Below are 351,532 nucleotides of genomic sequence, written 5' to 3'. Positions count from 1 at the left end.
GTTTCATACTTTTATTTTTAGTTGTTTTATGATTATTTAATTCTGCTCAGGTGGTGTCTTGTAATGATACTCGTTTTGTGATACGATATGTCCATCCGCGTCTATAACTTGTTTTAACCTATTTAACTCATCATACTCATAATACATCGTATATCCTTTAGGATCAGTAATACTGGTTACTCCTACTAAAGGATCATAGGTATAAGTGGTAATCATTGAATCCGGTAATGCAGCCCTTAAAGTTCTTAAAGCTTCTCTCAAATTGCCTTCTGGATCATCATTATTTTTCGTGACTACTCCATCAGGGTTATTGACATCAACAGTTCTTTGATCAATACTTCTATTTGTGTCTGCATTTGACAAAGCTTGTATCTTTTCAAGTGTATTGTACTGACTCGTTAATGAGGCTATCGCGTTTTCTACTTCGTTGGAACTAGTATTCTCAATCTTAGCTATTGGATATTCCTTATTATAACCCCAGATATAATAAACATGTGCTCCATCTGCTTTACTGACTTCTATAGGATTTCCTTCACTATCGTAAAGGTGATAAACCATTCGCTCTTTTAATGAGTTAGTAGTAGCGTTATAAACGCCTTTCAAACTCTCAATATCCTTGGGTAATACTAAATCGGTAAACGGCTCATAAAAATTAGTACGCTGTAAACTCAAAAGCTCCGTTACATCTGCAACATTATCACCATTTTCATCTTTGTAAGTTTCTACTTGAATAGGTATCGCTATTTGATGTAGGTCATCTCCCTTTAACCTATCTATTGCATTAAAATCATTTAATGGACCGCCTTTTATTAAACTGTTGTCCTGTAATGCGGAAGCCGTTTTAATATCATCTGGGTATATCGTTTTTGTAATTATAGATTTAGAGTCACTTAAAGTGGTTGACGTTTCTGTTAAAAAGTAATCTTCATTATACTTATAACTTATCAATGTCTCAACTGGATTAAGACCTGCTTCATCATAGTACCTTTTTATTGTTGATGTAAGGAGTTTTTTGCCCGAATATATTTTTCTGGTTTTAAAATAAAATTGAAGGCTATTTCGATCTCCTTCCTCTATATAGGGAGACATAAATGTATTCCAATCTTCTCTCGGAAGGTATTGAAGAGGGTAAACAAAGTTTAACTTAAAATTAGATTCATCTACGATATTGTAATCATATTCTTCCTCACTTACTTTTATATAACTTGGCTCCCCATTCACTAGGCCTTCTCTTTTACAATTTTCAACCTTTTTTAAACTTCCATGATTAAAAGGTTTAATGATATGATCTGCTATATCATACTCATTACTCATAACTTCCTCGATTAATACACCTACTGTTGTACCTGGAAAAATGGAATAATCAAAGAGAGGATGCTTATATATTTCTCGGGTATCCTCAATATCTCTTTCTATATTGATATTTTCATAAGTATATATCTTTTTCCCATTGTCAAGACCTTTAGTATCACTATAATATTCGGTAATTTCCCCGTACTCAATTGCAGGCACATTTCCTATTCCATTATCAAAATAGGGAGAAGAAGATACTGTTGCAATTAAATCCGTTCTACCTCGAGGTTGTTTATTAACGTACCCTCCATCTTTCTGCTTATTGATAACATTTATGTTAGCATATGTATAATTTTTACTACTTATAGGCTGCGTATTCACTCCGTCATAGCTTTTAATAGAGCTAATTCTAAGGCCTCCAAGATATTCTGTTTCTATATTAGTAACAGAACCGGACAGCAATTTATAACTTACTCTGACAGATACAGATGGCACATAACTTGGGGGGTTTGAACCATGTCCATATTCCTGAGCCTCTATAGTATACGTAGTTCCTGTTCTTAGACTAATAGGAATATCATATTCAGTTGCTGGATAAATATTTGCAGTTGGTGCTGATCGTTTATATAGGCGTGTGGGTAAACCACTAAATTTCCCATAAGAATTGCTACTACCAGACCCTGAAAAAGCATCTGTAATCATAACCCTTAAACGAGCATCTATGGGCGCCCCAAAGCCTTCTTCTATTGTAAAGGTTTTACTCTGGTACCCATTTGAACCACAAGTCCATGGACAATCTCCAGACCCTGTTGCTAAAATACTTGCACTTCTATTTTCATATATAGGAGTAGTAACACTTATTTCACGTTGATTGGCTTCAAATTCAAATTCTGTATACCCCCCAGTTGGATACTTTATTTTCGCTAAAACACCTGATTTCATTTTAACTGGATGGGCATCCCTATTGGCGTCTCCCTCAGAATGTGTTACGCTCCAAGGTAAAAAACTCCCATTTTGAAGGTGGTCTGCCCCACGCATTTGAAATGTGGTAGGAGGTATTAAGGAGGCAGACATATTATTATTAATGTAACCCCAAAAGTCTTGCTTTGAACTTCCTCGCCTAGGTAAGCTTTGTGTATCATATTCAAATTCATACTTTTGAAAATCATTGGAGTTGGCATCTCCAATTAGGACAGCTTCTAATTTTAAACGCCTATCTATTGCTGCAATATCATTTGTTAATGTCTGATTAACAGAGGTTCCATAGTAAGAATGATCAAAGTAAATTTCTTTAACTAATTGATCTGTATTATTTATGCTAGAAAACACTTTTAAGTTATCAAGTCTAAATTCATCAACTAAATCCGCTCTATCTAAAAAAGACTCAAATTGTACATATCCATTTTTAAATATAATTTTGTCTAAATAACGTTTGTCAATTTTTACTCTATTATTCCAAAAGTTATCATTTGTAAGTGGTTGTCTATAAGATTGAGTTCTATTAAAATTTACACCCTGAGATGTTTCAACTGGCACTTCAAAGCTATCATGTGTTTTATACTCAAATGAAATACTGTCTTTTTTATCTGCAGAAATTATTTCAGACAAGTAATATGATGTAGGAACTTCTCTTGAATGAGCTATAAGATATGACGAAGGAATTACTGAGGTTTCTATTTCATCAAAAATTAAGGTTATGCCTTTTTCCGTAACAACACGAAAACCATAATTAGGAGGACCATTACCAGTAACTTTAATAGAATTATTATTTTCAAATACTAATTCAACCTCTCCGTTTCTTTCTACATAATAAAAAGTTGCGTTGATCCCAAAAGCATTTAATATATATTTATCAGGTTGACCGTCTCCATTTCCTCTCCAAACATCATATAAATACTCGTAATTGTCTTCATTAAAAGGTAAGTTACTAATATTTTCTCGTGCAACGGTCGAATAGTTATCCGGTGCTCCTTTAACATTTCGAACAATGACTCCACCAGCTTGTAAATTCCACTCTAATCCTACCCAAGACGCTCGGTTATTCAATCTTATACCTGAAGAATTATAGCTAATCATAATTGGTAATTGCAAATCTCCACTTTTTATAACGTGACATGGAACAGAAATATTCGGCCTTCCCAAATTGGGATTAACATTAAAGGAACCATATCTAGCGAAACTTGCCGAATTTGGAGATACTGGTGTTAATTGTAGTAGTTCGGGCAACTCTTGCGCAAATGAGTTTTGAAAAACGAACAATATATGCAACAGAATAAATAAACGAACTTTCATAAGAAGAATAATTTAGAATTTCAATAATAGCATAAAACTAAATCGTTCAAACTGAATAAAAGTAAGGTTCAACCATAATTCTAGTAATGTTTATCTTTGACAGTGAGCAATCTGACAAATAATTGAATAATTATTTTCAAATGCATACGCTTAAAAGACAAATTATTCCTTTAATCAAGGAAAATCGCCAACTAACACTATTTTACTGAAAGAAGTATAATATCATATTATTAGACCTATTTAAAAGTTTATTTGCCTACACTTAAAAACTAAGCACTGGATATTTAAGGAATAAACCACTAACTAAACCAATTAAATTTCTTATTGTATTCATAAAATCTTTTTGAGGTCAACAAAAAAATCATTTTCATCTAAAAAAAATACAATTAAACAACAAAAAACATAAAAGTAAGTTACACAACAAGTAATTAAACCAATAAACCAATCTTATATAAAGTAGGGGTTACCCTTGATGGATTAAAAAACAATAATTTATAATAGATTTAGCACTAATATTCAGTTGATTGTTTTGAATCGGGTTTCTATTATTGATTCTATGGTTCTGATATTGATTTGCTTTGATTGCTAGAGGCAATAGTTTATTTTTGTATTCTGTTGCTAACCTTAAGAACGAAATAGGTTGAAATTATTTAAACTTTTTTAGCCAGATTCGAATAGTCTGAATCAGAGGATTGCTTTAGACTAAAGAGAGTAAAAAATTCAAAACGAAAAAACAATTAATTTAAGAATTGTTTCCACCAATAATTGACGTTCAAGTGATGCAGAGATGGTAATCGAATTGGAAGTATTTTTTATAACAAAAACACTAAAATAACTGATTATTGTCTGCGTTATAAAAATTTAAAAAATGCTTATAATATCGAAGAATTTTTGGATAATAATCTTGATCAAAATATTTCTTCTTACTGATTAGTAAAACGTCTTTAATTTAAATGAGAATATTTCAAGAACTGAATTTAAGTTTCTTTTCAATTACACAATTGTGCAGTGTTTTGTGCAAAAAAAATAAAAAAGTGGAAATATTTACCCGAAATTACAGAATTACCAAATCTATAAAATTGCTGAATGGACTCGTTATAAAAATGCAACTCATTTTATTTCGTTGAAACGATATTATAAAGAACCTCCTAAAAAAATTAGAACCATCATCTGGTAATTCGTTTTATTAATCCGTTTATATCCATAAAAAATAAAATACTATATTTACAGTATCGAAAGTCAATTTGACATATTTAAAAATTTACAAAGTTCACAATTCATTAACATCGATTGTAAACCTTAGATGAACTCCTATAAATACTGGCACTAGAGCTTTAAGTTCAAACCCCAGCCCGGTCACAAAATTGACCTCAAAAACATTCTAAAAACCCAAAAATTAGCTTCTTGAACTTTTTTTATTTTAATTAGTGAGTTCATGCGAATTATTAGCATTAGAAAGATACACTATTCAGTGTACGCCCATTACCTTACAATTCGAATACATAACTCCCTTAAATATGACAGCTTATTTTATAGGCTCTTTAAACATTCAAAATTGATAAAAACTAAATTCTTCCTTTATTCCCATAAATTTAATCATCAACCGTTAATATTATGTTAAAAAGGGGCTAATTCGGAGTCACTAAATTTTAACTCCTTTTTTACACCCTATAAAACTTGATAAAATATAGATCTAGGATAGTTCCTCTTTCTCCGCGAAAACCCTTGCAATCAATTGATTTGCAAGGGTTTATTTTTTCTGTTATTCTGATGCTAATTGATTCTCTTTGCAGAACGCTCGGCTGCTTTTCTAACGCCTCTATAACCTCATCTTCTGTTGCCATTCTACCCGTGAAAAGGAAATCGTTTATAATACTTTCTACCTTATCCTGTCTTAATGTCTCTGCTTTACTTAAATCTTGTAGAGCCTTTTTAGTTTCTGCTTCCCAATAGATTTTAAATTCATCTTCTATGGTTTCGCTATTACTTATTTTTGGTAAGTTGTTTTCAATAAACTGCTCTATTAATTCTCTTTTACTCCTTAAAGTTATATCGCCTGCTAATAAATCTAAAATTTGCTTTTTCTGTTTTTCTTTGGTCTTTAGGTTTGGCTTCTTTTACTGCCTTTATTGTGATGGTTACAAAGTGAGGTTCTTCCCAATGCTTTATTATGGGAAAGTAACGGCTTATAATCTCAGCTTTACGAATGCTACAGCATAAAGTCCAAAATCTGTTTTCACAATATTTACCGTATAACTTTCCATCTGCTGTTATAATTTTTTGCTGACAATGGTATGTATTCCAAAAGGCTTCTAGTAGTTCTTGTGTTTCGTTTTCCTTGGCTAAATCTATTAATTTAAGCATCATAGATTGCGTAATGGTTTTACGCTTTGCTCTGCCTTGTAAAACATCAGTTTTATAAAGATCGGAGCCTTCTCCATTAACAATTACATGGTTTTGTCTCGCTATCTGCTAATGTATTTAAAAGATGAGTTTTATCTCGACCAACCTTTAATAATACAGCACATGCAAAGCAAGCTACAAAAAATGCAATTAATCTATACAATGAAGTAAGATTACACTTATCTTTAGATTATAAAACACCTAATATGGTATATAAATTATCAGCTTAATTTCAATTTTAACCTGTAGCCATATTTCAGGACAAGACATTATGAAAAACAGACCAATTTTTAAATAAACGAAATATGAAAACCAGTATTCTTTTTACTCTTATTGTAGTTTCTTTTTTAACGGCTTCATGTACCCAACAAGAAAAAATAGAAACCCAAATTGCATGGGATACTTGGGGTGTTCCACATATTACTGCAACGACCACAGAAGAATTATTTTTTGCCCAAGGATGGGCTCAAATGCATAATCATGCCAACCTTGTTTTAGAACTCTACGGAAGCTCTAGAGGAAAAGGCGCCCAATATTGGGGTCAGGAGAAGTTCGAAAATGATATGCTTATTCATACGCTTGGTTTTGACCAATTGGCCGATGATTGGGCCGAAATACAAGATCCTGAAATCAAAGCCATCTATACCTCTTTTATTAAAGGGATGAATGCATATGCAGCAGCTCACCCTGAAGCCATTGCCGATAAAAATAAAGTCGTACTGCCCTTAACTACTAAGGATATGAATATGCACGGCTTGTATCTCATTTTTACACGTTTTATTGGAGGGAAAGACCTAGGACGCGTGCAACAATGGCCGGACATGGGGTCAAACACCTACGCGATTGCACCAAAGCGTTCGGCTTCAGGTAATGCTATGTTGGTTCAAAATCCACATTTACCATGGTGGCGAGAATTTTTGTTTTTTGAGTCACATCTGAATTTAAACGGGAAAAACATGTACGGTTCAATACCCGTTGGCTTGCCTGGTATTGTAATTGGTTTTAATGAAAATCTCGGTTGGAGTCATACAGACAATACCATTGACAATGCCGACACATATGAGCTAGAACTAGAAGACGGTGGCTACCTACTGGATGGCGAACGAAAAGAGTTTGAGGTTTTATCAAAAGTGATCAAAATAAAGCAAGAGGATGGTACGATGTTGGACCAAGAAGTTGAGCTGATGAAAACAGTTCACGGACCAGTGGTCAATAAAACCGAAGACAAGGTATTGGCATTGCGTATGGTTGCTTTGGATAGACCTAATATGTTTTTGCAATGGTGGCGTATGATCAACAGTTCCACCTTTGATGAATTTGAGGAGGCATTAGAAATGGCTCAAATCCCTTTTTGGAATGTGATGTATGCCGATAAGCAAGGTGAGATTTTCTATTTGTTCAATGGCTTGGTTCCAAAACGAACGACTGATGCATGGGATTATTGGGACCGTGTGATTCCTGGCGGGAAATCGGCAGATTTATGGACAGAAGTTCATGATTATACGGACCTTCCCAAAGTAAAAAACCCTGTCGGCGGATGGCTTCAAAATGCCAACGACCCACCATGGACATGCACCATACCCACAATCCTAAAGCCTGAAGATTATCCCGGCTATATGGCTCCCCAATACATGTCTTTTAGACCCCAGCGTTCAGTAAGGATGCTTATTGAGGATGAATCAATAACTTTTGACGAACTAGTCGAATACAAACTTTCAACACGCTTAGAATTTGCAGATAGAATTTTAGATGATTTGTTTGCTGCTGTCGATGCTTCTAATTCGAAGAAAGCAAAGGAAGCCAAAAAAGTACTGGAAAATTGGGATCGAGAAGCTAACGCAGACAGTAAGGGCATGCTTTTATTCTACACTTGGGCACTTAAGTTCGATGTCTGGAGAAGCGCCAATTATACCGAACAATGGAGTATGGACTCTCCAAACACTACGCCGGATGGGATTGCAGATACAGATAGAGCCGTTCAGTTATTGGAGCAGGCTGCTATCGAAGTTGAAACCAACTTTGGAAGTTTAGATACTGATTGGGGAGATTATTACAGAATTAACTATAATGGCATAAACCTACCAGCAAATGGTATAGATGGCTCTTTGGGGGTTTTTCGAGTAGTCTGGCCGGGTGGCGCTGATGATAGCCATATGTATGTTGGTGGCGGAGATTCCTGGGTTGGCATTATTGAGTTCGGTGATAAAGTGCGAGCAAAAGTTTTATTATCCTATGGTAATGCAACTCAAAAAGATTCCCCACATAATGGTGATCAGTTAGAATTATTCTCTAAAAAAGAATTGCGAGATGCTTGGTTTACAAAAGCTGAAGTTGCATCAAATACTGCCAGAACTGAGGTAATAACTGAGAATGGATTTCGTGAAAAAAAATAACGAATGGCTAACAATGGCTATAATTCATTGTGGAATTTGTCCTAAAATTTAAACTTTGTACTTTTAATCTGGCATGATTCCATAAGCCGAAATGCCTACCGACAATTTCCACAACAAAATCATAGCCTAAACCGATGGAATACATTCAGCGAAAAGTTGACCAAAATGGTTCCACAACTGCGTTGTTCCCACCCTTTTGATGCATGTATTCCATCTTCCTGTTAAGCCAAATTGAGATCAAGCTTATTTGAAAAATTCAGCTTTTGCTGCCCATCAAGGGAAAACGTAAGCCATCGGCAGTGCTAAAAGCAATTTGGTAAGCCCCATCGAACTCCCGATAAACAAAAGTGGCTCAATTACAACAATTTTTTTGTGGAAAAATCGCCGTAACTGATATAGCCAATGGCTAATGTACTTCCGAACGTCTTGACGCTTCATTGTCATCCACTTTCATTATCTTCGTTCTCAAGGCCGAACTGTGTTTAGCAGGAAGTTCGCAAACATAGATGAGAATACAATGAAAATAATTAATTTGATTTTAATTCTAATATCTACAATTATCTATGCTCAAAAAGATAGTTCAAAGTTAGCGAACATAGATGCTCCTTATTATAATATCAATGAGACTGGTTTAGCATTAAATGGATTTGATCCAACAGAATACTTTATTAACAACAGGGCAACCCAAGGCTCAGAAAAACACCAATACCAGCACCAAGGAGTTATTTATTATTTTGTGAATGAAAAGAATAAATCATTGTTTATTGAGAGTCCTGAAAAGTATATGCCGGAATTCGGCGGATATTGCGCATATGGTTTAGGTATGGAATTTGGACATGGGCTAAATGAAAACCCACCAGGGAAATATCCGGTAAATCCAGAAACCTTTAAAATTATAAACGATAAATTATACTTGTTTTATAACAATCGCGGCTACAACTTTTTGGAAGTTTGGAAACCAAATGAAATTGACAATTTAAAAAGAGCGAATGAAAGGTGGGAAGTTATAAATGAAAAGAATTAAAAAACGTTTACCAACAATGGCTATTAGTAATTGCTTCTTCTCGTCTATTTCTGAAAATCTTCGCGGATTTGCAGCTTGGTATGTACATGCAAAGTTAGGTGCTAAATCACGCAACTACTCATAGCCGAGACCGTAATTACCAAAAATGAAAAAATTCCTTATTGACACTTTTAATATTTCAGAAGTTGATGCAAATTTATTTTCAGAATGCTTTGAGACAATAAACTTGAGTAAAGGTGAAAATTTTGTTAGCTATAATAAGATTAGTAATAAAGTTGGTTTTGTGGAAAAAGGACTTTTAAAATGTACTTTAATTGGGGCTGAAAAATCAGTAGTCGATGATTTTGTTTTCGAAAATCAATTTGTTGCCAATTATTATAGTTTTTTGAAGCAGGAAAAATCAAATAAGGAAATAACTTGCTTAAAAGACTCAGTATTAAGAGTAATTACTCGAAAAAAACTAGATAGATTAAGTAAGTATCCCTTTATTGAAAAAATAGCAAGACAAGTTTCTGAGCAACTGTTTATATCGACGTCAAAAAAACTTGAGAATTTAAGACTTTTAAGTGCAGAAGAAAGATATCTACAATTGGTTAAGGCTAACAAAAGAGTTGTCAATGAAATTCCGCAATATGAAATTGCTTCTTTTTTAAATGTGAGTCCAGAAACTGTAAGTAGAATCCGAAAAAAAATCACAATTAGTTCTTGATTTACATCAATGAATAACTTCTGTTTTAAGCCGACTTTTGTTTAAAACAATAGAAAATGAATAGACATATTGAAGCAACAGAAAAATCTGGAAAAGAATTTTATTTAAACTTTGTTCAAAAAGGGAAAGAAGTTGTAATGCTAAATCTATTAAAATTTAAACCAAAAGCAGACTATGCTAACTTCGAATCAATCAGAATTGAAAAAGATATTACAGGACAAGAAGCCTACGATATATATACAAATAATACGTTGGGCGAACTTAAAAGAGTTGGAAGTGAAATTCTATTTTATGGTGAAAGTAAAAGTTTCTTGATTGGACCAGATTTTGAAAAATGGGATGCCATTCTATTAATAAAACATAAGTCAGTTCTAGCTTTTATGGAGTTTGCAAAAAGTGACATTTATTTAAACAATGTAGGTCATAGGAAAGCAGGATTAGAGGATTCAAGATTGTTACCAACAACTGAAATAAAAAGCTATACCTAATAATATATAAAAAACATAGGACATTTCGGAAACCTCAAATAAATTAGGAGCAAAATTATATTTAGCAAGTGTGGCGAAATCTCAAGACGGAATTGAAAAAGCCGATAAACACCATGTTATCGACTTTTTTAATTTCATATAATGCAACGCTTAAAAACAGTCTATAAAATATGTAGTCTAACTATTTTATCTTCCAAAGACTTTCCATTTCCTCCAAAGTTTTTCCTTTTGTTTCAGGAACAAATTTCCAAACTAGAAGTGCTGCTAATATTCCCATAACACCATAAATCCAGTATGCAAAACCATGATTAAAAGTTTCTAATAAATAGGTGTTTTTATCCATCATGGGAAATGTCCATGACACTAGATAGTTAGAAATCCATTGTGCGGCAACGGCAACGGCTAAAGCACGCCCTCTAATCTTATTTGGAAAAATCTCAGATAAAAGTACCCAGCAAACAGGGCCCCAACTCATAGCAAAACTTGCAACATAAATTAACATAAAAATTAATGCCCCAATCCCAACTGATTCCATAAAAAATGAAGTTCCTAAGGCAAACATTGCAAATGCCATTCCTATAGCCCCAATAATCATAAGTGGTTTTCGTCCATACCTATCAACAGTTGTAATTGCTAATACTGTAAACAATAAGTTAACCACGCCAACTATTATAGTTTGTAACAGCGCTATATCTGTACCAGCACCCATACTTTTAAAAATTTCAGGAGCATAATAAAGTACAACGTTTATACCAACAAACTGCTGAAAAACGGAGAGCAACACACCAATAACAATTATGGCTACACCAAAAGAAAACAATTTCCCGGAGCGCGTTACCACAGTATTTTGAATATCTTCTAAAATCTTTTTACCGACTTCTAACCCATTTACTTTTGTTAAAACCTCTAACGCTTTTTCCGGTTTTGATTTTAGTACCAAAGACCTTGGTGTGTCGGGTACCATAAATAACATAAGCAAAAACAAGCCTGCAGGAATAGTCTCAGAAGCAAACATCCATCTCCAACCTATGGTGTTTAACCAAGATTCATCTCCTTGCTTAGCAATATAATAATTAACAAAATAGACCACCAGCATTCCAAAAATTATAGCAAATTGATTCATTGAAACTAGTTTACCTCGAATTTTTGCAGGTGCAATTTCTGCAATATATAATGGCGATAACATGGAAGCTAATCCTACTCCAATACCTCCTATAATTCTATAAAAAATAAAAATGTAAATAAAAGAATGATCTGCTTCTCCAATAGGCTTAATAAAAATTTCTGGCAATGCAGAGCCTAAAGCAGAAAACAAGAAGAAAATTGCGGCTAATATTAAACCATTTTTTCGTCCTAATTTTTTACTTATAAGCCCGCCAAAAACACCTCCAATCACACATCCAATTAAGGCACTAGAAACAACAAGTCCTAACCTTGCATTAGCTGCAGTTTCTTCCAACCCGAATGGCAAAACAAAAAATTGCTCTAAAGAACTTACTGTTCCCGAAATAACGGCTGTATCATAGCCAAATAGTAAGCCCCCTAAAGTGGCAACCAAGGTAAGCTTTATAAGATATGCTGAATTTTTAGATGCGGCCATAATATGATTTTTAGTTTGTTAATTAATTCTTATATAAAACAAGAAGGGTTTTGGATACTATATGTACTGATTAATAATATTTTCAAACATCTCTTGTTTACCACTTTTCAATGTTAATTCTCCATTTTCTTGAGCAATTTTATATAAGTCTTGTAAGCTTAGTTTGCCATTCTCAAAGTCTTTCCCTTTTCCTGAGTCAAAAGAGCTATACCTTTCTTTTCTTAGTTTTTCATAAGGCGAAGATGTTATAATTTTATCTGCCACTAATAAAGCACGAGCAAAAGTATCCGCACCTCCTATATGTGCATGGAACACATCATCGATATCAGTAGAGTTTCTTCTAATTTTAGCATCAAAGTTCACACCACCACCTTGTAATCCGCCTGCTTTTAAAAAGACTAGCATAGCTTCGGTAGTTTCTTGAATATTATTTGGAAACTGATCTGTATCCCATCCATTTTGATAATCTCCCCTGTTGGCATCTAAACTTCCAAGCATGCCTGCTTTAGCTGCTGTTTCAATTTCATGTTGAAAGGTATGTTGTGCTAAGGTTGCGTGGTTAACCTCTATATTAATTTTGAAGTCTTTATCTAATCCATATGCTTTTAAAAACCCAATAGCGGTAGCTGTATCAAAATCGTATTGGTGCTTTGACGGCTCCATTGGTTTAGGTTCTATAAAGAAATTGCCTTTAAACCCTTGAGCTCTTGCATAATCTCTAGCCATTGCTAAAAACTGCCCCATATGATCTAATTCACGTCCCATATCCGTATTTAATAAAGACATATAACCTTCACGTCCTCCCCAGAACACATAGTTTTCACCACCTAATTTGATAGTAGCATCTAAAGCTAATTTAATTTGGGCTCCTGCACGGGCTACCACATCAAAATCTGGATTAGTAGCAGCTCCATTCATATAACGTGGATTTGAAAAACAGTTGGCTGTTCCCCACAATAATTTAACACCACTTTGGTCTTGTTTTTCTTTAATGTAATCTGTAATTATATTTAATCGCTGTTCTGACTCGACAAAAGTTGTTCCTTCTTGTATTAAATCGAAATCATGAAAACAGAAATATTCAAAGCCCATTTTACCAATAAACTCAAAAGCTGCATCGGCTTTATCTTTTGCTGCTTGAATAGGATCAGAAGCTTGATCCCAAGCAAAATTTTGAGTTCCAGGACCAAAAGGGTCTGACCCTTGACCGCAGAAGGTATGCCAATAAGCTATAGAAAACTTAAACCATTCTTTCATGGTTTTTCCTGCCACAATTTGGTCTGGGTTATAATACTTAAATGCTAATGGATTGTCTGATTCTTTTCCCTCAAACTTAATATTTCCTATTCCTTTAAAATACTCTGAAGTTGCCATAATTAATACTGTTATTATTATTAAACTGATTGTTTTAGTTCTGTTTTGCGTTAGGGATTGCAATGAAAATCCTTTTTGTGAGGCACGAGTAAAAAGATTGTAATGTAAAGCCCGACCCTTGTGGTAACGCCCAAATTTTATTTATTTAATACGAGTTCTAATTCCTTTTTCCAATTATTATAAGCTTTTAAATAAGGTTGCTTGTTTTTAAATGGTTTGAATGTCATAACATGATCATTATCCATAATAACTTTACCAAAATCTTCAAAACCTCCTTTATGCAAGTCTGCAGCCCTTGCTGCTCCTATAGCACCAGTTGTGTTATAAATTTCAATTTCTTGTTCTATTAAAGTAGCTACGGTATTGGCGAAAATTTCTGAACGAAATAGATTATCGTTTCCAGCCCTAATTACGGTAGGTGTAATTCCGTCAGATTTAAGAATTTCCATACCGTAAACAAATGAAAATGCGATACCTTCTAAAGCAGCTCTACAAATATGTGCCTTGTTATGATTATTTAAATTAACATTTACTAGTCTGGTACCTATTTCTTTATTATTTAGCATCCGCTCTGCTCCATTCCCAAAGGGTAGTATGCACACGCCATCTGAGCCTATTGGAATATTAGAAGCCAATGTATTCATATCTTCATACGAGTTTACGTCCAAATTATTTAGTAGCCAACGGTACTGAATTCCTGCTCCATTAATATTAAGTAGCTTACCTATTCTTGGCTTAGATTTTAAATAATTAACATGAGCAAAATTATTTACGCGAGTACTTTCTTTTCCTGATAGGTTATCTGTAATAGCATATACAACACCAGAGGTTCCCCCTGTTGCCCCAACTTCGCCCGGATTAAAAACATTTAAGGATAGTGCATTATTGGGTTGGTCTCCTGCCCTATAATAAATAGGTGTTCCTGCGGCTATACCACTTTCCGCCCCCCCTTTTTGATCTACAACTGACTGGTTACCAAATGTTTCAACTATACCTGGAACAAGAGCCTTATCTATACCATAGTATTCCAAAAGCACATCGGCCACATTATCATTTTTAAAATCCCATAAAATACCTTCTGATAATCCTGAAATTGTCGTGTTTATAGTATTTGAAAACTTATAGGCTATATAATCTCCAGGAAGCATAAACTTATGTATTTGTTTATATATTTCTGGCTCATTTTCTTTTACCCATTTTAACTTTGATGCCGTAAAATTTGCAGGGGAGTTTAATAAGTTTGATGTACATGTTTCTTCTCCTAAATCTTCAAAGGCTTTATGACCAATTTCAACCGCTCTACTATCACACCAAATAATACTTTTACGTAGTGGGTTACCTAATTTATCGACTATAACAAGGCCGTGCATTTGATATGCAATTCCAATACCTTTAATTTGAGTTCTACTAACGTTATATTCCTTTTTTAAACGAGCTATCGCATTACAAACATGTTCCCACCAATCGTTTGGGTTTTGTTCTGCCCACCCATTTTTTTGAGCAAACATGCTCATTTCTTCTTCTGGCTCTTGTACAACACCTATGCTTTTTCCTGATTCAATCTCAACTAGTGCTGCTTTTATTGAAGAACTTCCTATATCTAATCCTAAATAATACATACTTATAATGATTCTCTTATTGTTAATTTAGTTGGCACAAAACACTGCATAGGTTTATCTTGTGTAACAAATTGGGCTGCTTTTGTCCCTAAAGCTTTGAAGTCTGTTGAAATAACAGAGATTCCTTTATAAATGAATTTTTTCATTGGAGTTTCGTTATATGATAAAAAACCAATATCAACACCAGGTTCTAAATTTGCGTTTCTGCATTGTTCTAAAAACTGCCCCAACATTCTATCACTTGTACTTATGTATGCGACATTCCTTTCAACATTAAATAATTTTGGACTTGTTACAACCTCATATTTTAAATGAAATAACTCACAGTACTTTTTAAAATAAGTGATCGTCTCTTTTGGATGGTAGGTGAATGTGGGGTATAAAAAAATTAGTTTTCTGTATTTTTTAAAAATATTTTCGGCTTTTTTTAAGGCATTAAAAAAAGCTTCTCCAAAATCTTGAAATACATAATTATTATTAGAATTAGAATGTATACTCCAATCTATAAGTAATAGTTTATCATTATCAATATCTGATAACACAGATGGAACATCTTTATTACTAAAAGGCATCACAACATATTTATAGTATTTGCCTTTACTATTGTTTAAAATGGTTTTAAAATTATCTATATTATAATGATGAAATTGTACATCTGTTATAATGTTATCTGGTAAGTTGTTTACAAACGAATGGTAAACAACTTCTTTGTAGGCTTTAAAAGTGTCTAACACCAATAACACCTTTTTAGTTTCGTTTGCAACATAGTAACCCTTGTTAGGTACAGATTCAATAACACCATTATCTTTTAAAATAGAATAAGCTTTGAATACCGTATCTCGAGATAAGTTATAGGTATTACAAATGTTATTTACCGACGGTAGCGCATCACCTTTTTGCAGTCTATTATCACTAATTGCATCATTAACAGCATTTACCAGTTGTTGGTATTTCGGAATATCACTCCTATGGTTAATACTTATAACAATTACATTTTCATCCATACTGTTCTGTTCCGGTATGTAAAAATATTAAAATTATATTAATTCATACTCTTAAAATTAAATTACTCTAATTCAGAGTAGACAGAAAGACTCATTCCAACCCAATTAATTCATTTATTTTTTTCTGTGTTTGCCTAAGTTCAAGTAAAATTTGCTCAAGACTTAAATGATCTTTAAGGCTTGAGGAAAAAACGGAAACAGCTAAGACGGCTGTAAGTTCGGAGTTCTTATCACCTATAGGAACCGCAATATCAGTTACTCCACTTGTTAATTGACTTTTTGATGATCGATACCCATTTTTAGCTATTTCAGTTATCGATTCGAAAAACTCCTGCTTTTCAGATGCGTTCCATTTAGAATAATACGTATCCTTTGATAACGCCTCCTTTAAATCTGACTGATTTAACAACGACAAATGTACACGTCCAGAAGTCGTCATTGTAAGCGGGAAATGCGTGCCTTCTTCAATTGAAAGCGAAACAGCACTTGGACTTCTCATTTGATAAATAATCAATAATTGATTCTTATTCACAATACTGAGATGGCAGGATTGTCTGGTTCTCTCCGATAAATCTTGCATTGGATAATGTGCTACACGTTTTAGCTCATCAAACGGAGTATGTCTATGAGACAAACTATACATTTTCAAGGAAAGTCTATATTTACCAGCATTAGCACCACGTATTACGTAACCACGCTCTTCCAAACAGACTAGCATTCTATAAATTTCACTTGGTGTTCTATCAATTCCTTGCGCTATTTCTATTTGAGATAATGGTATACCTTCTTTTGACAGATACTCAATAATATCAAGGCCCTTATCCAAAGCAGGTGCATTATATTTTACTGGTTTTTTATTCATTCTTAATACTGTATAATAGCCAAATGTAATAATTAGAATTGATTATTTTGGAATATTCATATATAAAATCTATTTTTGTATATGAAATATAATTAATTAAAAGAAATCTATATGGCAAACCCAATTTTAGGCACTTTAATTCATGCCATCGGAGGAGTCGCAGCATCAACATGTTATCTTCCTTTCCAAAAAATAAAAAAGTGGTCTTGGGATTCTTACTGGATTGTGCAAGCTTCTTTTGCTTGGTTTATTTTTCCTTTTGTAATCGGGTTTTTAACTATTCCGAACTTAATGGATGTATTTACAGACGCATCTATAGAAGTATTATTTAACGCCACAGCATTAGGGTGTGTTTATGGTTTTGGGGGGATGTGTTTTGGTTTTGCTATTAAACATATTGGGTACTCTTTAACCTATACCATTTCTATTGGTATTTCGGCTATTCTTGGTACCATAGTTCCATTAATTATGCACGGAGAGTTTATACAAAAACTTAATGGTCCAGGAGGTTATACCATTTTTTCGGGTATGGCATTAGCACTAATAGGCATTATTATTTGTGGCATTGCTGGTCACAGAAAAGAAAAAGATTTAAGAAGTAAACATAGTGATGGCGCTACCCCACTAAATTTTAATATGAAAAAGGGTTTAACGCTTACGCTAATTGCTGGTGTCTTATCGGCTGTTTTCGGAATTTCGTTAGAGGTTGGTGCTCCAGTTGCCGAAATTGCAGGAAAATATGGGGCTGGTAATTTTGAAGGAAATGCAAATCTAATATTATCAACAGGTGGAGCATTCATTACAAACTTTATTTGGTTTGGCATAACAGGTATTAAAAAAGGAACTATTACTGAAATTGTAGATATTAAAGGTGTTGGCAGAAAAAATTATTACCTAAACCTAGTCATGTCTATTTTAACTGGAGCCCTATGGTACGGGCAATTCTTTTTCTATGGTATTGGCCATGTTCAAATGGGCGCCTACAAATTTGCTAGCTGGGTTTTACATATGTCCATGCTGATATTTTTTAGTTATATAGTAGGTATTATTATGAAAGAATGGCTACAAGTCACGAAACGAACCTATTTTACATTGGTATTGGCACTTATAATTTTGGTAATTTCATTTGTAATTATGGCATATGGAAGTCAACTAGGTTCGGAAATTACAATAAGTCATTAAATATAGAATAAATGAGTACAGAAAGAATACATTTAAAAGGAATCACGTGGAATCACAGTAGAGGATTTACTTCTGCGGTTGCAACTGCTCAACGTTTTTCAGAACTGCACCCTAATGTAGACATAACTTGGGAAAAACGATCACTTCAAGCCTTTGCAGACGAACCTATAAATGAATTAGCTAAACGTTACGATTTATTAATTATAGACCACCCCTGGGCTGGCTTTGCCGGTAAAAACAATGTCATACTCCCCTTGGATGAATACTTGCCAAAGGCATTTTTAAAGGATTTAAAAGAAAACTCAGTAGGACATTCGCATGAAAGTTATTCTTCAAATGGACATCAATGGGCTTTAGCTGTAGATGCTGCAACCCCTGTAGCTTCAAGCAGACCAGACCTTTTGAAAGAAAAAGAGGTAAAACTTCCAGAAACCTATGATGAGTTATTAAACCTTGCTAAGCAAGGATTAGTAATTATGCCTGGTATTCCGCAAGATACTTTGATGAACTTTTACATGATGTGTTGCACAATGGGTGAAGATGTATGTACATCAACAGAGCATGTTGTCACAGAGCAAATGGGGATAAAAGCTTTAAAAATGTTAAGAGCGTTGGCAGTTGAAATGGATCCAAAAATTTTTAATTGGAACCCGATTCAAATCTATGAAGCTATGACACAAACAAATAAATACGCTTACTGCCCTTGGGCATATGGCTACACCAACTATAGCAGAAAAGGGTATGCACGCAAATTACTTCATTTCCATGATATGGTAAACATTAATGGGTCTGGTAAAGCGGTTTCTACACTTGGCGGTACTGGCTTAGCAGTTTCTGTAAATACGAAAGAAATTGAAACTGCCATGAAATATGTTGAGTACGTAGGATCGGAAGAATGTCAAAAAACAGTATTCTTTGATAATGGAGGTCAGCCAGGACACAGAAAAGCATGGACAGACAAGCACACCAATAGTTTAACCGCAAATTTCTTTAAAAATACCTTACCTAGTCTAGATCGTGCATTTTTACGACCACGTTATAATGGCCATATGTACTTTCAAGATAGAGCCGGCACACCCATTCGAGAATATCTGATACATGGAGGAGATGAAAAAACTTTACTTGATAATTTGAATATCCTATACAAGAAATCCTTAGAAATTTAAAAAAAATGAAACCATTAAAAGGTATATTGGTTCTGGAATTCGCACAATTTATGGCAGGTCCTTCAGCTGGCTTAAAGTTGGCAGATTTAGGTGCTAGAGTTATAAAAATTGAAAGACCTAATACAGGTGAAGCGGGTAGACAAATTGCTTTAAAAAATCTGTTTTTAGATGGCAGTAGTTTAGTTTTCCATACGGTAAATAGGAATAAGGACTCTTATGCTGCCAACTTAAAAGATCCTGAAGATTTAAAACGTGTAAAAAAATTAATTTTACAAGCTGATGTTATGACACATAATTTCCGTCCGGGAGTGATGGAAAAAATTGGTTTAGATTACCAAACGGTACAAGAAATAAACCCAAAACTCGTTTATGCATCTGTAACTGGTTATGGAACAAAAGGGCCTTGGGCTAAGAAACCAGGACAAGACCTATTGATTCAAGCTATGTCTGGTTTTGTTAACCTATCAGGGAACCGAGACGACGATCCTGTTCCTGTAGGTGCTGCGGTTTCAGACATTATAACGGGTACACACTTAGCACAAGGGATTTTAGCAAGTCTTGTAAAAAGAGCAAAGACCGATAGAGGAGCATTAGTTGAAGTAAGTCTTTTAGAATCTACAATAGATTTACAATTTGAAGTAATCACCACGTATTTAAATGATGGTAATCAACCTATAAAACGCGCAAAAAAAGGAGCTGCAAACCCTTCACTAGGTGCTCCGTATGGTATTTATCAAACTACAGATGGTTATATTTCTATTGCAATGGGATCGCTAATAAAGTTGGGTGAAGTAATTGATTGCTGGGAAATTAAAAATTATACTAATCCGGAATCATGGTTTACTCAGCGCGATGAAATCATGGACATCATAAGAAATAAAATTATTACTAAAAGTAGTAAGCAGTGGTTAAACATATTAAGACCCGAAGGTATATGGTGTTCCAATGTATTCGATTACCAAAGATTACTAAAGCATGAAGCTTTTAAAGTTTTACAAATGGAACAAAAACTCCCTTTGCTTTCAGGCGAAGAAGTACACACCTTAAGATGTCCTATAAGAATAAATGATAAGCGCATTTTTGCTAATAAACCGGCTCCAAGAGTTGGTCAGCATACCGAGGATATCATAAAAGAATTTAATCTATAAGCTACCTATGAAACCATTACAAGATTTATTAGTAATAGATTTAAGCCAGTTTTTATCTGCTCCATCAGCCACCTTAAGACTATCTGATTTGGGAGCCAGAGTTATAAAAGTTGAACGACCAGTTACTGGCGATATTTGCAGACAATTGTATGTTTCGAATGTAAACTTAAATGGAGAATCTTCAATTTTTAGAGCCATTAATAGAAATAAAGAAAGTTTTCAAGCCGATTTAAAAAATAAAACCGACAAAGAACGTGTTTTAAAACTTATTGAAAAAGCTGATGTTCTAGTTCACAACTTCAGACCTGGTGTTATTGAACGTTTAGGTTTTGACTACAAGACCATCAAAAAGATAAATCCAAAAATTATTTATGGAAGCATTACAGGGTACGGAAAAGAAGGTCCTTGGAAGCCCAAACCCGGACAAGACTTATTAGTACAATCTTTATCAGGGATAAGTTGGTTAAACGGTATTGAAGGGAATGGCCCTACTCCTATTGGCATAGCACTAGTCGATATTCTTTCAGGTGCTCATTTAGTCCAAGGCATTTTAGCAGCCCTAATTAAACGAAACAAAACAGGAAAAGGGAGCAAAGTTTCTGTGAATATGCTGGAGTCCATTTTAGATTTTCAATTTGAATCTATTACTACCTTTTTTCATGATGGAGGGCAACCCACAATTCGACCAAAAAACAATAGCGCGCATGCCTATTTAGGAGCCCCTTATGGTATTTATAAAACCCAAAATGGATACATCGTATTAGCCATGGGATCTATTCCAATATTAGGAGAGTTATTAGGTTGCGATCCTTTAAAAGTCTACACAGAAGTTGCTTCATGGTTTACAGAAAGGGACACCATAAAACAAATACTAGCTGATCACTTAAGCACGAATACCACCGAGAAATGGTTATCAATATTAGAACCAGCTGATATTTGGTGCGCCAAAGTTATGGACTGGGATACATTATTTTCAGAAGAAGGGTTTAAAGTTTTAGACATGATTCAAACTGTTATGATGAGTGATGGGTTTAAGTACAAAACCACTCGATGTCCTATTAAAATAGATGGGCAAAATTTTACATCTAACATTGGATCACCTCATCTTGGTGAACATACTAAATCCATAACAGAAGAATTAATTTCTTAGGATATGAAACGTAACAAATTTAGAATAGCAGTTAGGAAGTTTGATGCTTTCGAAAACTCTATTGATAAAATTTGGGCCTCATTTTGCAAGAAAACAAAGTGTAATTTAGAACTTGAGGCTATCCCTTATGATTTACATCCATTGTATGATACCATTTTAAAAGAAAACGGGCTTACCAATGGTACTTGGGATATTTCACTAATAAATACCGATTGGATTACTGAAGCTTATACCTCTAATGCCATAGAAGATTTAACTCCTTACATTAACAAAAATGCTCCAGAAGATTTCCCTAATGGCTGGTCAAGATCTCTATTATATAAACAAGAGTTTAATGACAAAATAGTAGGTCTACCATTTCATGATGGACCAGAATGTTTAATTTATAGAAAGGATTTATTTGAATCTATTGAAGAGAACGTTGCTTTCTGCGAAGAGCACGGGAAACCATTAAAAGTTCCTAAAACTTGGGACGAGTTAATTGAAGTCGCAGAGTTTTTTAATAGACCCGAAGATAATTTATTCGGCACTACTTTTGCTGCTTTTCCTGATGGTCATAACACCGTGTTTGACTTCTGTTTACAGTTATGGACACGAGGCGGTGAATTATTTGATGATAAAAACAACATCCTATTGAATTCACAACAGGCCAAAGAAGGCATGGAGTTTTATAGAAAAGCACTTCAGAACACAAATGCTATTCATCCAGACTCGATAAATTTTGACTCCGTAAAAGCCGGCATAGCATTCTCAAAGGGAAATTTGGCAATTATGATTAATTGGTTTGGTTTCGCATCCATGTGCGAATTTATAAAAGACTCTAAAGTAAAAGGGAAAGTAGATATTGCAAACATACCAGCAGGCCCCAATGGCAAAGGAACCTCTTTAAATGCTTATTGGATGTATGTTATTGGGAGCGGAAGTGAACATAAAGACTTAGCATACGATTTTATTAAGTACGCGGTAAACAAAAAAAACGATAAATTATTAACATTGGAGGGTGCTATTGGTTGTCGTAAATCTACATGGCATGACAAGGAAGTCAATAAGGAAGTCCCTTATTATCACAAGTTAGAAGCACTTCATAAAAACACGCATTCATTGCCCAGAAAAAGCAATTGGTCTGAAATAGCTTGTGTTATTGATCAATTGGTTTTGGAAGTTATTAATACTTCAAAAGATATAGCATCTATTTTAGATTCAGCTCAAAAAGAAGTCAACATCATAGAAAGCCTGTAATTATGAATATTATTTATAAGCCAAAATTACCAAAAGAAAAACGTCCCATATATATTATTGGAGCTGGAGGAATTGTTCGCGATGCCCATTTGCCAGCGTACAAAAATGCAGGATTTATTGTTGAGGGTATTACAAATAGAACAAAACAAAGAGCAGATGATTTAGCAAAAACATTCAACATTCCTAATGTTTACGACACGATTCAGGATATGGTTACAGTCGCTCCAGAAAACGCTGTTTTTGATTTAACATTAATGCCAAACCAATTTGTACCTACTTTAGAATTATTGCCAGATGAATCAGCAGTGTTGATTCAAAAGCCAATGGGTGATAATTATAAACAAACTTTAGATATTTTAGAGGTCTGCAGACGAAAAAAATTAAAAGCTGCTATCAATTGTCAAATGCGCTACGCACCATACATTATGGCTGCTAAATATTTAATCGAAAAAGGAGTAATTGGCGAATTGTACGATTTTGAAATCCGTTTAACAACCTATACCCCATGGGAGTATTTCCCAAATGTGGTAAATCATCCACGTCTAGAAATTCAACAACATAGTATTCATTACATTGATTTGATTCGTTCTTTTTTGGGTAATCCAAAAAAAGTATATTCAAAAACGTTGAGGAATCCTGGCAAACCCATGTCATCAACCCGCACGACAACAATTATGGATTATAGTGATAGTATGCGCGCTATAATTAACACCAATCATGACCATAATTTTGGTGAGAAAAATCAAGAGAGTTTTGTGAAATGGGAAGGCACTAAAGGCGCCATAAAAGCAAGAATTGGATTATTATTAGATTACCCTAACGGTAAGCCCGATTTGTTTCAATATTGCATAATAAAAAAACATGAACCTACTAAATGGATAGAGGTCACATTAGACGGCTCATGGTTCCCTGATGCTTTTGTTGGCACCATGGCATCTTTAATGCGATATGTTGAAGGCTCAACGAACAAATTACCAACTAGTGTTGAAGATGTAGTGTATTCAATGGCTATAGTTGAATCTGCATATGACTCAAATAATAATGGAGGTATTTCTCCAAATTATAATATTTAAAACTTCTAAATAATGTGTTTTCAAGTACAAAATACAATTAGTATTAAGAAATGGTTTTAAAGAAACTGGGGATGATGTGTTTAATGCTTCATAATAAATAGAAGTATTTGATTCTTAACAAGAATCTAACTAAATTAGGCTTTCACAACCAAACTAAATTAAACATGAACAATTATCAGTACCATAAGTCACTGTTTTTATTAGTTTATCTATTTCTTTTTTGTATTTCAAGTTTCCATGCTCAGGTTAAAATTTATGAAAAGGAAGAAATCATTCCTACTTATAAAATTGGTAAGCCTGAAACGAGCCCTATTTTTTATTCTGGTAGAAGTGTTCAGGGTGCTGAAGGTAGAATCTATCCATACCCTTCTCAAACCAAATTAAGTGATTCACTTGTTGATGTGACCTATAACATGGTTGTTCTTGAAAATGAATATTTAATTGTAAAAGTATTACCTACGTTTGGAGGTCGGTTGTTTTCTGCCATTGATAAAACTAACGGTCATGAACTTTTTCACACCAATAGTGTTATAAAACCAGATCTTATAGGAACACTTGGCGCATGGGTTTCGGGAGGAATAGAGTGGTGTTTTCCTCATCATCATAGAACCACAACCATGCTACCTAGTGATTATCGTTTAGTAAAAAATGATGACGGAAGTGCCACTATTTGGATTGGGGAAACTGAAAAAACCATGAGAATGCGAGGCGTAATAGGTATGACTTTAAGACCGGGTAGATCATTTATTGAAACGGATTATAGAATAAACAATACCAGTACCCTAACTAAAACATTTCTTTTTTGGGCAAATGTAGCCGTAACGGCAAACAAAGATTTTAGAACATTTTGGCCGCCAAGTCAAAATATAGGTGTTTTTCATAATAATTCAAGTTTTATTCAATGGCCTATTTCTAACAAAACAAATCATTACGGAAGAACTAATTATGAGGAAGGTATAGACTTAACCTGGTGGAAAAATCACCCCGATCCTGTTTCTTTTTTTATGTGGAACGCTAGTGAAGGGTTCATAGGTGGTTATGATTATAAGCAAAAAGCAGGAATGATTCATGTAGGCGACCCTCATAAGAATAGCACCTCCAAACTATGGCAATTTGGACCAGGGTTAGGTGGTCAAAATGCAAGGCGAAAATTAACTGACGATGGCAAAGCTTATGTTGAACTTATGACTGGAACTTTTTCAAATAATCAACCAGATTATAGCTGGATTGTACCACATTCTGTTAAAGATGCCAAGAATTACTGGTTTCCTATTCGAGATATTGAGGTTGTAAAAAACTCAAATACCGATGCGGCAGTAACTCTTCAAATGCGAAATTCCAAAACAGTATTTTATGGATTTAATACCACAAAAGCTTTAAATAACGCTGAGTTTATTTTAAAAGAAGGCGATGAAATTTTGGTTCAAGATAAAATTAATATTGACCCTGCTAACCCCTTTTCTGCTCTTTTTAAGAGCAAAGAAGCCATTAATGAATATAAACTTCATATTCAACTATTAGATGAGCATGGAAATAGTATAATATCGTATACACCAAACAAAACCATTACACAAGAACTACCTCGTCCTCAAGAAAAAGTAAAAAAACCGGAAGACATCAATTCTGTTGAAGATTTATATTTAGCAGGTAGATTTATTGAACAGTTTAAAAGACCAAGAAAGAACGCAGATGAATATTATTTGGCGGCTTTAAAAAAATCACCAACAGATTATAGAGTTAATTTAGCTCTGGGCAAAAGAAGAATTGGTCAAGGTAAGCACAAAGAAGGTTTAGATTACTTAAAAACGGCTTCAGACAAACTAAAAACCAATTATTTTCAACCTAAAGAAGGCGAGCTATTTTATTATTTAGGAGTTGCTCAAAAAGCTTTAGGTCATACAAAAGAAGCTTATAAAAACTTCGCCAGATCAACATGGTACTACGAATGGTTTTCATCAGGAAACTTTCAACTAGCTCTTCTTGAAAGTGCCCAAAACAATAATAAAAAAGCTTTAGAATATATTGAAAAAGCGTACTCCACAAATAACCTTGATGGGAAAATAGTAGTACTCTACAGCGCCTTACTCAGAAAAGAAAAGCAAAAAGAAAAGGCATTAGAAATTATAAATAAATTGATTGATTATGATCCAATAAATTATTCTGCATTGCATGAATATTATCTCATTCAAGAAAATGGATCTCTATCCGATTTTCAAAAGAATATGCAAGACATAGAGAATAACTACCTAGAAGTTGCCACAAATTATTTGAATGCGAGCCTTTATAGCGATGCCATTAATGTATTAAATGAGATTAATAAACCTAACAATCCATTAACCTTTTATTATTTATCATACCTGTACTCAAAGCAAGAAAAACCTACTGCTACAAATAAAATGTTGACATTGGCTCAAAATACTGCTTTAGAATACTGTTTCCCTTACAGAGAAGAATCTGAAATAATTTTAAATCATGCTATTTCTTTAGACAATAAAAATGCGCATGCCTATTACTTATTAGGAAATTTATTATATGATGATCGCCCTAAGGAAGCTATTGCGGCTTGGACTAAAGCTAGAGATATAAATTCAAACATCCCCATGGTTTTAAGGAATTTAGCTTTTGGGAGTTTTTATTATGAAAAAAGTTATAATGAAGCAGTAGAATATATGATTAAAGCTATAGAACAAGACAATTCGAATTCATTATGGTATGCGGAGCTTTCTAAATATTTTGATGCCTCAAACTTTAACTTTAATAAGTGCCTAAATATTTTAGAAAATAATCTAGAGATGGTCCAAACAGACATTAAAGCTCCTAAAATGTATGTGGAATTATTAAATCTTAACGGAGACTATGACAAATCATTAACATTTTTGAAAAGTCATCATTTTAGAACTTGGGAAGGACGCAGAGAAATCTATTGGTATTATGTAAATTCTAATGTATTGAAAGCTATGGAATTGATAAATCAAGATAAATATGATAATGCCATAACCTATCTAAATCAAGCCCTTGAATATCCAGAAAATCTGGAAGTCGGAAAATCTTCAAGCGACGATAAAAACGCACTTATTCATTTTTATTTAGGTAAAGCATTTAATAAACTTGGAAAAACAAATAAAGCAAAAGATCATTTTCAAAAAAGTATTAATTCTAACATCGGTTATCGCATGAATGATTTGATTTATTTTCAAGCTGAATCTTTAAAAAAGATGAATAAAACGGAGGAAGCCAATGCCAAGTTCAACCAGTTAATAAACCTTGGTAAAAACATACTTGACAAATACGATGATAACGAGCTTATAGCTGTTGAAGAATCTTATACAAATGAAAGTAAAATTATTTCGAAAGGGTATTATTTACAAGCTTTAGGACAAAAAGGATTGGGTAATATTCAAAAATCCAAAATGCTTTTTCAAGAAGCTCTAAAGACTTACAAAAACAATCTTTGGGCAAATGTAATGATGAATAATTCAATGGAGTAAATCACAATAAAATATAAATAGATTTTATAATCATCTAAACTAAATACAAATAAAAAAAACAGATATGAAACACTATTCATGTTATATTAATGGTGAATGGCTAGATGAAAGCTCAAGAGGTGTTATAGAGGTTGAAAATCCAGTGGACAACGCTGTTTTCGCAACGGTAACAGTTTGTAATAAGGAAGATGTTCAATATGCTTTAGAAACTTCTGAGCAAGCTCAAAAAACTTGGGCCCTAACCCCTGCAAATACAAGAGCCTTACATATTATCGAAATTGCCAATAAATTAAAAGTTGAACGCGAACATTTTGCAAAACTATTGGTTTTAGAACAAGGTAAAACTTATCCTGAAGCCCTAGGAGAAGTGGATGATACCATAACCTATATGACTTACGCAGCAGAATCAGCACGAAGAATACAAGGTGCAATTTTCCCTGCAGACGCTGTAAACAAGCGACTTTCAATTTACAAAGTGCCTTACGGCGTAACTGTTGGGTTGTGTGCTTTTAATTACCCATTGGCGCTGATTGGTCGTAAAATTGGACCAGCCCTAGCTACAGGTAATACCATGATAATTAAACCCCACGAATTAACTCCTATCACAGCTTCAGAATTTTGCCGTTTGGTGGATGAATCCAGTTTACCCAAAGGTGTCATTAACATGGTGTCCACCAAAAGTGCCGATGCCGCTTCGTTATTAGTTGAAAGCCCAATCACAAAACTAATTTCATTAACTGGAAGCACTCGTGCAGGTAGAGCCATGTATAGAGCTGCCGCTGAGAATATTACTGGTTTAATTTTAGAACTAGGAGGTAAAGCACCCTTTATTATTTGTGATGATGCAGATATAGACAAAGCTGTTGAAGCGGCTGTAATTTCTAGATATGCCAATTGTGGTCAAGTTTGTATTTGCAATGAAATGGTATTTGTTGATGAAAAAATAGCAGATGAATTCACAGAGAAAGTTGTAAAAAGAACTCAACAAATTAAAGTTGGAAACCCTTTTGATACTGATGTAAATATGGGGCCTAATGTAAGTAAGCTTGGTTTACAGCGTGTAAACGATTTAGTAAAGAAAAACATTGAAAAAGGTGCTGAATTATTACTGGGAGGCCATAGACCTGAAGGAGATTATTTTGATAAAGGAAACTGGTATGCACCTACAATTTTGGGTAATGTAAAAGGAACTGATCCAACAATCAGTGAAGAACTATTTGCTCCTGTAATGCCCATTGTGAAAGTTGGAGGATTTGAAGAGGCCGTAGCATTAGCTAATAATAGAGAAGAAGGGCTTTCTGCCTACCTATACTCAAATGATTATAGAATTCATCAAAAGGCCATTGACACCATGGAAGTAGGAACTATTTTTATTAACCAACAAATTATTGGTAATATTCAGGGCTATCATTCAGGTCATAAAACATCTGGGGCTGCAGGTGAAGATGGCGTTTATGGTATGGACCACTACTTACAAAAACGGACTATTTATTTAAATTACGAATAATATCTTATCATGGGAATAGGTGTGTTTTGGGTCATGTTGGTTGCAACCCTTTTAGGTTTTTATGCCGTACCAAGTAAATACACCAAAAAATTATGAAGTAGTGGACATATGAACAAGTTTTTGGTTTTTAGCAATGTTCGTTGTTCCCATACTGGTAACATTGGCCTTGTTAATGGATTAATAGAAATATAGAATTCTAAGAATTTATAAAACAATTTAAAAATGCATATTAAATCTCAATTTTACGAAGATTATAAATTAGGTCATAAAAGACAGACTTTAGGCAGAACAATAACGGAAACAGATTTTGTAGTTCACGCTGGCCATACAGGCGATTACTTTCCACATCATATGGATGCTGAATGGTGCGCAACACAACCTTTTAAACAAAGGATAGCTCATGGCACTTTAACCTTTGCTGTTGGAATAGGCATGACAGCAACAGAGATAAACCCCGAAGCTTTTTCAAAAGGATATGACAGATTACGTTTTGTAAAACCTGTTTATATTGGAGATACAATAAGGGTTGTGGTAACTATTAGTGAAAAGAAAGACTCCAAACGTCCTGAACTAGGTCACGTTAATGAACATGTAGAAATTTTTAACCAAAGAGATGAATTAGTTTTAGTTTGTGATCATATTCTTTTAGCAAAGAAAAAGACTACTGAAACTTGATTTCAATTATTCCTATCCTTTTTTTAATTTTGGAGAAAGAGAATTAGCTCTTTTATTTTTAAATTTAGTTTCTTCTTTAATAACATTTTTTTCATGTGGATCAAACCACCTTGGAGCTATGTTTTTGGAGTTCCATTTGGTATATTCTGCCTCTAAACTTTGTACGATATCAGAATTAAACGAAGCTATATCATGCCTTTCCAAGGGGTCGTTTTCTAAATCAAAAAGTAAGGTTTTATTTTTATACGCACTCTTATATAGCTTAAAACCTCCTTTTCTTATGGCATATTCAAATCCCCCAGACGACCTCCAGAATAATAATTCATGAGGCTTACCATCAACCTTATTCTCTAAATAAGGCATCAAATCTATACCGTCCAATTGCTTTTCTAATTTAGCATCACCTCCGGCTATATTCAATAAAGTAGGAAACAAGTCTAAAGAAGAAACAGGATGGGCATAAGTTTGTTCTCCACTCAAACCAGCCGGCCACGACATACAAAATGGTACCTTAATGCCACCTTCAAAAAGCATTCCCTTGTGTCCTCTGTTTGGTCTATTGTCAGCATGCTCAACTCTTCCTCCATTATCGCTCAAAAAAACAATAATTGTATTATCCTTTATTGAAAGTGCTGTTAAAGTAGAATCAATTTTGCCCAAGCCAACATCCACACCATTAACCATAGCTCCATATATGCTTCTACCAGCATACTCAATATGCTTTGTATTATCTAGATATTGCTTAGTTGCATGATCTGGAGCATGCGGCGCATTGTAGGCCAAATACATAAAGAAAGGCTTATTTTTATTTTCATTTATAAATGTAATAGCTTCATTTGTAAAATCATCAGTTAGATAAGATAGTTCCTCCTGAGACACTTCTACCCCATTTTTATAAATAGTTTTTAATGGGCCATCAGGAATGCCCCAATAGTTCATACCTCCTCCGGGAAATCCAAACCAATAATCGAAACCTTGTTCTGTAGGATGTAATTTAGGGTGATCTCCAACATGCCACTTTCCAATTGCACTGGTAATGTAACCCTGCTCTTTAAGGGCTTCAGAAATCATTTTCTCGCTAAGTGGTGTTCCAATAGTTTCGTCATTTTCACCATGATAAGGCATATTACAATCATGCCCAAACCGAGCTTGATACCTCCCTGTTAACAAACCAGCCCTTGATGGACTACAATACGGATGAGATACATATCCATTTGAAAACACAACACCTTCCTTAGCTATTCTATCTAAATTATGTGTCGGAATATCACTACCCCCATTAAAGCCAACATCGGCCCAACCTTGATCATCTGTTAAAACAATGATAATGTTTGGCTTTACCTTGTTTGTGTCTGTTTGTTTTATTGAGTTTTTTAATAAAAATGACGTAGAAAGAAATGCAATAAATGCAAGTGGACTAAGCACACTAAAAGTCTTAAAAGCGTTAAACATATATATATTCTTAAATTATATTTCCAAATTCAAAAAACTTAAAAATTTATTCGTTTGGTGTAATTGCAACCGCACTTCAAAGCAAACAATTATGAAATATGACCTCTACAAAATTATGAGTTGTTTGAATAAATTATTTGAAGAGTTGTTCTTATCTGTAGAACAAATGGTTAATTTTAAGTATTGAGTTAATAATCACTTTAAAACAATATCTAATAATACTATATTTAAACTCCTAAATTATTGAAACAAACAAAAACCATAAATTATGAGGATGTTTAAATTCCTGAACATTGTATTATTCTTCTTTATTTCACTTGTTATTTTTTCGTGTAAATCGGAAACCAATGAACCTATTCCAGATCAAAACTTCAATAAAGATTGGCTATTTACTAAAGGAAAAGTAAAGGGTGGTGAGACTATTGACCTTAATGATGCTACTTGGAGAAAATTAAACCTTCCTCATGATTGGGCCATCGAAGGACCGTTTGATAGCAAATATAACGCCAGAACAGGAGGATTACCCGTGCATGGAGAAGGCTGGTATAGAAAACATTTTACAGTAGATAGATCCCATGAAGGAAAGCGAATTTCCATTGAATTTGATGGCGCTATGAATAATGCAAAAATTTGGCTTAATGGTAACTATATTGGAGGGCGTCCTTACGGGTATATTGGTTTTGAATTTGATTTAACGGACTATATTAAGTTAGGAGAAGATAATATTATAGCTGTTCAGTTAACACCACAAGACTTAGCTGCTCGATGGTACTCTGGAGCGGGTATATACAGAAATGTACGCCTAAAAATAAACAACTCTATTCATATACCTCAATACGGCACTTATATTACCACTCCGGAAGTTTCAAAAGAGAAAGCTTTAGTTAGTATTAAAACAAAAATTACAAACTTTAACAAAATTCCTGCAAACATTGTTTTAAAAACGATAATTCTAAATGCTACTGGCCAATCGGTTGCCGAAACAGAATCTGAAGTTGATTTAAGTTTAGATACAGAAGTTGATGCTTCCTTAACTATTCATGAACCTGAACTATGGGATATTAATAATCCAGCATTATATCAAGCGAAAAGCATTCTTATAGTCGATAATAAAATTGTTGACGAGTATTTAACTGACTTCGGAATTAGAAGCATTGAATTTGATAGAAACAAAGGTTTTATTTTAAATGGAAAAGCAGTTGAACTTAATGGTGTCTGCATGCATCACGACCAAGGTCCCTTAGGTGCTGCTATTAATTACAGAGCAAAAGAACGTCAAATGGAAATTATGCAGAGTATGGGTGTAAACGCATTACGAACTAGTCATAATCCCCCTTCTCCTGAAACTTTAAAAATTTGTGACAGATTAGGTATTGTCGTTATTGTGGAAGCCTTTGATGAATGGAAAATTGGAAAAATACCAAATGGGTATAGCCAATATTTTGATAAATGGCATGATACTGATTTAAGAGACATGATTAAACGTGATAGAAATCATCCTTCAGTAATTATGTGGAGTATTGGTAATGAAATTCTGGAACAAGCTAAAAAAGATGGTTGGAAATTGACCAAACACTTATCTGATATTTGCAAGAATGAGGACAATACAAGACCAACAACTATTGGTTTTAATCATTTTCCTGCCCCTTTTGTAAATAAACTTGCTGAACATGTTGATATTGTAGGAATGAATTATTGGCCGGAAAACTACAAAGAGATTTTAGATGAACACCCTAATATGATAGTTTATGGATCGGAAACTTCGTCTCAAACAAGTAGTCGTGGTGTGTATCACTTACCTATTGAATTTACACCACAAAAAGAAACCATTCATGTATCTAGTTATGACGTAATTGTGGGACCACCTTGGGCATACGCGCCAGATGTAGAATTTGATGCTCAAGCAAAAGAACCACGTTCATTAGGGGAATTTATTTGGACTGGTTTTGATTATTTAGGTGAACCAACCCCTTTTGGAGGTCGGGATAACTCTACCAACGGATATTGGAATGACGATTGGCCAGCACGTTCGTCTTATTTTGCTCCAGTTGACTTATGTGGTTTTCCAAAAGACAGGTATTATTTATATCAAAGCCAATGGACAACAGAACCCATGGTGCATGTTTTGCCACATTGGAACTGGGAAGGAAAAGAAGGTGAAACAATTCCTGTATATGCCTATACAAATGCTCAGGAAGTTGAATTATTCGTTAATGGAAAATCTTATGGCAAAAAAATAAAAGGAAAAGACATTACTGAAATCCCTTCCGAATATCATGATTTTGAAAAAGGAATGTACAAATCTAAATACAGATTATCTTGGAATGTTCCATATCAACCAGGTTCAATAAAAGTTGTTGCCTATAATGATAATAAGGAAGTAGCAACCAAAGAAATTAAAACTGCTGGTAAGCCAACAAATATTTCGCTTTCTGCAGATAGAGCTGAAATATATGCGGATGGCACAGATCTATCGTTCATCACCGTTCGAATTGAAGATAAAGATGGAAATATTTGCCCATTAGCAGACAATTTGGTCAACTTCAACATTACCGGCGAAGCCACTTTAGCTGCTGTGGGTAATGGGGATCAAACATCATTAGCTTCATTTCAAGTTAACAATAGAAAAGCATTTAATGGCTTATGCTTGCTTGTTATAAAATCAACCGAGAGTGCAGGTGATATTACGATTACAGCTTCTTCCGAAGCATTGAACACAGCGGAAATTTCTGTGAAATCAAAATAACCTTGTGAATAATGAAAACACATTTAGTATTTGCCATAAGTTTGGTTTTATCTTTAAAATTAAGTGCTCTAACCTATAAAAACTCTTGGATTAATCTGTTTCCAAAAAATGGAATGAATATAAACTATAAAACTACAGAAAAGACGAATACTAAAAACAATAAACTCTTTAAAGTTAAAAAGAATAAAATAAAAGTTTTGTGCTCTTGGAAAGACACCCAAGTACTTTGTAGATTGATCACTAAAACAAAAGCTTACAGTCATTCCATGAGCTATTCGCATTAATATAAATTCAGTTTAAAAAAACTAAATAATGGTTTTTCAAAGATATTTTAAAATCAAATTATTGATAATAAATATTTTACTACTATTTATAGTGTCTTGTTCTAGCAAGATGCCGCATAAACCTCTGGCTATATCTTTCTCTACCAAAGAAATTGACAAAAAGGTAGAGAAATTAATGAGTACCATGTCATTAGACGAAAAACTGGCTCAATTAGAAGGTATTCGCCCTCAAGATGTTATGGAGAATAATAAATTATCCATAGAAAAATGCCGGGAATTAATACCCCATGGTATCGGCCATTTTTGTCAATTTTCTTCAGGATTAACCAAATCACCAAATGAGCTAAGAGATTTTGTAAGAGCCATACAAAACTATTTAATATCAGAAACTCCATTAGGGATACCAGCAATTTTTCATGAGGAGGCCATAACTGGATTTGCTACTCAAGGCGCTACAACATTCCCCCAACAAATTGGCATGGGTTGCACATGGAATCCAGAACTAATCCAAAAAAACACAAATTCTACTAGGCTTAATATGCGGGCAGCAGGTGCCACATTTGCTTTATCGCCAATGTTGGACATCAGTAGAACTGCCCATTGGGAACGATTAGAGGAAAGCTACGGAGAAGATCCGTATTTAACCTCAGTATTAGGTTTGGCCTTTGCTAAAGGTTTACAAGGAGATGATTTAAGAACAGGCGTTGCTGCTACTGTAAAGCATTTTGTAGGGTACGGCACACAAAACAGCAATGAAAAAGAACTTTATGAAGACTATTTGATGCCTCATGAGGTTCTCATAAAACACGGACATGTTAAAAGTGTCATGCCTTCCTACGGAAAATACAAAGGCACTGCTGTAGTAACCAGTAAGGAAATGCTAACCGCGATTTTAAGAGAAGATGTCGGTTTTGACGGCATAGTTGTGAGTGATTATGGAGCTATAAATTTAACCTACAAAGGGCATAAGCAAGCAGAAACGCCTATGCATGCCGGAGCAATGGCTTTAAATGCTGGAACCGATATAGAATTACCTCACCCTAAATGCTTTCCCTTGCTTCCTGAAGCTATAAAACAGGGGCTGATTTCAATGGAAACTATTAACGACGCGGTTAGACGCTCTTTAATTATGAAAACAAAACTTGGTTTGCTTGACGACAATCCTAAAATTGGAGTTGATGGTAACTTAGATTTTGATCCTCCTGAAAACAGAAAACTTGCTTATCAATCGGCTGCACAGTCTATCGTTTTGCTTAAAAACAATGGTATACTCCCAATAAAAAGCAATATCAAAAACATTGCTGTTGTTGGTCCTAATGCTGCTAGTGTTTATGGGTTATTGGGAGACTATACATACCAATCCATGATATCATTCTGGTGGAGTAAACCATTTGACAAAAACAATCCCAAACTGGTAACGCTACTTGAAGGGCTAGAATCAAAAATTGATAAGAATACAACCATTACATATGAACGAGGGTGCGACTGGAGTGCCGAGTTAGAAACTAAAATTATTTCTGACCTAGGTGATGATAGGCTAAGCAAGCTTAAAATGATGGCTATAAAAGATCAGCCCCAACCAGATTTAAACAATGCATTAAGAATTGCAAAAGAAAGTGATGTTATAATTGCCGCATTAGGAGAAAATATTTATTTATGTGGTGAAGGTCGAAAAAGATCGGGCATTAAACTACCTGGAGAGCAAGAATTGTTTATTCAGCAACTTCTAGCAACTGGTAAGCCTGTTGTTTTAGTTTTGTTTGGAGGTAGACAGCAATTACTCTCTAATTTCGAGGATAAATGCGCAGCAATTGTTCAAGCTTGGTTTCCGGGTGAAGAAGGAGGCAATGCCATTGCAGATATACTATTAGGAAATGTAAATCCATCAGGAAAATTAAGTGTTACCTATCCAAAATCTGAAAGTAAACAAGAAATCAACTATAAAAACGGATACAATAAAAATGACATGCCTCAATATGCTTTCGGTCATGGATTATCATACACAACATTTAAATATGATAATTTTGAAATAGACGCGTCTGCAAATACGAATCAAGAGAGTTTTAAATTAACTTTTAATTTAAAAAATACGGGAAGTTTGGATGGAACTGAAATTGTGCAGTTATATGTATCACCTGAGGATAAAAATTCTACAATGAAGCCTATTCAATTAATAGGTTTTCAAAGGGTGGAGTTAAAAGTAAAAGAGTCTAAAAAAGTCATCTTTATAATATCTCCAGATCTGTTAGCTCAATACAAAAACAAGGAATGGATAGTTGAACCTGGTCTTTTTAAATTCAAAGTAGGAGCTTCTGTTTCGGATATAAAATTAAATGGCGGTCTAAATATTAAGGGGGGAACTAAGATACTTCAGAATGGAAGACAGGTTTTCTTTTCACTAAACGAGCAACTCAAAATCTAAAAAACCATGAATAAGTTAAGTATAACATTTCTCTTTTTTTTATCGCTAGTTCATTTTATTCATGCACAAGAAAAGCCCAATATTATATTTATACTTACAGATGACCAACCTTCAGGACTTATGGGGTGCGATGGTAATTCGATAGTTAAAACACCTCATATTGATAAACTTGCCTCCGAAGGTATGTTTTTTACGAATGCTCATATAACTAGTGCCATTTGTACTCCAAGTAGAATTTCAATATTATTGAGTCAATATGAACGCAAGCATGGTGTGAACTTCAATTCTGGCACAAGTGTATCTCCTGAAGCTTGGAAAAAGTCTTACCCAGTACTTATGCGGAATGCTGGATACTATACCGGTTGGATAGGAAAAAATCATGCGCCTATTGGAAAGGGTGGATATTTAAGTGGCTTAATGGAAAAGAGTTTTGACTACTGGTACGCGGGTCATGGACACCTATCTTTTTACCCGAAAGAACGTCACAAAATATTTAATGATGCTAAAGCTTTTACACAACCTGAAATAATAAATGAAGGTGTTAATGATTTCTTAGATAATAATGAAAATAAGTTAAAGGGCGCTATGCGTTTTCTGGAGGAACGCCCCACAAATAAACCATTCATGCTTTCTATTAATTTTAATTTACCTCATGGTAATGGTACGAGTTCAATGAAACTTAAACCTAATGACGACGCCATATATAAAACTCTTTATAGAGATATTGAGTTACCTCTGCCTGAGAATTATATTGCAAAAGCAGATATTGAATATCCTAAATTACCAGAAGATATACTACGTGCAGAAGACAGACAAGTGGGATATAACTATGTGGACACCCCAGAAGATTTTAGAGAACGCTATACAAGACAACTTCAAGCCATGACTGGCATTGACAGAATGGTGGGAAACTTAAGAAACAAACTAAAAGATTTAAATCTCGAGAAGAACACCATTATTATTTTCACATCAGATCATGGTTTATTTATGGGAGAACAAGGGTTAGGTGGAAAAGCACTCTGTTATGAAAAAACAACTCATGTTCCCTTGATTATAATGAACCCCTTAATAAAACGAAAATTAAAAGGTTTAAAAAACGATGCGCTTGTGCAAAGTATAGATATTGCTCCTACTATGCTTTCTTTTGCAGGACTAAAAAGTCCTAAAGACTTTCAGGGACAAGATATATCCGCACTAGTTTATGGGGAGACCTCCCCTATTCGAGACTATATTTTTACGGAAAATTTATGGTCAACCCAATTTGGAAATCCAAGGTGTGAAGCTGTTCAAAATAAAGAGTGGAAATATATTAGATATTATAAAAACAACACATTCTCTGCAGCTTCTAAAATTAAAACCGCTAAACTTTTAGGCATACCAGTAGCAAAAATGCTCTATGCCGTTCATGATTCTGATATTGCCATTTATAGAGATTATGTAGAATCCCCTTTAAATGGTGAACAACCTGTATATGAAGAATTATATCATTTAAAAAACGATCCAAATGAACTCATCAATTTAATAAACGAAACGAAGTATTCAGAAGTTCTCAGTAAATTAAGAGAAACTTGGGGATTTGAAATAACCAACGCCAGAGGGACTGATGCGCCAAAGGTTTTGCGTTATACAATTGATAGTCATCCAGCTGGAGAGCACTAACAAAAAACTAATAAGTCAATTGAGAATTGGATTATTAATTTAACCTTTCTCATTAAACAATTATACAATAATGAAAAACCCACTATTATTATTGCTCATATGCTTTCATTTACAGGGAAATGCAAAAGATTATAACATTTTAAACTATGGAGCTAAAGTTGATGGTACCTCCTTAGATACAAATGCCGTACAAGCAGCCATTGATAATTGCTTCGAAAATGGCGGAGGACGCGTCATTATTCCATCAGGCAAAACAGTTCTTATTGGAACCATATATTTAAAAGATTATGTGAATCTACATATCGAAAATGGTGCAATTTTATTAGGAAGTCCTGATTACAAGAATTACACAACCGACACCCATAAAAATATGTACAAATTAGAACCGCATATGGATAGGTGTCTAATTTTTGCTAAAAACGCAAAATATTTTGCTATTACAGGTCTTGGAACTATTGATGGTAATGGTTATTTTAAAAATTTCACAAAAGAAAAAGGTGGTCGCCCCATGCTAATACGGTTTATAAACTGTACGGATATTTTATTAAAAAATGTGACGTTAAAAAACCCAGCTGCTTGGACCTCTGCTTGGTTATATTGCAGCGAAATTGTAGTTGAAGGTATTAAAATTATAAGTAGAGTAAACAATAATGGAGATGGTCTTGATTTTGATGGTTGCACGAATGTTAGAGTCTCTAACAGTTCTTTTGACACGAGTGATGATTCTATTTGCGTTCAAGCTTCATTACCAGATAAACCAAGTAAAAATATAGTAATAAGTAATTGTGTTTTTACGAGTAAATGGGCAGGTATGCGTATAGGATTATTGTCCAGAGGAGATATAGAATCTATAACCGTTTCTAACTGTACTTTTAATGACATACAAGATTCTGGATTAAAAATACAACTCAATGAAGGTGGAGAGATGAAAAACATGACATTTTCAAATCTTATTATGAAAAATGTTCCTAGACCAATTTTCATGACTTTTGCACAGCAAAAAGCCTGTGTTGATGCTCCTAATAGCATGTACCCCATGAAAGCTATGCACAGCTTTATTTTTAGTAATATAATTGCCGACAATCGAGGAATAGACAAAAATTCAGCAATCTTTATAACAGGCATGCCCAATTTCTACATTACAGATATACAGTTAAACAATATTTTGATGACAGTTTCTGGAAAAGGAACTAAAATAGATGCCGATAATACAAATATTAAGGAGTATACGCTTGATGTTTTGGATGGATGGTGGCCAGAGTTTCACCTAGTTGGTACGCTACCTGCCTATGGTATTTATGCTCGCCATGTAAACAATTTATCACTAAGTAATATTCAAATAAAAACCATCCATGAAGACCATAGACCGCCTATTGTTTTTGACGATGTTCCTGAATCTAACCTCAACAGTGTTTTTGCAAACAAAAAGGAAATTTTACAACCGAAAAAAGTGAATTAAATGAAATACGAAAAAATCCTTGTTGTTATTTTAAGTCTTTTAGCCGTGACTTCATGTAAATCCATAAAAAAGGAATATGACGTAACAGAATTTGGAGCAGTTGGAGATAGTCTTACAATAAACACAACAAGTATTCAAAAAGCTATTGATGCATGTTCAAAAAATGGAGGTGGCACAGTTAGTATATCTGGAGGAACCTATATTAGTGGAACTATTATTCTTAAAGACAATGTAACCTTATATATTTCTGAAGGAACTAAACTAATTGGAAGCTCAAATCCCCTAGATTATCAAAGTATAGATACCTTTATTGATGCTACAGGGCAAAAACGAGGTAATTGTTTAATAGGGTCAAGAAACGCCAATAATATTGGAATTTCTGGAAAAGGAATAATTGATGGAAATGGTAAATCCTTTTTATCAAAAAACCTAGCAGCTAAAATAAAAGAGCTTAATCTTTCTGAAAGTGATAAGAAAAGTTTTGGAATAAACAGACCTTTCTTATTGCGTTTTGTAAAATCCTCAAATATTCTTATTCAAGATATTAACTTGAAACAGCCGGCAGCGTGGACATGTCATTTTTATCAATCAAATAATATTCAGGTAAATAATATTAATATTTACAGTCACGCACATCATAATAATGATGGTATAGATTTAGATTCTAGTTATAATGCTACTATTACAAATTGCCAAATTGATACTGGTGATGATGCTATATGTATAAAGGCAACCTCTCCTCTACCTACCTATAATATCCTAGTAGAAAATTGCACTTTAAAAAGTGATTGGGGAGCTTTAAAGTTTGGAACAGAATCTATGGGCGACTTTCATGATATCAAAATTCAAAATTGTAAAATTCATGATACTAAAGGTGGAGGTATTAAATTGTTAAGTGTTGATGGTGCAAATATTTATAATATAGACATAAACAATATTAAAATGAATAAAGTTGATATGCCAATTTTTATTCGTTTAGGGGAACGGCTAAGAACCTATAGAGATGCCGATAAGCAGGATGTTGGGTCTATTAAAAGTGTTAATATTTCGAATATCAATGCCACAACTCAAAACTTAAAAAACTCAAGAGTTTCATCTCCTACCGGAATATTTGTTTCAGGAACTCCCAATCATAAAATAAGTTCTGTTTCTCTTGAAAATATCGCAATAACTTTGCCGGGTAGTGAAGATAATTTGATATTAACTCCAGTCGAAGAACAAGAAAAAGCGTATCCAGAATTTAGTTTTTTCAAAGTATTACCAGCTTATGGCCTATACGCAAGGCACATAGATAGTATTAAAGTATCAAATGTAACGTTTAAAACAACACATAAGGATATTCGAGAAGAAGCTGTTTTTAAAAATGCCAACCCTATTTTTAATTAAGTTAAAAATCCATGAAAATCATAAAATCTATTTTTACCATTACCCTATTATTCTTTATTTTTTCTTGCGAAAATAACCATCAAACTACAGAAAAAATTCTTTTCGATTTTGATTGGAAATTCGCAAAAGGAGCTATTACCAAATCCGAAGTACCTGAATTTAATGATAGTTCATGGAAGTCCGTCAATTTACCTCATGACTGGAGTATAGAAGGACCGTTTAGCAAAGAAAACAAGTCTTTTTCAAGAGGTGGATGGCTTCCAACCGGTAAATGTACCTACCGAAAAACCTTCAATATACCCTCGAAAGATAAAAACAAACGCATCGCTATTTATTTTGATGGCGCATATAGAAATTCTGAAGTTTGGATCAATGGCGCATACTTAGGAAAAAGGCCTCTTGGATATATTGCTTTTCATTATGATTTGACAAAGCATATTAAATATGGAAGTAATAATACCATAACCGTTAAACTTGATAATTCTAGCCAACCCGGTTCTAGGTGGTACACAGGAACTGGTATTTACAGACATGTTTACTTAATTAAAAGCGATAAACTTCATATTCCAATTTGGGGAACTTATATAAATACAAATACCTGTTCTTCATCCATGGCTACATTGCATATTGAAACTGAAGTACAAAACTCTCATTCAGAAAGTAAAGAGTTTAAAATTAAATATACTATTTATAGCCCTTTAGGCAAAATTGTTAAAACAAAGTACGCTGATGGCTTCCTTAAAGAATACAGCAGTTCTACTAACCAAATCTCAATTAATATTGAAAACCCAGAACTTTGGAACCCTGAAACGCCCAATCAATATAGGGTAAAAACCGAGTTAATAGAAAGCAATAATATTGTCTACTCAGAAATAACCAAAACTGGAATCAGAAATATTGAATTTAATTCTGATACTGGATTTAATCTTAATGGTAAAAATATAAAGCTAAAAGGTGTTTGTCTGCACCACGACGGTGGTCCATTGGGTGCTGCAGTTTATAGAAGAACGATTGAACGCCAACTAGAAATACTTAAAGAAATGGGATGTAATGCAGTACGAACAGCACATAACCCTTTTTCTGAAGAATTTTTAGATGTATGCGATGAGATGGGGTTTTTAGTTATGAATGAAATGTTTGATGAATGGGAGTTACCAAAATCACCAATGACAACTCAAGAAGGAAAAAAAGTTAAAATTCCAGTAGATTTTTATGCCAAAGAATTTAAAAAATGGGCCAATATAGATTTGACTGATTTTATTCTAAGAGACAGAAACCATCCTTCCGTTATCATGTGGAGTATTGGAAATGAGATTGAACAAATGATGAATGAAACAGGTGCTCCAATTGCCAAACGGTTATCTAAAATTGTGCATGACTTAGATTACAGACCTGTAACCAATGGCGTTTATGGCTACGGATGGAATAGATGGCCAAATGAAGAAGCCGTTTCTTTTAGTGATGTTAAGGGATATAATTACATATTAGATGAAGGTTTTGACATAGAAAAAACTCAATTTCCGAATGCAAAGGCCATTGTTACGGAATGCGCATCGGCCCAATCATTCTACCCTAGAAATACCTATCTATATGGTAAAGAAAAAGAGGCCTGGTGGAACAACCTGAACTATACAACTAATGATGCTTTTAATTGGGCTGAAAGACGCGATATTAGAAGTGTAAGAGGTATTGATGCATGGAAAGCTGTAAAAAAACGCAAACATGTTATGGGGCAATTTATTTGGACAGGTTTTGATTATTTGGGCGAAGTTATCCCTTTTGGATGGCCTGCAAGATCTTCATCTTTTGCGCCCATAGATTTATGTGGGTTTCCAAAAGATGGTTTCTATTTTTATCAATCGCAATGGACAGAAAAGCCTATGGTACACATTTTTCCGCATTGGAACTTAAAAGGTCAAGAAGGAAAAAATGTAAAAGTATATGCTTTTACAAATGGTGATGAGATAGAGCTGTTTCAAGATGGGAAATCTTTGGGTAAACAAAAAAACGATATCAATGGTGTTGAATATCAATCTTGGGACGTTAAATACACCCCCGGAACGCTCAAAGCCTTATCATATAAAAATGGAGAACTATATGCAGAGCAAGTGATTAACACTGCTGGTAAAGCCGATAATATTGAAATATTTACAAGAAGAACAAAAATGCAAGCAAACAGTCAAGACTTAATATATATTGAATTTACTATTAATGACAGTAATGGAAATATGGTGCCCAATGCAAATAATCAACTTAACTTTTCTATTGAAGGACCTGCCTCTATAGTAAGTGTTGGTAATGGCAATAATATGAGTCATGAGCCTTTTCAATCCAATAAAAGAAAAGCTTTCAATGGAAAATGTCTAGCAATAATAAAATCTACAAATACACCAGGTGAGATAAAATTCACCGTATCTAGTTACGGTTTAAAAAGTAGCAGTATTACTCTTAATTCAAACTAAAATATTATGATTTCAAAAAAAATAGTTTTAGGCATACTTTTCAATATTGCAGTTCTCCAAATATTTGGTCAAAAAACCAAAATAAAAAAACCGAATGTGCTTGTAATATATACAGATGATCATCGGTTTTCTGGCGTGCAAGCATTAGGAGGAATGCCGGTAAAAACACCTCATATTGATAAACTTGCAAATGAAGGTATTGCATTTACAAATACTTTTTTAATGGGTTCTTTTACTGGTGCTACTTGTATAGCAAGCAGAGCTATGTTACACACAGGGAGGCAATTATTTTCGCTTAATGGGCAAGGTCATTCCATTCCAAAATCGCATACCACAATTGGAGAAACTTTTAAAGGAGCTGGATACGATACACACATTGTTGGAAAATGGCATAATGATAATGAATCGCTAACACGTTCTTTCAACTCAGGAAATAAAGTTATGGGACGTGGTGTTTATCTCGTAGATCACTTTAGAATGCCCTTTTGGGATTGGGATAAAACAGGAGCTTTTTCAAAAGAAAACGCCTATTTATTGACTTATGACGAGAATGGAAAAGAAAAAAGGAGAGCCATTAATGGTGACGATAAAAGAGGCCCTATAGGTACTGAATTAGACGGTCCTCATACCTCAGAAGTATTTGCTAGGAGTGCCGTTAAATATATAGAGGATTCTAAAAAGAAAAAACCTTTCTTTTTATATGTTGCTTTTCATGCACCTCACGACCCTAGGCAAGCACCAAAGGAATTTAAGGACATGTATAAATCTAAAGATATTGAGCTACCACCATCATATATGCCACAGCATCCTTTTGATAATGGTCATATGTTTTTAAGAGATGAAGAATTAGCTGGTTGGCCTAGAACAAAAGATATCGCTCAACAAGAATTAGCCAATTACTATGCGATTATAACCCATTTAGATTATCAAATTGGGAAAATCATTCAGGCCTTAAAAGATAATGGACGTTATGAAAATACTATAATCGTATTTGCCGGAGATAGCGGTTTAGCCGTTGGAAATCATGGCCTATTGGGCAAGCAGAATATTTATGATGAGGATGGTATACACGTCCCTTTTATCCTTTCGGGTAATTTAATACAACAGAAAGGACGCAGAATTGATGCTTTAAGTTATATACATGATATTTTTCCAACAGTTTGCGAATTATCGAATATTGACAAGCCCGAATCTGTTAATGGGAAAAGTTTAGTTCCTGTTATGAATAACCAGCGAAAAGAAGTTAGACATTCAACATACCATGCCTACAAACAATTTCAACGTGCATACAGAAAAGGAAATTATAAGTTAATTGAATACGTAAGAGCTAATGATAATAACTGGAAACGTGGTGAAGAAATACGAGGCTCGAGAGTTACTCAATTATTCAATATAAAAAAAGACCCTTGGGAAACTCAAGATTTATCATTCTTTCCAGAATATAAAAAGATTATTTCAGATATGAGAACTGAGATGAAGCAAAAAGCTAAAACTTTAGGTGATAAAAAGGAAAATATTGAAGGTGAAAAATACGATTTTTGGGATTTCTACTAATGTAAAACGGACAATTGAATTTAACAATACCACCCATCATTATCATCATTTTAAAAAATATAAACAGACATTGAAATGATCAAACAAAAATTACTTTTCAAAATATTGGCATTAAGCCTTACATATTTTGTAGCCGTTTCATGCGTTAATAAAGGCATTAATAGAGAAATCGTTGATTTCAACTTTAATTGGCAATTTCATTTAGGGGATATCCCAGAGGCTTTTGAAAAAAACTTCAATGATGACAACTGGAAATCTATAAAAGTACCACATGACTGGAGTATAGAAGAAGGATATCTTAAGACTGGTGAAACAGCATCAAGCACGGGTTTCGTTCCCGGAGGTATGGGATGGTATAGAAAAACATTCACTCTTAAGCCTAAAGATAAAGAAAAACACATTTCTATTATGTTTGATGGGGTTTACAACAATTCAAGCGTTTGGATTAATGGACATTTATTAGGGACGCGACCAAATGGTTATATTTCGTTTTCTTATAATCTAACGGAGTACTTAAATTTTGATGGTTCAGATAATGTGATAGCCGTAAAAGTTGACCATTCGGCATATGTTGATTCACGTTGGTATACTGGTTCCGGTATTTATAGAAAAGTACAGCTTATAAAAAAACATAAACTTCATATAAAGCAATGGGGCGTACAAATTAGAACACCTTTTGTTAATAAAGAAAAAGCAAAAATTAGCATTAAAACGACTATAGAAAATGGAGAAAACCCTAATCTAACCTTACAATATAATATTGTTGATTCAAAAGGAACTATTCTAAATTCAGTTACTAAAAACCTTGGAGATCCTAATATTTCAAATACAGAAATAACAATTAATGATCCGTTATTATGGTCTATTGATAATCCTAATTTATATAACCTGAAAGTAGCCCTACTTCTAGATGGACATGTAATTGATAATACCAGTGAAACTTTTGGACTAAGAACATTTAGGTTTGATGCAAATACTGGGTTTTACCTTAACGACAAAAGCATGAAATTAAAGGGTGTTAACTTGCACCATGATGCGGGTGCCGTTGGATCGGCTGTCCCAAAGGGTATTTGGAAATATCGTATTGAACAACTAAAATCTATTGGGGTAAATGCCATTAGGTTTTCACATAACCCGCATGCTAAAGAATTACTTGAAGTTTGTGATGAATTAGGGTTATTAGTCATGAACGAAGCTTTTGATGAATGGTACAATCCTAAAAAAAAGAGTAAGGTTTACTTAGGAGATAATGCGGCTTCCGCAAAGGCATCATTATCTTATCCTTCCGTTTTTAACGAATGGGCAGAAAGAGATTTAAAGGATTTAATTTTGAGAGACTTTAATCATCCATCTGTTTTTATGTGGAGTATTGGAAATGAAATTGAGTGGACCTTTCCCCATTACTTAAAAACTTTTAATGAGGTTAATATTACTTCTGGGGAACAGGGTTATGAATACGTGCCAATTTATGACAACGCAATAATTAAAGAAACCTTAGAGTCCAACATTAACAAAATTGACCCACTAGCCCATACTGCTCAGCAATTAGTTTCTTGGGTCAAAGAAATTGACACTACAAGACCCATTACTTGTGGTAGTGTTTTACCTTCTATTGGTATGGTAAGTGGTTATGGAACCGCTGTTGATGTTTTTGGGTTCAATTATAGAGCATCCGATTATGATATAGCGCATAAGACTTATCCAAATTTAAAAATATTGGGTACTGAAAATTGGGGAGATTATTGGGAATGGAAAAATTGTACAGACCGCGATTTTGTCTCTGGAATATTTGTTTGGACAGGCTTTGCATATATGGGTGAAGCGGGGCCTTGGCCAAGAAAAGGTCTAGAAATATCATTCTTTGATTTTGCAGGTTTTAAAACGCCAAGAGGGCATTTCTTTGAATGTTTATGGAATAATAAACCTAAAGTCTATATGGTTACGACACCCGCAAAAGAATCTGAATATTCATATAAAGATGAAAACTGGGAATTCAATATGGAATTAACACCTCCACCAGTATGGAAAATGCTTCGTAAATGGGAATGGTATAAAGTATATCCGAAATGGAAATATACAGAGAATGAAAACATTATTGTGCAAACATATACCAACTGTGAAGCAGCTGAATTATTTTTAAATGGAACCTCATTAGGGAGACAAAAACTAGCTAATTTTAGTGAAACTGACAATATAATTAAATGGCTAGTCCCTTATACTAAAGGAGAATTAAAAGTTATCGGGTATAATGGGGGAATAAAGGCTGACGAATATGTACTAAACACTAACAAGACCAAAATTGCTAAAATTAATTTAGAAAGTTCTAAAAATAATTTAAGTGCTAATGGTTACGATGTTTCCATTATAACCGCTACCCTATTTGATGATAATAATAACCTAATAATTGACGGTGATACCGAAATTGAATTTACTGTATCTGGTCCAGCAAAGAATATTGGTGTAGACAATGGTTGGGAAATGAATATACAACCGCATAAAACCAATAAAGTGATAACACACAACGGAAAAGCAATACTAATTATTCAATCTACTAAAGAGTCAGGAAACGTTGAAATTAATTGTAAATTAAAAGACAAACAATTAAGCTCATTAAAACTAACTTCTAATTAAGCTTTATGGATATTAATAAAAAAATACTCCTTTTAGTATTATTAATACTAAATCTAGCTTGTAAAAGTACTTCTGAAAAACCAAAAAATAATGAATCAGAATGGTTATCGTTATTCAATGGAAAGAGCTTAGATGGTTGGAATATGAAGCTTTATCATCATAAACTGGGAGATAATTATGCAAATACCTTTCGTGTAGTTAATGGCGTCATTCAAGTAAATTATGATGATTACGAAAACCAACTCTTTGGAGAGCGATTTGGCCATCTATTTTACAATAAGCCATTTTCTTCCTTTCATTTAAAATTTAAATACAAATTTACCAATCAGTGGTTAAAAGATGCTCCCTACTTTACATATAGAAATAGTGGTATTATGTTTCATTCGCAAGATCCAAAAACTATTTTAAAAGAACAGAATTGGCCCATATCTGTAGAATACCAAATTCTGGCAGAAGAAAACGTTGGAGAACCAAGGCCCACAGGAAACATGTGTTCCCCTGGATCCGAAGTCGTCTTTAATAATGTAATGGATTCTAGGCATTGCATAAAATCCACATCAGAAACCTTACCCTGGGATGAATGGCAAAATGGAGATTTAATTGTTTATAAAGATTCTCTTGTTATTCATAAAGTTAATGGTAAAGAAGTTTTACGATATTCTAAACCACAAATTGGAGGTGAAGTTGTTAAAGGCTATAACCCTGAAATAAAAATTGATGGTAAACGACTAACAGAAGGCTATATAGGATTACAATCTGAAGGTCAAGGCATTGAATTTAAACAAATTATAATAAAAAATTTAAAGTGAAACTTCGTTATAAAATAAGTACAATAGTAACCCTTTTTATATTTTTATTTAATGATTTATATGCCCAAATAAGCAATTATGAAACTGATTTTGAATTATTTGCTTCAAAAACAAGAATCATTGAATTAGTATCTTCAGATGGTAAGGGTCGTATAGCTATAGCTCCAGAAATTCAAGGAAAAATTATTGGCTCATCATATCATGGCTTAAAAGGAAAAAATAATGGCTGGATAAATAAATTTGCTTTTAATAATGGTAGCATTAATTTTGAAGCTATTGGCGGTGAAGATAGAATCTGGCTTGGTCCACTTGGAGGGCAACATTCGTTTTACTTTCAACAATTAAAGCCACTAAGGGAGACCAACTGGATGGTCCCACCCCAGCTAAGTAGTGATGCTTTTACGTTAAAGAGTTCATCTAGTAGGTCTGTAGTTTTAGAAAAAGGTATGGAGCTTACCAACTTCATTGGAACATGCTTTCGTCTCAATATTGAGCGCAGGATAAAAATATTAGAAAGACATACCATAGAAAATAATCTAAATATTTCTCTTGATAAAAACTTAAATTATGTTGCCTATGAATCTGCTCATACGCTTACAAATACCGGTTTAAAAAAATGGAAAAAAGAAACGGGACTTATTGCTTTGTGGAGTGCTGGTATGTTTGAAGGTTCGGATGAATCTGTTGTTATTATTCCATTGGAAAAACCGGCATCGCTCGAGGATATTTACAAGTATATGGGACCGCTAGACTCTGAAAGACTTTCAATAAAAAAACAAGTTGTATTATTTAAAGCAGACGGAAAATATAGAAGTAAAATTGGTATTCCAAATACTTTAGCTCCAACTATTTATGGCTGTTACTCAAAAAACAAAAAACAACTAACCATTGTACAGTATAGAAAAACCAATGATAGCCTCTTTTTTAACTCAAATGTGAGTATTCAAAAAGAGCCATATCAAGGAGAAGTCATTCCTATATATAATAATGGAACCATGGACTATTCAAAAACCAACAAAACAAGTTTTTTTGAACTAGAATCTACATCGCCGTTTAAAGAATTAGCTCCTAATGAAAATCTAGAACATTTTCATAGGGTTTATCACTTTTCAGGTACAGCATCAGCCTTAGAGGACATCGCATTAAAACTTTTAAAAATTTCGCTAAGGGATTGCTCCTTAGGTATTATTAAAAAGTAAATTTTCTAAAAAGCAACGCAAACTGGAGAAGTAAAAGATGTTGATCGATATACTTCATCCAACTTACCATTTAAAAGGATTCTATATACAATGGTTTCGTTAGAATCTTGCAAACATGCAATAAGCCATATTCCATTCGGGCTAATATTAAACTCTCTAATTGTTTTGCCTTGCGTATAGGTGTAATCAACAAGTACCAAATCATCAGTAACTATTTTAAAAATAGTAATCGTATCCAGAGTTCTATTAGCAACGTACAAAAAGGTTTCACTTGGATGAATTCTTAAAGCAGATGAACTAGGTAATCCGGTAAAAGTATCTGGTAACGATTTTATATTTTTTTTGAATGTAAAAGAACTGCCGCTTCTTACTAATATAGAAACATCTCCACTTAATTCATTAATTACATAGCCTATTTTCCCGTCTTTTTTAAATACTAAATGACGTGGCCCAAGCCCCTCAGGTATCTTGATATCCGAATTGTAATCTACGCTTAAAAGATTATTCTTTAATTGGTATGCCTTTACCTTATCTATACCCAAATCAGGCACAAATATTTGATTTTTATTCGGATGAATCACCACTTGATGTGCGTGAGGAGCTTCTTGTCTTTCTCTGTTTATACTTGATCCTGAATGTTTTATATTACTTATTTCATTTACTAGTGCCCCATCATCATTAACCTTATACTGAATTACGTTACCAGTTCCGTAACAAGCTACAAATACATTATTATTTTGAAACTCAATATGACAAGGTAAACTACCCGAAACACTAATCTCATTAACAAAGCTTAAAGAATAGTCTTCATTTATTCTATAGGCTTTTACTTTAGGGTGCTTAATTTGAACAACCTCCGACACAGCATATAAAAACGATTTATCGGGACTTTTAACCATGTAAGACGGATTTACAGTTTCCATGGTAGATAAATGCGTTAAAACCCCAGTTTGTTCATTTAACTCAACCACATAAATACCGGTTCCCGATCCTCCAAAATTTCGACCTAACATTTCTGTATAGCTTCCTAAATAAAAAATCGACATGGCTTTGAATATTTATATGTTTTATCTGCTTTAATTAAATACTGGTTTAATAGTGATTCTCCAATATAAATTGAAAAGCTTAGTAAAGTAAGCGTAAATGCCTAAAAATACATACTAAACTAAATCACACAAAATTCTAGTTTAAGTTAACATGAAAAGTTACCGTATAAATTAACAACTATTTTTTAGGTGTTATTTTAAACGCATACGCATAATTCCCAACTTTCTTAGGTAATTTTATTTTTAAACCTTCTGGAGTACTAGAAAAATCTAAATTCCTTTCATGACCCAACATTTCAACAGATTCAATATTCGAAGTAAACAGTTGGTTTCCAGATTTCAAACTACGTATTTTTAATTCTTCTCCCTTAGGCCAATCTAAAACAATCGCATACAGGATATCTTCTTTTGTAGTAAAACGAATATCTTTAGCCGTATTATCGGCGTTCTTTTCTTCACTTAAATGTCCTTCAATAACCTCGGCATCACCTTCACCATAAATTTTAAATGTTCGAGTTCCATAAATAGCTTCCCCGTTTATTTTTAGCCAATCCCCCATTTCCAACAAACGTTCCTTAACAGGTTCAGGAATGGCTCCGTCTGCTCTAGGTGTAATATTTAAAAGTACAGCTCCATTTTTACTAACTACATCAACTAGAAAATCAATTAACCTATTTGTAGATTTATATCTAGGATTACTAATATGAGACCATGATTTCCAATCAATAGAATCATCGGTTAACCAAGGAAAATCTTGCTTTTCACTCATTCTTGATCGCTCTAAATCTAAAACAGCCGTTCCCTTTGCAAAATCATAGAATTTATATGTGGAAACTACATCTTGATTCTTTTGATCTGCATGGTTATAATAATATTCTAAAAATTCTTTTCTATGGTCTTCACTAACCACATCCATTTTATTATCAAACCAAACTAAATCTGGATTATATTTATCTACAATTTCCTTCAATCTGTTAAGCCACTCATCACTAAAATCTTGATCTGCAAGCGGATAATAACGTTCAACTCCAGAATCAATTTCATGCGGATTCAAAGGCATTTGATTATCTCCTTTCTTTAACTTTGGTCCATATAAACCAGCGTATTTTGGATCGGAAGCATCGGTAGTCTCATCCCAGGTAGGGTACCAACCAAATAACCAATGTCTGTGAAAAGTAGCAATAAACTTCATATCACGCTTACGTATCTCTTCTGATAATTCACCCATTATATCTCTCTTAGGTCCCATATCCTTAACATCCCACTCTGTCAATTCACTATCCCACATTGCAAAACCATCAGCATGTTCAGAAACTGGTCCTGCAAATTTTGCTCCTGCTTTTTGAAATAGATCAGCCCATTCAGCAGCATTGAACTTTTCAGCTTTAAACATAGGAATAAAATCTTTATAGCCAAATTCATTTAAAGGACCATAAGTTTTTACATGATGCTCATAAAATTTAGTTGGTTTACCATTTTTCGCCTCAGGATTATCACCATTCACATACATCCAGTGTGCGTACCATTCATTTTCGTATTCAGGAACCGAATAAGGGCCCCAATGACAATAAATACCAAATTTAGCATCTAAAAACCATTCAGGAGTTACATGTTCTTTTAAAGATTCCCAATCTGCTGTATACTTCGGGACATGGTTTTCCAATACTTCATCTTTTTGCTTTTCTTTGCATGCAATATTAAACACACATATTAACAGAGGTAGTAAAACGACTTTTATGACTTTCATGATGTATACAAGGTTAGATATTGGTTAACACAACATTGTGATTAATTAAGTTTTCAAGATGATTTTTGTTGTTACTGGTATTGATGCTCCCAATTTTTCACTTAAATCTGATGGTAATGCCCCTCCTACATAAACTTTATATTCACCCGGCCTAAGTACTTCTTTTCCAGCACCATCAAATTGATTGAATGCTTTTTTTGACAAACTAAAACTAACATTTACTGTCTCTCCTGCCTTAACGAAGACGCGCTTGAATGATTTTAAATCGTAAATAGGGTCTTCTTTTCCTGCCAAAGGTGAACTAATATATAATTGCACAACTTCATCTGAATCTAATTTACCCGCATTTGACAAATCTACATTTACCTCATAACTGTCACTAATTTTTAAATTACTGTATTCAAAAGACGTATAAGATAAACCAAATCCAAAAGGAAATTGAGGTTCCTTAACCATATATTTATAGGTTCTTCCCTTCATATTATAATCTTCATAAGCAGGCAATTGATCCACCGATTTCGGAAAGGTAATAGGAAGTTTTCCAGATGGAGGTACATCTCCAAAAAGAACATCTGCAACCGCATTACCTCCTTCTTCTCCCGGATACCAAACAAAAAGAACCGCATCTACCAAATCGAATAATTCTGGAATCGCAATTGGGCTTCCTCCTGTTAAGACCAAAACAATTGGTTTATCCGTATTCTTTCTTATTTTCTTAACATAATTAATTTGATTTTCAGGTAATTTAATTTGCGTTCTATCGCCTTTTTCACTGGATGCTATAGCCTCACCTTCTTCTCCTTCTAATAGTGCAGATATCCCCATAACCGCAATACAAACATCAGACTTTCCTGCTTCACCCGTAGACCAATCAATGGGGTTCACGTTTTCTCTAAAAGGTAAAACTCCCGATTTGTAATTAATACTTGTTCCCGGACTAACCTTACTTACTATACCATCTAAAATGGTTTGAGTATTGCTAGTTAAACCATAATAATTACCAAGTAGAACCTCTTCGTTTGAAGCATTAGGGCCCACGACATACATGGTACGTGTGTCTTTTTTTAAGGGTAAAACACTTCTATCATTCTTTAGCAAAACAATCGATTTTTGGGCAGCCTCGCGCGCAATTTTTCTATGTGAATCTGAGTCCACAACATCTGCAGTAATAGCATCGTATGGATTTAAACCAATAGGATCGAACATGCCCAATTTAAATCTAGTTAATAAGTTTTCTTTTAACCTTTGGTCTAACAAATCGACAGTAATTAGATCTTGATTCAAAGCATTTTTCAATACCTTATATACATTCCCACAATTTATATTAGTTCCGCTTTTAAGCGCTAAAGCTGCAGATTCTTCGGGTGTATTCGTTACTTTATGGAAAGCATGAAAATCATTTACAGCACCACAATCTGAAACGACATAACCATTAAACCCCCAACGATCCCTTAATATACCTTGAAGTAAATAAGGGCTCCCACAACATGGTACACCAAGCGTTCTATTATAAGCTCCCATGACCCCCTCAACATTAGCTTCCTGAACTAAGGCCTTAAACGCTGGCAAATAGGTTTCGAATAAATCCTTTTTACTTACTACCGCATCAAACTCATGACGAAATTCTTCTGGTCCACTATGAACTGCATAATGCTTTGCACAAGCAGCGGCTTTAATATAATCTGGATTATCACCTTGCAAGCCTTTAACAAAAGAAACACCAATTCTACTTGTTAAATAAGGATCTTCACCATAAGTTTCTTGACCTCTTCCCCATCTAGGGTCTCTAAAGATGTTTACATTTGGGGACCAAAATGTTAACCCAGCGTAACGGCTTCTATTATTAATTTTAATAGCTTCGTTATATTTTGCACGTGCTTCATCTGAAATAGCATTTCCAACTCGCTTTATTAAATCTTCATCAAAAGTTGCCCCCAATCCAATTGCCTGAGGAAAAACAGTTGCCCTACCATTTCGTGCCACACCATGCAGCGCTTCATTCCACCAATTATATTCAGGAATATTTAAGCGTTCTATAGGTGGACAAATATCTAGCATTTGAGAACATTTTTCTTCTAAGGTCATTTCCTTAACTAGTGCATCTACTCTCTCATTTAAAGGTGTTTTTGTGTTTTCCCAGGGAAATTCGAATTCCAGAGCTTCTTTTATCGCAACATCTTGATTCTTGACTTCTTTTTTTTGCAACTCGAAAGTGAGATTGCAAATAATAGGATTGAAACAAATTTTAAGGTTCTAAATTTTATATCCATAGCTTAAGTTCTTCGTTTTATGATTTATTAATCGTTCCAATGTTCGTCAATAACCTTTTGTAAATGTGGAAATTTACTTCCATCATCCTCGTTTAATTCTTCACGTTTTACTTTAAGTTGTTCTTTCAAATGGGCGATTATATCTTTATATTTTGGATCTTCATAAGCATTATTCATTTCTTCAGGATCTTTTGTTAAATCATAAAACTCCCATGCGACTGGTGTGTGCATGGTAAACCTATTACCCCAACTTTCTTTATTCCATTTGGCGTCAGGTTTATCTGTATCTACCCAATATTTACCATAATAAAAGATGAGTTTATATTTTTTTGTTCGAATACCAAAATGAGCAGGATTCGCATGGGCATGAGCCATATGCATCCAATATCTGTAATATGTTGATTGTTGCCAGCCATCAGGTTCATTACCGGTTTCTAATATACTTTTAAAACTATGACCTTGCATTTGCTCAGGAGCTGTTCCTCCGGCTAATTCTATTAAAGTGGGTGCAAAATCAGTATTATTTATTATGGCGTCAGTCCTTGTTCCTGCATTTATATACTCAGGATATCTAACAAAAAAGGGCATACGCATAGACTCATCGTACATCCAACGTTTATCAATATAATCATGTTCTCCTAACATAAAACCCTGATCTCCAGTGTAAACAATAATCGTATTATCATATAAACCTTCTTCCTTCAAATATTTAACTAATCGAGCTACATTATCATCTACCCCCTTAACACATCTCAAATAACGCTTTAAATATTCTTGATATGTTGCATGAGTATAAGCATCTCCCTCTAAATCATCAGCCTGATGAATATCAAAATCTGGATTACTACGCTTAGTATATGTATCACTCCATAAACGCATCCCCATATGGCGAATAGTATTTCGTTTAGATATAGACGACCCTATATCGTGAATTAAAGAATCATTAGCTCCTCTAACAGCAATAGATCCATGATTTCCATTTTCATATAAGCTCTTTGGTTCTGGAATTTCAGTATCAGCCAAATAATCTTTGTAACGTGGGGCAAATTCAAAATCATCATGTGGAGCTTTGAACTGATGCGCCAAGAAAAAAGGTTTACTTTTATCTCTCTTAGTTTTCAACCAATTAAGGGTTATATCAGTTATAACATCTGAACTATGGCCCTTATAAGCTTTTCCTTCATAGCCTTCCATATCAGCATAAGGTTTGTAATTCATTCCTGACTCTGTTAAATTCGGGTCAAAATAAGAACCTTGCTGATGATGTTGCGTGAAAATATTGTAGTAATCAAAGTTAGGCTGATGTTTCAAATGCCATTTACCAACAAGAGCTGTTTGATAACCCAGTTTTTTTATCTCCATAGGAAGGTATTGCTTGTTTGTTTCAACCGAACCTTCTAAATCTAAAACCCCGTTAGCCTGACTATATTGGCCAGATATTATGGTGGCTCGACTTGGCGTACAAATAGAATTAGTGACAAAACAGTTATTAAATATCATACCTTCATTTGCAATTTTATCCAATGCAGGCGTTGGGTTTAATCCAGCTAACCTACTTCCATATATACCTAATGCCTGAGTGGTATGATCATCAGACATAATAAAAATAATATTTGGTTGTTTCTTGGTTTTTACTTCTTCTGTTTTTTGATTTTTACAAGAAAAAATGACAGAAACAAGAACAAAAAGAAGAGATAATTTTGTTAATTTCATTGAGCTTAGTTTTTAGAATAGTAAATATCGTAAAACTAAGCATGTTGTTATACCATAAATGTCTAAAAAGTAGCAAGAATTGATTTATTAGTTCGTCATAAGCTAAAAAAGCCTTTTGCGAAATTTAATGCATCAAGAAAAGAGCTTACAGTTTGAATATTTTCTTGTTTTAGAATTAGTAATTAGTCTTCAATAAAGTACTATTTATGACTAATTATTTGCAAAATTAATTCTCAACTAATATCCTGTAAGCTATCATATAATAAATAGAAATCTTATTAAGAATTTATTCTACTAAAATGTTATAAAAACATAAAGTGAAAAGTAATGGGTAATACAATTAAAATGGTTACTTCGTAAATATTAACAAAAACTAGACATCTGTTATCTTCATTTGTACATATGTTTTAAGAAAAGACCACCAAAATTAAGATCTTTGATTATCTTTTATAAGCTTACGCTTTAAACCCAAACTAGTTTTTTTAATGTCGAAAATATTAAGTACTATGACTAAATTTCATCTTTTGCTAACTGCTCTAGTTTTATGTTCTTGCAATTCAAAAAAAGAAGTACAAATACAGACCGAAAAAACAAAGCCAAATATAGTATTCATTTTTACCGATGATCAAACTTACTCTTCAATTCATGCGTTAGGAAATGATGAAATCATAACACCAACAATGGATAAATTAGTAAATGAGGGCACAACATTTACACATGCATTCAATATGGGATCATGGAGTGGAGCAGTATGTGCAGCCTCTAGAGCTATGCTTAATTCTGGTCGTTTTGTTTGGAGAGCAAATGATTTTAGGCAGAATTGGGTTAAAAATGATTCGCTTGGTAAATCTTGGGGTAAATTACTAGAAAAAGCTGGATACGAAACTTATATGACGGGGAAATGGCATGTTGATGCACCTGCCGATAAAGTTTATAAAAATGTTGTTCATATTAGACCCGGCATGCCTGGAGACGCTTGGGAACATGAAGTTATGGTTGCTAAATTTGATTCGATTTCCAAAATTCCTAATGCTAACTCTGAAACTATTATGCCCAACGGATACAATCGACCAAAAAGTGTAAATGACACATCATGGTCTCCTACCGATACCACACAAGGTGGATTTTGGGAAGGTGGTAAGCATTGGAGCGAAGTATTAAAAGATGATGCTATAGACTTTATTAATCAAGCTAAAGAAATACAAAAACCATTTTTCATGTACTTAGCTTTTAATGCACCACACGATCCCAGACAAGCTCCTAAAAAATATCTTGATATGTATCCACTAAAAAACATATCCCTTCCAATAAGCTATTTACCTGAATATCCTTATCGACACGATATTGCAAACGGTGATGATTTAAGAGATGAGGCTTTGGCTCCTTTTCCAAGAACTGAATATGCCATTAAAGTGCATAAACAAGAATATTACGCAAGTATTACACATGTTGATGCTCAAATTAAATTAATTATTGACGCTCTTAAAAAATCTGGCAAAATGGATAACACCTATATATTTTTAACAGCAGATCATGGCTTGGCCATGGGAAGACACGGTTTATTGGGTAAACAAAACTTATTCGATCACAGTATTAGACCTCCTTTGGTAGTTTTAGGCCCAGATATACCAAAAAACCAAAAAATTGATACCGATGTTTATTTACAGGATATAATGGCAACATCACTGGAAATAGCTGGTATTTCGAAACCAAAATATGTAGAATTCAACAGCTTTTTGAATATTGCAAAAGGAGAAACAAACAAAGGCCATTATGACGCCATTTATGGTGCTTACTTAAATGTACAACGTATGATTAGAAAGGATAATTTTAAATTAATTGTTTATCCAAACATAAATAAAACATTACTGTTTGATTTAAAAAACGATCCTGAAGAAATGGATAACTTATCAAACAAAAAAGAATACAAAAATCTTTTAAATTCCATGTTTAAAGAATTGCTTGAACTACAAAAGGATATGGATGATCCTTTAAATATGACGGCTATTTACAAAAGCATCTAGGACGTAAACTAAAAACAAGCTTTATATAACAAATATAAAAGAGACTAGCTTAATCTATAAAAATGCAGAATTATTAAAAAAAATGTTGAATAAAATTCAAATTATTATAAATCTTTAAATGGTTATTGGAGTTTTAAATGAGTTTCAAAACCAAATATTAAATGCTATTTAAAGTGCAGCACACTTTAGGCTTATAAAGGTCGCTTAGTGTTTACTAAACTGTTTAAACTTGAATATCCAACAAAATTCTGGATGAAATTAATAGTAATAGCCCTTGAAACTCTAACGTCGAACCTCATGATGAATTTTTAATACCTCCAGGGAGTTATAGTTATCCTTTTTATTTAGTGCCTCTTAGCTATAAAACTAGTCCGGAAAAAATTAAGTTCTGATAAAATCACATAAATATGCTTGACGGATAATTGAAAAAACATGTCTATATTAAGCATATGTCGTAACATAATTACTTTATTTTGTAGAACTAGTTCGAGCACTTCGAAGTATATTGTTAAAAAATACTGTAGAAATGATTTTTTATAGGCTGGTACTATCTATAAGTGATATATTTACGAAATATTTTTTACATACTATGATCATGTCTTTTAAAAGGAGTATACCGCTTTTATACTTCTTAGTTGTCTTTACATTTGGAACTTTATCTTTGAGCTATGGTCAAAATAATATTTATTTTGACCATATAACAACGGATAATGGATTATCACAAAGTGATGTAAATTCAATCTATCAAGACAATCAAGGCTTCATGTGGTTTGCTACTCATGAAGGGCTTAATAAATACGACGGTTATAATTTTACTGTGTATAACCCAGGTTTTAATGTGTCAAATAGCATAAGTAGTAATTTAATTTATGCTCTAACAGGAAGTGATGATGGAAATTTGTGGGTTGGAACTACTGGAAACGGATTAAATTATTTTAATAAATCTTTAGAAAAATTTATGCTTTTTGAGCATAATGATAAAGACCCACACAGTTTAAAAAACAACCAAATTAGCTCTCTATTAAAAGATAAAAAAGATAGACTTTGGGTAGGATCTTTAGATGGAATAGATTTATTAGATTTAAAAAACGGTTTAAAAACAATCAAGTTTCAACATTTCAAATTAAACCAGAATAACATATTTCAACAGCGTGGAAATAACGCTGTTCATAATATTTTTGAAGATAAACAGGGAAATATATGGGTTGGCGGTAACCTGGGACTTTATAAACTTTCAATTGACCAAAATGGCAACTATTATTTTAATCATGTAAGCCGTTTAATTAAATTAGGTAACAGATCTGTTAGAAGTATTAATCAAGATATTTTCGGAAGACTCATTATTGGTACTAATAATGGCCTCTTTATACTCAAAGCAGGTAAAGGAACCAATTGGGTAGAACGAATTGGAGATGGATTCATCAATACAATACTAGCTGAAGAAGGCCGAATTTGGGCAGGTACAAATAATGGTCTTTTATACCTTGAAAATCATGTAGCTAATGCAAACCCCGTTTTAAAGCGAACATTTGTTTATGACCCGATGAATCCTAATAGCATCTCAAAAAATATTATCACATCAATTTACAAAGATAGAACAGGAATTATTTGGGTAGGGACTAATGGCGGTGGGGTCAATAAATTTGATCCGGCAAGAAAAGATTTTAAACATGTTAAAAAAAATCTGAATCCTAATAGTTTAAGTTATGACAAGATCAGATCCATGTTTGAAGATAGTAATGGTACATTATGGATAGGCACAGAAGGTGGTGGGTTAAATATGCTTACTAAGAATAAAGATGATAGTACGTATTCGGAATTTGTTAACTATACGACCCTTACAAAACCATTTACTATTATAGAAGTTGAAAGAAACAATAAAAAGATTCTTTTAATTGGAGGAGGAGATATTCCTGGAGTTTATCAACTAGATATCACTGATCCAAATAAAATTAAAGAAAGTAACATTAAATCTTTTTATAAAATATCCGGAAACGTATTTTCTTTACTAGAAGACAGTAATAAAAACCTTTGGGTAGGAACTTACAATCGTGGAATAAGCAGATGGCTTTATGACGAATCGACAAATGATTATAAAAAAGATATTTTAGCTCATGATATTACAGACACTTTAAGCGTTTCTAATAACATAATTAGAAACATATTTGAAGATAGTAAAGGTAATATTTGGTTTGCGACGGGTAAAGGGCTTTGTAAATTATCTCCTGATCAAATAACTAAAAAGAAACCTAAATTTGATATTTACACAAACAGGCCCTCTGATAATAAAAGCATTAGTCATAATTATAACTTAGAGATTTTTGAAAGTCGTAATGGCGATATCTGGATAGGAACTTTAGGAGGAGGTCTAAACAAATTTGTCCCTGCTTCTTCTCCAGAGGAAGCAGACCGTTTTATTTCTTATAAAATAAAAGATGGTTTACCTAACAATGTGATAAAAGGTATACTTGAAGATGAGGAAGGTCATTTATGGATATCAACAAATAAAGGTATTTCAAAATTTAACCCAGACCTCGGAACGTTTAAAAACTATGACTTGAATGATGGGTTACAAAGCAACGAGTTTCAAGAATTAGCACGTCTTAAAAGGCAAAATGGTGAATTATTATTTGGAGGAATTAATGGATTTAATGCTTTCTATCCAAAAAACATCGAAAATAACATCTATCCAGCAGAAACTGTTATTACTAAATTTTCTATTTCAAATAAACCCGTTCAAATAGGTAAAGAAATAAACGGACGCACAATACTTAACAAAACAGTAAACAATACAGATAAGATAGTATTAAAATATAATGAGAATAATTTTTCATTTGAATTTGCAGCACTTCATTTTGCTTCTCCACAAAAAAACAATTTCGCCTACATGCTTGAAGGCTTTGATAAATCATGGATTTTTACAAATCCAAATAAAAGGTTTGCAACATATACTAATTTACCTCATAAAACCTATACTCTAAAAGTTAAGACATCAAATAATGATGGTTTATGGGATTCGTCGCCTTCCGAGATAAAAATTAAAATCACTCCTCCTTTTTGGAAAACTCCAATTGCCTATTTTCTTTATATTTTGATGGTTTTGGGATTGCTTTTCTTGTTTAGAAGATTTACTATTATTCGAACTACTAAAAAGCATCAGCTTGAAATCGAGCATTTTGAAAATGAAAAAAATGAAGAATTACAAAAAATCAAACTTGAATTTTTCACCAATATATCTCATGAACTTAGAACACCTCTAACCCTTATAAATGCGCCTCTTAAATATTTACAAAAACAAGGAGACAAATTAGAAAAAAGTGTTTTGCAGGAACAGTATAGTTTAATGCAAAAAAACTGTGATTATCTACTGCGACTGGTTAATCAATTGCTAGATTTTAGGAAAATAAATCAAGGCAAAACGCGGTTAGTGATGCGCAAGAGTAACATTATTCAATTCATTAAAGAAGCCAGCGAACCTTTTCAATTTCTAGCTCACAAAAATAATATAAAGCTAATTATCGATTCTGAAAACAAATCTTTAAGCACCTGGTTTGATCATGACGCTATTGAAAAAATAATTAATAATTTATTATCAAATGCATTTAATTATACTGAAGTTGGAGGTACCATATCTATACATATATCTAAAAGTAGTGATATAGGCCAGACGCCAAATCAACACAGAAGTAAACATGTGGTTATCCAAGTTAAAGATACAGGTATTGGTATTGAAAGTAGTAGGCTAAAGAATATTTTTGAAAGGTTTCATACCGAAAAAAACCAAACGATTAAAATATCGAAAGGTGTAGGTATTGGGCTCTCCTTTGTAAATGATATTGTTAAACTTCATCAAGGCAGTATTGAAGTTTCAAGTGAATTAAATAAAGGAAGTATTTTTACAGTTAAATTACCTATAGAAAAATTAGCTTATGAGGGTGTCCCTGAAATTATTTGTAAAGATAGTACAGATAGTGATTTTAGAACAAGGACATCTGAAACGGACTCTCTGGCTATTAGTATAAATGATGAAATTGAAGACCTAGATATAGATAAATCTCGATCCAAAAATCTTGTTCTATTAATCGTAGACGATAATGCAGACATCAGAAGTTTCTTAAAACTAGCACTAAAGGATAAATACGTTATTTATGAAGCTGAAAATGGAAAAATAGGTCTAGACATAGCGACAAAAGTACTACCTAATTTAATACTTACAGATGTTCTTATGCCTGAAATGGATGGTATTGAATTGTGCAAACATGTAAAAACACAGCAGGAAACTAGCCATATACCAGTAGTAATGCTCACTGCTAAACTTTCTCAAGAAAGTGAACTAGAGAGCTTAAAAACAGGGGCCGATGACTACATTAGAAAGCCATTTGACGTTGAACTTTTAGAATTGAAAATAAAAAATATTATTCAACATAGAAATAAATTAAGAACTAAGTTCAATAAAGAAATTGCGTTTAAACCCAAGGATGTTACTGTTACTACTTTAGATGAGCAATTTCTACAACAAGCTGTTGAAATTGTTGAAAAACATATGATGAATACAGATTTCAATGTAGAGATGTTAGTAAAGGAAATGGGATTAAGTAGAAGTAATCTATACCTCAAATTCAAAGAAATAACAGGACTTTCTTCAAGTGAATTCATTAGAAATATTAGACTTAAACGAGCTGTACAATTATTTCAGAAAAGCGATTATTCGGTTAAAGAAATAATGTATATGACCGGTTTTAATACTGCATCTTATTTTGCAAAATGTTTCAAAAAACAATTTGGTATTATACCAAGTGAATATGTTAAAAGGCAAGCTAACAAAAAATCAAATGAACAAATTCCTTAATCTTAGGCCAAACGATACTAATATAATTAAACATAAAAAAAGTGCATTCAATTAAAATGAAATGCACTTTTGATTAAAAAAAACAAATTAAACTAACTACTTCATAATTACTTCTAAAACATAGGCGTAATCACAAGGTTTTTTTAATGGTATCCCTACTTGAAGTCCATCTTTATTTTGAGACCATTTTAATTTTTCCGAAGTTCCTAGCATTTTAACATCGGTAACTTTATTTTCACCACCTAATGATTTAATTAATACCTGACCGTTTTCAGGCCACTCCATCATTATAGCATATAGTTTACCATTTTTTTGGGTGAAACGAATATCTTGTCCAGTGAAATTTTTATTTTGCCCTTCTGAATGGTGACCCTTTTTAACTTCTGTAGGTCCTTCTCCGAATACCTTCCAGTAAGTAGTATCATAAATTGCCTCACCATTAATTGCCAGCCAATTACCAATTTCTAAAAGTATTTCCTTTTGATCCTCTGGAATTGTACCATCGGCTTTAGGCCCTACATTCAATAAAAGGTTACCATTTTTAGAAACAATATCTACCAAATCATCAATTAATTGATTAGCTGTTTTCGATTCCCAATTATCAACATGAGACCAAGAGTTCTTACCAATTGAAGTATCCGTTTGCCAAGGCAATTTTCTTATTCCTGGTAACTTTCCACGCTCTAAGTCATATATTACCGTACCTTCTGGAAATGCCTCATAGTCAAAATTCTTATCATTAATAACCACTTCTTTTCCCCATTCAATTCCCTTATTGTAGTAATAAGCAGCAATTTTTGGGCGCATATCTGCATAATCAGGGATATCTAAATAGAAATCGAACCATAATATATCTGGTTGATAATTATCAATCAAATCCACTGTTCTATCCCACCACTTTTGCTTAAAAGCTTCCGATACAGGTTCATTCAAATCCTTTCCTTTAGCTGAATATAAGTCTGCATATTCTGGATCAGTAGTATCGAAATTATCCTTCTTATTATAAAAAGACCAGTTAAAAGCATAATGAGAAGATGCTCCCATTATCAAGCCCTTACTACGCCCTTCCATAAATAAATCTCCAAGAATATCACGTTTAGGCCCCATATCATATACATTCCAACGTGTTGTATTTGATTTATACATGGCAAAACCATCATGATGATCAGCAACAGGAATTACATATTTGGCCCCTGCTTTCTTAAATAAATCAATCCATTCCTTAGCGTTAAATTTTTCCCCTTTAAACATTGGAATAAAGTCTTTGTATCCAAAACGCTGCTGGTCTCCCCAGTTTTTTTTATGGTGTAAATAAGTTTCGTTTGGTCCTTCCTTAAGTAAATTTAATTGTGCACTAAAAGTTGCTGTATCCATGTACATTTGTCTAGGATACCATTCTGAACCATATGCTGGAACTGAATAAGCTCCCCAATGAATAAAAATTCCAAATTTTTGATTATTAAACCACTCAGGATCCTTATAATGTTTTTTTATGGACGCCCAATTAGGTTTAAAAACTTGAGCCTCATTACTTGCTAAATCTTCCGAAGCAATATTCTTTTTCGTTTTTGAGTTACATCCTATTAAAAGTAATACAGAAGTTAGAATTAAAAAACACTTATATTTAATTGTCATATATTCTTAATTATTTTGATTTACTTAATCTGCATATGTTATTATTAACCTTAGGAGCTAAATTCATATTTTTATCTTGATTTTCATGTGTCTAATGTTGAAATGTACACAACAAATGTGTTTTATACTGTAAAGCAAAATACATAAACAACTAGTTTAAAGCATATTATACTAACATATTGAATGACAATTAAATTCTATAAAACTATCTATCATTTATCATAAATTAATTTTACGAAATTCAATTAAAAGGAATTCCAATGTAAAAAACTTGCCATAATAAAGATAGAGCTGATTAAGAAAAGATAGAACATTTGGTGCATATTTACGGACACTAATATTTTAAGTTAACGTATTATTTGAATATTTTTAAAAAAATTTATTTACGCCGTTTTTTTTAGACTTCAGCCTGAAATACATAGTGAGTTTTTTTAAATAAAAATAACGCTAATTAAAAACAAGAAAACCTTTATTAAACTAAGATCTTCAGAATAAATCCTTTTGAAAAACTAAACACATAATGAAAAAACTAAGTTTATTTTTAATTATTATTCTTTTTGCTCTTATTGGGTGCAAAAAAAACAAAAAACAGGAAATAGTTGAAACTAATAAACCAAATGTAATTTTGGTTATTACAGATGATCAGGGATATGGTGATATTGCTGCACATGGTAACAAAATTATAAAAACACCAAATATTGATAATTTCTACAAAGAGAGTTACCACTTAACAGATTTTCATGTAAATCCAACCTGTGCTCCAACTCGTTCTGGTTTAATGACAGGTAGATTTGCTAATAGTACTGGAGTTTGGCACACTGTAGGTGGCTGGTCTTTACTTAGAGAACAGGAAAAAACAATGGCAAATATGTTTTCTGAAAACGGTTATGCAACTGGGGCGTTTGGTAAATGGCATATGGGAGATAACTATCCGTTTAGAGCTCACGACAGAGGGTTTCAAGAAACGGTGATGCACTACGGAGGCGGCGTGCAACAAACACCTGACTATTGGAATAACACCTATTTTGATGATACTTATTTTAAAAATGGTAAACCAGAAAAATATCAAGGGTATTGTACAAATGTTTTTTTTAATGAGGCTATTAATTTCATAAAAAAGAAACAAAACCAGCCTTTTTTCTGTTACATATCTACAAATGCACCTCATGGACCATATAATGTGCCACCTGCATATTATAATTTGTATAAAGACCTATCAACCGACGTTTTAAGCGATACTCAAAAACGTTTTTATGGGATGATTTCAAATGCAGATGAGAATTTTGGAAAACTAAGACAGACCTTAAAAGAGCTTAAGATTGCCGACAACACTATTATAATTTTTATGACCGACAATGGAACGTCATCAGGTTTTCACAATAGAAATGGGAAAGTAACCGGTTTTAATGCAGGAATGCGAGGAACAAAAGGCAGTGAGTACGAAGGCGGTCATCGCGTACCTTTTTTTATTCATTGGAAAGATGGAAACATTTCAAAAGCAAAAGATATAAGTATGTTAACAGCTCAAATAGATATTTTACCAACTTTGGCTGATCTATGTGATTTAAATTTACCTAAAAATCATAAACCTCTAGATGGCAAAAGCTTAGTCCCAGTGTTTAAAAATTCTGACACATTGTATAATAGGATGTTAGTCACCGATTCGCAACGTGTTCAAGAACCGATAAAATGGAAAAATTGCTCTGTAATGCACAACAAATGGAGACTTGTTAATGGAATAGAATTATATAATATTGAAAACGACAAGGGGCAAGAAAACAATATAGCTATAGAACATCCTGAAAGAGTAAAAAGAATGAAGGCTTTCTATGAAAAATGGTGGAGCCAAGTTTCTGTTGAATTTAATAATCAAGTTTATTTTAAAATAGGACATGAAAAAGAAAACCCAACAGTTTTAACTGCTCATGACGTGCATTCTAACAAAGATAATTATGTATGGAATCAAATAAAAATTAGAAAAGGAGACCAAGGCTCGGGGTACTGGAGTATTGATGTTCAAGAAGATGCTGAATACGAAATCTCCTTGAGACGTTACCCTATAGAAGCGAACTTACCGATAAACCATATTACACCACAGATTACCACACAGGACGTTAAAGGCTTACAGTTTAATATTCCAGAAGGAAAAGATCTCAGCTTCACCAAGGCCTCTATTGAATTTGAAAATGCCTTTAAGAGGAGTGATTCTATTCCTATTGAAGCAAAATCAGTTAACTTTCAAGTAACTCTAAAAGCTGGAAAAACTAAATTTAAAGCGAGTTTTTTTGACAACAATAATTTAGAGAATATAGCCTATTATGTGTATATCAATAAAATAAACACAACCAAATAAAGCTATAATACATATTATTAAAGTTTTTTTCTAGGAATTTATAACTTCACTTATTTCTCATAAAAATGAGAGATAAACAGCAGTTTCTAAATTAAAAAATAAAGGACTCATCAGTAATTGAGCCTGCTAATTATTTTTTGCTTTACCAGTACTACTCTATTTGATGTTTTGGCAAATATTTTTTTAAGGTTTTTGCTCTGTTAGCTTAAAAGAATCAATGGCATGAAAACTAGAACGAGCAGCTATTTCGACCTCATATGTCTTAGCTTCATTAAACACCACATAAACTTGATGTGAATCATTATCAGAAGTACTACTTATCAATGACCATTTGTCAACGTCGTTCATATATATTTTAAAAAATCCATTCCCGTTTTCGCCAGCGGGGTTTGGTGACTTTCCAGTACCTTTAGGATAAATAATACTTGCTCCTCTTACTCCATAAAAATCATCCGCTCCAGGAAACCTTAACCAGCTATCGTTATGCTCTGTATTTGGTTTTAATGGGTCTTTTTTTGCAATATATGACCTCCAATTAAAAAGATATGTTCCCGCTCTAGGAATATCAATAGAATATGTTAACCTACCAACTGTGCCTATTTTATCAGGGCCTTTCCAAAATTGAGCAGGTCCTTCCCAAACAATATAACCCTCACCAGTATATCCTTCAATATCAGTTTTCTTCTTCCAATCTCCAACCATAGGTATACTTGAAGCATCAACTTCAATAACATGAGCCACAAAATCTTGAATACACTCGCACTTTTCTTCATCCAAGGTAAAACCAGAATCACAAACCGCAGTACAAGGGTTCTTTTCGCATTCGCAAGATTCTTCATTTAAAGTAAACCCATCATCACAAGTTTTAGTACATGGTTCTTTTTCACATTCACATAAATCTTCATCCAAAACAAACCCAGCTTCACATTTTTTTTCGCAAATTTCTTCTTTTTCTTTGACTATTTCAGGTTCAGAGTCACTGTTACACGAAAAATTAACAAAAAACACAATTAATAAAAGTAGGTTTAAAAATGATTTCAATTTAGTCATATCGAATTGGTTTAAATTTTAGTTTAAACGCAAATATATAAGTTAATAGTTTTTCAATAACCAAATATTGTTCTAAAGATTACAACATATGATTTTTAGAATAAATTAGTTTTATTAACAGTTTAATTTATCTTTGTTTTCGTAATAAAAAATAATACTTAATTCATATTAACCATAGCCAACTTACTATTTCTTTTTATACCATGAATAAATTACTTCAAACCTTAATAACTCTAAATTTAGTTTTTTTATTATCAGGATGCTCAACAGTTAAAGTTATCAACTCATGGTCGTCTGACAATATAGAAACCATAGAATCAAAAAATATTTTGGTAATTGTAAAAGCTAAAAAAGAAAAATACCGTGAGGTCTACGAAGGGAAAATTGCTCAAAAATTACGTGGATCGAAATTAAACGCTACTGAAAGTCACACTAAATTCCCTGAAATAAATCCTAATGATACTTTAACCAAAACTGATATAGAAAAGATTAAAGCTTTATTCAAAAAAGAAGGTTTTAATGCTGTAGTTTACAGTGCTGTAATTGGAGTTGAGAAACTTTCAAAAACTACTGTCTCTGGTGGGTATGAGGCTGGCACCACATTAGGAGCACCTGCATATATAAACACAATAGGTTTTTATGGCTTTTATACAAGCCCAATCCCAACGCCTGCTTTTAAAGGGGTATATGAAGAGCCTACATATGACACTCAAACATCTAAAATATATGTTTTAGAAACCAGAACCTATAATTTGGATTTACCCGAAAAAGACCAATTGATAGCAGTGGTTACCTCAAAAATTGAAAACGTTGAAACATCTCATAATTTAGCTAATAATTATGCCAAGGCCGTTCTTGAAAGTTTGAGTAAAAATTAAGGTTAGCTAACATTGTCTATTTCACTTAGACGTTTGCGATTTTAGAATTACTCTAACTAAGATCTTATTTAACTCATCCTATCTGATTTTCGTGGTAGTTATATTTTATTGAAAATCACGTCTAGGCTAGTTTAATTAACAAATACATCTTTAAAATATTTATTATAAATTACTCGTATGAAAATAGTTGTACTAGATGGTTACACCCTTAATCCGGGCGATTTAAGTTGGGAAGCTTTAAATGCTTTTGGAGAACTAATAATTTATGATCGAACTCCCTTTGACAATAATACCATTATTAACAGAATAGGTAATGCTGATATTGTTTTAACAAATAAAACACCTATCGACAAAGAGGTAATTGAAAAATCATCTAACATAAAATATATAGGAGTATTGGCTACGGGGTATAATGTGGTGGATATTGATTCTGCAAAAAACAATAGCGTTATAGTTACAAATGTCCCTGCCTATAGTACTCAATCTGTTGCGCAATATACCATGGCTTTACTTCTTGAAATGTGCCATCATGTTGGAGATCATAATCATGATGTTAAATCTGGAAAATGGACAAAAAGTCCTGATTTTAGTTTTTGGAATTCTCCATTAATTGAATTAGAAGGAAAAACAATGGGAATTGTTGGATTTGGTAGTATTGGGCAAGCGACTGCAAAAATCGCTCAAGCATTTGGTTTAACGATTGTAACTCATAGCAGAACGATTAATAGAACACTCGAATCACAAACTTGTAAGTATGTGACTTTAGATGAATTATTTAAACAATCCGATATAATAAGTTTGCATTGTCCGCTAACGGAAGGCACAAAAAACATCATTAATGCACAGAATATTGAAAAAATGAAAACTGGCGTTAAAATAATTAATACTTCAAGAGGCGCATTAATTAACGAAGTAGATCTAAAAAAAGCGTTAGAATCTGAAAAAGTATCAGAAGCCGCTCTAGACGTTGTTTCTTCAGAACCAATTAGTGCCAACAACGTTTTATTGAATACTAAAAACTGCATTATTACACCACATATTGCATGGGCACCAAAAGAAGCAAGAAATCGTCTTATGCTTCAAGCAATAAAAAATTTAGAAGCTTTTATAAAAAAACAACCAATTAACGTGGTAAACTAAATTCTTATTTAGAAGAGAAAATATCATCATCTCTTTAAAAATCTAAATAAAAAAGAGAGGTGTACCTTAAATACACCTCCCTTAACTAAACAAACTAACTAATTTAAACAAAAACCATATATATCATTTAAGGCCTTAATTCAACTTTAGATAAAACTACATTATCCATATGGAAATTAACAGGTCCAGTGTTTTTTTCATTCCATCCCCTGATAATCACTTCATAATTTGCTGTTTCACGAAACCTAACAAGCTTACTTAGGTATACCCATTCTCCAATTGGAGAGTCTTCGGTGAAAAGAGATAAAATAGGTGCTGACCAATCATAATCAGCAGCATTTTCACTTTTCCAATAGAACCTTACATCCGGAGAAAAACCAGTCGGGTCACTTAATTCTTCCAATCTAGTCCAAAGTCCAAGTAAATAGATTCCCTCTTCAATAAAAACCATTCTTTGATCATCTCCTGAATCAGAGGTGTGCTGCATCCAGGTAAACTCTTGATTAGCATGAGGTGGCATTTCAACATAAGCGCTTACTTTCCCATCCTGAGCCTGATCAGTAGTTACATTTATTTCTCCAAATGAGTCCCAGGCTATACGCCAATTAGAGTTAGTAGAATTTTCAAAACTATAATCAAAATCTGACCCAACTAACATGTTTGGATAATCAAAAACCATTTCCACATCTGTAAAAGCTTCCGATTCAACAAAGTCAGTAGTTCTTAAATTACCAGGCGTATATGACACTTTTACTTCATCTCCATAATAAATCCGATCATTTTCGAATTCAATAATGACAGCATTGGTTTCAGCTTCATCAATATACATACTGCTAATAGTAGGGTTTATAATATTCCTTCCATCCTTAATAACAACAGCAAAATTACTTATATCTATCGATTCAGGATCAATATCTCTACTAAACACCATGGCAAGATTTCCTTCTCTTTCAACAACTTGATCTAAAGTTACAGGTTCTGTTGATGCAATAACTTTAATAAGTTTTTGAAAAGCAATAGTGTCTCCTCCAAATGGTCTAGCCCTAGTTGCACTGAAATCCATATCATAAGTTCCCAAAGATTTATATCTAATATCGACTTCTGTCTCTGGACCTGTAAACACGTCAGGAGTTCCTCCAGGTAAATTCCATAAATAATCAGTCGGAGCACCCTCAACTTCATAACTATACCTTACCCATTCACTTGCTACTACTTCATTTTCAGCATTATCACTTAAATCAAGAGCTTCACCTAAAGATCCATCTTTATTCAATAAATTTGCTTTTAATTTAATACCTACCGGACCTAAAACTCTAACAATAATAGAACTTTCTAATTCTGTTTTGCCAGAAAGTTCAGTTCCAATATAAGCCTCGCTCTTAAATGAATGATTGAGCTTTACAGTATATTCTCCGGGTGTATTAAACGATGTTTGAACGATATCTGTTGTTGCAGTGACATCGTTATCCGACCCCTTTATGTCAGTAACACTTTCAGGAAAAGTCCAGATTCTAGAAATAACACCAGAAGAAAGATCTCCAAATGATATATTTTCATCGACATTAACTTGGTTATTGAAATCTTGCTCCGAAGTAACAATAACTTGATGACTTGCCGTTGGCAAATTAACCTCATCCTCCTGACATCCAGTAAGGAACGCCACAAAAACGGCAAGTATACCAATTTTACATATAAATTTATTTTTTTTCATAACTAATTAGTTTAATTCATTATTTGTTTGCAACTCCGCAGCAGGTATAGGGAAATAGTCATGCTGACTTGGATTGTAAGCCTCATTTCCAGCAGTGAAATCAGGTCTAATTCTTTCTACTATAAACAATGGAGGTTGACCTACAATTACAGTTTCTGCGTTCGGGTCAATCTCTAAAGCATCAAGATCTTCTTCTAATTTTTCTAATCTCCATGCTTCATCAGCAGCTAATTCACTAAAAACTTCTGAAACAATTCCCCAACGAATTAAATCTTTCCATCTATGACCTTCAAAACAAAGCTCTAGTGGTCTTTCAACTCTTCTGATATGAGTCATAACTGAGGTTGCATCTGCTGTTACCCAAGTTCTTGGTCCATGAACTTGAATACTCTTATAAAGTTCTGGAATCATTCCTCCATTTTCATCCATATATCGCTGTAAAGTTATTACTCCTGCTCTAGTTCTAATTTTATCAATATATTCTATGGCAGTAGTATAATCCCCTGTTGCATTAATTACCGCCTCCGCATACATTAAGTACACATCTGCTAAACGTATATGTCTAAAGTTTATTCCTGATCTACTGTTAGCATCTTCTGCATCTAAATGATACCAATTTGCATGTTTTTTAACATAGGCCGTTTGACCAAATCCCCAACCTGGCTTGTCCCCAAAAGGAAGATTATAATATAATCCTTCACCGTCACTAGGTGCTAAAGTTGCTATATAACGCTTAGATTGCGTATTACCATCATTAACAGGGTTGTCCGTATCTATTTCTTCATAAATAAACATTTCATGTAAATAATAGGAAGCCAAAACTGTGTTAAAAGCTCCAAAGCTTAATTGCCCAACTTCTCTACCTAAAGTTGAAGCTTCAGCACCGGTTGAAAAAGGTGTGTCGTCAACATTATTTCCGTTAACTCCTGGACTTAATTCTGCAGAATAAGGAACTTCAAAAATCGATTCTCTATTATATTCATTAACATCCGTGAAGTTATCTAAAACGTTCGGTGTCAATTTATATATATCAGAATTAATAACTTCTAAGAACAAATCAGAGGCATCTTCCCATTTTTCACCGTATAAATGAACTTTTCCTAATAAAGCAGTTGCTGCTCCCCAGGTAACTCTTCCCAAGTCTTCACCTTCCCATTTTGTTGGCAGATTTGACTTCGCATAAGTTAAATCTGGAATTATTACACTGTTCGTAACTTCTTCAATAGTGGATAACGGTTTAGAAAGCTCATCGGGCTCGGGTACAGTTGTATGAATAATTGCTTGTCCATAATTATTAATTATCTCAAAATAAAAATAGGCTCTTAAAAATCGGGCTTGGGCCAAAACTTCTTCCTTTGACGAAGTATTAAACACTATATTATCTCCAGCCTCCTCTAATTTTTGAATAACCTGATTTGCTCTAAAGATTCCCATATACATCTCATTCCACTTATCAACCACATAATATGTACCATCATTATAAGTAAAATTCTTAAATACTAATGGACGATACCACGGTTCTGTTCCTCCAATATCGCCTCTATTAAACTCATAAGCCATATCACCACCACTAACAGCCTGAAATTGAAGCGCTCCATAAACTGTCGTTAAAGCAGAATTAAATTGCTTTTCTGAACCCCAAAAAGTACCTTCGGTAATCGCATTTGGATTTACTTCATCCAAAAACTTATCTTCGCTACAACCTAATATGACTAATAAAATCATCATTAGACTGCTTATTCTAATTGTGTTGTTTATTTTTATATTTGTTTTCATAATTATTTTTTTAAAAACCAAGTTGAAGACCTAACATAAACTGACGAGTAACAGGGTAATCACCACGATCTACACCTCTTGTAAATAAACCATCTCCACCAACCTCAGGATCATATCCTGTGTATTTTGTAAACGTAATTGGGTTAACTCCAGTTAAATATACTCTAAATTTATCAATCTTAGTCTTCTCTAACCCAGGTATAGTATAGCCTAAAGTAATATTTCTTATTCTCCAATAAGAGCCATCTTCTAAGAAGAAATCAGATCTAGCTCTAAAGTTATTGTGCCCAGCATTAAGTCTATCTGTTGGAATATCTGAAGTATTATTCTGAGGAGACCACATGTGATAACTATCACGATGCCTTGCATTGGCATAAGCATATCTCTTAGCTCCATTATAAATCTCTGCACCACTTGAAAAATAATTTTGAATAAATAAATCAAAACCTTTATAATCAAAATTAAAATTTAAACCGCCTTCAAAATCAGATTGACCAGAACCTGCATAAACCCTATCATTATCATCAATCTCACCATTACCATTTTGGTCAATATACATCATGTCACCAATTTGAGCACTATCATCCAATTGTTTATACTGCGCCAAAGTTGCTTCATCCTTAATGATACCATTACTTTGTACTAAGAAAAAGGCACCTGCTTCATAACCCTCGGCAAGGAAAGTTGTGAAATCTCCCCCACCTCTTACATTAGGTATACCGTTTCCGTATCCTCTTTCAACACCATTTAAATCGGTAACCGTATTTTTATTTTGAGTATATACACCAGTAATGCTATACTTAAAACCTCCTTCTGTTTGGTTTTTATATCCTAAAGAAAGTTCAAATCCTTTATTCACCATATTACCTGCATTAATGGTTTTTATATCATAATTACCACCGTTTGGATGATAAGTACCGGAGGAAGGAGTTAATCTTTCGTTTAACAACATGTCCTTTTTATCAGACTGGTAAACATCCGCAGTAAACGTTAACTGATTATTTAAAAATGCTAAGTCTATACCAATATTCTTAGATATGGTTGTTTCCCATTTAATATTAGGATCGACAAATCTTCTTTGTACTTGCCCAAAATTTATTGATTCATTAGGACCGAAGGGGTAATTTATACCAGTCTCAATTATTGGTTGGAAAGAATAAGAAGGGATAGATTGATTACCTAATTCTGCCCAACTTGCTCTAAGTTTAAAATTATTTATGAAAGATAATGCATCACTATTTTGAAAAAAAGCTTCATCATGAATGTTCCATCCTGCTGAAAAACCCCAAAAATCACCGTAACGATTTTCCTCCGAAAATTTTGAAGACCCATCGCGTCTATAACTTGCGGATAATAAATACTTTCCTTTATAATTATACTGTACTCTTAATAACTTACCACTAATTGTTGAATTATCTAAAAACGAAGTAGGAGCAATTCCTTCTGCACCGTATCCAAGAGTTTGAATATTATTACTAGAATTCTCATCATAAATAACACCTACACCAAGCGTTTTTGATTCAAAACGTTCGTAGGACAGCACCCCAGTAAAATTAAAATTATGATCTCCAAAACTTTTCTTGTAATTTAATATAGTTTCAAGAGTTTCTCTTTTTGTATCAATAAAATCTTCATTTAGCAAAGCTTGTGGGACTGAGGCCGTAGGATTTATGTCGCCACTAAAATCATATACTAAATATTGAGGTCTAAAAAATTTCCTTGCGTAACTATAAGTGTTTCTCCCTAGGTTTAACTTTGCATTAAATCCTTCAAAAATCTCATAATCTAAATTAATAGCTGCATTTGTTGATTCAACCTTACGTTCATCAACATTCTCTAACTGAGATGACAAATAACTATATTGTATTGCATTTCTAACCGGAATACTAACCGAATTTTCTCCAACAGGCATAATATCATTTATACTTGGCTGAAAAGGCATCTGAACAATAGCCAACTCATACAAGGCAAAAGGCTCCTGCTCTCTATCTTCAGTTGTAAACCCGAAAGTAGAGAAAATTTTGAATTTACCTTTAGTAAAATCTGCTGTTAATCTACTTGCCAGCCTATTAAAACCGGAATTTATTAAAACACCATCTTGCTCAAAATACGTTGTGTTTAAATTTACTCTTATAATATCTGTACCTCCATTAACATTTAAATTAATATTCTTTATTGGGGCATTATTATTTGTAACATCAGCAACGAAATCTGTATCTATATTTAAAGCATTTGGATTAAATATAAAAGTTAAAGGCACATCATTATTGGCCGCCTGTCTAACTTCATCAGCATATAGTTGTTGTGCAGTATTCATTAATGGTGTAAATGATGTGATATTTTGAATACCTGTATATGTATTCAAATCAACTTTTATATTACCCACTTTTCCTCGTTTTGTTGTAATTAAAATGACACCATTAGATGCTCTTGTTCCATAAATTGCGGCAGAAGCACCGTCTTTTAATACATCAATAGATTCAATCTGCTCTGGTGCTATATTAGGATTACCCTGAGCAGGTATTCCATCTACAACATACAAAGGACCTAATGCTCCAGAATTCAGTGAACCTAAACCACGTATTTGCACGTTAGCAGAAGAACCTGGTCTACCACTTGAAGACTGAACATTCACCCCTGCAACTTGACCTTGTAAAGCAGCACCAACATCGGCAACAGGCAACTTCTCAATTGTCTCAGAACTTATCTTAACAACAGCTCCAGTTACTTCCTTTTTCTTTTGTGTACCATAACCAACTACAACCACCTCATCAAGCTGGGCTAAATCCTCTTGTAGCGACACATTAATAGTTGATTTGTTGCCTACAGGTTTTTCAAGAGTTATATAGCCAATATAGCTATACACTAAAGTCCCTGAAGGACTTACCTCAATCTCGTAAAGGCCATCAAAATCTGTTACAACACCAGTAGTTGTACCTTTTATTACAATATTAACCCCAGGTAGCGGTATACCGTCGGACGTGACCGCTCCCTTTACTTTAATGTTTTGGGCAAAAAGGCACCCAAAACTCAAAAACAGTATAAACATTAGTTTATACTTGCAAATCATTAATTTAATTAGCATAATTTTATTAGTTTAGAATAATTTGTTAACAAATATCAAGAATATGTTAAATGTTTATTAAAATCTTGACTTGATATAAACTTTACATCCTGCATAATACCCAACCAAATTAATTTAATTTACTCGATAAGAACTTGATGAATAAATGTTATATTTTTTCGCAATATCTACTTAATCAAGCCCAACTCGGAACACAAAGTTATTTTTTGAATTTTTAGCTTTCTCAAAGCCTAATCAATTCATTTAAAGACATTTACATAGACACTATAAACTGACTAAGATTTGATATAAAAAATTCTTTAAAAACAGAAGCGTTTTTTATAGTAATATTAATATTGAAAATCTTAAATTTATGTTTTTAACATCATAAACAATTATTACATCCCCAATGATAGCAGAAAAGTCAAGTTTGTTTCCCAGAAACTATAAACATGATAACACAACTAAATATTTTTATTTAGTGATATTTTTCGCTGTTTTCTTCAGCGATATTTCAAATGCTCAAAATAAAATATCCGATTACACTAAGGCGAAAAAGGTTTTTGACAAGGGGATGGAATTAAGGTTTAAAAGCCCTGATAGTTCTTTAATTTTATTTCAAAAAAGTCATGACCTGTACATGAAAAATCAAGATACAGTAAGCGCTGTTCTTAGTTTAATTGAAAAATCACTAGTATATGAAAACAATGCCCAATACGCTAGCTCATATGAAGTGTTATGGAACGCCCTGCAACTTACTGACAACACAAGTCACAAAACTATAAAATCGGTAGTTTATAACAAACTAGGCAGAACGTATAGCTATTACAAACGAGAAGACGAAGCTTTAGATTATTTAAAAAAATCATTAGAGATTCACAAAAATCTCGCTAAAAATCATCAAATTAACCCTGCTGGAATTGTTCCCTATTATTATGCTATAGTTTCAACATATAGAGATTTAGAAAAACCTGAATTAGCAAAAACTTATTTGGATAGCAGTTATTTATACTTTTCAAAAAGCAATGAGGTAGTACCAAGGGCTTATTTAGATTTCGAAAATGCTAATATCTTATGTTTGCAAAATAAAAATGAAGAAGCCCTAGAGATTATGGAGAAAATTTTTCCTTGGTTTCAACAAAATCAACCCTCCTACTTAGTTCTATTTTACAAATACTGGGGGGATATTTACTTAAATTTATCAAAACTAAAACAAAGCGAAGCACTATACCTTAAAGCTCTCAAAATTTCGAAGGAGTACAAAAGTCATATCGATTTCACACCACTTATTTACGAAAAACTCACTAAACTCTACCTACTCAAAAATGATTTTAAGAATGCTTTTCTAAGTCTAAAAACAGCCAAAGAACTAGACGCTAAGTTTTTTGATAGCCGAAGCACATACAACCAACCACTTATAGAGATTAAAGATTCATATCGACAAAGAAAAGAACAACAACAAAAACTAATACAAGCCCAACAACTTAAGCAATTAGAACAAGAAGATAAGATAAAAATCCTCCAAAGAAGAATCCTTTTAGTATCTGTCGTTTTTATTCTTATTATAGGCTATTTCTACATTAGAAACCTTAGAGCAAGACACAAAACAGAAAAGGAATTAATAAAAAGAAATAAAGAACTTGAAATCAAAAAAGCTAGAGAACTTTTAGAACTTAAAAATAAAGAATTAGCAAGTTCAGCGCTTCAACTCATAGAAAAAGATGAATTCCTTAAAAATCTAAAAACAAAAATCAGGGATAGTCAAACCTCTATCAAAAAAAGCGAACTAAATAAAATTCTTAAATCTGTTTCTGTAAATAACACGAATTCTTGGGATGAATTTAAACTGCGATTCATTGAAGTAAATAAGGATTTCTATGATAAAATATTTGAAAAGTTCCCCAACCTAAGTCAAGGAGATCAAAAAATATGTGCATTGATTAAATTAAATATGTCCAGCAAAGAAATGTCTCGACTTTTAGGCATATCTGTAGAGTCTGTACATACATCAAGACACAGAATCAGAAAAAAAATGAAACTCCCAAGGGAAATAAATTTAGAGGACTACATTAATTCATTGTAGTTTATATGAAATCACAATCCTTTTTTTCCGAAAAGTGAATCGTTAAACTAAAAATTGAAATTTTTTAAAAAAATTATCAACACAAGATAATTATAACTTTTACTTTAAAACATTCTTGTTAAGTAAATAATGTTATTTTTGTTTGCTTTCAGATAAAAGGTATGAGTAAAACTAACAGTGATTTAAAATCTAACTACAACGTTCCCAATCTTGAGCGCGGACTTTTAATTATCGAGCTTCTTGCAAAACATAAAACAGGATTAACGCTAACTGAGATTATTGAAATGTTGTCAATTTCAAAATCAAGTGTATTTAGAATTGTTAGCACACTCATTTTTAAAAACTATCTTCAAAAAAATGAGACTACAAAAAAAATAACGCTCTCAAGAAAAATGCTAACCCTTGGCATATCCTCGATGAACGAACAAAGTATTGTCGAATCATCAATTGATGTTATGCGAGCGTTAAGGGATGAACTAAAAGAATCTGTGATGCTAGGCATATTACTTGGAGACAGAGGCACTATTTTAGAACAAGTTTCATCGTCATACCCTGTAAAACTTTTTGTAGAACAGGGTACACAATTTAAATTACATAGTTCTGTTGGAGGGAAATGTATTTTAGCAAATTTACCGAACGAAGAAGCCAATGAAATAATAAAAAAAATAACACTTACAAAATTTACCAAAAACACGATCACTTCCAAAAAAACGTTTAGAGAAGAATTGAATGAGGTAAAGAAAAAAGGGTTTGCTATAGATAACGGTGAAGACATCCAAGGTATTCATTGTATTGGAGCCCCTATTTTTAACGAGTATGGCTATCCAGTGGCGTCTTTATGGATTACAGCTCCACATGGCAGATTACCTCACGAAGACTTCAATAAAAAAGGAGCAATAATTACCAAATATGCCTTGCAAATTTCATTAAAATTAGGATATCTTAAATCTTAATATTTTTTACATCATTTTAAATTAGGCAATACATCCAAAGCTCATAAATCAATTGTCAATTTTTTTCTAAGCCTTTGTGCTAAGAGCCAATTTAAACACCTCAAAATTAGTTAATAAAATAATTACTATTTCAAAACAATAAGTCTAAATAATTTGTATATTTGTTTCAAATAAGAAACAAGTTTATCATTTGAACTAAATTAATATAAAATGAGAGCAACACAATATGAAGGTAATAAAACCTTCAGCGTAGTAGAAAGAGAAGTAACAGAACCAGCTTCAGGTGAGGTACGAATTAAGGTAGCTTTTTCGGGAGTATGCGGTACAGATGTTCACATCTATCATGGTATGATGGACAAAAGAGTAGATATGCCTCAAACTATAGGGCATGAAATGTCAGGAATCATTGATGCAGTTGGATCAGGAGTTTCTGGTTTTTCAATTGGAGACAAAGTTGTGGTACGTCCGCTTGATGATTCTAAAGCAAAACCTTCTGACAAAGGGTTTAATCATATCTGTGAAGAATTAAACTTTATAGGAATTGATAGCCCTGGATCCATGCAACAATATTGGAATGTTCCTGCCTTTACATTGCACAAATTAAAGGAAAACACAGATCTCAAATTGGCAGCGCTTATTGAACCTTTATCTGTTGCAACTCATGACGTACGTCTTAGTGGGCTTATTGAAGGAGAAACAGCCGTTGTGTTAGGTGGCGGACCAATAGGTTTACTTGTCGCTATGGTGGCTAAAGAGGTAGGTGCTCAAGTTATTATTTCCGAAGTAAACCCTGCACGTATTGCAAAAGCTAAAGAGTTAGGTTTTGACGCTGTTAGTCCTATAGAGGTTGATTTAGTTGAATATGTTCACGGAAAAACTGAAGGTAGAAAAGCGGACGTTGTTTTTGAAGTAGCTGGTGTACAGCCTGCCCTAGACGTCATGACCGAAGTGGCAGGGATTAGAGGAAGAATTTTAATGGTTGCCATTCATGGTGAGAAAAAACCAATTGACTTGTTTAAATTCTTTTGGAAAGAATTAAAATTAATTGGAGCTAGAGTATATGAAAGAGAAGATTATGAAAAATCAATTAATCTAATTACTGAAAACAAGTTGCCTTTTGAAGATATGATTACAGATGTACAACCTCTAAGCAATATTCAACAGGTGTTTGAAAACATTGACAATAATCCTGATGGCTTAAAGGTATTAATGGATTGTCAAGCATAATTTATAAATAGAAAAACAAAATAAAATGAGTATTTTAAACACATTTAGTTTAGAAGGAAAAACAGCTTTAGTAACGGGTTGTAAACGTGGAATTGGAAAAGCAATGGCTGTTGGTTTAGCCGAGGCCGGAGCAAACATTATTGGTGTGTCGGCATCATTAGAATTAAGTGGTAGTGCTGTTGAAAAAGAAGTACAGGCAGTTGGAAAAAATTTCAGTGCTTACCAATGTGATTTTTCAGATAGAAAATCACTTTACAAGTTTATTGAAACTGTAAAAGCTGATCATCCGAAAATAGATATTTTGGTTAATAATGCAGGTACTATTTTAAGAGCTCCTGCTGTTGAACATCCTGATGAAATGTGGGATAAAGTTATTGAAGTGAACCAAAATGCTCAATTTATCTTAACTAGAGAAATCGGGAAAGAAATGGTAAAGAGAGAATCGGGAAAAATAATTTTCACAGCATCTCTACTAACATTCCAAGGAGGTATTACAGTTCCTGGATACGCCGCTTCAAAAGGAGCTATTGGTCAAATGACTATGGCATTTGCTAACGAATGGGCAGGAAAAGGCGTTAACGTAAATGCTATTGCGCCGGGTTACATTGCTACCGATAATACTGAAGCGTTAAGAAATGACCCTGTGCGTTCAGAATCTATTCTTTCGCGTATCCCTGCAGGTCGTTGGGGTAAAGCGACTGATTTTGCTGGACCAACTGTGTTTTTAGCATCCGATGCCGCAGGATATATGAATGGATCTATCGTTCTTGTTGACGGTGGTTGGATGGGAAGATAGTTTATCATTTAATAAAAGGTGAACTTTAGAAAATCAAAAAAAATTAAGAAACTACAATCATTGTTTTTTATAATGATTGTAGTTATAACTATTAGTAATATTCAGGCTCAATCTAAACCAAACATTGTTTTTATTTTGTCTGATGATGCTGGTTATGCGGATTTTGGTTTTCAAGGAAGCAAAGATTTTAAAACACCCCATTTAGATGCTTTAGCAAAAAGTGGAGTTAAGTTTACACAAGCCTACGTGTCAGCAGCTGTTTGTGGGCCTTCTAGAGCAGGTATTTTAACAGGAAAATATCAACAAAAATTTGGTTTTGAAGAAAATAATGTCCCTGGATATATGAGTTCTTCTGGTTTATTAGGTGATGAAATGGGTTTACCCTTAGACCAAACTACAGTAGCACAATACCTTAAAAAACTAGGTTATAAAACAGCGCTTTTTGGAAAATGGCACATGGGTAATGCAGATCGATATCACCCAATAAAAAGAGGTTTTGATGAGTTTTATGGTTTTAGAGGTGGCGCAAGAAGTTATTTCGAATATACGGACGAAGAACAAAAGAATAAAACTTCTAAAAAACTAGAACGTAATTTTAAAAATTTTAAAGAAAGTGATATCTATCTAACAGATGCTTTAGCTAAAGAAACAGTAAAATTTATAGAGCGAAATAAAAATAACCAATTCTTTGTTTTTCTTTCATTTAATGCCGTACACACGCCTATGGAAGCTAGAGCAGACGATTTAAAAAAAGTACCTAAGCATCTTACTGGTAAGCGCCGTACTTTAGCTGCAATGACTATTGTTTTAGACCGAGCTTGCGGACATGTATTAAACAAAATAAAAGATTTAGGTCTAGAAAAAAACACTCTTATTGTTTTTGCAAATGATAATGGTGGTCCCTCCGATTCTAACGCTTCAAGTAATTTTCCGCTTAGCGGAACAAAAGCTAATCATTTAGAAGGAGGTATTCGTATACCTTTTTTAATGTCATGGCAAGGTAAACTTGATAAGAACACTACTTTCAACAAGCCTATTTCTACTTTAGACTTATTACCAACATTTCTATCTGTTGCAGACGGAAAACAAGAAAACATTAAAGACTTAGATGGTGTGAATTTAATACCTTTTATTACCAATACCAACAAAGGACTACCTCATGAAACTTTATATTGGAAAAAGGAATCAAGAGCAGCTATTAGACATTTTAATTATAAACTAATTCGTTTTCCAGACAGACCGGCAGAGTTATATAATCTAGAAGAAGATATCTCTGAGGCAAACGATTTAGCTTCAATATATCCTGACAAAGTAAAAGAATTATACAGCATGTTATTCGATTGGGAATTAACATTAGAAAGACCACTTTGGCAATTAAAAAGGCTATACGAAGGCAAAGCGGCATCCAGAATGGATAAATACAGAAAACCAAAAATTAATAATTAACTAAAAAATTATGGCAGAAATTAAAGATTACAAATTGTTTATTAATGGTGAATGGAGAACATCAACTTCAGGAGAAACTATTGATATTATTAGCCCTTCAACAGAAGAGGTTGTTGCTCGTGTTCAAAATGGAACAGCTGAAGAAGCTTTAGAAACATTAGAACATGCAGATAAAGCACAAAAAGAATGGAAAAAATTACCAGCTCGTGAACGTGCTGATTTGTTATATAAATTAGCTGATGAAATTGAAGCCAATACCGAGCATCTAGCTGTATTATTAACGAAAGAACAAGGTAAACTATTAAAAGTAGCTCGTTTTGAGGTTGCTGTTACAGCCTCATTTATAAGATATGCAGCTGAAGGTGCAAGAAGAATTGAAGGAGATATTATTCCTTCTGATAATCCAAACGAACAAATTTGGATTCAAAAAGTACCTCGAGGAGTTGTGGTAGCTATTACGGCTTGGAATTTCCCATTGGCCTTAGCAGGACGTAAATTAGGTCCAGCTTTAGTTGCTGGAAATTCAATTGTAATTAAACCAACATCTGAAACACCAATATCTACACTTGAGCTAGGAAACCTTGCTAATAAAGTTGGTATTCCTAAAGGTGTAATTAATATTTTAACCGGCCCAGGACGTGCTATGGGTAACGCCTTAGTGGAAAGCCCTTTATGTAAAATGGTGACCATGACAGGATCGACGCCTGTAGGTCAACAAATAGCAAGAAATGCTGCCCAAAACTTAACACATGTACAATTAGAACTAGGAGGAAAAGCCCCTTTTATTGTTTTTGAAGACGCTGATATTGATGCAGCTGTAGAATCTGCATTACATTCTCGTTTTGATAATTGTGGGCAAGTTTGTACTTGTAACGAACGTATGTACGTGCATGAAGATATTTATGATGTATTCATGGAGAAATTTATAGCTGCTACCAAAGGTATTAAAGTTGGAGATCCTATGTTAGAAGATACCGATATGGGGCCAAAAGTAAATGCTTCCGAGTTAAAACACATGGAACATTTAGTTGCTGTTAGTCTTGAAGAAGGTGCTACACTTGCTACTGGAGGAAAACGTCCAGAAGGGAAACAATTTGAAAACGGCTATTGGTTTGAGCCAACGGTACTAACTAATGTTACTCAAGATATGACAATCGTTCACGAAGAGGCATTTGGTCCAATTTTACCTGTTTTAAAATTCAAAACATTTGATGAAGTGGTTGAATATGCAAACGATTGTGAATATGGGTTGGCTGCTATGGTGTTCACAAATGATATGAATACGATAATGAAATGTAATGATGAGTTGGAATATGGCGAAATCTATGTAAATAGAGGTCATGGAGAACAACACCAAGGTTTCCACAACGGGTACAAATTATCAGGTTCTGGTGGAGAAGATGGAAAATATGGTTTCGAGCAATATTTAGAGAAGAAAACATTCTACGTAAGACATAACCCAAAAAAGTAATGAGTACAAAGATTTCAAGTGTAAAAACACGTTTATTTACAGTGCCATTACCTGAAGTAATGTCTGATGCAAAACATGGAGATCACTACCATTTTGAATTGGTTACAGTAACCATAACCCTTGAAGATGGTAGCGAAGGAACGGGTTACACTTATACTGGAGGAAAGGGTGGTTTTTCTATTAAGGCCATGATAGAACATGACTTTACTAATGCACTAATTGGAAAAGACGGAACCGATATTGAAGGCATTTACGACTTTTTAGAATGGCACGTACATTATGTAGGTCGTGGTGGAATTGCATCCTTTGCAATTTCTGCTGTCGATATTGCTTTATGGGATATTCGTTGTAAAAAAGCGGGGCAACCATTATGGAAAATGGCAGGTGGACAAGGAAACACCTGTAAAGCCTATTGCGGTGGTATTGATTTAATGTTTCCAATTGAAAAATTATTGGATAACATGAAAGGTTATCTTGCAAAAGGGTTTAATGCCGTGAAAATTAAAATTGGTAGAGAAAATCTTGAAGAAGATTTAGAGCGTATCAAAGCTGTTAGAGAATATATTGGTCCAGATGTGACGTTTATGGTGGATGCCAACTATTCAATGACCATTGAAAAAGCCATTAAAGCCATTGAAGGTTTCAAACAGTATAATATTACTTGGTTCGAAGAACCTATTATTCCGGATAACTACAAAGGTTTTGGAGAAATTGCAGATGCTACAGGTTTCCCATTAGCCATGGGAGAAAATTTACACACTATTCATGAATTTGAATATGCTTTCGACCAAGCAAAGTTATCGTTTGTGCAACCAGATGCTTCTAACTGTGGTGGTGTAACAGGCTGGTTAGCAGCAGCAAGAATGGCAGATAAACACGGAATTCCTGCATGCTCACATGGTATGCAAGAATTACACGTAAGTTTAGTATCTTCACAACCTAACTCTGGTTGGTTAGAAGTGCATAGTTTCCCAATTGATGAGTATACTACTAGACCTTTGGTAGTTGAAAATTATAGAGCTGTTGCGCCAGATTACCCTGGTGTTGGAGTTATATTTGACTGGGAGAAATTAGCACCTTACGAGGAAAATAAATAAACTAAATGAATGTTATAATAGTTGATAATAAATTTGAATTATATTATCAACTATTATTACGTTTAGTTTAAATCTAAAAAATATTTAAATGAGTACAACTATTTCAGATTTCGGATTGTTAAACGGCGAAACCGTTAAAGAATACACCTTAAAAAATGCTAATGGTGTTGAAGTTAAAATCACTAATTACGGAGCAACGGTGACTACAATTAAGGTTCCGGACAGCAAGGGTCATATAGAAAATATAGCCTGTGGTTTTGATACGCTTGATGGATATTTCAATAAAGACTATGTAGATAATGCACCTTATTTTGGATGCACGGTTGGTCGTTACAGCTCTCAAATTAAAGATGCTAAATTTTCTCTAAATGGAAAAGATTATCAATTAGCCAATAATTGTGGCCCTAATAACCTACATGGAGGAGCTGTTGGTTTTGATAAAAAAGTTTGGAGTGCTGAAACTTTTGAAAATGAGAAAGGTTCAGGTATAAAAATGTCTTTAAAAAGCAATTCTTTAGAAGAAGGTTTTCCAGGAAATGTAGATATTGAAGTAACATTCACTTTAACAAATAATAATGAATTAAATATTGATTATTTAGGAACTCCGGATGAAGATACTCCTTTGTCTTTAACAAATCATACGTACTTTAACTTAAACGCGTTTCATTCTAATGTAGAGTGCCATTTAGCACAAGTTAATGCTAATACAAAGTTAGAGTGTGATGATACCGGAGCAGCCACGGGAAATATAATTAATGTAGAAGGAGCTGCGGATGATATGCGTAAACCAAAAAGAATTGGTGATGCGCATGAAGGTATGGGAGACGGATTTGAAAATTTCTATATCTTAGATAATGAAAAAGCAGATTTCATCGAGTCCGCTAAAATTACATGTCCGGACTCGGGTAGATCATTAACAGTTTCAACAACTGAGCCATGTATGTTACTATATACAGGTAAATATACTTCAGATGCTCTAAAGCGTGAGAATGGCCAACAGTTTGGAAAATATAGAGGCTTCTGCTGCGAAACACATCGTTACCCTAACGGACCGAATATTGAAAATTCACCAAGTTCAATAACCAAGGCAGGTGAAACATTTAAAAGTACTACCCAGTTCAAATTCAACTGGTAATTTTTTTTACTAACCAAAACTAAATAATTATGATTACAGGCGTTTTTTTTGCAATCCTAGCAGGATTATTATTAGGGCTTTATGCCTTACCTGAAAAATTTACTAAAGACTACGAATTCGAAAACACATGGAGTATGTTTTTCGCTATCAACACGTTTGTGGTACCTAATATTGCTGCTTTTTTGTTAATTGATGGATTTGCTGATGTTCTAGCTGCTATTCCCACTAAAGCTTTAATAACGATGATAATTTGCAGTATCCTATGGGGAATTGGAGCTATGATGTGGGGGAAAGCTATAAATTATATCGGCTTATCTCTAGGCTTCTCAATTTTCATAGGAACAATCATTTTAGTAGGGTCTCTTTTACCATTCATTGAAGTCGGTCTACCTAAAACGAATGTTTTATTAACCATTTTGGCTGGTTTAGCGGTTGTTCTTATAGGCGTAATGGCTAATGGTAAAGCAGGAATAATTCGTCAAAAGGATGAAGAAAAAGACAATGATAGTAATACAGAAACAACAAAAAGTGGTTCCATGATTACTGGGATCTTAATTGCTGTAATTGGAGGCTTGTTAGCTACTGGTTTTAGTTATGCCTATGCTGCTGGTGGCGAAATAATTGATACAGCTTCGCAAGCTCAAGGCAATGAATCATGGAAAAGTGCTATTGCTGTGATGTATGTTATATACATGGCAGGAGGTGTAGCAATTGCCATATATTTTATACAACAATTATCTGCAAAAAAGTTATGGGGTAAATTTAAAACACCACATTTAGGTAAAAACATAATGCTTACTTCAATTATGGGCGTATTTAATTTTGCTGCTTCTGTAGTATTCGCTTATGCCGGTTTTAAATTAGGAAAAGAATTAGGTGGAAGCGTTGGTTACGCCATTTTTAATACATCTTGTGTAGTAACTGCCATTATTAGTGGTCTTGTAACAAAAGAATGGGTTAAAGCATCACCAAAAGCAAGAAAGTTTCTATACCTCGGCTTAACATGTATGGTATTGGGTATTCTTATAGTGGCGTACAGTAATAGTTTAAAATAATCAAATAGAAGTATTACAACCTCTAGACTCAAACCAAACATGAAAAAAATTATATATATATTTCTTACTTGTATTATTTTAACAGGTATTTCGTGTAAGCAAGAAGAAGAAAAAGAAATTAAACAGCAAAATAGTGAAATGAATATTACTGATGAACAACAAGATTTTCTTGGTATAACAAATATAAAAAAGCTTAGTGCAGCTTCAAAACGTGCTTTAGAATGGGACATGGCACTAGGAAACGAATGGTTTTTTGAATACGAAGTATTTGATTTAAAAGGTGACTTAGCCTATGAAGAAGGTGTCGTTCGTAGAGACCCAAGTGCTATGATTAAAGAGAATGGAAAATACTATGTTTGGTATACAAGATCTACTGGTCCTACTGATGGTTTTGCTGGAGATATTGAAAAGAGTAAAGTTTTTCCTTGGGACAGATGTGATATCTGGTATGCAACCTCTGAAGATGGATTAACATGGAAAGAAATAGGTCCTGCAGTAAAAAGAGGAGACAAAGGCGCTTATGATGATCGTTCAGTATTCACTGTTGAAATTATGAAACATGAAGATACGTATTACCTATGCTATCAAACTGTTAAGTCCCCTTATACTGTAAGAGTTAAAAATCAAATAGGATTGGCATGGTCAAAGTCTATAGATGGGCCATGGGAAAAGTCTAAGAAACCTATTTTAAGTCCTGCTGATAATGGTATATGGAAAGGCGAAAAGCAAAATCGTTTTGCAGTTGATAAAAAAGGTGATTTTGATAGTCATAAAGTCCACGATCCTTGCATTATTCCTTATAACGGGAAATTCTATTTATACTACAAGGGAGAGCAAATGGGTGAAGCCATTACATTTGGTGGTCGTCAAATAAGACACGGAGTTGCTATAGCTGATAACCCAAAAGGCCCATATGTAAAATCAGAATACAACCCTATTTCAAATAGTGGTCATGAAATTTGTGTGTGGCCATATAATGGAGGAATAGCATCTTTAATTACTACAGATGGACCAGAAAAAAACACAGTACAATGGTCTCCAGATGGTATTAACTTTGAAATAAAAGGAGTTGTGAAAGGAGCTCCTCATGCTATTGGCTTAAATAGAACAGCTGATACTGAGAAAAACCCAACTGAAATATTGCGTTGGGGACTAACGCACCAATATAAAACAGGAGATTATCAATATATAAGAGGTTTTAGAACTTGGAATAAAAAGCACCACACAGCTAAGGGAGAGAGCAAAGAATAACACATCTTACTCAAACCTACTTGATCGAAACCTACTTGACTAAAATTACTAACTAAACTAGAATTATGTCAACAAAACAACTTTATGTTATCCGAATAGCTGCAATTGTTGCGCTAGGTGGATTCCTATTAGGCTTTGATGCATCGGTCATTTCAGGAGTAGTAAAATTTATTGAACCAGAATTTGATCTTACAAAACTCCAACTAGGATGGGCTGTAAGTTCGATTACGTTAACAGCTGCAGTAGGAATGATGATAGCCGGTCCAATGAGTGATAAGTATGGTAGAAGAAAGCTTCTAAAGTACGCCGCAGTTCTTTTTACTATTTCTGCCGTTGGTTCAGCTTTAGCAGGAACATTTTTCTGGTTAATTATTTTTAGAATGATTGGTGGTTTAGCCGTTGGTGCTGCACTTATAATTGCACCCATGTACATAGCTGAAGTAGCTCCACCCGAAAAAAGGGGGCAATTAGTATCATTTAACCAATTAAATATTGTTATTGGTATCTCGATAGCTTTTTTTACCAATTACCTCATTCTAAAATGGGGTAATTCTGATTCTGCCTGGGCAGTATCAATGGGGTTTGGTAAATGGAACTGGCGCTGGATGCTTGGTTTAGAAGCCATACCTGCACTACTCTATTATTTTGGACTCTTTATAGTACCTAGAAGCCCAAGATGGTTAATGGTTCAAAACAAAAAAGAAGAAGCGCTAGAGGTAATGCAAAAAGTGCTATCTGAAGAAGATGCACTACAACAAATTAAAGAGGTTGAACAAAGTATTTCTGAAGATAAAAACAAAAAGAAATCGAAGCTTAACGACCTATTCAAAAAGTCTATGCGAAAGGTTATTGTTATAGGTTTAATTGTTGGTGTCTTTCAGCAAATTGTGGGTATAAATGCAGTGTTATTCTATGCCCCAATGATTTTTGAACAAACAGGAATCGGTACTGATGCCTCATTTATTCAAGCAGCTCTTGTTGGGTTAACAAATCTTGGCTTTACAATTGTAGCCATATTAACCATTGATAAACTTGGTAGAAAACCTCTTCTTATTATTGGGATGGCTGGAATTGCTATTTGTTTGTTTCTGCTAAGCTATGGGTTTAATGATGCTACCTACACCCTTACAGAAGAAGCTATAGCTGGTTTACCAAATGAAATTAACAAAGAGCATCTTGCGCCTTTGCAAGATCAAGTTTTTGAAAATGACTTAGACTTTAAAGCTGCTATTGTTTCAGTTCTAGGTGAGGATTCAGCAAGTACATATGAATCTGCTTTAGTAACAGCTTCAGCCAAAATGAACACCTTATTAATTCTTATTGGCATAATAGGTTTTGTAGGCGCTTTTGCTATGTCAATAGGTCCTGTTATGTGGGTGTTGTTTTCCGAATTATTTCCAACAAAAATCCGAGGTATTGCTATTTCCTTTGTTGGTTTAATTAATCTAGCTGTTGCCTTTTTAGTTCAACTCCTATTCCCATGGGAACTTTCTAAACTTGGTAATTCAATGACTTTCCTTCTTTTTGGAATTTTTGCCGTTATAGGTTTTGTTTTAATTTGGATAAAAGTTCCAGAAACTAAGGGCAAATCCCTTGAAGAACTCGAAGATATTCTAATTAACTAAATGAAATGAAAACTATTCCAAAACTAAAGCCTTTAAACTATGTAATTTTATTATCATTAATTATCGCTTTAAATATTGGACACAAAGTATATGCGCAGAAAGAAAATAGCATATTGGTTTTATTAGATTTTGATGATGATTTTAGTAATTCGCAAATAAAAACAGAGGACGCCTCATTCGAAGTAATAAATGATTCGAAAAGCAATATTTTAAAAGTTAATAGTGGCTATGAAATATCTAAGCCTGGAGTAATAATTACCCAACCTAAACATAAACCTTGGAATCTATCTGGTTATCAACGAGTAAAGGCCGATGTAACTAATATTGGAGATGAACAAATTCAAGTAGAGTTTTTTGTAGGTAACGATCCTGACGATTTAGTAAAATGGTATTGTTCAGATTACGTAGACTTAAATCCTGGAGAATCAAAAACTATCTCAGTTGATTTGGCTTGGACACCATGGATCTTTTTACCCCAATTAGATGTCAAAGGCATGCGAGGAGTGCCTGGTAAACTTAAAACGGATATAAAAAAAATAAATCAAGTATCTTTTAATTCGCGTTATGCTACAACAACTACAAATTTTACAGTAGATAATGTAAGAGCTGAGAAAAGGCTTAAAATACGTAACCCTGAAAACTTCTTCCCTTTTATTGACGGGTTTGGACAATATATACACGCAGATTGGGATGGAAAAATGCATTCAATTGATGAGTTAATAGAAAGCGGTAAAAAAGAGCAGGCTTCATTAAATAATAAACTTGGGCCTGAAGGCTTAGGTAAATTTGGTGGATGGGAAAAAGGACCTCAATTAAATGCTACAGGTTTTTTCAGAACTCAAAAATATAATAACAAATGGTGGATTGTTGATCCTGAAGGATATCTTTTCTGGACGGCAGGGTTAAATTGTGTGTCTTCCAAAGCTGCTTCAACGGGTATTTCTCATAGAAAAAAATACTTTAAGCATTTACCAAAAAAGGATACTGAATTTGGCAAGTTTTATGGCACTGGAACATTTGCTTCTCATGGATTTTATAAAGATAAATTACCATATGAAACCTTTAGTTTTTACCAAAGCAATCTTTACAAAAAATACGGAAAAGACTGGTTAAATACATTTAGAAGTACCGCGCATAAAAGAATCAAAAATTGGGGAATGAATACCATTGGTTTTGTGTCTGATTTCGGAGCCACAAGACAACATAAAACGGCATATGTAGGATCAATTTGGATTAACAATACCCCAAAAATTGAAGGTTCTGATGGATTTTGGGGAAAGTTTCATGATGTATTTGATCCAAAATTCAGAAAAGCCGTAAAAAAGTCTGTAAAAATGCAAAAAGAAGGTGCTAATGACCCCTGGTGCATTGGCTACTTTGTGGATAATGAATTGTCTTGGGGATTACCAGGTTCCTTAGCTATAGGAACGTTGAAAAGTCCTGCCGAACAACCGGCTAAAATTGAGTTCGTAAAAGTTCTTAAATTAAAATATAAAACTATTGAAGCTTTGAACTTAATATGGAACACCTCATATACGTCATGGGAAAACCTACAAAATTCAAATGCAGTTCCGAACAAAGAAAATTCAAAACAAGATTTACTCGATTTCTATAAGCATATTGCCGAAACCTATTTTAGAACCATAAATGAAGAGTTAAAAAAGGTAGCTCCTAATCAAAATTATTTAGGATGTAGATTTGCTTGGGCAAACAATGATATTGTTTTAACTGCGGCAGGCCGCTATTTAGACATAATGAGTTTTAATAAATATGAGTATAGTATCGAAAATTTCAAACTTCCTGAAGGAGTCGATAAACCTGTAATGATAGGTGAATTTCATTTTGGCGCTTTAGATAAGGGAAGTTTTCATTCTGGTGTTAAAAAAGCTAGAAATCAAGTAGAACGCGGACAGATGTACCAAGATTATATTCATGGTGCTTTAAGACACCCTAATATTGTTGGTGCGCATTGGTTTCAGTATTTAGACGAACCCAATACTGGACGTTTTGATGGTGAAAATTATAACGTCGGGTTTATAGATATTTGTGATAACCCATATGAAGAATTAATTGAAAAAGTCAAGGAAACTACATATTCAATGTATGACTATAGAATCAACAATTCTACAAAACAAAAACAAAGTAAAAATTAAATGAAAAACATCAGTCAAGAAGAAAGAGAATATTTATCAAGTAAAGGTATAAACTCTAATGAAAAAGTTGTTTTTGATTTATGTGGAAACAATTGGCAGTTTGAAGGAATTCGTCCTGATGAAGGTGTTAAAATAGGTTTTCATGAATTAAATTTTGATATAACTGGTGATTCCTTTAACTGGAGTTTTGCCAAGGTTCCTGGTGATGTTTATACAGACTTATGGAGAGCCGGACGTATTGAAGACCCTCATTTTGGACGAAACAGTTTAAAGGCTAAGTGGGTTCCGGAAAACGAGTGGTGGTATAAACGACAGTTTGATGTACCCAAAGAAATGCATGGAAAACACATCCAACTTGTTTTTGATGGGATTGATTTTGGATGCGATGTATGGTTAAATGGCAAGTTTTTGGGTACTCATGAGGGTATGTTTTCTCAGTTTAAGTTTGATGTATCAGAAACCATAAGGTTTGAAAATTTGCGCTTTGGCACTAATGTATTAATGATTCGCTTACATCCTGCTCCGAGACGCTATAGTCAGGTCGCAGGACGTAAACCGGCATGGCATGGAGACTATTGGGTAAGCTTACCTCCTACCGGTATATGGAAACCAGTTTATTTAGAAGGAACAGGAAAGGTGACCATAGAAGATACTTATATTAAATCAACTATTATTTCAGAAAACTCAGCTACTTTAGACGTTGAAATTGCCCTTAAGAATCATGTCGTTTCGAAAAAAGAAGTAAATGTAAACCTTAAAGTTAAAGGTGACAATTTTGAATCTGAAACTTATGAAACCAATCAGTCTCTTTCAATTTCGGAAGGTGATAATAACATCGAATTAAGTTTAAATATTGATAATGCTAAATTATGGTGGCCATGGGATTTAGGGGATCAAAATCTATATATAGCTGAAGTTACCATTACAGAAGATAAAGATACTTTATTAGATACTACGACTACTTCTTTTGGAATTAGAGAAGTTGAAATGGTGCATAACCCAGGGTTTACCAGAGAGCAAGTTGAAAATCCTTGGACCGTAATGATTAATGGTAAACGCCATTTTATGCGTTCGGGAACTTGGGGAGGACCACCCGATATTTTTATGGGGAGAGCACATCCAAGTAAGTATAAAGAGCTCATTCGTTTGGCTAAAGAAGCAAATTTTAATAATCTTCGAATTTTTGGTTGGCATCCCGAAGAAATTCCTTTGTTTTATCAATTATGTAATGAAGCTGGAATAACGGTATGGCAAGATGTTTTACCTTTAGCCAGTTTGTCGTTACCAGAAGACCAAGAGTTTAAGGATGCAGTGTTTAGTGAAGCAATTTCATCAGTAAAAGCGCAACGTAATCATCCATGTATTGTACTTTTAGAAGGTTCAGAAGAATTATTTATGACCGCTTCCGATCCAGAGCATAATCTTAAATTTGTAAATGAGTTAGGGGAAGCAATCAAACCTTACACGTCATTATACTATATTCCTTCTTCTCCTTTAAGTGATGAAGTTGGGTTAAATCTTGGTTTTAAACCTAATGAGAGTTTTCATGCGAATGACTTATTTTACGGTGAAGGCGAATTTGTAATGGAAGAGTATTTTCCAAGTTTAGACTATGCTGTAATTCCAGAATTAGCCATTTCCTCTTGTCCTAATGTTGAAAGTATTAAAAAGTTTATTCCATCTGACGAAATTTGGCCGCCTGGTCCAAGCTGGGGACACCACTGGACAGATTTTGATGCTCTGCGAACTTTAAACTTTGAAGTTTTAGGAGATCAGTCTAGAGATGGACTTGAAAAATTTGTTGAAGCTACTCAAATAGCGCAAGGTGTTATTTTTCAGTATGCTTTGGAACATTTTAGAACACGAAAACCTAAAACTAGTGCTATTTGTATTTGTCACTATATCACATTTGCACCAGATATGAAATGGGGAATTGTAGACTACTATCAAGAAAAAAAGACATCTTTTGATTATGTTAAAAAGGCATATCAACCTCTCTTAATTACCATGAAACATTATGATAGGCGTTGGCTACCTGGAGAAATGTTTATAGGCGAATTATGGGTTGTTAATGATTTCTACAAATCCTTTAATAATTGTACGGTAACCATTGATTTTTTGGATAATAACAAATCTATTATTCAAAAAGAAAAATTTGAAATATCAGAAATTAAGGGAGACAGCTCAAAGAAATTTGCTGATGTTTCATTTAAAGTTCCAGGCCATATTGGGGACAATTTTTATACTGAAATTTCACTTACAGATCTTGAAGGTAATACCTTATCTAAGAATGATTATATGTTATTGGTTGCTGACAAAGAAAAAGATCGCAAAAAGCTTAGAGCAATTGGACTAGAGGCCTTTGATATAAAACAAAAATATGGTTGGGCAAATTACTTTAGGTACTACCCAAGTTTAGGTGGTGAAGCAGGTTTTACTGAAGCCGATGAAAAAATGCCCATAGCCAGAGGTTTTGAATAATTTATTTTTAATCACAATAGTTACTTTATAAAAAAAGCTTTAAACAAACTCTGTTTAAAGCTTTTTTACTAGCTACTAATCATTATTACTTATATTATAAAAATGCTTAATAAAATAATTCAACAACTATTTTAATATAGTTCTCTTTCTATGGATATACTTTTTTAAATAAATTTTGAATCTCTTTTTTCTATAAAAGCCATTAAGCCTTCCTTGGCATCTTCTGTATCATATAAAGAATCTGCTAATTTTGTTTCCAATTCAAGAGCTGCTTTCAAAGGCATTTCTAAACCTTTGTATACACTCTGCTTAACTGCGCTCATAGCCTGTAGAGGTCCCTTGGCCAATTCTTCAAGGTATACTTTAGTTGATTCTTCAAACTCATCTTTAGGATAAAAATGATTTACCAACCCTAAATCAAATGCCTGATCCGGCAATATAGATTTACCAGTTATTAATAACTCTAAAGCTTTACTTTCGTTAATTAACCTAATTAAACGCTGAGTTCCACCATTACCAGGCATTAACCCTAACTTTATTTCCGATAGACCTAAATAAAACTCCCCATCACAAGCTACTCTCATATCACATGCTAGTGCAAGTTCTAATCCACCACCAAGTGTATGTCCATCCAAAATTGCTACAGTAATTTTTGGACTTTCCGATAATTTGTTAGCTACAAGGTTAGCTTGCCTAACCATGTTCTTATTTTCAGCAATTGTATTTTCTTGAAAAACCTTGATGTCAGCCCCAGCACAAAAAAATTTCGTTAATTCACTTTTTAAAGCAATAACTTTAACATCCTTATTTGCAATAGCTTCATCAATAGTCTCAGACATAAGTTTCATAAAATTTATGTCATAACTATTAGCTTTGGGTTTATTAATTATAATATAACCTACTCTATTTTGTACTTCAAGCCTTATATATTTCATATAGAATAAGATTTATTAATTAAAAAATTCAATTATTTAAAAAAGCTATAACACTTTTACCATTTTCCTAATTATACCCAAATATTTCTAGTTAAGAATGGTATTACAATTAAAACATTATTTCCGAAGATTGAAGCTCAATTCTAATGTTTCTAGAGACTGTCAAGTTTTTTTCAAGTAAGCTGAGTTACATTTTAAGCCAAGTGCACGAATAACAAATATACATCATAGACTTGTCAAGTTTTTATACTAGTAAGAAAATACAATTCCTAATTTGTGCTTTTACAAATAAGAACACATCAAATAAACATATCAATAACAGGTTTCCCAAAAATACTGGTTTACAATCCAAACAACCTTGGCAAAAACATTGATATTTCTGGAATAAAACTAATAAGCATTAATACCGCTACCATAATTGTTAAAAAAGGTAATAATGGTCTGATAACCTGAGTAACAGGAATTTTTGCAACACCACTACCTACAAATAATAAAGTCCCCACAGGTGGGGTACAAATACCAATACATAAATTTAACACAATTACAATTCCAAAATGAACAGGGTCCATACCTAAAGCGGTTACAACAGGTAAAAATATTGGTGTGAATATCAATACCGCAGGAGTCATATCCATAAATGTTCCAACCACGAGTAAAATAATATTAATTGCTAAAAAAATAGCAAATTTGTTATTTAAAGACTCCAACAAAAAAGAACTTATTATTTCGGGAATACCTTCAAAAGAAAATAGCCAAGACATAGCCATTGAGGTACAAATCAAGAACATAACTACGGCGGTAGTTTTTCCGCTAGATAATAATATAGCAGGGAAATCCTTAATTTTTATATCACCATAAATCAATGATAATATTGCAGCATATAATACTGCAATTACAGAAGCTTCTGTAGCCGTAAATACTCCAGCGACAATCCCTCCTACAACTATAACCAATAATAGTAAACTGAAAAAAGATTTTCTAAAATAGGTCCATACTTCAAATAAAGAAGCTCGTTTTTCCTTTGCAAAGCCTTTACTAATTGCGATGAACGCCACATACCCCATAATTGCAAAACCTAGTAATATTCCGGGTAGATAACCGGCTATAAATAGAGCAGCAACAGATGCTGAACCTCCGCTTGCCAGTGCATAAACAATTAGAATATTACTTGGTGGAATTAAAAGCCCTGTTGTTGATGCTGTAATATTAACTGAAGCGCTCAAAGTTCTTGGATAACCTTCATCTTCCATTCTATCTGTCATGATCGAACCAATGGCAGATGCTGCTGCAACGGCTGACCCGGATATCGCACCAAAAAGCATAGATGCTAAAACATTAACATAAGCTAATCCTCCCGGAAGACTTGCGACTATGGATTTCGCGAAATTAATAAGTCTATTAGCAATTCCCCCACGTTTCATGATTTCACCTGCTAAAACAAAAAAAGGAATCGCCAATAAGGCAAAACTATCAATCCCTGTTGTCATTCGTTGAGCTATCGTTGTTAAACCGGGCATTTTGTCAATATTTAACAATAAACTTAGAGTAGTCGAAATCCCTATGCTATAGGCAACAGGCACCTTTAGCAGTAATAATGTAAAAAAGCTTACAAACAACACGACAATACTAATTACCTCAATACTCATTATTTATTATTTGTTTTAATTAGAGTATATATGTGATATACAGAAAAACACATAATCAAAAGGCCACTAAAAGGTAAAATAGCGTAAATATACCCCAAAGGAATTCTCATAGTTCCAGAGAGTTGTTCTAGGTGCAATGTGGTATAAACCAAATTTAAGCCCCCAATAACCATTACTGCAAGTGCAAAAAGAAATACTAAAACCTCAATAAGCATAGCCCCCTTTATTTGATTAGACTTAGAAAGTTTTTGAAATAAAAAATCCATTGACAAATGCTCCTTTTTCGCATTGAGATATGCTGCCCCTAAAATAGTCATCCAAATCAAAGCAAATCTTGCAAACTCTTCTGTCCATGTAAAGGATGTCCCTAAAACATATCTCGAGAGCACTTGAAACAACACATCCAAAACCAACAAAGCGAAAATGATAATTAAAAACCACTCAAGTATCTTGTTTATTTTATTGAAAATAATCGCAGATTTTCTCATATCTATTGATTTTTAATTTGGTTTACAATAAGAGCCATTTCGGGAAACTCTTGAATAAATGCGTCCATTACAGGTTTTGATTTTTCTGCAAATATTGATTTCTCAGGAATTATGACTTCAACACCCCAATCCTGCGCAATTTTAATAGATTCTTCAACAGATTCTTTCCAAAATACTTTTTGAGCTTCAGCAGATTCGTCTGCAGCTTCTTGTACCCACTTTTTCTCTATATCAGATAATTTATTCCAATACTTGGTGCCAATTAAAAGCACATCTGGAATAGAAGAATGTTGATCTAATGTGTAATACTTAGAAATTTCGTAATGGTTTGATGAGACGAAGGAAGGTGGATTATTTTCTGCGCCATCAACCACACCTTGCTGGATAGCAGTATATAACTCTCCATACGCTAACGGTGTTGCTGAACCTCCCATTGAATTAACCATATTAATCGCCATTTGGTTATTCATAACTCGAATCTTAAGTCCCTTTAAATCATCTGGAGTTCTAATCGCTTTCTGGCTAGTATAAAAACTTCTACTTCCCGCATCATAGTAACACAGTCCTCTCAACCAAAATTTTGATCCTTTTTCTAATATTGATTTTCCAATTTGACCTTCTAAAATATCAAACTGATGTGTTTTATCTTTAAACAAATAAGGTATGCCCAAAATGTGGTACTCTGGAACAAAATTCGACAAGGTTGCAGCACTTACTTTTGTGGCGGCTACACTCCCTATTTGCAATAATTCCAAAACTTCCCTTTCTGAACCTAGCTGACCATCTGGAAAAATCTTTACTTTTAAATTCCCAGAAGATTTTAACTCCAATGCCTTCTTAAATTCCAAAATACCCTTATGTACGGGATGTGTTTGCGGTAATGTATGCCCTAAATAAATGACTTTAGCACTGCCCTCTTTTTTACACGAAGTAAAAACAATAAGCAAAATTATTAAGAGTAATATCTTCTTTATCATTAAAGGACCTTTATTTAATCAAACTTAAAATAATTTACTGCATTATTATAGCATATGTCTTGAATCATTTTTCCTAAAAATTCAAGATCATTTGGAACTAAACCTTTATGTACATCTTGTGCTATCATATTACATAAGATACGTCTGAAATATTCATGCCTTGGAAAAGACAAGAAACTCCTACTATCTGTTAACATACCAACAAATCGACTTAAAAGACCTAAATTGGACAACGTGTTTATTTGTTTTTCCATACCGTCTTTTTGATCTAAAAACCACCACGCCGCTCCCCATTGCATTTTACCTGGAGTATCAGCATTATTAAAATTCCCCATCATAGTACAAAACACTTCGTTTTGAGAAGGGTTTAAATTGTAAGTAATAGTCTTAGCTAATTGATTGGATTCATCTAACTGATTAAATAATTTCGACATAGAATCTGCTAAAGAATAATCTCCAATAGAATCGCATCCTGCGTCCGCCCCAAATAACTTTTGCAAACGCTTGTTGTTATTTCTTAGCGGCCCTAGATGATACTGTTGCACCCATTTTTTCTCATGGTACTTTTTAGCAAGATGAATACATATAGCCGATTTATATTTGTCTATTTCTTCTAAAGATAATGTCTCTCCATTTAAGAACTTATTGAATATTTCGGATACCTCATGAGTTTTATAATCAACAATAGTAAAGGCACCACTAACTCCATAGTCTGATAATCGGCAGCCATTACGATGAAAAAAATCAATTCGAGAATCTATAGCTCTTATAAATTCTGAAAAAGAACTGATTGAAAAACTAACTGCTTTTTCAAGCTTCTCTAAATAAACTTTGAAAGTATCTTGTTGAATAAAAAATAGGTTGTCAGAACGAAATGTCGGATAAACCTTGGTATAGAAATTTTGATTTGCTATTTGTTGATGGTACTCTAAACTATCTACCGGATCATCTGTTGTACAAACGACTTCAACCTTCATTTGTTCTAATAATTGGGCTGGTGTTTGGTTAGCTAAAAAGGTATTTGCTTTTTTATAAATAAAGGCAGCTGTGCGGGGTTGTAAAATATCATTTATACCAAAATAACGCTTCAGTTCAAGTTGTGTCCAGTGAAATAATGGATTACGCAATGTATACGGTACTGTTTCTGCCCATTTTATAAATTTATCTTCTAAGGACGCGTTGCCCGTAATAAATTGTTCTTCTATCCCATTAGCACGCATTCCTCGCCACTTATAATGATCCTCTTTTAACCAAGCCTCGGTAATGTTCTTAACGGGGTTGTTTTCAGAAATTAATTGTGCCGATAAATGATTATGATAATCAATAATAGGTAAATCTTCAGCATAATCATGATATAGCGTTTTTGCTATGTCGGATTCTAATAAGAAATCTTCAGTAATAAATGTACCCGAATTTATTACACTCATATAATATGACTTTTAGAAATTCCTAGAGCTAATCCTCGCAACTCAGCTAATCCTCTTAGGCGACCAATTGCAGAATAACCAGCGTAAGTATTATTGTTTTTTAAATCATGAAGCATTTGATGTCCGTGGTCTGGACGCATCGGTAACGAAACACCTCGATCTTTTTCTATTTTAAGAACTGTTTTTACTACTTCATACATATCTGAAGAACCTCCCAGATGATTGTCTTCATAAAAACTGCCATTTGCCTCTCGTTTTACATTTCTTAAGTGTAAAAAATGAATTCTATGTTTAAACTTTTCAATCATTTTCGGCAGGTTATTGTCTGGATTTGCACCTAATGACCCTGTGCAGAAGGTAATACCGTTTGAAGGGCTATCTATAAAGTTGACCAAATCATCTAAATCACGTTCAGATTTAATAATTCTGGGTAACCCCATAATATCTATTGGTGGATCATCTGGATGAATTGCCATTTTGACACCCAATTCCTCACAAAGAGGGATAATTCTATTTAAAAAATAAGAAAGGTTCGCTTTTAAATCTTCATGACTAACGTTATCATATTGAGCAATCATATCCTTAAAAACAGGAATAGTTAAATCATCAACTGTTCCGGGGAGTCCTTTCAAAATACTGTCTTCTAATCTTTGTTTTTCATCATTGCTCATACCCTTAAAGCTCACTTGGGCTTGCTCTAAAATATCTAATGAATATGAATTTTCAGCTCCATTTCGTTTCATTATAAAACATTCGAAAACTGCCATTTCAACTTTGTCGAACCTTAGTGCAGTACTTTTATCTTCTAATTCCCAGAATAAATGGGTACGCGTCCAATCTAACACTGGCATAAAATTGTAACAAACATTTTTAATACCACATTGAGCTACGTTTCTTAAACTTTGTTTATAAACTTCAATCCGTTCCTCATAATCGCCAATACGAAGTTTGATATTTTCATGAATGGGGATACTTTCAATAAACGACCACTTCAAACCTGCATTTTCTATGTTATCTTTTACTTTTTGTATTTCGCTAATCGTCCAGAGTTCGCCATTAACTATATGATGCAGCGCAGTAACAACTCCTGTTGCCCCTGCTTGCCTTATATCTGATAGTTTTACAGTGTCAGACTCACCAAACCATCTAAACGTTTCTTGCATTATATTTTCATATTATTAAACACCACTAAAAGCGCTAAAACCACCGTCAATACTTATTACTGTTCCTGTAATAAATTTGCCTGCATCCGAGGCTAATAAATGAACAGCTCCGTTAAGTTCTTCGGCATTACCAAATCGTTTCATTGGTGTGTTTTGTAGTATTGTATTTCCTCTTTCTGTTAATGACCCATCTTCATTGGTTAGCAATTTTCTGTTTTGATCAGCAATAAAAAAACCTGGCGCAATAGCATTTACTCTAATTTTATCTCCAAATTTCAAGGCCATGTCTACGGCCATCCACTTTGTAAAGTTTTCCATAGCTGCTTTAGATGCCGAATAACCTACAACCCTAGTAATTACTTGAGGTACTGCCATTGAACTTACGTTTATAATTGATCCATTTCCTTGTATTGACATATGTTCTCCGAATACTAATGAAGGCACAACAGTTCCCATTAAATTGAGATCTGTAACTTTCTGAAAATCTGGAATTGACATATCGAATAATGAATCATGAGGGGAAATAGTTGCACCAGGCATATTACCCCCAGCGGCATTAATTAAAACATCAATTCGTCCCCAAGTACTAAGAATTTTTTCTTTAACTGTTATTAAATTTTCTCTATCTAAAACGTCAGCTTTAAATCCTTTTGCCTTTGTTGTAGATATAGAATTAGCAAAGGTTTCTGCTTTTTCTCCATCTCTACCTAAAATCACAACCTTTGCGTTGGAATTAACAAAGTACTTTGCAATATTTGAGCCTAACACACCATAACCTCCGGTGAGGATTATAACTTTATTCTTTATATTAAATAAGGTATTCACTTATTCGATGTTTTATTGATTATAAATAAAAGATTCATAACAATTGATTTATTATGAATTTCGAAAGTAAAACTAAATAAATAACTTATTAGCTTTTGTAATCGATTACTCAAATATATTTATTTACTTATTTGTAAACAAACTTTTGTTATAAATACTTGAATCTTCTATTAAATATTTATTCTTTAGCCGCTAATCATTCTATTGTATACCACCTTACTATATATTCAAATAATGTGATGTACATCAAAATTACTTTTAATAAAAATAAACTACTTTTAAAGCAGCAATATAACTAGAACTTCTGCCCTATGGAGAAGAAAACAACGATTTACGACATAGCAAAAAAACTTGGAATTACGGGTGCAACAGTATCAAGAGCCTTAAATAATAATCCTAAAATAAGTAAAGCAACAAAAGCCTTAGTTTTAAAAACTGCAGTTGAAATGAACTACGAGCAAAATAAACTTGCACTTGCCTTAAAAAGTGGAAAAAGTTTTAATGTTGGTGTTGTTGTTCCTAGGATTGATATGATTTTTTTTGCTTCTATAATAAGAGCTATTGAAGATGAATTAGCACCTCATGGATATCATATTATAATTTGCCAAACACATGACGATGAGGAAAAAGAAAATAAATACCTAGACACTTTATTAAATGCGCAAGTTGATGGAATTTTAATTTCGTCTTCGAATAAAAAAACTAAACCTTTTAACCGTGTCCTTTTAAAAAACATTCCGTTAGTATTTTTTGATCGAAAACAAGTGATGAATGGTGTGAGCTCTGTAACAATTGATGATTTTGATGGAGCTTATAAAGCCACAAAACACTTAATAATGGAAGGCTATACTCGGATAGCTCATTTTTCTGGAAATCGAGATATTGATATTTATAAAAATCGATTTCTAGGCTATAAACAAGCCTTAATTGACCATGATATTAAGTTCAGCACCAATTATGTTATCCAAACTCCAAGTAATACCGTGGCTGGAAGGCAAGCCTTAAAACAGTTATTAAAACTCAAACAAGCACCAGATGCCATTTTTTCTGCAAGCGATTTAGCTGCTTTGGGGGCTATTCAAGAATTAAAACAGCACAGCATAAAAATTCCAGATGAATTTGCCGTAGTAGGATTTAGTAATGAACCTTTTACAAAATTCATGGAACCTTCTATTTCAACGGTAGACCAATCTCCCTTAAAAATGGGTGAAATAGCGGCACAAGTTTTCTTACAGCAGGTAAGTAATAGTTCAGGAAAAAAAGTCAAAAAAAACATCATATTGCCACCTGAATTAATTATTCGAAAATCATCTTCAAAACTATCCAATTAATTTTTGCCATGATACCTATTATTAAGCCTTATTACATAGCTTTATTACATGTTTTTTAGTTCAACCACAACTATTAGTATAGATTAACAAGCTTTATTCTCTCTATTAGAGTCATCTAAGTCTACTTTTTATGGACTCCCCTATCTTACAAGTAAAATAAACAATTCACTTACTTAATCAATATCATTATATAAATAAATCATTTGTTACTACAATTACAACATATATCACTTTCTATATCATTTAAAATATATAATTTTAACCAAAAATTTTTAGTAAATAACTCATCTAAAAAAGCTTTTAAACAAAAAAAAATAAATGAAATATATAGTTTGTGAAAAACCTGGTGAATTCAATTTAAAAGAAAAAGAAGCTCCAGTTAGGAAAGAAGGCGAAGCTCTATTACAAATAAATAAAGTAGGTATATGTGGAACCGATTTACATGCATACGCAGGGAATCAAGCGTTTTTTACGTATCCAAGAATATTGGGGCATGAATTAGCTTCGGAAGTTTTAGAAATTAGTGAAAATGAACGGGGCATAAAAGCAGGAGATAAAGTAGTTGTTATGCCATATGTAAGTTGTGGCAAATGTATAGCTTGTAGAAATGGAAAAACCAATTGCTGTACAAACATTACGGTGTTAGGAGTACATGGAGATGGTGGTATGCAGGAACAAATTACAGTACCAGCAAATATTTTATTGCCAGCCAATAATTTAAGTAATGACCAAATGGCCATTGTAGAACCATTAGCAATTGGAGCACATTCTATTAGAAGAGCCGATATAAAACCTGGAGAAACTATAGCCGTTGTTGGCTGCGGGCCAATTGGTATTGGTATCATGAAATTAGCACAAATAGCAGGAGCTAAAGTGATAGCTATAGATATGAATGAACAACGTTTACAATATGCCAAAGAAAAAATAGGTGTAGACTATATCGTAAAAGCAGGAGAAAATGCCGTAAATGAGGTGTCTGAAATTACAAATGGTGATCTATGTACGGCTGTTTTTGATGCATCTGGCAATAAATATGCTTTAGAGGCTTGTCCAGATTATATGGCTCATGGTGGACGTTTTGTATTAGTTGGTTTATCTAAAGGGGAATTGACATATACGCACCCTAAAGTACATGCCAAAGAAATGACTTTAATGTGCAGTAGAAATGCTACTACCGAAGATTTTGAACACGTTATTAATGTCCTAGACCAGTTTCCAACAGAATCTTTTATCACACACAATGTGTCATTTACAGAAATGATCGAAAATTTTGATAGTTGGTTAGATCCAAAAACAGGAGTTATAAAAGCAACCGTAAGTTTCAATTAAAAAAGAAAACGTAAAATGTCTAAAGATTACGTTCAAATAGATTCAAGAGATAACATTATTGTGGCTATCAATCCTTTGGAAAAAGGAAGAGTAACCAAAGTAGCAGGAAAAGAAGTTACGCTAAAAGAAAACATCAAGCAAAAACATAAATTTTCATTACACGATTTTAGTATTGGCGATGAAATTCATATGTATGGTGTTTTAATAGGTAAAGCTGTGCAAGAAATTCCTAAAGGATGTGCGATTACCATTGATAATGTGAAGCACGCATCTGCAGAATTTAAGGAAGAAAAAGAAGAATTTGTTTGGTCTGCTCCAAACATTTCTAATTTTGAAGGAAGAACTTTTAACGGATTTCATAGAGAAGATGGTAAAGTGGGGACGGCTAATTACTGGCTGGTGATTCCCCTAACCTTCTGTGAAAATAGAAATGTTGATGTTTTAGAAGGTGCTTTGCTGGAAAAATTGGGTTATGAAACCAAGAAAGATTTTGCAGTAGACACAGATGCTTTGATTAATCAATACAAATCAGGAGCAGGTGCTGAGGATATTTTAAACACACCAATCATTACTACTAAAGAAGAAATGTCTAAAAACAGAACATTTCCAAATGTAGATGGTATTAAGTTTTTAAGACATCAAGGTGGCTGTGGAGGCACACGTGAAGATGCTCAAGTATTGTGTCAATTATTGGCTGGTTATATTACAAATCCAAATGTAGCAGGAGCTACAATTTTTAGTTTAGGATGCCAGAATGCACAAATCCAAATGTTACAAGAAGCTATTGATAAAATAGCAACAAATAATACAAAACCAGTTCATTATTTAGAACAACAAAGAAGTGTTAGCGAGCGACATTTAATAGAGGAAGCGGTAAAACACACTTTTTTAGGGTTGATGGAAGCCAATAAAATTGAACGTAAACCTGCACCTTTAAGCAAGCTAACTTTAGGTTTAGAATGTGGAGGTTCAGATGGTTTTTCAGGGATTTCTGCAAATCCGGCTTTGGGCTATGCTTCAGATTTATTAGTTGGTTTAGGAGGAAGCCCTGTTTTGGCAGAATTCCCAGAACTGAATGGAGTTGAGCAAGAACTCATCAACAGATGTGAAACAGAAGAAGATTCTAAAAAGTTCTATGGTTTAATGCGTGCTTATTCGGCGGCGGCTGTTGCTGTGGGTTCTGGTTTTGAGAACAATCCATCACCAGGAAATATAAAAGATGGTTTAATTACAGATGCTATGAAATCGGCAGGCGCCGCCAAAAAAGGCGGAACATCTCCAGTAGTAAAAGTATTAGATTATACAGAGCAAGTAACTAAACCTGGTTTAAACTTATTATGTACACCAGGTAATGATGTAGAATCAACTACTGGTTTAGTAGGTTCCGGTTGTAATGTAGTAGTATTTACAACTGGTTTAGGTACTCCAACAGGAAATCCTGTAGCACCTGTTTTGAAAATGTCTAGTAATACCAATTTATATGAGCGCATGAATGATATTATCGACATTAACGCAGGAACGGTTATCACAGGAGAAGATACCATTGAGTCTATGGGTGAAAAAATATTAGACCACATCATTAAAGTAGCAAGTGGAGAGGTGCCTTCAAAAGCAGTACTTCATGGAAATAACGATTTTATTCCTTGGAAAAGAGGCGTTTCATTATAAAAAAATAGAATGAATTCATTAAATAGAAATACAGCATCAGTTAATACATATACTGAAAGAATAGTGCAATTTGGAGAAGGAAATTTTTTAAGAGCTTTTGCCAATTGGATGATTCATGAAATGAATAAAAAAGCAGGTTTTGATGCTGGTGTGGTAGCAGTGCAGCCCATTGACCAAGGATTGATAAAAATGTTGAATGACCAAGATGGTCTTTATACGCTTTATCTAAACGGTATTAAAAATGGAAAGGCTATTAGTGAACATGAAATTATTGACTGTATTCAAAGAGGAATTAATCCTTATGAAAATCCGTCAGACTATATAGCTATTGGTGAGAATCCAGACCTTCGTTTTGTAATATCAAACACTACAGAGGCAGGAATTGCTTATAATTCTAATGACAAATTAGATGATGCACCACAATCAAGCTTTCCAGGTAAATTAACAGCACTATTATCCAAACGTTTTCAAACGTTTGGAGGTGCTTCAGATAAAGGATTGATTATTATTCCTTGCGAATTAATTGACAGAAATGGAGATCATCTAAAAAAGATAATTCTTCAATATGCTGATGATTGGAATTTAGGTACTGAGTTTGTAGAATGGATAAATCATGATAATATTTTCTGTAATACATTAGTAGATAGAATTGTTCCAGGCTATCCAAGAGATAAAATGGATAAGATTACTGAAGAACTAGGGTATAAAGACAATCTGGTGGTAGAAGGTGAACAATTTCATTTATGGGTAATTGAAGGACCAGAAGCGGTTAAGGAAGAAATTCCCGCCGAAGCTTGTGGATTAAATATTGTTTTTACAAATAATATGGAACCATATAGAACACGAAAAGTACGTATTCTTAATGGAGCACACACCTCTTTAGTACCAGTGGGATATTTGTATGGTATTGATAAAGTACGTGAGTCTTTAGAAGATGAGGTAGTTGGAGGTTTCTTGAAAGCTGCCATTTTTAAAGAGATTTGTCCTACTTTAGACTTACCTGAAGCTGAATTAAATCAGTTTGCACATGATGTTTTAGACCGATTTAGAAATCCATACTTAGAACATGCCTTGATTAGTATTTCTTTGAATTCTACATCTAAATACAAAACACGTGTGTTACCATCCGTATTAGAGTACATAAAAAGAAAGGGAGAATTACCACAACGCCTATTATTCTCTTTATCAGCATTGATAGCTTTCTATAAAGGAGATCGAAATGGAGAAACCATTCTGTTAAAGGATGACCAATCTGCCTTAGATTTTTTCGAAACACAATGGGCAAGTGGAGATATAGCAGGCGTGGCGCAAGCTACGCTTGAAAACACCAATTTCTGGGGACAAGATTTAACACAATATGATGGTTTGTTGGATGCTGTGACCAAAAATTTGGAAAATATAGTCAATAACGGCATGCAAGAGGCTTTAAAACCTAATCGACTTATTGCTAAATAATTAGATATTAATTTAAAATTCAAACATGAAAAGTTCAATATTAAAACTATCACTTTGTTTAATGCTTTTTTCAATATTTAGTTGTAATGAAGCTAAGTCAAAAGAAGTTAAAAAGGAATCACCTAAAGAAGAAACACCTAAATATTCTGAAGATTGGGAATCTTTAGGGAAACATAATGAGGCTCCAGCGTGGTTTAAAGATGCTAAACTAGGTATTTACTTTCATTGGGGCGTTTATTCTGTTCCTGCTTATGGCAGTGAGTGGTATCCGAGAAATATGCATCTTGAGGACCACGCCGTTTATAAACATCATGTAGAAAAGTATGGTCATCCCTCAGAATTCGGATATCATGATTTTATTCCTATGTTCAAAGCTGAAAACTTTAACCCTAAAGAATGGGCAGACCTCTTTCAGAAAGCGGGGGCAAAATTTGCAGGCCCCGTTGCAGAACACCATGATGGGTTTGCGATGTGGGATAGTGAAGTAACACCATGGAACGTGGCGGATAGGGGGCCAAAAAGAGACATTACAGGAGAACTTGAAAAAGAAATTAGAAAACATGGGATGAAATTGATTACTACCTTCCACCATTCCAAAAATCTGCAGTTAAGCGATGAGCTAGGTAATGAAAATCCGAAAAGCCATTACCCATATTTAGAAGGAATGCCAACAAGTTCTAACGATCCAGAATTACAACTTTTATATGGTAATATGGATCATGAAAAATGGTATAATGAGATTTGGTTTCCTAAGTTAAAAGAAGTCATTGATAAGTATAATCCAGACATTGTTTGGTTCGATTATATTCTAGGAGACATACCTGAGAAGTATCGATTAAAGTTTGCAGCATATTATTTAAATGAAGCTGAAAAGAAAGGACAAGAAGTAGTAATTGGGCGAAAACAACACGATTTACCATTGTCTTTAAGCGTTGATGATTTAGAGCAAGCTCGTAAAAATGTTATAGGGACAAAAACTTGGATGACTGATGCTACCATTAGTAACGGAAGCTGGTGTTATACCGAAGATTTAGGAGTAAAACTTGCCGAGGATATTTTACACATGTTAGTTGATATTGTGAGTAAAAATGGTGTGTTATTATTAAATGTATCTCCAAAAGCAGACGGAACTATTCCTGAAAACCAAAAAGAAGGTTTATTGAAAATGGGGAAATGGTTAGAAACCTATGGGGAAGCCGTTTATGGTACCGAAGCTTGGTATACCTTTGGTGAAGGTCCTACCAAAGAACCCAAAGGGCATTTCAAAAACCATCAAGCTTTTATGAAGTTAAAGTATACTAATAAAGACATCAGGTATACTACAAAAGATTATACAATCTATGCTATCATTTTAGGAGAGGTTGAAGCTAATAAAAACTTAGTTTTAGAATCTTTTGCTAAAGAAAATATTCATGACATGACGTCTATTGAGAATGTTGAGTTCTTAGGAAGTAATGAGTCTATAGATTGGGAGCTATCTGAAGAAAAAGGACTTTCACTAAAGGCACCTTCAAAAGTCATTGATGATATGGCAACTGTTATAAAGATTACAATTTCTCAATAATTTATGGTCATAGATGCTCATCAACATTTCTGGAATTACGAACCAAAAAAGCATGAATGGATAGATGATAATATGTCGGTTATTCGTCGCGATTTTTTACCTTCAGACTTAAAAAAGGTGTATTTAGAAAATAATGTTGATGGCTGTGTGGCTTTGCAAGCAGATCAAACTACTATAGAGACAGATTTTTTAATTCAGCTTTCAAAAGAAAATGACTTTATAAAAGGGATCGTTGGTTGGGTTGATTTAAGAAGTGATGCAGTAGATGGTGATTTAGATAAATATTCAGATTTTAATAGTGTTAAAGGATTTAGACATGTAGTTCAAGGAGAATCAGATCATAACTTTTTGTTGCGGGATAACTTCTTGAATGGTATTTCACTGTTAGAAAAAAAGAATTTTACTTATGATATTCTAATTTTTCCACATCAGTTAGGAGCTACTTTAGAATTTGTTAAAAGATTTCCCCATCAGAAATTCGTGATAGACCATATTGCAAAACCATATATAAAGGATGGCTTTTACGATGGTTGGGCGACTTTAATGCAGGAAGTTTCGAAACAGGAAAATGTGTATTGCAAAGTATCTGGTATGATTACGGAAGCAGATTTTAAGACCTGGAAACCTGAGCAAATAAAACCTTATATGAATCTAGTATTCGAATCTTTTGGTACCAATAGAGTTATGTTCGGTTCAGATTGGCCAGTTTGTTTAGTTGCAGGTAATTATAAAAAAGTAAAGGACATAGTAACAAATTATATTTCTGAGTTATCTCAAAATGAGCAAGATGATATTATGGGTAATAACGCCATTCAGTTTTATAATTTATAATATTTAAAAAATTATGGATTTAGGATTAAAAGGAAAAATAGTTGTTGTTACGGGGGCCGCAGGAATTAAAGGTAGTATAGGAGAAACGATTATTCAGCATTTGGCTAAAGAAGGTGCTACACCAGTAATTGTAGACAGAAATGCTAGAGGTTTTGGATATGCAGAAGAGTTACAACAAAAAGGTATTGATGCTAGTTTTATTCAAACTGATCTATCTGATTATACTCAAATAGAAGCCGCCTCAAAAGTAATTGAAAAAAAATATGGTCGTGTTGATGCCTTAATTAATAATGTAGGAGTTAATGATGGTGCTGGATTTGATGCTTCAATGGACGATTTTATGTATTCCTTAAAATTGAACATGGTAAGCTTCTTTGCAATGACCAAATATTGCTTACCTATGATTAAAAAGGTGAAAGGTAACATCTTAAATATTGGCTCTAAAGTGGCTTTAACTGGACAAGGCGGTACATCTGGATATGCAGCATCAAAAGGAGGCATATTTGGACTAACTCGTGAATGGGCTGTTGATTTGATAAAATACGGGATTCGTTCTAATGCTATTGTTATCGCTGAAAGCTGGACACCTGCTTATGATAATTGGATAAAAACTTTAGATAATGGAGAAGAAAAGTTAAAATCTATTGTGAAGAAAATTCCTTTAGAAAATAGAATGACCACTCCTGAAGAAATTGCAGATCAATGTTTGTTCACTATTTCTGAAAAGTCATCTCACACAACTGGTCAGTTTATTGCAGTTGATGGTGGTTATGTGAATTTAGACAGGTCTTTATTAACCGAATGAACATATGTTACACTATTAAAACCAAAATATATTCTAGATTTCATTTGTCTTTTATATTTTGCAATACATACTAACTAAACTAAATAAATGAGTACAACCAGAAAAATTCCAGTAGTTAGAAAGGAATTATTGTTTCCTTTTATTATCATCACATCATTATTCGCACTTTGGGGAATCGCTAACGATTTAACAAATCCAATGGTTTCTGCATTTAAAAAAGTAATGCCAGAATTATCCAATGTACAAGCATCCCTTGTTCAATTTGCATTTTATTTTGGATACTTTTTTATGGCTTTTCCTGCAGCCTTATTTATCAGGAAATATAGTTATAAATCAGGCATTATTTTAGGTTTATCTTTATATGCTGTTGGCGCTTTTTTATTCTATCCCGCTGCAGCCAATGAAGAGTTTAACTTCTTTTTAATCTCACTTTGGGTAATTACATGTGGTTTAGCTTTTTTAGAAACTACCTCAAATCCTTTAATATTAGCATTAGGAGATAGTGAGACGTCTACACAACGTTTAAACTTAGCACAAGCTTTTAACCCTATTGGGTCCTTAACAGGGATGATTATTGCACAAGTATTTGTTATAGGAGCATTGCGTTCTGATGATTATACAGAAGAAGCTTATAATGCTCTAACGTCTTCTGAACTTGCTGCTATTCGTGAAAATGATTTGAGTATTATTAGTGTGCCGTATATTGCATTAGGCGTACTAGTCTTAATTATTATGGGGATTATTATCGCAACAAAAATGCCTAAGACAGCAGATGATGATAAAATGTCACTATCAGAATCTTTTAAAAAATTATTTGCGAATAAAAACTATTTACAAGGTGTTTTAAGCCAAGCCTTTTACGTTGGCGCTCAAATCATGTGTTGGACTTATATTTTTCAATATGTTGATAATTTGAATGAAACAAATGGAACGGACTACACGGCGACTTATTTTAATATTGCAGCGATGATTTCTTTTTTAATTGGACGTTGGATTGGAACTGCTTTGATGAAGAAAGTAAATCCTTCTAGACTTTTGATGCTATTTGGTATTGGAGGTGTTATTATGTGTGCAGGAGCAATTTTATTACCAGGAATTGCGGGATTATTATCTTTAGTAGGCGTTTCAGTGTTTATGTCAATAATGTTTCCTACTATTTATGGTATTGCGCTAAAGGATATGGGAGATGAAGCAAAAATTGGCTCAGCCGGATTGGTAATGGCTATTGTTGGAGGAGCTTTAATGCCTGTTGCACAGGGTGCCATTTTAGATTTAGGAGGTGATGGTTTTTCTGATATAAGCATACTTGGTTTTATACCAGAAGTAAACTTTTCATTTATATTACCACTTATTTGTTTGGCGGTGGTCGCTTTTTATGGATATAGTAGCTACAAAAGAAACTTAAAAAGCATCTAATGACAAAAAGATACTGTTACGCGTGTGACTTAAAAGACGATTCTAAATTAATCGCCGAATATAAAGCTTACCATGCAGAAGGTAAGGCATGGCCCGAAATAACAAAAAGTATTAAAAACGCAGGTATTGTTGATATGCAAATTTACTTAACGGGAAATCGTATGTTTATGATCATGGAAGTTAATGAAACTTTCAACCCTATTAGGAAAGCCGAAATGGACGCTAATAACCCCAAAGTGCAAGAATGGGAAGACTTAATGTGGGATTACCAACAAGAATTGCCCTGGGCGGAAAAAGGAGAAAAATGGATTCCTTTAGATAAGATTTTTCAATTAAAATAAAATCGTATCATTTAATATACATCACACCATAAAGCTTGAAATACTAGGGTATTCTTCTACCTAATAACGTCTAAAGTCTAGTTATTTTCTAGTTAATGACGCTAAAAAACAGAAAATTAATTGGGATATTTATACAATGATATCCTAGGATATATATTACCCTATCAGAGATTAAATAAAAACTCCTTTTTACTAATGGCAATCTAAATAAAAGAGATTAAATTAAACCATTTCGCACATAAACAAAATCATATGGCACAGCTACTGATAAACTTTAAGTATAACTTTGGTTTGTTATTTAATAACATGATTAAGTGAAGACCAAAAAGATTTTATTTTATCAAAGAAATTTATTTTAAGTGAAAACGGAGGTCATCAACTTTTAGGTTTAAAGACACATAATATAAATACTAATCAAAAGGAATTAAGAGTATGAAATTAACGATTAAAGTAAGTCTTAGCTTAGCATTTGCTGCATGGAGTTTAACAACTTTAAGTTACGCTCAAACAAATAGTGAAAACAAATATGAAGCAAATTGGGAATCAGTGCGAAGAATAAACCCGGCTCCAGATTGGTTTAAAGACGCAAAATTTGGTATTTATACGCATTGGGGACCTGTATCTTCTGCATTTGTTGGTTCTAATCCAGAAAAACATTATGCAGGTTGGCACGGAATGAAAATGTATGAAGACGGAAAAAAAGTAAAGACCAAAAATGGAAAACCTACTAACAATTATGTTCATCATAAAAGTAAATATGGTAATCCTAAAAAATATGGTTATAAACATATTATAGAACAATTTGAAGCCTCAGGCTTTAATGCAAAAGAATGGGCAGAACTATTTGCTTTATCGGGGGCTAAATTTGCTGGTCCGGTAGCCATGCATCATGACAATTTTGCGATGTGGGATTCAAAAGCAACGAGATGGAATTCCATGAATTATGGAGGCGTTAATCCTTCAGCCGAATTAAAAAAGGAAATAGAATCGAGAGGTATGAAGTTTCTAGGATCTTTTCATCATGCATTCACGTGGAAATACTTTGCTCCTTCGCATGCTCATAAAGGTATTTCACCAAAAGACTATGACCTATACACGAATCCACACTCCTTAGATTCTGACACTCCTGATGAAGATTTTTATGAAGCTTGGTGGGCTAAGTTAAAGGAATTTATCGATCTATATCAACCTGATATTATTTGGTTCGATTGGTGGCTTGAAAACATGACAGAAGAATGCCGTACCAAATTTTTAGCATATTACTATAATAAAGCTATCGAATGGGATAAAGAAGTTGTTGTATGTTATAAAGAAACAACTTTTGATGAAAATAGTGCAGTTAAAGATTATGAACGTGGGCGCCCTAATCAGCCAAAAGACAAATTTTGGTTAACAGATACTTCTCCGGGAGCATGGTTTTATCGCCCTGGTGCTGAATTCAAAACGCCTAACGAATTAATCGATGTTCTAATTGACATTGTAGCGAAAAATGGAAGTATGCTGTTAAATGTACCTCCAAATCCGGATGGATCTATTCCTCAAGTCATGAAAGATTTACTCAGAGATATGGGGGTTTGGTTAAGCATAAATGGAGAAGCAATTTATGAAACTAGACCATGGACTATTTTTGGTGAAGGACCAACAAGACTTTCTGAAGGAGGACATAAAGTAGAGGAAAAAGGTAAAATTGAATACACCAATTTAGATATTCGTTTTACTAAAAAGACAGATAAAGAGTTTTACATCATGGTAATGGATGTACCTAAAAACGATATTGTCGTTAAATCTTTAAGCACACAGATCGGTGTTTTAAATTCACAGATTTTATCTATCGAGTTATTAGGAAGCGATGAAAAAGTGAACTTCGAAAGAAATGAAAAAGGATTAATTATCAAGGCGCCACAAAAATGCCCTAGTGATTACGCCATAGCTTATAAAGTTAAATTAGAAGGCTATGTAGAAAACAATATTGGGGGTAATATAGACGCTCATGAAGACTAAATATCAATATTTAAATAAAAGAAGAGAAACCAAACTGAAGCTAGTATCTATATTATTTTTATGTTTTGTATTTCAAATTATTGTTTCATGTAACAATCAAAAAGAACCTCTTGCACCACCTAACATAGTTTGGATTACTTCTGAAGATAATTCTAAACATTATATGGCCATGTTTGATGAGCATGGTGCCAAAACTCCCAACATTGAAAAATTAGCGGAACATGGTATTATTTATACGCACGCTTTTTCTAATGCGGCTGTGTGTAGTGCTGCTAGGTCTACTTTAATCTCTGGGTCTTATGGTCCCCGTTTAGCAACACATTATCATAGGAACATACAGCAAGTACCAATGCCAGATGGTTTAATGATGTTTCCATATTACCTGAAAAAAGCAGGCTATTATACTAGTAATAATGCTAAAGAAGATTATAACATTATAAAATCTGATAGTGTTTGGGATAATTCATCAAAAAAAGCCACTTGGAGAGACAGAAAAAAAGGTCAGCCTTTTTTCCATGTTTTTAATATTGGTACTACTCATGAGGGCGTTCTTCATTTCTCAAAAGAAGACATGAAGACCAATACTAAAACCAATCCTGATTCTGTGTTTGTACAGCCAAACCACCCTCAAACTGATTTGTTTAAGTATACCATCGCGAAATACCATGATAAGATTAAAGAAATGGATACGGAGGTTGGAGAAGTTATCAAAAAACTTGAAGAAGATGGACTCCTTAATAATACCTTCGTCTTTTATTTTGGAGACCATGGTGGTGTTTTACCAGGAAGTAAAGGTTATATTAATGAAATGGGGTTGCATATTCCCTTGGTTGTTTATATCCCTCCAAAATATGAAAAGTTGATTAACGAAAAGCCTAAAACAAAGGTTGATGGCTTTGTAAGCTTTATTGACTTCGGGCCAACAGTTTTAAGTCTTGCTGGAATTAGTATTCCTAAAGGTTTTGATGGAATCCCTTTCCTTGGAAAAAATATTTCGGCTGACGATGTTTCCGAAAGAAATGAAACATTTAGCTATGCTGATAGATTTGATGAAAAGTACGATATGGTTCGTGGCCTTAGAAAAGGTAAATACAAATATGAGAGAAACTATCAAGTATTTAATTATGATGGTTTAATGAACAATTATAGATATAAACAGCTAAGCTATCAGGAATGGAAAAATCTCTATAAAAAAGGCTATTTAAATAAAATTCAATCACAATTTTTTGAAAACAAACAACCAGAACATTTGTATAATGTCGAAATAGACCCTTATGAAACTAATAATTTAGCTGGGAATCCAGAATATAATGAGGTTTTAATTGACCTGCGCAAAAACTTAAATAATCGACTTACAGAAATGCCCGATTTGTCGTTTTATCCGGAATTCTATTTAATCAAAAATGCTTTTAATGACCCCATCTCGTTTGGAAAAAAACACCAGTTAGATATTAAAAAATATATTAATATCGCAAATCTGTCCTTGTCTAATTTTAAGAGTGTTAAAACTAATATTGAAACTTATTTAAACTCAAATGATCCTTTTGAAAGATATTGGGCATTAATAACATGCAGTAACTTTGGAAAGGATGCTAAATACTTTACAGAAAAAATAAAAACGATATCGATATTAGATACCGAGGAAATTAACAAAGTCCGTGCAGCAGAATTTTTAGGAATCATTGGAGCACAAAGCCCTGTTAAAATCATGAGTAATTCATTATACAGTGTTAGTGACTGTGCTGAAGCCCTGTTAATTCTCAACTCTATGGCACTTATGAATGATGGACCTTATAATTATGAGTTTAATATTGATATTAAAAAAATTGACAAAACAATTATTCAAGATAAACAAACCAGTCGTCGAATAGCATACCTTACCAAGTGATTATTTCTAGTCTGAAGTTAGATTTTAAGGATTATACACTCTTTTTCTTATAATGAGAATTAATGTAATTTGAAGGCGTGTCTCCATAAAATTTTCTAAAACATTTTCCGAAATAATTTGGTTCACTAAAACCTACCATGTAACTAATTTGTGAAATAGTTAATTCATTTTGTTCCATTAATTGAACAGATCGTTTTAATCGAACCATTCTCATAAAATCATTTGGGGCCTGTCCTGTTAATTTTTTAAGTTTTCTAAAAAACGTAGATCGACTTGTATTCATATCGGAAGCCAGCTCATCTACCCAATAACTTTCATTACTCATATTCTTCTCCATAAAATCCATAATACGCTTTAAAAACTCCTCATCTAGCGAATTTAACGTCACCTTCTCTGGAGTTAACTCCTTTTCTGTCTGAAACCGCTTTCGCATCAAATCTCTGGTCGCTATTAGCTTTTCAACTCTTACAGATAATAATTTCATTTTAAAAGGTTTCGGGATATAGGCATCCGCCCCAGACTCCAAACCTTCAATTCTATGCTCAACAGAATTGAGAGCAGTAAGCAGTATTACAGGTATATGACTTGTTCTTATATTATTTTTTAAAGTTTGACAATACTCCACACCATCCATCTCAGGCATCAAAACATCACTTATTATTAAATCTGGTAGTTCTTTTAAGGTTATATTTAAAGCTTCTTTTCCGTTTTCAGCTTCCAGTACATTATATTTATTTGAAAAACCTTCTTTAACCAAATCTCGAATATCTGCATTATCATCAACAACCAAAATGGTATTTTTAAACTTGCCACCAACAATTTCTTCAGGAGAATTAGCTTTTTCTTGCATGTATTCAATATCCATTTCTTCCTCACTCAATGGAGCAGGAATGACAGTTTCAACAATCTCCTCAGGTAATAAATGCGCTTTACCTAATGGTAATTTAATTTCGAAACACGACCCTTTGCCCTTTTCTGAATTTACTTCAATAGTTCCAAAATGCAAATCCACTAAATCTTTAGTTATAGCTAAACCAATTCCTGATCCCTTTTTAGACATCCGTTTTGTTTGATCCACTTGATAAAATCTTTGAAAAACATAGGGAAGTTCATCTTTGTCTATCCCTAAACCAGTATCTTCAATTTCTATCTTCAAAAAGCTCGCTTTAACTCCCCTATCCTCAATATTTAATTCTTCCTTTTCTCTTGATTTACTTACTCTTACTGTTATTTGTCCACCAGATGGTGTAAACTTAATAGCATTATGGATTAAATTATTTAAAATTTTCTCCAATTTATCCCAATCAAACCAAGCATCTATAGCATATACCTCACTATCGAAAGAAATATCAATTTCTTTTTTTCTGGCGGAAGCCCTAAACGAAAATACAATCTCTCGAATGAAATTAATAATATTAGACTCTGTCGCACCTAGCTTGGTTTCACCAACTTCAATTTTCCTAAACTCCATAAGCTGATGTACCAGTCTAAGTAAAGAATTTGCATTTCTTTGTACTACTTTTAGCTTTGTTTGTACAGGCCTATTATCAATCACAGACTCCAAAAGTTCTTCTACTGGGTTTAATATTAAGGTTATTGGTGTTTTGAAATCATGAGAGATATTGGTGAAAAACTGAAGTTTGAGCTTATTTACAGCTTCTATTTCTTTTTGAATTTCCAGAGAAGCCTGTTGCTTCGATTTTAAGTTAAAATAAGATTGTATACTCCAAAGTACTCCAATAAAACATAGAATATAAAATATATAAGCCCACCAGGTTAACCAAAAAGGTGGTTGAATTTTTAATTTTAAAATAGCTGGTTCATCATTCCACAGACCATCATTATTAGATGCCTTAACCATAAAAGTATAATTACCGGGAGGTAAATTTGTATAATGTGCTAAAGATAATGCCTTAGAATCCACCCATTCTTTATCAAAACCCACCAATTTGTATTTAAACTTGTTTTTTTCCGGGGCGGCATAATGAAGTGCCGCAAACTCAAAAGTTAATGTGTTTTCGTCATATCTAAGCTCTATAGGTTTAGATGTTATGCCAACTGGTTCTTTAAAAAGAACTCTACCTTCATATGGTCTATCAACAATAATTGTCTCATTCTTAATTTTAAACCCTGTTAATCTTGGAATGGCTTTAATACTATTTTCCTTCAATTTTTTAGGATGAAAGACATTCAACCCCTTTAATCCACCAAAAAACAAATAACCTTCTTTACTTTTAAAATAAGCATTCATTCTAAAATTATTGCTTTGTAGGCCATCCTCTTTGTTGAAATTTTTGAAGGTTTCCGTTTTCGGATTAAAGCTTGAAATCCCGTTATCTGTACTTACCCACAAGATCCCATTATCATCTTCTAATAATCCATATACAGCATTATTAGCAAGTCCATCTTTTTCCGTATAACATTTAAAAACTGGATCTGAATTTCCTGTTGCGGGCAAAGTCATCTTATTTAGTCCTCCTCCAAATGTACCTATCCAAAAAACACCCTCTTTATCCTCTAGTATAGAATAAATGGAGTTATGACTTAAGGAATTTGGATTTTTTTCGTCGTGTTTATAAACCACAAATTGATCTGGAGCACCATCAATTCCGGGTACAATTAAGTTTAATCCTCCTTGAGCTGTTCCAACCCAAATATTATGTTTACTATCTTCATATAAACAGCTTACTTCTTTTGCGCTAATACTATATTTATTATTACTATCTGGTAAATAGTGAATGGCCGTAGAAAAGTCATATTCAGAGCTATGATTCTTTTTTGTTTTATCCCATTTAATCAATCCATTTATCATAGAACCAAACCAAAGTGTACCATTTTCATCTTCTAACGTTGAGAAAACCTCTAACATATCAAAATCAGTCGATTTAAAAGATACCTCTTGGGTATTATTGTCTTGACTCATTCTTACGACGCCATTAGTCGTTCCTAGCCAATAAAAACCATCCTTATCTTTTAGAATAGACCAAATATGCTCTTGAGTTTTAAAACTTGGTTGATCCCTATTGATATAAAAATGTTCGAAGAAAGGTTTTTCAAAATTATCACCAAACTTTACTCTATTCAAACCATCTTGTGTTCCTATCCAAAAGGTATCTCCTTCTCCTTTTGATATGGCATTAACAGATGAATTGCTTAATGAATTCTTTGAGAGTAAATTCTCATTAAAAAACATGATTTCCTTTTGTTTCAAATCACACTTATTAAGCCCTCCTTCTTCAGTTCCTACCCAAAGTACATTAGTATTATCAATTAATATAGACTCAATATTATTACTGCTTAGACTTTCAGGTTTAGAAACATCGTGTACATGTTTAATATATTTCCCTGTTTTAATATTGTACTGATAAAGACCATATCCATGAAGTCCAAACCAAAGATTATTATTCTCATCTTCATACATGGTTAGCATACCGCCAGACTCATCCGTATCAGGTCTAGCCACTTCACATTTAAACTCTTCAAAGTTATTAGCTTTAGAATCTTCAAAGTCCTCTGGGTTTTCAATTCGAACTAATGTATGTCCAGTTCTAGATGCCCAAAGCGTACCATCCTTACCCACAAACAAATCTTTAATACTTACATTTAAATTCTCAAAACTGACGAACTCTGTAATTTCATTTTTTGTAATTACTTTGTTTAAGCCTTTTACCGTACCTACCCATAAACCACCAGATTGATCTTTTACAAATGCGTGTATTTGATTACTATTTATACTTGTCTTTAAATTAGGCTTATGGTTATAAACCACAGGTGTTTCACCCTTCGTATCGGAGCTTTTAAAAAAATACAAACCAGAATGTAATGTCCCAACCCATAAACTCCCATCAGTATCCGGATAGATGGCTGTAATACGAGCATCCTCCAAAATAACGGGATAGTTTGAAAACTTTTGCGTACGTCTATTAAGTTTGCTAAGTCCCTTTCCAGTTCCTATCAAAAGATTACCATGTACATCTAATTCCAATTCATAAACTGAATTACTAACCAAACTATTAGGATTATTTAATTGATGCCTGAAAACAGTAAATCTTTGTCCGTCGTACTTATAAAGACCATTAAGTGTACCCACCCAAATATATCCATCAAGGTCCTGAATAACTTTCATAACGGAGTTTTGAGTAAACCCCTTATCATCGATAAAATGCTCAAACTTAAGATCTACATTTTGAGCAATCACATTGAAACAAACACTTATATTCATTACATAAAATACAAGTAATAAAGAAGGGATTATTTTTATTTTAAATAAAAAATTATTTCTTTTTATAATCATAAAACACTTTTTCAATTTATGAATAAGACCATAACCTAAAGTAATAATATCCAATTAAACTACTAATAAGACAGACCTATATTTTTGTAAATTTAAATTTTAAATCACAATTAAAACTCACTTTTAGGCTCACTTTTTAATTTGCTATCAAAAAAAAAACGGCAATTATTCATTAATGAATAATCGCCGCTTCAAACTAAACAATTTAAACAAAACTGTGACTAACTCAATAATATCCTATTAATAGTTTGGATCTTGTTGTAAAACATCTGGTCTCAAATCAATTTGAGATTGAGGTACAGGAAAATGATCATTTCTACCATCTTTAAAATTCGCCCCTTGAATCCAAGGCAATCTTCCATCTGCCAGTTCTGAGTCTAAATATTTATTAATGGTGCTGGTAACAATACCCCAGCGTACTAAGTCTTGAAAACGCAGTCCTTCCAATGCAAATTCTAAACGTGTCTCATGACGTACCGCTTTTCTAGCATAGTCTTGGTCTGGAAACGATGTATAAAGCCCCATTTTATAATTAGCTGCTGGTAAATTCTCGTCTATAATAATAGGCTCACCTGCTTTAAATGTCGTGTTTGCTACTTTACCCATCACAATATCATCTGATGCTCTTTCTCTTATCATATTTACCATATCTTTAGCGGTACCCAAATCATTTTCTTCAACGGCAACTTCCGCTCTCCATAAAATAATATGCGATAATCTAAAAAGTCTGAAATTATTACCATTTAGCCCAGCAGACCACGTTGGAGTATTTATAGAAATGGTTTTAAAATTTCTTTTCCAGAACATAATTTTTGTGTTTAAAAATGGCCCCATACCTGCTTGATCAAGCATCCAGTCTCCTCCACTCATTGGTCCCCAATCTAAAAACGGAATACCACGTCTAGCTATAGTCCAATCCACTCTAGGGTCAAGTAACACATCTGTGGGTGTAAACTCTTCTGTATCTTTAATTCCATAATCCTCAAGTAATAAATCGTCTTGAAAAGTATCTAATAAAGGTAAACCATCATCATCAACTTTAAAAGCGTTAAAAAGGTCAAAAGTTGGCGCACTATATGCACAGCATAACCCAACGTCTGAACCTCTTGGGAATAAGGTTCTGTGATCTGAACCCGCATTTTCTCCACCACCTGTTCCATCATTTACCGTATACTGAACCTCAAAAATGCTTTCTGCATTATTCTGTTTTTCTTCATCATGATTGTCATAAAAATGTGGCATTAAAGTAAAAGGACCATTGTCAATGATATCATCTAATAAAGGTTTTGCCTGAGCAAATTCATTTTGAAACATATGGACACGCGCCTTTAAAGCTTTTGCCGCCCATCTAGAAGCACGTCCAACTTCACTTGGAGTTGCATCCATATTATTGTCTATACCCCACTGCAAATCAGCTTCAATGTCATCCCAAATCGGTCTATCATTTGGAACTTCGCTAGCAGCGACATCCTCTGTAATGTAAGGAACTCTCTCAATTTTAGATTGTAATTGAAAATGAAACCAAGCACGTAACCATCTTGCTTCAGACTCTAGTTGTTTAGCTTTATCCGAAGGGATTGCTTCTCCAGCTACCCTTAAAACTCGTAGAACATCATTAGCTCTTGATATGCCGTCATAGTTGGCTGCCCAAAGTCCTCCTACCCATGGATTATTGGGGTCTACCTCAAATCTTTCGATTAAATTGATGGAAGACCACCCTCCTGTTTGGTCTCCTCTGTGCATATCATCAGATGGTACATCTCCCCATACCCAGTTTGTTGCTGACGCTTCACCAGCACCACCAGGACCACCAGCAGAAAAACCATCTATAAGTGAATAAGCCCCTATTAATAAAAAGTCAGCTCCACTTTCATCTGCCAGAACCTCCGGTGTTACCACTCCTTTTGGAGATTCCTCCAAAAACTCATCGTTACATGAAGTACTAAAAATTCCTAGCACTGCCAATAAACATAATTTTAAATGTAATCTTTTCATTTTTCTTAATTTTTTTATTTTACATACTAATATTTAAACCAAATATGAACTGCTTAGGCTGTGGCCAAGTACCAAAATCAAAACCTCTATTTATTTCAGCATTTCCAGTATTTGGATCATTTCTAGGAAGTATTTCTACATCTAAACCAGAATAATCATTAAATAAAGTTACTAAATTAGTTCCTGTAACATATAATCTTAAACTAGATAATCCCATTTTATCTAAAACTTTACTTGGCAAATTATACCCTATTTGTAAAGATTTTAGTCTTAAGAACGATCCATCCTCAATCATAGTTGAATTCGTATTTTGTTCTTGACTTGTTGTACTAGAAGCCTTTGGCAATACAGCATTTGCATTATCATCTAAATAAGGGCTTCCCCAAGAGCGAAATAATCTATCAGCAGCCTTTGGCCCTTGAAATAAACCATACCGCGTAAAACGATTATGATAATTAATCAAATCATTTCCTACACTAGCATACCAAATCGCAGTTAAATCAAAATTTTTGTACTGCAATCCTATATTTAAACCAGCTGTAAAATCTGGATGTGGATTACCAATCCAAGTACGATCATCTGGAGTTATTTCCCCATCTGGCACACCATCAGGTCCGCTTACATCTCTAAATTTATAATTACCTGGTTGGTTGTAATCACCATTTGTAGCATGAGCATCGGCTTCTGCTGGTGTTTGGAAAATTCCATCTACAATATAACCATAAAATTCCGGAAATGCACGTCCGGTTTCAGCTCTTGTATAAGTTTGACCTCTTTCACTTCTACCAATAAGTGCATCACCATCTTCACTTGAAAGTTTAGTAACTTCATTATTATACCAAGACGCATTTAATCCTAAATTATAGGTGAAATCTTGACCTACTGCCCCACGATAATTAACTTCAAAATCTACACCTTGATTTTCCATAGTACCTACGTTTACAAAAGGAGCCTGTGCTTGCCCCTCAACATCAGGTATAGCAGTTCTAAATAACATATCCTCTGTGGTTTTTGTCCACCAATCAAGGCTAAAATCTAACCCACCAGCAATAGTGACATCAAAACCAACATTCAAAGACTCTGTGGTTTCCCATTTCGCATCTGGATTTCCAAATGCTGTAGATTGATAACCTAATGCTATGGTATTATCTCCACCAGTAATTCCATAATATGAATTTCCTAAGCCTGAGCCAAAAGTTGTGAAACCGTTGTAATTCCCTATCTGATCATTACCGGACTGTCCCCAACCTGCTCTAAATTTCAACTGTCTCAACCAATTACTACTACCTTCCATAAAGTTCTCCTTTGTAACAACCCAACCAACGGAAGCTGCTGGGAATACACCATAACGGTTGTTTGCTCCAAATCTTGAAGATCCGTCACGACGAACTGTCCCTTCAACAATATATTTATCATCGTAAGAATAGAATGCTCTTCCAAACAAAGAGAACATAGACCATGTCCAAGCTCTAGAATTATTGGTAATCGCTCCAGCACCAGCAGTTAAATAGTAAAAATCATCTTCTGTAGAAATATATCCAGCTCTCCCTCCTCTGATTTCATCAAAATCCAACTTTACAGATTCCATTCCTAATATAACATCTAAATTATGAACATCCGAAAAGGTCTTATTGTAGTTTAAAGTATTTGTGAAGTTCCAATTCAAACTATTGCTCCTAATCTCACTCAACGTATTTGTAAATGAACCATTCGTGTTTTCAGGGTCTGCAAACCTAGGGTCATGGTTACTAAACCAATTCATATTATACCCAAACAAAGATTTAAACTTAATATTTTTTAAAGGTTTAATTTCGATATAAAAATTACCTTGTAAATTGAGCGTTTTTCTTAAATCCTTTCTTTCTCTAAAATTATTACCTAAAGGGTTTGGTCCATCATTTAAACCACCTCCAACAATACCACCAGCAAAATTACCAGCAATATCATAAACTGGTATCAAAGGGCTCGTTTCTACAATTTCGCTAAAACCAACGGTATTACCCCTACTTTCAGATAATGTAGCTCCAATTCGTTGTCCTATTGTCAACCAGTCATTAATTTCAGAATCTATATTAGATCTGAAAGCATATCTTTTAAAGTCATTATATTTAAAAATACCTTCTTCACTAAAAAAGTTTCCATTAAAAGCATAAGTTGTTTTTTCAGAACCTCCATTTACTACTAAGCTATATTCCTGTAATAAAGGAGCGGTTTCATAAATTTCATCTAACCAATCTGTACCATTTTGATTAGTAACAGTAATTGGATAATCTCTTTCTTGATACAAAGATGGATCTGTAGATGCATCACCAAAAGAAGCACCATTAGGAAATAAATAGTCATTGACTCTCGTTCCTTGAATATCATTAGGGTCAAATTGAAAATGCGGATGTGATGGGGTTATACCATCATTCGTTTGCTCCAACCACAGCATTTGACCAATTAAAGTAGGATCTGTTACCAAATCATATTTTGCGTTGGTTTTACCAATTCCTGTTTTTACGTTAAATTGAATAGTGGCCGCCTGATTTCTTCTACCAGATTTTGTTGTAATCAAAATTACCCCACTTGCACCTCTAGCTCCGTAAATAGCAGTAGACGAGGCGTCTTTTAGAACCTGCATAGACTCTATTTGATCTGGTGGAGGAACAGTTCCTCCTTGAACACCATCTACGATATACAGAGGATTATTACCATTTATACTACCAATACCACGAATTCTAACTTGTGCTTGTTGCCCAGGTCTTGCAGATGATAAAACGGTAACACCAGAAGCACTACCTTGCAATGCTCTTGTCGCATCAGATGATGGTTGTTGTTCTAAAAAATCTTTGTCAACAGTACTTACCGCACTCACAACATCCGTTTTCTTTCTAGTACCATACCCAATAACAACTACTTCGTCTAAAGATTGAGCATCTTCAACCAAGCTTACATTAATTGTTGAATTGGCCCCCACTGTAACTTCTTTTGTTTCAAAACCAGTAAAAGAAATTACCAAGACATCTCCTTGACTTGCACTAACAGAATAATTTCCGTCAAAATCGGCAACCGCACCATTAGTTGTACCTTTTACCAAAACATTGGCCCCTACTAAGGGTTGATTTGTCTCATCTACTATAGTACCACTAATTGTAGTGGTCTGTGCCTGCATTAAAAAAATGCTTAACATAGTAAATAATGAAAATGTCCATTTCTTACTTGTAATCTTGAATCTGTCAAACAAGTAATTAAAAAAATAAATTTTTCTCATAATTTTAGTTTAATTTTAAATTAGTTTATTGCTCCAAAAAGGACTTATAGAGTATAGGTGCATAAAGCCTATATTTTTTCAGTCTATTTTAGATGTGCAAATTAAGTTATAGCACTAAATTCTTATGAGTAAATGGAATTCAACAACAAGTAAAAATTAACCAAAAAGGTATTTGAATGTATATTTATCAATTGAAACGCAAATAATTATTAACTTTACTTTTTACACCTATTAAAATTTAAAATATTGCAATTGCAGTCCTGTTTATTAAAAACAAACAAGTGCTTATCAATCCCTCAATCAAGAAATAAATTTATTTAACCTATGTTGAAAACATATTATGTTTCCTTTTTTTCGGCCTTCTTGTTTTTAGTTTCCTGTAAAGAAGAATCACCCATTCCCCTAGCTGAAAATGATAAACATTTTAGTTTAATTGATTCTGATTTTACACATATTAAGTTTATAAATAAGCTTATTGAAACTGAAAAAGACAATCACCTTATCAATGAAAATTTTGTAACAGGTGCTGGTGTAGCCATTGGCGATATTAATAATGATGGTTTACCTGATATTTTCTTTTCTGGTAATCAAGTTTATGATAAATTATATTTAAATAAAGGCAATTTAGTTTTTGAAGATATTTCTCAGGATTCCGGAATAAATATTATTAAGAATTGGTCTACTGGAGTAACATTTGCCGATGTAAATGCAGACGGTTTTCAAGATATTTATATCTGTAAAAATGTCCACCAAAAAAATGGTAAGAGCAACAACTTGCTATTTATCAATAATGGTGATTTAACTTTTACTGAAAGCGCACATAAATACGGTATTAGTGATCCCGGTTTTTCCATCCAAGCAAATTTTTTTGATTACGACAATGATGGGTGGATAGATCTGTACCTCATTAACCAGCCGCCAGGTTACGGCAACCGCTCTGGCGGAAAAACACCTATGAAATATGCTAACCCTAGATTTAGCGATAAGCTTTATAAAAATTTGGGGGCTAACAAAGGCTTTGTTGATGTTTCTAATCTGGCGGGTATAAAAAATTTAGCGCATGGTCTTTCTGCTAGTATTGGTGATGTGAATAATGACAACCAGCAAGACATTTATGTTACTAACGACTACGACAAACCAGATTACTTATATGTAAACAATTCAAACGGTACGTTTAAAAACAATAATCTAGAAGCTTTCAAACATATTTCAAATTTTAGCATGGGTAGTGATATTGCCGATTTCGACAATGATGGAAATCTAGATATCATGGTTGTTGATATGGTCGCAGAAGATCATAAGCGAATTAAAACTAATATGGGAGGTATGAACCCAGAAAATTTCTGGGCTATTGTTGATAATGGATGGCATCATCAATATATGTTTAACACCTTGCACAGAAATAATGGAAATGCAACTTTTAGCGATGTAGCTCAAATAGCTGGAGTATCAAACACCGATTGGAGTTGGGGGCCATTAATCGCTGATTTTGATAATGATGGATTCAAGGATATTTTTGTAACCAACGGAATAAAAAGAAATATGCGTTACAGCGATGTTAATAACACCTATGAAATAATTTTAGATAGTATTTCATTGGAAGCAAAGAAACAAAATAAACGGTTTCAGGATGTTGTTAATATTTTAGAATTAGCGCAAATGGCTCCAGAGGACAAACTAAATAATTATATTTATAAAAATAATGGAGACTTAACATTTGAAAACAAAATTGAAGAATGGGGATTCGCAAAACGTACTCTTTCAAATGGCTCTTGCTATGCAGACTTAGATTTGGATGGTGATTTAGATATTGTTGTAAGTAATATAGATGAAGAGGCTTTTATTTATAGAAACAACACTTCCGAAAGACAACTAGGCAATTACCTTAGATTTAAACTAATTTCTGAAAATAACACCAATATTTATGGGACACGAATAAAGCTTTTTAAAAAAGACTCTTTAATGCAAATGGTGGAGGCCACCAACAATAGAGGGTACATGTCTAAAAGTGAAGATGCATTGCATTTTGGGATTGGACAGACCAAAAACATTGATAAAGCTATAGTAATCTGGCCAGATGGGAGAACTAATGTTTTCAAAAATCTTAAGGCTAATAAACAGATTGATGTCTTTTCAAAAAAAGCAACTAAGAATTCCCTTAAAATTAAGAAGCAGGAAACCATTTTCAAAGACGTTACTCAAAAGACAAAACTTCGCTACAAGCATGAAGAAAACATTTACAATGATTATTTAAAAGAGGTTTTACTACCCCATAAAATGTCCCAATTTGGGCCTCAGATAGCTGTTGGTGATGTAAATGGAGATTCCTTGGAGGATTTCTATATTGGAGGGTCCGCAGGTAATTCTGGGAGTTTATTTCTACAAAATAAAGATGGAACATTCAGCGAAAATAAAAATCCTGTATGGGACACAGATAAGGGCTTTGAAGATGCCGGATGTCTTTTTTTCGATATTGATTCAGATGGTGATTTAGACCTTTTTGTTGCCAGTGGGGGAAACGAGTTTAAGCCTAATAGTAAAATGCTAAAAGATAGATTATACATAAATAATGGTTCAGGTATTTTTACTAAAGATTCCCAGCGAGTTCCCAGATACCTCATCAGTAGCTCTGTAGTTATTCCTGCAGATTATGATAATGACGGTGATTTAGATTTATTTGTAGGCGGAAGACTAACACCACAAAAATACCCATTTCCGGCAAGTTCTAAATTATTGGAAAATAGAAATGGTTACTTAATTGATGTCACCAATAAAGTTATTCCAGACCTAAAAAATCTGGGGCTAACAACATCTGCTACTTGGGCTGATATTAATAATGATGACTTATTAGATTTGATAGTTGTTGGTGAGTGGATGCCAGTAACTACCTTTATAAACCATAACAGCACATTTAAAAAACAAACATTTGAAGGGCTAAAGAATACTGAAGGTTGGTACTATTATGTTACAAGCGCAGATATGGATAAAGATGGCGATCAAGACTTAATTATTGGTAATCTGGGTCTCAATTATAAATATAAAGCCACTAAGGGGCAACCTTTTCAAGTACATAGTTACGATTTTGATAAAAATGGTACAAACGATATTGTATTAAGCTATTATGATCATGGACAAATTTATCCTGTTAGAGGAAGATCATGCTCACTTGAACAAATACCTTCTTTAGAAGAAAAATTTCCAACCTTTGAATCTTTTGGAGCTTCAAATTTAGACGGCATTTATGGGAGTAATTTAAAAAACGCTTTAAATTTCAAGGCATATACTTTTGCTTCATATTATGTTGAAAACGTTGAAGGAAAATCATTTAATCTTCATAAACTACCACAAATGGCACAATTATCAAGCATAAACAGTATGGTAATTGATGATTTTGATAACGACAACAACCTGGACATCATTCTATCTGGGAATTTATATGGTTCTGAAATTGAAACTCCAAGGAATGATGCCGGAATAGGTCTTTTTTTAAAAGGAAATAGCACTGCTCAATTTAAAGCCATACCCTTAACAGAAAGCGGTTTCTACACTCCAAATAATGCTAAGTCTATGGTAAAAATAAACACAAGTAAATCTAAAGCCATTCTTGTAGGAAATAACAATGACAAGCTACAACTTATTACGTATAAATAATTTATACTAATAATTACTATCTTTTGAATAGTTTTTACTTTTCCTTAACAGGCTTAAGTATTATTTTGTTTCAATAAAAATTTATCTAAGATTTTGAAAAATATAAAGGTTTGTTTCCTATTTATAAGTATTTGTTTCTCAGTAAATGCGCAAAAGTTTACGGAGAAGGATGTTTCTATTTTTTCAAAAAACATGTCTTCAAACTTTGGAAATGCTGTTGCTGATTATGATTTAGATGGAGACTTAGATATTTTTATCGTTGCCTATAATTCTTTTGATAAAGAAACGCCAAGCACATGGAGCAGGTTATTAGAAAATAGAGGAGGTTGGTTTGAAGATGTGACTGAAAAATCAGGGTTTAGTAATCAGCACTCCAATGCAGATAAAACGGACTTAAAACTAGGCGCTAATTGGGGAGATTATAATAATGATGGCTATCCCGATTTGTTACTTTCACATCAAAACGGAACACAACTTTACAAGAACACAGGAAAAAGCACTTTTATAGATGTCACTTCGAAATCTAAAATAATACCCTGTACAGAAAAATGTAGTAGTACTGGTGGTTTATGGTGGGATTTTGACAACGATGGTGATTTAGATTTATACCTATTGTACCTTGACAGCGACAATAGGTTACTCATAAATAATGGTGATGAAACGTTTACTGAAGTTGAAGGCGCTCTTAATTTAAACGACTCTGGTAGAACATGGTCTTGTCTTCCTATTGACGCTAATCATGATGGATGGATAGACATGTATGTTGTTAATGATTTTGGACTAAGTAGATTTTATATTAATCAAGAAGGTAAGTCTTTTGCCGAAGCAACTAACGAATATAATTTAACTAACACCGGATGTGGAATGGGTTCTGACATCGGAGATTACAATAATGACGGTTATTTTGATATTTATGTTACTAACATTGCTGAAACAAAAAGCAACCCTCTTTTTATGGGGACTCCAGAAGGACCTTTCATTAATAAAACGGATAACGAAGGGGTTGGAAATGGACATTATGGATGGGGTACAAGGTTTATTGATGCAGATAATGACGGTGATCAAGACATCTATGTTGTAAATGGTGATAACGACTTAATTTATAAAAATGTATTTTTCAAAAATTTAAAAAAGGAAAACAAAATAGGCTATCAAGAGTGGACTAATGAATCTGGTGCCAATGGGACTGCTAATGGCATGGGTGCAGAGGTATTTGATTTTGATAATGATGGCTACCAAGATATTCTAGTAAGCAATGTAAATAGCTTCCCTTATCTTTATAGGAATGAATCTGGTAACCCAAACTCATGGTTACAAGTAAACCTAAAAGGCTTATCTGTTAATTATAATGCCTTTGGAGCTAAATTAACAGCTTATACAAACAATGAATCTTTCCATCGCTTAAACCATGGAGCTACTATAATGGGGCAAAGTATTAAACCATTACATTTTGGTCTCGGTATAGTTGAAAAAATAGATAGTCTAATGATAACATGGCCAAATGGAAAAGAAGAAAAAGTTTATAATATTGACAAAAACCAAAAAATAACAGTTGTTGAAAGTCAAGGTATGACTGAGGGTAGAATTTATGAAATGCCTACTGAAAATGAAGAAGAAAAAGTAGAAGAAATTCAACCGGAAACGGAAAAATCAAGCCTTTTTGTAACACCTAACCCATCATCTGAATACACTGATTTCAAAATAAATAATATTAGTGCGGATTCTTTTTTAGAAATTGATGTTTTTAGTATTTCAGGCACACGTATTTGCCATATTTATAAAGAAAGTATTCCACAAGGAGAATGGGTTGAGCGCTGGCAAATAAACGAATCAATACTTTCTTCGGGTTTATACCTTTATAGAATACATGTTAAAAATAAGACCTGGACAGGAAAACTTGTGATTAATCATTAAAGTCTTTTATAACATCTGAAATATTTAGCTATCACGCAGGTTCGTCCAATTAGGGAACATATAAATTTTAAATCAATTGTTATAAAATTATACCACTAGCGTTAGTTTTTAAAAACCAAGAACCAACTACGTTCTTCTCAACAAAACATTATTTCTATTTTAAATGAACTCGCAATAAATAATCATCACAGGTTATAAAAAGATACTCTTCATCATCTGAAAATTCACAATTTCCGGTTGGCTTATCCAATCTTATGGTTCCAAGGTGCACACTCTTCGAATTAATAATCAAAACACCGCCTGGTCCAGCTAAAAAAATGTTTCCTTTACTATCTAGTTTCATGCCATCAGCCTTTTGCTTATCAATACTTCTATGTAAAGCCTCTGTGGCTTCAAAAAACCTTCTTTTATTTTTAACTTTACCAGCTCCCACAAGATCATAAGCCCAAATGGATGGTCTCTCGGCATTGGAATCTGTTACATATAGAATTTTTTCATCCTTAGAAATAGCAATTCCATTTGGTTTGTTTACCGTACTATCTAAAAGCTTTATGTTTCCAGATTTATCATGAAAATACACTCCGTTAAACCCTATTTGACTTGGAGTTTCACCTAATCCAAAAGAAGGATCTGTAAAATACAAATTCCCTTTACTGTCATAAACCAAATCATTAGGTGAATTAAATTTCATGCCTTTATAATTTGTAATAAAAGGAAGAAAATTAGGACTTAGAGAGTCTTTTAAAGATACGAGTTTACTTATTACTCTATCCCCTTCTTGACATATAACTAAGTTCCCTTCTAAATCTAAAGCTAATCCATTAGAACCCTTAGGCAAATTTTCTTTACCAGTATACCCAGAAGGATGCATATAGAGATTTAACCCTTCCTTTTCACTCCATTGATAAATCTTATTCTCAGGTACATCTGAAAAAACTAATTTATTTTCTTTGGGCATCCAAACAGGTCCTTCTGACCAATTGAAACCTTGAGCAACTAACTCAATTTTAACATTTTTAGAAATAACGCCCTCTAACTGTGGGCTAAATTGTTCAACAAAACCATAAACAGGATACTTTTCCTTTTTTTCACAGTTAAGAAACAAAAGAAGACTTAGCGATAATAGGAGTCCAACACGTGCTCCAACAATATTTTTTTTAAATGTATACATAAGAAACAACTATTCTTTTTAAATAAGATATCTTTATTTATATTTTGCTATTTCTGTAACAAATTGAGAGGCATTATCTTCAATCATTTGATAATCCGCTTTGATAGAAATAGGCTCAGAGACAACACTGGCTATACCTATCCCATCAGCACCACTTGTCATCCAATCTTTCACCTCATTTAACTTAATTCCACCTACTGCCATGAGTTTAATATGATCTAATGGCGCCTTTATAGAAGTAAAATACGTAATACCCATTATATCTGCAGGAAATAACTTAACAAAATCTGCTCCTGCTTCCCAGGCCTCACAAATTTCTGTAGGCGTTAAAGCCCCCATTAAAATCGGTATCTCATTTTTATGAGCTAAATCAATTAGTTCAACATTGCAGTTTGGTGTTACTAAAAACTGAGCTCCAGCATTAATTGCCTCTGCAGCTATGGCTTTATTTACAACTGTACCAGCTCCAATTAAAACATCTGGATATGATTTACGAGCTTTCGATATTTCATGAGCATAATTTGGAGTATTAGATGTTATCTCCATGACTTTTGCTCCTCCAGAAACTAGGCTTTGTATTACGGTTTGTGCTTTAGAGGCATCTTTTAAACGTGTTACAAAAACAAGTTTTTCTTCACCAATAACTTTAACCAATTCTTCCCTATTCATTTTCTAAAAAATAATATTTACCAATTTGTAAAAGATCCGTCATTCCTTTTTAATCTCGGAATTTCAACAGGGACAAAAGCTGTTTTTTTCGCTAATTCCTCATTAACCTCAACACCCAGGCCAGGTGTTGTTGGCAATGGATAGCGAGCTCCTTCTAACTTAGGTTGTACAGGATAATATTTAGGGTCATTTGTAAGCACATGTGCTCCTGTATTCACTTCCTCCAACCAACTAAAATTAGGTGTAGCAGCTGCGAGATGAATTGTAGCAGCAGTGCAGATAGGTCCCAATGGGTTATGAGGCATTAAATCTATATAATGCGCCTCTGCGAGAGAAGCTACCTTCATAGCCTCTGTAAGTCCTCCAACATTACATACATCAACTCTAGCATATTGCGTAATATTTCGTTCTAAGAAAGGTAAGAACTGCCATTTACTAGCAAACTCTTCGCCAATAGCAAATGGTATGTCTATCATTTTGCGCAAGCTTTCATAAGCTTCTGGATTTTCATCGCGTATGGGTTCTTCAATGAAATCTAAAGTCCCCTCAGGCATACGTTTCATAAATGAATACGTCTCAGCCGCACTAAGCCTTGAATGGTAGTCAATACCTATTGTAATTTTATTTCCTATTTCCTGTCTCAATGCAATCATCCATTCCGCAATAACCGCAATAGACTCTCTTGGTTGAAAACGAGAAATATCCTCTTGATCCTCAAACTCTGCAGGTGCCAATCTAAGCATATCCCAACCTTCACTTACTAATTTTTTAGATTGACTAATCAATTCATCTAAAGTTGAAAAACGAACTGATGCAAAACATTCCACAAAATCGCGTTGCTTTCCTCCCAGAAGTTCATATACCGGGACATCCAAAGCCTTCCCTTTTATATCATGTAATGCAATATCTATTGCAGAAATTGCTGCCGTAAAAACGCGACCTCCTTCAAAATACTGGCCTCGATACAAATCTTGCCAAATAGCACCTATTTCCATAGGGTTTCGACCAATTATTAAAGATGCATAATGTTTTAACACACCTACTACGGCAAATTCACGACCAGATAGACCAGAAGCCCCCCAACCATATACACCTGAATCTGTTTCAATTTTAACGACTAATTGACTTCCCGCACCTATATTAATTGGGTAGGGTTTAACTGCTGTAATTTTCATTTGTATTTTATTTTTCTGTAACAATACGCTCCTCTTTTTCAACCAAAATGTAATTAGAGAAAACGCCTAAAAAAGGCTGTAGTTTAAATAAACATCATTGCTTGTGTATTATACCCTTTTTCGTATTTTTTTGAATTTTATACTTCTTTAATTATTAAATATAATCACAAACACGAATCAATTCAAATTTATAATAACTAATCTATTGTTTTTTGAATAGCTCAAAATAAACACAACATTGACCAAGGTTTACCATAAAAACAGCATTATTGAACCAACAAATTAATATAAGAATTAACTTAAATATCAATAAGTTGAAATATACAATTAACTGCTTAACTTTTTACTTAGAATATATTTCTTGTTGTTATCCTTTAATTAAATGAATCTAAAATTCTATTATTTACTATTTAAATCCACTCGATAAACCATAGAAACAAAAAAACCTGACAATCATATTTTGATTATCAGGTTTAAATTTTGTCGGGGTGGCAGACTTAACCACCTTTTTATATTACACTGTTAAACAGTCGATTAAACTGTTTTCTTTAATTATGCACACCTATTTGCACACTAAAGTCAAAAAGAACTATTTAAAAACATAATTTGTTTGTCTTTGTTAGCATAAAGATACAAATAATATTAAATATGTATCATTCCATGGATTTAACGATTGACTATTTTGAGCTATCCTTTATGATTTTAATACTCCATGGATGAAAGCCCAAATTATCCATATATTTTTGTTTATGAGCTATTAATATTTTTTCAATACCATTTTCATTTATGGGAAGATATCCAAACTCGTAGCAAAAAAAATAAGTTTATTTTAAATGGAAAAATATGTGTAAACAACTCAAACCTATAGCCTAATTTTGTAGACTATCCCGTTTTGTAGCCTTCCCTAAAAAAAGAACTTTCCTAATTCAACTATATCTAGTTTTCATTTTTATAAAATTCAATTTCTCTTTCAAAATAAACTTCTTCTTTTTCTTCTGGATGATTATATACATCACAATAATAAACTTTTCTAGCAAAAATTCTAACTTTTAGAGATTTTGTAGGATTAACTTTTGCACACACTATATCACCTGATTTAAATAAATTACTCATAATTATTGATTTTGTCCTATGGCTCTAAATCATCATAGCCACTTTTTAAAATAATTGAAAGCATCTTAAATCTTTCATTTGCTTCTATTGTATATAAAACATGACCAGGAATAACCATAGATTCATTCTTTTGTAAATATGTAGATATGTTATCTATTACAATTTCTGCTTTTCCTTCAATGACATTCACAAAAGTTGAAAAAGGTGTTAGCTTGGGCTTATACACTTTACCATAGTCCAACGCTAAAGCCATTATGTTGCCAGTTTTTTCATTTAAAATGTGTTTAATAATTATAGTATTACAAACATATTTCAGCTTATCGCCAATGTTGAATGCCTTAAGGTTTTCAAATTCATAATTCTTCATAATACAAATTGTATTTACTCGTCCTTTTTGATTCGTCTCTTTTCTGCTTTAGCTTGTTTCTTTTCTTTAGTTGTCCTTGTTGGTGCTGTTTTACTGTTTTTTGCTTTACCGCTTTTCTCTTTTGACATGATTATAATTTTTTAAACATTGATTAACAACAAGTTATTTTTCATTTTATTTAATTGACAAACAAAGCTTTATGTGTCATGTCATATGTCTAACCAAAACAAGAAAGCAGACTTTTAAATCTGCTTTTCTAATTCCAGATAAGATTATTATCTGGACTTCCCTAACTAATTAATAGCTATACAAAGATAAAGATGAGATAGTATACTAAGTTATACATCTCGTGGCTATAGTTACATAAATCACTGATTTAAAATAAAGCTAATAAAAAAGAACAGTTTAGTAAAAAACTGTTCTTAATACATAGACTTAACTCAATATTTTAGATTGCATTTGCAATGCTTTTATAATTTGATTTCAAGATACCTACAACTTCATTTCTGTCTTTATCTAACTTGTTCTCTAATCTTTTAATTAAATCTAATTCTTTACCACTTTCAAATTTCACATCTTCAGAAGTCAATTTTGGATATCTTACTTTCAATGCTTTTGATTGTTTGTCCCAATCACCTCTAAATTTAAATAGCTCACTTGTCTTTTTCTCGCCTTCTTTGTTCTGGGTATCCATAATTATGTAATTAAAGTAGTGCTTAATTGTACTACTATCACAAAGATGAGGACTAATACCTCAAATTGTGTTACAGAACAGACATATATGTTTACACATGTTACAGGTTCTCTAAATTCAGCTTTCTTTTTTGTCCGATTTTTTTATAAAAAGAAGGTGCATGTCCAGTAGCTTTTTTGAATTGGTTAGACAAATGAGCAACACTACTGTAATTTAATTTATAGGCGATTTCAGTGAGATTAAGTTCGTTGTAAAGAATCAATTCTTTTACCCTTTCTATTTTGTGTTTAATAATAAAATGCTGAATAGTAATTCCTTTTACTTCTGAAAACAAATTTGATAGATACGTATAGTCATAATTCAATTTTTGTGCTATGTAATCTGAATAATTAACTTTTGGAACTTTATCAGAATAATGAATCATTTCTATAATCACGTTTTTTATTTTATCTATAAGAATACTTCTATTATCATCTATTAATTCTAACCCTGATATCGCTAAATTTGATTTGAATTCTTGTTTTTGAGATTTGGAAACATCTTCTTTTATTTCAATCATTCCAAGCTCTACACTTATATAGTGTAAACCCAGTTTTTCTAGCTCATTTTTAACGAAAAGCTTGCATCTTAAGCTTACCATATATTTAATATAAAGCTTCATTAATTTTTAGGAATTAAAATGCGTTTCTTATTTAGTTAAAGATAAACTATATAAGTCATTATGTATAGAAAGTTGGCTGAAAGAAAAAACGTTGGGTAACACCGTTAATATTAGTTTATAATTATTTTTTTTTACAATTAATAATCGTTTCTTACCCCAAATACTTTATTAAAAGGTGAGACTTGTTTGAGTTTTTTATTCTTAAAATCGCAGACTCTTTTATTTGTCTTACACGTTCTCGTGTTATTCCAAATAATTGCGCTATTTCCAACAAAGGCATTGAAGATTCTAAGCCTATACCATAATGAAGTTTAATTATTTCTGCCTCTCTTTCTGAAAGAGAATTCAATACAGCTTCTAAATCTGTACGGAGTGAGTCTAATAATAAAACACCATCTGGCTGTGGATACATATCGGTAACAATAACGTTATGCATATTAAGCTCTGTATCTTTAGACAATGGTGCATCCATAGAAACATTATATCCAGAACTCTTAATACAAAGTTCAACCTCTAAAACAGGTACGTCTATAATCTCAGAGATTTCATAAATACTAGGCTCGCGGTTATTCTTTTGTTCAAAAAAAGTTATTGCCTTTTTTATTTTATTTATTGCGCCTATCTTATTGAGAGGCAGTCTTACTGTTCTTGAATTTTCAGATAAAGATTGTACTATGCTTTGTCTAATCCACCATACGGCATAAGAAATAAATTTGAATCCACGAGTTTCATCAAAACGTTTTGCCGCTTTTAATAACCCTAAATTTCCTTCATTAATTAAATCAGGAAGTGATAAGCCTTTGTTTTGATGTTGTTTAGCTACAGATACAACAAATCTAAGATTGGCATTTGTTAGTTCATTCAAAGCAAGCTGATTGCCTTCTTTTATTAGTATAGCCAATTCAACCTCCCGTTCTAATGATATTAAATTTATTTTGTTAATATCACTCAAATATTTATTTAACGATAAGTCATCTCTAATTGTAACTTGCTTAATTATTTGGAGTGGTCTCATTCAAACTAAAGTTTTATTGAATCATCCAAATAATAATGAGGTTTCATTCTTTCTAAGGAGTTCTTGGTTACAAAAAGTATCGGTTAGCCAAACAAAAAGCATAGTCAAAATAAGGTGCAATAGAAAAATCCTTATTAAATAATAATTTTGGACACTTTTGTAAAGAAACGTCTTATAATTGGGATAATATGTAGTTATCCTTCTTTATTAAAAAAAGAATAAGAAGGTTCTAAATTGATTCATAACAGATTGGGGGAGGCAATCAATTATAAAGTAGTTTAAAATTCTAAGGGCCAACTTATATTAGTCATCGCAAGTTAAATATTTGTATAATAAGAATCTAGTTTTCGAAACCGCGTTAACATAAACTTATATTAAACTTACCATATAGCCCATTATTTGTTATTGTCTTATTGAGAATGAATATTAGTGGTATAATAATAAAACGACACTTTTAAAAATGAGATGTCATTCTAAAAAATAATAGAACTTTTGCTGGTTTAAATTGATTGTTAATAATGATGCTTATTCCAATTAAAAAGATCACCTTTAGATAATTGTAATTAGAACTAGTAACTTTTGCTAAACTTAAACAACAATAAAAATGAAAACATTAACTATTTTTCTAAAAAAAGTACCAAAAATTAATAACAAAATTAGAAATGTTGTTACCTATATTATTAAAAATGAAACTGAAAAATATCACTATTTAGATATGCATAGCCAGAATATTAAAAAGTACCAAGTATCGTCCCATAAATAGTAATTTATACAATTATGTCTTTAAGGTTTATTCTTTTCAACTCCATTTATTACTTTTTTTTAACCCCATAGGCGTCTTTTCACAATCTGCATTTCATAATTAACATTAAGTTTCATGTTAAAAACTTAATATTAATTAGCCGTTTCTTTTAGGTTAATATTTGGTTATAAATACCCTTTCCAAAAATTAATGTTAAAACCAATACATATATAATTAAAACATAGACCCATTTTCCTGAAAATTTAGGTATTGGAATTGATGACAGATTAAAAGTGGCTAAAATTAGCAATACTGCATACATCAATATTGAAAAAACAGTATGGTCTATGAACTCTTCAAATAAAAAAACAAATGCCAAAATTAGAACATTATTATCAACTGAAAGACCTCTATAAGTTTTACTGTCAATAAGCCCATAAATATTAAAATAACTCAAACGTATTGCACAGGCTGCAATAATTACAAATCCACCTGGTATAAACCAAATTTCATAATTTCCATAGCTTAAAAGTAATATAGCTGGGTAAACACCAAAACTCACAATATCTATAATAGAATCAAACTGTATTCCAAATTCACCTTGCTCTTTAGTTCTACCTTTCATTTTACGTGCTATAATACCATCATACCAATCAAATAACACAGACCACAATATAGCTATAACTGATGCTGAGAACTGCCCTACAATCGCAAAATAAATGGATAGCACTGTGCAAAACAAGCCTACTAAAGAACAAATATTAGGTAGGTCTTTAGCAAAACTTAACATGTCTGCTGGTTTATTTTTATTCATTTTACTTTATTAAGTACATTACATCTTTCAACGCATCAATAAGTATCGCATTCTCTTCATTAGTACGACTTGCAATTCTAATATACCTATCTGCATCTGGCTGGGTTTTTCCTGCATTATGTTTTATATAAATATTATATTTAATAAAAAGGCGTTTTGTGACTTCTGGCCCACTTAAAGCTTCAACGGGTAAGCGACAATAAATATAGTTTGCATCTGGTTTAAATACCTTCATTCCTTCTATAGTACATAGTTTTTTATAAAAAACATCTCTATCTGCCTTAACTACTTCACAACTATTTTTAAATTCTTGCCTGTATTTGGGTAATATTCTAAGAAACTCTTCAGCAAAACCATTAATATTCCAAATATGGACACCATTGCGAACAGACGCCGCCAAATTTGCATTATTCGTTAATAAATAACCAATTCTAAGACCACAAATTCCGTAGGCTTTACTCATGCTTTTAAGTATCGCCATATTTGGATATTTAGTAATCTCTTTCTCCAAACTAATTTGCTCATTGTCATCAGCAAAATCAAGAAAAGATTCATCGATAATAAGCATACATTTACTCGGCTTAAGTTTTTCAGATAATCGAATTAAATCTGCTTTGGGAACCAACAATGATGTAGGATTATTTGGCGTCACCACAACTGCCATATCTGCACCAACTTTTATGGCTTCATCTGCAAATTTATCTACATCTAATTGAAATGAAGGGAAATCAAGTGGAAACTCTACAACACGTCCTTCTGGTGCTGCATTAGCATATTCATTAAAAGAAGGTACTGGTATAATTAGTTTTTTAGCTAAACTCCCAGATAGTATTTTTATGATCTCTGCACCTCCGTTACCTACTACAATTCTTTCTGGAGGTTGATTAATAATTTTACCAACAAGTTCTGCCAATGCATTTTGTGCCATTGGGTAATTTAAAACCAAATTGTTGATGTTAGCTTTTAAATGACTAAATAAGGGCTTGGGTGGAAAGTACAAGTTATACAAATAAGCATGGTCTGTAAAATGATGTCTATAGTAACCTCCATGCTGTTTTGATATGTATTCATATTTTTCTTCTTGTGTTGTATATTTATTTGTCATCATCATTTCATTCTTAATTAAATTATTTCTGCTCCATCGCTTAAAACAATTATGCCAAAGTGTTTTCCAGCACCTCTACTTCTATCAATTCCTTAGGGAACAACAATTCGGCTTTGGCCAAGTCTTTAAGAGTATCTATTTCATACCATGGTTGATGATCAAATGAAACCGACTCTAAAACCAAACTCTTATTGTGAGTCATTTCTGCAAAAACGCTCTCATAATAACAATTTACATTTCCTTCTGAAATATATAGATTCAGTCTTTTAATAATGGATCTCCATGATAAAAGTGAAAAACTGTAAATATTTACTGTTTTATATCGGATATCAGAATAGGCCTCAGTAGTTCCTTCTTGAAACTTGATTACCTTATTTGCTTTATCTATAGAAACCGTGGTACCGTTAAGCCAAGGCTTCATAAGTGCAACAGCTATTCTATCTGGATAAACCATATTATCTAGTAACGTAGTGTTCAACACTAAATCACTTTCAAAAAGTACAAATGGTTCATTTATAATATGACGAGCCATCCAAAGCGAATAAATATTATTGGTAGTCTTATATAAAGGGCTGTGAATATATTCAATAGAAATGTCTCCTGATCTTTCGCCAAGATTATCCACAATACATTCTTTTAAGTGGCCTGTTACAATTACTAGTCGCTTAAATCCTTGGCTTTTTAAATTCTTTAAAAGTCTATTAAGAATCGATTTGTCACTTACTAACGTAAGGCACTTTGGGGAATTTTCCGTTAACGGAAAAAGGCGGCTTCCAGTACCAGCCGCAAGAAGTAATGCTGTGGTTATTCGATTTTGACCACAATCATTAACTGAATCATTATTCATAAAAAATGCATTAATGACACCAAAAACTAAACATGCGTTAAAGCATCTAGCGCGCTAATTATTAGCACTCTGATGTTGGACTAGTTTCCTAATAATTCAACTATAAGTATGAAGTTCGCTAATGTGATGATTTTGCTTCAAAAACGTCATCAACAAAATTGATAGTGAATGATTGATACTAAAAGATTAGTAATCCTCGGGTAAAGGTAAGCAAATTGCTAAGACTAACTAATACTTGTGTTTTTATTCAAAAAAAACTTTTTTGCAAAAAAAAATTTAACAAAGAGATGTATAATTAACTGCTACTGCATTTCCATTTGATACGATTCAGAGAAAACCTATAAAGGATTTTACTGGCATAAGTCCATAAAACTTTATTAGTACCTAACTCTTCTTTATCGGTTGGTTGTTACTTACAATTACGGAGGCTTATCCCGAATTAAATACAACTATCCATTAAAATGAGTAATAATCTTATTAGGATGATTCTATATAATGTACATTTGTAAACCTAAGGGGAGAAGCAAGAGGGTAATACGCTAAAGCGATGTTACAATTTTAACCATATGAATATCAATATATTGAAAATATGTGCGTTTCATTTTTTAGTAATTTTTACTTGAAAAAGCTTGACAGCCCAGTAAAATCAATGATTTTTTCAAGTAAAAATTACTAAAATCTTAAAATTTGATACCATTTGCCCTTTTTTTGAAAACGGGAAATTACTTCACAAAAATATGGAAGACTACCGCGCTCGCTTTGGGCGAGCTTGGTTCATTTTTAAACTTATGGATTCTCCTTGCTTAATGATATCTTCGACACCCAGCCCCTAAATCCATAAATTTTAAAACGGCTGTTTTCTTTTACCCTTAAACATCTCTTTTTTCTTTGCGACCAAGGGGAGTAAACGAGATTGTGTCCACAGGCACACATCTTGAAATTTACTCCATTTAAACATTATTGTTATTATTGAACAGCTTTGAGTTGTTTTTGCTTTTTACTTTCAAAACGCTTGAGTAGGTTTTGAATATCCTCACTAATTTTGGTTTCTACTACCCTAGCGTAAATTTGTGTTGTCGATAGTTTAGCATGCCCCAACAATTTAGACACCGTTTCTATAGATACTCCATTAGATAGCATTACTGTTGTTGCAAACGTATGTCTGGCTACATGAAAAGAAATATTTTTGCGGATACCACAGGCTTTTGTAATTTCCTTTAAATAAGCATTGCTTTTTTGGTTCGAATTTATTGGTAAAACATTATTCGTTGTAAAGTCTTTCTCTTGAATGGCTCTATACTTTTCTAATATTGCCCATGCTTTTGGAAGTATGGGTACTTTGACCTGTTCATCCGTTTTTTCTCGTTTCGTATATATCCAATTGTTATTATCTATACCCTTTACAATATTATTTCCTGTGAGCTCTTTAACATCTATATAGGATAGCCCTGTATAGCACGAAAACACAAAGCAATCTTTTATTTTTTGCAAGCGATCACTTTTAAATTCTGTATTTTCTATTAATTCCAATTCTCTTTCGTTTAAATACGCTCTATCATATTTATCATATTTTAATTGAAATTGACTAAATGGGTTTTTATGCATCCATTCTAGTTTTATAGCAAGGTTTATCATTTTTTTGAAACGCTCCAAATGTTTCATCACACCATTATTCGATAACACCAATTCCTTTTTAGAGTTTTTATAGGTTCTGAGGTAGTTCTCAAAGTCCGTGATAAATCTAAAATTTAATTGTCTTAAATAGATGTCTTTTAGTCTTTTCTTCTTTTTTAAGAACTTCTGTAAGTAGCGTTCTGTGGTTTAATAATTCTTCATCGTTCCTGCTTTAAGTACGTGAATCATATTGCCATTGTGGTAATCAATTAGCTCTTTCAAGGTTTTGCTATGGTCATCTTCTCCCAAATATCGAGATTTGATGGAGTCAGAGGACAACACCTTATCTTCTTCTATCAGTTCTTTATGACATTGAAGCAGTTTGTTATAAACCCCATCTAAATAAGCATTTAGAATTCTAGCAGTTTCTAAATTACCTCGTACTCTATTTTTAGTACTTTCCCATTGATTTTGGTCAATACTTCGCTTTAAACTCATTTCTGAGCGTTTACCGTTTACGGTAATACGGGCATAGATGGAAAGCCGTTTGGAATTGCTTCTTGATTTTCTTGTAAAGAAAATAATTGTGAAGGTGCTTTTTGTTTTCATTTTAAATGACTTTTTGTTAAACAATAATTTGTAAAGACGAAAGTCAAATTATGTCTTAAAGCTCTTTTAAAGTTACTACATTTTTAGTGAACAATTGCACACCGATTTGCACACCTTTTTAATGAGATTAGATGCTTTCATTTGATATCAAATAAAATGTGTAAAAACAAAAAACACTGATAATCATAAGATTAACAGTGTTTTGATATAACCTATTACTAGGTTCGTCGGGGTGGCAGGATTCGAACCTGCGACCTCCGCGTCCCAAACGCGGCGCGATAACCGGGCTACGCTACACCCCGAATAATGGTTATCTAAAATTTACAAAAATAAATTTGCGGAGAGACAGGGATTCGAACCCTGGGTACCTATTTCTAGGTACGACGATTTAGCAAACCGCTCCTTTCGGCCACTCAGGCACCTCTCCATTAATTGTTATGAACTACACATTTAAATGCGGATGCAAATGTAGCTTTTCATCTTAAAGAACACAAGTATTTTTTTTGATTTTTTTTGATTTTATTCTGGATATTCAATTCTTAAATGATAAATATTTGCAAGCTTGTGTTTTAGTACTTTTTTTATGGATTGAATTTCCTTAAAAGTAATGTTAGCATTCAAAAATTGTTCTTCTTCAATCTGCTTATTAATAATATTTTCAACAAAAGCTTCAATTTTGGTCGATGTAGGCTCTTTTAAACTCTTGGAAGCTGCTTCAATACTATCGCACATCATTAATATAGCTGTTTCCTTACTGAATGGCTTAGGTCCTGGGTAGCTAAACTCTAATTTATCCACTTCCTCATTAGGATAAGTTTTCTTTTCTTGCATATAGAAATAATAAACCACACTTGTACCATGATGCGTTCTTATAAAATCAATAACTCGGTCTGGTAAATTATTCTTTCTAGCAATCTCAATACCATTTATGACATGGTCCGTTATTATCCGAGCACTTTCTTTTGAAGACAACTCATCATGCGGGTTAAGCCCTGTGGATTGATTTTCGGTGTAATATGTTGGGTTTTTCATTTTACCAATATCATGATACAATGCTCCTACCCTAACTAACATCGCGTTTGCTCCTATTTCATTTGCAGCAGCCTCTGCTAAATTTGCCACATTAAGTGAATGATGAAAAGTCCCAGGCGCCTTATTAGCTAGCTCCTTTAGTAATTTCGTATTTGTATCAGATAGCTCTAGAAGCGAAACGTCTGAAACTAAACCAAAAAGTTTTTCATAAGCGTAGATTAAAGGTTGAACAAATAATGTTGCCAAACCACATAAAATAAACCAAATAAAAGTTTCCCATTGCAAACTTTCAACACTACCTTCATGAATAACAAAAAAAGCAAAATAAGCAACAATATATATCAGTGTAATTTGACCAACCGAAATAAACAAATTGGCACGTTTATACAATTCAGAAACTGTAAGAATGGTAACTATCCCAGCAATAATTTGCAAAAACATATACTCATAACTATTTGGCACAATAAAACCCAGTAGTAGCACCGTAAGTACATGAGCAAATAAACCTAACCTCGCATCGAAAAAGGCTTTAAAAACTAATGGCAAAATACAAATCGGTACGACATAAATGTACTTTGAATTATAATTAATAACCAGCGTTGTTATAAATATTAGTAATGAAATATTAAAAAAAATGAAAGTCACCTTTGTATTATTCTCAAATACTTTGACTCTATATTTTCTTAAAAAAAGAAGCAACATAAGTAAAGCCAATGCCACCAATAATGTATATGCAAACAGGACCCAATAATAGTTTGATTCACTCCAAACTTGAGATTCATACTCTGACTGTAATGACTTCAAAATTTGATATTTATCCCCCTCAACAACTTCTCCCTTTGAAACAATGAGGGTTTCCCTTGCAACACTGCCCCTGGTAAAAGCAATTTCACTAAACTGATCTTTCAATAATTTTTCTGAAAAATCCTTATTATATTCCAAGTTTGGCTCAATCAAATCAAAAAACAATGCTGCGAAATCTGTTTTAAACTCAGATAAATCATAATCGTCTAGGACATTTTCGATAATTGTAGTTAATTGGCCTTGAGCAACTAAATCATTAAAAGCACCTTCTTGTTTTTTTTCTCTACCATCCAGAATAACTATACTTCTATCTTCCGCATAATTATAATTTTTAGACAAAACCCCAAATGAATATAACTTAGAAACAATATCCTCACCTGCCTCTTGTAATTTTTGATACTTTGAAACGGGTATTGAATCAGAAAATCGTTCCATAAAATGGATACCAAAGTCTTCATTAACCTTAGGCTGAATACGGCTATCTAAATCAAAGTAAAGAATTGAATTAGCAATTACAGCTTCTCTTTCTGAAGATATTTCAGACTTCGTTTTTTTTATAGCAAAATCAAATGGAGCGTATAAATTCTCAGACTGCCAAGGCTTTCCTCTTTCAAAATTGTACTTAAATTTTCCGCTCTTCGGAAATAAATAAACAATTAAAAATGTCGTAAATACAAACAGCAACCCTTTATATATTAAGGAATGGTTTCTGTATAATTTATTAATGAAATCCTTCATAAGTAGATAATCACTCCTTAAAAATAGTAATATATAATAGCATTCATAGTTTTATTTGCCATCAAATGTTAAATTATGAATGTTTCATTTAGAAACCAAATGTAATAAAATTATCAGCTTTTCGCATTATTTTATATTGAAGGAATGATTCATTTATCTACTAAAAATCGTTATTTTCGCAAGTACTAAACTAAATTGTTTGATTGATGAGTAGAGAAGTGGTTATAGTTTCTGCGGCAAGAACACCAATTGGCAGTTTTATGGGTGGATTATCAACAATTCCGGCTCCCAAATTAGGAGCAATAGCCATAAAAGCAGCATTAGAAAAAATAAATCTTAAACCAGAAATGGTTCAAGAAGTTATTATGGGTAATGTAGTTCAAGCTGGTATAGGTCAAGCACCTGCTAGACAAGCAGCTATTTATGCTGGTATTCCAAACGCTGTTCCTTGCACCACTGTTAATAAAGTTTGCGCCTCAGGCATGAAAGCTGTTATGCAAGCCGCTCAATCAATAGCTCTAGGGGATGCAGATATTGTAGTTGCCGGTGGCATGGAAAACATGAGTCTTATTCCGCATTATTTAAATGCTCGTTCGGGAACCAAATTTGGACCTACCACCTTGATTGATGGTATGCAGAAAGATGGTTTAGTAGATGCATATGACCAAAACGCAATGGGGGTATGTGCTGATGCTTGTGCTGCTGAATATGAGTTTTCAAGAGAAGATCAGGACGCTTATGCCATTCAGTCTTATAAGAGATCAAAAAACGCTTGGGAGAGTGGAAAGTTTAATAATGAAGTTACTCCCGTTTTAGTGCCACAGCGCAAAGGAGAACCTATTACTATTTCCAAGGATGAAGAATATACGAATGTAAGAATAGAGAAAATTCCGAAGCTAAGGCCGGCTTTCACTAAAGAAGGAACTGTAACAGCAGCAAATGCTTCCACCATTAACGATGGAGCTGGTGCAATAATTTTAATGAGTAAAAGTAAAGCTGATGAATTAGGTTTATCTCCTATATCTACTATTAAAAGTTATGCTGATGCAGCTCATGAACCCGAATGGTTTACCACAGCTCCAGCTAAAGCATTGCCAAAAGCTCTTAAGAAAGCTGGAATTACCATTAATAATGTGGACTATTTTGAATTTAATGAAGCTTTTGCTGTAGTGGGCTTAGCTAATATGAAAATATTAGGGTTAGATGACAAAAATGTAAATGTGAATGGAGGAGCTGTTTCTTTAGGACACCCTCTTGGCTGTTCTGGGGTCCGAATTATAATCACTTTGTTAAATGTTTTACAACAAAAAGATGCCAAAATTGGAGCTGCTGCAATTTGTAATGGCGGTGGAGGTGCATCAGCAATTATTATAGAACGTTATTAAGGCAATTTGATGCAATACGGAATTTGTAATTTAAGCATTGTTCCTCTTAGAAATGAACCTACCGATACTAGTGAGCTGGTTTCACAAATTTTATATGGAGAAATTTTTAAAGTTTTAGAACAACGAAAAAAGTGGAGTAAAATCCGACTTGCCTTTGACAATTACGAAGGGTGGATAGACAACAAACAATATCTGCAAATTTCTGAAAGTGAATATAAGAAATTAAACAGCGAAGTTCCCATATTATCTATAGACCTGGTCGAATTTATTGAAGATAAAAATAAAGCGTTATTCCCTATTCCAATTGGTGTAACCTTGAACGGTCTTAACTTATTAAATCATAAATATGATGGGAATTCGATAAAGAGCATAAATTCCAAATCTAACATCGTAAAAACCGCTTTTTTGTACCTAAACTCACCATACTTGTGGGGAGGAAAAACACCTTTTGGAATTGACTGTTCGGGATTTTCTCAGATGGTTTATAAACTAAATGGTTATGAGTTATTGCGTGATGCTTCTCAGCAAGCTACTCAAGGTGAAGCCTTAAGTTTTATTGAAGAAAGTGAGCCTGGTGATTTAGCCTTCTTTGACAATACTGAAGGAGTCATTATTCATGTTGGTATTATAATGAAGGATAATTATATCATACACGCACATGGTAAGGTAAGAATTGACAGGTTAGACCATTCTGGAATTTATAATATGGACACAAATACACATACTCACAAACTTCGCGTTATTAAAAAAATTATATAAAAAAAGAGTCACTTAAAAAGCGACTCTTTTTTTTTAACCTTAATAAAGTTTTTTTATTCAGCACTTTCAAGAGTTTCTACTTTCTCTTTCATCTCCTTATACTTATCAGTCTCCCCTAGAATACTATAAATATTCATTAGCGTTTTAGTTGCATTGATATTACCTGGTGCAATTTCAATGGCTTTAGTCAAATAAGGTATCGCATTTTTATAAAGTCCTTGACGCTGTTCTCTTAATTCATCATAACGCTTATTATCGGCTGATGAAGTCCCAAGACCATTCATTTCTTCAATTAAAGGCTGTTCACCTGCCAAAATTAAAGCTGATAAATTAATATAGGCATTAATATATTCTGGATCTAACTCGATGGCCTTTTCGTAATGCGCTTTAGCTTCTTCCGGATGGTCAGCTTCAGCTGATATTACACCTAAATTATATTGCAATTCTGCGTTTTTAGGATCCATTTCTGTAGCCTTTTCAAGAAGCTTTTGAAACTCTTCCTTATTACCCATTTTGAAGTGTACATTAGCTTCAGACAACACTAAATTCACATCATCAGGACTTTCTGCTCTGGCATCTTGCATAGCTTCAATCGCTTTTTCATTATCACCATTACTAACATAAATAAGCGCTACATTTTTTACAATTTCACCTTTTTTAGAGTCCGTTTTACGAACTCCTGGTTTAATATGAGTGCCTGTTTTTACCGAAATATCTCTCATATCTGTACTTTGAAAAACTTCAATCTCACCTGTGCTTTTGTCAGTTGCAATATACTGTTCTTCAATACCTGTATATCCCAATTCTTTAAGTTCTTCATAGATATTAAGGGCTCTATCGTAATCCTTAATGTTTACAGCAGTAGCGGCCGCATAATAAAGAAATAAAGTATCTTTTTCGTTAACTCTGTATGCTTTTTCAAAATACTTCGAAGCTCCTAAAAAGTCTTTCTTTTCGTAAGCTGCATTTCCAGACGTCAACAAACCATTAGACATCGTTTGTTTCAAGGCTGTACTCTCTGCTCCATAAGCTCCTTTCACATTATCTAAGCTCTCAATAGCCGCATCAACATCTTCAATAGAAGCTTTTCCATTTGCATATAAGGCTTGTGCTTTTAGATAATAAAATTTTGCCTTAGTTTTTTCATCCATTGCAGATAACATACTTTCAGCTGAGGATATAGCCGTTTTTGCTTCAGCATAATTGCTAGATTTAATAGCCTTCTCTGCCGTTTTTAATTCCTTTTTTTGCGCAAATGAAAATGCACTTATTGAAAACGCTAAAGCTATTACTAATTGTTTTTTCATTTTTAATAATATTTAATTTAATATTCAGTGTTATTGTTATTCTAAATTATTATCAAGAGTTATGCCATCATCTGTACCATCAATGTTTTCAATAGATTCAGCATCATCTACCTCATCTTCATCATGCATTACTTTTGCGACCGCAGCAATAGAATCACCCCCTTTTAAGTTTATTAACTTAACACCTTGTGTAGCTCTTCCCATCACTCTTAAATTCTCAATTACCATTCTAATTGCAATTCCAGATTTATTGATAATCATTAAATCATCATTATCTGTAACGCTTTTTATAGCAACCAAGCTACCTGTTTTTTCTGTAATGGAAATTGTTTTAACACCCTTACCTCCTCTATTTGTTATTCGATAAACAGGTTCTCCATCTTCAGGATCATCAATATATGTTCGCTTACCATAACCATTTTCAGAAACTACTAACACAGACTCCTCTTTAGGATTTTCGATAGTCACCATACCTATAACAGCATCTTTCTCATTCGCTAAAGTAATACCTCTTACTCCAGAGGCACCTCTTCCCATTGGCCTAGTTTTAGCTTCTTCAAAACGAATAGCTTTACCAGATTTAAGTGCTAACATTACCTGACTATTACCCGTGGTTAATTTTGCTTCTAATAACTCATCATTATCCTTAATTGTAATAGCATTAATACCATTCGTTCGCGGACGTGAATATTGTTCTAAAGACGTTTTCTTAACCTGACCCTTTTTTGTGGCCATGATTACATAATGACTATTTATATATGCCTCATCCTTCAAATCTTGAGTACATATAAAAGCCATCACCTTATCGTCTTGCTCAATATTTATTAGATTTTGAATAGCTCTACCTTTTGATGTTTTGCTTCCTTCAGGAATTTCATAAACACGCATCCAAAAACACTTTCCTTTCTGAGTAAAGAACAACATATACTGGTGATTTGTACCAACAAATAAATGTTCTAAAAAGTCTTCATTTCTAGTAGTTGATGCCTTTTGACCAACCCCACCTCTATTTTGTGTTTTGTATTCTGATAGTGATGTTCTTTTAATATATCCGGCATGAGAAATAGTGATAACCACTTTTTCATCAGGTATCATATCTTCAATACTTAAATCTCCACCAGCATATTCGATAACAGATCTACGTTCATCACCATACTTTTCTTTAACTACAACAAGCTCCTCCTTAATGATATTCATTCGACGCTCTTTCTTTTCTAGAATATCTTTCAAATCATCAATAGTCAGCATTAAATCATCATATTCCGAACGAAGCTTATCTTGCTCTAAACCAGTCAACTGACGTAGTCTCATTTCAACAATAGCTTTAGCTTGAATTTCAGACAGTTTGAATCGCTCAATTAACTTCGCTCTAGCTTCATCTGCATTAGCTGATGCTCTAATCAACGCGATAACCTCATCAATATTATCTGATGCAATTATCAGTCCTTCAAGAATATGTGCTCGTTCCTCTGCTTTACGAAGCTCATATTTTGTTCGACGAACAACAACCTCATGCCTGTGATCAACAAAATAACGTATTAATTCTTTCAGATTTAATAGTTGTGGCCTTCCATTAACAAGTGCAATGTTATTAACACTAAATGAGGATTGTAGAGCCGTATATTTAAATAATTTATTTAATACAATGTTTGGAATAGCGTCACGCTTTAAAACATAAACAATACGCATTCCATTTCTATCAGATTCATCTCTAATTGTAGAAATACCCTCTAATTTTTTATCGTTTATCAAGTCGGCAGTTTTCTTAATCATATCTGCCTTATTTACCTGATAAGGAATCTCATCAACTATAATACATTCTCTACCTTGCACTTCCTCGATATTCGCCTTTCCACGCATCACAATACGCCCTCTACCTGTTTGGAAAGCCTCTTTTACACCATCATAACCATATATAGTTCCTCCAGTTGGAAAATCTGGCGCTTTAACGTACTTGATTAATTCATCGATTTCAATGTCATTGTTCTCAATATACGCTACTGTACCATCTACAACCTCCCCTAAATTATGAGGCGGCATATTTGTAGCCATACCCACTGCAATACCAGAAGCTCCATTTACCAGAAGCCCAGGAATACGGGTTGGCAAAACTGTTGGTTCTTGTAGTGTGTCATCAAAATTCAATTTATGATCAACAGTTTCTTTCTCAATATCTGCCAACATATCCTCAGAAATCTTGCGCATACGTGCCTCCGTATAACGCATTGCTGCAGGACTATCACCATCAATTGAACCGAAATTCCCTTGCCCATCTACGAGCATATAGCGCAAACTCCACTCCTGGGCCATACGCACCATAGCATCATAAACCGACGTATCACCATGCGGGTGGTACTTACCTAAAACTTCTCCAACTATTCTTGCGGACTTTTTATGTGCCGAATTAGCTCTAACACCCAATTCGTGCATACCATAAAGCACACGCCTATGAACAGGTTTTAAACCATCTCTTACATCTGGTAAAGCACGTGACACAATGACCGACATTGAATAATCAATGTAAGCCGATTTCATCTCATCCTCAATATTAATAGGGATCAATTTTTCTCCTTCTGCCATATATAATTTAATTTAATTTTAAGTGTTTTTCAAAACATGCTAATATAAGTATTTCAGCAGTCATAGTAAGACTATCAAGGATGATTTTTCGTGTAATTTATTAACAATTTTAACGGCTTTTATAGTTAATAAGTATGCGCGTTAAAATTTTGATTTTATAAACATTTTTTCGTCAATTAGCGTTTTACAGTCGAATTAAGGTATAGTTTTTGCCTTTAGTAAAATGTTTTATTATTTTTAATGCAGAAAGGACACAATTATGGATGATAATTTTTCACCAAGAGTTAAAGATGTTATTGCTTATAGCAAGGAAGAAGCCCTGCGTTTAGGTCATGACTTTATTGGGACCGAACATTTGATGCTTGGTTTACTGCGTGATGGCAGCGGTAAAGCCATAAACATCTTAAATGCCTTAGATATTGACCTCAACCATTTAAGACGTAAAGTAGAAATTTTAAGTCCAGCAAATCCAAATATAGCTGTAGCTTCTAATCAAAAAAAGAACCTACATCTTACAAGACAGGCAGAACGAGCCCTAAAAACAACTTTTTTGGAGGCAAAATTATTTCAGAGCTCATCTATCAATACCGCTCACCTCCTACTTTGTATTTTAAGAAATGAGAATGACCCCACTACCAAGCTTTTAAATAAATTAAAAGTTGACTACGATAATGTTAAAGAACAATTTAAAATTATGATTACAAACGACGATAACTATATAGAACCTAAATCAGAATTTCAAGATGACGATACGACGTCAAGCGATGATTCTGCAAAAGACAATATTTTCAACTCGCCAGCTGGCAAGTCAAACAAGAAGTCTAAAACACCTGTTTTAGATAATTTTGGACGTGATTTAACCGCTTTAGCCGAAGAAGGTAAACTTGACCCTGTTGTAGGCAGAGAAAAAGAAATACAGCGTGTTTCTCAAGTTTTAAGTAGAAGAAAAAAAAACAACCCTCTTTTAATTGGGGAACCAGGTGTAGGTAAATCGGCCATAGCGGAGGGTCTAGCGTTAAGAATCGTTAAGCGAAAAGTGTCTCGCATCTTATTCAACAAGCGTGTTGTAACGCTTGATTTAGCAAGTTTGGTTGCCGGAACAAAATACAGAGGGCAATTTGAAGAGCGCATGAAGGCTGTTATGAATGAACTTGAAAAGAACGATGATGTTATTTTGTTTATTGACGAAATTCATACTATCGTTGGCGCTGGTGGAGCCACTGGAAGCCTAGATGCTTCCAACATGTTTAAACCGGCATTAGCCAGAGGAGAAATTCAATGTATTGGAGCAACCACTTTAGATGAATACAGACAATATATTGAAAAAGATGGCGCTTTAGAACGTCGTTTTCAAAAAGTAATTGTTGAACCTACATCTGTGGAGGAAACTATAGAAATCCTTAACAACATAAAAGGAAAATACGAAGAGCATCATAATGTTGATTATACACCTGAAGCCATTCAAGCCTGTGTGAAATTAACAAATAGATATATGACTGAGCGCTTCTTACCAGATAAAGCTATTGATGCATTAGATGAAGCTGGTTCTCGAGTGCATATCACCAATATTGATGTGCCTAAACAAATTATAGAGCTTGAAAAGCAATTAGAAGGTATCAAAGAAACCAAGAATGCTGTAGTTAGAAAGCAAAAATATGAAGAAGCTGCTAAGCTTAGAGATGATGAAAAACGCATTGAAAAAGAATTAGCTACCGCTCAAGAGAAATGGGAAGAAGATACTAAACAACACCGCGAAGTGGTGACTGAAGATAATGTTGCTGATGTCGTTTCTATGATGACCGGTGTTCCAGTAAATCGAATTGCCCAAACTGAGATTAATAAACTTGCTGAATTACCTAACTTAATTAAAGGTAAAGTCATTGGCCAAGATAATGCTGTTGCAAAAGTGGTTAAAGCTATTCAGCGAAACAGAGCTGGTCTTAAAGACCCTAACAAACCTATTGGTTCTTTTATATTTCTAGGTCAAACTGGCGTTGGAAAAACCCAATTAGCTAAGGTATTATCAAGAGAACTATTTGATAGCGAAGATTCACTTGTTAGAATAGACATGAGTGAATACATGGAGAAATTTGCAATTTCTAGATTAATTGGAGCGCCTCCAGGTTATGTAGGTTATGAAGAAGGTGGACAACTTACAGAAAAGGTAAGACGCAAGCCTTATGCCGTTATATTATTAGATGAAATTGAAAAAGCGCACCCTGATGTATTTAATATGCTGCTTCAAGTTCTTGATGACGGTTATTTAACTGATAGTTTAGGGCGAAAAATTGATTTTAGAAATACCATAATCATTATGACATCTAATATAGGTGCTCGTAAACTTAAAGATTTTGGAACTGGTATTGGTTTTGGAACTGCTTCTCAAAAAGCACAGGAAGATGCCAATGCAAGAAGCGTTATTGAAAATGCGCTTAAAAAATCATTTGCTCCAGAGTTTTTAAATAGAATTGATGACGTGGTAGTTTTCAACGCTCTAGAAAAAGAAGACATCAACAAAATTATTGATATCGAATTAGAAAAACTTTTAGCTAGAATTAAAAACCTAGGATATAACTTAACACTTACCGAAAGTGCTAAAGATTATATCGCTGAAAAAGGTTTTGACAAGCAATATGGAGCTAGACCTCTAAAACGTGCTATACAAAAGTACGTAGAAGATGCTCTGGCAGAAGAAATTGTTGCATCTAATTTACAAGAAGGTGATAATATTAAAATAGATTTAGACAGTAAAACTGATGAATTAAAAATATCTATTGAAAAGGCTGAAAAGCCCGCAGAGTCTTGATTCATTGTTGATTTTTATAATTTAAAATCCTACATTCTTTCTGAAAGTAGGATTTTTTTTTACCAAAACTGTAACAAATAAAATATAGTGCAATCTATATTATAACAATTTGTTTTTTTGTGACACTAACCAACTTAAATACAGAAGAGCTCGTTGAGCTTTGTAAAAGCAAAAACCAGTCGGCCCAATTAGAGGTTTACAATAGGTACTATAAGGCTATGTATAATACAGCTTATAGGATTGTAAAAAATAATTTTGAAGCAGAAGATATCATGCAAGATTCTTTTTTACAAGCTTTCACTAAGCTAGATACTTTAAAAGATATCAAGATTTTTGGAGCTTGGTTAAAACGAATTGTAATAAACAACAGTATTCATCATTATAGGAAACAGATAAAAAGAAATGAAACTCCTATTGATGACATGTTGTACAAAATTGAAGATGATTTAGACGGCATAGAAAGCGATTATGAGTTTACAAGTCTAAAAGCTAATCAGATTTTAGACATTATGAAAACTTTAAAAGACAATTACAGAATTGCTTTGACATTAAACCTAATTGAAGGCTATGATTATGAGGAAATTAGTAAAATCATGAATATCTCAAATCAAAATAGCAGAACCATGATTTCTCGAGCTAAAACAAGTTTAAGACAAAAACTTGAGAAGGTTTCAGAATATTAAAACAAAGATTATGAGTAAAGACAATTTAGATAACATATTTAAAAGTTTAGAAAACAACTTTGACATTGAAGTTCCTAATAATGGGCACGAAGCACGCTTTCTTGACAAATTAAATAATCAAAATAATGAGCTTGCTAAAGTTGTAAAACTAAAAAGAACACCTTGGAAACCGCTTATTGGTATTGCAGCCTCAATTGCACTATTAATCTCCGTTTTTATTGGGTTTAACCAACATGAAAATGTTATGGACTTGGCAAACGTATCACCTGAAATGGCAGAAACCCAAGATTTTTTTACAACTTCTATTGACGAGGAATTAAAAAAGCTTAAAAAGGAATCTTCTCCAGAAGTACAAGTTCTTATTCAAGATGCTTTAAAACGTATTAAACTTTTAGAAAAAGATTACGAAACTTTAAAAGTAGATTTAAAAAATAGTGGTGAAGATAATCGTGTAATATACGCGATGATTTCAAATTTCCAAAACAGGATAGACATCTTACAGAATACTCTAGAGCAAGTTAATATAGTAAAACAATTAAAAAATACATCAAATGAAATATCCGAATCAACTATTTAATTAAAATACAACGGATAAAGTAATTCACAACAATTAAAAAACGAACAAATGAAACAAGTAATAAAATTAAAAATAGCACTGGTTTTTTTCGTACTACCTTTCGCTCTGTTGGCTTCAAACACCATAGAATACAGACATACAAAATCTAAAACTATTAAAAAAGAGTTTGCCGTAAACAAAAGTGCTACTCTAAAAGTAGATAATAGTTATGGCAACATAGATATTGTGACCTGGGATGAAAATCGTATAGTATTTGAAGTAACAATTACCACTTCAGGAAATAATGAAGAAAAAACACAAGATCGATTAAACGATATTAATATAAAGTTTTCTGGATCACCAGAATTAGTTTCGGCGGTAACTAAATTTGGGTCTCAAAAGTCCGGCTCGTGGTGGAATTGGGGAAGCAATAATAAAATAAAAATGAAAATTAATTATAAGATAAAAATACCCATTACGAATACGGTTGATTTAGATAATGACTATGGCAATATTAATTTAGATAAACTGAAAGGTAGAGCGGAGATTAATTGTGATTATGGTAAAATAACAACAAAAGAATTAATGGCAGTTAATAATCAATTAAATTTCGATTATACTAAAGGGTGTTACTTTGAATATATTAATAGTGGTAAAATTAATGCCGATTACAGCGACTTTACCATAGCAAAAACCAAAGATGTAAATATCTCTGCCGACTACACAAACTCTAAAGTGGAGCTAGCTGAAAACGTTACCTTTAATTGTGACTATGGTAATATGAGAATTGATGCGGCTAATAATATTAACGGTAGAGGTGATTATTTAACAACAGTAATAGGCGATGTATACAATGATGTTACATTAAATGCAGACTATGGTTCTATTAAAATAAAACAGTTAACTGAAAATGCAGGAAATATCAACATTAAATCTGATTACGTTGGTATTAACATTGGCTATGCAAATGACTATAACTTTAACTTCGACATTAAACTAGACTATGGATCATTAAGAGATGGTGAGGGCTTAGTTTTTATTAAAAAAAGAATCGAATCAACAGATAAATATTATAATGGTTACAGAGGTAATCAAACGTCGGGAAACACTATTTCAATAGAATCTGACTATGGAAGTGTTTCATTAAAACAAAATTAATTCATCAATCAAAAAACGAACTCATGAAAATTTTAATTAAAACACAATTAGCTTTAGTATTTTTAAGTTGTTTATTTATTTCATCGTCTCACGCACAGTGGAAAAAAGTAAAAGGAAATGGAAATAAAACAACCGTGACTCGAACAACATCAGATTACAATGCTATTAGATGCGCTGGTTCAATGGATTTTATCCTAGTAAAGGGTACAGAAGGACAAATTACCATTGAAGGAGAGGAAAACCTTTTAGAATATATAATCACAGACGCTAAATCAGGTGTATTAAAAGTGAAAGTAAAAGATGGGGTTAACTTAAAAACAAGTTATAACAGCACCATAAAAATCACAATACCATTTGAAGATGTTAGCGAAGTATCACTTTCAGGTTCGGGAGACTTATATAATAAAGACCTTATTAAAACACCAACTCTAGATATTGCGCTATCTGGATCTGGAGATGTAGTACTTGACATTGAAACAGAATCAGTAGAAAGCGCTTTGTCTGGATCGGGAGATATTACCTTAAAAGGAACAACTAACAATTTAGAAGCAAAAGTTTCTGGATCGGGAGATTTCCATGGCTTTAATCTACAAGCAAACAATACTGAAGTTTATGTTGCCGGATCGGGAGATGCCAAAGTAGTAAGTAATAAAATGCTTAAAGCAAGAGTTGCGGGATCGGGAGATATTGCCTATCGTGGAAACCCTGAAAAAGAAGACACTAAAGTTGCTGGATCAGGAAGCATAAGTAATTAACATAATAATTATCATCAATCAAACTTTAATCAAAAGACCATGCTAATAACATGGTCTTTTTTAGTTTAATATGATTTAATTATCATTAGTCTTGGGAACTCTAATTAGAAGAATAATTCCTAATAAGAAGAATACAAATAAAAACAGAATAGCATTACGCATAGTTCCAGTAATTTGATCTATACTGGCGAAAATAACCATACCAATTACAATACCTATTTTTTCGGCTACATCATAAAAACTAAAATAAGAGGTTGTATCTTCAGTCTCCGGTAAAAATTTTGAATACGTCGATCTGGCTAATGATTGTATCCCTCCCATAACAAAACCAACACTTGCAGCTGCAATATAAAACTGAATTGGTGTGTACATGAAGTAAGCATAAAAACACAGACACATCCATATTATATTTATAAAAACAAGTGTTTTTATATTACCAAACTTAGCAGAAGCTTTTGATGTTAAAAATGCGCCCAAAACAGCTATGAGTTGAATAATTAAAATACTACCAATCAATCCGATTGTTTTATCAGAATCAGTGCCCCAATCAATTTCTTCTTCTCCAAAATATACAGCCACAAGCATAATGGTTTGTACAGCCATACTAAAAACAAAAAAGGCATATAAATAACGTTTCAATCTTAAGTTTTCCTTTAATTGCCCCCAAACCGCTCTTAATTCTCTTAAACCATTAAAAACAACATCCTTAGTGACTTTATGACCTGAGGAAACCCCCTTAGGTAAAAAATAAAATGAATATTGACTAAACAGAGCCCACCATACGCCAACAGTGATAAAAGATATTTTCATAGCCTCAAAGGAAGCTGCATCCTTTACTGTTTTTAATGCAGCACTAATTTCGGCTTCAGTTCCTGTTTCTCTCAATGATTCTGGAATACTAATATCGAAGCCAAAAAATTGAGGCATCATTACCATGGCCAAATTTAAGACTAGTAGTAAAACACTACCCACATAACCCCAGGAAAACCCTTTAGCACTAATACTATCTTGTTGTTCTTCAAAAGCTATATCGGGTAAATAGGAATTATAAAACACCAAACTCCCCCAATACCCTATAAGCCCCATAAAATAAAACAGCAAACTTAAATGAATTCGATCCAAACTAAACCAATACAAACCAATACATCCAGCACTTCCTAAATAACAGAAAAACTTCATAAAAGTCTTTTTATTACCAACATAATCGGCAATACCAGAAAGTATAGGCGAAGTAAAAGCAACTACCAAAAAAGTAAAAGCCGTTATAAAGGTAATGAGTGCAGTACTTTTGAATTCCATTCCAAAAGCTTGAACCGTTTTTATTTCTGTAAGAAATAATGCAGAATAAAAAATTGGAAAAATTGATGAAGCTATAGTAAGCGTATAAACTGAATTTGCCCAATCGTAAAACGCCCATGCATTGAGCAGTTTTTTACTTCCCTTTTTAAGTCCTTCCATAAAAAAAGCTGCTTTTTTATAAGCAGCTTCTAAAGTAATCAAATATTTTTATTTGAACATTACATATCTATTCTCTAAATTTTGAAACTCCAAATTTCTGTGCTTCAGCCACAGCTGCAGGGGCTAGTGCTGTTAAGTTCGCAATACGAGAATCATTTGATGGGTGTGTACTTAATATTTCAGGTGGTGCTTGCCCACTTCCACTATTAGCCTTCATACGTTTCCAAAGTTCAGCGGCTTCTGTAGGATTGTAACCTGCTATAGCCATTAAATACAAACCTATCTTATCGGCTTCGGTTTCATGACTTCTACTAAATGGTAACATAACACCTAATTGTGACCCCACCCCATAATACTGATTAAAAGCATCTCTTGCCCTTGGATCGTTTAGAGCAATATTTCCAGCTACCGCTCCTACCTGTTGCAACATCCCAGCACTCATTCTTTGTTGACCGTGATTAGCCAATGCATGTGCCACTTCATGCCCCATTATTGCTGCAACACCTGTTTCGCTTTTAGCAACTGGTAAAATACCTGTATAAAAAACAATTTTACCTCCTGGCATACACCAAGCGTTCACTGTTTCATCATCCACTAAATTATATTCCCATTTGTAGTCATTTAAATAACTATGATGCCCATTCGCTGTTAACCATCGTTCGGCAGCTGTAGCTATTCGTTGTCCTACCCTTGTTATCATTTGTGCATCTTTCGTTCCAGTAACTACCTTGTTTTCTGTCAAAAACTGATCATACTGTGCAAAGGCCGTTGGAAATAATTGAGAGTTTGGTACCAAAGCCATTGTCTTTTTTCCCGTAAACGGGTTGGTAGCACAAGACACAACCAACAGCGCTGCTCCAAAAAGTATTATTGTCTGTTTAAGTTTCATTACTAAATATTTAATTTGCATTAGAAAATGTAAAACCAAGTCTATTTATTAAGACACTGTTTTAAATTATTAGTCACAATAAAGATAAAAATATAATGATATTTTAACGTCATGTTTCGTTTTTAATATCGACTATTAAAAAAAAAATTATGAAAAACATACTCATTTTAGCTATAATATTTCTTTTTATAAGTTGTAAAGGGAATTCGCAAGACACTACTAAAAAAGAGTATCCTGTCTCAAAAACTGAAAGCGAATGGAAAACAGAATTATCTGAAATGGAGTTTTATGTTCTTCGAAAATCTGGAACAGAACGTTCATTTTCCAGTCCATTAAACAAGAATTACAGCAAAGGAATTTATGTTTGTAAAGCCTGCGAAACACCTCTTTTTAAAAGTGAAAACAAATATGACTCAGGTAGCGGCTGGCCAAGTTTTGATAGAGAAATAAAAAATAATGTTGCCTTTTCTACTGATTACAATTTGGGATATGCTCGCACAGAAGAGCATTGCGCAACGTGCGGTAGTCATTTAGGTCATGTTTTCAACGATGGGCCACGAAAAACTACGGGTAAAAGGCATTGTATTAATGGGGTCGCTCTAAAATTTATTCCGCAAGAATAAAGGCCCATTTTTATATTATAGGCAACTACCTAAACAGTGTTGCTAAACAGTTTGAATATTATGAAAGTTTTGGAGATAAAACTTTTTTACTATTGTCTTTTGAGGATATACGTAGGCAAAACAATTCGCCTTCAAATAGCATTTCGGTAATTGGCATTCGCTTTCCTCCCCAAAAGGAGACTTATAAAATATAATCATGATAAGTTCAAAACAGGCCAGCAGAGTAAGCACTTCACTGAAGACCATTAAAGCTAATTTTTAATTTGATTTTTAAAAGGACGAATAATCAAACGAGCTTCTCTATCAAACCTAACGTAATTATACACCCAATTCACAAACACGACCATCCTGTTTCTAAAACCAATTAGAAAGAATAAATGCACGAACATCCAAACATACCATGCAAATACACCTTGAAAGTTAAATCTTTTTAAATCTACTACAGCTTTATTTCTACCAATGGTTGCCATAGCTCCTTTGTCTTTATATTCAAAAGGTTTCATAGGCTTTTCTTCAATTAAGTTCAATATATTATCACCCAGTTGATCCCCCTGTTGTATCGCAGGTTGTGCCATCATTGGAAAGCCTTGCGGGGTATCATCAGTAACCATACAAGCGATATCCCCAATGGCAAAAATACTAGAAAACCCTTTTACTTGATTAAAGGTATTTACTAAAATTCTATTTCCCCTAGTCACAAACTCCTCAGCGTCTAAACCTTTTATGGTGGCGCCTTTTACCCCAGCAGCCCAAACTACAGTAGCAGTTTCAAAAGTTAAATCTGTGTTGGTCGTTACTATATTTCCATCATAATTAGTAACCCTCACGTTTTTCCAAATATTAACGCCTAATTTTTCTAGAAAATCCTCAGCCTTTTCTGATGCCTTTGCACTCATTCCCTTTAGAATACAGTCGCCAGATTGGATAATATGTATTTGGGCCATTCGCGTGTCCAAATCCGGATAGTCTTTAGGCAAGATTCCTTTTTTAATTTCTGCTAAAGCTCCGGCCAACTCAACACCTGTTGGCCCACCTCCTACTATAACAAAATTCATCAAGGCATTCCTTTCATTTAAATCTGAAGTCAATAAGGCTTCTTCAAAATTTTCAAGAATTAGACTTCTTAAATTCAAAGATTGCGGTATGGTTTTCATAGCCATACTATGCTTTTCAATTTCAGAATTTCCGAAATAATTCGTTTTTGAACCTGACGCTACAACTAAATAATCAAACTTAATATTTCCAATATTAGTTTTAACCTTATTCTTTTTGGTATCTATTTCATCAACATTGGCCAACCTAAAAAAGAAATTAGGGAAATCTTTAAGTATTTTTCTAATAGGATACGCAATAGAATCTGGTTCTAAGCCACCAGTAGAAACTTGATATAATAAAGGTTGGAAGGTGTGATAGTTATGTTTATCTAAAAGCACCACTTGCACCTCTTGTTTCGATAGTTTTTTAGCTAAGGCTACTCCAGCAAAACCACCTCCAATAATAACAATTCTAGGGTAACTCGTTCTAGGGATGTTCATATATTAAAACTTGTTTGACAAAGGTAGTATTTAAGACATAAATTTAAAGCCTTCTATATTCTTTATTCTAATTCGATTTTGTAAATTCGTACCCTAAAAAATTACACATGGGTAAATACGATATCATCATTATTGGAAGTGGTCCTGGAGGTTATGTAACAGGAATAAGAGCATCGCAACTTGGTTTTAAAGTAGCGATTGTTGAAAAAGAAAATCTTGGAGGGATTTGTTTAAATTGGGGATGTATTCCAACAAAAGCGTTATTAAAATCTGCTCAAGTTTATGATTATTTAAAACACGTTGATGACTATGGTTTAAAAGCTGAAGCTATCGATAAAGATTTCGATGCTGTTATAAAACGTAGTCGTGGTGTTGCTGAAGGCATGAGTAAAGGTGTTCAGTTTTTAATGAAGAAGAATAAAATAGACATTCTTAAAGGTTTTGGTAAAATTAAAACAGGAAAGAAAGTTGATGTTACTGCTGAAGATGGTACCATAACTGAATATAGTGCTGAAAATATCATTATTGCTACGGGAGCACGTTCTCGAGAATTACCTAATTTACCTCAAGATGGTAAAAAAGTAATAGGTTACCGTCAAGCTATGTCTTTAACAAAGCAACCAAAGAAAATGATTGTTGTTGGTTCTGGAGCTATTGGAGTTGAATTTGCGCATTTTTATAACTCGATGGGTACTGATGTAACTATTGTGGAATTCATGCCAAATGTTGTTCCTGTTGAAGATGCAGATATTTCGAAAGCGTTCGCTAGTTCATTAAAAAAATCTGGCATTAAGGTTATGACAAGCTCTTCTGTTGAGTCTGTTGACACGTCGGGTTCTGGAGTTGTTGCTACTGTTAAAACAAAAAAAGGAGAAGAAACTTTAGAAGCTGATATTTTATTATCTGCAATTGGTATTAAATCAAATATAGAAAACATAGGTTTAGAAGATGTTGGAATTGTAGTTGATAGAGATAAAATTTTAGTTAACGACTTCTACCAAACTAATATTCCTGGTTACTATGCTATTGGAGATGTTGTTCCTGGACAAGCTTTAGCCCACGTTGCATCTGCTGAAGGTATTACTTGTGTTGAAAAATTAGCAGGATTACATACTGAAGCTATTGATTACGGAAACGTTCCTGGATGTACGTATGCCTCTCCGGAAATTGCGTCTGTAGGATTAACTGAAGCTAAAGCTATTGAAGCTGGTTATGATATTAAGGTTGGGAAATTCCCATTTAGCGCTTCAGGGAAAGCTACCGCTGCTGGAACTAAAGAAGGTTTTGTAAAGGTTATTTTTGATGCTAAGTATGGTGAATGGTTAGGATGCCACATGATTGGTGCTGGCGTAACTGATATGATTGCTGAAGCTGTTTTAGGAAGAAAATTAGAAACTACAGGCCACGAAGTATTAAAAACAATTCACCCTCACCCAACTATGAGTGAAGCGGTAATGGAAGCTGTTGCAGACGCTTACGATGAAGTGATTCATCTTTAGAAAGCAACTTTAATAAAGATAAAAAAAGCGATTCAAAATTTGAATCGCTTTTTTTATAATATCCTGAAACTTCTATTTATAAAAAACTCTGAATGGCCAGCTCATAACTCTGCAAGCCAAAACCAAGAATAACACCTTTTGCATTAGGTGATATATAAGACTGATGGCGAAACTCTTCTCTACCAAACGTATTAGAAATATGAACTTCAATCACAGGTGTTTCAATACCCTTAATGGCATCCCCAATACCAATACTTGTATGCGTATAAGCCCCTGCATTAAGTACAGCACCATCATAACTAAAACCTACCTCATGCAACTTATCAATAATTTCACCTTCTATATTTGACTGATAGTAACTCAACTCAACTTGAGGGTACTTTTCCTTTATTTCATCAAAAAATTCAGTAAAGGTTAAACTACCATAAATATTAGGTTCTCTTTTTCCTAATAAATTTAAATTTGGTCCGTTGATGATGATTATTTTTTTCATGAGGTAAAGATATTTAATTTTCTGTTATTTAATTTTAAAAATTACCATTTGTCCTTTATTTTTACCCAACATGAAATGGCAACAAGCACTTAAAGATTATCAACTCTACTTAAAGATAGAACGTGGGTTATCTAAAAACTCAATTGACAATTATGTGCTTGATGTTACAAAACTCATTGCATATCTAGAGGCAAATAGTATGACGTCCTCTCCAATCACAATTGAATCGCAAACTATACAGCAATTTATATACGAGATTGCAAAAGTTGTAAATGCGAGATCGCAATCCAGAATCATTTCAGGGCTAAGAAGTTTCTTTAACTATCTGATATTTGAGGACTACAGAACATCAAACCCTCTGGAGTTAATTGAGTCTCCTAAAATAGGTAGAAAGCTTCCGGATACACTTTCTGAAGATGAAATTGATAGTATCATAAAAGCTATTGATTTAAGTAAACCAGAAGGAGAACGCAATAGAGCAATACTAGAAACCTTATACGGCTGTGGTTTACGTGTGAGTGAACTTATTAACCTTAAAATTTCAGATTTATTTTTTGATGAAGGTTTTATTAAAGTTACGGGTAAAGGTGACAAACAACGTTTCGTGCCTATTGTAGATGTTACCCAGAAATACATCAACATTTATAGAAGAGACATTAGAAACCACCTTAATATTCAGGCTGGATTTGAAGATACACTATTTCTTAATAGACGTGGCAAACAACTAACAAGAGCCATGATATTTACTATAATTAAACAACTTGTTGAGAAGATTGGACTTAAAAAGAAAGTATCTCCACACACCTTCAGACATTCCTTTGCCACACACCTATTAAAAAATGATGCAGACTTAAGATCAATTCAATTAATGCTTGGTCATGAAAGCATAACGACTACAGAAATCTATGTGCATCTTGATAAAAGCCACTTAACTAAAGTTGTTGAAAAATATCATCCAAGAAAATAAAAATAGCCATTGATTTTTAGCCTTTTTGGAAACAAAAAACCCAGCAGATGCCAGGTTTTTATTATTCAAAAAGCTTTCAACGCCTTCTACTATTTTGCAATATTAACGGCTCTTGTTTCTCTAATAACCGTTACTTTTACTTGTCCAGGGTAAGTCATATCTGTTTGAACCTTTTGAGAAATGCTAAAAGATAAATCTGCTGCTTTTTGATCATCAACTTTTTCACTTTCAACAATAACTCTTAACTCCCTACCTGCTTGAATTGCATAAGCTTTTTTAACACCTGTAAATCCAAAGGCAATATCTTCTAAATCTTTTAAACGTTGAATATAACTATCTAGCACTTGTCTTCTTGCTCCTGGTCTTGCTCCCGAAATCGCATCACATACTTGAACAATAGGTGCTAACAATGATTTCATTTCCACTTCATCATGATGCGCTCCAATAGCGTTACAAACATCCCCTTTCTCATTAAACTTCTCTGCCCATTGCATACCTAAAATCGCATGCGGAGTTTCCATGTCTGCTTCAGCGTCTGGAACTTTACCAATATCATGTAATAAACCTGCTCGTTTTGCCAACTTAGGATTTAACCCTAATTCTGCTGCCATCACTCCACAAAGTTTCGCTACCTCCCTAGAGTGTTGTAACAGGTTTTGTCCGTAAGATGAACGATACTTCATTCTACCAACCATTTTAATCAACTCAGGGTGTAAATTATGAATTCCCAGGTCAATCACCGTACGTTTACCTACTTCTATAATCTCCTGTTCAATTTGTTTTTGAGTTTTCTTTACAATTTCTTCAATACGAGCCGGGTGTATTCTACCGTCGGTAACTAATTTATGAAGTGATAATCGAGCTACCTCTCTTCTCACTGAATCAAAACATGATAAAATAATAGCTTCAGGAGTATCATCAACAATAATTTCAACCCCAGTTGCAGCTTCAATAGCACGAATATTGCGCCCTTCACGACCAATAATACGTCCTTTTACATCATCAGATTCAATATTAAATACAGACACGCAATTATCTACCGCTTCTTCAGTCCCTATACGCTGTATGGTATTTATTATAATTTTTTTAGCATCCTGTTCAGCCGTCAATTTAGCTTCTTCTAACGAACTTTGAACAAATGCCATAGCATCATTCTTAGCTTCACCTTTTAAAGACTCAACCAATTGTTCTTTAGCCTCTTCTGCAGATAAACTTGAGATAACTTCCAGCTGCTGCACTTGGCTTTTATGTAATCTGTCTAGCTCTACTTGTTTTTTCTCTATAACATCTAACCTATGGTTATAGTCCTTAACTTTTCCTTCTAAACTATCATTTAACTTTTTGCTTTTTGATAATTCATTAGATATCTGAGACTCCTTGTCTCGGGTACGTTTTTCCGCTTCTGCCATTTTCTTGTCACGAGAAAGAATTACCTTTTCATGCTCTGCCTTAAGTTCTATAAACTTTTCTTTGGCTTGAAGTATTTTATCTTTTTTAAGGTTCTCCCCTTCACTTTTTGCCTCTTTAAGCACTAAAGCTGCACTTTTCTTAGCTTCTTTCACAAGCTTGGAAGCATTGTTTTTTTCTAGTGTTTTTGATATAATAAAGCCTATTATTAGGCCTAATATAGCACCCCCTACTGCAAATATAATTGAGTTATCCATCGTTAATTTAGTGGTTTATATATATAAAAAAAGCCTACACCAGTATAAAGTTTTGTATAAACTCCTTAAAAACAAGTTTAGGGCTAACAAGCTGATCAAGGGTCTGCGACTAAGGCAGCATGCTTTTACAACTTAAACTCACCCTTTTTAAAGAATTAACGTTGAGTTTATCAAAAAAAATAACCAATGCAGGCAGTAACTTTTATTTATTTTAAAGAACGTTTAAGAGACTAAATATGTTTTTGCAACAACATGTTTAAAGCATTTAGCTTTTCTTCTACATGTTCATTAACATTTGCTTTATCAATAGACTTCTGTTCAACTTGAGATGCAAATTGTAAAGCACACATGGCTAATACATCTTGTTTATCTCTAACAGAATAACTTTGCTCAAACTGCTTAATCATAACCTCTATATTCTTAGCAGCTTTACGTAATCCTTCTTCTTGACTTGCATCAATAGTTAAAGGGTACACTCTGTTAGCTATAGACAGCTTTATTTTAAGCTTTTCTGACATTGCATTTTCAAAACATTAATCTGAGAGTTGAGCAATACAATGATCAATATCCCGAATTAAGGCATTTATTTTAAGCTTAGTTTCTCTTTTATTATCGTCACTACCAAGTATTGTATTTGCCATTTTAAGAGCTTCGTACTTTTCTTCCCAAGATGAAATTTCATTTTTTTGGGCTGAATTAAATCGCTTTGAAACTTCTAACTCTTCATTTAATTTCAAATTAGCATGCTTTAAAAGCTCTAGTTTGTGTAATAATTTGCTAATCTTGTTTTCTAAAGAATCTACAATATCTTCAATATTACTCATTTACAAATTTCAATACTTATATCACAAAGTTAACATACCTATCTGAAATAACAATTGTTTTTTCATAAAATTTTGTAAAGCAATGCTTAAACACAATCTTAAAATCACTGGCTTGATTTTTGCTTTATTCTTTGTGTTTTGACTTCTTATTAATAATTTAGCCTCTCATTAATAGCTATGCGATTCCTACTTTCCTTTATTTTTATTTTATCACTTTTTGGTCAAGCTCAAAATAACTACCCTCAAGATTATTTTAGCGAACCACTGGAAATACCTTTAATTTTATCAGGCACGTTTGCGGAATTAAGATCTAATCATTTTCACGCTGGATTAGATATTAAAACACAACAACGTACAGGGTTGAAAGTAAAATCGGCTGCAAATGGATTTGTGAGTAGAATTAAAGTATCGCATTTTGGCTATGGTAAGGCACTCTATATAACCCACCCGAATGGCTACACGACGGTTTATGCTCACTTACAAAAGTTTTCACCAAATATTGAAGCCTTTGTAAAAAAAATGCAGTACCAAAAAGAGTCTTATGAAATAGAACTTTTTCCAAAAGCTGAAGAGTTGGTTGTTTTAAAAGATAGCTTAATTGCATACAGTGGGAATTCAGGTGGCTCTGGTGGTCCGCATTTACACTTCGAAATACGGGATAAAGCAGAACGCCCTATAAACCCCATGCTATTTGGGATTGATATAAAAGATCATGTTACACCTCTAGTTAAATCGTTATATGTCTACCCTTTAGATGATAAATCATTTGTCAACAAAAGTAATTCAAAACAAAAAGTTAGATTAATTCCTGTTCATAATGGAGATTATTATACGGAAAATATTGAAGCTATTGGTAATATTGGCTTCGCCATTGAAACTATGGACAGGCAGGACTTAGCTGCTAACTCAAACGGTGTTTACAATATTCAAACCTTTTTAAATGGAAACAGAAATTTTGAATTAGATTTTACACGTTTTTCGTTTGATGAAACCAAAAACATCAATCAGCTTATTGACTATGAACATTACATAAAAAAGAAATCTCGTATTCAAAAATTATACAAAAAAAACAATGAATTAAGCATTATTAAATCGGTCGTGAGAAACGGTTACATCTCCATTGAAGATAGTACAAACTCAGTCTATAAAATAAGAGTAGTTGATTTCAAAAACAACGAATCTTGGGTAACGGTTCAAATCAATGGTACCAAAGCAAGCCGTACAACACCAAAAGCTCAAAAAACAACACCTTACTTTATTAAAACAACCCAAAATGTAAACTTAACGGAAGGCAAAGTATCTGTTGATTTCTATAAAAATACTTTCTACGAGGATTTCTATATTGATTTTGAAGCAAGGAATGACACCCTATTTCTTCATGAGGACATTAAAGCTGCCAAGAAAAATTTTTCAATTTCGTTCAATGTTGGTAATTACTCGAATGAAGATAAAAGCAAACTTTATATTGCACGATTGATTGGGCAGAAAAAATATCCCGCTTACACGTCCACAAAAAGAAAGGGTGATTTATTAATTGCTACTTCCAAAAAACTAGGCACTTACACTTTAATGACGGATACCATTAAACCATCAATTAAACCCATTAATTTTAAAAAAGAACAATGGCTTAGTAAATATCGTTTCTTAAAACTAAAAATTGATGATGCAGGTTCAGGAATCTCAAAATTTAGGGCCACGATAAACGGAAAATGGATATTAATGGAGTATGATTATAAAACGAAAATACTAACCTACGATTTTAACGATAATGTGGTTATAGCTACCAAGAATAATTTAAAGGTAATTGTTACTGATAATGTTGGAAATAATTCTACATTTGAAACGTTATTTTACAGAAAATAAACTTTTTTGCTTTTGAAATCAAAATTTGTACTAACCACCACCCTTCTTTTTTTAATTACTACTATAGGTATTGCTCAAACAGCAACCTTGAAAGGTGTTATTTTAAATAAAAACAATCAGCCTGTTGAAAAAGTAAGTGTTAAAACAGAAAATGGAGGTACAGAAACCAACGCTAACGGTTTTTACTCCATTACTATTCCGTCAAATCAAGATATTTCGGTTGAGTTCACACACCTTTCGTTAAAAAAGGTCGTTAGTGTTTTTAATTTGAAAAATGGTGAGGAATACGAATTCAACCCTGTAATGAGTGCTTCAGTAGAGCAAATTGCGCCTGTAGTTATAAATAGTAATAGGCGAAAAGAAGTTGAAGGCGTTGTCACTTTGAATCCTGAAACTATTAGAAAAATTCCTGGAGCCAGTGCCGGAGTAGAAAACTTACTATTAACGTTGCCAGGAGTAAGCAATAATAATGAACTGAGTACGCAATATTCGGTTCGCGGTGGTAATTTTGATGAAAATCTGGTTTACGTTAATGGTATTGAAGTTTATCGTCCATTCTTAATTCGTTCTGGTCAACAAGAAGGATTAAGCTTTGTGAATACTGATTTGGTTCAGAATGTTGATTTTTCGGCGGGTGGTTTTCAAGCTAAATATGGAGACAAACTATCTTCAGTTCTCGATATTACCTATAAAAACCCTTATCAGTTTGAGGTTAACGCAGATTTAAGTTTATTAGGTGGTAGTTTATCTGTTGAAAACATAAGCAAAGATTCGAAGTTTACAGGAATTGTTGGTGGAAGATATCGAGATAATAGCTTATTGGTAAATGCCAGAGAAACCGAAACAAACTTCAATCCCACATTTGCCGATTTACAAGGTTTTTTCACATATCGATTTTCAAATAAGTTTCATTTAAGTTTTTTAGGAAACGCATCCATAAACACTTATAATTATGAACCTTTTACTCGGCAAACAAACTTTGGAACACTTACCGACCCCATTGCCCTTTTAATCTTTTATGAGGGGCAAGAAAAAGACAGATACCAAACCTTATTTGGAGCATTTAAAGGATCTTACTTTGCAAATGATGATTTAAACCTACACCTTGTTGCTTCAACATATCATACAAGAGAAGAAGAATACTACGATATTTTTGCACAATATAGATTAGGAGAAGTAAACGCTAATATTGGTGATGAAAATTTTGGTGAGGTTGAATTTTCACAGGGTATTGGAAGTCAACTTACCCATGGCAGAAACGACCTGGATGCATTAATTACAAATATTGAGCACAAGGGAGATTTCAAAATTGAAGAAAACCGAATTGAGTGGTCTGTAAAATATACAAACGAAAATATTCGCGACCGTTTAGTAGAATGGGAAGTTATAGATTCTGCAGGGTTTTCTATCAGACCGCCTAGCTTCCCACCAAACGAGCAACCGTATCAGCCTTTCGCAGGTCCACTTGAACCTTTTCAGAATGTTCGAGCAAAAAACAACACGCAAATCAATAGGATTCAGGCATATGGACAATGGAGTAAACGAAGTACTCTAGGGAATAGTAATGTTTGGTATAATTTTGGTTTGAGAATGCATAACTGGTCTGTAAAAGGTGATGGTATTAAAAGCTCAAACAGTACAGTTGTTACACCAAGAGGTCAGTTTGCCATAAAACCAGATTGGAAAAAAGATATGCTTTTTAGAGCTGCTGCGGGACTTTATTATCAGCCACCATTCTACAGAGAGTTAAGAGATTCAAGTGGTGTGGTCCAGCCTAACGTAAAGGCTCAAAAATCCTTTCATGTTGTTTTAGGTAATGATTATAGCTTCGAAATGTGGAATAGGCCTTTTAAATTAACATCAGAGATTTTTTATAAAAACCTTTGGGATGTTAACCCATATACACTCGAAAATGTGCGTATTCGATACCGGGCTAAAAACAATGCAACTGCTTATGCCTATGGTTTGGACTTAAGATTAAACGGTGAATTTGTTCCTGGAACTGAATCTTGGTTTAGTTTTGGTTATTTAAAAACAGAGGAAAATATAGATAATAGAGGGTTTATTTCCAGACCTACAGATCAACGTTTAAAATTTGCTGCTCTTTTTCAGGACTACGTTCCAAACATGCCAAATCTTAAAGTATATTTAAATCTAGTTTATAATACAGGATTGCCGGGAGGATCACCAAGTTATGCTGACCCTTATGAATATCAAAACAGGCTTCCTGATTATAAACGTGCAGACTTAGGTCTGCAGTATGTTCTTGTTGATGCTAATAAACAATTTAGTCGTGGTTGGAAAAAACCATTTAAAGCACTCTCATTTGGTTTTGAGATCTACAATATGTTTGATGCTCAAAATTCAATAACCAATACGTGGGTGAGAGATGTAAGCAATAAAAGGCAAATTGCTATTCCAAATTACTTAACACCAAGGGTATTTAATGTTAGAACAACCATGAAGTTTTAGGGCTCTGAAATAAAAGTTTTTAAAACGCTTACTACATAATCAACTTCCTCTTTTGTATTATAAATACTAAATGAAAAGCGTAAAGATGGTTTACTCAATTCTTCTTCTTTTAGTATTTCAGTTAACACATGAGACTTTTGTATGCTGCCACTTTGGCAAGCACTTCCTTTAGAACAAGCAATACCTTTCAAATCCAACTGGAACAATAGCATAGATGCTTTTTCTGGTGGAATAGGTAGTCTTACGTTTACCATAGTATAGCTGCTTTTTTCAAAATCAGCAGAACCGGCATTAAATCTAGCATTTGGGATTTCCTTTGAAATTTGATCAATAAAATATTGCTTTAAAGCACTTATATAATCTTTGTCTTTATCTAAATCATTATAAGCTAAGTTTAAAGCCATTTCCATACCTACAATATTGTGAAGGCTCTCTGTTCCTGCTCGCAAACCTCTTTCCTGTTCACCTCCAATAATCAGTGGTCCTAAACCTGAATTCTTTCTAATAAACGCAAAGCCTACACCCTTAGGACCGTGAAATTTATGAGCTGATGCAGCAAGAAAATCAATATTAATATCTTGCATATTCATATTATAATGTCCTATAGACTGTACGGCATCGGTATGAAACAAAGCCTTGTAGGTTTTACAAAGTTCAGATACTTTCTTAATATCTAAAATGTTTCCAACCTCGTTATTTACATGCATTAAACTCACGAGTGTTTTCTCTTCTGTCTGTAATAAGGCTTCCAAATGATTTATATCTATAAAGCCACTATTATCTAAATTAATGTAGCTCACCTTTATATTATAGTCTTTTTTTAGAGCCTCAACAGTATGTAAAACTGCATGATGTTCTATTTTTGACGTTACAATATGAGTAACACTCAAATCTTTCACAGCACTTTTTAGGACTAAATTATCTGCCTCGGTACCTCCAGAAGTAAATATAATTTCCCCTGCCGATACGTTTAAGTGTTTCCCTATTACTTTACGCGAATGTTCTACCAAAACCTTTGAAGATCTTCCATAACTATGAGATGAAGATGGATTCCCAAAATTAGTCTTCATAACCTCAAAAACAGCCTCTGCAACCTCTTCTCTTACAGGCGTGGTAGCAGCATTATCAAAGTAAACACGTTTCATTTTATTCATTGTATTCGACTATAGTTTCGTTTATTTAAAATCTATAAATACGCCTCAAAAATACTTGAAATAAAATTATTATCATTATGATACGTTATAATTGTCAATTCCTTTATTTTTGCCAAAAACAAATAGCATGCGAAAGTTAGTTTTTACTTTAATCACTCTACTACTTATACTATTTTACTCATGTAACGATGGTGATATTATTACGGTAGAACTCGATTTTGAAGATACTTTTGAGTCTTGTGGTAGCACCAATCTTACGCTATATAAAACCAAAGAAGATCCATCTGAATCTTTATCCTTGTTTTTAAATGGGGTTACCTTAGATGACATACTTGAAGTTGATGAGGATGGTATTTTTGAAAAAGCTTACTCAATCAATACTTCAAACCCTTTTAATTATAGAACGTATAGTAATACAAATCTACCTAGTAATTTATTTTGCAATGATGTTCCAAATTCAGAAGTTATAATTACACAAGATATTGAAAGTACTAGCGGTGTGGCCATCTTAAAAACAGTTCTTACAGAAGATGATAACGATGGTGTACCAGCCCTTTTAGATATTGATGAAGAAAAAAACAATGATACCGACGGAGATGGTATCCCTAATTTTATTGATGCTGATGATGACGGAGATAATATCTTAACTAAAGATGAGAACCCGGACCCTAACGGAGATGGAGACCTAAGTGATGCTCAAGATACGGATGGAGATTCAATTCCTGACTATTTAGACGATGACGATGATAACGATGGAGTTAAAACGAGAGATGAAGAAAATGACTCTCAAGACAACAATCCTGCTAATGATCAAAGTGGCTCAGTAATAGATCCTATTACGGGTGTAGAGCGGTTAATTGCAGACTATTTAAACGATAAAATATCTACAACAGTTGAGGCCACAGCATATAGAGAGCATAGCATTGGTCAGACATATGAAGTCACCTTAATTTTAAGAGATATTGATATTCAAATAATCTCGGCCGATTTCTATGACTTTGGAAAACTTGTAAATAGTGCATTATCAAAAACAAGAAAAGTAACTCCTGAATTTACTAATTAATTAGATGATGCGTTCTGACAAATATAAACTTCTGTGGCGCCTAAACCATACTTTTGATAATTAGCCTCGTAATACTTTACATTATTGTAACGTCCAAATAAGTACTCAAGTTCTAATTTTAATACTCCCTGACCCACACCATGAATAAAAACGACTTTTTGAATACGCTTTGAAATTGCAAAATCTAATTGCCTTTTAGCCGTATCTAATTGAAGCGTTAACATATCATGTTTTGCCATTCCTTTTGACGATTTCACTAATTGATGAATATGCAAATCTACTTCTAGAGTGGGTTCATAACGATCTTTAGCTCTTTTCTTAATTTGTTGTTTTCGTTTTGGTTGTTCTTTTTCGGCCACAACAGCATTAACAGATGTTTCAGAAAACAAAGCTGTTTTTAAACTTTGGTTTTTTTCATGTTTCACTAACTCATTAGCCTGAAATTTCATCAGAAATCCTTCTTCTGTTTCAATAGTAATTGTTTGATTATTTACATGCTTTACAATACCTGCCATGTCTTCATCTAGCACCAATACGTAATCACCAACTTCAAAACTCATAATAATTAATTTTCGCGATCTTCTTTATTCTCATTCGCATTTCTACTGGGAATAGTCCTAGAGATTCTGTAAACTCCAATCATTAACAAAACAATGCCCCCCATCAACATTAATTGATTTTCGTGTTCACCAACCTTGGCATACATGGCCGTAAATGCTCCGATTATAATAAGAATATAGTTTAAATACTTCATACAATTTTTAATAACCTTTTGCATGCAAATTACGCCAAAAATCAGAAATCACTCGTTTAATTAGTTAAAAAAAAAAGAAACTTCCCATATAAATGAAGCGATTTAAAATCCATTTACTTTTATTATTTTAGCCTTTAAACCTAATCCTTTTAGTATTTATGGAAGAATACATGTTACCTTGTTTAAACAAAAAACTTTTGGGGTTTGAGTGTTTTGGGTGCGGTATTCAACGTTCGGTAGCATTAATTCTAAAAGGCGAGCTTTTGGAAGCTTTTTATATGTATCCTGCTATTTATACTTTAATGCTTCTTTTGGGGTTAATAATTATTAATGCTTTTCAAAATTTCAAGTTAGGTACCAAAATAATTACTATTTTGGCTATATTAAATGCCGTAATAATTGTATCAAGTTTTTTAATTAAAAATTTTATAATCAACTAAAACCTTAAAAATGGAACAACAAAAACTTCCCAATTCAACACTTATTTTAGTATTAGGAATCTTATCAATCCCAACATGCTGTTGCTATGGTATTATTGGTTTAATTCTCGGCATTGTAACTATCGTTTTGGCTAATAAAGCAGCAAAGCTATATGCAGAGAATCCAGATACTTATACGGGTTTTCAAAATGTAAAGACTGGAAAAATTTTAGGTATTATTGGAATTATATTAGCTGTACTTTATATAATTTTCTGCGTAATTATGATTTCTATGTTTGGTTGGGAAACATTACAAGATCAAGAGTTGCTTCAAGAACAATTACAAGATATGATGGGATAACAGTTATTTTATCCACGAGTATAAAAAAGCGACCTATGGTCGCTTTTTTATTTATAAATACCTTGCTTCTCTTTAATCTTCAAATGACTTTAGTGTGTTAATTATAATTGATACACAATCTAATAACTGTTCTTCGGTCATCACCAATGGTGGGGCAAACCGAATAATATTACCATGTGTTGGTTTTGCTAGTAAACCATTATCTTTCAACGCCAAACATATATCCCATGCTTTATTACTTCCTTCATCATCATTTATGACAATAGCATTAAGTAGTCCTTTTCCTCTTACTAATTTTACGACTCCACTAGTTTGAATATATTTATTTAACTCCTTTCTAAATAATTCACCTAAAGTAAATGCATTTTCAGCCAATCTTTCATCCCTAACCACTTCTAAAGCCGCCATAGCCACCGCTGCTGCTACCGGATTTCCGCCAAAAGTACTACCGTGATTTCCAGGCTTAATCACATTCATAATACTATTATTAGCTAATACTGCAGATACAGGGTAAACACCACCACTAATAGCTTTACCTAAAATAAGAACATCTGGTTTTACGTTTTCATGGTCTACAGCAAGTATTTTTCCTGTACGAGCAATACCTGTTTGAACCTCATCTGCTATAAATAACACATTATACTTCTCACATAAAGCCTTTGCCTTAGCTAAATATCCAGCATCAGGTACGTAAACACCAGCTTCACCTTGTATAGGCTCCACTAAAAATCCAGCAACATTAGAATTACTCTTTAAAACCTCTTCTAGAGCGTCTAAATTATCATATTCAATCTTTATGAATCCATTTGTATAAGGTCCAAAATTTTTGCGTGCTACAGAGTCGTTAGAAAACGAAATAATTGTTGTGGTCCTACCATGGAAATTATTCTCACAAACAATAATTTCAGCTCTATTTTCATCAATACCTTTTACCTCATAGGCCCATTTCCTGCATAGCTTTAGTGCGGTTTCTACAGCCTCAGCACCTGTATTCATAGGTAAAAGCTTATCGAATTTAAAAAACTCACAAGCGAATTTTTCAAATTGACCAAGCATATCATTGTAAAATGCTCTTGAAGTTAGTGTTAATGTTTGCGCCTGTTGTACCATAGCATTAACAATTTTTGGATGACAATGCCCTTGGTTTACAGCAGAATATGCCGATAGAAAGTCATAATACTTTGCACCCTCAACATCCCACACATACACACCTTCTCCCCTATTCAACACTACAGGCAACGGATGATAATTATGTGCACCATACTTGTTTTCTAAATCGATCGCTTGTTGCGAAGTTAATTGGTCTAAAACAGCCATTTTTAAAAATAATTTAAGGTTTAATGTCTTTACAAAAGACACCGTTTGACACCATTTATTGGTGCAAACATTAATAATTAAATCTCGCTTATCGAGTAAAATAACTATTCCTTATCTACCTTTATCCTTTCGAAAGAGTCGAAAATTCAGCGTGGGAAAGAAATCATCCCTAGGAACGCCAAAATTAACAAATTTTAATTATTTCTAAAAACCTTAGTCAGACATTCTTCCTGAGAGTGAAGATACCTGCAATTCTAATCGTTTAATTTCTCTTAATAAGGCATTTTTATCCATTTGCATCCAGGCAAAAATTTTCAGCATACTAACGCCTATCAGAAAAACAAGACTTCCTGTTGCCCACTTAATTAGATCAAAAGTTATTTCAGAATTAAAAAATTGTACTAGGCAATAGATGAATAAACCAAAAAACACTAGAGTCATAAAATTCATAAGATACATGATCCACTTGTTTTTTCCTTTAAATAAACCCCATACCATCTGGAACACATTTTGCTCATCTAAATCATCATAAAATTTAGCTTCTTCTTCAGTTAACGTTTCTTTTATCAATTTATCTATGTCTTCATTATATGTTTTCATGTCTTTTATTTTTATATATTAGATAATTATGTTTTTAAAATTTGTTTTAATCGTTCTCTAGCATGGAATAATCTTGATTTTACAGTACCTACCGATATATCAAGCAAAGAACTAATTTCTATTAACGAGTACTCTTGGGTATAAAATAACCTAATAACCATTTTCTGATGTGCAGGTAGTGTATTTATAGCTGAAATTAGTTTTAATTTTATAGCCACATTCGTACTCTCATCATCCTCAACACCAGTGCTATTATACTTATAATCGTCAAGGTTATTTTTAAACTTCTTATTCGCCTTAATCCAATCCAACGACTTTGTATAAACAATACGTAGCGCCCAACTCCCAAAGCTATCTGGTTTTTTTAAACTATCTATTTTACTAATTATCACACTCCAAGAATCTTGTGCAATGTCTTTGGCAACATCAGTATCTTTCACAAGCCAATAGGCTTTTTCACAAAACGTTTTATGCCATCGTTTTACCAATATAGCAAGTGCATCTTTTTTACCAGATTGAAATTGCTGAACTAAAATACTATCGATTTCCCTTTCTTTTTTCACTTACTTGGTCTTAGTAAAAATCGCCATAAACATACCCAAGAACTCCATGTCGTAAATTTTTTAGTCGCTACAAAATTGTTTTCAATGGTATCAAAGGCATTTTCAATTAAGGCACCATGCAACCATCTTATAACCAAAATCCACTTAAAAGTAGCTATTAGACCATCAGTTTTCATCTTTATGCTATGCTTAACTTCTGTAATATCCTCATTTAATGCTCTAATTTCAAACTTATGAATACCATTAAACCTTTTTGGCTTCAAGAATTCGAAGGTAATATACTCTCCTTCTTTATAGCCTTTAATGGAATACCTAATCATACCATGTCCGCCTTGCTCACCTACTTCCAACCCTTTTTTAAACTTCATAGCTGGCCAATTATCTTTTGGCCACATCCTATCTTCTCTAGTTGCTAAGGTTTTCATTAAACTAGAAACCTTCGTTTTGGGTTGATTAATAATTCGCTTATGTATATTTATAACTTGCATACTATACTAAAGACGACCAAAGAATAAAAAGGTTCATTTATTTTTTGAATAATATTAAATTCCTTTAAAGTTAATAGAAATAAAGTCATATTTATTTGTTGCTATTATTATTTTTGCAGCATGTCTAGAAGAAGTAAACAGAGAAAAAAAGTTTTTGAAAATATTGAGGTCATAGATGCCGGAGCAAAAGGTAAAACTGTTGCTAAAGCACCCGATGGCAAAGTGATTTTTTTACCTAATGCCGTACCTGGTGATGTTGTAGATGTACAAACATTTAAAAAACGAAAAGCCTATTACGAAGGGAAAGCAACTACTTTTCATAAACTTTCTGATAAACGAACGGACCCTGTCTGCGAGCATTTTGGAACTTGTGGTGGCTGCAAATGGCAAGATATGGGTTACAAACATCAACTCTATTACAAACAGAAAGAAGTTACCAATAACTTAACCCGGATTGGTCATATAGAACTGCCTGAGGTCACTCCAATCCTTGGGTCCAAAGAGCAATACTTTTATAGAAATAAGATGGAATTTTCTTTTAGTGATAGTCGTTGGTTAACCTTGGAAGAAATTCAGTCGGATGAAGACTTAGGTGATAAGAACGCTTTAGGTTTTCATATTCCGGGTATGTGGGATAAAATTTTAGATTTAAACAAATGCCACCTACAAGCCAATCCATCAAATGAAATAAGAAATGCAGTAAAGGCATTTGCTATTGAAAACAACTTAGAGTTTTTCAATACCCGTAATCAAACTGGTTTGTTACGTACCATGATGATAAGAACCTCTAGCACAGGTGATATTATGGTGATGATTCAGTTTTTTAAAGACGACAAAGTAAAACGTGAGTTACTTTTAGATTTTATAGCCGAAAGCTTTTCAAAGATTACATCTTTACAATATGTAATTAACGAGAAAGCTAACGATACTATTTACGATCAAGAAGTCATTTGTTATAAAGGTGCCGATCATATCTTTGAAGAAATGGAAGGGTTAAAATTTAAAATAAATGCCAAATCCTTTTATCAAACCAATTCTAATCAAGCCTATGAACTTTACAAAATCACGCGAGACTTTGCTGGTTTAACTGGTGGTGAGCTCGTTTATGATTTATATACGGGTACTGGAACCATTGCTCAGTTTGTATCAAAGCAGGCGAGTAAAGTTATTGGGGTAGAATCTGTACCAGACGCCATAATTGCGGCTAAAGAAAATGCACAATTAAATAACATTAATAACGTTGAATTCTTTGTTGGAGACATGAAAAACGTATTTAATGCTACCTTTATAGAAACTCATGGTGAACCCGATGTTATTATTACCGATCCGCCAAGAGATGGTATGCATAAAGATGTGGTACAGCAAATTTTGAATATTGCTCCCAAAAAAGTAGTATATGTAAGTTGTAATAGTGCTACTCAGGCAAGAGATTTAGCATTAATGGATGCCCAATATAAAGTAATTAAAACCCAAGCTGTCGATATGTTCCCGCAAACATTTCATGTGGAAAATGTTGTACTTTTGGAACGTCGATAATCGGCTAATCATATGAAAGTAAAATTCTTTAAGTTTCTTATAATTCCTCTAATAACAGTTATCTGTTTTTCGTTGGCTTGTGAGCCCGATGATATTTGTCCAGAATCCACCTCTACCACTCCAAGGCTTATTATTGATTTTTATGATGCTAACAATCAAGAAAACCTGAAAAACGTTTTTGACTTACGCATTGAAGGCATTGGAAACACGACCTATTTAGACGGAAAAGATTTAAGTGGAAATGAAATAGCCTATGATGGTGCATCAAATTTTAATAACGCCCTCCTTCCCTTAAAAACAGATGCAAACACAACTCAATTTGTGCTTATTAAAGAATACGAATTTGTAGATGACACAACCCCGCCAAAAGGAAATCGAGATACCATCACTATTAATTATAGTAGGGAGCTCGTTTATGTTTCAAGAGCTTGTGGTTACAAAACAATTTATAAGGATGTGACCTTAACTATCGAACCAGATGATGATAATTGGATGAAATCTAGACAACCCTTAAGTGATAATCAATCTGTAGAAAATGAATTTGAAACCCACTTTAATGTTACGCACTAACCGCCTACTTTTTATACTGTTGTTTTGTGCAACCTTAGGTGCGCAAAATGATAGTATTCCAAACACGGTAAAAGACTCCGTAGGCATTGATCAAAAATATGGACTACGCTTAGGGGTCGATATTGGGAAAATAGGACGTTCTTTTTTAGATGAGGAGTATACTGGTTTTGAAATTATTGGAGATTTTAGACTCACACAAAAATTATACGTAGCAGGTGAGATTGGTGTAGAAGAAAAAAGTACAATTACCGAATATATGGATATCAAGACCTCAGGAAGTTATTTGAAAGCAGGTATTGACTATAATATGTACGACAACTGGTTAAACATGGATAACATGATTTTTGCGGGTTTTAGAGTGGGCGCCAGTACTTTTAGTCATGATTTAAATAGTGCTACTGTTTATACCACAAATCAATATTGGTCACCTCAATTAACTTCAACAGAAAAACTAGAATTTAGTGGTTTAACCGCATTTTGGGCTGAAATTCTATTGGGCATTAAAGCCGAAATATTCAATAACTTATATATGGGATTGAACGTACAACTTAAAATTTTAGCTTCTGAAACTGATCCAGAAAATTTTGGTAATGTATATATTCCTGGGTACCATAAAAATTACGATAGCAGTCCTATTGGTGTGGGTTACAGCTATACGCTGTCTTACCGCATTCCTTTCTTTAAGAAAAGTAAATAAGACTATTTCCAAGCCCGCTTACCATTTACCATTAATGTTACTCAAACATCATGGTTTTAATATTTGTTCAGCTATGTAACTATTGAAAGTTACTAATATTATTGCAGTATAGTTGTTCTAGATATGGGTTAAGTAAGGTGTTTTCAACAACATCAAATTTTATTATCTTTATTAAATCAGGTTCTTAAAACATATCACAATGAAAAAATTAAAAAAAGAAGATATTAATCAAGAGGTTTTTGATTTATATGATGACTATGCGCATAATAAAATTGGGAGACGGCAATTTGTTGAAAAACTATCACTTTATGCTATTGGTGGGCTTACCGTTTCTTCTTTATTAAGTTTTATAACACCAAATTACGTGGATAACTTAGTAGTAGAACCTGATGATTGCCGACTAGATTCCGATTATATTACTTATAATTCCCCAAAAGGCGGTGGTACTATAAAAGGCTTATTATCTTTACCAGATAAGACCACAGGAAAACTACCCGGTGTGATTGTGGTTCATGAAAATCGCGGATTAAACCCATATATTGAAGATGTTGGCAGGCGTACAGCCCTTGATGGTTTTATTTCATTGGCACCTGATGCCTTAACGCCACTAGGAGGTTACCCAGGAAATGACGATGATGGCAGGGCGATGCAAAAGAAAAGGAACCGTAATGAAATGCTAGAAGATTTTATTGCGGCTTATGACTATTTATTAAATCATGAAAACTGCAATGGCAAAATAGGCGTGGTAGGTTTTTGTTTTGGAGGTTGGATTGCTAATATGATGGCTGTTGAAGTACCAAACTTATCGGCAGCGGTTCCATTCTACGGTGGGCAGCCTTCTAATGAAGATGCTGCAAAAATTAAAGCGCCTTTGTTATTACAATTTGCAGGATTAGATACTAGAGTTAATGCAGGATGGCCAGATTATGAAGCAGCTTTAAAAGCAAATCATGTGACCTACAAAGCACATATCTATCCCGATGTAAATCATGGGTTTCATAATAACACCACACCTCGTTATGATGAAAAGGCGGCTGCTCTAGCCTGGGAACGCACCATTACTTTTTTTAAAGAAAACCTTAAGTAGATAATACTGCTAGTTCCTAAATTTAAAAAACACTTGCTTAACCTCTTGTTTACCAAAGTGGTTAATTAAGGCACGCAAACTGCAAAATAAAAATATGGAAGCTATTAGCCATAATTGTGTAGCCATATAATGGGCTAAATTAATTTCATCGAACATCAAAGTATTGGCCTCAGAAAAACTATGTGGCGATTTCCAAAAATGAATTAGGTGTTCGATATAGCTAAACAGCAAAGTCACTAATATATAAATAAACGTCTTCCATAAGACCTCATATATTAAGGGCTTGGTATTCGAAAACTTTACATATTCAATTTCATCTACAATAAGCACCACTTTTGCTAAGATTAGAGCCATAATAGTAGCGTTGCTAAAGCTAACCACATCTATACTATATTCCCTTAATATTAATGCTTTTGTTATGGCTAGAAGTTGAAACGTAATAAAGAAATACACAAAACTAGGAATCATAGCTTTGAACATGTTTATAATTTTTGAAAATGCCATATATTATAATTGTTTTAAGAACAGATTGAATAAAATCGGGTATAAAGATAGAATTTATTTAACAAGGGTCCACATTTACAGTGTTTAAAATAAGTTGGTAAAAGTTCACTTATTATAACCAAAAAGTGTCCTGAGGTCAATTGCCATTTCTTGCCAAAATAAGCCTGAAGGAAACTAGGCGAACCCTTCATAAAGTCTACAAACGAACTACAAAAGGGTATTTAGCCTCAAGGGATAATACGGCATATGGTGTCTAGCAGCGCAAGCGCTATAATTGTTAATAATTACGAATTATTATATATGCTTTATAACAAGACAACATAACGGTGCTTATCCACTTATTTAAACCATTAAAAACGAACGAATACAATTATTATTTTTATAAAATTGACAAATTGCTTGCTGTATATAGCCCTAAATTTAAGTACTAGAGCCTTCTTGTAGTTTTATCGTAAAACTTCGAATTAATGACCTTTAACTACCCAGGTCTGTTTTTTCCAAGAAATTTCAATTATCACTTGGTATTAGTCATTGAAACTTATAGGTATCATTTTACTAAGTATAGCTTGGCATAAAGTTTGAGCAATATTGACATATCAAATCTTAAACACAAAATAATGAAATCGATTTTATTTGCTCTTTTTATAATGGTTATCAATCAAGTATCCTTAGCGCAAGAAACCAAGATAGAAGAAGCATTAACTGATTCTGTTTCTATAAGACTAGACATGTTGCGTTTGATGAAAATTCATTCATGAATGTTTTAGATGCTGAGAATAATATTATTGCTCACTATGACAGATTTGAAAATAAAAGTGGTCCTGTTAAGTCCGTAAGACTATTTAACTTAGAAAAAGAATTAATTTATGTTCTGGTTCCCATAATTACGAATAAGGGGTATGAAATTCATTTGAGGAATAAAGACCAATTAAGAGGGCTGGTTAAACTTACAGAAAAACTGAAAGGCCTCGGCGTTTCCTACCAATCAGAAGTAGCCTATTTTCAAAAACCTTATAGTTATGATTACGCCGTAAATATTGGTATTGGAAAAGTAGATATAAAACACCGTGTTAACTACAAAAATCAAGAAGTTATTTCTTACCAAGAACATGTTTCGGCGTTCTCAGGAATTAACACGTCACCATCTGTTATCAATAAATCTTTTTATTTAGAAAACAAATTAGATGTTGTAAATTGGGTATTGATTATACAATTGATTGAAGAATTATCATCAGAAGTATCAAAAAATAATAGGAATAAACGTCTAGTTGGATTCAAATAATATGTGCTAACAGATTCCATAACCGTTTTTTATATCCCTCTTTTTGTACCTTTGTTCCAATAGCTCACCTGCGATTAAATGGTCGTTAACATCAATTAATTAGAAACCATAATGAAAAAGTTATTTCTTCTACTAACCGCTATTGTTACATTGATTGTAACATCTTGCAACCAAAATAAAAAAGAACATCCTGCACAAGTCAACAGCACCAAAATCTATTTTAATGGTGATATCATAACGATGGAAGGCCAGCATCCTGAATATGCAGAAGCTATTGTTGAGGACTTAGGGAAAATTGTCTATGTTGGAACCTTAGACCATGCTCAGACCAAATTTTCAGCTGCACGAAAAATAGACCTTCAAGGTAAAACAATGCTTCCTGGCTTTATAGACGCACACAGTCATTTTAGCATTGCTCTAGGCCTTGTGAATCAGGCAAATTTATGCAGTCCGCCCATGGGCGAAATCAAAAATTTTAATGACATCCAAAAGGCTTTAGTTGCATTAAAGGACGCTCGTAACATCCCCGAAGGCGAATGGGTAATTGGCTGGGGATATGATCCATTCCAGTTGGAAGAAAACAGAGACATCACTAAAGTTGAATTAGATGAAGTATTGCCAAATCACAAAGTTATGCTAGTACACATTTCAAATCACGGGGCTGTGCTTAACTCAAAAGCATTAGAATGGGCCAATATAAATTCGGATACCGCGCAACCATCAGGTGGTGTTATTGCAAGAATGGAAGGCAGCATGGATCCGGCAGGCATGATTTTCGAAACAGCATGGCTTCCAGTGAAAGCGAATAAGCCTAAATCTAATGAGGCACAATTAATGAAAGATATAGATAACGTTGTCATGCAATATGCTGCTAATGGTTACACCCATGCCCAAGACGGAGCAACCTTTACCAATGAAGCTCTATTCTTGAAAAATGCTGCCGCCGAGGGGAAACTAAAGATTGATGTAGCTGCGCTCATGATATTTGCTGAAATGGACCAATGGATGAATCACCCAGACCTTAACTTCACCAAAGCCTATAAAAATGGACTTAAAATTCAGGGTGTGAAAATTGTCCAAGACGGCTCTCCCCAAGGAAAAACGGCTTACATGACCCAACCTTATCTAACAGGAGGACCAGCGGGTGAGACCGATTGGTATGGTGAACCTACACTCACAAGAGAACAATTCACCGCACTTTTTACCAAAGTTTGGAATGAGGGATTACAAATTTTTGTACACGTTAATGGAGATGCGGCAAGTGATGACCTAATTCATGCCTTGGAAACCGTTGGAGCAACTACGGAGCAAGATAAAAGAACAGTGACGATTCACACTCAATTTCAACGAACAGATCAAATTAAAAAGTTTGCTGAGCTTGGCATCAGCCCGAGCTATTTTACAAATCACTGTTTTTATTGGGGAGACGACCATATTAGAAATCAAGGTGAAGAACGGGGGAAAGCTATCAGCCCAATGAAATCCGCTATGGAGGCTGGTTTAATTGTTTCAAATCATTCGGACTTCAATGTGACTCCACTAAATCCATTTTTCATTTTATGGACATCAATGACAAGAGAAACGAGGTCTGGTGTTCAACTCGATCAAAATGAAAGACTAAATGCTTATGAGGGTCTTCAAGCCTTAACTACAGGAGGTGCCTATCAAGTTTTCGAAGAAAATAGAAAAGGCATGATTAAAGTAGGTTTATTAGCTGATTTTGTAATAATAGATAAAAACCCCTTGAAAATAGAAACAGATCTGATAAAGGAAATTACCGTTCTTGAAACTATAAAAGAAGGTCAAACGATATATAAAAAAACAATTGACACCAACAATAGCTTTAAGTAACGGCGCCCTGCTCACCTACTTTATAGACTTGCCTTTCTAATTGCATTTATTCATGACATGCACTGAAATTGTTAACAATTACGCATAACTAAGCATTAACTATTTAGCAAGAATATTCTAACTTCGCTTATCGACGGATATAAGTCATTAAAACAAACGTATATCATTAAAGCTGTAAGTAATTAAACCATCCGCTTCAAATATATGAACTGAATGATAAAAGCAATTGTCCTAATTTCACTTTACACGTTAGTATATAGTTCAATTTCCTGTTTAAATGCTCAATCTATTATTCCCTGGTCTAAAACAACCAAACTGGAATGGTCCGATTTTAAAGCTCCTCCAAACACTGATATTATTGGCTATGCTCAAACGTCTTACAAAATAGAAATTCAGCCTTCTGATGTTGCTGTAGATGAAAATAATAATATTCAAAATTATCAATCTCTTAGTGTTGTGGCCAATTTTTACACTAATCACTCTTGGGTGTTTAAAAAAGATGATTATTTACTCAAACATGAACAATTACATTTTGACATAGCTGGATTATACGCTCGTAAAATGATGATTGAATTTGATAAATTAAAAAAGAATAAAATTGCAGATTTCGATTCTTACATGAGCGTTTACAAAAGCATATGGACCGAATGTCGGAATATTCAAAAAAAATATGACAAAGAGACTAATCACGGATTATTAGTGGAAGCAAATAATAGTTGGATAGAAGAAATCGCATCAGAAATCAATAAAATTTAAAAACGACTTACAGCATTGTATAAAAATAGGCATAAGTTTATTCCTAAACCAAAAGTTAATGCTAGTTTGCTTGTTTATGATTTTCCTTCGGAAAATCCTTGCACAAAGACAGGCAAATTTCCAGATGCAAACACGTTGTGTGCAATTACGAAAAAGAATCAATTCAACTAATATTATAAATTGTTTTACAGCATTTTAAACACTAAAAATGAATATTGAAATAACCTCTAATCCGGAAAAAGAAGACTTAAAAACTATTAGTGAAGGTATCCAAAATTATAATCAATATTACATTCCTGATGAGGTGGTTTTTGAAAAAGACACAAAATTTACAGTTTTTGCAAAAGATGATAATGGAAAAGTTGTAGGCGGTATAAGAGCTTGTGCATTTTGGAATTACTGTATCATTGAACTTCTATGGCTTTCTGAAAAAACTCGAGGATTAGGAATAGGTAAAAAATTAATAAAGGCAACTGAAGAATTCGCTTTAGAAAAAGGATTTAACTATGTGAGAACTGAAACGTTAAGCTTTCAAGCTCGTCCATTTTATGAAAAACTTGGATATAGAGTTTTTGGAGAATTACCTGATTACCCAAAAGGTCATACGACATATTGTTTAGTTAAAGAGCTTAAACAGTTCAAAAAATGATAAAACTGTGTACAACAATGGCCATATGTAATGGCTTACTATTTACTACTTTGGAAATCCCTACTGAATTTCCGCCGTCAGTTTGTACTAGCGAAACTTATTAGTAAATTCACGTAACTACGAATAGCCGAACACGATAAGCGCAACTAAAAAATCACTTCATATATTTCCCTTTCTTACTGCCTTCATACATGACATATTTCACCAAACGCGATTCTAGTTTGGCATTAAACAATTGTATTTTTCGCGAAGGGCGTAAACCAACGTACTTAAGCGCATCTAGGTTTGAGGTAATAAACCACGCATCTGTACCTGGGTAGTTTTGCTTTAAGGTATCGCCTATGTTGGCATAAAATTCTTCCATATCAATATTTAAACGCTCACCATACGGCGGGTTAAATACCATGTGTAATTTATTATCGCCGCCTTTTTGAGTTTTAAAGAAATCTTCGTGCTTCACTTCAATAAAATCTTCAAGCTGTGCGTTTTTTACATTTTCTTTGGCTTTTGCTACAGCACTTGGTGCTTTATCGTACCCTATAATTTTATGATGAAAATCGCGTGTTTTTCCTAAAAGGGATTCTTCAATTTTCTCGAACAATTCTACATCCCAATCTTCCCAACGCTCGAAAGCAAACTCTTTACGCATAAGGTTAGGTGGTATATTACAGGCTATCATGGCCGCCTCAATAAGCATAGTGCCCGAACCACACATGGGATCCATAAAATCGGTCTGTCCGTCCCAACCCGATAACATAATAAGGCCTGCTGCCAGTACCTCGTTTATGGGCGCGATATTGGTTGCAGTTTTATAACCTCGCTTGTGCAGGGAATCGCCAGAAGAATCCAGAGAAATGGTGCATTTTCGTCTATCGATATGTACATTTATTTTAAGGTCTGGGAATTTTAAATCTACATTTGGTCGCTGTCCATCGGTATCGCGAAACTTATCGACAATGGCATCTTTTGTTTTTTGTGCGATGTATAAGGAGTGCGAAAACAAATCTGAATGGATGGTGGCATCGATCGCTAAAGAGCCTGTAGGTTTTAGGTATTTAGACCAATCCATAGCATAGATTTTATTGTATAAATCTTGCTCGTTATTAACGTTAAACGAATGAATAGGTTTCAAAATTTTAACAGCAGTACGTAAAGCTAAATTAGCTTTATACATAAACCCTTTATCGCCCGAAAAAGCCACATTACGAACGCCTTTTTTAACGTACATAGCGCCAAGTTGTGTTAGTTCTTTTTCTAATAAATCTTCAAAGCCAAATAAGGTTTTGGCCACCATGTTGAAATTTTCTCCCATTTTTTTCGTCTGATAGATTTTTACGTCCAATAGATTGCAAAAATAATGTAATTTTGCGGCAAACGTAATGTTTATTGATAATTCGGGTTAAGGATTGCAGCGGCATCCTTTTTAAAAACATAGAAACGTTATTACGAGGCATTTTTTGCCGTGGCCATTTGCTAATCGAGGAAAAGATTATCATGCCATTTCTGGCCTCATGATAACGAACTTTAAACTTTTTAAAAAGATATAGCGTAAAGCCTGACCCCCGAAAATTTCTCGGGGGTAACCCCAAAAAAAGTATATGACAAACAATACTAGTACTTGGTTTACTTCTTGGTTTGACACGCCATTTTACCACATTTTATACAAGGATAGAGACGATACCGAAGCGCATCTATTTATGGACACCTTAACGAATTACTTAAATATACCAGAGCACGGTACCATTTTAGATTTGGCTTGTGGTAAAGGGCGCCATGCACGTTACTTGAACAAAATTGGATATGATGTTACGGGTGTAGATTTAAGTGCTAACAGTATTGCTTTTGCTAAACAGTTTGAAAATCACCGCTTGCATTTTAATGTGCATAACATGTGCAAACCCTACCATAAACAGTTTGACGCCGTTTTTAATTTGTTTACCAGTTTTGGGTATTTTGATGATGATGGGGATAACTTAAAAACCATAATGGCTATTAAGGAGGAACTTAACGAGTTTGGTTTTGGAGTCATTGATTTTATGAATAGTGAGTTTGTTATTGACAATTTGGTACCCCAAGAGGTTAAAACGGTTGATGATATTGAATTCCATTTAAAACGTTATGTTGAAGACGGATATATTATAAAAGATATTACTTTTACTGCCGATAACAAAATATATAATTTTCAGGAGCGTGTGCGCTGGTTTACTTTAGCTGATTTTAAATTGCTTTTTGAACAAGCTGGTGTGCATTTATTAGAGGTTTTTGGTGATTATAAGTTACATAAATATAATGCAAAAACGTCTGAGCGCTTAGTAATGATTTTTAAATAAGCCAATAATGTTTTTTATTGCAAGCGGGCAAGTTGAATATTTTGTTGCTTGCACTATGGATTATTTGATTTTAAAATTGACTTGTATTTTGAATGAATAAATTTCTTTTTCCTATATATGCTGTTATTTTAGGTGTTATTATTGCAAAACTATCTAAAGATAAAAAAAAGTGGAACACGAAACTTCTGCTCTCTTTTAGTGGTGCTTTTTTACTAGCACTAACACTTTTTGAATTACTGCCTGAAGTATACGAACATTTAGATACGAAACGTACCGGACTATTTATTATGGGCGGTATCTTACTGCAAATTATTTTGGAATTGTTCTCTAAAGGTGCCGAACATGGGCATGTGCATATTCATAAAACTGAAACCGCTTTCCCTTGGCTATTGTTTATAAGTTTGTGTATCCATAGTTTTTTGGAAGGGTTTCCAATACACCAACATAACGATATGGTTTATGGCGTTTTAATTCATAAAATTCCTATTGCTACAATTGTAAGTCTGTTTTTATTTCAGTCGAAGTTTAGTAAGTTTCAAATTATAACGTTTTTATTGATTTTTACTACCATGACGCCTTTAGGAACCTATATTTCGAATACCGCCGATTTAAGTATGCAGCTAGCGCATAGTATTAATGCTGTAGTGATTGGTATATTTTTCCATATATCTACAACCATTTTATTTGAAAGTGGCGAGGGCCATAAATTTAATTTGTCGAAGTTTATATCTATCATTCTTGGGGTTGGTATAGCTTATTTTATTTAGCTGATGGTTGATGGTTGATGATTGATGATTGATGATTGATGGTAAATAATATTCAAAATGGCAAGAGTGACACACTTTTAACTTTTAACTTTTAACTTTTAACTTTTAACTTTTAACTTTTAACTTTTAACTTTTAACTAAAACTAATGTTTAGCAAAGAAGAATCTAGAATATTAAGACAAGAGTTTTGGACAAGTTTTGGGAAATCTTTTCCGCGAAAATGGGTTTTGTATGATACTAAACTAAAGGGCTTATCATTTAAATTTCACTTTGATAATAAGAAAGCGCTCATTGCTTTAGATTTGGAAGACGATCTTGAAAACCGTATTAAACATTGGCAGAAACTACTCGCTTTAAAATCTATTCTTTTAGACGACTATCTTCCTGAAGCGATTTACGAAGAAGAATTTTTTCTCGATAACCATAAAGAAATATCACGAATTTATATCCCCTTAGAACAAAAAGTATCCATACATAACAAAAACACTTGGCGAGAGGTTATGGAATTCTTCAATACAAACATGAGCTTATTTGAAGCTTTTTTTGAGGAGTATAAAGATGTGATTGACGGATAATTATATTCCCTTTAACTTAAGGTGTTTCACCATCAAATAATCGTCCATGATAAACCCATTTCCTATATCCGTAATCACCGATTCCGTATTAACAAAGCCCATGTTTCCGTAAAACCCAATAGCACCATAATTGTATTTATTTACGTGAAGTTTAACCATGGGCTTACCTTTATCTTGAGCCATAGATACCACAAAATCAATTACTGTTTTTGCAATACCTTTTCCTCTACTTTCCTTCATAACATATAGCTTACTAATGTACAAATAGTCAAGATGTTTCTCCATGGCTAGATAACCTACAGGCTTATCGTTATAAGTCATATAAAAAAACAAAGCGCCATTATTTGCGCGTTCTGTAATATGTGACACCGAGTTATACTTTTCAAGCATGTACTCTATTTGCTCTACACTTATAATTTTTATGTAGTGTTCATGCCATATTTCATGCGCCAAACGCGATATGGTTTCGAAATGTGCTAAAGAGGTAGCTGGTAGAATATGTATCATATATTTAAATTGAAACACAAGTTACGTTCCTTAAATAACGTAAAAAAATATCATAAAAAAATGACAAATTGCCCCTGCCAATACAAACAAATGCCAAATAACGTGATTAAACGGTATGCGACCAATGGCATAAAATATAATCCCTGCAGTATAAGCTAAACCTCCTGCAAACAAGAATAATATACCATCGCTTCCAATAGCATGAGATAAATTGGAAAAGTCGAAAACGATAAGCCACCCCATAACTAAATATAATAGTGTAGAGAAGATTTCAAACTTCCCTGTGAAAAACAATTTCAATAATGTGCCGAACACAGCTATGCCCCAAACGGCATAAAACAGTTGCCAACCATGGCTTTGTTCTAACACAATTAAAGTAACAGGTGTATAAGTCCCTGCTATTAAAACATAAATACTAATATGATCTAAAATCCTAAAGTAGTGCTTATAGGTTTCATTATTAATAGCATGATAAAGGGTTGATGCCGTGAATAAAAGAATTATGGAAACCCCATAAATAATAACACTAAATAGACTATATGTTGTTTTATCTGAATTATTTTTGATTAGTAAAACCAATGCTACAATACCCAATAAAGCACCAACACCATGAGATATGGCATTTAGTCTTTCTTCAAAAGGCGTTTGCAAACGCATGTCAATCTGGTGTTTTTTGATGAATCCATTTATCCGTTAAATCATAAAAATCGAATTCAACTTTTGGTTTTTGTCGTTCTAAACGCCCGCCCTGAAAACTACGTTGTAGAATATCTTCAATGAGATAATCTTCTTTAACATCAATAGGGTCAAACTCGCGCTTAAGAGAAATATCAAACATGCTCGCCGTAGTGTTATACCAAAATGCTCGCCACCCACTTCGTAATTCCTTAACCAAATCAAAAGCCGTTTTACCTGTTTGTCTATGGATAAGCTTTACTAATATTTGACCTTCCGTACGTGTTAACTTCTTTAATTCTACCGAAAACTCACCTTCAACATATTTTTGAATTTTTTTTGTGTACCGTTTCTTTTGGCGATTCTTGGTTAATGTCTTTAAGTGCGTATTCATGGAGTCTAATCGCTCCGCAGCCATTTTAGCATAGGGGTACACTTTAATGGTTTTTCGCCTAAGTATTAAATACCGAATACGTTCTTCTCTACTACCAAATTCCAATTTATGCAATAGCATAACCTCATCTAAATCAATAGATCTACGAGGTATAGAATCGCCTTCAATGATAAGGTATTCAATAGAGGTTGTATCCTGCTCAATTTCATGAACTTGAGAAAAGGTTAAAACAGGAAAAAGAACAAATATGTATTTAAAAAATTTCATCTTAAAAAGACTGGAGCATATAACATGTCAAAATTAAGAATTTACAAGGGGTTATGCATGTTGATTTCTATTTATATTATTATTTTAGTGCAAAACTTTTATAAATGGCAAAACAGAGCATTCTTAAAAAAAAGTCGATGGACTTTTTAGAAAAATATTTAAATAATGCAGCTCCTACAGGATACGAATGGGAAGGTCAGAAGATATGGATGGATTATTTAAAACCTTATGTTGATGAGTTTATAACAGACACCTACGGAACTGCTGTTGGTGTTATAAACCCAAAAGCAAAATACAAAGTAGTTATTGAAGGACATGCTGACGAAATATCGTGGTATGTAAATTTTATATCTGACAAAGGATTAATTTATGTGATTAGAAATGGTGGTAGCGACCATCAAATAGCCCCAAGTAAGGTGGTAAATATTCATACCAAAAATGGTATTGTGAAAGGTGTTTTTGGATGGCCGGCCATTCACACAAGAAATAGAGCAAAAGAAGAAGCGCCAAAACCAGACAACATCTTTATTGATGTAGGATGTGCAAATAAAGAAGAAGTTGAAAAATTGGGAGTTCACGTAGGTTGTGTTATTACCTATCCTGACGAGTTTCACATTTTAAATGATGATAAATTTGTTTGTCGCGCTATTGATAACCGCATGGGTGGTTTTATGATTGCCGAAGTGGCACGACTACTTAAAGAAAATAAAAAAGAATTACCTTTTGGTTTATACATTACCAATGCCGTTCAAGAAGAAATAGGCTTACGCGGTGCTGAAATGATTACGCAAACCATTAAACCCAATGTCGCTATTGTTACCGATGTAACCCACGATACGACTACCCCAATGATTGAGCAAAAGAAAGAAGGTAGTTTAGAAATGGGCAAAGGACCTGTAGTGGCCTATGCGCCTGCGGTACAACAAAAACTTCGTGATTTAATTACAGAAACTGCTGAAACCAAAAAAATTCCGTTTCAACGTTCTGCTTTATCGAGAGCCACTGGAACAGATACAGATGCTTTCGCTTATAGTAATGGTGGTGTAGCTTCTGCGTTGATATCTTTACCATTAAGATACATGCACACTACTGTAGAAATGGTACATAAAGAAGATGTTGAAAATGTGATTAAATTAATTTATGAAACGCTTCTAAACATTGAAGACGGCGAAACATTTAGTTATTTTTAAATAAACTATATAATCCCGCCAAGAGCGGGTTTTTTTTTGAGTTATTATGACAAGTAAAAAACACCTCTTTGATATACCGGAAGATGTGGCATACCTAAATGCCGCTAATATGTCTCCGCTTTTAAAAAGCACAAACTTGGCTGGAAAAGCTGCTATTGATCAAAAAACGAATCCCTTTACTATTAAAAGTAATGATTTTTTTGAACCGCTTGACAATCTAAAAAAAATGTATGCGCAGCTAATTGAGGTTGAGGAGCCTCAACGTATTGTTGCTATTCCTTCGGTTTCATATGGTATATCAACAGTTACAAAAAACATTAAACTAAAACCAGAGGATGAAATTCTTATAATTGGAGAACAATTTCCAAGTAATGTATATGCATGGAAACGACTAGCTGCAGACTTTAAGGCTACTATTAAAACAGTACATAAACCTGATGAAAGTGAAAATTGCGGAAAAACATGGAACGATCATATCCTAGATGCAATAACTGAAAAAACAGCTGTGGTTACCATGGGAAACATTCACTGGGCAGATGGTACGATATTCAATTTAAAAACTATTAATGCCAAAGTAAAATCATTGAATGCTTTGTTAATAATTGATGGTTCCCAATCTATTGGCGCCTTACCCTTTTCAGTGAAGGAACTTGAACCAGATGCGGTTATTTGTGCTGGTTATAAATGGTTACTAGGCCCTTATTCTTTTGGCTTAGCATATTATGGTCCATACTTTGATAATGGTATCCCAATTGAAGAAAACTGGTCGAACAGACTGAACAGCGAAAACTTTGCAGGACTTACCAATTACGAAGAAACATACAAACCTTTTTCTGGTAGATATAACATGGGGGAAAACGCCAATTTTATCGCCGTCCCTATGCTTTTAGATTCAATAAGTCAGCTTTTGGAATGGCAACCAAAAAACATTCAAGACTATTGCCATTCCATTTCAAAGCATGTTATTGAACCATTGAAAACACTGGGCTGTATAATTGAGAAAAATGAATATCGTGCAAAACATCTATTTGGAATTAAACTTCCAGACGGAATAAATTTAGATAAACTAAAACAAGAATTTGAAAAGAACCAAGTTTTTATAGCAAATAGAGGCACATACATTAGAATATCTTGTCATTTATTTAGTACTACACATGACTTTGATATACTTTTAAAATCAATAGAGAACGTTTTAAACCTGAATTAATGGATGAATTTATTGATATTGCAGACCAGGACGGTAATCTTTTGGGTGAAACAGCGTTAAAATCTGTTATTCATAAGAAAGGATTATACCACCATACGACTCATATTTGGTTTTATACAAAACAAGGAGACATATTACTCTCTCAACGTTCTGCAAATAAAACAATTTGCCCACTAATGTGGGATGTGTCAGTAGCTGGTCATATTGATGCGGGTGAAACTCCCGAAGAAGGTGGCATTAGAGAAATACATGAGGAAATTGGGTTAAAAATCTCGTTAGAAGACTTGCAAAAGATTGGTGTTTTTGAATGTTTTCAATCATATGACAATGGTATCATAGATAATGAATTTCATAATACTTTTATATGTGAATTGAAAGTACCTCTTAACGAATTAACGCCTCAGGAGGAAGAAGTGGAAGCTTTAAAATTAGTTTCCTTGGCAGAATTCAAATGTCTTATTAATCATATAGAAAATAACAACAATCATTTTGTAGCTGCAAATAAGAACTATTATCAACTTATTTATCAAGAAATACTAAAACTTAACTCATAATGAAACAAATCCTTTTATTCGTTTTACTAAACCTTTTGTCAATTCAATTGTATGGGCAATCTCCTTATTTTAAACCTACAGAAGATCCCAAACCAAATGGTAATGTTTGGGTAAAAGTAGAAAGCCTTTCAGATGAATTTGATGGTAAATCATTAAATGTATCAAAATGGCAAAAAGAACCTATTGGAAATGGTTGGATTTGGGACGGACGACCACCAGGACTTTTTAAAGCCGATAATGTAAAAGTAAAACATGGTAAACTAAATGTAACCGTTAGCAAATTAGATGCACCCTTACGAAAACACGGAGATATTTATACACACCAAGGAGGTATTGTTAGAGCAATTAACCCAGGAAATGTAGGTTGGTATTTTGAATGTAAAATGAAGGCAAACAGCACGGTTATGTCTTCCACTTTTTGGTTAATGAGTAAATACCATTGCGAGAAAAAACAAGAATTGGATATACAAGAATGTGTGGGAAGAGTAACTACAAAAACTGAAGAATGGGCGAAGGAATGGGATCAAATTTTTCACTCTAATGCCATTCATAGGAAAACCAAATGTCACCCCGTTTCTGAACGAGATCAAAATTTTGTTATTACCGAAACAAAAAATCATGAAAAATTTTACATTTATGGCGCTTGGTGGAAATCTTCTAAAGAAATTGTGTGTTTTTTAAATGGGACATACGTTTATACATTGTACCCTACCGTTGAATGGGACTTACCAGCTTATATACATATGGCCATAGAAACTTACGACTGGAATCCAATTCCAGATGATGGTGGACTTATTGAAAGTGGTACTTGGAGTGAACGCACAACGCAATATGAATGGGTTAGAACTTGGAAACTTGACTAGTTAAATGATTTCTTAGTTATACTAACTTATTAGTAAATCCTATTAGTACTAAAGTCATTTTTATAGATAGAGCTTTAAAATATCGGTTTTCCGATTTTCTTCAAATAAAAACCTCTCCACAAAATAATCCATACTGAACGCCTTTAGTAGAGAGGATATTTAAACCTTTAAATAATTGAGTTTATATAAAACTAGTTTCGAATCTTAAGATAATGTCATCTTTTGCTTTTACGGCGCCATATAAACCTGTAGGAGGTATTATATTAAACTCTGTCATCTTTAATTTTGTATTGCCTTCCAGCTTCACCTTATTATCCACAATCGTAACATCAAAATTTAAGGGGACTGTTTTCTTTGTACCTGCAATAACTAAATCCCCTAAAGTATGCAATTCAAAAACGCCGTTTCCTTTATCAGTCACTTTTTTAACTTCAACAAGCGTGAACAGTATGGATTTATATTTATCTGATTTCAAAGCTTTAAAAGCTGTATTTGCCATGCCCGGTTCTACACCTTTTAAACTCTCGGTAAGAACAGCTAGAGATAAATGTTCTAGTTGACAAGAGTCAAGACTTTTAAAACTAATGGCCCCATTTTGAGTTTGGGCATCCACTTTCCAACCATGAAGATTTGAAGAACCAAAAACAGTTAAAGAAGATTGGTCATTTTCTAATTGTAAAATTTGTGCTTGCGATAAATTAAATACAAAACCGATTGCAGTAATGCAGATAATTAATTTTCTGAAAACATTTTTTTGTGTATTCATGACATTATATTTAAATATTTTATTTAGCAAATTTCAATCTTCTTGTATTGAAGAAAAATGACATATATCATATTTAAAATGTATTTTTCGTAAAATATTACATTTTTTTTATCTATTTTTATCATATTCGTAATTTTATTAAAAATTAAACATTATATTATTGAGACCTTCTACACTTTACAAACTCATTTTTTATTCGCTTAAACAATCAAATATTTTGTATTCTTTTTTGTTAAAACTAGATTTAAATAAAGGTTTGGGCAATACATTTTAAATTTTGAATAACCCTTATATATTATGTATATTTATTGAACAACTCACACCACTATGAATTCACATTTTAAGGTTAAAGTAAATAATAGCTTCGACTATACTGTTAAAGAAACGGATCTTAAATCGTTGGATATAATACCCGTTAGTTCAACAAAGTCACATGTTTTAAATAATGATAGGTCCTACTCTATTGAATTTGTAAATCGCGATTTTCAAAATAAATCTTATCAGATTAAAATCAACAACAACCTTTATTCTGTAAACATCCAGAATCAACTCGATCAACTTATAGAGGTTATGGGATTTGCCTCGGGTTCTGTTAAACAAATAAGTGCCATTAAAGCACCTATGCCAGGTTTAATTTTAGACATCAACGTTAAAGTGGGGCAAAAAGTAAAGGAGAATGATGCGCTACTTATTTTAGAAGCTATGAAGATGGAAAACATGATTACTTCACCAAGGGATGGTATTATAAAATCTTTAAAAGTAAAACAAGGTGAAGCGGTTGAAAAAAGCCAGTTATTAATTGAATTCGAATAAAACATGAATAAAATACTTGTTGCAAACCGTGGAGAAATTGCTTTAAGAATAATGAAAACTGCTCAAAAAATGGGAATACAAACTGTTGCTGTGTTCTCTAGTGCAGACAGGAATGCACCTCATGTTAAGTTTGCAGATCAAGCGGTTTGCATTGGCGAACCCGCTTCAAATCAATCATATTTAAGAGGAGATAAGATAATTGAAGTAGCAAAAAGGCTAGATGTTGATGCTATTCATCCTGGGTACGGCTTTTTAAGCGAAAATGCCGAATTTGCAGAGTTGTGTGAAAAAAACAATATAGTTTTTATTGGCCCTCGTTCTAAAGCTATAAAAGTTATGGGGAGTAAATTAGCCGCAAAAGAGGCTGTTAAAGCCTATAACATCCCTATGGTCCCTGGTATTGACGAAGCGATAACAAATGTTGACAAAGCAAAGGCAATAGCCAGAAATATTGGATTCCCTATTCTTATAAAGGCCTCTGCTGGTGGTGGAGGTAAAGGAATGCGCATCGTTGAGAAAGAAAGTGATTTAGAATCACAAATGAAACGTGCCATAAGTGAAGCCACTTCAGCCTTTGGTGATGGCTCCGTTTTTATTGAAAAGTATGTCACATCTCCTCGTCATATAGAAATTCAAGTTATGGCTGATAATCATGGTACTATTTTACACTTTTTTGAAAGAGAATGTAGCATTCAACGTAGACATCAAAAAGTGATTGAGGAGGCACCTTCCTGTGTTTTGTCTTCTAAATTAAGACAGGAAATGGGAGATGCAGCTATTAAGGTGGCTAAAGCATGTGATTATTTAGGAGCTGGAACCGTAGAATTTTTATTAGATGCTGATTATAATTTCTATTTTTTAGAAATGAATACACGATTACAAGTTGAGCACCCCGTTTCTGAATTAATTTCTGGAGTAGATTTGGTAGAACTTCAAATTAAAGTCGCGCGAGGAGAAAAGTTAAACATAAAACAAGAAGACCTCACTATTAATGGTCATGCCTTAGAATTGAGAGTGTATGCAGAAGATCCGATGAATGATTTTTTACCAAGCGTTGGACATTTAGATGTATATCAAATACCTAAAGGAACTGGCATTCGTGTAGATGATGGCTTTGAAGAAGGAATGGATATTCCAATTTATTACGACCCCATGCTAGCTAAACTAATTACATATGGGAAAACTAGAGAAGAAGCTATTCAACTCATGCTTAAAGCCATTGCTAATTATCATGTTAAAGGTGTACAAACCACGTTGCCATTTGGTAAATTTGTATGTGAACATGAAGCCTTTCGATCTGGAAAGTTTGATACACATTTCGTTAAAAAATACTATTCTCCAAAAGCTCTAGAAAAAGAAATGCAAGAGGAAGCTAAACTAGCAGCTTTAGTTGCCCTGAAACAATATATTGAAGATCAAAAATTACTAAGACTACCTAATTAAAACCTATGGATTCTAAAATTGATAAGTTAAACGAAAAACTAGCCCAAGCATATTTAGGTGGTGGACAAGCTCGAATTGATAAGCAACATCAAAAGAAAAAGCTAACAGCCAGAGAACGTGTTGAATATTTAATGGATGAAGGATCTTTTGAAGAGGTTGGTGCTTTAGTAACACACAGAACTACTGATTTTGGAATGGCGGATCAAGTATTTTATGGAGATGGAGTTATTACGGGTTATGGCACAATTCACGGTAGGCCGGTTTATATTTACGCCCAGGATTTTACCGTTTTTGGTGGTGCACTCTCTGAAACTCATGCCGAAAAAATTTGTAAAATCATGGATATGGCTATGAAAACTGGCGCTCCAATTATTGGGTTAAATGATTCTGGTGGTGCAAGAATTCAGGAAGGTGTGCGCTCACTTGGTGGATATGCAGAGATCTTCCATAGAAACGTTAAAGCGTCTGGAGTTATTCCTCAAATTTCGGCTATCATGGGACCCTGTGCAGGTGGCGCTGTTTATTCTCCAGCATTAACCGATTTTACAATAATGGTTGAAAACACCAGCTATATGTTTGTAACAGGTCCTAATGTTGTAAAAACTGTTACCAATGAAGAAGTAACGAGTGAGGAACTTGGAGGAGCAAATACCCATGCCTCAAAATCGGGTGTTGCGCATAAAACATCATTAAATGATATTCAATGTTTAGAAGATGTAAAGACTTTACTAAGTTACTTACCCCAAAATAATTCGCAAACGCCTCAGTCATTGGATGTGAATTTAAAGGGTGAGGTGAGAGAAGTTTTATCTGATATTGTTCCTAACAATCCCAATAAACCTTATGACATGCATGCCGTCATTTCAGGTGTTATTGACGATGAATCGTTTTATGAAATCCATAAAAATTATGCTGAAAGCATTATCGTAGGATTTGCCAGATTAGGAGGTAGAAGTATTGGTATAATCGCAAATCAACCTATGGCATTTGCGGGAGTCTTAGGTGTTAACAGTTCAAGAAAAGCCGCACGTTTTACTCGTTTTTGCGACTGCTTTAACATTCCTATATTAGTTTTAGTTGATGTTCCTGGGTTTTTACCAGGGACCGATCAAGAGTGGAATGGTATTATTGTACACGGCGCAAAACTATTATATGCTTTGAGCGAGGCTACCGTACCCAGAGTGACGGTAATTACCAGAAAGGCGTACGGAGGTGCTTATGATGTTATGAACTCTAAACATATTGGTGCAGACATGAATTTTGCATGGCCAGGAGCAGAAATAGCAGTAATGGGTGCTAAAGGGGCTAGTGAGATTATCTTCAAAAAAGAAATTTCAGATGCAGACGACCCAGCAAGTAAATTAGCCGAAAAAGAAAAAGAATATGCGGAAAAATTTGCTAATCCGTATGCGGCAGCAAAGCGCGGTTTTATAGATGAAGTTATACTTCCTCAAAACACAAGACGCAAATTACTTAAAGCATTTTCAATGTTAGAAAACAAAAAAGTGGACAGCCCTAAACGCAAACATGGTAACATTCCATTGTAGAAAAAGAAAAGGAAGCTCTTTAAGAACTTCCTTTTACCCTCAATTAAATTATTTGATAATACCATTTTGTGACAACGTATAAAAACTAACATAGTTTGTCACTCCTTATAAAATGTATCAAACAAACCCTAGTTTTAATAGCAAAAAAACCAGGTATTATATAAAGAATTAATAGCTTTAACAAAGATGAACATTTTTTATTGTAATATGAATTATACGCATACTCACTAACTACGCACATTGGCCTTATGCCCTATTTATCTTAAATATCACCTTTTAAAGCTTCACTCAAAAATTCAAACATACCCATTTCCCGTTTTTGAATATTCAGCTTCTTTCTAATTCTATAGCGTTTGCTTTCAATAGCCCGTGTTGAAGTTCCTAAAAAAACAGCTATTTCTTTACTTTTAAACTCGGTGTATAAATAATAACATATAATTATCTCAGAATCTGAAAGTTGCGGGAATCGTTCTGATAGTTTACTAAAAAAAGCAACATTTAAATCATTTATAAGCTCTAAATGATTTTCCTTTTTTGATAACACTGTCGACGAATCTAAACGTACATTCTTATAGAGCTCCTTTATTTTACTACGTTGTTCATTTACCTCATCAACAACACTAATAGCTTTAACTTCTCGCTTTACCTCTCCAATATAGTCCTCTAAACCTTTCACCTTAACCTGCAATTTTTCATGATTACTTTTAAGGTATTTTAAACTGGTTTTTTGATTATTATAATCTAAAATCTTACGTTTTTGCCTTTTAAAATAAAATATTCCTAAAACGAAAAGAATAATTAAAACTCCTACAAGCAGTGTCACCCAAATTGTTTTAGCATGATTCTCATTACTCGTTACTTCAAGCTTCTCTTTGGCATGCAGTAACCTATGATTAATATCAAAACCCGATTCAATAACATTGTTAAACATTTTATCCTCAAACATTTTCAGAGAATCCAAAAAAGTTTTTGATTTTGGTAAATCGTCAATGCTTAAATAATATTCAGAGCTCAATTCATAAAAATCTCGCTTTGTATCCTTACCCATATAATTGGTTAGTGCTCCGGATTTATGTAAGTATTTCTGAACCGAGTCTAACTTATTCTTCTTAAAATAAGCTTCAACAAAACAAAGATCCAAAGACGATTTAAAGGAGTAATAATTATATGGCACCACAGTTGGATTATTTAATAACTCTTGAAAACTATTAACATACAAATGGGCGTTCTTAAAATCTGCAAGATGAATATAACTTGAAGTAATTAGATACAATGCAAACATATGATAATAACCATCTTCTTTGGCTCCTTTATAATCATTAAGCTTATCAATTAGCATGCTACAGCAAGTTCGATAATCTCCATTCACATACTTAACATATGCCTCAGTTTGCCAAACTTCAAGTTCTCCATACATGTAGTCAGCAAGACTATAATACTGCCTTGCCTTTTCAAGGTATTTAAAAGCAATAGTATCCTTTTTCGTAAAGTATATGTTCCTAAATAATTCTAAAGCCGATGCTCCGGCAGTTTCATAATTCAATTCTTTTTCAGCATATTCAAACGCAAGTATATTATATTGATAAGAAGTAGGATAGTCCTCGAATTCATCATAAATAATCGACTTCAAAGCGTAATAATCTGCAATTCTTCCTTTGATAGATTTTTCCAAAGGAGATGGCACAGAATCTAGAAACTTTAATGCTTTTTTCGAGCTATAATCAATATTTGCATCTGCAGAATCAACAAACCTTGTAAAGTCTTGTCCAAAGATTGAAACGCAAAAAAACATGACTAGAAATTGTAAACAATATTTATTTAAAATGTGGTAGATTTTATATTTTTTTTAAATTAATTTTTTTATTAGCCTTAAATGTAATTAAAATCAAGCTCTAATAAAAAAGAGGCCTCCCAACAGAAGCCTCTTTTTTTAATAATTTTATTTGTTAACGTTTAAAACTCTAAATCTGCAACCAAATCAAATTCATCGTAAATAGCTTTATCTTTTAAATCATCGAAAAAGCTTGTAGATCCGTAACGCACATCATATTTTGTTCTATCTATTTTTAAGGATGCTGTAGCTTTACTACCATAAACTGAAATCGTGAAAGCAACAGGATTTGTTTTACCTTTAATAATCATATCTCCCGTAACATGATAAGCATTTTTCCCAGACGCTTTTACTTTCGTAAATACTAAAGTAGCTGTAGGATGTTTTTCTACTCCAAAAAAATCATCAGACTTTAAATGTCCATCTAATTTCCCTTTATACTCACCATCTAAATCTGTGGCATTAATTGTTGTCATATCAATAACAAACTCACCTCCAGTTAATTTATCATTATCAAAAATCAAGTTTCCTGATTTAATTGCGATGGTTCCTTCATGAGAACCTGTTACTTTATAACCTTTCCAAACTACTTTACTTTTATCTGTCTTCACTTCTTTTTTATCACCACCTATAGCTGTAAATGATAATGTAAAAAAAGCTAAAAGGGCGATAATTACTGAATTTTTTAATGTGTTTTTCATTTTTAATTGATTTTAAATTTCCTTTTAAATATTATACCACAAAGATCTATAAGAAGCTGTCGGAATAAAATAAAATAGATTACAAAAAAATGTTAAACTAGATTAACTTTTTAATCTTCTAGCAGCAAGTGTTTTTTAATCTTACTAAGGAACTCTTTTGTAATTCCCAGATAAGAAGCCACCATATATTGTGGAATGCGCTTTTCTATTAAGGGATATTGCGTTTTAAAATATACGTACCTGTCTTTAGCTGACAGGCTAAAATTTCTAACAATACGTTTTTGAGATGCTACAAAAGCTTTCTCTATTATTTGCCTAAAAAAACGTTCTAACTTAGGGATTTCTAAATATAATTCTTCAATTATATCATAAGAAAACATTACAAGTTCTGTAGGCTCTAAACACATTACATTAAAATCTGCCGGAGTTTGAGTTATAAAACTTCCCATATCTGAGGTCCACCAATCTTCTATGGAAAACATAAGGATATGCTCCTGCCCTGTTTCATCAACATGAAACATTTTTGTACAACCGCTTATAACAAAACATTCATGTTTACAGATATCTCCTTGCTGAACTATATACTGGCCCCGAAGATATTTTCTATAACTAACCTTAGATAACAAGAAGGCTTCTTCCTGAGTTGTTAGACTAACATAGTTTTTAATATACTCAAGTAAGGGTTGTATGTTATCTTGATTCATTTCAGACATCCAGTAAACGTCTGTGATAGTTAATCTGACCTAAATGATAGGATAAATGATGCACCAAATGTGTCAAAAAATACTCGGTAATCATAGGTTCTTTAAAAACTTCAATAGGATACAAAGCGTCTAGGTCATCACTTCCCAGTTTTGATAAAGTTTTTTCAACTACTAAAATGGTATCATCAATTTCTTTTAACATTCGTGCCCTAGGCTCATTCTTTAATGAAAATTCAAGCTCTCTCTGTCTTACATAGCCCGTATTGCCAAGAATAGAACCAATAAAATAATTTAAATTACCTATTAGGTGAAGACATAAATTACCTGCACAATTTGTTATAGATTTATCTAAAACCCATAGATTGCTTTCCTTGTTATATAATTCTATTTCTTCCTTTAGCTTATTAAGATCTCTCGTAAATATCTTAATTAAAGTATTTGTATACATACATTAGTTTTATACATCAAATTTAGCAATAATAAGATTGTATTAATTAATCGCTGTAGAGTTTTTGCACGAATTAATTCATTTAAATTTGTGGCATGGAAAAACCTCAGAGCTTTAAGTATGAATTTGTCGCTTTAATGGCTTCTTTAATGTCTATTGTAGCCTTATCAATTGATGCTTTACTACCAGCTATACCAGAAATTGGCAACCATTTGAATGTAATGAACAGCACAGACAACCAATTGCTAATCACGATGATTTTCTTAGGTTTAGGGTTTGGTCAATTAATATTTGGTCCTCTATCCGATAGTTTTGGAAGAAAACCCATTGTTTACTTAGGGTTTATTGTTTTTATTATTGGAAGTGTTATTTGTGTGAGTACCAAGAGTTTTAATATGATGATTTTAGGACGCGTTCTGCAAGGTATTGGGTTATCGTCACCTCGAAGCATAGCCTTGTCTATGATTCGAGATTCTTACAATGGTGATTATATGGCGAAAATCGTATCTATAGTTGTTATGTTTTTTATTTTAGTTCCTGTTGTGGCTCCCACACTTGGTCAATTTTTAATTACTTATTTTAATTGGGAATCCATATTCTATGTGAACCTTATTTTTGGCGTAGCCGTTATGGTTTGGTTTTGGCAACGGCAACCAGAAACTTTGCCAGTAAAAAAACGAATTACCTTTTCATCGCACTTATTTATAGATGGTACTAAAGAGTTTTTTAAGTATAAAGAAGCCGTTGCTTTTACATTAGTTTCTGGTTTTATAACAGGGTCGTTTATGGTATATTTAAGTACCGCACAGCAAATATTTCAGGAGCAATATCAGTTATCTGACATGTTCCCTTACATTTTCGCTAGTTTAGCCATATCAGTAGGCTTAGCAACCTTTATGAATAGTAAACTAGTTACAAAATATGGCATGTGGAACATTGCCTATGTGGCTGCCGTCGCCTACGCACTGATATCAATTATCTATGTCGTTTTATATTGGTCTGGTAATAATCCAAACATATATATTCTTTTAAGCTTTTTCGCAGCACAGTTTTTTTCAGTGGGCTTTCTATTTGGAAATTTAAGAGCTATTGCTATGCAACCTTTAGGGCATATTGCTGGAATTGGTGCAGCAATTAATGGATTCGTATCAACTGTAATGGCTGTGCCTATAGCTAACTATATTGGAGGTTTTGTTACAGATTCTGTTCTACCCTTATTTATAGGTTTTTCGTTTTTTGGTGTTCTCTCTGTTCTTGTTTTTTTTATTATGAAAAGAAAACTGCAATTAATTAACAGTTAGTTTTACATTTCATTACCCTTAACACTTTTGGATAATTTTAGTCAATAACATAGGCTTTATTTTCTATTTATAAAGATGATATGTATATTCATCCTCATTTTCAATACAAAGCAAAAATTAAAGATTATACTTGTATCCTACAATATTTAGACTTGATCAAAATGTATACGACATGAAAAGAAAGTTTTTTTTAGTTTGTTTCTTCTGTACTTGCTTAAATTTCGCTCAAGAATGGAACAAGAAAAACGATTTCGCTGCTTCTGGTTCAATAAATCTCCTCTCATTTACAATAGATAATAAAGCCTATGTTATTGATACATTTGATGCTAAATTATATAAATACCAAACCGACACAGACACATGGAACTTTACGACTATTGAGTGGATGAGAGATAAAGGGTACCAAGATGGATTTGCATTACCCATAGGTGATAGAGCGTTTGTTGCACCAGGCTTGCCTTCAGATCCTAATGAAAGTTCTAAAGTATTTTACGAATTTAACCCTAATACGGAAACCTGGACACAATTAGCTGATTTACCGAGTTTTATATTTCATAGCTCAGTTCCTATTCCAAATTTTTCTTTTAATAACGTAGGGTATTTCTTATTATTAGGCAAAATGTATTCATATGATCCAAATACAACTATTTGGACAGATAAAGAGTCCCGTTATCCAGGAGGTTCTTATTATTTTAACACTGCGCATTTTTCCATTAATAATAAGTTCTATGTTGGTTCTGGGACAAACTCAGCTCTTGAAAGTTCTTCTAACTTTTTTAAATATAATCCAGAAAATAATTCCTGGGAACAAATAGCTAATTACCCATATTCACGCGCCCCTTCTTCTATGATAAGCTTTGTAATAAATGAAATAGGATATACCGGTTTAGGAACGTATTCTAATAACAATGGGTTTGAATATGACTCACAGTTTTATAGCTATTCCCCTTCAAACGATATCTGGTCTGCGATTCCTGACTGTAAATATTCAGCAAAAGCGTCTTTTTCATTTACGCTTAACGGAAAAGGCTATGTTGGGGCTGGCTGGCGTACTAGTCCTTTTGAAGTTTATCATGATATCTGGGAATTCACGCCTATTGCACTACATACAAAGAGCAACTCAATTGTAACCACAAAAATATACCCAAATCCTGCACAAAACTTTATTCATATAGATAGCCGAGAACCTATAAAAGAAGTCAAAATATATAGTATTAATGGGAGTCTTATTAAAAACACAATTAATTCGCGTATAAATATTTCAAATTTACCAAGTGGTTTATACTTTATAGACGTCCTTATAAACACTAAAATAGTTAGAAAAAAGTTTATAAAAATTTAACGCCTATATTTTTATGAATGGTAGTTGAAAATTTCTAATTAATTAAAAGTTTTCATTATTCTTTTTTCCATTTTAAACTTTTATAAGCCACATCATAATTTGAAATTATTTTAAAAGCAATTCAGTATAATGACACACTCAACTTTAAAATAATATAGACACAATCAACTTTAATACAAATACCGGTTTTTAATTATATTCGAATGACCCCTTTCATACCGGAGAATTATAAAGCGGATTACTCAAGAAGAGAATATACAATCATTATCGCTTTTCAAAAGATTTAAATCGGTTTATTAAACCTTTTAAATGAATATAGAATTTTAACATTTTTACAACCTAAAAGACACCCACATTATGTCTTTCTGGGTGAAAACTTCCAAGATTTGACTTATTTATACGTTTAAATGATATATAATCAAACGTTATTCAGATTTTTTTAACTCAAATTCTCAAACCAACTAACATCCATAAAACAAAATTTAACTACGCATTTTTAATTACCATTTAAAAAACGAAAAATAATTTTCTAGTTGAACAAGTTCAACTTTTTTATCAATTTTATTCAAGTATTTTACTTTGTGTAAAATTGTAAACAGATATGATAAATAAGTTAACAACCAAACTATGAAACCTAAATCTGTTAATTACATTTACTCTCTTACTCCTTTAAGAGGACTAGCAGCTTTATTGGTTATACTATTCCATTACGACATTTGGTTAATGTTACGAGGGTTTCCTCGGTTGATTGATACAAAGTATTCATCTATTATAACTAATGGATATGTATGGGTCGACTTTTTTTTTATACTGAGTGGCTTTGTAATTTGTCATGTATATGGTAAGAAATTAGAAAACCGAACTAGAAAAGTTATAAAAAAATATTTATGGGCGCGGTTCACGCGGCTTTACCCATTACATGTTTTCATTATGCTGCTTTTTGTATTGCAAACTATAGTATTGTTTCAGTTATTCCCGGATTATGCCACTGAGAAATGGAAATGGTGTAGATCTATTCCTGATTTCTTTATTCATTTGTTTTTTTTGCAAACTACAGGAATAATTGACCGCCCAGTTTGGAATGTTGGATCGTGGTCCATTGCTGCAGAATGGTGGACATACATTCTTGCAATTGGACTAATTCCTTTATTAAACAAGGGCCATAAACATTTGAATATCGTCTCTGGAATATTAGCCTTCTTTGGCTTCGTTTTTATAGCATATCAGAACCCAGAATTTAAACTTGACGAATTTTATGGATTAGGTACGCTTCGCTGTATTTTTGGTTTTACAATAGGTATTGTTGTGTATCAGGTATACTCAATTTTGGTTCATAAGCAATCAATCTGGAGTAAAGATTGGATGTTCTATATAATGCTTTTAGGGTCTTTATCAGTTCTGCATTTTAACCTTTATGATGTTATAGTCATTCCATTTTTTGGAGCTTTTATTCTTTGTGCTGCGCTGAACAATGGGAGACCATATAAATGGCTTAATTCAAAGCCATTGATTTTCTTAGGTAATATTTCTTACTCAACTTATTTAATCCATCTATTTTGGATATACCTTTGGTTAATGTGGTTAGATTTATATTTTATACCAGCAAACCCTAATTTGACACCTGGTTTATCGGATAAAATTCTTTGGCTATTTATACTATTGATATTAATAATCGGCTCATCATATTTGACCTATAAGCATGTTGAAATTCCAGCTCAAAAAAAACTAAGACACTGGCTAAAACACTGATAAGGAATGTAAAAAGTACTATATAAGATAAGCTTTAGCTAAATAAGATAAGTTTTAAGATGTGCTACATCGTTTAAACCAAATACCTCTCCTTTACTATATGCCTATGGTGTATTTCATGTCCCAAGGTCATAAAAGCAGCTGCTCTAGCAGAGAGCATAGTATTACTTGCGTTTCCCAAGTATTTTAAATTGGCCTCACTTAAGCTTTTTAAAAGTACTATGGAGTTTTGACGGACTACTTGATATTCCTCTAGCAAAGATTCAATGGATTTTGAATGGGCTCTCGAAGGTTCTATGTAGTCGTCTTGTTCGAAGCCTGTTAATTTTGTTTTGTCATGTCTAGCAATTCTAAAACATCGATATATAAAAATACGTTCCGTATCAATAATATGTTGAAGCACTTCTTTAATGCTCCATTTGCCTAATTCGTACCTGTACTCTAGTTTATCTATAGGAATCTGATTAAAAAACGAAATCAACTGTTCTCCTCCTATTTTAAAACCTTCTATCAAATCGATATCCTTTGGTACTTTGCTAATATAGGTTTCGTAAAACGCATGGTATTCTGATGTATTTAAGTCTGTAACAGTCATTATTATATTTTTGCTTGATAAGTATATAAATCATAATATCTACCTCCTTGGGTAATAAGATCGTCATGCGTACCACGTTCCACAATTTTACCAGATTCAATAACTAAAATTTGATCTGCCTTTCTAATGGTACTTAACCTATGGGCAATTACGATGGTCGTTCTATCTTTTACCAGCTCGCCCAAACTCTTCTGAATAAGAGCTTCACTTTCAGTATCTAAATTGGACGTTGCTTCATCTAAAATAATAATTTTAGGGTCTGCCAAAATAGCTCGTGCAATAGCCAGACGTTGCCGCTGACCACCAGATAATTTCACTCCTCGTTCTCCAATTAAAGTCTCTAAACCTTCATCAAACCGATCTGTAAACTCTGATACATATGCCGCTTTAACAGCGCTTTGCAATTCATCTTCCGTGGCATTAGGTCTTGGAAACATAATATTTTCTCTAATGGTTCCTTCAAACAAAAATTCATCTTGCAATACGACCCCCAAGTACTTTCGATAACTACTTAGTTTAACCTTTGATAAATCTTGATTATCGATAGTAACCCTACCCGATTTTGGATTTAAAAAAGTAGCAGATAAACCAGCTATAGTTGATTTTCCTGACCCTGAACTTCCAACCAATGCGGTAACAGAACCTGCAGGTGCTTTAAAATTTATATTATGAAGTACTTCTTTATCTTCTTCATATGAAAACGACACATTATCAAATTCAATATCACCATTCAACTTTTCTAACTGAATGGTTCGCTCCTTATTGTCTTCCTCTGCAGTCATATTCATAAGCTCTTCGGTTCTATCTAAACCTGCCAAAGCCTCGGTTAACTGGCTCCCAATATTGCTCATTTGAACAATTGGAGCAATCATAAAACCAAGTACCAGTGTGAAAAACAAAAAATCTCCGGAAGTCATTTCACTTTGAATCATATAGTAGCCACCAATGGCCATTATACCAGTAGTAGCAACTCCAATTAAAAACGTAGAAGAGCTTGTCATTAATGCTGTGGCAGTTAAACTCTTTTTTACATTTTGAAACAGTTTATCTACACCTTTCTCAAAAATATGATTTTCCTGCTCTTCAGCATTAAACGCTTTAATAACACGAACGCCCGCCAAAGTTTCAGTTAACCTTCCTTTCACCTCAGCGTTAATTTTGCCCCGTACTCTAAAAATGGGGCGAATATATTTGAATGCCCTTAGAGCTATATACCCGAAAACCGATAGCGGAACAAACACAAAAAGTGTCATCCATGGGTTTAGCTTGATAAGTATAATTAACGATACAATCGCGGTAAAAGTTCCACCAACCAATTGCACCAAACCTGTTCCAATAAGGTTCCTAACCCCTTCAACATCACTCATAATTCGAGACACTAAAGCACCAGACTTCGTATTATCAAAAAAACTAATAGGAAGCGACAACACCTTTTTCTGGACTTGAGCACGTAATTCACTAATTAAATACTGTGCTTGTACACTCAAAATTCGTGTTAAAGCAAACGAGGTAACAGCTTGTATTAAAATGGCTGTTAAAACAATTGCTATCAAATTATACAACTGCGATGTGTCTTTACTAGGTACAACCTCATCTAAAAGTACTTTACTTTGCCACGGTAAAATTAACCCAGCTAAACTCCGAATAACTATTAATACTAACCCCATAAACACCAAATTTCGCCTTGGCCAAATAATGGTTTTAAAGGCTTGCGTAATCGTTACTTTGGATTTGGTTTTGCCTTTCTTTTTTGAAGTTTCCTTTAAATGTTGCATGCACTATTTTTTGAATTTAGAAAGGTAATGTTTTTCATAAAAATTTATAGTCTTAAAAAACTATGAAATTGTTAATTGTAACATATAATAGTAACTGTAGTCACCTTATTTTTAACATTTAAAAGTTTCTATTACTAAAAAAGAAAAAAAAGTAGTAATTATAAAGCCTTTGACCATCCTATAACCTTTAAAAAAAAAAAACAGTTTAAAATACCAATGCAACAAAGAGTGGCAACATTAAAAATTATAAAAAAACACTTAAAGCATTTGCTTTATTCCTTACTTTTAGCATTCAAAAAAAATAACAATTCAAACAATATAAAGTAATGAAAATAATAGGTATTGGTAAAAATTATGTAAATGATAAAAGTGAAATTGAAGCCTTAAAAACAGGTCATCAACTCATATTTTTAAAAGCTGAAAGTACTTTAGTCACAGACAACAAGGATATCCCTTTTCCTGCAATTACTAATGAATTGGTTTATGAGGTAGAGTTAGTTGCTAAAATTGGTAAAACGGGTAAAAACATCTCGGAAAATGAGGCAACTTCTTATATAAGTGAAATTGGTATTGGTATTGATTACACTGCTAAAGATGTACTTACCAAAAGTAGAGAAACTAAAGGACCTTGGGCGTTAGCAAAAGGCTTTGATGGAGCTTCGCCTGTAGCAGGTTTTCAAGCTGTTTCTAATTTCCCTGATTTAAATAATATTAATTTTGATTTAGATATTAATGGCAAAAAAATTCAAGTGGGTAATACTTCTGATATGATTTACAATTTTAGTGAAATTATAGCTTTTGTTTCGAAATACATGACTTTAGAGCCTGGTGATTTGATTTTTACTGGAACTCCTGCAAGTGGTGCTGGATTAAATGTAAAGGGAGACCATTTGCAAGCCTCAGTAGAAGGCAAACTTCTGTTAGACTTTAAGCTTATTTAATAGCCGCAAATAGAACTCTTTTCTCCTGTTTATGAAAAACTCGATTGCAGAACGCGTGGGCGACTTTTTAAAGCGTTATCCGCCTTTTAGCTTGATTAAGCCTAAAAACTTGATAGTTATTGCTACGGAGGTTACAATTATCTATTTGGAAAAAGGAGACACCATTTTTAAAAAAGAAGAGGCAAGTCATAATTGCATTTATGTTGTAAGAGACGGTGCCATTGGTTTGCATTATGAAAAAGGCGAGGTACATGAAATTATGAATATTCATGATAAAGGTGATGTATTTGGATTACAACCTCTAATTTCAAACGACCCTTATCAATTGACAGCAACGGCAAATGAAGAATCGATTGTATACGCCATTCCTGTAGCGCCTTTTCAATCTGCCACTGACCATAGTGCAAAAATTCAAAAGTACCTAATTACAGCCTTTGCTTCAAATATTTATGCGCCATATACTTCTGAAGTTGCAGATAAAATTTTTGTTGATTATCTACCTAACCGGTCAGAGGATATTGTAAATTTTCAAACCGCCAATTACACTAAAAATCCAATAACATGCGGAGAGCGGTCTACTTTAAAAACCGCAGCAAAAAAAATGTGCACCCATAAAATTGGGTGTATTATTGTTGTTGATTCGGATAATAAGCCTGTTGGAATTATTACAAATAGTGATATAAAAAACAAAATTGCTACCGGTTTATTTCCAATAGAAACTTCTGTTAAAAACATCATGTCTTCACCTGTAATTACAGGAAAAAAAGGGCTAACCGTTGCCGATGGTCAATTACAAATGATTAAAAACAATATTGGGCATTTATGCATTACTAAAGATGGTACGGTTAACTCCAAGTTAGTTGGTGTTCTTACGCATCATGATGTTCTAGCTACCTTAGGAAATAGTCCGACGGTAATTTTAAAAGAAATTAAACGTGCAAAGCGCACTAAAAAATTACGAGGTGCACGCTTAAAAGCAAACAGTTTATTAAAACGATATTTGGAACAAAACATTCCCATTTCTCATATAATAAATGTGGTTTCGCAAATAAACGATGCTGTTAGCATAAGAGCTATTGATTTGGCTATAAATAAAATGCCATCGCCCCCACCAGTTTCTTTTTCTTGGTTAGCTCTAGGTAGTCAAGGGCGAAAAGAGCAGTTATTATTTACAGATCAAGATAATGCTCTTGTTTTTGACAATGTTCCTGAAAATCAATATGAAGACACTCAAAAGTACTTTTTAGAACTAGCAAGACTAGTTACAAAAACATTAAACAAAATAGGCTTTGAATATTGCGAAGCTGATATGATGGCCAGTAACCCAGAATGGTGCAAATCTTTATCTGAGTGGCAAAACCAATTTAAAGATTGGATTTTAAAACCTGACGAAAAAGCCGTACTATTATCTTCTATATTTTTTGATTACAGCTTTGTTTATGGGAACAGGGAGCTTATTAACAAATTAACGGATACTATATATAAAACATTAGGAGAAACGACATTATTTTATAAATTTTTAGGAAGTGATGCCATAAAAAGCCCTTCTCCTCTTGGCTTTTTCAGACAGTTTTTAATAGAACAAGATGGCGAACACAAGGAGCTTTTTAATATAAAAAGTCGAGCTATTATGCCGCTAGTAGACGCTGCAAGGTTACTTATTTTAAGTAAACAAATCAGAGATGTAAACAATACCTCTGAGCGTTTTGAAAAATTAGCACACCTAGAACCTCAGAACAGAGAACTTTATGAATCCTGCTCTTACGCTTTTAAAGCCCTAACAAAATTTAAAACTAAGCAAGGTTTATTAAACAACAACTCCGGAAAACTGATTAATTTGGAAACCTTAATGAAAGAAGAAAAGCTTAAATTAAGACGCTGTTTTAAACCTATACAAGAGATTCAAGAAGTCCTTAAAATTAGGTTTGACCTAAAAAACTTCATGTAAATGGTTTTTAAGTGGTTCAATAGAAGTAAAAAAGACTATCCTGATTTCTGGATAGACTACCTTGAGCATTTTGAAAACTTTTACAAAACACCTATTCATGAAACGCGATTTGTCGCTTTCGATACTGAAACAACAGGCTTTGATAGAAAAAAAGATCGCGTACTCTCCGTTGGAGCTGTTGCGTTTACAGGAAAGTCAATACCTGTTAATAAAAGTTTAGAGTTATATTTAGAACAAGATGTTTTTAATCCAGAAACGGTTGAAATACATGAATTAATAAAAAGTAGTCCGGTAGAACGGATTTCTGAATTAGAAGCCATCAAAATATTTTTAGATTATATTAAAAGTTCTGTTTTAATAGCACATCATGCCAATTTTGATAGAACCATGATAAATGAAATATTATCTCGACACGGGCTTGGTCATCTTAAAAACAGATTCATTGATACGGGTACACTATTTAATAAATCAAAACATATTATCTATAAAGAAAATTTAAAGAAACACTATTCTTTAGATGATTTATGTCTTGAGCTTAATGTTCCGAAAGTAGATAGACATACCGCCAGTGGAGATGCACTTATTACCGCTATCGTATTCTTGAAAACACTTTCGCGTTTAGACAAACGAAAAAATCTAAAATGGAGTTATTTATTGCGAACATAATGTTAGCAACAAATAACACCATAAAAAAACAACCATGCTTAAAACGTTATCTTAATTCCCATGTTCTTACCCAATCATAGTAAGTTGTTCTATCTTTCTCTGTACCCGTCATGCCTCCATCAACTGGTACAGGGTTCCAGTCATAAGTTTCAACAATCATTCTTAAGTACATGGGTAAATCAAAATCTTCTTTTGGAGTAACCGTATATACCTTTTCACCATCTAAGTAAAATTCAATTCCCGTTGGACTTTTCCACCAATATGTGCATTATTACCTGCAGAGCCTTCCCCAATTTCGGCACAATCTGCCTGTCTACTATGCGTATTTGAATGTATTGTTGAATCAAATTTCTGAGTTCCAGTTACTTGACCAACACATTCCTGAATATCCAATTCTGTAACTCTTCTATCACAACCACTTCCCTCATTCCTATTATTTATTAACCAAAATGTAGACAACATAAATGTTTTATTCGCTTTCATTCTACATTCAGAATAATACCCTACTTGAGCTGCATTTTTAGAATAAATATTAGATCCTGCATGTGTAAATGTATTGCCCTTAACTATTTCAGGTGTATCTAATTCATAAGCAGTAAGCTGTAAATTACCATTATCCATAGATACTGTATTTGCCTTAAAAATTCCAGGTGCTCTACCTATCCATCTGTTAGGGTCTGTATTTGTCCATTTTGTTTCGTTAAGGCTAGTGCCATCGAACTCATCTGACAAACCATCAACCTTACTCCATGTTTTACCATCTGGTGTAGGATTAACATTAATAAAATATGGCATGGATTAAGAAGGCACATCTTGAGTTAAAACCACATCAAAACTACAGGAAAAGCTTCTCCTGAAGCTAGACCAGCTATCTGCTTAGTTACAGCCCCAGGAATATTATTTGTACCCACAAGTGTAACATAAGTAATTTCTTTACTGCTTGAAAACACATCAACATTTTCTGTAACATATGATATTGATTAGCACAACATTTGATTACAAAAAAAAGAAACACTGGACTCTTAAAGGACATTATCCATAATATCTTGAACGACTTCTGGGTTTAAAAGAGTACTTGTATCCCCTAGGTTATTGGTATCTTTATGTGCAATTTTGCGCAAAATACGTCTCATAATTTTTCCCGATCGAGTTTTGGGCAATCCGTTTGTGAACTGAATTTTATCAAGTTTAGCTATTGGTCCAATATGCTCCGTTATAATTTGATTGATTTCTTTACGTAAATTATTCTGATCCCTGCTTTCACCTGTATCTTTTAAAGTTACATAACCATATAAAGCACTCCCTTTAACATCATGCGGAAAACCTACAATTGCAGATTCTGCCACCGCTGGATGTTCATTCACCGCATCTTCTATAGGGGCCGTTCCAAGGTTATGCCCCGAAACTATAATAACATCATCTACTCTACCCGTAATCCTATAATAGCCCACTTCATCCCGTAAAGCTCCATCTCCAGTGAAATATTTGTTTTCATAGGCGGAGAAATACGTGTCTTTATATCGTTCATGATTTCCCCAAATGGTTCTTGCCATACTAGGCCAAGGAAATTTTATACATAGTCGTCCCTCTACCTGATTCCCTTTAAGTTCTTTACCTTTCTCATCCATTAGAGCAGGTTGAATTCCAATAAAGGGCAATGTGGCGTATGTAGGTTTAGTTGGTGTTACAAATGGAATTGGTGTTATCATTATACCACCTGTTTCGGTTTGCCACCAAGTATCTACAATGGGACTTTTCTTTTTTCCAATATTGTCGTTATACCAATGCCATGCCTCTTCATTTATTGGTTCGCCTACAGAACCTAATACTTTTAGTGATGATAAGTCGTATTTTTCAACAAGCTCTACACCTTGTTTTGCGAGTGCTCTAATAGCTGTAGGGGCGGTATAAAACTGATTTACTTTATGTTTTTCAACAATCTCCCAAAACCGACCAAAATCTGGATAACTAGGAACACCTTCAAACATTATTGATGTTGCTCCATTTGCTAGAGGACCATAAACAATATAACTATGCCCCGTAATCCATCCTATATCTGCAGTACACCAATACACGTCATCTTCTCTATATTGAAATACATTTTTAAACGTATAAGCTGTGTGTACCATATATCCTGCGGTAGTGTGTACCATACCTTTTGGCATGCCTGTTGAACCTGAAGTATATAAAATGAATAAAGGGTCTTCGGCATTCATTATTTCCGGAACGCAGTCATTATAAGCCTCGTCCAGTAAAGGTTGTACCCATTTATCGCGACCAGACTCCATTTGAATATCTAAATTGATTCGGTTAACAACTAAAACTGTTTTAACACAAGGGCAATCCCTTAAAGCTTCATCAACAATACCCTTTAAATCAATTGTTTTCGCACCACGATAAGACCCATCACTGGTAATTACCATTTTACAATCGCTATCATTAATTCGCGTTGACAATGCCGTTGACGAAAATCCAGCAAAAACCACAGAATGAACAGCTCCAATTCTAGCGCAAGCCAAAACCGAAATAGCAAGTTCTGGAATCATGGGCAAATAAATACATATACGATCTCCCTTTTTTACACCTTCCGATTTTAAAACATTTGCAAATTTACAGACACGTTGATGCAATTGCTTATATGTAATATGCTCTGCCTCCTCACTAGGACTATTGGGTTCAAAAAGAATAGCCGTTTTATTTCCGCGTGTAGATAGATGTCTGTCAATACAATTTTCTGTAATATTTAACTGTGCCCCTTCAAACCATTTAACTTCTGGTTTTGAAAAATCCCAACTTAAAACATTATCCCATTTTTTTTGCCAAGAAAAATGTTCTTCGGCTATTTCTTCCCAAAAATTTTCAGGTTCTCTAACCGATTTTCTATAAACTTGATAATATTCTTCTAGGTGTTTTATATGATAGTTACTCATAGTTTTAGTTTAAAATCTTGGTAATAAGGTTTAGTTTTTATGTGCGTTCTAAAATAATGAAATATTTAAAAAGGGTTAAACTTTTTCTCTTAACAACATAAAACGATCTACAAAACAAACAAAAAACCCTCTAATGGGTGGCATCACTCCAGTTATCCGTTCTAAATGATGATGCTGGTAAAAGATTTGCATCAAATAGTGTTCCTACTATCCAGTTCCGCCATGCATACCTTACCGCAACTGGTTTTACAACCTTTGCGCTTTTCACAAAAACATGATTACCCCTATTCGTGATTTTTGCTTCTGCGGGATAAAAAACCTTATCTGCACCAGCTATTTCGAAACCTTCTAACTTATCAAAAGTATAAAGTCCATTTTCTGCATTTTTAAAGGATAAAACTAAACCTGAATCCTTATGCTCTATAGACTCATATATAGGTGATGCGTAATCTAAAGTTTTATATCCATAGGTCTGATTTAAAGCGTTAAACAAGAGTCTTTCTGCAACTTCTTTCTTCTTTGGAGGGTGAACAGATTTATCCTCTCCTATATCCATTGTGATTGCAATACCTGAATTTGAAATTAATTCTAAACATGCCAATTGTGCTTCTCTAATAAAGGCCGAATTGTCTGTGCTTTGGAACGCTTTTTTATTGCCATAATTGAAAGGGGCTATCTGTACATAGTAAAATGGAAAATCACCGATACCCCATCTATTTCTCCAATCCTTTACCATAGCCGGAAATAACTTTTTATAATAATCTGGTTCTTTAAGATTCGATTCACCTTGATACCATAACACCCCTTTAATAGTATATGAGATTAAAGGGCTAATCATTGCATTAAATAATACGGTGGGCGTTCTTTGCGGGCTTTTCTTAAGATCAACTTTTTCTAAATTAACCTCTTGATACTTACTTAGCACTTCATCACTTATCCAAGCTTGAACGGTACTACCTCCCCAAGAAGTTACTATTAATCCAACTGGAACATCCAATATTTCTTGCAATTGTTTCCCATAATAATAGGCGACAGCACTAAAATCTGGAACACTTTCTGGAGACGCTTCTATCCAACCCGAATATTTTTCAATATCCATTAAGGGTACTTTTGAGGGCACTCTATCAACATTAAACAATCGTAAATTAGAATTAGCAGACTTGGCTATCGCCATTAAAGAACCATAAGAAGGTTGTCCTGAATATCCTTTCACAGGTTGTTGCATGTTCGATTGTCCAGAACACAACCAAACTTCTCCAAACAGTATATTTTTCAATTCAATTTTAGAGTTTTCTCCTTTTATTAAAATATTTTGAGCTTTTTTACTATTCGTCGTTTTCGTTTCAACTAACCAATTACCTCCTGAATCAGCTTTTAGCAAAAGAACGTCTTTAGACCATGAAACTGTAATACTTATTGCTTCGTTAGGGTCTGCCCAACCCCATAATTTCACAGTCGTATCTCGTTGCAATACCATATTTGACGATACTACTGCTGGTAGTTTAATTTCAGCATATATACACTGAATTGTAGCTGTTAAAAATAAAACGACAAGGCTAAATACGCTTCTGTTTCTCATTTTTTGAAATGCAAATAAATTAATTAATGTGTCGCTTCTTCGGCTCCACTTGGAATTCTTATATTCTCAACTATATCTTGAACTTCATCTGGTGGTACTGGTGTAAGTTTCATAACGACTACGGATACTAAGAAATTAAGAATCATAGCTATAGAACCAAACCCTTCCGGAGATATCCCAAACCACCATTCATTTTGATGAGGTACTACCTCATCAAACCAACCCAATTTATACTTAATCATATATAACAACATTGACGTAATACCTACAACCATTCCCGCAATAGCACCTTCTTTATTCATACGTTTATAAAAAATGCCAAGAATAATGGCAGGGAAAAACGACGCTGCGGCCAAACCAAATGCTAAAGCGACCACAGCAGCAACAAATCCAGGAGGGTTAATTCCAAAATACCCCGCAACACAAACAGCTCCGACAGCTGACAAACGCGCTGCAATCAACTCCCCTTTTTCAGAAATTTTTGGGTTAATTATTTTTTTAATTAAATCGTGAGAAACAGAAGCTGAAATCACCAATAACAAACCTGCCGCAGTAGATAATGCTGCAGCTAAACCTCCTGCAGCTACCAAAGCAATGACCCAATCTGGTAAACTAGCAATCTCAGGGTTTGCCAAAACCATAATATCTCTATCAACAACCAATTCATTCTTGCTTTTATCTGCGACATATTGAATAACACCATCTTCATTCTTATCAGTAAACCCAATTAAACCTGTAGTTTCCCATTTTTTGAACCATTCCGGAACGGCATCATAGGGTTGATTGGAAACTGTTTCTATCATATTAGTTCTAGCAAAAACAGCTACTGCTGGTGCTGTAGAGTACAATAACACAATTAGTAATAAGGCTATTCCTGCAGATTTTCGGGCATCTTTTACTCGTTTTACTGTAAAGAATCTTACGATCACATGAGGAAGTCCTGCCGTACCCACCATTAATGCTAAAGTAATAGCAAACACATCAATCATAGATTTTGAGCCTTCCGTATACTCTGCAAATCCTAACTCGGTACTTAATCCATCTAGCTTATCTAGTAAATAGACCCCAGAACCGTCTGCTAATTCACCTCCAAAACCCAATTGTGGAATTGGATTTCCTGTCATTTGAATGGATATAAAAATAGCAGGAACCATAAAAGCAAAAATGAGCACACAATACTGTGCTACTTGTGTATATGTTATGCCTTTCATCCCCCCTAATACAGCATAAAATAAAACGATTAACATTCCAATGATGACACCCGAGTTTATATTAACCTCTAAGAACCTTGAAAATACAATGCCAACACCTCGCATTTGACCTGCCACATAGGTAAACGACACAAGTAATGCGCAAAAAACAGCCACAATTCTAGCTGTTTTTGAATAATACCGATCTCCTATAAAATCTGGAACCGTAAATTTTCCAAACTTTCGTAAATATGGAGCTAACAATAAAGCTAATAATACATAACCACCGGTCCAACCCATTAAATAAACGGCGCCATCATAGCCTGCAAATGAAATAATACCGGCCATCGATATAAAAGAAGCGGCACTCATCCAATCTGCTGCAGTAGCCATGCCATTAGCTAAAGGAGAAACACCTCCTCCAGCCACATAAAACTCTTTCGTAGACCCAGCTCTGGACCAAATAGCTATACCTATATACAAAGCAAAAGTAATGCCCACCAAAATGTAAGTCCAGTTTTGAACACCTATACCTTCAACAAACAAACTATACATCATAACCATGTTTTTTATCGAGTTTATTCATTAAACGTACATACACGAATATGAGCACAACAAATACATACATAGACCCCTGTTGTGCGAACCAAAAGCCTAATTTAAAGCCACCTATTTTAAAATTATTTAAAGTATCTTTGAATAAAATCCCTGCACCAAAGGATACCAGAAACCAAATTGCTAAAAGCAGCAGAACGTATCTTATATTTTCCTTCCAATAGGTCTTGGCATTACTTTTTTTCATAATATTTTGGTTTAGTTTAGTCTATTTATATACACTTTTATTTCCTGAATCACTTTTGGTGCTAAAATAATAGTTGATAGCATGGTTGGTATAGCCATTAAAGCAAATACACCATCAATCAAATTAAGCATCATGCTAAATGGTGTGGTAGCAGCCAAAATAATACTTAGTATATAAATATAGTTATAATAGTGTTTTTTATCCGCCCCTATTAAAAACGACAAACATTTTCCGCCATAATAGGCATAAGTAAACAAAGATGAGATGCTAAAAATGAGCACACAAACCATAAGCAAATAACTTCCATATTTAGGCATTGCATGACTAAAAGCAGCCGCAGTTAAGCTCACCCCATTATCTGATGTCGATTCCCAAACGCCCGTTACTAAAATAGCCAAAGCTGTTAGAGTACAAACAATAAGTGTATCAATAACGGGTCCCAACATAGCCACTAAGCCTTCTCTTACTGGCTCATGGGTTTTAGCTGCCCCGTGTGCCATGGGTGCAGTACCAATACCGGCTTCATTTGAAAAAGCGCCACGACGAACCCCTAAAAGAATTAGCGCTCCTAAAACACCTCCCATAAAATCATCTCCACTATAAAAGCTTGCAGAAAAGGCATCGGTAAAAATCATTATAAAATATTTCGGTACAGCCTCATAATTACTAATCAAAATAAACAACACCAGAGCAAAATAAAGCAACACCATCGTGGGAACCATTTTAGATGCTGCGTCACTAATACGCTTTAGTCCTCCTAGAATTATAACCGAAGTTACAGCCACAAGTATTAGTCCTAATATTAAATTACTTTTAAACCCTACCTCTACGCCATTAGGAATTAGAATAATGTCATTTATTGCCTGTATAAGCTGATTAACATTCACTACGGGCAAAGCGCCTATCATACCAACTAAACAAAACATAATTGCCAAAGGTCTCCAGGATGTCCCTAAACCTTCTCGAATAAAATACATGGGGCCACCTTGCAATTCGCCTGCACTATCTTTTCCTCTGTACATAATGGCTAATGTAGATGTAAAAAACTTGGTTGACATCCCAACAAGAGCACTCACCCACATCCAAAACATAGCTCCAGGGCCACCAACAGAAATAGCAACGGCGACGCCTGCTATATTCCCCATTCCAATGGTTGACGACAATGCTGTTGTTAAAGCTTTAAAATGAGATATTTGCCCGGGATCATTAGGATCATCGTATGTTCCTTTAAGTACTTGAATAGCATGTCCTAAAAATCGAAATGGTGAAAATTTAGATAAAATTAAAAGATAGAAACCACCTCCAATAAGCAAAACGACAAGGGGAAATCCCCAAGCATAATTTGAAAATGATTTAATAAATTCAGCCATTTAAACTCTTATGATTTCATAAATATATCACTTTACAAACATTCTCTTTAATTTAATTAAAAGTATATTTATAGCTACCAAACTAAACTATGCAGCAATCTAATCGCTTATACTTTATCGATGCCGTTAGAGCATTTGCTATTTTAATGATGCTACAAGGGCATTTCATAGATACTCTTTTAGCTCCATCATATAGAGATAACACCAACACCATCTATAATTTATGGTCTTATTTTAGAGGTATAACTGCTCCCGTATTTTTCACTATATCTGGACTCGTGTTTACTTATTTACTATTGCGAGCTTTTGCAAAAGGCGATGATAAGGGAAGAATAAAAAAGGGGGTATTTAGAGGGCTCTTACTGATTGGAATCGGCTATAGTTTACGCATTAATATTTTTGGATGGTTAACGGGGTATTTTAACCCATATTTTTTAGTTATTGATGTTTTACAATGCATTGGGTTGTCTCTTATTTTTCTGGTAGGCCTACATGTTGTTTTAAAAAGGCATAGTTATATTTTTTCAATTCTACTTTTTATAATAGGTTGTGTTTGCTTTGTAACCGAACCTTTATATAGAACAATAACATTAGAGCATGTTCCTCTGGTTATTGCAAATTATATGACTAAAAGTAATGGTTCTGTCTTTACCATCCTACCGTGGTTTGGTTACTCTGCTTTTGGTGCTTTTATATCCACAGTGTTTTTCAGGCACGTCCATAAAAACCGGTTTAAACCTATTACAGTTATTACATTTTTTGCAGTTGGTAGTTTTTTAATTTATTGTTCTTCATGGTTATTAATTGAGCTATCCACACTGATAGGTATTGAATTATTGCAGCAAAGTGCAGATTATAATTACTTATTTACTAGACTTGGTAATGTGCTTATACTATTTGGACTATTTTATGCCTTAGAGCGTTATCTAAAACGGTCAATCATAGGACGTATTGGAGAAAAAACCTTGTCCATTTACGTGATTCATTTTATATTGCTCTATGGAAGTTTTACTGGTTATGGATTAAAGCGTTTCCTAAACAAATCCTTAGAACCTTATGAGGCCATTGTTGGAGCGCTTCTATTTATGATAGTTGCTTGTTTTATTTCGTTCCATTATGCTAAAACCAATACTTTTATATATAATTTAATTAGAAAACTAATCGACAAAATTAAAAACTAGTTTTATGGCCTACGATGAATATTTAGCAGATAGAATCCGCCGTCAACTACATGAAAAGAAAATATTTTATAGCGAATTAAAAATGATGGGAGGTTTGTGTTTTAAGGTTGATAATAAAATGCTTTGTGGTATTCATATTGATAAAAAATATGGCGACAGTTTACTCATGGCTCGTATTGGTGAAACCGTCTACCTCTCTGAGCTAGAAAAACCCGAATGCCTCCCAATGGATTTTACAGGACGCCCAATGAAAGGGTATATTTTTGTAACACCAGATGGTTTTGATTCTGAAAAAGATCTTTCTTATTGGTTAGATCTGTGCATCGCTTTTAACCCTTTGGCCAAAGCAAGTAAAAAGAAAAAATAATGATGTAGTTTATTAAGCTACAGGAAAAAAATAATTAAAAATGAATTACAGACAATTAGGAAACCATGGATTTGAAGTAAGTGAGATAGGATTGGGCTGCTGGCAATTGGGAGCAGATTGGGGTAAAAACCTATCTAAGGATGAAAGCTTCAATATTTTAAACGAAGCCATTAAAAATGGAGTTACATTTTTTGATACAGCGGATGTTTATGGAGATGGAAAAAGTGAGTCATTAATAGGTGATTTTATAAAACAACATAGCACGCCTATAAAAATAGCTACTAAGTTTGGGAGAAATGGAAACGTTTACCCAGATAAATATTCTAAAGATAAATTAAGGCAATCTATTGAAGGTTCATTGCAGCGTCTTGGGGTTGATAGCATAGATTTATTGCAGTTACATTGTGTTCCTTTTGATATTTTGAAACAAGGCGATATTTTTGAATGGCTGCGCGAAATGCAACAAGAAGGTCTTATAAACCATTTTGGTGCTAGCATAGAAACGGTGGAAGAAGGTTTATTCTGCATAGAGCAAGAAGGAATAACATCCTTACAAGTCATATTTAATATTTTTAGGCAAAAGTTGGTAAAAGAATTATTACCTCAAGCTGAAGATAAAGGTGTTGGCATTGTTGTAAGATTACCTTTAGCAAGTGGTTTACTTTCTGGAAAGTTTTCAAAAAACACCACGTTTGCAGAGAATGATCATAGAAATTATAACAAAAATGGAGAACTCTTTAATGTTGGAGAAACCTTCGCTGGTGTACCCTTTGAAAAAGGCATTGACATAGTAAATACTATAGAAAACAACATGCTCCCTAACAATTTAGCTATGGTTCAATTTGCATTACGTTGGATTTTAGATCACAAAGCAGTAAGCACTATTATTCCAGGTGCAAGCTCTCCAAAACAAGTCATTTCTAATACTCAAGCCTCTAAACTAAGCAAACTAACTAAAGAAATACATCATGATTTATCGAAGCTTTATTACGATGAGATTCACAAAAATGTTCGTGGAGCTTATTAATTTTTAACATATTATAACTTCCAAATTATTTTAGTTTGAGGGCTACATTAACTTAGTTAATAAAAAGCAATAATTTTATATTTAGAGACCGTCCAATGAAAGGCTATATTTTTATAACTCCCGAAGGTTTTGACACCGAAAAAGTCCTATCCTACTGGCTAGATTTGTGCACAGCATTTAACCCTTTAACTAAGGCCAGTAGAAAGAAAAATTAAGAATACTTTAATAAATAGCGTAAATAGGTCAGGCTTAATTTTACTTAATTTTACGGAGTTCGATTAATCAGAATCCTATATGCGTCAACCATTACTATTTATTATAATACTTTTCAATATAAACTATGTTTCTTCTCAGAATCAAGACATTGAAATTAAAGGAAAGGTTATAGAAAATAACAACAACTTAGCTATCGAATACGCCACTATATCCATCCTAAATTCGGATTCTAAAGAACCTATCACAGGAACGATAAGTAATGAGGACGGTTCTTTTTCAATTAGTACAAATGCATCTAATTTCTATATTGATGTTAGTTTTATTGGATTTAAAACAAGATCTTTTAAAGATTTCAAAATAATTAATAATACGGTTGATTTAAAAACTATTATTCTTAATGAAGATAATGAAGCACTGGATGAAGTTGTCATTCGGGCAGAAAAATCTCAACTTGAATTTAAGCTAGACAAACGCGTGTTTAATGTAGGGGCTGATTTAAGTTCTACAGGTGCTAGTGCTTATGAAGTATTAAATAATGTACCATCAGTTAATGTTAATATAGAAGGTGAAATAAGCTTGAGAGGCAGCCAAGGTGTTCAAATATTGATTAATGGGAAACCTTCTATTCTAGCCAATGCTGATGGAAATGCATTAGGTACAATAACGGCTGATATGATTGAAAAAATTGAGGTCATTACAAATCCTTCAGCCAAATATGATGCCGAAGGTTCAACAGGAATTATAAATATCATAATAAAAAAGTCTGAAAAAAAAGGCTTAAATGGTTCAGCAACTTTAAATGTTGGCTCACCCAATAGTAATAGTTTTGGTTTAAGTTTAAATAAGCGCACAGAAAAGTTTAATTTATTTAGCCAAATGGGATTTGGCATACGGACCTACCCATCAGAATCGGAGTATATCAATAAAGATTTAGTAAATAATATTACCATAAGAAGTACGGGAGAGGGTGAGTTTGATGAAAAATTTGGAAACCTACTCATTGGTACTGATTATCATTTAAACGATAATAATATTATAACACTTTCAGCAGCTATAGCTTATGAAGTTGAAGATCAAAATGCACTGGCTTATTTCAATCAAAGTGATGCGTCTAACACCATAACAGATCGCTGGACAAGAATCGAGGTTACCGAGGCTACTAATCCTAAGTTGCGTTATGAACTACAATACAAGAAAGATTTCAAAAGACATAAAGAGCAAAGTTTATTGTTTAGTGCCTTGGGGAGTTCCTTCAGTAAAGATCAGTCTTCGTCTTTTCAGAACATGACAACTTTTGGAGATATTGAAGATTTTCAACAAAAAACGCGAACAGACTATTCCTTAGAAGACTATACTTTCAAATTAGATTATGTTCATCCATTTTTAGACAAATATACCTTAGAAACAGGATCTCAATATGTATTAAATGGCGTTACTAATGATTTTGCGGTAAGTGAGTTTGAAAATGGCGAATGGGTAAACAATCCGAATTTGACGAATATTTTTGACTTAGATCAGAATGTTCTGGCCCTGTATTCTACAGTCGCTTTTGAAGGTGAAAAATGGGGTATAAAATTAGGACTGAGAGCTGAAAACACCGATTTAAAAACCCTCTTGGAGAATACCAATGAAATAAATAAAAAAAATTACACAGATTTTTTCCCGAGCGGACATACCTCTTATAAAGTAAGTGACAAATTTTCTTTGCAAGCCGGCTACTCTAGAAGAATAAGAAGACCTAGATTAAGAGAACTAAATCCATTTTCAAACATTCGAAATAACTATAGTATTTCTACCGGTAACCCCAATTTACAACCTGAATATACAGATTCATTTGAAATCACTAGTATTCATAAATTTGGCAAGGCCTCTTTAAATTGGAGTTTATACAACCGTTACACCGTTGATGTTATTGAGCGTATCACTTATTTTGAAGACAACATTAGTGTCTCTAGGCCTGAAAATGTTGGAAGTAATACCACTACGGGTATTGAGTTAAATGGAAAATATTCTCCCCTAAATTGGTTCTCAATAAATGGTGATTTTAATTTGAATTACTTTAATAGGGATGGTGATTTTGAAATGACTTCCTTTGATTTTAAAGGTAATAGATGGTCTACTAGAATAACTTCAAAATTTAAACTACCTGCTGAGTTTGATTTAGAAGTGTCAGGCGACTACAGGTCAAAATACCTTACCGTACAAGGTGAAGTTGACGATATTTATTTTGCAGATCTTGGCTTGAGAAAAAAAGTATTCAAAGGAAAAATCATTCTAAACATGAGTGTACGCGATGTCTTTGCGTCTCGAGTTTCTGAAAATACAACCATACAACCAGATTTTTTTGTTTATAATAGGCGCCAACGCGGGCGATTCGTTTCTTTTGGTGTAAGCTACGGTTTTGGCAAAGGTGAAGCCATGGAGTTTTCTGGTAGAAGACGATAAATTAGTCTATTGCAATTAAAAAGCTGACAAAAGTAAGCTTTTTAATACTTTAGTCTATTTAAATTTGTCCCTACAAACCATAAGAAGCCGAGGTATCATGACAATGAAAACTATGCTATTGCCTAGTATTTTACTTATATTATTGAGCGCTTGTATTCAGGCACCTAATTCTCAAAAAAAAAACATTGAAAAAACTGAAATACATGCTACAGATGAAAAGCATTGGGGCTATTCTGGAGAAACATCTCCACGGCATTGGGCTGAAATAGAAAAAAACTCGGACTGCGATGGCGAACTACAATCGCCTATCAACATCATACATAGAAGTGCCGATTCTATTAAGATTAGTAATAAATTCGAAATGTTTTACACACCAAATACATTTCTAAGTGAGGTTCAAAACGATGGCCATTCCATAAAGTTTGCATTTAAATCTATAGATTCTATACGTTATAAAAAGGATATTTATTATTTAAAACAAATACATTTTCATGAGCCTGCAGAGCATAAAATTAATGGTCTTATATATCCTATTGAAATGCACTTAGTACACCAAAGTAAAAGTGGAGAATACACTGTTTTAGGTATTTTGGGTGAAGAAGGCGCTGAAAGTGATTTATTCGAATTTTTTCAAAGCTTCTTACCTCTTGAAAATGGCGAAGTCAAAGATATTGACGAACAAATTGACTTATCATATTTAAAATTAGACAAGAAAAGCTACTATACTTATAAAGGGTCTTTAACGACGCCACCCTGCACGGAAAGTGTGGACTGGGTAGTCTTTAAAGAACCTTTCATCCTATCTGTTGAAGAGGTATTAACTTTAAAAAGTAACATGCCTGTAAATAACTATAGAAACGAACAACCACTTAACGGTCGTATAGTAAAATACAACTATTAAAACATTATCCTTTCTTACAATTATATATGTTTACAAACCAGGTTTAATTATTTCTCTTTTATAACCTAAACTAAATTTATGAGAATATTTTGCACAGTATTACTTGCTCTTTTTACAATTATGCTAACCTGTTGTGCTTCTGGCTACAAATTGATTGAGCCAAAATCTATTAACTTTATTTCTTCCTCAGAGGTTGATAGTATTAAGTTGGAATATAAATACGACCTATTAGATAAAAAGTACGAAAAAAAGGAAATAAAAAAGGGGGTTAAATTGGTTGCTATTAAAGTCACCAACAATTCAGAAAACGACATTGTTTTTGGTCGAGATGTCAAACTAACCTATGCTAACGGATCTGAAATATACGTTATGGAAAACGAAAAAGTCTTTAAGATCTTAAAACAAAGTCCGGCTACTTACCTGTTCTATTTACTACTAACTCCAGTTAACTTTTATACCCATGAAACAAATGCATATGGAGTAACAGAAACCACAAGCTCTACACCTATTGGATTAGTTTTAGGGCCTGCCTTAGCCGGTGGAAATATGATAGCTGCAGGTTCAGCTAACAAAAAATTTCAGTCGGAGCTATTTGATTACAATATTCATGGCGCAACGATTAAAAAAGGCGAAACCAAACACGGATTAATTGGTATTCTTACAGATGCTTTTGAATCACTCAAACTAAAAGTAGACTAATAAACAATCAAATTACTCTTTTACTCAATTCGCATTATGCAATAGCAACCGAAATAGGCTGTTCATTCCTATAATTCAAACAATTAAACTTTATTACAACGGCATTATAAGAAGCTTCCACAGCATAAAATCGAACACTTTGTCGGTGATTTTTTACATTTACCAAGTTTCAATAACATAAATAAAGGTTCTAGGAAATATTAACTACATTAGGTACTTATTTTCTTAAACATTTTATTGAGACATGATTAAACACATCTTTTTAGGCTTATTTGTATTAGTATCTTTTAAGGTTATTTCTCAAACTCCAGATATAGTTTTAGAAGAGTCTAATCTTCCTATATTTATAATAGATACTGAAAATAATGCGCCTGTGGTTGATGAACCAAAAATAAACGCGAATTTATCAATTATAGATAATGGTACAAGCGTTGATAATAAAGTAACAGATCCTGCAACTGTTTATAATGGACATATTGGTATCGAAATTAGAGGAAATTTTTCTGCTACATTACCTCAAAAACCTTATGGATTTGAAACTAGAGATGAACTGGGTGAAAACCTAAATATTCCTTTATTTCATATGCCCAAAGAAAACGATTGGATTCTTTTAGCCAATTATAACGATAAGGTTATGATGAGAAATTCTTTAACCTTTCATTTATCTAGAGAAATGGGGCATTATGCGCCTCGAACCAAACATTGTGAAGTGATTCTTAATGGAAGTTATGATGGCATCTATATTCTCACTGAAAAGATAAAACAGGATAAAAATCGTGTTAATGTATCAAACCTAAAACCTGATGAGAATTCTGGTGATGATTTAACTGGTGGCTACATATTTAAAGTTGACTATTTTGAACAAGATGGAAGTGATAGTTGGTTAGGAGATTTCTCTCCAGAAAATGTTCCTTTTAACGATGTGCGTTATGTATATCACGACCCTAAGGCTAAAGACATTTCTTCAACTCAAAAGGAGTACATAAAAGACTACATATCGGGTTTTGAGACCGTTTTATTTGGTGATAACTTTACTGACGAAAACATGGGGTATCGCGCCTACATTGATGTACTCTCTTTTATAGACTATTTAATCATATCCGAACTCTCAAGAAATCCCGATGCTTATAAAAAAAGTAAATATTATCACAAAGATAAAGACAGTAAAGGAGGTTTGATTATCTCTGGTCCCGTTTGGGATTACGACTGGGGCTATAAGAATATTAACGGAGGTGGTACTGATGGCAGTGGATTTGCCCATACCACATTCGCTTGGATGACCCCAACACCTAATGGTTGGATAGAACGTTTAATGAAGGATCCGTGGTTTGTAAACCAATTAGGAAATAGGTATGCGGCACTAAGAGCTACCATAATGAGTAATACCAGTATCGATAGTTTTATAGATCGTGAGCACCAATTATTGGATCAAGCTCAGGAAAGACACTATCAACGATGGCCTATACTAGGTATAAATGTAGGGACACCAGAAGGTAACGAACCACAACCAAGCACCTACGCAGGCGTGGTTAATAAATTCAAAAACTGGATAAATGTTCGATTGGAATGGTTAGATGAGAATATGCCAGAAGGGACTTTGGATGTAGAAGATATATCTAAAAATACAAACCATTCAGTTATAAGGGTATTTCCTAATCCTGTAAAACAAGAAGGTTATCTGTACATAGAATCTAACTACAAGCCAAACCAGTTAAGTATTATTAATAGTTTAGGAGTTGTTGTAAAGCGTTTTACAAAAGGTTTATCCTTATCCAATCGCATAGATGTTTCTCAATTATCTGCTGGCACATACTTTTTAAAAGCTGCACTTTCGAATAACACAACGCTATCTCATAAGATTATTATTAAATAGTATTTACTTTTAAAAACGAGAACCATTTATAAAACTAACCGATTTACCTGAGTCGTAAATCTGTTCAGTTTCAATACTATCTGATTCACATAGAAATCCGGACACTTCACTTCTTTTCTTCTAAAATCAAGTGCATCCCGATGTATATTTGAATATAAATAAAAACACATAGTCCGTGTTAATAGTTTTAAAAGAGATGCTTAACTCTTAAAAATAAGGATTTAATAATACATTTTACATATGGTTAGTTTGGTTAGTTGAAAACCGCTCAGTACTCTCAAAAGACTGAGCGGTTTTTTTTATTAACATCTCAAGTCTAATTTTAAAGGATCTAACTAGTCTTAAAAAATATTTTTAAAATAAATGTGACTTTCTAAAAAACTTGGTGTCTAAAACATAAGAGATTAAATCGTTATACATAAAATTTAGTTTGGTTAGTAAAAATCGCTCGGTTCCCCCAAAGGCTGAGCGGTTTTATTTTTAGATAATATTAAAAAAGCCCTTCAAATTTGAAGGGCTTTTTTAATATTGAAATTATAGTCTTATTTATGACTCAATTAATGGAATTTCCAATGCCAATTTTGCATTTACTAAGTCATCAATTTTATTTATAGCTTGAAGAAATTTTGCTGCCTCAGTAGCAGGAATAACTTTCTTCATTTTTTTATAATATTTCTGCAATAACTTCGAATCCTCCTTTTTAAAAGCAAAAAACCTAGTTACTAATTCATCTGCTTTTTCATCCGTCATCTTGTCAAAGTTATTAGCATAATCTTTAATTATAGCAATTCTTTTGTCTTTAACAAAATAACTAAGTGCTTCATACTCATCATACAAGGCCCAAAAGTCAGCACTCTGAGCATCGTTCAATTCCATAACATCAGCAATGGCTTCTTTTGTATCTGTTTCTAAAACAGCACGTACCATTTCTATATATTCATTTGATTGTGCAAAGTTGGTCATCCCTACAAAAAGGAAAGCAATAAGTAAAAGTGATTTTTTCATTATTATGGATTTAAATTAATTTTGATAAATATACTAAGTAAAGACAAAAAAAAGAATAAAACACCTACAAATATTTTAGTTTAATGTTAGGCTATTTCACTCATCTTTTAGGTCGTTTCAGCTCAATTAGCTTGATTAAGAAAACCTAACTGAAGTATATTTGAATAGAAATAAAAACAAGTCATTAGTTTATATATAACGTTTCGAGGATCTTAACTCGTAAAATACAAGATAATAGTAAGTTTTTCATATGGTTAGTTTGGTTAGTTTGAAGCCGATCCGTCATCTCTAAATACGGAGCGGCTTTTTTTTGAATATGCACACTAACATACTTCCTTATATTAACAACTATTCAGTTTCTGCTAATACCTTATCAAGTATCTCAATTAAGGCTTCTCTATCATACTTATAGGATTGATTTTCATTAAGCTGTACCATTTCTCGCAAAATTTGTGTAATAGTCCAGTTGGCTTCCATCTCATTAGGCACAACCATATATCGGGGTTTTGGGTTATCTGAAAAGAGAGCTTTTTCGACAGCGTCTGATACTTCTTTTGGGTCTTTAAAACGACTTCTATCGGCTCCATATGCAGATATTAGTTTTTCAAATTCTTCCTTATATAAGGAGTTTTTAAAACTAATGTCATTTGATTCCATTCTTTTAATCAAAGATTCGATTATTTTAGAATTATAATTACCAGGTTCAATGGCACTTACATGAACATCAAACTTTTTCATTTCAGCTGAAAGGGCATCTGTAAAGGCTTCCATCGCATGTTTACTCATACTATAAGGTCCAAAAAAACTATGAGATAAAATTCCAGAAATAGAACTTATGGTAGCAATACGCCCTTTAGATTCAATAATTAATGGTGCAAAGGCTTTAGTGATTCTATAGGGTCCATAAATATTAACATTAAAAATAAATTCCAAATCGGCTTCTTCAACTTCAATTAAAGGATTCAATATAGCAACACCCGCATTGTTTACAAGTCCGTAAAGGCCCCGTCCTTCTTTTTTAACGGTTTCTACAGCTGCATTAATTTCATCCCACTTATTCACATCAAGTTTAATAGATTGCACATTATCCATGGCATTTAACCTATCCAAATCGGCTTGTTTTCTAGCTCCAGCATATACAAAATAACCTTTTGATGACAGCTCTTCGGTAATCTTTAAACCTATACCGCTACTGGCTCCAGTTACCAAAACAGCTTTTTGGTCTGTTTTATTTTCTTGAGCAAAACCTCCGAACGTTATGGACATTGAAAATAAAATAAAAACATACATATGGCACATAAACAATTTCATAATAACTTGATTTTAATATTAGTATGAACTAAAGTTAATTAAATTAAATTAAAGCATACACTCTTATAGTTTTTCTATTATTTCAAGGTTCTTTATAAAGTCCACTAATGGTAAAAGACATTTCAGGTTTAATTATAGCCACTTCACCACCATCCCTCAAAATTAACTTTGAGGTAGGCTGTATATTTGAATAGAAATAAAAACAAATAGTTAGTTACAAATAACATTTCGAGGGCTTAGCTCGTAAAATATAAGATAATAGTAAGTTTTTCATATGGTTAGTTTGGTTAGTTTAAAAACCGCTCAGCAATCTCAAAAAGCTGAGCGGTTTTTTTATATCCTTATTTTTAATAACATCTTATACTTAGTTAATTTTATAAACTACTAAGTTTAAAAAGCATACTATTTCTTTAGAAAACTATAACAATTATTATCATTTAAACTTCAAAAAAATTAACTTCGTATGTCAGCAGATTTAAAAATCAAAACAATTTCATTTCCCCTATAGTTATAGCCGCATGCGGTTAAACTAAAAAAACGTGTTATGATAAAAAAAAGTGCACTAATATATCTACTCTTACTTTACACCAATATATATTCGCAACAAATTGGATTAAACGATTTACCTAGTAAGCATATAGAACCAGACGGTTGGGTTAAAGATTTTTTAATACGCCAAGAAAATGGTTTAACTGGCCATCCTGAAGAAAGCGGGTTCCCTTTTAATACAGGAATGTGGACCGAGGATATGGATTTTAAAAATAGAGAGTTCGATGGCGGCAGTCCTTGGTGGCCATTTGAGCAAACCGCGTATTACCTAGATGGAGCCTTACGTTGCGGGTATATGAACAAATCGAAAAACCTTAAACAACGTGTTTTAAACAATATTAATTATGTTTTATCCCATGCAGACAGCGAAGGTATTCTTCATGCAGGTCATATAGATGATGATTGGTGGCCCCTTGTAGTTTTTATACGCATGTTAGTAGAAGAATATAAAAACACAAACGATGACGTATTACTTCAAGCCTTAGAAAACCACTACCAATCTACTTATAAGAAAGAGGAAAGTTATAAAGTTCCCAAAAACGGAGGTTTTAAAGTTCGTTCCGTCTTACATATTGAACATTTAACAAGCTTATATGGAATAACAGGTAATACTTGGTATTTAGAAGTAGCTGAGAAATTATACAATATATTTGAGAATAACCAATTTGAAAATCCAAATGGTGCAACAATGCTAACAGCTTCGGGAATGGAACAAGGATTAAAACCTTCTGGTCATGCTGTTACCTATCACGAATTCCTTAAAATCCCATCCATTTTGTATTATCATACAGGTAAAGAAAAATATAAGAAAGCCATCTATACGGCATATAACCAACTAGAAAAACACCACCTTTTGGCTGACGGACTATCTAGTGGTGTTGAAGAACTTCATGGCAACAACACAGACATGGCGCACGAAGTATGTAATATTCCTGATTTTAACTGGACAACAGGATGGGCTTTACTTGCCACAGGTGATGCCAGTTTTGCCGATAAAATGGAAAAAGTATTATACAATGCTGGGTTTTGTAGTATCACATCCAATTTCAAAGCGCATCAATACTATAGCGCCCCTAACATGCCAATTTCTTCAGACATGTCAAGCTTTTATAACGATAAAACAAACTGGGGTTTTAATGGCAAAGGCCGATTATGTTATAAACCAGGACATGATACCGAGTGCTGTACAGGGAATATTCATCGTATGTTTCCTACTTTTTTAAACAGATCGTGTTTATCTAATGAGCATGAAGCCAAAATCGTTTTTTATATACCCGGGACATTTTCAATTCCCATAGGCAAAGACATTTTAAAAATAAAACAAGTAACAAACTACCCTTTCGAACATTTTATTTCATTGGACGTAAAAAGCGCACCAAATAAAAAAATCCCTCTGAGTCTTAGAATTCCAAGTTGGGTAGATAGTTATTCAATAACCCTTAATGGTAAGATATTTAAACAAGGTAATAAAAACAACTTTTTTGAAATCATCACAAGGAAATTCAAACAAGGTGATAAAATTAAGATTAAGTTTAATACCACTCCAAAAATTGATAAAAGAAAAGGTATTGCAATAAATTATGGACCATTAGTTTTTTCCTATCCAATCGAAGCAAGAAAAAGCACAACTACAAGTGACACAGGGCGTAAATCTAGCAATGAATTTCCAGCTTATCAGTTGTTTCCTAAAAAACACTTAAACTGGGCTTTTGCGCTGCCTGAATCTATCTCAGAAAATGAAATCCAAGTTGTTAAAGAAAAAACTGAGGGGTATCCTTGGGATTACGGAAACTCTCCTATTAAATTGAAAGTTAATGCTCGATCTATTTCCAATTGGAAACTTAAAAATAATGTGTCTTTATCTAAAATTCCGGAGAATGTGGAACTAAAGGACGAGCCTAATCAGATGTTAATACTTGAGCCCATGGGCGCAACTTATTTGCGGATTACAGAGTTCCCTGTATTTAAAAATTAGGTAGCAAACCTATAATTAGACAAAGCTCTTTGATTACTAATTGATTGCTAAAGCCATATTTCAACTAATATTCAAATTCACGTTTTACGTAGTATAAAAGATATAAACTTTAGAATAATTTAAAACTTCAAGGTTTGCGCTTATTGTTTAAAATCGCTGAGTACTTTTCGTCAAAATTCCATCTTGCTTTAAGCTCATTATAAAACAAAATTGCAACGGTATTAAAATTTAATCGTCTTTAGTTCAAAGAAAGTTTAAAATAAAATACTTATTGACCATTACATTACTATGTTTAGCATTAAACCTAAAAGCCCAAACCGTAGACATAAACTTTTCTAAAGTACGTTATAAAAATGGGTTATGCCTGATTTCGTAACCATATAACCCTATAAATTCATTCAATATATAATCCAGTCGGTTCAAATGGCATTTTAGAGGCTTCACCCAAAAAAGCCCTATTTCAAAGTTTATTCGGGCATACCTTTATATAGAACATATAGTAGAAAGCGTCATGCTCTGCTATTAAAATTAAGATGCAATGGGTTTTATAATAACTCTTTTACTGGGTGTTGGATTTGGAGCTTATGTTTTCGAAAGATTAATTTGTGAAATGAAACGTAAGCGTCGTGGTAATTATCACAGCCCTGTAGAATCAGAATCAGATGTATGGGAAAGAAAACGCTAAGTGGTTTGCTACTACTTAAGGTTTATAAAAGCTATAGGCAAGATAAAATGGATTTAGGTGCTTTTATAAACTCATGAAAAAGAAAATTTCGAAGTATAAATCTGGTTAATTTAAAACCGTTCGGTCACTAAGACTTGAGCGGTTTTTTGTACTTAATACCTTTAAATTTGGTTCAGTGGGCTTTAAGATGAATTCACCTCCAAATTAAGACAATTTATGCTTTTTTAGCCAACACGACCTTTGCGCTATGTATATTTGGACAGAAATAAAAAATTAAAAAATAGGGGTTTTATAAGTTTTGATCCCAGTTATTAATATAAGACAAGAATAGTAAGTTTTTCATATAGTTAGCTTGGTTAGTTTGAAACCGCTCAGTGATCTCAAAAGCTGAGCGGTTTTTGGTTAATAACTTTTCAACAACTTTACGACGCAAAAGAGTATGCTTATTCTATTAAGTATAACTTCGCTATATCGTCTGATATAGACAATTAAAACAGACGTATGTTATAAAGTTAGACTTCATTAGAACTAAAGAAAATCAATGATAAAATTCTTTCGAAAAATTCGACAACAATTATTATCTGAAAACAAAATCAGTAAATATCTGCTTTATGCTGTTGGTGAAATAATTCTTGTCGTCATAGGAATTCTTCTAGCTCTTAATATTAATAATAGAAACCAGCAAAAAATTAGCGAAGCTAAAATCACGAATATCCTTAAAGAAATTCAACAAGATATAGTTAGCGATGTACGTAAGTCCAAAATTGTTTTCGATAAATTTATTATGGATGATTCAATTCAAAACTTAATACTCAATAACAGGTATACTTTTAATGATTTCAAATCAGGAAAAGCAGAAACGTTGGGCACCAATTATGATGATTTTGTTATTAACACTATTGGATATGATAATTTAATGCGAAACATAGATAATGTTCCTGAAAAATATCAACCCATAATTAATGATTTAAAGTATCTCTATGTTGTAAAAACATCTAATATTAACGTTTATAATGTAAGGATAAGGGAAACGGTTTATAAAAACATTGATTATTTATTTAGCACAAATGATTGGAATTTAGATGCATTAAGGGGCATAACATCTGATGAAGCCATTAATTATTATCTCAATAATTCTAAGTATAAAAATATGGTTGCTTTATACATGAATGATAGGGAGAATATTTTTAATGAGAGCCAACTTTATTGCCATGTAGCAACGGAAACATATTACAAAATTGCAAAACTCTTAAAAAGTACTGATTCTATTCCCGAAATATTAGCCTCTAAATCTAAAAACGCATCCTTTTTAAATAGCATAGTTGGTCATTATAAACTAAAAGGCAGCACCGGTTCTGAATGGGCTGAAAATATAAAAATAACCAATGATGCAAACGAACTCCGCTTGATAGATAAATATCGGGATGACAAATTAATATATCACAGAGGATTTATTTTTGTTATATATAGTTCTCAATTTAACTGTTCATCTTATATTCAATTTAACAAGCCTAAATTTGGTGAGTTATATATAAGTGATGGCATTAGCGGAAATGCCACATATATTAAAGAAGAATAAGATTTATGGTATAATTTTAATAATAAATGTTAACACAGGCCATCTGGAACTTGTCTGATTATAATAAAATAAATAAAGGCTAGCCATAGCTATAAGCAGCAATCTGACAGAATCGTTCTAGCGGGTTGCTTGTTCTCGCCTACTTCTGAAAATCCTCGCGGATTTTCAGCTTAGTATTTAATTGCCAAGTTAAGAGCTAACCCACACAACCAGTCATAGCTGAAACTGATAAACGTAACTCAAATAATCCACACACTAAAAGACTTTGCCCCCTCAAGATCTTTTTTATCCTTATAACTTCAATGAATCGTTCAATTTACTATTAAGCTGTTTCAATACGCATTTTGGACGCTTCACTCTATTTCACACAAAACTACAAAGTAACCGACGTATCTTTGAATAGAAATAAAAACAAATAGTTAGTTTACAAATAATATTTCGAGGGCTTAGCTCATAAAATATAAGATAATAGTAAGTTTTTCATATGGTTAGTTTGGTTAGTTTAAAAACCGCTCAGTAATCTCAAAAGGCTGAGCGGTTTTTTTAGTTAATAACTTTTCAACAACTCTACAACGTAAAAGACTATATTTATTTGACAACCTTTAACTTCGCTTATCGACTAATATAAGTCATTAAAACGGACGTATATTATCCAAGTCAGGTATAGTTCGTGCGAAAATTTCCCAAAATCAATAATTACTAATGTAAGCTTCCCATTGTGTTTGCGTGGTTATAACTCCTGCTTTCTCCCATGCAAAACCAGCCTTCCAATTAATTGTGCCATTCGAATTTGTTTTCATTACAGCTATAATATGCGAGGCATCTTTCTGTTCCGATTTTTGCTCAAGCATTTTTATTAACTGATTTGTTTCAACAATTGTACCTGTCCCCATCATTCCTGCACTGTTATTTAGTTCATGCCAAGCGGTCATCCATCCTTCATTTTCATTGAGATGCACTTTTGCAATACCATTTTGAGTTGATAAACCAATAGCAATTTCTAGGTCAATTATAGCCTTACCGTTTTTTGTAAAGCTACTCTCCGCACTATACAATTGACTTCCATTCTCAATGGTAATAACCCTATTTTCTATAATTTGTTCTCCACTTATGGTCCAACTATATTGCAACCTAAAACTTAGTTTTGTTTGTGTAAGAGAAATGACCTCCCAGTCTTCATAAAGGCCAGATCGTACTATTTTATCATTTATCCATAGCCCAATACCACCTACACCGCGAGTTTTTCCAACATGGTATTGATCGCACCCTTCGCCATAATCTTGGTGATAGCTTTTACCTTCTTTATTTAAGTTGTACCATTTGTCTAAAATTGGGTAACTAACGCTTTTGTGCCATGCGTCAATACCGCTTAAACCATCATTTTCATTGGGTTGAAATCCGTATAATCTGAAAGCAACCAAATCATTTTCCCAGGCGAGGTCATAATCACGATCAGGACAATATCTAAAAGAAGGAGAAAATTCTAAAGTTTCATCTTGACTCCAAAGATGTGCTAGCGATAAAAACATTGCAATACTAAACAACAGATACTTTATATTCATTATTCAAGTAATTTGATAATTAGAACAATACTTTATAGTATAAATTATATACAATTATAAATGCAATACTACAATCTATACTTGTCAATCTATGGCTGTAAAGTTTGCAAAAAAAATGCTATGAAACACAAATTGCACTTACAATTAATTAAAAAGTGTTTTATCTACCCATGGTTTTTGAAAAAAAAAAAACGCTATTTTCGTGATTCGAGTAGCAAAACTAATCTTTAAATCTAGTTATGAGAATACCTGAGGCAATTTTTGAAAATCAAAAACAATTGCTTGAATTTTTAATTGCACCCATAGTGTCGGTGCAACTATTTGTAACTATTCTTATTTATTTTATCATTGTTCGACGCAGGATAGCTTCCGATTATAAATTATACATCTATTTTCTGATAACCTTCATTATATTTATAGGCGGACGCGTTGCAGAGATTTTTTTAAATGAATTTGAAATCACATATTTACTACTTACCCGAATGACTTTACTATTCAGTATTGGTATTCCTTCTTTATTAGTAGCTTCTGTTAAACAATCTAAAATAAAAAAAAACAAAACCATTCTAATTACCCCCTATATCTTAGGTATTCTTATTTCAATAAGCTACATCTTATTCATGCTTTCCCATAGAAAAGGTGCTTTATATCCACAGTCCGATTTGTCGTGGCTCGAGCTAAACCAACCGCGTTTATGGGCACATCGAATACAGGTTTTTGGAGCACTACTGTTATTGGTTATTCCATGTACACTACTAATTATAAAAGAAATTAGTACCAGCAGAAAGAACAAACAATTAGCATTTTTGTGCGGTACACTTATTTTTGGTTTAGCCTTTGCCATTGGATTGGGTTCAACACCACGCAAGTTTGGTTTATATTACGTGGGATCCATTATCAGTGGATTTTTCTGGATTTGGGCTGTTTTCAGAGATATTCAGGAGATGAAAGGAAAGGTGAATATTATAAGAGAAGAGTTACAATTATTGGTAATGTCAGACTTGAGCGAGGATGTTTCTGAAATTGATAAGCTCCTTAATAATTTAGAAGAATTATCGTTCGGGAATTTAGACGTTTACAAATTGCGTATTCGCGATATACTAAATATGCTTACGAATGTTTCCATAGAGGCTGGTGGAGATACCAATTCATTAATTTCTAGAAATTCCAAACGTGACATTGCTATTCAGGAGAGTTCGGACCCTAAAGAGATACGCAAAATTATTACTAGCGAGGCTAAAGTACTTTCTAAAATTTTATCTGAAACTACAGTGAAAAACAATGATAGACTTATAAATCAGGCCCTTCAACATTTAAAAAACAATTTTACCGAAGACTTAAGTGTAGAGCAAGTAGCTCATAAGGTTGGTTTAAGTAGAACTCATTTTATGCGTGAATTTAAAAAGAAGACGGGACAAACCTTTAACCAATATCAAACGAGCTTACGCATTGAAAGTGCTAAAAAATTACTATCACATAAATCAGTTTCCGAAACAGCTTATTTGGTAGGTTACAATACCCCAAATTATTTCAGTACTGTGTTTAAAAAACAAACAAACCTGAGTCCTTTAGAGTATCAGAAACAAATCTAAGTTGCGATATTTAGTACTGTTTAAAGTCATTCATCAATATAGATTTCGGTTTTAAATTAAATATTTTAAGCCGTAACGGCTTTGTAAACTTCTGAATATCAACCAAAGTGTTATTTTATAGATTCGCAAAGTATAATATTGAAGGCTTCTCTTTAATTCTTAGAGTACATTTGAAAGTGTTTAAAAGCAACATTTTTAGATAATGCCATGAAGAACATTATTCAATTTAAAATATATAGATATGACAAAGATTAATTTTGACTTACGTAGAGCCTGTAATCCTGTAGATGCTAAGAATTACGATACAGAAAGACTAAGATCTGAATTTCTGGTTGATACTGTATTTACAAAGGATGAGATAAACATGTCTTATTCGCAATATGAACGCTATCTTTTAGGAGGTGCATTTCCGTGTACGAGTACGCTCAGACTTGATACCATAGAGTGCATTAAAGCTGATTTTTTTTGCGAACGCCGGGAACTAGGCATCGTAAATATTGCTGGTGATGGGATTGTATTGGTTGATGGTGAGGAATACTTACTTAAATGTAAAGAAGCATTGTATGTTGGAAAAGGGAGTAAGGAAATCATTTTCAAAAGTGTGGATGCTAATAATCCAGCAAAGTTTTATTTTAGTTCAACTCCTGCACATAAAGAATACCCTACAACACTAGTGAATTTTGCTAAGGCTAATGTTCTGAATTTAGGTACTCCCGAGGGCTGTAATGAACGAACAATTTACCAACTCATAGTACCAGGTATTGTAGATAGTTGTCAGCTGGTAATGGGCGTTACCGAACTAAAAAAAGGAAGTGTATGGAATACTATGCCAAGTCATACCCACGACAGACGCATGGAGGCTTATTTTTATTTTAACTTACCGGAAAGTGATGCTATATGTCATTTAATGGGTGAACCACAAGAAACCAGGCATTTGTTTATGCATAACGAGCAAGCCGTTTTTTCTCCAGAATGGGGAATTCATTCAGGTGTAGGGACTTCTAACTATTCTTTTATTTGGGGAATGGGTGGAGAAAATCTGGATTATACAGATATGGATCATGTAAAAGTAAAGGAACTAAAATAGCAGAGCTATGCAAAGCATATCAATTTTAGTCTTTCTAACACGTATGGATTCTAGCGCCAGTCAACCCATTGATAAAGTGCTGGAGAATACTAAGAATGAAATAAATTGTGACGCGCGTTTTGTACCTGAAGGACAAGATAATTTTTCCTAGGGAAATGATAAAGTGGCTTTTAGAATATATGATGTCGCTTATACGAGAAGGCTATGAGAATAGCAGTATTGCTTGTTGGTTGAAAGGTGTTTAATAATAAACAAATGGTATAATAAAGAACATAAATGGAAGTATTGATAAAAACATATATAATAATAAAAACAGTTTAATAATGAAAAATACAATAACGCTAGTGTTCTTATGTATTACCCTAGTATTAAATACACAAGCTCAAAACACCGAGGAAGTTAAAAATACTTTAGGCTATAAAACAATAAGCACTGATGGCGCATGGCACTGGTTTTCAGACCCTCGTGCAATTTTATTAAATGATGTTATTTATTCTGGATGGGTTACATCTAATGGTAGTATTATGGTAGGAAGCTATAATACAAAAAGTGGTAACATAAAAGAGGTTAATATTTCTCCCAAGTTTAATAAAAACGACCATTCTAATCCATCGCTATTAATTCTTCCCGACAACAGGATAATGGTTTTTTTTAGCTCTTATAACATAGCGAAAAATGATTCACTAAAAGGTATAAATTATGCAATAAGCCAAAAGCCGGAAGATATTAGTAAATGGGAATTTCAGTCTAACATTACACAAAGTACAGAAGTATCAAAGGGCTATTGCTACACAAATCCAGTAATGCTTTCAGAAGAGAATAACCGAATCTTTTTGTTTTGGAGAGGCGGCGATTTTAAGTCTGTTTTTTGTTATTCAGACAATCAGGGTAAAACATGGTCACCACTATTCACATTGGTTAAATCATCACCTGATACTCAAAAAAAACCTTATGTAAAAATTGCAAGTAATGGTACCGATGAAATACATTTTGCTTTCACTGATGGTCACCCACGTAACGAGCCGCTAAATAGTATTTATTATCTGAAGTACAAAAAAGGTAAATTCTTCACTGCAGATGGTAGCAAAATTGGAAGCCTGAAAAACCTTCCTATGGAGTATAACGAATGTGAAATGATTTTTAATGGAAAAAAACATTACGAGAATACTCATTTTGGAGTTCGTGCCTGGATTTGGGATATAGCTGTTGCTAAAGATGGTAAACCTATTGTCGTTTATTCTCGTTTACCAGAAGAAACAAAACACCAATATTACTATGCAAAATGGAATGGTAAAAAATGGGCAGAGAGTAAAATAGCCGATGCTGGTTCTGCTTTCCCAAGGGTTGAAAGAAAAAAAGAAGATAGAGAACGTGAGCCTTATTATTCGGGAGGTGTTCATCTCGATCATGAAAACACGAATACCGTTTATTATTCGAAGCCCGTTAACGATGTTTTTGAGATATTTAAAGCAGAATTGAACGAAGATGGAGTTACCTGGAAAGAAACCAGTATAACTGATAACTCGAAAAAAGACAATGTTCGGCCTTTTGCAATTCGCAATGCAGAAGAGACTTCTAAAGCACAAATCATTTGGATGCAGAATGAATATTATTCTCACCATACCAATTACAAAGCATCTTTGTATATCGATAGTGAAAAAGATAAACTATCTGCCGATTTTAAGAAGGAAGATGTACACATTGCTATGAGCCGTGTTGCTAATTGGCAAATAAATGAACCCTTGGTTCATAAGCTTGGCGATTGGACTGCAGGAGCCTTATTTGCAGGAATGGTTGAGTGGGCTAAAGTTGCAAATGACAGTGTTTATTTCGAATACCTTATGCAAAGAGGAAATGAGATAGGATGGGCTCAATTAATAGATGCCAACCCTTGGCGAAGATACCATGGCGACGACTATGCGACTGGCCAAATGTTTGTTGAGATGCATAGAATTTATGACAATGATAAAATGATTAAGCCTCTGGAGCGCCTTTTCGATTTTATGTTACAATACCCATCTACCCGTTCATTAGAATTTGTAAATGAGGGGAAAAACTGGCCCATTGAAAGATGGAGCTGGTGCGATGCCTTGTTTATGGCACCAACTGTTTGGGCCAAATTGGCAAAGGAGCTAGACCGCAAGGACTACCTAAATTTTATGGACCAGGAATACCATGCCACCTATGACTATTTGTATAACAAAGAAGAACATTTGTTTTATAGAGATAGTCGATATTTCGACATGAAAGAAGAAAATGGAAAACCTGTTTTTTGGGGTCGTGGAAATGGATGGGTAATAGCGGGCTTACCAACAATACTAGAAGAAGTACCCACAGAGTGGGAAGGAAAAAAGTTTTACGAAACTTTATTTGTTGAAATGGCAGAGAAAATCGCGTCAATTCAGGGAGCGAATGGATACTGGAGAGCAAGTTTACTCGATCCAGAATCTTACCCAAATCCAGAAAGTAGCTGTACCGGTTTTTACACCTATGCCCTAGCCTGGGGGATTAACAATGGCTATTTAAGCCAAAAAAAATACATGCCTGCTGTTAAAAAGGGATGGAAGGCATTGGTAGATGCTGTATATCCTGATGGTAAATTAGGTTGGGTACAACCCATTGGTGCCGATCCGAAGCAAACAGAACAACATATGACTGAAGTTTATGGTGTTGGAGCTTTCCTTTTAGCAGGAACGGAAATTCTGAAAATGTCAAGTAAATAATAAAAGCACATTGTAATGATAAAATTTAAAGAATCTCTTTGCCTAAAATGCCTCTATAGTTTTATTATTCTCATTTTATTGATTTCTTGTAGCAATTCAAAGCAAAGTGAGTTTGAAATCATTCATGAACGATTTATTGAATACTATGCTAATTCTGAAATAGATGTATTGCAGGTTCAAAGTTTATTAGATAGTATGACAGCAGATGGAACTTGGCCGAACATAGACTATAGTGACCAACGAATGAGCGCTTGGCCCGTAAGGAACCATTTAGATCGAAGTGTTTTATTAGCTACGGCTTATGTTTCAAATAAATCAAAGTTTTATCATTCCAACAAAGTATATAGCGCCATACAAAAAAGCCTAAATCATTGGGCCGACTATGATTATAAAAATCCGAATTGGTACAATGCACAAATTGCGATTCCGAAAAAAATGTCTAAGGCTTTGCTGCTATTAGATGCAAATTTACCCGATACTTTATTACAAAAATGCCGCCCCATACTCGATCGCTCAACATCTAAAATGACTGGACAAAACAGAGTATGGATCAACGAAGTTGCTTTAATGCGATCTTTACTATATGGCGACTCTGCTTCGCTTAAAAATGCGGCCTTTGAGATATGGGATGAAATCTGTATAAGTGATGATGAAGGTGTTCAACTCGATTGGAGTTATCACCAGCATGGTCCTCTATTACAAATGGGAAATTATGGTATGAGCTTTTCAGGTAGTATTATGCATTGGGGCAATATTTTAAGAGGAACTTCCTATGCCTTAGAAGGTGAAAAGCTGGAAATTATCAGGAACTTTTTACTAGATGGAATGTCATGGACAATCTGGAAAAACAGAATGGACTTAAACGCTATTGGAAGACAGATAATGAAAGATTGTCAAATTAAACATGGCACAAATGTCTTGAATGTTTTGTCGGGTATGCAGCAAGTGGATCAAAACTTTGAAAAGGAGTATGCTAAAAGGACAAATATTTTGCAAAATGAGCATATAGGGTTTAAACCTTTTTGGCGATCAGATTTTGCAATAATGCGCACATCTGATTGGTATGCATCTGTTAAGATGTCCTCTAATCGGGTAAAAACTTCTGAAGACTGTAACCTGGAAAACATGAAGGGAATTCACCAGTCCGATGGCGTTTTGCTGCATTATATTAATGGGGATGAGTATGAAAATATTCAGGCGCTTTGGGACTGGAATAGATTACCAGGAACAACCTGTGATCAAAAAACGGATAGTTTACGCCCCAATCTTAAAAATGGTGAAGGTAAATTTGCGGGAGTTTTGGGGAATACAAAAGGCATAGCTGCAATGGCATATAAGCGTAAACAATTAACAGCCCGTAAAGCATGGTTTTTTCAGGAGGATGCAGTAATTTGCTTAGGATCTAATATTTCAGGAAATACGGTTGGCGAAGTATTCACCTCGGTTGAGCAAAAATGGCACAAGGGCGAAAACATAGTAACAAGCCATGGTGTTTTAGAAAGTGGAACACATATCATTGACGCCAATAATTGGGTTCACCATGGAAATACAGGATATGCTCTGCTTGACAAAACGGTATTAAATGTAAAAGAAGTGCATAGTAACTGGCTTGAAATATTACCAACCTATGAAGATCGCCCCGTAAAAGGGAATGTCTTTAGTTTATGGATAAATCATGGTAAGTCACCGGTTAACCAGTCTTATGCTTATACGATTTTTCCAAATGTATCTGCAGAGGAGATGAAAAATAAGGTAACTCATGCGCATACAAAAATAATAAGCAACACAAACAATGTTCAAGCTATTGAAAACTCTACCGGAGTTTATGCTGTATTTTATTCATCAGCGAAGTTAGAAACCAGTGATTATGGCCTTGTTTCTGTGAGCGAACCATGTATTTTGCATGTATTTGGTGATAGCCTTAGTGTTACAGATCCAAATCAAAAACTATCTCATCTCACAGTTACAACCAGCGCAGACACGACTCAAATAACATTTCCTGATTCAGAAGGAGAAAAGGGAATGCAAATAAATAAGAAGCGTGGTATTTAAAGTAGACTCCATTTCAGTTCGGTTTGTAATTTAGATGATTTTGTTGAAATTAATAAAAACAACCTTGCTAGTTACTGATCTAAAATTGGCGAACAAGAATTTCACAACTTCTTAAGTAGTTTAAGGCCTAATAAACTTGAAAACAACGCACTATAACGAACCGTCTGTATAGCCCATTGCTAAAACAGAAAAACCTTGCCCCCTCAAGGTCTTTTTTATTCCATAATATCAACTAATCGTTAAGTTTACAAATAAGTTGTTTCAATACGCATTTAGGACGCTTCACTCTATTTCACACAAAACTACAAAGTAACCCGACGTATATTTGAATAGAAATAAAAACAAATAGTTAGTTTAAAAGAGAGGCTTAACTCGATAAAACAAGCATAATAGTAAGTTTTTCATATGGTTAGTTTGGTTAGTTTGAAAACCGCTCCGTCATCTTAAAAGGCCGAGCGGTTTTTTTGTTTTAATAGTTACTACCTGCGCTTAGTTTGTTGAAAACTTTTCAACAACTTATAGTGGTAAAAAGGCTACATTTATGTTTAAAAATATAACTTCGCTTATCGACTGATATAAGTCATTAAAACGGACGCATATCATTAAAGTTGCCCACAATGTCTAAAAAATCATCTTAATGGAAAATTTTATAAAATATATTGGACTTTATTCAACTGCTACTGTAGCCATTGCAGGTATGATTGGGTATTTGACCAAAAGAATTATTGAACAAATTCTAAATAAAGATTTAGAAAAATTTAAAACGGAATTGGAAGCACAAAATCAAATTGCTAAATTGAATTTTGACAAAGAAATGGAAAGCTATAAATCTGACTTAAATCTTTTGAGTTCAAGGCAATCTTTACTTCACGAAAAAAGAAGTGAAATTATTTTAGAATTATACCAAAAGTTAGTTTCTCTTCATAATTCAATGCTCGATATGACTGCCAGAATGCGAAATGTTACTGGAAAAGACCAAGCAACAATTCAAAAGGAAGAATTAGAAAGAATCACTAAAACTGGAGAATTAGGGAATGATTTTTTCAATTATTACCAAACTAATAAAATATTTTTTACTGCTAATATTTGTGAGCTTATCGAAGAAATCCAAAATGGATTAAGGGAAAGTCATTCGGATTATTCTTTTAAGCATTTGTGGGGATTACCACATTCTGAAATGACTCACGATATGGCAATAAAAGCCAACGAGAAAGTTAAAGATGAAATTCCTAAATTAATGTCAAAATTGGAAAATGAATTTAGAAAGAGTATCGGAGTAATTGAGGAGAGTAAGAAATAAAACACTGTGGGCAACAATGTATAACCCAATTACGGCGGATTCGACTACGTCCGAATCCACTCGGAATTGCTAACGTCAGTGCCAAACCGAAAATAATCCCTAATTTAACCCGTAACTGACGGTTATACTAAACCATTGCCAAACATTAGAAAAACAAGATGATTAAACAAAATCCATTTTCTCTTTATGATTTTCTTGGATATTTTATTCCAGGCGGATTAATGATATATCTATTTCTTTTTATTGAATATTTAGAAAATTTAGAATCAAAATTTGAATTAAAGACTTTTGTTGCAGACAACTCAAATTTTCAACTTGACAAATTTTTGTTTTTTGTAATTGCAAGTTATGCAATTGGTCATTTGTTAAACTTTATTTCATCTATAACAATAGAACGATATGCAAATTGGAAGTATAACTATCCTTCAAAATATTTACTCGGATTTGAAATACGCGGATTTTGGAAAGCGGAAACTCGAAGCGGAATACTATGGAGAATTTTATTGTTAATACTTATATTCCCAGTGACTATATTAGATTTAGTACTTGGAGAAGTTTTTGGTTTTAAAAACTTCTATACTCGGAAACTCGATAAATTTTTAATTGCATTGATAAAGTTTAAAGGCAAAAAATTGATAAACAAGTTAGCCGTAGGTCAACTAGTTGAATTTCATAATGATAACGTTCGCGTGTATGATTTTAATAGAATAATTTCACATTATACTTTTGAACACACAAAGAGTCATCAATTTCGAATGGTTAATTATGTAATTTTATATGGTTTCTTAAGAACCTTAACTTTAATTTCAATAATATCATTCTGGTATATTTTAATTATAAATTTTGCGGAAATTAAAAAAGCTGCTGTATTTCTTCCATTAATTATTGTTGGCGGAATTTCCTATATCTTTTTTATGGCATTTATGAAATTTTATAGAAGATACACTCTCGAAGGATTGATGTTAATTGCTATTGATGAAAATTTAAAATAACGTTTGGTAATAACGTGTATATTTAATTGCTGGTTCTGTGTGTACTCGGAAATTCCTACGGAATTTCCTCTGGTTCGTTTTCTTTTGCTAACTTAGTTCTTGCCAACGCAACTAACCATACACAAACACGATAAGCGTAACTCAGATAATCCACACAAAAAAAGACCTTGATTCCCTCAAGGTCTTTTTTTTTTTGATCTAGTCTTTAAAATCTACTTCAAATACGCCAACACATTAGCTTCAATACGCGCATCGATATTACTTACATCGGCCTTTACAAAGGTTTCGCCCGTAATATTTTCATAGAGTTCAATATAACGTTCTGAAACGCTTTCTACATATTCGTCCGTCATTTCTGGCACGGTTTGCCCTTCTAAGCCTTGAAAGCCATTAGAAATAAGCCATTGGCGTACAAACTCTTTTGAGAGCTGTTTTTGGGCTTCGCCTTTAGCCTGACGCTCCTCGTAACCCTCGGCATAAAAATAACGTGAGGAATCGGGCGTATGTATTTCGTCAATTAAAACGATTTGTCCGTCTTTAGTTTTTCCAAATTCGTATTTGGTATCGACTAAAATTAAACCTCTTGAGGCTGCTATTTCAGAACCACGTTGAAATAATTTACGAGTATAATCTTCTAAAACCACATAATCGGCTTCGCTTACAATGCCTTTAGCTAAAATATCTTCTCGAGAAATATCCTCGTCATGGTCGCCCATTTCGGCTTTGGTAGCAGGTGTAATAATAGGCTCTGGGAACTTATCGTTCTCTTTCATCCCTTCTGGCATGGGTACACCACAAAGCATACGTTTTCCGGCTCTATACTCGCGTGCGGCATGCCCAGACATATAACCACGTATCACCATTTCTACTTTAAAAGGTTCGCATAAATGTCCTACGGCTACGTTAGGGTCTGGTGTGGCTGTTAACCAATTGGGTACCAAATCTTGGGTAGCTTCCATCATTTTAGTAGCAATTTGGTTTAGTATTTGCCCTTTGTAAGGTATCCCTTTTGGCATCACCACATCGAAGGCCGAAAGCCTATCGGTAGCCACCATAACCAATTCTTCATCATTGATATTATATACGGCTCTTACTTTTCCTTTATATAGGCTTTTTTGCCCTGGGAAATTAAAATTGGTCTCTGTGATTGTATTACTCATTTTTTTGATACTGTTTTATGAGTTGATTTGTTTTTTTGCTTTGTGCTCTTGTGATTTCTGTGAGGAGACAAAATTACTTCTTTTTAGTGGTTCTTACCATGTCGTGAGGTGTTTTTTTGTTACCAGAAAAACTCATAAAGCCATCTCCTATTCAAGAAATGGCTAGAGTTATTCTTCCCTAGCCATCACGTTTCTTAATACCCCTAGCACTTATATTTAGCCCCGATTGATGCGGCATCCTTTTTATGTTCTCGATACAGCATCCTTATGGAATACAACTTAAACTAACATAAAAAGATATAGCGGAAAGCGGGATTAAGCTTCAAAAAAAATTAATCGATATTTTCGATGCTTTTGTAAGCGGCAATGACCTTTTTAACCAGTTTGTGGCGTATCACATCTTTATCGTCTAAAAATATCATGCCCACACCCTCAACATTCTTTAAAATAAGTAAGGCTTCTTTTAGTCCAGAAATGGTACGACGTGGTAAATCGATTTGACCCGGATCGCCAGTTAATAAAAACTTAGCGTTTTTACCCATACGGGTTAAAAACATTTTCATTTGGGCGTGTGTGGTGTTTTGACCTTCGTCGAGAATTACAAAAGCGTTATCCAAGGTACGCCCACGCATAAATGCCAATGGTGCAATTTGTATGGTACCCTTCTCAATATAACTAGCCAGTTTTTCTGGTGCTATCATATCGCGCAATGCATCATAAAGAGGTTGCATGTAGGGATCGAGTTTTTCTTTTAAATCCCCTGGTAAAAACCCTAAGTTTTCGCCAGCTTCTACGGCCGGACGTGTTAATATAATGCGCTTAACTTCCTTATTTTTTAAGGCCTGAACGGCTAAAGCAACACCCGTATAGGTTTTTCCTGTTCCTGCCGGACCAATGGCAAAAACCATATCGTTTTTACGCATAAGCTCCACCATTTTACGTTGGTTGGCTGTTTGTGCTTTTATAAGTTTACCGCCCACACCGTGTACAATAACCTCGCCACTTGCTTTCGAGGTGGTATAATCGTCGCTACTCTGGCTGGTAAGTACACGCTCAATAACATTCTCGTCTAACTTGTTATACTTGCCAAAATGCTTGAGCAGCATGGTAATACGCCTATCGAATTCCTCCAGCAACTCTTCATCGCCAAAGGCTTTAATTTTATTTCCGCGGGCTACAATTTTGAGTTTAGGGAAGTATTTTTTAAGAAGTTCAATATTTGTGTTTTGGGCTCCAAAAAACTCTTTTGGAGAGATTTCTTCAAGTTCGAGTACAAGTTCGTTCAAAGGCTTTTGTTTTGTTTTAGGGTTGTCATCTGATTTAATTAAAATTTAAACTTCGTCAGACCAAATGATTTAATTAGTTTTGTATCACATCCGGTGATTCTCAAAAATACGTAAAATTGGATGACCAAACCTTAAAAACATATCAACAATTTTGCCCATGGCAATCATAACTTTAACAACAGATTTTGGGGAGAAAGACCACTTTGCTGGTGCTACAAAAGGCGCTATTTACAGTGAACTTCCAGATGTTAAAATTGTTGATATCTCTCATTCTGTATCACCATTTAATATTCCTGAAGCCGCTTACATTATCCAGAATGCCTATAATAGTTTTCCTAAAGGGACTATACATATTATTGGCATTGATGCAGAGATAAATCCTGAGAATAAACATATTGCTATAAAGCTAGACGATCATTATTTTATTTGCGCCAATAATGGGATAATGAGTATGATTTGCTCTGAAATTGCACCAGAGAAAATTGTTGAAATTAATATACATGATAAAATTCAAACCAGTTTCCCGGTTTTGGATGTATTTGTAAAAGTAGCTTGCCATATTGCGCGCGGAGGCACTCTAGAAGTTATTGGAAAGAATATTACAGAAATTAAACCTATCAAGAATATTGCGCCTTATGTTAATGAGGATAAAACCCAAATTATTGGTAGCGTAATTTATATTGATAACTATGGTAATGTAGTGACCAACATTAAACAGAGCTTTTTTGAAACCATTCAAAAAGGGCGTCCTTTTGAGATATCGGCACGTAACTATACGTTCAAGAAAATACATGAAAAATATAGTGATATTGTAAACTTCGATATACCTGAAAGTAAACGAAACGACGAGGGTAGAAAGCTGGTCGTTTTTAACTCCGGAAATTTTTTAGAAATTGCCGTTTATAAAAGCAATAGTGCTACCGTGGGTAGTGCCTCTACCCTTTTGGGGCTTGGAGTTATGGATGCAGTGAGCATTAAATTTATTCCTAAACCTGTGATGCCTCAGGGTATTGAAGTGCCTAGTAATGTACATAAAGTATCTGACTTTGAATAAAACCACTTCTCCCGAAATGTTTGTTAGAATCGTGAAAATGGGTTTTCATGAAGAACATATTGACACTTTTTTAGCCCATTTTGATGCCAATAAACATAAAATTAGAGCTTTTGAGGGCTGCCAGTTTTTAGAACTATACCGCGATAAAACCAACCCTACTCTATTTTTTACCTATAGCTATTGGCATTCTGAAGAACATTTAGAAGCATACAGGCATTCTGATTTGTTTAAAAGCGTTTGGGCTAAAACCAAACCGCTTTTTAACAGACCTCCTGAAGCGTGGAGTGTAGATACTTTAGAATCTTTAAAATAATGGCTAATGACTAAAAAAGCGCTTCTTGTTATTGATATGCAAAAAGGGTCGTTTACAGCTAAAACGCCACGTTTTAATACCGCAGCTATAGTAGAAGGAATCAACTCCTTAGCAAACACATTTAGAGCTCTAAAACATCCTGTTATTTTTATTCAGCACGACGGAACTAGAGACCATGAATTTTTACCGAAAACAGAACCCTGGGAAATACTTGATGATTTGCATACTAAAGCTGATGATGTTTTTATAGATAAGTACGCAAATGATGTATTTTATAATTCTGAGCTACTGCTTACATTGAACGCTTTGGAGATTGACGAATTATACATTACAGGCTGCGCCACCGATTTTTGTGTGGAAGCAACCATACAGTCTGCTTTAGGCAAAGATTTTAATATTACGGTTGTAAAAGATGGACATACCACTGGTGAACGACCAAATTTAAGCGCAAAACAAGTTATTGACCATTATAATTGGGTGTGGCAGAACATGATTGCAACCAAAGGCCAAATTAAAGTTGAAAATTTTAATACCATCCATGCATCTTTATAAAAATAATAAGGATAAAAATTTTACCTTAGCCCAAACAGAAAGAACAACTAAATGCTTGCCATTTTAAGAAAAGAAATAAATTCGTTTTTTGCATCTCCAATAGGCTATTTAGTTATTGGGATTTTTTTAGTTTTAAATGGGCTATTCTTATGGCTTTTTAAGGGCGAATTCAATATTTTAGATTACGGCTTTGCCGATTTATCGCCCTTCTTTTTATTAGCGCCATGGATTCTTATTTTTTTAATTCCTGCAGTAACCATGCGCAGTTTTTCTGATGAGAAAAAACAAGGCACTTTAGAATTACTATTAACCAAACCTATTTCACATTTTAAAATTGTTTTAGGTAAATACTTTGGGGCTTTTATATTAATACTAATTGCCCTTATACCTACCTTACTTTATGTATACACCGTTTATCAATTAGGAAATCCTGTGGGTAATTTAGATATGGCAAGTACAACCGGCTCCTATTTTGGACTGCTTTTTTTAATAGCGGCCTATACGGCTATTGGTGTATTTGCTTCTACCTTATCTGATAATCAGATTGTTGCTTTTATCATTGCTGTTTTTATATGCTTCCTCTTTTATATTGGTTTTGAGGGTGTTGCAGACTTTACTTCAAGTAATTTTATAGAACAATTAGGCATGAGTGCGCACTTTAAAAGTATGGGTCGTGGTGTTTTAGATACTCGAGATGTGATCTACTTTTTATCGGTAACCGTTTTCTTTTTAATGCTTACTAAATTAAATTTGACTACCGCAAACAAATGATTTTAACACCAACCTTTATCGTTTTAATTAGTATTGTTTTTATACTAGTTTGGTTATTTGTTAAAACCATTGATAAGCGCAAATGGTTAACCCTATTGGTTAGTTTAGCACTCACCCCAATTGCCTATTTTTATGTGGTATACCCCATGATAAATATATTTAGCAGCTATCATCATGAAAAATACTTTAAAAGTGAAGCCTGGATAGAGAATCCCGAATTACGTTTTGAAATGTTGAATTCTATTGTTAATGATAGCGTGTTTATAGGGAAGCAAAAAGAAGAGGTTAAACCCCTTTTAGGCGAAGCCGAATGGTTTGGTTGGGATGATAGCCTTAAAGCGAATTCGCCAGACAAATGGAATTATAATTTAGGCTTTAAACCTGGGGCATTAAATAATATGCAAGAGTGTATTGAATTGGAATTTAAAAACAATACCGTAATCGCTTTAAGAACTTATCAATTAGAAAAAACTTTTGAATAATCGTATAAAACATATTCTATTATTGATAGTTGGACTTATTGCCATAAACTTTGTGAGCAGTAACTTCTATCAACGCTTTGATTTAACTGCAGATAAACGTTATACACTAAGTGAATCTGCTGTCGACATTATAAAAGAGTTAGAATCGCCCATTTTGGTGGATGTTTTTTTGGAAGGCGAACATTTCCCTTCGGAGTTTAGACGTTTACAAAATGAAACAAGGCAGCTCTTAGAAGAGTTCGCCGCCGAAAATAAAAACATTGTATTCAATTTTATTAACCCTATTGAAGAGGACGCCACACGCGAACGTAACATCCAACAGCTTACACAGCGCGGATTAAAACCCATGCAATTAAGTGTTACTGAAAGTGGTAAATCTTCAAAAGCTATGATTTTCCCTTGGGCTTTAGCAAGTTATAATGACCAAACGGTAATTATACCGCTGGTTAAAAATAAGATAGGAGCTTCACAGCAAGAATTGGTTAGTAACTCTGTACAGCATTTGGAATACGCTTTCGCTGATGGTTTTAGCAAACTCATAAAACCTAAACGAAGAAAGATTGCCATTTTAAAAGGTAATGCCCAACTGGAAGATAAATATATTGCTGATTTTGTTAAACAGTTAGGAGATTACTATTTTATCGCTCCGTTTACGCTAGATAGCGTTTCTAGCAGCCCAAAACAGACTCTAGAGGCCATTTCTAAATTTGATTTAATTATTTCTGCTAAACCTACCGAATCCTTTAGCGAATCAGAAAAACTAGTTTTAGATCAATACACCATGAATGGCGGTAAAAGCTTATGGCTTATTGATGCTGTGGCCATAGAAAAAGATAGCTTATACAACGACAGAGGACTTAACGTTGCCATTCCTAGAGATCTAAACCTTACCGATTTCTTTTTTAAATATGGTGTACGTGTTAACCCGGTTATGGTTAGCACCTTATACTCTGCCCCCATTACTTTAGCCATGGGAGAAGGCAGTCAATCTCAATTTCAGCATTTACGATGGACCTATTCGCCCTTAGCTGGATCAAGTAGCAATCATCCTATAGTTAATAATTTAAACCTTGTGAAGTTTGATTTCGCCAATCAAATTGATACACTTAAAAACAATATTAAAAAAACAGTTTTATTAGAGTCCGCACCTTTAACCAAATTAGAAGGTACACCCCGAGAAGTAAGCTTAGATGCTGTTACTAAGGAGGAAGATCCTAAACTGTTTAATAAAGGCAATCAAACTCTTGCTGTACTCCTTGAAGGTGAGTTTAATTCCGTTTACAGCAACCGCGTCAAGCCATTTTATTTAGAAAAGGCAAAGGATATAAGCAATCCTACTAAAATGATTATTATCGCAGATGGTGATTTAATTAAAAATGATGTGCTGAGAAACGCTCCTCAAGAATTAGGTTTTGATAAATGGACGGGGCAAACTTACGGAAACAAGGAATTTTTGCTTAATGCTGTTAATTACTTATTAGATGATAATGGACTTATAAACATTCGATCAAAAGAAATTGCGGTTGCCTTCTTAAATCAGCGAAAAATAGCTGTCAATAAAACCAAGTGGCAACTCACTAACATACTATTGCCACTAGTATTACTAAGTATTTTTGGTTTTATATTTAACTACCTGAGAAAGAAAAAATACACGGCTTAAATGTTAATAAGTTTGTTTCCGAAAACGGACTCTTTAGAATATATTTGTAAGTAACAGAAAGGCTACTTTAACGAAGTTAATAGGCTGAAACATTTCATCCTTAATGAACAGTTAACTTTTTAAAAAACATATTCCAACGCATGAAATTTATAGTATCAAGTACGTATTTATTAAAACAATTACAGGTTTTAGGTGGTGTAATTAATAGTTCGAATACCCTTCCTATTTTAGATAACTTCTTATTTGAATTAGACCACACTAAACTTACTGTTTCGGCAAGTGATTTAGAAACTACAATGGCTTCTACTTTAGATGTTGAAAGTGATAGCGAAGGTAGTGTTGCCATTCCTGCACGATTACTATTAGATACTTTAAAAACATTTCCAGAACAACCTTTAACCTTTGTTATAGAAGATAATAATACTGTTGAAATTAGTTCAAATCATGGTAAATATGCTTTAGCCTATGCTGATGGAAATGAGTTCCCAAAAGCTGTAGCACTGGAAGACCCAAGTAAGACCATAGTGACAGGAGACATTCTAGCAACCGCCATAAGTAAAACTATTTTTGCAGCTGGTAATGATGATTTACGACCTGTAATGAGCGGTGTCTTTTTTCAGTTCTCGACAGAAGGACTAACCTTTGTAGCTACTGATGCTCATAAATTAGTAAAATACACACGGGAGGATGTTAAAGCTAATCAAGTGGCTGAGTTTATCATGCCCAAAAAACCTTTGAATCTTTTAAAGGGGATTTTGGCTGCTAGTGAGGATGACGTAACAATTGAATATAACGAGAGTAACGCAAAATTTACTTTTGAAAATTCTGTATTAATTTGTCGATTAATTGATGGTAAATACCCCAATTACGAGGCTGTAATACCAAAGGAAAATCCTAATAAATTAGTGATTAGCAGAAATCAGTTTTTAAATTCTGTGCGTCGAGTTAGTATATTCTCTAACAAAACCACGCATCAAATACGCTTAAAAATTGCTGGTGCCGAACTTAATATATCTGCTGAAGATGTAGATTACAGCAACAAGGCAGAGGAGCGTTTAACTTGTGATTACCAAGGTGACGACATGCAAATTGGTTTTAACTCGCGTTTTTTAACCGAAATGCTAAACAATTTAAGTTCTGATGATGTACAGCTTGAAATGAGTATGCCAAATAGAGCTGGTATTTTAACACCCATTGATGGCTTAGATGAAGGCGAACAAGTAACCATGCTTGTTATGCCTGTGATGCTAAACAGCTAGACTCACATGACTTTAAACAAAGGAATCTGATAATATAAAAGCAGTAACCGTTTTTAGGTTACTGCTTTTTTTATGCTTGATATTAACATAAAAATGAATTAAATTCGTTCGACTAAGGGCTTTAATGCGACTGAACTTGTTGTTTTAGTCTTAAAATGTTTTACATCCAAGATGACGCATCCATTACGCCAACATATAGAGGAAATCATTAGCCTTACAGATGAGGAATTTAATTTTGTTTTGAGTCATTTTGAACACATCAAAAAACGAAAACATCAATATATTGTTCAAGAAGGAGACATCGTTAATAAAGAATATTGGATAGTAAAAGGTTGTTTAAAAAGTTACTTTATTGACCATACAGGAAAAGAACATATCCTTCAATTTGGCATGGAAAACTGGTGGATTACAGATTACGAGTCTTTTGTTAAACAAACCAAGTCAAAAACTTTTATCGATTGTATAGAAGATAGTGAATTACTATACATCTCATTTGAAAACAGAGATAAACTTACCTCACAAATGCACAAAATGGAACGCTTTTGGGCAAAAAAAAGTAAAATAGGTCGTATTGCACTTCAAAATAGGATTTTATCATTATTGAAAAATTCAACTAAAGAAAAATACGACTTGCTTCTCGAGCAATATCCGAAACTCTTCCAACGCGTCCCTAAAAAAATGATTGCAGCTTATTTAGGTGTTTCAAGAGAAACACTGAGTAGGCTTAATCAGTAACTTCATTTTTCAATACCACTTAATGTGATCTACATCACTTCAAAGAAGTGACAAACCTCCTTCCTAAAATATTGAGTTATCAGCAACTTTGTTTCATAATTAATTCAATAAAAAATTATGCCATACATTAACATTAGAGTTACTGACGAACAAGTAACGAAAGCACAAAAAAAACTATTAATAGAAGGTGTTACACAACTAGTCGTTGAAGTCCTTAACAAGAACCCAAAAACCACTCATGTCGTTATTGATGAAGTCCCTATTGAAAATTGGGGCGTGGAAGGAAAACAATTTTTAGGAACTAAAAACCAAAGGAAATGAAAAACAAAACCGTAATCATAACTGGCGCATCAACAGGAATTGGCAAAGAAATTGCAAAGTATTTTATAGCGAGAGAGAGTAATATTGTGATGAACTCCTCTAATGAAGAAAACTTAAAAAAGGCTTATAAGGAATTAGGTTCACCTCCTAACGCAGCATACTTAGCTGGAGATATTAGCAAGCGAGAAACGGGTCAAAAACTTGTTTCCTTGGCATTGGAAAAGTTTAATTCTATAGATGTCTTAATTAATAACGCGGGGGTATTCTCTCCAAAACCTTTTTTAGATGTTAAAGAAAAAGATTTAGATTTTTATTGGAATGTAAACCTAAAAGGAACTTATTTTACTTCTCAAGCCGTTATACCTCACATGATAAAACGGCAAAAGGGTTCTATAATAAATATAGGAACTGTTTTAGTAGAGCACGCTATAGACGGGTTTCCTGCAACAGCGCCGCTAACAAGCAAAGGTGCTATTCATTCTTTAACGAGACAATTAGCAGCAGAATTTGGAAAACAAAATATTAGAGTCAATACAATTGCCCCAGGAATAATCAGAAGTCCATTGCAAGAAAAAATAGGAATTGAAAATGCAGACAGTTTAGCTGGGTTACACTTGTTAAACAGAATTGGTGAACCAAATGAAATTGCAGAGGGGGCTTATTACTTAGCTTCCTCAAATTTTGTAACAGGAGAAACAATAAACATAGCAGGTGGTCATACAATAGGTCACGCTATTTAAAAAACAAATGATGTATAAAGAGAATATGAAAGAAATAGAAAGTTTAGTAACTAACTATTTTGAAGGAATTTTTTATGGAGACATTAACAAACTTGAAACTTGTTTTCATGAAAACACTAATATCTATGGAGATATTGAAGGCATTGATTATTCAAAACATATTAATGAGTACCTCAAGAGTGTTAAAAATAGAAAAAGCCCCAAAGATTTAAATGAGCATTTCAAAATGAAAACCATAGGAATTGATATTATTGGAAAAATTGCAATGGTAAAATTACACGTTCCTATGTTAGGTTATAATTATTACGATTATTTATCACTAACTAAAATGGGGAGCCATTGGAAAATTGTAAATAAAATATTCACACACGTGAACTAAGTAAAACTCACTATCTAAAAGTAATAGCGGTTTGGGTACTTATCCAAACCGTTTTTGCCTTTTAAATAAAGTAGCAAATAAAACACGTATTAATGCACTACTGCCTGTATACAAAACGTTAAGCGAAACCTGCCAGAACTAAATTTCCTTTCTTTTTGAAAACATATACAAGCAACTTATATAATTAACGGTTACATCGGCATCCTAATTAAAATTTAACAGATGCACAGTTTACTTTAAACTTGACTGTATCAGAAAAACAAGCTAAATTCGTTTAAATTTATTATATAAGATTTTTCTACCGAAATTGTATTCGGATTATATTATTTCCATACCCTTAAATTACCAAAAAATGAAAATAAACCTGTTGCTAATATGTTTAATTCTTACAGAGGTTTCTACTGCACAATTATTAACCATTAATGTGCCAGAGAATAATTTTGGAATAGACGAAAGTAAATCATTAATCGTTTCCCAAATTGAAAATATTGATACTTACGAAAATATTAATGTGTATAGTGAAATAACTATTACCTTAAACGGACACGGCTATAATTTTAACAGCATCCCTAATAGTATTGATTATTCACGTTCTTATTTGATTACTGACCCAAATACCTTAACCTAGTATACATTATATTTTACTCAACTGCCCCTTGTTTCAATAAATTCTAGTACAACTATTGTTGATGAGCCTAAGGTTTTGGCAGATTTCATCTATTCTGACTCAGAACAAGTGTTGATTTCAAATATTGGAATAGAACTAAGAGGAGCTAGCTCTCAATCTTATCCAAAGAAGACGTATGATCTTGAGTTTTGGGATGATGAGACAGGAGATGATACAGATAATGTACAATTTGGAGAACTCCGTTCTGATGATGATTGGATATTAGATGCGCTTTATAACGAACCCTTAAGATTACGAAGCTACATTGCCAACAAATTATGGCTAGACATACATGCCCCATACTACCTAGAAGATGAACCTGACGCTAAATCTGGTGCAAACGTTATGTACGTAGAAATGTTTTTAAATGGTTATTATAATGGCATATATAATCTTTTGGAACAAGTCGACAAGAAACAATTAAAACTTAAGAGTTATAAGGACGAAATTAGAGGGGAGCTTTATAAAGGTGTTTCGTGGGGAGCTTCCACTTTCTCAAGTTTACCTGATTATGATAATGAAAGTAGAATATGGAGTGGTTATGAATTCAAATATCCTAAAGAAGACGATATAACCAATTGGGAAAACCTATACCAGTTTACTGATTTTGTTATAAATTCCTCTGAAACCAATTTTACAAATAGTATTTGGGATAGGTTTGATCAGGGTAATTATATAGACTATTTTTTATTTCTCAACTTAATTAGAGCAACCGACAATACAGGAAAAAATATTTACCTTGCAAAATATAAAACCGACGAACCATACTTTTATGTGCCATGGGATTTAGATGGATGCTTTGGGACTATCTGGAATGGTGAACATCAAAATATAACCAACGACATTTTGAGTAACGGATTCTTTACCAGAGTAACGAACATAGACCCTAATGCCATATTAGCCACTATTGCGAAAAAATGGTTTGATTATAGAAACAATAATTTTAGTAACGACTATTTATCGGACTTAATTTCTGAAAATTATAATTTTTTGCAAGAAAATAGAATTTATGAAAGAGAATCTATAGTCTATTCAAATTACGCATTTAGTAGTGTCGATTTACTATACATTCAAAATTGGTTAACAAATAGATTAACATATCTAGACACGTATTTTGGTAATGTACTTTCAAACAAAGAACATGCTTACTCAAATAAATCCATACACCCGAATCCAGTAAAAGATATAGCGTATATAAATTCGACAGACAACCTAATTAATAAGAACTACAAAATTTACAATAATTTAGGACAGCTAGTCTCTACAGGGGTTATAAATAATAATTATATCTCTTTTGAACATTTAAAAAGTGGTATTTACTTCTTAAAAATAGCTGGTAATTCATATAAATTCATAAAAAACTAGTTCTAAGTAAGGTTGGCTGTAAATACTGTTCTATTTTCGAATACTTAGCAAAAGTATAACACCTTTCTCTTTTAAAACTTAACCTAGCAAATACAACGTTAAGGATTGAAGTGGAAAGCCCACAGTGAGGTACGAACGAGGACTTGTAGCATAAAGCCTGACCCGACAGGGTAACGCCCAAATTAAAACACCCACTAAAAAAGTGAGTGTTTAAGCTTATCTTTTGTTTTAAATATTCTAACTAATAAAATTAAAAGATAAAGGATACGATGGGGTCTCGCCTCTACTGGCTCTTATAGCATTAATAACAGGAAATATTATGGCTAAAATGCCTAATATTGCAAATCCTAAAAGACCAAGACCAAATAATAGAATTAAGGGTATACAAATTATAAAATACACGATTAAACTAAGTTGAAAATTAACAATATTTTTACCGTGGATGTCCATTTGATATATCTTATCTTTCTGCGTTAACCACAATACTAGCGGCAACAGCAAACTCCCAAAGCCTATAACTAATGTAATGAGTTGACTTAAATGGGTAATGACTAAAAGTTGATTATCTTGTTTCATGATTTTGATGATTGTTTGATTGATTTACCTATATGACGATTATACAATGAAAATGTTACAAGTTTTTAGGATTATTTTTATTCCGTAAATCTGGTATTTCAATAGATCTACCTATAAGAACTTCTCAAATAATTAATATCTTTAGCTAATGATACTTACTTTATGACCGATTCATCATCTGACAACTATATTGATTTTCTTTCTGAAATCCCGTTTTTCTCGGAAGTCTCAAAATCTTCACTTAGGAATCTTATCGATAATACAGAGGAAGAGACTTATATTAAAAATGAACTCATTTTCAAAAAAGGTGATATTGGCAATTCTATGTACGCCATTGTAAGTGGAAAAGTTAAAGTACATGATAACAGCCATGTATATGACACCTTAAGTCATGGCGATTGCTTTGGCGAATATGCTTTGATCGATAATGAAACTCGATCTGCATCTATTACGGCAATTGAAAAGACAGCGGTATTGAAAATTGAGCGTCAGCATTTTTTAGATTTAATGACGCATGATAGTGGATTTGCTCAGGGAATTTTATCCGTTATGATAAAACGACATAGAGAGCTAGACACAATTCAGGAACATTTAGCGAGTTCAAAAAAAGCCATAGAGCTGGCGAATTCTAAAATGAGTGGATTAATTAATGGAGCCATGGATGCCATTATTATGTTTGATAATAAGTTTAAAATCTTACTGACCAATACCGCAGCTAATGGCTTATTAGAAAATGATGACGCCCTACAACGTAATGTGCTTTTCTTTTTTGATGAGATTAGTGCAACCTTAATAGAAGGTTTAGTTGACGATGAAAATGATAGCGAAACCATAAACAAATACCTCCCTCATGTTGTGAAAATTATAGGCTCTAATAATGGAGAGTCACTAAACGAAGGTACAATTAGTACTTATGGCTCAGGAACCGAAACCTTTTACACGCTTATTTTAAGAAATATTGATAAACGTATTATTGCCGAAAATCAAATCAACTTACTTACTAAGCAGACGGAATATTTAGAGGAAGAAATAAAAGAACTGACTAGTAGCTATGGGATTATTGCCGAGGACCAAAGTATGCAAGATACTTTAAACTTAATACATCAAGTTGCCAAAACTGATGCAACGGTTTTAATACATGGTGAAACCGGCACGGGAAAAGAGCTTGTGGCCAGAGCCATTCATAAAGAAAGTAACCGAAACGATAAACCCTTAATACGTATAAATTGCGGTGCCATACCAACAAACCTTATAGAGAGTGAGTTGTTTGGTCATGAAAAAGGGGCTTTTACTGGCGCCACAACGAGCAGAAAAGGGCGATTTCTTTTAGCCGATAAAGGCACTATTTTTTTAGATGAGATTGGCGAGATGCCATTGGAACTGCAACCAAAACTGTTACGAATTATTCAGGAAGGTGAATTTGATCCTGTAGGGAGTTCTGAAACCATTAAGGTTGATGTCAGGATTATTGCGGCCACCCACCGAGATTTATTTGAATTTTCAAAAACTGGCAAGTTTAGAGAAGATTTATACTATAGATTAAACGTATTTCCTATTGCGGTTCCTGCGCTTCGTGATAGAGGCCGTGATCTTTTTTTGATTGCCCAAGAAATGATTGATCAGTTTTCAAAAAAACTAAACAAACCTGTTGTAACCCTAGCCGATACAGACAAATCATTACTTACCGCCTATAATTGGCCAGGAAATGTAAGGGAGTTACAAAATCTGATTGAACGTGCCGTAATTGTTTCGAAAAACGGAACTACAAATTGGCAAGCTCTAATTCCAAATGCATCCATGGCTGATACCGTAGTTGCAAAACTTCCGCAAGAAAATATTCTAACCTCTAAAGAAATTATAGCTCTGGAAAAAGAAAACATCCTAAAAGCTTTAAAGTTAACCAAGTGGAAAATTTCCGGCAATAATGGGGCGGCTAAATTATTACAACTACCTGCTACTACATTAGCTTCAAAGATTAAAGCTTTGAAAATAGAACGTCCTATTTAAAACTCACGATATTTCGTAAATTTATTAACGATATTTCGTTAATAAATGATTTTACGTAACACTTATCGTATTACACAACAATTGTAACTTACTTATAATCAATTGTTTAAATAGTTTGGCACAGCGTTAGCTTTAAACCAACCAAACAATAATGTTTAACTATTTAAATTTTAGAAAAAATGATTACAACAGCAAATGTAAAAAACGGAGTAAACGTAGACCAATTAGTAGAAACTATTGGAGCAGTTCAACAAAATCCTGAATTAGCAAAATTCCAATTCAGATCAAAAAACAACTGGATAACTGGTGGACATTGCGTATCTAGCATTAAAGATTTTTACGGTGTGGGCGCTGAAGACGAGTCTCGTCAAGAAACCTTTACCATGGAATGCGACCATCCAAATGTGTTATTAGGAAATGATAAAGCACCTACCCCGCCAGAGGTCGTATTGCATGCTTTAGGATCTTGTTTAACTGCCGCCATGACCTATCATGCTGCTGCAAACGGTATTGACATTGAAGGTGCCTCTTCAACTTTAGAAGGTGGATGTGACCTACATGGTTTCTTAGGATTAGACCCTGAAGTAAGACCAGGCTTTGAAGGTATCAACTTCAAGCTTAGAGTAAAATCTGATGCCTCAGCTGAACAACTTGAAAACTTAGCAAAATTCTCTCCTGTATTTGATATGATTTCAAACCCTACTCCTGTTTCAATTGAAATAGTAAAAGAGTAAAACTTCATAAAAAAAAGACTGCTCTAGATGGAGTAGTCTTTTTTATTTCATTCTAACCTCAACACCAGTGCATTATGAAAACTTCAAAACAAAAATATAGCGTCTTAACGGCCAATCAAGCTGTAGCAAATATCGCTTATAAAACAAATGAAGTTTTTCCTATTTATCCCATTACACCGGCATCAGACATGAGTGAGCTTGTTGAGCAATGGCAAGCAAAAAACATACCTAATAGCTTTGGATATACACCAACTGTTTTTCAAATGCAAAGTGAGTCTGGTGTAGCAGGGGCTATGCATGGAGCCCTTCAAACAGGATCATTATCATCAACATTTACAGCTTCGCAAGGCTTATTATTAATGCTACCTAATATGTACAAAATTGCCGGAGAGCTTACCCCAAATGTTATTCATGTAGCCACAAGAAGTATTGCAACTCATGCTCTTTCCGTATTTGGAGACCATAGTGATATTATGGCTGTACGCCAGTCTGGTTATGCTATGCTGGGAAGTGCCTCCGTACAAGAAGCACATGATTTTGCACTCATTTCACAAGCCGCCTCTTTAGAATCTTCTATTCCCTTTATTCACTTTTTTGATGGCTTTAGAACCTCTCACGAAACAAACAAAATAGAAACTATTAACGATGGTATTATTCATTCATTAATCAATCAAAACGATATTAAAAAGCATAAAGCCCGTGCTTTAAACCCAAAAAATCCTGTATTGCGAGGTACATCTCAAGGACCTGATGTGTTTTTTCAAAGTAGAGAAGCCGTAAATACATTTTACGATCAGTGCCCTGATATTGTGCAAAATAAAATGAATCTATTCGCTAGCCTAACTGGTAGAGTCTACAATCTCTTTGATTATGCGGGTCACCCTAAAGCAGAACATCTTATCATTTCAATGGCTTCGTCAACAGAAACTATTGAAACCACCATAAACACATTAAATAACCAAGGCGAAAAACACGGACTGATTAAAGTAAGATTATTTAGACCTTTTAGTACAAAACACCTTGTTGCAACTTTACCAAATACAGTAAAATCTATAGCCGTTTTAGACCGAACCAAAGAACCAGGAGCCACAGGCGAGCCCTTATATTTAGATGTTGTTCAGTCTATTTCAGAGGCTTTTCAAAATAAAAAAATAAAAAATCTTCCAAAAATAGTTGGTGGGCGCTATGGCTTATCTTCCAAAGAGTTTACACCATCTATGGTAAACGCCATATACAAAAACCTAAAGCTAGACAATCCTAAAAACAACTTCACCATTGGCATTCATGATGATGTTAAAAATTTAAGCCTAGATTTTTCAGAAGCCATCAAAATGAAAAATAACTTGTATGAAGCTATTTTCTATCAAGAAAAAAATGAAAGTGATAGTTTTTCAAATACTTTAAAACTTATAGGTAACAAAGAAAACACCTTCGTTCAAGGCTACACACAATGTGATTATAAAAAATCAAACTCATATAATACGGCTCATTTAAGAGTTGGAAACACACCAATTAAAGCCCCATATTTAATAGAAGAAACTGATTTTATTGGCTGTCAAAATGTAAACTTCACTTTAAACGACAACGCATTACACAAATTAAAATTTAAGGGAACACTTTTAATCAACACTTCGCAAACGTCCAAAGCATTTTGGCAGTCGCTATCGGTTAAGAATCAGAAGCTAATCAATGAAAAACAAATCAACGTATTTGTTGTAAATATTGAAGAACTAAAAGCAAATCAGATTTTAAAAGACAATAAAATCTCTGAATTTCACGCTTGCTTTTTAGCTATCAAAAAGAATCTATTTTATAATGAAACAACCTATAATTTAAATGAATTTATATATCAAGTAAATACTTCTACTGAAAGCATAGCAACAAAAGAATCAGTAACATTTGACAAGACGTTTAACGAAAGCCTTTTAGGTAAATTACTAGCAAACAAAGGCAACAAAGCCTCTGTTAGCATGTTACCAGTTGATGGTACATACCCAACAAACACATCGCAATATAACCCAATTCAAAATAGCACTTATTTACCAAATTGGAATACAGATTTATGCACACAATGTGGCGCTTGTAGTATGGCTTGCCCTCAAGCTGCACTTAGAATTAAAGTGTATGACGATGCTTATCTAAACGACGTTCCAAAAACTTTTAAACACATCATTTCTGAAGATTTTGATTTAATGAATTACACGATTCAGATTAACCCAGAACAATGTAATGGATGTAATAATTGTGTTGATGCTTGTTCTGTAAAAGCTTTAACCTTGGTTAACAAAAATGATGTAAATGATGAAAATAAAAACTGGAACCACTTTAAAACTATTCCAGAATTTGACAGAACAAAAATTGATGTTTCAAAAGTAAGTCAACAACAATTACAAGAACCTTTATTTAAATATTCAAGTGGTGTTGAAGGTTGTGGAGAAGCGCCTTATCTAAAATTGATGTCTCAATTATTCGGAGACAGATTATTAATAGCAAATGCAACCGGAGCCAGTTCAATTTTCGGAGGTGCTTTACCCACAACACCTTGGGCTAAAAACAAAAAAGGACAAGGTCCTGCTTGGTCCAACTCCTTATTTGAGGATAATGCTGAATTTGGTTTAGGGTTTAGAAAGTCTTTAGACCAACAAGCAAAAGTAGCTACGATGCTTTTAGAAAAGCTATCTACCAACTTTAATGCAGACTTGATTAACAAAATATTAAACTCAAAACAAAATACTGAAGTTAAAATAAACGAACAAGCTGCTCGTATAGAACTTTTAAAAACTCAATTAGTCCATTCTGAGTTATCAGAAGCCAAAGAATTGCTAAACTGTGTAGACAGTTTAGTTAAAAAAAGTGTTTGGATTGTTGGTGGCGATGGTTGGGCATACGATATAGGTTATAGTGGTATCGATCATGTATTAGCTTCTGGTGAAAACGTTAACATTTTGGTTTTAGACAATGAAGTTTATGACAATACTGGAGGGCAAGCTTCAAAAGCAACACCATTTGGCGCCCAAGCTAAATTTGCTTTTAATGGAAAACAAAAACAGAAAAAAGACCTTGGACGCTTAGCCATGACCTACGACAACGTTTATGTTGCATCGGTAGCTATTGGCGCCAATCAAGAACAAACATTAAAAGCTTTTAACGCCGCTGAAAGCTTTGATGGTCCTTCTATTATTATTGCGTATAGCCAAAGTGACGGCCACGGTATAGATATGAAACACCCCAGTAAATATCACACAGAAGCTGTTAATTCGGGACAGTGGATTTTATATAGAAATGACCCAAGACGAACCTCACAAGGGTGCAATCCTCTTCAATTAGATTCTCAAGTGCCATCAATTAAAATTCAAGATTACCTAAAATCTGAGAAGCGGTTTTCGAAATTGTTTAATCAAGACGAAGCCACATTGAACACGCTGGTGCAAAAAATTCAAAAACAAGTAAATTTAAGATTTGATCGTTATTTGGCTATGTCTTCTGATGAAGCTAAACCAAACAGAAACAAGCTGGTTCAAAATGAGAAGCTAAAAAAACAGTTAAACTATAGAAAATGACAACCTCTCGAAAAGAAGTAATAGAATAAAGCCCAAGGTTATTATACTTGTAACCATTTAAATATATAGCTATTACCTTTTGAAAAGATATTTGTATATTCAGAATCCACCATTATTCTTGAATCAAAAAAAATACTTCACTCCTACTTCTCTTTCATTCTATTAATAGTCCCCCAGTCTTCAGGTACACCAGAAATAGTATATTCAGCTGACTTCTTTATAAAATATTTAGCGACATCATCTATAGGGTTCTTTGTTAAAACTTTATCAAAAGCAGCAGAAGCCCTCGGAAATTCTTTATTAAAAAATAATTGCAAGCCTTTTTCAAAGTCTTTCAGTGTCTTAATTTTTAGGTCAATCACATCAGCTTCATCACCATCAAAACATTCGTAAATCCCAATGGCCTGGTTTTTCCCTTTAGCCATAACTTTTCCTAAATATCGAAAACTATAACTATCCTTACTTGAGATTGTTTTCATACTATCTTCACTTACAATAATGTTTGCGCCATAATATTTGGTAACCCCTTCCATTCGAGAAGCCGTATTAACAGTATCTGCGATTATGGCTGTATCATTTCTATGAGCATCTCCAATAATACCCAAAACTAAATCTCCAGTATGCATACCCATTCCAACCGATATGGGTATATAATTTTCCTTTTCTCGTTTTATATTATACTTTGAAATTGCTCTTTGCATTTCTATACAGGATTGCAATGCATGACCTGCATTTTCTGGAAATAATGCCATAATACCGTCTCCTAAATATTGATTTACAAAGCCATCATTCTTCTGAATTAAAGGCCCCATTCGACCTACATAGGCATTAACAAATTTAAAATTTTGCTCTGGTGTCATAGACTCTGAAAGCGTCGTATAATCTCTTATATCTGTAAATAACACCGTAACCTGTTTTTGTTTGTAGTCTCCTAAAACAACGTCGGTAACAGCTTCTCTACCAACAGATTTTAAAAATTCAGAAGGCACAAACTTACTTGTAGCTTTATGAATTCCGTGGAGATTTAAATGTGTTTTAATTCTACTAAGTAGTTCATTTTTAGAAAAAGGTTTGGTCAAATAATCATTAGCACCAACATTGAATCCTGCGACCAAATCACTTACCCTATTTTTTGCCGTAAGCAACACAATAGGCAAATCGCTTGCTGTATATGTTTTTCTAAGAATTTCACAAACGTCATACCCCGACATATTAGGCATCATAATATCAAGTAAAACCAATTCAAAACGCTTCTGTTGAATACGCTCTAACGCCTCAGGGCCATTACTCACTTCTTCAATACTATAACCCGCCACAGTTAAGTGATTTTCTAGTACGCGTCTGTTTATAGGTTCATCGTCTACAATTAAAATTTTCACATCCGATATGCTATGGGTAATCGTCAAAGCTTCTTCTTCATTTAAATCACCAGTTACTTTCTGTGCCTTTTGAACATTATCATTAGCTGCTTCCAAATTAATATCACCCCGATTTATTTTACTTACAGGCAAGGTGAAGCTAAAAATTGACCCAATGTCAACCTCAGAGGTCACATTAATTGTACCTCCATGAAGTTCCACTAATTGTTTAGTTACAGACAAGCCCAAACCTGTACCACCATATACTCTACCAGAAGAGCCATCTATCTGTTCAAAAGATTTAAAAATAGTATCAAATTTACTCTTAGCAATACCAATACCAGTGTCTATTACAGATACAGACAACATCGAATCAACCTCCTTGGCTCGAATCTCTACAGTTCCTTTTTGGGTGAATTTAATGGCGTTACCAATTAGATTATATAAGATCTGCTGAAGCCTATTTTCATCGGCATTCACTAAAGGTACATTCTTTGGTATAGAATTCAATAGCGTAAGTTTCTTACCTTTTGCTAAAGCACCTGATACTTTTAAAACTAAATCAACAAGACCTTTAACATCTATAGGCTGAATGGAAAGGTTTAGATCTTTATTCTTTAACTTGGAAAAATCTAAAATATCGTTAACCAAATTAGACAGACGCCTTCCGCTATGCACGATCATATCTAAATTCTCGTTTGCTTTCTGCGAAAGCTTTCCAGCAGCCCCATCCTTAAGAGATTCAGAAAGACCAATAATTCCATTTAAAGGCGTTCGCAATTCATGAGAGGTGTTGGCTAAGAATTCATCTTTAAGCTTATCTATTTTCTCGAGTTCGGCAACACGTTGTTTTTCAAGCTCTGTTTTTCTTTGTTCTTCTCTAATCTGTAAGCTTTTTTCTTTATCTGCTACTTTAATTTTTTGAATCGTTTTGTACCTATGGAATAATAAAAAAGAAACAATTATAGTGGCTATCGCAATAGCAAGCATTATGTTTCTAAAAGTAGTTTCTTCTTTGATTTTCAACTCTTTTAGTTGAGCTTCATTTTCAAGAGCTAAAATTTCATTTTCTCTTTTTTCAGAATTAAATCTCTCCTGCAATTCTTGAATTTGCAGAGACTTTGTTTTATTGTACAAACTATCTTTTACAGCAATTAGTCTATTACTATAATTTAAAGCCTTTTCATATTCTTTTTTATCTGTATATAATTGAGAAAGCAAATTATATACATCCTTCATTTTTTCTTTATCATCCATTTCTTTAGAAATCACTAAAGATTTTAGCAAAAAACTTTCAGCCTTATTATATTCTTCAAGCTTTAAATGATTTTTTCCAATCTCAAAATAACTCATAGATAATTCACTCTTCTGATTGAGTTTTTCTCTTATCGTTAAGGCCTGATAATGATAGGTTAAGGCCTTGCTAAAGTTTCCTTGAAAACTAGACACTTTCCCAAGAGATTCATAATCGTAGGCCATCCCCCATTTACTGCGCAAAACGGTATCATATTCTAAAGCCCTATTAAAAAACCTTAAGGCTTCATCATAGTCTTTAAACTTCAAATAAGTATCCCCAATATTATAATTGCAGTTAGCCATTTCAGTTTTGTCACCTAATCGTTCAAAAATGTATAGAGCCTCATTATAAAACTTCAAAGCTTCTTCAACTTTACCAGTCTTTTTTAAGGTCTCACCTATAGCATTAAGCGTTGTCGCTTTACCAAAATCATCTCCAATATCGTCATAAACCTTTACAATTTCGTAGTAAATCTCAAGGCTTTGCTCCAGTTTACCAACATCATCAAGAATTATCGCCATCTGGTAAAGACCATTTGCAACTTCCTTTTTTTCATTCCTACTTCTAGCATGGGCGATATATTCTTCAAAATAAGCAAGCGCTTTATCATAATTCCCTCTTTGTCTTTCTAAAACACCGTACTGATATTTGGCCAAAATTTCGCGTCCCTTTAAACCTTTTGTTATTGCAAAATGGTATAAACTATCAATATATAATTCCGCAATACTGTCATTCGATCTATTGTTTAAATATTCCCATGAAATATTTTTTAGGGCAACCACCTTGGCAGAATCATTGGCGGCTTCTCTAAATATTTTTTTCAAACTATCTAATTTAGAAGTTTGACTAAAAGAATTAAACGTGCAGATTAAAAATAATATACAGAAGATGTATTTCATTTTAAAATAGGGGGTTTGGTTGGATTGTTTAAACTCTAAAGTTAAGTGTAAATATTTAACTTTAAAAATCATTCAAAAACACGGCCTCAATTCTAAAAGAAAATGGAAACTCATTACAGCGAATGACTATGCATTACTAAAAAAGGAATATCAATTTGAAAAGCCAAGGTTTCAACCAAGTGCTCTGTAAACAAACGTTCTATAAAGGAATGTTTTTTACTCATCATAGCTAACAATTTAATGTCATTATTTTTCAAATAATCTTGAATGGCATGAAAGATATCTTGAGAATTTGAATCCACAAAATCATGCATTGCATTAACGAAATGTGTTTCAAAAAAAACCTTGTTAGTGGTTTGATTTTGTGCTAAATGATGCTCATCTGCCACATGAAGTATTTTTAATTTTGCATTGTAATTATCTATAAACTCTTTTAAAGGCTCTAACTCATTATGGCTCAATAAAGGCAAGTTATTTGTCGTAAAAACTATTTTATTCAAATTAGTATACTTACAATTATCTGGTATAACTAAAACAGGTGCGGTGCAGCGCTGAATAACCCTTACTGTATTGCTTCCAAATAAAGTCTTGGTTAAACCAGTAGCTCCCTTAGTACCCATAATTATAAGATCAATATGCTCTCTGATAATAATTTGATTTATGGCATCAATAAAATTATCATAATCTACTATAGAATAACACTCGAAGTTCTCGCAAGGGTAGTCTGTGTTAATAGCAGAAATTATATTATCAATAGACTTTTTTGCAGCGTTAATAATTGTTTTGTAAATGGTTGCAGAAGAGCTAACTACCATCATATCATCTGAAATAAATGATGACGCCTTTTGCACATTCAAAAAATAAAACCTACAAGCCTCCCCTCGCATTAAGTCCATAGAAAAACGAATGGCATTCATGGAGTTTTTTGAAAAATCGGTTGGTAATAATATATTTTTCATGATCAAGACAATTGATTGCGAAGTAAATTTACCAGAAACACTAAAAATTTACTATGACAAATATCAGTTGTTCAAAATAATAGAAACTCAATGGTAAGTAATTTCTTCAAAATATTTATATATTAGCATCGCTATTATACCTCACATGAAAATTCTATTTATTCTTTCTCTTACTGTGCTAGTTGGCACATGCTCAACGCCAAAGTACACAGTAAAAATTCAAAACGTAAAAGACAGTATTGAAATTACGGACAGTACATTAATATCAAAATTTGCAAACACCATTACTGAAGCTGAATTAAAAGTGCATCTATATGAATTTGCGTCAGACAAATATGAAGGACGAAAGGTTGGAGAAAAAGGTCAAAAACTCGCAGCTGAATTTCTAAAAACTTACTATCAAGACCAGCAAATTAAATCACCATTTGGGGGTGACAATTATTTTCAAATGATTCCTGAGAGTTTTTTTTCAAATGATATAAAAAGCACTGAAAACGTGTTGGCCTATATTAAAGGCACGACTACACCTCAGGAAGTCATAATCATTTCTTCTCACTTAGATCATCTTGGAATAACTGATGACGGTAAAATCAATAATGGAGCTGACGACGATGGTTCTGGCACAGTAGCATTAATGGAAATGGCACAAGCCTTTAATATGGCAAAACAAGCTGGTTATGGCCCTAAGCGCAGTATCCTCTTTTTACATTTAACAGCCGAAGAAATAGGAGAACAGGGAGCGGTATTTTACGTTAATCACCCTATATTTCCGTTGGAAAATACGGTTGTTGATTTAAATATTGACATGATAGGACGTGTAGACAAATTTCATGAAAATGATGAAAATTATATTTATTTAATTGGCGTTGATAGATTGAGCAAAGAATTACTTTACCTCTCAGAAAAAGTAAATAACACATTCTATAATATCAATATTGACTATAGGTTTAATGCTGAAAACGACCATAACCATTATTTTGAACGTTCTGATCATTATCAATTTGCTCTTAAAGGAATTCCTGTTATTTTTTATTTTAATGGCGTCCATGATGACTATCATAGACCCTCTGATACGCCTGATAAAATAGACTATCCGCTTCTTGCTAAACGCACCAAACTCATTTTTTCTACAGCGTGGCAAATTGCAAACCAAGAAAATCGATTGGTTACAGATGAAAATAATAAACTATTGAAGTAGCTAAATCAGAATAGCACTAATATGCCTATATTTTTGTAATATAGCGTATCAATTACTAAAAATTTCAATTTTGAAGAATCTAGTTACTTTTGTCGTCGCATCTCTCCTATTGATTTCTTGTAGTAACTCTCAAAACAACAATAAAAAAAACGTTAAGGCAGAAACTTACGCTAAAACAATAACCTCCAAGGAGTTAAAAAAGATGTTATACACGTATGCTTCGGATGATTTTGAAGGTCGAAAAACAGGAGAACCTGGTCAAAAAAAGGCCATTGAATTTATTAAATCACATTATGTTGCTAATAATATTCCTTCTCCAATAAGTGAAGGCGACTATTTTCAAGAAATTCCAGAATCTTATTTTAAAGGAGATATTAAGGCTTCAGAAAATGTATTGGCCTATATTAAAGGCTCTGAGAAACCAGAAGAAATCGTTATTATTTCAGCACACCTTGATCATATAGGTATTTCAGGAGAAGGCGAAATCAATAACGGTGCTGATGACGATGGTTCTGGCACTGTTGCTATTTTAGAAATAGCTGAAGCTTTTAAAGCTGCTGAAAAAAAAGGTGATGGCCCAAAGCGTTCTATTTTATTTTTACATGTTACTGGAGAGGAAATAGGACTTTATGGTTCGCGCTATTACGCAGATGAAGACCCTATTTTTCCTTTAAAAAATACAGTTGCCAATTTAAATATTGATATGATTGGTAGAGTTGATCCTAAGCATGAAGATGGTAAAAATTATTTGTACTTAATTGGCTCAGATAAATTGAGCACAGAATTACACGACCTTTCTGAAGAGGTTAATAAAACATATTTCAACTTAGAATTCGACTATACCTATAATGCTGATAATGACCCAAATCGTTTTTATTATAGGTCCGACCACTATAATTTTGCAAAAAATAATATCCCTGTAATTTTTTATTTTAATGGCACTCATGCTGATTACCACAAACCTTCAGATACTCCGGATAAAATAAATTATGAATTCTTAGAAACGCGTGCTAAACTTATTTTTCACACAGCTTGGGAATTAGCGAACAGAGAAGAACGAGTTAAATTAGATTAGGTGAATTGAATAAACATAAATGTTATTACATATACTTAATAATTATGCTTGCGCTATAAATTCATTAATTGATTAAGGTTCTCATTTCTATTTACAAAGAACTCAAATCTTAAATACTAGTAACAATGAAATTCCTTAAAACCTCAAGGACTTCAATCAAAAAACATATTAGTTAAAGAAACTTTAAAACACATTTAAAGGGTACATAACTTTCCTATATTTGGTTTTTAGTTAACTAAAAATCATGTATAAAAAACTACTTTTATTACTAATAGCAGCACTTCCTTTGTCACATGCTATTGCCCAAAAACCTATTACCCCTTCGGCCTCAAATATTTATGAGTCCATTCAAAAATTAAATTTTCTAGGCTCTGTTCTGTATATAGCTGCTCATCCAGATGATGAAAACACACGCCTTATCTCATATATGTCTAACCAAATTAAAGCTAGAACAGCATATTTATCTTTAACACGAGGAGATGGCGGACAAAACTTAATTGGTCCAGAAATTCGAGAATTATTAGGGGTGATAAGAACACAAGAATTACTCGCTGCAAGAAGAGTTGATGGTGGCGAGCAAATTTTCACAAGAGCTAACGATTTTGGCTACTCCAAACATCCTGATGAAACACTAGAAATTTGGGATAAAAACGAAGTACTTAGCGATGTGGTTTTGGCTATTAGACAATTTAAACCAGACATTATAATAAACCGATTTGATCACAGAACACCAGGGACCACTCATGGTCACCATACTAGTTCTGCTATGCTAAGTGTTGAAGCTTTTGATTTGGCTAATGATCAATCTGCATATACAGACCAACTAAATCAAACCAGCCTATGGAAACCTCAACGTTTGTTCTTCAATACAAGCTGGTGGTTTTACGGTAGTCAAGAAAATTTTGATAAAGCTGATAAAACCAACATGATTGGTTTCAATATAGGTACTTATTACCCACTTAAAGGTTTATCTAATAACGAAGTAGCCTCGTTGGCAAGTAGTCAGCATTTATGTCAAGGGTTCGGACGTTTGTCTCAAAGAGGCTCTCAAGAAGAATACGTTGAATTCCTAAAAGGTACTCCATTAACCGACAACGAAAATGTTTTTTCAGGTATCGACACCTCTTGGAACCGCGTATTGGGTGGTTCAGCCATTGGGGATATTTTATATGATGTTGAAGACAACTTTAACTTTTCGAATCCGGCAATTCATATTCCGCAATTAATTAAAGCGTATAAATTACTTCAAAACATTGAAGATGACCATTGGAAAACTAGAAAAACTAAAGAGCTTAAAGAAATTATAGAAATGTGTGCTGGTTTGTATTTAGAAGCCTCTGCCGAATCTAATTGGTCTACAGCAAATGAGTCTATCAAACTTGATTTAGAGGTTCTAAACAGAAGCACTACTCCAATTACCTTATTAAGTATTACAAATTCTAGTGGAGTAAATATCCCAAAAAATATTGAGCTAAAAAACAACACAAGGTTTCTCTTTGAGGAGAATTTAAAAATTAAAAGTAGCCAGCAGCCTACTACCCCTTATTGGTTAAACAAAAAAGGTACTTTAGGTATGTATGTAGTGGAGGACTCCAAACTCATTGGGCTTCCAGAAACCCCACCTGTTTATAAAATAGACTTTAATGTTTTAATTGATAATGTTCCATTTACATTTACAAAAAATATCGTACATCGTTTCTCAAAACCAGACAAAGGTGAATTATACAGACCATTTGAAATTATTCCTGAAGTTTCAGCAAAAATTACAGAACAAGTCATTATTTTTGATACTGATGAACAACATGAAGTCCATGTAATTGTTAAATCTGGTCATGATAATCTTGAAGGTAGTATTGAACTATGCCACCCCAAGAATTGGAATGTTTTTCCAAAATCTCAAAGAGTGTCTATAGCACATAAAGGAGAAGAACAAAATATAGTTTTCACCGTTATCCCGCCAAAAACAGGAAGTGAAGGTTTCATAGGCCCCATTGTTCACGTAGATGATAAAACATACACTAAAGAACTCATTGAAATTGATTATGACCATATTCCCTTTCAAACGGTTTTATTACCAAGTGAAAGCAAAGTGGTTCGCTTAGATATCAAAAAGACAGGGGAAAACATTGGGTATATTCAAGGTGCAGGTGATGTGGTTCCGGAAAGCTTAGAGCAAATTGGATATAATGTTAGAATACTTAAGCTTGATGATATAAACCCCGAAACATTAAACAGATTTGACGCTGTTGTGGTTGGCATAAGAGCTTTTAATACCATTGATGAGCTACAGTTTAAACAAAAACAACTTTTTGATTTTGTAGCCCAAGGAGGAAATATGATAATGCAATACAACACGAACTATCGTTTAAAAGCTGAAAAATTGACTCCATATGAGTTAAATCTCTCAAGAGACCGTGTTACAGATGAAAATGCTGAAGTTCGTTTCCTTGCGCCCAAGCATGAAATCCTTAATACTCCAAATAAAATTACTCAAAAGGATTTTGAAGGCTGGACCCAAGAACGTGGATTATATTTTCCAAATTCATGGTCCAGTGAGTTTACGCCAATTTTATCTATGAATGATAAAGGTGAAACAGCAAAAGAGGGCAGTTTACTTGTTGCCAAGTACGGTAAAGGTTACTTTATATATACAGGGTTAAGCTTTTTTAGAGAATTTCCAGCTGGAGTATCAGGAGCATATAGGTTATTTGCAAATATGTTATCGATTGGTAAAGAAAATATCGAGTTAGAAGCTAAACTAAACGATTAACTATGAAAAAAGAAGAACCAAAACAAACTTGGCTTAAGCTATATTCAGTTGTTTTAATAGCCAATGCTATTTACTTTATAGCATTTTATCTGATTACAAAATCGTTTTAAATATGCAAGTTTTAAGTTGGATTGACTGGACGGTTTTATGCTTTACACTCATTGCTATTGTTACTTACGGCACACTGCAAACCAGAGGTAGTAAAAATGTAAAAGACTATTTACGAGGCGGAAATAATTCAAAATGGTGGACTATTGGTTTATCTGTAATGGCTACTCAAGCTAGCGCTATTACCTTTTTGTCAACCCCGGGTCAAGCCTTTAATGATGGTATGGGCTTTGTACAATTTTACTTTGGGCTTCCCATAGCCATGGTAGTCATATGCATGGTTTTTATTCCTTTATACTACCGCCTAAAAGTATATACTGCGTATGAATTTTTAGAAAATCGTTTTGATTTAAAAACGAGAACTTTAGCCGCCATACTATTTCTAATTCAGCGGGGGTTAGCAGCTGGCATTACCATTTTTGCTCCTGCTATTATTTTATCTGTTGTTTTAGGTTGGGATTTGTTGACACTAAATATAGTTATTGGATTTTTAGTAATAGTTTATACTGTTTCTGGGGGAACACGAGCCGTTAATGTCACTCAAAAACATCAAATGGTGGTGATTTTTATTGGCATGCTGGTAGCCTTCTTTTTAATAGTAGATAAACTCCCTCAAGACATTACATTTACCAAAGCTCTTGAAATAGCAGGTGCTAGTGGCAAAATGGAAGTCCTAGATTTTTCATTTGATTTAAATAATCGTTATACATTTTGGAGTGGTATTATCGGGGGTACATTTTTAATGTTATCCTATTTTGGAACAGATCAAAGTCAGGTTCAAAGATATTTATCAGGAAAATCAGTAAAAGAAATGCAATTAGGCTTAATATTTAATGGCATTTTAAAAGTCCCTATGCAATTTTTTATATTGCTTGTTGGGGTCATGGTATTTGTTTTTTATCAATTTAACGAAGCTCCGGTTAATTTCAATCCTACTGCTACTGAGGTGGTTTTAAATTCTGAATATGCTCAGGATTACAAAGCCCTTCAAAAAGAACAGCACGCTATTTTTAATGATAAGCAAAAAATTATCGAAGCCTATGTTTCCTCAGAAACAAACCACGCGGCCCAATACATTTCTATAGCCAACCAAGCAAATGAAGAAATAAGAAGTGAGGCTAGAATCTTAATTGATAAAGCTTCTAAAAGTCAAGACATCAAGATTGAGAGTAACGATAAAGACTATGTTTTTATTCATTTCATTTTAAACAATTTACCTCGTGGGTTAATTGGTCTTTTATTAGCTGTAATTTTAAGTGCGGCTATGTCTAGTACGGCAAGTGAATTAAATGCTTTAGGCTCTACAACAACAATTGACTTATATAAACGAAATACTAGTGAAAAGACCGAAGAAGAGATGGTAAAAGCATCTCGCTGGTTTACTTTTGCATGGGGACTTATAGCCATTGGAGTGGCCTGTGTAGCAAATCTTGCTGAAAATTTAATTCAACTTGTTAATATCATAGGTTCCATATTCTATGGTAATGTTTTGGGTATATTTTTACTCGCTTTCTTTTTTAAGTTTGTTAAAGGTAACGCCGTTTTTATTGCCGCCTTAATCACCCAAGTTTTAGTGATTTCACTTTTTTTACTTAACGAGTATGAGCTTATTAATTTACCTTTTCTGTGGTTAAATTTTGTAGGCTGCATTATCGTTATTAGCATTGCATGCCTTATTCAAATTATACATCCAAATGATAAAAAAATCAAAGTATAAAACTATAAACTGGGGTATTTTAGGACTGGGTAACATTGCCCATAAATTTGCAACAGATTTACTAACTATTGAAAACGCTAACTTATACGCTGTAGCATCAAGGTCTCAAAACAAAGCAGACCAGTTTTCTAATAAGTACAACGCCAATAAAGCTTACCACAGTTATAAGGCTCTTGTTGAAGATAAGAATATTGATGCCATTTATATCGCTACGCCACATGCGTTGCATAAGGAACATACATTACTGTGTTTAGAACATGGTATTGCAGTGCTATGCGAAAAACCATTTGCAATGAATGCGAAAGAAGTTGAACAAATGGTTACAAAAGCCAAAGAAAAAAATATTCTACTTATGGAAGCCCTTTGGACCTATTTCTTACCGCATTATCAATATGTTTTGAATGCTATTGAAGACAAAACCCTCGGGAGCTTAAAAAAACTAGAAGCCGATTTTGGTTTTTACAGGGCTTTTGATAATGACTCAAGATTATTCAATAAATCTCTAGGTGGTGGAAGCTTACTGGACATAGGTATATATCCAATTTTTGCAGCCCTATCCTCTCTTGGTATACCTAGTAAAATTGAAGCAAATGCCACTTATTTTGAAAATGGAGCAGACTCATCCTGTGATATGGTTTTTGAATATAATAAGGCGAAAGCCCATTTAAAAAGCACCTTACTTGAGGACACTCCAGGTGAAGCTATTTTTTACTTTGAAAAAGGACTAATAAAAATTAACAGTGGTTTTCATGCCCCAACAACAGTGAGTATCATTCAAGATAAAAAAGAAGAAACGATAGATTTCAACTACAAAACCATAGGATATAACTACGAAATTATTCACTTTAATAGTTTACTGCGCGAGGGAAAAACAGAAAGCAACATCATGACGTTTGCCTTTAGCAAGCAACTTATTCGAACCTTAGATCTGGTTAGAAAACAGATTAATCTAGTTTATTAATATTATGAATTAGAATGGATATGCGCGGCGTTAAGGACTGCAACAGCACCCTTTTCACCTAGTTTGCTCGTATTTAGATAAAACTAAATAACTTGTTTTCTCTTAAAAAACTGAAACAAATTAAGAACATAAAAAGAAACAGCGAAAGCGAGTTAAAATGCACAAAATAAAAAAGCGTAACCATTAACGATTACGCTTTAAATTTCTTGTAAACTAGTAGACTTATAATAACTAAATTACTGTCCTTCCCACTCTTTTAAAGAGTCTGTATTCATTTTTACATAATCAGCATTTCCAGCTTCTTCTGCTCCTGCTAATGATGCTTTTGCTGCCGCAATTGCTCCTGCAGTATCCCCTGCTTTAGCATGAATTAAAGACTGTTGTCTTAAAAACCAAAAACGTGGCTTATCCTTAGTCATATCAACCGCTTTATCAATCCACTCTTGCGCTTGTTTGATATCTTTGCCTTCTTGTAAATAGTAAACCGCTGAAGAGAAATAATCATTCTCAGTTGGTGTACCTCCCAAAACATCATTTATACTAGCTAAAACAGCATCATCTGTTGGTACCGTAAATGGAATACCTACATAGGTTTTTTCCCAAATTACATCTATAATAGCAGAACCGTTCTTGATACTATTAATATCTAATGTAAAGTTTTCAATACTAAAAGGAACTGGATGAACAGGTACTTCACCCATTGCCATTACCTTACTATCATCCCATTCTTTAGGAGTACCCCAGTTTTCTGTGTCTGCATAAAAGTAAACCTCCCAATTGCTTTTTCCAGGCTTCGTGAAAATGGCATAAGAACCGGCTTTCAATTTTGAGCCAAAAACTGTGGCATCTGTACTAAAAGTAATTACCGTGTTTTTATTAGCCCCTGTTCTCCATAATTTATCAAATGGTACTAAGTTTCCAAAAATTTCACGTTCTCTTACCGCTGGTCTAGAATATTCTATAGTTACATCAGTCAATCCTACCTTTTGCTCCAATTTAGATGCTGGACTCGGTTGTGGTGTAGTTACCTGTGCATTAACTGAATATACAGTAGCACAAGCCATAAAAAGTAATAGTAATTTTTTCATTTCGTAATAGTTAAATTAAATTTGGCATAAATTTACATAACACAATTCCTATTAATGTTAACAAAAGCTTAAAATAAGACATTGTATATTTGGCCTTTAATAAGATGGACGTTACCAAAAGGTCGGTTGTTACACTATACTTTTGATAAAAACAAAAGGATACCGTTTCAATCCCTAACGTAAATAATTTAGATTTTAAAATGAAACAATACATTTCAGAAGCCATAGGAACGTTTGCCATGATATTTTGTGGTTGTGGAGCCATGACCATAAACGAAATAACTAACAATGGCATATCGCATGTTGGAGTTGCTGCTACTTGGGGGCTCATAGTTATGGCCATGATCTATGCCTTTGGTGAAATTTCTGGTGCACATTTTAATCCTGCTGTAACCATTGGTTTTGCTTTTGCTAAAAAATTTTCTTGGAATAAAGTTCCTAAATATATTCTTGCTCAAGCCCTAGGAGGTATTCTTGCTGCTTTTATGTTATGGTTTCTGTTTCCTGAAAGTCAGTTTTTGGGAGAAACTACACCAGCAGAAGGATTTCCTTCATATAAAGCTGCCATTTTAGAATTTATTTTAACCTTCTTTTTAATGATCGTTATTATTAATGTTTCTACGGGAAGTAAAGAAATAGGAACCATGGCTGCAATTGCTGTTGGAGGCGTAATACTTTTAGAAGCCATGTTTGCAGGCCCGATGACCAAAGCATCTATGAATCCTATTCGGTCCATAGCTCCTGCCCTATTTACTGGAAACTTTCAATATTTATGGATCTACATTACAGCACCCATTTTAGGGGCCATTACTGGCGTTTCTAGCTGTAAACTTGTAAAAGATGATAACTGTTGTTAGCACAGATAAAGCAGTAAATATTTATTTTGTTTAACTTTTTTAATTATTTATTAAACATTTTGTATCTTTACCATAAATATAACCGTTATGGCGAAGAAAAAAGCAATCTCACAAGAAAGTATTATATCCTCCTACATGGAGTATGTTCTGGAGCATAATCAGCATCCAAATTCTATTTATACTTTTAGTAAAGCTAATAACTTTGAAGAAGTAGATTTTTATCAATACTTCGCTTCTTTTGAAGCTATAGAGAAAGGCATTTTTGAAGCTTTCCTTACTAATTCCTTAAAAGCCCTCAATAAAAGCGAGGACTATAACATATTTGATGCCCGTAACAAACTACTTAGCTTCTATTACACCTTTTTTGAAAACTTAACAGCTAACAGAAGTTATGTTAAGTATGTTTTAGATAAATATAAAAATGACTTTAGTGGTCTTAAAGTTTTATCTGGTTTAAAACATCATTTTACGAATTACGTAAGTACGCTGGGGATACAAATGTTAAATATTAAGCAGGAGCAATTTGAAAAAATTCAAGAAAGCGCCCTAAAAGAATCTGCGTGGTTCCAATTGTTATTAACTACAAAATTTTGGTTAGAAGACACCTCTGCTTCATTTGAAAAAACAGATATTTTTATTGAAAAATCGGTCAATACAACCTTTGATGTTTTGAATATTGCTCCCTTAAAAAGTGTTCTCGATTTGGGCAAATTCTTGTTCAAAGAAAAATTTCAAATGAATTTGTAAAAATATGAAGACCATAGATAACATACCAACATCAAAAATACAACGCGCTACTAAATTGGTTTCAACCGGAGCCAAGGTTGGTGTGAATTACATTAAGTACTATGGTGAAAAAATGGTGAATTCTGAGGAAGAAGCCAAAAACAGATTAAATAAAAACAATGCCGAAGATATTTACGATGGGTTAAAGCAACTTAAAGGTAGTGCCCTTAAAATAGCACAAATGCTCAGTATGGATAAAAGCATCTTACCACAGGCCTATGTTGAGAAATTTTCTTTAGCTCAGTTTTCAGTACCACCATTGTCCCCACCATTGGTTATAAAAACATTTAAAAAATATTTTGGTAAAACACCAGATCATATATTTGATACTTTTAATGCAACTTCTGTGAACGCTGCAAGCATCGGTCAGGTGCATATTGCTGTAAAGAATGGGAAACAACTTGCTGTGAAAATCCAATATCCAGGAGTTGCAGAAAGTATCACATCAGACCTAGCCATGGTAAAACCAATAGCTATGAGTATGTTCAACATAAAAGGTAAAGATTCCGATAAGTATTTTAAAGAAGTTGAAAACAAACTTATTGAAGAAACGAATTATGTGTTGGAAATGAAGCAAAGTAAAGAGATTACTATGGCTTGCTCTCACATTTCCAACATACTATTTCCAGAGTATTATGAAGACTACTCATCAGAGCGCATTTTAACAATGGACTACATGAAAGGAGAACATCTTTCAGAGTTCACCGCACATAATAAAAACCAAATAGAATCAAATAAAATAGGTCAGGCACTTTGGGATTTTTATATGTTCCAAATACACAATCTTAAAAAAGTGCATGCCGACCCTCACCCAGGAAATTTTTTAGTATCAGAAAAAGGAGAATTAATAGCCCTTGATTTTGGGTGTATGAAAACTATCCCTTTAGATTTTTACACACCCTATTTCATGTTAGCAAAAAAAGAAAACTTAAATAATGAAGCCTACTTCATTGACAAACTATATGAATTAAAAATTTTAAGAACAGATGACACTGAAGCTGAAATAATTTTTTTCACCAAAATGTTTCATGATATGTTAAGCCTATTTTCAAAGCCATTTCATGATGAAACATTTGATTTTTCAGATGCTAATTTTTTTGGTCAAATAGCGGAATTAGGAGAACGTTACTCTAAAAGTACAGACCTAAAAAAAATGAATGGTAATAGAGGATCGAAGCATTTTATCTATATGAATAGAACCTTCTTTGGTCTATACAATTTAATGTTCGATTTAAAAGCTCAAAACATCAAAATAAATAACTATTTAGGATTGTCATGAAGCACTTTAATGAAACCGATATTCAGAATCTTGATCATCTTTATAAAATCAACTTAATAAATAGCTGTTCAGGGTATAAATCAGCTAACCTAATAGGAAGTAAATCCAAAGTGGGGATTGAAAACGTTGCCGTATTTAGTTCTGTAGTACACATTGGTTCAAGTCCAGCTATGCTCGGTTTCTTTTTAAGACCAACCACAGTAGTTAGAAACACCTACGAGAATTTAAAATCATCAGGTGTTTACACTATAAATCATATTCACAAAGGTATTAGACAAGATGCTCATCATACTTCTGCTAAATATGCTTCCCACATATCAGAATTTAACGTAACGGGTTTACAATCAGAATATAAAAATGATTTTTACGCACCATTTGTAAACGGGTGTCCGATACAACTGGCTATGCAATACGTTGAAGAATATAACATAAAAGCTAACAATACTACCTTAGTGGTAGGTAAAATAATAGGTTTATATGTTAATAATGAACTCATTGAAGAAGATGGCCTTATAAATCTTCCGAAGGCTGAAGTTGCAGCTATCAATGGCTTAGATGGATATGTGATACCTAAAACCAAAGTACGTTTTGGCTACCAAAGACCAAAACAATTAATAAATGAGCAATGACTATACTTGTAACAGGAGCAACTGGCTATATAGGTAAGCGCTTAATCCCTTTTTTATTAAACGAAGGGCACAAGGTGATATGTGTTGTTAGAGATCGATTAAGAGCAGATAAAAGTTATGCTGAAGATCCTAAAGTATTTGTTATTGAAGCTGACTTTTTAAAACCTAAAACACTTAATAATATACCAATAGATATTGATGTGGCTTATTATCTAATTCACTCTATGTCAAATTCTTCAAAAGATTTTAAATCACTTGAAAAACAATGCGCAATTAATTTCAAATCTTATGTAGAAACTTCAAAAGCAAAGCAAGTTATATATTTAAGTGGTATTACAAACGAAGAAAAACTTTCAAAACATTTAAGCTCCAGAAAACAAGTTGAAACCACGTTAAAATCGAAAAAATACGCACTAACCACATTTAAAGCAGGCATAATAGTTGGATCTGGCAGCTCGTCATTTGAAATAATTAGGGATTTAGTTGAGAAGTTACCTTTTATGATTGCTCCAAAATGGCTTAACACAAAAACACAACCTTTGGCTGTAAGGGACGTTTTAGCCTTTCTATATCGTTCTGCCGGTAATGAACTTTTATATAATAAATCTTATGACGTTTTTGGTCCAGAAGTAATTACATACAAAGAAATGCTTTTGCAATTTGCAGAAGTACGAAATTTAAAACGACACATAATTACGGTGCCGGTAATGACACCCAAATTGTCATCATACTGGCTGTATTTCGTTACCTCAACATCATATAAATTAGCGACCTCCTTGGTAGATAGCATGGGAATTCAAATCATAGGCAAACGTTCTAGAATTAATAGTATTCTAAATGTTAATCCGCTTACGTATAAAGATGCTGTGGCCTTAGCTTTTGAAAAAATAGAACAAAATAGCATCGTTTCAAGCTGGAAAGATTCTATGATTAGTAGTGGGAGGCTTAAAAACAATCTGCATAAATATATCAACGTACCAAAATTTGGTTGTTTTAAAGACTACAAGCAACGTCATGTTTCAAATTCAAAAGAAACTATTGACAAAATTTGGAGTATTGGTGGGAAAAATGGTTGGTTTTATGGAACTATTTTATGGCGAATTAGAGGTTATATCGATAAAATTTTTGGCGGTATTGGATTAAGGCGAGGTAGAACAAGTCCTACTGAATTAGATGCTGGTGATGCCTTAGATTTCTGGCGGGTTATTTTTGCCGATAAAGATCAGCAAAAGCTATTGCTTTATGCCGAAATGCGTTTACCTGGCGAGGCATGGCTAGAATTTAAAATAGAGAATAATTATTTGAAACAAACAGCTACATTCAGACCGCGTGGCATTTGGGGACGTTTGTATTGGTATACTGTTCTCCCTTTTCATGGATTTATCTTTTCTGGTATGATTAATAAACTCTCCAAAGACTAATAAATCAATCTTATAGCTCTATAAATAATTTTGTTTAACTATTTAATAAATAAGTTAAACATTTTGTATATTTGGAATAGCATAAACATTATGGTTTTAAATTCCACATATACTAATAAAGAGCATCGCGAGATTTTAGAAGATTTGGTTGGAAAGCCTTTTTCATTTTTAGAATCCTTAAAAATGAAAGGTATTGGCTCGAAAAGAATGGTGATTAACGATGTTAGTCCGAATTTAATGTCATACATGAACGGCGTAGCAGATGTTAATTACGCCAACATTGAGCTTCGCATAAAAGGCATACTCATATATATTAATAAGGGTTTAGAAAGTTTTACCTGGGCTATACCTTATTATCAACTTGTTGTCTATAAAACAAATGGATCAAGTATTCATGCACAAGGTAAATTCATACACTTCCTTAACAACATAACTTTTAAAGAGAATAAAAGCTTTTTTAACAAAATGATGGATCAAAAAATAAAATATGATTTGGCTTACAACTTTCAAAGAGTATGAGGGAAACACATCAAAATAATGACAGAATTATTGAAATGGCCTGGGAAGACCGAACAACTTTTGATGCTATAAAATTTCAATTTGGTCTCAAAGAGCAAGAAGTAATTAACTTAATGAGACTGGAATTAAAACAGAGTAGTTTTAAACTTTGGAGAAAAAGAGTTAAAGGTAGAAAAACAAAACATGAAAAATTAAGATCATTTTACTCAGGAAGATTTAAATGTTCAAGACAAAAACAAATAACGCATAGTAAAATATCAAAACGTTAACGTGCTTTGATTAAGGCTAAACCTTAAAACAGCACAAAAAAAGAAACTATGAAAATTGACACACTAGAAAAAAAGCATAATGGATATAAATTAAACGGTTTTTCTATAGAAGATATAGGAGATGACCATATGTTTACAGGACTTGAAACGCCATTAAAGGAGGATGCCTTTAAACTTAGTGATGCGCAAAAAAAAGAATGCATAGCCATCTTATTTGAAGAAATAATGGATGTTATGGGGCTTGATTTAACAGATGACTCTTTAAAAGGTACTCCAAACCGTGTAGCCAAAATGTATATAGATGAAATATTCTCAGGTTTAAACCCTAAAAACAAACCGCAAGTAGCCTTGTTTGATAATAAATATCAATATAATCAAATGCTGGTTGAAAAAAACATTTCATTCTACTCTAATTGCGAACACCATTTTGTTCCCATTATAGGTAAAACGCATATAGCCTATGTCTCATCAGGTAAAGTAATTGGTTTATCTAAATTAAACAGAATTGTACAGTATTATGCCAAAAGACCACAGGTACAAGAACGGTTAACAAACCAAATAGCTAATGAATTAAAAAAAATATTGGATACTGAAGATATTGCAGTCATAATAGATGCTAAACATCTCTGTGTATCTTCCAGAGGCATAAAAGATGATACTTCAGCAACAGTTACAGCCTACTATGGTGGGCTATTTAAGAATTCAGAAAAAATAACAGAATTACAAAACTATATAAATAATTAATATTATGGATTTAATAAACAGAGCTTTAGAATTTGAGCAAAGAAAAATGAGATCGTTATCAACGAGTGATCGTGTAAAAATTGGTAGAGAAGCCAAGGCCTTAATCTTAGACCTTAATCAAATTTATAAGGTAAAGAAAGATGAAAAAATCATGGATATCATGAAGCGCTTAACTGTAATTAAAAGAAAAGTAGAAAAAAGATTAAAAGCTCCAGTTTTGGCTTAATTTATTGCAATTCAGCAAAAAACATTGAGAAATAAATCTATATATTAAAATTTAGGTAATTATTCTCTATAAAAATCAATAATGTCATAGATTTTATTATATTGGCAAATTGTGAAAAGTATTGTAATATTTCACAACACAATAAAATAGAATAAAGATTAAAAAACACTATGGAAATTATTGATAGAGCTTTAGAATTCGAACAGCGCAGACACACGTTTAAAACAACTAGTGAGCGTATTGAATCTTCTAGAGAAGTAAAAGACTTAATATTAAGTTTAAATACCGTATATAAGGAAAATAAAGATCCTGAAATTATGGATCTCATGAAACGTTTAACGGTGATTAAACAAAAAATAGAAAAAAGGCTAAAGGGCAGGCCATAAATAAAACCATGCCCTGAAACCATATGAAAACAGTAGTTGTAATAGGTGGTAGTAAGGGCATAGGAAATGCCATTCTTCAAAAATTAGTTAGTACTAATAAAGTTATAAATATTAGCCGGACATCACCTGAGACCAGTCATGCTAATCTAACTCACTATCGCTGCGACATTACGCAAGACGAATTACCAAAAATAGATTCGGCAGATGATTTGGTATATTGTCCTGGAAGCATCAATTTAAAACCGATTAACAGGTTAAGTATTCAAGATTTTAAAAATGATTTCGAAATCAATGTTATTGGAGCCGTAAAAGCTATCCAGCATTTCCTACCTCTTCTAAAGAATAGTTCCTCATCATCCATTTTATTATTTAGTACCGTAGCAGTCAAATTAGGTATGCCTTTTCATGCCAGTATTGCTGCTGCTAAAGCTGGGGTTGAAGGTTTAGTAAAATCCTTAGGAGCAGAGTTAGCCCCAACTATAAGAGTAAATGCCATTGCCCCTACGGTAACAGATACCAACTTAGCATCAAAACTACTGCGTAATGACAAGATGATTAAAAATATCACGGAACGACATCCTCTTAAAAAGTTTTTGTCGCCTGAGGAAGTTGCAGAAATGGCACAATTTTTATTATCAAATAGTGCTTCATCTATCTCCGGTCAAATTTTTGAAATGGACTGCGGTATCGTAAGTTTTAAAATTTAAAAATATGAATACAGTAAAAGCTTTTTTTGCTACCGTTGGTACCATAGAACAAGACCTAGAAAAAATAAATGCTGATTCCATTTATGATATTGAAATAAAAACGCTCAGTAATAAACCTATTGATTTATCACAATTTCGAGGGAAATATATACTCTTAGTCAATGTAGCTTCAAAATGTGGTTTTACACCTCAGTATACCCAATTACAGGAACTACACGAAAAATATAAATCACAACTGCAAGTCATAGGCGTGCCCTGTAACCAGTTTGGAAGTCAAGAACCAGAAAACGCAGGTACTATTGATTCTTTCTGTAAAATAAACTATGGAGTTAGCTTTTTAATTACTGAAAAGATTGATGTTAAAGGAAAAAATCAGCACCCCTTATATGTTTGGCTCACTCAAAGGTCAAAAAATAGAGTGAAAAGTTCATCGGTTAAATGGAATTTTCAAAAATATCTAATTGATAAACAAGGGCATCTTATAGACTATTACTTTTCAACGACAAACCCATTAAATCCCAAAATAACAAAACACTTAAAATAAATGCTATGTTCGGATTATTTAAAAAAAAATCACAAAAAGAAAAACTAGAAGAAAAGTTTAAAAAACTAATGCAAGAATGGCATGAGCTTTCAAGTATTAATCGATCGGCAAGCGATAAGAAATTTGCTGAAGCCCAAGACATCGCTAAAATACTTAATGATCTAAATAATGAGGCTGCTTAAATTAATTCTTATTTTTTTAGTTATAAACTTTGGTGCTCTGGCAATCGGCACCTTACTCATGGCTAATGGGCCACAAACGGCATGGTATATAAGCTTAAACAAAGCACCATGGACACCTCCAGGATGGGTATTTGGTGCGGCGTGGACAACTATTATGGTGTGCTTTTCCATTTATATGGCTTTGCTTTCTTCAATATTATCAACTCCAAAAGTTATTGGGTTATTTTCCATCCAATTCGTTTTGAACGTGATTTGGAACTATATATTTTTTAATCAGCACCTTATCGGGCTTGGTTTACTTTGTATTCTGTTATTGACCACTGTCGTCTCAATTTTTCTCTATGACTTCAGAAATATTTTAAAACTAAAAACACTTTTAATTCTCCCTTATTTTATTTGGTTGTGCATTGCAACCTCATTAAATATGTATATTTTAATTCATAATTAAATGAAAATTTACCGCCTACATAAAAAGCAAAATTTACCTATCACTCTAGAACAAGCTTGGGATTTTCTTTCAAACCCGAAAAATTTAAAGACCATTACACCAGATTATATGGGGTTTAATATCTTATCGGGTGCAGACAGACCTATGTTTGCTGGACAGATTATTCAGTACATCGTTACACCTGTTTTGGGGATAAAAACGAAGTGGGTGACCGAAATAACTCATGCGATAGACAAACGTTATTTTGTAGACGAACAGCGTTTTGGCCCTTATGCACTTTGGCACCACAAACACTTTATTAAAGAAATTAAAGGTGGGGTTGAGATGGAAGATATTATTGATTACAAAGTTCCATTTGGAATACTTGGGCAATTAGTACACCCTATATTAGTTAAACCTAAACTAGAAGAAATTTTCAGTTACAGAACTACGAAACTAGAAGAACTCTTTGGCAAATATTAAATGAAAGAACCTTTAAATATTTTCTGGTTTCGCCGTGACTTAAGACTAGAAGATAATCATGGCCTTTTTGAAGCATTAAATGGGAATAATAAAGTTCTTCCTATTTTTATTTTTGATTCTGATATATTAGAAAACTTGCCAAAAAATGATGCGCGGGTCACTTTTATATATCGTTCGTTACAGAAACTTAATAACAGACTTAAAACAGAACACAACACTGCTATTTCATTTTACTACGGCAAACCTATAGACATATTAAAACAACTTCTTAAAAAGCATCATATTCAAGTGGTTTACGCAAATCATGATTACGAACCATACGCTAGAAAAAGAGACTTAGAGGTTTATGAATTAACGAAAGCACAAGAAATTAGCTTTAAAACCTATAAAGATCAAGTTATATTCGAAAAAGAAGATATTGTTAAAAAAGACGGGACCCCATATTTGGTTTATACACCATATATGAAACGTTGGAAAGAGACTTTTAGAAAAAACACCTTAAAAACCTATGCCTCTGAAACTCTTTTAAATAATTTGATTGCAGTTAAGGAAAGAACAAATTTAAGACTATCTGATATAGGGTTTGAGGGTTCCAATCAACACATAGAAGCCTATCAAGTTTCTCCAAACCTAATTAAAAACTATGAAGTTTTAAGAAATTTTCCAGCCAAAGACAGTACATCAAAACTAGGTCCTTACTTAAGATTTGGAACTGTAAGTGTTCGGTCTATCGTGAACAAAGCTATTGCCGAACCAAATGAAATATTCTGGCAAGAATTAATTTGGCGAGAATATTTTATGCAAATATTGTGGCACTTTCCTCAAACTCAAACTCAAAGCTTTAAACCGCAATACGATCGCATTGTATGGCGAAATAATGAAACTGAATTTAAGGCTTGGTGTGAAGGCAAAACAGGCTACCCTTTAGTCGATGCCGGAATGAGGCAACTAAACAAAACGGGGTTTATGCATAATAGAGTACGCATGCTAGTAGGTAGTTTTCTTTGCAAACATCTTCTTATCGATTGGCGTTGGGGAGAAGCTTACTTTGCCGAAAAGCTTCACGATTATGATATGGCCAGTAATGTGGGTAACTGGCAATGGGTAGCAGGTTGTGGAGTTGATGCTGCTCCTTACTTTAGAATTTTCAACCCTACAACACAAGTACAAAAATTTGACAAAAACCTAGAATATATTAAAACCTGGATTCCAGAGTTTCAAGAATTAACCTATTCTACCCCTATTGTAGAACATAAATTTGCTCGAGAACGTTGTTTAAAAGTTTACAAAGAAGCGTTGAATTCGTAATCATAACATTTTATTAAGATTATAGTATTCCTAAATTCCCTAATTTTAAACTCATCAAAAAACTAAAAAAATGAGTACAAAAGAAGTCGCAGATCAGTGGGCACAAATGTGTCGGGAAGGGAAAAACATCGAATGTATTGAAGCGCTTTATGGAGAAAACGTTACCAGTAAAGAAATGCCAGGAGTACCTTACGGAGAATTAGTTACGGGAAAACAAAGTGTTTTAGAAAAAAGTAAGCAATGGTTAGATAACGTTGTTGAATTTCATAGTGGTGATATAAGTGATCCTATAATTGCTGATAACCACTTTACGAGTAAAATGAGCTTTGATGTAACTTTCAAAGATCGGGGCAGACAACAAATGGAAGAATTATGTATTTTTGAAGTAAATGATGGAAAAATTGTAAACGAACAGTTTTTCTATACGATGTAGTTTAACATAGATTAATAAAAAACAAAAAAGTCTGCAAATGCAGACTTTTTTGTTTTTTATAGTGGGGAGAGCAGGATTCGAACCTGCGAAGACGTAGTCAGCAGATTTACAGTCTGCCCTCGTTGGCCGCTTGAGTATCTCCCCAAAACCGGTGGCAAATATATTATAGTTCAATTAGTCTACAAAATTATTTTTTACAAATTATAGCTCATAACGAATCCTTAATGTAAGAAACCTTGGTTGAATTAAATACTCCGTAGAAAATACAGAAACGTTGTTACTGCCATTACGTATTTGAGAATTGGTATCTAGCAGATTTGTTCCTTTAATTTGATACTCCCATTTAGAATCTTTACTTTTTCTATATGACAATGATGCATCCCATATTTTAAAAACTTGAGGCGAACCACCATTAGGATCACTCTGACTGTTATATGCGAAATTGGTCAGAAAAGTAAAGGATTTCCAAATATAAGCATCGAAACGAAATTGTGGTGCATGGGTAATAAACTGAGTTGTTCTACCACCTTGTTTATTATCATTTATACTATAAGTATACGACACTCTAAAATTTGGAGCTTCTCTGAAATTAGATCGTATTCCTGGAGTATATGACTGCCTAAAATTTTCATTTATTGACCGCGTACCCTGAACAATTTGATTGAACTTACTGTAATTAAAACTAGCTCTTAAACTACCACGGATTTTTCCAAAAGTACGTTGAATTCTACCAAACGAACTAAAAGTTTCATCGGCAAATTCTGAGTTAAAAAAAGTATTAGTTCTTATAACACTATCAAAATTAGATAATGACCGGATTTGCCCTATAGCATTTGTATAATTTACTCGAGCATAAACGTTCGTGTAATTAAACATATTAAAACTTCTGTAGAATAAACTGAGGTTATTTGTTAATGCATTTTCTAATTGCGGGTTACCTATCTGTATACTATTATAACTATTCAACACAATACCTCTTGCCAACTTTGTAACATCGGTGAATTGATTGCGCATATTGTACCTAAAAGTCAAGCTCTCACTCTTTTTAAACTGAATCCGTGTTTCAAAATCGGGTAATAATCTAAAAAAATTATCAGAATACGTTTCTCCAAATTGATTGTTACTGTTACCATAAGCATGACCTGAAAGCCCAGGCGTAAAAGTAAATTTACCCAACCGTAACCTATAATGTAAGCCTAAATATATATCACTAAAATTGTACTGCACATCATTTTCACCTAAGCCTTCGTTAATTGTTGGCGTAGGAATAAACACAGAATCATCATCCAGTGTTTGAAATATATTCGAATCAAAATCTTGTCGGCTTAAAATAGTTCCGAACGTAAAGTTCAAATTACTTTTTCCATTTAATATATTCCAGTAATCTAATTTAGCATCTAGTTGGTTTGTTTTAACACGGCGCTCTTGACTTATATCGTACCCTGTTTGATCAGAATCCAAGCCTAAACGATCTGCCGTATTCATATAGGCCATCTTATCCTCTAAAAATGCGTTATAAAAAGGATCCTCATCTTGTATTAAGTGAAGGGCCTCAAAAGCAAATATATTTTTCTCATTAACCGTATAATAATACTTCATGTTTTGATTGATACTATAGGGTGAATTATCTTCATATTGCGTTGTCCTTCCAATCACAGAAGACACAAGATTTCTGTCTTGAGACTCCTTAGTCATTTTACCTAAAATATCATATTCAAGCTGGTTATCGGCATTTGGTTTATAAGCAGCGCTTAGTTTTAACAAACCAATATCTGAACGTTGACGCGTGGATTCGATAGTTTCTTCATCTGGAATTCCCAATTCGGGGTCTGTATATTGAACCGAGCTCAGTTCAACCATATCAATTCTATTACTATTATAAATTCCAAACCCACTAATATCAATAGCTTTATTCGGGGAGTAACTAAAGTTACTTGCGGCCATTTTATTAACTATTTCTTGAGCGCGATTGTTTTGAGTTGCCAAAAACCCCAAGCTGTTATCGCCAAGATTTAAACTTGTTCCACTTGATGAACTTGGTGCTCTAAAACCGCCTCCAAAACCTCTTAAATCTTGTCTAGATAAAGCTGGCTCTCCTAAATTATTTAAATCTCCCAATACATTAATACTATACTTAGGGCTATAGTAAAACAGCTTAGGTTGTACAATATAAAGTGGATCATCGGGAGCACTTCCTCCACCAGCTGTTACATTCCCAAACCAAAAATTCTTTTTACCTTCTTTCAGTTTAATATTTATGGCATAATTATCTTGATTATTACTTACACTACTTAATTGAGCAACCTCTGTATAATTCTTTAAGACTTGAACTTTATCTACCGCATTGGATGGAATATTTTTAACGGCAAGTTTGGTATCTCCATCAAAAAAATCTTTTCCATCTACCATTAGTTTATTAACCCGCTGTCCTTCAACTTCAATTTGGCCATCATCATTAATTTCGACTCCAGGTAACTTTTCAAGTATATCTTCCAACTTTCGTTCTGTGCCATTTTTAAACGAATCGGCATTATAAATTAAAGTATCTCCTTTAATAGTAACGGGCATTTCATAGGTTAATTCTACGGCATCTAAAGCATTATAACTAACTAGAATAATATCTTTATTAATCGCTTCAGTAGCCGTTGTAATAACTTCTTCAAAAGTTTTCATGCCTATGTAGCTTACTTGTATTTTATAAGAAGAATTTTTACTTAAACTTAATTTGTACCGTCCATCAATAGTAGTTATACCATAAGAATCCAGAACTTGGGTTTCTTGATTAATAGCTACCACATTGGCCAATTCAAGTGAATTACCAATACTATCTTTAACAATACCTTCTAACTTGATTTGAGAGAAGCCAAAAGTTGAGATTAGAGTGAATAATACTAAGGCTAGTTTTAATTTCATAACGTATAAATTGACTAATTACTAACCTCTTCCGCCTCCCTGTCTACCACCTCGATTCCTGAAATTCTCTCTCATTTCTTGATATTTTTTGGTAGCTATTTCCAAATACTCTTCTTTGGTGACTTCTTTTCCTTTTGAAGGCTGCTTAATAGTTGATTTATCATCAGGATTAAGCACAATTTTAGAACATAAAATAGTCGTTTTATCCGTATTTATTTCCAATATCAGACCTGGTAGGCCAGAATAGTCGCCAGGACCTTGGTTTATAGGAATCTGCATGGTGTACCAAGCTTCAACTTCAATATCTTTTGATTTTTCAACGTCTTCTTCTGGTTTTTCACCATTATTTTCATCATTTCGTGATGGCCTTCTTATACTACTCATATCAAAATCTACCCACGTTTTAGTTGCTGTTGCTTTAAAACAAGTATAAGATCCAATCTGTTTAGTCTCTCCCGTCATTTTCCAATCTAGTTTTGGCAATTCACCTTTTATTAAAAATAGTTTTCCAAAAAGTTCATGTTCACTTAATAACAAATTGGTTTTTATGTTTTTGTATTTAATACCATCAATGGCTCCAGACATTATGGCTCCAAACCTTCCTCCACCTTGACCTTGATTGGGAGATTCTAATTGTTCCACAACTTTATATAAGGATTCTGTCCTATTAAAGGTGAGTACAAAGTTTTTTTCAAACATACTTTTCAATCGCTCTTGCATACGTTTTTTTTGGTCTTCAGACATATCTGGCCTGCCAAAATTACTCATATCAACATCAGTTTTAGACATATAAAATGCGCGCCCCTGAAAATCTTGAGAATGGATATAAATAGAAGAGAAAAAGATAAAAGTTATAAGAAAAGGTTTTAAAATAGTTACTTTCATAATGCGTTGGTTTTATCTAATAATGTGTTTTGATTAATTCATCGTGAAACACTTTTTAGACTCCAATAGCACAGGTAAGTTTAATGTGGCTCTCTTAAAATTATGTTAAAAAAATTGAACTATATTCAGTTATTTTTGTTCACTCAAAATAATTACATTTTCATTTCAAAAATCCAAAAAATCATAATTATCTGCCATTACTCCTAAACTCTTGCATTTTATTTGTAATAATACTTTTGTACTCTTTTTTGGAAACCACTTTACCCTTTTTGGGAATTTTAATAACTTCTCTTTCATCAGGGTTTAATATAATCTTATTACATAAAAGTGTTGTATTTCCTGCATTGACTTCTAATATTAAACCAGGCAATCCTTGATAATCAATTGGTCCTTGACTTACAGGAATCATTGGTGTATACCAAGCAACAACCTCTACCATATCATCCGCTTCAATCCCGTCCTTGCTTATCGTATCATTTTGATTTTTCTCATTACGCCTTAACTCGCTCCATGAAAAATTGTACCATGACAAATCAAAGGTTGATCTTTTACACGTGGCTTTAAAGCAAGTATAATTTCCAATTTGTTTTGTCTCTTTACCCATAGTCCATTCTATAGGCTTAAGAGTATCTTTGACTAAAAACACCTTCCCATAAAATTCTTGAATCTGAAGAAACTCATTGGTCTTAATATTCTTGTATTGATTACCTGGAGTGAAATTTTTGCCCCAAGAATCTGTTGCTCCAGAAATAGCATCCAACATTTCATCTTCTTTATATGTCGACTCTTCTTTATTAAACGTTAGTATATAGGTCTTTTCTAATCTGTTCTTTAAACGAGTAGCAACTTCTTTCTTTCGCTGTTCACTCATTTTAGCCCCCCAACGACCTAGGTCCATAGGTGTTTTAGAAAAGTAGTAGGCTTTTCCTTGAAAATCCTGAGCAAATAGTGCGTTTGGCAAGAAAAAAAGAACTCCTACAATGATTATAAAATATTTAAAAAAGAATTTCATTTGCTTAGTTTTATTAAATTGTTTAACAAATATAACAAATAATTAAACAAAATTTAATAAAAAATTATATCGTTAATATAACCTATAGGTTCTTCAATTAAGATTAAACCTTTTGAAGTTTTAAAACACAAAAATTATAAATTGAATTTTGTACTTTTCCAACTATAATGAAATACCTACTCTATATTGTCTTTTTATCAGGCGCACTGTTACAGGCTCAAGAAGCAGTACAAGCCATATTTGTTAAAACCGTAAAATTAAAAGGTGAAACCATTATTGCATTCGATAATTTTAGAGCTCCATACTTTAAAAAAGATAATGTTTTCTACACTAATAATGTTTCTGGTAATTTAACTTACAATAATTTGCAACTAGGAGAATTAAGTTCGGTAGACACATTCAATCCTTTAAAAATAAATTTATTTTATAAGGATTTTAATACTGCTGTTATTCTTGATAACAGGCTAGCTGAAATTTACAAAATAGATTTCAATACTACTACGCCATATTTAAATGTATCATTTATATCGACTGGGCATGATAATACAATCTGGATTTTTAATCAAGACCTTCAAAGGCTTGAGCTTTTTGATTATAAAACAAGAAGTTCGAGAGCGCAAACGGTTCCTATTCAAAGCAAAGTTTTAGATTTAAAGAGTGATTTTAATTATTGCTGGCTACTTACCGAAAAGTACATATATACCTATAATTATTTTGGACGTTTAATTAGAAAAATTGGGAATTCAGGATACACTTGTATCGGTCAAAATAATGAAAACCTCATTTTAAAAAAAGACAATTCTTTATTCTATTTGCAAAGAAATAGCGATATCATCAATAAAATAGAAACACCAAATTTATTGATAAATGGGTTTTTTGTAACCAATGAAACCTTGTATATTTACAACGATGAAACCTTACAACAATTCCAATTAAAAATAAAATAGACTATGCATATTGCTGTTGCCGGAAATATTGGCGCTGGAAAAACCACTCTTACCAAATTACTAGCAAAACATTATAAATGGGAAGCACAGTTAGAAGATGTTGTAGATAACCCTTATCTAGATGACTTCTATAACCAAATGGCACGTTGGAGTTTTAATCTACAAGTATACTTTTTAAATAGTAGGTTTCGTCAAGTTTTACAGATTCGTCAAAGCGGAAAAGATATTATTCAAGATAGAACAATCTATGAAGATGCGAATATATTTGCTCCTAACTTACATGCCATGGGGCTAATGACAAATCGTGATTTTGAAAACTATAAATCACTGTTTAATTTAATGGAATCTCTAGTGCAAGGACCCGATGTTTTAATTTATTTAAGAAGTTCTATTCCAAATTTGGTTTCTCAAATACACAATCGCGGACGTGATTACGAAAACTCAATTAGCATTGATTACTTGAGTAGGTTGAATGAACGTTACGAGGCATGGATTCATGGTTATGACAAAGGAAAGCTACTTATTATTGACGTTGATAAGTTAAATTTTGTTGATAGCCCTGAGGACTTAGGCCATGTTATTAATAAAATTGATGCCGAAATTAACGGGCTATTTTAGGTCGTTTCCATCCTTAAATATTTTAATAAACTGCATAAGCTTACTGATTATATTATGTAGGCCTTTAAAACTAATTTATAAATCCATGTGATTTTGCATGCTCTAAAGCTTGCGAGTTATCTTCAACTAAAAGCATTGGAATGCTTTTAAAATTTGAATACATTGCTTTTACACTTTTTAACTTTTCTTTATGAAAAACACTGCGTAAATAAATGGCAGCTATTCTTCCTGGATATTGTTGTGCAATCTCAAAATAAATTTTCGGATCATGCTGGCCAATATCACCGATAAGGATAAACTTTAACTGAGGATACGTGCTTAATAAATTAAGAATCTCTTTATGCTTTCTTGGTTTGCTTTCTTTGTTTCTTTTGTAAAAAAGCTTTGGAAAACTTCGCAGAATAACAGGCCCTTTTGGAAACTTATTCTTATTTAAAAAATATTCCAAATAACGATATAAGTTCCAAGGACTGTGGCTTACATAAAAAATAGGGTTAGCTTCATTTCCCTTTTTTCCCTTATGTAATAATTGGTAAAATTCTGGTGCACCTTCTAACGGAATTCGTTTTCCCACAGAAGTTAATAAGGTATTAATGATAACCCGCCATTTCAGTACAGAGACCAAACCAGTATGCAAAATAGTATCGTCAATATCACTAATTACTCCAAATGATGCACTTGATGAGGGTACGAGCATTTCCGCAGGGAATCTATTATCCATTTGTATAGCGCGGGTAATATATTTGTCATCATACGAAAATTCTAATTTAACCCAACCTTCTTTATCTACATACGCACTAATATCGTCAACAGGTTCATCAATAATAAAATAACCATCCATATTCGTACTAGTATAAAACACTTTGTCTTTACCAAGTTTCACCTTAAGTTTCGTATTTCTAATTTCATCAGTAGCAAATCGCTTCCAAGTATTGAAAAGCAAATTAAATGCTCCTTTTTTTTCCAAGTTAATATTTTCATCCTCTAAAGCACGACCTCTCAAATAAACATGTTTTACTGTTCCATAGGTTTGAAAGGCAATAATTTGAAGTGGATCTTTTTTAAACATCAGTTGAATTTAGTTGAATTAAAAATACAAAAAAACCACACCTTTTGGTGTGGTTTTTTCTATATAAAACTTAGTCTTGTCGAACTAGCAATCGTCTGCTATCTTTTTAAAAGATACTTTAAAAGATTTAGAAACCTTTTCTGAAGCTTCAATCTTAGCTTTTACCTCTGCCTCAGTACCGTTAAAAGTTTCATAGTTTGTTGAAGTATTCCCGTTTTCAGTTGTAATAGTAGTTTTAACTGCTTTTACAGTTCCATCTTCATTATTTGTCATTTCAACCTTCACTTCTTTAGTAACTTCAACTTGTTCTATTTTATCTCCTTCAGAAACATAAGCCGTAACGACCTCAGAAGTCAAAGCAATACTTGGAGCAATCACCAATGCCACAACAGACATTAACTTTAAAAGTATATTTAATGAAGGCCCTGAAGTATCTTTAAACGGATCTCCAACAGTATCTCCAACAACAGCAGCTTTGTGAGCTTCTGTTCCTTTTCTACCTTGCTCTTCAATAGTTTTCTTAGCATTATCCCATGCACCACCAGCATTAGACTGGAAGATTGCCATAAGAACACCACAAGTAGTAACACCTGCTAAAAGCCCCCCTAACATTTCAGCACCACCAACAAAGCCAACAGCTACAGGAACTGCAATTGCTAATAATCCTGGTAACACCATTTCTTTAATAGATGCTTTTGTTGAAATGTCAACACATTTATCATATTCAGCTACGCCATCAGCAGCATCAAAAATCGCACGCTGCTCTTTAGTAGCTTTTGTCATATCTGAATCTACAGCTCTCATAACTTCTAAAGCTGCTTTTAATTGAGGTATATCTCTAAATTGACGACGCACCTCTTCTATCATGGCCATAGCTGCTCTACCAACAGCATTCATAGATAATGCAGAAAAAACAAATGGCAACATACCTCCTATTAATAATCCTGCCATAATTTTTGGCTGAGATACATCAATAGCAGTAACATTAGCTGTTTTCATAAACGCCGCAAATAAGGCTAATGCTGTTAACGCTGCAGATGCAATAGCAAATCCTTTACCAACAGCTGCAGTTGTATTACCAACAGCATCTAATTTATCTGTACGTTCACGAACTTCACTTGGTAATTCTGCCATTTCAGCAATTCCACCAGCATTATCACAGATAGGTCCATAAGCATCAACCGCCAATTGAATACCTGTATTTGCTAACATACCTACCGCAGCAATGGCGATACCATATAAACCAGCATAATGATGAGATACGATAATAGCAGCTGCTATTAAAATAATTGGAATAGCTGTTGACATCATACCAACACCTAATCCGGCAATAATATTTGTAGCAGAGCCCGTTTCAGATTGTGCTACAATAGAATTTACAGGTTTCTTACCAGTAGCCGTATAATACTCTGTTATTTTACCCACTGCTAAACCAGCTACTAAACCAGCAATTACAGCTATAAAAACACCTAAAGATCCATTTGGTAACCCTGTTGTTCCAGCTAACATAACATCTATAATAAAATAAGAAGCTACTACCATTAACCCTGCAGAACCAAATTCTCCTATATTTAAAGCGGTTTGTGGATTTCCACCATCTTTTACTTTAACAAAAAAGGTTCCTAATATTGACATTAAAATACCAACTGCCGCTAAAACCAATGGCAAATAAACAGCCCCTAATCCATTAAAATCTGGCGTTATAATAAAAGCACCCAAAACCATAGTACCTATAATTGAACCTACATAAGATTCAAATAAATCGGCTCCCATACCAGCAACATCACCAACATTATCACCAACATTATCAGCAATAGTTGCAGGGTTCAATGGGTGATCTTCAGGAATACCAGCTTCTACTTTACCTACTAAATCTGCACCAACATCGGCAGCTTTTGTATAAATACCACCACCAACACGAGCAAACAATGCAATTGAAGATGCTCCTAATGAAAACCCAGAGAGCACATTTAGCACTAATGTTAAATTATCTGCCCCAGGCCATACACCTTGATAAATCATGAATAAACCACTAAGACCTAGCACTCCTAGACCAACAACACCTAATCCCATAACGGCACCACCAGCAAACGCAACTTCCAATGCTCTGCCTAGTGATGTTCTTGCTGCTTGTGTCGTTCTTACATTTGCTTTTGTTGCCACTTTCATACCAATAAATCCAGCTAAAGCTGAACAAATTGCGCCAATAATAAATGATACGGCTACCATACCACTTGATCCAGCTTCTGAAGCACCTTTAAAATATAATAAGACCGCTACTGCAGCCACAAAAATGGCTAATACCTTGTATTCAGCTTTTAAAAATGACATCGCTCCTTCGGCAATGTTCTTAGCTATGCGCGACATTTTCTCATCACCAACATCTTGCTTACCAACCCATGCACTTTTAATAAATACAAACGCTAAAGCTAAAACACCAAAAAGTGGCAAAAATTTCACTATTAATTCCATATTAAATCAGTTAGTTATTAAATCAATTAATTTTTTCGGATTCAAAAGTATGGAAATTAATGTGATAAAAAAAACCCCTATTCATTAAAGATTTCACATTCAAATAGCTGTTAAAATATTATATTTTTAATACTATGATTTATGTTAGTTTTTTACTTGTTTATGTGGAAGAAATTGTTTTTTAAACAAATAAAAGCAACATCATGAGTTTAATGAAATAGGTTAAATCTCTTCTTTAAGATGTTGGTCAACAATTTACCCATATTAAAACCCTTCTTTTTATGTTTTATTTTCTTTTTTAAACAAAAAAAGCCGTCTTGATAATCACAAGACGGCTTTTAAGAATATATTCTACTTATATTGTAAACGTTCGCTTTTTCTTATGCTCACTTTCATCATAACGTCTTACACATTCATGATAAATTTTAACGGCAGCTTCAGCATTTCCCCATCCACCAGTATCAACTTTCTTTCTTTCTAAATCTTTATATACTTGAAAGAAATGCTCAATTTCTTTCAATCTATGCGGATTTAAATCAGCAATATCTTCTTTCTTGCTCCAAATCGGATCTGAAACAGGTACACAAATCACCTTTTCATCAGGCCCTTTCTCATCAGTCATATAGAATACACCTATAGGTCTAACTTCCATTACAACCATGGGGTAAGTTGGTTGATGACCCAAAACCAATACGTCTAAAGGATCTTGGTCTAAAGCTAAAGTCTCAGGAATAAAACCGTAATCTCCAGGATACATCATTGATGAAAACAACATACGATCAAATCTAATTTTATGCAATGTAAAATCATACTCATATTTATTTCTACTTCCCTTTGGTATCTCGATTAATACGTCAAATGTTACCCCTTTCTTTTTACTGTTACTCATATATATTGTTTTTTTACCTGCTATAAACAGATATTTAATGCATTCATTTTAAGGTGGCAAATGTACAGAACACATCGCCTTAAAGCAACTAAAACCAACTGTTTTATGAGATTTTACGAAATGATAAACTTAACTTAATAGAGATAAGAATTTATCAATAAAACCTCACAATATTTAGTATCTTGTGCATGACTAACACAAAATAATTAAAATATGCGCAGAATTCTTTTTTTAGCCACAGCACTATGTTTTTATTCATTTTTAAATGCTCAAACCCAACCTTGGAAAGGTAAATTTGAACCGATTGACAATATGATCGCGCCTCCAAGTATGTATAGAAATGCCAGTGGTGCCCCAACCAAAGCATATTGGCAACAACGTGCCGATTACAGAATAAAAGCAACAATAGACGAAAATAGCAACACCCTTTCGGGAGAAGAAATTATAACTTATTACAATAATTCTCCAGATGATTTAGGCTACCTCTGGATTCAACTTGAACAAAATGTAAATAAAAAGGGAAATGAAGATTTTGGTGCTGTTAGTAACAAGATGAAAGATTCTATGAATACAAGGCAAATGCAGTTCCTTACCCGAACTTTAGATTTCCCTGCTGGATATACTATTAAACATGTAAAAGATGCAAAAAACTTAGATCTTAAAACTCTGGTGAATAATACCATGATGAAAGTAAAATTAAACAAACCTTTAAAATCAGGAGAATCTACAGAACTCTCTATAGCCTGGTCTTATCCTATCACGGATAGAAGTTTGTTTAAATTATCAAGAGAAGGTTACGAATATTTCCCTGAGGATGACAATACAGTTTATTTAATGGGGCATTGGTTTCCTAGAATGGCTGTATATAATGATACTGAGGGTTGGCAAAACCAGCAATTTCAAAAGTTAGGTGAGTTTGCCTTAGAGTTTGGAGATTATCATGTAGAAATTACGGTTCCGGCAGATCATGTCGTAGCAGCAACAGGAATATTAGAAAACAGTACTGCCGTTTTGAGTGAAATTCAACTCGATAGGTTTAATCAAGCTAAAACAGCCTTTTACAAACCTATGATGATTATTACTAAAGAAGAGGCTATTGAAAATGAAAAACAAAAGTCTAAAAAACTAAAAACCTGGAAGTATAAAGCCGAAAATGTACGTGATTTCTCTTTTGCTTCATCACGAAAATTTTTATGGGATGCGCAAGCTGTAAAGTTAGCCACCACTACTGTTTTGGCCATGTCTTTTTATCCAAAAGAAGGTCTGCCAGTTTGGAGTGAAGAATCTACGAAAGCCATAAGACAAGCACTTGAAGTCTATTCTGAAGCAACCTTTGACTACCCCTACCCTGTAGCTATTTCTGTAAACACTTCCAATGTTGGTATAGAGTTTCCTATGATTAGCTTTAATGGCGGACGTCCAAAAAATGGAAAAATATCAAAAAGAGCCAAACAACAAATGATAAGTACGATCGTACATGAAGTTGGACACAATTGGTTTCCCATGATTATAAGTTCAGATGAGCGTAAATGGATGTGGATGGATGAAGGCTTAAATACTTTTTTACATCAAAGAACTATAGCTGAACGTTATCCAGATGCTCCAAGCGTTACTCCAAAAACGATTGTACCTTTTATGAGTGGTAACAAAAATATTTTGAGACCCATAATGACGACTTCTGATAACGAATTGTTCAGTCAGTTTGGATATAATTTTTATTATAAACCAACAGTTGGCTTGCAAATGCTAAGAAACTCTATTATTGGAAAAGAGTTGTTTGATGAGGCGTTTAAAGAATATGCCAATCGATGGAAATACAAACATCCCAATCCTGCAGATTTTTTTAGAACCCTTGAAGATGCAACTGCAACCGATTTAGATTGGTTTTTTAAAGGTTGGTTTTTCACTACAGATCATGTTGATATGGAACTAAGCGAAGTAAAATGGTTTACTGTTTATGAAAACCAAACGAATCTTGAAGATCAAGCCAATACATCGCAAGTTAAATTAGGAAGTGAAGAAACAAATCCAAATGCCAAAGAACAGGATTTTTCAAACGGTCCCGAAGTTATTAATATGGTTGATACTCCTGATGCTTTTTATGGTCAATTTGTGTCACGTTTAGATGAACCCAATATTCGCAAAGCATTATCTGGTAAAAACATATACGAAATAACCGTCAAAAATATTGGAGGACTAGTTATGCCTTTAACTATTGAATGGGGTTTCACCGATGGAAGCTCTGAAACAGACACCCTACCTGCAGAAATATGGAGAAAAAATGAATATAAAATTAAAAAGACATTTATTAAAGCAAAGGAGGTAAGTAAGGTAAACCTAGACCCTAATTTTGAATTTGCCGATACTAATATGAATAACAATAGCTTTCCTAATACTGAACAGGAATCTGATTTTGACGTGTTTAAAAATAAAAAAGGACAGTAAATATTTTAAGACTTAAACTTTTATTTGAATTTAAAAAAAAATTGAATTAAATTTAAACCAATGCTTATTTCAGCTACTCCATATTCTGTCCTGCATTGAAAACCTTTCCAAAAAATATATATGATAAAATCACTTTGCAATACCATCTTATTTTTTCTTGTTTTTACTCTTTTTTCAAATGCACAAGACTCATTACAAGTTCAAGAAATTCAAGAGGCTCCTGTGATTTTAAATGGAGACACGCTTTTTTATTTTAAGTCTAGCGCACACAATTTTCCTCTTGATGTAAGAGCTACGGAAGCTTCTTTAAGATTACAAAGACTCACCTCAAAATACAATCCTTTAGTTGATAGTACGTGGTTGGATAAAGAGGCTGAATTTGTAAAAATCATGATTAATGATAAGTTTGCTATTGCAACAACACTTAAAGACGCCACAAATGATAGTACCACCATTGAAAAGCTATCGGAGTACAGACTTAATAGTCTCAATAAAAACTTAAATCAAATAGAAGTACTGAGCACCAAAGAATGGGCTATTCGTATAGTATATTTTATACTATCATTAATCATACTCATATTATATATAAAACTAATCAATTGGGCCTTTAGAAAAATTGATGTGCGCCTATCCAAAGTGGAGCGCAATTTTCTCAGAAACAAAACGAATATTTTAAAATATTTCATACCAAGAGACACGGTTAACATTTTTGTTTTTGTATCTAACATTTTACGAATTGCCATAATTGCTATATCATTATTTGTATTTGCTCCGTTTATGTTTAGCTTTTTTCCTTGGGCAGAAAATGTTGTAAAAACATTTTATGGTTATATCGCAAAACCTGTTAAATATATTTTTTATGGTTTTGTAGACTTTATCCCCTCATTATTCTTTATAATAATCATCGCCTTTTTTGCGCGCTATATTGTAAGAGTCATCAATGAAATAGCTAATGATGTTGACCGCGAACGCTTTATTATAAAAAATTTCCATAAAGACTGGGCTAAACCGACGGGTAAAATATTTGGTATATTAATTTACGCACTAGCACTTATTTTAATATTTCCGTATTTACCAGGATCCGGATCCTCTGCCTTTCAGGGCGTTTCCATATTTATTGGTGCCTTAATCTCATTTGGATCTACCTCAGCCATTGCCAATATAATTGCTGGAATTGTTATTACTTATATGCGTCCGTTTCAAATTGGCGACCGTGTGAAAATTGATAGCATTGTTGGCGACGTCATTGAAAAAACCATTTTAGTTACCAGAATACGAACTACAAAAAGAGAAGACGTTACCATACCAAACGCTAAAATTTTAGTAGGTACCATTGTTAATTATTCTAATGAAAACAATAATGCTTTAATACTGCATACTACAGTAACTTTAGGTTACGATTTACCCTGGGAAACTGCCAACCAATTATTACTAGAGGCCGCAGCAAAAACCACTCTTATAGAAAAAGATCCTAAGCCGTTTGTTTTACAAACAAGTCTGGATGATTTTTATGTGTCTTATGAGCTAAACGCTTACACGTTACAGCCCAGAAAAATGCCCTTAATATATTCTGAAATGCATAAAAATATTTTAACTGTTTTTAATCAAGCTGGTGTTGAAATTTTATCTCCAAGCTATGTGGCAGCTAGAGATGGGAGTTTAACCACAGTTCCTAGTGAGTTAAAACCTGAAGACAAATCACCACTTAACAAAATTGTAGATCATTTGACAGGGCAAAATCAGCAGGTAATAAAGACTAACTTCAAGAGCGACACCGAATGATTAAAATTAAAACTTATTTTAAATACCATATTTATTCTAATCTTTTTTAAATAAAAAACAACACTATTAATTCACAAAAACGTAAAAAGAATGTATAACAAAACTTCTTTAATTAGTTTACTTCTAGTAGGATTATTTTTTTCTAGTTGTAACGAAAAGACATCTAATAGTCAGGTGGAAACTAAAAACCCTGTTGTTATTAAAAGCATGAAAATGACAACGGAGATACCCGATGGTATTAAAAGTCCAAACAAAATTAACTCTGAACAGCTTGGAGAGCTTAGTTTTTTTGATGGAGTCCCGGAACCTGAAACAGCAGAAAAAGTGTATGATTACCTCGATTTAATCAATGCCGTTGATGCCTATACTAAAGGAATTCAGATCGCTTCCATGGAAGCCATGAAAAAAGGAATTTTATCTTTTGGGCCAGCGAACTCGACTGCCCTAATTTTTGAAGAACTAATGGATTCTAAAGCATTATTCTTAACGGCAAATACCACATCTGTTTATATGACCTCGTGGCTAGAGCTTGGTGATGAACCTATGGTAATAGAAACGCCGCCAGATGTCCTTGGAATTATCGATGATCATTACTTCAAATATGTGGCTGATTTTGGGAGACTAGGACCAGATCGTTCTAAAGGAGGTAAATTCCTCATTCTTCCACCAAACTACAAAGGCGATGTCCCTCAAGGTTATTTTGTATCGAAAGCTAACACCTATGGCCATTGGGTTATCTGGAGGGGCTTTCAAAAAGACGGAGACCCTCAACCTGCAGTTTTAGCTACAAAAAACACATTCAAAATATACCCTCTGTCTCAAAAAAACAACCCGCCAAAAATGAATTTTATTAATGTCTCTGGCAAAACATTTAATACCATTCATCAAATGGATGAAAGAATTTATGATGAAATAAATGATGTTATACAATCGGAACCAGCAATCGGAGAGAACGCAGAAATATTAGGTAGTCTAGCAGCAATAGGGATAAAAAAGGGAGAGGATTTCAATCCTGATGAAAGGATGCAGCGCTTATTAAAAGAAGCGTCTAAAATTGGTAGTGCTATTGTAAGAACTCAAATGGCTAAACCAAGAAGTGAATACCTGTTCAAGTTTCCAAATACACAATGGTTAAATCCACTTGCCTATAAAAGTTATTTATTTGAACATGAAGGCGTTAGATTATTAGATGCCCGTAGTGCTTTTCATTTCTATGCCACAGGAATTACGCCTGCAATGTCCATGAAAATTATTGGAAAAGGCTCACAATATGCCATTGCCTATTCCGACAAAAATGGCAATACTTTTAATGGTAGTAAAACATACAAGTTTCACGTGCCAGCTAACCCGCCTATGAAAGATTTCTGGTCATTTACCATTTATGACAATCAAACGCGTTCTATGTTACAAACCGACCAACAATTCCCTGGTATTGATAATAATAAAGATGGACTAGTTCAAAATAAAGATGGTAGTTGGGATATTTACATTGGCCCAGAAGCTCCAAGTGGTTTTGAGAAAAATTGGATTCAAACCATTCCTGGTAAAGGTTGGAACACCATTTTTAGACTATATGGACCATTAGAACCTTGGTTTGTGGGAGAATGGTACCCTTCTGATGCCGAAGAGATACAGTAATAAAAGTTAAAAAAGGGTATTTAAAAATGCCCTTTTTTTTTATCCTAATGAAGTGTATAAAAATTCTAGAATAAACTTCCCAAACAATTCATTTATCTTTGCGCTCATTAAAATCATATTATGCGTATAGATATTATTACCGTACTACCAGAACTTCTAAAGAGTCCATTTGAAGCCTCTATTTTAAAACGTGCTATTGAAGCAAATTTAGTAGAAGTTCATTTTCATAACCTACGTGATTATACGACAGATAATTACAAATCTATTGATGATACGCAATTTGGTGGTGGAGCAGGTATGGTGATGATGGTTGAACCTATTGACAAATGCATTACTAAATTAAAGGAAGCCCGTGACTATGATGAGGTGATTTACATGACACCCGACGGTGACACCTTAAATCAAGGGATTGCAAATCAGTTGTCATTAAAAGAAAATATAATCATTTTGTGCGGACATTATAAAGGTGTAGACCAACGTGTGAGAGATCATTTTATAACTCGTGAAATTTCAATTGGTGATTATGTACTTTCTGGTGGCGAATTAGGTGCCGCTGTATTATGCGACGCTGTAATTAGATTAATACCAGGGGTTTTAGGTAATGAAACCTCTGCCCTAACCGATTCTTTTCAAGATAATTTATTAGCACCACCTATCTATACTAAACCTAGAGAATACAAAGGCTGGAAAGTACCAGAATTATTATTTAGTGGTAATCTTCCTGAAATTGAAAAGTGGCGCGAGGAACAAGCTTATTTGAGAACTCAAGAACGTAGACCTGATTTATTTGAGGATTAGTTTAATTACTAATAACTCAGCTGCCTTTTAACTATACTTCTTTCTAATTAATTCTAATTAAACTAAGACTTATTAAAAACATATAAATAATCTTAGAAAGAAGTATACTGAAAAACTGTTTTTCTTTTTTTTAATTTAAAATCAATTATTGTTACAAGATAGCGAAAGTTAATAAATTAACTTATCAAGATTTATTTATGGTATATGAAACACAAATAATGCTCTAGGCTAGATAACCTATAAAAAAACCTTTTTATACTACTGTTTTATTTCATTCTTATAGGCTATAGTCAAAATAATCGGATTTAAAATACAATAAGAAATGCATTTATAGCTTTACGCCTAATGATGATGATGTGAGTTTAAAATCACCAACTAAAAATCATAAAATTATATGCGAAAGTCCTACCTAATAGTATTTTATATTCATTTTTTTACTAAATTTGTGACATAAAAGGGCTACATAATATAGTTAAAATTTTTAGCTATTATTAATCCCCAATTATAAACAACCAGATATTAAACATATGAATCAAATTTACTTATTACCCACAATCTTATTTTTTTCTTTCATCAATCTTAGTGCTCAAACTGTAACAATAACAGGCTCTTGTGCATCCTTTGTTGACGGAGTTTACACACTATCTTCAGATGTCAACGGAAAGCCTTCATATACAGATGGTGATTCTATCATTCAATGGACAGGTACAAGATGGGAACATAATCCAATAGACGGAACACAAGTAGGAATGTATAATGATTCTGATACTGCAAATCCACCAGCATCAAGTTTTTCTCCTTGGACTCCAGAGGACTGTGATCCAGCAGGAGTATTCTCTGGGGATGGAACTTCTTCTACTTTAAGTGCTACAGATGCTGAATTGTCTAATAAAAATATCAGGTTATTTCCCAACCCTACAACTGACTTTATTCAAATTTCAGGATTAACAAAAACGGAAAAATATAGCATTTCTAACATTCTTGGTGCTAAAATTAAAGAAGGAACTTTATCGGAAAATGAAAAATTGGATATTCAAAACCTAAATACTGGATTATATCTTATAAAATTTGATAACGGACACACATTAAAATTCAGGAAGAATTAGCATACACTCACATCATTTAAAGGCGATGTTAAGGCTAGAAGGAAGTGGCACACCTTTGTCTTCCTTTGATTTAGGCCCTCTTAAAAAAAATGAGTACTATATAAATTCCTGTCTATTCCGAAATGACAAAAGCAGAGAGTTTAATGGACAAAACTAGACTAAAATAGAACATCAAAAAAAAGGAAATAAAAAGTTGGTAGTTGTTAATTAATACTTATTTTTGCAGCCAATTTCGGGTTAACCTCTGGCGAAAATCGTGAATGTTGTTCTGAATCAATCAATATTAAATTTAAAGATATGGAATCTTTAGTAAAATTTGTACAAGACGAATTTGTAACAAGAAAAGAATTACCAGAATTTGCTGCTGGTGATACTATTACAGTTTTCTACGAAATTAAAGAGGGTAACAAAACGCGTACTCAGTTTTTTAGAGGAACAGTAATTCAAAGAAGAGGATCTGGAAGTTCAGAGACTTTTACGATTAGAAAAATGTCAGGATCAATTGGTGTAGAGCGTATCTTCCCGATAAACTTACCTGCATTACAAAAAATTGAAGTTAACAAACGTGGTAAAGTACGTAGAGCTAGAATTTACTACTTTAGAGGTCTTACTGGTAAAAAAGCTAGAATTACTGAACGTAGACGTTAATACACATACATCTGCAATCGCAGTATTTAAAAGGCCTTGAGACTTCTCAAGGCTTTTTTTATTAACAAAAGTTAATAAGTATAGTTCATAAATAGTTGATATCTAGAAACTTGAAATATTTGTTTTTTTAATCTCCGGTCGTATATTAGCTAAAGGAATAATAACAACTCTTGTTGGTTTCGTTTAAATGGCGAATTTATATAATGTCCTAGAAGAAAGTAACGTTCTTTAAACTAAATTGTTTTTTGAGGTTAATTTAAATCACGTGTATGCGTGTACAAAAAAAAAGACCATGACATTATTTTGGGAATAGTATATGTAAATAGACTTCACCGATATAATGAAAAGCTTAAAAAACCATATAAACGAAAGTGAATATAGTAATACAAGCAATGCTTTTAACAAACTAGACACGCAAGTGAAAAGAAGTTTAATAGCATCAAGAAAAACAATTAACGGAACATTTTAATGATAGGTCAATACATTTTGAAAATCAAAAAAATGTTTCATTGAAATAACAACACTTGAACCGAAAGTTTAAATGAAAATTTTAAATGCATTTGGTAGACATACTGAATAGGTCACGTTACGTTATTTCAAAAAAGCCATATCAAGGGGGATTAATTTCTACAGTGATATGGCTTTTGTTATTTTATAACTTCTGCATCCATTTTTTAAACTATTCTCACCTTCCCTTTACATTTTTATCATTATTACAAATCTATTCTGTTAAAAGATTTTCATATATGTATTAAAGCTATATAAACATGTAATTTTGTATATTCGCATCGCTAAAATTCAAGCCTTTCTTTGGAATCCTATTTTTAGCATCCTTATAATTCTTTAAAACCACGACAAAATGTCTAAAATTATTTATACAAAAACGGACGAAGCTCCAGCATTAGCAACACGTTCATTACTTCCTATTGTTAAAGCCTTTGTGAAATCTTCTGGTATTAATATTGAAACTAAAGACATCTCTTTAGCTGCCAGAATATTAGCTGTTTTTCCTGATTTTTTAACCGAAGACCAGCAAGTTTCTGATGATTTGGCTATTCTCGGTGAAATGGCAAAAAAGCCTGACACTAATATTGTGAAACTACCTAACATTAGTGCTTCAATACCTCAATTAAAAGATGCTATTAAAGAATTGCAATCTAAAGGTTTTAATATCCCAGACTATCCAAACGCACCTGAAAATGCTAAGGATAAGGAAATAAAATCTCGTTACGATAAAATAAAAGGAAGTGCAGTAAACCCTGTTCTTCGTGAAGGAAATAGCGACAGACGTGCACCTAAAGCTGTTAAGAACTATGCTAAGAAAAACCCACATACAATGGGAGCTTGGACAAGTGATTCTAAAACTCATGTTGCAACAATGAGCGGTGGTGATTTTGCACATAATGAAAAATCGGTTACACTTTCAAAGGAAACAAACGTAAAAATAGTACATACCGATAATCAAGGTAATTCTACTATTTTAAAGGATAGCTTCCCTATTCTTAATGGAGAAATTATAGATGCCACTATAATGAGTAAAAAAGCTCTAATTCAATTTTTTGAAGAGCATGTTGCAGATGCCAAAGCTAAAGGTATTTTGTTTTCATTGCACATGAAAGGCACTATGATGAAAGTGAGCGACCCTATTATATTTGGACATGCTGTTAAAGTATTTTTCAAAGATGTCTTCGCCAAGCATCATGCAACAATTGAACGCCTTGGTGTTAATGTAAATTATGGTCTTGGAAATCTTTTAGAGCGTATTCAAGAACTTCCAGAGGGAGAGCGCAAAGAGATAGAATCTGATATTGAAGCAACCTATGCTAGCGGACAATCTATTGCTATGGTAAATTCAGATAAAGGTATTACCAACCTTCACGTACCAAGTGATGTTATTATTGATGCTTCTATGCCAGCAATGATTCGTACTTCTGGACAAATGTGGAACTCAGACGGCGTATTACAAGATACTAAGGCTGTTATACCAGACAGTAGTTATGCTGGGATTTATTCAGCAACAATTGATTTTTGTAAAGCGCATGGTGCTTTTAATCCCACCACTATGGGAACAGTTCCTAATGTTGGATTAATGGCTCAAAAAGCAGAAGAATACGGATCTCATGATAAAACTTTTGAAATTTCGTCCAATGGTCATGTAAAAGTTATTGACAGTAACGGAAATACTTTGCTAGAGCATGATGTAGAGGAAGGTGATATTTGGAGAATGTGCCAGACAAAGGATGCACCCATTCAAGACTGGGTTAAACTTGCTGTTTCTAGAGCTAGAGCATCACAAACACCTGCTGTGTTTTGGTTAGACAAAAATAGAGCTCATGATGTTGAATTAATCAAAAAAGTAAACACCTATTTAAAAGATCATGATACTGAAGGATTAGATTTAAGGATTTTATCTCCTATTGATGCTACTATTTTTACGTGTGAAAGAATAGTTAAAGGCTTAGATACAATTTCAGTTTCTGGAAATGTACTTCGTGATTACTTAACCGATTTATTTCCAATTTTAGAAGTTGGTACAAGTGCAAAAATGCTATCCATAGTTCCATTAATGAACGGTGGTGGTTTATTTGAAACTGGTGCGGGAGGTTCTGCACCTAAACATGTGCAACAATTACTTGAGGAAAATCATTTACGTTGGGATTCTTTAGGTGAGTTTTTGGCATTAGCCGTATCGTTAGAGCATTTTAGTCAAGTAAATGACAATGCCAAAGCTAAAGTTTTAGGAGAGGCCTTAGATAATGCTACAGAAAACTTATTGGAAAATAAAAAAGGGCCTTCAAGAAAAGTTAATGAATTAGATAACCGCGGGAGTCATTTCTATTTGGCTATGTACTGGGCTCAAGAATTAGCTAATCAAAATGAAGATCAAAATTTAAAAGCTGAATTTGCACCAATTGCCAAATCACTTACCGATAATGAAGCTACTATTGTCGCGGAACTCAATGATATTCAAGGTAGCTCCACAACTATTGGTGGATACTATGAACCAAATGAAACACTTATAAACGAAGTGATGCGCCCAAGCAAAACTTTCAACGCTATTATAGGATAGTGTAATCATTCTATAGATTAAGTATATTTCAAAAGCCTCCTTTATTGGGGGCTTTTTTTATACTTTTATAAAAAATTGAAATGGCTTTAAGATGCTCATGCATCTTAATCGAAAGAAAAACAACCTTAAATAAATGAAAAACCATCTTTCCTGGTTTCTTATTGTACTATGCTTCAGCCTATTTTCAGCAAATGCTCAAGAAAAATATACTATAAGAGGTACGATAACAGAAGAAAAAAGTAATGAAACACTTATTGGTGTTAATATTATATTTCCTGAAATACAAGCAGGCGCTACCACCAATGAATACGGGTTTTACTCCATCACTTTACCTCAAGGTACTTATAAAATAGTTATTAGTTATCTGGGATTTACGACTATTTCTGAGACAATTACACTCTCAAAGAATATGTCTAAAAACTTCAGTCTGATTGAAGCTTTAGAAAATCTTGATGCTGTTATAATCTCTGAAGATATTGAGAAGCTGAACATTAAGAAACCACAAATGAGTGTAAATAGGCTTAGTTCAAGCACTATAAAAGAAATACCAGTTGTTCTTGGTGAAGCCGATATTATTAAAGCTATTACGCTTCTTCCTGGCGTAACTACTGCAGGCGAAGGCGCTTCTGGTTTTAACGTAAGAGGTGGTGCCGCAGATCAGAATTTAATTTTATTAGATGAAGCTACTATTTATAATTCTTCACACCTTTTCGGTTTCTTTTCAGTTTTTAACCCAGATGCTATAAAAGATTTAAAGCTTTATAAAGGAGGTATACCCGCTCGATATGGCGGACGCGTTTCATCGGTTCTGGATATCTACCAAAAAGAAGGAAACAGCAACAAGTTTCATATGAATGGGGGTATTGGTCTTGTTTCAAGTAGATTATTATTAGAAGGTCCTATCAAAAAGGAAAAAGGCTCCTTTCTTTTGGGCGGTAGATCAAGTTATGCGCATTTGTTTTTACCTCTTTTTGATATTTCAAGTATCGCTTATTTTTATGACTTAAATACCAAACTTAGTTATAAATTGAATGATAAAAACAACATCTATCTTTCTGGCTATTTTGGAAGAGACGTATTTAGAATCCAAGATAGCTTTGAAAACTCGTACGGAAATTCTGTTTTGAACTTTAGATGGAACCATTTATTCTCTGATAAATTATTTGCCAATTTATCACTTATCTATTCTGACTATGACTATGATTTAAAACTGAATTTTGTAGAATTTGACTGGGTTTCGGGTATTAGAAATTTTAATTTAAAATATGATCTTAAACACTACATAAGTCAGAAAGTAAAATTACAATACGGTCTAAACAGTATTTATTATAAGTTTAACCCTGGAGAAATTAATCCAACCGTTCCAACTTCTGGAATTAACCCTTTTAAACTGATAGACAAATATGCTTTTGAAAATGCTGTTTATCTGGATTTTGAACATAACCTATCCGATAAGTTAGCCCTTTCATATGGTTTACGCTTAAGTACTTTTCACAGACTAGGTCAAGATGAGCTAAATGTTTATGAAAATAATCAAGCCGTAAATTTCAACGAAGATTTTCAAATATATGAAAAGGCATCTCCTATTGGGGTTGAAACTTTTAAACGAAGTGATATTATCGAAAGCTTTGCCAATTTAGAACCAAGGGCTTCCGTTGCCTACCAATTAAATCCCGAGAGCTCAGTAAAGGCAAGTTACAATAGAATGAGCCAGTATTTACATCTGTTATCAAACACAAACTCACCTACCCCTTTGGACATATGGACACCAAGCGGTAAATATATAAAACCCCAATTACTCGATCAGGTAGCTATTGGGTATTTCAAAAACTTTAATAATAACCGTTATTCTTTGGAACTAGAAAGTTTTTACAAAAAGGTTCAAAATAGAATAGATTATATTGATGGAGCCGATTTAATTGCAAATAATGCCATAGAACAAGTTATATTAAATGGGCGATCGAGATCTTATGGTTTAGAAATGTTGTTAAGGAAAAACGAAGGGCGATTTAAAGGTTGGATCGCTTATACATTATCTAAATCCGAACAGCAAACCCCAGGTAGAACACCTATAGAAACTGGTATAAATAATGGTAACTGGTACAGATCTGCTTTTGATAAAACACACGATATATCATTTACAGGAAGTTATGATTTTAATAAAAAATGGCGGTTAAACACCAATTTCCTTTTTCAAACAGGCCAACCCGTAACTTTTCCAAACGCCCAATATGAATACAACGGCTTAAATATACCAAACTATAGTAATAGAAATGCAGATAGACTACCCTCTTATAACCGGTTAGATATTGCATTAAATTACACACCAAAACCAGACAAAAAAAGAGGCTGGCAAAGTTATTGGGTTTTTGGAATTTACAACGTTTACAATAGGAGAAATGCGGCTTCCATTTCCTTTGGTCAAAATCAGGAAACAGGGATGAATGAAGCTACGAGATTATCAATATTTGGAATTGTACCATCAGTATCTTATAATTTCAAACTTTAAGCACATGAAAAAATTTAAACACATAGTATTTTTTGGTCTCTTATTGATTTTATCTTGCGAGGATGTTATCGATGTAAATCTTAGTAATGCTGAACCAAAACTAGTTATTGATGCCTCTTTAAGATGGGCTAAAGGTACAGACGGCAAATCTCAACAAATTAAATTAACGCTTTCTGCGCCTTACTTTAATGATGGGGTTCCTCCTGCTACAGGTGCTCAGGTTACGGTGACTGATGCTAATAATTTCGTTTATAGTTTTATTGAAGATGGTAATACTGGGATTTATAATAATTCAAATTTCATACCTAAAATAGGTGATGAATACAATCTGACTATCATTTATGAAAATGAAACTTACGTAGGCACAGAAACCATGAAATCGGTAGTGCCAATTAATAGAATTGAACAAAAAAATGATGGAGGTTTTACAGGAGATGAAATTGAAATAAAAGTCTTTTACACAGACCCCGCAGGTATAGAGAATTTTTATTTATTCGAATTTTTTATAGTTAATAAAAGTATTCTTAGTCTTGAGGTGTATGATGATGAATTTACAGATGGAAACGAAATTTTCGCATTCTATACCGAAGAAGATATAAAAGCAGGTGATGAATTACACATTACAAACTCAGGAATTAGTCAACGATCGTATGATTTTCTAAATATTTTATTACAGCAAACCGATGAAAATGGTGGTGATCCCTTTGAAACTCAACCAGCAACTGTAAGAGGTAATTGTATTAATCAAACCAATCCAGATAATTTCCCTTTGGGTTATTTTAGAGTTACAGAAACAGATGTAGTAAGGTATATTGTTAAATAGGATAGTATTAGTATTCCCGTTTCTATTAAGTGTCGTGCTATCGACTATATTTTTTTGTACTCAGCCTGTTTCCATGTAATCAGATTTAAGATTCACCAATTAGTTATTGCTCTGTTACATTTTAGAAAACACAAAAAATGAAGTTGTTTCTATCACTAATGCAAACCAAATTTTTACGTATTTTTGATGCATGAGTTTCACTAAAACTACCGAGCAAGATTCTAATTACAATCATCTTGAAAGGATGTCTGTTTCGGAATTACTTCAAAATATAAATAACGAGGATAAAACCGTTCCTAATGCAGTTGAAAGGGCTTTACCGCAAATAGAAGCTCTAGTGCATCACATTGTGGATAGATTAAAAATAGGAGGGCGTCTTTTTTATTTAGGCGCAGGAACTAGTGGCAGACTTGGAATCGTTGATGCTTCAGAATGCCCTCCTACTTTTGGGGTATCTCATGAGTTAGTTATTGGTCTAATTGCTGGTGGCGATTCCGCCATAAGAGAGGCGGTTGAATTTGCAGAAGATTCTACGACTCAAGGATGGAAAGATCTGCAAGATTATAATATCCATCAAAATGATGTGGTTGTTGGTATTGCGGCTTCTGGAACAACACCTTATGTTATTTCCGCCTTACAAAAATGTAATGAAAACCATATTACTACAGGATGCATCGTATGTAATGAAAATAGTCCGCTATCCCAAACAGCTCAATTTCCAATTGAAGTCGTTGTAGGCCCAGAATTTGTTACAGGTAGTTCTCGCATGAAGGCTGGTACCGCTCAAAAATTAACACTTAATATGATTACCACATCAACGATGATTCAATTAGGTCATGTAAAAGGAAACAAAATGGTAGACATGCAACTAAGCAACAATAAATTAGTAGATCGAGGCACCAAAATGATTATGAATGAAATAGAGGTTTCGGAAGCTGTTGCTTCGGAACTTTTAAGCAAATATAAAAGCGTTAGAAATGCTATAAAAAACTATACAGATGGAAGATCGTAAAACAGACAAAAAAGAATTATTTAAAGGTATTAAAACAATGGTATTTGCTTTGTTAAGTTTGTTCATGGGGCCTATTCTCCTTAGTTTTGCTTTCAGTAAACCAGACGACAAACTATACTTACCGCTTTTAGTTTTAGGATGTGCTATTTGCGCAATGGCAGTATTTATGATGTTTAAAGGGATAAGAACCATTATGAACAGTATGTTCTATAATAGCAATAAAACCCAAAACCCCACTAATTAGCTGTTGCAGGCTTTGGGGTTGTAGGGTTGTAACCAAACTCCGAATCATCAATAACAATTCCTAGACTATCAAAAATATAATTGATAATTGCGTAATGATGTATGGTATGGCTATTAGCTTGTGCTAACAAAGCTCCATAAGTATAAGGAATTTTAGTTTTTCCCAATCCTAAATCGTCAATAACCATTACCGTATCACTTATATTAAAGGGTGCTGCGTTTAAACGCTCTATTATTAAATTTAAATAATCTTGAGCGCAGCTACAATCAGACTCAACATCCGTATTTCTACTTCTGGCAGTTAAGTCTATAACATGCTTTTCGTCAACATTAAAAATGCAATCGTAAAAGTCTAAAATATGCCTTATATGACAGCCAATACTTGAATAATAAGGCGATACAGAAGCATCACACAATTGCGTATTTGAAATATGCTTTAATAAAACTTGAGATTTTAGTAAGGTTTTTAAAGTAGATTGGATGATTAAATTCATAGACACTAAAATAACGAATAATATTAAATTTAAAAATTATTTCACTTTTAGTCTTTTAATACTATCATCCTTACATGACTTTTATATAAATATTATTTAGGAAAGCGAAATCATTAATTTATATAAAGCCTGCATGAATCAATTTTGGTAATGCCATTTCATTATGCTCCAAAACCCTCATCTTAAAATAAAGAAATCTAGATAAGTGTTTTATTATTTCAATTTGAATTGCTTATGTATAGCAAATAAGATGAAATTTTTATTCTTGCCTTATTAAGGATTGTTTTAGATTTCTATTTATCTGTAGTTTAATGTAAGTCTTATTTATTGCTGAATAATATTAATTCCTCTTAAGGAATGTTTAGGTTTAATCTAGTTTTAAAAGTATATATAAATAGGAAAAGAAGTATATCTTTAACACGAATAATTATTTTGAAAAATCTAAACTAAATAAACCATTTACATTTATGAAATTAACTAGGTATTTCTCATTTTTTAAAAAATTTAGAAATTTAACTTTATTCTTTTTTGCATCAAGTTTAATCTTACTCTCTTGTAATCAAAATACGGGAGATAAAACTTCTATTGGTAATTCTGATTTTAATTTAGATTGGAATTTTCACCTTTCAGAAGATAGTATTGATGTTTCCACTATTAAAAACTGGACAAAAGTAAACATCCCGCATGATTGGGCTGTAGTAAACGAATTCGACTCAACTTTAGTTAATGATGCTCTGGCAACTGGATATTTAGCGAGTAAAGGTTATGGGTACTATAAAAAAACTTTCGATAAACCTGCTAACGAAAACGAAGTAACTTATGTTTTATTTGATGGTGTTTACAATAACAGCGAGGTATGGATTAATGGTAAAAAGTTAGGATTTCACCCTTACGGATATTCTCCTTTCTATTTTGATGTAACTCAGTATTTAAATTCAACAGGAAAAGATAATGAGCTGTTGGTTAAAATAGACCATAGTAGATATGCAGATAGCAGATGGTACACAGGTGCTGGTATTTACAGAAAGGTAGATTTAATTACCTTAAATAAGGTACATATTCCTGTTTGGGGAACATTTATTACAACTCCTAAAGTATCCAAGGAAAGTGCTACGGTACAATTAAATATTGATGTAGAAAATGGTTCTCAAGAGGCATCTAACATAAGTGTAAAAACGGCTTTAGTGGACGCTAATGGTACCGAAGTAGCAACGTCTTCTTCTAATCTTGAGTTAAAACCTAGTTCTACAGATAAGATCATGCAAAGTATAGAAATTGCAAACCCTAATTTATGGGGTGTAGACAACCCAAATATGTATACCGCTGTAACCACTTTGAGTAAAGATGGTACCGTTCTAAATACTTACAAAACACCATTTGGGGTAAGAAGTATAAAGTTTGATGCGAATACTGGTTTTTATTTAAATGGTGAAAACATGAAGATAAAAGGTGTGTGTTTACATCATGATGCTGGCTTGGTTGGTTCGGCAGTTCCAAAAGGTGTTTGGAAAAGACGTTTACAAATTTTAAGAGAAGGTGGCTGTAATGCTATTAGAATTTCTCATAATCCGGCATCAAACGAATTTTTAGATTTATGTGATGAAATGGGCTTTTTGGTTCAAGATGAGTTTTTTGACGAATGGGATAACCCAAAAGACAAACGCCATAACAAATGGGAAGAGAAAAGTACCGACTATATAACAAGAGGTTACGGTGAGCATTTTCAAGAATGGGCTAAAAGAGATTTAGAAAACACAATGCTAAGTCATAGAAATCATCCTTCTGTGTTCCAGTGGAGTATTGGTAATGAAATTGAATGGACGTATAAAAGAAATGCGGCAACAACCGGGTTTTTCGATATGGAATGGGATGGTAATTACTTTTGGTCTGAGCCACCACATTCTGTTGAAAAAATTAAAGAATTGATGGAAACATTACCAAGAGGAAAATATGATATAGGTAAAACTGCTCAGAAGTTATCAAAATGGACAAAAGCATTAGATACAACAAGACCAGTTGTTGCAAATTGTATTTTACCTTCTTCAAGTCATTTATCTGGTTATGCTGATGCGTTAGATATTGTTGGTTACAGTTACAGAAGAGTACTTTATGATTATGGGCACAAAAATTACCCAGATAAAGTTATTATGGGAACTGAGAATTTAGCGCAATATCATGAGTGGAAAGCTATAGAAGAGCGTCCTCACATTTCAGGTACATTTTTATGGACAGGTATTGACTATATGGGAGAAATTAGAGCACAATGGCCCGTAAGAGTTCAGCCATCTGGTTTATTAACTACTGCTGGTTTCAAAAAAGGGTCTTACCATGTGATGAAAACACTTTGGAATGATGAACCTCACATTCATATAGCAACTCAAAATATTGAAAGATCAATAAATAAGATAGATGAGAACGGAAATATAGTGGCTAGAGATCCCGAAAGATGGAAATATGCACTTTGGGATTGGCAAGATGTAAATGAGCATTGGAATTATGAAGCAGATGAAATGATTTCAATTGAAATCTATTCTAACCTTGATGAATTAGAATTATTTTTAAATGATAAATCGTTAGGTAAAAAGCAATTAGCAGATTTTGAAGACCACGTTTACAAGTGGGGAGTTCCGTTTGCTGATGGTGAGCTTAAAGCTGTTGGAACTAAAAATGGTAGAGAAATCGTTCAAAAAGTAGTTACGGTAAACGAATCGAAAGCAATTACTTTAACTGCCGATGCCAAGTCCATTTCTGCTAATTATAATGATGTAGTTCATATTGAAGCTCAATTTACCGATGCCAATGGTAACCCTTCAATGACAGATGATAGAGAAATAACTTTTGAAATAAAAGGGCCTGCAAAATTATTAGGCGTTGATAATGGTTGGAAGAAAAGTGTTCAAAAGTTTCAAACTAATGTCAACACAACACATAATGGTAAAACCTTATTGATTGTTCAAGCTACAGGTGAAGCTGGTACTATTGAAGTAATCGCGCATGTTGATGGCATGGAAGATGTATCAGTTACAATTCAGTCAAAATAAAATATTTAGTAAGCCTTATAAAAACGAAAAGAGCGATTCGAATGGATCGCTCTTTTTATTTGCTATATAATCTAGGTTTTAACTTTCTTGGGATGTAGTTTCATAGCATAACTCCTTTTTCGAAGTATCAATAATAATTATGTTTTCCAGATTATAATTTAGCTGTGAATTAATAAATATTGCCACCAACAGATAATTTACTCGGTACCGCCTTTGGAATTGATTTATCGAAATCTTCAGAATTCAAACTATTCAAAAAAGATATTATTAAAGACATATCCTTAACTTTTAACGGACTCCCTTTTACCAGAGAATCTATCTGATGATTTTGGACATTTATATTCTTAGAATGTCCCGAAGATAGGTCTTGATAAAATTCAAGAACTTCTTGTAAAGTATTAAACGTACCATTGTGCATATACGGTACTGTATATCTCAAGTTTCTAAGCGTAGGAGTTTTGAATGCATAGCTTTTTTGAAACCCTGAGTCAGACAATTTTAATTTATCATTGTCGGCAACTCCTAGTACGTGCATTTTATAATCGCTAAACATAGGCCCATTATGGCAGGCATTACATTTAGCCTTTTTGAATAAATTAAATCCGTCCATTTCAGCTTGTGAAATAGCACTTTCATCACCTTTTAAATATGTATCAAATCTGGAGTTATTAGTTACCAATGTACGTTCAAAACAGGCTATTGCTTTTGAAATGGTTACTTCTGTAATAGTGCCATTATCTTTAAAGGCTTCTTTAAATAGCTGGACATATTCCGGAATATATTTTAGTCGATTTACAATGGTATCTAAAATAACTTCTTGAGAAAAATGAGGACCTCTCATTTCTTCATAAGACTGGATAGGCATTAAAGCTTGATCTTCTAAACTGTTCTCTCTAGCATCCCAGAACATGGGAGAATTAAGAGGCGTGTAATTACTATTGATATCAATACCGTTAAAGGCTGTATTTAAAATAGTATGCGCATTTCGCTTAACTCGCGGTATGGTATTAGGTGTTTTAAACTTCCTTTCGGTACCCAGTCCATTACCATTAACTCCAATAGATAAATCAAGGGATTCGGCATAGCCAAATTCTGGATGATGGCATGTTGCGCAAGCCACATCTTTATTTCCTGATAAAATAGGATCGTAAAATAGTAGTTTTCCTAAGTTTATCTTGTCTTCATTTGGCTTATTATTATCGGGGTGTTTTACCTTATCTGGTAAAGGCAGATATACTTCATTTATATCAATTATTTGAGCATCCTTTTTCTGCTTACATGAGAAGACAACTGAAGCGTTCATGCATAGAATAACAATAACTAAAAATAAATATCTACTCATAAAATTTACAGGCCATGGAAGTAGCTCCAAATGATCAAAAATAATTTAATCTCCTAAGACAATTTCAAGATCACTTTCAGTAGTAAACACCTCTAAATCCGGCTCTTTAATAGCTGTTTTCCATGCATATACTTTTTGTAAGTTTTTCATTTTCGAAAAAGTTAATAAACTTAGCTTAGTAATATCCGTGTGATATACATTTAAACTATTAATGCTTTCATGATTTGCCAGTTCATCAATACCAGCATCGGTGATCTTGTTTTTATCAATTACCAATTTTTGTAAATTCTCAAATGTATTAATGAGATTTAAATGATAGTCTTGAAGCTGATTATTTTCAAGATACAACCAAATAACATTATTTTTTATTTGAGATAGTTTATCTAACTTATTATCAAGTGTTTCTGCATTAATTTCAGAAATCGTATTTGCAGGTAATACAACTTCATATAATCCAGAATCAAAAACCAATTCTTTTAAAACGAATCCCTCAGCTTTAATAGCGCTTAAAACGTCGTCACTTACTAAAGATACTTCAGGAAGATCTGTGTCACCTTTTCTGTGAGTTCCTTTAAAACCTAACATATTCGATGCGATGTGCAAGATATCTTCTGAGGTTTCTACATTAGAAATTTTCGAACTAAAATCTGCGTTTGCATGATCAATCCAATAGGTTAGAATTGCAATTTCCTCCTCGGTTAATGGTGTCTTACCTTCGGGCGGCATAAAATCATCATGCTCCGGATTTAGTAACACACGTTTAATCATTTCAGATTCTAAAGCATTTCCGGCAATTAAAGCATCACCATTTTTTCCTCCCTTGAAAATCGCCAAAGAATCTTGGAATGATAAACCTCCTTTTTTCTTACTTTCATTATGGCAACTAGCACATTTATTATCTAAAATGGGCTGCGCTAAGTAATCAAACACCACAGCATCTTCAACTTTTTCTATCTTTGCAAGTTGCTTTTTTTCTTTTTTGTTGAATGGAGCATATTTTGTTAAATAATCACTACCATGAGTTAAATTCCCACCGTAATGTCCAGTTGCACTTAATAAAATAACGATAAGTGTTAACGCAGAAATATTCGCTTTAACTCTAGTTTTCTTTTTAAACTTTATTTTTTCAATGCGAATTAACCAAGCTAATAATGTAATTGCCGTTGTGGCTATTCCAAACCAAAAGTGAATATCTAAAGCCATAGCATCATAATCTCCACTAAGCGATAGCATATAGCCCAAAATACAGGCAATAACTGATGAAGCAAAACCTAAAAACAATGCTAATGGTATTGCCGAAGTTGTTGCTTCAATCCTTTTTTTTCTCCCTAACAATTCAAGAAGAAAAGCAAAAATTAAAAACCCTATGGGTAAGTGAACTACAAGTGGGTGAAATCTTCCCAAAAACAAGACAAAGTCTGGTGCTTCATTCATAAAACAAACTGTAAATAATATTTAAACGCGTTCTAATTTGTATGGTGCAGAATGATTAGCATTCCATTGACATATATATACATTTTTATCTTCATCTATACACACATCATGACCATGCAATATAGGTTTTTCTTCTATTTGAAAAGACTTTTGAAGCTCTCCATCTTTATAAATTGGTTCGGTACCTCCTGGGTTAGACACTACCTTATCCCCATCCAAAATAGTTACAAAGCCCGTATGGTCTTTCCAATTTGTTTTGCCAACTTTTGGCTGAGACCAACAGACACCAGCATATAGATTATTGTCATCAAATACAGGTCTGCATACCTGCATATTTGGTAAGTGTAACGTTTTAATGTACTTACCATCCAACGTAAACCATTTAAAGCTAGCTTGACTTCTAGAAGTAACTACAACCATCGGGTTATTCTTATCTCTATAATCTATAGCTACACCATGTGCACTTTGAATTTCGTAGTTTTTATCAGGGTTGTCACTTCCTCCCCAATGCCTAATATATCTTCCATAAGCATCATATTGAATAACTCTGCTCATACCATATCCATCAGCTACATAAATATCTCCATTTGGTCCAATAGCCGTTTCAGTAGGACAAAAATCTTCACCTGGCTTATAAACGCCAATGGTTACTGGGTGTCCGATATCAAAAATAACCTTCCCATCTACCGTAGTTTTTGCAACGCGACCATTATGCTTTATCATTTTGTTATTGCGACCCAGCGCCCAACCAGAATCAGCAATATATAACATATCTTCTCCTCCTTCATCGTGCAAGGTTAAACCATGACCACCTTGATATGCAGTACCCCAATAATCTAACAACTTACCAGACTTATCAAAAATGAGGATATTATTTTGCGGATGATCTCCAACCATAATCAAACGGCCTTTACTATCCATAACCATCTCATGACAATTTAGTAAAGGTGTTCTTGTAGAGCTTAATTGCGCCCAATTTTTTGTAAGCTTGTACCTGTAATCTCCATGCCCAAGAATGGTATCAGTTTCATTAAGTAAATGATTTGATTGTCCTTTATTTGTTATAATGGAAGCTCCAAAGGTTGATGAAGATGCCGCTAAAGCTGCACTTGCTAATCCTGTTTTTTTAATAAAATTTCTTCTTGAAGACATAAAGTTTGTTTTATGTTAATAAATCTTTCACAACATGACCATGAACATCTGTTAAACGGTAACGACGCCCTTGATGCTTAAAGGTTAATCTTTCATGATCAATTCCAAATAGATGTAACAGTGTTGCATGAAAATCATGTACATGCAACGGGTCTTTAATTACGTTATAACTAAAATCATCTGTTTGGCCGTATTGAAATCCAGGTTTAACGCCTGCTCCAGCCATCCACATGGTGAATGCTTTTGGGTGATGATCTCTACCATAGTTAGTATCTGTTAATTGGCCTTGTGAATATACTGTTCTTCCAAACTCACCTCCCCAAATAACAAGTGTATCGTCTAGCATACCACGTTGCTTTAAATCCTTAATTAATGCAGCAGTACCCTGATCGGTATTTTTACATTGATTTTTTAAACCACCTGGACATGAAATGTGCTGATCCCAACCTTGGTGGTATAATTGAACAAATTTTACACCTTTTTCTAATAGCTTTCTCGCCATTAAACAATTTGCAGCATAGGTTCCTGGATTTCTACTGTCTTTCCCGTACATTTCAAAAATATGATCAGGCTCATCTGATATGTCAGTAACTTCTGGAACTGATGTTTGCATTTTATAAGCCATTTCATATTGCGCCATTCTTGCCTGAATTTCTGGATCGCCATAGGCATCGTGCTGAATAGTATTTAGTTTATCTAAATAATTCAACATTTTTTTACGATCGTTACCATCATAATTATCAGGGTTATTTAAGTATAATACAGGATCTTTTCCAGAACGGAATTGTACACCTTGATGCTCTGTTGGTAAAAAGCCATTACCCCATAAACTCGCTTTTAGTGGTTGACCTTTTCCATTTTTAGACACTAACGTGATGAATGTAGGTAGATTTTCATTATCAGAACCTAAACCGTAACTTAACCAAGATCCAATTGATGGTCTACCCGGTAATTGATGTCCAGTTTGAAAGAAGGTAATTGCTGGAGTGTGATTAATTTGATCGGTTTGCATGCCTTTCATAAAGCATAAATCGTCAACTACTTCCGCAGTGTATGGCATTAATTCACTTACCCACGCTCTAGACTCTCCATATTGTTTAAAATTAAATACCGAAGGCGCCACAGGTAAGGTCGATTGACTACCACTCATTCCTGTCAATCTCGTTTTTCCAATGACAGATTTTGGTAAATCTTGACCAAACATATCCACCAATTTGGGTTTATAATCAAATAAGTCCATTTGTGATGGCCCACCACTTTGAAACAAATAAATAATACGCTTAGCTTTTGGTAAATGGTGAGGTAGCCCTAAACGGTTTTTATTGTAATGATCCAGAATCGCATCTGTATTCTTGGGTGCACCAATTGAGCTCCAAGCTTTTTCAGTATTTAGCAAACTTCCAAGTGCTAATGCACCTAAACCTAAAGACGTTTTCTTTAAAAAGTGTCTGCGATCTAATTGCTTTTCAATACTTTGAAAATCTTTATTATTAGATTTTAAATCATCGTGATGACTACACATGGTTTTATATGTTTAATATCAATATTATCGTTTTGTAATAAAAGCATCTGAATTTATAATAGTGGATGCTATAACTGCATTTGCAGCCACTAAAGCTTTGTCGTCGTTAGCTGCCAAAGTATATGCTCCAAGACTAATCCAACCTTCTGCTTTAGCTTCATTTTTTCTAAATTTTTCTAACTCAGAAATTTGTAAAGCTCTTAAAACTTCCAATTCATTTGGGTGAATCTTTCTTCCAGTAAGTTTTCTAAAAGCCAAAGAAATAGCTTGGTCAATATCTTTGTAACTGGCCATTTTTTTTCCTAAAACTCTTGCGGCCTCAATAAACGTAGGATCATTTAACAATACTAACGCTTGCAACGGTGTATTAGTTTCTTGACGCCTTGTGGTACATAAATCTCGTGTGGGTGCATCGAATGTCGCCAGTGTTGGATGAGGAACAGTACGCTTCCAAATAGTATACATACTTCTTCTATACAATTCTTCCCCAGTACTTTCATGATAAGTATCTCCATTTACTTTCCATAACCCTGGAGGTTGATAAGGGCTTACACTTTCTCCTCCAATTTTTTCGTTTAATAACCCTGAGGCAAATAATGCATTATCGCGAAGCATTTCTCCAGATAAACGTTGCGCAGGTCCTCTTGCTAAAAATTTGTTTTCACCATCCATGGCAAGTAATGCTTCACTAGCAATACTAGTTTGCTGATAGGTATTAGACATCATAATTAGCTTGTGCAGTTTTTTAACATCCCAGCCAGACTCCATAAATTCTATAGCTAGCCAGTCTAATAATTTAGGGTGGCTTGGTAATTCACCTTGGTTTCCAAAATCCTCAGACGTTTTTACAATACCTCTTCCAAAAATATTTTGCCAATAACGGTTTACAGTAACTCTCGCGGTCAATGGATTATCAGGATGTGTTAACCATTTAGATAATCCAATTCTATTTTTGGGTAAACTATCAGGAAACGCAAAAATACGTTCTGGTGTACCCGGGAAAACAGAATCTGTTGGAGAATCGTACTGTCCCCTATCTAAAACGTAAGCTTGTCTTGGTGTTTCCATTTCCTTCATCACCATGATTTGTTTTACGTTGTTAACCGTATCCACTAAAACCAGTCTGTCCTCTTCAAGCTTATTAAGTGCATCATTATATGGTTTAGAATTAGCTGATAAGTAATACTTAACAAGTTTGTCTTTTTCAATAGCTGTTAAATCTGAGTAAGATTTCTTTTTAATTTGTTCTAAGGCCTCTGTATTTGAAATTTGTAAAACTTCAACGTTGCTTAATTCTTTTTCAAAAACTAATAAATTATCAACCGTTGCACCTAAAATACCTTTTCCTCTCCAAATAGCTCCAATACGCAATCCAGGTTCTAAACGAGGACTTTCTTTACCATAAAGTCTTAAACCATGAAAAATGATGTCTTTATATAAATTATCAAAATTCGTTTTGATTTGCAATTTTTCACCATCCATATAAATACCTACACCACGTGCTGTACTAGAACCATCATAGGTCATAGTCAACTGCACCCATCTTTCTTTTGGTATATCTCTTAAAGATTCAACAACAATCGCATTATCTGGCCATACATGCGCCAAAAGAGCTTCTATTTTATTGTCTTTGATTTTTAAATGATAGCCTCTAAAATTATGCAATTCAGGGCTATTCATTTTATGAAAAATAACGCCTGTTTCTAAATCTTCAGGTATAAAAACATCAATACCTATAGAGAACGCTTGATTTCTTTGATAAATACCAATTTTATCTAAATCCAACCAAGTATCACCATCCATAAACAACCCTTTTCCCTTTGCTCCTTCTTTGTAGATAGCTTTTTCATTATCTGCAAACTGCTGGCGCATGCGTATATTGTTTTTTTCACGACCACCAGCTAAATTTGTAAGTCTCTCATTATCAAAATTAAAATCAGCGACCAATTCCTTAGGCTTTTTGTTCGATGCAATTGTTTTATAACCTTCGTTTGCAATCCATTTGTTAGCTTTTTCTTGTTCTGCATTTCCGGTAGCTTCAACCTTTTCTTCTGTGTCATTTACAAGAGTTTCTAAATAGGCAATTACACCTTCTTGCTCTTTTGTAGGTAGCATCATTGCAGGCACTGGAGTTGCCAGATCCCATGGAATTAAACCCGTTTCATTAACATTATTAAAGAAACTATATATTTCAAAGTGATTTTTCTGTGAAATGGGATCGTATTTATGATCATGACACTTAGCACAAGCTACGGTGAGTCCCAAAAACGCTTGAGAAACAGTGGCTGTTCTATCAGACACGTATTCAGAACGAAACTCTTCATCAATAATACCACCTTCCAAATTCTGTGGGTGTAATCTGTTGAATGTGGTTGCTAATTTTTGTTCTTTAGTTGCATTTGGTAATAGGTCTCCAGCTAATTGCCATAATACAAACTCATCATAAGGCATGTTTTTGTTAAAGGCATCTATTACCCAATCTCTCCAAGGCGAAACATCTCTATATTTATCTACGCTATACCCATGTGTATCCGCATAACGTGCTAAATCCATCCAGTCTAAAGTGCGTTGTTCACCATAATTGGTAGATGCCAAAAGTCTGTCTATTTGTTTTTCATATGCGTCTTTAGAAGTATCATTTAAAAAAGCATCGATTTCCTCTAAAGTGGGTGGTAATCCTGTTAAATCTATGGATGCTCTACGCAATAGTAATTCCTTATCTGCTTTCTTAGAAAGTTTTAAATCCATCAGTTCTAATTTTGACTCCACAAAATTATCAATTGGATTCGCCACTAATTCTTTATTTTTCACATCTGGAACTTGATGCTTTTCCGGCTTTAAAAACGCCCAATGGTCTTTATACTCAGCACCATCTTCAATCCACTTTATCAAAACGGCTTTCTCATAATCTGACAGAGATAAATGGGAAGCAGGTTCTGGCATGATTAGTTTGGGATCATCAGTCATAATCCGATGAAAGAACTCACTTTTATTTAAATTCTTTGGTTTTATAGCATATTTCCCTGGACTTTCCGATAGCTCTGAAAATGCAGCTTCGGCAGTATGCAGCTGTAATCCACCTTTTATATTATCCTTATCTGGACCATGGCACAGGTAGCATTTATCTGAAAGGATAGGTTTTACATGCTGATTAAAATCAACTTCTTTCGGAAGCTTTTCATACTCTAGATAAACGGACTCTGGTAAATCGACGTTATTACATGCGCTAAATAATACAGCAACCAATATTAGGAAACTAAATCTCATACCTTATTCTAACTTAAATGTTCTGCTATTTTTGCAAATATAAAGTTAAGTAAAAAAAAAGGCTTAAATAAATCAGTCATAAAAATGTACATTTCCGATATCAACATGAGCTGCATTATGAATTAATTCCTACATTTGATTATTATCCAAAGTAATCGAATGTATTTTTTATTTAATGAACGACTTATTACAATCCTTAAAACTTAGATTAATTCATACAGGTTTTGAAGGTCTTGATCATAATTGGAATTATAAAAACGTACTAAGCCCGTTTGTTAGACTTATTTTAGTTACCGAAGGGCAGGCAACCTTACATCATACAAATCAGACGTTCAAGTTGGAACCCGGATATATGTATCTCATTCCAAGTTATACATCAAATAACTATAGTTGCAGTACATATCACAAACAATACTATGCGGGTTTCTTTGAAGAAATAAAACTGGGCATGTCCATTTTTAATATAAAACACTTTAATTTTAAAGTTAAAGCTACCAAATATGAAACCTTACTTTTTAAACGTTTATTAGAAATACACCCAAATAAAAAGGTAACAGACCAAACTCCAAAATCGCACATTAATCACTCATTATTCCAACAAGAAAAAAAGAACAAGAAATCAAGCACCGACAGTATTGAAACACAGGGTATCCTAACCATTCTATTCTCTAAGTTTATTGATAACAAAAACATGCTAACCAATAACACTACTGGTTTTAAAGATGATTTGAGTAATGTTTTAATCTATATTGGAAAACACATTCATCAAGAAATTACTGTGAAACAATTGGCAGAGTATTGCCATTTAAGCTCTGATCATTTTACAAAATGCTTTAATTATAGATTTGAAATTACACCAAATAAATACATTCAACTTAAACGCATAGAACGTGCTCAGTTTTTATTATTAACTACAAAAGATAGCATTCAACAAATAGCCGATCAAGTTGGGATGTCTAATACCTCATACTTCTCCAGAAAGTTTAAAGCGATAACAGGGTTTAGGCCAGGGAGTTTTAGAAAACAACAGTTAAACCGAGAACGTTTTTATGGTTAATCAATTTCAATCTTTAAAACTAAGCTTGATAAATGCGGGGTATTCTAATCTTGATAAAAATTGGAACTTTGATAACGTATTAAGCCCTTTTACAAGACTATTTCTTATCACCAAAGGAAATGCGAGCGTATACCATAATAGTCAAAAATTCAATTTAAAACCGGGGTTTTTATACTTGGTTCCGAGTTTTACATATAGTAGTTATAAATGTAATTTATATCATGAACAATTTTACGCTAGTTTTTTTGAAGAGTTAGGTAAAGGACTGTCTATTTATAATTTTACAAATTTTCAGTACGAAGTAAAAGCAAGTGAACTCGATACCATTTTATTTGAACGACTTCTGGATATCAACCAAAACAGAATGTTATTAAATAACGCTCCAGAGCATTATGACAATTATAAAACATTAGCTGAATTTGAGCAAAAAAATCAGGAACTAAGCGCTAGTGCTTTTACCGAAACACAAGGCATTTTAAAAATCCTCTTTTCAAGGTTTTCAAACGATGAAACTTCCTCCAAAAATAAGACCTCGAAATCCTTTTTTAATGCTGTACTCTATTATATTGTAGAACACCTTAACGCTCCCATAACAGTAAAAGACCTTGCAGCGTTTAGTCATTTAAGCGTCGATCATTTTTCAAGAAAATTTACGAAACATTTTGGAATGCGCCCAAGTAAGTATATTCAAAGTAAACGCATAGAACGGTCCATACTTTTAATTACAACCACCCACTATCCTTTAAAAAAAATAGCGACGCTTATAGGTTTTGAAGATTACAATTACTTCACACGCGTTTTTAAACAGCAAATCGGCGTAACCCCAAGTGCATATAAAAAAGGACGACAGCTTATTGGTTAAACTTTTTGATTTAAATCTGCTAAAACCAAGCGCAACTCCCCATAACTATATTTATCATCCACCTGATGTTTCAAATCCGACAAGTTTTCAAACTTTTTCTTCGGAATCAACACCTTCAACTCCTCATAATGATGCTCAGGAATTAAATCGGTAATCTTCACTTCCCCAGAATCCATAAAACTAGCCAAATGCCCAATAATAGTATTGGTATTCAACTCACGAACATCAGCAATCTCTTGCACCGATTTCCCAGACTGAAACAAAGCCAAAGATTCTTTTTTAGTATCTCCTTTTTTACGCTTTGGTTTAGGCGCTTCAAAAATATCTAAATCAGCCGAAGTCTCAATATCATGTTCCTCACAATACGCCCGAATCACTTTTAAAATAGCCGACCCATATTTCTCAACACGTGTTTTCCCCATCCCATTCACCTTCAATAACTCCGCTTTATTAGTTGGCAAAGTTTCACACATTTCATACAAAGCTTTCTGAGTAAACACCTGATAATGAATCAAACCTTTATCATCGGCAATATCATTTCTAAGGATCCGTAATTTTTCAAATAACTCTACATTACTAGTCCCCTCAACAACAGCCTTTCTAGATTTCTTAGGCTTCTCTTTACCAGAAAACACAGATTTAGCGCGTAACTCCAAAAATTGTTTTGAATTAAACTCGCTCTCCAAACCATTAAAATAAAGCATTTTAACAGTCAATAAATCCTCAAAAGCATCCAAGTGTTTTGTAATCTCACTACCAACTGCTTGATTATCCGTGGTAAACGCAAACGTCTTCAAAGACTCTAAAATCTTAGTTTCAGTCTCAACCTTAAAATACCCAATACCCTTTTTAAAACGTTCTTGTATGGTAACACTTTGTTCAGGCAAACCATCAGCCTCAGACAATTGTTTCAACTGCCCATTAAACCCATTCGCTACTTTCAAAAAGTTAGTAATAGTATCCTTAATAGGCAAAAAAGTATCTTCAATCTTACCCTCAATTACGTTTCTATTTCTATAATAAATATCCAGAATTCTGTTCAGCGGATATAAAAACTCATAAAAGGCAAACACTTCCGCAATCAAATCCAACTGAAAATGCTTCTGCGAATCTTCCAAAACATTTTCATCAGGCGCGTTCTGTTCTGCATTCTCATTAAATTGGGTAACGTTCCCATCACTAATAATCTGGCTAGAATGTATCTTGCTCTTCAACACCAAACCCTCTAAAGATTTACATCTACTCAGCGCCACATACGTCTGTCCATGTGCAAAAGCCCCCTGCGCATCAATAATCGCCTTTTCAAAGGTTAAACCTTGGCTTTTATGTATGGTAATACTCCATGCCAAACGCAACGGCATTTGGGTATAACTCCCTATTTTCTCCTCTGTAATCGCTTTGGTTTCAGGATCCACCGAATAATTAATATTCTCCCAAATCTCAGGCGTTACGTTAATATTAAAATCATCATCAGGGCAATGCACCACCACTTCATCTCTGTCTAACAAAATTACTTTACCAATCTTCCCGTTAAAATAGCGCTTCTCAGGGTTACTATCATTCTTTACAAACATCACCTGCGCTCCAACCTTTAAGTCTAAAGCCACAGCATTTGGGTAGGCATACTCCGGAAATTTACCATCCACTTCTGCATTATAGGTAAATGTTTTGGTCGTTAATTTATCCAACTCTGCCCTATTTGTAGCCTCTGCTTTATTATTATGGGTGGTCAACGAAATATAGCCAGCATCAGGCTCAGGTGTAAAATCAGGTATAAATCGTTTGTTTAATTCGTCGGCTTCAACAGCGGTTAATTTATTAGTTCTAATCGCATTTAAAATGTCAATAAATTTCGGATTCTCCTGCCTATAAATATGCTTCAATTCAATGGTAATCGCATGACATTGCTTAAAAGCCAGACTACTAAAAAAGAACCCATTGTTATACACATGCTTCAACAAATCCCACTCCTGCTCCTTAATCACGGGACTTAATTGTTGTAAATCGCCAATCATCAACACCTGCACACCACCAAACACCTTATTTCTATTTCTAAAGCGGCGCAACGTTCTATCAATCCCATCCAGTAAATCGGCGCGCACCATACTAATCTCGTCAATTACCAAAAGGTCCATACTCTTGATAATATTAATCTTCGTTTTGCTAAATTTTCGATTAAACCCCTTACTCGCATTCAAATCTGTATCTGGTAAAATCGGACCAAAAGGCATCTGAAAAAACGAATGTATCGTCACACCCTTTGCATTAATCGCCGCCACACCTGTAGGTGCCACCACCACCATACGTTTCAAACTGCTCATTTTCAAACGATGTAAAAACGTCGTTTTACCAGTCCCGGCCTTACCCGTTAAAAAAATCGATCGGTTCGTATTATTCACAAAGGCCCACGCTAATTCCAGTTCCCTATTCTCAATCATTAATCACGTAAAAATTTAGAATTTAAAGATACTTATTTGAATATTTTTTAGGGCGGGTTTTTATCGAAAAAAATAAAAACCGCGCTATCCGCTATATCTTCGTCGTACTGAACTTGTTTCAGTATCTCATCATGTACACGCTAACAATTAAAATATAAACATGCTATCAAAATTAGTACACCAGCACAACAAAGGATGCCACTCCTATCGCTCCCGCGCGTGTCTGCCAAAGTCAGTTTTAAACCGAAATACAATAGCTACTTGTAAAGGTCAATTTCCTATTATATAAATTTCTAAAAGTGCTATTATTCTGATAAAGATGTTTATTTTTAAGTTTTTATTAAAATTTAGTTTCCAAACTAATATATTTCTCATTACATAAATGGCAAAAATAGACAATAGCAGTTTTGAACAAAAACTATTTAAAGCAGCAGATAAGCTTCGTAAAAATATAGATGCTGCTGAATACAAGCACGTAGTATTAGGCTTAATTTTCTTAAAATACATTTCGGAATCTTTTGCAGAACTCTATCACAAATTGGAAGCGGACGAATGGTCTGACCCAGAAGATAGAGACGAATACATTGCCGAAAACACCTTTTTTGTTCCTAAACTAGCTCGTTGGAGCCATATTCACGCACAAGCCAAATTGCCTTCTATTGGACAAACCATAGATGAAGCTATGGAAGCAGTTGAGAAAGAAAACAAAGAACTTAAAAATGTATTGCCTCAAGTTTACGGTAAAGCAAACTTAGACAAAACCTCACTTGGTGAACTTATTGACTTAATCTCTAATACCGAACTACAAGCCGAAAACGAAAACTCTAAAGACCTTTTTGGTAGAGTCTATGAATACTTCTTAGGCGAATTTGCCAATGCCGAAGGAAAAAAAGGCGGACAATTCTATACACCAAAAGCTATTGTAAAACTAATGGTAGAAATGATTGAACCTTACAAGGGCAGAGTATATGACCCTGCCAGTGGTTCTGGAGGAATGTTTGTAATGAGTGAAAAGTTTGTAACCGAACATAGCGGAAACATAAAAGACATTACGGTTTACGGACAAGAAAGCAACCAAACCACTTGGAAACTCTCTAAAATGAACCTTGCCATACGCAACATAAACAGCAAGTTTGTAGCTTGGAATACTGAAGGTACATTTTTAAAAAATGCACACCCCGATTTAAAAGCCGACTTTATTCTTGCCAATCCACCTTTTAACCAAAAAGATTGGGGCGTTGATATTTTACAAGAAGATGCACGTTGGAAATATGGTACACCACCAAACGGAAATGCCAATTACGGTTGGATGCAACATATGCTTTACCATTTATCACCACGTGGTGTAATGGCAACGGTTTTATCTAACGGTTCTTTAAGCTCTAATACTTCTGGCGAAGGTGATATACGTAAAAACTTAGTAGATGCCGATTTGGTAGAATGTATTGTAGCATTACCAAAGCAATTGTTTTATAACACAGGTATTCCTGCGTGTATTTGGTTTTTGCGTAGAGAAAAAAGCAACCATAGTAAAGAAGTATTATTTATAGATGCATCAGAACTAGGCTATATGAAATCTCGTGTACATAGAGATTTTACAGAAGAAGACATTACCAAAATACGAGACACCTATCTCAATTGGCGTAACGTCATTGCGAGGACGAAGGACGAAGCAATCTCATCATCGCAATCTCTTTACCAAGACATCAAAGGCTTTTGCAAATCCGCAACTTTAGAAGCCATACAAAAACACAGCTACGTACTCACACCAGGACGATACGTAGGCATACCAGATGAAGAAGATGATGGTATTACTTTTGAAGAAAAAATGCAGTCATTGACTGTTTTATTAAAGCAACAAATGGATAAAGAGCAGGAGTTGAACAAAGACATTGCTACACAACTGGCTAAAATTGGGATGAGTTTATGAGTAGTGTAGATAACATACCTAATGGATGGGAAGAAACTACTTTGGGTGAGGTAATAAATATAATTGGCGGAGGAACACCAAAAACAAAAATTCCTGAATACTGGGATGGTGAAATACCTTGGCTTTCGGTTGTTGATTTTAATAACGATAATCGTTGGGTTTCAACTACTGAAAAGTCAATAACCGAATTGGGTTTAAATAAAAGTTCAACAAAACTTTTAAACGTTGGTGATATTATTATTTCTGCAAGAGGTACAGTTGGAGCAATGGCTCAACTAAAAAAGGAAATGGCGTTCAACCAATCTTGTTATGGTATAAGAGAAGTTAAAGATGTTTCTGATAAAGACTTTTTATTCTATTTAATCAAACATAGTTTAAAAAAAATTAATAGAAATACTTATGGAGCAGTCTTTGATACGATTACAACCAAAACTTTTGATGTAATTAACATCAACCTTCCACCATTACCAGAACAAAAAGCCATAGCAAATATCCTTACCGCTTTTGATGATAAAATAGAAAACCTACAAGTCCAAAACAAAACCCTAGAACAAACCGCACAAACTATTTTTAAAGAATGGTTTGACAAATACCAAGTAGGTGATGAATTGCCTGAGGGATGGAGAATTGGTGCAATAGGTGATTTAGTAGAAATTCGAAGAGGTGGGTCACCTAGACCTATTAAAGATTATATTTCCGATAGTGGTTATCATTGGTTAAAAATTTCAGATGCAACAGCAACGGTATCACCTTACATTTTTGAAATAAAAGAGTTCATAAGAAAGGAAGGATTAAAAAAAACCACTCTAAAGAAAAAAGGTGATTTAGTTCTTTCAAATAGTGCAACACCAGGATTACCAAAAATTTTAGAAATTGACACGTGTGTTCACGATGGTTGGATGCATTTTCCAGAATCAAAAGTTTCAAACGAGTTTTTATACTTACTGTTTCTAGAAATTAGGCCAAGGCTTGTGCAACAAGGTAGTGGTAGTGTTTTTGTTAATTTAAAAACAGATATTTTAAGAGAATATCCGCTTGTTATTCCAAAAAAATCTGTTTTTGAAAATTTTGATGAAATCATAAAACCAATATTTCATAAAATCAAAAACAATGCACAACAAATCCAAACACTCAAAAAAACAAGAGATACCCTATTACCTAAATTAATGAGTGGGCAGTTGCGGGTAAAAATGTCTGAACACGATTGATAGGATGAAACAAGATGGACAAGATTTTTTAAAAGAATGAAAAAAACAGATTACACCAATAGTATCAATGCATTAACTCATAAGATAATAGGTTGTGCTATGGCTGTACATAAAACTTTAGGTAATGGTTTTCAAGAAGTAATCTATCAAAGAGCCTTGGCAATTGAGTTTTCTTATCAAAACTTAGAATTTGAAAGAGAAAAAGAAATGGGTTTAAGTTATAGAGGATATGACATAGGAACTAGAAGAGTTGATTTTTTTGTAGAACAATTAGTAATGGTAGAAATAAAAGCTATTGAAAAACTAGAGAATGTACACAAAGCACAAGCAATAAATTATTGTGAAGCTTACAATATTGCAGATGGCTTATTGATAAATTTTGGTTCGCAAAGCCTTGACTTTAAAAGAGTGTACAACAAAAATCTTGTGAGTCCTGATAATCAAAAAAATCCTGTTCAAGACAATAACCAAGGCAATCCCCAAATCAATAAAAAATCATAGTTCAGACAATTATGGATAACAAACTACAACCATCAGACGAGCTATCTAACTTTTTGCTCTATACCACACCAGAGGGCAATGTTAATGTAGAAATATATTTTCAAAACGAAACCGTGTGGCTTACGCAACAAAAAATGGCAACCCTTTTTGGGGTTGGTAAAGCGGCTATCAGTAAGCATTTGGCTAATATTTATGAGTCGGGTGAATTGCAAAGAGAAGCAACTGTTTCCAAAATGGAAACAGTTCAGCAAGAAGGAAACAGACAGGTTACTCGTACTATTGAATATTACAATTTAGATGCTATTATTTCGGTGGGTTATCGCGTTAACTCTACTAAAGCTACGCAGTTTAGAATTTGGGCAACACAAACCTTAAAAGAATTTATTATTAAAGGGTTTGTAATGGATGATAACCGTTTAAAAAATGGCAAATACTTTGGTAAAGATTATTTTGATGAACTCTTAGAACGTGTACGTTCCATACGTACTAGCGAGCGTAGAATTTATCAAAAAATAACAGACCTTTTTCAAGAGTGCAGTATCGATTATGATGTAAATTCAGAAATTAAAAAAAACTTCTTTGCTTCGGTTCAAAATAAATTTCATTATGCCATTACGGGTAAAACAGCAGCCGAAATTATTCATCAAAAAGCTGATAAAGAACAACCGTTTATGGGTTTAAATACTTGGAAAAATGCACCCAAAGGGCGTATTCTAAAATCGGATGTGACTGTAGCCAAAAACTACTTACAAGAAAAAGAAATTAAACAACTAGAACGTACGGTTACTGGCTATTTTGATTATATAGAAAACCTTATAGAGCGTAGAACTTCTTTTACTATGGAACAACTTTCAGGTAGTGTCAGCAAGTTTTTAGAGTTTAACGAATATAAAGTATTAGAAGGCTTAGGTAAAATAAGTAAAAGACAGGCAGACACTAAAGCCAAGACAGAATATGATGTATTTAACAAAACACAGAAAATAGAATCTGATTTTGATAAAGAAATAAAACGACTAAAAGAAAAAGGAAATGAGTAAACTTTCCGAAAACACCATAGAACAATCTTTAATTGACCAATTAATTAGTCAAGGCTATAAATATTTTAATGGTACAGATATTTCGCCTATTGGTTCAACTCCGCAGCGTGAAAATTTCAGTTCAGTACTTTTAGAAAATCATTTTAAAGAGTCACTTGCAACACTAAATCCTACACTTCCAGAATCTGCTCGTTTAGAAGCCTATCAAAAGGTTGTCAATTTGGGTACAGAAGACATAATGGAAAACAACGAGCGTTTCCATACACTTCTTACTAATGGCGTAACGGTAGAATACACCAAAGAAGGCAGAACAAAAGGAATCAACGTAAAATTACTAGATGTAGAAAAACCAGAAAACAACAACTTTTGGGTAGTTAATCAATTGGTAGTTAAAGAAAATAATAACGAAAAACGGTTTGATGTTGTCATCTATGTAAATGGCTTGCCTTTGGTGTTTATAGAACTTAAAAGTGCCACAAGCGAAAAAGCCACCTTACGTAGGGCTTACGACCAAATACAAAATTACAAAAAGGCAGTACCAAGCATTTTTTATTACAATGCTATTTGTGTGATTTCAGATGGTATAGACGCAGGAACATCAAGTGTATCTGCACCATTTTCGCGTTACTTATCTTGGAAAGCACCAAAAGAAGTTGCTAATGAAGTAAGAACAGAATTGCAAATTCTTACCGAATATATGCTGAACAAAAAGACTTTGGTTGAGCTATTACGTTACTGTACTGTTTTTGAAAAAGAAGAAAAGAAAGACGAGAAGACAGGAATCATATTTCAAGTAAACATCAAAAAAGTTGGAGCTTATCATCAATATTATGCAGTACAAAAAGCAGTTGAGCAAACATTACGCGCAACAAACTCTAAAGATGGCGATAGAAAAGTTGGTGTAGTTTGGCATACACAAGGTTCTGGTAAATCTCTATCAATGGTTTTTTATAGTGGCCAAATTATTACGCATCCGCAAATGGAAAACCCAACCCTAGTCATACTTACAGACCGTAATGATTTAGACGACCAACTATTTGGTACGTTTGGAAATTGTGTTGGCTTATTAAGACAAACACCAGTACAAGCAGATAGCAGAGAACACATTAAAGAACTATTAAAAGTTTCTGGTGGTGGTGTAATATTTACAACCATTCAAAAGTTTGCACCAGCAGAAGGAAATGTCTATGAAACCTTATCAGACCGAACGAATATTGTTGTGGTAGCAGATGAAGCACACAGAAGTCAATATGGTTTTTCTGGTCGTGTAGTAGAAACAGATGATGGTTCAGAAATAAGATACGGAAATGCCAAGTATTTACGTGATGCGTTACCAAACGCCTCTTACATTGGTTTTACAGGCACACCTATTGAAAAAGAAGACAAATCTACACCAGCAGTTTTTGGAGATTATATTGATGTTTATGATATAAAACAAGCAGTAGATGATGGTGCAACCGTTCCTATCAGTTATGAATCTCGTTTGATAAAAATCAAACTTGACGAAAAGAAAGCGGCAGCACTTGATGATGAAATCAATAGTATTGAAGGTGCAACTGAAGAACAAATAGAAAAAGCCAAAAAGAAAACAACAACTATTGATGCTTGTGTTGGTGAAACGAGCAGAATGAAAGATGTTGCAAAAGATATTGTTTTTCATTTTACAGAAAGAGATAAAGGATTAGATGGAAAAGCAATGATTGTTGGTATGACACGAAATATCTGTGTTCGATTGTATAATGAAATAATTGCTTTAAAACCAGAATGGCACAATACCGATTTAGACAAAGGAACAATTAAAGTCATAATGACGAGTTCTACAGACGACCCAGCAATTTTTCAATCACATCATACCACCAAAAACCAAAGAAAAGATTTAGCAACAAGAATGAAAGACACCAATGATGCACTAAAATTAGTCATTGTTCGTGATATGTGGTTAACTGGTTTTGATGCACCAAGTATGCACACGTTGTATGTAGATAAAAAAATGCAAGGAGCAAATTTAATGCAAGCCATTGCACGAGTAAATAGAGTATATAAAGATAAACCAGGCGGTTTAGTTGTAGATTATATTGGAATTGGTCAAGACTTACGGAAAGCAATGGCAACTTATTTACAAAGTGGTGGCGAAGGTTCGCCTGTTGTAGATATAAAAGAAGCCATTGCAGGAATGAAAGAGAAATTTGAAATCGTAGAGCAAATGTTCAATGGTTTTGATTTCAAGCAATATTTTAAAGTTGATACAGCACAAAAATTACAAGTATTATTGGGTGCTCAAAACTTCATTTTAGCAGACCAAAAACTAAAAGACCGCTTTCTAAAAGAAGTGACTTTGTTGTCGAAGTTATTTGCAATGTCAATTCCAAGTCCAGATGCAGAAATTTTAAAAGACGGAGTTGCATTTTTTCAAGCTGTAAAAGCACGTTTAAACAAGTTTACAGGAAGTGGCGTAAAATCTGATTATGAAGTAGAAACAGCTATTAAGCAAATTGTAGATGATGCTTTGTCAAGTGATGGCGTAATTGATGTTTTTGAAGCAGCAGGCGTTGAGACACCTTCGGTTAGCATTCTATCAGATGAGTTTTTATTGGAAGTAAAAAATATGCAACAAAAAAATGTTGCTTTTGAATTGTTGAAGAAACTATTAAGTGATGAAGTAAGCATCAGAAAAACAAAGAATCTAGTACAAGGAAAAAAGTTTTCTGAAATGTTAGAATCAGTTGTAAAACGTTATCACAACAACCAAATAGATTCAGCTCAAGTATTAGCTGAATTATCAGAAATCGCAAAAGAAATGCGATTGGAAGACAGTAAATCGGAAGATTTAGGATTAACGCCAGAGGAATATGCATTTTATAGTGTCTTAAAACAAAATGACTCAACAAGCTTTTTGAATGATGACAAAATGAAAGAACTGATTCATACGATAGTTGACGTTATCAGAAAAAATGCAACTGTTGATTGGAGCAAGCGTGATGACGTAAGAGCAAAATTGCGACTAACAGTAAAGAAAATATTAATGCGCTATGGTTACCCTCCAGATTTAGCAAAACTGGAAGCTGACCGAGTATTAAGACAAGGAGAAGCACTAGCGGAAATGTTCTCTTCGGAGAATTAATTTTTCTATGAAAAACACAATTGAAAAATACATCTCCCTAAATAATAAACAATTCGGGAGATACAATTCTTGGAATCATTGCTACAAAGCTTTTGGAAATCCTAAATTAGACAACAATACTCTATCTTTAAACCTTGCCTTTTATTTAGCTAGTTGGGGTATGTATAGAGGTTCAAGTGGTTTGCTTCAAAAAGACTATAAAATTCATATTGGGGTTGTAAAGAAAATTATGGTTTAAGATGTTCTAAGAAAAGTGCTGTAAATCATTTATCAATTCCGAAAATATTAAAGGTTATTGAAGAACTTCAAAATCACTATAAATCTTTCGAATTTGAAACTTCAAAAGGTAAAATCAGACCTATTGCACCAACTGATACTTTAATCAGTAAAGTTCTTTTAGGAACTCTTGGTTGTGTACCTGCGTTTGACCGTTTTTTTATTGATGGAGTAAAAGAAATAACAGCAAAAAAAGAACAATTCAAATCACTTAAAAAATCAAGTCTTGAAAAACTATTTGAATTTACAGACAACAATACCAAAGAAATCACTGAAATTCAAAACAAACATAACGAATACCCTTTAATGAAATTAGTAGACATGTACTTCTGGCAGATTGGTTTTGACAAGAGTAAAAAGTAAAACAAATGAAATTCAAAGAAAAATATTCAAACGTCTCTTATTCAAAATTAAACTCAAAGCAAAAAGAAAACTACAACTTTCATAAAGTAGCTTCTGCATTGGCTAATTATGGATTTAATTCTATGCGTTTAAACGACGATTGGCAAGGTGCAGATTTTATTGCGGTTCATATTGATGGTGATGATATGCTCAAAATCCAATTAAAGGGGCGTTTTACATTAGCAAAAAAATATATAGATAAAAATATATACATCGCTTTTATAGAAAATGATACTATAAAAATATATCTACACGATGATGCAATTAATATGATGCCAGATAATATTAAAAACTCAAAGTCTTGGCAAACAAATGGCCTTTATAGTTGGGGAAAAACGCCCATGTTTTACAAAGATGTAATTTCAGTATTAAGTTGATAATAAGCGTCACTTCGAGGAACGAAGTAGTCTCGTAAAAGTAAACGTTAAGAACAATAAGACCGCTTCGTTCCTCGTGATGACAGTAAAAACGCAATGACTTGTAAACATGAAACCAGGATACATTTATATATTAACCAATAAAAACAATACCACCCTATATGTTGGGGTAAAAGAGCGTATCATTCAGCATAAAGAAAAGAACGATAAAAAGTCATTTTCAGCACGTTATAACTTAAACAAGTTGGTCTATTACGAAACATTTCAAATGGTTGGTGATGCCATTGGCAGAGAAAAACAATTAAAAGGAGGAAGTAGAGCCAAAAAAATAGCATTGATAGAAAGCTTAAATCCTAATTGGAATGATTTGTTTGATGAATTATAACGTCATTGCGAGAAGAGTGGCACGAACGACGAAGCAATCTCATGATTGAATACGATAAAATTAACAGATTGCTTCGTGCCTCGCAATGACATATCTCAATTCAACACCCGCCTAATAATCTTCTGCACATCACTATTATCCTGCTGCCGTATTAAAAAGGACTCTAATTCTTCGGTGTTGTTAATTTGTTCTGTTTTATCAATAAAACCATAGCCTACATATGTGCCTTGCTCAATCATAATAAAGGCATCTTCGTAATCGTATCTGCCTTTTTGTTTTAAAACCACATCTTTTTTGTTGTTTTTTAAGGTTTCTGTAGCTTGCAATACACGTTTATTGTATCGTTCAGGATATTCTTGCTCTTTACAAATACCTTTACAGGTATGTATTTTAAAATGGTTGCAGGTTTCAACACCTTCTTGCAAATGGCAATATTTTGGGCACAATTCAAATTGGTTACACAACAGTTCTATCTGTTGCCGGCATTCGGTTATAGAATGCAAAACCAATAGTGGATTTGGTGTTGCTTTAAGTGTATTATACGCTAAATGAATAATCCCTTTTCTATCAGTATAACTAAAAATAGCATGCATTTTAGGGGCACGTTTCGCTACCTGATTGTATTGGGGGTAATGCTTTTTTATAGCTGCATCCTCCATCAATAAAGCAATCAATTCACTACCAGAAAGTGAAAAGTCAATATCAGCCGTCTCTCGACACATCTCTAAAGATTTCTTAGTTTTACTATAAAAATGACTTAAAACACGCTTCTTAATATCTTTGGCCTTACCGACATAAATAATCTTACCTTTTTTATTTTTAAAATAATACACGCCAGGTGTATGTGGTAAACTATTAAAAACCGAAGTTGGTAAATGCGATGGCAATGTGGCTTCCTTAGATGATTTTTTCAAAAAGTCGTTAAACACTGTTTCTGCTCCCTCCTGATGTAATAACAATTCAAATAAAACAACAGTAGCTTCAGCATCACCTCTCGCTCGGTGACGACCATGAATACCAATGTGCAAGGCATTACAAAGTTTCCCTAAACTATACGATTTATGTCCAGGAATTAGTTTCCTAGCCAACCTTATGGTGCACAATTTCTTTCTGTTAAAGTCAATGCCTATATCTTTAAATTCATTACGAATCGCGTTATAATCAAAATTCACATTATGCGCTACGAAAATGCAGTTTTCAGTAAACGCCAAAATATCTTGTGCTATTTCAGAAAACGTTGGTGCATGAGCTACCATACCATTATCAATACCTGTTAGTGCGGTAATATAATCTGGAATAAATTGTTCCGGATCCACTAAAGATGTATACTCATCTATAACCTGAGTTCCATCATATTTAAAAATAGATATTTCGGTAAGCCTATTGCTTTTACCTGAAGTTTCAACATCTATAATGGTATAAATCATGATTTAGGATTAAATCTGGTGCTTTTTCTCTTTAAAGACGAATAAAGATATTAATAATCGAGATACAGATTTAAAATTTCAAAAGATTGTTGAGTTAATTGCAAAAAAAATCCTCAACAAATAAATGTTGAGGATTCAAAAAAGGCAACGACCTACTCTCCCA

273 protein-coding genes, 3 tRNA genes, 1 other RNA gene and 2 pseudogenes are annotated in these 351,532 nt (G+C 33.5%); 173 read left to right on the top strand and 106 right to left on the bottom strand.

Annotation, left to right across the window (positions count from 1 at the left end; genetic code table 11):
- Positions 1 to 36: 36 nt before the first annotated feature.
- From Q0857_RS16015 to Q0857_RS16005, 3 genes are all read right to left on the bottom strand, one after another.
- On the bottom strand, positions 37 to 3,585 hold the full coding sequence (locus tag Q0857_RS16015) for an RHS repeat domain-containing protein (protein ID WP_298537614.1): 3,549 nt from the start codon (positions 3,583 to 3,585) through the stop codon (positions 37 to 39).
- 1,661 nt (positions 3,586 to 5,246) lie between these two features.
- Positions 5,247 to 5,636, bottom strand: a complete 390-nt coding sequence (locus Q0857_RS16010) for a hypothetical protein (protein WP_298537632.1) — start codon at positions 5,634 to 5,636, stop codon at positions 5,247 to 5,249.
- A complete protein-coding gene (locus Q0857_RS16005) occupies positions 5,620 to 5,952 on the bottom strand; it encodes a hypothetical protein (RefSeq protein WP_298537611.1) in 333 nt (110 codons plus the stop codon). The genes Q0857_RS16010 and Q0857_RS16005 overlap by 17 nt, the downstream gene beginning before the upstream one ends.
- 140 nt (positions 5,953 to 6,092) lie before the next feature.
- Between Q0857_RS16005 and Q0857_RS16970 the strand changes: the two are divergent.
- The 5 genes and pseudogenes from Q0857_RS16970 to Q0857_RS15985 form a co-directional block, all read left to right on the top strand.
- Positions 6,093 to 6,218, top strand: a pseudogene (locus Q0857_RS16970) (integrase core domain-containing protein); the annotation flags it as partial.
- 75 nt (positions 6,219 to 6,293) lie between these two features.
- Complete coding sequence (locus Q0857_RS16000) at positions 6,294 to 8,381, top strand: acylase (RefSeq protein ID WP_298537608.1); 2,088 nt, start codon at positions 6,294 to 6,296, stop codon at positions 8,379 to 8,381.
- A gap of 517 nt (positions 8,382 to 8,898) precedes the next feature.
- Complete coding sequence (locus Q0857_RS15995; RefSeq protein WP_298537606.1) at positions 8,899 to 9,405, top strand: YHS domain-containing (seleno)protein; 507 nt, start codon at positions 8,899 to 8,901, stop codon at positions 9,403 to 9,405.
- Between the two features lie 145 nt (positions 9,406 to 9,550).
- Entirely contained in the window at positions 9,551 to 10,114 is a 564-nt protein-coding gene (locus Q0857_RS15990) for a Crp/Fnr family transcriptional regulator (protein ID WP_298537603.1), read from the top strand.
- Positions 10,115 to 10,170: 56 nt separating this feature from the next.
- A complete protein-coding gene (locus tag Q0857_RS15985; protein WP_298537600.1) occupies positions 10,171 to 10,602 on the top strand; it encodes a DUF1330 domain-containing protein in 432 nt (143 codons plus the stop codon).
- Positions 10,603 to 10,783: 181 nt separating this feature from the next.
- Here the strand turns inward: Q0857_RS15985 and xylE are convergent, their stop codons facing one another.
- The 5 genes from xylE to Q0857_RS15960 all read right to left on the bottom strand — a co-directional run bounded on the left by xylE (position 10,784) and on the right by Q0857_RS15960 (position 17,061).
- Positions 10,784 to 12,202, bottom strand: a complete 1,419-nt coding sequence (xylE, locus tag Q0857_RS15980; protein WP_298537596.1) for a D-xylose transporter XylE — start codon at positions 12,200 to 12,202, stop codon at positions 10,784 to 10,786.
- A gap of 57 nt (positions 12,203 to 12,259) precedes the next feature.
- A complete protein-coding gene (gene xylA, locus Q0857_RS15975; protein WP_298537593.1) occupies positions 12,260 to 13,576 on the bottom strand; it encodes a xylose isomerase in 1,317 nt (438 codons plus the stop codon).
- Positions 13,577 to 13,713: 137 nt separating this feature from the next.
- Positions 13,714 to 15,195 carry an FGGY family carbohydrate kinase gene (locus Q0857_RS15970; RefSeq protein WP_298537590.1) on the bottom strand — a complete coding sequence of 494 codons (1,482 nt, stop codon included), beginning with the start codon at positions 15,193 to 15,195 and terminating at the stop codon, positions 13,714 to 13,716.
- A 2-nt stretch (positions 15,196 to 15,197) separates the two neighbouring features.
- Entirely contained in the window at positions 15,198 to 16,199 is a 1,002-nt protein-coding gene (locus Q0857_RS15965) for a GntR family transcriptional regulator (protein ID WP_298537587.1), read from the bottom strand.
- Positions 16,200 to 16,290: 91 nt separating this feature from the next.
- Positions 16,291 to 17,061, bottom strand: coding sequence for an IclR family transcriptional regulator (locus Q0857_RS15960; RefSeq protein ID WP_298537584.1), 771 nt, complete (start codon positions 17,059 to 17,061; stop codon positions 16,291 to 16,293).
- A 111-nt stretch (positions 17,062 to 17,172) separates the two neighbouring features.
- Here Q0857_RS15960 and Q0857_RS15955 point away from each other — a divergent pair, with 111 nt between their 5' ends.
- The 9 genes from Q0857_RS15955 to Q0857_RS15915 all read left to right on the top strand — a co-directional run bounded on the left by Q0857_RS15955 (position 17,173) and on the right by Q0857_RS15915 (position 29,689).
- A complete protein-coding gene (locus tag Q0857_RS15955; protein ID WP_298537580.1) occupies positions 17,173 to 18,243 on the top strand; it encodes an L-rhamnose/proton symporter RhaT in 1,071 nt (356 codons plus the stop codon).
- A gap of 11 nt (positions 18,244 to 18,254) precedes the next feature.
- A complete protein-coding gene (locus Q0857_RS15950) occupies positions 18,255 to 19,409 on the top strand; it encodes an ABC transporter substrate-binding protein (protein ID WP_298537577.1) in 1,155 nt (384 codons plus the stop codon).
- 5 nt (positions 19,410 to 19,414) lie between these two features.
- Positions 19,415 to 20,557 carry a CaiB/BaiF CoA-transferase family protein gene (locus tag Q0857_RS15945; protein WP_298537575.1) on the top strand — a complete coding sequence of 381 codons (1,143 nt, stop codon included), beginning with the start codon at positions 19,415 to 19,417 and terminating at the stop codon, positions 20,555 to 20,557.
- 7 nt (positions 20,558 to 20,564) lie between these two features.
- Complete coding sequence (locus Q0857_RS15940; protein WP_298537572.1) at positions 20,565 to 21,707, top strand: CaiB/BaiF CoA-transferase family protein; 1,143 nt, start codon at positions 20,565 to 20,567, stop codon at positions 21,705 to 21,707.
- A 3-nt stretch (positions 21,708 to 21,710) separates the two neighbouring features.
- Complete coding sequence (locus tag Q0857_RS15935; RefSeq protein ID WP_298537570.1) at positions 21,711 to 22,946, top strand: sugar ABC transporter substrate-binding protein; 1,236 nt, start codon at positions 21,711 to 21,713, stop codon at positions 22,944 to 22,946.
- Between the two features lie 2 nt (positions 22,947 to 22,948).
- The gene (locus Q0857_RS15930; RefSeq protein ID WP_298537567.1) at positions 22,949 to 24,019 is read left to right on the top strand and encodes a Gfo/Idh/MocA family oxidoreductase; all 1,071 of its coding nucleotides are present in this window, start codon (positions 22,949 to 22,951) and stop codon (positions 24,017 to 24,019) included.
- A 164-nt stretch (positions 24,020 to 24,183) separates the two neighbouring features.
- Positions 24,184 to 27,507, top strand: coding sequence for a DUF5107 domain-containing protein (locus Q0857_RS15925; protein ID WP_298537564.1), 3,324 nt, complete (start codon positions 24,184 to 24,186; stop codon positions 27,505 to 27,507).
- A 64-nt stretch (positions 27,508 to 27,571) separates the two neighbouring features.
- On the top strand, positions 27,572 to 29,014 hold the full coding sequence (locus Q0857_RS15920; protein WP_298537559.1) for an aldehyde dehydrogenase family protein: 1,443 nt from the start codon (positions 27,572 to 27,574) through the stop codon (positions 29,012 to 29,014).
- 222 nt (positions 29,015 to 29,236) lie between these two features.
- Positions 29,237 to 29,689 carry a MaoC/PaaZ C-terminal domain-containing protein gene (locus Q0857_RS15915; protein ID WP_298537555.1) on the top strand — a complete coding sequence of 151 codons (453 nt, stop codon included), beginning with the start codon at positions 29,237 to 29,239 and terminating at the stop codon, positions 29,687 to 29,689.
- 12 nt (positions 29,690 to 29,701) lie between these two features.
- On the opposite strand, the gene Q0857_RS15910 is transcribed toward Q0857_RS15915, so the two are convergent.
- Entirely contained in the window at positions 29,702 to 31,114 is a 1,413-nt protein-coding gene (locus Q0857_RS15910) for a sulfatase-like hydrolase/transferase (RefSeq protein ID WP_298537552.1), read from the bottom strand.
- 295 nt (positions 31,115 to 31,409) lie between these two features.
- Between Q0857_RS15910 and Q0857_RS15905 the strand changes: the two genes are divergently transcribed.
- The 11 genes from Q0857_RS15905 to Q0857_RS15855 all read left to right on the top strand — a co-directional run bounded on the left by Q0857_RS15905 (position 31,410) and on the right by Q0857_RS15855 (position 49,752).
- Positions 31,410 to 33,887, top strand: a complete 2,478-nt coding sequence (locus Q0857_RS15905; RefSeq protein WP_298537549.1) for a glycoside hydrolase family 2 TIM barrel-domain containing protein — start codon at positions 31,410 to 31,412, stop codon at positions 33,885 to 33,887.
- A gap of 11 nt (positions 33,888 to 33,898) precedes the next feature.
- Positions 33,899 to 34,171 carry a hypothetical protein gene (locus Q0857_RS15900; RefSeq protein WP_298537545.1) on the top strand — a complete coding sequence of 91 codons (273 nt, stop codon included), beginning with the start codon at positions 33,899 to 33,901 and terminating at the stop codon, positions 34,169 to 34,171.
- Positions 34,172 to 34,232: 61 nt separating this feature from the next.
- Complete coding sequence (locus tag Q0857_RS15895) at positions 34,233 to 36,593, top strand: glycoside hydrolase family 3 N-terminal domain-containing protein (protein WP_298537542.1); 2,361 nt, start codon at positions 34,233 to 34,235, stop codon at positions 36,591 to 36,593.
- A 6-nt stretch (positions 36,594 to 36,599) separates the two neighbouring features.
- Positions 36,600 to 38,252, top strand: a complete 1,653-nt coding sequence (locus Q0857_RS15890) for a sulfatase-like hydrolase/transferase (protein ID WP_298537539.1) — start codon at positions 36,600 to 36,602, stop codon at positions 38,250 to 38,252.
- A gap of 70 nt (positions 38,253 to 38,322) precedes the next feature.
- Positions 38,323 to 39,711 (top strand): glycosyl hydrolase family 28 protein, encoded by a 1,389-nt coding sequence (locus Q0857_RS15885; RefSeq protein ID WP_298537536.1) that lies wholly within the window; start codon positions 38,323 to 38,325, stop codon positions 39,709 to 39,711.
- Complete coding sequence (locus Q0857_RS15880; RefSeq protein ID WP_298537533.1) at positions 39,712 to 41,097, top strand: glycosyl hydrolase family 28 protein; 1,386 nt, start codon at positions 39,712 to 39,714, stop codon at positions 41,095 to 41,097.
- A gap of 11 nt (positions 41,098 to 41,108) precedes the next feature.
- Positions 41,109 to 43,559 (top strand): glycoside hydrolase family 2 TIM barrel-domain containing protein, encoded by a 2,451-nt coding sequence (locus Q0857_RS15875; protein ID WP_298537529.1) that lies wholly within the window; start codon positions 41,109 to 41,111, stop codon positions 43,557 to 43,559.
- 6 nt (positions 43,560 to 43,565) lie between these two features.
- Positions 43,566 to 45,113 (top strand): sulfatase-like hydrolase/transferase, encoded by a 1,548-nt coding sequence (locus Q0857_RS15870; protein ID WP_298537527.1) that lies wholly within the window; start codon positions 43,566 to 43,568, stop codon positions 45,111 to 45,113.
- Positions 45,114 to 45,188: 75 nt separating this feature from the next.
- Positions 45,189 to 47,744 (top strand): sugar-binding domain-containing protein, encoded by a 2,556-nt coding sequence (locus Q0857_RS15865; protein WP_298537524.1) that lies wholly within the window; start codon positions 45,189 to 45,191, stop codon positions 47,742 to 47,744.
- 5 nt (positions 47,745 to 47,749) lie between these two features.
- The gene (locus Q0857_RS15860) at positions 47,750 to 48,553 is read left to right on the top strand and encodes a DUF1080 domain-containing protein (RefSeq protein ID WP_298537521.1); all 804 of its coding nucleotides are present in this window, start codon (positions 47,750 to 47,752) and stop codon (positions 48,551 to 48,553) included.
- Entirely contained in the window at positions 48,550 to 49,752 is a 1,203-nt protein-coding gene (locus Q0857_RS15855; RefSeq protein ID WP_298537518.1) for a DUF6786 family protein, read from the top strand. Before Q0857_RS15860 ends, Q0857_RS15855 begins: the two co-directional genes overlap by 4 nt.
- Before the next feature lie 5 nt (positions 49,753 to 49,757).
- On the opposite strand, the gene Q0857_RS15850 is transcribed toward Q0857_RS15855, so the two are convergent.
- From Q0857_RS15850 to Q0857_RS15835, 4 genes are all read right to left on the bottom strand, one after another.
- The gene (locus Q0857_RS15850; protein WP_298537515.1) at positions 49,758 to 50,798 is read right to left on the bottom strand and encodes a lactonase family protein; all 1,041 of its coding nucleotides are present in this window, start codon (positions 50,796 to 50,798) and stop codon (positions 49,758 to 49,760) included.
- Positions 50,799 to 50,976: 178 nt separating this feature from the next.
- Complete coding sequence (locus Q0857_RS15845) at positions 50,977 to 52,545, bottom strand: alpha-L-fucosidase (RefSeq protein WP_298537512.1); 1,569 nt, start codon at positions 52,543 to 52,545, stop codon at positions 50,977 to 50,979.
- A gap of 45 nt (positions 52,546 to 52,590) precedes the next feature.
- Entirely contained in the window at positions 52,591 to 54,750 is a 2,160-nt protein-coding gene (locus tag Q0857_RS15840) for a glycoside hydrolase family 3 C-terminal domain-containing protein (protein ID WP_298537510.1), read from the bottom strand.
- Between the two features lie 92 nt (positions 54,751 to 54,842).
- Positions 54,843 to 56,528: a sulfatase gene (locus tag Q0857_RS15835; protein ID WP_298537507.1), complete on the bottom strand. Its 1,686-nt coding sequence runs from the start codon at positions 56,526 to 56,528 to the stop codon at positions 54,843 to 54,845.
- Between the two features lie 485 nt (positions 56,529 to 57,013).
- On the opposite strand from Q0857_RS15835, the gene Q0857_RS15830 reads away from it, so the two are divergent.
- Together Q0857_RS15830 and Q0857_RS15825 are read left to right on the top strand one after the other, a co-directional pair.
- Entirely contained in the window at positions 57,014 to 58,552 is a 1,539-nt protein-coding gene (locus Q0857_RS15830; protein ID WP_298537503.1) for a sulfatase-like hydrolase/transferase, read from the top strand.
- Between the two features lie 595 nt (positions 58,553 to 59,147).
- Positions 59,148 to 63,401: a hybrid sensor histidine kinase/response regulator transcription factor gene (locus tag Q0857_RS15825; RefSeq protein WP_298537501.1), complete on the top strand. Its 4,254-nt coding sequence runs from the start codon at positions 59,148 to 59,150 to the stop codon at positions 63,399 to 63,401.
- 96 nt (positions 63,402 to 63,497) lie between these two features.
- On the opposite strand, the gene Q0857_RS15820 is transcribed toward Q0857_RS15825, so the two are convergent.
- Complete coding sequence (locus tag Q0857_RS15820; RefSeq protein WP_298537498.1) at positions 63,498 to 65,036, bottom strand: alpha-L-fucosidase; 1,539 nt, start codon at positions 65,034 to 65,036, stop codon at positions 63,498 to 63,500.
- Between the two features lie 520 nt (positions 65,037 to 65,556).
- On the opposite strand from Q0857_RS15820, the gene Q0857_RS15815 reads away from it, so the two are divergent.
- A complete protein-coding gene (locus Q0857_RS15815) occupies positions 65,557 to 67,389 on the top strand; it encodes an arylsulfatase (RefSeq protein WP_298537495.1) in 1,833 nt (610 codons plus the stop codon).
- A 183-nt stretch (positions 67,390 to 67,572) separates the two neighbouring features.
- Here Q0857_RS15815 and Q0857_RS15810 read toward each other — a convergent pair whose 3' ends face one another.
- A complete protein-coding gene (locus tag Q0857_RS15810) occupies positions 67,573 to 68,439 on the bottom strand; it encodes a hypothetical protein (protein ID WP_298537492.1) in 867 nt (288 codons plus the stop codon).
- Between the two features lie 203 nt (positions 68,440 to 68,642).
- On the opposite strand from Q0857_RS15810, the gene Q0857_RS15805 reads away from it, so the two are divergent.
- On the top strand, positions 68,643 to 69,317 hold the full coding sequence (locus Q0857_RS15805; RefSeq protein WP_298537489.1) for a hypothetical protein: 675 nt from the start codon (positions 68,643 to 68,645) through the stop codon (positions 69,315 to 69,317).
- Positions 69,318 to 69,494: 177 nt separating this feature from the next.
- Entirely contained in the window at positions 69,495 to 70,457 is a 963-nt protein-coding gene (locus Q0857_RS15800) for a D-2-hydroxyacid dehydrogenase (RefSeq protein ID WP_298537487.1), read from the top strand.
- Positions 70,458 to 70,584: 127 nt separating this feature from the next.
- On the opposite strand, the gene Q0857_RS15795 is transcribed toward Q0857_RS15800, so the two are convergent.
- The 3 genes from Q0857_RS15795 to Q0857_RS15785 are packed head-to-tail and all read right to left on the bottom strand — an operon-like array spanning position 70,585 to position 77,029.
- Complete coding sequence (locus Q0857_RS15795) at positions 70,585 to 72,168, bottom strand: hypothetical protein (protein ID WP_298537484.1); 1,584 nt, start codon at positions 72,166 to 72,168, stop codon at positions 70,585 to 70,587.
- A gap of 6 nt (positions 72,169 to 72,174) precedes the next feature.
- Positions 72,175 to 73,944: a RagB/SusD family nutrient uptake outer membrane protein gene (locus Q0857_RS15790; protein ID WP_298537480.1), complete on the bottom strand. Its 1,770-nt coding sequence runs from the start codon at positions 73,942 to 73,944 to the stop codon at positions 72,175 to 72,177.
- 10 nt (positions 73,945 to 73,954) lie between these two features.
- Positions 73,955 to 77,029, bottom strand: a complete 3,075-nt coding sequence (locus tag Q0857_RS15785; RefSeq protein ID WP_298537477.1) for a TonB-dependent receptor — start codon at positions 77,027 to 77,029, stop codon at positions 73,955 to 73,957.
- 388 nt (positions 77,030 to 77,417) lie between these two features.
- Between Q0857_RS15785 and Q0857_RS15780 the strand changes: the two genes are divergently transcribed.
- The 13 genes from Q0857_RS15780 (at position 77,418) to Q0857_RS15720 (ending at position 95,781) form a co-directional block, all read left to right on the top strand.
- Positions 77,418 to 79,091 (top strand): tetratricopeptide repeat protein, encoded by a 1,674-nt coding sequence (locus Q0857_RS15780; protein ID WP_298537475.1) that lies wholly within the window; start codon positions 77,418 to 77,420, stop codon positions 79,089 to 79,091.
- A gap of 161 nt (positions 79,092 to 79,252) precedes the next feature.
- Complete coding sequence (locus tag Q0857_RS15775) at positions 79,253 to 80,044, top strand: IclR family transcriptional regulator (RefSeq protein WP_298537472.1); 792 nt, start codon at positions 79,253 to 79,255, stop codon at positions 80,042 to 80,044.
- A gap of 210 nt (positions 80,045 to 80,254) precedes the next feature.
- Positions 80,255 to 81,271 carry an alcohol dehydrogenase catalytic domain-containing protein gene (locus Q0857_RS15770; RefSeq protein WP_298537469.1) on the top strand — a complete coding sequence of 339 codons (1,017 nt, stop codon included), beginning with the start codon at positions 80,255 to 80,257 and terminating at the stop codon, positions 81,269 to 81,271.
- Positions 81,272 to 81,302: 31 nt separating this feature from the next.
- A complete protein-coding gene (locus Q0857_RS15765; RefSeq protein WP_298537629.1) occupies positions 81,303 to 82,067 on the top strand; it encodes an SDR family NAD(P)-dependent oxidoreductase in 765 nt (254 codons plus the stop codon).
- Between the two features lie 72 nt (positions 82,068 to 82,139).
- Positions 82,140 to 83,513 carry a sulfatase-like hydrolase/transferase gene (locus Q0857_RS15760; protein ID WP_298537466.1) on the top strand — a complete coding sequence of 458 codons (1,374 nt, stop codon included), beginning with the start codon at positions 82,140 to 82,142 and terminating at the stop codon, positions 83,511 to 83,513.
- A gap of 10 nt (positions 83,514 to 83,523) precedes the next feature.
- A complete protein-coding gene (gene aldA / locus Q0857_RS15755) occupies positions 83,524 to 84,984 on the top strand; it encodes an aldehyde dehydrogenase (protein WP_298537463.1) in 1,461 nt (486 codons plus the stop codon).
- Positions 84,984 to 86,081: a mandelate racemase/muconate lactonizing enzyme family protein gene (locus Q0857_RS15750; RefSeq protein ID WP_298537460.1), complete on the top strand. Its 1,098-nt coding sequence runs from the start codon at positions 84,984 to 84,986 to the stop codon at positions 86,079 to 86,081. The genes aldA and Q0857_RS15750 overlap by 1 nt, the downstream gene beginning before the upstream one ends.
- A gap of 88 nt (positions 86,082 to 86,169) precedes the next feature.
- Complete coding sequence (locus Q0857_RS15745) at positions 86,170 to 87,216, top strand: aldose epimerase family protein (RefSeq protein WP_298537457.1); 1,047 nt, start codon at positions 86,170 to 86,172, stop codon at positions 87,214 to 87,216.
- Positions 87,217 to 87,245: 29 nt separating this feature from the next.
- Positions 87,246 to 88,271, top strand: a complete 1,026-nt coding sequence (locus Q0857_RS15740) for an L-rhamnose/proton symporter RhaT (protein ID WP_298537454.1) — start codon at positions 87,246 to 87,248, stop codon at positions 88,269 to 88,271.
- Positions 88,272 to 88,409: 138 nt separating this feature from the next.
- Positions 88,410 to 89,522, top strand: a complete 1,113-nt coding sequence (locus Q0857_RS15735) for a family 43 glycosylhydrolase (RefSeq protein WP_298537626.1) — start codon at positions 88,410 to 88,412, stop codon at positions 89,520 to 89,522.
- A 65-nt stretch (positions 89,523 to 89,587) separates the two neighbouring features.
- Entirely contained in the window at positions 89,588 to 91,147 is a 1,560-nt protein-coding gene (locus Q0857_RS15730) for a sugar porter family MFS transporter (RefSeq protein ID WP_298537451.1), read from the top strand.
- A 5-nt stretch (positions 91,148 to 91,152) separates the two neighbouring features.
- Entirely contained in the window at positions 91,153 to 93,300 is a 2,148-nt protein-coding gene (locus tag Q0857_RS15725) for a beta-galactosidase (RefSeq protein ID WP_298537448.1), read from the top strand.
- The gene (locus Q0857_RS15720) at positions 93,301 to 95,781 is read left to right on the top strand and encodes a sugar-binding domain-containing protein (RefSeq protein WP_298537445.1); all 2,481 of its coding nucleotides are present in this window, start codon (positions 93,301 to 93,303) and stop codon (positions 95,779 to 95,781) included.
- Positions 95,782 to 95,945: 164 nt separating this feature from the next.
- Here the strand turns inward: Q0857_RS15720 and Q0857_RS15715 are convergent, their stop codons facing one another.
- From Q0857_RS15715 to Q0857_RS15685, 7 genes are all read right to left on the bottom strand, one after another.
- On the bottom strand, positions 95,946 to 96,716 hold the full coding sequence (locus Q0857_RS15715; RefSeq protein WP_298537441.1) for an enoyl-CoA hydratase/isomerase family protein: 771 nt from the start codon (positions 96,714 to 96,716) through the stop codon (positions 95,946 to 95,948).
- A 341-nt stretch (positions 96,717 to 97,057) separates the two neighbouring features.
- Positions 97,058 to 98,362, bottom strand: coding sequence for a TRAP transporter large permease (locus Q0857_RS15710; RefSeq protein ID WP_298537438.1), 1,305 nt, complete (start codon positions 98,360 to 98,362; stop codon positions 97,058 to 97,060).
- Positions 98,362 to 98,850: a TRAP transporter small permease gene (locus Q0857_RS15705; protein ID WP_298537435.1), complete on the bottom strand. Its 489-nt coding sequence runs from the start codon at positions 98,848 to 98,850 to the stop codon at positions 98,362 to 98,364. The genes Q0857_RS15710 and Q0857_RS15705 overlap by 1 nt, the downstream gene beginning before the upstream one ends.
- Before the next feature lie 2 nt (positions 98,851 to 98,852).
- Positions 98,853 to 99,827: a TRAP transporter substrate-binding protein gene (locus Q0857_RS15700; RefSeq protein ID WP_298537432.1), complete on the bottom strand. Its 975-nt coding sequence runs from the start codon at positions 99,825 to 99,827 to the stop codon at positions 98,853 to 98,855.
- 14 nt (positions 99,828 to 99,841) lie between these two features.
- Positions 99,842 to 101,254, bottom strand: a complete 1,413-nt coding sequence (gene uxaC, locus Q0857_RS15695) for a glucuronate isomerase (RefSeq protein ID WP_298537431.1) — start codon at positions 101,252 to 101,254, stop codon at positions 99,842 to 99,844.
- A complete protein-coding gene (gene uxuA, locus Q0857_RS15690; RefSeq protein ID WP_298537428.1) occupies positions 101,251 to 102,417 on the bottom strand; it encodes a mannonate dehydratase in 1,167 nt (388 codons plus the stop codon). The genes uxaC and uxuA overlap by 4 nt, the downstream gene beginning before the upstream one ends.
- A 15-nt stretch (positions 102,418 to 102,432) precedes the next feature.
- Entirely contained in the window at positions 102,433 to 103,242 is an 810-nt protein-coding gene (locus tag Q0857_RS15685; protein ID WP_298537426.1) for an SDR family oxidoreductase, read from the bottom strand.
- Between the two features lie 311 nt (positions 103,243 to 103,553).
- On the opposite strand from Q0857_RS15685, the gene Q0857_RS15680 reads away from it, so the two are divergent.
- From Q0857_RS15680 to Q0857_RS15630, 11 genes are all read left to right on the top strand, one after another.
- Entirely contained in the window at positions 103,554 to 104,573 is a 1,020-nt protein-coding gene (locus Q0857_RS15680; protein ID WP_298537423.1) for a LacI family DNA-binding transcriptional regulator, read from the top strand.
- A 318-nt stretch (positions 104,574 to 104,891) separates the two neighbouring features.
- The gene (locus Q0857_RS15675; protein ID WP_298537420.1) at positions 104,892 to 105,902 is read left to right on the top strand and encodes a zinc-binding alcohol dehydrogenase family protein; all 1,011 of its coding nucleotides are present in this window, start codon (positions 104,892 to 104,894) and stop codon (positions 105,900 to 105,902) included.
- A 15-nt stretch (positions 105,903 to 105,917) separates the two neighbouring features.
- The gene (locus Q0857_RS15670) at positions 105,918 to 107,570 is read left to right on the top strand and encodes a UxaA family hydrolase (RefSeq protein ID WP_298537417.1); all 1,653 of its coding nucleotides are present in this window, start codon (positions 105,918 to 105,920) and stop codon (positions 107,568 to 107,570) included.
- 9 nt (positions 107,571 to 107,579) lie between these two features.
- On the top strand, positions 107,580 to 109,025 hold the full coding sequence (locus Q0857_RS15665) for a tagaturonate reductase (RefSeq protein WP_298537414.1): 1,446 nt from the start codon (positions 107,580 to 107,582) through the stop codon (positions 109,023 to 109,025).
- Between the two features lie 25 nt (positions 109,026 to 109,050).
- Entirely contained in the window at positions 109,051 to 110,589 is a 1,539-nt protein-coding gene (locus Q0857_RS15660) for an alpha-L-fucosidase (protein WP_298537411.1), read from the top strand.
- A 3-nt stretch (positions 110,590 to 110,592) separates the two neighbouring features.
- Positions 110,593 to 111,420, top strand: a complete 828-nt coding sequence (locus Q0857_RS15655; protein ID WP_298537407.1) for an amidohydrolase — start codon at positions 110,593 to 110,595, stop codon at positions 111,418 to 111,420.
- Between the two features lie 13 nt (positions 111,421 to 111,433).
- Positions 111,434 to 112,225, top strand: coding sequence for an SDR family oxidoreductase (locus Q0857_RS15650; protein ID WP_298537403.1), 792 nt, complete (start codon positions 111,434 to 111,436; stop codon positions 112,223 to 112,225).
- 87 nt (positions 112,226 to 112,312) lie between these two features.
- Positions 112,313 to 113,641, top strand: a complete 1,329-nt coding sequence (gene fucP / locus Q0857_RS15645) for an L-fucose:H+ symporter permease (protein ID WP_298537400.1) — start codon at positions 112,313 to 112,315, stop codon at positions 113,639 to 113,641.
- A complete protein-coding gene (locus tag Q0857_RS15640; RefSeq protein ID WP_298537397.1) occupies positions 113,641 to 113,982 on the top strand; it encodes an L-rhamnose mutarotase in 342 nt (113 codons plus the stop codon). The genes fucP and Q0857_RS15640 overlap by 1 nt, the downstream gene beginning before the upstream one ends.
- A 432-nt stretch (positions 113,983 to 114,414) precedes the next feature.
- The gene (locus Q0857_RS15635; protein ID WP_298537395.1) at positions 114,415 to 115,983 is read left to right on the top strand and encodes an alpha-L-fucosidase; all 1,569 of its coding nucleotides are present in this window, start codon (positions 114,415 to 114,417) and stop codon (positions 115,981 to 115,983) included.
- Entirely contained in the window at positions 115,973 to 117,871 is a 1,899-nt protein-coding gene (locus Q0857_RS15630) for a sulfatase (RefSeq protein WP_298537393.1), read from the top strand. Before Q0857_RS15635 ends, Q0857_RS15630 begins: the two co-directional genes overlap by 11 nt.
- 31 nt (positions 117,872 to 117,902) lie before the next feature.
- Here the strand turns inward: Q0857_RS15630 and Q0857_RS15625 are convergent, their stop codons facing one another.
- The 3 genes from Q0857_RS15625 to Q0857_RS15615 form a co-directional block, all read right to left on the bottom strand.
- Positions 117,903 to 122,165, bottom strand: coding sequence for a hybrid sensor histidine kinase/response regulator transcription factor (locus tag Q0857_RS15625; protein WP_298537389.1), 4,263 nt, complete (start codon positions 122,163 to 122,165; stop codon positions 117,903 to 117,905).
- Between the two features lie 240 nt (positions 122,166 to 122,405).
- Positions 122,406 to 124,160: a RagB/SusD family nutrient uptake outer membrane protein gene (locus Q0857_RS15620; RefSeq protein ID WP_298537386.1), complete on the bottom strand. Its 1,755-nt coding sequence runs from the start codon at positions 124,158 to 124,160 to the stop codon at positions 122,406 to 122,408.
- A gap of 19 nt (positions 124,161 to 124,179) precedes the next feature.
- On the bottom strand, positions 124,180 to 127,413 hold the full coding sequence (locus tag Q0857_RS15615; protein WP_298537383.1) for a TonB-dependent receptor: 3,234 nt from the start codon (positions 127,411 to 127,413) through the stop codon (positions 124,180 to 124,182).
- 324 nt (positions 127,414 to 127,737) lie between these two features.
- Between Q0857_RS15615 and Q0857_RS15610 the strand changes: the two genes are divergently transcribed.
- Together Q0857_RS15610 and Q0857_RS15605 are read left to right on the top strand one after the other, a co-directional pair.
- Positions 127,738 to 131,064 carry a VCBS repeat-containing protein gene (locus tag Q0857_RS15610; protein WP_298537380.1) on the top strand — a complete coding sequence of 1,109 codons (3,327 nt, stop codon included), beginning with the start codon at positions 127,738 to 127,740 and terminating at the stop codon, positions 131,062 to 131,064.
- A gap of 192 nt (positions 131,065 to 131,256) precedes the next feature.
- Complete coding sequence (locus tag Q0857_RS15605) at positions 131,257 to 132,978, top strand: FG-GAP-like repeat-containing protein (protein WP_298537377.1); 1,722 nt, start codon at positions 131,257 to 131,259, stop codon at positions 132,976 to 132,978.
- Positions 132,979 to 133,132: 154 nt separating this feature from the next.
- Here Q0857_RS15605 and Q0857_RS15600 read toward each other — a convergent pair whose 3' ends face one another.
- The 8 genes from Q0857_RS15600 to Q0857_RS15565 form a co-directional block, all read right to left on the bottom strand.
- On the bottom strand, positions 133,133 to 134,149 hold the full coding sequence (locus tag Q0857_RS15600) for an SMP-30/gluconolactonase/LRE family protein (RefSeq protein WP_298537374.1): 1,017 nt from the start codon (positions 134,147 to 134,149) through the stop codon (positions 133,133 to 133,135).
- Between the two features lie 33 nt (positions 134,150 to 134,182).
- Entirely contained in the window at positions 134,183 to 134,818 is a 636-nt protein-coding gene (locus tag Q0857_RS15595) for a bifunctional 4-hydroxy-2-oxoglutarate aldolase/2-dehydro-3-deoxy-phosphogluconate aldolase (protein ID WP_298537371.1), read from the bottom strand.
- A 17-nt stretch (positions 134,819 to 134,835) separates the two neighbouring features.
- Entirely contained in the window at positions 134,836 to 135,993 is a 1,158-nt protein-coding gene (locus Q0857_RS15590) for a mandelate racemase/muconate lactonizing enzyme family protein (protein ID WP_298537368.1), read from the bottom strand.
- A 936-nt stretch (positions 135,994 to 136,929) separates the two neighbouring features.
- Positions 136,930 to 137,106, bottom strand: coding sequence for a hypothetical protein (locus Q0857_RS15585; RefSeq protein WP_165586777.1), 177 nt, complete (start codon positions 137,104 to 137,106; stop codon positions 136,930 to 136,932).
- Positions 137,107 to 137,122: 16 nt separating this feature from the next.
- Entirely contained in the window at positions 137,123 to 137,473 is a 351-nt protein-coding gene (locus Q0857_RS15580; protein ID WP_298537362.1) for a cupin, read from the bottom strand.
- A gap of 448 nt (positions 137,474 to 137,921) precedes the next feature.
- The gene (locus Q0857_RS15575; protein WP_298537360.1) at positions 137,922 to 138,167 is read right to left on the bottom strand and encodes a hypothetical protein; all 246 of its coding nucleotides are present in this window, start codon (positions 138,165 to 138,167) and stop codon (positions 137,922 to 137,924) included.
- Between the two features lie 100 nt (positions 138,168 to 138,267).
- Positions 138,268 to 138,828, bottom strand: a complete 561-nt coding sequence (locus Q0857_RS15570; RefSeq protein WP_298537357.1) for an AraC family transcriptional regulator — start codon at positions 138,826 to 138,828, stop codon at positions 138,268 to 138,270.
- A gap of 151 nt (positions 138,829 to 138,979) precedes the next feature.
- Positions 138,980 to 139,843, bottom strand: a complete 864-nt coding sequence (locus tag Q0857_RS15565; protein WP_298537354.1) for an RNA polymerase sigma factor RpoD/SigA — start codon at positions 139,841 to 139,843, stop codon at positions 138,980 to 138,982.
- A gap of 604 nt (positions 139,844 to 140,447) precedes the next feature.
- On the opposite strand from Q0857_RS15565, the gene Q0857_RS15560 reads away from it, so the two are divergent.
- Positions 140,448 to 140,606 carry a hypothetical protein gene (locus Q0857_RS15560; RefSeq protein WP_298537351.1) on the top strand — a complete coding sequence of 53 codons (159 nt, stop codon included), beginning with the start codon at positions 140,448 to 140,450 and terminating at the stop codon, positions 140,604 to 140,606.
- Between the two features lie 148 nt (positions 140,607 to 140,754).
- Here the strand turns inward: Q0857_RS15560 and Q0857_RS15555 are convergent, their stop codons facing one another.
- The 9 genes and pseudogenes from Q0857_RS15555 to Q0857_RS15525 form a co-directional block, all read right to left on the bottom strand.
- A complete protein-coding gene (locus Q0857_RS15555) occupies positions 140,755 to 141,399 on the bottom strand; it encodes a CDP-alcohol phosphatidyltransferase family protein (RefSeq protein ID WP_298537348.1) in 645 nt (214 codons plus the stop codon).
- 1 nt (position 141,400) lies between these two features.
- Positions 141,401 to 142,510 carry a histidinol-phosphate transaminase gene (locus Q0857_RS15550; RefSeq protein ID WP_298537345.1) on the bottom strand — a complete coding sequence of 370 codons (1,110 nt, stop codon included), beginning with the start codon at positions 142,508 to 142,510 and terminating at the stop codon, positions 141,401 to 141,403.
- Positions 142,511 to 142,553: 43 nt separating this feature from the next.
- Positions 142,554 to 143,351: a phosphocholine cytidylyltransferase family protein gene (locus Q0857_RS15545; protein WP_298537342.1), complete on the bottom strand. Its 798-nt coding sequence runs from the start codon at positions 143,349 to 143,351 to the stop codon at positions 142,554 to 142,556.
- Positions 143,352 to 144,317: 966 nt separating this feature from the next.
- Complete coding sequence (locus tag Q0857_RS16965) at positions 144,318 to 144,956, bottom strand: site-specific integrase (RefSeq protein ID WP_367278100.1); 639 nt, start codon at positions 144,954 to 144,956, stop codon at positions 144,318 to 144,320.
- A pseudogene (locus tag Q0857_RS16960) lies at positions 144,942 to 145,157 on the bottom strand (phage integrase SAM-like domain-containing protein); the annotation flags it as partial. The pseudogene Q0857_RS16960 and the gene Q0857_RS16965, both read right to left, overlap by 15 nt.
- Positions 145,158 to 145,172: 15 nt before the next feature.
- Positions 145,173 to 145,574: an Arm DNA-binding domain-containing protein gene (locus tag Q0857_RS16955; protein ID WP_367278099.1), complete on the bottom strand. Its 402-nt coding sequence runs from the start codon at positions 145,572 to 145,574 to the stop codon at positions 145,173 to 145,175.
- Between the two features lie 227 nt (positions 145,575 to 145,801).
- A tRNA-Pro gene (locus tag Q0857_RS15535) sits at positions 145,802 to 145,876 on the bottom strand.
- Between the two features lie 36 nt (positions 145,877 to 145,912).
- A tRNA-Ser gene (locus Q0857_RS15530) sits at positions 145,913 to 146,001 on the bottom strand.
- 92 nt (positions 146,002 to 146,093) lie between these two features.
- On the bottom strand, positions 146,094 to 148,148 hold the full coding sequence (locus tag Q0857_RS15525; RefSeq protein WP_298537339.1) for an HDIG domain-containing metalloprotein: 2,055 nt from the start codon (positions 148,146 to 148,148) through the stop codon (positions 146,094 to 146,096).
- Positions 148,149 to 148,354: 206 nt separating this feature from the next.
- Here Q0857_RS15525 and Q0857_RS15520 point away from each other — a divergent pair, with 206 nt between their 5' ends.
- Complete coding sequence (locus Q0857_RS15520; RefSeq protein ID WP_298537336.1) at positions 148,355 to 149,533, top strand: acetyl-CoA C-acyltransferase; 1,179 nt, start codon at positions 148,355 to 148,357, stop codon at positions 149,531 to 149,533.
- Positions 149,534 to 149,542: 9 nt separating this feature from the next.
- Complete coding sequence (locus Q0857_RS15515; RefSeq protein WP_298537333.1) at positions 149,543 to 150,292, top strand: C40 family peptidase; 750 nt, start codon at positions 149,543 to 149,545, stop codon at positions 150,290 to 150,292.
- Positions 150,293 to 150,345: 53 nt separating this feature from the next.
- Here Q0857_RS15515 and Q0857_RS15510 read toward each other — a convergent pair whose 3' ends face one another.
- Positions 150,346 to 151,599, bottom strand: a complete 1,254-nt coding sequence (locus tag Q0857_RS15510) for a tetratricopeptide repeat protein (RefSeq protein ID WP_298537330.1) — start codon at positions 151,597 to 151,599, stop codon at positions 150,346 to 150,348.
- 36 nt (positions 151,600 to 151,635) lie between these two features.
- Entirely contained in the window at positions 151,636 to 154,179 is a 2,544-nt protein-coding gene (gene gyrA, locus Q0857_RS15505; RefSeq protein WP_298537327.1) for a DNA gyrase subunit A, read from the bottom strand.
- A 259-nt stretch (positions 154,180 to 154,438) separates the two neighbouring features.
- On the opposite strand from gyrA, the gene Q0857_RS15500 reads away from it, so the two are divergent.
- From Q0857_RS15500 to Q0857_RS15480, 5 genes are all read left to right on the top strand, one after another.
- Complete coding sequence (locus Q0857_RS15500) at positions 154,439 to 156,985, top strand: ATP-dependent Clp protease ATP-binding subunit (RefSeq protein ID WP_298537324.1); 2,547 nt, start codon at positions 154,439 to 154,441, stop codon at positions 156,983 to 156,985.
- Positions 156,986 to 157,104: 119 nt separating this feature from the next.
- Complete coding sequence (locus Q0857_RS15495) at positions 157,105 to 157,668, top strand: RNA polymerase sigma factor (RefSeq protein ID WP_298537321.1); 564 nt, start codon at positions 157,105 to 157,107, stop codon at positions 157,666 to 157,668.
- Between the two features lie 10 nt (positions 157,669 to 157,678).
- On the top strand, positions 157,679 to 158,245 hold the full coding sequence (locus Q0857_RS15490; protein WP_298537318.1) for a hypothetical protein: 567 nt from the start codon (positions 157,679 to 157,681) through the stop codon (positions 158,243 to 158,245).
- A 48-nt stretch (positions 158,246 to 158,293) separates the two neighbouring features.
- Entirely contained in the window at positions 158,294 to 159,382 is a 1,089-nt protein-coding gene (locus Q0857_RS15485) for a hypothetical protein (RefSeq protein ID WP_298537313.1), read from the top strand.
- A 23-nt stretch (positions 159,383 to 159,405) separates the two neighbouring features.
- Entirely contained in the window at positions 159,406 to 160,137 is a 732-nt protein-coding gene (locus tag Q0857_RS15480) for a head GIN domain-containing protein (protein ID WP_298537310.1), read from the top strand.
- Positions 160,138 to 160,212: 75 nt separating this feature from the next.
- On the opposite strand, the gene Q0857_RS15475 is transcribed toward Q0857_RS15480, so the two are convergent.
- On the bottom strand, positions 160,213 to 161,595 hold the full coding sequence (locus Q0857_RS15475) for an MFS transporter (RefSeq protein WP_298537623.1): 1,383 nt from the start codon (positions 161,593 to 161,595) through the stop codon (positions 160,213 to 160,215).
- 67 nt (positions 161,596 to 161,662) lie between these two features.
- The gene (locus tag Q0857_RS15470) at positions 161,663 to 162,484 is read right to left on the bottom strand and encodes a M48 family metallopeptidase (protein WP_298537307.1); all 822 of its coding nucleotides are present in this window, start codon (positions 162,482 to 162,484) and stop codon (positions 161,663 to 161,665) included.
- Positions 162,485 to 162,633: 149 nt separating this feature from the next.
- On the opposite strand from Q0857_RS15470, the gene msrB reads away from it, so the two are divergent.
- Complete coding sequence (gene msrB, locus Q0857_RS15465) at positions 162,634 to 163,107, top strand: peptide-methionine (R)-S-oxide reductase MsrB (protein WP_298537304.1); 474 nt, start codon at positions 162,634 to 162,636, stop codon at positions 163,105 to 163,107.
- Between the two features lie 251 nt (positions 163,108 to 163,358).
- Here the strand turns inward: msrB and Q0857_RS15460 are convergent, their stop codons facing one another.
- Complete coding sequence (locus Q0857_RS15460) at positions 163,359 to 164,642, bottom strand: NAD(P)/FAD-dependent oxidoreductase (protein ID WP_298537301.1); 1,284 nt, start codon at positions 164,640 to 164,642, stop codon at positions 163,359 to 163,361.
- Between the two features lie 107 nt (positions 164,643 to 164,749).
- Here Q0857_RS15460 and lpdA point away from each other — a divergent pair, with 107 nt between their 5' ends.
- Positions 164,750 to 166,141 carry a dihydrolipoyl dehydrogenase gene (gene lpdA / locus Q0857_RS15455; protein ID WP_298537299.1) on the top strand — a complete coding sequence of 464 codons (1,392 nt, stop codon included), beginning with the start codon at positions 164,750 to 164,752 and terminating at the stop codon, positions 166,139 to 166,141.
- A 76-nt stretch (positions 166,142 to 166,217) separates the two neighbouring features.
- On the opposite strand, the gene aroQ is transcribed toward lpdA, so the two are convergent.
- Positions 166,218 to 166,634, bottom strand: coding sequence for a type II 3-dehydroquinate dehydratase (gene aroQ, locus Q0857_RS15450; RefSeq protein WP_298537296.1), 417 nt, complete (start codon positions 166,632 to 166,634; stop codon positions 166,218 to 166,220).
- 70 nt (positions 166,635 to 166,704) lie between these two features.
- Here aroQ and Q0857_RS15445 point away from each other — a divergent pair, with 70 nt between their 5' ends.
- Positions 166,705 to 167,601 carry a site-specific tyrosine recombinase gene (locus Q0857_RS15445; protein ID WP_298537293.1) on the top strand — a complete coding sequence of 299 codons (897 nt, stop codon included), beginning with the start codon at positions 166,705 to 166,707 and terminating at the stop codon, positions 167,599 to 167,601.
- Between the two features lie 89 nt (positions 167,602 to 167,690).
- On the opposite strand, the gene rny is transcribed toward Q0857_RS15445, so the two are convergent.
- From rny to Q0857_RS15425, 4 genes are all read right to left on the bottom strand, one after another.
- On the bottom strand, positions 167,691 to 169,265 hold the full coding sequence (gene rny / locus Q0857_RS15440; protein ID WP_298537290.1) for a ribonuclease Y: 1,575 nt from the start codon (positions 169,263 to 169,265) through the stop codon (positions 167,691 to 167,693).
- A 58-nt stretch (positions 169,266 to 169,323) separates the two neighbouring features.
- Positions 169,324 to 169,432: non-coding RNA, 6S RNA (gene ssrS, locus Q0857_RS15435), on the bottom strand.
- A 63-nt stretch (positions 169,433 to 169,495) separates the two neighbouring features.
- A complete protein-coding gene (locus Q0857_RS15430; protein ID WP_298537286.1) occupies positions 169,496 to 169,783 on the bottom strand; it encodes a cell division protein ZapA in 288 nt (95 codons plus the stop codon).
- Positions 169,784 to 169,798: 15 nt separating this feature from the next.
- Positions 169,799 to 170,089, bottom strand: a complete 291-nt coding sequence (locus Q0857_RS15425) for a hypothetical protein (protein ID WP_298537284.1) — start codon at positions 170,087 to 170,089, stop codon at positions 169,799 to 169,801.
- Between the two features lie 177 nt (positions 170,090 to 170,266).
- Here Q0857_RS15425 and Q0857_RS15420 point away from each other — a divergent pair, with 177 nt between their 5' ends.
- Together Q0857_RS15420 and Q0857_RS15415 are read left to right on the top strand one after the other, a co-directional pair.
- Positions 170,267 to 171,952: a M23 family metallopeptidase gene (locus Q0857_RS15420; RefSeq protein WP_298537282.1), complete on the top strand. Its 1,686-nt coding sequence runs from the start codon at positions 170,267 to 170,269 to the stop codon at positions 171,950 to 171,952.
- 12 nt (positions 171,953 to 171,964) lie between these two features.
- Positions 171,965 to 174,424, top strand: coding sequence for a TonB-dependent receptor plug domain-containing protein (locus Q0857_RS15415; protein WP_298537279.1), 2,460 nt, complete (start codon positions 171,965 to 171,967; stop codon positions 174,422 to 174,424).
- Here Q0857_RS15415 and Q0857_RS15410 read toward each other — a convergent pair.
- Positions 174,421 to 175,569, bottom strand: coding sequence for a cysteine desulfurase family protein (locus Q0857_RS15410; RefSeq protein ID WP_298537276.1), 1,149 nt, complete (start codon positions 175,567 to 175,569; stop codon positions 174,421 to 174,423). The genes Q0857_RS15415 and Q0857_RS15410 overlap by 4 nt on opposite strands.
- 136 nt (positions 175,570 to 175,705) lie before the next feature.
- On the opposite strand from Q0857_RS15410, the gene Q0857_RS15405 reads away from it, so the two are divergent.
- Positions 175,706 to 176,641, top strand: a complete 936-nt coding sequence (locus Q0857_RS15405) for a hypothetical protein (RefSeq protein WP_298537272.1) — start codon at positions 175,706 to 175,708, stop codon at positions 176,639 to 176,641.
- Here Q0857_RS15405 and Q0857_RS15400 read toward each other — a convergent pair.
- Positions 176,638 to 177,201 (bottom strand): Smr/MutS family protein, encoded by a 564-nt coding sequence (locus Q0857_RS15400; protein ID WP_298537269.1) that lies wholly within the window; start codon positions 177,199 to 177,201, stop codon positions 176,638 to 176,640. The two genes, Q0857_RS15405 and Q0857_RS15400, sit on opposite strands and share 4 nt — an antisense overlap.
- Positions 177,202 to 177,206: 5 nt before the next feature.
- Complete coding sequence (locus tag Q0857_RS15395) at positions 177,207 to 177,395, bottom strand: hypothetical protein (protein WP_298537266.1); 189 nt, start codon at positions 177,393 to 177,395, stop codon at positions 177,207 to 177,209.
- Between the two features lie 158 nt (positions 177,396 to 177,553).
- Here Q0857_RS15395 and Q0857_RS15390 point away from each other — a divergent pair, with 158 nt between their 5' ends.
- Together Q0857_RS15390 and Q0857_RS15385 are read left to right on the top strand one after the other, a co-directional pair.
- Positions 177,554 to 177,835 (top strand): DUF2752 domain-containing protein, encoded by a 282-nt coding sequence (locus Q0857_RS15390; protein WP_298537264.1) that lies wholly within the window; start codon positions 177,554 to 177,556, stop codon positions 177,833 to 177,835.
- A 10-nt stretch (positions 177,836 to 177,845) separates the two neighbouring features.
- On the top strand, positions 177,846 to 178,175 hold the full coding sequence (locus Q0857_RS15385) for a CCC motif membrane protein (RefSeq protein WP_298537261.1): 330 nt from the start codon (positions 177,846 to 177,848) through the stop codon (positions 178,173 to 178,175).
- Positions 178,176 to 178,247: 72 nt separating this feature from the next.
- Here the strand turns inward: Q0857_RS15385 and rocD are convergent, their stop codons facing one another.
- From rocD to Q0857_RS15365, 4 genes are all read right to left on the bottom strand, one after another.
- A complete protein-coding gene (rocD, locus tag Q0857_RS15380; RefSeq protein ID WP_298537258.1) occupies positions 178,248 to 179,492 on the bottom strand; it encodes an ornithine--oxo-acid transaminase in 1,245 nt (414 codons plus the stop codon).
- Positions 179,493 to 179,705: 213 nt separating this feature from the next.
- Positions 179,706 to 180,092, bottom strand: a complete 387-nt coding sequence (locus Q0857_RS15375) for a DUF6768 family protein (protein ID WP_298537256.1) — start codon at positions 180,090 to 180,092, stop codon at positions 179,706 to 179,708.
- 26 nt (positions 180,093 to 180,118) lie between these two features.
- Positions 180,119 to 180,655, bottom strand: a complete 537-nt coding sequence (locus Q0857_RS15370; RefSeq protein ID WP_298537251.1) for a sigma-70 family RNA polymerase sigma factor — start codon at positions 180,653 to 180,655, stop codon at positions 180,119 to 180,121.
- Positions 180,652 to 181,080 (bottom strand): hypothetical protein, encoded by a 429-nt coding sequence (locus tag Q0857_RS15365; protein WP_298537248.1) that lies wholly within the window; start codon positions 181,078 to 181,080, stop codon positions 180,652 to 180,654. The genes Q0857_RS15370 and Q0857_RS15365 overlap by 4 nt, the downstream gene beginning before the upstream one ends.
- A 183-nt stretch (positions 181,081 to 181,263) precedes the next feature.
- On the opposite strand from Q0857_RS15365, the gene rlmD reads away from it, so the two are divergent.
- The 4 genes from rlmD (at position 181,264) to Q0857_RS15345 (ending at position 185,033) form a co-directional block, all read left to right on the top strand.
- On the top strand, positions 181,264 to 182,679 hold the full coding sequence (rlmD, locus tag Q0857_RS15360; RefSeq protein WP_298537245.1) for a 23S rRNA (uracil(1939)-C(5))-methyltransferase RlmD: 1,416 nt from the start codon (positions 181,264 to 181,266) through the stop codon (positions 182,677 to 182,679).
- Positions 182,680 to 182,691: 12 nt separating this feature from the next.
- Positions 182,692 to 183,249, top strand: a complete 558-nt coding sequence (locus Q0857_RS15355; RefSeq protein ID WP_298537243.1) for a DUF6452 family protein — start codon at positions 182,692 to 182,694, stop codon at positions 183,247 to 183,249.
- A complete protein-coding gene (locus Q0857_RS15350; protein WP_298537240.1) occupies positions 183,236 to 183,946 on the top strand; it encodes a DUF6048 family protein in 711 nt (236 codons plus the stop codon). Before Q0857_RS15355 ends, Q0857_RS15350 begins: the two co-directional genes overlap by 14 nt.
- A gap of 199 nt (positions 183,947 to 184,145) precedes the next feature.
- On the top strand, positions 184,146 to 185,033 hold the full coding sequence (locus tag Q0857_RS15345) for a dienelactone hydrolase family protein (RefSeq protein ID WP_298537237.1): 888 nt from the start codon (positions 184,146 to 184,148) through the stop codon (positions 185,031 to 185,033).
- Positions 185,034 to 185,042: 9 nt separating this feature from the next.
- Here the strand turns inward: Q0857_RS15345 and Q0857_RS15340 are convergent, their stop codons facing one another.
- Positions 185,043 to 185,537 (bottom strand): hypothetical protein, encoded by a 495-nt coding sequence (locus tag Q0857_RS15340; RefSeq protein ID WP_298537235.1) that lies wholly within the window; start codon positions 185,535 to 185,537, stop codon positions 185,043 to 185,045.
- Between the two features lie 754 nt (positions 185,538 to 186,291).
- Between Q0857_RS15340 and Q0857_RS15335 the strand changes: the two genes are divergently transcribed.
- The 4 genes from Q0857_RS15335 to Q0857_RS15320 all read left to right on the top strand — a co-directional run bounded on the left by Q0857_RS15335 (position 186,292) and on the right by Q0857_RS15320 (position 190,075).
- Positions 186,292 to 186,819: a hypothetical protein gene (locus Q0857_RS15335; RefSeq protein ID WP_298537232.1), complete on the top strand. Its 528-nt coding sequence runs from the start codon at positions 186,292 to 186,294 to the stop codon at positions 186,817 to 186,819.
- A gap of 240 nt (positions 186,820 to 187,059) precedes the next feature.
- The gene (locus Q0857_RS15330) at positions 187,060 to 188,670 is read left to right on the top strand and encodes an amidohydrolase (RefSeq protein WP_298537196.1); all 1,611 of its coding nucleotides are present in this window, start codon (positions 187,060 to 187,062) and stop codon (positions 188,668 to 188,670) included.
- A 213-nt stretch (positions 188,671 to 188,883) separates the two neighbouring features.
- A complete protein-coding gene (locus Q0857_RS15325; protein WP_298537193.1) occupies positions 188,884 to 189,426 on the top strand; it encodes a hypothetical protein in 543 nt (180 codons plus the stop codon).
- A gap of 208 nt (positions 189,427 to 189,634) precedes the next feature.
- Positions 189,635 to 190,075 (top strand): GNAT family N-acetyltransferase, encoded by a 441-nt coding sequence (locus Q0857_RS15320; protein ID WP_298537190.1) that lies wholly within the window; start codon positions 189,635 to 189,637, stop codon positions 190,073 to 190,075.
- A gap of 154 nt (positions 190,076 to 190,229) precedes the next feature.
- On the opposite strand, the gene Q0857_RS15315 is transcribed toward Q0857_RS15320, so the two are convergent.
- Positions 190,230 to 191,387, bottom strand: a complete 1,158-nt coding sequence (locus Q0857_RS15315) for a THUMP domain-containing protein (protein WP_298537187.1) — start codon at positions 191,385 to 191,387, stop codon at positions 190,230 to 190,232.
- 286 nt (positions 191,388 to 191,673) lie between these two features.
- Between Q0857_RS15315 and Q0857_RS15310 the strand changes: the two genes are divergently transcribed.
- From Q0857_RS15310 to Q0857_RS15300, 3 genes are all read left to right on the top strand, one after another.
- The gene (locus Q0857_RS15310) at positions 191,674 to 192,405 is read left to right on the top strand and encodes a bifunctional 2-polyprenyl-6-hydroxyphenol methylase/3-demethylubiquinol 3-O-methyltransferase UbiG (protein ID WP_298537184.1); all 732 of its coding nucleotides are present in this window, start codon (positions 191,674 to 191,676) and stop codon (positions 192,403 to 192,405) included.
- A 92-nt stretch (positions 192,406 to 192,497) separates the two neighbouring features.
- Positions 192,498 to 193,172, top strand: coding sequence for a ZIP family metal transporter (locus Q0857_RS15305; protein ID WP_298537181.1), 675 nt, complete (start codon positions 192,498 to 192,500; stop codon positions 193,170 to 193,172).
- Positions 193,173 to 193,318: 146 nt separating this feature from the next.
- Positions 193,319 to 193,747, top strand: a complete 429-nt coding sequence (locus tag Q0857_RS15300) for a DUF4268 domain-containing protein (RefSeq protein ID WP_298537178.1) — start codon at positions 193,319 to 193,321, stop codon at positions 193,745 to 193,747.
- Here Q0857_RS15300 and Q0857_RS15295 read toward each other — a convergent pair whose 3' ends face one another.
- From Q0857_RS15295 to Q0857_RS15285, 3 genes are read right to left on the bottom strand one after another with little or no spacing between them, the layout of a single operon-like run.
- Positions 193,748 to 194,254, bottom strand: coding sequence for a GNAT family N-acetyltransferase (locus Q0857_RS15295; protein ID WP_298537175.1), 507 nt, complete (start codon positions 194,252 to 194,254; stop codon positions 193,748 to 193,750).
- Positions 194,255 to 194,284: 30 nt separating this feature from the next.
- Complete coding sequence (locus tag Q0857_RS15290) at positions 194,285 to 194,911, bottom strand: hemolysin III family protein (RefSeq protein ID WP_298537170.1); 627 nt, start codon at positions 194,909 to 194,911, stop codon at positions 194,285 to 194,287.
- A gap of 1 nt (position 194,912) precedes the next feature.
- Entirely contained in the window at positions 194,913 to 195,590 is a 678-nt protein-coding gene (locus tag Q0857_RS15285; RefSeq protein WP_298537166.1) for a DUF4294 domain-containing protein, read from the bottom strand.
- Positions 195,591 to 195,694: 104 nt separating this feature from the next.
- On the opposite strand from Q0857_RS15285, the gene Q0857_RS15280 reads away from it, so the two are divergent.
- Genes Q0857_RS15280 through Q0857_RS15265 form a run of 4 tightly spaced genes read left to right on the top strand, consistent with a single transcriptional unit; the run spans position 195,695 to position 199,404 of the window.
- Positions 195,695 to 196,780 carry a M42 family metallopeptidase gene (locus tag Q0857_RS15280; RefSeq protein WP_298537163.1) on the top strand — a complete coding sequence of 362 codons (1,086 nt, stop codon included), beginning with the start codon at positions 195,695 to 195,697 and terminating at the stop codon, positions 196,778 to 196,780.
- Positions 196,781 to 196,826: 46 nt separating this feature from the next.
- Positions 196,827 to 197,987 (top strand): aminotransferase class V-fold PLP-dependent enzyme, encoded by a 1,161-nt coding sequence (locus Q0857_RS15275; RefSeq protein WP_298537159.1) that lies wholly within the window; start codon positions 196,827 to 196,829, stop codon positions 197,985 to 197,987.
- A complete protein-coding gene (locus Q0857_RS15270) occupies positions 197,987 to 198,541 on the top strand; it encodes an NUDIX domain-containing protein (protein ID WP_298537156.1) in 555 nt (184 codons plus the stop codon). Before Q0857_RS15275 ends, Q0857_RS15270 begins: the two co-directional genes overlap by 1 nt.
- Entirely contained in the window at positions 198,541 to 199,404 is an 864-nt protein-coding gene (locus tag Q0857_RS15265) for a glycosyl hydrolase (protein ID WP_298537153.1), read from the top strand. Before Q0857_RS15270 ends, Q0857_RS15265 begins: the two co-directional genes overlap by 1 nt.
- Before the next feature lie 181 nt (positions 199,405 to 199,585).
- On the opposite strand, the gene Q0857_RS15260 is transcribed toward Q0857_RS15265, so the two are convergent.
- Positions 199,586 to 200,170 (bottom strand): YceI family protein, encoded by a 585-nt coding sequence (locus Q0857_RS15260; RefSeq protein ID WP_298537150.1) that lies wholly within the window; start codon positions 200,168 to 200,170, stop codon positions 199,586 to 199,588.
- A 327-nt stretch (positions 200,171 to 200,497) separates the two neighbouring features.
- Between Q0857_RS15260 and Q0857_RS15255 the strand changes: the two genes are divergently transcribed.
- From Q0857_RS15255 to Q0857_RS15245, 3 genes are read left to right on the top strand one after another with little or no spacing between them, the layout of a single operon-like run.
- A complete protein-coding gene (locus tag Q0857_RS15255) occupies positions 200,498 to 200,983 on the top strand; it encodes an acetyl-CoA carboxylase biotin carboxyl carrier protein subunit (protein WP_298537147.1) in 486 nt (161 codons plus the stop codon).
- Positions 200,984 to 200,986: 3 nt separating this feature from the next.
- Positions 200,987 to 202,426, top strand: a complete 1,440-nt coding sequence (locus tag Q0857_RS15250) for an acetyl/propionyl/methylcrotonyl-CoA carboxylase subunit alpha (RefSeq protein WP_298537144.1) — start codon at positions 200,987 to 200,989, stop codon at positions 202,424 to 202,426.
- Positions 202,427 to 202,431: 5 nt separating this feature from the next.
- Positions 202,432 to 203,973, top strand: coding sequence for an acyl-CoA carboxylase subunit beta (locus Q0857_RS15245; protein ID WP_298537142.1), 1,542 nt, complete (start codon positions 202,432 to 202,434; stop codon positions 203,971 to 203,973).
- Between the two features lie 262 nt (positions 203,974 to 204,235).
- On the opposite strand, the gene Q0857_RS15240 is transcribed toward Q0857_RS15245, so the two are convergent.
- The 4 genes from Q0857_RS15240 to Q0857_RS15225 all read right to left on the bottom strand — a co-directional run bounded on the left by Q0857_RS15240 (position 204,236) and on the right by Q0857_RS15225 (position 207,657).
- Positions 204,236 to 205,765, bottom strand: a complete 1,530-nt coding sequence (locus Q0857_RS15240) for a hypothetical protein (protein WP_298537139.1) — start codon at positions 205,763 to 205,765, stop codon at positions 204,236 to 204,238.
- 161 nt (positions 205,766 to 205,926) lie between these two features.
- Positions 205,927 to 206,505: a YceI family protein gene (locus tag Q0857_RS15235; protein WP_298537137.1), complete on the bottom strand. Its 579-nt coding sequence runs from the start codon at positions 206,503 to 206,505 to the stop codon at positions 205,927 to 205,929.
- 110 nt (positions 206,506 to 206,615) lie between these two features.
- Complete coding sequence (locus Q0857_RS15230) at positions 206,616 to 207,218, bottom strand: Crp/Fnr family transcriptional regulator (protein ID WP_298537134.1); 603 nt, start codon at positions 207,216 to 207,218, stop codon at positions 206,616 to 206,618.
- Positions 207,211 to 207,657, bottom strand: coding sequence for a DUF1572 family protein (locus tag Q0857_RS15225; RefSeq protein ID WP_298537131.1), 447 nt, complete (start codon positions 207,655 to 207,657; stop codon positions 207,211 to 207,213). The genes Q0857_RS15230 and Q0857_RS15225 overlap by 8 nt, the downstream gene beginning before the upstream one ends.
- Positions 207,658 to 207,752: 95 nt before the next feature.
- Here Q0857_RS15225 and Q0857_RS15220 point away from each other — a divergent pair, with 95 nt between their 5' ends.
- From Q0857_RS15220 to Q0857_RS15210, 3 genes are all read left to right on the top strand, one after another.
- Positions 207,753 to 208,958 (top strand): multidrug effflux MFS transporter, encoded by a 1,206-nt coding sequence (locus Q0857_RS15220; protein ID WP_298537128.1) that lies wholly within the window; start codon positions 207,753 to 207,755, stop codon positions 208,956 to 208,958.
- Positions 208,959 to 209,130: 172 nt separating this feature from the next.
- Positions 209,131 to 210,300 (top strand): T9SS type A sorting domain-containing protein, encoded by a 1,170-nt coding sequence (locus Q0857_RS15215; RefSeq protein ID WP_298537125.1) that lies wholly within the window; start codon positions 209,131 to 209,133, stop codon positions 210,298 to 210,300.
- A 627-nt stretch (positions 210,301 to 210,927) separates the two neighbouring features.
- Complete coding sequence (locus tag Q0857_RS15210) at positions 210,928 to 212,049, top strand: acyltransferase (RefSeq protein WP_298537122.1); 1,122 nt, start codon at positions 210,928 to 210,930, stop codon at positions 212,047 to 212,049.
- 73 nt (positions 212,050 to 212,122) lie between these two features.
- Here Q0857_RS15210 and Q0857_RS15205 read toward each other — a convergent pair whose 3' ends face one another.
- Entirely contained in the window at positions 212,123 to 212,644 is a 522-nt protein-coding gene (locus Q0857_RS15205) for a DinB family protein (protein ID WP_298537119.1), read from the bottom strand.
- A gap of 2 nt (positions 212,645 to 212,646) precedes the next feature.
- Entirely contained in the window at positions 212,647 to 214,419 is a 1,773-nt protein-coding gene (locus Q0857_RS15200; protein WP_298537116.1) for an ABC transporter ATP-binding protein, read from the bottom strand.
- Positions 214,420 to 214,745: 326 nt separating this feature from the next.
- Here Q0857_RS15200 and Q0857_RS15195 point away from each other — a divergent pair, with 326 nt between their 5' ends.
- From Q0857_RS15195 to Q0857_RS15185, 3 genes are read left to right on the top strand one after another with little or no spacing between them, the layout of a single operon-like run.
- Positions 214,746 to 215,360 carry a fumarylacetoacetate hydrolase family protein gene (locus tag Q0857_RS15195; protein ID WP_298537114.1) on the top strand — a complete coding sequence of 205 codons (615 nt, stop codon included), beginning with the start codon at positions 214,746 to 214,748 and terminating at the stop codon, positions 215,358 to 215,360.
- Positions 215,361 to 215,391: 31 nt separating this feature from the next.
- A complete protein-coding gene (locus Q0857_RS15190) occupies positions 215,392 to 217,308 on the top strand; it encodes a DUF294 nucleotidyltransferase-like domain-containing protein (protein ID WP_298537111.1) in 1,917 nt (638 codons plus the stop codon).
- A complete protein-coding gene (locus tag Q0857_RS15185; protein ID WP_298537108.1) occupies positions 217,309 to 217,974 on the top strand; it encodes a 3'-5' exonuclease in 666 nt (221 codons plus the stop codon).
- Between the two features lie 46 nt (positions 217,975 to 218,020).
- On the opposite strand, the gene Q0857_RS15180 is transcribed toward Q0857_RS15185, so the two are convergent.
- From Q0857_RS15180 to Q0857_RS15145, 8 genes are all read right to left on the bottom strand, one after another.
- Positions 218,021 to 218,146 (bottom strand): hypothetical protein, encoded by a 126-nt coding sequence (locus Q0857_RS15180; RefSeq protein WP_298537105.1) that lies wholly within the window; start codon positions 218,144 to 218,146, stop codon positions 218,021 to 218,023.
- A gap of 50 nt (positions 218,147 to 218,196) precedes the next feature.
- Positions 218,197 to 218,769, bottom strand: coding sequence for a family 16 glycosylhydrolase (locus Q0857_RS15175; RefSeq protein ID WP_298537102.1), 573 nt, complete (start codon positions 218,767 to 218,769; stop codon positions 218,197 to 218,199).
- 23 nt (positions 218,770 to 218,792) lie between these two features.
- Positions 218,793 to 218,924, bottom strand: coding sequence for a hypothetical protein (locus tag Q0857_RS15170; protein ID WP_298537100.1), 132 nt, complete (start codon positions 218,922 to 218,924; stop codon positions 218,793 to 218,795).
- A 72-nt stretch (positions 218,925 to 218,996) separates the two neighbouring features.
- Entirely contained in the window at positions 218,997 to 220,904 is a 1,908-nt protein-coding gene (acs, locus tag Q0857_RS15165) for an acetate--CoA ligase (protein WP_298537097.1), read from the bottom strand.
- A gap of 130 nt (positions 220,905 to 221,034) precedes the next feature.
- Positions 221,035 to 222,483, bottom strand: coding sequence for a sialate O-acetylesterase (locus tag Q0857_RS15160; protein WP_298537094.1), 1,449 nt, complete (start codon positions 222,481 to 222,483; stop codon positions 221,035 to 221,037).
- 23 nt (positions 222,484 to 222,506) lie between these two features.
- The gene (locus Q0857_RS15155; RefSeq protein WP_298537619.1) at positions 222,507 to 224,204 is read right to left on the bottom strand and encodes a sodium:solute symporter family protein; all 1,698 of its coding nucleotides are present in this window, start codon (positions 224,202 to 224,204) and stop codon (positions 222,507 to 222,509) included.
- Positions 224,205 to 224,220: 16 nt separating this feature from the next.
- Positions 224,221 to 224,475 (bottom strand): DUF4212 domain-containing protein, encoded by a 255-nt coding sequence (locus Q0857_RS15150; RefSeq protein ID WP_298537090.1) that lies wholly within the window; start codon positions 224,473 to 224,475, stop codon positions 224,221 to 224,223.
- Between the two features lie 11 nt (positions 224,476 to 224,486).
- Positions 224,487 to 225,845 carry a sodium:alanine symporter family protein gene (locus Q0857_RS15145; protein ID WP_298537086.1) on the bottom strand — a complete coding sequence of 453 codons (1,359 nt, stop codon included), beginning with the start codon at positions 225,843 to 225,845 and terminating at the stop codon, positions 224,487 to 224,489.
- 89 nt (positions 225,846 to 225,934) lie between these two features.
- Here Q0857_RS15145 and Q0857_RS15140 point away from each other — a divergent pair, with 89 nt between their 5' ends.
- The 7 genes from Q0857_RS15140 (at position 225,935) to Q0857_RS15110 (ending at position 234,554) form a co-directional block, all read left to right on the top strand.
- A complete protein-coding gene (locus Q0857_RS15140; RefSeq protein WP_298537081.1) occupies positions 225,935 to 227,026 on the top strand; it encodes a heparan-alpha-glucosaminide N-acetyltransferase domain-containing protein in 1,092 nt (363 codons plus the stop codon).
- Positions 227,027 to 227,030: 4 nt separating this feature from the next.
- The gene (locus Q0857_RS15135) at positions 227,031 to 227,393 is read left to right on the top strand and encodes an RNA methyltransferase (protein WP_298537078.1); all 363 of its coding nucleotides are present in this window, start codon (positions 227,031 to 227,033) and stop codon (positions 227,391 to 227,393) included.
- Positions 227,394 to 227,433: 40 nt separating this feature from the next.
- Complete coding sequence (locus Q0857_RS15130) at positions 227,434 to 228,420, top strand: aldo/keto reductase (protein WP_298537077.1); 987 nt, start codon at positions 227,434 to 227,436, stop codon at positions 228,418 to 228,420.
- A gap of 294 nt (positions 228,421 to 228,714) precedes the next feature.
- Positions 228,715 to 231,081 carry a TonB-dependent receptor gene (locus tag Q0857_RS15125; RefSeq protein WP_298537072.1) on the top strand — a complete coding sequence of 789 codons (2,367 nt, stop codon included), beginning with the start codon at positions 228,715 to 228,717 and terminating at the stop codon, positions 231,079 to 231,081.
- A gap of 97 nt (positions 231,082 to 231,178) precedes the next feature.
- Positions 231,179 to 231,982, top strand: coding sequence for a carbonic anhydrase (locus Q0857_RS15120; RefSeq protein ID WP_298537070.1), 804 nt, complete (start codon positions 231,179 to 231,181; stop codon positions 231,980 to 231,982).
- Positions 231,983 to 232,060: 78 nt separating this feature from the next.
- Positions 232,061 to 232,681, top strand: coding sequence for a hypothetical protein (locus Q0857_RS15115; protein ID WP_298537067.1), 621 nt, complete (start codon positions 232,061 to 232,063; stop codon positions 232,679 to 232,681).
- A gap of 244 nt (positions 232,682 to 232,925) precedes the next feature.
- Complete coding sequence (locus tag Q0857_RS15110; RefSeq protein ID WP_298537064.1) at positions 232,926 to 234,554, top strand: CotH kinase family protein; 1,629 nt, start codon at positions 232,926 to 232,928, stop codon at positions 234,552 to 234,554.
- A 546-nt stretch (positions 234,555 to 235,100) separates the two neighbouring features.
- Here Q0857_RS15110 and Q0857_RS15105 read toward each other — a convergent pair.
- On the bottom strand, positions 235,101 to 235,559 hold the full coding sequence (locus Q0857_RS15105; protein WP_298537060.1) for a hypothetical protein: 459 nt from the start codon (positions 235,557 to 235,559) through the stop codon (positions 235,101 to 235,103).
- A gap of 348 nt (positions 235,560 to 235,907) precedes the next feature.
- Positions 235,908 to 236,870 (bottom strand): SDR family oxidoreductase, encoded by a 963-nt coding sequence (locus Q0857_RS15100; RefSeq protein WP_298537056.1) that lies wholly within the window; start codon positions 236,868 to 236,870, stop codon positions 235,908 to 235,910.
- A 544-nt stretch (positions 236,871 to 237,414) separates the two neighbouring features.
- Here Q0857_RS15100 and Q0857_RS15095 point away from each other — a divergent pair.
- Complete coding sequence (locus Q0857_RS15095; protein ID WP_298537054.1) at positions 237,415 to 239,394, top strand: beta-L-arabinofuranosidase domain-containing protein; 1,980 nt, start codon at positions 237,415 to 237,417, stop codon at positions 239,392 to 239,394.
- Between the two features lie 1,226 nt (positions 239,395 to 240,620).
- Positions 240,621 to 241,658 carry a hypothetical protein gene (locus Q0857_RS15090; RefSeq protein ID WP_298537050.1) on the top strand — a complete coding sequence of 346 codons (1,038 nt, stop codon included), beginning with the start codon at positions 240,621 to 240,623 and terminating at the stop codon, positions 241,656 to 241,658.
- Positions 241,659 to 242,347: 689 nt separating this feature from the next.
- On the opposite strand, the gene Q0857_RS15085 is transcribed toward Q0857_RS15090, so the two are convergent.
- Positions 242,348 to 243,220 carry a DUF4861 family protein gene (locus Q0857_RS15085; protein WP_298537046.1) on the bottom strand — a complete coding sequence of 291 codons (873 nt, stop codon included), beginning with the start codon at positions 243,218 to 243,220 and terminating at the stop codon, positions 242,348 to 242,350.
- A 239-nt stretch (positions 243,221 to 243,459) separates the two neighbouring features.
- On the opposite strand from Q0857_RS15085, the gene Q0857_RS15080 reads away from it, so the two are divergent.
- From Q0857_RS15080 to Q0857_RS15055, 6 genes are all read left to right on the top strand, one after another.
- Positions 243,460 to 244,812, top strand: coding sequence for an AraC family transcriptional regulator (locus Q0857_RS15080; RefSeq protein ID WP_298537043.1), 1,353 nt, complete (start codon positions 243,460 to 243,462; stop codon positions 244,810 to 244,812).
- 241 nt (positions 244,813 to 245,053) lie between these two features.
- Positions 245,054 to 245,899 (top strand): 5-dehydro-4-deoxy-D-glucuronate isomerase, encoded by an 846-nt coding sequence (gene kduI / locus Q0857_RS15075; RefSeq protein WP_298537040.1) that lies wholly within the window; start codon positions 245,054 to 245,056, stop codon positions 245,897 to 245,899.
- Positions 245,900 to 246,222: 323 nt separating this feature from the next.
- Positions 246,223 to 248,622, top strand: coding sequence for a glycoside hydrolase family 88 protein (locus Q0857_RS15070; RefSeq protein WP_298537037.1), 2,400 nt, complete (start codon positions 246,223 to 246,225; stop codon positions 248,620 to 248,622).
- A gap of 15 nt (positions 248,623 to 248,637) precedes the next feature.
- The gene (locus Q0857_RS15065; protein WP_298537034.1) at positions 248,638 to 250,674 is read left to right on the top strand and encodes a polysaccharide lyase family 8 super-sandwich domain-containing protein; all 2,037 of its coding nucleotides are present in this window, start codon (positions 248,638 to 248,640) and stop codon (positions 250,672 to 250,674) included.
- A 637-nt stretch (positions 250,675 to 251,311) separates the two neighbouring features.
- Positions 251,312 to 251,974, top strand: coding sequence for a hypothetical protein (locus Q0857_RS15060; protein WP_298537031.1), 663 nt, complete (start codon positions 251,312 to 251,314; stop codon positions 251,972 to 251,974).
- 158 nt (positions 251,975 to 252,132) lie between these two features.
- The gene (locus tag Q0857_RS15055; protein ID WP_298537028.1) at positions 252,133 to 252,966 is read left to right on the top strand and encodes a hypothetical protein; all 834 of its coding nucleotides are present in this window, start codon (positions 252,133 to 252,135) and stop codon (positions 252,964 to 252,966) included.
- Between the two features lie 212 nt (positions 252,967 to 253,178).
- Here Q0857_RS15055 and Q0857_RS15050 read toward each other — a convergent pair whose 3' ends face one another.
- Together Q0857_RS15050 and Q0857_RS15045 are read right to left on the bottom strand one after the other, a co-directional pair.
- The gene (locus Q0857_RS15050) at positions 253,179 to 254,126 is read right to left on the bottom strand and encodes a phosphoribosylaminoimidazolesuccinocarboxamide synthase (protein WP_298537025.1); all 948 of its coding nucleotides are present in this window, start codon (positions 254,124 to 254,126) and stop codon (positions 253,179 to 253,181) included.
- 332 nt (positions 254,127 to 254,458) lie between these two features.
- Entirely contained in the window at positions 254,459 to 255,412 is a 954-nt protein-coding gene (locus tag Q0857_RS15045) for a PhoH family protein (protein ID WP_298537022.1), read from the bottom strand.
- A gap of 157 nt (positions 255,413 to 255,569) precedes the next feature.
- Here Q0857_RS15045 and Q0857_RS15040 point away from each other — a divergent pair, with 157 nt between their 5' ends.
- From Q0857_RS15040 to Q0857_RS14980, 13 genes are all read left to right on the top strand, one after another.
- Positions 255,570 to 256,466 (top strand): SAM-dependent chlorinase/fluorinase, encoded by an 897-nt coding sequence (locus Q0857_RS15040; RefSeq protein ID WP_298537019.1) that lies wholly within the window; start codon positions 255,570 to 255,572, stop codon positions 256,464 to 256,466.
- Between the two features lie 16 nt (positions 256,467 to 256,482).
- The gene (locus Q0857_RS15035; RefSeq protein ID WP_298537616.1) at positions 256,483 to 256,779 is read left to right on the top strand and encodes an antibiotic biosynthesis monooxygenase; all 297 of its coding nucleotides are present in this window, start codon (positions 256,483 to 256,485) and stop codon (positions 256,777 to 256,779) included.
- A 6-nt stretch (positions 256,780 to 256,785) separates the two neighbouring features.
- Positions 256,786 to 257,331 (top strand): isochorismatase family protein, encoded by a 546-nt coding sequence (locus Q0857_RS15030; RefSeq protein ID WP_298537017.1) that lies wholly within the window; start codon positions 256,786 to 256,788, stop codon positions 257,329 to 257,331.
- Between the two features lie 51 nt (positions 257,332 to 257,382).
- Positions 257,383 to 258,102 (top strand): gliding motility-associated ABC transporter permease subunit GldF, encoded by a 720-nt coding sequence (gldF, locus tag Q0857_RS15025; protein ID WP_298537014.1) that lies wholly within the window; start codon positions 257,383 to 257,385, stop codon positions 258,100 to 258,102.
- Entirely contained in the window at positions 258,099 to 258,584 is a 486-nt protein-coding gene (locus Q0857_RS15020) for a hypothetical protein (RefSeq protein WP_298537011.1), read from the top strand. Before gldF ends, Q0857_RS15020 begins: the two co-directional genes overlap by 4 nt.
- Positions 258,577 to 260,244, top strand: coding sequence for a gliding motility-associated ABC transporter substrate-binding protein GldG (gldG, locus tag Q0857_RS15015; protein ID WP_298537008.1), 1,668 nt, complete (start codon positions 258,577 to 258,579; stop codon positions 260,242 to 260,244). Before Q0857_RS15020 ends, gldG begins: the two co-directional genes overlap by 8 nt.
- A 140-nt stretch (positions 260,245 to 260,384) precedes the next feature.
- Positions 260,385 to 261,503, top strand: a complete 1,119-nt coding sequence (dnaN, locus tag Q0857_RS15010) for a DNA polymerase III subunit beta (RefSeq protein WP_298537005.1) — start codon at positions 260,385 to 260,387, stop codon at positions 261,501 to 261,503.
- Positions 261,504 to 261,674: 171 nt separating this feature from the next.
- Complete coding sequence (locus Q0857_RS15005; protein ID WP_298537002.1) at positions 261,675 to 262,238, top strand: Crp/Fnr family transcriptional regulator; 564 nt, start codon at positions 261,675 to 261,677, stop codon at positions 262,236 to 262,238.
- A 117-nt stretch (positions 262,239 to 262,355) separates the two neighbouring features.
- The gene (locus tag Q0857_RS15000; protein ID WP_298536998.1) at positions 262,356 to 262,559 is read left to right on the top strand and encodes a 4-oxalocrotonate tautomerase family protein; all 204 of its coding nucleotides are present in this window, start codon (positions 262,356 to 262,358) and stop codon (positions 262,557 to 262,559) included.
- On the top strand, positions 262,556 to 263,299 hold the full coding sequence (locus Q0857_RS14995; RefSeq protein ID WP_298536995.1) for an SDR family NAD(P)-dependent oxidoreductase: 744 nt from the start codon (positions 262,556 to 262,558) through the stop codon (positions 263,297 to 263,299). The genes Q0857_RS15000 and Q0857_RS14995 overlap by 4 nt, the downstream gene beginning before the upstream one ends.
- Before the next feature lie 7 nt (positions 263,300 to 263,306).
- Positions 263,307 to 263,678 (top strand): nuclear transport factor 2 family protein, encoded by a 372-nt coding sequence (locus tag Q0857_RS14990; protein ID WP_298536992.1) that lies wholly within the window; start codon positions 263,307 to 263,309, stop codon positions 263,676 to 263,678.
- A gap of 352 nt (positions 263,679 to 264,030) precedes the next feature.
- Positions 264,031 to 264,306 carry a hypothetical protein gene (locus Q0857_RS14985; RefSeq protein ID WP_298536989.1) on the top strand — a complete coding sequence of 92 codons (276 nt, stop codon included), beginning with the start codon at positions 264,031 to 264,033 and terminating at the stop codon, positions 264,304 to 264,306.
- A 75-nt stretch (positions 264,307 to 264,381) separates the two neighbouring features.
- A complete protein-coding gene (locus Q0857_RS14980; protein WP_298536986.1) occupies positions 264,382 to 265,710 on the top strand; it encodes a CotH kinase family protein in 1,329 nt (442 codons plus the stop codon).
- A 237-nt stretch (positions 265,711 to 265,947) separates the two neighbouring features.
- Here Q0857_RS14980 and Q0857_RS14975 read toward each other — a convergent pair whose 3' ends face one another.
- Positions 265,948 to 266,286 (bottom strand): DUF4870 domain-containing protein, encoded by a 339-nt coding sequence (locus tag Q0857_RS14975; protein WP_298536983.1) that lies wholly within the window; start codon positions 266,284 to 266,286, stop codon positions 265,948 to 265,950.
- Between the two features lie 162 nt (positions 266,287 to 266,448).
- Here Q0857_RS14975 and Q0857_RS14970 point away from each other — a divergent pair, with 162 nt between their 5' ends.
- The 3 genes from Q0857_RS14970 to Q0857_RS14960 all read left to right on the top strand — a co-directional run bounded on the left by Q0857_RS14970 (position 266,449) and on the right by Q0857_RS14960 (position 272,587).
- Positions 266,449 to 268,293 (top strand): sigma 54-interacting transcriptional regulator, encoded by a 1,845-nt coding sequence (locus tag Q0857_RS14970; RefSeq protein WP_298536980.1) that lies wholly within the window; start codon positions 266,449 to 266,451, stop codon positions 268,291 to 268,293.
- 179 nt (positions 268,294 to 268,472) lie between these two features.
- Positions 268,473 to 269,027, top strand: a complete 555-nt coding sequence (locus Q0857_RS14965) for an OsmC family protein (protein ID WP_298536977.1) — start codon at positions 268,473 to 268,475, stop codon at positions 269,025 to 269,027.
- A 74-nt stretch (positions 269,028 to 269,101) separates the two neighbouring features.
- Positions 269,102 to 272,587 carry a 4Fe-4S binding protein gene (locus tag Q0857_RS14960; protein WP_298536974.1) on the top strand — a complete coding sequence of 1,162 codons (3,486 nt, stop codon included), beginning with the start codon at positions 269,102 to 269,104 and terminating at the stop codon, positions 272,585 to 272,587.
- 143 nt (positions 272,588 to 272,730) lie between these two features.
- Here Q0857_RS14960 and Q0857_RS14955 read toward each other — a convergent pair whose 3' ends face one another.
- Both Q0857_RS14955 and Q0857_RS14950 read right to left on the bottom strand, forming a co-directional pair.
- Complete coding sequence (locus tag Q0857_RS14955; protein ID WP_298536971.1) at positions 272,731 to 276,066, bottom strand: tetratricopeptide repeat protein; 3,336 nt, start codon at positions 276,064 to 276,066, stop codon at positions 272,731 to 272,733.
- A gap of 188 nt (positions 276,067 to 276,254) precedes the next feature.
- Positions 276,255 to 277,100, bottom strand: coding sequence for a universal stress protein (locus tag Q0857_RS14950; protein ID WP_298536969.1), 846 nt, complete (start codon positions 277,098 to 277,100; stop codon positions 276,255 to 276,257).
- A 145-nt stretch (positions 277,101 to 277,245) separates the two neighbouring features.
- Here Q0857_RS14950 and Q0857_RS14945 point away from each other — a divergent pair, with 145 nt between their 5' ends.
- From Q0857_RS14945 to Q0857_RS14925, 5 genes are all read left to right on the top strand, one after another.
- On the top strand, positions 277,246 to 278,298 hold the full coding sequence (locus Q0857_RS14945; RefSeq protein WP_298536966.1) for a M28 family peptidase: 1,053 nt from the start codon (positions 277,246 to 277,248) through the stop codon (positions 278,296 to 278,298).
- A 70-nt stretch (positions 278,299 to 278,368) separates the two neighbouring features.
- Positions 278,369 to 279,373 carry a M28 family metallopeptidase gene (locus tag Q0857_RS14940; protein WP_298536963.1) on the top strand — a complete coding sequence of 335 codons (1,005 nt, stop codon included), beginning with the start codon at positions 278,369 to 278,371 and terminating at the stop codon, positions 279,371 to 279,373.
- A 244-nt stretch (positions 279,374 to 279,617) separates the two neighbouring features.
- The gene (locus tag Q0857_RS14935) at positions 279,618 to 282,143 is read left to right on the top strand and encodes a PIG-L family deacetylase (protein ID WP_298536960.1); all 2,526 of its coding nucleotides are present in this window, start codon (positions 279,618 to 279,620) and stop codon (positions 282,141 to 282,143) included.
- Positions 282,144 to 282,255: 112 nt separating this feature from the next.
- On the top strand, positions 282,256 to 283,968 hold the full coding sequence (locus Q0857_RS14930; RefSeq protein WP_298536956.1) for a sodium:solute symporter: 1,713 nt from the start codon (positions 282,256 to 282,258) through the stop codon (positions 283,966 to 283,968).
- On the top strand, positions 283,946 to 284,929 hold the full coding sequence (locus Q0857_RS14925) for a Gfo/Idh/MocA family oxidoreductase (RefSeq protein WP_298536953.1): 984 nt from the start codon (positions 283,946 to 283,948) through the stop codon (positions 284,927 to 284,929). Before Q0857_RS14930 ends, Q0857_RS14925 begins: the two co-directional genes overlap by 23 nt.
- Before the next feature lie 236 nt (positions 284,930 to 285,165).
- On the opposite strand, the gene Q0857_RS14920 is transcribed toward Q0857_RS14925, so the two are convergent.
- Positions 285,166 to 286,017 carry a DUF2911 domain-containing protein gene (locus Q0857_RS14920; RefSeq protein WP_298536950.1) on the bottom strand — a complete coding sequence of 284 codons (852 nt, stop codon included), beginning with the start codon at positions 286,015 to 286,017 and terminating at the stop codon, positions 285,166 to 285,168.
- 200 nt (positions 286,018 to 286,217) lie between these two features.
- Here Q0857_RS14920 and Q0857_RS14915 point away from each other — a divergent pair, with 200 nt between their 5' ends.
- From Q0857_RS14915 to Q0857_RS14835, 17 genes are all read left to right on the top strand, one after another.
- Positions 286,218 to 286,874 (top strand): MIP/aquaporin family protein, encoded by a 657-nt coding sequence (locus Q0857_RS14915; RefSeq protein ID WP_298536947.1) that lies wholly within the window; start codon positions 286,218 to 286,220, stop codon positions 286,872 to 286,874.
- 87 nt (positions 286,875 to 286,961) lie between these two features.
- A complete protein-coding gene (locus Q0857_RS14910) occupies positions 286,962 to 287,621 on the top strand; it encodes a TetR family transcriptional regulator C-terminal domain-containing protein (RefSeq protein ID WP_298536943.1) in 660 nt (219 codons plus the stop codon).
- Positions 287,622 to 287,625: 4 nt separating this feature from the next.
- The gene (locus tag Q0857_RS14905; protein ID WP_298536940.1) at positions 287,626 to 288,939 is read left to right on the top strand and encodes an AarF/UbiB family protein; all 1,314 of its coding nucleotides are present in this window, start codon (positions 287,626 to 287,628) and stop codon (positions 288,937 to 288,939) included.
- Positions 288,936 to 289,568 (top strand): flavin reductase, encoded by a 633-nt coding sequence (locus tag Q0857_RS14900; RefSeq protein ID WP_298536937.1) that lies wholly within the window; start codon positions 288,936 to 288,938, stop codon positions 289,566 to 289,568. The genes Q0857_RS14905 and Q0857_RS14900 overlap by 4 nt, the downstream gene beginning before the upstream one ends.
- The gene (locus Q0857_RS14895; RefSeq protein WP_298536933.1) at positions 289,565 to 290,989 is read left to right on the top strand and encodes an SDR family oxidoreductase; all 1,425 of its coding nucleotides are present in this window, start codon (positions 289,565 to 289,567) and stop codon (positions 290,987 to 290,989) included. The genes Q0857_RS14900 and Q0857_RS14895 overlap by 4 nt, the downstream gene beginning before the upstream one ends.
- A 90-nt stretch (positions 290,990 to 291,079) precedes the next feature.
- Positions 291,080 to 291,508: a hypothetical protein gene (locus Q0857_RS14890; protein WP_298536930.1), complete on the top strand. Its 429-nt coding sequence runs from the start codon at positions 291,080 to 291,082 to the stop codon at positions 291,506 to 291,508.
- Complete coding sequence (locus tag Q0857_RS14885; protein WP_298536927.1) at positions 291,505 to 291,777, top strand: TIGR03643 family protein; 273 nt, start codon at positions 291,505 to 291,507, stop codon at positions 291,775 to 291,777. The genes Q0857_RS14890 and Q0857_RS14885 overlap by 4 nt, the downstream gene beginning before the upstream one ends.
- 48 nt (positions 291,778 to 291,825) lie before the next feature.
- Positions 291,826 to 292,521: a GTP cyclohydrolase I FolE gene (folE, locus tag Q0857_RS14880; RefSeq protein WP_298536925.1), complete on the top strand. Its 696-nt coding sequence runs from the start codon at positions 291,826 to 291,828 to the stop codon at positions 292,519 to 292,521.
- Positions 292,522 to 292,525: 4 nt separating this feature from the next.
- Complete coding sequence (locus tag Q0857_RS14875) at positions 292,526 to 292,747, top strand: hypothetical protein (protein ID WP_298536922.1); 222 nt, start codon at positions 292,526 to 292,528, stop codon at positions 292,745 to 292,747.
- A 170-nt stretch (positions 292,748 to 292,917) separates the two neighbouring features.
- The gene (locus Q0857_RS14870; protein WP_298536919.1) at positions 292,918 to 293,133 is read left to right on the top strand and encodes a hypothetical protein; all 216 of its coding nucleotides are present in this window, start codon (positions 292,918 to 292,920) and stop codon (positions 293,131 to 293,133) included.
- A 23-nt stretch (positions 293,134 to 293,156) separates the two neighbouring features.
- The gene (locus Q0857_RS14865; protein ID WP_298536916.1) at positions 293,157 to 293,840 is read left to right on the top strand and encodes an SDR family NAD(P)-dependent oxidoreductase; all 684 of its coding nucleotides are present in this window, start codon (positions 293,157 to 293,159) and stop codon (positions 293,838 to 293,840) included.
- 4 nt (positions 293,841 to 293,844) lie between these two features.
- On the top strand, positions 293,845 to 294,384 hold the full coding sequence (locus Q0857_RS14860) for a glutathione peroxidase (protein ID WP_298536913.1): 540 nt from the start codon (positions 293,845 to 293,847) through the stop codon (positions 294,382 to 294,384).
- 5 nt (positions 294,385 to 294,389) lie between these two features.
- Positions 294,390 to 294,566 (top strand): Lacal_2735 family protein, encoded by a 177-nt coding sequence (locus Q0857_RS14855; protein WP_298536910.1) that lies wholly within the window; start codon positions 294,390 to 294,392, stop codon positions 294,564 to 294,566.
- The gene (locus Q0857_RS14850; protein WP_298536907.1) at positions 294,553 to 295,014 is read left to right on the top strand and encodes a TspO/MBR family protein; all 462 of its coding nucleotides are present in this window, start codon (positions 294,553 to 294,555) and stop codon (positions 295,012 to 295,014) included. Before Q0857_RS14855 ends, Q0857_RS14850 begins: the two co-directional genes overlap by 14 nt.
- Positions 295,015 to 295,476 carry an SRPBCC family protein gene (locus Q0857_RS14845; protein WP_298536904.1) on the top strand — a complete coding sequence of 154 codons (462 nt, stop codon included), beginning with the start codon at positions 295,015 to 295,017 and terminating at the stop codon, positions 295,474 to 295,476.
- The gene (locus Q0857_RS14840; RefSeq protein ID WP_298536899.1) at positions 295,477 to 296,784 is read left to right on the top strand and encodes a deoxyribodipyrimidine photo-lyase; all 1,308 of its coding nucleotides are present in this window, start codon (positions 295,477 to 295,479) and stop codon (positions 296,782 to 296,784) included. It begins immediately after the preceding gene.
- A gap of 70 nt (positions 296,785 to 296,854) precedes the next feature.
- Positions 296,855 to 297,217, top strand: a complete 363-nt coding sequence (locus Q0857_RS14835) for a SnoaL-like domain-containing protein (RefSeq protein WP_298536896.1) — start codon at positions 296,855 to 296,857, stop codon at positions 297,215 to 297,217.
- Between the two features lie 62 nt (positions 297,218 to 297,279).
- Here the strand turns inward: Q0857_RS14835 and Q0857_RS14830 are convergent.
- The 4 genes from Q0857_RS14830 to Q0857_RS14815 form a co-directional block, all read right to left on the bottom strand.
- Positions 297,280 to 297,361 (bottom strand) — tRNA-Tyr (locus Q0857_RS14830).
- Between the two features lie 57 nt (positions 297,362 to 297,418).
- The gene (locus Q0857_RS14825) at positions 297,419 to 300,130 is read right to left on the bottom strand and encodes a TonB-dependent receptor (RefSeq protein ID WP_298536892.1); all 2,712 of its coding nucleotides are present in this window, start codon (positions 300,128 to 300,130) and stop codon (positions 297,419 to 297,421) included.
- A gap of 21 nt (positions 300,131 to 300,151) precedes the next feature.
- Complete coding sequence (locus tag Q0857_RS14820; protein ID WP_298536889.1) at positions 300,152 to 301,015, bottom strand: GLPGLI family protein; 864 nt, start codon at positions 301,013 to 301,015, stop codon at positions 300,152 to 300,154.
- 187 nt (positions 301,016 to 301,202) lie between these two features.
- Positions 301,203 to 302,027, bottom strand: a complete 825-nt coding sequence (locus Q0857_RS14815; RefSeq protein WP_298536886.1) for a GLPGLI family protein — start codon at positions 302,025 to 302,027, stop codon at positions 301,203 to 301,205.
- Positions 302,028 to 302,194: 167 nt separating this feature from the next.
- Between Q0857_RS14815 and Q0857_RS14810 the strand changes: the two genes are divergently transcribed.
- Both Q0857_RS14810 and Q0857_RS14805 read left to right on the top strand, forming a co-directional pair.
- Positions 302,195 to 302,974 carry a hypothetical protein gene (locus tag Q0857_RS14810; RefSeq protein ID WP_298536883.1) on the top strand — a complete coding sequence of 260 codons (780 nt, stop codon included), beginning with the start codon at positions 302,195 to 302,197 and terminating at the stop codon, positions 302,972 to 302,974.
- Between the two features lie 3 nt (positions 302,975 to 302,977).
- The gene (locus Q0857_RS14805) at positions 302,978 to 303,592 is read left to right on the top strand and encodes a deoxynucleoside kinase (RefSeq protein ID WP_298536880.1); all 615 of its coding nucleotides are present in this window, start codon (positions 302,978 to 302,980) and stop codon (positions 303,590 to 303,592) included.
- Positions 303,593 to 303,662: 70 nt separating this feature from the next.
- Here Q0857_RS14805 and Q0857_RS14800 read toward each other — a convergent pair whose 3' ends face one another.
- The 3 genes from Q0857_RS14800 to Q0857_RS14790 all read right to left on the bottom strand — a co-directional run bounded on the left by Q0857_RS14800 (position 303,663) and on the right by Q0857_RS14790 (position 308,022).
- Positions 303,663 to 304,661: an App1 family protein gene (locus Q0857_RS14800; protein ID WP_298536877.1), complete on the bottom strand. Its 999-nt coding sequence runs from the start codon at positions 304,659 to 304,661 to the stop codon at positions 303,663 to 303,665.
- An 84-nt stretch (positions 304,662 to 304,745) separates the two neighbouring features.
- Positions 304,746 to 307,133, bottom strand: coding sequence for a sodium-translocating pyrophosphatase (locus tag Q0857_RS14795; RefSeq protein ID WP_298536874.1), 2,388 nt, complete (start codon positions 307,131 to 307,133; stop codon positions 304,746 to 304,748).
- A 355-nt stretch (positions 307,134 to 307,488) separates the two neighbouring features.
- Complete coding sequence (locus Q0857_RS14790; RefSeq protein ID WP_298536872.1) at positions 307,489 to 308,022, bottom strand: inorganic diphosphatase; 534 nt, start codon at positions 308,020 to 308,022, stop codon at positions 307,489 to 307,491.
- A gap of 213 nt (positions 308,023 to 308,235) precedes the next feature.
- Here Q0857_RS14790 and Q0857_RS14785 point away from each other — a divergent pair, with 213 nt between their 5' ends.
- From Q0857_RS14785 to Q0857_RS14735, 11 genes are all read left to right on the top strand, one after another.
- Positions 308,236 to 310,467, top strand: a complete 2,232-nt coding sequence (locus Q0857_RS14785; protein ID WP_298536869.1) for a M1 family metallopeptidase — start codon at positions 308,236 to 308,238, stop codon at positions 310,465 to 310,467.
- 120 nt (positions 310,468 to 310,587) lie between these two features.
- The gene (locus tag Q0857_RS14780; protein WP_298536867.1) at positions 310,588 to 312,249 is read left to right on the top strand and encodes a mechanosensitive ion channel family protein; all 1,662 of its coding nucleotides are present in this window, start codon (positions 310,588 to 310,590) and stop codon (positions 312,247 to 312,249) included.
- A 90-nt stretch (positions 312,250 to 312,339) separates the two neighbouring features.
- Positions 312,340 to 313,887, top strand: a complete 1,548-nt coding sequence (locus Q0857_RS14775; protein ID WP_298536864.1) for a DUF1254 domain-containing protein — start codon at positions 312,340 to 312,342, stop codon at positions 313,885 to 313,887.
- A 120-nt stretch (positions 313,888 to 314,007) separates the two neighbouring features.
- Positions 314,008 to 314,685, top strand: coding sequence for a tRNA (guanosine(37)-N1)-methyltransferase TrmD (trmD, locus tag Q0857_RS14770; protein WP_298536861.1), 678 nt, complete (start codon positions 314,008 to 314,010; stop codon positions 314,683 to 314,685).
- A gap of 527 nt (positions 314,686 to 315,212) precedes the next feature.
- Positions 315,213 to 315,791, top strand: a complete 579-nt coding sequence (locus Q0857_RS14765) for a T9SS type A sorting domain-containing protein (RefSeq protein WP_298536858.1) — start codon at positions 315,213 to 315,215, stop codon at positions 315,789 to 315,791.
- A gap of 297 nt (positions 315,792 to 316,088) precedes the next feature.
- On the top strand, positions 316,089 to 316,439 hold the full coding sequence (gene rplS / locus Q0857_RS14760) for a 50S ribosomal protein L19 (protein WP_298536855.1): 351 nt from the start codon (positions 316,089 to 316,091) through the stop codon (positions 316,437 to 316,439).
- Between the two features lie 859 nt (positions 316,440 to 317,298).
- Positions 317,299 to 319,509: an NADP-dependent isocitrate dehydrogenase gene (locus Q0857_RS14755; RefSeq protein ID WP_298536852.1), complete on the top strand. Its 2,211-nt coding sequence runs from the start codon at positions 317,299 to 317,301 to the stop codon at positions 319,507 to 319,509.
- A gap of 133 nt (positions 319,510 to 319,642) precedes the next feature.
- Positions 319,643 to 322,018, top strand: coding sequence for a TonB-dependent receptor (locus Q0857_RS14750; protein WP_298536849.1), 2,376 nt, complete (start codon positions 319,643 to 319,645; stop codon positions 322,016 to 322,018).
- A gap of 4 nt (positions 322,019 to 322,022) precedes the next feature.
- Positions 322,023 to 322,841 (top strand): DUF4249 domain-containing protein, encoded by an 819-nt coding sequence (locus Q0857_RS14745; protein WP_298536847.1) that lies wholly within the window; start codon positions 322,023 to 322,025, stop codon positions 322,839 to 322,841.
- 190 nt (positions 322,842 to 323,031) lie between these two features.
- A complete protein-coding gene (gene murQ / locus Q0857_RS14740; RefSeq protein WP_298536844.1) occupies positions 323,032 to 323,853 on the top strand; it encodes an N-acetylmuramic acid 6-phosphate etherase in 822 nt (273 codons plus the stop codon).
- Complete coding sequence (locus Q0857_RS14735; RefSeq protein WP_298536841.1) at positions 323,840 to 324,097, top strand: DUF6095 family protein; 258 nt, start codon at positions 323,840 to 323,842, stop codon at positions 324,095 to 324,097. Before murQ ends, Q0857_RS14735 begins: the two co-directional genes overlap by 14 nt.
- Here the strand turns inward: Q0857_RS14735 and Q0857_RS14730 are convergent.
- A complete protein-coding gene (locus Q0857_RS14730) occupies positions 324,090 to 324,590 on the bottom strand; it encodes a hypothetical protein (RefSeq protein WP_298536838.1) in 501 nt (166 codons plus the stop codon). The genes Q0857_RS14735 and Q0857_RS14730 overlap by 8 nt on opposite strands.
- A 467-nt stretch (positions 324,591 to 325,057) precedes the next feature.
- Here Q0857_RS14730 and Q0857_RS14725 point away from each other — a divergent pair, with 467 nt between their 5' ends.
- The gene (locus Q0857_RS14725) at positions 325,058 to 327,631 is read left to right on the top strand and encodes a glycoside hydrolase family 2 TIM barrel-domain containing protein (RefSeq protein WP_298536835.1); all 2,574 of its coding nucleotides are present in this window, start codon (positions 325,058 to 325,060) and stop codon (positions 327,629 to 327,631) included.
- 169 nt (positions 327,632 to 327,800) lie between these two features.
- Here Q0857_RS14725 and Q0857_RS14720 read toward each other — a convergent pair whose 3' ends face one another.
- The 5 genes from Q0857_RS14720 to Q0857_RS14700 are packed head-to-tail and all read right to left on the bottom strand — an operon-like array spanning position 327,801 to position 336,348.
- Positions 327,801 to 328,973 (bottom strand): cytochrome c peroxidase, encoded by a 1,173-nt coding sequence (locus Q0857_RS14720; RefSeq protein ID WP_298536833.1) that lies wholly within the window; start codon positions 328,971 to 328,973, stop codon positions 327,801 to 327,803.
- 45 nt (positions 328,974 to 329,018) lie between these two features.
- Entirely contained in the window at positions 329,019 to 330,407 is a 1,389-nt protein-coding gene (locus tag Q0857_RS14715; protein ID WP_298536830.1) for a c-type cytochrome domain-containing protein, read from the bottom strand.
- Between the two features lie 21 nt (positions 330,408 to 330,428).
- Positions 330,429 to 331,559 (bottom strand): twin-arginine translocation signal domain-containing protein, encoded by a 1,131-nt coding sequence (locus Q0857_RS14710; protein ID WP_298536827.1) that lies wholly within the window; start codon positions 331,557 to 331,559, stop codon positions 330,429 to 330,431.
- 10 nt (positions 331,560 to 331,569) lie between these two features.
- Positions 331,570 to 333,081: a DUF1501 domain-containing protein gene (locus Q0857_RS14705; RefSeq protein WP_298536824.1), complete on the bottom strand. Its 1,512-nt coding sequence runs from the start codon at positions 333,079 to 333,081 to the stop codon at positions 331,570 to 331,572.
- 24 nt (positions 333,082 to 333,105) lie between these two features.
- Entirely contained in the window at positions 333,106 to 336,348 is a 3,243-nt protein-coding gene (locus tag Q0857_RS14700; protein ID WP_298536820.1) for a DUF1553 domain-containing protein, read from the bottom strand.
- Between the two features lie 175 nt (positions 336,349 to 336,523).
- Between Q0857_RS14700 and Q0857_RS14695 the strand changes: the two genes are divergently transcribed.
- Together Q0857_RS14695 and Q0857_RS14690 are read left to right on the top strand one after the other, a co-directional pair.
- Positions 336,524 to 337,405, top strand: a complete 882-nt coding sequence (locus tag Q0857_RS14695) for an AraC family transcriptional regulator (protein WP_298536817.1) — start codon at positions 336,524 to 336,526, stop codon at positions 337,403 to 337,405.
- Positions 337,398 to 338,267 carry a helix-turn-helix domain-containing protein gene (locus Q0857_RS14690; RefSeq protein ID WP_298536815.1) on the top strand — a complete coding sequence of 290 codons (870 nt, stop codon included), beginning with the start codon at positions 337,398 to 337,400 and terminating at the stop codon, positions 338,265 to 338,267. Before Q0857_RS14695 ends, Q0857_RS14690 begins: the two co-directional genes overlap by 8 nt.
- Here Q0857_RS14690 and Q0857_RS14685 read toward each other — a convergent pair.
- Positions 338,264 to 340,705 (bottom strand): helix-turn-helix domain-containing protein, encoded by a 2,442-nt coding sequence (locus tag Q0857_RS14685; protein WP_298536812.1) that lies wholly within the window; start codon positions 340,703 to 340,705, stop codon positions 338,264 to 338,266. The genes Q0857_RS14690 and Q0857_RS14685 overlap by 4 nt on opposite strands.
- A gap of 382 nt (positions 340,706 to 341,087) precedes the next feature.
- Here Q0857_RS14685 and Q0857_RS14680 point away from each other — a divergent pair, with 382 nt between their 5' ends.
- The 8 genes from Q0857_RS14680 to Q0857_RS14645 all read left to right on the top strand — a co-directional run bounded on the left by Q0857_RS14680 (position 341,088) and on the right by Q0857_RS14645 (position 349,942).
- Positions 341,088 to 342,635: a class I SAM-dependent DNA methyltransferase gene (locus Q0857_RS14680; RefSeq protein ID WP_298536810.1), complete on the top strand. Its 1,548-nt coding sequence runs from the start codon at positions 341,088 to 341,090 to the stop codon at positions 342,633 to 342,635.
- Complete coding sequence (locus Q0857_RS14675; RefSeq protein ID WP_298536807.1) at positions 342,632 to 343,843, top strand: restriction endonuclease subunit S; 1,212 nt, start codon at positions 342,632 to 342,634, stop codon at positions 343,841 to 343,843. Before Q0857_RS14680 ends, Q0857_RS14675 begins: the two co-directional genes overlap by 4 nt.
- A 36-nt stretch (positions 343,844 to 343,879) precedes the next feature.
- Positions 343,880 to 344,344 carry a GxxExxY protein gene (locus Q0857_RS14670; protein WP_298536804.1) on the top strand — a complete coding sequence of 155 codons (465 nt, stop codon included), beginning with the start codon at positions 343,880 to 343,882 and terminating at the stop codon, positions 344,342 to 344,344.
- Between the two features lie 11 nt (positions 344,345 to 344,355).
- On the top strand, positions 344,356 to 345,381 hold the full coding sequence (gene rhuM / locus Q0857_RS14665; protein ID WP_298536802.1) for a RhuM family protein: 1,026 nt from the start codon (positions 344,356 to 344,358) through the stop codon (positions 345,379 to 345,381).
- A complete protein-coding gene (locus tag Q0857_RS14660; protein ID WP_298536799.1) occupies positions 345,374 to 348,502 on the top strand; it encodes a type I restriction endonuclease subunit R in 3,129 nt (1,042 codons plus the stop codon). Before rhuM ends, Q0857_RS14660 begins: the two co-directional genes overlap by 8 nt.
- A 7-nt stretch (positions 348,503 to 348,509) precedes the next feature.
- The gene (locus Q0857_RS14655) at positions 348,510 to 348,740 is read left to right on the top strand and encodes a hypothetical protein (protein ID WP_298536796.1); all 231 of its coding nucleotides are present in this window, start codon (positions 348,510 to 348,512) and stop codon (positions 348,738 to 348,740) included.
- A gap of 406 nt (positions 348,741 to 349,146) precedes the next feature.
- Entirely contained in the window at positions 349,147 to 349,557 is a 411-nt protein-coding gene (locus Q0857_RS14650) for a hypothetical protein (protein WP_298536793.1), read from the top strand.
- A 109-nt stretch (positions 349,558 to 349,666) separates the two neighbouring features.
- Positions 349,667 to 349,942, top strand: coding sequence for a GIY-YIG nuclease family protein (locus tag Q0857_RS14645; RefSeq protein ID WP_298536790.1), 276 nt, complete (start codon positions 349,667 to 349,669; stop codon positions 349,940 to 349,942).
- Positions 349,943 to 350,037: 95 nt separating this feature from the next.
- Here Q0857_RS14645 and Q0857_RS14640 read toward each other — a convergent pair whose 3' ends face one another.
- Positions 350,038 to 351,369 carry an exonuclease domain-containing protein gene (locus Q0857_RS14640; protein ID WP_298536787.1) on the bottom strand — a complete coding sequence of 444 codons (1,332 nt, stop codon included), beginning with the start codon at positions 351,367 to 351,369 and terminating at the stop codon, positions 350,038 to 350,040.
- Positions 351,370 to 351,532 lie beyond the last annotated feature (163 nt).

Origin of the sequence: uncultured Algibacter sp., assembly GCF_947495925.1 — a bacterium.
Lineage (GTDB): Bacteria > Bacteroidota > Bacteroidia > Flavobacteriales > Flavobacteriaceae > Algibacter_E.
This window is presented reverse-complemented; position numbering and strand designations above follow the sequence as displayed.

What these genes read in the sequence shown, in the direction of transcription:
- Q0857_RS16015 (WP_298537614.1), bottom strand. Translation starts at nt 3,585, where the DNA reads ATGAAAGTTCGTTTATTTATTCTGTTGCATATATTGTTCGTTTTTCAA.
- Q0857_RS16005 (WP_298537611.1), bottom strand. Translation starts at nt 5,952, where the DNA reads ATGATGCTTAAATTAATAGATTTAGCCAAGGAAAACGAAACACAAGAA.
- Q0857_RS16000 (WP_298537608.1), top strand. Translation starts at nt 6,294, where the DNA reads ATGAAAACCAGTATTCTTTTTACTCTTATTGTAGTTTCTTTTTTAACG.
- Q0857_RS15995 (WP_298537606.1), top strand. Translation starts at nt 8,899, where the DNA reads ATGAAAATAATTAATTTGATTTTAATTCTAATATCTACAATTATCTAT.
- Q0857_RS15990 (WP_298537603.1), top strand. Translation starts at nt 9,551, where the DNA reads ATGAAAAAATTCCTTATTGACACTTTTAATATTTCAGAAGTTGATGCA.
- Q0857_RS15985 (WP_298537600.1), top strand. Translation starts at nt 10,171, where the DNA reads ATGAATAGACATATTGAAGCAACAGAAAAATCTGGAAAAGAATTTTAT.
- xylE (WP_298537596.1), bottom strand. Translation starts at nt 12,202, where the DNA reads ATGGCCGCATCTAAAAATTCAGCATATCTTATAAAGCTTACCTTGGTT.
- xylA (WP_298537593.1), bottom strand. Translation starts at nt 13,576, where the DNA reads ATGGCAACTTCAGAGTATTTTAAAGGAATAGGAAATATTAAGTTTGAG.
- Q0857_RS15970 (WP_298537590.1), bottom strand. Translation starts at nt 15,195, where the DNA reads ATGTATTATTTAGGATTAGATATAGGAAGTTCTTCAATAAAAGCAGCA.
- Q0857_RS15965 (WP_298537587.1), bottom strand. Translation starts at nt 16,199, where the DNA reads ATGGATGAAAATGTAATTGTTATAAGTATTAACCATAGGAGTGATATT.
- Q0857_RS15960 (WP_298537584.1), bottom strand. Translation starts at nt 17,061, where the DNA reads ATGAATAAAAAACCAGTAAAATATAATGCACCTGCTTTGGATAAGGGC.
- Q0857_RS15955 (WP_298537580.1), top strand. Translation starts at nt 17,173, where the DNA reads ATGGCAAACCCAATTTTAGGCACTTTAATTCATGCCATCGGAGGAGTC.
- Q0857_RS15950 (WP_298537577.1), top strand. Translation starts at nt 18,255, where the DNA reads ATGAGTACAGAAAGAATACATTTAAAAGGAATCACGTGGAATCACAGT.
- Q0857_RS15945 (WP_298537575.1), top strand. Translation starts at nt 19,415, where the DNA reads ATGAAACCATTAAAAGGTATATTGGTTCTGGAATTCGCACAATTTATG.
- Q0857_RS15940 (WP_298537572.1), top strand. Translation starts at nt 20,565, where the DNA reads ATGAAACCATTACAAGATTTATTAGTAATAGATTTAAGCCAGTTTTTA.
- Q0857_RS15935 (WP_298537570.1), top strand. Translation starts at nt 21,711, where the DNA reads ATGAAACGTAACAAATTTAGAATAGCAGTTAGGAAGTTTGATGCTTTC.
- Q0857_RS15930 (WP_298537567.1), top strand. Translation starts at nt 22,949, where the DNA reads ATGAATATTATTTATAAGCCAAAATTACCAAAAGAAAAACGTCCCATA.
- Q0857_RS15925 (WP_298537564.1), top strand. Translation starts at nt 24,184, where the DNA reads ATGAACAATTATCAGTACCATAAGTCACTGTTTTTATTAGTTTATCTA.
- Q0857_RS15920 (WP_298537559.1), top strand. Translation starts at nt 27,572, where the DNA reads ATGAAACACTATTCATGTTATATTAATGGTGAATGGCTAGATGAAAGC.
- Q0857_RS15915 (WP_298537555.1), top strand. Translation starts at nt 29,237, where the DNA reads ATGCATATTAAATCTCAATTTTACGAAGATTATAAATTAGGTCATAAA.
- Q0857_RS15905 (WP_298537549.1), top strand. Translation starts at nt 31,410, where the DNA reads ATGAGGATGTTTAAATTCCTGAACATTGTATTATTCTTCTTTATTTCA.
- Q0857_RS15900 (WP_298537545.1), top strand. Translation starts at nt 33,899, where the DNA reads ATGAAAACACATTTAGTATTTGCCATAAGTTTGGTTTTATCTTTAAAA.
- Q0857_RS15890 (WP_298537539.1), top strand. Translation starts at nt 36,600, where the DNA reads ATGAATAAGTTAAGTATAACATTTCTCTTTTTTTTATCGCTAGTTCAT.
- Q0857_RS15885 (WP_298537536.1), top strand. Translation starts at nt 38,323, where the DNA reads ATGAAAAACCCACTATTATTATTGCTCATATGCTTTCATTTACAGGGA.
- Q0857_RS15880 (WP_298537533.1), top strand. Translation starts at nt 39,712, where the DNA reads ATGAAATACGAAAAAATCCTTGTTGTTATTTTAAGTCTTTTAGCCGTG.
- Q0857_RS15875 (WP_298537529.1), top strand. Translation starts at nt 41,109, where the DNA reads ATGAAAATCATAAAATCTATTTTTACCATTACCCTATTATTCTTTATT.
- Q0857_RS15870 (WP_298537527.1), top strand. Translation starts at nt 43,566, where the DNA reads ATGATTTCAAAAAAAATAGTTTTAGGCATACTTTTCAATATTGCAGTT.
- Q0857_RS15865 (WP_298537524.1), top strand. Translation starts at nt 45,189, where the DNA reads ATGATCAAACAAAAATTACTTTTCAAAATATTGGCATTAAGCCTTACA.
- Q0857_RS15860 (WP_298537521.1), top strand. Translation starts at nt 47,750, where the DNA reads ATGGATATTAATAAAAAAATACTCCTTTTAGTATTATTAATACTAAAT.
- Q0857_RS15850 (WP_298537515.1), bottom strand. Translation starts at nt 50,798, where the DNA reads ATGTCGATTTTTTATTTAGGAAGCTATACAGAAATGTTAGGTCGAAAT.
- Q0857_RS15845 (WP_298537512.1), bottom strand. Translation starts at nt 52,545, where the DNA reads ATGAAAGTCATAAAAGTCGTTTTACTACCTCTGTTAATATGTGTGTTT.
- Q0857_RS15835 (WP_298537507.1), bottom strand. Translation starts at nt 56,528, where the DNA reads ATGAAATTAACAAAATTATCTCTTCTTTTTGTTCTTGTTTCTGTCATT.
- Q0857_RS15830 (WP_298537503.1), top strand. Translation starts at nt 57,014, where the DNA reads ATGTCGAAAATATTAAGTACTATGACTAAATTTCATCTTTTGCTAACT.
- Q0857_RS15825 (WP_298537501.1), top strand. Translation starts at nt 59,148, where the DNA reads ATGTCTTTTAAAAGGAGTATACCGCTTTTATACTTCTTAGTTGTCTTT.
- Q0857_RS15820 (WP_298537498.1), bottom strand. Translation starts at nt 65,036, where the DNA reads ATGACAATTAAATATAAGTGTTTTTTAATTCTAACTTCTGTATTACTT.
- Q0857_RS15815 (WP_298537495.1), top strand. Translation starts at nt 65,557, where the DNA reads ATGAAAAAACTAAGTTTATTTTTAATTATTATTCTTTTTGCTCTTATT.
- Q0857_RS15810 (WP_298537492.1), bottom strand. Translation starts at nt 68,439, where the DNA reads ATGACTAAATTGAAATCATTTTTAAACCTACTTTTATTAATTGTGTTT.
- Q0857_RS15805 (WP_298537489.1), top strand. Translation starts at nt 68,643, where the DNA reads ATGAATAAATTACTTCAAACCTTAATAACTCTAAATTTAGTTTTTTTA.
- Q0857_RS15800 (WP_298537487.1), top strand. Translation starts at nt 69,495, where the DNA reads ATGAAAATAGTTGTACTAGATGGTTACACCCTTAATCCGGGCGATTTA.
- Q0857_RS15795 (WP_298537484.1), bottom strand. Translation starts at nt 72,168, where the DNA reads ATGAAAAAAAATAAATTTATATGTAAAATTGGTATACTTGCCGTTTTT.
- Q0857_RS15790 (WP_298537480.1), bottom strand. Translation starts at nt 73,944, where the DNA reads ATGAAAACAAATATAAAAATAAACAACACAATTAGAATAAGCAGTCTA.
- Q0857_RS15785 (WP_298537477.1), bottom strand. Translation starts at nt 77,029, where the DNA reads ATGCTAATTAAATTAATGATTTGCAAGTATAAACTAATGTTTATACTG.
- Q0857_RS15780 (WP_298537475.1), top strand. Translation starts at nt 77,418, where the DNA reads ATGATAGCAGAAAAGTCAAGTTTGTTTCCCAGAAACTATAAACATGAT.
- Q0857_RS15775 (WP_298537472.1), top strand. Translation starts at nt 79,253, where the DNA reads ATGAGTAAAACTAACAGTGATTTAAAATCTAACTACAACGTTCCCAAT.
- Q0857_RS15770 (WP_298537469.1), top strand. Translation starts at nt 80,255, where the DNA reads ATGAGAGCAACACAATATGAAGGTAATAAAACCTTCAGCGTAGTAGAA.
- Q0857_RS15760 (WP_298537466.1), top strand. Translation starts at nt 82,140, where the DNA reads ATGATTGTAGTTATAACTATTAGTAATATTCAGGCTCAATCTAAACCA.
- aldA (WP_298537463.1), top strand. Translation starts at nt 83,524, where the DNA reads ATGGCAGAAATTAAAGATTACAAATTGTTTATTAATGGTGAATGGAGA.
- Q0857_RS15750 (WP_298537460.1), top strand. Translation starts at nt 84,984, where the DNA reads ATGAGTACAAAGATTTCAAGTGTAAAAACACGTTTATTTACAGTGCCA.
- Q0857_RS15745 (WP_298537457.1), top strand. Translation starts at nt 86,170, where the DNA reads ATGAGTACAACTATTTCAGATTTCGGATTGTTAAACGGCGAAACCGTT.
- Q0857_RS15740 (WP_298537454.1), top strand. Translation starts at nt 87,246, where the DNA reads ATGATTACAGGCGTTTTTTTTGCAATCCTAGCAGGATTATTATTAGGG.
- Q0857_RS15735 (WP_298537626.1), top strand. Translation starts at nt 88,410, where the DNA reads ATGAATATTACTGATGAACAACAAGATTTTCTTGGTATAACAAATATA.
- Q0857_RS15730 (WP_298537451.1), top strand. Translation starts at nt 89,588, where the DNA reads ATGTCAACAAAACAACTTTATGTTATCCGAATAGCTGCAATTGTTGCG.
- Q0857_RS15725 (WP_298537448.1), top strand. Translation starts at nt 91,153, where the DNA reads ATGAAAACTATTCCAAAACTAAAGCCTTTAAACTATGTAATTTTATTA.
- Q0857_RS15720 (WP_298537445.1), top strand. Translation starts at nt 93,301, where the DNA reads ATGAAAAACATCAGTCAAGAAGAAAGAGAATATTTATCAAGTAAAGGT.
- Q0857_RS15715 (WP_298537441.1), bottom strand. Translation starts at nt 96,716, where the DNA reads ATGAAATATATAAGGCTTGAAGTACAAAATAGAGTAGGTTATATTATA.
- Q0857_RS15710 (WP_298537438.1), bottom strand. Translation starts at nt 98,362, where the DNA reads ATGAGTATTGAGGTAATTAGTATTGTCGTGTTGTTTGTAAGCTTTTTT.
- Q0857_RS15705 (WP_298537435.1), bottom strand. Translation starts at nt 98,850, where the DNA reads ATGAGAAAATCTGCGATTATTTTCAATAAAATAAACAAGATACTTGAG.
- Q0857_RS15700 (WP_298537432.1), bottom strand. Translation starts at nt 99,827, where the DNA reads ATGATAAAGAAGATATTACTCTTAATAATTTTGCTTATTGTTTTTACT.
- uxaC (WP_298537431.1), bottom strand. Translation starts at nt 101,254, where the DNA reads ATGAGTGTAATAAATTCGGGTACATTTATTACTGAAGATTTCTTATTA.
- uxuA (WP_298537428.1), bottom strand. Translation starts at nt 102,417, where the DNA reads ATGCAAGAAACGTTTAGATGGTTTGGTGAGTCTGACACTGTAAAACTA.
- Q0857_RS15680 (WP_298537423.1), top strand. Translation starts at nt 103,554, where the DNA reads ATGGAGAAGAAAACAACGATTTACGACATAGCAAAAAAACTTGGAATT.
- Q0857_RS15675 (WP_298537420.1), top strand. Translation starts at nt 104,892, where the DNA reads ATGAAATATATAGTTTGTGAAAAACCTGGTGAATTCAATTTAAAAGAA.
- Q0857_RS15670 (WP_298537417.1), top strand. Translation starts at nt 105,918, where the DNA reads ATGTCTAAAGATTACGTTCAAATAGATTCAAGAGATAACATTATTGTG.
- Q0857_RS15665 (WP_298537414.1), top strand. Translation starts at nt 107,580, where the DNA reads ATGAATTCATTAAATAGAAATACAGCATCAGTTAATACATATACTGAA.
- Q0857_RS15660 (WP_298537411.1), top strand. Translation starts at nt 109,051, where the DNA reads ATGAAAAGTTCAATATTAAAACTATCACTTTGTTTAATGCTTTTTTCA.
- Q0857_RS15655 (WP_298537407.1), top strand. Translation starts at nt 110,593, where the DNA reads ATGGTCATAGATGCTCATCAACATTTCTGGAATTACGAACCAAAAAAG.
- Q0857_RS15650 (WP_298537403.1), top strand. Translation starts at nt 111,434, where the DNA reads ATGGATTTAGGATTAAAAGGAAAAATAGTTGTTGTTACGGGGGCCGCA.
- fucP (WP_298537400.1), top strand. Translation starts at nt 112,313, where the DNA reads ATGAGTACAACCAGAAAAATTCCAGTAGTTAGAAAGGAATTATTGTTT.
- Q0857_RS15640 (WP_298537397.1), top strand. Translation starts at nt 113,641, where the DNA reads ATGACAAAAAGATACTGTTACGCGTGTGACTTAAAAGACGATTCTAAA.
- Q0857_RS15635 (WP_298537395.1), top strand. Translation starts at nt 114,415, where the DNA reads ATGAAATTAACGATTAAAGTAAGTCTTAGCTTAGCATTTGCTGCATGG.
- Q0857_RS15630 (WP_298537393.1), top strand. Translation starts at nt 115,973, where the DNA reads ATGAAGACTAAATATCAATATTTAAATAAAAGAAGAGAAACCAAACTG.
- Q0857_RS15625 (WP_298537389.1), bottom strand. Translation starts at nt 122,165, where the DNA reads ATGATTATAAAAAGAAATAATTTTTTATTTAAAATAAAAATAATCCCT.
- Q0857_RS15620 (WP_298537386.1), bottom strand. Translation starts at nt 124,160, where the DNA reads ATGAAAAGATTACATTTAAAATTATGTTTATTGGCAGTGCTAGGAATT.
- Q0857_RS15615 (WP_298537383.1), bottom strand. Translation starts at nt 127,413, where the DNA reads ATGAGAAAAATTTATTTTTTTAATTACTTGTTTGACAGATTCAAGATT.
- Q0857_RS15610 (WP_298537380.1), top strand. Translation starts at nt 127,738, where the DNA reads ATGTTGAAAACATATTATGTTTCCTTTTTTTCGGCCTTCTTGTTTTTA.
- Q0857_RS15605 (WP_298537377.1), top strand. Translation starts at nt 131,257, where the DNA reads ATGTCTTCAAACTTTGGAAATGCTGTTGCTGATTATGATTTAGATGGA.
- Q0857_RS15600 (WP_298537374.1), bottom strand. Translation starts at nt 134,149, where the DNA reads ATGTATACATTTAAAAAAAATATTGTTGGAGCACGTGTTGGACTCCTA.
- Q0857_RS15595 (WP_298537371.1), bottom strand. Translation starts at nt 134,818, where the DNA reads ATGAATAGGGAAGAATTGGTTAAAGTTATTGGTGAAGAAAAACTTGTT.
- Q0857_RS15590 (WP_298537368.1), bottom strand. Translation starts at nt 135,993, where the DNA reads ATGAAAATTACAGCAGTTAAACCCTACCCAATTAATATAGGTGCGGGA.
- Q0857_RS15585 (WP_165586777.1), bottom strand. Translation starts at nt 137,106, where the DNA reads ATGAGTAATTTATTTAAATCAGGTGATATAGTGTGTGCAAAAGTTAAT.
- Q0857_RS15580 (WP_298537362.1), bottom strand. Translation starts at nt 137,473, where the DNA reads ATGAAGAATTATGAATTTGAAAACCTTAAGGCATTCAACATTGGCGAT.
- Q0857_RS15575 (WP_298537360.1), bottom strand. Translation starts at nt 138,167, where the DNA reads ATGGATACCCAGAACAAAGAAGGCGAGAAAAAGACAAGTGAGCTATTT.
- Q0857_RS15570 (WP_298537357.1), bottom strand. Translation starts at nt 138,828, where the DNA reads ATGAAGCTTTATATTAAATATATGGTAAGCTTAAGATGCAAGCTTTTC.
- Q0857_RS15565 (WP_298537354.1), bottom strand. Translation starts at nt 139,843, where the DNA reads ATGAGACCACTCCAAATAATTAAGCAAGTTACAATTAGAGATGACTTA.
- Q0857_RS15560 (WP_298537351.1), top strand. Translation starts at nt 140,448, where the DNA reads ATGAAAACATTAACTATTTTTCTAAAAAAAGTACCAAAAATTAATAAC.
- Q0857_RS15555 (WP_298537348.1), bottom strand. Translation starts at nt 141,399, where the DNA reads ATGAATAAAAATAAACCAGCAGACATGTTAAGTTTTGCTAAAGACCTA.
- Q0857_RS15550 (WP_298537345.1), bottom strand. Translation starts at nt 142,510, where the DNA reads ATGATGATGACAAATAAATATACAACACAAGAAGAAAAATATGAATAC.
- Q0857_RS15545 (WP_298537342.1), bottom strand. Translation starts at nt 143,351, where the DNA reads ATGAATAATGATTCAGTTAATGATTGTGGTCAAAATCGAATAACCACA.
- Q0857_RS16965 (WP_367278100.1), bottom strand. Translation starts at nt 144,956, where the DNA reads ATGCATAAAAACCCATTTAGTCAATTTCAATTAAAATATGATAAATAT.
- Q0857_RS16955 (WP_367278099.1), bottom strand. Translation starts at nt 145,574, where the DNA reads ATGAAAACAAAAAGCACCTTCACAATTATTTTCTTTACAAGAAAATCA.
- Q0857_RS15525 (WP_298537339.1), bottom strand. Translation starts at nt 148,148, where the DNA reads ATGAAGGATTTCATTAATAAATTATACAGAAACCATTCCTTAATATAT.
- Q0857_RS15520 (WP_298537336.1), top strand. Translation starts at nt 148,355, where the DNA reads ATGAGTAGAGAAGTGGTTATAGTTTCTGCGGCAAGAACACCAATTGGC.
- Q0857_RS15515 (WP_298537333.1), top strand. Translation starts at nt 149,543, where the DNA reads ATGCAATACGGAATTTGTAATTTAAGCATTGTTCCTCTTAGAAATGAA.
- Q0857_RS15510 (WP_298537330.1), bottom strand. Translation starts at nt 151,599, where the DNA reads ATGAAAAAACAATTAGTAATAGCTTTAGCGTTTTCAATAAGTGCATTT.
- gyrA (WP_298537327.1), bottom strand. Translation starts at nt 154,179, where the DNA reads ATGGCAGAAGGAGAAAAATTGATCCCTATTAATATTGAGGATGAGATG.
- Q0857_RS15500 (WP_298537324.1), top strand. Translation starts at nt 154,439, where the DNA reads ATGGATGATAATTTTTCACCAAGAGTTAAAGATGTTATTGCTTATAGC.
- Q0857_RS15490 (WP_298537318.1), top strand. Translation starts at nt 157,679, where the DNA reads ATGAGTAAAGACAATTTAGATAACATATTTAAAAGTTTAGAAAACAAC.
- Q0857_RS15485 (WP_298537313.1), top strand. Translation starts at nt 158,294, where the DNA reads ATGAAACAAGTAATAAAATTAAAAATAGCACTGGTTTTTTTCGTACTA.
- Q0857_RS15480 (WP_298537310.1), top strand. Translation starts at nt 159,406, where the DNA reads ATGAAAATTTTAATTAAAACACAATTAGCTTTAGTATTTTTAAGTTGT.
- Q0857_RS15475 (WP_298537623.1), bottom strand. Translation starts at nt 161,595, where the DNA reads ATGGAAGGACTTAAAAAGGGAAGTAAAAAACTGCTCAATGCATGGGCG.
- Q0857_RS15470 (WP_298537307.1), bottom strand. Translation starts at nt 162,484, where the DNA reads ATGAAACTTAAACAGACAATAATACTTTTTGGAGCAGCGCTGTTGGTT.
- msrB (WP_298537304.1), top strand. Translation starts at nt 162,634, where the DNA reads ATGAAAAACATACTCATTTTAGCTATAATATTTCTTTTTATAAGTTGT.
- Q0857_RS15460 (WP_298537301.1), bottom strand. Translation starts at nt 164,642, where the DNA reads ATGAACATCCCTAGAACGAGTTACCCTAGAATTGTTATTATTGGAGGT.
- lpdA (WP_298537299.1), top strand. Translation starts at nt 164,750, where the DNA reads ATGGGTAAATACGATATCATCATTATTGGAAGTGGTCCTGGAGGTTAT.
- aroQ (WP_298537296.1), bottom strand. Translation starts at nt 166,634, where the DNA reads ATGAAAAAAATAATCATCATCAACGGACCAAATTTAAATTTATTAGGA.
- Q0857_RS15445 (WP_298537293.1), top strand. Translation starts at nt 166,705, where the DNA reads ATGAAATGGCAACAAGCACTTAAAGATTATCAACTCTACTTAAAGATA.
- rny (WP_298537290.1), bottom strand. Translation starts at nt 169,265, where the DNA reads ATGGATAACTCAATTATATTTGCAGTAGGGGGTGCTATATTAGGCCTA.
- Q0857_RS15430 (WP_298537286.1), bottom strand. Translation starts at nt 169,783, where the DNA reads ATGTCAGAAAAGCTTAAAATAAAGCTGTCTATAGCTAACAGAGTGTAC.
- Q0857_RS15425 (WP_298537284.1), bottom strand. Translation starts at nt 170,089, where the DNA reads ATGAGTAATATTGAAGATATTGTAGATTCTTTAGAAAACAAGATTAGC.
- Q0857_RS15420 (WP_298537282.1), top strand. Translation starts at nt 170,267, where the DNA reads ATGCGATTCCTACTTTCCTTTATTTTTATTTTATCACTTTTTGGTCAA.
- Q0857_RS15410 (WP_298537276.1), bottom strand. Translation starts at nt 175,569, where the DNA reads ATGAAACGTGTTTACTTTGATAATGCTGCTACCACGCCTGTAAGAGAA.
- Q0857_RS15405 (WP_298537272.1), top strand. Translation starts at nt 175,706, where the DNA reads ATGCGAAAGTTAGTTTTTACTTTAATCACTCTACTACTTATACTATTT.
- Q0857_RS15400 (WP_298537269.1), bottom strand. Translation starts at nt 177,201, where the DNA reads ATGAGTTTTGAAGTTGGTGATTACGTATTGGTGCTAGATGAAGACATG.
- Q0857_RS15395 (WP_298537266.1), bottom strand. Translation starts at nt 177,395, where the DNA reads ATGAAGTATTTAAACTATATTCTTATTATAATCGGAGCATTTACGGCC.
- Q0857_RS15390 (WP_298537264.1), top strand. Translation starts at nt 177,554, where the DNA reads ATGGAAGAATACATGTTACCTTGTTTAAACAAAAAACTTTTGGGGTTT.
- Q0857_RS15385 (WP_298537261.1), top strand. Translation starts at nt 177,846, where the DNA reads ATGGAACAACAAAAACTTCCCAATTCAACACTTATTTTAGTATTAGGA.
- rocD (WP_298537258.1), bottom strand. Translation starts at nt 179,492, where the DNA reads ATGGCTGTTTTAGACCAATTAACTTCGCAACAAGCGATCGATTTAGAA.
- Q0857_RS15375 (WP_298537256.1), bottom strand. Translation starts at nt 180,092, where the DNA reads ATGAAAACATATAATGAAGACATAGATAAATTGATAAAAGAAACGTTA.
- Q0857_RS15365 (WP_298537248.1), bottom strand. Translation starts at nt 181,080, where the DNA reads ATGAAAACCTTAGCAACTAGAGAAGATAGGATGTGGCCAAAAGATAAT.
- rlmD (WP_298537245.1), top strand. Translation starts at nt 181,264, where the DNA reads ATGTCTAGAAGAAGTAAACAGAGAAAAAAAGTTTTTGAAAATATTGAG.
- Q0857_RS15355 (WP_298537243.1), top strand. Translation starts at nt 182,692, where the DNA reads ATGAAAGTAAAATTCTTTAAGTTTCTTATAATTCCTCTAATAACAGTT.
- Q0857_RS15350 (WP_298537240.1), top strand. Translation starts at nt 183,236, where the DNA reads ATGTTACGCACTAACCGCCTACTTTTTATACTGTTGTTTTGTGCAACC.
- Q0857_RS15345 (WP_298537237.1), top strand. Translation starts at nt 184,146, where the DNA reads ATGAAAAAATTAAAAAAAGAAGATATTAATCAAGAGGTTTTTGATTTA.
- Q0857_RS15340 (WP_298537235.1), bottom strand. Translation starts at nt 185,537, where the DNA reads ATGGCATTTTCAAAAATTATAAACATGTTCAAAGCTATGATTCCTAGT.
- Q0857_RS15335 (WP_298537232.1), top strand. Translation starts at nt 186,292, where the DNA reads ATGAATGTTTTAGATGCTGAGAATAATATTATTGCTCACTATGACAGA.
- Q0857_RS15330 (WP_298537196.1), top strand. Translation starts at nt 187,060, where the DNA reads ATGGAAGGCCAGCATCCTGAATATGCAGAAGCTATTGTTGAGGACTTA.
- Q0857_RS15325 (WP_298537193.1), top strand. Translation starts at nt 188,884, where the DNA reads ATGATAAAAGCAATTGTCCTAATTTCACTTTACACGTTAGTATATAGT.
- Q0857_RS15320 (WP_298537190.1), top strand. Translation starts at nt 189,635, where the DNA reads ATGAATATTGAAATAACCTCTAATCCGGAAAAAGAAGACTTAAAAACT.
- Q0857_RS15315 (WP_298537187.1), bottom strand. Translation starts at nt 191,387, where the DNA reads ATGGGAGAAAATTTCAACATGGTGGCCAAAACCTTATTTGGCTTTGAA.
- Q0857_RS15310 (WP_298537184.1), top strand. Translation starts at nt 191,674, where the DNA reads ATGACAAACAATACTAGTACTTGGTTTACTTCTTGGTTTGACACGCCA.
- Q0857_RS15305 (WP_298537181.1), top strand. Translation starts at nt 192,498, where the DNA reads ATGAATAAATTTCTTTTTCCTATATATGCTGTTATTTTAGGTGTTATT.
- Q0857_RS15300 (WP_298537178.1), top strand. Translation starts at nt 193,319, where the DNA reads ATGTTTAGCAAAGAAGAATCTAGAATATTAAGACAAGAGTTTTGGACA.
- Q0857_RS15295 (WP_298537175.1), bottom strand. Translation starts at nt 194,254, where the DNA reads ATGATACATATTCTACCAGCTACCTCTTTAGCACATTTCGAAACCATA.
- Q0857_RS15290 (WP_298537170.1), bottom strand. Translation starts at nt 194,911, where the DNA reads ATGCGTTTGCAAACGCCTTTTGAAGAAAGACTAAATGCCATATCTCAT.
- Q0857_RS15285 (WP_298537166.1), bottom strand. Translation starts at nt 195,590, where the DNA reads ATGAAATTTTTTAAATACATATTTGTTCTTTTTCCTGTTTTAACCTTT.
- Q0857_RS15280 (WP_298537163.1), top strand. Translation starts at nt 195,695, where the DNA reads ATGGCAAAACAGAGCATTCTTAAAAAAAAGTCGATGGACTTTTTAGAA.
- Q0857_RS15275 (WP_298537159.1), top strand. Translation starts at nt 196,827, where the DNA reads ATGACAAGTAAAAAACACCTCTTTGATATACCGGAAGATGTGGCATAC.
- Q0857_RS15270 (WP_298537156.1), top strand. Translation starts at nt 197,987, where the DNA reads ATGGATGAATTTATTGATATTGCAGACCAGGACGGTAATCTTTTGGGT.
- Q0857_RS15265 (WP_298537153.1), top strand. Translation starts at nt 198,541, where the DNA reads ATGAAACAAATCCTTTTATTCGTTTTACTAAACCTTTTGTCAATTCAA.
- Q0857_RS15260 (WP_298537150.1), bottom strand. Translation starts at nt 200,170, where the DNA reads ATGAATACACAAAAAAATGTTTTCAGAAAATTAATTATCTGCATTACT.
- Q0857_RS15255 (WP_298537147.1), top strand. Translation starts at nt 200,498, where the DNA reads ATGAATTCACATTTTAAGGTTAAAGTAAATAATAGCTTCGACTATACT.
- Q0857_RS15250 (WP_298537144.1), top strand. Translation starts at nt 200,987, where the DNA reads ATGAATAAAATACTTGTTGCAAACCGTGGAGAAATTGCTTTAAGAATA.
- Q0857_RS15245 (WP_298537142.1), top strand. Translation starts at nt 202,432, where the DNA reads ATGGATTCTAAAATTGATAAGTTAAACGAAAAACTAGCCCAAGCATAT.
- Q0857_RS15240 (WP_298537139.1), bottom strand. Translation starts at nt 205,765, where the DNA reads ATGTTTTTTTGCGTTTCAATCTTTGGACAAGACTTTACAAGGTTTGTT.
- Q0857_RS15235 (WP_298537137.1), bottom strand. Translation starts at nt 206,505, where the DNA reads ATGAAAAACACATTAAAAAATTCAGTAATTATCGCCCTTTTAGCTTTT.
- Q0857_RS15230 (WP_298537134.1), bottom strand. Translation starts at nt 207,218, where the DNA reads ATGTCTGAAATGAATCAAGATAACATACAACCCTTACTTGAGTATATT.
- Q0857_RS15225 (WP_298537131.1), bottom strand. Translation starts at nt 207,657, where the DNA reads ATGTATACAAATACTTTAATTAAGATATTTACGAGAGATCTTAATAAG.
- Q0857_RS15220 (WP_298537128.1), top strand. Translation starts at nt 207,753, where the DNA reads ATGGAAAAACCTCAGAGCTTTAAGTATGAATTTGTCGCTTTAATGGCT.
- Q0857_RS15215 (WP_298537125.1), top strand. Translation starts at nt 209,131, where the DNA reads ATGAAAAGAAAGTTTTTTTTAGTTTGTTTCTTCTGTACTTGCTTAAAT.
- Q0857_RS15210 (WP_298537122.1), top strand. Translation starts at nt 210,928, where the DNA reads ATGAAACCTAAATCTGTTAATTACATTTACTCTCTTACTCCTTTAAGA.
- Q0857_RS15205 (WP_298537119.1), bottom strand. Translation starts at nt 212,644, where the DNA reads ATGACTGTTACAGACTTAAATACATCAGAATACCATGCGTTTTACGAA.
- Q0857_RS15200 (WP_298537116.1), bottom strand. Translation starts at nt 214,419, where the DNA reads ATGCAACATTTAAAGGAAACTTCAAAAAAGAAAGGCAAAACCAAATCC.
- Q0857_RS15195 (WP_298537114.1), top strand. Translation starts at nt 214,746, where the DNA reads ATGAAAATAATAGGTATTGGTAAAAATTATGTAAATGATAAAAGTGAA.
- Q0857_RS15190 (WP_298537111.1), top strand. Translation starts at nt 215,392, where the DNA reads ATGAAAAACTCGATTGCAGAACGCGTGGGCGACTTTTTAAAGCGTTAT.
- Q0857_RS15185 (WP_298537108.1), top strand. Translation starts at nt 217,309, where the DNA reads ATGGTTTTTAAGTGGTTCAATAGAAGTAAAAAAGACTATCCTGATTTC.
- Q0857_RS15180 (WP_298537105.1), bottom strand. Translation starts at nt 218,146, where the DNA reads ATGTACTTAAGAATGATTGTTGAAACTTATGACTGGAACCCTGTACCA.
- Q0857_RS15175 (WP_298537102.1), bottom strand. Translation starts at nt 218,769, where the DNA reads ATGCCATATTTTATTAATGTTAATCCTACACCAGATGGTAAAACATGG.
- acs (WP_298537097.1), bottom strand. Translation starts at nt 220,904, where the DNA reads ATGAGTAACTATCATATAAAACACCTAGAAGAATATTATCAAGTTTAT.
- Q0857_RS15160 (WP_298537094.1), bottom strand. Translation starts at nt 222,483, where the DNA reads ATGAGAAACAGAAGCGTATTTAGCCTTGTCGTTTTATTTTTAACAGCT.
- Q0857_RS15150 (WP_298537090.1), bottom strand. Translation starts at nt 224,475, where the DNA reads ATGAAAAAAAGTAATGCCAAGACCTATTGGAAGGAAAATATAAGATAC.
- Q0857_RS15145 (WP_298537086.1), bottom strand. Translation starts at nt 225,845, where the DNA reads ATGGCTGAATTTATTAAATCATTTTCAAATTATGCTTGGGGATTTCCC.
- Q0857_RS15140 (WP_298537081.1), top strand. Translation starts at nt 225,935, where the DNA reads ATGCAGCAATCTAATCGCTTATACTTTATCGATGCCGTTAGAGCATTT.
- Q0857_RS15135 (WP_298537078.1), top strand. Translation starts at nt 227,031, where the DNA reads ATGGCCTACGATGAATATTTAGCAGATAGAATCCGCCGTCAACTACAT.
- Q0857_RS15130 (WP_298537077.1), top strand. Translation starts at nt 227,434, where the DNA reads ATGAATTACAGACAATTAGGAAACCATGGATTTGAAGTAAGTGAGATA.
- Q0857_RS15125 (WP_298537072.1), top strand. Translation starts at nt 228,715, where the DNA reads ATGCGTCAACCATTACTATTTATTATAATACTTTTCAATATAAACTAT.
- Q0857_RS15120 (WP_298537070.1), top strand. Translation starts at nt 231,179, where the DNA reads ATGACAATGAAAACTATGCTATTGCCTAGTATTTTACTTATATTATTG.
- Q0857_RS15115 (WP_298537067.1), top strand. Translation starts at nt 232,061, where the DNA reads ATGAGAATATTTTGCACAGTATTACTTGCTCTTTTTACAATTATGCTA.
- Q0857_RS15110 (WP_298537064.1), top strand. Translation starts at nt 232,926, where the DNA reads ATGATTAAACACATCTTTTTAGGCTTATTTGTATTAGTATCTTTTAAG.
- Q0857_RS15105 (WP_298537060.1), bottom strand. Translation starts at nt 235,559, where the DNA reads ATGAAAAAATCACTTTTACTTATTGCTTTCCTTTTTGTAGGGATGACC.
- Q0857_RS15100 (WP_298537056.1), bottom strand. Translation starts at nt 236,870, where the DNA reads ATGAAATTGTTTATGTGCCATATGTATGTTTTTATTTTATTTTCAATG.
- Q0857_RS15095 (WP_298537054.1), top strand. Translation starts at nt 237,415, where the DNA reads ATGATAAAAAAAAGTGCACTAATATATCTACTCTTACTTTACACCAAT.
- Q0857_RS15090 (WP_298537050.1), top strand. Translation starts at nt 240,621, where the DNA reads ATGATAAAATTCTTTCGAAAAATTCGACAACAATTATTATCTGAAAAC.
- Q0857_RS15085 (WP_298537046.1), bottom strand. Translation starts at nt 243,220, where the DNA reads ATGAATATAAAGTATCTGTTGTTTAGTATTGCAATGTTTTTATCGCTA.
- Q0857_RS15080 (WP_298537043.1), top strand. Translation starts at nt 243,460, where the DNA reads ATGAGAATACCTGAGGCAATTTTTGAAAATCAAAAACAATTGCTTGAA.
- kduI (WP_298537040.1), top strand. Translation starts at nt 245,054, where the DNA reads ATGACAAAGATTAATTTTGACTTACGTAGAGCCTGTAATCCTGTAGAT.
- Q0857_RS15070 (WP_298537037.1), top strand. Translation starts at nt 246,223, where the DNA reads ATGAAAAATACAATAACGCTAGTGTTCTTATGTATTACCCTAGTATTA.
- Q0857_RS15065 (WP_298537034.1), top strand. Translation starts at nt 248,638, where the DNA reads ATGATAAAATTTAAAGAATCTCTTTGCCTAAAATGCCTCTATAGTTTT.
- Q0857_RS15060 (WP_298537031.1), top strand. Translation starts at nt 251,312, where the DNA reads ATGGAAAATTTTATAAAATATATTGGACTTTATTCAACTGCTACTGTA.
- Q0857_RS15055 (WP_298537028.1), top strand. Translation starts at nt 252,133, where the DNA reads ATGATTAAACAAAATCCATTTTCTCTTTATGATTTTCTTGGATATTTT.
- Q0857_RS15050 (WP_298537025.1), bottom strand. Translation starts at nt 254,126, where the DNA reads ATGAGTAATACAATCACAGAGACCAATTTTAATTTCCCAGGGCAAAAA.
- Q0857_RS15040 (WP_298537019.1), top strand. Translation starts at nt 255,570, where the DNA reads ATGGCAATCATAACTTTAACAACAGATTTTGGGGAGAAAGACCACTTT.
- Q0857_RS15035 (WP_298537616.1), top strand. Translation starts at nt 256,483, where the DNA reads ATGTTTGTTAGAATCGTGAAAATGGGTTTTCATGAAGAACATATTGAC.
- Q0857_RS15030 (WP_298537017.1), top strand. Translation starts at nt 256,786, where the DNA reads ATGACTAAAAAAGCGCTTCTTGTTATTGATATGCAAAAAGGGTCGTTT.
- gldF (WP_298537014.1), top strand. Translation starts at nt 257,383, where the DNA reads ATGCTTGCCATTTTAAGAAAAGAAATAAATTCGTTTTTTGCATCTCCA.
- Q0857_RS15020 (WP_298537011.1), top strand. Translation starts at nt 258,099, where the DNA reads ATGATTTTAACACCAACCTTTATCGTTTTAATTAGTATTGTTTTTATA.
- dnaN (WP_298537005.1), top strand. Translation starts at nt 260,385, where the DNA reads ATGAAATTTATAGTATCAAGTACGTATTTATTAAAACAATTACAGGTT.
- Q0857_RS15005 (WP_298537002.1), top strand. Translation starts at nt 261,675, where the DNA reads ATGACGCATCCATTACGCCAACATATAGAGGAAATCATTAGCCTTACA.
- Q0857_RS15000 (WP_298536998.1), top strand. Translation starts at nt 262,356, where the DNA reads ATGCCATACATTAACATTAGAGTTACTGACGAACAAGTAACGAAAGCA.
- Q0857_RS14995 (WP_298536995.1), top strand. Translation starts at nt 262,556, where the DNA reads ATGAAAAACAAAACCGTAATCATAACTGGCGCATCAACAGGAATTGGC.
- Q0857_RS14990 (WP_298536992.1), top strand. Translation starts at nt 263,307, where the DNA reads ATGATGTATAAAGAGAATATGAAAGAAATAGAAAGTTTAGTAACTAAC.
- Q0857_RS14985 (WP_298536989.1), top strand. Translation starts at nt 264,031, where the DNA reads ATGAAAATAAACCTGTTGCTAATATGTTTAATTCTTACAGAGGTTTCT.
- Q0857_RS14975 (WP_298536983.1), bottom strand. Translation starts at nt 266,286, where the DNA reads ATGAAACAAGATAATCAACTTTTAGTCATTACCCATTTAAGTCAACTC.
- Q0857_RS14970 (WP_298536980.1), top strand. Translation starts at nt 266,449, where the DNA reads ATGACCGATTCATCATCTGACAACTATATTGATTTTCTTTCTGAAATC.
- Q0857_RS14965 (WP_298536977.1), top strand. Translation starts at nt 268,473, where the DNA reads ATGATTACAACAGCAAATGTAAAAAACGGAGTAAACGTAGACCAATTA.
- Q0857_RS14960 (WP_298536974.1), top strand. Translation starts at nt 269,102, where the DNA reads ATGAAAACTTCAAAACAAAAATATAGCGTCTTAACGGCCAATCAAGCT.
- Q0857_RS14950 (WP_298536969.1), bottom strand. Translation starts at nt 277,100, where the DNA reads ATGAAAAATATATTATTACCAACCGATTTTTCAAAAAACTCCATGAAT.
- Q0857_RS14945 (WP_298536966.1), top strand. Translation starts at nt 277,246, where the DNA reads ATGAAAATTCTATTTATTCTTTCTCTTACTGTGCTAGTTGGCACATGC.
- Q0857_RS14935 (WP_298536960.1), top strand. Translation starts at nt 279,618, where the DNA reads ATGTATAAAAAACTACTTTTATTACTAATAGCAGCACTTCCTTTGTCA.
- Q0857_RS14930 (WP_298536956.1), top strand. Translation starts at nt 282,256, where the DNA reads ATGCAAGTTTTAAGTTGGATTGACTGGACGGTTTTATGCTTTACACTC.
- Q0857_RS14925 (WP_298536953.1), top strand. Translation starts at nt 283,946, where the DNA reads ATGATAAAAAAATCAAAGTATAAAACTATAAACTGGGGTATTTTAGGA.
- Q0857_RS14920 (WP_298536950.1), bottom strand. Translation starts at nt 286,017, where the DNA reads ATGAAAAAATTACTATTACTTTTTATGGCTTGTGCTACTGTATATTCA.
- Q0857_RS14915 (WP_298536947.1), top strand. Translation starts at nt 286,218, where the DNA reads ATGAAACAATACATTTCAGAAGCCATAGGAACGTTTGCCATGATATTT.
- Q0857_RS14910 (WP_298536943.1), top strand. Translation starts at nt 286,962, where the DNA reads ATGGCGAAGAAAAAAGCAATCTCACAAGAAAGTATTATATCCTCCTAC.
- Q0857_RS14905 (WP_298536940.1), top strand. Translation starts at nt 287,626, where the DNA reads ATGAAGACCATAGATAACATACCAACATCAAAAATACAACGCGCTACT.
- Q0857_RS14900 (WP_298536937.1), top strand. Translation starts at nt 288,936, where the DNA reads ATGAAGCACTTTAATGAAACCGATATTCAGAATCTTGATCATCTTTAT.
- Q0857_RS14895 (WP_298536933.1), top strand. Translation starts at nt 289,565, where the DNA reads ATGACTATACTTGTAACAGGAGCAACTGGCTATATAGGTAAGCGCTTA.
- Q0857_RS14890 (WP_298536930.1), top strand. Translation starts at nt 291,080, where the DNA reads ATGGTTTTAAATTCCACATATACTAATAAAGAGCATCGCGAGATTTTA.
- Q0857_RS14885 (WP_298536927.1), top strand. Translation starts at nt 291,505, where the DNA reads ATGAGGGAAACACATCAAAATAATGACAGAATTATTGAAATGGCCTGG.
- folE (WP_298536925.1), top strand. Translation starts at nt 291,826, where the DNA reads ATGAAAATTGACACACTAGAAAAAAAGCATAATGGATATAAATTAAAC.
- Q0857_RS14875 (WP_298536922.1), top strand. Translation starts at nt 292,526, where the DNA reads ATGGATTTAATAAACAGAGCTTTAGAATTTGAGCAAAGAAAAATGAGA.
- Q0857_RS14870 (WP_298536919.1), top strand. Translation starts at nt 292,918, where the DNA reads ATGGAAATTATTGATAGAGCTTTAGAATTCGAACAGCGCAGACACACG.
- Q0857_RS14865 (WP_298536916.1), top strand. Translation starts at nt 293,157, where the DNA reads ATGAAAACAGTAGTTGTAATAGGTGGTAGTAAGGGCATAGGAAATGCC.
- Q0857_RS14860 (WP_298536913.1), top strand. Translation starts at nt 293,845, where the DNA reads ATGAATACAGTAAAAGCTTTTTTTGCTACCGTTGGTACCATAGAACAA.
- Q0857_RS14855 (WP_298536910.1), top strand. Translation starts at nt 294,390, where the DNA reads ATGTTCGGATTATTTAAAAAAAAATCACAAAAAGAAAAACTAGAAGAA.
- Q0857_RS14850 (WP_298536907.1), top strand. Translation starts at nt 294,553, where the DNA reads ATGAGGCTGCTTAAATTAATTCTTATTTTTTTAGTTATAAACTTTGGT.
- Q0857_RS14845 (WP_298536904.1), top strand. Translation starts at nt 295,015, where the DNA reads ATGAAAATTTACCGCCTACATAAAAAGCAAAATTTACCTATCACTCTA.
- Q0857_RS14840 (WP_298536899.1), top strand. Translation starts at nt 295,477, where the DNA reads ATGAAAGAACCTTTAAATATTTTCTGGTTTCGCCGTGACTTAAGACTA.
- Q0857_RS14835 (WP_298536896.1), top strand. Translation starts at nt 296,855, where the DNA reads ATGAGTACAAAAGAAGTCGCAGATCAGTGGGCACAAATGTGTCGGGAA.
- Q0857_RS14825 (WP_298536892.1), bottom strand. Translation starts at nt 300,130, where the DNA reads ATGAAATTAAAACTAGCCTTAGTATTATTCACTCTAATCTCAACTTTT.
- Q0857_RS14820 (WP_298536889.1), bottom strand. Translation starts at nt 301,015, where the DNA reads ATGAAAGTAACTATTTTAAAACCTTTTCTTATAACTTTTATCTTTTTC.
- Q0857_RS14815 (WP_298536886.1), bottom strand. Translation starts at nt 302,027, where the DNA reads ATGAAATTCTTTTTTAAATATTTTATAATCATTGTAGGAGTTCTTTTT.
- Q0857_RS14810 (WP_298536883.1), top strand. Translation starts at nt 302,195, where the DNA reads ATGAAATACCTACTCTATATTGTCTTTTTATCAGGCGCACTGTTACAG.
- Q0857_RS14805 (WP_298536880.1), top strand. Translation starts at nt 302,978, where the DNA reads ATGCATATTGCTGTTGCCGGAAATATTGGCGCTGGAAAAACCACTCTT.
- Q0857_RS14800 (WP_298536877.1), bottom strand. Translation starts at nt 304,661, where the DNA reads ATGTTTAAAAAAGATCCACTTCAAATTATTGCCTTTCAAACCTATGGA.
- Q0857_RS14795 (WP_298536874.1), bottom strand. Translation starts at nt 307,133, where the DNA reads ATGGAATTAATAGTGAAATTTTTGCCACTTTTTGGTGTTTTAGCTTTA.
- Q0857_RS14790 (WP_298536872.1), bottom strand. Translation starts at nt 308,022, where the DNA reads ATGAGTAACAGTAAAAAGAAAGGGGTAACATTTGACGTATTAATCGAG.
- Q0857_RS14785 (WP_298536869.1), top strand. Translation starts at nt 308,236, where the DNA reads ATGCGCAGAATTCTTTTTTTAGCCACAGCACTATGTTTTTATTCATTT.
- Q0857_RS14780 (WP_298536867.1), top strand. Translation starts at nt 310,588, where the DNA reads ATGATAAAATCACTTTGCAATACCATCTTATTTTTTCTTGTTTTTACT.
- Q0857_RS14775 (WP_298536864.1), top strand. Translation starts at nt 312,340, where the DNA reads ATGTATAACAAAACTTCTTTAATTAGTTTACTTCTAGTAGGATTATTT.
- trmD (WP_298536861.1), top strand. Translation starts at nt 314,008, where the DNA reads ATGCGTATAGATATTATTACCGTACTACCAGAACTTCTAAAGAGTCCA.
- Q0857_RS14765 (WP_298536858.1), top strand. Translation starts at nt 315,213, where the DNA reads ATGAATCAAATTTACTTATTACCCACAATCTTATTTTTTTCTTTCATC.
- rplS (WP_298536855.1), top strand. Translation starts at nt 316,089, where the DNA reads ATGGAATCTTTAGTAAAATTTGTACAAGACGAATTTGTAACAAGAAAA.
- Q0857_RS14755 (WP_298536852.1), top strand. Translation starts at nt 317,299, where the DNA reads ATGTCTAAAATTATTTATACAAAAACGGACGAAGCTCCAGCATTAGCA.
- Q0857_RS14750 (WP_298536849.1), top strand. Translation starts at nt 319,643, where the DNA reads ATGAAAAACCATCTTTCCTGGTTTCTTATTGTACTATGCTTCAGCCTA.
- Q0857_RS14745 (WP_298536847.1), top strand. Translation starts at nt 322,023, where the DNA reads ATGAAAAAATTTAAACACATAGTATTTTTTGGTCTCTTATTGATTTTA.
- murQ (WP_298536844.1), top strand. Translation starts at nt 323,032, where the DNA reads ATGAGTTTCACTAAAACTACCGAGCAAGATTCTAATTACAATCATCTT.
- Q0857_RS14735 (WP_298536841.1), top strand. Translation starts at nt 323,840, where the DNA reads ATGGAAGATCGTAAAACAGACAAAAAAGAATTATTTAAAGGTATTAAA.
- Q0857_RS14730 (WP_298536838.1), bottom strand. Translation starts at nt 324,590, where the DNA reads ATGAATTTAATCATCCAATCTACTTTAAAAACCTTACTAAAATCTCAA.
- Q0857_RS14725 (WP_298536835.1), top strand. Translation starts at nt 325,058, where the DNA reads ATGAAATTAACTAGGTATTTCTCATTTTTTAAAAAATTTAGAAATTTA.
- Q0857_RS14720 (WP_298536833.1), bottom strand. Translation starts at nt 328,973, where the DNA reads ATGAGTAGATATTTATTTTTAGTTATTGTTATTCTATGCATGAACGCT.
- Q0857_RS14715 (WP_298536830.1), bottom strand. Translation starts at nt 330,407, where the DNA reads ATGAATGAAGCACCAGACTTTGTCTTGTTTTTGGGAAGATTTCACCCA.
- Q0857_RS14710 (WP_298536827.1), bottom strand. Translation starts at nt 331,559, where the DNA reads ATGTCTTCAAGAAGAAATTTTATTAAAAAAACAGGATTAGCAAGTGCA.
- Q0857_RS14705 (WP_298536824.1), bottom strand. Translation starts at nt 333,081, where the DNA reads ATGTGTAGTCATCACGATGATTTAAAATCTAATAATAAAGATTTTCAA.
- Q0857_RS14700 (WP_298536820.1), bottom strand. Translation starts at nt 336,348, where the DNA reads ATGAGATTTAGTTTCCTAATATTGGTTGCTGTATTATTTAGCGCATGT.
- Q0857_RS14695 (WP_298536817.1), top strand. Translation starts at nt 336,524, where the DNA reads ATGAACGACTTATTACAATCCTTAAAACTTAGATTAATTCATACAGGT.
- Q0857_RS14690 (WP_298536815.1), top strand. Translation starts at nt 337,398, where the DNA reads ATGGTTAATCAATTTCAATCTTTAAAACTAAGCTTGATAAATGCGGGG.
- Q0857_RS14685 (WP_298536812.1), bottom strand. Translation starts at nt 340,705, where the DNA reads ATGATTGAGAATAGGGAACTGGAATTAGCGTGGGCCTTTGTGAATAAT.
- Q0857_RS14680 (WP_298536810.1), top strand. Translation starts at nt 341,088, where the DNA reads ATGGCAAAAATAGACAATAGCAGTTTTGAACAAAAACTATTTAAAGCA.
- Q0857_RS14675 (WP_298536807.1), top strand. Translation starts at nt 342,632, where the DNA reads ATGAGTAGTGTAGATAACATACCTAATGGATGGGAAGAAACTACTTTG.
- Q0857_RS14670 (WP_298536804.1), top strand. Translation starts at nt 343,880, where the DNA reads ATGAAAAAAACAGATTACACCAATAGTATCAATGCATTAACTCATAAG.
- rhuM (WP_298536802.1), top strand. Translation starts at nt 344,356, where the DNA reads ATGGATAACAAACTACAACCATCAGACGAGCTATCTAACTTTTTGCTC.
- Q0857_RS14660 (WP_298536799.1), top strand. Translation starts at nt 345,374, where the DNA reads ATGAGTAAACTTTCCGAAAACACCATAGAACAATCTTTAATTGACCAA.
- Q0857_RS14655 (WP_298536796.1), top strand. Translation starts at nt 348,510, where the DNA reads ATGAAAAACACAATTGAAAAATACATCTCCCTAAATAATAAACAATTC.
- Q0857_RS14650 (WP_298536793.1), top strand. Translation starts at nt 349,147, where the DNA reads ATGAAATTCAAAGAAAAATATTCAAACGTCTCTTATTCAAAATTAAAC.
- Q0857_RS14645 (WP_298536790.1), top strand. Translation starts at nt 349,667, where the DNA reads ATGAAACCAGGATACATTTATATATTAACCAATAAAAACAATACCACC.
- Q0857_RS14640 (WP_298536787.1), bottom strand. Translation starts at nt 351,369, where the DNA reads ATGATTTATACCATTATAGATGTTGAAACTTCAGGTAAAAGCAATAGG.